445 protein-coding genes, 1 tRNA gene, 4 pseudogenes and 1 riboswitch (2 of these 451 cut by a window edge) are annotated in these 451,712 nt (G+C 69.2%); of the genes and pseudogenes, 187 read left to right on the plus strand and 263 right to left on the minus strand.

Annotation, left to right across the window (positions count from 1 at the left end; genetic code table 11):
* The 5 genes from D514_RS27050 to D514_RS27070 form a co-directional block, all read right to left on the minus strand.
* Positions 1-503: the beginning of an NAD(P)-dependent alcohol dehydrogenase gene (locus tag D514_RS27050; protein WP_017829461.1), read on the minus strand. 508 nt of this gene lie to the left of the window's left edge; only the first 503 of its 1,011 coding nucleotides appear in the window; its start codon is at positions 501-503; its stop codon lies beyond the left edge, outside the window.
* Entirely contained in the window at positions 500-730 is a 231-nt protein-coding gene (locus D514_RS27055; RefSeq protein ID WP_017829462.1) for a helix-turn-helix transcriptional regulator, read from the minus strand. The genes D514_RS27050 and D514_RS27055 overlap by 4 nt, the downstream gene beginning before the upstream one ends.
* The gene (locus D514_RS27060; protein ID WP_017829463.1) at positions 730-1,164 is read right to left on the minus strand and encodes a hypothetical protein; all 435 of its coding nucleotides are present in this window, start codon (positions 1,162-1,164) and stop codon (positions 730-732) included. Before D514_RS27060 ends, D514_RS27055 begins: the two co-directional genes overlap by 1 nt.
* Positions 1,165-1,245: 81 nt before the next feature.
* Complete coding sequence (locus D514_RS27065; protein WP_017829464.1) at positions 1,246-4,896, minus strand: proline dehydrogenase family protein; 3,651 nt, start codon at positions 4,894-4,896, stop codon at positions 1,246-1,248.
* A 76-nt stretch (positions 4,897-4,972) separates the two neighbouring features.
* The gene (locus D514_RS27070) at positions 4,973-5,533 is read right to left on the minus strand and encodes an acyl-CoA thioesterase (protein WP_031205706.1); all 561 of its coding nucleotides are present in this window, start codon (positions 5,531-5,533) and stop codon (positions 4,973-4,975) included.
* Between the two features lie 131 nt (positions 5,534-5,664).
* Between D514_RS27070 and D514_RS27075 the strand changes: the two genes are divergently transcribed.
* Complete coding sequence (locus tag D514_RS27075; protein WP_031205707.1) at positions 5,665-6,174, plus strand: GNAT family N-acetyltransferase; 510 nt, start codon at positions 5,665-5,667, stop codon at positions 6,172-6,174.
* 84 nt (positions 6,175-6,258) lie between these two features.
* Here the strand turns inward: D514_RS27075 and D514_RS27080 are convergent, their stop codons facing one another.
* The 4 genes from D514_RS27080 to D514_RS27095 are packed head-to-tail and all read right to left on the minus strand — an operon-like array spanning position 6,259 to position 10,917.
* The gene (locus tag D514_RS27080; RefSeq protein WP_017829467.1) at positions 6,259-7,410 is read right to left on the minus strand and encodes an acetyl-CoA C-acetyltransferase; all 1,152 of its coding nucleotides are present in this window, start codon (positions 7,408-7,410) and stop codon (positions 6,259-6,261) included.
* A 48-nt stretch (positions 7,411-7,458) separates the two neighbouring features.
* A complete protein-coding gene (locus D514_RS27085; protein ID WP_017829468.1) occupies positions 7,459-9,165 on the minus strand; it encodes a cytochrome b/b6 domain-containing protein in 1,707 nt (568 codons plus the stop codon).
* Between the two features lie 2 nt (positions 9,166-9,167).
* Complete coding sequence (locus D514_RS27090) at positions 9,168-10,139, minus strand: electron transfer flavoprotein subunit alpha/FixB family protein (RefSeq protein WP_017829469.1); 972 nt, start codon at positions 10,137-10,139, stop codon at positions 9,168-9,170.
* Between the two features lies 1 nt (position 10,140).
* Positions 10,141-10,917 carry an electron transfer flavoprotein subunit beta/FixA family protein gene (locus D514_RS27095; protein ID WP_017829470.1) on the minus strand — a complete coding sequence of 259 codons (777 nt, stop codon included), beginning with the start codon at positions 10,915-10,917 and terminating at the stop codon, positions 10,141-10,143.
* 140 nt (positions 10,918-11,057) lie between these two features.
* On the opposite strand from D514_RS27095, the gene D514_RS27100 reads away from it, so the two are divergent.
* From D514_RS27100 to D514_RS27110, 3 genes are read left to right on the plus strand one after another with little or no spacing between them, the layout of a single operon-like run.
* Positions 11,058-11,594, plus strand: a complete 537-nt coding sequence (locus tag D514_RS27100; protein ID WP_017829471.1) for a MarR family winged helix-turn-helix transcriptional regulator — start codon at positions 11,058-11,060, stop codon at positions 11,592-11,594.
* Between the two features lies 1 nt (position 11,595).
* A complete protein-coding gene (locus D514_RS27105) occupies positions 11,596-12,066 on the plus strand; it encodes an SRPBCC family protein (RefSeq protein WP_017829472.1) in 471 nt (156 codons plus the stop codon).
* On the plus strand, positions 12,063-12,506 hold the full coding sequence (locus D514_RS27110) for a YdeI/OmpD-associated family protein (protein WP_017829473.1): 444 nt from the start codon (positions 12,063-12,065) through the stop codon (positions 12,504-12,506). Before D514_RS27105 ends, D514_RS27110 begins: the two co-directional genes overlap by 4 nt.
* Positions 12,507-12,602: 96 nt before the next feature.
* Here D514_RS27110 and D514_RS27115 read toward each other — a convergent pair whose 3' ends face one another.
* Genes D514_RS27115 through D514_RS27130 form a run of 4 tightly spaced genes read right to left on the minus strand, consistent with a single transcriptional unit; the run spans position 12,603 to position 17,046 of the window.
* Positions 12,603-13,379 (minus strand): enoyl-CoA hydratase-related protein, encoded by a 777-nt coding sequence (locus D514_RS27115; protein WP_017829474.1) that lies wholly within the window; start codon positions 13,377-13,379, stop codon positions 12,603-12,605.
* Positions 13,380-13,407: 28 nt separating this feature from the next.
* Positions 13,408-14,313 carry a 3-hydroxyisobutyrate dehydrogenase gene (mmsB, locus tag D514_RS27120; RefSeq protein ID WP_017829475.1) on the minus strand — a complete coding sequence of 302 codons (906 nt, stop codon included), beginning with the start codon at positions 14,311-14,313 and terminating at the stop codon, positions 13,408-13,410.
* Positions 14,310-15,515 carry an acyl-CoA dehydrogenase family protein gene (locus tag D514_RS27125; RefSeq protein ID WP_017829476.1) on the minus strand — a complete coding sequence of 402 codons (1,206 nt, stop codon included), beginning with the start codon at positions 15,513-15,515 and terminating at the stop codon, positions 14,310-14,312. Before D514_RS27125 ends, mmsB begins: the two co-directional genes overlap by 4 nt.
* 28 nt (positions 15,516-15,543) lie before the next feature.
* Positions 15,544-17,046 (minus strand): CoA-acylating methylmalonate-semialdehyde dehydrogenase, encoded by a 1,503-nt coding sequence (locus D514_RS27130; protein ID WP_031205710.1) that lies wholly within the window; start codon positions 17,044-17,046, stop codon positions 15,544-15,546.
* Between the two features lie 415 nt (positions 17,047-17,461).
* Between D514_RS27130 and D514_RS27135 the strand changes: the two genes are divergently transcribed.
* Complete coding sequence (locus tag D514_RS27135; RefSeq protein ID WP_017829478.1) at positions 17,462-18,046, plus strand: antibiotic biosynthesis monooxygenase; 585 nt, start codon at positions 17,462-17,464, stop codon at positions 18,044-18,046.
* 9 nt (positions 18,047-18,055) lie between these two features.
* Here the strand turns inward: D514_RS27135 and D514_RS27140 are convergent, their stop codons facing one another.
* The 5 genes from D514_RS27140 to D514_RS27160 are packed head-to-tail and all read right to left on the minus strand — an operon-like array spanning position 18,056 to position 23,349.
* A complete protein-coding gene (locus D514_RS27140) occupies positions 18,056-19,189 on the minus strand; it encodes a bifunctional 2-methylcitrate synthase/citrate synthase (protein WP_017829479.1) in 1,134 nt (377 codons plus the stop codon).
* Between the two features lie 2 nt (positions 19,190-19,191).
* A complete protein-coding gene (gene prpB / locus D514_RS27145; protein ID WP_017829480.1) occupies positions 19,192-20,094 on the minus strand; it encodes a methylisocitrate lyase in 903 nt (300 codons plus the stop codon).
* Positions 20,094-21,620 (minus strand): MmgE/PrpD family protein, encoded by a 1,527-nt coding sequence (locus D514_RS27150; RefSeq protein ID WP_017829481.1) that lies wholly within the window; start codon positions 21,618-21,620, stop codon positions 20,094-20,096. Before D514_RS27150 ends, prpB begins: the two co-directional genes overlap by 1 nt.
* A gap of 3 nt (positions 21,621-21,623) precedes the next feature.
* Positions 21,624-22,289: a GntR family transcriptional regulator gene (locus tag D514_RS27155; protein WP_017829482.1), complete on the minus strand. Its 666-nt coding sequence runs from the start codon at positions 22,287-22,289 to the stop codon at positions 21,624-21,626.
* Positions 22,290-22,323: 34 nt separating this feature from the next.
* On the minus strand, positions 22,324-23,349 hold the full coding sequence (locus D514_RS27160) for a DMT family transporter (RefSeq protein WP_017829483.1): 1,026 nt from the start codon (positions 23,347-23,349) through the stop codon (positions 22,324-22,326).
* Positions 23,350-23,388: 39 nt separating this feature from the next.
* On the opposite strand from D514_RS27160, the gene D514_RS27165 reads away from it, so the two are divergent.
* The 7 genes from D514_RS27165 to D514_RS27195 all read left to right on the plus strand — a co-directional run bounded on the left by D514_RS27165 (position 23,389) and on the right by D514_RS27195 (position 29,487).
* The gene (locus D514_RS27165; protein ID WP_017829484.1) at positions 23,389-23,925 is read left to right on the plus strand and encodes a CGNR zinc finger domain-containing protein; all 537 of its coding nucleotides are present in this window, start codon (positions 23,389-23,391) and stop codon (positions 23,923-23,925) included.
* Between the two features lie 191 nt (positions 23,926-24,116).
* A complete protein-coding gene (locus D514_RS27170) occupies positions 24,117-24,692 on the plus strand; it encodes a glucose-6-phosphate isomerase family protein (protein WP_017829485.1) in 576 nt (191 codons plus the stop codon).
* A gap of 9 nt (positions 24,693-24,701) precedes the next feature.
* On the plus strand, positions 24,702-26,192 hold the full coding sequence (xylB, locus tag D514_RS27175; protein WP_017829486.1) for a xylulokinase: 1,491 nt from the start codon (positions 24,702-24,704) through the stop codon (positions 26,190-26,192).
* Positions 26,168-27,190: a phosphoglycerate dehydrogenase gene (locus D514_RS27180; protein WP_017829487.1), complete on the plus strand. Its 1,023-nt coding sequence runs from the start codon at positions 26,168-26,170 to the stop codon at positions 27,188-27,190. Before xylB (D514_RS27175) ends, D514_RS27180 begins: the two co-directional genes overlap by 25 nt.
* Positions 27,187-28,149 carry a shikimate dehydrogenase gene (locus D514_RS27185; RefSeq protein ID WP_017829488.1) on the plus strand — a complete coding sequence of 321 codons (963 nt, stop codon included), beginning with the start codon at positions 27,187-27,189 and terminating at the stop codon, positions 28,147-28,149. Before D514_RS27180 ends, D514_RS27185 begins: the two co-directional genes overlap by 4 nt.
* Positions 28,149-29,120 carry a phosphotriesterase gene (locus D514_RS27190; protein WP_017829489.1) on the plus strand — a complete coding sequence of 324 codons (972 nt, stop codon included), beginning with the start codon at positions 28,149-28,151 and terminating at the stop codon, positions 29,118-29,120. Before D514_RS27185 ends, D514_RS27190 begins: the two co-directional genes overlap by 1 nt.
* Positions 29,121-29,190: 70 nt before the next feature.
* Positions 29,191-29,487, plus strand: a complete 297-nt coding sequence (locus D514_RS27195; RefSeq protein ID WP_031205714.1) for a putative quinol monooxygenase — start codon at positions 29,191-29,193, stop codon at positions 29,485-29,487.
* Between the two features lie 70 nt (positions 29,488-29,557).
* Here D514_RS27195 and D514_RS27200 read toward each other — a convergent pair whose 3' ends face one another.
* The 4 genes from D514_RS27200 to D514_RS27215 all read right to left on the minus strand — a co-directional run bounded on the left by D514_RS27200 (position 29,558) and on the right by D514_RS27215 (position 34,307).
* Positions 29,558-30,556 (minus strand): ABC transporter substrate-binding protein, encoded by a 999-nt coding sequence (locus D514_RS27200; RefSeq protein ID WP_017829491.1) that lies wholly within the window; start codon positions 30,554-30,556, stop codon positions 29,558-29,560.
* A gap of 156 nt (positions 30,557-30,712) precedes the next feature.
* The gene (locus D514_RS27205; protein WP_017829492.1) at positions 30,713-31,747 is read right to left on the minus strand and encodes an ABC transporter permease; all 1,035 of its coding nucleotides are present in this window, start codon (positions 31,745-31,747) and stop codon (positions 30,713-30,715) included.
* Positions 31,747-33,249: a sugar ABC transporter ATP-binding protein gene (locus D514_RS27210; RefSeq protein WP_017829493.1), complete on the minus strand. Its 1,503-nt coding sequence runs from the start codon at positions 33,247-33,249 to the stop codon at positions 31,747-31,749. Before D514_RS27210 ends, D514_RS27205 begins: the two co-directional genes overlap by 1 nt.
* Positions 33,250-33,437: 188 nt before the next feature.
* Complete coding sequence (locus tag D514_RS27215) at positions 33,438-34,307, minus strand: sugar phosphate isomerase/epimerase (RefSeq protein ID WP_017829494.1); 870 nt, start codon at positions 34,305-34,307, stop codon at positions 33,438-33,440.
* 196 nt (positions 34,308-34,503) lie between these two features.
* Here D514_RS27215 and D514_RS27220 point away from each other — a divergent pair, with 196 nt between their 5' ends.
* Entirely contained in the window at positions 34,504-35,505 is a 1,002-nt protein-coding gene (locus D514_RS27220) for a LacI family DNA-binding transcriptional regulator (protein ID WP_017829495.1), read from the plus strand.
* A gap of 58 nt (positions 35,506-35,563) precedes the next feature.
* Here the strand turns inward: D514_RS27220 and D514_RS27225 are convergent, their stop codons facing one another.
* Both D514_RS27225 and D514_RS27230 read right to left on the minus strand, forming a co-directional pair.
* On the minus strand, positions 35,564-36,550 hold the full coding sequence (locus D514_RS27225; protein WP_017829496.1) for an aldo/keto reductase: 987 nt from the start codon (positions 36,548-36,550) through the stop codon (positions 35,564-35,566).
* A complete protein-coding gene (locus D514_RS27230; protein WP_017829497.1) occupies positions 36,537-37,832 on the minus strand; it encodes an L-fuconate dehydratase in 1,296 nt (431 codons plus the stop codon). The genes D514_RS27225 and D514_RS27230 overlap by 14 nt, the downstream gene beginning before the upstream one ends.
* A 124-nt stretch (positions 37,833-37,956) precedes the next feature.
* On the opposite strand from D514_RS27230, the gene D514_RS27235 reads away from it, so the two are divergent.
* Both D514_RS27235 and D514_RS27240 read left to right on the plus strand, forming a co-directional pair.
* Entirely contained in the window at positions 37,957-38,817 is an 861-nt protein-coding gene (locus tag D514_RS27235; protein ID WP_017829498.1) for a fumarylacetoacetate hydrolase family protein, read from the plus strand.
* A complete protein-coding gene (locus D514_RS27240) occupies positions 38,799-39,563 on the plus strand; it encodes an SDR family NAD(P)-dependent oxidoreductase (protein ID WP_031205716.1) in 765 nt (254 codons plus the stop codon). The genes D514_RS27235 and D514_RS27240 overlap by 19 nt, the downstream gene beginning before the upstream one ends.
* 90 nt (positions 39,564-39,653) lie before the next feature.
* Here the strand turns inward: D514_RS27240 and D514_RS27245 are convergent, their stop codons facing one another.
* Positions 39,654-40,628 (minus strand): amidohydrolase, encoded by a 975-nt coding sequence (locus D514_RS27245; RefSeq protein ID WP_017829500.1) that lies wholly within the window; start codon positions 40,626-40,628, stop codon positions 39,654-39,656.
* A 46-nt stretch (positions 40,629-40,674) separates the two neighbouring features.
* On the opposite strand from D514_RS27245, the gene D514_RS27250 reads away from it, so the two are divergent.
* The gene (locus tag D514_RS27250) at positions 40,675-41,352 is read left to right on the plus strand and encodes a FadR/GntR family transcriptional regulator (protein ID WP_017829501.1); all 678 of its coding nucleotides are present in this window, start codon (positions 40,675-40,677) and stop codon (positions 41,350-41,352) included.
* Positions 41,353-41,371: 19 nt separating this feature from the next.
* Here D514_RS27250 and D514_RS27255 read toward each other — a convergent pair whose 3' ends face one another.
* Entirely contained in the window at positions 41,372-42,034 is a 663-nt protein-coding gene (locus D514_RS27255) for a transaldolase family protein (RefSeq protein WP_017829502.1), read from the minus strand.
* 118 nt (positions 42,035-42,152) lie between these two features.
* On the opposite strand from D514_RS27255, the gene D514_RS27260 reads away from it, so the two are divergent.
* The 5 genes from D514_RS27260 to D514_RS27280 are packed head-to-tail and all read left to right on the plus strand — an operon-like array spanning position 42,153 to position 45,988.
* A complete protein-coding gene (locus tag D514_RS27260; RefSeq protein WP_017829503.1) occupies positions 42,153-43,115 on the plus strand; it encodes a ribokinase in 963 nt (320 codons plus the stop codon).
* Positions 43,116-43,152: 37 nt separating this feature from the next.
* Complete coding sequence (gene rbsD, locus D514_RS27265) at positions 43,153-43,557, plus strand: D-ribose pyranase (protein ID WP_017829504.1); 405 nt, start codon at positions 43,153-43,155, stop codon at positions 43,555-43,557.
* A complete protein-coding gene (locus D514_RS27270) occupies positions 43,557-44,369 on the plus strand; it encodes a GntR family transcriptional regulator (protein ID WP_017829505.1) in 813 nt (270 codons plus the stop codon). The genes rbsD and D514_RS27270 overlap by 1 nt, the downstream gene beginning before the upstream one ends.
* Before the next feature lie 21 nt (positions 44,370-44,390).
* Positions 44,391-45,449, plus strand: a complete 1,059-nt coding sequence (locus D514_RS27275; protein ID WP_017829506.1) for a PLP-dependent cysteine synthase family protein — start codon at positions 44,391-44,393, stop codon at positions 45,447-45,449.
* Between the two features lie 23 nt (positions 45,450-45,472).
* A complete protein-coding gene (locus D514_RS27280; RefSeq protein WP_017829507.1) occupies positions 45,473-45,988 on the plus strand; it encodes a glycine cleavage system protein R in 516 nt (171 codons plus the stop codon).
* A gap of 20 nt (positions 45,989-46,008) precedes the next feature.
* Here the strand turns inward: D514_RS27280 and D514_RS27285 are convergent, their stop codons facing one another.
* Complete coding sequence (locus D514_RS27285) at positions 46,009-46,692, minus strand: FadR/GntR family transcriptional regulator (RefSeq protein WP_017829508.1); 684 nt, start codon at positions 46,690-46,692, stop codon at positions 46,009-46,011.
* Positions 46,693-46,856: 164 nt separating this feature from the next.
* Between D514_RS27285 and D514_RS27290 the strand changes: the two genes are divergently transcribed.
* From D514_RS27290 to D514_RS27305, 4 genes are read left to right on the plus strand one after another with little or no spacing between them, the layout of a single operon-like run.
* Positions 46,857-48,092, plus strand: coding sequence for an aminotransferase class V-fold PLP-dependent enzyme (locus D514_RS27290; protein WP_017829509.1), 1,236 nt, complete (start codon positions 46,857-46,859; stop codon positions 48,090-48,092).
* Positions 48,093-48,151: 59 nt separating this feature from the next.
* Positions 48,152-49,462, plus strand: a complete 1,311-nt coding sequence (locus D514_RS27295) for a sugar ABC transporter substrate-binding protein (RefSeq protein WP_017829510.1) — start codon at positions 48,152-48,154, stop codon at positions 49,460-49,462.
* A gap of 3 nt (positions 49,463-49,465) precedes the next feature.
* Positions 49,466-50,428: a carbohydrate ABC transporter permease gene (locus D514_RS27300; RefSeq protein ID WP_017829511.1), complete on the plus strand. Its 963-nt coding sequence runs from the start codon at positions 49,466-49,468 to the stop codon at positions 50,426-50,428.
* Positions 50,425-51,345: a carbohydrate ABC transporter permease gene (locus tag D514_RS27305; RefSeq protein WP_017829512.1), complete on the plus strand. Its 921-nt coding sequence runs from the start codon at positions 50,425-50,427 to the stop codon at positions 51,343-51,345. Before D514_RS27300 ends, D514_RS27305 begins: the two co-directional genes overlap by 4 nt.
* A gap of 104 nt (positions 51,346-51,449) precedes the next feature.
* Here the strand turns inward: D514_RS27305 and D514_RS27310 are convergent, their stop codons facing one another.
* The 3 genes from D514_RS27310 to D514_RS27320 are packed head-to-tail and all read right to left on the minus strand — an operon-like array spanning position 51,450 to position 54,371.
* Entirely contained in the window at positions 51,450-52,463 is a 1,014-nt protein-coding gene (locus tag D514_RS27310; protein WP_017829513.1) for an aldo/keto reductase family protein, read from the minus strand.
* 53 nt (positions 52,464-52,516) lie between these two features.
* The gene (locus tag D514_RS27315; RefSeq protein ID WP_236610924.1) at positions 52,517-52,888 is read right to left on the minus strand and encodes a hypothetical protein; all 372 of its coding nucleotides are present in this window, start codon (positions 52,886-52,888) and stop codon (positions 52,517-52,519) included.
* 10 nt (positions 52,889-52,898) lie between these two features.
* The gene (locus D514_RS27320) at positions 52,899-54,371 is read right to left on the minus strand and encodes a PLP-dependent aminotransferase family protein (RefSeq protein ID WP_236610925.1); all 1,473 of its coding nucleotides are present in this window, start codon (positions 54,369-54,371) and stop codon (positions 52,899-52,901) included.
* A 52-nt stretch (positions 54,372-54,423) separates the two neighbouring features.
* Here D514_RS27320 and D514_RS27325 point away from each other — a divergent pair, with 52 nt between their 5' ends.
* Positions 54,424-54,732, plus strand: a complete 309-nt coding sequence (locus D514_RS27325) for a hypothetical protein (RefSeq protein WP_017829516.1) — start codon at positions 54,424-54,426, stop codon at positions 54,730-54,732.
* A gap of 40 nt (positions 54,733-54,772) precedes the next feature.
* Here the strand turns inward: D514_RS27325 and D514_RS27330 are convergent, their stop codons facing one another.
* Together D514_RS27330 and D514_RS27335 are read right to left on the minus strand one after the other, a co-directional pair.
* On the minus strand, positions 54,773-56,398 hold the full coding sequence (locus D514_RS27330) for a DUF4407 domain-containing protein (protein WP_017829517.1): 1,626 nt from the start codon (positions 56,396-56,398) through the stop codon (positions 54,773-54,775).
* Positions 56,399-56,483: 85 nt separating this feature from the next.
* Complete coding sequence (locus D514_RS27335) at positions 56,484-57,056, minus strand: TetR/AcrR family transcriptional regulator (protein ID WP_017829518.1); 573 nt, start codon at positions 57,054-57,056, stop codon at positions 56,484-56,486.
* A gap of 66 nt (positions 57,057-57,122) precedes the next feature.
* On the opposite strand from D514_RS27335, the gene D514_RS27340 reads away from it, so the two are divergent.
* Complete coding sequence (locus D514_RS27340) at positions 57,123-57,746, plus strand: NAD(P)H-dependent oxidoreductase (RefSeq protein WP_017829519.1); 624 nt, start codon at positions 57,123-57,125, stop codon at positions 57,744-57,746.
* Here D514_RS27340 and rlmN read toward each other — a convergent pair.
* Complete coding sequence (gene rlmN / locus D514_RS27345; RefSeq protein ID WP_017829520.1) at positions 57,695-58,996, minus strand: 23S rRNA (adenine(2503)-C(2))-methyltransferase RlmN; 1,302 nt, start codon at positions 58,994-58,996, stop codon at positions 57,695-57,697. The two genes, D514_RS27340 and rlmN, sit on opposite strands and share 52 nt — an antisense overlap.
* 71 nt (positions 58,997-59,067) lie before the next feature.
* Here rlmN and D514_RS39540 point away from each other — a divergent pair, with 71 nt between their 5' ends.
* The 3 genes from D514_RS39540 to D514_RS27360 all read left to right on the plus strand — a co-directional run bounded on the left by D514_RS39540 (position 59,068) and on the right by D514_RS27360 (position 61,182).
* Positions 59,068-59,628, plus strand: a complete 561-nt coding sequence (locus D514_RS39540; RefSeq protein ID WP_017829521.1) for a ribosomal protein L7/L12 — start codon at positions 59,068-59,070, stop codon at positions 59,626-59,628.
* A 62-nt stretch (positions 59,629-59,690) separates the two neighbouring features.
* Entirely contained in the window at positions 59,691-60,329 is a 639-nt protein-coding gene (locus D514_RS27355) for a bifunctional 4-hydroxy-2-oxoglutarate aldolase/2-dehydro-3-deoxy-phosphogluconate aldolase (RefSeq protein WP_017829522.1), read from the plus strand.
* A gap of 103 nt (positions 60,330-60,432) precedes the next feature.
* Positions 60,433-61,182: a sulfite exporter TauE/SafE family protein gene (locus tag D514_RS27360; protein ID WP_017829523.1), complete on the plus strand. Its 750-nt coding sequence runs from the start codon at positions 60,433-60,435 to the stop codon at positions 61,180-61,182.
* A gap of 15 nt (positions 61,183-61,197) precedes the next feature.
* On the opposite strand, the gene D514_RS27365 is transcribed toward D514_RS27360, so the two are convergent.
* Together D514_RS27365 and D514_RS27370 are read right to left on the minus strand one after the other, a co-directional pair.
* Positions 61,198-62,028, minus strand: a complete 831-nt coding sequence (locus D514_RS27365; protein WP_017829524.1) for an NAD(P)-dependent oxidoreductase — start codon at positions 62,026-62,028, stop codon at positions 61,198-61,200.
* A gap of 47 nt (positions 62,029-62,075) precedes the next feature.
* Entirely contained in the window at positions 62,076-62,834 is a 759-nt protein-coding gene (locus D514_RS27370; protein ID WP_017829525.1) for an SDR family NAD(P)-dependent oxidoreductase, read from the minus strand.
* Between the two features lie 171 nt (positions 62,835-63,005).
* Here D514_RS27370 and D514_RS27375 point away from each other — a divergent pair, with 171 nt between their 5' ends.
* From D514_RS27375 to D514_RS27385, 3 genes are all read left to right on the plus strand, one after another.
* Positions 63,006-63,731, plus strand: coding sequence for an aminoglycoside 3'-phosphotransferase (locus D514_RS27375; RefSeq protein ID WP_017829526.1), 726 nt, complete (start codon positions 63,006-63,008; stop codon positions 63,729-63,731).
* Between the two features lie 98 nt (positions 63,732-63,829).
* Positions 63,830-65,194: a TrkH family potassium uptake protein gene (locus D514_RS27380; protein WP_017829527.1), complete on the plus strand. Its 1,365-nt coding sequence runs from the start codon at positions 63,830-63,832 to the stop codon at positions 65,192-65,194.
* A 41-nt stretch (positions 65,195-65,235) separates the two neighbouring features.
* Entirely contained in the window at positions 65,236-65,931 is a 696-nt protein-coding gene (locus D514_RS27385; RefSeq protein WP_017829528.1) for a TrkA family potassium uptake protein, read from the plus strand.
* 1 nt (position 65,932) lies between these two features.
* Here the strand turns inward: D514_RS27385 and D514_RS27390 are convergent, their stop codons facing one another.
* From D514_RS27390 to D514_RS27400, 3 genes are all read right to left on the minus strand, one after another.
* Complete coding sequence (locus tag D514_RS27390; protein ID WP_017829529.1) at positions 65,933-66,724, minus strand: energy-coupling factor transporter transmembrane protein EcfT; 792 nt, start codon at positions 66,722-66,724, stop codon at positions 65,933-65,935.
* Positions 66,721-68,178, minus strand: coding sequence for an ABC transporter ATP-binding protein (locus D514_RS27395; protein WP_017829530.1), 1,458 nt, complete (start codon positions 68,176-68,178; stop codon positions 66,721-66,723). The genes D514_RS27390 and D514_RS27395 overlap by 4 nt, the downstream gene beginning before the upstream one ends.
* Positions 68,178-68,822 (minus strand): ECF transporter S component, encoded by a 645-nt coding sequence (locus tag D514_RS27400; RefSeq protein ID WP_017829531.1) that lies wholly within the window; start codon positions 68,820-68,822, stop codon positions 68,178-68,180. Before D514_RS27400 ends, D514_RS27395 begins: the two co-directional genes overlap by 1 nt.
* Positions 68,813-68,924: riboswitch (TPP riboswitch) on the minus strand. It overlaps the preceding gene by 10 nt.
* 81 nt (positions 68,925-69,005) lie before the next feature.
* Here D514_RS27400 and D514_RS27405 point away from each other — a divergent pair.
* A complete protein-coding gene (locus tag D514_RS27405) occupies positions 69,006-70,706 on the plus strand; it encodes a D-alanyl-D-alanine carboxypeptidase family protein (RefSeq protein WP_017829532.1) in 1,701 nt (566 codons plus the stop codon).
* Positions 70,707-70,829: 123 nt separating this feature from the next.
* Here D514_RS27405 and D514_RS27410 read toward each other — a convergent pair whose 3' ends face one another.
* Complete coding sequence (locus D514_RS27410; protein ID WP_017829533.1) at positions 70,830-73,091, minus strand: ABC transporter ATP-binding protein; 2,262 nt, start codon at positions 73,089-73,091, stop codon at positions 70,830-70,832.
* Positions 73,088-74,815 (minus strand): ABC transporter ATP-binding protein, encoded by a 1,728-nt coding sequence (locus D514_RS27415; protein ID WP_017829534.1) that lies wholly within the window; start codon positions 74,813-74,815, stop codon positions 73,088-73,090. Before D514_RS27415 ends, D514_RS27410 begins: the two co-directional genes overlap by 4 nt.
* A gap of 267 nt (positions 74,816-75,082) precedes the next feature.
* Between D514_RS27415 and D514_RS27420 the strand changes: the two genes are divergently transcribed.
* Positions 75,083-76,165, plus strand: coding sequence for a hypothetical protein (locus D514_RS27420; RefSeq protein WP_017829535.1), 1,083 nt, complete (start codon positions 75,083-75,085; stop codon positions 76,163-76,165).
* The gene (locus tag D514_RS27425; RefSeq protein ID WP_017829536.1) at positions 76,162-76,560 is read left to right on the plus strand and encodes a GntR family transcriptional regulator; all 399 of its coding nucleotides are present in this window, start codon (positions 76,162-76,164) and stop codon (positions 76,558-76,560) included. The genes D514_RS27420 and D514_RS27425 overlap by 4 nt, the downstream gene beginning before the upstream one ends.
* Positions 76,561-76,687: 127 nt before the next feature.
* On the opposite strand, the gene D514_RS27430 is transcribed toward D514_RS27425, so the two are convergent.
* Positions 76,688-77,749, minus strand: coding sequence for an enoyl-CoA hydratase/isomerase family protein (locus D514_RS27430; RefSeq protein WP_017829537.1), 1,062 nt, complete (start codon positions 77,747-77,749; stop codon positions 76,688-76,690).
* Between the two features lie 115 nt (positions 77,750-77,864).
* Between D514_RS27430 and D514_RS38935 the strand changes: the two genes are divergently transcribed.
* Complete coding sequence (locus D514_RS38935; protein WP_017829538.1) at positions 77,865-79,865, plus strand: ATP-binding cassette domain-containing protein; 2,001 nt, start codon at positions 77,865-77,867, stop codon at positions 79,863-79,865.
* Positions 79,866-79,925: 60 nt separating this feature from the next.
* On the opposite strand, the gene D514_RS27435 is transcribed toward D514_RS38935, so the two are convergent.
* From D514_RS27435 to hemE, 12 genes are all read right to left on the minus strand, one after another.
* Positions 79,926-80,375, minus strand: a complete 450-nt coding sequence (locus D514_RS27435; protein ID WP_017829539.1) for a hypothetical protein — start codon at positions 80,373-80,375, stop codon at positions 79,926-79,928.
* A gap of 203 nt (positions 80,376-80,578) precedes the next feature.
* Positions 80,579-81,901 (minus strand): glutamate-1-semialdehyde 2,1-aminomutase, encoded by a 1,323-nt coding sequence (locus D514_RS27440; RefSeq protein ID WP_017829540.1) that lies wholly within the window; start codon positions 81,899-81,901, stop codon positions 80,579-80,581.
* A 22-nt stretch (positions 81,902-81,923) separates the two neighbouring features.
* Positions 81,924-82,901: a porphobilinogen synthase gene (gene hemB, locus D514_RS27445; protein WP_017829541.1), complete on the minus strand. Its 978-nt coding sequence runs from the start codon at positions 82,899-82,901 to the stop codon at positions 81,924-81,926.
* The gene (locus D514_RS27450; RefSeq protein WP_017829542.1) at positions 82,898-83,695 is read right to left on the minus strand and encodes a uroporphyrinogen-III synthase; all 798 of its coding nucleotides are present in this window, start codon (positions 83,693-83,695) and stop codon (positions 82,898-82,900) included. Before D514_RS27450 ends, hemB begins: the two co-directional genes overlap by 4 nt.
* Positions 83,692-84,687 carry a hydroxymethylbilane synthase gene (gene hemC / locus D514_RS27455; RefSeq protein ID WP_017829543.1) on the minus strand — a complete coding sequence of 332 codons (996 nt, stop codon included), beginning with the start codon at positions 84,685-84,687 and terminating at the stop codon, positions 83,692-83,694. The genes D514_RS27450 and hemC overlap by 4 nt, the downstream gene beginning before the upstream one ends.
* A gap of 4 nt (positions 84,688-84,691) precedes the next feature.
* On the minus strand, positions 84,692-85,372 hold the full coding sequence (gene hemQ, locus D514_RS27460) for a hydrogen peroxide-dependent heme synthase (RefSeq protein ID WP_017829544.1): 681 nt from the start codon (positions 85,370-85,372) through the stop codon (positions 84,692-84,694).
* Between the two features lie 79 nt (positions 85,373-85,451).
* Positions 85,452-85,724: a hypothetical protein gene (locus D514_RS27465; RefSeq protein WP_017829545.1), complete on the minus strand. Its 273-nt coding sequence runs from the start codon at positions 85,722-85,724 to the stop codon at positions 85,452-85,454.
* Entirely contained in the window at positions 85,711-86,118 is a 408-nt protein-coding gene (locus D514_RS27470; protein WP_017829546.1) for a phage holin family protein, read from the minus strand. Before D514_RS27470 ends, D514_RS27465 begins: the two co-directional genes overlap by 14 nt.
* Before the next feature lies 1 nt (position 86,119).
* Positions 86,120-86,557 carry a hypothetical protein gene (locus tag D514_RS27475; protein ID WP_017829547.1) on the minus strand — a complete coding sequence of 146 codons (438 nt, stop codon included), beginning with the start codon at positions 86,555-86,557 and terminating at the stop codon, positions 86,120-86,122.
* Positions 86,558-86,712: 155 nt separating this feature from the next.
* Positions 86,713-88,272, minus strand: a complete 1,560-nt coding sequence (locus tag D514_RS27480; RefSeq protein WP_017829548.1) for an NAD(P)/FAD-dependent oxidoreductase — start codon at positions 88,270-88,272, stop codon at positions 86,713-86,715.
* A 26-nt stretch (positions 88,273-88,298) separates the two neighbouring features.
* Complete coding sequence (locus tag D514_RS27485) at positions 88,299-88,631, minus strand: metalloregulator ArsR/SmtB family transcription factor (protein ID WP_017829549.1); 333 nt, start codon at positions 88,629-88,631, stop codon at positions 88,299-88,301.
* 51 nt (positions 88,632-88,682) lie between these two features.
* The gene (gene hemE, locus D514_RS27490) at positions 88,683-89,705 is read right to left on the minus strand and encodes a uroporphyrinogen decarboxylase (RefSeq protein ID WP_017829550.1); all 1,023 of its coding nucleotides are present in this window, start codon (positions 89,703-89,705) and stop codon (positions 88,683-88,685) included.
* An 87-nt stretch (positions 89,706-89,792) separates the two neighbouring features.
* Between hemE and D514_RS27495 the strand changes: the two genes are divergently transcribed.
* Genes D514_RS27495 through D514_RS27505 form a run of 3 tightly spaced genes read left to right on the plus strand, consistent with a single transcriptional unit; the run spans position 89,793 to position 92,115 of the window.
* Entirely contained in the window at positions 89,793-91,088 is a 1,296-nt protein-coding gene (locus tag D514_RS27495) for a glutamyl-tRNA reductase (protein WP_031205730.1), read from the plus strand.
* A gap of 32 nt (positions 91,089-91,120) precedes the next feature.
* Positions 91,121-91,693, plus strand: coding sequence for an HhH-GPD-type base excision DNA repair protein (locus tag D514_RS27500; RefSeq protein ID WP_017829552.1), 573 nt, complete (start codon positions 91,121-91,123; stop codon positions 91,691-91,693).
* Positions 91,690-92,115: a DUF1801 domain-containing protein gene (locus D514_RS27505; protein ID WP_017829553.1), complete on the plus strand. Its 426-nt coding sequence runs from the start codon at positions 91,690-91,692 to the stop codon at positions 92,113-92,115. Before D514_RS27500 ends, D514_RS27505 begins: the two co-directional genes overlap by 4 nt.
* A 27-nt stretch (positions 92,116-92,142) precedes the next feature.
* On the opposite strand, the gene D514_RS27510 is transcribed toward D514_RS27505, so the two are convergent.
* The gene (locus D514_RS27510) at positions 92,143-92,625 is read right to left on the minus strand and encodes a hypothetical protein (RefSeq protein ID WP_017829554.1); all 483 of its coding nucleotides are present in this window, start codon (positions 92,623-92,625) and stop codon (positions 92,143-92,145) included.
* Positions 92,626-92,695: 70 nt separating this feature from the next.
* On the minus strand, positions 92,696-93,853 hold the full coding sequence (locus D514_RS27515; protein ID WP_017829555.1) for an epoxide hydrolase family protein: 1,158 nt from the start codon (positions 93,851-93,853) through the stop codon (positions 92,696-92,698).
* Positions 93,854-93,922: 69 nt separating this feature from the next.
* Between D514_RS27515 and D514_RS27520 the strand changes: the two genes are divergently transcribed.
* Positions 93,923-94,882 carry a YafY family protein gene (locus tag D514_RS27520; RefSeq protein ID WP_017829556.1) on the plus strand — a complete coding sequence of 320 codons (960 nt, stop codon included), beginning with the start codon at positions 93,923-93,925 and terminating at the stop codon, positions 94,880-94,882.
* A 49-nt stretch (positions 94,883-94,931) separates the two neighbouring features.
* On the opposite strand, the gene D514_RS27525 is transcribed toward D514_RS27520, so the two are convergent.
* On the minus strand, positions 94,932-96,317 hold the full coding sequence (locus tag D514_RS27525; protein ID WP_017829557.1) for a glycine--tRNA ligase: 1,386 nt from the start codon (positions 96,315-96,317) through the stop codon (positions 94,932-94,934).
* A gap of 117 nt (positions 96,318-96,434) precedes the next feature.
* On the opposite strand from D514_RS27525, the gene D514_RS27530 reads away from it, so the two are divergent.
* Positions 96,435-97,904: a peptide MFS transporter gene (locus tag D514_RS27530; protein ID WP_031205732.1), complete on the plus strand. Its 1,470-nt coding sequence runs from the start codon at positions 96,435-96,437 to the stop codon at positions 97,902-97,904.
* Between the two features lie 37 nt (positions 97,905-97,941).
* Here D514_RS27530 and D514_RS27535 read toward each other — a convergent pair whose 3' ends face one another.
* Together D514_RS27535 and D514_RS27540 are read right to left on the minus strand one after the other, a co-directional pair.
* The gene (locus D514_RS27535; RefSeq protein WP_017829559.1) at positions 97,942-98,631 is read right to left on the minus strand and encodes a GNAT family N-acetyltransferase; all 690 of its coding nucleotides are present in this window, start codon (positions 98,629-98,631) and stop codon (positions 97,942-97,944) included.
* Positions 98,632-98,681: 50 nt separating this feature from the next.
* Positions 98,682-99,302, minus strand: a complete 621-nt coding sequence (locus D514_RS27540) for a hypothetical protein (protein ID WP_031205733.1) — start codon at positions 99,300-99,302, stop codon at positions 98,682-98,684.
* Between the two features lie 90 nt (positions 99,303-99,392).
* Here D514_RS27540 and D514_RS27545 point away from each other — a divergent pair, with 90 nt between their 5' ends.
* Positions 99,393-100,835 (plus strand): MFS transporter, encoded by a 1,443-nt coding sequence (locus D514_RS27545; RefSeq protein ID WP_081603864.1) that lies wholly within the window; start codon positions 99,393-99,395, stop codon positions 100,833-100,835.
* Between the two features lie 15 nt (positions 100,836-100,850).
* Here D514_RS27545 and D514_RS27550 read toward each other — a convergent pair whose 3' ends face one another.
* The 5 genes from D514_RS27550 to D514_RS27570 form a co-directional block, all read right to left on the minus strand.
* Positions 100,851-101,252 (minus strand): hypothetical protein, encoded by a 402-nt coding sequence (locus D514_RS27550; RefSeq protein WP_017829561.1) that lies wholly within the window; start codon positions 101,250-101,252, stop codon positions 100,851-100,853.
* A 29-nt stretch (positions 101,253-101,281) separates the two neighbouring features.
* Positions 101,282-102,247, minus strand: a complete 966-nt coding sequence (locus tag D514_RS27555; RefSeq protein WP_017829562.1) for a serine hydrolase — start codon at positions 102,245-102,247, stop codon at positions 101,282-101,284.
* Positions 102,248-102,357: 110 nt separating this feature from the next.
* Positions 102,358-104,322 (minus strand): M13 family metallopeptidase, encoded by a 1,965-nt coding sequence (locus tag D514_RS27560; RefSeq protein ID WP_017829563.1) that lies wholly within the window; start codon positions 104,320-104,322, stop codon positions 102,358-102,360.
* A 10-nt stretch (positions 104,323-104,332) separates the two neighbouring features.
* Positions 104,333-105,481: a sensor histidine kinase KdpD gene (locus D514_RS27565; RefSeq protein WP_031205735.1), complete on the minus strand. Its 1,149-nt coding sequence runs from the start codon at positions 105,479-105,481 to the stop codon at positions 104,333-104,335.
* 2 nt (positions 105,482-105,483) lie between these two features.
* Positions 105,484-106,182: a response regulator transcription factor gene (locus tag D514_RS27570; RefSeq protein WP_017829565.1), complete on the minus strand. Its 699-nt coding sequence runs from the start codon at positions 106,180-106,182 to the stop codon at positions 105,484-105,486.
* Positions 106,183-106,349: 167 nt separating this feature from the next.
* Between D514_RS27570 and D514_RS27575 the strand changes: the two genes are divergently transcribed.
* Together D514_RS27575 and D514_RS27580 are read left to right on the plus strand one after the other, a co-directional pair.
* Positions 106,350-106,796: a DM13 domain-containing protein gene (locus D514_RS27575; RefSeq protein ID WP_017829566.1), complete on the plus strand. Its 447-nt coding sequence runs from the start codon at positions 106,350-106,352 to the stop codon at positions 106,794-106,796.
* The gene (locus tag D514_RS27580) at positions 106,793-107,290 is read left to right on the plus strand and encodes a TQO small subunit DoxD (RefSeq protein WP_017829567.1); all 498 of its coding nucleotides are present in this window, start codon (positions 106,793-106,795) and stop codon (positions 107,288-107,290) included. Before D514_RS27575 ends, D514_RS27580 begins: the two co-directional genes overlap by 4 nt.
* A 70-nt stretch (positions 107,291-107,360) precedes the next feature.
* Here the strand turns inward: D514_RS27580 and D514_RS27585 are convergent, their stop codons facing one another.
* The gene (locus D514_RS27585; protein WP_017829568.1) at positions 107,361-107,912 is read right to left on the minus strand and encodes a DUF1992 domain-containing protein; all 552 of its coding nucleotides are present in this window, start codon (positions 107,910-107,912) and stop codon (positions 107,361-107,363) included.
* A gap of 102 nt (positions 107,913-108,014) precedes the next feature.
* Between D514_RS27585 and D514_RS27590 the strand changes: the two genes are divergently transcribed.
* Positions 108,015-109,337, plus strand: coding sequence for an MATE family efflux transporter (locus D514_RS27590; RefSeq protein ID WP_017829569.1), 1,323 nt, complete (start codon positions 108,015-108,017; stop codon positions 109,335-109,337).
* 133 nt (positions 109,338-109,470) lie between these two features.
* Positions 109,471-109,782: a hypothetical protein gene (locus D514_RS27595; protein ID WP_017829570.1), complete on the plus strand. Its 312-nt coding sequence runs from the start codon at positions 109,471-109,473 to the stop codon at positions 109,780-109,782.
* A 27-nt stretch (positions 109,783-109,809) separates the two neighbouring features.
* Here D514_RS27595 and D514_RS27600 read toward each other — a convergent pair whose 3' ends face one another.
* A complete protein-coding gene (locus D514_RS27600) occupies positions 109,810-110,490 on the minus strand; it encodes a TrmH family RNA methyltransferase (RefSeq protein WP_017829571.1) in 681 nt (226 codons plus the stop codon).
* Between the two features lie 138 nt (positions 110,491-110,628).
* Between D514_RS27600 and D514_RS27605 the strand changes: the two genes are divergently transcribed.
* Both D514_RS27605 and D514_RS27610 read left to right on the plus strand, forming a co-directional pair.
* Complete coding sequence (locus D514_RS27605; protein WP_017829572.1) at positions 110,629-111,897, plus strand: Nramp family divalent metal transporter; 1,269 nt, start codon at positions 110,629-110,631, stop codon at positions 111,895-111,897.
* Between the two features lie 19 nt (positions 111,898-111,916).
* Positions 111,917-112,213 carry a hypothetical protein gene (locus D514_RS27610; protein WP_017829573.1) on the plus strand — a complete coding sequence of 99 codons (297 nt, stop codon included), beginning with the start codon at positions 111,917-111,919 and terminating at the stop codon, positions 112,211-112,213.
* Positions 112,214-112,240: 27 nt separating this feature from the next.
* Here the strand turns inward: D514_RS27610 and D514_RS27615 are convergent, their stop codons facing one another.
* The gene (locus D514_RS27615; RefSeq protein WP_017829574.1) at positions 112,241-113,686 is read right to left on the minus strand and encodes a Na+/H+ antiporter NhaC family protein; all 1,446 of its coding nucleotides are present in this window, start codon (positions 113,684-113,686) and stop codon (positions 112,241-112,243) included.
* A 67-nt stretch (positions 113,687-113,753) separates the two neighbouring features.
* Positions 113,754-115,367: an amidohydrolase gene (locus D514_RS27620; RefSeq protein ID WP_017829575.1), complete on the minus strand. Its 1,614-nt coding sequence runs from the start codon at positions 115,365-115,367 to the stop codon at positions 113,754-113,756.
* 83 nt (positions 115,368-115,450) lie between these two features.
* On the opposite strand from D514_RS27620, the gene D514_RS27625 reads away from it, so the two are divergent.
* Genes D514_RS27625 through D514_RS38940 form a run of 5 tightly spaced genes read left to right on the plus strand, consistent with a single transcriptional unit; the run spans position 115,451 to position 118,362 of the window.
* The gene (locus D514_RS27625; protein ID WP_017829576.1) at positions 115,451-116,107 is read left to right on the plus strand and encodes a TetR/AcrR family transcriptional regulator; all 657 of its coding nucleotides are present in this window, start codon (positions 115,451-115,453) and stop codon (positions 116,105-116,107) included.
* Positions 116,108-116,116: 9 nt separating this feature from the next.
* A complete protein-coding gene (locus tag D514_RS27630) occupies positions 116,117-116,749 on the plus strand; it encodes a metal-dependent transcriptional regulator (RefSeq protein ID WP_017829577.1) in 633 nt (210 codons plus the stop codon).
* Positions 116,750-116,803: 54 nt separating this feature from the next.
* Positions 116,804-117,616, plus strand: coding sequence for an HAD-IIA family hydrolase (locus tag D514_RS27635; RefSeq protein ID WP_031205737.1), 813 nt, complete (start codon positions 116,804-116,806; stop codon positions 117,614-117,616).
* A 3-nt stretch (positions 117,617-117,619) separates the two neighbouring features.
* Complete coding sequence (locus tag D514_RS27640) at positions 117,620-118,198, plus strand: YdeI family protein (protein ID WP_017829579.1); 579 nt, start codon at positions 117,620-117,622, stop codon at positions 118,196-118,198.
* Positions 118,195-118,362, plus strand: coding sequence for a hypothetical protein (locus D514_RS38940; RefSeq protein WP_017829580.1), 168 nt, complete (start codon positions 118,195-118,197; stop codon positions 118,360-118,362). The genes D514_RS27640 and D514_RS38940 overlap by 4 nt, the downstream gene beginning before the upstream one ends.
* A 25-nt stretch (positions 118,363-118,387) precedes the next feature.
* On the opposite strand, the gene D514_RS27645 is transcribed toward D514_RS38940, so the two are convergent.
* The 9 genes from D514_RS27645 to D514_RS27690 form a co-directional block, all read right to left on the minus strand.
* Entirely contained in the window at positions 118,388-120,016 is a 1,629-nt protein-coding gene (locus D514_RS27645; RefSeq protein WP_017829581.1) for an ABC transporter ATP-binding protein, read from the minus strand.
* Positions 120,013-121,131, minus strand: coding sequence for a serine hydrolase (locus D514_RS27650; protein WP_017829582.1), 1,119 nt, complete (start codon positions 121,129-121,131; stop codon positions 120,013-120,015). Before D514_RS27650 ends, D514_RS27645 begins: the two co-directional genes overlap by 4 nt.
* A complete protein-coding gene (locus D514_RS27660) occupies positions 121,128-122,279 on the minus strand; it encodes an enolase C-terminal domain-like protein (RefSeq protein WP_017829583.1) in 1,152 nt (383 codons plus the stop codon). The genes D514_RS27650 and D514_RS27660 overlap by 4 nt, the downstream gene beginning before the upstream one ends.
* A gap of 13 nt (positions 122,280-122,292) precedes the next feature.
* Positions 122,293-122,796 carry a GNAT family N-acetyltransferase gene (locus D514_RS38705; protein WP_017829584.1) on the minus strand — a complete coding sequence of 168 codons (504 nt, stop codon included), beginning with the start codon at positions 122,794-122,796 and terminating at the stop codon, positions 122,293-122,295.
* Entirely contained in the window at positions 122,793-123,983 is a 1,191-nt protein-coding gene (locus tag D514_RS38710; RefSeq protein ID WP_017829585.1) for an anhydro-N-acetylmuramic acid kinase, read from the minus strand. The genes D514_RS38705 and D514_RS38710 overlap by 4 nt, the downstream gene beginning before the upstream one ends.
* A complete protein-coding gene (gene murQ, locus D514_RS27675) occupies positions 123,983-124,888 on the minus strand; it encodes an N-acetylmuramic acid 6-phosphate etherase (protein ID WP_017829586.1) in 906 nt (301 codons plus the stop codon). Before murQ ends, D514_RS38710 begins: the two co-directional genes overlap by 1 nt.
* Positions 124,885-125,772 carry an ABC transporter permease gene (locus D514_RS27680; RefSeq protein WP_017829587.1) on the minus strand — a complete coding sequence of 296 codons (888 nt, stop codon included), beginning with the start codon at positions 125,770-125,772 and terminating at the stop codon, positions 124,885-124,887. The genes murQ and D514_RS27680 overlap by 4 nt, the downstream gene beginning before the upstream one ends.
* On the minus strand, positions 125,769-126,740 hold the full coding sequence (locus D514_RS27685; RefSeq protein ID WP_017829588.1) for an ABC transporter permease: 972 nt from the start codon (positions 126,738-126,740) through the stop codon (positions 125,769-125,771). The genes D514_RS27680 and D514_RS27685 overlap by 4 nt, the downstream gene beginning before the upstream one ends.
* Before the next feature lie 66 nt (positions 126,741-126,806).
* Entirely contained in the window at positions 126,807-128,354 is a 1,548-nt protein-coding gene (locus tag D514_RS27690; protein ID WP_017829589.1) for an ABC transporter substrate-binding protein, read from the minus strand.
* A 165-nt stretch (positions 128,355-128,519) separates the two neighbouring features.
* On the opposite strand from D514_RS27690, the gene D514_RS27695 reads away from it, so the two are divergent.
* The 3 genes from D514_RS27695 (at position 128,520) to D514_RS27705 (ending at position 130,956) form a co-directional block, all read left to right on the plus strand.
* Positions 128,520-129,422 (plus strand): MurR/RpiR family transcriptional regulator, encoded by a 903-nt coding sequence (locus D514_RS27695; protein WP_017829590.1) that lies wholly within the window; start codon positions 128,520-128,522, stop codon positions 129,420-129,422.
* Positions 129,419-130,567: a sugar MFS transporter gene (locus D514_RS27700; protein WP_017829591.1), complete on the plus strand. Its 1,149-nt coding sequence runs from the start codon at positions 129,419-129,421 to the stop codon at positions 130,565-130,567. Before D514_RS27695 ends, D514_RS27700 begins: the two co-directional genes overlap by 4 nt.
* Positions 130,568-130,686: 119 nt before the next feature.
* Positions 130,687-130,956 (plus strand): hypothetical protein, encoded by a 270-nt coding sequence (locus D514_RS27705; RefSeq protein WP_017829592.1) that lies wholly within the window; start codon positions 130,687-130,689, stop codon positions 130,954-130,956.
* 19 nt (positions 130,957-130,975) lie between these two features.
* On the opposite strand, the gene D514_RS27710 is transcribed toward D514_RS27705, so the two are convergent.
* Both D514_RS27710 and pyrE read right to left on the minus strand, forming a co-directional pair.
* A complete protein-coding gene (locus tag D514_RS27710; RefSeq protein WP_017829593.1) occupies positions 130,976-131,878 on the minus strand; it encodes an ROK family protein in 903 nt (300 codons plus the stop codon).
* Positions 131,875-132,435, minus strand: coding sequence for an orotate phosphoribosyltransferase (pyrE, locus tag D514_RS27715; protein ID WP_017829594.1), 561 nt, complete (start codon positions 132,433-132,435; stop codon positions 131,875-131,877). The genes D514_RS27710 and pyrE overlap by 4 nt, the downstream gene beginning before the upstream one ends.
* Positions 132,436-132,472: 37 nt before the next feature.
* Between pyrE and D514_RS27720 the strand changes: the two genes are divergently transcribed.
* Positions 132,473-133,318 carry an exodeoxyribonuclease III gene (locus D514_RS27720; RefSeq protein ID WP_017829595.1) on the plus strand — a complete coding sequence of 282 codons (846 nt, stop codon included), beginning with the start codon at positions 132,473-132,475 and terminating at the stop codon, positions 133,316-133,318.
* A 10-nt stretch (positions 133,319-133,328) separates the two neighbouring features.
* Positions 133,329-134,138: a Cof-type HAD-IIB family hydrolase gene (locus D514_RS27725; RefSeq protein WP_017829596.1), complete on the plus strand. Its 810-nt coding sequence runs from the start codon at positions 133,329-133,331 to the stop codon at positions 134,136-134,138.
* Between the two features lie 3 nt (positions 134,139-134,141).
* Here D514_RS27725 and D514_RS27730 read toward each other — a convergent pair whose 3' ends face one another.
* The 3 genes and pseudogenes from D514_RS27730 to D514_RS0119320 form a co-directional block, all read right to left on the minus strand.
* Positions 134,142-136,184 (minus strand): collagen binding domain-containing protein, encoded by a 2,043-nt coding sequence (locus tag D514_RS27730; RefSeq protein ID WP_020380574.1) that lies wholly within the window; start codon positions 136,182-136,184, stop codon positions 134,142-134,144.
* A 135-nt stretch (positions 136,185-136,319) separates the two neighbouring features.
* Positions 136,320-137,018, minus strand: coding sequence for a helix-turn-helix domain-containing protein (locus tag D514_RS27735; protein WP_017829598.1), 699 nt, complete (start codon positions 137,016-137,018; stop codon positions 136,320-136,322).
* Between the two features lies 1 nt (position 137,019).
* Positions 137,020-137,373 (minus strand): annotated as a pseudogene (locus tag D514_RS0119320) (VOC family protein); the annotation flags it as partial.
* A 99-nt stretch (positions 137,374-137,472) separates the two neighbouring features.
* On the opposite strand from D514_RS0119320, the gene D514_RS27740 reads away from it, so the two are divergent.
* From D514_RS27740 to D514_RS27760, 5 genes are all read left to right on the plus strand, one after another.
* A complete protein-coding gene (locus D514_RS27740; RefSeq protein ID WP_017829600.1) occupies positions 137,473-138,738 on the plus strand; it encodes a sensor histidine kinase in 1,266 nt (421 codons plus the stop codon).
* A complete protein-coding gene (locus D514_RS27745) occupies positions 138,735-139,412 on the plus strand; it encodes a response regulator transcription factor (RefSeq protein ID WP_017829601.1) in 678 nt (225 codons plus the stop codon). Before D514_RS27740 ends, D514_RS27745 begins: the two co-directional genes overlap by 4 nt.
* A 54-nt stretch (positions 139,413-139,466) precedes the next feature.
* On the plus strand, positions 139,467-140,639 hold the full coding sequence (locus D514_RS27750; protein ID WP_017829602.1) for a benzoate/H(+) symporter BenE family transporter: 1,173 nt from the start codon (positions 139,467-139,469) through the stop codon (positions 140,637-140,639).
* Between the two features lie 96 nt (positions 140,640-140,735).
* On the plus strand, positions 140,736-141,620 hold the full coding sequence (locus tag D514_RS27755; protein WP_017829603.1) for an ABC transporter ATP-binding protein: 885 nt from the start codon (positions 140,736-140,738) through the stop codon (positions 141,618-141,620).
* Complete coding sequence (locus tag D514_RS27760) at positions 141,617-142,705, plus strand: ABC transporter permease (protein WP_017829604.1); 1,089 nt, start codon at positions 141,617-141,619, stop codon at positions 142,703-142,705. Before D514_RS27755 ends, D514_RS27760 begins: the two co-directional genes overlap by 4 nt.
* A gap of 81 nt (positions 142,706-142,786) precedes the next feature.
* On the opposite strand, the gene D514_RS27765 is transcribed toward D514_RS27760, so the two are convergent.
* Complete coding sequence (locus D514_RS27765; protein ID WP_017829605.1) at positions 142,787-146,257, minus strand: bifunctional proline dehydrogenase/L-glutamate gamma-semialdehyde dehydrogenase; 3,471 nt, start codon at positions 146,255-146,257, stop codon at positions 142,787-142,789.
* 136 nt (positions 146,258-146,393) lie between these two features.
* Between D514_RS27765 and D514_RS27770 the strand changes: the two genes are divergently transcribed.
* Entirely contained in the window at positions 146,394-147,320 is a 927-nt protein-coding gene (locus D514_RS27770; protein ID WP_017829606.1) for a LysR family transcriptional regulator, read from the plus strand.
* Between the two features lie 75 nt (positions 147,321-147,395).
* On the opposite strand, the gene D514_RS27775 is transcribed toward D514_RS27770, so the two are convergent.
* Positions 147,396-149,108: an amidohydrolase gene (locus D514_RS27775; RefSeq protein WP_017829607.1), complete on the minus strand. Its 1,713-nt coding sequence runs from the start codon at positions 149,106-149,108 to the stop codon at positions 147,396-147,398.
* Entirely contained in the window at positions 149,105-150,553 is a 1,449-nt protein-coding gene (locus D514_RS27780) for an APC family permease (protein WP_017829608.1), read from the minus strand. Before D514_RS27780 ends, D514_RS27775 begins: the two co-directional genes overlap by 4 nt.
* 100 nt (positions 150,554-150,653) lie before the next feature.
* Between D514_RS27780 and D514_RS27785 the strand changes: the two genes are divergently transcribed.
* Together D514_RS27785 and D514_RS27790 are read left to right on the plus strand one after the other, a co-directional pair.
* Positions 150,654-151,256, plus strand: coding sequence for a TetR/AcrR family transcriptional regulator (locus D514_RS27785; RefSeq protein ID WP_017829609.1), 603 nt, complete (start codon positions 150,654-150,656; stop codon positions 151,254-151,256).
* A gap of 134 nt (positions 151,257-151,390) precedes the next feature.
* Positions 151,391-151,978 carry a nitroreductase family protein gene (locus D514_RS27790; RefSeq protein ID WP_017829610.1) on the plus strand — a complete coding sequence of 196 codons (588 nt, stop codon included), beginning with the start codon at positions 151,391-151,393 and terminating at the stop codon, positions 151,976-151,978.
* An 87-nt stretch (positions 151,979-152,065) separates the two neighbouring features.
* Here D514_RS27790 and D514_RS27795 read toward each other — a convergent pair whose 3' ends face one another.
* Positions 152,066-154,273, minus strand: a complete 2,208-nt coding sequence (locus D514_RS27795; protein WP_017829611.1) for an ATP-dependent Clp protease ATP-binding subunit — start codon at positions 154,271-154,273, stop codon at positions 152,066-152,068.
* Positions 154,251-155,564 carry a bifunctional phosphopantothenoylcysteine decarboxylase/phosphopantothenate--cysteine ligase CoaBC gene (gene coaBC, locus D514_RS27800; protein ID WP_081603901.1) on the minus strand — a complete coding sequence of 438 codons (1,314 nt, stop codon included), beginning with the start codon at positions 155,562-155,564 and terminating at the stop codon, positions 154,251-154,253. Before coaBC ends, D514_RS27795 begins: the two co-directional genes overlap by 23 nt.
* A 68-nt stretch (positions 155,565-155,632) precedes the next feature.
* Between coaBC and D514_RS27805 the strand changes: the two genes are divergently transcribed.
* Entirely contained in the window at positions 155,633-156,334 is a 702-nt protein-coding gene (locus D514_RS27805) for an NRDE family protein (RefSeq protein ID WP_017829613.1), read from the plus strand.
* Positions 156,335-156,371: 37 nt separating this feature from the next.
* On the opposite strand, the gene D514_RS27810 is transcribed toward D514_RS27805, so the two are convergent.
* A complete protein-coding gene (locus D514_RS27810; protein WP_017829614.1) occupies positions 156,372-157,346 on the minus strand; it encodes a GlxA family transcriptional regulator in 975 nt (324 codons plus the stop codon).
* An 86-nt stretch (positions 157,347-157,432) separates the two neighbouring features.
* Between D514_RS27810 and D514_RS38945 the strand changes: the two genes are divergently transcribed.
* On the plus strand, positions 157,433-157,594 hold the full coding sequence (locus D514_RS38945) for a hypothetical protein (protein ID WP_017829615.1): 162 nt from the start codon (positions 157,433-157,435) through the stop codon (positions 157,592-157,594).
* Between the two features lie 37 nt (positions 157,595-157,631).
* Positions 157,632-158,165 (plus strand): hypothetical protein, encoded by a 534-nt coding sequence (locus D514_RS27815; RefSeq protein ID WP_144052976.1) that lies wholly within the window; start codon positions 157,632-157,634, stop codon positions 158,163-158,165.
* A 29-nt stretch (positions 158,166-158,194) separates the two neighbouring features.
* Here the strand turns inward: D514_RS27815 and D514_RS27820 are convergent, their stop codons facing one another.
* Entirely contained in the window at positions 158,195-159,418 is a 1,224-nt protein-coding gene (locus D514_RS27820) for a glycosyltransferase (RefSeq protein WP_017829617.1), read from the minus strand.
* A 6-nt stretch (positions 159,419-159,424) separates the two neighbouring features.
* The gene (locus D514_RS27825) at positions 159,425-160,657 is read right to left on the minus strand and encodes a glycosyltransferase (protein WP_017829618.1); all 1,233 of its coding nucleotides are present in this window, start codon (positions 160,655-160,657) and stop codon (positions 159,425-159,427) included.
* A gap of 126 nt (positions 160,658-160,783) precedes the next feature.
* On the opposite strand from D514_RS27825, the gene D514_RS27830 reads away from it, so the two are divergent.
* The 4 genes from D514_RS27830 (at position 160,784) to D514_RS39385 (ending at position 162,405) form a co-directional block, all read left to right on the plus strand.
* Complete coding sequence (locus D514_RS27830) at positions 160,784-161,371, plus strand: hypothetical protein (protein WP_017829619.1); 588 nt, start codon at positions 160,784-160,786, stop codon at positions 161,369-161,371.
* 53 nt (positions 161,372-161,424) lie between these two features.
* Positions 161,425-161,733 carry an SAV_915 family protein gene (locus D514_RS27835; protein ID WP_017829620.1) on the plus strand — a complete coding sequence of 103 codons (309 nt, stop codon included), beginning with the start codon at positions 161,425-161,427 and terminating at the stop codon, positions 161,731-161,733.
* Positions 161,730-162,029, plus strand: a complete 300-nt coding sequence (locus D514_RS38070) for a hypothetical protein (RefSeq protein ID WP_017829621.1) — start codon at positions 161,730-161,732, stop codon at positions 162,027-162,029. Before D514_RS27835 ends, D514_RS38070 begins: the two co-directional genes overlap by 4 nt.
* A gap of 250 nt (positions 162,030-162,279) precedes the next feature.
* A complete protein-coding gene (locus tag D514_RS39385; RefSeq protein ID WP_269078427.1) occupies positions 162,280-162,405 on the plus strand; it encodes a hypothetical protein in 126 nt (41 codons plus the stop codon).
* A gap of 790 nt (positions 162,406-163,195) precedes the next feature.
* Here D514_RS39385 and D514_RS38460 read toward each other — a convergent pair.
* Both D514_RS38460 and D514_RS27850 read right to left on the minus strand, forming a co-directional pair.
* On the minus strand, positions 163,196-163,564 hold the full coding sequence (locus D514_RS38460) for a VOC family protein (protein WP_081603867.1): 369 nt from the start codon (positions 163,562-163,564) through the stop codon (positions 163,196-163,198).
* A gap of 36 nt (positions 163,565-163,600) precedes the next feature.
* Positions 163,601-164,011: an MmcQ/YjbR family DNA-binding protein gene (locus tag D514_RS27850; RefSeq protein WP_031205744.1), complete on the minus strand. Its 411-nt coding sequence runs from the start codon at positions 164,009-164,011 to the stop codon at positions 163,601-163,603.
* Positions 164,012-164,053: 42 nt separating this feature from the next.
* Between D514_RS27850 and D514_RS27855 the strand changes: the two genes are divergently transcribed.
* Positions 164,054-165,397 carry a DUF2252 domain-containing protein gene (locus D514_RS27855; RefSeq protein ID WP_017829625.1) on the plus strand — a complete coding sequence of 448 codons (1,344 nt, stop codon included), beginning with the start codon at positions 164,054-164,056 and terminating at the stop codon, positions 165,395-165,397.
* Between the two features lie 24 nt (positions 165,398-165,421).
* Here D514_RS27855 and D514_RS27860 read toward each other — a convergent pair whose 3' ends face one another.
* The 5 genes from D514_RS27860 to D514_RS27880 all read right to left on the minus strand — a co-directional run bounded on the left by D514_RS27860 (position 165,422) and on the right by D514_RS27880 (position 173,167).
* Positions 165,422-168,430: a glycoside hydrolase family 38 C-terminal domain-containing protein gene (locus D514_RS27860; protein WP_017829626.1), complete on the minus strand. Its 3,009-nt coding sequence runs from the start codon at positions 168,428-168,430 to the stop codon at positions 165,422-165,424.
* An 81-nt stretch (positions 168,431-168,511) separates the two neighbouring features.
* Entirely contained in the window at positions 168,512-169,978 is a 1,467-nt protein-coding gene (locus tag D514_RS27865) for a family 20 glycosylhydrolase (RefSeq protein ID WP_017829627.1), read from the minus strand.
* Positions 169,975-170,892, minus strand: coding sequence for a carbohydrate ABC transporter permease (locus D514_RS27870; protein WP_017829628.1), 918 nt, complete (start codon positions 170,890-170,892; stop codon positions 169,975-169,977). Before D514_RS27870 ends, D514_RS27865 begins: the two co-directional genes overlap by 4 nt.
* Positions 170,889-171,842, minus strand: a complete 954-nt coding sequence (locus tag D514_RS27875) for a carbohydrate ABC transporter permease (protein ID WP_017829629.1) — start codon at positions 171,840-171,842, stop codon at positions 170,889-170,891. Before D514_RS27875 ends, D514_RS27870 begins: the two co-directional genes overlap by 4 nt.
* Before the next feature lie 35 nt (positions 171,843-171,877).
* Positions 171,878-173,167 (minus strand): ABC transporter substrate-binding protein, encoded by a 1,290-nt coding sequence (locus tag D514_RS27880; protein WP_017829630.1) that lies wholly within the window; start codon positions 173,165-173,167, stop codon positions 171,878-171,880.
* 163 nt (positions 173,168-173,330) lie between these two features.
* Here D514_RS27880 and D514_RS38950 point away from each other — a divergent pair, with 163 nt between their 5' ends.
* The gene (locus D514_RS38950) at positions 173,331-174,767 is read left to right on the plus strand and encodes a hypothetical protein (protein WP_017829631.1); all 1,437 of its coding nucleotides are present in this window, start codon (positions 173,331-173,333) and stop codon (positions 174,765-174,767) included.
* 10 nt (positions 174,768-174,777) lie between these two features.
* Here D514_RS38950 and D514_RS27885 read toward each other — a convergent pair whose 3' ends face one another.
* Positions 174,778-175,800: a LacI family DNA-binding transcriptional regulator gene (locus D514_RS27885; RefSeq protein ID WP_017829632.1), complete on the minus strand. Its 1,023-nt coding sequence runs from the start codon at positions 175,798-175,800 to the stop codon at positions 174,778-174,780.
* A gap of 123 nt (positions 175,801-175,923) precedes the next feature.
* On the opposite strand from D514_RS27885, the gene D514_RS27890 reads away from it, so the two are divergent.
* Positions 175,924-176,922: a hypothetical protein gene (locus D514_RS27890; protein WP_017829633.1), complete on the plus strand. Its 999-nt coding sequence runs from the start codon at positions 175,924-175,926 to the stop codon at positions 176,920-176,922.
* Positions 176,923-176,953: 31 nt separating this feature from the next.
* On the opposite strand, the gene D514_RS27895 is transcribed toward D514_RS27890, so the two are convergent.
* Positions 176,954-178,588, minus strand: a complete 1,635-nt coding sequence (locus tag D514_RS27895; RefSeq protein WP_017829634.1) for a hypothetical protein — start codon at positions 178,586-178,588, stop codon at positions 176,954-176,956.
* Positions 178,585-180,120: an FGGY-family carbohydrate kinase gene (locus D514_RS27900; RefSeq protein WP_017829635.1), complete on the minus strand. Its 1,536-nt coding sequence runs from the start codon at positions 180,118-180,120 to the stop codon at positions 178,585-178,587. The genes D514_RS27895 and D514_RS27900 overlap by 4 nt, the downstream gene beginning before the upstream one ends.
* 195 nt (positions 180,121-180,315) lie before the next feature.
* On the opposite strand from D514_RS27900, the gene D514_RS27905 reads away from it, so the two are divergent.
* The gene (locus D514_RS27905) at positions 180,316-180,606 is read left to right on the plus strand and encodes a hypothetical protein (protein WP_017829636.1); all 291 of its coding nucleotides are present in this window, start codon (positions 180,316-180,318) and stop codon (positions 180,604-180,606) included.
* Between the two features lie 29 nt (positions 180,607-180,635).
* Here the strand turns inward: D514_RS27905 and D514_RS27910 are convergent, their stop codons facing one another.
* Positions 180,636-181,622 (minus strand): LacI family DNA-binding transcriptional regulator, encoded by a 987-nt coding sequence (locus tag D514_RS27910; protein ID WP_017829637.1) that lies wholly within the window; start codon positions 181,620-181,622, stop codon positions 180,636-180,638.
* A gap of 211 nt (positions 181,623-181,833) precedes the next feature.
* Between D514_RS27910 and D514_RS27915 the strand changes: the two genes are divergently transcribed.
* Positions 181,834-182,631, plus strand: coding sequence for a DeoR/GlpR family DNA-binding transcription regulator (locus D514_RS27915; RefSeq protein ID WP_017829638.1), 798 nt, complete (start codon positions 181,834-181,836; stop codon positions 182,629-182,631).
* Positions 182,632-182,660: 29 nt separating this feature from the next.
* Here D514_RS27915 and D514_RS27920 read toward each other — a convergent pair whose 3' ends face one another.
* The 19 genes from D514_RS27920 to D514_RS28005 all read right to left on the minus strand — a co-directional run bounded on the left by D514_RS27920 (position 182,661) and on the right by D514_RS28005 (position 201,033).
* Positions 182,661-183,620 carry a ketose-bisphosphate aldolase gene (locus D514_RS27920; protein WP_017829639.1) on the minus strand — a complete coding sequence of 320 codons (960 nt, stop codon included), beginning with the start codon at positions 183,618-183,620 and terminating at the stop codon, positions 182,661-182,663.
* 9 nt (positions 183,621-183,629) lie between these two features.
* Positions 183,630-184,286, minus strand: coding sequence for a class II aldolase/adducin family protein (locus tag D514_RS27925; RefSeq protein ID WP_017829640.1), 657 nt, complete (start codon positions 184,284-184,286; stop codon positions 183,630-183,632).
* Positions 184,283-185,797, minus strand: coding sequence for an L-fuculokinase (locus tag D514_RS27930; RefSeq protein WP_017829641.1), 1,515 nt, complete (start codon positions 185,795-185,797; stop codon positions 184,283-184,285). The genes D514_RS27925 and D514_RS27930 overlap by 4 nt, the downstream gene beginning before the upstream one ends.
* Positions 185,794-186,681, minus strand: coding sequence for a carbohydrate ABC transporter permease (locus D514_RS27935; RefSeq protein ID WP_017829642.1), 888 nt, complete (start codon positions 186,679-186,681; stop codon positions 185,794-185,796). The genes D514_RS27930 and D514_RS27935 overlap by 4 nt, the downstream gene beginning before the upstream one ends.
* Positions 186,678-187,568 carry a carbohydrate ABC transporter permease gene (locus D514_RS27940; protein ID WP_017829643.1) on the minus strand — a complete coding sequence of 297 codons (891 nt, stop codon included), beginning with the start codon at positions 187,566-187,568 and terminating at the stop codon, positions 186,678-186,680. The genes D514_RS27935 and D514_RS27940 overlap by 4 nt, the downstream gene beginning before the upstream one ends.
* A gap of 79 nt (positions 187,569-187,647) precedes the next feature.
* A complete protein-coding gene (locus tag D514_RS27945; protein ID WP_017829644.1) occupies positions 187,648-188,964 on the minus strand; it encodes an ABC transporter substrate-binding protein in 1,317 nt (438 codons plus the stop codon).
* Positions 188,965-189,258: 294 nt separating this feature from the next.
* The gene (locus tag D514_RS27950) at positions 189,259-189,699 is read right to left on the minus strand and encodes a DoxX family protein (RefSeq protein WP_017829645.1); all 441 of its coding nucleotides are present in this window, start codon (positions 189,697-189,699) and stop codon (positions 189,259-189,261) included.
* Positions 189,700-189,804: 105 nt separating this feature from the next.
* Positions 189,805-190,674, minus strand: coding sequence for a dihydrodipicolinate synthase family protein (locus D514_RS27955; protein WP_017829646.1), 870 nt, complete (start codon positions 190,672-190,674; stop codon positions 189,805-189,807).
* Positions 190,671-192,326, minus strand: a complete 1,656-nt coding sequence (locus D514_RS27960; RefSeq protein WP_017829647.1) for a tripartite tricarboxylate transporter permease — start codon at positions 192,324-192,326, stop codon at positions 190,671-190,673. Before D514_RS27960 ends, D514_RS27955 begins: the two co-directional genes overlap by 4 nt.
* Positions 192,323-192,880, minus strand: coding sequence for a tripartite tricarboxylate transporter TctB family protein (locus D514_RS27965; protein ID WP_017829648.1), 558 nt, complete (start codon positions 192,878-192,880; stop codon positions 192,323-192,325). Before D514_RS27965 ends, D514_RS27960 begins: the two co-directional genes overlap by 4 nt.
* A 64-nt stretch (positions 192,881-192,944) precedes the next feature.
* A complete protein-coding gene (locus tag D514_RS27970; protein ID WP_017829649.1) occupies positions 192,945-193,913 on the minus strand; it encodes a tripartite tricarboxylate transporter substrate binding protein in 969 nt (322 codons plus the stop codon).
* A gap of 120 nt (positions 193,914-194,033) precedes the next feature.
* Positions 194,034-194,696, minus strand: coding sequence for a GntR family transcriptional regulator (locus D514_RS27975; RefSeq protein WP_017829650.1), 663 nt, complete (start codon positions 194,694-194,696; stop codon positions 194,034-194,036).
* Between the two features lie 52 nt (positions 194,697-194,748).
* Positions 194,749-195,162, minus strand: coding sequence for a heat shock protein transcriptional repressor HspR (locus D514_RS27980; protein ID WP_144053022.1), 414 nt, complete (start codon positions 195,160-195,162; stop codon positions 194,749-194,751).
* A 40-nt stretch (positions 195,163-195,202) separates the two neighbouring features.
* Positions 195,203-196,186: a DnaJ C-terminal domain-containing protein gene (locus D514_RS27985; RefSeq protein ID WP_017829652.1), complete on the minus strand. Its 984-nt coding sequence runs from the start codon at positions 196,184-196,186 to the stop codon at positions 195,203-195,205.
* 7 nt (positions 196,187-196,193) lie between these two features.
* Positions 196,194-196,847, minus strand: coding sequence for a nucleotide exchange factor GrpE (locus tag D514_RS27990; RefSeq protein ID WP_017829653.1), 654 nt, complete (start codon positions 196,845-196,847; stop codon positions 196,194-196,196).
* 2 nt (positions 196,848-196,849) lie between these two features.
* The gene (dnaK, locus tag D514_RS27995; protein ID WP_017829654.1) at positions 196,850-198,715 is read right to left on the minus strand and encodes a molecular chaperone DnaK; all 1,866 of its coding nucleotides are present in this window, start codon (positions 198,713-198,715) and stop codon (positions 196,850-196,852) included.
* 174 nt (positions 198,716-198,889) lie between these two features.
* Complete coding sequence (locus D514_RS39190; RefSeq protein WP_236610926.1) at positions 198,890-199,363, minus strand: HNH endonuclease signature motif containing protein; 474 nt, start codon at positions 199,361-199,363, stop codon at positions 198,890-198,892.
* On the minus strand, positions 199,360-200,172 hold the full coding sequence (locus D514_RS39195; protein ID WP_051056559.1) for a DUF222 domain-containing protein: 813 nt from the start codon (positions 200,170-200,172) through the stop codon (positions 199,360-199,362). The genes D514_RS39190 and D514_RS39195 overlap by 4 nt, the downstream gene beginning before the upstream one ends.
* Before the next feature lie 111 nt (positions 200,173-200,283).
* Complete coding sequence (locus D514_RS28005; RefSeq protein WP_017829655.1) at positions 200,284-201,033, minus strand: phosphotransferase; 750 nt, start codon at positions 201,031-201,033, stop codon at positions 200,284-200,286.
* An 82-nt stretch (positions 201,034-201,115) separates the two neighbouring features.
* Here D514_RS28005 and D514_RS28010 point away from each other — a divergent pair, with 82 nt between their 5' ends.
* Positions 201,116-201,916, plus strand: a complete 801-nt coding sequence (locus D514_RS28010) for a MerR family transcriptional regulator (protein ID WP_017829656.1) — start codon at positions 201,116-201,118, stop codon at positions 201,914-201,916.
* A 20-nt stretch (positions 201,917-201,936) separates the two neighbouring features.
* Here D514_RS28010 and D514_RS28015 read toward each other — a convergent pair whose 3' ends face one another.
* Positions 201,937-202,347, minus strand: a complete 411-nt coding sequence (locus D514_RS28015; RefSeq protein ID WP_017829657.1) for a hypothetical protein — start codon at positions 202,345-202,347, stop codon at positions 201,937-201,939.
* Between the two features lie 180 nt (positions 202,348-202,527).
* Between D514_RS28015 and D514_RS28020 the strand changes: the two genes are divergently transcribed.
* On the plus strand, positions 202,528-203,508 hold the full coding sequence (locus D514_RS28020; protein ID WP_051056560.1) for an NAD(P)/FAD-dependent oxidoreductase: 981 nt from the start codon (positions 202,528-202,530) through the stop codon (positions 203,506-203,508).
* Between the two features lie 68 nt (positions 203,509-203,576).
* The gene (locus tag D514_RS28025; protein ID WP_017829659.1) at positions 203,577-204,239 is read left to right on the plus strand and encodes a hypothetical protein; all 663 of its coding nucleotides are present in this window, start codon (positions 203,577-203,579) and stop codon (positions 204,237-204,239) included.
* Between the two features lie 30 nt (positions 204,240-204,269).
* On the opposite strand, the gene D514_RS28030 is transcribed toward D514_RS28025, so the two are convergent.
* Positions 204,270-204,731, minus strand: a complete 462-nt coding sequence (locus tag D514_RS28030; RefSeq protein ID WP_017829660.1) for a DUF3817 domain-containing protein — start codon at positions 204,729-204,731, stop codon at positions 204,270-204,272.
* A gap of 153 nt (positions 204,732-204,884) precedes the next feature.
* On the opposite strand from D514_RS28030, the gene D514_RS38090 reads away from it, so the two are divergent.
* On the plus strand, positions 204,885-205,802 hold the full coding sequence (locus tag D514_RS38090) for a helix-turn-helix domain-containing protein (RefSeq protein ID WP_017829661.1): 918 nt from the start codon (positions 204,885-204,887) through the stop codon (positions 205,800-205,802).
* 13 nt (positions 205,803-205,815) lie between these two features.
* On the opposite strand, the gene D514_RS28040 is transcribed toward D514_RS38090, so the two are convergent.
* Complete coding sequence (locus tag D514_RS28040) at positions 205,816-207,012, minus strand: MFS transporter (protein WP_017829662.1); 1,197 nt, start codon at positions 207,010-207,012, stop codon at positions 205,816-205,818.
* A gap of 114 nt (positions 207,013-207,126) precedes the next feature.
* Between D514_RS28040 and D514_RS28045 the strand changes: the two genes are divergently transcribed.
* Both D514_RS28045 and D514_RS28050 read left to right on the plus strand, forming a co-directional pair.
* Positions 207,127-208,248: a hypothetical protein gene (locus D514_RS28045; protein ID WP_017829663.1), complete on the plus strand. Its 1,122-nt coding sequence runs from the start codon at positions 207,127-207,129 to the stop codon at positions 208,246-208,248.
* 188 nt (positions 208,249-208,436) lie between these two features.
* Entirely contained in the window at positions 208,437-209,309 is an 873-nt protein-coding gene (locus tag D514_RS28050; RefSeq protein ID WP_017829664.1) for a serine protein kinase RIO, read from the plus strand.
* On the opposite strand, the gene speB is transcribed toward D514_RS28050, so the two are convergent.
* The 4 genes from speB to D514_RS28070 are packed head-to-tail and all read right to left on the minus strand — an operon-like array spanning position 209,303 to position 214,921.
* Entirely contained in the window at positions 209,303-210,259 is a 957-nt protein-coding gene (gene speB, locus D514_RS28055) for an agmatinase (protein WP_017829665.1), read from the minus strand. The genes D514_RS28050 and speB overlap by 7 nt on opposite strands.
* Positions 210,260-210,307: 48 nt before the next feature.
* A complete protein-coding gene (locus tag D514_RS28060) occupies positions 210,308-211,909 on the minus strand; it encodes a thiamine pyrophosphate-binding protein (RefSeq protein ID WP_017829666.1) in 1,602 nt (533 codons plus the stop codon).
* A 10-nt stretch (positions 211,910-211,919) separates the two neighbouring features.
* Positions 211,920-213,587, minus strand: a complete 1,668-nt coding sequence (locus D514_RS28065) for an amidohydrolase (protein ID WP_017829667.1) — start codon at positions 213,585-213,587, stop codon at positions 211,920-211,922.
* Complete coding sequence (locus D514_RS28070) at positions 213,584-214,921, minus strand: MFS transporter (RefSeq protein ID WP_017829668.1); 1,338 nt, start codon at positions 214,919-214,921, stop codon at positions 213,584-213,586. The genes D514_RS28065 and D514_RS28070 overlap by 4 nt, the downstream gene beginning before the upstream one ends.
* 223 nt (positions 214,922-215,144) lie before the next feature.
* Here D514_RS28070 and D514_RS28075 point away from each other — a divergent pair, with 223 nt between their 5' ends.
* A complete protein-coding gene (locus D514_RS28075; RefSeq protein ID WP_017829669.1) occupies positions 215,145-216,041 on the plus strand; it encodes an Lrp/AsnC family transcriptional regulator in 897 nt (298 codons plus the stop codon).
* A 3-nt stretch (positions 216,042-216,044) separates the two neighbouring features.
* On the opposite strand, the gene D514_RS28080 is transcribed toward D514_RS28075, so the two are convergent.
* Genes D514_RS28080 through D514_RS28095 form a run of 4 tightly spaced genes read right to left on the minus strand, consistent with a single transcriptional unit; the run spans position 216,045 to position 220,272 of the window.
* Positions 216,045-217,028, minus strand: a complete 984-nt coding sequence (locus tag D514_RS28080) for a serine hydrolase (protein ID WP_017829670.1) — start codon at positions 217,026-217,028, stop codon at positions 216,045-216,047.
* Positions 217,029-217,041: 13 nt separating this feature from the next.
* Positions 217,042-217,959, minus strand: a complete 918-nt coding sequence (locus D514_RS28085; RefSeq protein WP_017829671.1) for a carbohydrate ABC transporter permease — start codon at positions 217,957-217,959, stop codon at positions 217,042-217,044.
* Positions 217,959-218,933, minus strand: coding sequence for a carbohydrate ABC transporter permease (locus D514_RS28090; RefSeq protein ID WP_017829672.1), 975 nt, complete (start codon positions 218,931-218,933; stop codon positions 217,959-217,961). Before D514_RS28090 ends, D514_RS28085 begins: the two co-directional genes overlap by 1 nt.
* A 55-nt stretch (positions 218,934-218,988) precedes the next feature.
* On the minus strand, positions 218,989-220,272 hold the full coding sequence (locus D514_RS28095; RefSeq protein ID WP_017829673.1) for an ABC transporter substrate-binding protein: 1,284 nt from the start codon (positions 220,270-220,272) through the stop codon (positions 218,989-218,991).
* 237 nt (positions 220,273-220,509) lie between these two features.
* Here D514_RS28095 and D514_RS28100 point away from each other — a divergent pair, with 237 nt between their 5' ends.
* The 3 genes from D514_RS28100 (at position 220,510) to D514_RS28110 (ending at position 224,042) form a co-directional block, all read left to right on the plus strand.
* Complete coding sequence (locus D514_RS28100) at positions 220,510-221,376, plus strand: MurR/RpiR family transcriptional regulator (RefSeq protein WP_051056561.1); 867 nt, start codon at positions 220,510-220,512, stop codon at positions 221,374-221,376.
* Between the two features lie 2 nt (positions 221,377-221,378).
* Positions 221,379-222,554: an exo-beta-N-acetylmuramidase NamZ domain-containing protein gene (locus tag D514_RS28105; RefSeq protein WP_017829675.1), complete on the plus strand. Its 1,176-nt coding sequence runs from the start codon at positions 221,379-221,381 to the stop codon at positions 222,552-222,554.
* Positions 222,555-222,635: 81 nt separating this feature from the next.
* Positions 222,636-224,042: an MFS transporter gene (locus D514_RS28110; RefSeq protein ID WP_031205757.1), complete on the plus strand. Its 1,407-nt coding sequence runs from the start codon at positions 222,636-222,638 to the stop codon at positions 224,040-224,042.
* Positions 224,043-224,054: 12 nt separating this feature from the next.
* Here the strand turns inward: D514_RS28110 and D514_RS39200 are convergent, their stop codons facing one another.
* Positions 224,055-224,618 carry a MarR family winged helix-turn-helix transcriptional regulator gene (locus D514_RS39200; protein ID WP_236610927.1) on the minus strand — a complete coding sequence of 188 codons (564 nt, stop codon included), beginning with the start codon at positions 224,616-224,618 and terminating at the stop codon, positions 224,055-224,057.
* A 102-nt stretch (positions 224,619-224,720) separates the two neighbouring features.
* On the opposite strand from D514_RS39200, the gene D514_RS28120 reads away from it, so the two are divergent.
* Complete coding sequence (locus D514_RS28120; protein ID WP_017829678.1) at positions 224,721-225,353, plus strand: hypothetical protein; 633 nt, start codon at positions 224,721-224,723, stop codon at positions 225,351-225,353.
* 71 nt (positions 225,354-225,424) lie between these two features.
* On the opposite strand, the gene D514_RS28125 is transcribed toward D514_RS28120, so the two are convergent.
* Positions 225,425-226,069, minus strand: a complete 645-nt coding sequence (locus D514_RS28125) for a TetR/AcrR family transcriptional regulator (protein ID WP_017829679.1) — start codon at positions 226,067-226,069, stop codon at positions 225,425-225,427.
* A 74-nt stretch (positions 226,070-226,143) separates the two neighbouring features.
* Here D514_RS28125 and D514_RS38095 point away from each other — a divergent pair, with 74 nt between their 5' ends.
* Positions 226,144-227,163 carry a S9 family peptidase gene (locus D514_RS38095; protein WP_017829680.1) on the plus strand — a complete coding sequence of 340 codons (1,020 nt, stop codon included), beginning with the start codon at positions 226,144-226,146 and terminating at the stop codon, positions 227,161-227,163.
* Between the two features lie 6 nt (positions 227,164-227,169).
* Here D514_RS38095 and soxR read toward each other — a convergent pair whose 3' ends face one another.
* The gene (soxR, locus tag D514_RS28135; RefSeq protein WP_017829681.1) at positions 227,170-227,610 is read right to left on the minus strand and encodes a redox-sensitive transcriptional activator SoxR; all 441 of its coding nucleotides are present in this window, start codon (positions 227,608-227,610) and stop codon (positions 227,170-227,172) included.
* A gap of 118 nt (positions 227,611-227,728) precedes the next feature.
* On the opposite strand from soxR, the gene D514_RS0119355 reads away from it, so the two are divergent.
* Positions 227,729-229,165 (plus strand): MFS transporter, encoded by a 1,437-nt coding sequence (locus tag D514_RS0119355; RefSeq protein ID WP_017829682.1) that lies wholly within the window; start codon positions 227,729-227,731, stop codon positions 229,163-229,165.
* 119 nt (positions 229,166-229,284) lie between these two features.
* On the plus strand, positions 229,285-230,316 hold the full coding sequence (locus tag D514_RS28140) for an FUSC family protein (RefSeq protein ID WP_031205759.1): 1,032 nt from the start codon (positions 229,285-229,287) through the stop codon (positions 230,314-230,316).
* A gap of 19 nt (positions 230,317-230,335) precedes the next feature.
* On the opposite strand, the gene D514_RS28145 is transcribed toward D514_RS28140, so the two are convergent.
* On the minus strand, positions 230,336-230,845 hold the full coding sequence (locus D514_RS28145; RefSeq protein WP_144052977.1) for a hypothetical protein: 510 nt from the start codon (positions 230,843-230,845) through the stop codon (positions 230,336-230,338).
* A gap of 1 nt (position 230,846) precedes the next feature.
* The gene (gene dcd / locus D514_RS28150; RefSeq protein WP_017829685.1) at positions 230,847-231,452 is read right to left on the minus strand and encodes a dCTP deaminase; all 606 of its coding nucleotides are present in this window, start codon (positions 231,450-231,452) and stop codon (positions 230,847-230,849) included.
* A 106-nt stretch (positions 231,453-231,558) separates the two neighbouring features.
* Between dcd and D514_RS38100 the strand changes: the two genes are divergently transcribed.
* Entirely contained in the window at positions 231,559-236,010 is a 4,452-nt protein-coding gene (locus D514_RS38100) for a glycoside hydrolase (RefSeq protein WP_081603869.1), read from the plus strand.
* Between the two features lie 125 nt (positions 236,011-236,135).
* Positions 236,136-236,209: transfer RNA gene (locus D514_RS28155), tRNA-Gly, on the plus strand.
* 84 nt (positions 236,210-236,293) lie between these two features.
* On the opposite strand, the gene D514_RS28160 is transcribed toward D514_RS28155, so the two are convergent.
* Together D514_RS28160 and D514_RS28165 are read right to left on the minus strand one after the other, a co-directional pair.
* Positions 236,294-237,061 carry a class I SAM-dependent methyltransferase gene (locus D514_RS28160; protein ID WP_017829687.1) on the minus strand — a complete coding sequence of 256 codons (768 nt, stop codon included), beginning with the start codon at positions 237,059-237,061 and terminating at the stop codon, positions 236,294-236,296.
* A gap of 93 nt (positions 237,062-237,154) precedes the next feature.
* Positions 237,155-237,607, minus strand: a complete 453-nt coding sequence (locus tag D514_RS28165; protein ID WP_017829688.1) for a DUF6855 family protein — start codon at positions 237,605-237,607, stop codon at positions 237,155-237,157.
* Positions 237,608-237,853: 246 nt separating this feature from the next.
* Here D514_RS28165 and D514_RS28170 point away from each other — a divergent pair, with 246 nt between their 5' ends.
* The 6 genes from D514_RS28170 (at position 237,854) to D514_RS28195 (ending at position 244,652) form a co-directional block, all read left to right on the plus strand.
* On the plus strand, positions 237,854-239,680 hold the full coding sequence (locus tag D514_RS28170; protein WP_017829689.1) for a long-chain fatty acid--CoA ligase: 1,827 nt from the start codon (positions 237,854-237,856) through the stop codon (positions 239,678-239,680).
* A gap of 17 nt (positions 239,681-239,697) precedes the next feature.
* Positions 239,698-240,621: a DUF1295 domain-containing protein gene (locus tag D514_RS28175; RefSeq protein WP_017829690.1), complete on the plus strand. Its 924-nt coding sequence runs from the start codon at positions 239,698-239,700 to the stop codon at positions 240,619-240,621.
* Between the two features lie 190 nt (positions 240,622-240,811).
* Complete coding sequence (locus tag D514_RS28180; protein WP_017829691.1) at positions 240,812-241,024, plus strand: heavy-metal-associated domain-containing protein; 213 nt, start codon at positions 240,812-240,814, stop codon at positions 241,022-241,024.
* Positions 241,021-241,986, plus strand: a complete 966-nt coding sequence (locus D514_RS28185; protein WP_017829692.1) for a hypothetical protein — start codon at positions 241,021-241,023, stop codon at positions 241,984-241,986. The genes D514_RS28180 and D514_RS28185 overlap by 4 nt, the downstream gene beginning before the upstream one ends.
* Positions 241,987-242,055: 69 nt before the next feature.
* Positions 242,056-244,323 carry a cation-translocating P-type ATPase gene (locus D514_RS28190; protein ID WP_031205766.1) on the plus strand — a complete coding sequence of 756 codons (2,268 nt, stop codon included), beginning with the start codon at positions 242,056-242,058 and terminating at the stop codon, positions 244,321-244,323.
* Between the two features lie 53 nt (positions 244,324-244,376).
* Positions 244,377-244,652: a YHS domain-containing protein gene (locus D514_RS28195; protein ID WP_017829694.1), complete on the plus strand. Its 276-nt coding sequence runs from the start codon at positions 244,377-244,379 to the stop codon at positions 244,650-244,652.
* 79 nt (positions 244,653-244,731) lie between these two features.
* On the opposite strand, the gene D514_RS28200 is transcribed toward D514_RS28195, so the two are convergent.
* Positions 244,732-245,193 (minus strand): hypothetical protein, encoded by a 462-nt coding sequence (locus D514_RS28200; RefSeq protein ID WP_017829695.1) that lies wholly within the window; start codon positions 245,191-245,193, stop codon positions 244,732-244,734.
* A 166-nt stretch (positions 245,194-245,359) separates the two neighbouring features.
* Between D514_RS28200 and D514_RS28205 the strand changes: the two genes are divergently transcribed.
* Complete coding sequence (locus D514_RS28205) at positions 245,360-246,556, plus strand: serine hydrolase (protein ID WP_017829696.1); 1,197 nt, start codon at positions 245,360-245,362, stop codon at positions 246,554-246,556.
* Positions 246,519-246,917, plus strand: coding sequence for a hypothetical protein (locus D514_RS28210; protein WP_017829697.1), 399 nt, complete (start codon positions 246,519-246,521; stop codon positions 246,915-246,917). Before D514_RS28205 ends, D514_RS28210 begins: the two co-directional genes overlap by 38 nt.
* Positions 246,918-246,933: 16 nt before the next feature.
* Here the strand turns inward: D514_RS28210 and D514_RS28215 are convergent, their stop codons facing one another.
* From D514_RS28215 to D514_RS28255, 9 genes are all read right to left on the minus strand, one after another.
* Positions 246,934-247,137 (minus strand): hypothetical protein, encoded by a 204-nt coding sequence (locus D514_RS28215; protein WP_017829698.1) that lies wholly within the window; start codon positions 247,135-247,137, stop codon positions 246,934-246,936.
* Positions 247,138-247,175: 38 nt separating this feature from the next.
* Complete coding sequence (locus tag D514_RS28220; protein WP_017829699.1) at positions 247,176-247,790, minus strand: hypothetical protein; 615 nt, start codon at positions 247,788-247,790, stop codon at positions 247,176-247,178.
* Positions 247,787-248,371: a DUF6286 domain-containing protein gene (locus D514_RS28225; RefSeq protein WP_017829700.1), complete on the minus strand. Its 585-nt coding sequence runs from the start codon at positions 248,369-248,371 to the stop codon at positions 247,787-247,789. Before D514_RS28225 ends, D514_RS28220 begins: the two co-directional genes overlap by 4 nt.
* Positions 248,368-248,763, minus strand: a complete 396-nt coding sequence (locus D514_RS28230; protein ID WP_017829701.1) for a hypothetical protein — start codon at positions 248,761-248,763, stop codon at positions 248,368-248,370. The genes D514_RS28225 and D514_RS28230 overlap by 4 nt, the downstream gene beginning before the upstream one ends.
* Positions 248,763-248,951: a DUF2273 domain-containing protein gene (locus D514_RS28235; RefSeq protein ID WP_017829702.1), complete on the minus strand. Its 189-nt coding sequence runs from the start codon at positions 248,949-248,951 to the stop codon at positions 248,763-248,765. Before D514_RS28235 ends, D514_RS28230 begins: the two co-directional genes overlap by 1 nt.
* The gene (locus D514_RS28240) at positions 248,948-249,463 is read right to left on the minus strand and encodes an Asp23/Gls24 family envelope stress response protein (protein ID WP_017829703.1); all 516 of its coding nucleotides are present in this window, start codon (positions 249,461-249,463) and stop codon (positions 248,948-248,950) included. The genes D514_RS28235 and D514_RS28240 overlap by 4 nt, the downstream gene beginning before the upstream one ends.
* Before the next feature lie 168 nt (positions 249,464-249,631).
* Positions 249,632-250,267, minus strand: a complete 636-nt coding sequence (locus D514_RS28245; protein ID WP_031205771.1) for a DUF1684 domain-containing protein — start codon at positions 250,265-250,267, stop codon at positions 249,632-249,634.
* Between the two features lie 36 nt (positions 250,268-250,303).
* On the minus strand, positions 250,304-251,113 hold the full coding sequence (locus D514_RS28250) for a sugar nucleotide-binding protein (RefSeq protein ID WP_144053025.1): 810 nt from the start codon (positions 251,111-251,113) through the stop codon (positions 250,304-250,306).
* 24 nt (positions 251,114-251,137) lie between these two features.
* Positions 251,138-251,599 (minus strand): MarR family winged helix-turn-helix transcriptional regulator, encoded by a 462-nt coding sequence (locus tag D514_RS28255; RefSeq protein ID WP_017829706.1) that lies wholly within the window; start codon positions 251,597-251,599, stop codon positions 251,138-251,140.
* Between the two features lie 115 nt (positions 251,600-251,714).
* Between D514_RS28255 and D514_RS28260 the strand changes: the two genes are divergently transcribed.
* Positions 251,715-252,917, plus strand: coding sequence for an MFS transporter (locus D514_RS28260; RefSeq protein ID WP_017829707.1), 1,203 nt, complete (start codon positions 251,715-251,717; stop codon positions 252,915-252,917).
* Between the two features lie 65 nt (positions 252,918-252,982).
* On the opposite strand, the gene D514_RS28265 is transcribed toward D514_RS28260, so the two are convergent.
* Positions 252,983-253,633, minus strand: a complete 651-nt coding sequence (locus tag D514_RS28265) for an MIP/aquaporin family protein (RefSeq protein WP_017829708.1) — start codon at positions 253,631-253,633, stop codon at positions 252,983-252,985.
* Positions 253,634-253,886: 253 nt separating this feature from the next.
* Between D514_RS28265 and D514_RS28270 the strand changes: the two genes are divergently transcribed.
* Both D514_RS28270 and D514_RS28275 read left to right on the plus strand, forming a co-directional pair.
* Positions 253,887-255,272, plus strand: a complete 1,386-nt coding sequence (locus tag D514_RS28270; protein ID WP_017829709.1) for an APC family permease — start codon at positions 253,887-253,889, stop codon at positions 255,270-255,272.
* On the plus strand, positions 255,259-255,474 hold the full coding sequence (locus D514_RS28275; protein ID WP_017829710.1) for a hypothetical protein: 216 nt from the start codon (positions 255,259-255,261) through the stop codon (positions 255,472-255,474). The genes D514_RS28270 and D514_RS28275 overlap by 14 nt, the downstream gene beginning before the upstream one ends.
* 181 nt (positions 255,475-255,655) lie before the next feature.
* On the opposite strand, the gene D514_RS28280 is transcribed toward D514_RS28275, so the two are convergent.
* The 9 genes from D514_RS28280 to D514_RS28320 form a co-directional block, all read right to left on the minus strand.
* Positions 255,656-257,638 (minus strand): putative Ig domain-containing protein, encoded by a 1,983-nt coding sequence (locus D514_RS28280; RefSeq protein WP_186004822.1) that lies wholly within the window; start codon positions 257,636-257,638, stop codon positions 255,656-255,658.
* A gap of 161 nt (positions 257,639-257,799) precedes the next feature.
* Positions 257,800-259,125, minus strand: coding sequence for an RNA polymerase sigma factor (locus tag D514_RS28285; RefSeq protein ID WP_020380575.1), 1,326 nt, complete (start codon positions 259,123-259,125; stop codon positions 257,800-257,802).
* Positions 259,126-259,279: 154 nt separating this feature from the next.
* On the minus strand, positions 259,280-259,867 hold the full coding sequence (locus D514_RS28290) for a cysteine hydrolase family protein (protein WP_017829712.1): 588 nt from the start codon (positions 259,865-259,867) through the stop codon (positions 259,280-259,282).
* Positions 259,868-260,015: 148 nt separating this feature from the next.
* Complete coding sequence (locus D514_RS28295; protein ID WP_017829713.1) at positions 260,016-260,783, minus strand: SDR family NAD(P)-dependent oxidoreductase; 768 nt, start codon at positions 260,781-260,783, stop codon at positions 260,016-260,018.
* Positions 260,780-261,394: a nucleoside/nucleotide kinase family protein gene (locus D514_RS28300; RefSeq protein WP_017829714.1), complete on the minus strand. Its 615-nt coding sequence runs from the start codon at positions 261,392-261,394 to the stop codon at positions 260,780-260,782. The genes D514_RS28295 and D514_RS28300 overlap by 4 nt, the downstream gene beginning before the upstream one ends.
* Positions 261,395-261,488: 94 nt before the next feature.
* Entirely contained in the window at positions 261,489-262,496 is a 1,008-nt protein-coding gene (locus D514_RS28305) for a sugar ABC transporter substrate-binding protein (RefSeq protein ID WP_017829715.1), read from the minus strand.
* Positions 262,497-262,547: 51 nt separating this feature from the next.
* On the minus strand, positions 262,548-263,579 hold the full coding sequence (locus D514_RS28310; protein ID WP_017829716.1) for an ABC transporter permease: 1,032 nt from the start codon (positions 263,577-263,579) through the stop codon (positions 262,548-262,550).
* A gap of 2 nt (positions 263,580-263,581) precedes the next feature.
* Positions 263,582-265,081, minus strand: a complete 1,500-nt coding sequence (locus D514_RS28315) for a sugar ABC transporter ATP-binding protein (protein ID WP_017829717.1) — start codon at positions 265,079-265,081, stop codon at positions 263,582-263,584.
* Positions 265,078-266,133, minus strand: a complete 1,056-nt coding sequence (locus D514_RS28320) for an NAD(P)-dependent alcohol dehydrogenase (protein ID WP_017829718.1) — start codon at positions 266,131-266,133, stop codon at positions 265,078-265,080. Before D514_RS28320 ends, D514_RS28315 begins: the two co-directional genes overlap by 4 nt.
* A 253-nt stretch (positions 266,134-266,386) precedes the next feature.
* Between D514_RS28320 and D514_RS28325 the strand changes: the two genes are divergently transcribed.
* On the plus strand, positions 266,387-267,454 hold the full coding sequence (locus tag D514_RS28325; RefSeq protein WP_017829719.1) for a LacI family DNA-binding transcriptional regulator: 1,068 nt from the start codon (positions 266,387-266,389) through the stop codon (positions 267,452-267,454).
* A 26-nt stretch (positions 267,455-267,480) separates the two neighbouring features.
* Here the strand turns inward: D514_RS28325 and D514_RS28330 are convergent, their stop codons facing one another.
* The 3 genes from D514_RS28330 to D514_RS28340 are packed head-to-tail and all read right to left on the minus strand — an operon-like array spanning position 267,481 to position 270,250.
* Positions 267,481-268,137, minus strand: a complete 657-nt coding sequence (locus tag D514_RS28330) for a transaldolase family protein (protein WP_017829720.1) — start codon at positions 268,135-268,137, stop codon at positions 267,481-267,483.
* Between the two features lie 8 nt (positions 268,138-268,145).
* Entirely contained in the window at positions 268,146-269,603 is a 1,458-nt protein-coding gene (gene xylB, locus D514_RS28335; RefSeq protein WP_017829721.1) for a xylulokinase, read from the minus strand.
* Positions 269,600-270,250: an SIS domain-containing protein gene (locus tag D514_RS28340; RefSeq protein WP_017829722.1), complete on the minus strand. Its 651-nt coding sequence runs from the start codon at positions 270,248-270,250 to the stop codon at positions 269,600-269,602. Before D514_RS28340 ends, xylB (D514_RS28335) begins: the two co-directional genes overlap by 4 nt.
* Before the next feature lie 139 nt (positions 270,251-270,389).
* On the opposite strand from D514_RS28340, the gene D514_RS28345 reads away from it, so the two are divergent.
* Together D514_RS28345 and D514_RS28350 are read left to right on the plus strand one after the other, a co-directional pair.
* Positions 270,390-271,340, plus strand: a complete 951-nt coding sequence (locus D514_RS28345) for a sugar-binding transcriptional regulator (protein ID WP_186004823.1) — start codon at positions 270,390-270,392, stop codon at positions 271,338-271,340.
* Positions 271,340-271,966: a hypothetical protein gene (locus D514_RS28350; RefSeq protein WP_017829724.1), complete on the plus strand. Its 627-nt coding sequence runs from the start codon at positions 271,340-271,342 to the stop codon at positions 271,964-271,966. Before D514_RS28345 ends, D514_RS28350 begins: the two co-directional genes overlap by 1 nt.
* A gap of 28 nt (positions 271,967-271,994) precedes the next feature.
* Here D514_RS28350 and D514_RS28355 read toward each other — a convergent pair whose 3' ends face one another.
* The 3 genes from D514_RS28355 to D514_RS28365 are packed head-to-tail and all read right to left on the minus strand — an operon-like array spanning position 271,995 to position 275,698.
* Positions 271,995-273,305, minus strand: a complete 1,311-nt coding sequence (locus D514_RS28355) for an FGGY family carbohydrate kinase (protein ID WP_017829725.1) — start codon at positions 273,303-273,305, stop codon at positions 271,995-271,997.
* 47 nt (positions 273,306-273,352) lie between these two features.
* On the minus strand, positions 273,353-274,369 hold the full coding sequence (gene corA / locus D514_RS28360) for a magnesium/cobalt transporter CorA (protein ID WP_017829726.1): 1,017 nt from the start codon (positions 274,367-274,369) through the stop codon (positions 273,353-273,355).
* Positions 274,370-274,405: 36 nt separating this feature from the next.
* Complete coding sequence (locus tag D514_RS28365) at positions 274,406-275,698, minus strand: serine hydrolase (RefSeq protein WP_017829727.1); 1,293 nt, start codon at positions 275,696-275,698, stop codon at positions 274,406-274,408.
* A 95-nt stretch (positions 275,699-275,793) separates the two neighbouring features.
* Between D514_RS28365 and D514_RS28370 the strand changes: the two genes are divergently transcribed.
* Positions 275,794-276,108: a DUF2470 domain-containing protein gene (locus D514_RS28370; RefSeq protein ID WP_031205781.1), complete on the plus strand. Its 315-nt coding sequence runs from the start codon at positions 275,794-275,796 to the stop codon at positions 276,106-276,108.
* Between the two features lie 46 nt (positions 276,109-276,154).
* Entirely contained in the window at positions 276,155-276,802 is a 648-nt protein-coding gene (locus D514_RS28375; RefSeq protein ID WP_017829729.1) for a heme oxygenase (biliverdin-producing), read from the plus strand.
* 21 nt (positions 276,803-276,823) lie between these two features.
* Here D514_RS28375 and D514_RS28380 read toward each other — a convergent pair whose 3' ends face one another.
* Positions 276,824-278,218, minus strand: coding sequence for an ATP-dependent RecD-like DNA helicase (locus D514_RS28380; RefSeq protein WP_017829730.1), 1,395 nt, complete (start codon positions 278,216-278,218; stop codon positions 276,824-276,826).
* A 113-nt stretch (positions 278,219-278,331) separates the two neighbouring features.
* Between D514_RS28380 and D514_RS28385 the strand changes: the two genes are divergently transcribed.
* A complete protein-coding gene (locus tag D514_RS28385) occupies positions 278,332-279,402 on the plus strand; it encodes a hypothetical protein (RefSeq protein WP_017829731.1) in 1,071 nt (356 codons plus the stop codon).
* An 18-nt stretch (positions 279,403-279,420) separates the two neighbouring features.
* On the opposite strand, the gene D514_RS28390 is transcribed toward D514_RS28385, so the two are convergent.
* The 11 genes from D514_RS28390 to D514_RS28440 all read right to left on the minus strand — a co-directional run bounded on the left by D514_RS28390 (position 279,421) and on the right by D514_RS28440 (position 291,277).
* Positions 279,421-281,421 carry a cytochrome c oxidase assembly protein gene (locus tag D514_RS28390; RefSeq protein ID WP_017829732.1) on the minus strand — a complete coding sequence of 667 codons (2,001 nt, stop codon included), beginning with the start codon at positions 281,419-281,421 and terminating at the stop codon, positions 279,421-279,423.
* An 88-nt stretch (positions 281,422-281,509) separates the two neighbouring features.
* Positions 281,510-281,797 (minus strand): HU family DNA-binding protein, encoded by a 288-nt coding sequence (locus tag D514_RS28395; RefSeq protein ID WP_017203554.1) that lies wholly within the window; start codon positions 281,795-281,797, stop codon positions 281,510-281,512.
* Positions 281,798-282,039: 242 nt separating this feature from the next.
* Positions 282,040-282,870, minus strand: a complete 831-nt coding sequence (locus D514_RS28400) for a hypothetical protein (protein ID WP_017829733.1) — start codon at positions 282,868-282,870, stop codon at positions 282,040-282,042.
* Between the two features lie 124 nt (positions 282,871-282,994).
* Entirely contained in the window at positions 282,995-283,300 is a 306-nt protein-coding gene (gene rpsN / locus D514_RS28405) for a 30S ribosomal protein S14 (RefSeq protein WP_017829734.1), read from the minus strand.
* Between the two features lie 3 nt (positions 283,301-283,303).
* On the minus strand, positions 283,304-283,474 hold the full coding sequence (gene rpmG / locus D514_RS28410) for a 50S ribosomal protein L33 (protein WP_017203558.1): 171 nt from the start codon (positions 283,472-283,474) through the stop codon (positions 283,304-283,306).
* A complete protein-coding gene (rpmB, locus tag D514_RS28415) occupies positions 283,474-283,710 on the minus strand; it encodes a 50S ribosomal protein L28 (RefSeq protein WP_017203559.1) in 237 nt (78 codons plus the stop codon). The genes rpmG and rpmB overlap by 1 nt, the downstream gene beginning before the upstream one ends.
* A 161-nt stretch (positions 283,711-283,871) precedes the next feature.
* On the minus strand, positions 283,872-285,995 hold the full coding sequence (locus D514_RS28420; RefSeq protein ID WP_017829735.1) for an alpha-galactosidase: 2,124 nt from the start codon (positions 285,993-285,995) through the stop codon (positions 283,872-283,874).
* A 61-nt stretch (positions 285,996-286,056) separates the two neighbouring features.
* The gene (locus D514_RS28425) at positions 286,057-287,388 is read right to left on the minus strand and encodes an ABC transporter substrate-binding protein (RefSeq protein ID WP_017829736.1); all 1,332 of its coding nucleotides are present in this window, start codon (positions 287,386-287,388) and stop codon (positions 286,057-286,059) included.
* Positions 287,389-287,463: 75 nt separating this feature from the next.
* Positions 287,464-288,348, minus strand: a complete 885-nt coding sequence (locus D514_RS28430; RefSeq protein ID WP_017829737.1) for a carbohydrate ABC transporter permease — start codon at positions 288,346-288,348, stop codon at positions 287,464-287,466.
* Complete coding sequence (locus tag D514_RS28435) at positions 288,345-289,271, minus strand: carbohydrate ABC transporter permease (RefSeq protein ID WP_017829738.1); 927 nt, start codon at positions 289,269-289,271, stop codon at positions 288,345-288,347. The genes D514_RS28430 and D514_RS28435 overlap by 4 nt, the downstream gene beginning before the upstream one ends.
* Positions 289,268-291,277: a beta-galactosidase gene (locus tag D514_RS28440; RefSeq protein ID WP_017829739.1), complete on the minus strand. Its 2,010-nt coding sequence runs from the start codon at positions 291,275-291,277 to the stop codon at positions 289,268-289,270. Before D514_RS28440 ends, D514_RS28435 begins: the two co-directional genes overlap by 4 nt.
* Before the next feature lie 140 nt (positions 291,278-291,417).
* On the opposite strand from D514_RS28440, the gene D514_RS28445 reads away from it, so the two are divergent.
* Positions 291,418-292,428 carry a LacI family DNA-binding transcriptional regulator gene (locus D514_RS28445; protein ID WP_017829740.1) on the plus strand — a complete coding sequence of 337 codons (1,011 nt, stop codon included), beginning with the start codon at positions 291,418-291,420 and terminating at the stop codon, positions 292,426-292,428.
* Here the strand turns inward: D514_RS28445 and D514_RS28450 are convergent.
* From D514_RS28450 to D514_RS28505, 12 genes are read right to left on the minus strand one after another with little or no spacing between them, the layout of a single operon-like run.
* Complete coding sequence (locus tag D514_RS28450; protein WP_017829741.1) at positions 292,368-293,147, minus strand: DNA-3-methyladenine glycosylase; 780 nt, start codon at positions 293,145-293,147, stop codon at positions 292,368-292,370. The genes D514_RS28445 and D514_RS28450 overlap by 61 nt on opposite strands.
* A 1-nt stretch (position 293,148) precedes the next feature.
* The gene (locus D514_RS28455) at positions 293,149-295,053 is read right to left on the minus strand and encodes a hypothetical protein (protein WP_236610928.1); all 1,905 of its coding nucleotides are present in this window, start codon (positions 295,051-295,053) and stop codon (positions 293,149-293,151) included.
* Positions 295,043-295,849: a TIGR03943 family protein gene (locus D514_RS28460; protein ID WP_017829743.1), complete on the minus strand. Its 807-nt coding sequence runs from the start codon at positions 295,847-295,849 to the stop codon at positions 295,043-295,045. The genes D514_RS28455 and D514_RS28460 overlap by 11 nt, the downstream gene beginning before the upstream one ends.
* Positions 295,842-296,882: a permease gene (locus D514_RS28465; RefSeq protein ID WP_017829744.1), complete on the minus strand. Its 1,041-nt coding sequence runs from the start codon at positions 296,880-296,882 to the stop codon at positions 295,842-295,844. The genes D514_RS28460 and D514_RS28465 overlap by 8 nt, the downstream gene beginning before the upstream one ends.
* Positions 296,879-297,295: a Fur family transcriptional regulator gene (locus D514_RS28470; RefSeq protein ID WP_017829745.1), complete on the minus strand. Its 417-nt coding sequence runs from the start codon at positions 297,293-297,295 to the stop codon at positions 296,879-296,881. Before D514_RS28470 ends, D514_RS28465 begins: the two co-directional genes overlap by 4 nt.
* Before the next feature lie 46 nt (positions 297,296-297,341).
* On the minus strand, positions 297,342-298,202 hold the full coding sequence (locus D514_RS28475; RefSeq protein WP_036323247.1) for a metal ABC transporter permease: 861 nt from the start codon (positions 298,200-298,202) through the stop codon (positions 297,342-297,344).
* A gap of 14 nt (positions 298,203-298,216) precedes the next feature.
* Positions 298,217-299,050, minus strand: a complete 834-nt coding sequence (locus D514_RS28480) for a metal ABC transporter ATP-binding protein (RefSeq protein ID WP_017829747.1) — start codon at positions 299,048-299,050, stop codon at positions 298,217-298,219.
* Positions 299,047-300,063 (minus strand): metal ABC transporter solute-binding protein, Zn/Mn family, encoded by a 1,017-nt coding sequence (locus D514_RS28485; protein ID WP_017829748.1) that lies wholly within the window; start codon positions 300,061-300,063, stop codon positions 299,047-299,049. Before D514_RS28485 ends, D514_RS28480 begins: the two co-directional genes overlap by 4 nt.
* Before the next feature lie 49 nt (positions 300,064-300,112).
* On the minus strand, positions 300,113-301,801 hold the full coding sequence (locus D514_RS28490; RefSeq protein ID WP_017829749.1) for a glycoside hydrolase family 13 protein: 1,689 nt from the start codon (positions 301,799-301,801) through the stop codon (positions 300,113-300,115).
* A gap of 50 nt (positions 301,802-301,851) precedes the next feature.
* Entirely contained in the window at positions 301,852-302,730 is an 879-nt protein-coding gene (locus D514_RS28495) for a carbohydrate ABC transporter permease (RefSeq protein ID WP_017829750.1), read from the minus strand.
* On the minus strand, positions 302,730-303,668 hold the full coding sequence (locus D514_RS28500) for a carbohydrate ABC transporter permease (protein ID WP_017829751.1): 939 nt from the start codon (positions 303,666-303,668) through the stop codon (positions 302,730-302,732). The genes D514_RS28495 and D514_RS28500 overlap by 1 nt, the downstream gene beginning before the upstream one ends.
* Positions 303,665-305,014, minus strand: coding sequence for an ABC transporter substrate-binding protein (locus D514_RS28505; protein WP_036322919.1), 1,350 nt, complete (start codon positions 305,012-305,014; stop codon positions 303,665-303,667). The genes D514_RS28500 and D514_RS28505 overlap by 4 nt, the downstream gene beginning before the upstream one ends.
* 100 nt (positions 305,015-305,114) lie before the next feature.
* On the opposite strand from D514_RS28505, the gene D514_RS28510 reads away from it, so the two are divergent.
* Positions 305,115-306,335 (plus strand): ROK family protein, encoded by a 1,221-nt coding sequence (locus D514_RS28510; protein WP_017829753.1) that lies wholly within the window; start codon positions 305,115-305,117, stop codon positions 306,333-306,335.
* Between the two features lie 7 nt (positions 306,336-306,342).
* Here the strand turns inward: D514_RS28510 and D514_RS0119365 are convergent, their stop codons facing one another.
* From D514_RS0119365 to D514_RS28525, 4 genes are all read right to left on the minus strand, one after another.
* Positions 306,343-307,686: a dihydrolipoamide acetyltransferase family protein gene (locus D514_RS0119365; protein WP_017829754.1), complete on the minus strand. Its 1,344-nt coding sequence runs from the start codon at positions 307,684-307,686 to the stop codon at positions 306,343-306,345.
* Between the two features lie 28 nt (positions 307,687-307,714).
* Entirely contained in the window at positions 307,715-308,680 is a 966-nt protein-coding gene (locus tag D514_RS28515) for an alpha-ketoacid dehydrogenase subunit beta (protein WP_031205786.1), read from the minus strand.
* Positions 308,681-308,691: 11 nt separating this feature from the next.
* Positions 308,692-309,819: a thiamine pyrophosphate-dependent dehydrogenase E1 component subunit alpha gene (locus D514_RS28520; protein WP_031205787.1), complete on the minus strand. Its 1,128-nt coding sequence runs from the start codon at positions 309,817-309,819 to the stop codon at positions 308,692-308,694.
* Between the two features lie 116 nt (positions 309,820-309,935).
* The gene (locus D514_RS28525; protein WP_031205788.1) at positions 309,936-311,003 is read right to left on the minus strand and encodes a histidinol-phosphate transaminase; all 1,068 of its coding nucleotides are present in this window, start codon (positions 311,001-311,003) and stop codon (positions 309,936-309,938) included.
* 87 nt (positions 311,004-311,090) lie between these two features.
* Here D514_RS28525 and D514_RS28530 point away from each other — a divergent pair, with 87 nt between their 5' ends.
* From D514_RS28530 to D514_RS28540, 3 genes are read left to right on the plus strand one after another with little or no spacing between them, the layout of a single operon-like run.
* On the plus strand, positions 311,091-311,297 hold the full coding sequence (locus D514_RS28530) for a ribbon-helix-helix protein, CopG family (RefSeq protein WP_017829758.1): 207 nt from the start codon (positions 311,091-311,093) through the stop codon (positions 311,295-311,297).
* A gap of 3 nt (positions 311,298-311,300) precedes the next feature.
* Positions 311,301-311,681: a type II toxin-antitoxin system death-on-curing family toxin gene (locus D514_RS28535; protein WP_017829759.1), complete on the plus strand. Its 381-nt coding sequence runs from the start codon at positions 311,301-311,303 to the stop codon at positions 311,679-311,681.
* A gap of 34 nt (positions 311,682-311,715) precedes the next feature.
* Positions 311,716-312,117 carry a phage holin family protein gene (locus D514_RS28540; protein ID WP_017829760.1) on the plus strand — a complete coding sequence of 134 codons (402 nt, stop codon included), beginning with the start codon at positions 311,716-311,718 and terminating at the stop codon, positions 312,115-312,117.
* 11 nt (positions 312,118-312,128) lie between these two features.
* On the opposite strand, the gene D514_RS28545 is transcribed toward D514_RS28540, so the two are convergent.
* The gene (locus D514_RS28545; RefSeq protein ID WP_017829761.1) at positions 312,129-313,445 is read right to left on the minus strand and encodes a hypothetical protein; all 1,317 of its coding nucleotides are present in this window, start codon (positions 313,443-313,445) and stop codon (positions 312,129-312,131) included.
* Positions 313,442-313,753: a hypothetical protein gene (locus D514_RS0119370; protein WP_210699268.1), complete on the minus strand. Its 312-nt coding sequence runs from the start codon at positions 313,751-313,753 to the stop codon at positions 313,442-313,444. The genes D514_RS28545 and D514_RS0119370 overlap by 4 nt, the downstream gene beginning before the upstream one ends.
* Positions 313,754-313,850: 97 nt before the next feature.
* On the opposite strand from D514_RS0119370, the gene D514_RS28550 reads away from it, so the two are divergent.
* Both D514_RS28550 and purB read left to right on the plus strand, forming a co-directional pair.
* Positions 313,851-314,363: a low molecular weight protein-tyrosine-phosphatase gene (locus D514_RS28550; protein ID WP_031205790.1), complete on the plus strand. Its 513-nt coding sequence runs from the start codon at positions 313,851-313,853 to the stop codon at positions 314,361-314,363.
* A 23-nt stretch (positions 314,364-314,386) separates the two neighbouring features.
* The gene (purB, locus tag D514_RS0119375) at positions 314,387-315,769 is read left to right on the plus strand and encodes an adenylosuccinate lyase (RefSeq protein ID WP_051056563.1); all 1,383 of its coding nucleotides are present in this window, start codon (positions 314,387-314,389) and stop codon (positions 315,767-315,769) included.
* A gap of 45 nt (positions 315,770-315,814) precedes the next feature.
* Here purB and D514_RS28555 read toward each other — a convergent pair whose 3' ends face one another.
* Genes D514_RS28555 through D514_RS28565 form a run of 3 tightly spaced genes read right to left on the minus strand, consistent with a single transcriptional unit; the run spans position 315,815 to position 318,310 of the window.
* Positions 315,815-317,248, minus strand: coding sequence for an MFS transporter (locus tag D514_RS28555; protein WP_017829766.1), 1,434 nt, complete (start codon positions 317,246-317,248; stop codon positions 315,815-315,817).
* Positions 317,249-317,306: 58 nt separating this feature from the next.
* Complete coding sequence (locus tag D514_RS28560; protein WP_017829767.1) at positions 317,307-317,663, minus strand: hypothetical protein; 357 nt, start codon at positions 317,661-317,663, stop codon at positions 317,307-317,309.
* A complete protein-coding gene (locus D514_RS28565) occupies positions 317,660-318,310 on the minus strand; it encodes a hypothetical protein (protein WP_017829768.1) in 651 nt (216 codons plus the stop codon). Before D514_RS28565 ends, D514_RS28560 begins: the two co-directional genes overlap by 4 nt.
* Positions 318,311-318,615: 305 nt before the next feature.
* On the opposite strand from D514_RS28565, the gene D514_RS28570 reads away from it, so the two are divergent.
* Positions 318,616-319,539: a hypothetical protein gene (locus D514_RS28570; RefSeq protein ID WP_017829769.1), complete on the plus strand. Its 924-nt coding sequence runs from the start codon at positions 318,616-318,618 to the stop codon at positions 319,537-319,539.
* On the opposite strand, the gene D514_RS28575 is transcribed toward D514_RS28570, so the two are convergent.
* Positions 319,527-320,366 carry a sulfurtransferase gene (locus D514_RS28575; protein ID WP_017829770.1) on the minus strand — a complete coding sequence of 280 codons (840 nt, stop codon included), beginning with the start codon at positions 320,364-320,366 and terminating at the stop codon, positions 319,527-319,529. The two genes, D514_RS28570 and D514_RS28575, sit on opposite strands and share 13 nt — an antisense overlap.
* A gap of 119 nt (positions 320,367-320,485) precedes the next feature.
* On the opposite strand from D514_RS28575, the gene D514_RS28580 reads away from it, so the two are divergent.
* Positions 320,486-321,397: a DMT family transporter gene (locus D514_RS28580; RefSeq protein WP_051056564.1), complete on the plus strand. Its 912-nt coding sequence runs from the start codon at positions 320,486-320,488 to the stop codon at positions 321,395-321,397.
* Here D514_RS28580 and D514_RS28585 read toward each other — a convergent pair.
* Positions 321,387-322,406 (minus strand): zinc-dependent alcohol dehydrogenase family protein, encoded by a 1,020-nt coding sequence (locus D514_RS28585; protein ID WP_031205795.1) that lies wholly within the window; start codon positions 322,404-322,406, stop codon positions 321,387-321,389. The genes D514_RS28580 and D514_RS28585 overlap by 11 nt on opposite strands.
* A 129-nt stretch (positions 322,407-322,535) precedes the next feature.
* Between D514_RS28585 and ribA the strand changes: the two genes are divergently transcribed.
* The 4 genes from ribA to D514_RS28605 all read left to right on the plus strand — a co-directional run bounded on the left by ribA (position 322,536) and on the right by D514_RS28605 (position 325,073).
* Positions 322,536-323,195, plus strand: coding sequence for a GTP cyclohydrolase II (gene ribA / locus D514_RS28590; protein WP_017829773.1), 660 nt, complete (start codon positions 322,536-322,538; stop codon positions 323,193-323,195).
* A gap of 17 nt (positions 323,196-323,212) precedes the next feature.
* On the plus strand, positions 323,213-323,686 hold the full coding sequence (locus tag D514_RS28595) for a MarR family winged helix-turn-helix transcriptional regulator (protein ID WP_017829774.1): 474 nt from the start codon (positions 323,213-323,215) through the stop codon (positions 323,684-323,686).
* Positions 323,687-323,756: 70 nt separating this feature from the next.
* On the plus strand, positions 323,757-324,647 hold the full coding sequence (locus tag D514_RS28600) for a helix-turn-helix transcriptional regulator (protein ID WP_017829775.1): 891 nt from the start codon (positions 323,757-323,759) through the stop codon (positions 324,645-324,647).
* A 66-nt stretch (positions 324,648-324,713) separates the two neighbouring features.
* The gene (locus D514_RS28605; protein WP_017829776.1) at positions 324,714-325,073 is read left to right on the plus strand and encodes a helix-turn-helix domain-containing protein; all 360 of its coding nucleotides are present in this window, start codon (positions 324,714-324,716) and stop codon (positions 325,071-325,073) included.
* A gap of 17 nt (positions 325,074-325,090) precedes the next feature.
* Here D514_RS28605 and D514_RS28610 read toward each other — a convergent pair whose 3' ends face one another.
* The 4 genes from D514_RS28610 to D514_RS28625 form a co-directional block, all read right to left on the minus strand.
* Positions 325,091-325,681 carry a ClpP family protease gene (locus tag D514_RS28610; RefSeq protein ID WP_017829777.1) on the minus strand — a complete coding sequence of 197 codons (591 nt, stop codon included), beginning with the start codon at positions 325,679-325,681 and terminating at the stop codon, positions 325,091-325,093.
* Entirely contained in the window at positions 325,678-326,292 is a 615-nt protein-coding gene (locus D514_RS28615; RefSeq protein WP_017829778.1) for a ClpP family protease, read from the minus strand. Before D514_RS28615 ends, D514_RS28610 begins: the two co-directional genes overlap by 4 nt.
* Positions 326,293-326,379: 87 nt before the next feature.
* On the minus strand, positions 326,380-326,889 hold the full coding sequence (locus D514_RS28620) for a hypothetical protein (RefSeq protein WP_017829779.1): 510 nt from the start codon (positions 326,887-326,889) through the stop codon (positions 326,380-326,382).
* A 249-nt stretch (positions 326,890-327,138) separates the two neighbouring features.
* Positions 327,139-328,566, minus strand: coding sequence for a hypothetical protein (locus D514_RS28625; RefSeq protein ID WP_081603874.1), 1,428 nt, complete (start codon positions 328,564-328,566; stop codon positions 327,139-327,141).
* A gap of 214 nt (positions 328,567-328,780) precedes the next feature.
* Between D514_RS28625 and D514_RS28630 the strand changes: the two genes are divergently transcribed.
* The gene (locus tag D514_RS28630; RefSeq protein WP_017829781.1) at positions 328,781-329,254 is read left to right on the plus strand and encodes an acyl-CoA thioesterase; all 474 of its coding nucleotides are present in this window, start codon (positions 328,781-328,783) and stop codon (positions 329,252-329,254) included.
* A gap of 28 nt (positions 329,255-329,282) precedes the next feature.
* Here the strand turns inward: D514_RS28630 and D514_RS28635 are convergent, their stop codons facing one another.
* Complete coding sequence (locus D514_RS28635; RefSeq protein WP_017829782.1) at positions 329,283-330,533, minus strand: PLP-dependent aspartate aminotransferase family protein; 1,251 nt, start codon at positions 330,531-330,533, stop codon at positions 329,283-329,285.
* Between the two features lie 112 nt (positions 330,534-330,645).
* Here D514_RS28635 and D514_RS28640 point away from each other — a divergent pair, with 112 nt between their 5' ends.
* Together D514_RS28640 and D514_RS28645 are read left to right on the plus strand one after the other, a co-directional pair.
* Positions 330,646-331,113, plus strand: coding sequence for an Lrp/AsnC family transcriptional regulator (locus D514_RS28640; RefSeq protein WP_017829783.1), 468 nt, complete (start codon positions 330,646-330,648; stop codon positions 331,111-331,113).
* A 125-nt stretch (positions 331,114-331,238) separates the two neighbouring features.
* Positions 331,239-332,948 carry an AMP-binding protein gene (locus D514_RS28645; RefSeq protein WP_031205799.1) on the plus strand — a complete coding sequence of 570 codons (1,710 nt, stop codon included), beginning with the start codon at positions 331,239-331,241 and terminating at the stop codon, positions 332,946-332,948.
* Between the two features lie 4 nt (positions 332,949-332,952).
* On the opposite strand, the gene D514_RS28650 is transcribed toward D514_RS28645, so the two are convergent.
* Together D514_RS28650 and D514_RS28655 are read right to left on the minus strand one after the other, a co-directional pair.
* Positions 332,953-333,375 (minus strand): hypothetical protein, encoded by a 423-nt coding sequence (locus D514_RS28650; RefSeq protein WP_144052979.1) that lies wholly within the window; start codon positions 333,373-333,375, stop codon positions 332,953-332,955.
* Positions 333,376-333,510: 135 nt separating this feature from the next.
* The gene (locus tag D514_RS28655) at positions 333,511-334,983 is read right to left on the minus strand and encodes an MATE family efflux transporter (protein WP_017829786.1); all 1,473 of its coding nucleotides are present in this window, start codon (positions 334,981-334,983) and stop codon (positions 333,511-333,513) included.
* Positions 334,984-335,180: 197 nt separating this feature from the next.
* Here D514_RS28655 and cycA point away from each other — a divergent pair, with 197 nt between their 5' ends.
* Complete coding sequence (cycA, locus tag D514_RS28660; protein ID WP_031205801.1) at positions 335,181-336,608, plus strand: D-serine/D-alanine/glycine transporter; 1,428 nt, start codon at positions 335,181-335,183, stop codon at positions 336,606-336,608.
* Here cycA and D514_RS28665 read toward each other — a convergent pair.
* The 4 genes from D514_RS28665 to D514_RS28680 form a co-directional block, all read right to left on the minus strand.
* Positions 336,605-337,060, minus strand: a complete 456-nt coding sequence (locus tag D514_RS28665) for a DUF2871 domain-containing protein (RefSeq protein ID WP_017829788.1) — start codon at positions 337,058-337,060, stop codon at positions 336,605-336,607. The two genes, cycA and D514_RS28665, sit on opposite strands and share 4 nt — an antisense overlap.
* 103 nt (positions 337,061-337,163) lie before the next feature.
* Positions 337,164-337,787, minus strand: coding sequence for a response regulator transcription factor (locus D514_RS28670; protein WP_017829789.1), 624 nt, complete (start codon positions 337,785-337,787; stop codon positions 337,164-337,166).
* Positions 337,784-339,106 carry a sensor histidine kinase gene (locus D514_RS28675; protein WP_017829790.1) on the minus strand — a complete coding sequence of 441 codons (1,323 nt, stop codon included), beginning with the start codon at positions 339,104-339,106 and terminating at the stop codon, positions 337,784-337,786. The genes D514_RS28670 and D514_RS28675 overlap by 4 nt, the downstream gene beginning before the upstream one ends.
* Positions 339,072-341,198: an MMPL family transporter gene (locus D514_RS28680; RefSeq protein WP_017829791.1), complete on the minus strand. Its 2,127-nt coding sequence runs from the start codon at positions 341,196-341,198 to the stop codon at positions 339,072-339,074. Before D514_RS28680 ends, D514_RS28675 begins: the two co-directional genes overlap by 35 nt.
* A 243-nt stretch (positions 341,199-341,441) precedes the next feature.
* Between D514_RS28680 and D514_RS28685 the strand changes: the two genes are divergently transcribed.
* The 3 genes from D514_RS28685 to D514_RS28695 all read left to right on the plus strand — a co-directional run bounded on the left by D514_RS28685 (position 341,442) and on the right by D514_RS28695 (position 344,116).
* A complete protein-coding gene (locus D514_RS28685; protein WP_017829792.1) occupies positions 341,442-342,428 on the plus strand; it encodes an aldo/keto reductase in 987 nt (328 codons plus the stop codon).
* 30 nt (positions 342,429-342,458) lie between these two features.
* On the plus strand, positions 342,459-343,112 hold the full coding sequence (locus D514_RS28690) for a YigZ family protein (RefSeq protein WP_017829793.1): 654 nt from the start codon (positions 342,459-342,461) through the stop codon (positions 343,110-343,112).
* Between the two features lie 71 nt (positions 343,113-343,183).
* Positions 343,184-344,116 (plus strand): J domain-containing protein, encoded by a 933-nt coding sequence (locus D514_RS28695; RefSeq protein ID WP_017829794.1) that lies wholly within the window; start codon positions 343,184-343,186, stop codon positions 344,114-344,116.
* Positions 344,117-344,200: 84 nt separating this feature from the next.
* Here D514_RS28695 and D514_RS28700 read toward each other — a convergent pair whose 3' ends face one another.
* Entirely contained in the window at positions 344,201-344,992 is a 792-nt protein-coding gene (locus tag D514_RS28700; RefSeq protein WP_186004824.1) for a DUF11 domain-containing protein, read from the minus strand.
* Between D514_RS28700 and D514_RS39205 the strand changes: the two genes are divergently transcribed.
* Positions 344,979-345,158 carry a hypothetical protein gene (locus D514_RS39205; protein WP_236610929.1) on the plus strand — a complete coding sequence of 60 codons (180 nt, stop codon included), beginning with the start codon at positions 344,979-344,981 and terminating at the stop codon, positions 345,156-345,158. The two genes, D514_RS28700 and D514_RS39205, sit on opposite strands and share 14 nt — an antisense overlap.
* Positions 345,159-345,401: 243 nt before the next feature.
* Here D514_RS39205 and D514_RS39545 read toward each other — a convergent pair.
* The 3 genes and pseudogenes from D514_RS39545 to D514_RS38105 all read right to left on the minus strand — a co-directional run.
* Positions 345,402-345,503: pseudogene (locus D514_RS39545) on the minus strand (hypothetical protein); the annotation flags it as partial.
* Positions 345,497-346,540, minus strand: coding sequence for a hypothetical protein (locus tag D514_RS28705; protein WP_186004825.1), 1,044 nt, complete (start codon positions 346,538-346,540; stop codon positions 345,497-345,499). The pseudogene D514_RS39545 and the gene D514_RS28705, both read right to left, overlap by 7 nt.
* A complete protein-coding gene (locus D514_RS38105) occupies positions 346,513-348,648 on the minus strand; it encodes a GEVED domain-containing protein (RefSeq protein ID WP_031205808.1) in 2,136 nt (711 codons plus the stop codon). Before D514_RS38105 ends, D514_RS28705 begins: the two co-directional genes overlap by 28 nt.
* Before the next feature lie 198 nt (positions 348,649-348,846).
* Here D514_RS38105 and D514_RS28715 point away from each other — a divergent pair, with 198 nt between their 5' ends.
* The 3 genes from D514_RS28715 to D514_RS28725 all read left to right on the plus strand — a co-directional run bounded on the left by D514_RS28715 (position 348,847) and on the right by D514_RS28725 (position 351,763).
* On the plus strand, positions 348,847-349,269 hold the full coding sequence (locus tag D514_RS28715) for a Fur family transcriptional regulator (protein WP_017829797.1): 423 nt from the start codon (positions 348,847-348,849) through the stop codon (positions 349,267-349,269).
* A gap of 77 nt (positions 349,270-349,346) precedes the next feature.
* The gene (locus D514_RS28720) at positions 349,347-350,798 is read left to right on the plus strand and encodes a catalase (RefSeq protein ID WP_017829798.1); all 1,452 of its coding nucleotides are present in this window, start codon (positions 349,347-349,349) and stop codon (positions 350,796-350,798) included.
* Between the two features lie 164 nt (positions 350,799-350,962).
* Positions 350,963-351,763, plus strand: a complete 801-nt coding sequence (locus tag D514_RS28725) for an alpha/beta fold hydrolase (RefSeq protein WP_017829799.1) — start codon at positions 350,963-350,965, stop codon at positions 351,761-351,763.
* A gap of 45 nt (positions 351,764-351,808) precedes the next feature.
* On the opposite strand, the gene msrA is transcribed toward D514_RS28725, so the two are convergent.
* Both msrA and msrB read right to left on the minus strand, forming a co-directional pair.
* Positions 351,809-352,354: a peptide-methionine (S)-S-oxide reductase MsrA gene (gene msrA, locus D514_RS28730; RefSeq protein WP_017829800.1), complete on the minus strand. Its 546-nt coding sequence runs from the start codon at positions 352,352-352,354 to the stop codon at positions 351,809-351,811.
* Positions 352,351-352,851, minus strand: a complete 501-nt coding sequence (gene msrB / locus D514_RS28735; RefSeq protein ID WP_017829801.1) for a peptide-methionine (R)-S-oxide reductase MsrB — start codon at positions 352,849-352,851, stop codon at positions 352,351-352,353. Before msrB ends, msrA begins: the two co-directional genes overlap by 4 nt.
* A 678-nt stretch (positions 352,852-353,529) precedes the next feature.
* Here msrB and D514_RS28740 point away from each other — a divergent pair.
* A complete protein-coding gene (locus D514_RS28740) occupies positions 353,530-355,188 on the plus strand; it encodes a hypothetical protein (RefSeq protein ID WP_144052980.1) in 1,659 nt (552 codons plus the stop codon).
* Positions 355,189-355,394: 206 nt separating this feature from the next.
* Here D514_RS28740 and D514_RS38720 read toward each other — a convergent pair whose 3' ends face one another.
* A complete protein-coding gene (locus tag D514_RS38720) occupies positions 355,395-356,156 on the minus strand; it encodes a hypothetical protein (RefSeq protein WP_144052981.1) in 762 nt (253 codons plus the stop codon).
* 217 nt (positions 356,157-356,373) lie between these two features.
* Positions 356,374-357,450 carry a DUF4190 domain-containing protein gene (locus tag D514_RS38110; protein ID WP_081603877.1) on the minus strand — a complete coding sequence of 359 codons (1,077 nt, stop codon included), beginning with the start codon at positions 357,448-357,450 and terminating at the stop codon, positions 356,374-356,376.
* Positions 357,451-358,226: 776 nt separating this feature from the next.
* Here D514_RS38110 and D514_RS28745 point away from each other — a divergent pair.
* From D514_RS28745 to D514_RS28760, 4 genes are all read left to right on the plus strand, one after another.
* A complete protein-coding gene (locus D514_RS28745; protein ID WP_020380576.1) occupies positions 358,227-359,660 on the plus strand; it encodes a hypothetical protein in 1,434 nt (477 codons plus the stop codon).
* A gap of 34 nt (positions 359,661-359,694) precedes the next feature.
* Complete coding sequence (locus D514_RS28750; RefSeq protein WP_186004827.1) at positions 359,695-360,798, plus strand: LuxR family transcriptional regulator; 1,104 nt, start codon at positions 359,695-359,697, stop codon at positions 360,796-360,798.
* A gap of 262 nt (positions 360,799-361,060) precedes the next feature.
* Positions 361,061-361,987 (plus strand): hypothetical protein, encoded by a 927-nt coding sequence (locus tag D514_RS28755; RefSeq protein WP_017829805.1) that lies wholly within the window; start codon positions 361,061-361,063, stop codon positions 361,985-361,987.
* Positions 361,988-362,027: 40 nt separating this feature from the next.
* The gene (locus D514_RS28760; protein ID WP_017829806.1) at positions 362,028-362,945 is read left to right on the plus strand and encodes a DUF808 domain-containing protein; all 918 of its coding nucleotides are present in this window, start codon (positions 362,028-362,030) and stop codon (positions 362,943-362,945) included.
* A 60-nt stretch (positions 362,946-363,005) separates the two neighbouring features.
* Here D514_RS28760 and D514_RS39390 read toward each other — a convergent pair whose 3' ends face one another.
* On the minus strand, positions 363,006-364,082 hold the full coding sequence (locus D514_RS39390; protein ID WP_306413951.1) for an HNH endonuclease signature motif containing protein: 1,077 nt from the start codon (positions 364,080-364,082) through the stop codon (positions 363,006-363,008).
* A gap of 354 nt (positions 364,083-364,436) precedes the next feature.
* Here D514_RS39390 and D514_RS28775 point away from each other — a divergent pair, with 354 nt between their 5' ends.
* The 3 genes from D514_RS28775 (at position 364,437) to pnuC (ending at position 367,007) form a co-directional block, all read left to right on the plus strand.
* Positions 364,437-365,642, plus strand: a complete 1,206-nt coding sequence (locus D514_RS28775; RefSeq protein WP_017829809.1) for a hypothetical protein — start codon at positions 364,437-364,439, stop codon at positions 365,640-365,642.
* A 124-nt stretch (positions 365,643-365,766) separates the two neighbouring features.
* Entirely contained in the window at positions 365,767-366,294 is a 528-nt protein-coding gene (locus D514_RS28780; protein ID WP_017829810.1) for a GNAT family N-acetyltransferase, read from the plus strand.
* Positions 366,295-366,296: 2 nt separating this feature from the next.
* Complete coding sequence (pnuC, locus tag D514_RS28785) at positions 366,297-367,007, plus strand: nicotinamide riboside transporter PnuC (RefSeq protein WP_017829811.1); 711 nt, start codon at positions 366,297-366,299, stop codon at positions 367,005-367,007.
* Between the two features lie 25 nt (positions 367,008-367,032).
* On the opposite strand, the gene D514_RS28790 is transcribed toward pnuC, so the two are convergent.
* The gene (locus D514_RS28790; RefSeq protein WP_017829812.1) at positions 367,033-367,653 is read right to left on the minus strand and encodes a hypothetical protein; all 621 of its coding nucleotides are present in this window, start codon (positions 367,651-367,653) and stop codon (positions 367,033-367,035) included.
* 320 nt (positions 367,654-367,973) lie between these two features.
* Here D514_RS28790 and D514_RS39400 point away from each other — a divergent pair.
* Together D514_RS39400 and D514_RS39405 are read left to right on the plus strand one after the other, a co-directional pair.
* Positions 367,974-368,435: pseudogene (locus tag D514_RS39400) on the plus strand (hypothetical protein); the annotation flags it as partial.
* Positions 368,436-368,521: 86 nt separating this feature from the next.
* Positions 368,522-369,478, plus strand: a complete 957-nt coding sequence (locus tag D514_RS39405; protein WP_017829813.1) for an alkaline phosphatase family protein — start codon at positions 368,522-368,524, stop codon at positions 369,476-369,478.
* Positions 369,479-369,543: 65 nt separating this feature from the next.
* Here the strand turns inward: D514_RS39405 and D514_RS28800 are convergent, their stop codons facing one another.
* From D514_RS28800 to D514_RS28835, 9 genes are all read right to left on the minus strand, one after another.
* Positions 369,544-369,921, minus strand: a complete 378-nt coding sequence (locus tag D514_RS28800; RefSeq protein ID WP_144052982.1) for a hypothetical protein — start codon at positions 369,919-369,921, stop codon at positions 369,544-369,546.
* Between the two features lie 6 nt (positions 369,922-369,927).
* Positions 369,928-370,371, minus strand: coding sequence for a hypothetical protein (locus tag D514_RS28805; RefSeq protein WP_017829815.1), 444 nt, complete (start codon positions 370,369-370,371; stop codon positions 369,928-369,930).
* 167 nt (positions 370,372-370,538) lie between these two features.
* Positions 370,539-371,348 (minus strand): MarR family transcriptional regulator, encoded by an 810-nt coding sequence (locus D514_RS0119405; RefSeq protein WP_017829816.1) that lies wholly within the window; start codon positions 371,346-371,348, stop codon positions 370,539-370,541.
* 252 nt (positions 371,349-371,600) lie between these two features.
* Positions 371,601-372,338: an amino acid ABC transporter ATP-binding protein gene (locus tag D514_RS28810; protein ID WP_017829817.1), complete on the minus strand. Its 738-nt coding sequence runs from the start codon at positions 372,336-372,338 to the stop codon at positions 371,601-371,603.
* Positions 372,335-373,201, minus strand: a complete 867-nt coding sequence (locus tag D514_RS28815; protein ID WP_017829818.1) for an amino acid ABC transporter permease — start codon at positions 373,199-373,201, stop codon at positions 372,335-372,337. Before D514_RS28815 ends, D514_RS28810 begins: the two co-directional genes overlap by 4 nt.
* A complete protein-coding gene (locus tag D514_RS28820; protein WP_017829819.1) occupies positions 373,198-374,049 on the minus strand; it encodes an ABC transporter substrate-binding protein in 852 nt (283 codons plus the stop codon). The genes D514_RS28815 and D514_RS28820 overlap by 4 nt, the downstream gene beginning before the upstream one ends.
* A gap of 78 nt (positions 374,050-374,127) precedes the next feature.
* Positions 374,128-374,556 (minus strand): cupin domain-containing protein, encoded by a 429-nt coding sequence (locus tag D514_RS28825; protein ID WP_017829820.1) that lies wholly within the window; start codon positions 374,554-374,556, stop codon positions 374,128-374,130.
* Positions 374,553-375,866, minus strand: coding sequence for an amidohydrolase family protein (locus D514_RS28830; RefSeq protein ID WP_017829821.1), 1,314 nt, complete (start codon positions 375,864-375,866; stop codon positions 374,553-374,555). The genes D514_RS28825 and D514_RS28830 overlap by 4 nt, the downstream gene beginning before the upstream one ends.
* The gene (locus D514_RS28835) at positions 375,863-377,305 is read right to left on the minus strand and encodes an adenosylhomocysteinase (protein ID WP_017829822.1); all 1,443 of its coding nucleotides are present in this window, start codon (positions 377,303-377,305) and stop codon (positions 375,863-375,865) included. Before D514_RS28835 ends, D514_RS28830 begins: the two co-directional genes overlap by 4 nt.
* A 122-nt stretch (positions 377,306-377,427) precedes the next feature.
* Here D514_RS28835 and D514_RS28840 point away from each other — a divergent pair, with 122 nt between their 5' ends.
* Positions 377,428-378,810, plus strand: a complete 1,383-nt coding sequence (locus D514_RS28840) for an LLM class flavin-dependent oxidoreductase (protein WP_017829823.1) — start codon at positions 377,428-377,430, stop codon at positions 378,808-378,810.
* Positions 378,811-378,814: 4 nt separating this feature from the next.
* Here D514_RS28840 and D514_RS28845 read toward each other — a convergent pair whose 3' ends face one another.
* On the minus strand, positions 378,815-379,657 hold the full coding sequence (locus D514_RS28845; protein ID WP_017829824.1) for a helix-turn-helix transcriptional regulator: 843 nt from the start codon (positions 379,655-379,657) through the stop codon (positions 378,815-378,817).
* 123 nt (positions 379,658-379,780) lie between these two features.
* Here D514_RS28845 and D514_RS28850 point away from each other — a divergent pair, with 123 nt between their 5' ends.
* Positions 379,781-380,722, plus strand: coding sequence for an SDR family oxidoreductase (locus tag D514_RS28850; RefSeq protein WP_017829825.1), 942 nt, complete (start codon positions 379,781-379,783; stop codon positions 380,720-380,722).
* Between the two features lie 7 nt (positions 380,723-380,729).
* Here D514_RS28850 and D514_RS38955 read toward each other — a convergent pair whose 3' ends face one another.
* Both D514_RS38955 and D514_RS28860 read right to left on the minus strand, forming a co-directional pair.
* A complete protein-coding gene (locus D514_RS38955; protein ID WP_017829826.1) occupies positions 380,730-380,906 on the minus strand; it encodes a hypothetical protein in 177 nt (58 codons plus the stop codon).
* Positions 380,907-380,915: 9 nt separating this feature from the next.
* On the minus strand, positions 380,916-381,281 hold the full coding sequence (locus tag D514_RS28860) for a hypothetical protein (RefSeq protein WP_017829827.1): 366 nt from the start codon (positions 381,279-381,281) through the stop codon (positions 380,916-380,918).
* Between the two features lie 54 nt (positions 381,282-381,335).
* On the opposite strand from D514_RS28860, the gene D514_RS28865 reads away from it, so the two are divergent.
* Positions 381,336-382,085, plus strand: a complete 750-nt coding sequence (locus D514_RS28865; RefSeq protein WP_017829828.1) for a DeoR/GlpR family DNA-binding transcription regulator — start codon at positions 381,336-381,338, stop codon at positions 382,083-382,085.
* Between the two features lie 71 nt (positions 382,086-382,156).
* Here D514_RS28865 and D514_RS28870 read toward each other — a convergent pair whose 3' ends face one another.
* Positions 382,157-383,101: a hypothetical protein gene (locus D514_RS28870; protein ID WP_017829829.1), complete on the minus strand. Its 945-nt coding sequence runs from the start codon at positions 383,099-383,101 to the stop codon at positions 382,157-382,159.
* A 273-nt stretch (positions 383,102-383,374) separates the two neighbouring features.
* Here D514_RS28870 and D514_RS28875 point away from each other — a divergent pair, with 273 nt between their 5' ends.
* From D514_RS28875 to D514_RS28895, 5 genes are all read left to right on the plus strand, one after another.
* Positions 383,375-383,908 (plus strand): putative immunity protein, encoded by a 534-nt coding sequence (locus D514_RS28875; RefSeq protein WP_031205815.1) that lies wholly within the window; start codon positions 383,375-383,377, stop codon positions 383,906-383,908.
* A gap of 53 nt (positions 383,909-383,961) precedes the next feature.
* Entirely contained in the window at positions 383,962-384,639 is a 678-nt protein-coding gene (locus D514_RS28880; protein WP_017829831.1) for a response regulator transcription factor, read from the plus strand.
* Positions 384,632-385,948 carry a cell wall metabolism sensor histidine kinase WalK gene (locus D514_RS28885; RefSeq protein ID WP_031205816.1) on the plus strand — a complete coding sequence of 439 codons (1,317 nt, stop codon included), beginning with the start codon at positions 384,632-384,634 and terminating at the stop codon, positions 385,946-385,948. Before D514_RS28880 ends, D514_RS28885 begins: the two co-directional genes overlap by 8 nt.
* A gap of 79 nt (positions 385,949-386,027) precedes the next feature.
* Complete coding sequence (locus tag D514_RS28890) at positions 386,028-386,873, plus strand: hypothetical protein (RefSeq protein ID WP_017829833.1); 846 nt, start codon at positions 386,028-386,030, stop codon at positions 386,871-386,873.
* 123 nt (positions 386,874-386,996) lie between these two features.
* Positions 386,997-387,224, plus strand: coding sequence for an RNA-binding S4 domain-containing protein (locus D514_RS28895; RefSeq protein WP_017829834.1), 228 nt, complete (start codon positions 386,997-386,999; stop codon positions 387,222-387,224).
* 37 nt (positions 387,225-387,261) lie between these two features.
* Here D514_RS28895 and D514_RS28900 read toward each other — a convergent pair whose 3' ends face one another.
* Complete coding sequence (locus tag D514_RS28900) at positions 387,262-387,885, minus strand: LysE family translocator (protein ID WP_017829835.1); 624 nt, start codon at positions 387,883-387,885, stop codon at positions 387,262-387,264.
* Positions 387,886-387,983: 98 nt separating this feature from the next.
* Here D514_RS28900 and D514_RS28905 point away from each other — a divergent pair, with 98 nt between their 5' ends.
* On the plus strand, positions 387,984-388,439 hold the full coding sequence (locus D514_RS28905; protein WP_017829836.1) for an Lrp/AsnC family transcriptional regulator: 456 nt from the start codon (positions 387,984-387,986) through the stop codon (positions 388,437-388,439).
* Positions 388,440-388,467: 28 nt separating this feature from the next.
* Here D514_RS28905 and D514_RS28910 read toward each other — a convergent pair whose 3' ends face one another.
* Positions 388,468-389,082, minus strand: a complete 615-nt coding sequence (locus D514_RS28910) for a bifunctional 2-polyprenyl-6-hydroxyphenol methylase/3-demethylubiquinol 3-O-methyltransferase UbiG (protein ID WP_017829837.1) — start codon at positions 389,080-389,082, stop codon at positions 388,468-388,470.
* A gap of 104 nt (positions 389,083-389,186) precedes the next feature.
* Here D514_RS28910 and D514_RS28915 point away from each other — a divergent pair, with 104 nt between their 5' ends.
* Positions 389,187-389,771 (plus strand): DUF2165 domain-containing protein, encoded by a 585-nt coding sequence (locus D514_RS28915; protein ID WP_017829838.1) that lies wholly within the window; start codon positions 389,187-389,189, stop codon positions 389,769-389,771.
* Positions 389,772-389,840: 69 nt separating this feature from the next.
* On the opposite strand, the gene dnaB is transcribed toward D514_RS28915, so the two are convergent.
* Positions 389,841-391,184: a replicative DNA helicase gene (gene dnaB / locus D514_RS28920; protein ID WP_046398921.1), complete on the minus strand. Its 1,344-nt coding sequence runs from the start codon at positions 391,182-391,184 to the stop codon at positions 389,841-389,843.
* 589 nt (positions 391,185-391,773) lie between these two features.
* Between dnaB and D514_RS28925 the strand changes: the two genes are divergently transcribed.
* From D514_RS28925 to D514_RS39215, 3 genes are all read left to right on the plus strand, one after another.
* Positions 391,774-392,769: a hypothetical protein gene (locus D514_RS28925; protein WP_017829840.1), complete on the plus strand. Its 996-nt coding sequence runs from the start codon at positions 391,774-391,776 to the stop codon at positions 392,767-392,769.
* A gap of 102 nt (positions 392,770-392,871) precedes the next feature.
* Positions 392,872-394,401, plus strand: a complete 1,530-nt coding sequence (locus D514_RS28930) for a hypothetical protein (RefSeq protein WP_017829841.1) — start codon at positions 392,872-392,874, stop codon at positions 394,399-394,401.
* Between the two features lie 340 nt (positions 394,402-394,741).
* On the plus strand, positions 394,742-394,819 hold the full coding sequence (locus D514_RS39215; protein ID WP_236610954.1) for a type II toxin-antitoxin system RelE/ParE family toxin: 78 nt from the start codon (positions 394,742-394,744) through the stop codon (positions 394,817-394,819).
* On the opposite strand, the gene D514_RS0119410 is transcribed toward D514_RS39215, so the two are convergent.
* The 3 genes from D514_RS0119410 to D514_RS28945 form a co-directional block, all read right to left on the minus strand.
* Positions 394,810-395,253 (minus strand): NUDIX hydrolase, encoded by a 444-nt coding sequence (locus D514_RS0119410; RefSeq protein ID WP_017829843.1) that lies wholly within the window; start codon positions 395,251-395,253, stop codon positions 394,810-394,812. The two genes, D514_RS39215 and D514_RS0119410, sit on opposite strands and share 10 nt — an antisense overlap.
* A gap of 488 nt (positions 395,254-395,741) precedes the next feature.
* Entirely contained in the window at positions 395,742-396,167 is a 426-nt protein-coding gene (locus D514_RS38960; RefSeq protein WP_186004829.1) for a hypothetical protein, read from the minus strand.
* Between the two features lie 194 nt (positions 396,168-396,361).
* The gene (locus D514_RS28945; RefSeq protein ID WP_017829845.1) at positions 396,362-396,556 is read right to left on the minus strand and encodes a hypothetical protein; all 195 of its coding nucleotides are present in this window, start codon (positions 396,554-396,556) and stop codon (positions 396,362-396,364) included.
* Between the two features lie 209 nt (positions 396,557-396,765).
* Between D514_RS28945 and D514_RS28950 the strand changes: the two genes are divergently transcribed.
* Complete coding sequence (locus tag D514_RS28950; protein WP_017829846.1) at positions 396,766-400,383, plus strand: efflux RND transporter permease subunit; 3,618 nt, start codon at positions 396,766-396,768, stop codon at positions 400,381-400,383.
* 145 nt (positions 400,384-400,528) lie between these two features.
* On the opposite strand, the gene D514_RS28955 is transcribed toward D514_RS28950, so the two are convergent.
* Positions 400,529-401,269 (minus strand): alpha/beta fold hydrolase, encoded by a 741-nt coding sequence (locus D514_RS28955; RefSeq protein ID WP_017829847.1) that lies wholly within the window; start codon positions 401,267-401,269, stop codon positions 400,529-400,531.
* A 70-nt stretch (positions 401,270-401,339) separates the two neighbouring features.
* Between D514_RS28955 and D514_RS28960 the strand changes: the two genes are divergently transcribed.
* On the plus strand, positions 401,340-402,038 hold the full coding sequence (locus tag D514_RS28960; RefSeq protein ID WP_017829848.1) for a YafY family protein: 699 nt from the start codon (positions 401,340-401,342) through the stop codon (positions 402,036-402,038).
* A gap of 72 nt (positions 402,039-402,110) precedes the next feature.
* Here the strand turns inward: D514_RS28960 and rplI are convergent, their stop codons facing one another.
* From rplI to rpsF, 4 genes are read right to left on the minus strand one after another with little or no spacing between them, the layout of a single operon-like run.
* Positions 402,111-402,563: a 50S ribosomal protein L9 gene (gene rplI, locus D514_RS28965; RefSeq protein ID WP_017829849.1), complete on the minus strand. Its 453-nt coding sequence runs from the start codon at positions 402,561-402,563 to the stop codon at positions 402,111-402,113.
* Positions 402,564-402,574: 11 nt separating this feature from the next.
* Positions 402,575-402,829, minus strand: coding sequence for a 30S ribosomal protein S18 (rpsR, locus tag D514_RS28970; protein ID WP_017829850.1), 255 nt, complete (start codon positions 402,827-402,829; stop codon positions 402,575-402,577).
* 56 nt (positions 402,830-402,885) lie between these two features.
* Positions 402,886-403,392 carry a single-stranded DNA-binding protein gene (locus D514_RS28975; protein WP_017829851.1) on the minus strand — a complete coding sequence of 169 codons (507 nt, stop codon included), beginning with the start codon at positions 403,390-403,392 and terminating at the stop codon, positions 402,886-402,888.
* Between the two features lie 5 nt (positions 403,393-403,397).
* Entirely contained in the window at positions 403,398-403,766 is a 369-nt protein-coding gene (gene rpsF / locus D514_RS28980) for a 30S ribosomal protein S6 (protein WP_017829852.1), read from the minus strand.
* A 255-nt stretch (positions 403,767-404,021) separates the two neighbouring features.
* On the opposite strand from rpsF, the gene D514_RS28985 reads away from it, so the two are divergent.
* Together D514_RS28985 and D514_RS28990 are read left to right on the plus strand one after the other, a co-directional pair.
* On the plus strand, positions 404,022-404,726 hold the full coding sequence (locus D514_RS28985) for a hypothetical protein (RefSeq protein WP_236610930.1): 705 nt from the start codon (positions 404,022-404,024) through the stop codon (positions 404,724-404,726).
* 231 nt (positions 404,727-404,957) lie between these two features.
* Positions 404,958-406,211, plus strand: a complete 1,254-nt coding sequence (locus D514_RS28990; RefSeq protein ID WP_017829854.1) for an NAD(P)/FAD-dependent oxidoreductase — start codon at positions 404,958-404,960, stop codon at positions 406,209-406,211.
* Positions 406,212-406,317: 106 nt separating this feature from the next.
* Here D514_RS28990 and D514_RS28995 read toward each other — a convergent pair whose 3' ends face one another.
* From D514_RS28995 to D514_RS29015, 5 genes are read right to left on the minus strand one after another with little or no spacing between them, the layout of a single operon-like run.
* Positions 406,318-407,157, minus strand: a complete 840-nt coding sequence (locus tag D514_RS28995) for an ABC transporter ATP-binding protein (RefSeq protein ID WP_017829855.1) — start codon at positions 407,155-407,157, stop codon at positions 406,318-406,320.
* Entirely contained in the window at positions 407,150-407,983 is an 834-nt protein-coding gene (locus D514_RS29000; RefSeq protein ID WP_017829856.1) for an ABC transporter ATP-binding protein, read from the minus strand. The genes D514_RS28995 and D514_RS29000 overlap by 8 nt, the downstream gene beginning before the upstream one ends.
* On the minus strand, positions 407,980-408,888 hold the full coding sequence (locus D514_RS29005; protein ID WP_017829857.1) for an ABC transporter permease: 909 nt from the start codon (positions 408,886-408,888) through the stop codon (positions 407,980-407,982). Before D514_RS29005 ends, D514_RS29000 begins: the two co-directional genes overlap by 4 nt.
* The gene (locus tag D514_RS29010; RefSeq protein WP_017829858.1) at positions 408,885-409,946 is read right to left on the minus strand and encodes an ABC transporter permease; all 1,062 of its coding nucleotides are present in this window, start codon (positions 409,944-409,946) and stop codon (positions 408,885-408,887) included. The genes D514_RS29005 and D514_RS29010 overlap by 4 nt, the downstream gene beginning before the upstream one ends.
* An 11-nt stretch (positions 409,947-409,957) precedes the next feature.
* Positions 409,958-411,541, minus strand: a complete 1,584-nt coding sequence (locus tag D514_RS29015) for an ABC transporter substrate-binding protein (RefSeq protein WP_017829859.1) — start codon at positions 411,539-411,541, stop codon at positions 409,958-409,960.
* A gap of 204 nt (positions 411,542-411,745) precedes the next feature.
* Between D514_RS29015 and D514_RS29020 the strand changes: the two genes are divergently transcribed.
* Positions 411,746-412,279 (plus strand): Lrp/AsnC family transcriptional regulator, encoded by a 534-nt coding sequence (locus D514_RS29020; RefSeq protein WP_017829860.1) that lies wholly within the window; start codon positions 411,746-411,748, stop codon positions 412,277-412,279.
* A 10-nt stretch (positions 412,280-412,289) separates the two neighbouring features.
* On the opposite strand, the gene D514_RS29025 is transcribed toward D514_RS29020, so the two are convergent.
* From D514_RS29025 to D514_RS29035, 3 genes are read right to left on the minus strand one after another with little or no spacing between them, the layout of a single operon-like run.
* Positions 412,290-412,646, minus strand: coding sequence for a hypothetical protein (locus D514_RS29025; protein ID WP_236610931.1), 357 nt, complete (start codon positions 412,644-412,646; stop codon positions 412,290-412,292).
* Positions 412,647-412,669: 23 nt separating this feature from the next.
* Complete coding sequence (locus tag D514_RS29030) at positions 412,670-413,269, minus strand: GNAT family N-acetyltransferase (protein WP_017829862.1); 600 nt, start codon at positions 413,267-413,269, stop codon at positions 412,670-412,672.
* Positions 413,266-413,913, minus strand: a complete 648-nt coding sequence (locus D514_RS29035) for a Pr6Pr family membrane protein (RefSeq protein WP_017829863.1) — start codon at positions 413,911-413,913, stop codon at positions 413,266-413,268. The genes D514_RS29030 and D514_RS29035 overlap by 4 nt, the downstream gene beginning before the upstream one ends.
* Positions 413,914-413,993: 80 nt before the next feature.
* Between D514_RS29035 and D514_RS29040 the strand changes: the two genes are divergently transcribed.
* Both D514_RS29040 and D514_RS29045 read left to right on the plus strand, forming a co-directional pair.
* The gene (locus D514_RS29040) at positions 413,994-414,962 is read left to right on the plus strand and encodes a hypothetical protein (RefSeq protein WP_017829864.1); all 969 of its coding nucleotides are present in this window, start codon (positions 413,994-413,996) and stop codon (positions 414,960-414,962) included.
* Positions 414,959-416,059 (plus strand): hypothetical protein, encoded by a 1,101-nt coding sequence (locus D514_RS29045; protein ID WP_017829865.1) that lies wholly within the window; start codon positions 414,959-414,961, stop codon positions 416,057-416,059. The genes D514_RS29040 and D514_RS29045 overlap by 4 nt, the downstream gene beginning before the upstream one ends.
* Before the next feature lie 244 nt (positions 416,060-416,303).
* Here the strand turns inward: D514_RS29045 and D514_RS29050 are convergent, their stop codons facing one another.
* Together D514_RS29050 and D514_RS29055 are read right to left on the minus strand one after the other, a co-directional pair.
* The gene (locus D514_RS29050; RefSeq protein WP_031205824.1) at positions 416,304-417,050 is read right to left on the minus strand and encodes a 3-hydroxybutyrate dehydrogenase; all 747 of its coding nucleotides are present in this window, start codon (positions 417,048-417,050) and stop codon (positions 416,304-416,306) included.
* Between the two features lie 19 nt (positions 417,051-417,069).
* Complete coding sequence (locus D514_RS29055; RefSeq protein ID WP_031205827.1) at positions 417,070-418,431, minus strand: MFS transporter; 1,362 nt, start codon at positions 418,429-418,431, stop codon at positions 417,070-417,072.
* Between the two features lie 106 nt (positions 418,432-418,537).
* On the opposite strand from D514_RS29055, the gene D514_RS29060 reads away from it, so the two are divergent.
* Complete coding sequence (locus D514_RS29060; protein ID WP_017829869.1) at positions 418,538-419,449, plus strand: LysR family transcriptional regulator; 912 nt, start codon at positions 418,538-418,540, stop codon at positions 419,447-419,449.
* Positions 419,450-419,488: 39 nt separating this feature from the next.
* Here D514_RS29060 and D514_RS29065 read toward each other — a convergent pair whose 3' ends face one another.
* Both D514_RS29065 and D514_RS29070 read right to left on the minus strand, forming a co-directional pair.
* Complete coding sequence (locus D514_RS29065) at positions 419,489-419,992, minus strand: GNAT family N-acetyltransferase (protein WP_017829870.1); 504 nt, start codon at positions 419,990-419,992, stop codon at positions 419,489-419,491.
* Positions 419,985-420,269, minus strand: coding sequence for a DUF1778 domain-containing protein (locus D514_RS29070; RefSeq protein WP_017829871.1), 285 nt, complete (start codon positions 420,267-420,269; stop codon positions 419,985-419,987). The genes D514_RS29065 and D514_RS29070 overlap by 8 nt, the downstream gene beginning before the upstream one ends.
* Before the next feature lie 119 nt (positions 420,270-420,388).
* Between D514_RS29070 and D514_RS29075 the strand changes: the two genes are divergently transcribed.
* The 7 genes and pseudogenes from D514_RS29075 to D514_RS29095 all read left to right on the plus strand — a co-directional run bounded on the left by D514_RS29075 (position 420,389) and on the right by D514_RS29095 (position 426,184).
* Positions 420,389-421,084, plus strand: a complete 696-nt coding sequence (locus tag D514_RS29075) for a DUF1684 domain-containing protein (RefSeq protein WP_017829872.1) — start codon at positions 420,389-420,391, stop codon at positions 421,082-421,084.
* A gap of 28 nt (positions 421,085-421,112) precedes the next feature.
* Positions 421,113-421,925 (plus strand): annotated as a pseudogene (locus tag D514_RS0119415) (ABC transporter substrate-binding protein); the annotation flags it as partial.
* Between the two features lie 274 nt (positions 421,926-422,199).
* Positions 422,200-422,766, plus strand: coding sequence for an ABC transporter substrate-binding protein (locus D514_RS0119420; RefSeq protein ID WP_236610956.1), 567 nt, complete (start codon positions 422,200-422,202; stop codon positions 422,764-422,766).
* A 52-nt stretch (positions 422,767-422,818) separates the two neighbouring features.
* Positions 422,819-423,781: an ABC transporter permease gene (locus D514_RS29080; protein ID WP_017829876.1), complete on the plus strand. Its 963-nt coding sequence runs from the start codon at positions 422,819-422,821 to the stop codon at positions 423,779-423,781.
* Positions 423,778-424,638: an ABC transporter permease gene (locus tag D514_RS29085; protein ID WP_017829877.1), complete on the plus strand. Its 861-nt coding sequence runs from the start codon at positions 423,778-423,780 to the stop codon at positions 424,636-424,638. Before D514_RS29080 ends, D514_RS29085 begins: the two co-directional genes overlap by 4 nt.
* Complete coding sequence (locus D514_RS29090) at positions 424,635-425,432, plus strand: ABC transporter ATP-binding protein (RefSeq protein ID WP_017829878.1); 798 nt, start codon at positions 424,635-424,637, stop codon at positions 425,430-425,432. Before D514_RS29085 ends, D514_RS29090 begins: the two co-directional genes overlap by 4 nt.
* Positions 425,429-426,184: an ABC transporter ATP-binding protein gene (locus D514_RS29095; RefSeq protein ID WP_017829879.1), complete on the plus strand. Its 756-nt coding sequence runs from the start codon at positions 425,429-425,431 to the stop codon at positions 426,182-426,184. The genes D514_RS29090 and D514_RS29095 overlap by 4 nt, the downstream gene beginning before the upstream one ends.
* A 12-nt stretch (positions 426,185-426,196) precedes the next feature.
* Here the strand turns inward: D514_RS29095 and D514_RS29100 are convergent, their stop codons facing one another.
* The 4 genes from D514_RS29100 to D514_RS29115 all read right to left on the minus strand — a co-directional run bounded on the left by D514_RS29100 (position 426,197) and on the right by D514_RS29115 (position 430,299).
* A complete protein-coding gene (locus D514_RS29100; protein WP_017829880.1) occupies positions 426,197-426,598 on the minus strand; it encodes a DUF779 domain-containing protein in 402 nt (133 codons plus the stop codon).
* A gap of 67 nt (positions 426,599-426,665) precedes the next feature.
* Positions 426,666-428,216: an aldehyde dehydrogenase family protein gene (locus D514_RS29105; protein WP_017829881.1), complete on the minus strand. Its 1,551-nt coding sequence runs from the start codon at positions 428,214-428,216 to the stop codon at positions 426,666-426,668.
* Positions 428,217-428,326: 110 nt separating this feature from the next.
* Positions 428,327-429,655, minus strand: a complete 1,329-nt coding sequence (locus D514_RS29110) for a GAF domain-containing protein (RefSeq protein ID WP_017829882.1) — start codon at positions 429,653-429,655, stop codon at positions 428,327-428,329.
* 77 nt (positions 429,656-429,732) lie between these two features.
* A complete protein-coding gene (locus D514_RS29115; RefSeq protein WP_017829883.1) occupies positions 429,733-430,299 on the minus strand; it encodes a TetR/AcrR family transcriptional regulator in 567 nt (188 codons plus the stop codon).
* 70 nt (positions 430,300-430,369) lie between these two features.
* Between D514_RS29115 and D514_RS29120 the strand changes: the two genes are divergently transcribed.
* Positions 430,370-430,939, plus strand: coding sequence for a dihydrofolate reductase family protein (locus D514_RS29120; protein ID WP_017829884.1), 570 nt, complete (start codon positions 430,370-430,372; stop codon positions 430,937-430,939).
* A 6-nt stretch (positions 430,940-430,945) separates the two neighbouring features.
* Here the strand turns inward: D514_RS29120 and D514_RS29125 are convergent, their stop codons facing one another.
* A complete protein-coding gene (locus D514_RS29125) occupies positions 430,946-432,373 on the minus strand; it encodes a CCA tRNA nucleotidyltransferase (RefSeq protein ID WP_031205835.1) in 1,428 nt (475 codons plus the stop codon).
* Positions 432,374-432,524: 151 nt separating this feature from the next.
* Between D514_RS29125 and D514_RS38120 the strand changes: the two genes are divergently transcribed.
* From D514_RS38120 to D514_RS29175, 10 genes are all read left to right on the plus strand, one after another.
* Complete coding sequence (locus D514_RS38120; protein WP_017829886.1) at positions 432,525-435,059, plus strand: metallophosphoesterase family protein; 2,535 nt, start codon at positions 432,525-432,527, stop codon at positions 435,057-435,059.
* A 226-nt stretch (positions 435,060-435,285) separates the two neighbouring features.
* A complete protein-coding gene (locus D514_RS29135; RefSeq protein ID WP_017829887.1) occupies positions 435,286-436,311 on the plus strand; it encodes an Lrp/AsnC family transcriptional regulator in 1,026 nt (341 codons plus the stop codon).
* 115 nt (positions 436,312-436,426) lie between these two features.
* A complete protein-coding gene (locus D514_RS29140) occupies positions 436,427-437,917 on the plus strand; it encodes an aldehyde dehydrogenase family protein (RefSeq protein ID WP_017829888.1) in 1,491 nt (496 codons plus the stop codon).
* Complete coding sequence (locus D514_RS29145; protein WP_017829889.1) at positions 437,914-438,672, plus strand: gamma-glutamyl-gamma-aminobutyrate hydrolase family protein; 759 nt, start codon at positions 437,914-437,916, stop codon at positions 438,670-438,672. Before D514_RS29140 ends, D514_RS29145 begins: the two co-directional genes overlap by 4 nt.
* Positions 438,669-439,139 carry a DUF3830 family protein gene (locus D514_RS29150; RefSeq protein ID WP_017829890.1) on the plus strand — a complete coding sequence of 157 codons (471 nt, stop codon included), beginning with the start codon at positions 438,669-438,671 and terminating at the stop codon, positions 439,137-439,139. The genes D514_RS29145 and D514_RS29150 overlap by 4 nt, the downstream gene beginning before the upstream one ends.
* A 40-nt stretch (positions 439,140-439,179) precedes the next feature.
* Positions 439,180-440,259 carry an extracellular solute-binding protein gene (locus tag D514_RS29155; RefSeq protein WP_017829891.1) on the plus strand — a complete coding sequence of 360 codons (1,080 nt, stop codon included), beginning with the start codon at positions 439,180-439,182 and terminating at the stop codon, positions 440,257-440,259.
* Positions 440,260-440,261: 2 nt separating this feature from the next.
* A complete protein-coding gene (locus D514_RS29160) occupies positions 440,262-441,083 on the plus strand; it encodes an ABC transporter permease (protein ID WP_236610932.1) in 822 nt (273 codons plus the stop codon).
* 2 nt (positions 441,084-441,085) lie between these two features.
* The gene (locus D514_RS29165; protein ID WP_031205837.1) at positions 441,086-441,886 is read left to right on the plus strand and encodes an ABC transporter permease; all 801 of its coding nucleotides are present in this window, start codon (positions 441,086-441,088) and stop codon (positions 441,884-441,886) included.
* Positions 441,886-442,929, plus strand: a complete 1,044-nt coding sequence (locus D514_RS29170) for an ABC transporter ATP-binding protein (protein WP_017829894.1) — start codon at positions 441,886-441,888, stop codon at positions 442,927-442,929. Before D514_RS29165 ends, D514_RS29170 begins: the two co-directional genes overlap by 1 nt.
* A gap of 66 nt (positions 442,930-442,995) precedes the next feature.
* Positions 442,996-444,762, plus strand: coding sequence for an alkaline phosphatase family protein (locus D514_RS29175; RefSeq protein WP_031205839.1), 1,767 nt, complete (start codon positions 442,996-442,998; stop codon positions 444,760-444,762).
* 26 nt (positions 444,763-444,788) lie between these two features.
* Here D514_RS29175 and D514_RS29180 read toward each other — a convergent pair whose 3' ends face one another.
* From D514_RS29180 to D514_RS29190, 3 genes are all read right to left on the minus strand, one after another.
* Positions 444,789-445,439, minus strand: coding sequence for a dihydrofolate reductase family protein (locus D514_RS29180; RefSeq protein ID WP_017829895.1), 651 nt, complete (start codon positions 445,437-445,439; stop codon positions 444,789-444,791).
* Positions 445,440-445,538: 99 nt separating this feature from the next.
* Complete coding sequence (locus D514_RS29185) at positions 445,539-446,594, minus strand: LLM class flavin-dependent oxidoreductase (protein ID WP_017829896.1); 1,056 nt, start codon at positions 446,592-446,594, stop codon at positions 445,539-445,541.
* A gap of 28 nt (positions 446,595-446,622) precedes the next feature.
* Complete coding sequence (locus D514_RS29190) at positions 446,623-448,125, minus strand: methyltransferase (RefSeq protein WP_036323289.1); 1,503 nt, start codon at positions 448,123-448,125, stop codon at positions 446,623-446,625.
* A gap of 106 nt (positions 448,126-448,231) precedes the next feature.
* On the opposite strand from D514_RS29190, the gene D514_RS29195 reads away from it, so the two are divergent.
* Together D514_RS29195 and murJ are read left to right on the plus strand one after the other, a co-directional pair.
* Positions 448,232-450,409, plus strand: a complete 2,178-nt coding sequence (locus D514_RS29195; protein WP_017829898.1) for a DUF6049 family protein — start codon at positions 448,232-448,234, stop codon at positions 450,407-450,409.
* A protein-coding gene (gene murJ, locus D514_RS29200) for a murein biosynthesis integral membrane protein MurJ (RefSeq protein WP_017829899.1) crosses the window boundary here: on the plus strand, positions 450,402-451,712 show its 5' portion. 306 nt of this gene lie beyond the right edge of the window; the window shows 1,311 of its 1,617 coding nt (coding positions 1-1,311); its start codon is at positions 450,402-450,404; the stop codon falls past the right edge of the window. Before D514_RS29195 ends, murJ begins: the two co-directional genes overlap by 8 nt.

A 451,712-nucleotide genomic window follows, 5' to 3' on the forward strand; every position in this document is an offset into this window, starting at 1 on the left:
GCGCCGATGATGAGGACCCGCGGTGTGGCGACGCCGGAACGACCGCCCTCAGAGATGCCCAACCCGGCGAGATCCAGCGCCTGCCAGGCGGTTCCTCCCGCGACGGGGAGGCACGCTGCGGCCTCCGGCTCGACGCCGGTGGGGATCGGCACGAGCCGCGACGCGGGTACGGTCACGTACTCTCCGAGCCCGCCACCGCCGACCAGCTCGCCGACCACCTCTTCGCCGATCTCGGCGCCGACGACGTCGGGACCGACGGCGACCACGGTGCCGGCGACCTCGATGCCGCGCACGGGGTACTTGGGACGGGTCATGCCGAACACCGGCCGCACCAGCAGAGGATCCCCGAGCAGGAGGCGCACATCGCCCGCGTTCAGGGCCGTGGCGCGCACTCGCAGCAGCACCTCCCCGCGACCGGGCACGGGCACCGGGATGCGCTCGAGCGCGACGCCGTCGGCCGAACCGTAGGCCTCTCGGCTCCACGCCTTCATCGATCGGTTCATGATGCTGCTCCTGACGTGTCGGGGTATTCGAAGATGTCGTCGAGGCCGACGCCGAAGGCGCGGGCGATCTGGAATGCGAGTTCGAGCGTCGGCGAGTACTTCTGCTGCTCGATCGCGATGAGCGTCTGGCGCGTCACCCCGACCGTGCGCGCGAGCTCGGCCTGGGTGAGTCCGGCCTGTTCGCGATGCGCGCGGATGGTGTTCGAGACGCGGGTGGGCTTGACCATCAGACGAGGCCCCGCCGGTAGGCGATCACCCGGGCGATGCAGCCGATGAAGGCCGACACTGCGAAGCCCGCGAACATCGTGTTCGCGATCCAGAAGACATCGGCGCCGACCGCGCACAGCGCGATGACGCCGAGTCCGGCGATCACCACGAAGCCCTGTTCCACGCGGCCGCCCATCCGGCTGATGTCGCGGTCGCGGATGTCGGAGCGACCGACGCCGTCGGGGTCTCTGATCCCGGCGATGAGCCCCCAGCCGATGCTGACCACGATCGTGGCGACGATGCCCCCACCGATCACCCACAGCATGAGCGGGAACCAATCGACGTCGGTGAGCGGGCCTCCCCCGGCGTTCTGGAGCACCAGCACGACGTACGCGACCATCACGATGGGGCTGACGATCAGCCCGGCCCAGGCGTTGCGTTCTTCAAAGACCATGACGACTCCGATGTAAAAGATTGTTGACACGCTCAGCGTACGTCGACGCCGGAGGTGTGTCAAGAATTCTTTACACGAAGATCAGATCACATCGCTGCTCCACGGGTCGAGGTTGCCGTAACGGTGCGCGGTGATCGAGATCGACTGCTCGTGCACGAACGGCAGCAGCTCGATGCGCGCGGCGGCCGTCACCTCGCCGTCGTACACCGCGAGATCGGGATCACCGGCCGAGGCGGTGGCGAGCTTCGCGCGAAGAGCGGCGACCCCGTCACGGCCACCGACCAGCCGCACCCGATCGCTCACCGGCAGCACGACGCCGTCGGAGGCATCGTCCTGCCGCAGCATCCGCTGCAGCCACTCGTCGTCGCTCTCCAGGAACACCGGGGCATCGAGGTCGCCGAGGGCTCGACGCACGTCGGCGGGCAGCCCCACCGGTGTCGAGATGACGAACTTCGCGCCCGAGCGCACTCCGGCGATCACAACGCGCAGCAGGTCCTGCAGAGCCGCGTCGTCGGTCGCGCGAACCTCGACAGGCACCGGCCGGTAGCGGAAGAGGTTGCGCTCCACGCCGAGACGCGAGACGTCGCGCACCTGCCCGAACTCCCGGTCCCAGGCGAGCGCATCCGACAGGGCGGAGCGCCGGAGCCACTCGAACGACTCGTAAGCGAGCGAGGACTGGGCCGATTCGATCAGGGCCGTGATGCGGGAGTCGAGCCCCCGAAGATGCAAGGTGCTGGAGGCCGGTCCGCCCGGCTGCGAGCGCCACGACCCCAAGCCGATCAGATAGTTCGGGCCACCGGCCTTGGCGCCGGGACCGACCGAGGAGCGTTTCCACCCGCCGAACGGCTGGCGCTGCACGATCGCCCCGGTGATACCGCGGTTCACGTAGAGGTTGCCGGCCTGCACCCGTCCGAGCCAGTACGACAGCTCCTCCGGGTCCTGGGTGTGCAGACCGGCGGTGAGCCCGTAGGCGACGGCGTTCTGCATCTCCACGGCGCGCGCGAACGTCGGCGCGTGCATCACCCCCAGCACCGGCCCGAAGAACTCCTCGGTGTGAAAGCGCGACCCCGGCTGCACACCGACACGGATGCCGGGTCGCCACAGCCGTCCGCTGCCGTCGTCTCCCGGGGCGAGCGCGGGCTCGATCAGCCACTGCTCATCGCCTTCGAGCTCGCTCAGCGCCCAGGCGAGCTTGCCGTGAGGCCGCTCGATCACAGGGCCCACCTCGGCCAGCGGGTCGGTGGGCTGCCCGACGTGCAGCGAGCGCACGGCGTCGGCCAGCTGGCGGGCGAACCGAGCCGAGCGTCCGACCGGACCCACGAGGATAGCCAGCGACGCCGCCGAGCACTTCTGCCCGGCATGCCCGAAGGCGCTCTTGACGAGGTCGGCGACCGCGAGGTCGAGATCCGCTGACGGGGTGATGATCATGGCGTTCTTGCCGCTGGTCTCGGCGAGCAGCGGCAGGTCGGGCCGCCAGGAACGGAACAGTGCGGCCGTGTCCCACGCTCCGGTGAGGATCACGCGGTCGACGGCGTCGTTCGTGATGAGCGCGCGCCCGAGCTCGCCCTCCTCGATGTCGACGAGTGCGAGCAGGTCGCGCGGCACCCCCGCCTGCCACAGGGTCTCGGCGATCACGGCAGCGCAGCGACGGGCCTGCGGCGCGGGCTTGAAGACGACGCCGGAACCTGCGGCGAGCGCGGCGAGCACCCCACCGGCGGGGATCGCGAGGGGGAAGTTCCAGGGCGGTGCGACGACGGTGACCGCTGCCGGGACGAACACGGCTCCGGCGATCGCGTCGAGCTCGCGCGCCTTGGCCGCGTAGTAGCGGGCGAAGTCGACCGCCTCGCTCACCTCGACGTCGGCTTCGGCGAAGATCTTGCCCGTCTCGGAGGCCGCGACCTCGATGAGATCCCCCCGCCGCGATTCGAGCGCGGCCGCAGCGCGCAGGAGCACCTCGGCGCGTTCGGCGGCGGGCCGCGCACCCCAGGACGGGGCCGCCCGACGCACACCCTCCACGATCCGTTCGAGATCCTCCGCATCCGAGACCCGAGCGACCGTGATCGTGGCGGCGCCGAGGTCGGATGCGGGGATGCGCTCGCGCACCTCACGCGCCCACTCGCGGTTCGCGGGGAGGGCGGGGTCGCTGTCGGCGGTGTTCGAGAAGCCCGGCGCTCCGCCGGCATCCTGATCCAGCTCGCGGGCGGAGTACACGGCGGTCTCGAGGAACGCCTCTCGTCCTCCGTCGTCGGAGCCGCGCGAGATGCCGAGCACCGCTTTGGTGAGGTCGGTCTCGGGCGCCGGGGCTGCGGGTGCCGTCCGCACGGACTCGTGCACGGGCGCGCTGCGGTCTTGCGTGCGACGCGGCCCGATCCGCAGCGTGGCGTCGCCCGCCCTGTCGAGCGCATCGAGGAAGCGATCCTGCTCGCGCACGAACAGCGACTCGTCCTCGCCGAGTCGGAACGCGGCGGAGAGGAAGTTCTCCGATGAGGCGTTCTCCTCGAGCCGGCGCACCAGGTAGCTGATGGCCACGTCGAACTCGGCAGGCTCCACGACCGGCACGTACAGCAGCACCGGGCCGACCTCGCGCGAGACGGCCTGCACCTGCCCCTGCGCCATGCCGAGGAGCATCTCGAACTCGACCGCCTCGCGCACACCCCGCTCCCCCGCCAGCAGCCACGCGTAGGCGATACCGAAGAGGTTGTGCCCCGCGACGCCGAGCTTGACGGCCGCGGTGTGCTCGGGCTGCAGCGCCCAGTCCAGGCAGCGCAGGTAGTTGGCGTCGGTGTCGAGCTTGGTGTCGTAGGTGGCGGGCGTCCAGCCGTGCATGCGCGCCTCGACGTGCTCCATCGCGAGGTTGGCGCCCTTGACGAGTCGCACCTTGATGCGGGCGCCGCCGTGCGCGACGCGCTCCTGCGCCCAGGCGGTGAGCTCCTGCAGGGCAGGCAGGGCGTCTGGCAGGTAGGCCTGCAGCACGATCCCGGCCTCGAGCCCGGTCAGGCGCGGGTCTTCCAGGATGCGCGTGAAGACCGCGATCGTGAGGTCGAGGTCGCGGTACTCCTCCATGTCGAGGTTGATGAAGGTGCCGTCGGACGCCGCGGTGACGTACAGCGGCAGGAGGCGAGCGACCACCTCGTCGACGACCTCGTCGAACGCCCACATCGAGAGGTGGCTGATGATCGCCGAGACCTTGACCGAGACGTAGTCCACATCCGGGCGCTGGATGAGCGCGTGGATGCCGTCGAGCCGCCGCCGCGCCTCCGTCTCGCCGAGCACGGCCTCACCGAGCAGGTTGAGGTTGAGACGGGAGCCGTTCGCCCTGATCCGCTCGATCGCCGCTCCGAGTTTCGCTGGGCGTGCGTCGACGACGAGGTGGCCGACCATGTCGCGGAGCACCCGGCGGGCGATCGGCACCACGGGCGAGGGCAGGATCTGCGCGACACCGCCGCCGAGACGCACCACCGAGCGCAGGTACCAGGGCAGGAACTCGGGCACGATCGGGGCGATCCGGTGCAGCTGCGAGGCCGCGGCGGTGAGGCTCTCCGGGCGCATGACGCCGTCCACGAAGCCGAGCGTGAACGGCAGACCGTTGGCATCCTGCAGCACCCCGGCGAGCCGGGCGGCGGCAGGATCGGGTTCGATCGCCGCGGCCTCGATCGCCCACCGACGAGCGAGCTCGACGGCACGGTCTGCGAGGGGTGCGGATGCCACGGCATCCGACGGGGAGTCAGCCATGGATTTCAGCCTAGGTCCGTGCTCTGGTTTGCACGGTATACAGGCCCGTCCAGGGCCCGCCACCCCGTCGCTTCTTTCAGCCCCAGACGCTCGGAGCCTTCACCCGCACGGGAGGGAGGGCGGATGCCGCGGCCCAGTCGTGCACCCACGCATCGATCTCCGGCACGCCTTCGGGCTTGCCCACGGCAGCGAACAGCTCTTCGTTGCTGACCGTGCCGCCGGTACGACGCAGCATGCGCGAGCGCACGATCACCCGCGCGTAGATCTCTCCGTCGACGACAGCCCTGTGCTCGAGGAACACCGCCTTGTCGTCGTGGCCGATGAAGCGGGACTGCACGTCGAAACGCTGCCACAGCTGCAGCGACTTGCGGAACGTCACGGTCTCGCTGGACACGACCGCGTACCAGCCGTGCTCCTTCATCGCATCGAACAGCCCGGTCCGTATCAGCAGATCCCAGCGTCCGAGATCGAAGAGCGACAGATAGCGCCCGTTGTTCATGTGGCGCAGGATATCGATGTCGGTCGGCAGCGTGGTCAGGCGGATGCTGCTGACCGCCGACGCATCGAGGGTCTTCCCCCGTCGCACGCGGCGGCGAGCGCCGAGGATTACCAGGAGGGTCCGCCAGATCACGTTCACGAGGATCGATCGTAGCCAGGAGCGCACGATCGGCGAACATCGTTGTGCGAACCCTCCATGCCCCTGCATCGGGTGTCGTCGACCATCCACTCGATTTCCTCTTCGTGCACGCCGCGCGTAGAGTCACGAACATGAGCGCCGAAGCCCAGCCTGAAGTCATCGTCCGTCCGGTCCGTGATGTGGATGCGGAAGCCCTCGGTCGCGTGCACGCGCAGTGCTGGCACGAGACCTACGACCACCTGATCAGCAAGGCGGCGCTGGAGAAGGTCTCGCCCCGCCGCATGGCCGAGCTGTGGACGCACTGGGCCTCGCAGGGCCCCGAGTTCACGATGAACGCCGCGCTCGTCGACGGCGAGATCGTCGGCTTCGTCGGCTCCGGTCCCGCCCGCGACAAGGACGCTCCCGCGTTCCGCGAGCTCTACTTCATCTACCTGCTCGATGCGTGGCACTCCACCGGCATCGGCCAGAAGCTGTTCGACGCGGCCGTCGAGAAGGACGAGCCGCTGTATCTGTGGGTCGCCGAGGACAACCCTCGCGCGCACCGGTTCTACGCGCGCAACGGCTTCCGCCTCGACGGTGCCTCGCACACCGAGCCGTTCCTGGGCGAGACGCTGACCGAGGTCCGCTTCGTCCGCCCCTGATCGATCGCACACGCGAGAGCGGGCCGTCTCCCCGGGGAGGCGGCCCGCTCTCGTTGTCTGCGCCGGTGCTCGCGCGGCGGCAGGTCAGAGGCGCTCGATGATCGTCACGTTCGCGACACCGCCGCCCTCGCACATCGTCTGCAGACCGTAGCGACCGCCGGTGCGCTCGAGCTCGTTCAGCATGGTCGCGAGCAGCCTCGTGCCGGTCGCCCCGATCGGGTGGCCGAGCGCGATGCCGCCGCCGTTGACGTTGACCTTCTCGTAGGGGGCGTCGAGCTCGCGCATCCAGGCGAGGACCACGGGAGCGAAAGCCTCGTTCACCTCGAACAGGTCGATGTCGCCGATGCCGAGCCCCGCACGCTCCAGAGCGTGCCTGGTCGCAGGGATCGGCGCCGTGAGCATGAGCACGGGGCTGGCGCCGCGGACCGTCATCTGATGAATGCGTGCGCGCGGCGTGAGTCCGTGTTCGCGCACGGCCCGTGCGCTCGCGATGAGCACGGCGCTGGAGGCATCGCTGATCTGCGACGACACAGCGGCCGTGATCCGTCCGCCTTCCCTGAGCGGCGCGAGCTGTGCCATCCGCTCCAGGGTCGTGTCCCGGCGCACGCCTTCGTCGCGGTCGAGATCGTTCAGCGGGGCGATCTCGTTCGAGAAGCGACCTTCGTCCTGCGCGACGGCCGCACGGCGGTGGCTCTCCAGGGCGAACTGCTCCATCTCCTCGCGAGAGATGTCCCACTTCTCGGCGATCAGCTCCGCACCGGCGAACTGCGAGATCTCCTGGTCGCCGTACATCTCGCGCCACCCCGGCGACTGCGCATACGGGGTGGTGAATCCGTAGGCCTCCCCCACGATGGCCGCAGCGAGCAGGGGCACCTGCGACATGTTCTGCAGACCGCCCGCGATCACGAGGTCGTCCACGCCGCTCATCACGGCCTGCGCCGCGAAGTGCACGGCCTGCTGGCTCGATCCGCACTGGCGATCGATCGTGACACCGGGCACGTGCTCGGGGAATCCGGCGACCAGCGCGGCGGTGCGCGCCACGTTCCCCGCCTGTCCGCCGATCGCGTCGATCGCCCCCAGCACCACGTCGTCGATCGCCCCGGGGTCGATCCCGACCCGATCGACCAGCGCGCGGAGGCTGTGCGCACCGAGATCAGCCGGATGGATGCCGGAGAGCGATCCGCCGCGCCGTCCGACCGGGGAGCGGACCGCATCGATGATGTACGCCTCGGCCATGATCTTCCTTCCGTCGTGCGGGGATGCCGCGGGATCGGCGTCGTGGTGTCAGCGTCCGGAGACCTTCCCGAACGCCTTCGCGATGGGGGCGAGCACGAGCGGGCGGGCGGCAACCCATGCGATCGCGATCACCACGAGCGAGAGCACGAACACCCAGAATCCGGTCCAGGTGACCGCATCCTGCGCCGCGAACATGTGGTTCAGGTTGCGCAGGAATCCGGTCAGCATCACGAGCGCGACGTGGGCGATGATGAACGCCACGAAGTAGAGCATGATCGGGAAGTGCAGCGCCCGCGCCCACTCGACCGGGTACGCCTTCGACAGCTTCTCGGCCTTCTTGGGCCACAGCCCCGACATGCGGAACCCGGTGATCGCCGCGAGCGGTGCGGCGATGAACACGGTCGCGAAGTAGGCGAGCTGCTGCAGGCTGTTGTAGTTGTTCCAGCCGTTCTCGTGCGGCCAGTCGAACGAGACGTACTGCAGGGCCGCCGACAGCGCGTTCGGGAACACCTCCCAGCTCGTCGGCACGATGCGCACCCAGTGCCCGGTGACGAACAGCAGGACCACGAAGATCACGCCGTTCACGAGCCACAGGATGTCGAGCGACTGGTGGAACCAGAGGTTGAGGCTGATCTTCCCCTTGGGGTTGCCCCGGGGCGTCCAGAACACGGTCGGCCGCTTCTCGGTGCGCACCTGCAGGCCCGAGCGGATGATCAGCACCATCAGGAACATGTTGAAGAAGTGCTGCCAGCCGATCCACGACGAGAACCCGGGCTCGACCGCGATCGCGGGTTCGTACTCGCCGGGGAAGGCTGCGAGGAAGTCCTGCATGAACGGGAAGCTCAGGAGCGTCCGCACGAAGGCGATCGCCGCTCCTGCGAGCACTCCGAGCGCGGCGGCGCCGAACAGCACGCCGATCGCCTGCGTCCAGGTCGGACGACGGCGGTCGGTTGCCGGCGCCGGTGCAGCAAGGATGTGACGCGGTGCGCGCCCGTTCCACACCGTGCGGGTCCAGGGCAGAGGCGTCGAGACGTCGGCGATGGCCGGAGCAGAGCCGGCGACGGCCACCGCGGTCGCTGCGGCTGCGTGTTGTTCCACGGTGGCAGCGGGCGTGCTCTCGGAGGCTACGGGCTCGAGAGGAGCAGATCCTGCGGCTGTCCGCACGAGCGGAACAGTGTCCGCAGGCGGCCAGGGGTCGCCACCGACCACTCGGGGCAGGCCGCGACGGACACCGACGGCAGCGACGGGCGGCGCCTCGGATTCGGCGACTGCGGAGGGGGCGGTCGATGCGGCGGCGGGCTGCGGCGTGGTCGCCGTCGTCGTCGACACGGGAGATGCTGCCTCTGCGGCCGGTTCCTCTGCGGCCGGTTCCTCTGCGGCCGGTTCCTCTGTCGTGGCGTGCGGAGCGGGGGCCGCGGCGGCGAGGGCGGGGGCGGTCTGTGACGGCGGCCAGGGCTCTCCGCCCGAGACCCGCGGCAGACCACGACGAATGCGCAGTCCTCCGGAGGTCGCCGGAGAAACGGCATCCGTAGGCGGGGCGGGAGCGACCGCCGGTGCCGGCTCCACCGCACCGGTCGTCACCCCGGTGTCGACCGGTGCGACCGCAGCCGGCGTCACCGCGTGCGCCACCGGCTCCGGGGCCGCACCGGCCTCCGGTTCCGCTGCGGCCGCATCGACGGCCACCGCATCGGCGGGAGGCCAGGGCTCTCCACCCGGCACACGCGGCAGACCGCGTCGCAGCATCCGCGTCGCCATGACTACTTCTTCCGCGCCTCGAGGGCGGCGATCACCTGCGGGACCACGGCGAACACGTCGCCGACGATGCCGAAGTCCGCGACGTCGAAGATCGGCGCCTCGGGGTCCTTGTTGATCGCGACGATGTTCTTCGACGTCTGCATGCCGGCGCGGTGCTGGATCGCTCCGGAGATGCCGAGCGCGACATACAGCTGCGGCGACACCGACACCCCGGTCTGACCGACCTGGTGCGATTGCGGGATGTACCCGGCGTCGACGGCCGCCCTGGAGGCGCCGACGGCCGCGCCGAGTGCGTCGGCGAGCTCCTCGACGAGCACGAACTTCTCCTTGGACGCGAGGCCCCGACCGCCGGAGACGACGCGCGTCGCCCCGCGCAGCTCGGGACGGGAAGAGGCGACCTCGACCGCCTCGACCGGACCTGCCGTCGCCGCGACGGCCCCGGACGGCGTGACATCGAGCACCTCGACCGAATGCGACGGCACGGCCTCGGCACGCGCATCCACCGCACCCTGGCGCACCGTGATCACGGGGATGCCGAAGGTGGGAGCCGAGTCGACGAGGTATGCCCCGCCGTAGACCGAGTGATGCGCGAGCACTCCCTCGTCGTCGCGTGAGACCCCGACGGCGTCGACCGACAGCGCGCTCTTCGTGCGCACCGCGAAGCGTCCGGCCACATCACGACCGGAGATCGAGTTCGAGATCAGCACGGCGTCGGGGCGCACTTGCGCGGCGGCAGCCTGCAGTGCGTCCACGATCGGCACGGTGAGCGCTGCGGGGTCGCCGTCGGCGGTCAGCACGACGGATGCTCCTGCCGCGGCAGCCTGGTCCACCGCGGCGGGGCTCCCGCCGACGATCAGAGCCACGGGCGAGCCGATCGTGGAAGCAGCGCCGAGGAGCGCAGCCGTGCTGCTCGCGACGTAGCCGGAGGGATCGACGTCGATGAGGACGAGGATCGGGTTCTCGGAGGAAGTCATCTCACACCAGCCTGTTCTGCACGAGGTAGTCGACGAGCTTGTCGGCCGCGTCACCCTCATCGGTGATCTTCACGCCGGCAGCCCGCGGGGGCTTCTCCGACACGGTCGTCATGATGGTCCGCGGGGCGGCGGACGGATCTGCCGACACGTCGAGGTCGGCGAGCGAGAGCACTTCGAGCGGCTTCTTCTTCGCCGCCATGATCCCCTTGAAGTTGGGGAATCGGGCGTCGGGGAGCGCCTCGGTGATCGAGATCACGGCGGGCAGCGGCGCCGAGACCGGCTGACTGCCGGCATCCGCGCCTCGGACTCCCGAGACGCCGTCTGCGGTGATCTCCACCGCGGAAAGGGCGGTGACCTGCGCGAACCCGAGATGCTCGGCGATCATCGCGGGGATCACACCACCGGAGCCGTCGGTCGACAGGTTGCCGGTGATCACGAGGTCGGGGGCGCCGCGGCGGATCGCCGCGGCCAGCACCTCGGCGGTGAGGCCGAGGTCGGCACCGGCGAGCTGCTCGTCGGCGATGTGCACGGCGGAGCCGGCACCGATCGCGAGCGCCCGGCGCAGCGAGGCCGTCGACCCCTCCGGAGCCATCGAGACGGCCACCACCTCGGTGCCGTCGTTCTTGTCGGCGTAGCTGAGTGCGACTTCGAGAGCGCGCTCGGTGATCTCGTCGAGGACCACATCCCCCGCCGCGCGATCGGCGAGTCCGGTCTCGAGATTCAGCTTGCGATCGCCATAGGTGTCCGGCACCTCTTTGACCAGGACGAAGATCTTCATCGATTGCTCCTCACGACTGCTGCAATTCTAGACCGCGATACTGAGTTCCAGCTCACATGCGACTGAGACTCAAGGACTGCAGCGACGGATGCGTCGCGCGCCGTCGCCGCACCCCACCCTCCCGCCACTACCGTAGAGAAATGGCCCGACCCCGTCCGCTCCCCATCGATCCGCTCGCCGAGGCGAAGCGGCAGTGGCTCGCGCACGGATGGACGGATGCCGCCGACGGCATGGCCCTGGTCACCTCCGTCATGCGCGCCCAGCAGCTGCTGCTCGCCCGCGTCGATGCGACCCTCAAGCCCTTCGCCCTGAGCTTCGCCCGCTACGAGGTGCTGCGCCTGCTGGCCTTCAGCCGTGCGGGGAGCCTTCCGCTTTCGAGCGTGGTCGCCCGACTGCAGGTGCACCCGACCACGGTCACGAGCACGGCGGAGCGACTGGTGCGCGACGGCCTGATCGCGCGTGAGCCGCACCCGCACGACGGACGCGCCGCGCTCCTGGTCCTGACCGAGTCCGGCCGGGAACTGGTCGAGCGCGCCACCCAGGCCCTCAACGCCGATGTCTTCGCCCAGCCCGGTCTGAGCCGCGACGACGCGGCCGAGCTCGTCGCGATCGTGGCCAGGCTGCGCAAGGACGCGGGCGACTTCGCCGATCCGCGTCCGCAGCCCGAAGCCCTCTGACATGGCCCGCTTCGCACTCGAGACGGTCATCGGTGCGGCCCCCGCCGAGGTGTTCGCCGCGTCGCTCGACCCTGCACTGCATGTGAAGAGCATGGCCCGATTCGGCGAGACGATGATCGAGGCACCGGCCGGCGGCGTCTTCACCGAGGGCACGACCGCGACCTGGCGGGCACGCCACTTCGGCGTCCCGTTCCGGCTGCGCTCGATCGTGTTCGATGTCGATCCCCCGAACGGATTCTCGGACCGGCAGATCTCGGGACCGTTCGCCGCATTCCTGCACGAGCACCGGTTCGAGGAACACCCGTCCGGCACGCTCATGCACGACACGGTGACCTTCCGCTCGCCGTTCGGTCCGCTCGGCCGGCTCGTCGACGCGCTGTTCATGCGGGCGTACATGCGCCGCCTCATCACGGAGCGCAACGCGATTCTCGCCGCCGAACTCGAGGGCCCCGGGCGTACTCTTTCGGCATGAGCGAACTGCGCCTTCACACCGTCCTCACCGGCCGTGGCCCCGCTGCGGCGATCCTCGTCACGGATGAGCAGGTCGCCTCCCTCGGCGCCGGCAAGGCCTTCCCCGTTGCGGTCACCATCGGCGGACGCACCGCCTGCCTGCGCCTGGCGCGGATGGGCAGCGAGAACATGATCGGCTTCAGCAAAGCCGTGCGTGCCGACCTGGGGCTCGAGATCGGCCAGGAGGTCGACGCCGTGATCCGGGTGGATTCGGTCGAGCGCACGGTCGAGGTACCCCCGGGACTCGCCGCGGCCCTCGACGCCGACCCTGCTGTGCGCGCGGCCTTCGACGCCCTGTCGTACACCGTGCGCAAGGAGCACGCGCGCAGCGTGGCCGACGCCAAGCAGGAAGCGACGCGCGAGCGCCGGATCGCGAAGATCGTCGACGCGCTCCGCGGCTGAGGTGGTGCACGACTCCGCAGGAATTCTCGTCGGGCACGGCGCTGAGAGCCGTCTCCGGCGAGGCGCACGCTGTACCGAGGAGTTGTTCACGACGCGCTAGCGGTTCTGGAAGTCGGGCGACCGCTTCTGGCGGAAGGCCGACATGCCCTCCTTCTGATCCGCGGTGTCGAACAGGGCGGCGAAGGCCTGCTTCTCGTGCGTGAGCCCCTCGGACAGGGGCGTCTCCATGGCCGCATCCAGTGCGGCCTTCGCGGCGTAGACCGACGGCAGCGACTTCGACGCGATCGTGTCGGCCAGCTTCGTCGCCTCGGCGAGGAGGTCGGATGCCGCGACGACGCGGGAGACGAGGCCGGAGCGCTCGGCCTCCTCCGCTCCCATGAATCGGCCGGAGAGCACCAGCTCCGCCGCCTTGTAGTAGCCGATCGCGCGGATCAATCGCTGGGTTCCGCCCATGCCGGGGATGACGCCGAGGTTGATCTCGGGCTGTCCGAACTTCGCGTTGTCGGCGGCCAGGATGATGTCGCACATCATCGCCAGCTCGCATCCGCCGCCCAGGGCGAAGCCGGAGACCGCGGCGATCACGGGCGTGCGCACCGCGGCGAACTCGTGCCAGACCCCGAAGTGATCGGTCTCGAGCATCTGCGCCGCGGACATGCCCTCCATCTCCTTGATGTCGGCGCCGGCGGCGAAGGCCTTCTCGGATCCGGTCACCACGATCGCGCCGACGCCCTCGTCCGCGTCGAAGGCCACGGCCGCGGCGGTGACCTCCTCCGCGAGCCGGCTGTTCAACGCGTTCAGCGCCTCCGGACGGTTCAGGGTGATCCACCCGACTCGTCCGCGCTGCTCGACCAGGATCGTCTCGTACTCGGTCATGTCACCCTCTCCGTCGAAGTACCGATCATCACACGCGGTCGTCGCGGATGTCGGTGATGATCCCGGAGAAATCGCGCCCCGCGCCGTCGCCGGCCGCGAACGCGGCATAGATCTCCTGCGCGAGACGGCCCATCCTGGCATCCGTCGACGTCTGCTCGATCGCCTGCAGCGCGAGCCCGAGATCCTTCGCCATCAACGCCCCGGCGAAACCCGGCTGGTAGTCGCGGTTGGCAGGACTCGTGGGCACAGGGCCGGGCACGGGGCAGTTGGTCGTGATCGACCAGCACTGGCCCGAGGCCTGCGAGACGACGTCGAACAGCGCCTGATGCTCGAGCCCGAGCCGCTCCCCCAGCACGAACGCCTCGGCCACCGCGATCTGCGAGACCGCGAGCACCATGTTGTTGCACACCTTCGCCGCCTGGCCGAGGCCGGGACCCCCGCAGTGCACGATGCGCTTTCCCATGACCTCGAGCAGCGGGAGGGCGGCTGCGAAGTCGTCGTCCGACCCGCCGACCATGAAGGCGAGGGTGCCGTTCTCCGCGCCGACCACGCCTCCCGACACCGGAGCGTCGACGTTGCGGTGCCCGGCGGCGAGCGCGAGAGCGTGCGCGGCCCGCGCCTCATCGACGGCGATGGTCGATGACTCGATGAAGAGCGTGCCGGGGCGGGCGGCCGCGAGCAGTTCGGTGCGATAGGCCTCGATCACGTGCTTTCCGGCGGGGAACATGGTGATGACGACATCCGCGTCGGCCACGGCATCCGCGCCGCTCGCCGCCACCGGGATGCCGGCCGTCCGCGCCGCCTCGATGGCCGCGGGAACCAGATCGAAGCCGTGAACCTCGTGTCCCGCGGCGAGGAGGTTCTTCGCCATCGGCAGTCCCATGTGCCCGAGGCCGAGGAACGCGACGACCACCGGGGAGGACGGCGCCGTCATGATCCGCTCCGCATCTGCTCTCCGCCGCTGCGCTGGAGGGAGGCGGAACCCGCCGGTCGCAGCATCTCACGTCCGATGATCAGTCGCATGATCTCGTTCGTCCCTTCCAGGATCTGGTGCACGCGCAGGTCGCGGACGACCTTCTCGATCCCGTAATCCTGCAGGTAGCCGTAGCCGCCGTGCAGCTGCAGAGCCCGGTTGGCGACGTCGAAGCCGGCGTCGGTCGCGAAGCGCTTCGCCATGGCGCAGCGCATCGTCGCGTCGGGTGCGTGCTCGTCGACCGCCTGCGCGCCGTCGCGCACCATGAGTCGTGCCGCGTGCAGGTCGGTGCGCATGTCGGCGATCGCGAACAGGATGGACTGCTTCTCGGCGAGCGGCTCACCGAACGCCATCCGCTCGTGCACGTACTTCACGGCCTGATCGAGTGCCCACTGGGCGCCCCCGAGCGAGCAGGCGGCGATGTTGAGGCGTCCGCCGTTGAGCGCGGACATCGCGATCGCGAACCCGCGACCCTCGTCGCCGAGCATGGAGGAGGCGGGAACCCGCACACCGTCGAGGATCACCTGGCGGGTGGGCTGCGCGTGCCAGCCCATCTTCTTCTCCGGGGCGCCGAAGCTCAGCGCCTCGGAATCGCCGGGGACGAGGAAGGCGCTGATACCGCGCGCGCCCGGCTCCCCCGTGCGCGCCATGACGACGTAGACGGCAGCCTCGCCCGCTCCGGAGATGAACTGCTTCACTCCGGTGAGCACGTAGTCGTCGCCGTCGCGGACGGCGCTGGTCGCGATGTTCGCGGCATCCGATCCTGCACCCGGCTCGGTGAGGCAGTAGCCGCCGAACTCCGACATGGCCGTCAGCATCGGCAGCCAGTGCGCGCGCTGGGCGTCGTCGCCGTAGGTGTCGATCATCCAGACGACCATGTTGTGGATGGAGATGTAGGCCGCGACCGCGGGGTCGCCCTTCGCGAGCTCCTCGAAGATCGCGACGGTGTCGAGACGGCTGAGGCCGCTGCCGCCGAACTCCTCATCGACGTAGATGCCGCCGAGCCCGAGCTCGCCGGCCCGGTTGAGCGACTCCCGCGGGAACAGGTGCTTCTCGTCGCGCTCGGCGGCGTAGGGGGCGAGCTCGGTCTCGGCGAACTCGCGGACGGCGCCGATGATCGCCTCGCGCTCCTCGGCGGTGGTGGTGACGGTGGTCATGGTCATCGTGGTTCCTTGTGGGAGGTGTCCGGGGCTAGTGCATGGTGGGGATGACGAAGCTGGCTCCATCGCGGATGCCCGCCGCGGGCCAGCGGCTCGTCACCGTCTTGGTCTTCGTGTAGAACCGGAAGGCGTCGGTTCCGTGCTGGTTGAGGTCGCCGAATCCGCTGCGCTTCCAGCCGCCGAACGTGTAGTACGCGATCGGGACCGGGATCGGCACGTTCACCCCGACCATCCCCACCTCGACGCGGGCGGCGAAGTCGCGGGCGGCGTCGCCGTCGCGCGTGAAGATGGCGACGCCGTTGCCGTACTCATGGTCCGAGGCCATCCGCAGCGCCTCCTCGTAGTCGGCGGCGCGGGCGATGACCAGCACGGGGCCGAAGATCTCCTCGCGGTAGATCGCCATGTCGGTGGTGACGTGGTCGAACAGGGTCGGTCCGAGATAGAAGCCCTCCTCGTGCCCTTCCACGGTGAAGCCGCGACCGTCGGCGAGGAGTGTCGCCCCCTCGTCGACGCCCTGCTGGATGTAGCCCTCGACCCGCTGGACGGCCGCCCGTGTGACCAGCGGGCCGTAGTCGACGTCGGCCGCGAGAGAGGGGCCGACGCGCAGCTGGGCGACGCGTTCGGTGAGCTTGGCGGCGAGCGCGTCGGCCGTCTCCTGTCCCACCGGGACCGCGACCGAGATGGCCATGCAGCGCTCGCCCGCCGAGCCATACCCCGAGCCGATGAGCGCGTCGACGGCCTGATCGAGGTCGGCGTCCGGCATCACGATCATGTGGTTCTTCGCACCGCCGAAGCACTGCGCGCGCTTGCCGTTCGCTGCGGCCGTCGCATAGATGTACTCGGCGATCGGGGTCGATCCGACGAAGCCCACGGCGCGGATGCGCTCGTCGGTGAGCAGTGTGTCGACCGCCTCCTTGTCGCCGTGCACGACGTTGAGGACCCCTGCGGGGAGGCCAGCTTCGAGAAAGAGCTCGGCGATGCGCACCGGCACCGAGGGGTCGCGCTCGCTGGGCTTGAGCACGACCGCGTTGCCGGCGGCGAGCGCGGGGCCGGCCTTCCACAGCGGGATCATGGCGGGGAAGTTGAACGGGGTGATCGCGGCGACGACCCCGAGCGGCTGCCGCATCGAGTAGACGTCGATGCCCGTTCCCGCGCCGGTGGAGTACTCGCCCTTGAGCAGGTGCGGAGCGCCGGCTGCGAACTCGATGACCTCGAGACCGCGCTGGATGTCGCCCTTCGCATCGTCGACCGTCTTGCCGTGCTCGCTCGCGAGCAGCTCGGCCAGTGACGTCATCTCGCGCTGCACCAGGTCGAGGAACCGCAGCAGCACGCGAGCGCGCTTCTGCGGGTTGGTCGCGGCCCACGCGACCTGCGCCTCTTCGGCGTTCGCGATCACGCGGCGCACCTCGTCGGCCGACGCGAGTGGCACGCGCGCCTGCACGGCCCCGGTGCTCGGATCGAACACGTCGGCGAAGCGACCGGAGTCGGGAGTGAGAAGCGATCCGCCCACGAAGTGCGGGATAGTACGAGTCATTGTGTGACATCCCTCCGTGCCGTCGTTGGCACATTGGGGAGTTTACTCGGAGGGCCGGATATTTACTAGGACATCCTTGTATTCCGTGCGCGCGGCGGCGTCTGCGTCGATCGCGGTTGTTCGCGCCGCGTTCACCGCCGCGTCATCTCGCCCGGGTACAACTGCAGGTGCGCGGACAGAGACTCAGACCGGATCGGGTGTCACGTCTACCGCGCACACGGTGAGCGCTCTCGCTCCCGTCGCGGCTCCACGCCGCGAGACCCCCGCCGAATCGGGTCGGCGGGGGTCCTCCTCGTGGCGGCGGGAGCGGCCGGGAGCACGCTGCATCCGAATTAGAATCGACGGTGCGCCGCCACCCTTGGCGCATCCGCTTCGACGCCCCGACCCCGGGCGCCCGTTCCCCGAGGACCCCACCATGTCCGAACCCCTCACCGTGTCCATCCGCCGCGAAGTCGACCCCGAGCGCATCGTCGAGGCGACCGCCTGGGTGCAGACGGGGGTGAACCTCGCGACGAAGTACCCGGGCTTCCTCGGCTCCGGCTGGGTGCGCGCCGGCGAGGACTCGCAGGTGTGGCACATGCTCTACCGGTTCGCGAGCGAGGACTCGCTCACCGCCTGGGAGCAGTCGGCAGAGCGGGCCTGGTGGCTGTCGATGGGCCAGGGCTTCGTGCGCAGCGAGCGCTCCAAGCGCCGCACCGGTATCGAGGGCTGGTTCGACGAGCCGACCACCGGCACGATCACGCTGCCGTCCGCCGACGGCACGACCGAGACGGTCACCGTCGCCCCCGCGCCCCCGCGGTGGAAGCAGGCGACCTCGATCTGGTTGGGCTTCTTCCCCGTGAACCTCGCGTTCACCTACGCGATGAGCCCCGTGCCGGGGTGGAACGAACTGCCGATCTGGGCGCGGGTACTGACCACCACCCTCGTGCTCACGCCGATCATGGCGTACTGGGTGCTGCCGTTCGTGACCCGGTCCCTGCGGGGCTGGCTCACCCGCTGACGGCGACGCTCAGACGGCGACGTGCCGCTCGTCCGGTCCGTCGTAGTACGACAGCGGACGGATCAGCGCGTTCGATCCGGCCTGCTCGATCACGTGCGCGGTCCACCCCGTCACCCGCGCCGCCACGAACAGCGGCGTGAAGGTCAGCGTGTCGAACCCGATCAGGTTGTAGGCCGGGCCCGAGGGGTAGTCGAGGTTCGGGTAGATGCCCTTGCGCGCCACGAACTCCGACTCGAGAGCGTCGTACAGAGCGGCGACGTCGGCACGGTCGTAGTGCGCCACGAGAGTGTCGAGGGCCGCCTTCATGGTCGGCACCCGGGAGTCGCCCTTCTTGTAGACGCGGTGTCCGAAGCCCATGATCTTGCGCTTCTCGGCGAGTGCTTTGTCGAGCCACGGCACGACGTTGTCGGCCGTGCCGATGTCGTCGAAGATGTGCAGCACGGCCTCGTTGGCCCCACCGTGCAGCGGACCCTTGAGCGCACCGATCGCGCCGACGACCGCCGAGTAGATGTCGCTCAGGGTCGAGGTGATCACGCGCGCGGTGAACGTGGAGGCGTTGAACGAGTGCTCGGCGTAGAGGATCATCGAGCGGTTGAAGGCATCCACCACGACGTCGTCCGCCTCTTCGCCGAACGTCATCCAGAGGAAGTTCGCGGAGTAGTCGAGGTCGGAGCGTGCAGCGATGATCTCCTGACCGCGACGACGACGCTGACCGTAGGCGACGATCGCGGGAAGCGCGGCGAACAGGCGGATGCTGCGCTCGAGGTTCTGCTCGGGGCTGCCGCCCGCGTCGAGCACCGAGCCGCCGGCGCCGGGGTCGGACGCGCCGATAAGGCTGACCGCGGTACGCACCTCGTCCATCGGGTGCGCATCCAGCGGGACGAGGTCGATCGCGGTCTTCACGTTGTCGGCGAGCGCCCGGTGCTTGCGCTCCTCGAGCCGGAAGGCTGCGAGCTCCTCCGGAGTGGGCAGCTCGCCGTTCCACAGCAGGTAGGCGACGGCCTCGAACGGCTGCGTGTCCGCCAGCTCCTGCACGGGGTAGCCGCGGTAGAGCAGGCTGTTCGTCTCGGGGTTGACCTTCGAGATCGCGGTCGTGTCGACGACGACGCCCGCGAGGCCCTTCTTGATGTCCGGCTCGGTCATGGTCACTCCTTCGTGATGGTGAAGTTGAAGACGCCAGAGTCGAAGTGGTTGTACGACTCGTAGTCGATCAGGTCGTAGAGATCGGCGCGGTGCTGCATCTCGTTGAGCGTGGAGGTCAGGTGCCCCTCTTCGTTCAGAGTATCCAGTGCGCGGCCTGCGGCCCCCATCGAGATGCGCAGCAGCGACACAGGCCAGATCACCAGGTTCACGCCCGCGTCACGCAGCTGGTCGACCGAGAACAGCTCGCTCTTGCCGAACTCCGTCATGTTCGCCAGGATCGGCACGTCGAGCGCCGCGGCCATGGCCTCGAACTCGGCGAGGGTGCGCATGGCCTCGGGGAACACCGCGTCGGCACCGGCGTCGACCAGCGCCTTGGCCCGGTCGATCGCGGCGTCGAGGCCCTCGACCGCGCGGATGTCGGTGCGCGCCATGATGAGGAAGTTCTCGTCGCGACGGGCGTCGGCTGCGGCACGGATGCGCTTGATCGCGGTGTTCTCATCGACCACGGCCTTGCCGTCGAGGTGGCCGCAGCGCTTCGGATTGACCTGATCCTCGATGTGCGTGCCGGCCAGGCCCGCATCTTCGAGCTCCTGGATCGTGCGGGCGACGTTCATCGGCTCGCCGAAGCCGGTGTCGGCGTCGACGATCGCGGGGAGGTCGGTCATGCGGGCGATCTGCTTCGCCCGTCCGGCCACCTCGGTGAGCGTCGTGAGGCCGATGTCGGGCAGGCCCAGGTCGGCCGAGAGCACGGCGCCGGAGATGTAGACGCCGTCGAAGCCCTTCTGCTCGATCAGGCGCGCGCTCAGCGGGTTGAACGCACCGGGGAAGCGCAGCAGCTCCCCGCTCGCGAGGCGCTCGCGGAACAGCCGGCGCTTCTCGGCGGGCGTGACGGTGGAGTACAGCATCAGAACAGTCCCGCAGGAGCAGGAGCAGCCTCGAGCAGGCCGGGCTTCGCGACGATCGAGAGCTCGCCGACCTCGGCAGCCGTCAGCTCCGGCAGGCGCTGCACGAGGGCGAGGAACCGCTCGATCTCGGCGGGCTCGAGCACGGGCTCCGCCAGCAGACGGAACTTCGCGATGTAGTTCTCACGGGCGAACGGACGAGCTCCCAGCGGGTGCGCATCCGCCACGGCGATCTCGTCGACCACGGTCGAGCCGTCGGCGAGGCGGACCTCCACACGACCGCCGAACGCCTTCTCGGCAGGGTCCTCGGAGTGGTAGCGGCGGGTCCACTCGGCGTCCTCCGCCGTGGTGATCTTGTGCCACAGCGCGACCGTGTCGGCACGGCCCGCGCGCTCGGGGGCGTAGGAGTCGACGTGGTGCCACCCGCCGTCCTGCAGGGCCACCGCGAAGATGTACGGCACCGAGTGGTCGAGCGTCTCTCGCGACGCGGTCGGGTCGTACTTCTGCGGGTCGTTCGCGCCGGAGCCGATCACGTTGTGCGTGTGGTGGCTGGTGTGGATGACGATCTGATCGATGTTCGCGGGGTCGCGCAGCGCCGGGTTCGAGGTTCCGAGCTTGCGGGCGAGGTCGATCAGCGCCTGCGCCTGGTACTCGGCCGAGTGCTCCTTCGTGTACGAGTCGAGGATCGCGCGCTTGGGCTCACCGGCGGCGGGCAGCGGCACGTCGTACGAGGCGTCCTTGCCGTCGAGCATCCAGGCGATCACGCCGTCTTCGCCTTCATAGATGGGGGCGGGGCTGGTCTGTCCGCGCATCGCCCGGTCGACGGCTTCGACGGCCATCTTGCCGGCGAAGGCCGGAGCGTGCGCCTTCCAGGTCGAGATCTCGCCCTTGCGGCTCTGGCGCGTGGCGGTCGTGGTGTGAAGGCCCTGCCCGACGGCCTGGTAGATGGTCTCGACGTCGAGGCCGAGCAGGGTGCCGATGCCGGCGGCGGCGGATGGGCCGAGGTGGGCGACGTGATCGATCTTGTGCTTGTGCAGGCAGATCGCGCGCACGAGGTCCATCTGGATCTCGTAACCGGTGGCGATGCCGCGCACGAGGGCGCGACCGTCCTTGCCGGTGTGCTGCGCGACCGCGAGGATCGGCGGGATGTTGTCGCCGGGGTGCGAGTACTCCGCGGCGAGGAACGTGTCGTGGTAGTCGAGCTCCCGCACGGCCACGCCGTTCGCCCAGGCAGCCCACTCGGGGCTGGTGCGGTGCTCGAGCGCCGCACCGAACAGGTTCGCACCGACGCCGCCGGTCGAGACGGGGTGACTGAACGCCTGGGCCCTGGCCGCGTTGATGGGCGCGCGGGTGAGGGAGGCCGCCGCCACCGAAGCGTTGTCGATGATGCGGTTGATGATCATGTCGACGACGTCCTGCTCGACCTCGACCGGGTCGGCGGCGACCTCGGCGATCTTCCAGGCGAGCTGGTCTTCCCTGGCGAGGTTCTCGTCGCTGCGGTGCACACGGACGTGGTGGGTGACGGTCATTTCTTATCCTTCACTGTTGCGGGATTCGAGGGAATCGAGGATGCCGGTGAGCGCGTTGTGCAGGTGCACGTGCGTGGCGTGGGCGGCGAGGTCGCCGTCGCGGGCGGCAAGCGCCTCGGCGATGGTGCGGTGCTCGGCGGCAGAGGCGGCGAGCCGGGCGGGCTTGTCGCGAGCCATCCTGCGCACACGCACGAGGTGGGTGCGCACGGTGCGCAGCGCCGAGGCGATGTAGTCGTTCGCCACGGCCGCGTCGAGCGCGGCGTCGAAGCGGGCGATCAGCGCGTAGTAGGCGTCACGGCCTTCGACGGCGTCGAGGTCGACGTGCGCGAACTCGTCGGCGAGTGCGGCGAACAGGGCGGCGTCTCCCCTGGTGGCGGCGAGGCGGGCTGAGCTCTCCTCGAGCGCGCGGCGGATCTCGAAGAGGGAGCGGATGTCGTCGGCATCCAGATCGGCGACCACGGTGACCCGCGGCGACTGCTGCACGACGAGCCCATCCGCGATGAGTCGACGCAGCGCTTCACGCATCGGGGTGCGGCTCACCCCCAGGCGCTCGGCCTGTTCGACCTCGCCGAGCACGAAGCCTGCCGGGAGAGTGCCGGACTGGATGTCGTCGAGCAGAGCCGCGTACGCGCGATCGCTCGCGGACGTGCGTTCCACGGCGAGGGTCATGCCCTCAGTGTATACATAAATCGGTTTCGGGGGGTCAGATCTCTTTCTGAACCGGCTTCTCGTATACATTCTCCGCACGAAGCGCCGGATCCCCCGCGGGCATCGGCTCGACGAATTCCGCCGCGACGGGCTCACCCAGCTTCACGACCACGACGCCCACGAGCACGAGCACGCCGCCGAGCGCTTGCAGCAGGTCGGGCAGCTGCCCCAGAAGCAGCCAGCCGAACAGCAGGGCCGCCACCACCTCGGCGAGCGCGACGAAGGAGGCGAGCCGCGAACCCAGCATCCGCGTGGAGGCGATGCCGAGCAGATAGGCGAGTGCGGTCGCCACGACCCCCATCGCCAGCACCGGCACGAACCAGGGCACGCTGCCGAACCGGTAGGCGATGTCGTCGGTGGTCCACGCGATCGGCAGCACGCCGATCGCACCGGCCACGGTGAGCCCGACCGCGCCGAGAAGCAGACCGCTCCCGGCGAGGGCGATGGGCGGCAGCCCCGTGTCGGCCTTGGCCGAGAGCACGAAGTAGGTCGCCGCTCCCACCATCGCCCCGAGTGCCCACAGGATACCGGGCACGTTCACGTCGGCCCCCGTGAGGATGTCGAGCATGAGCACGAGCCCGACGAAGGCGATGGCCGCACCGAGGATGCTGCGGCGGGTCGGCCGCTCACCCCTTCGCAGCCACAGCCACAGCAACACCGCGACCGGGGCGGTGTACTCGATGAGCAGAGCCAGACCCACGTCCATGACAGCGACGGCCTGGAAGTAGAAGAGCTGGGTCGCGGCGACCGCCAGCAGTCCGTAGGCGAGGATCATGCCGGCATTGCGCCGCAGCAGCACCCACCGCCCTCGGAGGGACAGGATCGTCGGGATCAGCAGCATGAGAGCGGCCACCCAGATGCGGGCGGTCACGGCGGCCCCGGGCGTCCATCCGGCATCGATGAGCCCTCGCGCCCATCCGCCCGACATGCCGAAGGCGAAGGCCGCGGCGAGCGCGAGCGGCAGCCCGAGGCGCACGCCTCGTGCGGAGGAGACCACCGTGTCACTTCTCACCTTGCTCATGATCGATGACGCTACTCGCGCGCGCTGTAAGATGTCAACATGATCTTCACCGATGACACGGAGGAGGCGCTGCGTTCCGCCGTCTGGCTCGCGAACTCCGCCGAACAGCCGGACACGCTGACCGACCTCGACGATGAACACGCCTTCCTGCGCGAGTTCCCGTACACCGGACGCCTCGACCGCGATGAGGTCGAGGTCGCCTCGCTGCGCGACCTGCGTCCGCGCCTGCGCGCCATGCTGCTGGCACCGCGTGACGAGATGGCCGCGCACGTCAACGACGCGCTCGCGGAGTCCCGGCTCACCCCGGCGCTGCGTCGGCATGACGGCTTGGACTGGCACCTGCACGCCGTCGCCGACGAGCAACCCTTCGCGGAGCGCATCCTGATCGAGACCGCGATGGCCCTGATCGACGTCATCCGCGCCGACGAGGGCTCCCGCCTCTCCGTGTGCGACGACGACACCTGCCAGTCGATCGCGCTCGACCTCTCGCGCAACCGCTCGAAGCGCTACTGCTCCACGACGTGCGCGAACCGCAACGCCGTCGCCGCGTACCGCGCGAGGCGCACCGCCGAGTGACCCGGCACTGACGCCGACGGCCCCTCCGCGCTCAGGTCGCACTTCCTGCCGGATTCTTCACGATCGGGCGGCATCAACGGCGACCGAAGCGGCAACAGGCACGCACCTCTGGACGCAACCTGTCATAACAGGTACAGTGAACTTGTCATTACAGGTTGCGCAGCGCCGCAGCACCGTTACGAGGAGCACCGATGCCCGAGTTCCACACCCCGCCGATCTCTCCGATGGCGATCGCCTTCGACGCCGAGAAGCTGACGCTCTCACCCGAGGGGCCGACCCTCACCCGGCGGATGTCCGACCTCGAGGGGCTCTTCCTCGACGCCGAGGCCTGGGCCGAAGCATCCGCCGGCGAGAACCCCGTCGTCTACACGGTCGTCAGCTCCCCCGTGCCAGAGGCCGACCGCGAGCTGCCGCAGTCGATCACCACGATCATGCCCGGCGACACCGGCGGCGAGCTCTGGATGACCAAGGGGCACCAGCACCCGAACCACCAGGGCGAGATCTACCTGGCGTTGCAGGGCCGCGGCGGCCTGCTCATGTTCGACGGCGAGCGCACCGAATGGCTCGACATGCTCCCCGGCACCATCGGCTACATCCCGCCGGGCTGGGCGCACCGCTCGGTCAACACCGGCGACGAGCCCTACGCCTTCCTCGCGGTGTATCCGGGAGGAGCAGGGCACGACTACGGCTGGGTGCTGGAGCACGGAATGGGCTCGCGTGCCTATCGCGCGGCCTCCGGCGTCGACCTGCGTCCCTACGCGGAATAGGCTCCGGCCATGATCATCGCGCACGACCTGGGCACGACCGGGAACAAGGCCTCGCTGCATCATGACGACGGCCGTCTCGTCGCCTCGGTCACCGTCCCCTACCCCGCGCACTTCGCCGCGGGCGGGGTCGCCGAGCAGAACCCTGCGGACTGGTGGAACGCGGTCGTCGCCGCCACGCGCGACCTGATCGCGCGCACCGGCACGGCCGCGACCGACATCGCCGGACTCGTGGTCAGCGGCCAGATGATGGGGGCCGTGCTGCTCGATGCCGACGGCGAACCCGCCCGTCCGGCGATCATCTGGGCCGACACCAGGGCCGGCGCCCAGCAACGCGAACTCGAGGCCGCGATCGGCGCCGAGCGTGCCTACGGCATCCTGGGGCACCGCCTCAACCCCACCTACTCGGTCGAGAAGATCATGTGGGTGCGCGACAACGAGCCCGACACCTGGGCGCGCGTGCGACGGGTGTGCGTCGCGAAGGACTTCATCGTGCTGCGCCTGACCGGACGCCTCGCGACCGACCGCTCCGATGCATCCGGCACCAACGCCTACGACCAGGCGCGCGGCACGTGGTCGGACGAGGTGCTGCAGGCCGCGCGCCTCGATCCCGCACTGTTCCCCGAGATCCTGGAATCCACGCAGATCGCCGGCATACTGACCGATGCCGCCGCCGCTGCTCTCGGACTCCACACGGGAGTGCGCGTGGTGATGGGTGGCGGCGACGGACCGCTCGCCGCCGTCGGCTCGGGTGTCGTCGCCCCGGAAGACGGTGCGTACGTGTGCCTGGGCACCTCGTCGTGGATCTCGTTCGCGGCCGACGCCCCGCTGCGCGACCCCGCGATGCGCACGTTCACGTTCGACAACGTCGTTCCCGGCTCGTTCGTGCCCACCGCCACCATGCAGGCCGGCGGCGCCTCCGTGCAGTGGATCGCCGAGGCGCTCTCCCCCGACCCCGCGCACCCCGAGACCGCGCGGCTGACGGCCGAGGCCTCCGCCGACGTCGACACCGACGACCTCTACTTCCTCCCCTACCTGCTCGGCGAACGCTCCCCGATGTGGGACCCGGATGCCCGGGGCGCGTTCGTCGGGCTGGCCCGCCACCACGGCAGGGCGCACCTCGTGCGGGCCGTGCTGGAGGGCACGGCGTTCAACCTGCTCAGCTGCATCCAGGCGTTCCGTGAATCAGGCGCCGTGATCGACCGCATCGATGCCGTCGGCGGCGGAGCCCAGAGCGACGTGTACCTCTCGGTGCTCGCCGATGTGTGGGGAGTGCCGGTGCGCCGACGCACGATCGTGGAAGAGGCGAACAGCCTCGGCGCCGCGGTCACCGCCGCGGTCGGGCTCGGACTCACCGACTTCTCTGCCGCCCGCGCCCTGAGCGAGGTCACCGCCGAGTTCACCCCGGATGCCGGGCGCCACGCCGTCTACGCCGAGCGTCACGCCCGCTTCGTCGACGCCTACACGGCCCTCGCGCCGTGGTTCGCCGGACGGCCGCGCTGATGGGCGTCATCCTCGTCACCAGCCGCTCGTTCTCGGACGGCGACCTGGATCTGGTGGAACGCGCCGCTCAGGCGGGACACCGCATCCTCCGCGGTCCGGCGCACCACGACCTCGACCAGTTGCGGTCGCTGCTGCACGGCGCCGATGCGTGGATCGCCGGCACCGGCGCGGTCACCGAGGAGCATCTCGCCGCGGCTCCGAAGCTCAAGGTCGTCGCCCGCTACGGCGTCGGCACCGAGTCGGTCGACCTGGCGGCGGCGCGAGACCGCGGCATCCCGGTGACCAACACTCCCGGCGCCAACGCCGATGCGGTGGCCGACCATGCGGTCGGGCTCATGCTCGCCGCCCTTCGCTTCGTCCCCGACGGCGACCGCCGCGTGCGCGCCGGCGACTGGGGCGTGCGTCGCGGGCGGGAGCTCGGGGCCGCCACGGTCGGGATCGTGGGCTTCGGACGGATCGGCCAGGGGGTCGCTGCGCGACTGCGCGGCTTCGGGCCGCGCGTGCTCGCCGCCGACCCGTTCCTGCCCGACGATGTGGTGCGCGCCCTCGGTGCGGAACCCGTCGCGCTCGAGGACCTGTTCCGCCGCGCCGACGTCATCACGCTGCACGCCCCCGGAGGCCAGCGGCTCGTCGACGCCGAGCGTCTGGCCGACATGCGGCCGGGAACCGTGCTGGTCAACACCGCCCGCGGCGACCTGATAGACGAAGCCTCCGTGGCACGGGCGCTGCACGACGGCATCCTCGCCGGCTACGCGGCCGACACCCTCGACGGCGACACGGCCGCACATGACAGTCCGCTGCTCGCACCTGAGCTCGCCGACCGCGTCATCGTCACCCCGCACCTGGGCGCGCAGACCACGCAGGCCGTCGACAACATGGGCTCCCTCTCGCTCGCCGACGTGATCGCCGTGCTGTCGGGTGCCGAGCCCGCCCACCCCGTGCCCAACGCCTCCATCCCCGTCCGCGACCCCGTCCCTGTTCCCGAGGAGACCCGATGACCATCGACGCCGTCCGCACAGAGGCCGCGACGCCGGCCACGGCATCCGCCGACTACATGGGGTTCGTCGGGGTGACCACCGCGTCATCGTCGATCATGAAGGTCTTCCCGCTCTGGGCCGACATCCTGGGCCTGCCGACCCGCACCCTGGTCGGCCACGACCTGCCGATGGATGCCGAGCCCGCGCAGTACCGCGCCATGGTCGAGCAGATCCGCGACGACCCGCATCACCGCGGGGCGCTCGTGACCACGCACAAGATGAACGTGTACGCCGCGGCCGCCGACCTGTTCGACGAGCTCGACCCGTTCGCGGTGTCGTGCTCCGAGATCTCCAGCATCTCCAAACGGGGCCCGGTCCTGTCGGGGCGGGCGAAGGACCCGCTCACTGTCGACCTCGCCCTGAACGACTTCCTCCCCGCCGACCACTTCGCCCGCTCGGGGGCCGCGGTCGTGATCCTCGGCGCCGGAGGCTCTGGCACCGCCCTGAGCTGGGCACTGGCCGAACGCGAAGACGCCCCGGCGAAGATCACGGTCACGGCCCGCACGCAGGACAAGCTCGATCACCTGCGCGAGGTGCACCGCCAGCACGGCACGCGCGAGGGGCTGATCGAGTACGTGGTGACCGCTTCCGCCGAAGATGCCGACGCGCTGGTGGCCGCCGCCCCCGCAGGATCGGTGATCGCCAACGCGACGGGGCTCGGCAAAGACCGGCCCGGCTCTCCTCTGACCGACGCCGTGGTGTTCCCCGAGGGCGCGTACGCGTGGGAGTTCAACTACCGCGGCACGCTCGAGTTCCTCCATCAGGCCGAGGCGCAGGCGTCCGATCGCGGGCTGCACGTGGTCGACGGCTGGCGGTATTTCATCCACGGCTGGTCGCAGGTCGTGGCCGATGTGTTCGATCTCGACCTGACGCCCGAGATCGTCGAGCGACTCGCCGAGGCCGCGGAGTCGGTGCGCTGATGTCCCCCGTCGTCCGCTCGGTGCTCGGCGACATCGCCCCGGCGCTGCTCGGGCGGGTGGACTATCACGAGCACCTGTTCCAGGTATCGCCGCTGCTCCCGGGCGACGAGCTCGACGACGAGAACGCCTCGGGCGAGGAAGCAGCCCTGCTGCAGGCGAGCGGGTTCGAGGCGATGGTGGATGCCACACCGTTCGGCCTCGCCCGCGACCCCGCAGCCCTGGCCCGGATCAGTGCGACGACCGGACTGCACATCGTCGCGACGACCGGCCGGCACCGAGAGGCGCACTACGGCGCGGACCACCCGATGCAGGTGTGGACCGCCGAGCGTCTGGCCGCCCTCTTCATCGCCGACATCACGCGCGGGATGCCCGCGGACGACGGGGAGATCTTCGAGACGCCCGAGGTGTCCCTCGCCGCAGCACCCGACGGCGGCCCCGTGCGCGCAGGTCTACTCAAGGGCGGCGCCGACTACTGGCGCATCAGTGCGTTCGAGCGCACCACCCTGATCGCCGTGGCCGAGGCGCACCGCGCGACGGGCGCTGCGGTCATGGTGCATCTGGAGTTCGGCACCGCGGCCCATGAGGTGCTCGACCTGCTCGACGCCGAGGGGGTGCCCGCTGGGCGTGTGGTGCTCGCGCACGCCGACCGCGACCCCGACCCCGGTCTGCACGTGTCGCTCGCCGAACGCGGAGCCCACCTCGGCTATGACGGCTTCGCGCGTCCACGCACCCGCTCCGACGCCGAGCTGCTCGCGCTGACCGTCGCGGTGGTGGAGCGCGGTGCCGGCGACCGGATCGTGCTCGGCGGCGACGTCGCCCGGCGCACGCGGTACATCGCCTACGGCGGCATGCCAGGACTCGCCTACCTCGGCGACCGCTACCTCCCGCGCCTGCGCGCGGCAGTGGGAGACGAGGCCGTGCACCGGATGCTCGTGACCACCCCGGCCCGCATGCTGACCCTCGCGCCCTGACCTCCTCTCCCTGCGCACGAGCATGACCATGAGCATCCGCCTCCACTCCCGACACCCCCGAGGAGACACCGTGTCCGAGCCGACCATCCTGCACGCCACCTTCACCGCCCAGCCCGGAACGGGCGACCGTGTGGCGGCCTTGTTGCGCGACTTCGCCGAGGTCGTGCGCGCCGAGGAGGGCAACATCGTCTTCGATGCGACCCGACTCGTCGACGACCCCGACCGGTTCTTCGTCTACGAGGTCTATCGCGACGAAGCGGCCTTCCAGGCGCACATCGCCGCCCCCGCCGGAGTGCCCTTCAACGCGGCGCTGCAGGAGCTGATCGTCGAACCGTCGTCGCAGCTCACCTTCCTCCGCCGCCTCTGACCTTCGACCATCACTCCCACATGAAGAAGCCCCCCACCCGAAGGTGAGGGGCTTCTTCGACGATGCGGTGTCACTCGTAGAGCACGCCCGCGATCTTCGGGTCTTCGATGTTGGTCTTGTCGTACCAGTACGAGCCGGTGTCGTAGAACTTCTCGACCGACTTGCCGTTCGCGGCGTCGTACGCGGCCTGCACGACCTGTGCGCCGATGCCGATCGGGTCCTGCGTGATCGCGCCGGCCATGGTGCCGTCCTTGATGGCGTTGATCTGCGCGGCGCCGGAGTCGAAGCCGACGATCGTGATCTTGCCCTTCTCGAGGCCCAGCTCGTTCACGGCGTTCACGACACCGATGGCGGAGCCTTCGTTGGTGCCGTAGATGCCCTTGAGGTCGGGGTGGGCCGCGATCAGGGTCTTGGCGATGTCGGCCGACTTGAGGTGGTCGCCGTCACCGTACTGGATGTCGACGATCTCGATGTCGGGGTAGTCCGCCTTGATCTTGTCGACGAAGCCGTCGCGACGCTCGACACCGGTGGAGTTGATCTGCGAGTGGCCGACGATCGCGACCTGGCCCTCGCCGCCGATCAGTTCGGCCATGTGCTCGGCGGCGAGCGCGCCGGCGACCTTGCTGTCGGTGGCCGACAGGCTGAGCCCGACATCGCCGTTGCAGGGGGCGTCGAAGTAGACCACGGGAATGTCCTTGGCCTTGGCCTGCTCGAGCGGGGCGACGCACGCCTCGGGGTCGAGGGCGGCGTAGGCGATGGCATTCGGGTTCTTGTCGATCGCTGCGGTCAGCATCTCCAGCTGCGCGGCGATCTCGGTCTCGGCGGCAGGACCCTCGAACGTGATCTTCACGCCGAGCTCCTTCGCCTTGTCCTCGGCGCCCTTCTTCACGGCCTGCCAGAACTGGTGCTGGAAGCCCTTGGAGACCATGGCGATGTACATCTCGCCATCGCTGCTGCCTCCACTGCTCGAGCCTTCCTCGATCACGTCGCCGCCACCGGCACAGCCGGCGAACACCAGTGCGGATGCGGCCATGAGGGCCACGAGTGCGGTCTTCTTCCCGAATTTCATGAAAACTCCATTGTTTGGGTACGACTCGGTTTGTTCTGTGTGGATGCCGGACGAGCCGGCGCTGTGGACATTCCAGGTGCCTGTGCGGATGTCTCCGCGGAAGCCGGCCGTGGCCGGAGGACGACGACGGGCACGGGTTTCGTCGCCGTCCAGGTCTCAGGTGCGCTGTCGGTTGCGGAGCGAGTCGAGGAAGACCGCGAGCAGCACGACCACGCCGACGACGATGTTCTGCCATTCGGGCTGGATCGACATGATGCGCAGACCGTTCACGAGCACGCTCATGATGAGGGCGCCGATCACGGTGCCGAGGATCGATCCGCGTCCGCCCAGCAGCGAGGTTCCGCCGATGATGACCGCAGCGATCGCCTGCAGCTCGTACCCGGTGCCGATCTGCGGCTGCGCCGAGTCGAGGCGGGAGGCGATGACGATGCCAGCGACGCCGGTGAACGCCCCGGCGAACATGTAGATCAGGATCGTCCAGCGGCGCGTGTTGACGCCCGAGAGGCGCGTGGCCTCTTCGTTCGAGCCGATCGCGAAGGTGTACCGGCCGAGCAGCGTCTTCGACAGCACGAGGTACGCGATGATCGCGAGCACGGCGGTGACGAGAACGGCGTTCGGGATGCCGGGGATGATCACGCCGAGGGCGATCTTCTTGAAGTCGGGGGCCGACGTCGAGAAGTAGATCGGCGCGACGCCCGAGATCACGAGGGCGAGGCCACCGGCGATCATCATCATCGCCAAGGTCGCGATGAACGGCGGGAGCCGGAGGAACGTGATGTTCACACCGTTGATCAGGCCCATCAGCACACCGGTGAGGATGCCGCCGATGACACCGACCCAGACCGGGAGCCCCATATTCGTCACGAACACACCCGTCATCACGGCGCACAGCGCCATGCCGGTGCCGATCGACAGGTCGATGCCTCCGGTGATGATGACGAAGGTGGTGCCGAGGGCGAGGATGCCGATGACGGCGGTCGACAGCAGCACCGTGGCGATGTTGCTGAAGGTGAAGAAGTTGGGGCTGGCGATCGAGAAGAAGATGATCAGCACGATGAGCGTGCCGAACGCCAGCGACTGCTGGAACTGCCGCTTCAGGAACGCGCCGACGTCTCTCTTGTCGGTGTTCTCGTTCACGGCGGTCTGGATGATCGTCGTCGTCGACGATCCGGGCTGCTGCGGAGCGCTCATCAGTCTTCCTCCCCGTGGGCTGCGAGTTGCATGATCTTCTCCTGGCTTGCTTCCTCGTTGCGGAGCGTCCCGGTGATGCGGCCGTTGGCGAAGACCGCGATGCGGTTCGCCACACGGAGGATCTCCGGGAGCTCGGATGAGATGACGATGATGGATTTGCCTGCGTCAGCGAGCTGCTGCATGAGGCGGTAGATCTCCTCTTTCGCGCCGACGTCGATCCCTCGGGTCGGCTCGTCGAAGATGAGGATGTCGCAGTCGCGCATCAGCCACCGGGCGATGACGACCTTCTGCTGGTTCCCTCCGGAGAGGAGCTTGACGACCTGGTTGACCGAGGGGGTCTTCACGCGCAGCTGCTGCACGTACTCCTTGGTGCGGTTCTTCGCCTTGCTGTCGCCCATCCAGCCGATCGCGTTGGCGTAGGAGCCGAGCGAGGCGAGCACGGTGTTGAACGTCACATCCTGCTCGAGCATGAGGCCCAGGAGCTTGCGGTCCTCCGAGAGGTATCCGACGCCGTGCTGCACGGCGTCGGCTGGTTGAGCGATCCGCACTGTGCGACCGTCGATCGCGATCGTGCCGCTGTCGCGGTGGTCGGCGCCGATCACGGCACGCGCGGTCTCGGTGCGTCCGGCGCCCATGAGCCCGGCGAAGCCGAGGATCTCGCCCTTGTGCAACTGGAACGAGACGTCTTTCAGGAGGTTCTTGGTCGACAGACCCTGCACCTCAAGGACAACGGGATCGTTCGCGTGCTCTCGGGCCTGCGGACGGGTCCCCTCGTCGATCACACGTCCGACCATCATCTCGATGATCGTCGGGATGGTGATCTCGGACCTGTCGAGTGATCCGATGTATGTGCCGTCACGGAGGACGGTCACCCGGTCGGCCAGACGGCGCAGCTCGTCCATGCGGTGCGAGATGTAGACGATCCCCGTGCCGCGCGCCTTGAGCTGCTCGATCAGCACGAAGAGCGTCTCGACCTCGGTGTCGGTGAGGGCGGAGGTCGGCTCGTCCATGATGAGCACCTTGGCGTTGAATGACAGCGCCTTGGCGATCTCGACCATCTGCTGCTCGGCCACCGTGAGCTCGCCGACGAGCTGCCGGGGGTTCAGATGGATGTCCAGGCGCTGCAGCAGTTCCGCGGTCTGCGCGTTCAGCTTGCGCTCCGACAGGAACGGCCCGGTGGTGGGCTCTCGCCCCACGTAGATGTTCTGAGCCACGGTCAGATCGGGCATCAGGTTGAGCTCCTGATGGATGATCGTGATGCCGAGCTCCTGCGCCTGGAGGGGGCTGGTGAGCTCCACCTCCTGACCCTCGAACGTGATCGTGCCCTCGTCCTTGGTGTAGATCCCGGAGAGGATCTTCATCAGCGTCGACTTTCCCGCGCCGTTCTCGCCCACGAGCACGAGCACCTCGCCGGCGTGCACCTCGAGGTGCACGTCCTTCAGCGCCTGCACGCCGGGGAATCCCTTGCTGATCCCCTCGACCCGGAGGATGGGTCCACTCATGCGCTCACCTGCTTCCTTGAAGGTTCTGCTTCGATGTCGGCGGATCATTCCGCCGCAAACATCGGATCAATTCTGCGTCCTGCGCCATGGCCAGCGCAAGTTGTATCTAAATGTATCTAAGGTCGGAGAGATTGGGAAGACCTGTAATGACATCTTGATCTTCCGCTCCCCTTCCCCCGGGATTCCGATCAGTGGAGGCGGATCGAATCGACCGCGACGAGCTTGTCGCGGATGTACGCGTTGGCGTGCGCGCCGAGCTCGTCGTTGTCGTTCCAGAGGTTCCGCCAGATGCCGAGCATGCGACTGAGGTCAGGCGCGACGACCGCCGAGGAGAACGACTCGAACACGATCGGGCCGTTGTAGCCGATGCGCCCGAGCGCCTTGAAGAAGGTGTCGAAGTCGACCGTTCCGGTGCCGAGGTAGCCGCGGTGGCTCTCCCCGATGTGCACGTAGCGCAACGCCGGTGCCGCATCGAGAACGGGCGTGAACATATCCGACTCCTCGATGTTCATGTGATACGTGTCGATGTGGATCCCGAGATTCGGGCGATCCACCTCGGCGATGTAGGCGAGGGCCTGTCGTGCGGTGTTGAGCACGTTCGTCTCGTAGCGGTTCACGACCTCGAGCGAGACCGACACCCCGCGCACGGCCGCATGATCGGCCACCCGTGCGATCGCGGCCTTGCTGCTCGCGAGACCCTCAGGTGTCACGGGCTCCATGTACTTCTTCATGGCGCTGTAGATCACCCCGCAGAAATGCTCTCCGCCGAGGTCGGCGAGCACGTCGACGGCCTTGATCAGAAGCGCTTCGCCCGCCGCCGCGACCGCCGGGTCGGCGCTGGTGACATCGGTCTCCTCGTAGAGTCCGAGCGAAGCACTGACGGCGAGGTCGTACTCCTCCAACGCGTCCTTCGCGACGGAGACGTCGAACGTGAACGGATCCATGAGCGGGAACTCGATGAGATCGAACCCCGCCTCCCTGGTCTTGTGCACAGCCAGACGGATGCCCTCGGCATCGAAGTTCCCCGTCCAGACGAGCCCGTGGCAGCCGATGTTCATGAGACCTCTCGCAGCGGGTGTGCGGCACCGTCGCCGTCCCGGAGTTGGCACGTTGCAACTCCGGCGTGCGAGTCACGCTACGTCGGTCGCCCGACCCCTGTCAAGAACTTTCTTGGCACGTTGCAAGTCCTCCGATATCCTGATGCCGCCGACGCCGTCAGGAACCCCGATCGACGCGGCCCGACCAAGGAGCCCCATGCCCGCGAGCGTCAAGGACGTCGCCGCCCTCGCCGGAGTCTCCTCCTCCACCGTCTCGAACTACCTCAACCACCCGCACGTGCTCGGAGCAGCGAGCCGCGAACGGGTGCGGTCGGCGATCGAGCAGCTCGGTTTCGTGCCCAACGAGTCGGCTCGGCAGCTGCGTGCGGGATCGAGCAAGGCGCTCGCCCTCATCCTGCTCGACGCCTGGCTGCCCTACTTCCACGACCTCTCCCGCGGGGTCGAAGACGTCGCCCGCGAGGGCGGCTGGTCGCTGTTCTTCAGCAACAGCAACCGCGACGACGCACAGGAGCGGCGCAACCTCGACATGTTCGAGGCGCACCGGGTGCAGGGCATCGTCATCTACCCGCTCGGCGACGTGGTGCCGCGCCTGGAAGCCCTGGCCGATCGGGGCATCCGCTCGGTCGTGGTGGGCCCGATCCCCGACTCCTCGAAGGTCGCATCCGTGCTGTTCGACGACCGCGACGGCGGGCGACTCGCGGGAGAGCATCTCGTGACACTCGGCCGGCGGCGCATCCTGTTCCTCGGCAATCCCGCGGTGAGCCAGTCGAACGACCGTCTGGCAGGGCTCCGGGAAGCGGTCTCAGGGACCGCGGCGACCGTGACGACGATCGAGGTGCCGCACCTGGCCACGGAGGACGGGCTCCTCGCCGGCGAGCAGATCATCGCGATGCCCGCCGCCGAGCGCCCCGACGCCGTGTTCGCGGCGAACGACATGGTGGCGGTCGGCGTGCTCACGCAGCTGCTGCGCCACGGCGTCAGGGTGCCGGAGGAGATCGCGCTCGTCGGCTTCGACGACGTCGCCCAGGCGCACCAGAGCGTCGTTCCGCTCACGAGCGTGCGGCAGCCCGGCTACGAGATCGGCCGCGCCGCGGGAGCAGCGCTCCTGCAGCAGCTCGCCGACCCCAGCGCACCGCCGCCCGCGACGACGCCGTTCCCCGCCGAGCTCATCGTGCGGGAGTCGACCGTCGGGCGCTGATGCGCTCGGTCTCGGCCCGCCGCCGTAGACGACCTTCCGCCGCAGGCGGGGGGGGAACTCAGGCCGCCGGGATGAGCCCTTCCGCGGCCAGGTTCTCCCACAGCCCTGCCGGGATCTCGAGCGCGGCGTACTCCGCGTTCTGCTGCAGCTGTGCCGGGCGGCTGCCGCCCACCACCACGGAGCGCACGACGTCGGACTGCAGGGGGAACTGGATGGCCGCAGCGGGCAGCGGCACACCGTGATCGGCGCACACGGCAGCGATGCGCACGAGCCTGTCCCACAGCTCGTCGGGGAGCTGTCCGTACTCGTAGCGCCCGTCGCGGCGTGGCTCACTCGATGCGAGCAGCCCCGAGTTGAAGACGGACGCCGCCACGATCCCGGTTGCGGTCTCACGACAGGCGGGGAGCACATCGACGGCGGCAGGCTGCTCGAGCAGCGTGTACCGGCCGGCCACCATGATCAGGTCGAGGTCGGCGGCACGCACGGCTGCGGCGAGAGCATCCGACACCATCGAGCCGATGCCGATCGCGGTGATCTCGCCGTCGGCACGCAGCTGCTCCATCGCGGGCAGGGCTTCGGCGAGCGCGAGGTCGAGGTCGTGCCGCTCGGGGTCGTGCAGGTAGAGCAGATCGATGCGTTCGATGCCGAGCCGTTCGCGAGACTCGTCGACGCTCGCGCGGATGCCCGCCTCCGAGAGGTCCCACACGCGCTGCAGGTCGTCCGGCACGTGGAAGTCGTTCGCGGTGTCGAGGCCGCCGGAGTGGTCGGGGTTCGGCCGCAGCAGGCGCCCGGCCTTGGTCGAGAGCACGTACTGGTCGCGCGGCTTGGTCTGCAGGAACGCCCCGAGCCTGCGCTCCGACAGCCCCAGACCGTAGTGCGGCGCGGTGTCGTAGAAGCGGATGCCGCTCTCCCACGCGGCATCCAGCACGGCCCACGCCTCGTCGTCGCTGAGCGGACGGAACAGGTTGCCCACGTTCGCGGCGCCGTACCCGAGGGCGGGAACCTCCAGGCGGTCGCGCACTCCCCCGCGATCAGGCACCGACATGTGCACCCGTCCAGGTGTAGGTCGCGATGCTGTCGGCCTTCATCTCCATACCCGTTCCCGGCGCGGTCGGCGCCATGTACGAGCCGCCCTGGATGTCGGTGGGCACGACGAAGTGCTCGTGCAGGTGGTCGACGAACTCGATCATGCGGCCCTCGCGGGTGCCGGTGACCGCGACGAAGTCGAACATCGACAGGTGCTGCACAGCCTCGCACAGGCCGACACCACCGGCGTGCGGGCAAACGGGCACGCCGAACTTGGCGGCGAGCAGCAGGTTCGCGATGTTCTCGTTCACCCCGGCCACGCGCACGGCGTCGATCTGCATGACCGAGATGGCGTCGGCCTGCAGCAGCTGCTTGAAGATGACGCGGTTCTGCGCGTGCTCACCCGTCGCGACGCGGATGGGCGCGACACCCCTGGCGATCTCGGCGTGGCCGAGCACGTCGTCGGGGCTCGTGGGCTCCTCGATCCAGGCGGGATGGAACTCGGCGAGCGCGTTCACCCACTCGATCGCCTCCGACACCTCCCAGCGCTGGTTGGCGTCGATCGCGATGGGGAAGTCGGGTCCGCACACCTCCCGCGCCTTGCGGAAGCGGCGGATGTCGTCATCGAGGTCGGCGCCGACCTTGAGCTTGATCTGGGTGAAGCCGTCGGCCATGGCCTCGCGGGCGAGGCGTTCGAGCTTCTCGTCGGAGTAGCCGAGCCAGCCGGGGCTCGTGGTGTAGCCGGGGTATCCGGTGGCCAGCAGCTGCTGCTCGCGCTCAGCTCGTCCTGGTTCGGCAGCGCGCAGGATCTCGAGGGCGTCTTCGGGGGTGAGGGCGTTGGTGAGGTAGCGGAAGTCGACCAGGTCGACGAGTTCCTCCGGCGTCATGCGGGCGAGCAGCTGCCAGAGCGGAAGCCCCGCGCGCTTGGCCTTGATGTCCCACAGCGCGTTGATGACCGCGCCGATGGCCATGTGCATGACCCCCTTCTCGGGGCCGAGCCAGCGCAGCTGCGAGTCGCCGATGATGTCGCGGAACGTGCCGCCCATGTCGTCGAGCAGCGGCTCGATCTCGCGCCCGACGAGGTGCCCGGCGAGCGCGTCGATCGCCGCGACCTGCACGTCGTTGCCTCGGCCGATCGTGAAGACGAACGCGTGCCCCTCGATGTCGTCGTCGGCGTCGGTTCGCACGATGACGTACGCGGCCGAGTAGTCGGGGTCGGGGTTCATCGCGTCCGACCCGTCCAGGCTCAGGGACGTGGGGAAGCGGATGTCGGTGGTGTCGAGGGCGACGATACGGCTCACGGGATTCCTCTCCATGCACGGGTGATTTCTTCCGTGCGGATCTCTTGGAGTGTAAACATCCGATGTCTATACTGTCAACGAGACCGGCCGCCTCATCGCGGCCTCCCGACCGATCAGGAGAAACATGAAGTTCGCGCGGCTCGGCACCCCCGGGAATGAGATCCCCGTCCTCGTGGAGGGCGACCGATACCTCGACCTCCGCTCCGTAACATCCGACGTGAACGGCGATTTCCTCGAGAGCGACTTCGTCGCCCGGGTCACGGCCGCGCGTGAAGGCGGAGAGCTCCCCGAGCTCGCGGACGCCGCATCGATGCGCATCGGCGCCCCGATCGCCCGCCCGAGCGCCGTGATCTGCATCGGCATGAACTACGCGGCCCACGCGGCCGAGTCCGGCTCGGAGCCGCCCACCATCCCGATCCTCTTCCTCAAGACCCCGAACACGGTCGTCGGCCCGAACGACACGGTCACGATCCCGCGAGGCAGCGAGAAGACCGACTGGGAGGTCGAGCTCGGCATCGTCATCGGCACCCGCACCGCCTATCTCGACAGTCCCGAGGAGTCGCTCGCGCACGTCGCCGGTTTCGTCGCCGCGAACGACGTCTCCGAGCGCGACTTCCAGATGACGGTCTCCGGCGGCCAGTGGTCCAAGGGGAAGATCGCGCCCGGCTTCAACCCGACCGGCCCCTGGCTCGTCACCCCCGACGAGGTCGACCACCACGCGCTCGGACTTCGCAGCTTCGTGAACGGCGAGCCGCGGCAGGACTCGAACACGAGCGACATGATCTTCACGGTCGAGCACATCGTGCACCACCTGTCGCAGTACGTGACGCTCGAACCGGGCGACCTGATCCTCACCGGTACCCCGCAGGGCGTCGCCCTCTCGGGGAAGTACCCGTACCTCGCCGCGGGCGACGTGGTCGAGATCGAGATCGACGGCCTCGGCCGTCAGCGACAGGAGTTCGTGGCATGGGAGGCCCAGAAGTGAGCGCACTGCAGGGACTGGTGGCGATCGTCACCGGCGGAGCATCCGGAATCGGCGCGGCGATCGCGCGGCGCCTGCACGCCGACGGCGCGACCATCGCGGTGCTCGACCGCGACACCGCAGCGGCCGACCCCGCCTTCGCCGCCTTCACCGCAGACGTCTCCGACCGCGCGAGCGTCAACGCGGCGGTGGCCGCCGTGGCCGAGAGGTTCGGGCGCATCGACATCGTCGTCAACAACGCCGGCATCGGCGCGCAGGGCGACATCACCGCGAACGACGACGACGAGTGGGCGCGAGTGCTCTCCGTCAACGTCACCGGTATCGCCCGTGTCACCTCGGCAGCCCTCCCGTGGCTGCGGAAGTCCCCGTCGGCGGCGGTGTGCAACACGGCATCCATCGCATCGACCACCGGACTGCCGCAGCGCGCGCTCTACAGCGCGTCGAAGGGTGCCGTCTCCGCCCTCACCCGCGCGATGGCCGCCGACCACCTGCGCGAGGGGATCCGTGTGAACGCGGTCAACCCGGGCACGGCCGACACTCCGTGGGTGGGACGCCTGCTCGACTCGGCCACCGACCCCGCCGCCGAGCGTGCGGCCCTCGAGGCACGCCAGCCCCACGGGCGACTGGTCAGCCCCGACGAGGTCGCCGCGGCTGTCGCCTACCTCGTGAGCCCCGCTGCGGGCTCGACCACCGGAACCTTCATCGAGGTCGACGGCGGCATGGCCCAGCTGCGCCTGCGCGCGGAGTAGCCCCCGCTTCCTCCTTCCGGTCGCAGTTGACGCCGCATCCGACGTGCGGGGACGGCAGCAACTGCGACCGGAACGCCGGTCAGACGGCGCTCAGCCGCGGTGGCCGCGGAGCCAGCTCCGGAGACCGGAGCGCGGAGCCTCGTCCGTCTGCAGCAGCCGCGGCCGATCGGTGCGGTAGAACTGCTCGGCGTTGCGCCACAGAAGCGCATCGAGGTCATGCCCTCGCGTCTCCGCCCAGGCGATGACGGCGTCGGCCCAGCGCGACCGCGCGGTGGGCTGGTACGTCGCGGCCCCATCCTCCGGCGCATGCGGGTCGCCGGCCTCGGCCGGACCGATCACGGAGACGGGCCAGTCGCTCCCCCACATCAGCCGCTCGACGCCGAAGGCATCCGCCGCCACGTCGAGGAACGGCTCCAGCTGCTCGGCGCTCCAGTCGCCGCCTGCCTCTCCCGGCAGCCCCGAGAGTTTGCAGAAGGCGTTCGCATGCCGCGCCAGCTCGGTGAGGTCGCGCGCCCACTCCGCGGACGGTGCGAGCGGGGACGCCGCTGTGCCGACGGCGGGCTTTCCGAGGTGATCGAGCACGAGCCGCAGCTCGGGGATGGCTCCGGCCAGGCGGGCGATGTCTGGCAGCTGGTTCTCGCGCACGCAGACGTCGAAGCTCAGGTCACGAGCGGCGACCTCCCTGGCACCGGTCACGAACGCCGCCGAGACCGCGAGTCCGTCCGGCTCCCCCTGCAGGTTGTGCCGCACGCCCACGACCAGTGGTTCGGCCTGGAGTCCCTCCAGATGCGCGACCGTGTCGGTCCCCCTGTCGAGGCGGATGCCCGCGACGATCCCGACGATGCCGAGCGCGGGGGCGAGGCCTGCGACCCAGTCCACCTCGGCGAGGAAGTCGTCTTCGATCGTTTCCGCCTGCACGAACACCGACTTCTCCGGCTCGGCCAGGCCCAGGCGGGCATGCTCGAGCTCGAGGTCGGCGAACCGATAGGCCATCGGCCCTTCGAGCCAGGTGTACGTCAGAACCTCCGGATCCCAGAGGTGCAGATGTGAATCGAGAACGCGCATGGCTCCATCCTGCCGGAGACATCCGATCAATCGCTAGGATGACGCCATGGCAGTCACCGACGAGGCGATCGAGAAGATCAAGGCGATGATCGTGGCGGGCGAGCTCTCCCCCGGTGATCGGCTTCCCCCCGAGAAGGAGCTGTCCGAACGACTGGGCCTGTCCCGCAGCTCGATGCGCGAAGCGGTCAAGGCGCTGGAGGTCATCCGGGTCCTCGACGTACGCCGCGGCGACGGCACCTACGTGACGAGCCTCGAGCCGCATCTGCTGCTGGAGGCGATCTCGTTCGTGGTCGACATGCACGACGACGACTCGATGCTCGAGATCTTCGCAGTGCGGCGCATGCTGGAGTCGCAGGCAACAGGGCTCGCGGCGACACTCGGCACGGATGAGCAGATCGCCGAGCTGCAGGATGAGGTCGACTCCATCGATGCGGCGGTCACGATCGAGTCCCTGGTCGACCACGACATCCGTTTCCACCGCGAGATCGTCGCGATGTCCGGCAACGCCTACCTCGCGAGCCTGATCGAGCATCTGAGCAGCCAGACCGTCCGCGCCCGCGTCTGGCGCGGCCTCACCGAAGGCGGCGCTGTCGAGCGCACCCTGTCGGAGCACCGGGCCATCGCCGACGCGATCGCCCAGCATGACTCCGCTCTCGCGACCTCTCTGGCCACGGCGCACATCGCGGGCGTCGAGCGCTGGCTGCGTCAGGCCGCAGCCAGCTGACGCCGGCGGGAGCAGCCGCTCACGCCCCCAGGCGCACCATCGCGGCGTCGAACTCGGCCGCCGAGCTGTCGCTCACCTCATGCGCAAGCAGCCGGTCGAGCACGTCGGGAGCCGCGGTGAAGTAGGGGACCCCCGCCAGCCGCAGTCCGGTGATGTCATCCGGCGAGCGCAAGGATGCGGCGAGCACGTTCGACGCGCTCCCCGCGCACACCTCCTGCATGCGGGCGATCGTCGCGTCGCCGTCGAGCCCGGCATCGCGCATCCGTCCGAGGTACGGGGCGATGTACTGCGCGCCGATCGACGCGCACGCCAGCGCCTGCGCGACCGAGTACACGGCGGTGACCAGCACGGTCGCCCCCTCGCGCACGAGCGCGGCTGCGGCGGCGAAACCCGCAGCCGTGGCCGGCACCTTCACGGCCACCCGGTCGCCCAGCGCGCGGATGCCCTCGGCGTTGCGGAGGAATGAGGCGGTGTCGCCGCCCCAGGTCTGGAAGAAGATCTCGCGCGCCCCCTCCGACTCCCAGCGGGCGTAGAGATCAGGGATCTCGGCGGCGGTGCGACCACCGCGTTCGAGGATGGTCGGGTTCGTGGTGACGCCGTGCACCACCCCCGCGGCGAGCAGCGGGGAGACACGGTCGACGTCGGCGCTGTCGACGTACAGGCGTGGCGCGATCGGGGTCATCGGGGTCTCCTCGCGGACAACCTGTCGTTACAGGTGCGGATTCGGCTAATGTAATGACAGCCATCGCGGTCTGTCAAAGCGACGGCCATGCCTGCCGTCGAGGAAGATCAGGAGCGAGATGACCCCCGCACACCCCGAGGACCGCACCGGCGTCGTCATCGTCGGCAGCGTCACGGCCGATGTGACCACCTTCTCCGGGCGCCTGCCGGCCAGAGGCGAGACGATCCTCGGCGACGAGTTCACCCTCATGCTGGGGGGCAAGGGCGCGAATCAGGCCGTCGCGGCCGGTCGCTCCGGTGCACGCACGAGCTTCGTCGGCTGCGTGGGAGACGACCTCTTCCACGACCTCGTCGTCGACGGGCTCACGGCAGCGGGCGTCGACCTCACGCATCTGCGCACGGTTCCCGGCCCGACCGGCATCGCGCACATCCGGGTCGACTCCTCGGCGCAGAACGACATCGTGATGGTGCCGCTCGCCAACGCCGCCCTCAGCGCCGGGCAGATCGACGAGGCGCTCGCAGCTCTCGCCCCCACGACCTCGGTGCTTCTCACCCAGCTCGAGACGCCGTCGGCGCTCACGGCGCACATCACCGCGCGCGGACGCGAGCACGGGATGACGGTCATCCTCGACCCGGCACCGGCCGCCGAGCTCGACGCGGAGATCTGGCGGAGCATCGACATCGTCACCCCCAACGAGACCGAGGCGACGCTGATCAGCGGCATCGAGGTGACGGATGCCGCCTCGGCCGAGCGCGCCGGACGCTGGTTCCTCGCCCAGGGCGTCGGCGCCGCCGTGATCACCCTCGCGGGCCAGGGGTCGTGCGTCGTCACGGCCGAGGGCGCCTCCGTGATCCCTCCGTTCCCGGTCGAGGCCGTCGACACGACTGCGGCGGGCGACGCCTATGCCGGATATCTCGGCGCGGCGCTCGCGAACGGCAGCACTTTGGCGGATGCCGTGCGCCTGGCCACCGCGGCCGGCGCGCTCACCGTCACCAAGCAGGGGGCGTCGCCGAGCCTTCCCCACCGCGCCGAGGTCGATGCGTTTCTGACGGAGCGCTCGGCCGTACCCGTCGCGGACTGAACTCGCGAACCGAACCTGCGGAGCACCGAGGAGCCACATGCGCAAGACAGCCACCACGATCAATCCCGCGCTCTCCCGCGTGATCAGCGAGACCGGCCACACCGACCTGCTCGTCGTCACCGACGCGGGCCTGCCGATCCCCCCGGGCTCCGAGCGCATCGACCTGGCGTATCGCCCAGGGGCTCCGGCCTTCCTCGACGTGCTCGACACCGTGCTCGCCGAGCTGGTCGTGGAGGGAGCGACGGTCTCGGCAGAGGTCGCCGAGAAGAGCCCGGAGGTGCTGGCCGCGCTGCGGGAGCGGTTCGCCGGGATGGGATTCGAGATCGAACTCCTCCCGCACGTCGAGTTCAAGAAGCTCAGCCGCGGCGCCCGCGCATTCGTGCGGTCGGGGGAGTTCACCCCCTACGCGAACGTGATCCTGCACGCGGGGGTGGCGTACTGATGGCCCTCGTCGACGACGCGATCGACCGGCACTCCGCCGCACCGATGTACGATCAGCTGCGCCAGCTGATCATCGACGGCATCGCGCGCGACGGGTTGCAGCCCGGCGACCCGCTGCCCGGTGAGCATCGGCTGTGCGAGCGCTACGGCATCTCGCGCACCGTCGTGCGCCAGGCGCTCGCCCAGCTCGAACACGAGGGACTCGTCGAGCGGGTGAAGGGCAAAGGCACCTTCGTCTCCCGCCCCCGCACGAGCGAGAGTCTGGTGCACACCCTGGTCGGTCTGTACGACGATGTCGAGCGCCGCGGCGGCCATGTGCACAGCGACGTGCTGCGGCACGAGCAGACGACGGCGGATGACGAGGTCGCCCTGGCGCTGGAGGTGCCCGTGGGGTCGCCCGTCGTGGTGCTGGAGCGTCTGCGCCATGTCGACGGCGAGCCGTGGTCGCTGTCGACGACCTGGATGCCGGAGGCCGTCGGCTCCGTGACGCTCGGTGCCGACCTGACCGAGGGATCCCTGTACCGACTGCTCGCCGACAACGGCATCGTCGCGACGCACGGCGTGCGCTCAGCCGAGGCGACCGTGGCCACGCACGAGCAGGCACAGCACCTGGGAGTCAGCGCCGGCTCGGCCCTGCTGCGTCTGCGCAGCATCAGCCGCAGTTCCGACGGCACGCCGATCGAGTACTTCATCGCGTATCACCGCGGTGACCGCTCGCGCTTCGAGTTCCAGCTGCAGCAGGAGCAGTCGCAGGCCTCGCTGCTGCACGTGGACGGCGAAGGCGGGGCCTCCCCGGCCGGAACGGTCGGCTGAGCGGCAGGTAGTGTCGAGGGCATGAGCGACTGGACCAGCACCGCGATCGCCCTGCTGGAAGCCGATGCCAACCGCAGTGCCGACACCCACCTGCACCTTTTCCCGCTGCCGTCCGAGTGGGGCATCGACCTCTACCTGAAGGACGAGTCCGTGCACCCCACGGGCTCCCTCAAACATCGCCTCGCGCGCTCGCTGATCCTCTACGGCCTGGTCAACGGACGCATCCGTGAAGACACCACGCTCGTGGAGTCGTCGAGCGGATCGACCGCCGTGTCCGAAGCGTACTTCGCCCGCATGCTCGGGCTGCCGTTCATCACGGTCGTTCCCCGTTCGACCGTGCAGGAGAAGATCGACCTCATCGAGTTCTACGGCGGCACGTGCCACTTCGTCGACCGGGCAGAGGACATGTCGCCCGAGGCCCAGCGCCTCGCCTCCGACTGCACCGGCCACTACCTCGACCAGTTCACGTTCGCCGAGCGCGCGACCGACTGGCGCGGCAACAACAACATCGCCGAGAGCGTGTTCAGCCAGCTCGCCCAGGAGCGGCATCCGATCCCCACCTGGATCGTCACGGGCGCCGGCACCGGTGGCACGAGCGCGACGTTCGGCCGGTACGTGAAGTACCGCCGTCACGACACAAAGGTCGCGGTCGTCGATCCCGAGGGCTCGGCCTTCTACGACGGATGGGCCGGCACCGTGGACCCGCCGGCCGGGCGTCCGAGCCGCATCGAGGGCATCGGCCGCCCCCGGGTCGAGGCGTCGTTCGTGCCCACCGTGATCGACGAGATGATCCGCGTCCCCGATGCCGGCTCGATCGCCGCGATCCGCCTGCTGCGCGAGCGCACCCTGCACTGGGCGGGCGGCTCGACCGGCACCAACCTCTACGGCGCGTTCCAGCTCATCGCCCGGATGCGTGCCGCGGGCGAGACGGGCAGCGTCGTGACCCTGATCTGCGACAGCGGCGTCCGCTACGCCGGCACGTACTACTCCGACGAGTGGGTCGCCGCCCAAGGCTGGGACCTCGCCCCGCACCGCGCACGCCTCGAAGGATTCCTGGAGTCCGGCGTCTGGGCGGAGTGAGGGCTGCGGGCTACGCTGGCCGCATGACCACACTCATCCTCACCGTCGCGGGTGCAGACCGTCCTGGCCTCGTGGCCGCCGTCGCCGATGTCGTGGATGCGCACGGCGGCAACTGGGAGAACAGCTCGCTGGCCGAGCTCGCCGGCACGTTCGCGGGCGTCATCGAGGTCTCCGTGCCGACCGAGCAGGCGGCGGAGCTCGAGAGCGCTCTGCGCGGCCTCCAGGGCCAGGGGCTCCTCACGCTCGCCGTGCTCACCGGCACCCCCGATGCCGCCGCAGACGACGATCAGCTGCTCGAGATCCAGGTGCTCGGCAACGACCGTCCCGGCATCGTGCGCGAAGTCTCCGGCGTGCTGAGCGCGCATGCCCTGAGCATCGAGGAGCTCGCCACCGAGACCAGGGATGCGGCGATGGCCGGAGGGCGCCTGTTCGAGGCATCGGTCACCGCAAAGGTCCCGGCCTCCGTCGACCTCGACGCCCTGCGTGCCGACCTCGAACGCATCGCCGCCGAGATCCAGGTCGACATCACCCTCGGCTGACCGGTCCGCCAGAACGCGCGTCAGCCCTCGAGACCCGAGTACCTCCGCACCCAGTACTCCGTGTACGCGACATGAGCGGAGGCCGCAGCACTCGCGGCGACCGGGTCCGCCGCCGCCAGGCCGCGCAGGATCGCACGGTGCCCGGCATCCGAGTGCACCTTGAGCTCGGCGGCGTCCTCGGGGTCGGAGATCCGATAAGCCCTCGAACGCGAACGCAGCACGTCGATCAGACTGGTCAGCGCCTCGTTCCCCGCAACGCCGGAGATCGCCATGTGGAACTCGTGGTCGAGCCGCGACTGCGCCTCGAAGTCGGTGGTCGCCTCGATCTCGTCGAGCACACGGTCCAGCGACGCCACCGTGTCCTCGTCGATGCGGGCCGCGGCGAGCGCGGCGGCATGCGGTTCGAGCACGCGGCGTAGCTCGGTCAGTTCGAGCACTCCGGCCATCGGCAGCAGTCCGACGGTGAGTGACAGGCTGCCGATCAGGTCGGCGGCACGCAGCTCGCTGACGTAGCTGCCGGAGCCGTGACGGGTGTCGAGCACACCGAGAGCGGCCAGCATCCGGATCGCTTCGCGCAGGGAGCCCCGGGAGACGCCGAGCCGTTCGCAGAGCTCGCCCTCGCTCGGAAGCCGGTCGCCGGGCCGCAGCGCACCGTCGGCGATCAGCGCCCGCAGCCCGTGCAGCGCCGTGTCGAGTGCGCTCATCGTCATCCTCTCTGACACTCCCCACCCCTCGTGAAGTCTGTCGGAACTCCCCTTCGCAGGGAACTCGTATGACAACTATGTTTCATCTTCACCATTTCGTGGCAGTTTTCGACGGCATGTGGCAAAGTTGTGCAACAACTCGCCCGACTCATCGATGAGGACTGATGCCCGCACCGCTGTTCCCCGCACCGCTCACGCTGAACTCCGGCATGCGAGCGCGCGACGCCTGGCCCCTCGACCGGGAAGTGATCCACCTCAACCACGGATCCTTCGGCGCGGTCCCGTCCGTCGTCGTCGATCATCAGGACGCCCTGCGCCGCCGCGCCGATCTCAGCCCCGTCGAGTGGTTCCCGCGCATCGCCGAACGCGTGCAGGAGGCTCGCGAACGCACCGCCCCGTTCGTGGGCGCGCGTGCGGAGGACAGCGCCTTCGTGCCGAACGCCTCCGCGGCGGCGACCGTGGTCTACAACGCGCTGCAGCTCGAGACCGGTGACGAGATCCTCGTGACCGACCAGGGCTACGGGGCGATCACGATGGGAGCCGAGCGCCTCGCCCGCCGGTTCGGTGCGACGGTCCGCACCGTCGCCCTGCCCCTGCTCGCCTCCGACGACGAGATCGTGCAGCTCTTCACCGATGCGCTCACGCCCCGCACCCGCCTGATCGTCGTCGACCAGATCACCTCCCCCACCGCGCGGCTGCTGCCCACGCGGCGCATCACCGACGCCGCGGCCCAGCGCGGCGTGCGCACACTCGTCGACGGCGCCCACGCCCCCGGCCTCATCCCCGACGCGGCAGCGGTCGCGGGAGGCGACTGGTGGTTCGGCAACCTGCACAAGTGGCCCTGCGCCCCGCGCGGCTCTGCCCTGCTCGTCACGACCGCCCCCGACCGCGACGAGCTCTGGCCGCTCATCGACTCGTGGGCCGCTCGCGAGCCCTACCCCACCCGCTTCGACACCCAGGGCACGATCGACGCCACGACCTACCTGGCGACCCCGACCGCGATCGACTTCATCGAGAGCGAGTTCGGCTGGGCGGCCGCGCGCACCGCGATGGCAGAGACCGCGGATGCCGGCGCTGAGCTGATCGCCGAAGCCCTGCGCCCCTACGGCGACGAGGACCCGCTCACCCCGCTCCCCTCGCCCGTGCCGTCGATGCGACTCGTGCGCCTTCCGCTCGGGCTCGGCGCGACCCGCGAAGAGGCCGACGCCCTGCGCATGGACCTGCTCGACGAGGTGGGCGTCGAGACGGCCTTCACCAGCTTCCGCGGCGTCGGCTACTTCCGACTCTCCGCCCACCTCTACAACGAGGCCGCCGACTACGAGGCCTTCGTCGAGCGCTGCGTCCCGCAGATCCTCAGCCGTGCCGGCATTCGCCGCGCCGATTCCCTCATCCTTCCCTGACCGCGTCCATCCCCCCGCCCGACCGCAACATCCACCCCCACCCCACCGAGAGGCACATCGTGAAGAACAAGATCTTGACGACCGCAGCGGGATTCGGCACCGTCGCCGTCCTCGCTCTCACCGGCTGTTCCGCAAGCTCCGGCCCGTCCGCCGACGGCGCCGTCACCCTGCAGATGGTCGAGAGCCTGACCAACCCCGCTCGCACCGAGCTCCTACGCGGACTGCTCGACGACTTCGAGAAGGCGAACCCGAAGATCACGGTCAACCTGGTCTCCCCTCCCACCGAGCAGGCCGACGCGAAGATCCAGCAGATGCTGCAGTCCGGCAAGGGCGTCGACGTCCTCGAAGTCCGCGATATCACGGTCGGACCGTTCGCGAACAACGGCTGGCTGTACGACCTGGGCCCCGACCTCGAGAAGTGGGACGGCTGGGATGCTCTGACCGACAACGCGCAGTCCGCCTCGGTCGCCGCCGACGGCAAGAGCTACTTCGTGCCCTACGGCTTCTACGGCCTGTCGCTGTTCTACCGCACCGACCTCGTGAAGGACGCCGGCTTCGACGGTCCGCCGCACAGCTGGAAGGACCTGCTCGAGCAGGCCAGTGCGATCCAGGACCCGTCGAACAACATCTACGGCTATGCCTTCCGCGGTGGCCAGAACGCCAACAGCAACGTGGTCGCGGCCATCGAGGCGTACACGATCGACGGACTCGACGTCGACGACGCGTTCCTGATGGAGGACGGCTCGACGATCTTCGCCGCGCCCGAGGCACAGGACGCCGTCGACGACTACTTCGACCTCTTCAAGAAGGCCTCCCCGCCCTCCGCCGTCTCGTGGGGCTACCCCGAGATGGTCGCCGGCTTCACGAACGGCACCACCGCCTTCCTGCTGCAGGACCCCGAGGTCATCGCGACCGTGCAGGACTCCTCGCTGACCGAAGACCAGTGGGACACCGCTCCGCTGCTCGTCGGCCCGTCGGGCAAGGCCGCGCAGCCGCTCGCCGTCGCCGGCTGGGGTGTGGCCGAGAACAGCGAGAACAAGGAGGCGGCCGTCAAGCTGGTCGAGTTCCTCTCTTCGGCAGAGCCCGCCACCGAGTTCGCGCAGGCCAACAGCCTGGTGCCGATCATCACGGCCGCAGCCGACGACGACTTCTACTCGTCGGGCCCGTGGACCAGCTACGTCACCATGACGGAAGACCCGGAGACCTACGTCAACGTGCGCCAGCCGCGCGGGGTCAGCTGGTGGACCGAGTGGATCCAGAAGTCCGACCAGGACGTGCAGAACGTGCTGCTGGGCAACATGTCGACCAGCGACCTGCTGGCGTCGTGGGATGCGTTCTGGACCGAGAAGTACGCCGCGGAAAAGGGCTGACCTGTGGCCCGCACCGCTCAGAAGGGAGGCTCCGTCGGCACTGCTTCGCAGCAGGCAGCCGTCGGGGCCTCCCCGGCATCGCGCCGACGCCCGTTCCGCGGCCGCCAGGCATGGACGCTGCTGGCCTTCCTCGCGCCGGCGATCGTCTTCGTCTGCTGGTTCACCTACTGGCCGATGCTGCAGGGCGCGCGCATGGCCTTCCACGACTGGAACCTGTGGGATCTCACGTCGACGCCGTTCGTGGGCTTCGACAACTTCCTCGCGGTGTTCCGCGATCCGGCGTTCCCGACCGTCGCGGGAAACTCCGTGCTGTGGGTCGTCGGCTCGCTCGTGCCGCAGCTCGTGATCGGGTTCCTGATCGCGCTCGCCCTGCGCAAGAGGTTCCGCTTCCGCGGGCTCTACCAGGCCCTCGTGTTCTTCCCGTGGGCGGTGTCGGGCTTCCTCATCGGCATGCTGTTCCGCTGGATGTTCAACGCCGAGTTCGGCGTGGTCAACGACCTGCTCATGAAGGCCGGGCTGATCGACGCGCCGCTGCCCTGGCTGGCCGATCCGAAGCTCGCGATGTTCGCGGTGATCGTCGCGAACGTCTGGTACGGGGTGACGTTCTTCGCGATCATGATCCTCGCGGCCCTGCAGTCGGTCCCCGACGAGATGCTGGAGGCTGCGAGCCTGGACGGCGCCGGCAAGTTCCGTCAGCTGTTCTCGATCATCATCCCGTACATCTCGATGACGCTGCTGCTGACGATCCTGCTGCGCGTGATCTGGATCTTCAACTTCCCGGACATCATCTACGCGATGACCAACGGCGGACCCGCCAACCAGACGCACATCATCACGACCTGGATGATCAACTACACCCAACAGGGCAACTACGGCTTCGCGAGCGCGATCGGCCTCATCGTGATGGCGGTCCTGTTCGTGTTCTGCGCGTTCTACCTGATGGCGATGCGGAGAGTGCAGCGATGACCATGACAGACGCCTCGCGGACGGGCTCCTCGATCACCGAGACCCGCCGCATCACCGTGCCCGACCCGGCATCCGCACCGCGCCCGAAGCCGCGCGTCACGATCGGCGGCATCGTCCGTGTCGTGGGCCTGGGACTCTGGCTCGTGATCACACTGTTCCCGCTGTACTGGATCGCGCTGACGTCGATCAAGTCGCCGGGCACGATCAACCGCTTCCCGATCGAGTACTGGCCGAGCGAGCCTTCGCTCGAGAACTACATCAGCCTGTTCCAGAAGAGCTCGTTCGGGGTGTTCCTCGGCAACTCCGCCCTGGTCGCGGTCGTCGGCGGTGCCGTGGCCACCCTCATCGCCCTGTTGAGCGCCTACGTGCTGGCCCGGTTCGAGTTCCGCGGCAAGGGGGCGATCCTGATCGCGTTCCTGCTGACCCAGATGATCCCGGCATTCATCGCGCTCGGGCCCCTCTACTCGATGATGACCGACCTCGGCCTGGTCGACACCAAGCCGGGGCTCATTCTCGTGTACATCGCGATCTGCATCCCGTTCTCGACCGTCATGCTGCGGGGCTTCTTCGAGAACGTGCCGGATGCGCTCGAAGAGGCGGCGATGATCGACGGATGCTCACGCCTGGGCGCTCTGTTCCGCGTGCTCGTCCCGGTGATGACCCCCGGCATCATCGCGGCGTTCATCTTCAACTTCGTCAACTGCTGGAACGAGCTGTTCCTGTCGGTCGTGCTGATGAACACCGACGCGAACCGCACCGTGCCCTCGGCGCTGAACGGCTTCATCTCCACCTTCAACATCGACTGGGGCTCGATGAGTGCCGCCGCGGTGTTGACGATCCTGCCGACCATGGCGATGTTCGCTCTCGCGAGCCGCTGGATCGTGCAGGGCCTGACCGCCGGCGCCGTCAAGGAGTAAGGCGGCCGCCGAGACCCACGCCCAACGTCGAGACCCACCCCCGCATACGTCAGCGGGGGTGGGTCTCGACGCTACCGATGGGTCTCGGCGTCAGATCAGGACACTCAGACCAGGCGCGTCTTCGGGGAGGTCGAGTACGTCGCCTCCGCGTCGCGGTTGACCGTGTCGCCCAGCGCCTCGTCGATCGCGGTCATGGTGTCGGCGTCGAGCTTCACACCAGAGGCCTTGACGGTCTCGGCGAGCTGCTCCGGACGCGAGGCTCCGACGAGGGCCGCTGCCACGTTCGGGTTCTGCAGCACCCACGCGATCGCGAGCTGCGGCATCGACAGGCCCGCCTGCTCGGCGATCGGCTTGAGGCGCTGGACGGCGGTGAGGATGTCGTCCTGCAGGAAGCTCTTGATGAAGTCGGCGCCGCTGTGGGGGTCGGTCGCACGGGAACCCTCCGGCACCGGCTGACCAGGGAGGTACTTGCCGCTGAGCACGCCCTGCGCCATCGGCGACCAGACGATCTGCGAGATGCCGAGCTCTTCGGATGCCGGCACGACCTTGCCCTCGATGACACGCCACAGCATCGAGTACTGGGGCTGGTTCGAGATGAGCTGGATGCCGAGCTGCTTGGCGAGAGCATGCCCCTCGCGCAGCTGCTCCGCGGTCCACTCCGAGACGCCGATGTAGAGCGCCTTGCCCTGGCGGACGACGTCGGCGAAGGCCTGGAACGTCTCCTCGAGCGGGGTCTCGTAGTCGAAGCGGTGCGCCTGGTACAGGTCGACGTAGTCGGTGCCGAGGCGCGTGAGCGAGCCGTTGATCGACTCGAAGATGTGCTTGCGGCTCAGGCCGGTGTCGTTCGGTCCCTTGGGGCCGGTCGGGAAGTAGACCTTCGTGAAGATCTCCAGCCCCTCGCGGCGCTGACCCTCCAGCGCCTTGCCGAGCACGACCTCCGCGGCCGTGTTGGCGTAGGTGTCGGCGGTGTCGAAGGTGGTGATACCAGCGTCGAGCGCGGCATGCACGGTCTTCACGGCGGCGTCGTCGCCGACCTGTGAGGCGTGGGTGACCCAGTTGCCGTAGGTGATCTCCGAGACCTTGAGACCGCTGTTGCCGAGATAGCGATAGTTGACCATGGATCAACGCTACTGGCTGCCCACTATGGCCGGGCCGGATGCGAGGGAAGAGGTCAGGCGGCCGCAGGAGCGGAGCGTGGTCGTACCGCGGCCATGACTCCGACGACGACGAGCGCGACGGCGGAGAGCGCACTCGCGGCATAGAGGGGGCGAGCCCATGGCGAGTAGTCGCCCCCGCCGATGCCGAAGGCGTCGGCGAGTCCCATGCCGGCGCCGAACGAGGCGATGAAGTAACCCCCCGCCCCGAGCGTCAGCAGCACCAGGAAACCCATCGCCGGGATCAACGGACGCGCAGCGGCCGCGAGTGGATTGAGCACCAGGATCTGCACGGCGGCGAGCGCGGCATAGATCGTGACGGCGAGCACGCCGACGATCGAGATCCACAGCGTCTGCATCCGCATGGTCCGACGCTGCATCCGAGTCATGCGGGTCAGCCTAAGAGGACACCCCGAGAGTCTCCCGATACTCGCGCCAGGCCGCCCCGAGTCGGCGGACGCCCTCGGCCAGCACGTCATCGGGTGCGGTGAACGGGATGCGGATGTGATCGTCGGGCGACGCGGAAACGGCGAACGCCGCGCTCCCCGCGACCGAGACGCCGTGCGTTGCGGCTGTCCTGGCGAGCGCCGCCGCCGACCCCGCGGGCAACCGCACCCACAGCGAGAGCCCGCCGCGGGGCGGTTCGACCGTCCAGTCGGGCAGGTGCTCGGCCAGGAGCGTCTGGAGCAGTCTCAGCCGTTCCTGGTGGATGCGGCTGTTCGCCCGGCGCAGGTCGTCGGCGCGGGCGATCAGGTCGAGAGCGAGCAGCTGACCCGGCACGCTGGTGGACTGGTCGGCGAGCTGGCGCGCGCCGCGCAGCCGTCGCACGAGCACGGGGTCGGCGCGCAACCAGCCGATCCGCAGCCCCGCCCACACCCACTTCGACACCGACTCGACCACGATGACGGGGGCATCCGCGCGCTCGGCCGCGAGCGTGGGCGGCACGACCCCATCGAAGGAGATGCCCGCGAGCACGCGGTCTTCGATGACGGGAACGCCGTACTGCGCGGCGAGCTCGGCCACCCGGTGCCTCGCGGAGGCCGGCAGGCGCGACCCGGTGGGATTCTGGTGATGCGGGTTCAGCGCGACGAGCACGGGGCGCAGTCGGGCGAGCGCCTGCTCCAGCGCGTCGACGTCGAGACCGTCGTCCCCCATCGGGACGCCGTGCACCGTGCCACCGCGCAGTCCGACCGAGTCGGTGACTCCCGGCCAGGTGATCTCCTCGGCGAGCACGATGTCGCCGGGCCCGACGAGCGCATTCACCACGAGGCTGATGGCCTGCTGCGCGCCGTGGGTGACGAGGATCTGCTCCGGTGTGGTCGGCGTCCCCTCCGCGGTGTACATGTCGGCGATGAGGGCACGCAGGGCAGGAAGGCCCGCAGGGTCGGTCTCGGGCAGCAGTGCGAGGTCGAGCCGCGGCTTGTGATCGCGGATGAGCTGCACCCCGAGGTCGGAGATCTGCGGCACGGTGCGCAGGAGATCGATCGCGTTCGGCAGCGCGGAGAACAGAGCTTCTCCTCGCCCCGGTCGCTGGGCGGGCACCGCGGTTGCGGCTGTCCCGGCGATGCGGGTGCCGCTCCCCTGCCGCCGGTCGACGAGACCGCGCTCGGCGAGGTCGGCGTACGCGGCGACGACCGTGCCGCGCGAGACGGAGCCTGCGGCTGCCAGTGCGCGCTCAGCGGGCAGCCGGTCCCCCGGGCGCAGCTCACCACTCGCGATCAGACCCTCGATGCCCCGCGAGAGCCGGGCGGCGAGAGTGCCGTCTCCCTGTGTCCAGCGGCCGAGCCGTGCCGAGAGCGCTTCCGACGACACGTCACCTGCGTGCACGAGAGATGCCGCTCGTCCCGCAGCAATGGCCGATACCTGATCCATTGGCCCGCCATTGGCCCTGTCCTTCACGCTCATGAGAACCGATTCTGGACCAATGAACACGCATTTCGTTAGCAGTCCTTCAGAGCTTGGACCAATCAACCGCGATTGGACCATCACACAGCTCCTGGAGTGGCTCAGCGATGATGTCCGCCAGCACGATGTCACGCTTCAGCATCCGCTCGCCCGCATCGAGGCACTGCTCACCGGAGCGCGCTGGGCACGCACCCCGTCCACCGTTGCGTTGATCCGCTCGATCGCCGCCGCCGTCCGCGACCAACCGGCGCGGGGAACCACCCGGATCAGCGAGCTCTCCCCGCAGCAGGCGCCACGGATGCCGGAGCGCATTCCTCAACTCGCCTGACCGGCACCTCGCGCAGCCTCGCCGCGCCGCGCTGCCCGGCTCAGCCGATCGTCGGACGAACCAGCTCCTCCTGCTCCTCGAGCGTCTGCGCCTGCGCGCGCTTCTCCGCCCGTTCCCGCTCCTGCGCCTCCGCCGCCTCGCGGCGTTCCGCACGCGTCTGCGGCTCACCGGAGCCGGCCTCGGCCTGTACCTCCTGGGACTGGTCCGTCACGATCTTGGCGCGGTCACGGAACCCCTCGGCCGTCACCCGGTCGAGTGCGACCTGCTTGCGGATCGCCGCGGCCTTCTCGTAGAGGCTCGGGTCGCCGTAGCTCGTGAGCACCTTCACCAGCACCGGCAGCAGCTCGATCATGAAGAACAGCGCGGCGATCAGGATGTGCGCCCACAGGATAGAGGGCTCCTTCTCGCTCAGCCGGTTGAGTCCGCTGATCTGGCTGAGCAGCCCGACGGCACCGGCGTTGCCCTGCGCCACGGCGTCGGCCCGCGCGTTGTACGCGGCGAGTGCCTGGTCGTAGGAGTCGCGGGCGGTCGGCAGCTGCGACTTCGCCTGCTCACGGTTCTGCGCCTCCGACGACGAGGTGTTCTCCTTCGCGGCGGTTCCCGCAGCGGCGAGCTCCTCGTTCGCGGTGCGCAGCTGCGCGGCGAGCGCGTCGTAGGTCTGCTGGGCCTCGGCGAGCTGCGCCTTGGCGGCATCCGAGCTGGCACCCTGGCCGTTGACGCCGGTGCAGCCGGGAACGGTGCCGGCACCCTCACCCGTCAGTTCGCACTGGTACAGCACACGAGCCTGGTCGATCACCGCCTGCTGAGCGGTCATCTTCGCGGTCACGTCATCGACCGTGGCCTGGGCGGCGGACTCCGTGGCCGACGATGCATCCGTTCCCGCGACGATGCCGGTCGCCGCCTGGTTCTCGAGCTCGGCCACCTTGGCGGATGCCGCGTCGAGCGCGATCTTCTCCGGGCCCGATTCGAGAGCCTCCTGGTCGGATTGCGACTGCGTGATGTTGGTGGAGGCGACCTCGCGGGCGATGTCGTTGTGGAAGATCTGCAGCACGAGCGGCTCGGCGACGACGAAGCCGATGATCGCGGCCATGATCACACGCGGGATCGCGAGGCCGATGAGGCGCCAGACGTTCCTCGTCGAGCTCATGGTCGAGGTGAGGAAGCGGTCGAGGTTGAAGATGATGAGCGCCCACACGAGCGCCAGCGGCACGGCCAGCCAGATGGCCGCCTGCACACCGGTGGTGAGGGCGAAGAGCATCGAGATCGCCGAGACGAGCGCGGTGCCGGCGAGCACGAAGAACATCTGCACGAAGCGCGGCGTCTCGCCGGGGACGCGGTCGAGGATCTCGCCCTCCGCTCCTCCGAGGATCGCGAGGGTCCGCGCGCGCGAACCGGGAGTGCGCGGTGCGCGCGTCTTGCGGGGCCGGCGCGCGCGCGGCTCACGCGCGGGCTTCACCGGGGCGGGCTCTTCTGAGACGAGGGCATCGGCGATCGGAGTCGCCTCCGACGGCACGGATGCGGACGCCTCACGGGTGGCGTCGTCCGTGCCGGTGGGCTCGAATTCGCGCAGGAAGTCGAGGTCATCCGTGACGGCGTTCGGGTCGCTGTCGAGGATGATCCGACCCTGCGAGTCGTAGCGACCCGGTCGATGGGCGGAATAGGGCATCCGAACAATCTACGAAAGGTCGCCTGTGCATCGCGTGGAAGAGTGCTTTGAGCGACTCACAGCTTGGGCGGCGGAACCGGGCGGATCAGGTCGCCGGCAGAAGCCGATCGAGGGCGGCGGCATAGGCGGAGAGCCCGTCGTCGAGCGTGAAGTGCCCGGCGGCGGCCAGCGTGCCGAGCCCGTGGATCAGACCCCACAGCGCGACGACATCGGTCGGTCGGTCCAGGCCCGCGGCGGCTGCGCTCTCGGCGAGCACGGCCTCGAGCCCGTCGATCAGAGGCGCCATCGTCGGGGTCGGCGCCCCGGGTACGCAGACGGTCGGGTCGTAGACCGCATCGAACGCGTGCGGATGCTCGACCGCGAAACGGATGTACGCGGATCCCCCATCGGTGAGCGCGGTCCGCGGGGTCCGGGCCTTCTCGGCGGCAGCGCGGACCTGCTCGAGGAGGTCGGCCATGCTGCGCTCGGCGATCGCCTTCAGCAGTCCGAGCCGGTCCGAGAAGTGGTGATAGGGGGCGTTGTGGCTGACGTTCGCGGCCCGAGCGACCTCCCGCAGACTGATCTCCGCCGCGGGCATGCGCTCCAGCAGCTGCATCGCGGCGTCTTCCAGCGCACGGGCGAGATCGCCGTGGTGGTAGCCGTCCTTCGAACTTGACATGAGCAACATCCTCTCCTATCTTGACAGTGTCCACCAGCTTGACACTGTCCAGATAGGAATCCCGCCATGTCCGCTCTCGTGATCGACGGCCATCCCGATGCCCGCTCCCTGACCGCCGCGCTCGCGCAGCGCTACGCCGCAGCCCACGGCGACGCACGCGTGCTCGCGCTCCGCGACCTCGACTTCGATCCGAACCTGCGTTTCGGCTACCGCGAGCGCATGACACTCGAGCCCGACCTCGTCGAGGCGAAGCAGGCGCTGCAGAGCGCCGACACGGTCGTCATCGCGACGCCGCTGTGGTGGGGGTCGGTCCCCGCCCTGCTGAAGGGCTTCTTCGACCGCGCCCTGCTGCCGCAGCAGGAGTACCGGTACACGAAGCTCGGTCTCGTCGAGGGCCTGCTGCCGGCACGCCACGGCCGCCTGCTCCTGCTCGCGGACACACCCTGGTACTTCGTGCCGTTCACCGGATTGCCCGCGCAGACCCACGTCGCCCGAGGGACGATGCGCTTCTGCGGGATCCGCTCGGTGCGCACGCACCGCATGCTCGGTGTGAAGGACGCGAGCGATGCCACCATCACGCGGTGGCTCGACCGCGCCGAACGGCTGGGCGCCGCGGACGGACGCCGAGCGGGTGCGCCTCAGCCGATCGCAGCGGAAGCGGCCTCGTCCTCGGTCGTGGCGACGAGCTGACCGCAGGCGCCGTCGATCTCCTTGCCGCGGGTGTCGCGGAGGGTCGTGGGGATACCGGCGTCGTTGAGCCTGCGCACGAACTCGTTCTGCACCGGGATCTCCGACGAGGTCCAGATCGAGCCGGGCGTCGGGTTCAGCGGGATCGGGTTCACGTGCACCCAGCCGCGGCCACGCTGATTGAGCTTCTCGGCCAGCAGGTCGGCGCGCCAGGCGTGGTCGTTCATGTCCTTGATGAGTGCGTACTCGATCGAGACGCGGCGACCGGTCTTGGCGTAGTACTCGTAGGCGGCATCGAGGGCCTCATCCACCTTCCACCGCGAGTTCACGGGGATGAGCTCGTCGCGCAGGTGGTCATCGGGCGCGTGCAGAGACAACGCGAACGTGACCGGGATGTTCTCGTCGGCGAGCTTCTTGATCGCGGGCACGAGGCCAACGGTCGACACCGTGATGCCGCGCGCGCTCATGCCGAGGCCGTCGGGCTGCGGGGCGACCATCGAGCGCACCGCATCCATCACGCGCTTGTAGTTGGCGAGCGGCTCCCCCATGCCCATGAAGACGATGTTCGAGACACGCTCCATGCTGTGGTCATCGGCCTTCTTGCCGCCGAGCCCGCCATCGGCGATCAGACGGTTCGCGCGGACGATCTGCTCGATGATCTCGGCCGTCGACATGTTGCGGGTGAGCCCCGCTTGTCCGGTCGCGCAGAACGGGCAGTTCATGCCGCAGCCGGCCTGGCTCGACACGCACAGCGTGATGCGGCCGGGGTAGCGCATGAGCACCGACTCGACCAGCGCGCCGTCGTGCAGGCGCCACAGGAACTTGATCGTGTCGCCGCGGTCGGTCTCCAGGCGTCGTACCTCGGTGAGCAGCGGCGGGAGCATGCCGGCGACGAGCTGCTCCCGGGTGTCGGCCGGAAGGTCGGTCATCTGCTCGGGGTCGGACGTGTAGTGACGAAAGTAGTGCGTCGACAGCTGCTTCGCGCGGAAGCCCGGAAGCCCGAGCTCCTTGACCTTCTCGGTGCGCTCGGCCGGCGTGAGGTCGGCCAGGTGCACCGGCGGCTTGCCGCGCTTGGGGCTCGCGAACTGCAGCAGCGGACGCCCCTCGGCATCCTTCTGCTGGGTCCACCCCTCGGTCGCGGGGCGCACCTGCGCCGTGCGCGTCTCGCGGACCTTGCCCTGGGCGGGCCGACCCTGCGGGGCGGACGCGGATGCTGCGGGGCGCGTCTCGCGCGTGCGGGGAGTCTCGGTCATACCCTCCAGGGTACGCGGTGGCGGATGGGAACGCCCTGGGGCGCGGGAGGCGACCTCTCTAGACTGAGCCCATGGATGCCGTGCTGTGGATCATCGCGATCGTCGTCGGCCTGATCGTGGTCGTCGCGATCCTCGCGGTCGCACTGCGCGGCATGCGCCCGAAGCTGCCGGAGCCACAGGTGTTCACCCCGTCGCCCACGACCGCGCGCACGGCTCCGGCCTCGTCCGCATCGGCGTCGGTCTCCGGTCTGACACCGACCGTGATCGCCGAGATCGACCGGCTCGTCTCGGCCGGGCAGAAGATCCACGCGATCAAGCTCTACCGCGACCACTCGGGCGTCGGCCTCAAAGAGGCGAAGGACCGCATCGAGCACTGGTCGGTCAGCACCACGGCACCGCACCTCGCAGCCGTGTCGAACGCCACGGCCACACGCTCCTCGATCACCCCGACCGCCATGACCCCGTCGTCGGTGCGCGCATCGCTGCCGCCGTCGGTCGCCACCGAGATCGACAGGATGGTCGCCGGCGGCTCCGCCATCGCCGCGATCAAGGCGCTGCGCCAGCACACGGGACTCGGACTCAAGGAGTCGAAGGACCTGATCGAGGCCTGGCCGCGCACCCACGCCTCCTGACCAACTTGTCATTACAAGCTGCACCCGGGAGAATGGACGAGCCCGCCCGATGAAGGAGCCCCATGCCCGACCGTCTCGACCGCGCCCGCACCACCGGCATCCTCGCCGTTCTCCGCGCCCCCTCCCCTGAGCTGGCGCTCGAGGCCTCTGAGGCGATCATCCGCGGCGGTGTCACGGGCATCGAGGTGACCTTCTCCACCCCTGACGCACCCGCCGTCATCCGCGAGCTCATCGCACGCCACGGCGACGCCGCCCACATCGGCGCCGGCACCGTGACCACGGCAGCGCAGGCGGAGCAGGCCGCAGAGGCGGGCGCCGAGTTCCTGGTGAGCCCCGGCACGCTGCCCCACCTCACCCGCAGCATGCTCGACACGGGTCGCGTCGTGATGACCGGAGCCATGACACCGACAGAGGTCATGGCCGCGCTCGAGCTCGGCGTCGACGTGGTGAAGATCTTCCCAGCCTCCCTCGGCGGCCCCTCGTACCTCGGCGCCCTGCGCGGACCGTTCCCCGACGCTCCACTGATGCCCACCGGCGGCGTGAGCCCCGACAACCTCGCCGCGTGGTTCGCCGCCGGCGCGGTAGCGGTAGGCGCCGGGGGCGACCTCGCGAACGGCGCGTCGATCAAGGCTGCCGACTGGGCCGACATCGAGCAGCGCGCTGCACGGTTCGCGGCGGCTCTCGCCGCCACGCGAGGCTGATCGCCCCGCACCCGCCGCCCCAGGAGGCCACTGTGATCGACGCCACCCGTGATCTGCTCGCCGCAGCGCGCGGTGACGACGCGATCGTCGCCGAGCTCGAGAGGTGATCGCGCTCGATCCGTGGGCCTGGTCGGCGCTCGCCCTGGCCGCGGTGACGATCGGCATCTCGAAGACCGCGCTGCCCGGCGGCAGCATCCTCGCGATCGCGCTCTTCGCGGCGGTCCTGCCCGCACGCACCTCCACGGCGGCGATGCTGCTGCTGCTCATGGTCGGCGACGTGTTCGCGCTCATCGCCTACCGTCGGCATGCGCATTGGCCCACGCTGCTGCGTCTGGCCCCGGCGGTCATCGCCGGCCTCCTGGTCGGATTCGCCTTTCTCGCGCTGGCCGGCGACGGCATCGTCCGTCGTGCGATCGGGGTGATCCTGCTGCTGATGATCGCGGTGACGCTGTGGCGCCGGTGGCGGCAGAGCAGGGCGGACGCCGCGGCTCCGCCGTCCGGTGGCATCGTGCTCGCCGGCACCTACGGCACGCTCGGCGGCTTCACCACCATGGTCGCGAACGCCGGCGGGCCGGTCATGTCGATGTACTTCCTGGCCACACGCACCCCGGTACAGGTGTTCCTCGGCACGTCGGCATGGTTCTTCGCCATCATCAACGCGATCAAGGTGCCGTTCCTCGCGGGCCTGGGATTGTTCGAGACACCCGTGCTGCTGATGGATGCCGCCCTCGCCCCGCTCGTCGTGGCCGGTGCGCTCCTGGGTCTGTGGGTCGCGCGGAAGATGAATCAGCGGGTGTTCGACCGCATCGTGATCGTCCTCACGATCGTCGGCGCCGTATACCTGCTGTTCTAGCGAGACCTCCGCGTCTCAGTCGAGGAAGATGTCGGGGAAGAGCGCGTCGTCGGGCGTGCCGGGGATCGCGGCGTAGCCGGAGAAATCGGTGACGCCGTCGGCTTCGAGCACGTCCTCGACGATGAGCGTCTGGCCGGTGAACGACGCCGCGGGCTTGAGCAGCACGGCGTAGGCGGCATCGGCGTAGATGTCGGGGGTGCGGCTGGCGGCCATGACCTTGTCGCCCCCGAGGAGGTTCTGCACCGCGGCGGTCGCGATCGTGGTGCGCGGCCAGAGCGTGTTGGCGGCGATCCCGTCGCGCGCGAACTCGGCGGCGAGGCCGAGCGTGACCATGGTCATGCCGAACTTGGCGAGCGTGTACCCGGTGTGCGCGCCGAGCCACTTCGGGGTGGGGTTCAAGGGCGGCGACAGCGACAGGATGTGCGGGTTCTCGGCATCCTTCAGGATCGGCACCGCCGCGCGCGAGAGCATGAACGTTCCGCGCACGTTGACATCCTGCATGAGGTCGTACTTCTTGGCGTTCAGGTCGAGCGAACGCGAGAGGTCGATCACGCTGGCGTTGTTGATCACGATGTCGATGCCGCCGAACTCACCCTGGGTCTTCATGACCGCCTCGGTGATGTCGTCGTCGTCGCGCACGTCGCCGACGATCGGCAGGGCCTGGCCACCCGCCGCACGGATCTGCTCGGCGGCGGTGTGGATCGTGCCCTCGAGCTTCGGATGCGGGGTGTCGGTCTTCGCGAGCATCGCGATGTTCGCGCCGTCTGCTGCGGCCCGCAGCGCGATCGCGAGGCCGATGCCGCGGCTGCCGCCCGACATCAGGATGGTCTTGCCTGCAAGGGACATGGGTTCTCCTGGGTTCTCGATCGCGAAGGGGAAAGGCAGCCGCGGGGTCAGCGCGGCGCCATGCGGATGGCGCCGTCGAGGCGGATGGTCTCGCCGTTGAGATAGCCGTTCTCGACGATCTGCTGCACGAGCACGGCGTATTCGTCGGGGCGGCCGAGCCGCGACGGGAAGGGGACCTGCTGGCCCAGGGAGTCCTGAGCGGCCTGCGGGAGACCCATCAGCATCGGCGTCTCCATGATGCCGGGAGCGATCGTGCAGACCCGGATGCCGTAGCGGGCGAGCTCGCGCGCCACGGGGAGGGTCATCGCGTGCACGCCGCCCTTGGATGCGGAGTAGGCGGGCTGGCCGATCTGGCCGTCGAACGCGGCGACGCTCGCGGTGTTCACGATGACGCCGCGTTCCTCGTCGTGCAGCTCGTTCGTGGCGATCACGGCAGAGGCCTGCGAGATGACGTTGAACGTGCCGACGAGGTTGATGCGGATCACGCGCTCGAAGTCGGCGAGCACGGCGGGATTGCCGTCGCGGTCGAGCACCTTCGCGGGCGGAGCGATCCCTGCACAGTTCACGACGACGCGCAGCGGAGCCGCCGCCTGCGCGGCCGCGACGGCCGCCTGCACCTCATCGGCGTTCGTCACATCCGCCGCGACGAAGAGCCCGCCGAGCTCGTCCGCGATCTCGGCACCCTTCGACGAGGCGAGGTCGATGATCGTGACGTGCGCTCCCGCGGCGACCAGCCGACGCGCCGTGGCGAGTCCGAGCCCCGAGGCCCCACCGGTGATGAGTGCACCCTGTCCGCTGATCTGCATCTGATGTTCTCCTTCGAACGTCGTCGTGCGACATGCATTGATGGAACGCAGTATCAGCCTACGTGGTTCTTGGTTTCACCACGACCGGGGGAACTGCATCGAGAGCGAGCCTACGACACCGCCTGGATCGATGGCAGGATCCCGCCCATCGTGGTCGGGCAGGATGGACGGATGAGCATCCCCTCCACCTCCGTCGACGTCCCGGTGCGGGTTCGCGAGCTCGCCCGCGGCGCCGCGCTCACCCCGGTCTGGCTCAACGGGATCGGGGGGCTGACCTTCCGCACCGACGACGGCCGGTACATCAAGTGGGGGCCGCTCGACGACGAGGCGAACATGCGCGACGAAGCCGAGCGCATGAGGTGGGCGCGTACCTGGATCTCGGTGCCCGAGGTGCTCGAGCAGGGCCAGGATGACGCGCACGAGTGGCTCGTGACGGTCGCGATCGATGCCAGCAGTGCCGTCGACCCTCGCTGGGCCGCCGAAGCGGAGACCGCGGTGCGAGCGGTCGGCGTCGGCCTTCGCGCGCTCCACGATGCGCTGCCGGTGGCCGAGTGCCCCTGGGAATGGAGCACGCACCAGCGGATCGCCGACGCCGCGCAGCGCGGCACGGTCGTGGCCGGAGACCTGCTCCAGGCACCTCCGATCGACCGGCCGGTGGTGTGCCACGGAGACGCCTGCATGCCCAACACGCTTCTCGACGCCGACGGACGCCCCACCGCGTTCGTCGATCTCGCCGCGCTCGGAGTCGCCGACCGCTGGGCCGACATCGCCGTGGCGTCGATGAGCACGATGTGGAACTTCGGCACCGGATGGGAGGACACCCTCATCGAGGCGTACGGCGTCGACCCCGACCGCGAACGGCTCGCGTACTACCGGCGGCTCTGGAACGAGACCTGACCCGGACCTCTCCGAGGCGGCCGTCGAGGCCGTCGTGCACCGTCTCGATCCGCCCGGCGGCACCCGGATGATCGTCTCGAGGAGTAACGTCACTTCTCGTGTTGACCCTCCCCGCCCCGGCGCGTCGCCTCCCGCGTCGACGGGGCTTCGCCCCCGCCCAGGCGATCGCCCTCGGCTTCGGGGCGGCGATCCTCGTCGGCACCGCGCTTCTGATGCTCCCGTTCTCGTCGCGCAGCGGCGTCTGGACGAACTTCGTCGATGCGCTCTTCACCTCGACCTCTGCGGTGTGCGTGACGGGACTCATCGTGGTCGACACCGCGACCTACTGGAGCCCGTTCGGCAAAGTCGTGATCCTGCTCCTGATCCAGCTCGGCGGGCTCGGCATCATGCTCTTCGCGGCCCTGATCGGCTTCGCGCTCGCTCGCAAGCTCAGCGTGCGTTCACGGATCTTCGCCGGCACCGAGACGAAGTCCACGGGTGTGGGCGACATGAAGCGCACCGCGATCGGCATCCTGATCACGACCGTGATCATCGAGGCGGCGGTCGCGACGGTCCTGTTCGTCCGCTTCTGGACCGGCTACGACTACGACGTGGGCCGAGCCGCCTGGCACGCCGTCTTCCACGCCGTGTCGTCCTTCAACAACGCGGGGTTCGCGCTGTACACCGACAGCCTGATCGGGTTCGTGTCCGACCCGTGGATCTGCATCCCGATCTGCATCGCGATCATCCTCGGCGGGCTCGGCTTCCCCGTGCTTCGTCAGTTCCGGAAGGAGTTCAGGAACCCGCTGCACTGGTCGATGAACACGCGGATCGTGCTCGTCGCCACCCTCGTCCTGCTCACCCTCGGCACGGGGTTCACTGTGGTCGTGGAGTGGGACAATCCCGGAACGCTGGGACCGCTCGATCCCGCCTCCCGCATGCTGGCGGGGTTCTTCCATTCGGTGCAGGCCCGCACGGCCGGTTTCAACTCCGTGGACACGTCGCTCATGCACGATGAGACCTGGCTCGTCACAGATGTGCTGATGTTCATCGGAGGTGGACCGGCAGGCACCGCCGGCGGCATCAAGGTGACGACCTTCGCCGTCCTTCTGTTCATCATGTGGACCGAGTTCCGCGGCGGGACCGCGGTGAACGTGTTCGGCAAGCGGCTTTCGCGTTCTGTGCACAGGGAGGCCATCACCGTGGTGATCGTCGCCCTCGCCGCGGTGATGAGCGCAGTGATCGCGATACTCGCGATGACGGATCTCGACCTCGATCGCGTGCTCTTCGAAGTCGTCTCGGCATTCGGTACGGTCGGCATGTCCACCGGCATCACGGCCGATCTGCCGGCGGCCGCGCAGCTCATCCTCGTTCTCCTGATGTTCCTCGGCCGGCTCGGACCGCTGACGCTGGGTTCCGCACTGGCCCTGCGCCAACGGCAGACGGCGTATGAGCTGCCCAAGGAGCGCCCGGCGATCGGCTGACCGGTCTCCCCTGCACGATCGTTCGACGACAAGGACACCACATGACCAAGTTCCTCTCCTTCACCCCTGACGCCCGACGCATCGCCGAAGCCGATTCCGTCGCGGTGATCGGCCTCGGACGCTTCGGGACCTCCCTCGCGCTCGAACTGATGTCGTCGGGCACGGAGGTCCTCGGCATCGACGCCGACGAGGACATCGTGCAGTCCCTCAACGGCGAGCTCACGCAGGTGGTCAGAGCAGACTCGACACGGCTCGACGTGCTCCATCAGCTCGCGGTCGGAGAGTTCGATCGTGTCGTCCTCGCCATCGGCAACGACATCACCGCGTCGATCCTCACCGCGTCTCTGCTGCTCCAGCTGCAGGTACCCGTGATCTGGGCCAAAGCGGTCGACGAGCAGCACGGGGCGGTCCTCGAACAGCTCGGCGTGCATCGTGTCATCTATCCGGAGAAGGACATGGGCCGACGCGTCGCCCATCTCGTGCGCGGCGCGGCCGCCGACTACCTGGAGATCGACCGCGGCTACGCGATCGTGAAGACCGTCGCACCCCGGCACCTGCAGGGCATCACCTTGCGAGAGGCCGCCGTGCGCAGCACGCACGGGATCACGGTGGCCGCGTATCGACCCGAACGAGGGGAATGGCGAAACGCCGAGGCCGACACCGTGCTGGGCGAAGGAGACACCGTGCTCGTGGTCGGTCCGACCACGAAGGTCGAGAGGTTCGCGCAGTTGCGTTGACTCAGGCCGAGGGGCCGAGGATGAAGTTCCATGCCCCGGTGACGACGGCAGCAGCGACCGCTATGCCGGAGATGGCCGCGCCGACGGCGAGCAGCAGCCATTCGGCCGCCCCGAAGCGTGACTCTCGCGCCCAGGTGCGCCGGCCCGGCGCCCCGAAGCCCCGCGCCTCCATGGCCGTCGCCAGTTTGGCGCCGCGGCGGATGGAGAGCACGAGCAGGGCGAAGGCCATCCCCAGGAAGCGACGGATGCGGCCGCGATCGGCCACACCCCTGGCCCGACGCGCCAGCTCGAGCGCACGCCAATCGTCGAGGAAGAGGCCCACCATCCGGAGGCCCGCGAGTGCGCCGAGCACGAATCGGGCGGGCAGACGGACGATCTGGCCGAGACCGTCGGCGAGGTCGGTCGGATCGACGGTGATGAAGAGCACGACCGACGGCAGCGCGATCGCCAGCACACGCAGCATCGTCGCGAGCGCCAGCGCGAGCGATCCCTCGCTGATGCGCAGCACGAACCAGTCGACGTAGACGACGCCGCTGGTCTGACCGTAGAGCGCGATCGTGAGACCGGTGAGGGGCGCTGCGAGCCACACCGGCCAGGTGCGCACCCAGAACTCGCGCCAGCCGATCCCGGCGAACAGGAACAGCACGAACTCCAGAGCGAGAGCGACGGCGGCCGAGACCGGATCGAGAGTCAGGATCAGGGGTACCGCGATGAGCGCGCTCACCCCGAGCTTGGCCACCGGGTTGACCGTGGCGAGCGCTCCGGTGCGTGCGCGCGTCTCGAGAAGGCTCATGACGCACCCCCCAGCTCGAACCGCGCGGCGTGCAGGGCGCGCACGACCTCGAGGTCGTGCGTGATCGTGACGATCGCCGCACCCTCGTCTCGGAGCGCGGCGAGCATGGCGACGAGTTCGGCCCAGGTGCGGGCATCCTGCCCGAAGGTGGGCTCGTCGAGCACGAGCACGCGCGGTCTGGTCGCGATGGCTGCGGCCACCGTGAGCCGGCGCTTCTCACCGCCGGAGAGCGTGTACGGGTTGGCGGCGGCGAGGTGCGCCAGACGCAGACGGGTGAGCAGCTCGTCGCTGCGAGCGGTGATCTCGTCGTCGTTCATGCCGAGCGCCCGTGGCCCGACGGCCAGTTCCTCGCGCACGGTCTTCGCGAGCAGCTGATGCTCCGGCTCCTGGAACACCATGCCGATGCGGGTCAGCAGATCCCGTGAACTCCAGCGGATCGGCGCGGACTCCGCTCCGTTCGCGAGGAGCGCGGATGCCTCGACCGCGCCACTCGCCGGAGGAAGGAGCCCGGCGAGGGTCAGACCAAGCGTCGACTTGCCCGCCCCGTTGGATCCGGTGATCGCGAGCGCCTCCCCCGCGTGCACGTCGAGGTCGATACCGGTGGCGACAGGACGCCCCTTGACGCGGGCGACGGCCAGGTCGCGCGCCGAGAGCAGGGTCTCCCCTGGCGGCCAGAGCGGGGGCGGCGGCGCGGCGGGAGGATGCCCCGGCACCCAGACGCCGTCCGCGGCCAGCTGCGCACCACGGACTCCGAGGACTTCCGCCGGTGCACCGTCGGCGACCACACCGCCGCTCCCGATCACGATCACGCGCGTGATGAGCGGCAACCAGACCTCGAGGCGGTGCTCGACGACGATGAGCGTCGACGGCTGAGCCTGCAGCATCCGCTCCACGGCATCGCGCACCTCGATGACCCCGGCGGGATCGAGATTCGCCGTCGGTTCATCGAGCAGCACCAGACCCGGCCCCATCGCCAGCACCCCGGCGAGCGCCAGCCGCTGCTTCTGCCCACCGGACAGGGCCTTGGTCGGGTGCCCGAGCGGCACATCGAGGCCGACGGCCTCCAGGGCCGCCTCCACCCGCGGCCAGATCTGCGCTCGCGGCACTCCGAGGTTCTCGCAGCCGAACGCCACGTCATCGCCCACTCGCGCGAGGATCACCTGGGAGTCGGGATCCTGCAGCACGAGCCCCGCACGTCCGCGGGTGGCCACGGCAGGACCGCCGTCGACGATCAGCGTGCCCTCGCTCTCGCCCTCTTCCTCACCCCCGAGCACGCCGGCGAGGCCGTGCAGCAGGGTCGACTTGCCCGCACCCGACGCACCGAGCACGAGCACCCGCTCACCGGGCTCGATGCGGAAGGAGATGTCGCGCAGCGCCCAGGCGAGGCGACTCGCGTGCCGCCACCCCCAGCCGCGGGCCTCGACGGCGGCGGGGGCCGTCTGGTCGGCCGACATCAGACGCGGACGCGCGCCTCGCGCCCGGAGCCGAACCGGTCCAGGGCCCCGGTCGCGGCGATGCCGCGCGCCAGCACCCAGGAGAGGGCACCCGCGATGACGGCACCCGAGATGACCGTGCTGATCAGGTAGATGATGGTGAAGGCGGGGCCGGAGCCGGCGTACCAGAGCACGAGATTGTTGATGCCACCGGCAAGGGCGGCACCGGCTCCTGCGAGGATCGCGACGGGCAGCGACCAGCGGCGGTAGAAGAAGAGCAGGAAGACCAGCTCGGCGCCGAGCCCCTGCACGAGTCCGGCTTCGAGGGTGAGGAACCCGCCCCACTGGTTGCCGATGAGCGCCGAGACGACCGCCGCGAGCAGCTCGACGTAGATCGCCGCCCCGGCCTTGCGGATGATGAGTCCGCCGAGCACGCCGGCGAAGAGCCACGGGCCGTCGAGGAGGCCCTGGATGCCGGGGAGCAGCGGCTCGAGCAGTGCCTTCGGCCCGAGGTACCCGACGTTCCAGGCCAGGAAGATCAAGCCGGCTGCGACTCCGAGGACGCTGGCGACGACGATGTCGACGATCCGCCAGCGCAGGTAGCTCCGGCCCGGGGTGTTCCCCTGCGTCTTCGCGGTCGCGGATGTGGACGTGGACGTACTCATCTGAACTCCTCCCTGCGCTGGCATGACCCAGATCAGGTTCGACGGTCGAAGCGCGATTCGCTCCCTCTCAGCCCGGCTCGCCGGACTCCCGTGGTTGTGCTGACGATCCTACCGCCGGCGACACCCGCACGGCGACAAGGCCGCGCACCGCGGAACTCGCCCGGGATTGGGTACCGTAAACGAGTGACCGCTTCAGATCCCGCCGACGAGGCGACGGGCGTCGTCGGCGACGACGGCCCGGCGAACGCCTCCCCCTCCGGACCTGTCGATGCTGCGGCAGCCGGTTCGGTGCTGACGGCCGAGCAGACGTCGACACCCGCGCTCGCCGCGGAGCCGGTGGTCGCGCCGGATCCCGTCGTGCCTGATCCCGTCGCGCCGGATCCCGTCGTGCCGGAGGAGCAGGTGGTGTCGCCGGAGCCGGCGACCCCCGCCCTGACCAAGCCGCCTTTCGTTCCCCGCGAGCCCGTCGCCGCAGAGACCTCTGACGACGCCCTCGCCCTGCTGGACGGCGCGTCACCCCGGTGGGCGGATGACACGACCACGGCCACAGCTCTGACCTGGGTGGACACCGCGACGGTCGCCGCCGGCACCGACGCCGCGACTCTCGACGAGACGTCGGAAGCCGAACCGACGGACGGCCTGCTGCGGGGGGCGCGTCTTCGTCCGGCCATCGCCCGCCCCGGGATCCTGGTGCCTCTGGCCACGCTCGTCGGCATCGTCGCCGTGTACGCCGGCACCACGCTGCTGTGGCCGTTGCACGAGGTGCCGCCCACGGTGCAGTCGGTCGAGTTCGCGACGACGCCCGCCGCCGCCGCCACGGTCACCTGGCCGACCGAGGGCGCCGGCGCCGTGGGGATCGCCGGCATGGGCACCGCGGCATCGATCCCCGATGCGGTGAGCATCGCGAGCATCACCAAGGTGGTGAGCAGCCTGATGGTGCTCGACCGGATGCCGCTCGCGCTCGGCGAGCAGGGCCCCGAGTTCTCGTTCACCCGTGCCGACAGCGTGAAGTACTGGGACTACCGCCGCAGCGACCAGTCCGCCCTCGATGTGCCGATCGGCGGCGTTCTGACGGAGTATCAGCTGCTGCAGGGCACGCTCATGGGCTCGGCGAACAACTACATCGACCGCCTGGCGACCGAGATCTGGGGCTCCGATCGCGAGTTCGCCCGTGCGGCAGAGGTCTGGCTGCGAGAGCGCGGGCTCACCGGCATCACGGTGGTGACGCCATCCGGCTTCGACGAACGCAACGTCGCCACCCCCGAGGCTCTGATCGCCCTCGGTGAGCGCGCCATGCAGAACCCGGTCTTCGCACAGATCGTGGGGACCAGGTCGGTCGATCTCCCGGGTGCCGGCACCGTCGTGAACACGAACGGAATGCTCGATGACCCCGGTGTCGTGGGCATCAAGACCGGCACGCTCGTGGGCTGGAACCTGCTCACCGCGAAGGATGTGGTCATCGGCGACACGACCGTGCATCTCTACGCCGCGGCCCTGAACCAAGCCGGCAACGACCAGCGACTCGCCCTCACCCGCTCCCTGTTCACCGAAGCGGAAGCCGCACTGGAGGCTCAGGCCCCGGCCGTCGCGAAGAACACGGTGGTCGGTCAGGTCACCACCCCCTGGGGCGAGAAGGTCGACGTCATCACCGAGGCCGACGCCGACGTGGTGCTCTGGAACGGGGCGACCGCCACGGCCACGGCGGACTTCGCCCTCGGCGACGAGCGCGAGCAGGACGACGCGGTGGGGACGCTGACCACAGCCGGTCCCCTCAACACCATCACGACCCCTCTGGTGCTGGCCGAAGACGTCGAGGGTCCGAGCCCGTGGTGGCGTCTGACCCACCCGCTGGAACTGCTGGGCATCACGACCGACCGCCCCTGACCGCTCTCTCCGCTCGCGCGTCTCCCGGTCGCGTCGTGCGCCTCCCGGTCGCGTGACCGGCACAGGACGACGCCCCACCCCGCGTGAGCGGAATGGGGCGTCGTTCTGGGATGCGTCCGCAGATCAGGAGCGGCGGGCCGAGCCGTCCGCTCCGTCTTCCAGCAGAGCCTGAGCGGCCGCCGTCTCCGCGGCCGGCACCTGGGCACCCACCGAGGATCCGGCCACGGCGGCAGCAGCCTCCGCAGCGGCGCCTTCGGCGTCGGTGGCCTCGCCCGTGACGACGACCGGGGTCGCCCCGGTGAGAGCGTCGTCGGCGTCGATGTCGGTCGCCGCCTGCTCGAACTGCGACTGGTACAGACGCCAGTAAGCGCCCTGCGCGGCGATCAGCTCGTCGTGCGTGCCCTTCTCCACGATGTCGCCGTGCTCCATCACCAGGATGAGGTCGGCGTCGCGGATCGTCGACAGACGGTGCGCGATCACGAACGACGTACGTCCTTCACGGAGCGCGGCCATCGCGTGCTGCAGCAGCAGCTCGGTGCGGGTGTCGACCGCCGAGGTGGCCTCATCGAGGATGAGGATCGACGGCTGCGCGACGAAGGCTCGCGCGATGGTGATGAGCTGGCGCTCACCCGCCGACACGTTCGCTGCATCCTCGTCGAGCACCGTGTCGTAGCCTTCGGGGAGGGCGTGCACGAAGCGGTCGACGTACGTCGCTCTGGCGGCGGCGAGCACCTCTTCATCGGTCGCGGTGGAGCGTCCGTAGCGGATGTTCTCGCGGATGCTGCCGGCGAACAGCCACGGGTCCTGCAGCACCATGCCGGTGCGTGAGCGCAGCTCGTCGCGGGTGACCTCGGCGATGTCCTGGCCGTCGAGCATGATCCGCCCGCCGCTGAGCTCGTAGAAGCGCATGATCAGGTTGACCAGCGTGGTCTTCCCCGCCCCGGTCGGACCCACGATGGCGACCGTCTGCCCTGGCTCGACCCGGAACGACAGGTCACGGATGAGCGGACGCTCCGGCGTGTAGGAGAACGCGACGTTCTCGAACTCGATCACACCCTTGCCCTCCACCAGATCGGGAGCGTCGGCGTCATCGGCCTCCTGCTCGTCGGCGTCCAGCAGCTCGAAGACACGCTCGGCCGATGCCGTTCCGGACTGCACGACCGCGGCCATGCCACCCAGCTCGGAGAGCGGCTGCGTGAACTGCTGCGAGTACTGGATGAACGCCTGCACGTCACCGAGACGGAGCTGACCGTTCGCGACCATCAGACCGCCGAGCACCGCGATGCCCACGTAGCTGAGATTTCCGACGAACATCATGGCCGGCATGATGATGCCGGAGAGGAACTGCGCCTTGAAGCTCGCCTGGAACAGCTCTTCGTTCTCGACCTGGAACCGGTCAAGCGCATCCTTCTCGCGTCCGAAGACCTTCACCAGCGCGTGGCCCGAGAATGCCTCCTCGACACGGGCGTTCAGTCGACCGACCTTGCGCCACTGCGTGCCGAAGGCCTTCTGCGAGCGCGGACCGATGATGCCGAAGATCACGCCCATGAGCGGCAGCGTGACCAGGGCCACGAGCGCGAGCTGCCACGAGATCGAGAACATCATGACGAGCACGCCGATCACGGTGAGCACCGAGGTGAGGGCACCGGAGAGCGACTGCTGCATCGTCTGCGTGATGTTGTCGATGTCGTTGGTGACGCGCGAGATCAGCTCGCCGCGCTGCACCTTGTCGAAGTAGGCCAGCGGCAGGCGGTTGATCTTCGCCTCGACGGACTCGCGCAGTCGCCACATGGTGCGGACCATGATCACGTTGATGACGTAGCCCTGGATCCAGGTGAGGAAGGCCGCGGCGACATAGATCCCGAGGACCGCCGCGATGACGAGCCGCAGCGCGTCGAAGTCGACGCCCTGGCCGACGGTGAAGTCGCCCAGCGCACCGACCTGGTTCGCGAAGTCGTCTTGGCCGCCGGCTCGCAGGGCCTCGACGACGACGTCCTGCGACGTGCCGGCGGGGAAGCCGGGGAACCCGTCGGTCGGCTGTCCGAGCTGGATCGAGATGAAGCCCTTGTAGACGAGGTTCGTCGCTTCGGCGAGCACCTTGGGCGCCGCGACCGTCAGGACCACGCCGATCGCGCCGAGGATCGACACGAAGACGAACCAGATGGCCGACGGCTTCAGCAGCCCGATCATGCGCGCGAAGCTGGGGCCGAAGTTGTCGGCCTTGCCGGGTGCGACGCTGTCCCAATCGCCGGAGTTCTGACGCGCCTGCTCGGCGAGCTCGGCCTCGTACTTCTCCTCGGCGCTCAGCTCGACCTCGGCCACGGCGGCCGCCGCTTTGCCGCGGCCGCGCCTGGCCCTGGTCTTGTCGTTTTCCTGCGCGCTCATGCGTCCACCCCCAGCTGCGACTCGACGATCTCTCGGTAGGTGTCGCTCGTCTCGAGCAGTTCCTCATGTGTGCCGACGCCGACCATGGTGCCACCGTCGAGCACGACGATGCGATCGGCATCCGTGATCGTGGAGATGCGCTGCGCGACCACGATCTTCGTCACGTGCGGGAGCTCGCGCCACAGTGCCTGGCGGAGCCGGGCATCGGTCGTGAGGTCGAGGGCCGAGAACGAGTCGTCGAAGACGAGGATCTGCGGCTGGTGCACGATCGCACGGGCGATCGCGAGCCGCTGACGCTGACCGCCGGAGACGTTCGTGCCGCCCTGGGCGATGCGGGACTCGAGGCCGTCGGGCATCTCTTCGACGAAGTCGCGGCCCTGAGCGATGTCGAGTGCGTGCCAGAGCTCTTCGTCCGTCGCCTCCTCGCGGCCGTAGCGCAGGTTCGACGCGACGGTGCCGGTGAAGAGGAACGGACGCTGCGGCACCAGGCCGATGCTGTCCCAGAGGGACTCGACGTCGGCTTCGCGCACGTCGGTGCCGCCGACATGCACGGCACCCCCTGAGACGTCGAACAGACGCGGGATGAGCGAGACGAGGGTCGTCTTGCCCGATCCGGTGGATCCGACGATCGCGACCGTCTCGCCCGGCTGCGCGGCGAAGCTGATGCCGGTGAGCACCGGGGAGTCGGCTCCGGGGTAGGTGAACTCGACGTCGTCGAGTGCGACGGCACCGGGGGCCGGGAACTCCGTGACGCCGTTCTCGGGGCGGACCAGAGTGGACTCGGAGTCGAGCACCTCTCCGATGCGCTCGGCCGAGACCGCGGCGCGCGGGATCATCATCGCCATGAAGCTGGCCATGATGACGCCGCCCATGATCTGGCCGATGTACTGCATGAAGGCGAACAGCGTGCCCACCTGCACCGTGCCGTTGTTGACCTCGATGCCGCCGAACCAGATGACCGAGACGACGGTGACGTTGAGGATGAGCATGAACAGCGGGAACAGCAGCACGAAGAGCGAGCCGACCTTGCGCCCGACCACCATGATGTCGGTGTTGGCGCCGCGGAAGCGCTCCTCCTCGATGCGCTCGCGCACGAAGGCGCGCACGACGCGGACACCCGTGAGCTGCTCGCGCATGATGCGGTTGACGTTGTCGAGCTTGCCCTGGTAGCTGCGGAACAGCGGCACCATGCGCCCGATCACGACGGCGGCCAGGATCAGCAGCAGCGGCACCGAGACGGCGATGAGCCAGCTCAGGCCGACGTTGGTCTGGACGGCGAAGATGATGCCGCCGATCGCGAGCAGCGGCGCCGTGACGAGCATGGTGGCGCCCATCATCGCGAGCATCTGCACCTGCTGCACGTCGTTCGTGTTGCGGGTGATGAGCGAGCCGGCACCGAACTGCGAGACCTCGCGCTCGGAGAAGCCGCTGACCTTGCCGAACACGTCGGCGCGGATGTCGCGGCCGGCGCCCATCGCGGCGCGCGCGGCGAAGTACGTCGCGGTGACGGAGGCGATGATCTGCCCCAGCGAGACCGCGAGCATGAACAGACCGGTGCTCCAGATGTACGCGGTGTCACCGCGGGCGACGCCCTTGTCGATGATGTCGGCGTTCAGGCGCGGGAGGTACAGGGTCGCCGCCACGCTGGCGAGCTGGAAGACCAGCACCGCGAGCAGCAGCCATCGGTATCGCGAGAGATAGCGGAGGAGAATTTTTCCCAGCACAGGCGGACTTTCTAGGAAGGATGAAGCGGCGGATTTCTCGGCAGACGGATGCCGACCGACAATCGGCCACAAGACAGAGTGCCACGATCCACGGACATTCGTATCCCCCTCACGGTGGACCTTCGCTCACAGCGAACCGCCTCCCGCTCCGATCAGCGGTTTCTCCGCGCGGACGAACGACGAGCGTGCCGAGCATCCTCCCCTCATTTGTATTTACTCACTGATACAACTTGTGATAGACATGTGACACAAAGAGGACGGACTCCCATGCTCACGACCATCGCATCCCCGATCGACACCGGCCAGCGGATCGAACCCGGCCCGTGGCTGTTGGACCCGTGGCAGCTGTTCGGTGCTCTCCTCTCGATGCCGTGGGTGTCGCTGATCGTCGCGGCGATCATCGCGATCGCGGTCACCGTCTCGCCGCGCTGGCGTGCACGGAGCGAGAGCCGCGCGCGCCTCACCCCGACCTCATCCGGCGGGGTCTTCGCGCGCTACGCGCCAGAGCACCGCGTCCTCGGTCTCGTCGCGATCTCGGTGATCGTGCTCTTCGTCGCCGAGAACCTGATCACCCGCTACGCCCTGAACCTCTACGACGTGGTCTCCTGGTGGCGATACGCGACACCGGTGTTCACGGCAGGGGCGGGCGTCGCCGTCCTGCTGTCCCTGATCGTCACGAGGGGCAGCAGGCCGGCCGAGCGGCCCGTCGTGTCCCCGCGTCGCACCTGGCTGAGCTTCAGTTCGCGCATCGGCTCGGCCGGCGCCGCCGTGGCTCTGCTCGCACTCACCGCCACCACCGTGCTCGCCGGGCTCGCTTCCTCGAACATCGACGGCGGTCCGTACGTGTTCCTCGAGATCGACGTGCCCAACGAGACGATCGATCCGATCCGCCCCTGGTTCTACGGGTGGGCGTACGGCGTCCCCGTCCTGATCTGCACGGCCGCCCTCGTCGCCGTGAGCGTCGCCGCGCTGCATGCGAACGCGGCTCGACCCTTCCTGCGCCCGGAGACCGTCCTCACCGAGCAGCGCGAGCGGCGCGACATCGCGACGGGGGTCACACGGCTCGCGATATCGAGCGCCCTCCTCGCCCTCGCGGGGGCATGGCGGTTCATCGCCGAGGCCGGCTCGGTCGGCGGACTCACCATCGAGGGCGACGGTCGCAGCGACTCCTACGACGCCGTCTGGCGATACGGCGAGATCGCGGCCGTCGGCGGATGGCTGGCGCCGGGGCTCGAGATCGCGGCCTTCGTGCTGCTGCTCCTCGTGACCGCTCAGCTGTGCCCGCCGGGCTACGACGTCGAGCGGACCGACGACGCCGAGACCTCCGCCGATCGGGAGACCGTGCGATGAGCCCGACCCCCCGACTCTCCCCGGCCGACGATGCGAATCCGGCACTCGACATCTACCGGCAGCTGCGCGGCCTCATCGTGTCGGGTCAGCTGGGCACCGGGGAGCGGTTGCCGACCGTCCGGCAGACGGCGAGCGACCTGGGCGTCGCCCCCGGAACCGCGGCGCGCGCGTACAAGATGCTCGAGGGCGAGGGGCTGGTCGTCTCGCGCACGGCTGCGGGTACGAGGGTCGCCGAGACGGCGGGGGTTCTTCCTGCCTCGGTGATCCGCCGCATCCGCGATCTGGTCGACGAGGCCGATGCCAGCGAGTCCGACCCGGACGACGTCGTCGATGTGCTCCGTGCGATCTGGCAGTCGCGGTCGATCCCCGCCCCTGCCCCCGCGGCCTCCGAGTAGGCCTCGACCTCACCGGAGTCCATCCGTCGGGAGTTCCGGCGTCCAGCGTGCCGAAACCGCCCGTTCCGCCCGACAACCGTGCACCCTCCCGACAGGTGGACACACCCTCGCTCAGAACAACCCGGGCTCAGAACAGGGCGGGCTGCGGAACGTACGCGCGCGCAGGAGCGCCGGCGTCCGGGGTGAGCTCGGCCAGGGTCGGCGGGTCCCACTTCGGGTTGCGATCCTTGTCGACGATCTGCGCGCGGATGCCCTCGACGAGGTCGGGGTGCTCGTTCACGAACCACATCACGCGGCGGTACTCGCCCTCCAGTGCCGCGCGAAGCCCTGGCAGGTCGCGTGCCTCGCGCACGGCATCGAGCGTGACCGTGAGGCCGGTCGGCGCCAGCCCCTCGAGGATATCCGCGGTGGCGGCGGCATCCGTCGTGCCCTGCGCCTGCAGGCGTTCGATGATCTCGCTCACGGTGGGAGCGGAGAAGGCCTCGTCGATCCACTCCCTCGACGCGGGCAGCTGCGAGGGCTCGGGCGTCTCGTCGAACAGCAGCACGATCTCGCTGGGGCCCGTCGGGTCGGCGCGGAATGCGAGAGCCTCGCTCAACGCCTCGAGGCGCTCCGACGGCACGTAGTGATCGGCGAACCCGAGGTAGACGGCATCCGCTCCATTCATCACGGCCCCGGTGAGGCCGAAGTACTCGCCGAGCCGTCCGGGAGCGCGGCCGAGCAGCCAGGTGCCGCCGACGTCCGGCGTGAATCCGATGCGCGTCTCGGGCATCGCGAGCTGGGAGCGCTCCGTGACGATACGGATCGCCGCGTGACCGGCGAGCCCGATCCCGCCGCCCATCGTGATGCCGTCGGCGAAGGCCACCACCGGCTTGGGGTACTCGGCGATCATGGCGTTCAACGCGTACTCGGCACGGAAGAACTCGGCGGTCTGCTCGGCCTGACCTGCCACGATCTGCGCGTGCAGTGCGCGCACGTCGCCGCCCGCGCACATGCCACGCCCGCCTGCCCCGTCCAGCAGCACGATCTGCACGTCGGTGTCGTCTCGCCAGGCGTTCAACGCCGCGGTGAGGGCCTGGATCATCTCGACGTCGAGGGCGTTGATCGCCTCGGGACGATTGAGCGTGAGCCGCCCGAGCGCCCCTTCGGTGCGGACGAGGACGCGGGATGCAGCGTGAGAATCGGTCACGCTCGCCAGGCTACCCCTTTCGGCAAACGGCGGTATTCCGCGCGAAATGCGGGATCCGACAGGCTTTTCCGGCAGGATAGGGAGGAACTGTTCAAAATGCGACGAGAGGTCACGGATGCCTGAAGGACAGGTGCTCGAGTTCACGCACGTGACGAAGCGCTTCAATGAGGTGACCGCCGTCTCGGACTTCTCCGCGCGCGTCGAGCCCGGTGCCGTCACCGCCTTCCTCGGCCCGAACGGAGCCGGCAAGACCACGACGCTGCGCATCCTGCTCGGTCAGGTGCGCGCCACATCCGGCACGGCGACCATCGGCGGCGCCACCTACGCCGAGCTCCGCCAGCCGCTGCGCACGATCGGCGCGGTGCTCGAGGAGACGGTCTACCGTCCTCGCCGCACCGCCGAACGCCAGCTGACCATCGCCGCCAAGGCGAACGGCATCCCCCTGTCGCGCGTCGGCGAAGTGCTCTCGCTGGTCGGCCTCGAGGGCGAGGGCGACTCCCGCATCGGCGGCTTCTCCCTCGGCATGCGTCAGCGGCTCAGCGTCGCCCACGCGCTCCTCGGCGACCCCGGCGCCCTCGTCTTCGACGAGCCGGCCAACGGACTCGACCCCGAGGGCATCCGCTGGATGCGACTGCTGATGCGACGTCTCGCCGACGAGGGACGCACCGTGCTCGTGTCGTCGCACGTCCTCAGCGAGGTCGAGCAGGTCGCCGACAACGTGCTCGTGCTCTCGAAGGGCACGCTCGTACTGGCCAGCGGCATCGAGACCCTCGCCGACCCCAAGGGCGGCTCCGTCATCGTCGACGCCGCTGATCGCGCCGCACTGACGGCTTCGCTCATGGCGGCCGGATTCGACATCGAGGTGCTGCGCTCGGGCCTGACGGTGCGCGGCGGAGATGCCGGCACGGTCGGCGCCGTCGCCGCCGAGGCGGGCATCGCCCTGAGCACCCTGGTGCAGCGCGGACCGACGCTCGAAGACGTCTTCATCGACCTGATGCGCGGGGGCCGTTTCGCACCGAACACTGCGACGGCCCCGGCGCAGCTCGCCGCGCCGGTTCCCTCGGAGGCGAGCGCGGAAGAGGCCGCTGCCGACGAGAGTGCTTCCGAAGGCGCGGAAGACGCTTCCGAACCGGCACCCGCCGATTCGGTTGTCGCCATCCCGGTCGCCGCAGCTGCCGCATGGGCGGCCGAGGCCGCCGCCGCTCCTGCGGGCGCAGCCGTGGCCGACGACCTCGCGGCATCCGTCGACACGGACCACAACCGCACGGAGCCCGACCACACGGACCACGACGACACCGAGCATGTCGACACCGAGCAGGTCGCGGATGAGCCTGATGCTCCTGCCGCCGACGTGGACGAGGATGCCGACATGGACGGGGCGACCGAAGAGGCGGGCGCTGCCGCTCAAGGCGACGCATCCGCGGACGCCGCGGTGGTCGACGGACTGGAGACCGACGGCGAGCAGACCGACAGCGAGCAGGATCACGACGTTCAGGACGAGGCGGTCTCCTTCGAGGAGGCCCCGGAGCGGTCGTTCGATGAGATCCTGTTCGGTGCCGCAGCACCGACCGCGGTGAACGACGCCTCTGCCGAGGACGCCGACGGTGTTGCCCCCGTATCGGTCGACGCCCCCGGCTCCGAGGAGTTGCACGGCGACGAGGGCCACAGCGGTGTCGAGATCTTCGCCGATCTCCACGATGCGTCCGAGGATGACGACGCTCCCGCGTCCGACGCCGACCCCGACTCCTCCCCTGTCGAGGACGAAGACCCCCGCTCTGCGGCAGTCAGCTCGATGCTCGCCGCGGCGGCCCGTGCGTACTACGAGGACGAACCCAAGGACTACCCGCTGAGCGCGGAGAACGAGACGGCGGACAGCGACGACGCCCCCGCAGAGGGCGCGCACTGGACCGTCGCATCGACCGGCGTCATCGACACCGTGCCGCTGGCGGAGTCCTCGGATCACTCCGAAGCCGACGAGCCCGCCGACGACATGTCAGAGCACCCGGGGTCCGGCACCGAGGAATCCGAATCTGCCGACGGCGATCAGCACCACACCGACGGCGATCAGAACCACACCGGCGACGAGAACCACGACGGCGGCGAGCACCACAACTGAGCTTCAGCTGACGTAGAACGCCCTCCGGACCCGCAGGTCCGGAGGGCGTTCTACTGCGGTTCAGGCGGGTCGGGGCCGGATGACGGGCCGGCGGCGGCCCTTCGAGACGGGCACCGGTGCGGTCGCCACGATCTCTTCGACGTTCGCCGGTTCGTCGGTCACGTCGAGGCGCAGCGCCTGCGTGAGCGCGAGCCCGTGACTCGTGGTGAGGATCAGCCGTCGGTACTGCTCATCGCCCTCGAGGTCGATCACGACACTCGGGCGACGCCGGCGGATCAGCACGAAATCGAGGCTGCCCGCGGCCTTCCAGCTGCCCGCAGCGAGCACACCGGGGATGTGCGTCCCGGGGTTGGGGACTCCACGCAGCCAGGTCCAGGCATCTTCTGTCAGCTGCACCTTGGTGATGGTGTCGCGCGCGATCCGGAGGTTGTCGCGGTGGAAGGTGGCGGCACGTTCGATCGGCGAGAGCACGACCTCGAGTTGCGTCTGGTCCAGCAACAACGTCACCATGTCACCCAGTCTGCCAGCGCCGTCCTGCCAGTTGTCTGGAAGTTGTTCACAGGAACGCAACGATCCCTTGTCGATCAGCACCAGTCATCATGATCCCTTCCCCGTGATTCGAACATATGTACCATACTCGATTCACTGCCGGGTACGCGAATGCCACCGATCAGCGCGCCGCGCCGACCGATGCCCTTCCGACCGGAGTCGCGTTACGGGCGCGCGGCTGCCGCGGCACCCGCAGCAGCGGGGAGGGCGGCCTCGATCTGCTGCAGCTCTTCCTCGCCGTGCGCTGCGGTGAGGAACCAGGCCTCGAACACGCTCGGCGGAAGAGCCACGCCCTGCTCACGCAGCGAGTGGAAGAACGGCGCATAGCGGTAGGACTCCTGCGCCTGAGCCTCGGCATAGTCCCTCGGCGCCGATGCCCGGAAGGACGCGTTGAACAGGTTGCCGGCGGTGGCGACCGCGTGCGTCACACCCGCTGATGTGAGAGCGGCATCGAGAGCAGCGGACACCCGTGCGGCCGCCGCGTCGACGGTCGCGTAGACCTCGGGCGTCGCGAGCCGCAGCGTCGCGAGTCCCGCAGCGACCGAGAGCGGGTTCCCGGACAGCGTCCCCGCCTGGTACACCGGTCCGAGCGGAGCCAGCAGGTCCATGATCTCGGCTCGTCCACCCAGCGCCGCCAACGGCATCCCCCCGCCGACGACCTTGCCGAAGGTGAAGATGTCGGGCAGATAGTCCTCGCCCGCTTCAGCCTGCAGACCCCAGAACCCTGCCGGGTGCACGCGGAATCCGGTGAGTACCTCGTCGATGATCATCAGGGCGCCGTGCGCGTGGGCGGTCTCGGCGATCAGCCGGTTGAATCCGGGCATCGGCGCGACGACGCCCATGTTCGCCGCCGAGGCCTCGACGATGACGGCGGCGACGCGCTGACCGTGCTCGGCGAACACCGCGGCCAGCGCATCCGGGTCGTTGTAGCCGATCACGAGAGTCTGGGCCGCGATCGGCGCCGGAACCCCGGCAGAACCGGGAAGGGCGAGTGTGGCCACACCCGAACCCGCCTCGGCGAGAAGACCGTCGGAGTGACCGTGATAGTGCCCGGCGAACTTCACGAGCAGGTCGCGACCGGTGGCGCCCCGCGCGAGGCGGATCGCCGTCATGGTCGCCTCGGTTCCGGTGGAGACCAGACGCACGCGCTCGACCGGACGGACCTCGCCGAACCGCACGCGGTCGGCGATCAGTGCGGCGAGCTCGACCTCGCCCTCGGTCGGCGCGCCGAAGGAGAGGCCGCGGGTCGCCGCCTCCTGCACTGCTGCGACGATCTCGGGGTGCGCGTGACCGAGCAGGGCAGGACCCCACGAAGCGACGAGGTCGACGTACTCGCGACCGGCCGCGTCCGTGACCCTCGCCCCCTTCGCGGAGGCGAGGAACCGCGGCGTCCCGCCGACCGAACCGTAGGCGCGCACCGGCGAGTTGACCCCGCCGGGGATCACCGCGCGGGCAGCGGAGAACAGGTCGTCATTGCGGTCGGTCATGAAGGAGAGCTCCTCGGAGAAGTCAGTCGCGCAGCCAGCCGGCCGCTTCGGTGGCCCAGTAGGTGAGCACCGCATCCGCACCGGCGCGGCGGATGGAGAGAAGGGATTCGAGGATGGCCGCACGACGGTCGATCCAGCCGTTCGCGCCGGCGGCTTCGATCATCGCGTACTCGCCGGACACCTGATATGCCCACACGGGAATACTCACGGTGTCGCGCACCTCGCGCAGCACGTCGAGGAAGGCCATGGCCGGTTTCACCATGACGATGTCGGCGCCCTCGGCCTCATCGACGACGGCCTCGCGCACGCCCTCGCGCCGATTGCCCGGATCGAGTTGGTACGTGCGACGGTCGCCCTTCAGCTGGGAGTCGACGGCCTCGCGGAAGGGCCCGTAGAAGGCGCTCGCGTACTTCGCGGCGTAGGCGAGCAGAAGCGTGTCGGTGAAGCCCTCGGCATCGAGCGCCCGGCGGATCACCGCGACCTGGCCGTCCATCATCCCGGACAGCCCCAGCAGCTGAGAGCCGGCACGGGCCTGCGCCAGCGCCATCGAGGTGTACCGCTCGAGGGTCCCGTCGTTGTCGACGGACCCGTCCGCGGCGAGCACGCCGCAGTGACCATGATCGGTGAACTCGTCCAGGCACAGATCGGTCTGCACGACGAGAGCGTCGCCGACCTCGGAGGCCAGCGCTTCGGTCGCGACGTTCAGGATGCCTCGCGGATCATCGGCGCCGGAGCCGACGGCATCGCGCACCGCGGGCACGCCGAACAGCATCACGCCGCCGACCCCGACCTCCGCGGCCTCGACCGCGGCTGCGCGCAGCGAGTCCAGCGAGTGCTGAGCGACACCGGGCATCGACCCGATCTGCACGGGTTCGGCGATGCCTTCGCGTACGAACAGGGGCAGCACGAGCTGCCGCGGCTGCAGCGAGGTCTCGCGCACGAGATCGCGCACCGCACGAGACTGACGCACGCGCCTCAGCCGGACGTCGGGAAAGCTCACGGCGCGAACTCGTCGGCCGCGTGCGGAAGGGTGAAGTGCGACACCGCATCGATCAGGGCGTCGATGGTCTGACGGTCGGCGACGACCGACACCGGCAGACCGGCACGCTGGGCGTCGTTCGCCGTGCGTGGTCCGATCGCCGCGAGCAGCGTGTCATCGGGGATCTCCGGGAACTGCTCGCGCACCTGCTCGGCGACAGAGCCGCTGGTGATGAGGATCGCGTTGATCCGGCCGTTCTCGACGTCGCGGCGGATCCGTTCCGTGACCGGCACACCGACCGTGCGATAGGCGACGACGCCATGCACGTCATGACCCGCCTCGGAGAGCAGTCTGCTGAGCACGGGCTTCGCGATCTCGCTGCGAAGGGCGAGGATGCGACGCGGCTCCTTCTCGAGGGCGATGAGCTGCTGCGCCATGCCCTCAGCCGAATTGTCCTGCTCGGGGACCAGCGTGACCTCGTAGCCGACCGCCTGCAGCGCCGCCGCGGTCGTCTCGCCCACGGCGGCGATCTTGGTCTCCCGCGGCACCGCCGCCCGGTGCGCGAAGAGCACGTCGACGGTGGTGGCACTCGTGACCGTCAGCCAGTCGAACTCGCCCGCGGCCAACTGCGCCAGCGCGGTGTCGAGCGTCGCCTGATCCGTCGTCGGGGCGAAGTTGATCAGCGGTGCGACGACCGGCACGGCGCCCAGCGCCCGCAGGCTCGCGGCGACGCTGTCGCCCCACGGCCCGCCACGGGGCACGAGGATGCGCCAGCCGTCCAACGGTCGGTCCTGCTTGATTTCGGAAGTGGTCATGAGGATTGCTCTCGGGATACGAGGCCGGCCGCCCCTTGATCGAGCAGCCGACGGGCAACAGTGAACCCGAGCTCGCGCGCTGCGTGCATCGGGTCTGCACCATCGGCAGCATCCGCTCCATTGCCACTGCCGTTCCGACGAATATACTCCCCGTTCAGGTCTTCCGTGACGTCGAGCCCGATCCGGCGCCCTCCGTCTGCGGCGTAGACGACAGTCCTGACCCGGATCGAGGAGCCTTCGACCACCGCATGCGCGGCCATCGGCGCCTGGCATCCTGCGTCCAATCCCTGCAGGATCGCGCGCTCCACCGTGATGGCCAGACGAGTATCGGTGTCGTCGAGACCGGCAAGGGCCGCGAGCAGCTCCTCCGGCGCATCCGCGCGGGTCTCGACGGCGAGCGAGCCCTGCCCTGGCGCGGTCGGCCATTCGGCGAGACCGAGCTCCTCGCGCCGCAGCGGCGTCTCCGCGCCGAGCCTGGAGAGACCTGCCGCCGCGAGGATGACCGCATCCAGTTCACCCGATGCGACCCGGGCGAGACGGGAGTCGACGTTCCCGCGGATGTCGACGACCTCGGCCTTCGGCGCGCGTCGATGCACCTGCGCGATGCGACGCGGCGACCCTGTGCCCACCGTGCTTCCGGAGCGCAGCTCATGCAGCGGGGTGCCGTCGCGGGTGAGGACCACGTCGCGCGGATCCTCGCGCTTCGGCGTCGCCGCGATCACGAGGCCCTCAGGGACGGCGGTCGGAAGATCTTTCAGGGAGTGCACGAGGAAGTCGCACTCGCCCGCGAACAGAGCCTCGCGAAGACGCGTGGCGAAGATGCCCTGACCGCCGATCTCGGAGAGCGACGCGCGATTCGTGTCGCCCTCACTGGTGATCGGGACGAGCTCGACCCGGCGCCCCGAGAACTTCTCGAGGGCTGCGGCGACGTGACCCGACTGCGCCTGCGCGAGCGCGCTGCGGCGGGTGCCCAGACGAATGGGGGTACTCATGGGCTTACTGGAGCACGTCCGCGATCTCGTCGAACCGGAGCCTGCGCCCGGTGTAGAAGGGCACCTCCTCCTTCACGTACATGCGAGCGTCGGTGTAGCGGAGATCGCGCATCATGTCGACGAGGTCGGTGAGCTCATCGGCTTCGAGCGGCAGCAGCCATTCGTAGTCGCCGAGGGCGAAGGAGGCGACGGTGTTGGCGAGAACGCCCGTGAATGCGGCGCCCTTGCGTCCATGGTCGGCGAGCATCTTGCGACGCTCCTCCTCCGGGGCGAGGTACCACTCCGGCGTGCGCACGAACGGGTACAGGCACAGCCAGTCCTTGGGGTCCATACCCCGCAGGAAGCCCGGGACGTGGGAGCGGTTGAACTCCGCGTCGCGGTGCACGCCCATGACGTTCCACACCGGGAGGAGCGAACGCAGCAGTTCGGTGCGACGAAGGCGGCGCAGCGCCTTCTGCAGCTCTTCGGCGGTGTCGCCGTGCAGCCACACCATGAGGTCGGCGTCGGCCTTGAGTCCGGAGACGTCGTAGAAGCCGCGGACGGTGACACCCGAGTCCTCGATGTAGGAGACGATCGTCTCGAGCTCGGTCGAGTCGTTCTCCGTCACGGGGAGGTCGGGGTTTCGTCGCCAGACAGCCCAGAGGGTGAAGCCGGACGGGTTCTCATCGCGCTCTTCGGACATCATGCTCCCCAGTCTGCCTCGTTTGCGCAGGAGCCGCTAATCACCCCGGAGGGCTGCTCGCGGCTTCCCGGAATGCGGCGCCTCAGCGCGAGATGAAGCGCGCGATCGCCCAGACCGCGCCCCCGACGGCGGCAGCGATTCCGACGGCCGCCGCGATCGCGCCGATCGGGTTCCGATCGGCGAACACGCGGGCCTTCGCCACCGCACGTGTCGACGCCTTCTCGACCCGGCGCGGGATGTTCCCCTTGACCTCGATCGCCGCGAGGGCGGCCTTCAGCTCGGCACGGGCCGAAGCGACGGGGTCGACGATCCCGCCGGGAACGGCGGTGCGCGGCAGCGACTCAGAACTCGTCATCGCCGGCCTCCTTCACGAGTCGGATGTCTTCGGCGACGGCCTGCGCCGGGTTCTGGCGCGCGAGCACCTTGCGGAACTTGAGGATCCCGAGCAACGCGAACAGCAGCACCGCGAGGATCAGGATGCCGAAGACCGCGATCGCCGAGAGCCACACCGGCCACCAGGACGACAGTCCGGCGATCGCGAAGACGAGGATGACGGGCACGGCCCAGAACAGGAAGAACAGCGCGACGAGGAACCACACGGAACCGATGCCGGCATCCTTCGAGGTGCGCGAGACCCACGCCTTGGCGGCATCGATCTCGGCCTTGACCAGATTCGTGACGAGTTCCGGCAGATCTCCGAGGAGAGTCAGCAGGCTGTCGTCGGCGCGATCGCGGTATCCGCGGGGCATCTCAGGCGCCGGACTTCTTGGGGGCGGGCTTCGCGGCCGGCTTCTTGGCCGCCGGCTTCTTCGCGGCGGGCTTCTTCGCAGCGGGCTTGGTCGACGTCGCGGTGGACTTCGCAGCCTCGACCGCTTCCTCGGTCGCCTCGGCGAGGTCTTCTGCCGCCTCACGGCCGGTGGCGATGGCGGAGTCGAGTCGCTGACCGGGCGTGCCCGAGCCGCTGACGGACTTCGCGACCTTCACCACACCGGTCCAGAGCGCACCGGGAACGGCCGCGGCCTTGTCGCCGACGAAACCCTTGACCTTGGTGACCTGCTCCTGCACGGGGTCGAGGTGCCACACCTTGAGCCACTGCGTCTTGATCTGCTCGTAGCGCTCACGTCCGGCACGGGTGCCGAGCACGTAGCCCACGCCGAGCCCGACGACGAGTCCGATCTTCCCCTTCATGGGGTCTCCTCACCTTGTTCCGGTAGTCCGGCCAGATTCGCCCGGTTGGGACCGATCGCAGGCATTCGCCCCCCGCGACCAGGTTCCCAGCGTAACCCCGTATGCCGAATTCGGCATCTATGGGTCAGAGGGTTGACACAGACCGCTCCCGCACTTCAGGACTCTCCGTCCCACAACAGGGCGCGGCGCAGACGGTCGGCCTCGTCCCGTGCGTCCGGGATCACCTGGGCGAGTCCGGTCCCCGCGAGCCAGGCGCCGACCGCGGCCACACCGGGCACCGCCTCGACCGCTGCACGTGCTGCGGTGCGCCGCCCCCCTGAGCCGATGATCGACGCGGGCTGCGACTGGATGAAACGGCCGCGATGCGAGGCGATGACCGCCTCCGGAGCGATGGCGACTCCCAGCAGGGCGGCGGCTTCGCGCCGTGCGAGGTCTGCCGCGGCGGCGTCGTCCAGGCCCGCGGTCGCTGCAGGTTCTCCCTGGGCGCCGAACGACACCCGCACGATCTGCCGGGCACCAGCGGCGTCGCGCACCCAGCCCCACTTGGCGGTCGAGTGGGTGAGCGCCTTGGCGGTGTGGCTGCCCGGAACGGTCAGCACACCGGTTCCCCTCGGGGCGGCGGCGAGTTCCGGCACGTCCAGGACGAGGGTGACGATCTCGATCTCGGGCGATGATGCGGACTCCGTCGTGGCGAGGGCCGGCACCGCGGAGGCCAGGAGCTTCCGTGCGGCCGACTCGGGCGTCGCGATGATGACGGCGTCAGCGTCGAGCTCCTCGACCACCGGCTCCAGAGGATCCGTTGCGGCGCTCTCGCCGCTTTCCTCCGCCGTCACCTCGACCTCGGCCGCGACCTCAGTCTCGACCGACCAGCGCGCCCCGGTCTTGCGCACGGTGCGCACCCGCACTCCCGTGCGCACCTCGGCACCGAGGCGGACCAGGTCGGCGGCGAGGGCATCGACCAGTGTGCTCATGCCTCCCGAGAGCCCCTCGACGGCCGCTCCCGGCGTCTTCGCCGCCGCCTGTGCTTCCGAGGCCTTCTCCGCGGCGTCATCACGCAGCGTCTGCACCGCGCCGGAGAGGGAGCCCACCCTGGTCAGTGCGGCGTTGAGCCCCGGGGCTGCGACGTCGATGTCGACATCGTCGGGAGACGCCGAGTAGACGCCGGTCGTCACGGGGGCGACGAGTCGATCCCGCACCTTCGCCCCCATGCGCGACGCGACGAGCTTTCCGAGGCTGAGCTGGTGCCCGATCGTGAGGGGCGGACGCACGCGGTCGAGGTAGGCGCGCCAGACGCCCGACCATCCGATGATGCGGCGGACGTCGGGCTGGAACGGATTGGCGGGGATGCCGAGGATGCCGCCCACCGGGAGCGGCGCCGCACCCACACCGGGAATTCCGGCCAGCCATGCCCCGCCCGGCTTCGGGAGCACGATGCGGTCCGCGAGGTCGAGCTCCTCCACGAGGGCGCGCACGAGTCCACCCCTGGTGGCGTAGCTCTCGGCCCCGGCGTCGATGGTGACACCGTCGAGGTCGACACGGCGGATCGAGCCGCCCAGCGTCTCCTCCGCCTCGAGCACGGTGACGCGCATCCCGACCTTCGCGCACTCCCGCGCCGCGACGAGACCCCCGATGCCACCGCCCACGACGACGACATGCGTGTGCGCCGCACGGGCGGCGAGGTCGGACGGCTCGACGGAGGAGGGCTCGGGGCTCATGCCCTCAATTCTCGCACCGGGGCGGTTCAGGCCTCGACGGGCTCGGAGGCTCCGCGTCCGCGCTTGCGGACCTCGCGCAGCACGATCTGCTCGGGGCACACCGTCGAGAGGAAGTCGCCGACCGAGAGCGCGAGCCGCTCACCCACGAGGGAGTAGAGGATGCGGTTGGCGTCGCGGCGCTCGCTGATGAGTCCCGCCTGGCGGAGCACGCTCAGATGACGGGAGATGGTCGGGCCGCTCGCGGAGAAGCGCGACGCGATCTCGCCGGCCGCGAGCTCACCGTCTTTCAGGTCCTGCAGGATCTGACGTCGTGTGGGGTGGGCCAGCGCCGCGAAGATGTCCGTCGCGCTGTCAGTCATGGTTGCAATATAGCACCTTGGCTAGATAGCTCTCGGTGCGTGGCCTGAGGGTCAGATCGTGTGCGCCAGCTCGACGATGCGGGTGAGCTGGTCGGGGTCGGTCTCCGGCGGCACGCCGTGGCCGAGGTTCAGGATGTGGGCGCGCGCCGCGCGGCCGCGCTCGACGACGTCGCGCACGTGCGCCTCCAGCACCGCCCAGGGGGCCGAGAGCAGCGCGGGGTCGATGTTGCCCTGCACCGTGACATCCGGTCCGAGGATCGCGGCAGCCTCGTCGAGCGGCTGCCGCCAGTCGACGCCGACCCCGTCGGCCACACCGTCCAGGCGCATGTCGGCGAGGAAAGGTCCGGTCCCGACGCCGAAGTGGATGGTCGGCAGACCGATGCCCGAGAGCGCCGCGTGGGAATGCGGGGCGACGAAGGCGCGGTAGTCGGCGGTGCTGAGGGATCCTGCCCAGCTGTCGAAGAGCTGCACGACGGACGCCCCGGCATCGCGCTGGGTCTCCAGGAAGCGGCGCGAGACCTGGGCGAGCCAGCCGGCGAGCCTGTTCCAGGACGCCGGATCCGAGTGCATCATCGCCCGCGCACGCAGGTGCTCCTTCGAGGGGCCGCCCTCGACGAGGTAGGCGGCGAGCGTGAAGGGCGCTCCGGCGAATCCGATCAGCGGGGTGTCGCCGAGCTCGGCCGTGACGAGCCGCACAGCCTCGGCGATCGCCGTGCCGTCCAGGTCGTCCGGGTCGATGGCGGTGATGCGGTCGACGTCGGCCGCCGTGCGCACCGGGTTCGCGAACACCGGGCCGCGACCGGGCTCGATCTCGACCTCGACACCGGCGAGGCGCAGCGGGATGACGATGTCGCTGAAGAACACGGCCGCATCGACCCCATGACGGCGCACCGGCTGCAGCGTGATCTCGGCGGCGAGATCGGGGGTGAGGCAGGCGTCGAGCATCCGGGTCCCGACGCGCAGGTCGCGGTACTCGGGAAGCGACCGGCCGGCCTGCCGCATGAACCACACCGGGGCGTGAGGGGGACGGTCGCCGGCGAGGGCGCGCAGGAGCGGGGCGTCGGAGAGGGCCATGCGTCCATCCTCCCATCCGCGCCTTATGGAGCCGCCGAGTTCGACCGGTCGGACCCTCCCCCGCAGACCCTCCGGTACAATCGATGTGTGCTGCTGTGTGTGACGGCGAGTCACAAGACCGCCTCCTTCGAATTGCTCGAACGCCTGAGCCGCACCCCCGACGACGTCGCTCCCACCATCGTGGGCATGACGCCGTGCGTGCAGGGTGCGGTCGTGCTGGCGACGTGCAACCGGTTCGAGGCGTACGTGGAAATGGACGAACCGGTCACCGCCGCCGGCGCCATCGGTGTCGAAGCCGTGATCGAAGCGGTCGAATCCGCGACCGGCATCTCGGCCGCCGACCTCGACGGCGCCTACACCGTGCACTCGGGGCGCCGCGTCGCCGAGCACCTCTTCTCCGTCGCCTCCGGCCTCGAATCCGTCGTCTCCGGCGAGGGCGAGATCGCCGGCCAGGTGCGCCGCGCCCTCAAGTCCGCCCGCAAGGACGGCACCACCTCGCCCGAGCTCGAGCGCCTCTTCCAGCGCGCCAGCCAGGCCCAGCGCAAGGTCAAGAACGTCACCGCCCTCGGTCGCGCCGGCCGCTCGCTCGTGCGTCTCGCGCTCGAGCTGGCAGACAGCCGCATCGCCGACTGGTCCACCGAACGCGTGCTGCTGGTCGGCACCGGCGCCTACGCCGCGGTCACTCTCGCCACGCTCCGCGAGCGCGGTGCCGTGAACATCTCGGTGTACTCGCCGTCCGGCCGCGCCGAGGTCTTCGCCGCGAAGCACGGCATCCGTCCGATCACCGCCGACGAGTACGCCCGTACCGCGGCACGGTCGAGCCTGCTCATCACCTGCACCACGGCGACGGAGCCCGTGCTCGGCCCCGAGCACCTGCAGCTGCCGACCGGCCCCGCCGCGGCGGGCTGCCCCGTCGGCGCACACCGTCAGCTCGTCGTCGACCTGGGCATGCCGCGAAACGTCGACCCCGCCATCGCCGGCCTCGAAGGTGTGGCCCTGCTCGATCTCGAGACCATCCGTCTGCACGCGCCGCTCGAAGAGCTGCAGGCGACGGATGCCGCGCGCAGCGTGGTCCGGGAGGCCGCCGAGACCTTCCACGTCGTGGGCGCCCGCCAGAGCGTCACGCCGTCGGTGGTGGCGCTGCGGTCGCACATCTTCGAGCTCCTCGAACGCGAGATCGACCGTGCCCGCGCGCGCGGCGACGAGGACGGCAAGGTCGAGCAGGCCCTGCGTCACCTCTCCGGCGTGCTCCTGCACACCCCGACCGTGCGCGCCCACGAGCTCGCCGCGGCCGGCCGTGCCGACGAGTTCACCGCGGCACTCGCCGCCCTGTACGGCATCGCGCCCGAGGCCGACGCCGCAGACGACGCCGCGACCGCCTGACACGCTCCGTTCACCGGTGGCACACTGGAGGCATGGCCCTTCACATCACCGGAGACACCGCCGCCGACGAGCTGCTGACCGACAATCCCCTGGCTCTGCTGGTGGGGATGCTCCTCGACCAGCAGGTTCCGATGGAGACCGCGTTCGCCGGTCCGCTCAAGATCGAGCAGCGTACCGGCGCGACGGACGCCGCGACGATCGCCCACATGGCACCGGACGAGTTCCTCGAGGCCTTCAAGCAGACCCCTGCGGTGCACCGGTTCCCCGGGTCCATGGCGACGCGCGTGCAGACGCTGTGCCAGACCCTCGTCGATGACTGGGACGGCGATGCCGCAGCCCTGTGGACCGAGGGTGACCCGTCGGGGCCCGAGGTGCTGAGGCGACTGAAGGCCCTCCCCGGCTTCGGCGAGCAGAAGGCGAAGATCTTCCTCGCCCTCCTCGGCAAGCAGTACGGCTTCACCGGCGAGGGCTGGCGCGAGGCATCCGCTCCCTACGGCGAGGACGGCTCGTACCGCAGCGTCGCCGACATCGTCTCGCCCGACTCGCTCGCGAAGGTGCGCGAGCACAAGAAGGCGATGAAGGCCGCGGCGAAGGCCCCGAAGTGAAACCCACGGGGGACGACGTCGCCGGGCTCATCGCCCGCTCCTCCCCTGCCGTGCGCCGCAGGGACGCCGAGACGCTGACCGCGCTCATGCAGGAGGTCACCGGACGCGAACCGCAGACGTGGGGCACGATCATCGGGTTCGGCTCCTGCCACTACCGCTACCCGACGGGGACCGAAGGCGACAGCGGACTGCTCGGCTTCGCTCCGCGCAAGGCCGCGACCACGATCTATCTGTTCGACGGGGTCGGCGCGCACACCGAGGCCCTGGCGAAGCTCGGACCGCACACCACGGGCGTCGGGTGCCTCTACATCAAGGACCTGGAGCAGATCGACCTCGATGTGCTGCGCGGCATCCTGGAGCGCTCACTCGCCTGGGTCGAGGCGGGCGGCACCGCCGAGGTGCAGCTCACCGTCACGGGCTGACGCGCGAGACCCTCTCCGCGTACCCGCTCAGCGCAAGACCTCGACGAGCGCCACCCACGACACCACCACGGCCGAGACGATCGCGAGCAGACAGCCCGCCGCCGCGAGGTACAGCCCGGCCGGATGCCCGATCCACACCAGCACGCCCGCGGCGAGATAGGCGAAGATCGGCAGGAAGCCGACCAGGTACTTGAGCGGACGGGCGCGATCCTCGGGGCTCGGATCGGTCGCGATGAGGCGCGTCGCGTGCACCTGGAACACGGCAGCCAGCAGCGACGCGACGACGGCGGCCGCGCCGAACCAGGGGCCGTCGATGTCGGGGATCAACCCCAGCGCCGACACCGCGAGCGCCAGGAGCAGGGCGGCGATCCCGGCGAGGAGCCGTGCTGTCAGAGTGCGGGACTTGACGATCTCGGCGATGTTCACACTCGCGGCGACGATCACGAGTCCGGCGAGCGCGGCCGTCGCCCCCGCCATCGCGACGTTGAACTCGCTCCACGGCTCGAACATGCCGACATGCTAGACCCACCCGTGCGACGGACGCACGGGTGGGTCTGGGCAGCAGCGTGGGGTTCGACAGTCAGCGCACGTCGGCGAAGAACGCCCGGATGTCGTCGGCGAGCAGGTCGGGACGCTCCAGAGCGGCGAAGTGCCCGCCCTCGTCGAAGCGGCTCCAGTGCACGATGTTCGCGTTGTCGCGCTCGGCGAAGACCCGGATCGTCTGGAAGTCGTCCGCGAACACGGCGACACCCGTGCGTGCGGCGTTGATCCGCGGCCCGGCATCCTCGGCGGCTTCGGCCGCGGCGTCGGCCCTGGCGTTCTCGAGGTAGCTGCGGTTCATGCCGGATGCCGCGTTCGCGAACCAGTTCACACTCACCTCGAGCAGGATCTTCTCCAGCGGAACCAAAGAGGTGCCGTTGCCGAACGAGTTGAACAGCTCGCTGTAGGCGAGCAGCCCGACCGGGGAGTCGCTGATCCCGACCGACACGGTCTGGGGGCGCGACGAGTTCATCGTGTTGTACCCGCCGACCGACTGGAACCACTGCATGTGCTCCAGGCCGGCGTAGTCCGCGGGCTCGAGCTTCTCGAACTCGGCCGGGTCGCCCGAGGGGAACGAGAACAGCTGCAGCACGTGCAGTCCGAGGAAGCCCGCCGGGTTCAGCAGTCCCAGCTCGCGGGCCACCATGGCGCCGTTGTCCGAGCCGTGGATGCCGTAGTTGTCGTAGCCGAGCCCGCGCATGAGACGGTCGTAGGCCTCGGCGACCTTTCCGACCGTCCAGCCCGGTGAGGCGAGCGGCTGCGAGAAGCCGTAGCCCGGCGCATCCGGGATCACGACGTCGAACGCGTCTTCGGCACGGCCGCCGTGCGCGACGGGGTCGACGAGGCGATCGATCACGTCGAGGTAGTCGACCGACGAACCGGGATAGGTGTGCGCGAGCAGCAGCGGCGTCGCGCCCTCGTGGGCCGAGCGCACGTGGAGGAAGTGGATCGTCTGGCCGTCGATCTCGGTGGTGAAGTGCGGGACGGCGTTGATCCGCTCCTGGGCGGCGGCCCAGTCGAAGTCGCGCCAGGCGGCGACGGCCTCGCGGAGGTAGGAGTTGGGGGTGCCGGCATCCCAGTCATCCGTCGGCGACGGCTGCGGAAGGCGGGTGCGGGCGAGGCGATCCTGGAGATCGGCCACCTCGGCGGCGGAGACCGAGACGGTGAAGGGGCGGAAGGCGAGCGTCGTGTTGTCCATATCTCGAAGGTACGAGGGCATTAGGTTGAATTCGTTCCTAATGAATGCCTGACCTTTCGAGGAGTTCCGATGGCCGACCCGACCGCACGGCTGCTGGCGCTGCTGGCCTTGCTGCAGACCGGCCCGGAGCGCTCGGGACGCGACCTCGCCGCCCGGCTCGGCGTCTCCTCCCGCACGGTTCGGCACGACGTCGAGCGGCTGCGCGACCTCGGCTACCCCGTCGACGCCACGCGAGGATCCGTCGGCGGCTACCGCCTCGGCGCCGGTGGCAAGCTCCCTCCGCTGCTGCTCGACGATGAGGAAGCCGTGGCCGTGACCGTCGGCCTGCGGGCCGCAGCCGGGATCGCCGGCGTCGAGGAGGCCGGCGCACGGGCGCTCGCCAAGCTCGAACAGGTGCTGCCCTCGCACCTGCGCCCCACGGTCGATGCGCTCCGATCGAGCGTCGACCGCGCCCCGGAGAACAACGACACCGACGCGCCGGACCCCGAGGTCGACGCCGCGTCGTTGCAGGCCATCGCCCGTGCGATCCGCGACGAGGAGTGGCTGCGTTTCGACTACGAGGGCACGCCCGTGCTGGTCGAGCCGTACCGACTGCTCACCTGGGTGCGCCGCTGGTATCTGGTCGCACGCAACCCGCAGACCGCGGAGTGGGGCACGTACCGTGTCGACTGGATGGAGCTGCGGATGCCGACGCATCGCCGCTTCGATCCCCAGCCGCTGCCCGGCGGCGACTACACGGCCTTCGCCATGCGGACCATCGCCGTGAGCGGGTGGATCGTGCACGCCCGGCTGCGCATCGACGCGCCCGCTGAGGCCGTGCTCGACCGGATCCACGCGGCGGTGGGGATCGTCGAGCCGGTCGACGACGAGCACTGCATCCTCGTCACGGGTGCGGACAGCCTCGACACCGTCGCCGCCTACATCGGCATGCTGATGATGGACTTCACGGTCGAGAGCCCGCCCGAGCTGCTGCCCCGCCTCCAGCTGCTCTCCGAGCGCTACGCGCGCGCGGTGGCCGGGAGCACATGAAAGACCCCGCCGGCCTTCATGAGGCCGACGGGGTCCGGATGCCGCATGCTCAGGCGCCGCGCAGGCGCTCCGCGAGGTACGCGTGCAACTCGTCGATCGATACGCGCTCCTGCGCCATGGTGTCGCGGTCGCGCACCGTGACGGCACGGTCGTCGAGCGAGTCGAAGTCGACCGTGACGCAGAACGGGGTGCCGATCTCGTCCTGGCGACGGTAGCGGCGACCGATCGCCCCCGCGTCGTCGAAGTCGACAGCCCACGAGCTGCGGAGCGTGTCGGCGACCTCGCGAGCGAGGGGCGAGAGGTTCTCGTTGCGGCTCAGCGGCAGCACGGCGGCCTTGACCGGAGCCAGGCGCGGGTCGAGCTTGAGCACGGTGCGCACGTCGGTGCCGCCCTTGGCGTTGGGCACCTGCTCCTCGCGGTACGCGTCGACGAGGAACGCCATCATCGCGCGCGTGAGACCGAACGACGGCTCGATCACGTACGGGGTGTAGCGCTCGCCGGTGGCCTGGTCGAAGTACGTCAGGCTCTGGCCGGACGCTTCGCTGTGGCTGGAGAGGTCGTAGTCGGTGCGGTTGGCGACGCCCATGAGCTCGCCCCACTCCTTGCCCGCGAAGCCGAACTTGTACTCGACGTCGATCGTGCCGGCCGAGTAGTGCGCGCGGTCGTCTTCCGGCACGTCGAACTGGCGCATGTTCTCGGGGTCGATGCCCAGGTCGATGAACCAGTTCCAGCACGCCTCGACCCAGTGCTCGAACCACTCCTGCGCCTCGGCGGGCGGCGTGAAGAACTCGATCTCCATCTGCTCGAACTCGCGGGTGCGGAAGATGAAGTTACCCGGCGTGATCTCGTTGCGGAACGCCTTGCCGACCTGGCCGATGCCGAACGGCGGCTTCTTGCGGCTGGCGGTGAGCACGTTCGAGAAGTTCACGAAGATGCCCTGTGCGGTCTCGGGGCGCAGGAAGTAGAGGCCCGACTCGTCGTCGACGACGCCGAGGTAGGTCTTCACCAGACCGGAGAAGGCCTTGGGCTCGGTGTACTGCCCCTTGGTGCCGCAGTTCGGGCAGGGGATGTCGGCGAGCCCGTTCTCGGCCTTGCGGCCCTTGCGCGCCTCGAAGTCCTCGATCAGGTTGTCGGCGCGGAAGCGCTTGTGGCACTGCAGGCACTCGACTAGCGGGTCGGTGAAGGTCGCGACGTGACCCGAGGCCTCCCAGACGCGCTTGGGCAGGATGATGCTGGAGTCGAGCCCCACCATGTCGCCGCGGCCGCGCACGAACGTCTGCCACCACTGGCGGCGGATGTTCTCCTTGAGCTCGGTACCGAGGGGGCCGTAGTCCCAGGCCGACCGGGAACCGCCGTAGATCTCACCCGCTTGGAACACGAACCCGCGGTGGCGGGCGAGGGCGATGACCTTGTCGAGGCGGGACTGTTCGGCCATGGTGGCTCCAATGGTCGGATGCGGGAGGAAAAACCCGTGAACACGGGCACCTCATTCTATCCGTGGTTCCCGCGCGCTCCCTGGCCTCGGCGGCTGCGTCAGAGTACCGTCCTTGGGATGAGCACTGCAGCGCGAACACCGCGGACCCGCGACGACGACACCCGTTTCTTCGGGCAACCGTGGGCCCTGGTGCACATCTTCGGCGTGGAGATGTGGGAGCGCTTCAGTTTCTACGGCATGCAGGGCATCCTGCTCATCTACCTGTACTACTCGGTCACACAGGGCGGCCTCGGCATCCCAGAGGCGGTCGCTGGTGGCATCGTCGGCGCCTACGGGGGCTCGGTATACCTGTCGACGATCCTCGGCGCCTGGCTCGCTGACCGGCTGTTCGGCTCCGAGCGGGTGCTGTTCGTCAGCGCGATGGTGATCGTGGCCGGTCACCTGGCTCTCGCGTTCCTGCCCGGCGCCGTCGGGGTGGGCGTCGGTCTGGTGCTCGTCGCATTGGGCTCCGGCGGACTCAAGGCGAACGCGACCTCGGTCGTCGGCAGCCTCTACGCCGCCGACGACCCGCGACGGGATGCCGGGTTCTCGCTCTTCTATCTGGGCATCAACCTCGGCGCGTTCCTCGGACCGATCCTCACCGGCATCCTGCAGTCGTCTCTCGGATTCCACTACGGCTTCGGACTCGCCGCCATCGGCATGACCCTGGGACTCATCCAGTACTCGTTCGGCCGCAAGGCCCTCCCCGCCTCGGCACGGGAGGTGCCCAACCCGCTTCCGAAGTCCCGCTACGGCCTGGTCGGGCTCATCGCCGGCGCCGCGATCGTGGCCATCGCCATCCTGGTGCTCACCGGTGTGATCCGCGCAGACAATCTGGCCACCTTGGTGATCGTCGTCACGATCGTCGCCGCGGTCGCGTACTTCTCGGTGATCCTCGGCAGCCGTCGCATCGATGCCACCGAACGATCTCGGGTGTGGGCCTTCCTGCCGCTGTTCATCACCAGCGTCGCGTTCTGGTCGCTGTACCAGCAGCAGTTCACGGTGCTGACGATCTACTCGGACCAGCGGCTGGATCGGAATCTGTTCGGATGGGAGATGCCGGTGTCCTGGGTGCAGTCGATCAACCCGGTGTTCATCATCATCCTGTCCGGCGTCTTCGCGGCGATCTGGACCCGCCTGGGAAAGCGTCAGCCCTCGACGCCCGTGAAGTTCGCTCTGGCGGCGATCATCATGGGATCGGCGTTCCTGCTCTTCCTGCCGTTCGCCGGCGGAGGGGCGAACTCCACCCCGCTGCTGGCCATCGTCGGGATCCTCTTCGTGTTCACGGTCGCCGAGCTGCTCATCTCACCGGTCGGCCTGTCGGCTGCCACCAAGCTCGCACCGACCGTGTTCCGCACGCAGATGGTCGCGCTCTTCTTCCTGTCGATCGCGCTCGGCACCGCCATCTCGGGCGAGCTCGTACGGTTCTACGATCCGACCGACGAGGTGCCGTTCTTCTCGATCCTCGGGGGCATCGCCATCGTGGTCGGCATCGGACTGCTGCTGAGCGTCAAGCCCGTGCTGAAGCTCATGCGCGGAGTGCGCTGAGCACACGGAGCGCGAGATCACGCGGTGAAGAGCGTGCTCACGCGGTGAAGAGGTAGCCCCGCGCGGTGTCGTAGCCGGCGATGCGCAACCCGCTGCCGAGCAGGCCCTCCATCTGCGCCCGCAGACGCAGACGCCACTCGTGGGCGGCCGTCGGGTCGGACTCGCGCAGCGCCTCGATGTCGGCGGGGATGGCCAGAGTCTCCACGACCGCGTCGTCGGCCGGGGGCTTGGCGATGTCGGCGAGCGCCCACTCGACATCGAGTCGGTCGCTCTCATCGCCCGCGTCGCCGCCACCGAAGATGCCGTAGCGGTTCACCGAGTAGCCGGTCGCGCGGGCGCCCAGCACGGTGAAGAAGAAGTGGGCGTTGCGTGCCACGAGCGGATCGAAGACCCATGTGATGCGACCGACGTCTCGGGAGAAGGCCCACTGCCGCTGGTGCTCCTTGAGCTCACGACCCCAGCCGCGACCGCGGTACTCGGGCAGCAGCGCGGTGATGTGGGAGTGCATCGCACGGCGGGCAGGCTCGCCGAAGAACGCGATCGACGCGCCGACCATGCGCTCCTCGTCACCCTCGCCGTCGAAGAAGCCGACGACGTAGTTGCCCGACTGCTGCAGGGCGCGCAGGGTTCCGGCATCCACCACGCGCTGCGGACCCCGGATGGAGTCGAGCAGGCCCTGGGCGTCGAGGATGAGTTCAACGGTGTCGAGGTCACGGATGGTTCGCACGCACCCAGTCTGCCCCTCCTCGGCCCGTTCGAGGAATCGGAACCCCGATGTCACCGCATCGGGAAGGCCTCTCCCCCGCCCGCGGCGAGCGCCTCGGCGACGATGCGGATGTGCTCCTCGGCCATCTCCTGCGGAATCGGCGGCAGGATGCCATCCCAGAATGACAGCACCGCACCTCGCCCTTGCATCATGCCGGCGGGGCGTCCCATCGCCCACAGGTGCAGATGCGCCGAGCCGTCGTTCCACCGCCCGAAGTGGCACCGCGCGACGCCGGGGACGCTCTTGACCGCCTGCGAGACACGCTGCATCAGGGGCCCGAGCGCCGCGAGCACCTCGACCGGCGCGTTCTCGAGCAGCCAATGCTCACGCGGGGCGATCGCGCCGATGAACGGCAACCCACCGATCTCCCACCCCGCGCGCACCTGCCAGTGCTCGTCGTGCCAGATCGTGAACTCGCTCGGGGCGCAGGGTCCGCATTCGGCCGGGTCCAGCTCGCCGCCGCGGGGCTTCTCCGGCACCAGCATCGGTTCGAGCGGTCGCATCGTGATCGTCTCGAAGGCCCACGGCAATCCCTCGGCGACGGCGGAGGCGTCGAGCGCCTCGCCGATCGGGAGCCTGCGGTGGAACGCGGAATCGGCGGGATGCTGGTCGATCGTGGCGTCGTCGCTCATCTCCCCATGCAATCACGGACCGCGTGCCGCCCGGTCGATCGAGCCCGGGTGTCCGGCCCCGCGCCACTCGATCGCCGATAGCCTGAGTCGGTGGGTGCGAGCGAGGACAGAGCCAGGAGACGTCTCTCCCGGACCCCACCCAAGTGGGCGATCGTCGCCGTGCTCGCCTTCGCCGGGCTGTGCTCCTCTTTCATGTTCACGCTCGTCGTCCCGCTGCAGGCCGAGCTCCCTCAGCTGCTGAACGCCTCCCGCGAGGACACCACCTGGGTGGTCACCATCACGCTGCTCGTCGCCGCCGTCGCCACCCCCATCTCTGGCCGCCTGGGCGACATGTACGGCAAGCGCCGGGTCGTGATCGCACTGCTCGCGATCCTGATCCTCGGCTCCGTGATCGCCGCGGTCTCCGGTTCGATCGTCGGCGTGATCATCGGTCGCGCACTCCAGGGTGCGGTGACGGGCGTGGTCCCGCTCGGCATCGCCATCATGCGCGACGTGCTGCCTCCGGAACGGCTCGGCACCGCCGTGGCCCTCATGAGCGCCACCATGGGTGTCGGTGGAGCGATCGGCATGCCGGTCGCCGCCCTCCTCGCCCAGAACGCCGACTGGCACATGCTCTTCTGGCTCGCGGCAGCCCTCGGCGTCGTCGGCCTCGTCCTCGTGCTGGCGGTGATCCCCGAAGACGTGCTGCGCTCGCCCGGCCGCCTCGACGTGATCGGTGCCATCGGCCTCGCGATCGGGCTCACCGGCATCCTGCTCTTCGTCTCCCGAGGTGCGCAGTGGGGCTGGACCTCGCCGCTGACACTCGCCTGCATCCTCGGCGGGCTCGCGGTGCTGCTGGTGTGGGGCTGGTATCAGCTGCGCACGAAGGATCCTCTGCTCGACCTCCGCGTCGCCGCGCGGCCCGCCGTGCTCTTCACGAACATCGCTGCGATCGGCATGGGATTCGCGCTCTTCGCCTCGAACGTCACGTTTCCGCAGCTGCTCGAGATGCCGACGGTCGGCGGCGCGGGTTTCGGCCTCGACATGCTCGCGGCCTCTCTCGTGATCATGCCGGCCGGCCTGGTGATGATGGTCATCTCGCCGCTGTCCGGGTGGCTCGAGCGCACCGTCGGTCCGCGCCCCCTGTTCACCGCCGGTGCCGCCGCGATCGTGCTCGCCTACGTCTTCGTGCTGCTGTGGTCTTCCGAGGTGTGGCACATCTTCGTGGCCAACATCTTCATCGGCGTGGGCATCGGGTTCACGTTCGCCGCGATGCCCATGATCATCATGCGCTCGGTCCCGGCCAACGAGACCGGCGCATCCAATGGCCTGAACGCCCTGTTCCGCTCGGTCGGAACGTCGAGCGCCTCAGCCGTGATGGGCGGCGTGCTCGCCGCGATGACCATCGACGTCGACGGCGTCGCGGTTCCCACACGCGCGGCCTTCGAGGTGTGCTTCTGGCTCGCGATCGCCGCCGGAGTGATCGCCGTGGTGCTGTCGCTGTTCATCCCGAAACAGCGCGCGTCCGAACAGCATCCGTCACTGCCGGGGTGAGGACGCCTCGCGCGTTCAGCGGGAGATCGTGCGCGGGTCGGGGTCGTCGTCGCGCGGTGTGCGCAGCCGGTTCGGGATCGGCCACGCCAGGATGAACTGCGCCGTCGCAGGCCGCGTCATGTCGCCGAAGTCGTCGATCTTGACGACGATCCGCCCTGGCACACCGTCTTCGTCGGGCGTCACCTCCAGGATGCGCACCCGCAACGGGCGCTCGTCCTCGCCCTCCAGCATCCACGGGTCGGCGAGCCAGGCGATCCCGTGCTCCTCCAGCGCCGCTTCGGCTTCGAGCCACTCCGTCTCTGCGGTGACGGGCCGCCCGAGCACGTCGACGCCGACCCAGTCGTCGCCGGCGGGGTGGATCCATCCGAGCAGTTCGCCGTCGTCGCGGCGATGCGGAGTCCAGTCAGGTCGTGGCATCCCTCGATGCTAGCGAGGTGACGACGGCGTCAGTGCGTGTATTCCATGAGCTCGACGCCGAGCACCCGGAAGGCGTCGTGCGCACGCAGGCGGTGCGTGATCGAGAGATCGTCGAAGCACACGATGAGCGAGTAGGCGACGCCGGCGCGGGGCCCGGCCAGCACACCGGCCTCGGCCCGAACCCCACGGTCGCGCCCGGTCTTGTTCACGAACAGCAGGCCGTGGGCATCGTGATCGTGGGCGAACGGATCGAGACCCGTGGATGCCGCGACCAGGCTCAGGTCCTGATTCAGGCTCAGCCACTCCGACACCTGTGCGCTGACGGCGGCATCGACGACCTGTGAGTTCACCAGGGCGGAGAACAGTCCGGCGAGCTCGCGTGCGGAGCCCACGGCCACCTGCGGGGCGTCGTCCGGGCCACGGCGGTCACGGAAGCGGTCGAGAAGGGCCGTACGGCGCAGACCCAGCGACTCGATGCGCTCGCGCACCCGGTCGTGGCCGACCTTGTGCAGCAGAGCGTTCACCGCGATGGGATCCCCCGCGGTCGCCGCCATCACGGCGAGATCTTCCAACGGCAGGGCCGGTGCGTGCAGATGCCGCCACAGGCCCGAGGTCTCCACCGGCTCGAGGCTCTCGCGTTCGACGATCTCGAACGGATCGAGAGCACCGCTCTGGAAGCCCGCAGCAACCTCGATCAGCAGCGGCACCACTCCGAGACCTGCGATCGGCATCGTGACATGGTCGTCGCCGGCGAGCACGTGCACGTGGTTGTCGAGGTCGACGACGTGCACCGAGACCTGCGCCCCGGAGTCGACCAGACCCTCCAGCGACCGCAGCGTGGCGGTGAACGACCGGCGTCCGGCAGCGGCGCGTCGGGGAAGCCGACGACTGGTGCGCTGCGAGCGGCGACCCGCACCGGAGGCCTCCTGGGCAGCGCCGAGAGACTCGGGGGCCGAGGAGTTTCGGAGACCTTCACCAGGCTCGAGAGCGCCCACGCTGATCCTTAGGGGGGTGGATGTGCGGGATACCGAGGGGAGACGCTCCCCAGCGGCAGGGCTATCGTAACCCCACCGCCGGGGGACGGTTCACAGAGTGTGACGATTGGTCACCAGATGGTCACTCGCGACGCCGCAGGCAGCCAGAGGGCGTCGTTCTCGCTCACGCCGAACGCCTCGTAGAACGCGTCGATGTTGCGCACGATCTGGTTGCAGCGGAACTCGTTCGGCGAGTGCGGGTCGATCGTCAGCAGGCGCAGCGTCTCGGCGTCACGGCTCTTCTGCTGCCACACCTGCGCCCACGAGAGCAGCAGGCGCTGCACACCCGTGTATCCATCGATCACCGGGGCCTCCGCGCCGCCGAGCGAGAGCTCATAGGCCTTGAGCGCGATGCCGAGGCCGCCGAGGTCGCCGATGTTCTCGCCGATCGTGAGCGCGCCGTTCACGTGGTGCTCGGCGTCGAGGCCCTCGGGCACCAGCGCGTCGTACTGGGCGATCAGCGCCTTGGTACGCTCCTCGAACGCCGACCGGTCGGCATCCGTCCACCAGTCCTGCAGGCGACCGTCGCCGTCGTAGCGGCTGCCCTGGTCGTCGAAGCCGTGGCCGATCTCGTGGCCGATGACCGCACCGATGCCGCCGTAGTTCGCCGCCGCGTCACGACCGGCGTCGAAGAACGGGTACTGCAGGATCGCCGCGGGGAACACGATCTCGTTCATGGACGGGTTGTAGTAGGCGTTGACCATCTGCGGCGGCATGTGCCACTCGGTGCGGTCGATGGGCGTGCCGACCTTGTCGATGTTGCGGTCGTGCTCGAACATCGAGGCGCGGCGCACGTTGCCGAACAGGTCGTCCCTGTCGATCTCGAGGCTCGAATAGTCGCGCCAGGCCTCGGGGTGCCCGATCTTCGGGGTGAAGGAGTCGAGCTTGGCGAGTGCGCGCTCGCGGGTCTCGGCCGTCATCCACTCCAGCTCGGTGATGCTCTGCCGGTATGCCTCGATGAGGTGGGCGACCAGCTCGTCCATCGCGGCCTTCGCCGTCGGCGGGTAGTGGCGCTCGACGTACACCTTGCCGATCGCCTCTCCGAGCGCCCCCTCGGTGAGCGAGACGCCGCGCTTCCACCGCTCGCGGATGGTGGGGACGCCGGTGAGCTCGGTGCCGTAGAACGAGAAGTTCTCCTGCACGAGATCGTCGGTCAGGTACGGGGCCGCGGCGTGCACGGCCTTGGCGCGCAGCCACGCCTTCCAGTCGTCCAGGCGCTCGGGGGTCAGCAGCGAGCCGAGGCCCTCGAAGAAGCTGGGCTGCGAGACGACGACCTCGTCGAAGGCCGCAGGGTTCGACGGCGAGACCGCCTCTCGCCACGGAGTCAGGTCGACCCCGGCGAGCGCCTGCAGCTCTTCCCACGTCTTGAGGTTGTACGTGGCCACCGCATCGCGGCTGCGCACGTTGTCCCAGTGATGACCGGCGAGCTCGGTCTCGAGCGCGATCGCGCGGTCGGCGTTCGCGGCGGCGTCGGTCACGCCCGCGAGGCCGAGCAGACGCTCGAGGTGCGCGCGGTACGCGGCCCGGGTGTCGGCGAAGGTGTCGAGACGGAAGTAGCTCTCGTCGGGCAGCGACAGACCGGCCTGCACCAGCACCGGGAGATAGCGCTCGGGGTCGCCGGGGTCGCCGTCGACGTACAGGCCGATGATCGACGCACGGCCGTCGCGGTCGTAGGCGCCTACCGTGCGCAGGAACGCCGGGACGTCGGCGATCGCATCGATCTCGGCGAGCGTGTCGGCAAGCGGGGCGACGCCGGCGGCATCGATGCGCGCGGTGTCCATGAAGCTCGCGAACAGGTCGCCGATCTTGCGGGCGAGGGTGCCTTCCGGGGCGTCCTGCGACTCCTCGATGATCGCGCGCACGTCTTTCTCGGCCTGCTCGGCGAGAAGATGGAACGAGCCCCAGCGCGCCTTGTCGCCCGGGATCTCGGTGCGGGCGAGCCAGGCGCCGTTCACGTGACGATAGAGGTCGTCCTGCGGGCGGATGTCGGAGCTGAACTCATCAAGGGCGAGGCCCACGGGAAGAACGTCAGTCATGCGCTCCAGCCTATGACCCGCCTCCCCCGAACGGCAGGAGCACGTTCATGCGGAACCCCTCGTCGGTCCGCTCGGCGAAGACCTCTCCGCCGTGCGCACGCGCCAGGCCGCGCGCGATCGACAGGCCGAGACCGGCCCCGGAAGCCACGCCATCCTGGTCGATCGGGGCCGTGCGGGCGGCGTCCTCGCGCCAGCCGACGTCGAACATGCGGTCGAGATCCTCCACCGCGACACCCGAGCCGTGATCGAGGATGCCGAGCACGAGGCGGTTCCGCTCGACCTCGGTGGCCGAGATGACGATGTCCGTGCCGCGCGGCGCATGCCGAATCGCGTTGGTCAGCAGGTTGACGACGATCCGTCCGAGCTGATGCGGGTCCGCCCAGAGCACGTGACCGCCCACGCCGCGCTCGACGATGCGCACGCCGTGGCGATCTGCGGCGGCCGCGACGTCGGCGACCGCATCCGAGACCACGTCGAGCAGCTCGACCTGCTGGGTCTGCAGCTGCACGGCTCCCGAGGTCAGCGTCGACAGCTCGAACAGGTCGTCCACCATGCGGCTCATCGTCTCCACCTGCACCCGCACCTGCCCGGCGAAGCGCTCCGGAGCATCGGCCGCGCCATCTTCGATCGACTCGGCGAGCGCACGGACCGCCGTCAGGGGCGTGCGCAGATCGTGCGAGATCCAGGCGAAGAACCGCCGTCGCGCCGAGTCCAGCCGCTCCAGCTCGGCATTCGCGGCATCGACCTTCGCCGACACCTCGGCGAGCCGTACCGACAGATCGTCCAGCTCGCGCGATCCTCCCTGCTCGGCGACGATCACGCCTCCGCGGCCCACCTCGTCGAGCGATGCCGACAGACGATCGAATGACGACCGCATCGCCCTGGCCACCACCCAGGCAGTCGTGATCCCGAGCACAAGGGACACCCCGATCACCACGAGGAGCACGGTCAGGTCGTGCGTCGAGATGTACATCTCCAGCGAGATCGCGACGACCGAGGCCGCCATCGTGACGACCCCCGCGCTCGCGACCAGCATCAACTGCGCGCGGACAGAGCGACGGCGCAGCACTCGCAGCACGGCGAGCGTGAGCGCCGCGACACACACGGCCACGAGCAGGCACGTCATCACGATCAGCAGCACATCGGCCCCGGCGAGCATGATCACGAGCGATCTCCCTCTGCCGAGAAACGGTATCCGACGCCCCACTCCGTGCGCAGGTGGACGGGGTCTCGCGGATCCTCCTCGATCTTCTCCCGCAGCCGGCGCACGTGCACGGTGACCGTCGAGGCCTCGCCGAAGCTCCAGCCCCAGGCTTCGCGGAGGATCTCCTCGCGACCGAGCGGGCGCCCCTGGTTGCGCACCAGGAAGTGCAGCAGGTCGTACTCACGACCGGTGAGGGCGATCTCCTCGCCGCGCACCCACACGCGCCGACGGAGCGGATCGATCGCGAACGCGCCGGCACGCACCTCGCCGACCGCGGCCTGCGTCACCTGCGAGCGCCGTACCAGCGCACCGACGCGCATGAGCAGCTCCCGCAGCGAGAACGGCTTCGCGAGATAGTCGTCGACGCCGAACTCGAAACCCTCGATGCGGTCCTCCACCTGTCCGAGAGCGGTGAGAAGCATGATGGGCACGTCCGAGAACGAGCGCAGATCGCGGCACAGCTCGTCGCCGCTGATGCCGGGCAGCATTCGATCGACGATCACCACATCGGGGACGGTGTCACGCAGCGCCGTGCGCGCCGAAACTCCGTCACCGAAGCCGGAGACCGCATAGCCGTTGGCCCGCAGGTACGCCCCCACCGCCTCCCTGACGGTGGGGTCGTCTTCGACCACGACGACCTCGATTGCCTCCTGCATGGGGTCGACACTAGTCGCGCGATCCGCGCCATCGGGCGGTTCCTTACGGTCCCGAAAGGTCTTCCCCGCGGCGCTCGTCTCGTTCGTAGCGTTCTTCGAAGTGCGATCCGCCGCGGCATCCGTCGTCGCGGCCACACCGTCGCACCCACAGTGAACAGGAGAACCTCATGCGCAAGATCGCTCTCGCCGCCACAGCGGCCCTCACCCTCGCCCTCGCCCTGTCGGCGTGCAGCTCGCCCGCCGCGACGGAAGACGCCAAGCCCTCCTCGTCGGCGTCGCAGAGCGCGGACTCGGGTGCCGCGATGACGATGACAGAGAAGACCGGGGCGTTCATGGGCCTGAACGACAAGAAGGTCTCGGGCACCGTCACCGTGACCGACGACGAGATCGCCCTGTCCGGGTTCTCGTCAGATGAAGGCCCCGATCTGCACGTCTACCTCACGAACGGCACCGATGAGGCCGCCGTCTCTGCGGGCATGCTCGTGGATGCCGTCTCGTTCGACACCGCCACCCAGACCTTCACGCTCGACGGCCTCGACACCTCGGAGTACTCCTACGTCGTGATCCACTGCGACAAGGCGAAGGCCGTGTTCGGAGCAGCCGAGCTCTCATGATCGGATCGCGACCCGCAGGCGTCCTCACCCTCTCGCTGCTCGGCGCCGGGGCCAGGGTGGCGGTCGGGGTGCTCTGGCTGATCGAGGGCATCCTGAAGTACCGGGCTGGGTTCGGAGCGGCCGACATCGAGCTGGTGGCCCAGAGCACGGGGGGGAACCCTCGGGTGCCGTGGTTCTTCGAGCCGCTCGCGTCGTTCATGGGCATGGCGCCCGGCGTGTTCGGCGTGGTGATGCCCGCTCTCGAGGTCGCTCTCGGCGTGCTGCTGGTCGCGGGATTCCTGACCAGGGTCGCGGCTTTCCTGTCGATCGGGACGCTCATGCTCTATTGGAGCGCGGATCAGCTGATCGCCCAGTACCCGGCGATGGTCGTGCTCTCCGCAGCCGTGCTCCTCCTCACCGTCTCCGGACGATTCGGGATGGACGGATGGCTGCGCGCTCGTCGGCGCGAAGCGACCGAAGCGACTGCTGCGACTTCCGGTCTGTGGGAGGCCTGAAGCGTCGGCAGAGCCCGACCGTTCAAACGGGGACGCGGTGCGGCCGGGTGGGGGCCCGGTCGCATCCGTATCAGCTGCGTCGCCGCACGCGGAAGCGTCGGCGTCGCGGCTGCTCGGCCGGGGCGGCCTTCGGCCGCGCCGCACGACGCTCCGCCCAAGCGGCCACCTCGGCGTCGACATCGCGGGGTGACGTGACGACGGGGGGACCGCCCTGGAGCTGGCGGCGCGCTTCCCGCACACGCCGGTTGAAGTCTTCGACGACGGTGCGCACATCCGACTCGCGACCGAGCAGATCGAGCTGGTCGTTCAGCTCCCGGTCCTCGGTGCGCAGCAGGATCGCCGGCGGCCCGAGACCGGTCAGGTTCTCGGTCTCGATCTTCCGGCGGATCCACCAGTCGGGGTCGTGGTGGGTGCCGAGCCCTTCGAGCGGCTTGCCCGCGCCGGGCAGGTCGTCGAACTCGCCGCGGCGGATCGCCACTTGGATGGCCGTCTCGATGAACGCGGCACGATCGACCGCCGCCGCGATCCCGGGCGGCGTGCCCGACTCCTCGTCGCCGTCCACGCTCTCGCCGTGCTGTCTGCTCGCGAGATACCGCGCCGCCGCGTCTCGGGGATCCGTCATGAGGCACCTCCGTGCATCCGAGCTCCCTCCCACCCTACGACGGCGGTCGCAGACGGAGACAGCACGGAAGGCGGGGTCGGTCCCAGGTCATAGGCTCGGAGGATGACCGCGCGTGCCTCCCTCAATCGAGACATCCTGCGGCTGGCCGTCCCGGCCCTCGGCGCCCTGATCGCGGAGCCGGCGTTCCTGATCGTGGATGCCGCGCTCGTCGGACACCTCGGAACCACTCCGCTCGCAGGGCTCGGCATCGCGGGAGCGGTGCTCCAGACGATCGTCGGGCTCATGGTCTTCCTGGCCTATTCGACGACCCCCGCTGTCGCCCGACGCTTCGGTGCGGGGCAGCCCGGCGAGGCCGTCTCCGTCGGCGTCAACGGCATGTGGCTGGCGCTCGGGCTCGGCGCCGTGCTCGCGGTGATCGGCGCCGTCTCCGCTCCGTGGCTGGTCTCCCTGTTCGGTGCGGGTGAAGCCGTCGCCGCTCAGGCGAACGAGTACCTGGTGATCTCGATGTGGGGCCTGCCGGCGATGCTCATCGTGTTCGCCGCGACCGGACTGCTGCGTGGCATGCAGGACACCATGACGCCGCTGTGGATCGCGGGACTCGGTTTCGGCGCGAACGCCCTGCTCAATTGGCTGTTCATCTACGGACTCGGCTGGGGCATCGCCGGATCCGCCGCCGGAACCGTGACCGCGCAGTGGGGAATGGTCGCCGCCTACGTGCTGGTCGTCCGCCGCCTCGCCACGCGTCACAGCGCCTCGTTGCGCGCGCAGAGCGCGGGCCTGCGCAACACCGCGACGTCGGGTGGATGGCTGTTCCTGCGCACCGTGAGCCTGCGTGTGGCCCTGCTCGCGACCGTGGGCGTGGCGACCGGCATCGGCACCGACGAGCTCGCCGGGTGGCAGATCGTGTTCACGATCTTCTCGGCGGCGGCCTTCGCCCTCGACGCGCTCGCGATCGCGGCCCAAGCGCTCATCGGCAAGGAGCTCGGAGCCGGAGACGAGCGGCAGGTGCACCGTGTGCTCGCCCGCACCGTCGCGTGGGGCGCCTGGTTCGGCGTGATCGTCGGCGGACTGATCGCCGCAGCTTCCGGGGTGCTCGGCATCGTCTTCACGGGCGACGCCGAGATCGCGGCGCTCGTGCAGCCCGCGCTGCTCGTGCTCGCGGTCGCCCAGCCGATCGCCGGTGTCGTCTTCGTGCTCGACGGGGTGCTCATGGGGGCGAACGACGCCCGATACCTCGCGATCGCTGGTGGCCTCAACCTGGTGCCGTTCCTGCCCGCGCTCTGGATCGTGGCCGCTACCGGGGTCGACGGCACGGCCGGTCTCGTCTGGCTCGCGCTCGCCTTCTTCGGCGTCTACCTTCTCGCACGACTCGGCACCCTGGGGTGGCGCGTGCGATCGGGGCGCTGGCTTGCCGCCTCGGCCTGACGGCGAGTGGTCTCATGCTGCACTGATCTGCACCTTCACCACTTCTCCACAACCGCCGGAATCCGCGGAATACTACGTCGCCGACCCCTGGCGCCTTCGACGATGATCGGGTGACACTGAAGGGATGCTGGGGATGACGGAACCACAGGTCTGGACACTGATCGGCGTCTTCGCCGCGGGGATGTTCGGCACCATCACGCTGATCTCGACGATGTTCCTGCGCACGATGCAGAACGGGTTCGACGGCGTGCGCACGGAGATGCAGAACGAGTTCGCGAGCGTGCGGACCGAGATGCGGAACGAGTTCGCGAGCGTACGCACCGAGATGCGGAGCGAGTTCGCGAATGTGCGGACAGAGATCGGAGCGGTGCACGGGCGAATCGGTCATCTGGATCGCGACGTCAACGCGATCTACCGTCACCTGTTCGGCATCGACCGCGGGTGACGCCGGGCGCTCTCGGGCTGGAGAGCGTCAGGCCGCGTATCTCCGGCACCACTCATACATGATCACGGCGGCCGCCGCGCTGGCGTTGATCGAACGGGTCGAGCCGTACTGGGTGATCTCGATGTGCGCGGAGGCAGCGGCGAGCGCCTCGTCCGAGAGCCCCGGTCCCTCCTGACCGAACAGCAGCACGCAGCGCTGCGGCAGGTCGGCCCTGTCGACCGGCACCGCACCATCGACGTTGTCGACCGCGATGATCGGGAGCGCTTCGGAGGCGGCCCAGGCGGCGAACGTCTCGACGTCTTCGTGGTGCACGACGTGCTGGTAGCGGTCGGTGACCATGGCCCCGCGCTTGTTCCAGCGACGGCGACCGATGATGTGCACGGTGTCGGCGAGGAAGGCGTTGGCGCTGCGCACGATGGACCCGATGTTCATGTCGTGCTGCCAGTTCTCGATCGCGACGTGGAACGGATGCCGCTGCGTGTCGAGGTCGGCGACGATCGCCTCCATCCGCCAGTAGCGATAGCGGTCGATCACGTTGCGGGTGTCGCCTGCAGCGAGGAGCTCGGGGTCGTACTGCTCACCGGCCGGCCACGCATCCTCGCCCCCCGGCCAGGGGCCGACGCCGTAGCCGGGCTGAGCGATCGACCCCGTGCTCACCGCGTCCGCGGGAACGTCGGGGGTCGTGCTGTCCGGCGCGGCGTCTTCCATCCCGCCAGGCTATCGCCGCCGCGCACCCCTGCCTGCCCTCGCCCCTGCGGACGCGACCCGAGAATGAAGCGACCGGATATTTAGGTGAACCGAAAAATGCGCTACGATTTCGGTGTGCCTAAAAATTCCTCACTCCCGATGACGGCTCCCGCCGCGCCCGCCGCCCGGGCTCCGCGGAGCCTGTGGCTGCTCGGTCCCGCCCTCGTCGCCGGCGTCGCCTACCTCGACCCCGGCAACGTCGCCAGCAACATGACCGCAGGCGCGCAGTACGGGTACCTGCTGGTGTGGGTGGTGCTCGCCGGCAACGTGATGGCGTGGCTGATCCAGTACCTCTCCGCCAAGCTGGGGGTCGTCACCGGGCAGAGCCTTCCCGAGGTGCTGGGCGCACGGCTGAAGCGGCCCTGGGCGCGCCGCGCCTACTGGCTGCAGGCCGAGCTCGTCGCGATGGCCACCGACCTGGCCGAGGTCATCGGCGGCGCGGTCGCCCTCAATCTGCTGTTCGATGTACCGCTGCTGCTCGGCGGCCTGATCACCGGTGCGGTCTCGATGGTCCTGCTCACGGTGCAGAGTCGGCGCGGCGCCCGACCCTTCGAATTCGTGATCATCGGGCTCATGGCGATCATCACGATCGGCTTCGTCGCCGGTGTCTTCGTCGCACCACCGGACCCGGCAGGAGTCATCGGCGGGATGGTCCCCCGCTTCCAGGACACCGGCTCGGTCCTGCTGGCCGCGTCCATCCTCGGGGCGACCATCATGCCGCACGCGATCTACGCGCACTCCTCGCTCGCCCGCGACCGCTTCGGCGCCACCACCGCCCATGCCGGCGATGAGGCCGTGCGCACCGAGACCTCGCGCATCCGCCGCCTGCTCACGGCCACCCGCTGGGACGTCTCGATCGCCATGGTGATCGCCGGTTCCGTGAACCTCTGCATCCTCCTGCTCGCCGCAGCGAACCTCGCCGGCGTCGAGGGCACCGACTCACTGGAGGGTGCCCATGCCGCCCTCGCTGCCGGACTCGGACCGGTCGTGGCGACCTTCTTCGCCGTGGGCCTGCTCGCCTCGGGCCTGGCCTCGACGTCGGTCGGCGCGTATGCCGGGGCGGAGATCATGCACGGTCTGCTGCATGTGCGCATCCCGCTGCTCGTGCGTCGACTGGTGACGCTGATCCCCGCGCTCGTGATCCTCGGCATCGGCTTCGACCCGACGCTCGCCCTGGTTCTCAGCCAGGTGGTGCTGTCGTTCGGCATCCCGTTCGCACTGATCCCGCTGGTCGTGCTCACCGCGCAGCGACGCACCCTCGGCGCCTGGGTCAACCGACGGTGGACGACGGCGGCGGGGGTCCTCGCCTCCGTGCTGCTGATCGCGCTCAACGGCGCCCTGCTCTGGCTGGTGCTGACGGGAGCCTGAGCCCGGATAGGCTCGATGCATGTCTGCCGAGAGCGCCCGCCGCAACGTCCGCATCCTCACCTGGATCGGCTTCGCGACCGGCGTGATCGGCGGCCTGCTGATCGCCTTCCCCACGGTCATCGGCCTCGCCAGCCCCTGGGTGCAGGTCGCGCTCGGCGTCGCCACGCTCGTGATGGCGTTCCGTGCGCGCAAGATCGGCATGGCCGAGGTCGAGGGGTTCGACGGCCGGCTGTCACTGGCCGCCGCCCTCCTCGGATTCCTCGTGCTGTTCTTCGCCGGTCAGGCCGCCTTCATCATCCTGACGACACTGGGCTGATCCGCGCGAGGATCGGGTCGGCGCGGACTACGCCATGACGAAGCCCGTGACCAGGTAGAGCACGAACGACAGCCCTGCGGCGATGCCCGCGTACGGCAGGATCGCGAGCATGAGGTTGATCGGCTTGATGCCGATCGATCTCGACGCGAGGATGATGCCGTCGCCGTAGAGGCAGGTGGTGCTGCCCAGCGCCGCTCCCGAGAACACCGCGGCGCCTGCGAGGATCGGGTCGGCGCCGAGCGCGAGCGCCAGCGGCAGGACGACCGGGGTGATCACCGCAGCGAGGTCCCAGAACGATCCGGTGGCGTACGCGTAGATGCCGCACACTGCGAACACGATCGCCGGCAGCAGTGCCGGGGTGAGCACCGGCTCGGTGACCTGGATCACGAACTCGGCGAGCTGCAGGGTGATGTTCATCTCCTGCACCATGAACGCGAGGACCGTGAGGATCATCACGAACAGCATGCTCTCGATACCCTCGAGCGCGGCATCCAGCACCCCGCGGATGCTGAGTCGGCGCTGCACGAGCACGATCACCAGAGTGACGGCAAGAGCCGCGGCGGTGCCGGCCACGACGTTCGCGTTGGTGACGATCGTCACACCGACCAGCACGGCCATCGCGATCAGGAAGCCCCAGGGCTGCGGCTTGCGCCCGGTGTCGGCAGAGGTCGCGAGCGCGGTGGCCACCCGCTGCGCGGTCGATCCGTCGGGGTCGTCGGCCTTGAGCTCGGCGAGGAGAGCGGCCCCCTCGGCCCGCCGCTCGTCGTCGGTGGTGCCGAGCGGGAAGACGTCGCCGTCTCGCTCCGCCCGGATCGCGTCGCGCTTGATCACGCCGAGCTTCGGCAGCCAGCCGATGCTCATCAGCAGGGCGACGGCGAGTGCCGCCCACCCGAAGAAGATGAACGGGATCGCCTGCAGGTAGGCCCCGAACCCCGTGCCGCCGACCGTGACGCCCTGCGCCTCGAACAGACCGGAGAAGAACAGCGCCCACGTCGAGACGGGGACGAGCACGGCGATGGGTGCGGCCGTCATCTTCATGATCGCGCCGAGCTGCGTGCGGGGTACCCGGTAGCGATCGGTCACGGGCTTCATCGAGGTACCCGTGGTCAGCACGTTCAGGTAGTCGTCGACGAACAGCACGACCGAGAGCAGGAACGTCAGCACGGTCGACTTGCGCCGCGAGGTGACGAATCGCTCCGCCCAGCGTGCGAAGTCGGTGACGATGCCCGACTTCTCGAACAGCATCATCAGGATGCCGAACAGCGCGACGATCAGCAGCAGCCACTGCGCCGTGGCGTTGGAGAGGGCTTTGCCGGTGTACTCGACCCAGACGTCGAAGCCACCCCAGCCGCCGAGGATCAGCGCCCCGGCCACGGTGCCGCAGAACAGGGCGAACAGGGTGCGCCGGGTGGCGACCGCGACGATCAGGATCACGACGATGGGCAGGAGCGCGAGTGCGCCGAATTCAGGCATGGGAGTCACCTCAGTGTGAAGGGATGCGGGTGCGAAGAGCGTGCGAGTGGTGCGATCGAGCCGGGGGTCAGGGCTCGACGCCGCCGACGACCGTCCCCTGTACGGGAAGGTCGGGGAGGTCGTCCGGGGCGACGTGCAGCGGGTTCTCCGCCCACACGGCGTAGTCGGCGCGGAACCCGGGGGCGATGCGGCCGAGGTCGGCATCTCCCTGGGCCAGGGCGGCGCCCACGGTGTAGCCGTGCAGCGCCTGGTAGGGGGTGAGCACCTGGTCGGGCTCGAACACCGGGGCGTCGGGGTCGCCGGGACGCCGTCGCAGCATCGACCACGCGAGGCCGATGCGGGCGTCGTTCTGCGCGATGGGCCAGTCGGATCCGAGGGCGAGGGGCGCTCCGGCCTCCCAGTAGTCGCGCACTCGCCAGGCGCGGGCGGCGCGAACGGGGCCCAACCGGTGCGACCAGTCATCCGAGCCGTCGGCCTTGCGCCACTGCATGTGCAGAGGCTGCATGGAGGCGGTGATCCCCGCAGCGGCGATGCGTGCGACGTCGCGGTCGGTCGTCGTCTCGAGGTGCTCGATGCGGTGGGGGGCTCCGCCGGCGCTGCGCACACCGGCGGCGAGATAGGCATCGACGACTTCCCCGACGGCACGATCGCCGATCGCATGGGTCGCCACCTGGAACCCGGCTTCGGCGTATCGCCGCACGGTGCGGGCGTAAGCGGCCGCATCCTTCCAGAACGGCTCCAGGCCCGCCCCTGCGGTATCCGGCTCGTGGAGCCAGGCGGTTCCGGTTTCGACCACGCCGTCGGCGTAGAGCTTGACCACGCCGCCGCGCCACCGGTCACCGCGGCGGTCGCGCATGGCGAGGTTGGCGACCGTGCGCTCCTCGTCGAATCCGGGTTCGTGGTCGATGGCCGACACGATGCGGATCGGCAGTCCTGGCCCCTGCTCCAGCGCATCGAGCAGGTCGAGCGTGGCGAAGCCGCCGTCCATGATCGTGCCGCCGGTGAGCCCGGAGTCGCGCAGGCCACGCAGCAGTTCGTGTCCGACGGCGAGGGTCTGATCGCGAGTCAGCGCAGGGGCGCTCAGCCGCACGGGCTCGTAGGCCCCGAGCTCGCGCAGCTCCCCGGTGGGGCGGCCATCGGCATCGACGACCACGCACGACGAGTCCTCGAACTCGCGCGCGCCGGTGATGCCCGCACGCGCGAGTCCCGCACGGCTGGCGAGGGCGGTGTGCCCGTCGAACACGATCAGCAGCGCCGGGAGTCCGCGCACCGCGTCTTCGATCGCCGCCGCCGTCATCGGCAGCTCGTGGAACACGTCGTAGTCGAGGTTCCAGCCGCGCACCCACGGGTCGGGGTCCTCGGCGAGCGCCCGGTCGGCTTCGGCTCGAAGCGCCGCGAGGAGCGCGGAACCGGTGGTCAGGCCGCCGAGGTCGATCCCCGCCGTCAGCTCGATGCCCTGAATGGGATGCAGGTGCGCGTCGATGAGTCCGGGGGTCACCGCTGCGCCGCCGAGATCGTGGACGACGGTGCGGGGCCCGCGCAGCTCACGCACCAGGTCGTCATCGCCGACGGCGAGGAAGCGGCCGTCGCGCACGGCGAAGGCGGTGGCGTGCGGGCGGCGCGGGTCCATCGTCACCACGTGCGCGCCGGTGACAATGGTGTCGGCGTCGAAACCGGTCATGGCTGTACCTTCGTCGGTGGTGGATCCTTCGGTATTGAAAGAGTTTCAATAAAATACCAGACGCCTGAGCAGAATCGAGCACGATGACGAAATCTCCGCGCAGAGCCGGTCGCCCGTCGACCCAGGTGCTCACCGAGGAGCGCATCCTGAAGGCCGCGTTCGCGCTCAGCGCCCAGCGCACTGCGCGCCAGTTCACGATGACCGCACTCGCCGAATCGCTGGGTGTTCGCACCTCGGCGCTCTACCACCACTTCGCGAACCGGGACGCCGTGATCCGGGCGATGCGCGGGCAGGTGAGCCGCGCGCTCGTCTCCCCCGTGCTCCACGAGATGCCGGTCGAGGACGCGCTTCTCACCTGGGCGCACAGCTACCGTGACGCCGCGATCGCCGCACCGGAGGCCATGGTCATGCTCGCGACCTCGCCGATCGACGCCGACGAGGGCTCGTTCGCCGACTACGAGCAGATCGCCCGGCTGCTCGCCGCCGACAGCTGGCCGACCGACACCATCGTGGACGCCATCGTCGCCCTGGAGTCGTTCATCATCGGCTCCGCGCTGGATGCCCTCGCCCCCGCGGACAACATGGCTCCCGGCGCGCTCGCTGCGCAGTTCCCCGCCTTCGCCGAGGCCGAGGCCGCCCGCGCGCGGCTCAGCACTGACCCCGCCCGGCGCACGTTCGAGATCGGCGTGCGCGCTCTCATCCACGGACTCACCGCGTGGGCACGCGAGAGCACCACGTAGGCTGGTCCGGTGGCATCCCCTGCAGCTGACGACTATCTGAAGACCGTCTACGCGCACACCGAGTGGCAGGACGCACCGATCACCCCCTCGGTGCTCGCCGCGAAGCTCGGCATCGCCCCGTCCTCGGTCACCGAGATGGTGAAGAAGCTCGCCGCCGCAGGACTCGTGTCGCACGTGCCCTACGGTGCGGTGCGACTGACGGAGGCCGGCACCGCCCGCGCCCTCGCCATGGTGCGCCGGCACCGGCTGGTCGAGACCTGGCTGGTGCAGGAGTTCGGCTACGGCTGGGACGAGGTGCACGACGAGGCCGAGGTGCTCGAGCACACCATCAGCGACCGACTGCTCGAGGGCATCGACGCCCGTCTGGGACGCCCCCGCTTCGACCCCCATGGCGATGCGATCCCCGACGCCGACGGCCGCATCGAGCGCGAGCCGTTCGTGCTGCTCGCGGATGCGCCGGTCGGGCACACGGGGCGCGTGCTGCGGGTCGACGACCGCGACCCCGAGCTGCTCCGAGCCCTGGAGCCCCTCGGGCTGGCGGTCGCATCGACCGTGACGGTCACGGCATCCGGGGTCGAGATCGACGGCACGCAGACGGCTCTTCCCGACGAGGCGGCACAGGTGGTCTGGCTCAGCGCCTAGCTCCCTCTGCAACACGGTCAGGCGCGCGTCACCCCTGCCCTCTAGGCTGTGCACATGGCACAACGTGATGACATCGAATGCTGGCTCACCGACATGGACGGCGTGCTCGTCCATGAGAACGACGCCATCCCCGGAGCCTCCGAACTGCTCGCCGGCTGGGAGAGCGCGGGCGTCCCGTACCTGGTGCTCACCAACAACTCGATCTTCACCGCGCGCGACCTGTCTGCACGCCTGCGCATCAGCGGACTGCACGTGCCGGAGGAGCGCATCTGGACCTCGGCGCTCGCGACCGCCGATTTCCTGAAGCAGCAGCTTCCCGGAGGCTCGGCGTTCGTGATCGGCGAGGCCGGCATCCTCACCGCGCTGCACGACGCCGGCTTCATCATGACCGAGACGAACCCCGACTTCGTGGTCGTCGGCGAGACGCGCAACTACTCGTTCGAGGCGATCACCAAGGCGATCCGCCTCATCATCGGCGGCGCGCGCTTCATCGTCACGAACCCGGACGCCACGGGCCCGAGCACCGACGGACCGCTCCCGGCCACCGGCGCGATCGCCGCCCTCATCACGAAGGCCACGGGCAAGGAGCCCTACGTCGTCGGCAAGCCGAACCCGATGATGTTCCGCTCTGCACTGAACAAGATCGGCGCGCACTCCAAGCGCACCGGCATGATCGGCGACCGCATGGACACCGATGTCGTGGCCGGCATCGAGGCGGGCCTGCACACCGTGCTGGTGCTGACCGGCATCAGCGACCAGGCCGAGATCGAGAAGTACCCGTTCCGCCCCGACGAGATCGTGCAGTCGGTGGCCGACCTGCTGCCGCGGATCACCGAGACGATCACGACGGTGAAGACCAAGAAGTAGCCCATGGGCGCACTGGACGACGGCGAGCGGATCAGGGCGGCGGATGCCGCGGCCTGGCGCGCCTGGCTCGCCGAGAACCACGAGCGCACGGGAGGCGTCTGGCTGCTGAGCGTGCGAGGCGCCTCCGATGGCGTCAGCTACGAGGATGCCGTGCGGCACGCCCTCTGCTTCGGTTGGATCGACGGGCCCGTGCGTGTGTTCGACGACGGGACGGACGACCGTGCCTCCGGGCAGTGGTTCTCCCCTCGGCGCCCCGGCAGCGGGTGGGCGGCGACGAACAAGGCGCGCATCGCCGAGCTCGAAGCCGCGGGACTGCTCGCCCCGGCCGGCATCCGCGTGCTCGATGCGGCCAGGGCGAACGGCTCCTGGACGCTGCTCGACGGACCGGAGGCCGGGATCGAGCCCGACGAGTTCACCGCCGCGCTCGATGCCGTGCCCGCCGCACGTGCGAACTGGGATGCCTTCCCGAAGTCGGTCAAGAAGTTCGGTCTCACGCAGATCGCGATGGCCAAGCGGCCGGAGACGAAGACCGCCCGCATCGCGAAGATCGTGGCGGATGCCGCGGAGGGGAAACGTCCATGAACCAGAACGACCTGCTGTTCCTCGTCGTCTTCCTGATCCTGCTCACCTCGCTGACGGTGTTCATCGTGCAGTTCGTGCGCTCGCGCCGCGGACGCGGCGGCTCGGACGACGGCCGCGCCGGCTGGTGGGAAGGCCCCTGGGACGACGACGACCGCAGGCGCTGAGCCTGCGGTCGTCGGAGGACCTCGGTCAGGAGGCCAGCGAAGCCCCGGGGATCGCGGCCAGCAGCTCGCGCGTGTACGGATGCTGCGGGGCGTCGAAGATGCGCTCGGGCGTACCGCTCTCGACCACGACACCGCGCTGCATGACGTGCACCTCGTCGGAGATCATCCGCACCACGGCGAGGTCGTGACTGATGAAGAGGTAGCTCAGGCCCAGGCGCTTCTGCAGGTCGGCGAGCAGGTCGAGGATCTGCGCCTGCACCAGCACGTCGAGCGCCGACACCGCCTCGTCGAGCACCACGAGCTCGGGCTCGAGTGCGAGGGCACGCGCGATCGCGACGCGCTGACGCTGTCCGCCCGACAGCTCGTGCGGCAGGCGCTCCGCCATCGCCGCGGGCAGCGCGACCTGCTCCAGCAGTTCGAGCACCCGCGCATGCCGCGACGCCGTGGTGCCGATGCGGTGCACGCGCAGCGGCTCGGCGATCGACTGCTCGACCGTGTAACGCGGATCGAGCGAGGCGTAGGGGTTCTGGAACACCGGCTGCACGCGACGGCGCAGGGCGAACAGCTCCTTGCGGCGGAGCGTGGTCAGGTCGAGCCCGTCGAACAGGATCGACCCCGACGTGGCGTCTTCGAGCCCGAGCACCATGTTCGCGGTCGTCGACTTGCCGGAGCCCGACTCGCCCACGATCGACACCGTGGTGCCGCGGCGGATCTCGAAGCTCACGCCGTCGACGGCCGTGAACGTCTGCGGCTCCCCGGCCTTGGGGGCGCGGAGGGCGAACTCCTTGCGGAGGTCGCGGATCTCGACGAACGGCGTGCCCGTGGCAGCCTCGCGCTGCGGCAGGGCATCGCGGCGCGAGGCGAGGCTGGGTGCCGCAGCGAGCAGCTGCTTCGTGTACTCGTGCTGCGGGGCGCCGAGCACCTGCGCCGAGGTGCCCTCCTCGACCACCCGACCGCGGAACATGACGACGATGCGATCTGCGCGCTCGGCGGCGAGGGCCAGGTCGTGCGTGATCAGGAAGACCGCGGTGCCGAGCTCATCGGTGAGCGTGTCGAGCTGGTCGAGGATGCGGCGCTGCACCGTCACGTCGAGGGCGGAGGTGGGCTCGTCGGCGATCAGCAGGCGCGGCTTGCAGGCGAGGCCCATGGCGATCAGCACGCGCTGGCGCATGCCGCCGGAGAACTCGTGCGGGTACTGGTGGGCGCGCTGCGCGGCATCCGCGATCCCCACCATCTCCAGCAGCTCGACGACTCGGGCCTTGGTGGCGTCGCCGTGCGTGTGGCCGTGCACCTCGAGCGCCTCGCCGATCTGCTCGCCCACGCGCATGAGCGGGTTGAGGTTCGACATCGGGTCCTGCGGCACGAGGCCGATCCCGGCACCGCGGAGCGAGATCATGGCGTTCTCGGGGAGGTCGGTCAGCTCGCGTCCGTCGAAGCGGATGCTGCCGGCCGTGATCACCCCGTTCTCGGGGAGCAGACGGTTGACCGCGGCCGCGGTGGTGGACTTGCCCGACCCCGACTCCCCCACGATCGCGACGGTCTCACCGGCGGCGATGTCGATGTTGACGTCGCTGATCGCGGTGACCAGCTCGGAACCGGTCCGGAAGGCGACGGCGAGGCCGCTGATGCTCAGCACGGGCTCGGTGGTGCTCATGGTGTTCTCGTTCCTTCGTTGTCGTCGGGATCGTTGTCATGGGGATCGTTGTCGTCGGGCACGAGCGCGGGGAGTGCCGTGCCCCAGAGCGCCTCGGTCGGTGCGGGCTCGGCGGCGAAGAGGCGGGTGCTCAGCAGCACCACGGCCGTGCCGGTGCCCGGAAGGAGTCCAAGCGCGCATCCTGTGTAGCCGGGGTGCCAGAGCAGACGGGTCCGCCCACCGGCGACCGCGATCGCATCGCTGCGCCAGCCCAGTGCCTGTCCGGGGTCCGGTCCATCCCGGAACAGCTCGGCGACGGCATCCGGATCCCACAGCTCCGGGTGCCGCTCGGGCGCGGCCAGCGCGGCACCGAGGGTCAGCAGATCACCGGCGGTGCTGAAGAGTCCGGCGTGACCTGCGACGCCGCCGAGGGCGTGGAAGCAGTTGCCGTCGTTCACGACGCCGGCGATCTCGTCGTCGCGCCAGGCGAACTCCCGCGCGGTCGTGAGGATCGGATAGGGCTCACCCGTGGCCACCATGCGATGCTCGGCGGCATCGCCGACGGCGGAGGAGGCGACGGGAGGGGCGAACGGGCCGTATGCGGTGCGGTCGAGGCCGAGGGGTGCGGTCACGAGCTCGCGGACGGCGGCATCCAGCGGCGCGCCGGTGACGGCCGCGATGATGCGGCCGAGGAGCATGAAGCCGAGATCGGAGTAGTGGCGGCCTTCGTCCAGGCCGTAGCGCAGCGGGATCGCATCGACCGCGGCGGCGGGGTCGCCGGCGTGCTCACGATCGAGGTAGAGCGGCTGCCATTCCCAGAGTCCTGCGCGGTGCTGCAGGAGGTGGCGCACGGTGGTTCCCTCCGCGCACGCGGTGCCGCGGACGAACCGCTCGACCGGGTCGTCGAAGCCCAGCTCGCCCCGGCTCACGAGTCGCAGGATCGCGGTGGCGGTCGCGGCGACCTTCGACACCGAGGCGATGTCGAACGCGGTCTCTGTGGTCATCGCCGCTCCGGCGAGGTCCGCCAGACCGCCGGCGGCGATGTCGCGCCCGGCAGCGGTGACGACACCCGCGACCACGCCGCGTGGGGCGGACTCCAGCGCGAGCACGGCGCCGACGGCTTCGGCGGCGGTCATGCGCGCACCTCCGCGCCGACGGGGAGGTCGAGCAGGACCTCGGGGCGCGCATCCGCGGCGAGGGCGCTGATGCCGAGACCCGAGTCCGCCGCCAGCAGCAGATCGTCTCCGGACGGTACGACGCCGCCGATCACCGGCGACCTCTGCAGCCAGAACGCCGCATCCAGGTCATGCACGACACCGGGGGCGACGACAGCGGCGAGGTGGGCGGCGGCGCTCACTCCGACATGCGACTCCATCATGCAGCCGATCACGACACCCAGGCCCGCCTCCCGTGCGGCGTCCGCGGCGGCGAGGGCCTCGGCCAGTCCCCCCGTCTTGGCGAGCTTGATGTTCACGAGATCGGCGGCTCCGCGCTCAGCAACCCTGCGCACGTCGTGGGCCGTGCGCACCGACTCGTCGGCCATGATCGGGGTGTCGACGGCCGCTGTCACGGCGGCGAGAGCATCGAGATCGTGCGCGGCGACGGGCTGCTCGACGAGTTCGATCCCGAGGCCTGCGTCTTCGGCGGCACGGATCACGCGGATCGCCGTCTCGGCGTCCCAGGCCTGGTTCGCGTCGATCCGCAGCGTGATGTCGGGTCCGACCGCGGAACGAACGGCGCGGAGTCCGCCGACGGTGTCGTGCGCGGCGGAGGCCTTGAGCTTGAGGCACCCGAACCCTGCGGTGACGTACTCCTCGGAAAGCGCTGCCACCGCATCCGGCTCCCCCACGGACAAGGTCATGTCGGTGCGGATGCGCGACGCCCCCGAGGAGTCGTGCACGGCGTATGCGCGTGACAGGTCGGCCGCGAGCGAGACCCCGTGCTGCTGTGCGGCGAGGTCCGCGACGGCGCACTCGACCGCGCTGCGGGCGGCGGCGTTTCCCCAGATCGACCGCGCGACGGCGACAGCAAGCCCGGGGTCGCCGGCGTCGCGACCGCGTACGGCCTCGGCGAGCGGACCTGCGACGGCGGCGGCGACACTCTGCGGGCTCTCCCCCGTGACGCGCCAGCTCGTGGCGGCCTCACCGTATCCGCGGCGCCCGTCGGCGTCGGTCGCCTCGACGAGCACGACGTCGAGGCGATCGGTGCGGCGCACGGCGGTGATGAACGGCCGCATCAGGGGCGACGGCACCCGGAGCACGCGCAGGCGCATCACCGCGCTCATGGCGATACCCCGCTCATGTCCACTCCCTGCGCATGCGCTGTTCGGGTTCTCCGAACTCCGGCTGCGTGCGGGTGGCTCCATCGGGGTGCCAGCCCTTCGCCTCGTAGAAGCCGATCGACGGCGCGTTGGCCGCGAACACCCACAGCGTCGCGGCCTCGGCCCCGGCCTCCTGCAGGTCGGCGGTCGCCCGTGCCAGCAGCGCGCCGCCGATTCCCCCGCCGTGGGCACGGGGCGAGACGTACAGGGAGTGCACGGCACCGTCGATCCGCCCCTCGCCGCCTGCGGTCGCGGCGTACCGGGTGAGTCCGACGATCCCGCCGTCGCGCTCCGCGACGAGCACGACGCCCACCGGATCGGCGAGCACCCGCTGCCACAGCGCCTCGGCGCGCTCGTCGGTCATGGCATCGATCGCCCCATCGGGCAGCACGCCGCGGTAGCTCTCCCGCCAGCAGGCGAGGAACACCTCGATCACCCCGGACAGGTCGTCCGGGGTGGCGGGGCGCACCTGGAGGCTCACGATGCTGCGGCCTCCGTGAGCACGAGGGAGTCGATGGCGGCGATCGGCTCCGGCATCTGCAGAGGACCGACACCCGGGGTGATGGTGCCCAGGATGCGCGGCTCGCGCGCACCTGTTCCCCCCGGGACGATCGCGGGAACACCGTGCATCGTGGACCAGCCGATCAGCGCGAGGAGGATCGCCTCCTTGCTGTCGGCGGCCGCACCCAGCTCGTCGGCCAGCACGACCTCGGTCGCAGGCAGCGCGGCGCGCAGTCCGTCGAGGATCAGCGGGTTGCGACAGCCTCCGCCCGACACGGCGAGGAAACCGATACCCGCAGCCTCCACATCACGCGCGACCGTGCGGACCGTGAGCTCGGTCAGGGTGCGAACGACATCCGCGACGGCGATCTCGCGGCCCTGCGCAGCGAGGTGCTCCTGCACGTAACCGAGGTGGAAGTGCTCCTTGCCCGTGCTCTTGGGCGGCGTGAGGGCGTAGTACGAGTCCTCCAGCAGCGCGGCCAGCAGTGCCTCGTCGACCTGTCCTGTGCGGGCGATCGCGGCGTCGTCGTCATAGCCGAGCGGGTTGAGGCCGTGCTCCACGATGACCGCATCCACCAGCGCGTTCGCGGGGCCGATGTCGTAGGCGACCAGGCCGTCCTGCCGCACCACCGTCATGTTCGAGATGCCGCCCAGGTTCAGGGCCGCCGACACCCCGGCGCGCGAGCGCAGCAGCAGCTCGTCGAGGAACGACACCAGCGGGGCACCGTGCCCGCCGACCGTGATGTCGCGGATGCGGATGTCGGAGACCACGGGCGCACCGACCTTCTCCGCGATCCAGGCGGGCTGCCCGATCTGCAGGGTGCCCAGCGCGTGCGCGCCGTCGACCCAGTGGTACACGGTCTGCCCGTGCGAGCAGACCGCGTCGACACCGCCCACCTCTGCGGCGATGTCGGCGGCGACCTCGGCGAACGCCTGTCCGATGAGGGTGTCGAGCTCGCACACCTCGGCGAGGGTGGTCTGCGCCGGCGGCAGCGCTGCGATCAGCCGCGCCCGCAGCTCGGGCGCGTAGGGCACGCTCGTGGCGGTGAGCACCGTGCCGTGCAGATCCGCCCCGTGCGCGGTGAAGCCGCCATTGGTCGTGAAGTCGACGACGGCGGCATCGATCCCGTCGTGCGAGGTGCCGGAGATCAGTCCGAGGACGCGCATCAGTTCTCCTCCAGTGCGGTGCGCAGCCGACCGTCGGCGGCGCCCAGTCGAGCGGTCGCCGCGGCGAGATCCTCACCGCGGCGGATCATGATCGACGCGAGCTTCACGTCGTAGGCGGCTGCCTCCAGCGCAGCCACCGCCGCGTCGCGGTCGACCTCGGCGATGGTCTGCACCATCCGGATCGCCCGCTCGCGCAGCTTGTGGTTGGTGGCCTTCACATCCACCATCAGGTTGCCGTAGGCCTTGCCGTTTCGCACCATCGAGATGGTCGAGAACATGTTGAGCACGAGCTTCTGCGCCGTGCCCGACTTGAGGCGGGTCGAACCGGAGAGCACCTCGGGGCCGACCTCGACCTCGATCCCGTGTTCCGCCGCCGCGCTGAGAGCGGTACCGACGTTGCACGAGAGGCCGATGCTGAGCGCTCCGAGCTCGCGCGCGCGGCGGACGGCGGCGATCACATACGGCGTGCGTCCGCTCGAGGCGATGCCGATCACGGTGTCGAGCGGGCCGATGCCCGCCGCGTCGATGGCGGCAGCGCCCGCTTCCGCGTCGTCCTCCGCACCCTCGACGGGGTTCACGATCGCGCCGGGACCGCCCGCCATGATCGCGAACACCAGCTCCGGCGGAGTGCTGAAGGTGGGAGGGCACTCCGAGGCGTCGAGCACGCCGATGCGGCCGGGGGTTCCCGCGCCGACGTAGACCAGGCGTCCGCCCTGCGCCATACGGGCGGCCGTGGCCTCGATCGCCGGAACGATCTCCCCGAGTGCGCGTTGCACGGCGGCCGGCACCGTGGCATCCGCCTCGTTCATGGTCTGCGCGAGCTCCGCCACGCTCATCAGGTCGAGTTCGGCGTAGCGGGGATCGCTGGCCTCCGTCGCCAGTGCGCCGAGGTCCTCCATGGTCATCGCTTTCCTCTGTTCCGGGGGTCGAGGCTGTCGCGCAGGCCGTCGCCGAGCAGGTTCAACCCCACGACGAGGAGCACCACGATCACACCGGGGGCGATCATGGTCCACGGGGCGATCGTCACGAGCGTGCGCGCTTCGAAGATCATCGAGCCGAGCGAAGGCGCGGGCGGAGGGGTGCCGAGGCCGAGGAAGCTCAGCGAGGCCTCGGTGAGCACGGCCCAGGACAGCGAGAGCGTCACCTGCACGATGATGATCGACGTGATGTTCGGCAGCACATGCCGGAACATGGTCGCCATGCGGCTCTGACCCGTGCTCTTGGCGGCCTTGACGTACTCGACCTCGCGCAGCGACAGCACCGGCCCTCGGGTGACGCGGATGAAGATCGGCACATAGACGATCGCGATGGCCACGGCGATGGTGAACCAGTTGCGCTCGAACACCGAGGCGAGTGACAGCGCGAGCAGCAGCGGAGGGAAGGCGAACAGCACGTTGGTGACCGCGGTGATCGCGCCGTCGGAGAAGCCGCGGTAGAAGCCGGCGATGAGCCCGCACACGGTGCCGACCACGGTGGCGAAGGCCACGGCGACGACCGAGATCAGCGCCGAGTTGGCGACGCCGGCGGCGACGCGGGAGAACACGTCGCGACCGAACTGGTCGGTGCCGAACCAGTGCACGGCCGACGGCGGCTGCAGGCGGGAGGGCGGATCCTGCGCGAGCGGGTCGAACGGCAGCAGCCCGAAAGCCGAGACGAGGCTCAGCACGGCGAGAAGTGCGACGATGATGAGTCCCGTGAGCCCGCTGCGGCTGCGCAGCAGGAGACGCACGCGCTCCATGGTGCGCCCGCCGCCGGGGGCGAGGGCCGGGGTCTGAGAGATGTCGGTCATGCGGCACGCACCCGAGGATCGATGACCCGGTACAGCAGGTCGGTGAGCAGGTTGACGATGACGAAGGCGAGCGCGATCACGAGCACGGTGCTCTGCACGAGCGCGTACTCCTTCTGCTGGATGCCCAGCAGCACCTGACGCCCGATGCCGGGGAGCGAGAAGATCTGCTCCACCACCACGGCACCGCCGAGGAGGTAGCCGAACTGCAGGCCGGTCATGGTGACGATGGGCACGAGCGCGTTGCCGAGCACGTGGCGCACCTGCAGGCGACGCGGGGGGACGCCCTTCGCCCTGGCAGTGCGGATGAAGTCGTTGGAGCGGATCTCGAGCACGGCCGTGCGGGTGGTGCGCATGATCGGCGCGGCGATGCCGAAGCCGAGCACGATCGAGGGCAGCAGCATCTGCTGGAGGTTCAGCAGCGGGTTCTCGAACAGCGTGGCGTAGGCCTGGCCGTTGGGGTTGAAGCCGAACGACGAGGCGAGGATCGCCAGCAGCGCCGTGCCGAGCAGGAACGCGGGGATCGAGAGACCGGCGAGGCCGACCACCTGTCCGACGCCGTCGCGGAACGAGTCGGGCTTCGATGCGGAGAGCATTCCGAGCGGGATGCCGATGGCCAGCGCGATCACGATCGAGAAGATCGCGAGCTCGAACGTCACGGGGAGGGCGGCGGCGGTGAGATCGAGCACGCTCGTCTGCGCCCGCGACGAGAAGCCGAGGTTGCCGGTGAAGATGTTGCCCAGCCACGAGAAGAACTGCACGAAGAGCGGCTGGTCAAGGCCGTAGTACGACTCGAGGGCGGCGCGCTGCGACGGCGTGAGGGCGGCGGCCTCGGTGCCGAGGCCGGAGCTGATCTGGTCGCCGGGGATGGCGCGCAGCATCAGGAAGACGAAGATGGCGACGCCGAGGAGCGTGCCGAGGGCTGCGAGGATGCGTCGCAGCACGCTGTTGCGGAGGATCTGTCTGAACATGCGCGTGTGTGGGTGCCTGTCGTCGGGGAGAGAGGGGGCGCGGGGTGGCCGCGCCCCCTCGATCCGCTACTTGATGGAGGTGGTCCGCAGGTACTGCAGCGAGCCGTTCACCATCGGGACGAAGCCGTCGACGTTCGACGCGGTCGCCGTGTAGGTGTAGCTCGTGAACAGCCAGATCCACGCGGCGTTGTCCTCGAGGTTCTCGGAGACCTGCGCGTAGATGTCCTTGCGCTTCTCCGGGTCGGCCGTCTGGCGGCCCTCGGCGAACAGCGCGTCGAGCTCGGGCGAGGAGTAGCCGGCGACCTTGTTCAGGTTGCCCGTGCTGGTGAAGTACCGGCCGTACATGCCGTCGGGGTCGGGACGACCGCCGTTGAGGGCGACAGCGGCGTCGAAGTCGGCCGCGATCCAGCGATCGACGAAGGCACCGGACTCGAGAACCTCGAGGTCGAGCGTGATGTTCGCGTCGGCCAGCTGCGCCTTCAGGTTCTGCGCCTCGTTGACCGAGGTCGCGTACTCGCCCTGGGAAACGATCGTCTTGATCGTGACGCCGTCCTCCTTGCCCGCCTTCTTCAGGTACTCGGCCGCCTTGTCGAGGTCGCGCTCAGGGCACGGACGAGCGTCGGGGTCGGACTTGTATGCGGGAGACGTGATGGGACCGGTGACCTCGCCTTCGCCGAGGGCTGCGGTGTCGAGCACCTCCTGGCGGTCGATCGCGCACTGGATCGCGAGGCGCACGTTGACGTCGGTGAGGTCGCCGCGCGTGGCGTTCAGCTGCAGCGCGTGATAGCTCAGCTGCGGGGTCGTGGCGACCTCGACGTTCGCGCCCTCGGCGGTCTGCGCGACCAGCGGGTCATCGAACACGGCCAGCTGCACGTTGCCGGACTGCATCGCCGAGACGATCGAGGATTCGTCGGGGATCACGCGGAACTCGACCGTGTCGAGCAGCGCGGTGTCTCCCCAGTAGTCCTCGTTCTTGGCGAGCGTGATCGACTGGCTCGCCTTGCGGTCGTCGAGGATGAAGGGACCGGTGCCGTTGGGGGTGGTGTTCAACCCCTCTTCGGTGTCGTCCGAGGACAGCATCGCCATGTTGATCACGGCGAGGTTCGCCGGAAGTGCGGCGTCGGGAGCGCTGAGGGTGAGGGTGACGGTGTTCTCGTCGGTGGCCTCGACCGCGGTGACGGAGGCGAGAGAGCTGCGCGACACAGCGGCGGTGGCCTCGGCCGCGATCGCATCGAGCGAGTACTTCACGTCTTCGGATCCGAAGGTGCTGCCGTCGGCGAACGTGACGCCTTCCCGCAGGTGGAAGGTCAGGGTGAGGCCGTCTTCCGAGACGTCCCAGGACTCGGCGAGGCCGGGGACCACGTTGAGGTCCTCGTCGAACTCGGTCAGGGTGCCGTACAGGTTCTGCAGCACGTTGACGGCCTGGAACTGGGTCGCCTTCCAGGGGAAGAGCGTGTCGGGGTCGCTGGTGACGCCGATGACGAGGTCGCCGCCCGCAGCACCCGCTGACGGCTGGGGGTCGGATGCGGGTGCGGAACAACCTGTGATCACGAGCGCCAAAGCGACACCCGTGGCAGTGAGAGCGCCGAATGACGCCCGCCGTGCTGTGCTCATTGCTGATTCCTCCTGGCTGGGACGCGTCGCCGTGGCGTCGGGTCAGGCGCTGTTGCCTGCCGCCCCGCGAACATCGTCGGTCTTGGTTGGTACTAAAAGTACACGACAGACACTACTGATGTAACAGAAGTTCCTCTACTGTTATGAACAGCGATCGGAGACCCCATGCCCCATGAAGCCGCCCGCGACGACGCCGGCGCACACCCCGTGCTCGTCCGCATGCGTGCGATCCGCCCCGAGCTGCGTCCGAGCGAGCAGCGCATCGCCGACCTGTTCCTCGCCGATCCCGCGGGGACCGCTGGCCTGTCCGTGGCCGAACTCGCCCAGCGCTGCGACACCTCGACCACCTCGGTCGTGCGATTCTGCAAGCGCCTGGGCTACGAGCACGTGCGGGAGCTACGCAACCACGTGCTGCGCGACGTCGAGCGCGAGACGTTCGACACGGCCGCGCTTCCCGCCGTCTCCGGCGACATCGACCGCAACGACACCCTGGCCGACATCGTCGCGAAGGTCTCGCTCGCCGAGACCCTCTCCCTCGCCGACACCGCCAAGGTGCTCGACACCGAGTCGCTGCGGGCCTCCGTCGACGCCATCACCTCATCGACCAGGGTCGACATCTTCGGTGTGGGCGCGAGTTCCATCGTCGGGCTCGACCTGCAGCGCAAGCTCACCCGCATCGGGCGCACCGCTCTGGACTGGTCGGACCCGCATGCCGCGTGGACGTCGGCGGCGACCCTCGGGCCCGGCAACGTCGCGATCGCGGTGTCGCACACCGGCGCCACCACCGACACGATCGAGTTCCTGCTGCTCGCCCGTCAGGCCGGAGCCACCACCATCGCGATCACGAACCACGCGGGCGCTCCCCTGGCCGATCAAGCCGACATCGTGCTGACGACCGCCGCCCGCGAGACCGGCTTCCGCTCGGGCGCACTGGGCAGCCGGATCGCTCAGCTCATGGTGGTCGACTGCATCTTCATCGGCGTCGCCCAGTCGAACTACGACCGTTCGATGGAGGCGCTGCGCGACACGTTCGCCGCCGTGCACCGCGTGCGGACGGCGGGGGCGTGACCGACGACACCCGACGCGCGCGAGCGGGGCTGTTCACCGCATTCGCAGGTCTCGGGGTCACGGCCGCCTTCGTACCCGCGATCCTCCCCTCCGCCGAGCGCGCGATGACCGCCGACCTCAGCGCCGCTGTGCCCGCACTCTTCGCCGGGCTCCTGGTCGGGGTCCTGGCATCGGGCCCGCTGCTGACGCGACAGCCGCCGCGCATCGCGCTGATACTCGGCAGCGCCCTCCAGGCCGCCGCCATCGTCGTGGTGGCACTCTCCGGCACTCCCTCGGTCTTCATCGTCGCGGCCGCGATCGCCGGGGTCGGGTTCGGACTGGTCGAGGCCTCCGGATCCGTGGCCGCGAAGTCCCTGGCCGCCGGCAGCGCGACGGGACTGCTCAGCGCCCTGCTCGGCACGGTCGCCGTCTGCGCGGCCGTCACCCCGCTGCTCGTCGCCGTGGGGTCGCCTGCACGTGCGCTGCTCGGCATCCTGGCGATCGTGCCGCTTCTCACGGTCGCGATCCTCTCCGCAGCGGCAGCCCCTTCCGCCCATGTCGAGGTCCCCGCGCAGCGCGACGTGCGCGGGGAGCTCGTCCTCCTGCCGTTCGCCGTGGCGCTGCCGCTGTACGTGGGCGTCGAGACCGTGCTGTCCGGTTGGTCGGCGGTGATCCCGGAGCGGATCCTCGCGGTCGATCCCGGCCTCGCCGCACTGGGAACCTCGGCGTTCTGGACGCTCATGGCGATCGGCCGCTTCGGCGCGGCGGGTCTGCGGCGACTGTCCGTATCGCCGATCGCGATCCTCGCCGGCGCCACGAGCGTCGCCGCCCTCCTGATGGCCGCCGCGGGGATGCTGGTGGACTCCGCTCCCGTGGGCGCGCTCGTCGCACTGGCCGCCGTGGTCGCGCTCCTCGCTCCCAGCTACGGCCTCATCCTGGGACTCGCCCTCGACCGCCTCGATCCCGCTCGCAGCGCCGCGGTGACCGGCGCGCTCGTCGCCTGCGGTGCGGTCGGCGGCACGTTCGTGCCGACCCTGATCCTGCTGATCGGCCGCGACCCGGCATCGAGCACGACGTTCTTCGCGTCGGCGGTGCTGTGCGCGCTCGTGCCTGCCCTGATGCTGGTCGCCGCGCGGTCGCCGCAGCGGACCTCGACGGCGAACTGACACCTCCTCCACACGTCGCACCGCCGCCGACCTCTTCACAGATGCTGGAATACCGGCGCGCACACCGGTGAGGGCGGCGTAACGTCGTCGACACACCCATCCGAGCAAGGAGAGCACGCGTGTCCACGGAGGTCCTCGCGATCATCATCAGCGCGATCGGCATCGTGCTCACCCTCGGCACCAGCCTCTTCGCCGCGGGGGCCTGGATGATCCGCCGCATCGATGACCGCATCGACGCCGTCGACGAGAAACTCAGCACCCGCATCGACGCCGTCGACGAGAAGCTGACCGCCCGCATCGACGCCGTCGCCGCCGACGTCACCGACCTGAAGATCTCCGTGGCGCGGCTCGAAGGACCACCCCGGCACCTGCTCACCGCGCGCCGGTGAGCAGCACGCGTGGACGGACCTACCGGAGCACGAGGGCGGCGGCGCCGATGAGCGGCCCCTCGTCGCCCAGCCCCGAGCGCACGACCCTGGTGCGGCGCGAGTACTCATGAGCGGCGCTCGCGGTGAGAGCCTGCTGCACGAGGTCGATGTAATCCGCCGACACCCGTGAGAATCCGCCGCCGATGGCCACCACGTCGAGGTCGACGAGGGTGGCGGCATCTGCGAGAGCCTCGCCCACCTCGCGGGCCGAACGCTCGATCGCCGCCCGTGCGACCGTGTCGCCTGCGGCCGAATCGCGAGCCAGATCCTCGCCGGTCGCTCCTGTCCAGCCCTGCTGCTGCGCCCAGGCGGCGCTCGCGGGCCCCGAGGCGATCTCCTCGAGGGTCAGGCCGCCGTGGCGACGCACCTGACCGAGGTGGCCGGCGTTGCCGGTGGCACCGGGGATGTAGGCGCCGTTGGCGACGAACCCGCCGCCGACACCGGTGGAGACGACGATCGAGAGCGAGGCGCCGGCGCCCTGCGTGGCACCGAGCCACGACTCGGCGAGCGCGAGTGCACCGCCGTCATGACCGAGCACGGTGTGCACGTCGCGCCCGAGGACGGTGGATGCCGCAGCACGCACGGCCTCTTCGAGGCCGAAGCCGCGGGCGAGGGGCATGTTCACCGGCATGATCGCGCCAGCGGTGCGGTCGATCGGTCCGGCGCTGCCGGCTCCCGCTCCGACGAGCTCCGCGTCCGCGGGAAGAGCCGCGAGGGCGTGCTCGACGATGGCGACGACCGAGGCGGTGAGCGACGCGGGCGTGGCTTCGCGACCGGTCGCCTGCCGGCTCCTGCTGCCCTCGACGAGCAGACCGTCCTCCGCGACGAGCGCGGCCTCCATCTTCGTGCCGCCCACATCGACGGCGAGCGCGTAGCGCGTCACTGGGGGTCGAGCCCGAGGTCGTCGAGGTCGAAGGCCGCGCGCCATTCCAGGCCCTCGGCTTCGATCGCGGCCTGCGCGCCGGTCTTGCGGTCGACGATCACGGCGACCGCGACGATCTCGGCGCCTTCCTTGCGCAGGGCTTCGACGGCCTTGAGCGCGGACTGGCCGGTGGTCGAGGTGTCTTCGAGCACCACGACGCGCTTGCCCTTGACGTCTGCGCCTTCGATCTGACGGCCACGCCCGTGGTCCTTGGGCTCCTTGCGCACGACGAAGGCGTCGAGCGGGGTGTCGGTGGCGACCGACGCATGCAGCACCGCGTTCGCGATCGGGTCCGCACCGAGGGTGAGGCCGCCGACCGCCACGACATCGAGGTCGCCGATCAGGTCGAGCATGATGCGACCGATCGCGGGAGCGGCACGGTGGTCCAGCGTGAGCTTTCGCATGTCGACGTAGTAGGTCGCCTGCTTGCCGCTGGAGAGTGTGAAGTCGCCGTGGAACACCGCCTCCGCCTTGATGAGGTCGAGGAGTGTCTGGCGGTCTGCGTCGAGTGCGGTCACGGCATCCAGTGTAGGAGGTGGGCCCTAGGCTTGAGGCATGCGCTTGGCCACCTGGAACGTCAACTCCATCCGCACCCGCGTCACCCGCACCGTCGAGTTCGCCGTCCGAGAAGACATCGACGTGCTGGCGATGCAGGAGATCAAGTGCAAGCCCGAGCAGTTCCCCTACGGTCCGTTCGAAGAGGCCGGGTACCACGTCGAGGTGCACGGGCTGAATCAGTGGAACGGGGTCGCGATCGCGAGCCGGCTGCCGGTCACCGATGTGCGCACGTCGTTCGACGGGATGCCGGGATTCGCGAAGGGACATGAGGGGCCGGACGCGCCGCTCGAGGCCCGCGCGCTCGGCGTGATGGTCGAGGGGGTGCGGGTGTGGAGCCTCTACGTGCCGAACGGCCGTGCGCTCGATGACCCGCACTACCTCTACAAGCTGCACTGGCTGGAGCAGCTGAAGAAGTCCACGGCCGCCGAACTGTCGGCGAACCCCGACCTTCCGCTCGCTCTCGTGGGCGACTTCAACATCATCCCGTTCGATGTCGACAACGGCGACCCCGACATCGTGATCGGTCGGTCGACCCACGTCTCCCCGCAGGAGCGCGACGCGTTCTTCGCGTTCCAAGACGCCGGGGTCACCGACGTCGTGCGCCCGCTCATCCCCGAGGGCTTCACCTACTGGGACTACCAGCGTCTGAAGTTCCCCCGCAACGAGGGTGTCCGCATCGACTTCGTGCTGGGCTCGCGCACTCTCGCCGAAGCGGTCAAGGGCGCGTCCATCCACCGCGACGAGCGCAAGGGCGAGCAGCCCAGCGACCACGTCCCGGTGGTCGTCGATCTCGATTTCGGTGGCGCCGATGACGACGACGACCTCCCGATGATCTTCTCCTGAGGCCGATCCCATGAGCGTGCGGCTGATCGCCACCGATCTCGACGGCACCCTTCTCGACTCGACGCCCGCCGTCACCGCACGCACCCGTGCGGCCCTCGACGCGGCACGGGAGCGCGGAATCCACGTCGTGCCGGTCACGGCGCGTCAGCCGATCGGGCTGCGTGCCATCGCGGCGGATGCGGGCTTCGACGGCTGGGCGCTGTGCAGCAACGGCGCCTACGCCGTGCGCCTCGACGACGGGCGGATGCTGTTCGCCGAAGAGCTTCCGGCCGAAACGATCCGCTCCCTGGCCGAGGCCCTCCGCGCGAGCATCCCCGACCTGCTGTTCGCGAGCGTGCGCGACGCCGGCGAGACGTTCGTGGCCCAGCACGGCTATGCCGCGATCGCCGCTCTCGCCGACCACAAGCGCGACCCCGCCACCATGGGCGGCGTTCCGCTGGAGCAGGTGCTCGCCGCTCCCAGCCTGAAGTTCGTGATCCGGCACCCCGAGCTCGCCCCGGCCGCCCTGTTCGACACGGTGCGCTCGCTCGGGCTCACCGGCTTCGAGGTCACGCTCTCGGGTGCGCCGTTCGTCGAGGTCATGGCCGAAGGCGTCACCAAGGCCACGGGTCTCGCCCGCCTCTGCGAGCACCTCGGCATCGACCGCGCCGACGTCGTGGCCTTCGGTGACGCGCTCAACGACGTCGAGATGCTCCGCTGGGCAGGGCACGGGGTCGCCATGGCCGACGCCGAGCCGCTCGTGCACGACGCGGCCGACGAGACGACCGCGTCGAACGACGAAGACGGTGTGGCGCAGGTGATCGAGCGGCTGCTCGGCTGAGGATCAGCTTTCGACGCGACGACGACGCACGAGCATCCCGCCCATCACCGACAGGATGACGCCGATCGCGACGACGGCCACCGGGGCGTCGAGACCAGTGCTGGCCAGCCCGGTGCCCGGTGCCGCCGCATTGCCTCCGGCCTGACCACCCGCGCCCGTATCCACGCCCGTGCCCGCCGCTGCGGTGACGGTGAGCGCCGTACGGGCGATCACCGTGGTCCCCGACAGCGCCACCAGGGTGTGCGCGCCCGCCGGCGCGCTCGCGGGGATGCGGAGGGTGCCCTGGAGCGCTCCGTCCGCGTCAGCCGTGAGCGTGCCGAGCGCGATCGGGTCGGAGTGCAGCTCGAACGCGATCGACGCTCCCGGCGCGAAACCGGTGCCCGAGATCGTGATGTCCTTGCCGGCGCGGATCGAGCCCGCGGCGAGCGCGAGGGTGGGCTTCGGCTGAGGCCCGGGATTCGTGACCGCGACGAGGGTGAAGTCGATCCCCGTGACGGGGGCACCCACGGTCGCCACGACGGGCGTCGCCAGCGCCGAGGTGGCGACACCGTCATAGAACTGAGGCTGCGCGATCGTGGTGCCGTCGTGGAACAGAGCAGATGCCTTGAGGATGAATGATCCTTCGGGGAGCGCCAGGGAGTATGCACCGGTCTGAGCGTCGGCGAAGGTCGTGCCGACGATCTGGTTTCCGGACCAGGCCTCGACGATGACCTCGCGCTCGACGGAGGTGTCGAGGGTGACGGTGCCGGCCACGATGGCAGCTGCGTCGAGCTGCGCATCGATTCCCACGACGCTGGCTCCCGACGGCACGGTGACGGGCGTCGCGGATGCCTTCGTGAAGGCGTCCGCCCAGTACTCCGCCCGCAGGTCGGAGTCGAAAGGCTCGAAGAGCACGCGGTACTCGCCTGGGGCGACGGCAACCTGATAGGTGCCGTCGTTCGAGGCCCCGGAGAAGTACGCGTGACGGTCGTCGTCCACGCTGGTGATGGTGATCCTGCCGAGCGCGCGGGTCCCGTCGCTGCTCTTGGTCACCGAACCGCTGATGTATCCCACCGTCTCGAGCGCCGCGTCGATGCCGGTGGTCGTCTGCGACTCGGTGACGACGACGATCTTCGCAGCGTCGAAGCTGTACGCGTTCTCCCAGTACTCCGCAGAGAGCCCGGGGCCCGGCTCGGCGAACTGCACACGATAGGAACCAGCGGGGAGTCCGTCGATGTGATATCCGCCCGTGAGATCGGTGCGGGCGAAGGCGGCGATCTCCCCGTTCATGTCGAGGGCGTTGACCGTGACGTTCGCGAGCGCCTCGCCGTCGTCGGTGCGCGTGACGACGCCGGCGATCGATCCTCCCGCCGCGAGGGAGGCATCGATCCCGGAGGTCGTCGTGTGCTCGGCGATCACGATCGGCTCGGCTTGCGAGTATTCGGAGGCGTTCCTCCAGTATCCGCGCTTCAGGTCGGTCCCCTCCGCGTGGAATCCGATGACATAGGAGCCGTCGGGAAGACTGCCGAGCGTGTATCGCCCGGCCCCGTCGGTGAGGGTCGAGGTCCAATAGCCGTCCGCGCCGTTCGCGGTCACACGGGCTCCGCTGACGGGCGTGCCGTCATCGGCACGCGTGACAGTGCCGCTGATCGACGAGGTCGGAGTGGGTGCGAGCGCGGCATCGACACCAGGGTGCGCGGAGCCGTCGACGACGGCGACGCGCTGCGCGCCCAGGGAGTCCCTGGCGTCGTCCCAGTACTCGGTGGCGTAGTCGCCCGCCGGATCGAAGAATCGCACGAGGTAGCTGCCGTCGGCCAGGCCGCTGAACGTGTAGGCGCCGCTCGCGTTGGTGACGACGGTGTGCCATCCGGCATCGCTATTGCGCTGCGCCCGCACCTCGATGCCGGCGAGGGCTGTTCCGCCGACGGTCGATGTCACCGTCCCGGAGATCGAACCGGTGACGACCGGGTCGTCTTCCGCGGCGGCCGCCGTCACGCCGCCCAGAGCGAGCGCGAGTGCCGCCGCTGCGCCGAGTACCACCCGAATGAATGCGCGTCGTCGCGCCATGTTCCCACCCTCCGAAGAAGGACGATCTCGCGAAGGATGTCGCGGTCGACCTCGAGCCCGAGCCGATCGCACGGTAACGCTCACATCGAATCTAGAGGCTCGGTGCAGAGGAAAGGAATAGTCGATACACAGGAGTTACTCGTGCTCGGGTGAGGGAACACCCGACGCAGCGATGTGGAAGGTGTCGGCGAACGAGTCCAGCAGTGCGTCGTCGCCGCGGACGACTGCGACGATGTCCGCAGCGAGCGCCTCTGACGGTGTGACCTCGCCGCCGATCAGGTGCCGGATGCCGGGACCGGCGACGATCACCGCATCCGGCTCTGCGTCGGGAAGACTTCCGCCGACCGGCGGGGCTGGCGGTGCGATCTGCGCGACCCGGAGTTCCCCCTCACGCACCGACGCGCGCAGGGCGACGTCGCCGACGTGCAGCTCGTACTCGGCGTCCACGGCACGATCGGCCATGAACGCCGTGTGCAGCGCCATCGTGAGGGAGTCCGCGGTGATGACGTCGCCCGGTTCCGGGTCGCCCATCGCCTGGAAGCCCCACCGTCCGAGGGCGAGCATGATCGGCTCGAACGAGCGGCCGTAGGGGGTGAGCTCGTACACGAGGCCGCAGTTCGACAACGGCACCCGCCGCACGACCCCACCCTCCTGGAGCTCCTTCAGCCGGGTGGAGAGGATGTTGGTCGGGATGCGCGGCAGGCCCCGCCTGAGGTCGGTGTACCGCCGCGGACCGACGAGCAGATCGCGGACGATGAGCAGCGCCCACCGTTCCCCGATCAGTTCGACGGCCGTCGTCACACCGCAGTACTGGCCGTAGCTGCGCGCCGCCATGTCAGGATCCGGCGCTCTGCTCCGCGACGTGCTCGGGTCCGTTCTCGGCGGCCTCCTCGGTCATGAACAGGAAGCCGAGCGAGTTGCCGTCGGGGTCGTCCAGGTCGCGCGAGTACATGAAGCCGTAGTCCTGGGCCGGCTTGGGCTCGGCACCACCGGCCGCGAGCCCCTTGGCCAGGATGTCGTCGACGTCTTCGCGCGAATCGCGACTGAAAGAGACGGATACCTGGGCGACCTCGTTCGGGTCTGCGATCGGCTTGTCGGTGAACGTGGCGAAATACTCGCGCGTGAGGAGCATGAAGAAGATGTCCTCCGACCAGACGACGCACGCGGCATTCTCGTCGGTGAACAGCGGTTAGCTTGCAAAAAACAACCACGCTTGTCAAGAGCAAGTGACTCCCGATCCCCCGCACGGGGGATGCGATGCCGACACGCCCCGCCCTACGGTGGAGGGATGCCCGCTGTCCCGTTCCTCCGCACGCCGACCGAGCGCGAACGGCGCGGCGACATCGTCCTCGCCGTGGTCATGTTCGTGGGAGCCGTGCTGAGCGCCGGGCTCTCCTCGATCGCCCAGGTGTACGGCGACGAACAGGCTCCGTTGTGGACCGCACTCGTGTACGCGGTCGTCGTGACCGCTCCTCTCGCGGTCCGCCGCCGCTGGCCCGGCACGGTCGCCGTCATCGTGGTCGTCGCGTACTTCATCGCGGTGACGATCCGCGTCCCCGAGATCTACGTCGGCAACATCGCGATGTTCATCGCGATCTACACGGCGGGGGCGTGGATGAACGATCGTCGCCGCGCGGTCATCGTCCGCATCGGGATCATCGTGAGCATGTTCGTGTGGCTGCTGATCACGATGTACCGCGACGCGATCCTCGAGGCCGACAAGGCGGATGTCATCGCCGGAGCCATGTCTCCCTACGTGGCCTTCATGCTCATCCAGCTGCTGCTGAACGTGCTCTACTTCGGCGGGGCCTACTACTTCGGCGAGCGGTCATGGGCTGCGGCGACGCAGCTCGCGGTGCTCGAGCAGCGCACGTCCGAGCTCGAGCGCGAACGCGAGGTCACCGCGGCTCAGGCGGTCGCGCTCGACCGGGTGCGCATCGCCAGGGAGCTGCACGATGTGGTCGCCCATCACGTGTCGGTCATGGGCGTGCAGGCGGGAGCCGCGCGCCTGGTGCTCGAGCGGGACCCGGCAGAGTCCACGCGCATCCTCACCGGCATCGAGGGGTCGGCGCGTGACGCCATCCACGAGCTGCGCCAGCTGCTGGAGACCCTGCGGACCCCCGGAGGAGAGACGACGGATGCCGCCTCGACCCTGGCCCTCGACGACATCCCCGAACTCGTCGATGCCTCGACCGAGGCGGGGCTGCCGACGGCGTACACGGTGATCGGCGACCCGACGCCCGTGCCTTCGCTCGTCGCCGTGAATCTGTATCGCATCGCTCAGGAGTCGCTGACGAACGCCCGCCGCCATGCCGGGCCCGATGCGACCGCCGACGTGCGCGTGCGCTACGACGATGACGGCGTCGAGGTCGAGATCGTCAACACCGGGCGCCCTGTCGCCCAGGTGCGCCCAGGACTCGGACAGCTCGGGATGCGCGAGCGTGCCGCGGCGTCCGGCGGCACCCTCGAGGTGACCCCCCGTCCGTTCGGCGGGCTGCGCGTGCGCGCCCGCGTGCCCCTGCCCTTCGCGAGCGAATCGAGCGTGAACCGATGACCGCCCCGATCCGCGTGCTGCTCGTCGACGATCACGCACTGCTGCGCGCCGGCTTCCGCACGATCCTCGACACGCAGACCGACATCGCGGTGGTCGGGGAGGCATCCTCCGGGGCCGAGGCGGTGGCGCAGGCCGCTGCCCTGCATCCCGACGTCATCATGATGGACGTGCAGATGCCCGACATGGACGGCATCGAGGCCACCAGACGCATCGTCGCCGACCCGGGCATCGACGCGGCCATCGCGATCGTCACCACGTTCGACCGCGACGACTACCTGTACCGGGCTCTGGACGCGGGGGCCGGCGGTTTCCTGCTCAAGAACGCCGGTGCCGAGGATCTGATCGCGGCGGTGCGGGCACTGGCCGCGGGCGACGGCATGCTCGCCCCCGAGGTGACCCGCCGCGTGTTGGCGCGCTTCGCCGCGACACCCGCTCCCGCCGCATCGGCCACGAGCGGCGCCCTCCCGAAAGTCGCACTCGCCGAGCCCCTCACCGACCGTGAGGCCGAGGTGCTCACGCTGCTCGCCGATGCCCGCAGCAACGCCGAGATCGCGCAGGCGCTGTTCATCGGCGAGGCGACCGTGAAGACGCACGTCTCGCGCATCCTGCAGAAGCTGGGCGCCCGGGATCGCGTGCAGGCGGTGGTGCTGGCTCATCGCATGGGGCTCGCGTAGCGCGGCCCACCCGGGCTCCACGCCGATCTGCCGCTCCGCGATAGCCTCGGAGCCATGTCCGACGCCGCACCCCTGTCCCGCCCGATCCTCGCGGGGGTGGTGACGGCACTGGTCGGCTTCACCAGCTCGTTCGCGGTCGTGCTGACGGGGCTCGACGCCGTCGGGGCGAACGCGGCGCAGGCGGCGAGCGGACTCCTCGCCGTCAGCCTCACGATGGGCCTGGCCTGCGTGGTGCTCGCCTGGCGGTATCGGATGCCGATCACGGTCGCCTGGTCGACGCCCGGCGCCGCCCTCCTGGTGGCGACCGGCACTGTCGAAGGCGGGTGGTCGGCAGCGGTCGGCGCCTTCCTGATCACCGCGGCCCTCATCCTGCTCACCGCGCTCTGGCCGGCGCTCGGTGCACTGATCGCCCGCATCCCGCCCTCGATCGCGCAGGCGATGCTCGCCGGCGTCCTGCTGCCGCTGTGTCTCGCACCGATCACCGGTATCGTCGCGAACCCCTGGGGCGTGGTGCCGGTCGTGCTCACCTGGCTGCTGTTCGCCCGTCTCGCACCGCGCTGGGCGGTGCCGTTCGCGTTCGTCGCGGCGGCCGTCGTGGTCGCGGTGTCGCTGATCGGAGAAGGCGCACCGTTCGACCCCGCACTACTTCTCCCCCGCCTCGAGTTCACGGCACCGACGTTCACGGTCGGCGCGCTCGTCGGCCTCGCGCTGCCGCTGTTCATCGTGACGATGGCCTCCCAGAACGTGCCGGGCATCGCGATCATGCGCAGCTTCGGGTACGAGGTGCCGTGGCGTCCGGCCATGCTGGTGACCGGGATCGGCACGGCCCTGGGGGCGACGGCAGGCGGACACGCCATCAACCTCGCCGCGATCAGCGCCGCACTCGCCGCGTCGCCGGACGCCGATCCCGACCCGAGGCGACGGTGGGTCGCCGGGGTCTCGACCGGGGCGTCGTACCTCGTGCTCGCCGTGTTCTCCGCCGCGTTCGCCGCCCTCGTGGTGCTCGCGCCCGCCGCCGTGATCCCCGCCGTCGCGGGGCTGGCTCTGTTCGCCGCGTTCGGCTCGGCGGTGCAGCAGGCGATCGACGATCCGAACGAGCGGATCCCCGCCGTGGTGACCTTCCTGGTGGCCGCATCCGGGATCGCCGTCCTCGGTGTCAGCGCCGCGTTCTGGGCCCTCGTGGCAGGACTCCTGGTGCGCACGGTGCTGCACACCCGACGCCGCTGATCCCCCCTCCCCCTGACGGGTGATCCTCTCGCGTCCGCCGCAGGGGGGATGCCCCGCGATGCCTGCGCTCCGTAGCGTGAGGGTATGACCACAGGAATGCTCGAACTCTCCGGCATCACCAAGAGCTACGGCTCTCGGCGCGTGCTCGATGACGTGTCCTTCACCGTCGCCCCCGGGCGGCTGACGGGCTTCGTCGGCGGCAACGGCGCCGGCAAGACCACCACCATGCGCATCGTCCTCGGCCTGCTGTCCTCCGACGGCGGCACGGTCGACCTGGACGGCGCCGCCCTCACCGCCGAGGACCGCCGCCGCTTCGGCTACATGCCCGAGGAGCGCGGGCTCTACCCGAAGATGAAGGTCCTCGAGCAGATCGTCTACCTCGCCCGCCTGCACGGCTTCGGCAAGCAGGAGGCCACGGAGCGGGCGAGTGCCCTGCTCACGGAGCTCGGACTCGGCGAGCGGCTGAACGACACGATCGAGTCGCTCTCGCTCGGCAACCAGCAGCGCGCGCAGATCGCCGCCTCGCTCGTGCACGACCCCGAGGTGCTCATCCTCGACGAGCCGTTCTCGGGCCTCGACCCGCTCGCGGTCGACGTGGTCGCGGGAGTCCTGCAGGCCAGTGCCGCCAAGGGCGCCTCCATCCTGTTCTCCTCCCACCAGCTCGACGTGGTCGAGCGCCTGTGCGACGACCTCGTCATCCTCGCCGGCGGCACGATCCGTGCGTCCGGTTCCCGCGATGCGCTGCGTTCCGAGCACGCCAGGGACCGTTACGAGCTCGTCTCCGCGGGCGACGCCGGATGGCTGCGCACCGAGCCCGGAGTGACGGTCGTCGACTTCGAAGGCGGCTACGCGCTGTTCGACGCGGACGGCCCCGAGACGGCGCAGCGCGTGCTGCAGTCCGCCGTGCAGCGCGGCGATGTCGCGAGCTTCGCCCCCAAGCATCCGTCCCTCGCCCAGATCTTCAAGGAGGTCATCCAGTGAGCGCCCCCACCCCCGTCCGCGCCTCCAGCGGCATCTGGCTCGTCGCCGAGCGCGAGATCGGATCGAAGCTGCGCAGCAAGGCGTTCCTGATCTCCACCGGCATCCTGCTGGTGCTCGCGCTCGCCGGCATCCTGTTCGGCGGTTTCGCGAGCAAGAACACCGACACCACGCCGATCGCCGCGACGGCCGAGACCGCGGCCGCCGTCTCGGCCATCCCGAACGTCGAGGTCACCACGGTCGCCGACCAGGCCGAGGCCGAGAAGCTCGTACGAGATGACAAGGTCGACGCCGCGGTACTGCCCGGCGACAGCCCCTCCGGCTACACGGTCATCGCCCTGCAGGATGCCCCTGGTTCGATCATCTCCGCCCTGTCGATCTCTCCCGAGGTCGTCATCCTGGAGCCCGCCACCACCAACCCGCTGCTGCGGTACTTCATCGCGATCGCGTTCGGCCTGGTGTTCATGATGGCCGCGGCGACGTTCGGCGGCACGATCGCGCAGAGCGTCGTGGAGGAGAAGCAGACCCGCGTGGTCGAGGTGCTGCTGTCGGCGATCCCGGCGCGCACACTGCTCGCGGGCAAGGTCATCGGCAACACGGTGCTGGCGATGGGGCAGATCCTCGCCCTGGCAGCCGTGGCCACGATCGGGCTGATCGTCACCGGTCAGCGCGAGGTGCTCACCACGCTGGGCGCGCCGATCATCTGGTTCGCCGTGTTCTTCCTGTTCGGCTTCATCCTGCTCGCGGCGATGTTCGCGGCCGCGGCCTCCATGGTCTCTCGCCAGGAGGACATCGGCTCCACGACCACCCCGATCACGATGCTGATCATGGCGCCGTACATCCTGGTGATCGTGTTCAACGACAACCCGCTGGTGCTGACGATCATGTCGTACGTGCCGTTCTCTGCCCCGGTCGGCATGCCGATGCGCCTCTTCGTCGGGGAGGCTCGGTGGTGGGAGCCGCTGCTGAGCCTGGTCATCCTGCTCGCGAGCTGCGTGGCCGCGATCGTCATCGGCGCGAAGATCTACGAGAACTCGCTGCTGCGCATGGGCAGCCGTGTGAAGCTCGGCGAGGCGCTGCGCGGCTGACGCCGCAGACGAAGAAGCCCCCTGCTCCGCATCGCGCGGGGCAGGGGGCTTCTTCGTCTCAGCGGATCGGCGACCCGCGGGTCAGATCACGCCGTCGGCGAGGGTGGTCGGGTTGCCGAAGCGGTGGTTGGTGATCGATACGGCCTGCTCGTGCAGGAACGGCAGCATCTCGACGCGACCGGCACCGGTCACGGCGTGCGACCAGACCGCCACGTCGGGGCTTCCGTCGAGCGCTTCGTGGAGAGCGGCGGCGTCGCCACCGACCAGACGCACGCGGTGCCAGGAGTTCGCCGCCTTCGCGTAGCGCTTTGTCCATGCCGCATCCGACTCGTGCTTCACGCTCACGCCGTGCGCACGCAGCGCCTTCTCGATGCGCGAGGGCAACGCCTGCGCCGACACCGTGAACGGGCTGCCGCTGCGCAGGGCGGCGGCGAGCACGCGGATGCCGTCGACGAGCGGGGAGTTCTCGGCGATGCGCACGTCGACCGCGACCGGACGGTAGCGGAAGAGGTTGCGCTCGACCCCGAGCCCGGACTTGTCGCTCACCGCGCCGAACTCATCGACCCAGGCGCGCTCGTCGGACGCCGCGGCGCGGTGCAGCCATTCGGCCTCTGCCGCGTCGACCTCGGCTCCGGCCGCATCCAGCAGCCCAGCGACCACGGGCACGACGGCCGCACTCGGTGCCGCAGCCGGCAGCTCGGCCGGGGCCCACTCGCCCAGCCCGAAGAGGTAGTTCGGCCCACCGGCCTTCGCACCCGCTCCGACAGCCGAGCGCTTCCAGCCGCCGAACGGCTGACGCTGCACGATCGCCCCGGTGATGCCGCGGTTCACGTACAGGTTGCCGGCCTCGACGCGGTCGAGCCAGGTGGCGACCTCCTCGGAGTCGAGCGAGTGGATGCCGGCGGTCAGGCCGTAGTCGACCGCGTTCTGCAGACGCAGGGCCTCATCCAGGTCCTTCGCGTGCATGATGCCGAGCACCGGGCCGAAGAACTCGGTCAGGTGGAAGTACGAGCCCTCGCGCACGCCGGTCTTGACGCCGGGCGTCCACTGCTTCCCGTCTTCGTCGAGCTTGCGCGGCTCGACCAGCCAGCGCTCGCCCTTCTCGAGCTTCGTGAGCGCCGTGAGCAGCTTGCCGTTCGCGGGCTCGATGATCGGACCCATCTGCGTGGCCGGGTCATCGGGCAGGCCGACGCGCATCGAGGTCACGGCATCCACCAGCTGACGCTCGAACCGCTTCGAGTCGGCGACCGATCCGACGAGGATCGCCAGCGACGCGGCGGAGCACTTCTGCCCCGCGTGGCCGAACGCGCTGCGCGCCACATCGGCGGCCGCGAGGTCGAGGTCGGCGGAGGGGGTGACGATGATCGCGTTCTTGCCGCTGGTCTCGGCCAGCAGCGGCAGGTCGGAGCGGAACGACCGGAACAGCTGCGCCGTCTCGTACGCGCCCGTGAGGATCACGCGGTCCACTGCGGGGCCGGCGACCAGGCGCTTTCCGAGGTCGCGTGAGGCCAGGTCGACGAGGGCCAGCAGGTCGCGCGGCACACCGGCGGCCCACAGCGCCTCGACCATGACGGCGCCGCAGCGCTGGGTGAGCTTGGCTGGCTTGATGATGACGGCGGAGCCGGAGGCCAGCCCCGCGAGCACGCCGCCGGCGGGGATCGCGACCGGGAAGTTCCACGGCGGGGTGACCACGGTCACCTTCGACGGCACGAACTCCGCACCCGAGACGGTCTCGAGGTCCTTCGCGCGCTCGGCGTAGTAGTGCGCGAAGTCGATGGCCTCGCTGATCTCGGGGTCGGCCTCGGCGATGGTCTTGCTGGCCTCGTTGGCCATGATCTCGATGAGCTGACCGCGGCGCGCGGCAAGCTCGTCTCCCGCGCGGTGCAGCACGGCGGCGCGGTCGGCGGCCGGCAACGCGGCCCACTTCTCGGCGGCGGCGGTCGCTGCGACGAAGATGCCGTCGAGCTCGGCGTCCGTGTCGACCTTGGCGAGCGCGATGGTGTCGAGACCGAGCGTCGAGCCGACCGAACGGCTCAGGATCTCGCGACCCCAGGCACGGTTCGCGGCGATGGCGGGATCGGTGTCTGCCTGGTTCTCGAAGCCGGTGGTGGTGGCGGAGGGAGCCTCGGCGGTGCGGTCCTGCACGCGATGGGGACCGGGGACGAATCCCGCCTCATCGGTCGCGAGCGCGGCCAGCGAGCGCTCGAAGCGCTCCCGTTCGCGGGTGAGCAGGGTCGGGTTCGAGGCCAGCTCGAACACCGCGGACATGAAGTTCTCGGGGCTGGCGTTCTCCTCGAGGCGGCGCACGAGGTACGCGATCGCGACGTCGAACTCGGCCGGGTTCACCACCGGCGTGTACAGCAGCAGGCGTCCGACATCCTTGCGGACCGCCTCGGCCTGACCCGTCGCCATGCCCAGCAGCATCTCGTACTCGACGAGGGGGTCGGCACCGGTCGGGTCGGCCACACCGCGCGCCTGCGCGAGCAGCCAGGTGTAGGCGATGTCGAACAGGTTGTGGCCCGCGACGCCGATGCGCACGGCGTCGAGCCGCTCGGGCGTCATCGCCCAGTCCAGCACGCGCTTGTAGTTCGTGTCGGAGTCCTGCTTGGTGCCGTAGGTCGCGAGCGGCCAGCCGTGCACCTTCGAGTCGACCTCTTCCATCGCGAGGTTCGCGCCCTTGACCACGCGCACCTTGATCGGGGCTCCGCCCTTCGCACGGCGGGCGGCGGCCCACTCCTGCAGGTGCTGCATGGCGCCGAGGGCGTCGGGGAGGTAGGCCTGCAGCACGATGCCGGCTTCGAGGTCCTCCAGGCCGGGCTGGTCGAGGATGCTCGTGAAGGCCGCGATCGTCAGGTCGAGGTCGCGGTACTCCTCCATGTCGAGGTTGATGAACTTCGCCTTGCCCTGGGCTTCGGCACGGGCGGCGAGCTCGTAGAGAGGAGTGAGCTTCTCGACGACATCGGCCACCGCCTCGTCGAACGACCACATCGACAGCTGGCTCACGACGCTGGACACCTTGATCGAGACGTAGTCGACGTCGTCGCGGGCGAGGAAGTCGCGGGTGCCCTGCAGACGGTGCCCCGCTTCGCGCTCGCCGAGCACGGCCTCGCCGAGGAGGTTGAGGTTCAGGCGGTTGCCGCTCTTGCGCAGCTTCGCGATCGCGGGGCCGAGCTTGGAGGGCGTGGCATCCAGCACGAGGTGCCCGACCATGGCGCGCAGCACGCGACGCGAGATCGGCACGACGACGCCGGGGATCTTCGGCGCCCAGAAGCCGCCGGTCTTGATCGCGGCGCGCAGGTAGCCGGGCAGCAGCGCCGGGGTGATGTCGCTCAGCTCGGCGAGCTTGCGGCCGGCGACGCGCAGGTCTTCCGGACGCATCACGCCGTCGACGAAGCCGACCGTGAACGCGAGTCCGTTCGGGTCCTTGAGCACTTCGGACAGGCGCTGGGCGGCCGGCTCGACGGGGTGGGTCTCGCTCTCGACGAGCCAGCGCTGCACCAGGGCGGCGACGTCTTCGGTACGGGGAGTGGTGGTGTCGGCGGCGACAGGCATCGGTGGGACCTTCCAAGAGAGCGCACACCGGGATTTCGTGTGCGGGCTGGATCATTGTCCTGCCGCTCGGTAGGCTCCGTCTATCAACCGATTTGCGTGGATTCTGTTCACCCAAAGTGAACAATAGGGAGGGTGCGTGCTCGACGTCCATCGGCTGCGGATGCTGGTCGAGTTCAGCCGCCGCGGCACGCTCTCCGCGGTCGCCGAAGCCCTCTCGTACAGCAAGGCCTCGGTGTCGCAGCAGCTCGCGGCACTGGAGCGCGATGTCGGCGTGCCGCTGCTTCGTCGGGTGGGCCGGGGCGTGCAGCTGACCCCGCAGGGGAACGTGCTCGTGGCCGAGGCGATCGGCATTCTGGACCAGCTGGAGCACGCCAGGGTCGCCGTCGCCGAATCCCTCGCCGAGGTCACGGGGACGGTGCGGATCGCGGTGTTCCAGACCGCGGCCCACGCGTTGCTGCCTCCGGCTCTGCTGGCGCTTCAGGCACAGCATCCGTCGCTCCGTGTCGACGTCACCGAGTGCGACCCGGAGACGGGGCTCGTCGGCGTCGCAGGCCGCGACTTCGACCTCATGCTCGCCGAGCAGTATCCGGGGCGCACGCGGCCGATCGTCGCCGAGCTCGACCGCGTCGTCCTCGCTCACGACACGATCGCCCTGGCCGGGAGCGCCGGCGATGCGACCGCGACCTCACCGCCGTCGGGAACGGATGCCGCGGCATCCCTGTGGGCGATGCGCAGCGAACCCTGGGTGCTGGAGCCTGCGGGCACGGCCTCTCGCGCCTGGGCTGAGCAGCTGTGCCGCACCGCCGGCTTCGAGCCCGACGTGCACTTCGAGGTCGCTGACCTCACCACGCATATCCGCTTGATCAGAGCCGGACTCGCCGTCGGACTCCTCCCGGAGCTCGTGTGGGCGGGTGACGCCCCGACGATGAGGCTCAGCGCGCTCCCCGGCTCCCCTCGACGCGAGATCTTCTCCTCCGCACGACGAGTGTCGGCCGACGCCCCGTCGATCACGGCCGTGCGACGCGCGCTGGCGGATGCGGCATCCGTGATCCTCCCCGGCTGACCCCGAGCGGGAGACCGCGTCTCGCCCCGTCACCGTGCTCTTCGCTCCGCCAGAGGCCACGCCCCTCCGCGCCCGTCAGTGCGTGTGCACGTGCTCCTCGGCGGCGCCCGATCCTGTCGAGACCGGGTCCTCGGCACGCGCGGCCGTCGGCGCAGCCAGAGCGCCCGCCGAGTGCGCGAAGCGCCCGCCGACCACGGTCAGCTCGGCGTGCTGATCGAGCAGCCCTGCGGGGTCGCGCTCGTGACGGTACAGGTCGTCCGACCACACCACGAGGTCGGCGAGCATCCCCTGCCGCAGCCGGCCACGGTCGCCTTCGGCGTGCCAGGCATGTGCGCCGTGCACGGTGTACGCCTCCAGCGATCGGTCGAGGCCGACGGTCTCGGCCGTGGTCCAGGCGTCGGCCCCGTCGAGACCGGCGCGCGTCGCCGCGGAGTACAGGCCGACGAGCGGATCCATCTCACCGACCTGCCAATCGCTCGAGAACGCCACAGTCGCCCCGCTGTCGAGAAGGCTCTTGAACCGCCAGGCCCGCGACCATCGGTCCTCGCCGACGTTCTCCATCCACGTGCCCGCGACGAGGTCGGGCGAGCAGTGTCGCGGCTGCATCGCGGCCGTGACCCCCAGCTGCCGGAATCGCGGCAGGTCGTCCGGATGCAGGCACTCGACGTGCACGATGCCGTGACGACGGTCGGTCGTGCCGTTGCGCAGGCCCGCCTGCTCGATCGCGTCGAGGGCGAGACGGATGCCGGCATCCCCCGTCGCGTGCGTGTGCGTCTGGAAGCCCATCCGGTCGAGCTCGGAGATGACCTCGACGAGCTCGCGTCCGGGATAGCTCGGGCGCCCGCGCAGGCCGCGACGGTTCGCATAGTCCTCGAGCATCAGCGCCGTGTGCGGTTCGATCACGTCGTCGGCGTAGAGCTTGAGCGGCCCCAGGCGCAGCAGACCATCCGGATCGGCGGATGCCGCGGCATCCGTCACCGCCTCCTTGAGCCGCTGCCGGAAGGCGCCATCCGCACCGACCGGGTGGAACAGCGCCGTGATCACCCGAGACGACAGCTCTCCCGCGGCGAGCGCGCGCTGGAACAGACCGATCTCGGCGAGCGGCACCTGGGGTTCGACCGCAGTGGTGATGCCGCTCGCCGTGGCCATGCGGATGCTCGACAGCAGCTTTCGGTAGCGGCGCTCCGGCGAGTACATCGGGATGTCGCGCTGCAACTCGGCGAGCCCTGCGATCGTCATGGCGCTGGTGTAGAAATCGGTGACCCAGCCGGTGGGCTCTCCGTCGGCATCCCGCTCCGGGCGCCCCCAGGCGATGTCGACGCCGCCTGCGATTCCGAGGACCCTGAGCGCCTGACGGTTCAGCCACACCGAGTGCTGGTCGTAGGTCGTGACGAACACCGGTCGGTCGGTGAGACCGTCCAGGTCGGAGGCGTTCGGCCGGCGCCCTTCGACGATCGAGTACACCGCGTTCTCGGCGCAGATCCACGTGAGGTCGGGTCGCCGGGCGGCGAACTCCGCTATCCGGCGGCGCACCTCGATGAGCGTGTGCGCACCCTCGAGAGACACCGCGTCCTCGTCGAAGCCGAGCAGCAGATGGTTGTGGCTGTCGATGACCCCCGGGGTGACGAGTCGCCCCTCGGCCTCGATCGTGCGGCGGGCGGACGGGGCGTCCGCCTCCGTTCCGACGTAGGCGATGCGGTCGCCGTCGAGACCGATCGCCTCCGCCCACGGCTGTGCAGGGTCGAATGTGCGCACGCGTGCGCCGGTGATCAGGGTGTCGATGCTCATGCAGAGCACTCCTCACTGAGGTCGTCGGAGGCATCCGCCTCCAGCAGGTGGATCGCGCCGGGGTTCGCGCGCAGGTACACGGCGTAGTAGAGGAACCCCGCGGCGATGATGCCCGTGGAGATCCCGAGGCTCAGCCACTGGGCGGGGTCGAGGATGCCGATGACGAAGATCGTCCCGATCGCGAGGAGGGCCACGACGGGCGGCACGGGCCACAGCGGCATCCGGTAGCTGCCGGTGACGGACGGCTGGCGGCGCACGATCAGGGCGGCGAGCGCGATGAATCCGTAGGAGAAGGCGAGAGTCGAACCGGTGGCGTTGAGCAGCACATCGAAGGGGATGAAGCACCCGATCAGCGCGATCACGCCCATGGTGATGGTCGCGGCGACCGGCATCCGCGTGCGGGACGAGATGCGCGAGAGACGCCGGCAGAGAGCGGGCGGCATGGCCCCGTCGCGGGCGGCGGCGAACAGCAGACGCCCGGCCTGAAGCGCGATCGCGATGATGGCGTTGACGATCGCGAGTGCGATGGTCACGAGGATGACCGTCGACACCGCGTCACCCGTCCGCGCGGAGAGGAACGACTCGACCGGCAGGTCCGCCCCGAACAGCTCTTCCAGGGTGTCGGCTCCGAGCATGATCGCCGTGAGGGGGATGATCTCGGCGAGCACGGTGATCAGCGCGCTCCACAGCAGGGCGCGCGCGATCGTGCGGCGTGCATCCTTCGTCTCCTCGGCGAAGTAGATCGCGCCGCCGTAGCCGTTGTAGGAGAAGATGCCCTGCGTCACGGCGAGCACGAGTCCCGCGATGCCGAGCGGGGCGAGACCGCCGGCGTCGTTCAGCGCCTGCGGGTTCAGCAGGTCGGTGAGCGGACGCTCGATGTGGATCACGCCGAGGAAGGTCAGGTAAGCCAGCGCCGCCATCTCGATGAAGAGGAAGGCTCCGGTGACCCACGCGTTGGTGCGGATGTTGAAGCACGCGGTCGCCGTCGCGAGGGCGATCACGATCACGGCGGTCCACAGCGGATCGAGCCCCGCGATCGCGACGCCGAGGTAGTCGGCGACGCCGAGGGCGAAGATCGCCACGATCAGCGGCAGCGAGATGAGGCCGATGAAGAACACGGCAGCTCCGGGAGCGGGACCGAGCACGCGACTGACGAGGGTGTAGTCGCCGCCGGCGAGCGGATGCCGCGAGCCGAGCTCCGCATAGCAGAGGGCGACGAGCAGGCTGATGACACCGGCGATGATGAAGCCCCAGAAGACCCCGGTGCCGTAGCCGGCGAACGCCGCGCCCCCGAGGATGAAGACGCTGGATGCCGGAGAGATGCCGGACAGCGTGATGAGGACGTTGCCTCCGACGCCGAGCGATCGGGAGAGCTGACCGCCTCCTGTCGTGGTGGCCGCGGTATCGAGCGGTGGCGCGCTCGCGGGGTGGTTCGGTGTGGACATCGTCGGGCTCTCTTCTTCGCGATCCGCGTCGTATTCATTCTTTGACTTCACCGTCAAAGAACTCTCGAAGTGTGACACGCTGCTCGGGTAGTGTCAAGGCATGGCACGACCCAAGAGGCAGGAGGAGCGACGCGCGGCCCTCATCGAAGCCACCTATGCCGCCGGCAAGGAGCACGGACTCCGCTCCCTCTCGCTCACCGACGTCGCGACGACCGCCGGACTCACCCGCGGCGCGATCCTGTACTACTACGAAGACCTCGACGCACTGCTCGTGGAGGCGCATGCGGCCGGCATCCAGCGTTTCTGCAATGAGCGCGACGCGGTGCTCGCGGCCATCGACGACCCGCGTGACCGGCTCGGCGCCGCCATCGACGCGGGCCTGCCAGACGGACCGGACGACGCGCTGATGAGCCTGCTCTACGAGTTCGACGTGCTCGCCGGCAACTCAGCCCTGCACGACGAGCTCGTGCAGGAGCTGTACCTGCGCCAGCTCGAGACCTACCGGGGCGTGATCGCCGCCGGACGGGCGGCAGAGGTCTTCTCGCCCGGCATCGACGACGAGCAGCTGGCGATGACGTTCGTGGCGCTCGAGGACGCGTACGGGCTGCACATCGTCGGCGGAAACGCCCTCATGACCGTGCCGAAGGCTGCCGCAGCGATGCGCGCGGTGGCGGAGCAGCTGGGCTGCCCGCCGCAGTCCTGACGACGGGACCCCGCACGATCCGCCCCCGAATCTCCGTCAGAGGCACCCGGCGGGAATATGCATGCACATGCATCTGTTCACCTCCGTGTACCCGGACGAAGGAGTCCGATCCACTCCTTTCGAAAGGCACCTCTGTGAGCACTCCCGTCATCGACCGCACCGCACCGACCGAGCACCCCGTCCTCGACGTTCTCGCCGGTCGCTGGAGCCCCCGCGCCTTCGACGCGCAGAACTCGATCGACGAGGCCAAGCTCGCCACCGCCCTCGAGGCCGCCCGCTGGAGCCCTTCGGCGAACAACTCGCAGCCCTGGCGCTTCATCGTCGCCCGCCGCGGCACGGCACTGCACGCGCAGGTCGTCGACGCCCTGATGGGGTTCAACCAGGCATGGGCGGGCAACGCCGCCGTGCTCGTGGTCGCGATCGCCGAGACGGCCGACGCTTCCGGCGCCCCGATCACCCACGCCCTCTACGACCTCGGTCAGGCCGTTGCGCACTTCTCGGTGCAGGCCCACCACGACGGACTGGTCGTTCACCAGATGAGCGGCTTCGACCCGGAGGCCGTCCGCGAGTTCGCCGACCTCGAAGAGCGCTTCGTGCCCTTCACCGTCTTCGCCGTCGGCGAGTTCGGCGACATCGAAGCCCTTCCTGAGGTGCTGCAGGAGCGCGAGGTCGCCCCGCGCGTGCGTCGTCCCATCACCGAGACGGTCATCCTCAGCGCCTGAGCGCAGACCGCACGAACAAGAGCGCCGCCCCGGTTTCATCCGGGGCGGTGCTCTTGTGCACGCGGTGATGCTCAGTCTTCGAGCATCTCAGTCCTCGAGCAGCTCGGCCTCGATCACATCGTCGTCGGCCGCGGGTTCGGGCGTCGTCGAGGTGAGCACGAGGCCCATCCCGTCGGCGGCCACATCCACCCGCACCGTGTCGCCGTCGTGCACGCCGCCCGAGAGCAGCGCGGTGGCCAGCTTGTTCTGCACCTCGCTCTGGATGAGGCGGCGCAGCGGTCGGGCGCCGAACATCGGGTCGTACCCGCGCTCGGCGAGCCACGACCGGGCGTCCGGGGTGACCGCGAGCGTGAGCCGGCGATCCTTCAGACGCTTGTGCAGCTGGTCGATCGACAGCTCGACGATCTGGGCGAGGTCGTCTTCGCTCAGAGCCGAGAACATCACGATATCGTCGAGACGGTTCAGGAACTCCGGCCGGAACGCCTGTCGCACGAGGGCCATGACCTGGTCGCGCTTCTCATCGGGTGCGAGCACAGGGTCGATGAGGATCGGCGATCCCAGATTCGATGTCAGGATCAGGATCACGTTCGAGAAGTCGACCGTGCGGCCCTGCCCGTCGGTCAGCCGACCGTCGTCGAGCACCTGCAGCAGCACGTCGAACACCTCGGGGTGCGCCTTCTCGACCTCGTCGAGCAGGATCACGCTGTACGGACGACGCCGCACGGCCTCGGTCAGCTGACCGCCCTGCTCGTAGCCGACGTACCCGGGAGGGGCGCCGACGAGTCGCGAGACCGAGTGCTTCTCGCCGTACTCCGACATGTCGATGCGCACCATGGCGTGCTCGTCGTCGAAGAGGAACTCGGCCAGGGCCTTGGCAAGCTCGGTCTTGCCCACACCGGTCGGTCCGAGGAACAGGAACGAACCGGTCGGGCGACCGGGGTCGCTGATGCCCGCGCGCGAGCGTCGAACCGCGTCCGACACCGCCTTGACGGCATCCTTCTGACCGATCAGGCGCTTACCGAGCTCGTTCTCCAGGTGCAGCAGCTTCTCGCTCTCGCCCTGCAGCAGACGCCCGACGGGGATGCCGGTCCACGCAGCGATCACGGCGGCGATGTCCTCATCGGTCACCTGCTCGTTGACCATGCGGGGCTCGGCGGGGGTCGCTGCCTCGGCCTGCTCGGCCTCGGCGATGTCGCGCTCCAGCCGCTTGATGGTCTCGTACTCCAGCTTCGAGGCCTTCGTGTAGTCGGCGTTGCGCATCGCGAGATCGCGCTGGGTGATCGCGTCGTCGAGCTGCTTCTTCAGCTCACCGACCCTGTTGAGCCCCTGACGCTCGCGCGCCCAGCGGGCCTCGAGCTCGGCGAGCTGCCGTTCCATGCCCACGAGCTGCTCGCGCAGAGTGCTCAGTCGCTCCTTGGAGGCGGCGTCCTTCTCCCGCTTCAGCGCGAGCTCTTCGAGCTTCATCCGGTCGACCTGGCGCTTGAGCTGGTCGATCTCGACCGGCGACGAGTCGATCTCCATCTTGAGCCGCGACATCGACTCGTCGATCAGATCGATCGCCTTGTCGGGAAGCTGGCGTGCAGGAAGATACCGGCTCGACAGTGCGGCCGCGGCCACCAGGGCGCTGTCGGAGATCGTGACACCGTGATGCGCCTCGTACCGCCCCTTGAGGCCGCGGAGGATCGCGATCGTGTCCTCGACCGTCGGCTCGCCGACGTACACCTGCTGGAAGCGGCGCTCGAGAGCGGCGTCCTTCTCGATGAACTCGCGATACTCGTTGAGCGTGGTCGCACCGATCAGGCGCAGCTCGCCGCGGGCCAGCATGGGCTTGAGCATGTTCGACGCAGCCACCGAGCCCTCGCCGCCGCCCGCCCCCATGAGCACGTGCAGCTCGTCGATGAACGTGATGACCTGACCGTCGGACTCGGTGATCTCCTTGAGCACCTGCTTCAGCCGCTCTTCGAACTGCCCGCGGTACATGGCGCCGGCCACGAGTGCGGAGATGTCGAGCGTGACCAGCTCCTTGTCCTTGAGGGACTCGGCGACGTCGCCCGCGACGATGCGCTGGGCGAGGCCTTCGACGACGGCGGTCTTTCCGACTCCGGGCTCACCGATCAGCACGGGGTTGTTCTTCGTGCGGCGGGTGAGCACCTGGCTGACGCGACGGATCTCGCTGTCGCGTCCGATCACGGGGTCGAGCTTGCCCTCGCGGGCACGGTCGGTGAGGTTGATGCCGAACTGCTCGAGGGCGGACTGCTGCTCTTGATTCTGGTTACCGGTCTGCGGGGTGGTCATGCGCTCCTCCTGGAGATGCTCCTTCTGGTCGTCTCCCACCTGCCGGATCGGAAGACGGGATCAAAGTTGAGTGTTGTTGACTCAAGTTTAGCACGCGCTGCTCTGCGATGACACCCCAGATCGCGGCGGCGACCGCCCGCTTGGACCCCGAAGCCGCACCCGCCTCGACGCCCCCTGGCCCGAGGATGTGCACCGCGTTCTCGACGGACTCGAAGCCGCGCTCCCATCCGACCTCGTTCACCACGAGGACGTCGACGCCCTTGCGCTGCTGCTTGCCGCGCGCGCGGGCGAGCATCTCGGCCTGATCCTCGGGGGTCTCCGCGGCGAAGCCGACGACGAGCTGCCCCGGTCGCCGCGCCGCGGCCAGAGACGCCACGATGTCCTCGTTCTCGATCAGGTCGATGGCCGGCACCCCGCCGCCCTCTTTCGTGAGCTTGCGCTCCGAAACCTGCACCGGTCGGTAGTCGGCGACCGCCGCCGCCATCACGACGACGTCGGCGACCTCGGACTCACGCGTCATCGCCTCAGCGAGGTCGGCGGCGGCACCGACGGGCACGATGCGGATCGACGGATGCCGCGCCTCGGCGAGCACATCGCCGGAGATATGGGCCGACACCAGGGTGACCTCGGCCCCACGGGCGGCGGCCTCGGCCGCGAGCGCGACCCCCTGCCTCCCGCTGGAGCGATTGCCGAGGAAGCGCACCGGATCGATCGGTTCCCGCGTGCCGCCGGCCGAGACCACGACGCGCACCCCGGCGAGGTCGCCAGGAGTCAGCAGCGCCTGCGCGGCGGCGAAGATCTCCTCCGGCTCCGACATCCTGCCGGGACCGCTGTCGCCGCCGGCGAGTTCGCCGTCGGCGGGTCCGACCAGATGAACCCCGCGCTCCCGCAGCGTGGCGATGTTCGCCTGCGTCGCCCGGTTCCGCCACATCTCCGCGTGCATCGCCGGGGCGAGCAGCACCGGGGCCTCGGTGGCGAGCAGCGTCGTGCCCAGGAGGTCGTCGGCGAGGCCCGCGGTGATCTTCGCGATCGAGTTCGCGGTCGCCGGGGCGACGATCACGAGTTCGGCGGCCTGGCCGAGGGCCACGTGCCGCACCTTCGCCACGTCGTCGTGCACGCTCGTGGTCACCGGGTGCCGGCTGATCGCCTCCCACGTGGGCAGACCCACGAAGCGCAGCGCATCCTCGGTGGGCACCACGGTCACGTCGTGCCCGCCCTTCGTGAGCAGGCGCACGAGGTGCACCGTCTTGTACGCGGCGATGCCGCCTGTGACTCCGACGACGATGTTCACGTCTCGATTCTGCCCCAGCATCCGCCGTCGTGGGCCGACGCCGGCATCCTCGACCTAGACTTGGCACCGTGTGCACGGTCGTGATCGATGTCGAGAATGCCGGTTCCGCACGACTTCTCGCGGTCCGGGACGAAGACCCGCTGCGGGCGTGGGACTCCCTCGGAGCCTGGTGGCCCGAGGAGCACCCCGGCGTGATCGGGATCCGCGACCGTCGGGCCGGTGGAGCCTGGCTCGCCGCGAATCCCGCCGAGCGTCGCCTCGCGGTGCTGTTGAACCGCGCGGATGTGCAGGGCCTCCCCGAGGCGCACGTCGTCTCGCGCGGCGCCCTCGCGCTGGAGTCGGTCAGCGGCCGCTCCCCCGTCGCGCCGCTGTCGATGCATGGCTTCAATCTGCTCGAAGTGCGGCCGGAGGGCGCCAGGGTGCTGTCGTGGGACGGCGTCGAGCTGCGTGAGACGCCCATCGATCCGGGCACGCACATGATCGCCCACGACGACCTCGACGATGTGACGACCCCGCGGATCGAGGCCTGGCTGCCGGAGTTCCGCGCCCTCGGGCCGACCGCTGACAGCGCGGACTGGACGGCCGAGTGGACCGCGCTGCTCGCATCCTCGACCGCCCTTGCGCCGGAGGACGACCGGGCGATCATCCGCGACAACCGTCCGCACGGCTACCCGACGCAGTCACTGCTCTACTGCGTCGCCACGGTCACCGGCGACGGTGTCGAGGTGCGCGACGTCACCCTCCCGACCCCGGCGCACTGGACCGAGTAGCCGACGCGACCGGCTACTCGTCCGGTCCGATCCCGGCTCAGGCTGCGGGCGCCGCCGACTCCTCGGCGCAGGAGAACCGCGCGCGGTAGGCCGTCGGGGTCAGGCCGAGCACCCTGGCGAAGTTCTGCCGGAGCACGGCCGCCGAGCCGAATCCGCACTCGTCGGCGATGTGCTCGAGCGGGAGGTCGGTGCGCTCCAGCATCCGCTGCGCGTGGATGATGCGCTGACGCGCGAGCCAGGCCGCGGGCGTGGCACCGTACTCGGCCTTGAAGCGGCGGGCGAAGGTGCGCGGCGACATCAACGCCCTGGCCGCGAGCCGGTCGACGCCGAGGTCGTCGCGCAGATGCGCGACCGCCCAGTCGGCGACGGCGGCCAGCGAGTCGGTCGGGACCACCGGGATAGGACGGTCGATGAACTGTGCCTGGCCGCCGTCGCGCTGGGGCGGCACGACCATCCGGCGGGCGATGCGGTTGGTGAGCTCGGCGCCCACCTCCTGCCGGAGCAGGTGCAGGCACGCGTCGATCCCTGCGGCCGTTCCCGCGCTCGTGATGATCTTGCCGTCCTGCACGAACAGCACGTCGGGGTCGATGTCGATCCCCGGGTACATCTCAGCCATGACGTGCGCGTACATCCAGTGCGTGGTGGCGCGCCGACCGTCGAGCACTCCTGCCGCGGCGAGGATGAACGAGCCGCTGCAGACGCTCATCACCCAGGCGCCACGGTCGACCGCGTGCCTGGCGACGTCGAGCAGGAGCGGGTCGATGTCGCCCCACCGCTCGCGAGGAAGGGGACAGAACACCACGAGGTCGGCTTCGTACGCGAAGGTCAGATCGTGCTCGACGTTGACCGAGAAGCCGATCTTCGAGGTCACGACCCCGGCACGGGGAGCGACGATGCGGAAGTCGAAGTTCGGCACGCCGTCATCGGCGCGGTCCAGGCCGAACGCCTCGCAGGCGACGCCGAACTCGAAGGGTGCGAATCCGTCTTGGATGACGCAGGCGACCGTCTTCATTCTCACACTCCCGTTGGCGGTTTTCTGACGTTGATAGTCAATCCTGCCACTCGTGGCGGTTCGACATCGAACGTAGCGTTTCTGCCATGGTACTCCTCATCGCACTCCTCATCCTCGCCGCGTGGGCCACCGTCGCCACCGTCATCGAGCTGCGCCGCGACGGCTACCGACGCACTCCCACCGATTGGACGCGCGTCGCCGGCCGCGACATCGACCAGCAGGCCGAATCGGGCCACGTCTATCGCTGATCACCGCGGCACAGCACCCGGGGCTACGCTCGTCGTCATGAGCGAGCCTCAGCAGCCTCCCGTTCCGCCCGCCGTGCATCTGCCCGCCGCGCCGCAGTATCCGGGGGTCCCGCACCCAGCCGCTGCACCGCATGCGACCGCCCCGCAGCACCCCGCCCCGGCCTCCGGAGCCCCGGCTCCTCCCACGGCACACCCGACCGCGTACCCGACGCCCGCGAGCCCGCTGTTCCCCGGTCACCTCGCGTACCGGGCTCAGGCCCGTGAGGGCAACCCGCTCGGCGTCACGGCCTTCGTGATCGCGGTGGCCACTCTCGCCGTCAACCTGTTCGGTGCCGTCGCCCGGCCGCTGGTCTACAGCGGCGACGGAGGGTTCGAGTTCATGCTCGCCCTCGACAACGGCATCGGCATCCTCAGCTTCTTCACCTACGTCGTGGCGCTGGTGCTGGCACTGGTGGCGGTGCGCCGTTCCTCCGCGCGAATGCTCGCTGGGATCGCCATCGGGGTGGCAGGAGCCGGTGCCATCGGGCTCGCCTTCACCGGTCTCACGATCGCCCTGTACCAGTACTACTGAGCCGGCGCCCGCTCCGGGAAGCCACCGGGTCAGCCGCCGGCGCGCACCCGCTCGTAGACCTCGACCATCGCCGCCGTGCGCGATGACTGCCGGAACGCCTCGGCGACCTCCGGAAGGGGCGTCGGAGCCGTGCCGTCGGCGATGTCGGATGCGGCCTGCCGCAGGGTCTCGGCGAGCGCGGCGGTCCGCCGGTCTTCACCGGCCGCGTCGGGAACAGCCCAGAGCCCGCCCCCCAGCTCGGCGGCGATGTCGGGGTCGCAGATCACCGACGGCGTCCCCAGCGTGGCGGCTTCGAACGGGGTCATCCCCTGGGTCTCGAAGCCGATCGACGTCTGCACCAGCGCGTCGGCGGCGGCGATCCGCGCCAGGGTCTGCGGGTAGGTGAGCCGTCCGGCGAAGTGCACGCCGTCGCGTCCGCGGACGATCTTCTCGGCGGCCGCACGCTGGGCCCCGCCACCGATGATCTCCAGATCGGCGTCGACCCCCGAGGCGACGAACGCCTCGAGGAACGGCAGCAGCCGCTTCTCGGGGCTCATCCGACCGAGCCAGACGAACCGTGGGCGCCCGGGGGCACGCTCGGCGGGTCCCTGTGCCAGCGTCTGCGCGCGCAGGTCGTCGTCGATGCCGTTCCAGATCACATCGACGTGAGGGAAGACGTCGTGCTGTTCGAGGCGTCGGGCGAAGTGCGTCGACGGCGCCGTGACGGCGGAGGCCCCGGCGGCCAGGCCGCGCAGGAACGCCCACCCGTCGCTGCCGCGCACCCGGTCGCGCCCGCTGCTCGTGGCGACGCCGCGCATCGCGATGCCGCGCCACGTGTTCAATGCGACGAGCACCGGACGATGCAGCGGAGTGACGGCCGCGATGCCGACATCGACCCGGTTGTGCATCGTGTGCACGACCGGGATGCCGTGGCGCTGCGCGTAGCGGTGCCCGATGAACGCGCCCCAGAAATCGGCCTGGACATGCACCAGATCCACGGGCGGCCGGCGGGTCATGGCCTTGTCGAGGAAACGGTCGGTCGCACGCCCCGGCCAGCTCATCGAGTACTCGCGGTCGCTCGTGATCGGCATCGAGGGCAGATCGACGTACGCCCCGCCGTGCGAGCCGGACGAGGACCGCGACCCGTGCATCTTCGGAGCGACGACCGTGACGGTGTGTCCGGCGCGCTCGAGGAACTCGCGCTGGAGTCGCATCGACACCTGAGCTCCGCCGAGGGAGTCGAGGTGCTGATCGCCGAAGAAGACGATGTGCATGGCGGGCTACTCCGGCAGCGGCTCGTCGCGGTACAGCGCCTCGAACGTGTCGAGGGTGCGGTTGATGTCGTGGATCGCGACGCCGTCGAGCGAGGCCCGCTGCATCCGCTCGTACTCCGCAGGCTCCGCGGTGAGCACGTCGGTCAGACGTGCGGCGAGCTCATCGACGTTCCCGGGCTCGAACAGGTACCCGTTCTCGCCGTCGTGCACGAGGTGCGGGAGGGCGACGGCATCCGCGGCGACGATCGGCAGAGCCGAGGCCATCGCCTCCATGGTCGCGATGGACTGCAACTCGGCGATCGAGGCGATCACGAACAGGCTCGCTCGCGAGAGCAGCGCGCGAAGCTCCTCATCGCTCGTGCGGCCATGGAAGGTGACGCGATCGGCCAGGCCGAGCTGCGCCGTCAGATGCTCCAGCTGCTTGCGCTGATCGCCGCCGCCGACGATGTCGAACGTCGTGGCGAGCGCCGGGTCGAGCTTCGTCATCGCCTTGAGGATGACCTCGACCTGCTTCTCGGCGGTGAGCCTGCCGACGAAGATGATCCTGTTCTTCTCGCGCGGGGCGATCACCGGCGTGTACTGCGTGCGGTCGATGCCGCAGCTGACCGGGATGACGCCCTCCACCTCGACGGTCTTCTCGAGGAAGTCGGCGGCGCGGCGCGTGGGCGTGGTGATGGCGCGGGTCATGTCGAACGTGCGCTTCGCATCCGCCCAGGCGAACTTGAGCACCAGGTCGTCGATGAACTTCGGCATGGTCGTGTGGTCGAGGATGTTCTCGGCCATGACGTGATTGGTCGCGATGACCGGGATGCCTCGTTCGTTCGCGATGTACGCGAGCCCGCGGCCGATCACGATGTGCGACTGGATGTGCACGACATCCGGCTGCACCTGGTCGAGAACCTTGCGTGCATAGTGCTTCGAGCGCCACGGCCACACGAACCGCAGCCAGTCGTGCGGTGCCCAGCGCAGCGACGGCAGCCGGTGCAGGGTCATCGGCTCGCCCTCGATCACCTCGGTGTGCGGCTGCGTACGCCGATACGCCTGGTTGGGGGCCACGACGTGCACGTCGTGGCCGCGCTGCACCAGGCCGGCGGCGAGACGCTCGGCGAAGCGGGCGGCGCCGTTGATGTCGGGCGAGAAGGTGTCGCAGCCGATCACGATCTTCAACGGTCGGGGCGAGGATTCGGCGGCGGAGCCGCTCGACGGATCGATCGGATCGTCGGAGGAGGTCACAGACATGCTGCCTTACGATGTGGCGGCCAAGGAAGAGCCCTGGTCGGGCGCTGGCCACTCTACCCGAGGGGCCTGATCGCACGGCCGAGGCGTACCGGCCATCGCCCAGGCGCCAGCCGATACCGTGGAGTCATGCGACTGACTGCCGAGGCCGATCCCCAGCTGTGGATTCCCGTGACGGACTCGCTCGGTTGGAAGGGGCGCCGCCACCGCAAGGCAGCGATCCGGATGCTGCTCGGCCAGGTCAACGCGGCCGTGGGTGCGACCGAGCGGCCGGGGTCGAAGTTCGGCGCGTGGGCGATGAGCCAGGCGGCGCCGATGCTCATGAAGCGCGCGGACGGCCGCGTGCTGGTGTGGACGTGGAACGCGGAGCCCGAACTGATCGTGGCGATGGCGACCGCGCAGGTGCTGACCCCGGACGTGCGCATCGCACGCGCCTCGATGCCGATGGACTACGACGACACCGAGTCGTTCCCCACCCGGCTCGGGGTGGGCGAGAAGCTGCTGGTCCCGATGCCGCCCTCGCCGGCGTCACCGCCCTTCGCGACCTACACCTGGGACACGGGAACGCACCTTGTCACCCTGACGGCGGTGTGCAGCGACAAGGAACGCTTCGGCACGCTGATCGGTGCACTCGACGACCTGGCGCGCAGCCTCCGCATCGCCGACGACCTCGCGGGTGGGGAATCGCCCGACGTGCTGCGACTCGATCCCGCCTGAGGCACACCCTCGAATAGGACCTGGGCAGATCCGCAACCCAGGGGGGTAACGAGATGTGGACTAACCACCAGAGCGAGCCGGCCGCCGGCACGATCGTTCCGCCGGTGCTCTATCTGCCGGTGAGCGAAAATCTCGAAGGCCAAGGGCAGCGGTTCACCGTGCACCCGCTGACAGACGGGCGGTCGGGTCTGCTGGCGCATACGGCGCTCGATCGACTCGCGGCATGCTGCGGAGAACAACAGCCGTGGGTCATGCTGGCGACGCCTGATCTCGGCCGAGTGAAGCGCGTGCAACCGTTCGACGTGGTGGCATTCGACGTCCCCGTCCCCATCTCTCTACGACAAGGCGGACGGCTCAGATGATGACGGACATCTATATGGATCGCGACGGGATGGAGCTCCGACTGAAGGAGGTTGTCGCCCGTGTCGACGAATTTGACACCAAGCTCGGGGAGTTCCCGTCCACACCGGACGCCGGTATCGCAACGTCGATCATTGCTTTGATCGCTTCGGCCGGGGCCGAAGCAGCCGGCGTAGCGAATGATGCGACACGCGCACTGTCGGCCGTCACGCACGATGTGCTCAACGACCTGACCCTCTCCAACGAAGAGATCGCGGACGAGATCCGCGACATCGAGGAGGAGCTGGACAAGTCATGAGCATTGACCTGAACATCCCCGGCGATCCGCCGGCCATCCGAGCCCGAGTCGACGGCGGCGTGGGACGCGTTCCTGTCGCGCGTCGCCACGTACAACGACCTCGCAACCCGCGTCGGCACGTGGTGGGGAGAACTCGAAGCGTGACACTTTTACCGATCAGCTCCGTTCCGGCAACCCCGCGACCGGCGGCGCCATCGCCGCGGCCGGCGGACCGGTCGGATGGGTGATCGGGGGTGCGGTGGTTGCCACGGTGGCTGTCGGCTCCGCGGCGACCTGGGCATGGGAGGCGTGGGTGCCGATCGATGCTCGCGAGTCGATCGACGAGTGGCTGGCGGACGGCACGCGCTTCTGGCAACCGCCCCAGCTGGCAGGCTGAACGGATGCCGATGAACACTGTCGCTCGTTCTCCACGCATCGTCGACGGATCGCGGTCAGTCCATCCGAACGGCCGCTTCCCGACCGCGGCGCTCGTGGTTGTCGGCGTGCTTCCGCTGGTGCCTCTGCTACTGGCCGTCGTGGACGCACGCCCGGGTTTCCGGCTCGTCCTGCTCTCGCTGACCGTGTACGCCGCGACGCTCGCGGTCGCGCTCTGGTTCTGGGTCCGGTCAATGCGTGAACGCCTCATCCGGATCGCTGAGACCGGCCCGCTGCGGTTCGCGCCGCCCGGCGGAGTACGTACCACTCAGTGGCTTATCCCCATGGCAGGCCTCCTTCCCGCCGCCATGACCTACCTGGTCCAGATCCTGGGCCTTCCGACGATGAGCAGTCGCCTGCTCGATTGGGGACCGTACCTCCTCGCGGCCGTCTCCCTCGTCAGTCTCGGGCGAGAGGTCATGTCACTTCGCCGGCCGCTCGGCCTCGCGGTCGACGAGCGCGGCCTCCACGGGGTGCGCAGATCCGCGCCGCTCGAGGCCTCCTGGGAGGAGATCGGCACCGTCACGCCCGTCGGGCCCTACGGGCCGAAGCTGGCGGTCTCGGTCGCGGGACGCGCACCCGTGATCGTCGATGCACATCACCTGGGCTCCGACCCGGCGGCGGTGGCTGCCGTCGTCTCCTTCTTCCGCGACTCTCCCGAGCAGCGCATACCCTGGCCGACGGCACCGTCGCGATGCGCACGGCCGAGAGCGCGTTGCGGAGCTGAGAGCGCCCGCTTGCCGACGGGTGGATCAGTCCGACTCCGCCGGCCGCTGCCACAGCTCGATCGCGAGACCTTCAGGGTCGTGGATGCGGGCGAACGTGCCGTACTCCTCGGTGTTCCACTCGTCGCGGCGCTCCACGGGGATGCCTTCGGATTCGAGCCGCGCGGCGAGCTGCTCGATGTCGGCCACGCGCAGGTTGAGCATGAACTGCTGGTCGGCGGCGAAGTAGTCGCTGTCGGCGGGGAACGGCGCGAACACGGTCATGCCCGCATCCTGTTGCCAGATCCCGGTGTGACCGGCGCTGATCCCGAGATGCTCCTGGTACCAGGCGGCCCTCGCCTCCGGGTCCCTGCTGCGGAAGAAGAGGCCACCGATGCCCGTAACGTCTGAAGTCATGTTCCCGTTCTAACCGACCCACGGGCGGGGATCCAGTCATTCCCAGCCGCGCGCCTCCAGCCACTCCTTCGCGACCTTCGCGGGTGCCCGCACGAGCCAGGCGTCCGTGATGATCTCCGCCAGCCGGTCGCGGTCGACGGTGTCGAGACGCACGAGCAGTCCCGGATATCCGTGGAAATACGGGATGGTGAACAGTGCCTCCGGTTCGGCCGCGAGCAGCGCCTCCTTCTCCTCCAGGTCGGCGACCCGCACCGCGAGCACGACGCCCGCCGGCCGCTCCCGCCCAAGCTCCGCCAGCTGCCTGAGATCGGTCGCGCTCGGCCCGCGCAGCCACGCGAACTGGCCGCTCTTGAGCCGCCAGGCCGCCGCGCCCGTGTGGCCGCTCACCGATTCCTCGACCCCCGGCAGTGCGAGGGCGATCCCGCGCACGTCGTCGATCGTCACCATCCCGACATCGTCCTCCACCCGGCGTCCTGCCACAATGTCCTCATGCTCCCCGCCTGGACACGCCCGCTGTCGCATCGCGAACTCCTCGAGCGCGGCGAGGAGGCCCGAAAGCGCGCGCCGCGACGCGCCCTCGCCGAACTCGCGAGCGGCACGCGCGATCCCCTCGGCATCCTGGCGGCACAGAACAGCTCCCGAATCCCCGAGCTGCTCCCCCTGCGGGCCGAACGCATGTCGACGACTCCCTTCGCGTTCTATCGCGGTACCGCGGCGCTGATGGCCGCCGACCTCGCGGATGCGCCGCACAGCGGCATCCTCGTCGCCTCCTGCGGCGACGCCCACGTGTCGAACTTCGGGTTCTACGCCTCGGCCGAACGACGACTGATGTTCGACCTCAACGACTTCGACGAAGCCGCATGGGCGCCGTGGGAGTGGGATGTGAAGAGGCTCGTCGCGAGCATCGTCGTCGGAGGCAGGGCGAGCGGCCGCTCCGATGAGGTCATCGACACCGCCGTCCTCACCGCCGTCTCCGGCTACGCCCGGGGCATCGCACGCGCGACCGAGCTGAGCCCGACCGCCCGCTACTTCACGCACTTCGACGTCGCCTCGTCACGGACCATGCTCGACAAGGCCTCGCAGAAGGCGATCCGCCGGGCGGTGAAGCAGGCGGAGCGACGCACCGGCGAGCGTGCGGTGCGCCGGCTCACTGTGGAGGATGCCGACGGCCGCCGTCGCTTCGTGCCCGACGAACCGACCACCACCGCGGTCGGCCCCGCACTCCTCGACGCCGTGCACGATCTGCTGTCGCAGTATCGCCGCACCACGAGCCCCGACGTCGCCCTGCTGTTCGACCACTTCACCGTGAGCGACGTCGCACGCCGCGTGGTCGGCGTCGGCAGCGTGGGCACGCGCTGCTACCTGGTGCTCTTCCAGGATGGCGAGGGGGCCACGATCCTGATGCAGCCGAAGCAGGCGTCGCAGAGCGTGCTGGTGGAGTACGGCCGCATCCCCCAGCCGACCGCGCTGCAGGAGGTGATCGACGCCGACGGCGAAGGAGCGCGCGTCGTCGCGATGCAGCGCATCCTGCAGGCCCTCTCCGACCCGTTCCTCGGGCACATGCGCAACACGAACGCCGACTTCTACGTGCGGCAGTTCCACGACATGAAGGGCAGCATCGACGTCGAAGACCTCGACGACGGGCCGTTCATCACGTACGGGCAGGCGTGCGCCGCGACCATCGCCCGCGCCCACAGCCAGTCGCTGACAGCCACCGAGGTCGCCGGCTACATCGGCAACGGGCGGGTGCTCGGGCAGGCGCTGCTCGAGTGGGCCCGCGCGTACGCCGCGGTGTCGCTCGCCGACTACGAGGCCTTCCGCGCGTCCCTCTGACGACTTCCGACCAGGACGCCCCTCTCAGCGCACGATGCGCAGTGTCCGCACCTCGAACGGACGCAGCTTCAACTCTCCACCGATCCGCGCGTCGTCGATGTCGTCTTCGATCAGGCTCACCTCGCGCACCTCGCGGTGTGCGAACCCGACCGACAGCTCGCCGACCGTGCGCCGTCCGAGCGCCTCGTACACGCGCACGATCACGTCGCCCGAGCCGTCGTCGGCGAGCTTGACCGCCGACACCACGATGCCCTCTCCCTCCACCGACACGAGGGGCTCGACCTCGCGCTCACCGCGCACGACGCTCGGAAGCGCGTTGATCCGGATGCCCTCGGCCGTCGCGATCGCGGCATCCGCTCCGATCACGAAGCCGACCTCGATCTCGTGGTGGCCGTGGTCGGTGTCGGGGTCGGGGAAGCGCGGCGCCCGCAGCAGCGAGAGTCGCACGGTCGTGGCGACCGCGTCGTCGGACACCTCGCGCGAGGTGTCGTAGCCGTAGATCGAGTCGTTCACCAGGGCCACGCCGAAATCCTGCTCGCGCACCAGCACGAAGCGGTGCATCGAGGTCTCGAACTTCGCAGCCTCCCAGCTCGTGTTCGTGTGCGTGACGCGCGACTGGTAGCCGAACTGGGTCTCGGCGTCAGTGTGCGCGGCCTGGATGTCGAGCGGGAAGGCGAGCTTGAGCAGCTTCTCGGTCTCGTGCCAGTCGATCTCGTTGCGCAGCAGCACGGTCCGCGACTCCGGCTGGAGGATGATCGTCTGCTCGATGGTCGACTCCGAGAACGGACGCACGACCACGATCCGGGCGGAGCCGCCGACCATCGAAGCCTCGATCGACGACACCGCCGTGAGGTCGTCGACGCTGCCCAGGTAGTACCGGTCGATGTCCCACGCATCCCACATGTTCGGGAAGTCCTGGTGCAGCTGGAACAGGTTCGCGGCCTTGCCCGGCGCGACGGCGTCACGTCCGGTGGCCTTGTCGACGGCCGAGACGATCAGACCTTCGCCCGACACCAGCACCGAGACGAGTTCGTTCTCCAGGCGCCAGCCGCCGTCCTCCTCGGTGAGCGAGACCGCAGCGGCGGTCGACTCGGAGACGAACGCCGCGCCGAGCGCGCGACCGCTCCCCACCGACGTCGGCTCGAACCGCAGCTCGCGATCACCCTCGCCGGCGAGCGAATGGCGGGCGGCAACCGCGATGTCGCGAGCATCCGACAGCACATCCGACAACACGGCGACAGCTTCACGATGCACCCACGCGATCGACGTGCCCGGCAGGATGTCGTGGAACTCGTGCAGCAGCACGGCCTGCCACAGCCGGTCGAACTCGGCCTGGGGATACGCGGCGCCGGTACGCACGGCATCGGTCGCGGCCCACAGCTCGGCCTCGATCAGCGCGTGCTCCGCCCACCGGTGCAGCGCCTTGGTGGCGTGCTGGCTGGTGAGCGTTCCGCGGTGCAGCTCGAGGTACAGCTCGCCGACCCACACCGCCGGGTTCGGCAGCTCGGCCTTGGCGGCGTCGAAGAAGTCGTCCGGGTGCTCCCACACGACCTGCGCGCTGCCCTCGAGGTCGCGCAGGCGCTCGGCCTTGCCCGTCATCTCGCGGGTCGTGCCACCGCCGCCGTCACCCCAGCCGACCGGGGCGATCGACCGCGAGCTGAGGCGGTTCTCCTTGAACTGGCGAGCGGCCTTCGCGACCTCCATGCCGCTGAGCTGCGAGTTGTAGGTGTCCATCGAGGGGAAGTGCGTGAACACCTGCGAACCGTCGATGCCCTCCCACAGGAAGGAGTGGTGCGGGAAGACGTTCTGCTGGTTCCAGGAGATCTTCTGCGTGAAGAACCACTCGAACCCGGCGCGGCGCATCAGCTGCGGCAGGGCCGGCGAGTACCCGAAGCTGTCCGGCAGCCAGACGCCCTTCGAGCGGATGCCGAACTCGCGCTCGAAGAACCGCTGCCCGTGCGAGAACTGCCGCACGAGCGACTCCCCCGTCGGCATCACGGTGTCGGACTCGACCCACATGCCGCCGAGCGGCAGGAAGCGGCCCGCGGCGACCGCGGCCTTGACCCGCTCCCACACCTCGGGGCGGTGCTCCTTGATCCACGCGTACTGCTGCGCGCTCGACATGCCGTACTGGAACTGCGGATGCTCGTCGATGAGCGTCGTCATCGACGACGTGGTGCGCGCGACCTTGCGGATCGTCTCCCGCACCGGCCACAGCCACGCCGAGTCGATGTGCGCGTGTCCGACGGCCGAGATGCGGTGCGCACTCGCCTCGGCGGGCGCGGCGAGCACGTCGGCGAGGCGGGCGCGGGCGGCGGGCGCGGTCGCCACGATGCGCTGTAGGTCGAGCACGTCGAGCGCGTCGTCCATGGCCTGCAGGATGCGCATGCGCCGTGGCGAGGTCGCCGGCAGCTCGGCCTGCAGCTCGAACAGCACCTCCAGGTCGAGGGAGAGGTCGAAGACCTCCTCCTCGAACACCGCCAGATCCATCCGGCGCGTGCGGTAGAGCGGCTCCTTCGAGGAGGTGAGGATGTCGCCCTCCTGCGTCGGCAGGAAGGGGTGGTAGTCCAGCAGCACCGGGTTGGATGCCGCTTCGAGGTACAGCTCGACGGGCTCGTCGCCCGCGGCGGCCTCGGCGATCGGCACCCACTGGTTGCGCGGATTGATGCTCTTCACGGGGACCGGGTCGGAATCCGCGGCACCCCGGCGATAGGCCAGCGCCTCGCACTGGAAGCCGGTCATGTTCACGTCGAAGCCGAGATCGATGAGGGCCTCGACACGACGCCCCGCCCACTCGGCGGGCACACGGCCGGTGAGCTTGAACCAGGTGGTGCCCCAGGCCGGCCCCCAAGGAGCGCCGACCGCACCGGGCTCGAAGTCGAGCGCGAGTCCCTCGGCAGGAGCGATGGGCTCCCCTGGCAGCTCGCGGATCTCGACGCCCAGCGGCACGGAAGCGGAGTGGATCGCGGGGCGGATGCGCTCCTCGAGCACGCGCTTGACGCGGCCGACGGTGAGCGAGGTGTCGTCATGCATGGGTGGGTCTCCGGGCTCGACGGTGGGTGGGGGACGGGGTTCTGAACAGGGATGACTCGGATCGGTGCAGACGGCTCGACGCTACCGGGCGCACGGCCCCGGGGCGGTCGCGACACCGATCGCCGCGTCGATCTCGCAGAACTGATCGTGCGAGAGTGCGCTGATGCCGTTCCATGCGCGCTCGGCCATCGCCCGCAGCGGCCTGCGGACGCCGTCGGCGACCTCTTCGGGGGTCTGCGCCGAAGCATCGTCGGACCAGACGGAGAACGAGGCGCCGAGGAGCCGAGCGGGGTAGGGCATCGGGATCTCCTGCCGGGTGCCGTCCGGGAGCGCGGGGAACAGACCCGGGTGCCACTCGGACTCCCAGATGCGCGCGCTCGTCGGATACGTGTAGCCCGTCTTCTCTCCGAGGACGTAGTACAACAGGGCGTCGTGGAAGTTCACGAGGGGGTTCCCCGCGTCGACGGCGGCGGCGAGCGGCCGCATCTCGACGTGCCAGTTCGTCCACCAGGTCAGCACGAGATCCGGGTCGAGGGCGACGGTCTCGCTGCGGAGCATCCCGTCATTCCAGACGCGCGGGGCGAGGCCGCGTGCACGGAGGTGCGCCGACAGGGCGTTCACGAACGCGGTCAGGAGGTCGAAGCCGGTGGCGCGGGGGCCGTGCTGCTCCCTGGCGGCGGCGGCCAGCGCGGGGTACTCCTCGATGCGCGCGAAGTCGACGAATTCGTCGCCGCCGAGGTGCCAGCGCGTGCTGCGCGGGAACAGCGCGGCGACGTCGTCGATCAGCGCCGCGGCGAAGTCGATCGCCGCGGCGCGGGTGATGTCCAGCGCATGATCGGTCGGCAGGCCGCCGGCGTCCGGCAGCCGGAGATCCGGATGCGCGGCGAGGGCGTGGCGGAGGTGGCCCGGCATGTCGAGGGAGGGCACGAGGTCGATGTGCAGGTCGGCGGCGGTGTCGGCCACGACCAGGGCCTCGGCACGGGTGACATGAGCGCTCGAGACGATCTCGGGGAAGGCCTCCGAGCCGATCCGGAAGCCCTCGTTCTCGGACACGTGCCATTGGAAGGTCGTGACGCCGACGTCGGCGAGCGCGTGCAGCAGGTCGACGATCCACGGCGCGGGGAAGTGCTTGCGGGCGGCGTCGAGGTGGAACCCGCGCTCCGCGACCACGGGCGCGGAGCAGACCCGGCCGTGCGGCACGAGGCCCTGCGCCCGCAGGTTGTGCAGCAGCTGACGTGTCGCCCGGAACGCCCCGGCCGCGGTGCCTGCGGACACCGCGATGTCCTCGCCGACCGTGATCTCGAACGACTCGTCGGCCCTGTCGTCTCGCCGCAGACACACGACAGAGCTTTCGCCGTCCGGGATGCCGAGGGCTGCGAGCTCCCGGGTCAACCGCTCCGCCTCCCGAGCGAGCATCGGGTCATCGGCCGTGACCCTGACCGTGGAGGGTCTCCATACGCCGCTCGACAGCTCCGCCGTCGTCGGCTGCGGGATCGCGAGCCAGGCACGCGGGCTGTGGGCGCGGCCGGTGTCGTGCAGCGCGGTCACCCCTTGACGCTTCCCTCTTCGACGCCCTTGAAGAACTGCCGCTGCAGCACCGCGAACAGCAGGATGATCGGCACCAGCGCGATCATCGTCCCCGCCGCGATCACGCGCGGATTCGCGGCGAAGTTCGAGCTCAGATACTGCATGCCGACGGTCAGCGTGTAGTTCGCGGGATCCGACAGCACGACCAGAGGCCAGAGGAAGTCGTCCCAGGCGCCGATGAAGGCGAACAGCGCGACGACCGAGACCATGCCGCGGACGTTCGGCCACACGATGTGGCGCAGACGCTGCATCGTGTTGGCGCCGTCGATGGTCGCCGCATCCAGGGTGTCCGGGGGGATCATGCGGCACGCGGCCATCATCAGCAGCACGTTGATCGCCGCGATGGCTCCGGGGAGGAACACGCCCCACAGGGTGTTCGCGAGGCCGAGCGACTTGACCGTGAGGTACTGGCTCGTCAGCGTGACCTCGCCGGGCAGGAGCAGCGTCGAGAAGAAGATCGCGAGCACGATCCACTTGCCGCGGAACTTCATGGTGCCCAGCGCATAGCCGCCGATCGTGACGAAGACCACGTTGGTGAGCACGGTGCCGACGCCCACGAGCAGCGAGTGCCACGCGTAGTCGAGCACCGGGATCGTGCGGAACACCTCGGCGTAGTTGTCGAGGGTCGGCGCGCTCGGGATCAGCGACGGCGGGAAGTCGTAGATGTTCTCGGCCGCGCCCTTGAACGAGGTCGACATCTGCCACAGGAACGGGAAGACCATGATGGCGAGCACGCCGATGAGCAGCGCGTACTTGCCGATCAGACCACCGAGGGACGGCTTCATGATGTCGGCCGAACCTCGCGTGCGGTAGGGCCGATCGCGCCGCTCCTTCGGGGTGCTCTCCTGAGTGACCATCGCTCGCGTCGTCGTCATCGCCTGGCCTCCTCTGCCGCTGCGAGCCTGGCGAGCTTCGCGTCCCTGGCCGCGCGCCGTCCGGCGAGGGCTTCCTTGATCGTGTCGCTGTTGTTCGCGACGCCCACGATCGCCAGGGGCACCAGGGTGAGCAGGAACAGCACGAGCGAGATGGCCGAGGCGTAGCCGACCTGACCGTTGAGACCCTTGCCCATCGATTGGATGAGCATGACCATGCTCATCGCCTGTCCGCCGGGGCCGCCGGAACCGCCCGAGAGCACGTACAGCTCGGTGAACACACGCATCGCCCCCACGCACACCAGCACCGAGACGAGCATCATCGGACCGCGCACACCCGGAACGGTGACGGACCAGAAGCGGCGCCAGCGTCCTGCTCCGTCCATCGCCGCGGCCTCATGCAGCTCGCGTCCGACGTTTCCGAGCGCTGCGAGATACACGACCATGTAGTAGCCGAGCCCCTTCCAGACCGTGAGCCCGATGGCGCAGCCGATCAGGAGCCACCGATCGGAGAGGAACTCCACAGGCCGATCGATCAGCCCGAAGAAGCTCAGCGCCGAGTTGATCGTGCCGCTTCCGGAGAACAGGAACTCCCACACGATCGCCACCACGACCGCCGATGCGATCACGGGGAAGTAGAACGTGGTGCGGAAGAAGCCGATCGCCGGGATCTTGCTGTGCACGAGGAGCGCGAGCAGCAGGGGGAGGAACGTCAGCAGCGGCACGCACACCACGACGTAGACGAGCGACGTCGTCAACGCATAGCCGAACCGGTCGTCTCCGAGCATCTTCTCGAAGTTGTCGAGTCCCACGAACTGCGCGGGACGAAGGGGGCGGGCGTCCGTGAACGCGAGGGCGATCGTGTTCAGGAACGGCCAGAGGGCGAACACGAACACCCAGATCACACCGGGGAGCACGAGCAGGTACGGCGTGTACCAGCGCTGTCGTCTCATGAGGCATCCACCCCCTTCATCTCCGCGTCATCGGCTCAGCCGACGACGTTCTGCTCCGCGTACTCGACGGCCTTGTCCAGGGCCTCCTGCGCCGTGATGTCACCCTTGACCGCGAGAGCGATCTGCTGCTTGGCGTAGGTCTCCATGGCCTCGGTGAACTGCGGGGCGCCGAGCATCCGCGCGTCGTTCATCTGCGAGGCGGCGAGGTCGTTGGCCGTGGCCTGCATCTCGTTCTGGGCGGTCTCGGCGAACACCGACGGGTCCTCGTTCGCGGCCTTGGTGCCGGGGAAGAACCCGGTGGCGAGCTTCACGAACTCGATCTGGTTATCGGTGTTCGTGAGGAACTCGGCGAAGGCCAGAGCAGTGGCGGCGTTGTCGGAGTTCGCCGAGACGCTGATGCCCTGCACGAACAGCGGCGGGTTGCCGAAGCCGTTGGTCACGTCGACGTCGGGGAGCAGGGTCGGGGCGTTGACCGCGATGTCCTTGTCGATGTAGTTCGGGCCTGCGGTCGCCCAGGCCACCGTGCCCTTGTTGAAGTTGTTGATGTTGGCATTCGCGGTGCCGGCGTTCTGCAGCGCCTCCGGCGAGATCGCGCCGGCCTTGTAGAGCTCCGCATAGCGCTCGACGATCGCAACCGCCTCGGGCGTGTTGAAGACGAACTTCCCGTCCTTGTACACATCCTGCGTGCCCCCGCCGTCGGACACCATGATCTGGAGCGATTTAGGGCTCGGCACGTCGGAGATGGTCTGGATGCCGGCGGCGGCGAGCTGCTCGGCCGCATCCATCGTCTCCTCGAACGTCTGCGGAGTCGCGGTGACGCCTCCCTGCGCGAGCAGCGCCGTGTTCCAGTAGTTGAGCTCGGTGCCGAGATACCACGGGAAGCCGAACGACCCGTCGATGCCGTCGTACGTGTAGGCCTCGACACCGCCGTCGACGTAGTCGCCGATGACCTTCGAGGCGCTGCCCAGGTCGAGCAGCTGGTCCGCCGAGGCCAGCGAGTAGGCGTACTCGGGCGGGAGGTTGATGACGTCGGGCAGCTCGCCGGACTCGGCCTGCTGCAGGATCTTGTCCTCGTACCCGTCGGCGGGCTGGTCGATCCACTTCACCGTGGTGCCGGGGTTCTCCTTCTCGAAGGCATCGATGACGCCCTCGAAGTACGGGGTGAACTTGTCGTTCTTGAGCGACCAGGTCTGGAAGGAGATCTCTCCCCCCACCTCCCCGTCCGCGGCCGATCCGCCGGAGGTCGAGGCCCCGCCCGTGCAGGCCGTGAGCGCGAATGCTGTGGCCACCGCGATGCCTGCGGCGACACTGGTGCGGATCTTCATGGACATTCTCCTTCGAAGTGATCCAGGCTGCGGCGTCTCGTTCGAGTCGCTGTGACAACCCCTACTAAAACGATATAGTGACCATAGCATGCCATAACGGCGCGCTCGGGGTCCAGCCCCGCCGCACGCCGCTCCCCCACCGTCGGTCCCGGAAAGGACAGCGATGACCATCTCCGCCGCCCCGCTGCGCTTCGGCGCCAACTACACCCCGCGCTCCCAGTGGATGCACGCGTGGATGTCGCTGGATCTCGACGAGGTGCGCCGCGACTTCGCCGCCCTCGCCGACCTGGGCCTCGACCACCTGCGCATCTTCCCCCTCTGGACCGTTCTGCAGCCGAACCGCACGCTGATCCGCGACGAGGCCGTCGACGACGTGCGGGCCGTGGTCGATGTCGCTGCCGAGTTCGGGCTGGATGCGAGCGTCGACGTGATCCAGGGACACCTGTCGAGCTTCGACTTCATCCCGTCATGGCTGTTCACGTGGCATGACAAGAACATGTTCACGCACCCGGATGCACTCAGCGGCCAAGCCGAACTCGTCACCCGCCTCGGCGAGAGACTCGGAGGCGCCTCCAACTTCCTGGGCTTCACGCTCGGCAACGAGACCAACCAGTTCTCGGCGCAGACGCATCCCTCCCCGTGGCCGGTCACCGAGGCGGAGGCCGCGAACTGGATCACGACTCTCCTGGACGCCGCGCACGCCGCGGCCCCCGCGCAGCAGCACGTGCACAGCGAATACGACGCCGCCTGGTACATGGACGGACACGGCTTCACCCCCGCACTGGCCTCGCGCCTTGGCGATATCACGACCGTGCACTCGTGGATCTTCAACGGCACCGCGCAGAGGTACGGCGGGCGGTCGGTGGCGTCCGACCGCCACGCCGAGTACATGATCGAGCTCGCCCGCGGATTCGCCACCGACCCCGCGAAACCCATCTGGCTGCAGGAGGTCGGCGCCCCGTCGAACTGCCTGACGCCCGCACAGACACCCGACTTCCTCGAGGCGACCCTGCGCTCGGTNGACCGCCACGCCGAGTACATGATCGAGCTCGCCCGCGGATTCGCCACCGACCCCGCGAAACCCATCTGGCTGCAGGAGGTCGGCGCCCCGTCGAACTGCCTGACGCCCGCACAGACACCCGACTTCCTCGAGGCGACCCTGCGCTCGGTCGCCCGCACCGAGAACCTCTGGGGCGTGACCTGGTGGTGCTCGCACGACGTGAGCCGCAGTCTCGCCGACTTCCCCGACCTCGAGTACACGCTCGGGCTCGTGGATCAGAACGGCGAGGCCAAGCCGATCGGCCGCCGTTTCGCCGAGCTCATCCCCGAGCTGCGCGAGCGCAGGCCCGCCCCCGCCCGGAGCGTCGGCATCGTCGTCGAGGTCGATGAGAACGACACGCCTGTCAGCCGCGGCGCGATGAGCCCCGGCGGCACGATCTTCCAGGCCTGGGTCGACGCCTGCGAAGCGGGCGCGGACCCCGCCATCGTCACGTCGAGCGACGCGGCCCGACCCGAGGTGCTCGCCGCGCGCGGGATCACCGAACTGATCAGACCGGTCGTCGAGCGCACCGAGTACGCCTCACGGAACACCGTCGTCTGAGCTCTCCCCCTCAGCGCGGCGCGGCCGTGCTCTCGCGAACCGTGAGCTGCGGGACCGCGGCCACCCGATCGGGGAGCATCTCGGCGGCGTCGATCTGTTCGAGCAGGAACTCCGCCGCATCCGCCCCGAGCCCGAACGTGTCGCGGGTGATGCAGGTGATCGAGGGGTGCACGAGTCCGGCGACGACGGAATCGTCGAACGAGGCGATGGAGAGATCGGACGGCACGGCCAGCCCCATCTCCTGAGCCACGCGCAGTCCGGCGATCGCCATCACGTCGTTGTCGAACACGACGGCGGTGGGCCGGTCGGCACGGCTCAGCAGACGACGCATGGTGGCGGAGGCTGCGGCCGGCGAGAAGTCGGTGGCGATGGTCTCTCCCGTGACGCCGCGGCCGCTCAACCCGCGGAGCACGTCGGTGCGCAGACGCGTGTGCTGGAACTCGGCGGGCCCGGCGACATAGGCGATCGAACGGTGCCCCAAGGCCACGAGGTAGTCGAAGAGCGAGTGGGCGACCTGACTGTCATCCAGCCAGATCGTCGCAGGGTGCCCGTCCTCCGAGGCGTCACTGCCGATCACGACCGCCGGCAGCGGCAGGTCGCGCAGGACGGGGAGGCGGGGATCGTCGTCTCGCGGGTCGATCACGATCACTCCGTCGACCTGATTCGCACTGCGCCAGCGCCTGTAGGTCGCCACCTCCTCTTCGATCGAGGAGACCAGCACCATCTGCATCGCGATGCGTCTGGCGGCGAGAGCGGACTGCGCTCCGGCGATCAGGTCGGTGAAGAAGGCTTCGGTGCCGAGGGTGTCGGCCGGGCGGTTGACCGCGAATCCGACGACGCCGGCGCGGGCTCCCACGAGTGCCCTGGCTGCGGAGCTGGGGAGCCATTGGTGCTCCTCGGCGATGTCGAGGATGCGCTGCCGGGTCTGCTCGCTGACGCCCGGGCGGCCGTTGAGCGCGAAGGACACGGCTCCCGGTGACACTCCTGCCAGCCGGGCGATGTCCGTGATGGTCACGCGCTTCGCTTTGGACATGCCCCAACTGTAGCGATACAGGTCTCAGGCGGTTTTTGGACTGTGCACAACAGCCCAACACTGATACCGTGCTACTAAATCGCTTAACCAGTGCGATCCGACGATGAAGTCTGGAGTGTGAAGATGAAGAAGTCATGGTCCGCCGCAGCAGCCGCAGGGCTCGCCGCGTCATTGCTGGTGGCCGTCGCGCCCGCGTCCGCTACCGCACCCGGAGACGCCGCCTCGACAGACGGCGCATCCGCCGCCTCGTGCGCAACCGACCCGCAGTACTTCGCCTACTACCGCACGTGGCGTGACGCGAACGCCTCCTGGCCGGGCAGCGAGAACGACCCGGAGAACCCGGCGAACAACACTCAGCGGATGGACGATCTCCCCGCCGGCGTGGACGTCGCCTTCGTGTTCAACGCCTATGTGAGCGACGATTCCGGGTTCTGGGACGTGCTGAAGAACGAGTACGTGCCGAACCTGCATGCGCAGGGCACCCGGGTCGTCCGCACGGTCGACATCGGTGTGATCCTCGACGCGCCCGCGGCCGACACTCCGGCCGCCTATGCCGCGGCAGCCGACGAGATCCTCGCCGAATACGTCACCGACGACGGCCTCGACGGACTCGACGTCGACATGGAGCGCTCTCTCACGGCCGCCCAGGTCGCTCGCGTGACCGGCGTCTTCCGGGCCCTGTCAGAGCACCTCGGACCGCAGTCCGGCACCGACCGGCTCTTCATCTACGACACGAACCAGGAGGGCACACACCCGCTCACGGCCGGGATCGCCCCCTACGTCTCCTACGTCCTCGTGCAGTCCTACGGCCGCTCGGTCTCTGGGCTGCAATCGACGTGGGAGAGCTACGCACCCTACTTCGACGCGTGCCAGTACCTGATCGGGTTCTCGTTCTACGAGGAGCGCGGACAGGACTGGGGCGACACGACCGAGCCCTTTGACGCCTCCCGCGCCGCGCAGTACGCCGACTGGCAGCCCACGGGCGCGACCAAGGCCGGCATCTTCTCCTACGCCGTGGACCGCGACGGCAAGGTGCCGGGCGACGACACCATCACCGAGTCCGACTTCTCGTGGAGCACTCGGCTCATCGAGCGGCAGGATGCCGCAGCGGCTTCTCACTGAGACGGCTCGACGCGGAACACTCACCAGCCGATCAGACCGTCACATCTCCCACCAGGTTGACCTTGATGCCCATCCCGGCGAACATCGCGGCCTTCGCGATCAGGGCCTTGTCCGCCGTCTCCGCATCCGGGGCGTAGACCAGCTGCGCATGGTTGGCCTTGTGGCGGGCCATGAACTGGTCGCGCGAGATGCCGTGCAGCACCACGTGGGCGATCGGCCATTCCGGGTTGGTGGCGTCCTTGCGGCGCTGCGTCTCCTCCTCCGGCAGCTCCACGACCGAGGCCCGGAAGATGTCGGCCTGCAAGACGCCCTCGGCGATGAAGACGCGCGACAGCACGATCTCGCCGGGCTTGGAGACGCCGTTGATCGTGGCACCGCCCGCGGGGAAGAACACGTGGCCCTGACGCCAGCCCTCGGCGTTCTGCCACCCGCCCAGGTGCGAGGCGGGCACCGAGCCGGAGATCTCATAGACCCACACGAACCGGCCGTCGTAGTCCTCACCCCAGCGCACGTCGTGCAGGGTGTTGTCGGGCACGAGTCCCATCGCGCGCCACACGCGATCGGTCACGAGCGCGTCGACCGCGACACCCTCGTCGGCTTCGTTGAAGTGCGGGAAGGCGCGGCCCTCGTGCAGCACGCGCGAGCCGTCGCGCGAGGTCACCGGCGGGCGTTCGGTGGAGTTCAGGATGCCCTCGGCGAGGTCGGATGCCGGCACCAGGTCCTTCAGCCCCTGCTGGTACTGGATGCCGACGGCATCGAGCCCGAAGTCGTCGGCGATGCGGAGCGCGGCGATGTACATCTTCAGCTGCCACTGCACCTGCTCGCGCGTGAGCTCGGTGGCGGCGTCTTCGCCGTAGATGAAGGTCATGCCCGCGTCGATGAGCCAGTCGTAGGCGGCATCCGCCTCCTCCTCGGCGACGTTCAGCATCTCGGCATACAGCGCAGACTGCGACAGGCGCTCCTTGTAGATGCCGGTCTTGTTGAGCAGTTCGTCGTCGAAGATCGCGTTGTACATGCCCATGCAGCCCTCGTCGAAGACACCGATGATGGCCTTCTCGGCGAGCAGCTCTGCCGCGAGCGCCTCACCCAGCTGCTTCTCGGGGCTGTCCGGCAGCGCGGGCAGCGCCCGCACGTGCGAGGCGTCGTGCGTGATGGCGCCGGTCTCGGTCCACTCCCTGATGCCGTCGGTGAACCACTCGTCGGTGAAGTCGACCGACCAGGTCGTCGCGTACGGCTTGTCCATCTTGGTGAGCCCCGCGTTCAGGCCGAGCAGCCCGACGAGGCCGGGCCAGTCCCCCGCGAAGTTCGCGACCGTGAGGATGGGCCCCTCATGCGACCGGAGACCGGCGAGCACGTGGTGGGAGTACTGCCAGTTGGCGATCGCGACGATCAGAGGAGCATCGACGGGGATGCCCTTGAACACCTCGAGGCCCATGCGCTGACTCGAGATGAAGCCGTGCCCGGTCTGCGGGTCCACCCCGAACGGACGGATGACCTCCCAGCCGAGCGCGTTCAGCACTCCGGTGACACCGCTCTCGAGCTCGACCTGCGTCGGCCAGCCGGCGACGTTCGCCGACTCGCGCAGGTCGCCGGACGTGATGATGTACGCGGTCTTCGGCGCGGTGGCCGGGCGGGAAGCCGCGGTCGGCAGGGTGTACGTGGTCATGATGCCTCCGGAGCGATGGGGGTGGTGGTCGGGGCGGTGGTCGGGGTGGCACCGCGCTGCGCGGCGGCGAGTTCGTGCACGACGGACCTCGATCCCTCATAGAGGCGCACGTAGCGTTCGAACAGGGAGTCGTAGAGCGGCCGCAGCGCCTCATCCGGGCTGATGCGCTCCGAGATCGGGTTCCAGGCGGTGATCGTCGGCTCCTCGCCTGGTGCAGCGGTCGCGGTCGCCGCGAGGAAGGCCGCGCCGTAGCTCGCGCCGATCGTCGTCGCAGGCACCTCCTGCACGAGGCCGGTGACGTCGGAGACGATCTGCATCCACAAACGCCCCTGCGTTCCACCGCCGACCGCGACGATGCGGCGGATGTCGGCACCCGCCGCCCGCATGGTCTCGACGTTGTGCCGAACCCCCAGGGCTGTCGCCTCCAGCGCCGCACGGTAGAGGTCGCCGCGCGTGTGCGCGAGGGTGAGGCCCGCGATCACGCCACGGGCGTCCGGATCCTGGATCGGCGTGCGCTCGCCCGCGAAGTAGGGCAGGACGAGGAGGCCGTTCGCGCCGGCGCCCGACGCGGCAGCCTCGGCGAGCAGTTCGGGATAGTCGGCACCGGTCAGGCCCTTGAGCCATGCGGTGAGAGCACCGGACGTCGAGAGGCCGCCGGCGAGGTTGCGGGTGCCGGCGAAGGCTCCGGCCGTGGTCCACATCGACGGCGTCCGCAGGGTCTCTTCGCCGGTGGCCACGAGGAACATGGTCGTGCCGTACATCAGCATCAGGTCGCCGACCTCGTGCGCGCCGACGCTGACGGCTTCGGTCCACGCGTCGATCGTGCCGGTGACCACGGGGGTACCGGCGGGGATGCCGGTGAGCGCCGACGCCTCGGTCGTGATCTCGCCGGCGATCTCGCCCGCCCATCGCAGCGGAGGTTGCTCGATCTCCCCGGCATACTGCGTCCACCACGGGTCGTGCCAGCACTCGCCCTCGATGTCGTAGAGAGGAGAGACCTGACTGGCGGACTGGTGATCGAGCACGTACGCACCGGTGAGCCGGCGCGCGAGCCAGGACGCGGGCATGTACAGCCGTCGCGCTCGCTCCCACGCCTCGGGCTCCTCCTCCGCGATCCAGGCGATCTTCGGCCCGCCCGCCTGCGAGGTCAGGGTCGATCCGCCGATGCGCGTGATCTCGTCGACGCCGAGCTCGGCGGTCATGCGCTCGATCTGCGCGGTCGAGCGGGTGTCGACGCCGTAGAGGATGGCCGGGCGCACGGGTTCGTCTCGTTCGTCGGCGAGCAGGATGCAGGGCCCCATGCCGCTGACGCCCACACCGACGACCTCGGCATCGGGGACTCCGGCGAGCAGTTCGCGCGCGATCGCGACGAACTCGTCCCACCAGATCGCGGCGTCCATCTCGACCCAGCCCGTGCGAGGGCGTTCGACGTCGTGCGCCCTGGTCGCCGTCGCCAGGATGCCGCCGTCGGCACCGACCAGCACGCCCTTGCTGCTGGACGTGCCGATGTCCACCCCCAGGGTGCAGCGCATGGAGTCCTCCTCGTGCCGGGACGACGGAGTCCTCGGTCTGATCGCCACTGTACGCGAAATCGATTTCATGCCGCAAGGCGCGAGTAGTCCTGCACCACTCGCGCCAGAGCGTGATCTACCCACCGAAGGCGGCTTTCTGGCTGACCAGCACCGGAATACCGTGACATTCTGGGCACCCCGAATCAGACTGGAGGCATGCGCTTGGACGACCCGCAGGTATGGACGCTGATCGGCGTGTTCACGACGATGATGCTCGGCGGCATGACCCTCATGACGATGCAGTTCAGCCGCGTGATCCGCGCCGAGATCGGTGGTCTGCGCGGCGAGCTGCGAGGTGAGATCGGCGGGTTGCGCGGCGATCTGAGCGGGCGACTGGAGAGCCTCGAGGGGCGGCTCACCGGCCGCATAGACGCCCTGGAGCACAAGGTCGACAGTCTCGACAAAGAGGTGGCGAACCTCGCAACGCGGTTCTGGCGCTCACAGTAGTCCGCCCGACGCCCCGCCCGACCGCCCGCTCAGCTCCGCGTCGCGCTCGCGGGCTGGAGCTCGTTGCGCAGCACGACCGTCCGCGCCGGCTGCGTGTCACCCTTGATCCGATCCAGCAGCATCCGCGCCGCAGTCACGCCCATGTGCCGCGCCGGCAGTCGCACCACGGTCACGGCCGTCGGCGAGAGTGTCGTGAACGGCAGGGAGCCGATCACCGCGACACCGACATCCGGCGGAGTGCGCCCGTGCTCCGTGAGCACCTGGATCGCGCCGACCCCGATCAGGTTGTTGCCGGCCACCACCGCATCCGGCGGCTCGGGCAGCGCGAGCAGCTCCTCCATCGCCGACCGGCCACCGTCGACGCGGAAGGTCGTGAAGCGCTCGAGCCCGTCGAGGTCGAGGTCGGGGTGGGCCGTGGTGAGCGCGGAGCGCCACCCCGCGGCGCGCTCGGCGGCGGTGTCGATGTGCGCGGGGCCGCCGATGTAGGCGATGCGGCGGTGGCCCGCATCGATCAGGCTCCGCGTGGCCGAGGTACCCGCCGCGCGATTGGCCATCGTGACGCCGTCGATGTCGTAGGCCGTGCTGCGGTCGACGGCCACGACGGGCCGGCCGGTGGCGAGGATGCCGTCGAGGTCGGAGTGCTCGTCGGCTGTCGCGATGATCACGCCGGACATGTTCTCGGCGATCGCGATCCGGAGATACGTCGCCTCCTTCTCCACCTGCGCGTCGGAGTTGCAGAGCACGACGGAGTAGCCGGCCTCGGAGGCGACGTCCTCGACCCCGCGCGCCATCTCGGTGAAGTACGGGTTCTCGATGTCGGGGATCACGAGGGCGATGACCTCGGAACTCTGTCGACGCAGCGAGCGGGCGGCGCGGTTGGGGGTGAAGTCGAGCGTCGCTGCGGCCGCACGGACGGCCGCCACCTTCTCGTCGGAGACGCTCGTGCCGTTGAAGACGCGCGAGACCGTCGCGGGCGAGACCCCCGCGAGCTCGGCGACGTCGTAGATCGTTGCCATGCGCTCCCCTGGTCCGGGCGACTCCTGTTTTGGCCGGCTCCTGCTCCCGCCGACTCCTGCTCCGGACGAGCGCGGCGGATGCTGCAACAGTATCGCGCGGAGGCCACGGATCCCCGAATGGTGAAATCGATGCCAGCGCCGAGAGGGTGGCCGCGGGAGCCGCCGCCGACCGCGCCAGCGCCAGCGCCAGCGCCACGAGTACGCTGAGGGGATGCCAGAGTGGTCGCAGACGGTCCCCGCAACGGTGCGGCGCGAGCAGATCGTGTCGATCATCGAACGCCAGGGCTTCGCCCGTGTGCAGGAGCTGAGCCGCACGCTCAGCGTCTCCGAGGTCACGGTGCGTAGCGACCTCGACCTCCTCGCCGAGGAGAACGTGATCCAGCGGGTGCACGGCGGGGCGATCTCGGGCATCAAGTCCACCGCCCACTCCCCCGACTACGAACGTGCACTCACGCGCGCTGTCACCGAGAAGCGACGGATCGGCAATGCGGCCGCCGCGCTGGTCGAGAGCGAGATGGCGATCCTGCTCGACGCGGGCACGACGACGCTCGCGATCGCTCGCTCCCTCCGTGCCCGCGAGGACCTGCGAGGTGTCGTGGTGTTCACGAACTCCCTGACGATCGCACTCGAGCTCGGAGTCGCGGAGCCGCATCAGATCACGGTCGTGGTGACCGGAGGCACCGTGAACTACAAGCAGCGCTCCCTCATCGACCCGATGGGCGACATGTTCATCGGCTCCGTGCACAGCGACATCTGCTTCATCGGCTGCAACGGGGTGTCGGAGCGCGGATTCACGAACTCCAGCCTCCCCGAGGTGACCATGAAGCGGCGGTACCTCGACTCGGCGGCACGGGCCATCGTGGTCGCCGACAGCTCGAAGATCGGCAAGAGTCAGGTGATCCAGGTGGCGCCGCTCGCGCGCGTCGACATGCTGATCACCGGCATCGAAGCACCCCCCGCAGAGCTGGAAGCCCTTCGCGAGGCCGGTCTGACGATCGAACTCGCCTGACACGCAGCCGCGACCCGCGGCACAGAGCCTCAGGCGCGACCCGACGACCCGAACTCGCGCATGCGCTGCGTGACCATCGCGCGGAACCCGCCCATCGCGGGCCGCAGCTGCTCGCTGGGCTCGACAACCGCGGGGTTGTCCTGCAGGAACGTGCGCAGTGCGGCGCTCCAGGCGAGGTGCGAGTCGGTCCCCTGATTGATCTTGCGGATGCCCGCGGCGATGCCCTCAGACTTCTGGGCGGGCGTGATCCCGTACGAGGGGCGCACCTCTCCTCCGTGCGCGTTGATCGCGGCCACCGCTTCAGCCGGCACCGATGACGAGCCGTGCAGCACGAGGAACGTGTCCGGCAGCCGTCCCTTGATCTCCGCGATGAGGCCGAGCCGCAGCCGCTGGCCTCCGGCCTCGTCGGTGAACTTCACCGAGCCGTGGCTCGTGCCCACCGCCACCGCGAGCGCATCCACTCCGGTCTGCTCCACGAACTCGACGGCCTGATCGGGGTCGGCGAACACGATCTCCTCGAGCACCCCGGCGATCCCGGCCTCCGCCCCGCCGATGGTGCCGAGCTCACCCTCGACGCTCGCGCCGGAGGGCGCGGCCGCCTCGACCACCCGACGAGTGAGCGCCACGTTGTCGGCGAAGGATGCGGGCTCATCCGTGCCACTTGTCCTGCTCGCGTCGATCATCACGCTGGTGAAGCCGTGGTCGATCGCCCGCACGCAGTCGTCGTACGTGCGCCCGTGGTCCAGATGCAGCACCGCGGGGACGCCTCCGTACTCGGCGACCAGGCCGCGCAGACGGTGCCACCAGCGCGATTCGTCGTCGTAGGCGGACATCCCGGCGATCGCCTGCACGATCACAGGCGAGCGCTCCGCCGCGGCGGCATCGAGCACCGCGATCGCCTGATCGATGCTCGACACGTTGAAGGCGCCGACGGCATAACCGCCGGCCTCGGCGGCCGCGAGCGCGGTGCGCAGCGTCTGCAGTGTCATCCCCGATCCTCAGAGCGACTCGGTGATGCCGAGAGTGTCGTAGTCGAGCACGATCGGGGTGTCGGTGAGCGCGCCGGCGTAGGCCTGCACCTTGGCCGCGGATTCCACCGCCACACTCGTCTTGAAGGCGTCACGCAGGTTGGGCCCGACCGTGAGCAGGCCGTGGTTCGCCCACACGACCGCGTTCAGGTCTCCCATCGCATCGCACATGTGCTCGCCGAACTCGGTGTTGTTGCTGAGCTCGAACGGCATGATGGGCACGTCGCCCTTGGTGTAGATCACCATGTTCACCAGCGTTCCCAGGATCGGGGAGCCCACCACACCCCAGACGTTGGAGAACACCGGCTCGGAGTGAACGATCGCGTTCACATCGGGCCGACGCCGGTACACGGCCATGTGCACGGTGACCTCGCTCGACGGCCCGAGACGTCCGTCGATCACTTCGCTGTCTCCGTTGACGAGCACGATGTCGTCGGCACTCATCTTGTCGTACTCGAGGTCGGTCGGCGTGATGAGGAAGCGATCCTCGACACCGGGAACGCGGATGCTGATGTTTCCCTGCGTGTTGAAGTTGAGCCCGTACTGCATCGAGCGCAGGCAGTAGTCGAGGATCTCCTTGCGCGCGGCATCGATGTCGAAGTCGAGCTGGAGCGTCGTCTCGGTCATTTCGTTTTCTCCTTCTGATGTGGCTGGTTCTGGGGCGACGGGTTCTGAGACGGGGTCAGGTGCGGGGCGATGCCTCGCGTCACGTCGTAGAGCGACACGTAGGCCGTGCGCTGCGCGGCGTACCATCCGGCCGACGACGCACCGGGCTCGGCCGCGGCCGCGGGGTCAGGGGCGACGAGGAGATCCCGGGCATCGCCGCCGAGACCACGGAGCGCGAGCATCGCCGCTCCGCGGGCGGAAGCATCACGCGCGACGGGCGTCATCCGCACTCCGGCGGCCGCGGCACGGGCGGCGAGCGCCGCGGAGTTCTCAGCCCCTGCTCCGGTGACCTGCAGGTCGTCGACGCGCACGCCATGGGCTTCCAACGCCGCGATGATCTTGTGGAACTCGAAGCCTGCGGCCTCCACGACCGCTCGCGCCAGTTCCGGCACGGTCGTGTCGAGCGTGAGGCCATGGATCGTTCCGCGCGCGGAGGGGTCGTTGTCGAGGGTGCCGGAGCCGGCGAGGTACGGCAGCACGATGAGGGAGGGCGGATCCTCGGCGAGCGCTCCGAACACGTCACCGATGTCGCGGCCGAGCAGGGTGGCCAGCCATTCCAGCGCCCATCCTCCTGCGGCGGTTCCGGCGAGGGTGATCCATGTCTCGTCATCGAGTCGGTAGCTGGCGAACCCGGTCGCCTCGAGTCCGCGCGGACGTTCGCGGGTTGCGACGGTGAGGCAGTCGCTCGAGCCGAGCGCGATCACGGAGCGCACTCCCGCCTCTCCGCCAGCGCCGACGAACGCTGCCGCCTGGTCATGTGTGCCGGCGACGAGGAGTGTGCCCGGTGCGATGCCGAGCACGGCCGCTGCGTGATCATGGACGCCACTGATCACGGTTCCCGAGGCGACGGGGACCGGGAGGCGGTCTTCCCGCACCCAGGGGGCGGAGGCGGCGACGGCTTCGAGGATCTCCGTGCTCCATTCGCCCCGATCGACGTCGAGGATGCCGGTGCGCGCGGCCTGACCCAGGTCGATCGCGGCGACTCCGCTCCACCGCTCGGCGACCAGATCCCCCATGCAGCGGTAGCCCGCGGCGGCAGCCCAGGCGTCATCGCCGGCCATGATCTTGAAGACCGAGAACATCCCGTGCAACGGCTGTCCGGTGATCGCGGTGAAGCGGCCGTCCCCGAGCCGCACGCCCAGCGCGGCGGCGTGTTCGATGCCTCGCGTGTCCATGCTCACCGCCACCGGGGCGAGCGGTGTGCCGGACCCGTCGACGGGCACGACGGCCTCGCCGAGCACGCTGAAGCCGATGGCCTGCACCGCGTCGCCGACCTGCAGAGCCTCTGCGGCCGCTGCGCGCACCACGCTCTCAGCGGCGGCGATGATCTCCTCGGCGTCGAGTTCGACCCGCCCGCGACCGTCGCGCCGCAGCGTCAGCGGTGCCGATGCGCCGCCGAGCATCCGTCCGTCCGCGGCGAAGGCGACGGCCCGCACGCCGCTGGTTCCGAGGTCGAGGCCGATGACGCTCATTTGATCGCTCCCGACAGGCCGTTCACCAGGTACTTCTGGATGAAGATGAACAGCAGCACGACGGGGATGGAGATCAGCACCAGGATCGCGAACAGCGCCCCCGGCTGCGACAGGTACATCCCGCGATAGGCGAGCGGCACGAGGGTGAGCGGTTTGAGCTCGTTGTCTCCGAGTGTGACGAGCGGCAGCAGGAAGTCGTTCCAGCTCATCATGGTCTGCCACACCGCCACGACGGCGAGAGCGGGCTTGCCCAACGGCAGGTAGATGCGCCAGAAGATCTGCCAGCTGTTGGCTCCGTCGAGTCGCGCCGCCTCGTAGGTCTCGAGCGGGATCGCCAGGTACGAGGTGCGGATGATGATCACCGCGAACGGCAACCCGAGCGCGCTGTACACGAGGACGAGCCCGAGGAGGTTGTTGTACAGCTGCATCGACTGCAGGATGCGGAAGGTCGCGACCACGATGCTCGACATCGGCAGGATCAGCGCGAGGATCAGCACCCCGAAGATCAGGGCCTTCAGCGGCACGCGCAGTCGGGCGAGGGCGAAAGCGGTCATCGATCCGAGCAGACAGACCAGCAGCACCGACGGCACCGTGATGAGGAGACTGTTGAGCAGGTGCAGCAGGATCGGATTCTGGTCCCAGATCGTGAGGTAGTTCTTGACGCTGAACTCCGCGGGGAACAGCCCGAAGAACTGCGTGCCGGGGTTGTTCGGCGGCATCATCGAGAGCCCGACGACCATGATGATCGGCACGAGCCAGAGCACGGCGAGCGGCACGAGCACGAAGTGCAGCCAGCCGACGCGACGTCCGGGAGCACCGTGTCGGTGACGGCCGGCCGTGTCCTTCGGAACGATCAGGGTGCGGGTCTCGCTCGTCGCGGTCATTTCTCGTCTCCTGTGATGAATCCAGCTCCGAACACCCGCACCATCGAGAGCGAGCTCACGACGGCGACGATGAGCAGGACCACGCTGATGGCCGAGGCGTACCCGACGTTCTGCAGCTGGAACGCCTCCAGGAACGCGAAGGTCGGCAGCATCTCCGATGCATGGTTGGGACCGCCCTGGGTGAGCACGTAGACGAGCTCGAAGGTCTTGAGCGAGCCGATGATGCCGAGGAGCACGAGGGACAGCGTCGTCGTCTTCAGCAGCGGGAACGTGATGCGCACCATGGTCTGGAAACCGCTGGCACCGTCGATGCGCGCCGCCTCCACGAGGCTGGGGTCGATCAACTGGAGCCCTGCGAGGTAGAAGAGCATCGAGAACCCGGTCCACATCCACACGTTCACGAAGATCACCGCGAAGATCGCCGTCTGGGGGTCGGCCAGGTAGTTTCCGCCGAGGAACGTGAGCCCCGTGGCCTTGCCGATGGCCGTGAGCACGCCGTTGAAGGGGTCGAGGATCCGCTGCCAGACGATCCCGACCACGACCGGGGAGAGGATCGCGGGGATGAAGAAGATCGCCCGGTAGACCGTGCTGCCGCGGAGCCCCTGGTTCAGGGCGACGGCGAGGAGGAAGCCGATCACACCCTGCGGGACGATCGTCAGCACGATCCAGAAGGCCGAGTTGCGCAGGGTGATGAGGAACGTCGGATCCTGGAAGAGCTCCAGGTAGTTGCCGATCCCGACTGCCGTGCCGACATTGACGCCGTCCCAGTTGAGCGTGCTCGCCTGCACGTTGTACACGATCGGGTAGACGACGAATACGGCGAACAGGATGAGGGTCGGTGCCAGGAAGGCCAGGCCGACCAGCCGCTCTCTCGTCAGGATCTTCATGCGCGCTCCTCTCGGGGCAGGGTCCGGGGAAGAGGCCCCGGACCCTGCACGAACTCCGCTGCTGCTACAGGTTCCCCAGCTACAGGGTGGCCTGGACGGCCTGGACGGATTCCGCTGCTTCCTGCGGAGTCGCGTCACCGGTCGCGATGGCGGCGAGCGCATCGGCCACAGCCTGGTCGAGCTTGGGCGACTCGAAGTAGCGCGAGTACTTCACCTGCGGGAGCCACTCGTCGACGAACAGGTTCCAGATCTGCTCCTGCTTCTCGCTCGTGAACTTCTCCGGGGCGAGGCCGGTGACCGCCGGCACATCGTTCATCGTGTTGACGAGCTTCTGCGCGGCGGAGCCGGCGATGAAGTCGGTGAGCACCTTGCAGGCGAGCTCGGGGTTGGCCGTGTTCTTCGAGATGCCGAGGCTCACGTCGATTCCGCCGACGAACTGTGACTCCGCTGCCCCGCCGGGGATGGTCGGGAACAGGAACGGCTCGTACCCGGACATGCCCTCCGAGAGGGGCGGGATGTCGGACTTCGTCGGGTCGGACTGCTGGATCCACCAGGCGCCGAGCGGGATCATAGCGGCGTTGCCCGCCTCGAACTGGTTCACGGCCGACGGGTAGGCGTCGAGACCGATCGCGCCGTCCTGGGCGATGCCGTCGGAGAACAGCTTGCCCCAGTACTCGAACGCCTTCACGATCGCGGGGTCGGTCCATTGCACGGTGCCGGCCTCGGCCTCGTAGACGGTTCCGGGCGAGACGTTGTTGGCGATCTGCAGGAACACGACGTTGCGCAGCCAGGAGTCCTTCGCCGGCAGCAGGAACGGGGCGGCGTCCCCGCCGCTGAGGTCCTTCGTGGTCTGCACGAGCTCGTCCCACGTCTTCGGCACGCTCAGACCCGCATCGTCGAAGATCTCGGAGTTGGCCCAGAGGTTGACCGTCTGGGTGAGGATCGGGAGCGAGTAGAAGTTGTCATCGCCCTCGGGGTTTCCCATCCGTGCCTGCTCGATGCCGATCGGGTAGAACTTGCTCTGCCAGTCGTCGCCCCATGTCTCGGCGGCGCAGTCCTGCAGCGGCATCAGGTTCTCGCGGTACTGCTGGGTGAGAGCTCCGGGCTGCAGGCCGAGCACGTCGGGCATCGTGTTCGAGCTGGCGCGGCTCTGCAGGTCGACGAGGTACTCCGGGTAGTTGAAGATCGTCGCATCGATCTTCGATCCCTCGTTCTCCGCCTGGAAGGCCTCGATCATCTGACGGGTCGTCTGCTCGATCGGGCTCCACGAGCGGAACGTGATGGTGTCGCTGGAGGCGTTCCCCGACGCGTCCGGCGCTGCGCCACCGGCGCAGGCGGTGACTCCGAGTGCGGTAATGACCGTTGCCACTCCCGCGAGGCTCCTCTTGAGCTTCATCTGCAATCCCCTTACTTCGCTGTAAAAGTCCTCGGCAAGATGCCGGATGCGCTCAGTTTAGGTTTATTTGCGTATTAATCGCCAGAAATTCAGGGCACCTCGGGGAAAGTCTTTCTTTTTCTGTGTTTTCACATGTCTTCGTCGTCGGAAACGAAAGCGGATGCATGCGCAGACGCCGCAACGGCGCGGAGCAGGGGTTTCCCTTCCGCAACACCGGCCCTTCGCAACAGCCCGCCCAGACGACGGATGCCGCGACCCCTCGGGCCGCGGCATCCGTCGTGTAGCCGAGTTTCTTCAGCTCAGCCAGGCCGGCGCGCGTCCTCGCAGGAACGCTCCGTCGAGGGAGAACCGCCCCGCACCAGTGAGCGCCAGGGCGAGAGCTGCCGCGCCGAGGACCGCGACGAACTCGTAGCCGCCGTCACCGACCCAGAGACCGGCGGGGAGGTGCACGGCGACGAGGGCGACGATCATGTCGATCGCCAGCAGGATGCCGACCGGACGGGTGAGGAGCCCGAGGATCAGCAGGATGCCGCCGATGAGCTCGACGAAGGCGACGACCGGGCCGGCGATCTCCGGCAGGGGGACCCCCATGCCCGCGAAGCTGCCGATCGTCCCGGGAAGCGTGAACTCGAAGATCTTCTGTGCGCCGTGTGCGGCGAAGATCGCGCCGACGACCACGCGGAGGACCAGGAGTCCCAGCGAGGGTGCGGCGGAAGGGGCTTTGGTGTTCGTCATGAGGAGTTCTTCCTTCGTGGCAGGACACCCGCGCGCCAGGCGCGGAGCAGGGTCGTTCCCTGCTTCCACGCTAGGAAGGCGACATTTCCATCTCCTGTGACCGGGTCACCGGTGCGCGGCGACCACCTCGGCGACGGCGGTGCGCTCGGCGGCGGTCGGCTCGGCGATGGCCATGCGGCAGTGCGTGTCGACGACGTCGAGCACGCGGTACGCCTCCTTCATGCGCGCCATGTCGCCTCCGATGAGTGCGACGACGTCGTCGACGGCGGCCTGGGCGGCGACGATGGCCGCCGCGTCTCCCGCTCGACCCGCATCTGCGAGTGCGCGGAAGGGCTTCGGCGTGACCGACGACACCCCGGAGACGACGCCCTGCGCGCCCACCTCGACGGCGGCGATCAAGTCGCGGTCGGCACCGGTGTAGAGGTCGAAGTCGGCGGGCACGACGGCCCGGTACGCGGCGATGTCGTCGAGCGAGAGCTCGCTGATCTTGGCACCGACGACGTTGGGCAGCTCGGCGAGCCGCACCAGAAGCTCCGGCGAGACCGGATTGCCGCTGCGAGCCGGGTAGATGTACACGTACAGGCGACCGTCGCCGACGGCATCCGACACTGCGCGGTAGTAGTCGAAGATCGCGTCGTCGGTGGCGCGCAGGTAGTACGGCGTCAGTGCGGCGAACTCCACGGCCCCCAGTTCGCGGGCGATGCGGGTCAGCCGCACAGCCTCGAAGGTGCTGGGGCGGCCGACGTGCACGACGACGCGCATCCGTCCCTGCAGCTCGGCGAGCGCCGCGTCGACGATGGCCGCGAACTCCTCGGCATCCACCGCGGGGAACTCCCCCGTGGTGCCGAGCACGAATGCTCCCTCGTTCCCCGAGTCGGCGACGAATCGGAAGATCGCACGCGAACCCTCGATGTCGAGGGCGCCGTCGCGGTGGAACGCGGTGGGCACGGCGGTCAGGATGTCATAGCGGGTCACTTCTCGGTCTCCTCGGAGTTCTTGCGGGGCTTGCGGGAACGACGCCGCGGAGCGTCGATGTTGCGGACGGTGGAGGTGAGCAGGTCCGGCTGCGCGGCGAGCTCGTCGTGCGCCTTCTCGATCTGCTGGATGCTGTCGTCGTGCAGGATCGAGTCCGCGAGCGAGGCGCGCTCGGCACGGGGACGACGGGCGGCACGGATCGCCGGCATCACGATCGAGAGCACGGCCAGGGCGAGGAGCACGAGCGCGATGGGGCTGACGACCTCGAAGAACGGACGCGTGGGCAGGATCGCCAGCGTCCGGGCGAGGTTCTCCTCCGCGAGGGGTCCGAGCAGGAGCCCGAGCACCACGGGGCCCGCCGGCACCTGCATGCGCTTGAGCATCACTCCGATCACACCGAAGACGAGCATCGTGACGACCGTGGAGAGGCTGTTCGAGGTGGCGTACGTGCCGATGATGCAGAAGATCAGGATGCCGCTCCACAGATACGGCTGCGGCACGTCGAGCAGCTTGACCATGCCCTTCATGCGGATCAGGCTCAGCACGAGCGACAGGATCGTCGCGATCAGCATGATTCCCACGATCGACACGACCAGGTCGGGGCGGTTCGTGAACAGCGTCGGCCCGGGCGTGATGCCCCAGATGATCATCGAACCGATCATCACGGCCATCACGGAGTCGCCGGGGATGCCCAGCGCCATGGTCGTGGTGAGCGAGCCGCCGAGCGTGGCGCTCGAGGCGGTGTCGGAGGCAGCGACGCCCTCGATCGATCCCTTGCCGAACATCTCGGGGTGCTTCGACGCCTTGCGCGCCCGCTCCCACCCGATGAGTCCCGCGATGTCGCCGCCGGCCGCGGGGATGAGCCCGACGCCGAGTCCGACCGCACCGCCGACCGCCGTGGCCCGACCGCTCTGCTTCAGCTCGGCACGGTTCGGCCACCAGCGGCCGAGGCTCGAGATGGGCCGCACGTTCGACCTGCGGTGCGTGAGCAGCTGGTCGAACAGCTCGGCGATGCCGAAGAGTCCGATGATCACGGCGATGAAGTTCACGCCCTCGACGAGTTCGAGCACTCCGAAGGTGAAGCGCTGATCGGCCGTCGCCGCATACGTGCCGACGCTGCCGAGCATGAGGCCGAAGAGCCCGGCGAGGATGCCCTTGAGCATCGACTTCGACGAGATGCCGATCATGATCGAGATGCCGAAGACCACCAGGGCGAACAGTTCGGGGGATTTGAAGTAGTCACGGGCGAAGCTGGCGATCGGCACGGCCGCGACCGCGAAGAGCACGAGTGAGGCGAGGATGCCGACGGCCGAGACGATCGCGGAGATCGTCAGGGCGAGACCGGCCCGCCCCTGTTTGGCCATGGGATAGCCGTCGAGCGTCGTCGCGATGGACGCGGGAGTGCCGGGGGTGTTGATGAGGATCGAGGGCACCCGATCGCCGAAGTTCGCGGCGACGTAGATCGTCAGCAGCACCGCGAGACCCTGCACGGGCTCGAGGGTCATCGTGAAGCCGGCGGCGAGCGCGACCGCCATGGTCGCGGTGATGCCGGGAAAGGCGCCGACCATGAAGCCGAGCACGAGGCCGACGAGCATGTAGAGCAGGATCGAGATGTCGAGGAGCGAGTTCAGCCCCTCCATGAGCGCGTTCACAGGGGGATCCTCAGGAGCATCCCGAACACGACGTAGACGAACGCCGTGACGGAGGCGGAGTAGATGATCAGGCTCAGCCAGCGGCGGTGGCCGTAGAGGAGCATGAGGGAGGCCATCAACAGAGCTGCGGCGATCGGGAAGACCTCGATGCGGTAGCCGAAGAGGATGACCGAGCCCAGCGACCACAGCACGATGAAGGCGCCGGTGATCGCGAGCGTGGCGATGACGCGGAGGTAGCCGCCGGGCTGGATGCGTTCGAGGTCTTCGCGGGTGGGCGCCGGGCGGGTGATCGCGACGGCGAGCAGCGCGATGGCGACGACGACTCCGGTGACCCCGATCACGAGCGGCCAGAAGCGGGCGTCGATCTGCCCGGGGGCGGCCTCACGGCGCAGCGGGATCTGCGTCGAGAGGAAGAGGTAGCCGGCGGTGAACGCCAGGGCGACGACGGCGAACACGATCTCGAGGGTTCGCGACGCGGGCGCGCCCTCGTACTCGTCACCGGCGGATTCGTCGCGGCCCGCCGGTTCTGCAGCGGTGTCGGGGGTGGACATCATGCTCCTTCTCCTTCGTCGAAGGGGAACGGCTGCGGGGCCGGTCTGCACCGGCCCCGCAGTGTTCTCAGCCCAGGAGATCCTTGAAGAGGTCGAACTGCTCGTCGACGAATGTCGTCCATTCGGCGGAGTCGCGGTACACGACGAGGTTTCCGGCATCGGCCTGGAACTTCTGGTATCCGTCGGACTCAACGGCTTCCTTGACCGCGGCCTCGAGCGTCGACTTCACCTCGTCGGGCAGACCCTTGGGGGCGTAGATGCCGCCCCAGCCACCGAAGACCACGTCTTCGCCGATGGCCTCTTCGACCGTCTCGACGTCTTCCGCGTCGGGGTGACGCTCGTCGTTCATGACGGCGAGGATGCGCACGGCCTCGCCCTGTGCCAGGGCCTCGCCGAGGCCGGAGACGGCCGCGACGGTCTCACCGGATGCGGCTGCAGCGACGGCTGTCGCTCCGCCGTCGTAGGGGACCGGAGTGAAGTCGGCGTCGGTCGCGGCACCGAGTCCGAGGGTCGCCGCCTCCCAGATGGAGCCGGCACCGGAGTTGGCGACCGTGACGGCGCCGGACTTCGCCTGGGCGACGAGGTCTTCGAGCGTCTCGATGCCGCTGTTCGCGCCGACCGTGACGACCCCGGGGGCGAGCATGATCTGGCCGAGCAGGTCGAAGTCGTCCGGCAGCACGTTCGCGCTCTGCGTGGTGTTCAGCATCGCGATCTCGACGGGTGCGAATCCGATGACGTAGCCGTCGGCATCCTGCGCGCCCACGTACTCCATCGCGAGGGCGCCGGCAGCACCGGGCATGTTCTCCGGGATGACGCTGACGCCGAGGATCTTCTCGAGCTCCGTGGCGAGCGCGCGCGACGAGAGGTCGGATCCTCCGCCGGGGTTGGCCTGGATGATGAGTCGGATGTCGTTCTCGGGGAACGCCGATCCGGCTTCCTCGCCCTCTTCGACCTTGGTGCAGGCCGAGACGATGAGAGCGGTGGCTGCGAGGGCGGCGATCGCGGCAGCCGCCCGGGTGATGCGCTTGCGGGGCATCTTTGCTCCTCTACGTGGGTCGACCTTGTTGTCGACTCCCCGACCGTAGCAGTGTTGACTGTTAACAGTCAACACTGACGAACGTTCGCGCCTCCCCCGGCGGGCAGATGCCCGCCGGGCTCAGGCGCGGGTGGCGATCTCGCTCAGCATGCGCTCGCGGGCGCCGTCGAGGTGCTCCGACAGCACCTTGGCCGCCTGCGTCGGCGTACCGCTGCGCATCACGTCCATGAGCTTGACGTGATCGTCCGACGACTCGTGCAGGTCTTCGTCGTGGTTGATCGTGACCTCGAGGAGCGCCGTGAACGTCGGGAGGTACTGATTCCACGCCCCCTCGAGGCGTGGATGGTCGGCGAGCGCGTAGATCTGCGAATGGAACTCGAGGTCGGCCGCCACGAAAGCAGCGTGGTCACCGGCATCCGCGGCCTCGCCCATGCGCCCGACGGCCGCAGCCATCGCCGCCCAGCGCGCCTCGTCGTCGACACGCATGGCGCGCGAGAGGGCGAGCTGTTCGAGAGCACCGCGCAGGCTGTACAGCTGATCGACATCGTCGTGAGTGAGCCCCACGATGTAGACCCCGCGAGGACGCTGCACCTCGACGAGCTTCTCGAAGCTCAGCTGGGTGAGGGCATCGCGAACCGGTCCTCGGCTGACCGAGAACTCCTCGGCGAGCGCCTCTTCGGTGATGCGCGCGCCGGGGGCGAGCTCGCCGCGCACGATGCGCTGGCGGAGCACCCGCGCCACCTGGGCGCCGAGGGATTCTCCGCGCGTGACGGTCTGCGTCATGGTGACCTCCTGTTAACAGTTGACAGGATACACACCGTGACGGAGCTCTGACCTAGGCGCTCCCGCGCGGGTCCCAGAGCACGACCTCGGTCGAGCGGCGCAGGCGTCGTCCGGTCGGCATGGGTACGACACCGGCGGACCCCGCGGCGAACACGCGCACTCCGGGGCGGCTCTCGCGCTCGGTGCGCAGGGCGTTCTCGAGCACGGCGATGCGGTTGCGCAGCGCCCTGTTCTCGTCTTCGAGGTCGAGCAGACGGGCGATCGCGGGGAGGCTCACGCCCTCGGAAGAGAGCTGGGCGACCTCGCGCAGCTGCTCGATGTTCCGGGGGGAGTACCGACGCGAACCGCCGGAAGTGCGTCCGGGGACGACGAGCCCGATGCGGTCGTACTGCCGCAGCGTCTGGGGGTGGAGCCCGGAGAGCTCGGCGGCGGCCGCGATCGCGAACACCGGGGTGTCAGCATTCATCATGAACGCCTCCGCCCCCGGCGCCCGCTTCGACGATCGGTCATCGCCGCGCCTTCGCCATCAGCTCGGCCCGCGGGTTCTCGTCGGGCTCGAGTTCCTGGAACTTCTCCAGAGCCGCACGCGCGGCGTCGTCGAGGTGCGTCGGCACCGCGACCTGGAGCTCGGCGAGGAGGTCGCCCGTGCCCTTCGACGTCGCAACCCCTCGGCCCTTGACCCGCAGCACCCGCCCGGAGGGGGTACCGGGTGCGACGCGGAGCTTGACCACGTCGCCGCCGAGGGTCGGGACCTCGATGGTCGCACCGAGAGTCGCCTCGGTGAACGTCACAGGCACCACGACGCGCAGGTTGAGTCCGTCACGCGTGAAGACCGGGTGCGGGCGCACCGCGATCTGCACGACGATGTCGCCGCTCTCCCCGCCATCGGGCGAAGGACGACCGCGCCCGCGGAGGCGGATCTTCTGTCCGTCGGCGACCCCCGCGGGGATCTTCACCTTGAACGGCTTGCCGTCTTCGCCCTGCAGGGAGATGGTCTCGCCCTGCACGGCGGTGACGAAGTCGAGCGTGGTGCGGGCCGTGACGTCGGCTCCGCGCTGCGGGCCGCCGAAGCCGCGGTATCCGCCGCTCGGCTGCCCGAAGCGTCCGTTACCGAAGCTCGCGCCCTGCCCCTGGTTGAACATCGCGAAGATGTCCTCGAAGTCCGCCGTCTGTCCGCGGCCCTGCTGTCCGAACCGGCTGAACACGTCTTCGAAGCCGCCGGCACCCGCACCGCTCGCCGTGAAGCGAGCGCCGGATCCCATGGCGCGGATCTCGTCGTATTCCTTGCGCTGTTCGGTGTCGGAGAGAACCGAGTAGGCCTCGCTGATCTCCTTGAACTTCGCTTCGGCTTTGGCATCACCCTGATTGGAGTCCGGGTGGTACTTCCGCGCGAGCTTGCGATACGTCTTCTTCAGATCCGCATCACTGACGTCCTTGGAGACCCCGAGGGTCTTGTAGAAGTCCTTGTCGAACCAATCCTGGCTGGCCATCGATCACCTACTCCGCAGGGACAGCGACGACGACCTTCGCGGGGCGCAGCTCGACGTCTCCGAGGCGGTAGCCCACCTCGACGACCTCGAGGATCGTGGTCTTCTCGGCGCCGGGGGTCGGCTGCTGGAAGATGGCCTCGTGGCGCTGCGGGTCGAATTCCTCGCCCTTCGCGCCGTACGCGACCACTCCGAGACGCTCCACGACCGCGCGCACCTTGTCGGCGATCACGGCGAAGGGCGTGCCCTCCACCAGATCACCGTGCTGAGCCGCGCGGTCGAGGTCATCGAGCACGGGGACCAGGCCCTTGGCGGCCTCGCCCTTCGCTCGTTCGATCTCGACCTGCCGCTGCTCTTCGGTGCGGCGACGGTAGTTCGCGTACTCGGCCTGAAGGCGCTTGAGGTCGTTCAGCAGCGTGGACTCGAGGTCGGCGAGCACGGCGTCTTCCGCCGCGGCCTCGCCGGTCTGCGTGGCACCGAGGATGTCGTCGACCGTGAGGTCGTCGGCGCCGTCATCAGGAGTCTCGTCCGCCCCCTCGGCGGCCTTCGCCTCGGTGGAGTCCGGGTTCTGCGGCACGGGGCCGGATGCCTGAGCATCCGACCCCTCGCTGCGACCTTCGGCGGACTCAGGAAACTGGTTCTCGTCGAAGTTCTTGTCCGTCATGATTACTTCTTCTCGTCCTCGTCGTCGACGACCTCGGCGTCGATGACGTCTTCCTCGGAGGAGGGAGCGTCACCGGCCGGGGCCTCGCCGTCAGCCGAAGCGCCGGCAGCGGCATCCGCCTGCGAGGAGGCGTAGATGGCCTCGCCGAGCTTGGACTGCGACTGGTTGAGCTTGTCGAACGCGGTCTTCACGGCCTCGTCGTCTTCGCCGGCCAGCGCCGTCTTGAGCGCGTCGACGTCGGCCTTGACCTCGGTCTTCACGTCTTCGGGCAGCTTGTCGTCGTTCTCGGTGATCAGCTTGTCGATCGAGTACGCGAGCGTCTCGGCCTGGTTGCGGACCTCTGCGGCCTCGCGGCGCGCCTTGTCCTCAGCAGCGTGCTCCTCGGCCTCGCGCACCATGCGCTCGATGTCTTCCTTCGACAGCGACGAGCCGCCGGAGATGACGATCGACTTCTCGGTGCCGGTGCCCTTGTCCTTGGCGGACACGTGCACGATGCCGTTGGCGTCGATGTCGAAGGTGACCTCGATCTGCGGGATGCCGCGGGGAGCCGGAGCGATACCGGTCAGCTCGAACGTGCCGAGCGGCTTGTTGTCGCGCGTGAAGTCACGCTCGCCCTGGAAGACCTGGATCGCGACGGACGGCTGGTTGTCGTCTGCCGTGGTGAAGGTCTCGCTGCGCTTGGTCGGGATGGCCGTGTTGCGCTCGATGAGCTTGGTCATCATGCCGCCCTTGGTCTCGATACCGAGGCTCAGCGGGGTGACGTCGATAAGGAGAACGTCCTTGCGCTCACCCTTGAGGACACCGGCCTGGAGGGCGGCGCCGACGGCGACGACCTCATCCGGGTTGACGCCCTTGTTCGCGTCCTTGCCGGTCTCGCGCTTGACGAGGTCGGCGACCGCAGGCATACGCGTGGATCCACCGACGAGCACGATGTGGTCGATCTCGGACACCTTGATGCCGGCTTCGCGGATGACGTCCTCGAACGGCTTCTTGGTGCGGTCGAGAAGGTCCTTCGTGAGGTCCTCGAACTTCGCGCGGGTGATGGTCTCGGAAAGCGACACCGGGCCCGACTCGGTCAGAGACAGGTAGGGCAGGTTGATGCTCGTCGAGGTCGAGGAGGAGAGCTCCTTCTTCGCCTGCTCCGCAGCCTCCTTGAGACGCTGCAGGGCGATCTTGTCACCCGAGACGTCGACGCCCGTGGTCTCCTTGAACTGCTTGATCAGGTAGTCGACGAGACGCTGGTCCCAGTCGTCTCCACCGAGACGGTTGTCACCGGCGGTCGAGCGCACCTGGATCGTGGAGAAGTCGTCGTCCTTGCCCACCTCGAGCAGCGAGACGTCGAACGTTCCGCCACCCAGGTCGAAGACCAGGATGAGCTCGTCTTCCTTGCCCTTGTCGAGGCCGTAGGCGAGCGCGGCCGCGGTCGGCTCGTTGATGATGCGCAGCACGTTGAGGCCCGAGATCTCGCCGGCCTCCTTGGTGGCCTGACGCTCGGCGTCGTTGAAGTACGCGGGGACGGTGATGACCGCGTCGGTCACCGTGTCGCCCAGGTACGCCTCGGCGTCGCGCTTGAGCTTCATGAGGATGCGCGCGGAGATCTCCTGCGGCGTCCACTTCTTGCCGTCGACGTCGAAGCTCCAGTCGGTGCCCATGTGGCGCTTGACGGAAGCGATCGTCCGATCGACGTTGGTGACGGCCTGGCGCTTCGCGGTCTCACCGACGAGCACCTCCCCGTCCTTGGTGAAGGCCACGACCGAGGGGGTCGTGCGGAAGCCCTCGGCGTTGGCGATGACCTTGGGCTCGCCACCCTCGAGGACGCTGACGACGGAGTTGGTGGTTCCGAGGTCGATACCGACAGCACGTGCCATGTGTTCTCTCCTTTGTTGGAAGTTCGTTGTGGTTCGGAAAATCTGCGGCGATCAGGAAAACCTGAGTCGCGATGACTCAAGTGTACCCAGGGGTCGAGGAGGAGTCAAATGAACTTGATATGAATTGGCTCAACTTTGAGAGTCGGCGCCGTTCCGGGTGCACGGCGACGCGCCTCAGAACGGGGCGACCTCGGGATCCTCGGTGAAGGTGACGGTGTTCTGGGGAGGCGGCCGGTCGATGTAGATCCTGCCGGTCGGGCTGGTCCAGGCGTAGAGGCCACCACCCCGGGGCTCGACCGCCCAGGGCGAATGGTGCTTGAGCACATGATGGCGTCGACACAGATGGCCGAGGTTCGACTCGACGGTGGAACCACCGAGCACGGCGTCGCGATGATGATCGATGTCGCAGTCGGTCGACGGGTACCCGCAGGTGGGGAATCTGCAGCGCTGATCCCTGGCACGAAGATGTCTCCTCAGATCCGAACCCGGCCGATAGCGGTCGACCGCGAGGACCGCTCCGGTGATGGGGTGGGTGAGGATACGGTCCCACCCGGATGCCGCACCGGCGAACCGGCGGGCGGTCATGGGGTCGATCGGGGTGCGGCCGTTCAGCTCGGCCGGTGTCGCGTCGCCCGCGATCAGGGTCATGACGGGAACCGTGATCGACACCGTTCCGCGGATCGCCGCGAGGGAGCCCTCCGAGCCGTCGTGCCCGACGGGGTACCGGTGAGGAGCAGGTCGAGGGCGAGATCGGCGCGGAGCTGCGCGATCGTGCGCCGATCGGGCTCCTCGGACTCGGGCTCCTGGGACGCGGGCTCCTGCATCGCCTCGGCCATCTGCGTCAGGCGATCCAAGGCACCGTGGACGAGCGCCGAGGGACCGAGCACCCCGAGCTGTGTCATCCCGTCGCCGACGTCTTTCACCCACACGGCTCTCTTCTCCCGCGCGACGAGATGCCGCTCCTCGATCGACCGCGCCTGGAACCGCTCGGCCACCCGCCGCGCCATGCGGCCGACACGGGCGGGAGACTCGGTCTCGGCGAAGACGATCATCTGCGTCGCATAGGCATCGCGGCTCGCCGCATCGTCGAGGTGCTCGCCCGCTTCGCACACGACGCGGGCGTGCGCCGCGCTGATACGACCGGCGCCCTGCGCTTCCCAGACCATCGGGAAGCGCTCTACGACCCACGCCGCATCCGCCATCCGCCGCTGCACCGTCCGATCGCTCACCCGCAGGGCTGCGGCGAACTCCGCAGCGACGGTGCGCGCCGACATCTCCCCCTGATCGGGATGCTCCGCCTGCTCAGCGACTTCGAGTGCGAGACGCGACCCCACAGCAAGGATGCCGTCGCGCGCGGCCTGCAGACTGCTGATCGTGCGCTCGACCTCGACGAGCATCTCGGTGAGCGCAGCGAGCGCATCCGTCTGCTCGAGAGTCGCATCCGCCAGTGCCGTCATGCCTTCAGCGAACCAGGGGCCACCGACATTCAAAGGCCCAGATCAGGGCAGAAAAACGATATACCGGCATGTTCTCGCGCCGCGCGCGGCCCACCGCCCGAGCGGCCGAGCTCAGACCCCGCCGAGCGACCGCGCCCACCGCGCCCGATGCTCTCGCACGAATGCCAGCGCCTTCGCCCAATGTTCGCCGTGACCGTTCGCGTACATCGACGCCCACGGCTCGTCGCCGGTCGCGTGCGCCCCTTCGAGCAGTGCGAGCATCGCCGCCGTCCGCTCCTCCATCGCCTGAGGCAGATCACGGCGCATGACGTCGTCCGCGCGGTATCCGTCGACGATGGCGGCGAGATCCCGAGCCGCACTCTCCGGATCGCGTTCACCGCCGGACAGCGCGAACGCCTGGGCCGCGTAGGCGAGGTCCCACAGGCGAGTGCTCGGGGCTGCGGCGTCCCAGTCGATGAAGACCCAGCGGTCGCCGGTGATGAGGTTCCAGGGGGCGAGGTCGTTGTGACAGACGAGCTCGGCGGCGGGCGCGGGGATCGCTGTCCGCCACACGGCATCGGCCTCCGGCGTATAGAGGGCGCCGGCGTCATGGATCTCGCGGATCATCGAACCGACTCGTCGCAGCTCGTCGGCGTCCAGTGGCATTCTCTCGATCGCCGGTGTGCCCGGCACGAATTCGACGACCTGCCGACCCTGCTCATCCCGCCCTCGCGGCTCCGGCACATCGACGCCCGCTGCCCGCAATGCCCGCACGAAGCGGGTGACGCTCGGGGTCGCCTCCGACCACGACTTTCGCACCGTCTCGCCGAGCCGCATCACGGTGCCGCTCGCGTTCCCGCCCGCCAGTACCTCTTCGCTCATCCGTCGACGCTAGCGCGCCGAGGCCTCCACCTCCCGACGCGATACTTGACTCTGACACAGTGGCAGACGGGAGAACTGAGACATGTTGTCCATCGGAGCGTTCGCGCAGATCGGCCAGGTGACCCACCGGATGCTCCGGCATTGGGACACGGCCGGCCTGCTCGAGCCCGCCCACGTGGACGAGTTCACCGGATACCGCTCCTACGATCCCTCGCAGCTGGAACGGCTGCACCGGATCGTCGCCCTGCGCCAGCTGGGTTTCGGTCTCGATGATGTCTCGGCGATCCTCGAACGCGGCGTCGATGCCGAACGCATCGCCGCCCTGCTGAGGATCCGTCGCGCAGAGGTCGAGCAGGAGCATCGGATCGCCGCGGAGAGACTCGTCGACGTGGAGAGGCGTCTCCACCTCATCGAGAGAGAGAAGCACATGTCCCAGATCGAGATCATCGACAAGCCCCTCCCCGCCGTGCGCCTCGCTGCCATCCGCACGGTCGTGGCCGACCAGCCGGCCGTCGCCGGAGTGGTCGGGCTCGCCTTCGACGCCGTGGCCGAGATCATCGGCGACACGCACTCCCTGACCACCCCGATCGCCCAGTACGAGACGCTCGACGACGGACTGCAGGTCATCGCGGGCTACGTGTACAGCGGCCCCGCGCGTGACGGCGTCGAGATCGTCGAGCTCCCCGGCGCGACGGAGGCCGTGTGCGGCATCCATCTCGGATCGATGGAGCACATCGCCGAGAGCTGGCACGCGATCCACACCGAGATCTTCGCGCGCGGTCTGGTGCACGACGGCCCGTGCCGCGAGCTGTATGTGCGCGCGGTCTCCGAGGACCAGTCCGATTGGGTCACCGAGCTGCAGCAGCCCGTCCGTCGCAGCTGAGCGCACCGAGCCCTTCGCGCTCAGGCGGCGCTCTCGACGGTCGGCACTGGCGAGAGGAGTCGTCGCGCGGCGCCGCGCGCGAGCATCAGGACGACGATCAGCAGGGTCACCAGGAAGAACCCGCCGAGTTGGACGGCATCTCCGAACACGACGTCCACCAGCTCCAGCACGAGGAACTTGCTGCCGGGGAGGATCAGCAGCAGCACGACGACGCCGACCGCTCGCCGGGCCGCCGTGCCGTCGGATCGGATGTGGGCGATCGCCCTCCCCTTCACCCAGACGACGGCCTCGAGGACGATCTTCAGGAGGATCGCCGTCAGAAGCGACAGCAGGAACGTCTCGGAGATGACCGCGGGGAACAGCTGACTGAACGTGCCGAGCACGATCAGGTACATCAGGACGTCGACGAGGTCGATGGCACGGAGCCGCATAGGGGGATCCTAGCGAGCACGGGCCCCTGGCCTCGGGCGCCCGAGACACCGTCGAACCGACCGAGACAGCGTCGAACAGTGGCAAAATGAGAGTAAGGCGAGCCTTAGCGGCCGCCCGGCGGTGTCGCCCCGGCAGACGCCGCGCGATGGATCCGCCCCTTTCTCGGAAGGACCGTGCGGATGACATCACCGATGGCGGACATGAACGAGCGTGCCGACTACGACGTGCTCATCGTGGGCGGCGGACCGGCCGGTCTCTCCGCCGCCCTCAACCTCGGCCGTGCGCTCGCACGCGTGCTGGTGATCGACGCCGATCGTCCGCGCAACGCGGCGACGCTGCGATCGCACGGGTTCCTGACCCGCGACGGCATCCCGCCGCACGAGCTGCGGCGCCTCGCCAGAGAAGAGCTCGCGGCCTATCCGAACGTGGAGGTGCGATCGCGGACGCGCGTCACCGCCCTTCGACAGACCGATGGAGAGGGTGCGGGCCCACAGGGGGATCGACGCGTGTTCGCGGCGGACATCGGCCGGAGGGATGCCGAGACCACCGTCACGGCCAGAGCGGTGCTGCTGGCCACCGGGCTGCGTGAGACACTCCCCGATGTCCCGAACCTGCGCGGCTTCTACGGCATGAGTCTGTTCAGCTGCGCCACCTGCGATGCGTGGGAGCTGCAGGGCCGCCGCCTCGCCCTGATCGGTGAGACGCCCGACATCGCCGACCGCGCGCGACTCATCGGACGCTGGACCGAGAGCCTCACCGTGTTCACGCACGGCGCGGACGTCGTGACCGCGGACGAGGAGGCGGAGCTCGCCGCCTCCGGCATCGACGTGCGTCGCGAGCCGATCGTCGAGCTCGTGGGTGAGCGGGGAGGCCTCGACGCCATCCGTCTGGCCGACGGCACATCAGTCGCGGTCGACGGCGGTTTCGTGCGCCCCGAGTGGGAGAACGCGCTGACGTTCCTCGACGGGATCGCGCCCACGCTGGATCACGCCGGGCATCTGCGCACGGACCGCTCGGGTCGCACCGATGTGCCGGGGCTCTACGCCGCCGGCGACGCCGCGACACCCGGTCCGCAGCAGCTCATCGTCGCGGCGGGTGCCGGCGCTCGGGTCGCGACGGTCATCGTGCACGACTCGATCGGGGTCGTCAGCGCCCACTGATCAGTCGACCTGGGTGGAACCGTGGACCGGACCGGAGACGACGACGGTCCGGGACTAGGCTGACCGGCATGACGCGCACCTCCTCCTCGATCCCCCTGCGCCTGGCCAGCACCGCGATCGCCGCTGTGGCCGTGCTGTCACTGAGCGGATGCCTGTACGCGCAGATCCCGGCGGGGTCACCCACCGGCGCCCCCTCGTCGAGCCCGGAGACCGATGCGCCGAGCGACGAGCGGTCCGGCTCGACCCTGACCTTCGCCGAAGGCCTCGACCTCGCGAGCGACACCTACATCGAATGGGGCGACGGGCTCGTGGTCGACGAGGGCTGGAAGATCGTCTCGCCCGACGACGGCAACGGCGGCTGGACGTACGGCACGGTCGACGGCACCTGCACGGCGCGGTTCTGGCAGGGATACACGACAGACGTTCCCGTGGTCGCCGGAGACGACAGCGCCTCGTCCGACGCGATCCTCGGTGTGCTGCTGCAGACCCCAACCAGCGAGGTCACCCCTCTCGCCACGACCGGCGAGTTCAGCTACATGGCGGGCGGCAGCGGAGGCGTCGAGACGCGCCAGGTGGTCGGCGTGGACGGCAGCCGCACCTGGCTCATGGCCGCGCGTGCGTTCACGCAGACCGGGGTGGGCCTGTCGGTGGTCGTGGACTGCACCGCCGCGGATGCGGAGGCGACGCTGGCTGCGATCAACGAGGAGAACGCGGTCGTCGTCACGCCCTGAACCCGGCGAGGGAGCAGACCCCGCCGGGCGTCACTTGCCGCCGGGAGGACCCACCAGCAGCAGGATGACGTACAGCGCGACGATGCCGACGACCAGAAGCAGCGCGAGAACCCACGGCCGCTGCAGGAACCACCGCATCAGCCGGTCGTACCAGCGGCGATCGCGCGGGTCGTCGGTCGCCTCGAGACGCCAGGCCCCGGTGAGCCGCCCGGTGCGGTGCAGCCAGATCTCGGTCGGGATCGTCGCGTAGGGGATGACGGCGCTGGCGACGGCGAGAACACCCACACCGACGTGCCAGCGCTGGTTCAGCGCGACCAGGATCGCCGTCGCCGCGTAGCTCAGGAAGATGAACCCGTGGATGCCTCCACCCACGGTCACCACGACCCCGGGGGCACCGACGGCGCGGGCGATGATCGCGGCGATCAGGATCGTCCAGGTGATCGCCTCCGCGATCGCGAGAACTCGGAACAGTCGGTCGGGGGTGCGGAACACGGTACTCCTCGGGTGGTGTCCCTCCACCGTATCCGGCGGTCACCCCCTTCGAATCAATCGAATGGTTGAGTCCGTCGGCACGACGCGACCCGTTTCGCGCCTCGACGGGGGCGGCGGCGGAATAGCACGCCGCTCGACGACGTTGCCGAAGGCATGGTGACAGTGGATGCAGACGCGCTCTCGAACGTGCTCGGTGCGGTCGACCTGCGCGTCGGCATCGGCCGCCGCACCTCGGTAGCTGCGGGAGCACTGCTGCCGATCCCCGCCGACACCATCACCCTGGTCTACATCGCCGAGGGCGCTGTAGAGGGGCATCCTCCGCTCGGAGACGGCTGCCGCCTCGACGTCGACCCCGACTCGCAGCGACTCAGGGTCGACACGAAGGCGCGTCATGACCGGCTCGTGGCTGGCGACGCGTTCCTGACCCTCGGCCGGTCGCCGTTCGTGCTCGAAGCGCAGGATGACACGAGCCTGATGATCGCCGACATCGAGCTCGCCGATGCGGCCTCGCCGTTGCCCGCCCTGCTGCCGCCGTTCCTCACCGTCACCGGATTCGACGCCGTGGAGCCGGCCGCCGCCGCCCTGGCGCTGAACATGGGCGTGCTCGGCGACACGGCGATGCCCGCCCGCCAGGGCGACCCCATCATCTGCCGCATGATGGCGACGACCGTGCTGCTGTCGGTCATCCGCGCCTGGGCTGCCAACGGCTGCGCCCCGACGGGCTGGCCCTCGCTCTCGAACGACCCGTTCCTCGACCGCGTCGTCGACGCCATCCGCGAGGAACCGGGCCGGGACTGGACGGTCGAGCGCCTCGCCGGCATCGGCGCCATGTCGCGCTCGACCTTCGCCGAACGGTTCCGCAGCACCGTCGGCCGCTCCCCCGCCGACTACGTCACCGAGGTGCGCGTCGACGCGGCCAAGCGGATGCTCGAGGCCGGGCGAAGCGTCTCGGACGTCTCCCGCGAGCTGGGCTACGCCTCCGACGAGGGGTTCAGCCGGGCTTTCCGCCGCCGCACCGGACAGACTCCCTCGTCGTGGCGTCTGGCGAACCGCACGCCGATCTCGGCCTGAGGATCGCGGCCTTTCAGGCCCTGCTGCTGACGCGGTTGGACGCGCCGAACAGCACCGCGCCGGCGAGCAGCGCGATCGCGCCGATCACGTAGACCAGCTCGACGTTCAGGGTGTCCACGAGCAGTCCGCCAATGCCGGCCGCGAGGGTGATCGCCCCCTGGAACCCCACGACGACGAGACTGCCGCCGGCCTCGAGCCGATCCGGCATCCGGTGCCCGACCCACGTGTTCGCCACGATCAGCCAGGACGAGAAGAAGAAGCCCCACACCAGCACGACGATGCCGACACCCACGATCGATCCGGAGAACAGGATCATCGACATCACGGACACGGCGATCACGAGCGGCGCGAACACTGCGAAGAAGGCGAACGTGCGGTCGATCACGAGACCGATCGTGATGTTGCCGAGGAGGCCGCCGACGCCGAACAGCGCGAGCAGCACGACGATGGTCGAGGCCTCGACCTCGGGGATCCGGTCCAGCGCGAGCCGCACGTACGTGTAGGCGAGGAAGTGCCCGAGCACGACGAGCACGTGGCCGACCATGCCGAGACCGATGCCGGGGCGGCGCAGCGTGTCGACGAGCAGACGCAGGCTCGACGCCCGCTCTGCCGGCACCGACGGCAGAGCGAACCGCAGCACCACCGCGAGCACCACCATCAGCACGCCCGCGATGGCGAAGACCGTCCGCCAGTCGACGAGTTCGCTCAGCATGACGCCCAGCGGCACGCCGGCCACGGTCGCCAGTGACACGCCCGCGGAGGTGAACATCACACCGCGTCCGAGATTCTCCGGTCCCGCCAGGCGCGCCGCGACCGTGATCGACATCGCCCAGAAGGCACTGATGGCGGCGCCCAGCAGGAACCGCGCCAGCAGCACGATGATCAGGTTCGGCGCGATCGCCACGATCAGGTTCGACACGGCGGCGGCGAGCGCCATCCACACCAGCAGCGACCGCCGATCCAGCCGCGGGAACATGAGTCCGACGGTCGGCGCGACGATGAGTCCGACCAGCGCGGTCACGGTCACGGTCTGTCCGGCCTGACCAGGAGTGACCCCCAGTCCGTCGGCCATCTCGGTGAGCACGCCGTTGGGGAGGAACTCGGCCGTGACCAGCAGGAAGCCCATCAGCATCAGCACGATGAGTCCGCCGTAGCGGATGCGGGACGCCGCGGAGGGCGGCATGGTGGGAACGGGCGCTGTCGTGGTCATGGTTCCACGTTCGCAGCCCCCGGAGGCCGTCGCCCGACCGGTCGTCCGCGGCATCCGACCATTCGTCCGACGCGCTCCCGGTCGGTTCTCAGCCCGAGCTTGCAGAGTGTCAGCATGCGGGATCGGAGACGGAGACGGGCACGCCTGCTGCGCGCTGCCGCCGCCGTCGCGGCGGTCGTGCTCACCTCCGGATGCACCGGGCAGCGCGCCGCCGGCCCGGACGACTGGGCTCTCGAACCGATCTCGTTCCAGAGCTCCTTCGTCGGTTCCGGACCGGAGGCCGCCCCCGCCGGGCCCCCGACCGACCTGTCGTACGGGATGCACGTGCTGTCGGCCGACGGCGCAGGCGGTTTCTGGGCCACTTCTTCCGGATCGTGGCTGCACGTCGGCGCCGATGGCGAGACCCTCACGCGGTTCGACACCGATCCCGGCGACCCGGCCTCGCGGATCGCGGCGATGGCTCCGCTCTCGGCCACCGAGCTCGTCGTGCTGCAGGGCGACCGCGCCCACGTGATGCCGATGATCTCGGTGCTCGACACCACCACCATGACGATGCGGGACCTGCCGGGCGATGTCGTGGGAGACGAGGGCGACTTCGACTACGGGGACTTCGAGTTCGGCGATGTGGCCGTGCACGACGGCGACGCCATCGTGGTGCGCTACCAGCCGCGCCCTCCCGACGCCTACCTGGACTACGAGGTGCTGCGCGTGGACCTCGACAGCGGGACGCGGACCCTGCTGCACAGCGGCCCGATCGCCCTCGGCGAGGCGCCGAGCGCTCGACCCGGCGTCCCGCCGATCGGCATCGACGTCGACAGCGCGGGACGGGTGTATCTGGCGACCCCCTCCGCACGGATCGTGCTCGCGGCCGACGGCACGGAGCTGAGTCGGGATCGGCAGGTCGCCGAGCACCCCCTCGTCGCCGTCGCCCCCGACGGCACGGCCCTGTGGTGGGGCGGAGAGCCGGAGCAGAGCGACGTGCACGGCGTGATCGTCGGCGGCTCCCCTGACGCGCGGACGGCGATCGAACGCCGCCTGGACTGCGCCGGGACCTCGAACGGTGACATCCTCCGCCGCGACGACGCCCTCCGCCTCGGCGACGCCGCCGGACAGCATCCGCTGCCGTTCCTGTGCGGCGCGAACGCGGCCGCGTGGTCTGGTGGGTCGTGGGTGGTCGCGACCGGCGGCGAGGGCGACGGCGTGCTCGTCCGCCTCACCCCACCCCTCGGAGGCTGACCCCCGCCTCTGGACAGAGGTGCATCGACGCCCTAGGCTCGACGACGCACCGGGACCGGCCCGGGAAGCCCGAGCGGAAGGAGCCGAGGACATGAACACCGTCTTTGTCGCGCTCTCCGCCGACCACCTTCCCCTCGAGGCCACCCGCTCCTGATCCTGGTGTGGCCTCCTGCTCCCGGAGCCACATCTTGTCTGATCCCTTCACTTCCTCGGAAGCCGCGTCCTTCGACGCACCCTCGTTCGATTCCCTCGAAACCGAGCTCGCCTTCGCCGACGTCGACCCCGGCGAGGGCCAGCGCTGGTCCACGTGGCCGGCGATCACCCCGTCCGAGCGCGGCCCCGAGCCGTGGCCGGCATGGGTGGTGACCTCGGCCGGCGCACTCGACACCGAGCGCGGAATCCTCAAGACCGGCAAGGAGGCCGACGTGTTCCTGCTCGAACGCGCCGTGCCGGGAGACCCGCGCCGGCACACCCTCCTCGCGGCGAAGCGCTATCGCAGCGCGGAGCATCGCAGCTTCCACCGCTCATCCGTCTACACAGAGGGGCGCAGCACCCGGAACACCCGTGACGCGCGCGCCCTTGCCAAGAAGTCCGACCACGGCCGGGAGGTGGCCGCCGCGCAGTGGTCGTTCGCCGAGTTCACGGCGCTGTGTCGGATGTGGAAGCTCGGGGCCCCGGTGCCGTATCCCGTGCAGGTCAACGGCACCGAGGTGCTGATGGAGTTCCTCGGCGACGCCGACGGCACGGCCGCCCCCCGCCTCGCCCAGACCCGCGGCTGGCGCACCGAGCTGCAGGGGTTCTACGCGCAGGTCGTCGACCTGATGCGCATCTTCGCGGCGGCGGGGTTCGCCCACGGCGACCTCTCGGCCTACAACCTGCTCGTGCACGAGGGGCGGGTGCGCGTGATCGACCTGCCGCAGATCGTCGACATCATCGCGAATCCGCAGGGGCTCGATCTGCTGCATCGCGACTGCGTGAACATCTGCGACTGGTTCACCCGGCGCCGTGTCGAATGCGACGCCGAGGAGCTGTTCGCCGAGCTCGTCGCCGCCCTTTACTGAGAGTCAGACCCCACGCGGGCTGCCAGCAGGCACACGAGCTCGTAGACCACGTGGCTCGCGGCGATGCCGGTCATCTGCGCGTGGTCGTAGGCGGGCGAGACCTCGACCACATCCGCGCCGACGATGTTCTGCGAGGACAGGGCGCGCAGGATCCGCAGCAGTTCGCGGCTGGTCAACCCGCCCGCCTCGGGGGTGCCGGTGCCGGGCGCGTGGGCGGGGTCGAGCACGTCGATGTCGATCGACACGTACAGCGGCTTGTCGCCGATGCGCTGCAGGATGCGGGCGATGCCGGCCTCCACGCCGTGCTCCTCGATGTACTCGCTCGACACGATGGAGAAGCCCAGGCGCTCGTCGTCTTCGAGGTCCTGCTTCGAGTACAGGGGTCCGCGGGTGCCGACGTGGCAGCTCGCGGTGAGGTCGATCAGACCCTCCTCGCTCGCGCGACGGAAGGGTGTGCCGTGCGTGATGGGAGCTCCGAAATAGGTGTCCCACGTGTCGAGGTGGGCATCGAAATGCAGCACAGCGACCGGACCGTGCTTCGCGGCGACAGCCCGCAGCAGCGGCAGCGCGACGGTGTGGTCGCCACCGATCGTGACGATGCGCTGCACCTGCTCGCCGAGGGCCAGTGCCGCGCGCTCGACCTCGCTCACGGCCTCGGTGAGGTCGAACGGGTTGACCGGGATGTCACCGGCATCCACCACCTGCGCGATCGCGAACGGCGACACGTCCTGCGCGGGGTTGTACGGGCGCAGCAGTCGCGACGACTCGCGCACATGCGACGGACCGAACCGCGTGCCCGGCCGGTAGCTCACGCCGGAGTCGAAGGGGATGCCGACGACGGCGATGTCGGCGCGCGGCACGTCTTCGATCCGCGGCAGGCGCGCGAAGGTGGCGATGCCGGAGTAGCGGGGGTTCACGGACGCGTCGATGGGGCCCACGTTCTCGGTCATTGCTCGTTCCTGTTCGTCGGGGTGCGGGAGGGTGCCCGCGGCGGGAGGTCAGAGGGCGTTCTGCGGGAGGTGCACCAGCTGCACTCCCCCGTCGGCGATCGCGGCGCGGATGCTGGAGGCGATGTCATCGCGGTTCTCCACACGCCGCCCGGTCGCGCCGAAGGCCGTGGCGAGGGCCGCCCAGTCGGGCTGCACCAGGTCGACGCCGATCGGGGTCATCCCCCTGTCGAGCTCGTTCTGCCGGATCTCGGCGTAGCCGCCGTTGTCGACGCACACGATCGTGAGGTCGAGACGCTGCTCGATCGCCGTGACCAGCTCGTTCACGCAGAACATCAGCGCGCCGTCGCCGATCACGGTCACGACCGGATGCTCGGTCTGCGCGACCCGTGCGCCGATCGCCGCGGGCAGGCCGTAGCCGAGGGTCGCGTAGGTGGGGGTGTAGAGCAGGGAGTGCGGATGCGCCGACGCCAGCACGCTGCCCAGCGCCATGTAGACGATCTGGGACGAGTCGCCGGCGACGATCGCGTCGTCGGGCAGGGCGCCGGCGATGATCTCGGCCAGCGCGACCGTCTCGGGGGCGGTCTCCCGCATCTCGGCGGCGATCGCGGCGCGTTCTGCGGTCAGCTCACGCGGCGGGCGGGTCTCGGCGGGGAGGGCCGCGAGGAGCGCCTCCAGCACGGCGGCCGCGTCGCCGGCGATCCCGACCGTCGCTGCGAGGTTCTTGTCGCGCTGTGCCGGCGAGATGTCGATGCGGATCACGGATCCTCGCGCCTCGAGTCGCGGTGCCCAGAGCTCGGCCTCACCGAGCTTCGAGCCGACCACGAGCAGCACGTCCGCGTCCTCCGCGACCGCGCGCGCCGCGGCCAGGCGCAGGTTCGAGCCGAGCGCGAGCGGATGCCGCTCATCCACCACGCCCTTGCCGTTGAGGGTCGTCAGCACCGGCGCGCCGAGGCGCTCGGCGACGACCGTGACCTCGTGCGCGGCATCCACCGCTCCGCCGCCAGCGACGATCACCGGGGTCTTCGCGCCGACCAACAGGCGTGCGGCCACGGCCAGCGCCTGCGGATCGCCGGAGGCCCGCGCGGGGACCGGACGCGGCCGCCGCGCCTCGGCGGGAACCCCGGCCGGCGCCTCCAGCACGTCGAGGGGGATCTCGATGTGCACGGGACGAGGGCGACCGGTGCGGAACAGGGCGAACGCATCGTGCACGGCATCGACCGCCTCGGCGGCGCTGGTCACGCGGCGCGACCACTCGGCGATCGCGCCGACCATGGCCGTGGCATCCTTCGTCTCGTGCAGCGTGCCCACGTCGGCGAATTCCGCGCCGAGCGGCACACCGGGCGAGAGGACGATGAGCGGTCGCGACTCGCAGAACGCCGTGCCGATCGCGCTCATCGCATTCTGCAGACCGGGGCCCGACGTCGTGATGACGACGCCGGGCAGACCCGTCTGCTGCGCCCAGCCGTCGGCACCGTAACCGGATCCCTGCTCGTGGCGGTTCGTCACCGCGCGGATGCCGAGGTCGGCGAGGGGCCGGTAGAGCTCGAGGTTGTGGGTGCCGGGAATGCCGAAGATCGCGGTCACGCCGTAGGCGCGGATCGTCTCCAGCACCGCGCGGCCGGCGGTGTCGGTGTACTGCTCGGAGTTCATCGGATCATCCTCACACCCGGTGACGGCGAACGCCGTCGACCCAGGTCTCGCGCACCGTGATCGCCGAGATCTCCTCGGCGGGAACAGCCAGCGGGTCGCCGGAGAGCACCGCGAAGTCGGCGTACTTGCCGACCTCGAGCGAGCCGAGGTCGTCTTCGCGGCCGATCGACACGGCGCCCTCGATCGTGTGGGCGCGCAGGGCTGCGAGCGCGGAGACGCGCAGGTCGTCGGGGCCGAGCTTGTGCCCGCGGCGGGTGACGCGGGTGACGGCGGTCTGGATGGCCTCGAGCGGGATGGGCTCGGCGACCGGCGCGTCGGAGGAGATCGTGAAGGGCACGCCCGCACGCTCGAACTCGCCCAGCGGGTTGAAGCGCTCGCCCGGAGTGCCGATGGCCTCCTCGACGCCCTCGCCCCAGTTGAAGTAGTGCTGGGTCTGATTGACGGGGCGGATGCCCGAGGCGGCCATCCGCTCGATCTGCTCGGGCGTCGGCAGCCCGCAGTGCTCGATGCGGTGCCGGGCGTCGGCATCCGGATGCTCGGCGAGCGCGGCCTCGATCGCCGACACGACCATCTCGATCGCGGTGGGCGACTGCGCGTGCGTGGCGGTCTGGAGACCGGCGGCATGCGCCTTGCGGATGAGGCCGGCGTACTCCGCGGGCTCGTGGTAGAGCTGGCCGGTGCGGCAGGGGTCGCCTACGTAGCCGTCGGGGAAGTAAGCGGTCCAGCCGCCGAGCGTGCCGTCGGCGTAGAACTTGATGCCCGCGAAGCTCAGGTGGGCGTTGCCGAACTGGCCGACGAGTCCCATCTCGAGGGCCTCGTCGAGCAGGTGCGAGAGCAGGTACATCGACACGCGCAGTTCCAGGCGTCCGGCCTCGGCCAGGCGCAGGTACATGTCGAACTCCCGACGAGTCACCTGGGCGTCGCCGATCGAGGTGACCCCGCCTGCGAGGAAGCGCTGCGTCGCCGCATCCAGCTGGCGCAGGTGCTCCTCCGGCTCATCGGCCAGGTGGAAGTTCGGACCGTGGTGACCGATCTTCACGCCGTGCACACCCGTGAGGATGTTGCACGCGGCATCCGACAGTTCTCCGGTCAGCTCGCCCTCCGCGTCGCGGAAGAACTCGCCGCCGTCGGGGTTCGGGGTGTCCCGGTCGACGCCGTTGACGGTGAGGGTGTGCGAGTTCACGACGCCGCCGTGACCCGACGCGTTCATGAGGTACACCTCGCGATCGGCCGCGACCTCGTCGAGCTCGAAGCGGGTGGGGTGCCGCTTCTCGGCGAGGTTGCGCTGCTCGTAGCCATAGCCGCGCACGGGGCGCCCCTCGGGGAGGTCGGCGGCCGCCGCCTTCAGCAGGGCCACGATCTCGGGGATGCTGCCGGCCTTCTCCGGACCGCAGTCGACCCAGCTCATCATCTGCCCGAACATGAGCGGATGCGCATGGGCGTCGACGAAGCCGGGGACGACGACGCCGTCGCCGAGGTCGATGCGCTCCGGAGAGAGCCCACCCCGTTCGGCCGCCGCCTCGCACTCGGCGGGGGTGCCGATCGCGAGGATCCGCCCGCGATCGGTCAGCATCGCCGTGGCGGTGGTGGCCGCGGCATCGGCCGCGTGGATCGCGTGCGCGGTCAGAAGGACGGGTGCCGTCTGGGCCGAGCGGTCGAAGGGGGTGAGCTTTCTCATGGCAGCCTGTTCGCGGTCGTGTCGGTGCGGGCGGTGAAGGAGGCGGTGACGGGGGCCTCGTCGGAGTGCTGCGGTGCGAGGCGCGTGCAGATGCCGGCGATGACGGCCATGCCGATGAACATCGCGATGACCGACCAGATGCTTCCGGTCCAGGCGATGAGCTGCGTCGCGAACCAGGGCGAGAAGCCGGCCCAGACCGCCGCGCCGACGCCGTACGACAGCGCGATCGAGGTGTAGCGGGCCTGCGGGCGGAACATCTGCGAGAGCAGAGCAGCGATCGGCGCGTACGTCGCACTCATCGCGATGCGCACCAGCGAGGCGAACAGGAAGATGAGGGGTTCCACCCGCCCCGGCAGGATCAGCAGGAACGGCACGAAGGTCAGCACCGAGGTGACCAGACCGATGTACATGACGTTCTTGCGGCCCCACTTGTCGCCCAGCCAGGCGACGGGGAGGGTCACCACGAACTCCACGAAGGAGGCGATGGTCATGGCGTCCAGGATCACCTGCTCGCTGATGGCGACCGTGTCACCGGTGGCGTACGCCGTGGCGAAGGTGGTGGCCAGGTAGTAGCCGCCGGTCGAGATGGGCAGGATGCCGATGCCGAGGAGGATCGGACGCCAGTTGGTGCGCAGCGCGAAGGCCAGCGGCATCGACTGCTTGCGGCCCTCGACCTTCGCCTCGAAGACGGGCGTCTCCTCGACGCGGTAACGCACCCAGAAGCCGACGCCGACCAGCACGATCGACAGCAGGAACGGGATGCGCCAGCCGCCGTTGATGATGAAGTCGTCGCCCATGCGGGTCATGATCGCGAAGATGCCCGAGGCGAGCAGCGCGCCGGCCGGGTTGCCGAGCTGCGTGAAGCCGCCGTAGAAGGTCTTGGACTTCTCGGGGGCGTGCTCGACGCTCATGAGCACCGCACCGCCCCACTCGCCGCCGACGGCGAGCCCCTGCACCGCACGGAGCAGGATCAGCAGGATCGGGGCGAGGATGCCGATGTTCTCGTAGGTCGGCAGGCAGCCGACGAGAACCGTGGCCGCGCCCATCATCACCAGCGTGATGACCAGCGACGTACGCCGACCGAGCTTGTCGCCGATGTGGCCGAAAATGATGCCACCCAGCGGGCGGACGAGGAAGGCGACCGCGAAGGTCGCGAAGGCCGCTGCGGTCTCGGCGAGCCGGTCGCCGCTCGGGAAGAACAGCGGACCGAAGACGAGCGCCGCGGCGGTCGCGTAGACGTAGAAGTCGTACCACTCGATGGTGGTACCGACGAAGGCGGCGATGCCGGCGCGTCGCGCCCGGCTGTGGGTGCCGCTGGTGGGGGTAGTGGTCATGGGGGTGCCCGCTCCTTTGCGGAAGATGTCGGATAGCGAAGGATGCTACGGACGTGCGGCCCGGCCGGCAAGCGCAGAACTCCAGTGATAACGCGGATTCACTGAATATATGATCGCCCATTCGTGCAATGCACGCCTACCCGGTCGCCAGCAAGGCTCTTACACTGGCTTTACGCACCACGAAGCGTGCGATCGCGGGAAACTGACCGAATCGAGCGGCACCATGGATTTCGACGCAGAACTCATCCGCGCGCTGCAGGAAGACGGTCGCGCCAGCATCCTCTCGCTGGCACAGCGACTCGGGCAGTCTCGGGCCGCCGTCGCCGCGCGGCTGCGCACGATGCTCGCCGACCGCACGGTGCGGGTCGTCGCCGCCGTCGACCCGGTCTTCCTGGGTCAGCACGTGCTCGCCCACGTCTCCATCCGCACCGACGGCTCGGTCGAGCTCGTGGCAGAGCACCTGCGCGACATGAGCGAGACCGTGCTGGTGTCGGCCGTCGGCGGGGCGCACGACGTGGTCACCGAGGTGCGCGTGGGCTCGATGTCGGAGCTGCACGACCTGCTGGCCCTGATCCGTGCGATCGACGGCGTGCTCGACATCAGCACGATCATCTACTCGACCGTGATCAAGGGCTTCTTCGTCTCGGAGTACCACGGCGGTGTCACCCTCGACACGATCGATGAGGCGCTGATCGAACAGCTGCAGGCCGACGGACGCAAGAGCTTCCGCGCACTGGGCGAGGAGGTGCGCCTGTCGCCCTCGGCCGTCGCGACCAGGGTGCAGCGGCTGATCGACGCCGGGGTGATCAAGATCAGCGCGGTCGAGGCGCGCGGGCTCGCCCACCGGCAGCTGTCGATGGGGGTGGGCATGACGCTCGGCGACGACGACGAGGCTGTGATCGACGAGCTGCGAAGGGGGCGCGGTGTGGACTTCGCCGCCCGCACGCTCGGCCGCTTCGACGCCGTGGCCACGCTGGTCGAGCCCTCGGCGGGGGCGCTGTACGCCAGCCTCGAGCGGCTGCGCGCGCTGCCGGGGGTGACGCGCATCGAGGCCTGGCTGCACCTCGCCGTGCTGAAGGAGGACTACGCGCGCACGCTGCGCCCGCTGCGCACGGACTGAGGTTCAGGACGCGAGCGGTGCGAGGAAGGCGCGACGGACGGCGGCGATATCGGCGTCTTCACGCGATGGATGCACGCGGTTGACGAGCAGCACACCGAAGCCGCCGGAACCGGAGTGGACGGCGAAGCACGTGCCCGTGAATCCGGTATGCCCCACCGCGTCGATGCCGGACATCCACGACTCGTCCCGTACCCGCAACCCGATCGCCTGGCCGTAACCGGCATCGGCACGCACGGTCGGCACGCGGAGTGCGCGCGAGGAGTCAGCGGAGAGCACGCGCTCCCGCGGCCCCTGCCCGTCCTCACGGATCATCCGGGCCAATGCCGCGACGTCGTGCACCGATCCGAACAGCCCGGCGTGACCGGCCGGGCGTTGGAGCGCGTGCGCCAGCTCGTCATGCACGTCTGCGCGCACCGGACCGCGGTGCGGCTGCTCTTCCGTCGCCACGGCCTCGCGCAGATCGGGCGACGATGTCAGCGACCCCGCGCCGATGACCGTCGCCACTTCCGCCCACAGCTCGGCGAGGGGTCTCCCCGCGACGCGCTCCAGGTACTCCCCTGCGGCGATGAACCCGACGTCGGAGTAGAGGTGACCACCACCGGGTTCATATACGAGCGGTCGCTGCAGGACCCGCGCGCGCAACTCATCGCCGCGGATCCCGTCCCGCCACTCGCGTCCCTCGGCCGGCAGCCCTGAGCTGTGCGTGAGGAGGTGGCGGAGGGTGATGCGTCCAGCGCCCTCACCAGAACCGGCATCCAGGACCGGCGCGACGGGCGCGTCGAGGTCGACCCTGCCCTGGTCGACGAGCCGCAGTGCGGCGACCGCGGTGAAGACCTTCGTGAGCGACGCGAGATCAAACAGGTGCCGCTCGTTCAGAGGCGTCCGGTCGTCGTGGGCCGGGGTGCCGAGGATCAGCAGCTCATCGGCTCCCCGCCCCGGCGTCGTTCGCAGGGAGGCCCACGCCGACCCCGGCGCCCCGTTCACCACGGCCGCTCTCCCGTCACTTGCTCATGCCGGAGGTGAGTCCGTTGATGATCTGCTTGGTCGCGAGCAGGAACAGCACGATGAGCGGGATCGTCGCGATCGTGAGCCCGGCGAACAGCTGCGGCCAGTCGGTGGAATACTCGCCGAAGAAGCGGGTGAGCCCGACGGGAAGGGTGTACGAGTCCCGGTCGCGCAGCAGGATCAGCGGGTAGAAGAAGTCGTTCCACACCGGTACGAAGCGGAAGACGATCACGGTAGCGAGCGCCGGACGCACGAGCGGCAGCAGGATCTGCACGAAGGTGCGGAACGGACCGGCGCCGTCGATGCGCGCCGCCTCTTCGAGCTCGATCGGCAACGCGCGGAAGAAGACCGTCAGCACGAACGTCGTGAACGGAATGCCGAGGGCTCCGTAGACGAGGATCAGACTGAACACGTTGCTGGTCATCTTGAGCGAGTCGAGCAGGTAGAACAGCGGCAGGATCGCCAGGTGCACCGGCAGCATGAGCCCGGACAGGAAGACCGCCTCGATGCCACGGAAGAACTTCGCCCGAGCCCTCGCGAACGCGTACGCGGCGAGCACCGAGACGACGGTCGTGACGATGACCGAGCCGACGGTGACGGTGATCGAGTTGAGGAAGTAGGTGTCGAACGACGCGGTGATCCACGCGCTCTGGAAGCTCGTGAACGTCGGCGGGACCGGGAGTCCGAGCGGCTCGGTCGCGATCTGCTGCTGTGTGCGCAACGAGTTGTTGACCATCAGCAGCAGCGGGCCGATGGCGACGAGCGCGTAGCCCCAGAGGAACACATTCGCGAACAACCGCCCGATGAACGGGGCATCGGCGGTACGGCTGGAGCGGCGGCGTGGGGCGGAGGAACGACCGGAGACGATCGCTTCGGTGGTGGGCTCCGGACGGGTGTCGAGGGCAGTGCTCATCAGAACAGCTTTCGTTCAGCGCGACGCATCGTCGAGGTGATCACGACCGAGATCACCATGATGAAGATGAACAGGACGGTCGCGAGCGCGGAGGAGACGCCGATCGAGTTCGGGTTCCCCGATTCGAAGGCGGTCCGGTAGAAGAGGAGCATCATGACGTCGGTCGACCCGGCGGGCGCCCCGTTCGAGCCGGCGAGCGCGAACGGAATGGCCATCGCCTCCATGCTGCCGATGAAGGTGAGCACCGTGATGATGCCGATCGTCGGCGTGAGCATGGGCAACGTGATGTAGCGGAAGCGCTTCGCCGCGGTCGCCCCGTCGAGCGAGGCGGCCTCTTCGATCTCCTCCGGGATCCCGCCGAGAGCGGCGCCGTACAGCAGGATCGGGAAGCCGATCCACTGCCAGGCGCTCACGAGCACGATCACCCAGATCGCGAGCTGCGGGTCGCCGAGCCAGGGAAGGGCGAGGCTCTCGAGGCCCACGCCGCGGAGGATCGCATTCACCGGGCCGAACAGCGGCGAGAGCATGAGCGACCACAGGTAGCCGATGACCATGGGGCTCACCAGGTAGGGCAGCGCGAAGATCGTCTGGAAGAAGCGCTTGGTGCGCTTACGGCGGTGCAGCAGGGTGGCGATACCGAGGCCGAGCGAGTTCTGGAAGACCAGCGCACCCGCGAACAGCAGCAGGTTGTGCCCGAACGCGTTCCACAGCTCGGAGGCGTAGGGCTCCTTCGTGAGGAGGGTGATGTAGTTGGCGACCCCTGCGAAACCGCCCTGCTTCGTACCCTGCCAGTCAAAGAACGAATAGCTGAGCGCAGCGAGCATCGGATAGAGGATGAGCACGGCGAACAGCACGGCGGCCGGCAGGACGAACAGGGCGGCCGTCGGGGTGGACAGGGCGATGCCTGCGCGTGTGCGTCGCTTCGTGCTCTCGCGCTTCGCGGTGTCGCGCCGGACGGGGATGGTCAGTGCCATGGTGTGTCTTTCGCTCCGCGAGGGGGCGCCGGATCGACGCCCCCTCGTGTTCGGATCAGGAACCAGGGGTGAACCAGGTGGAGACCCCGGACTGCAGGTCGGCACCGAGCTGCTCCGGCGTCTTGTCGCCGAGGAACATCGCCTGGATGTCCGGGCCCAGGACCGCGGTCCCGGTCGGGTCGCCGTAGCGGAAGTCGACCAGCAGCAGGTACGGCGCCGGGTTGGCGGTGTACTGCTCGTTCATCTCCTGCATGAGCGGGTCGGAGTACTTCACTCCGGGGAGGGCGGAGAACTGGTCCACCTCATCGGCGACGAGCTGACCGAATTCCGAGGTCGTCATCCAGTTCAGCAGCTCTGCCGCCGCCTCCTGGTTCTCGCTGGAGGCGTTGATGCCGAAGCTGCCGTCGGCGTAGCCCGGGGTGACCGCATGGTCCAGAACGCTGCCGGGGGCCGGGGGCACCTCGTACACGCCCCATTCCGTATCGGGCGCGGAGTTCTGGAACGTCGGCAGATCGAACGATCCACCGGGCCATTGCGCTGCCTGCCCCGAGGTGAACTGCAGCACGGCGTCGGCAACGGCGATCGCGTTGACGTTCTTGTCGAGGTACTTCTGCATGTCCTTGACGATCTGCAGCGACGAGACGTACGTCGGGTCGGTGAAGTCGATGTCGCCGGCGAGCACCTTCTCCTCGAACTCGGATCCGCCGTAGTTCGCGGAGCCCACGATGTCGTGGAACATCGGCAGCACCCAGTCTTCACGGGCACCGAGTGCCATCGGGGTCACGCCTTCTTTCAGCAAGGTCTCCTGCAGGTCGATGAACTCGTCCCAGTCGGTGGGCTCCTCGAGGCCCATCTCGTCGAACATGGTCTTGTTGTAGAACATCTGCATCGTCTGGTACGCGAACGGGACGCCGTAGGTCTTCCCGTCTTCCTTGCCCTGAGCTGCCCGCAGCACGGTCGGATCGAACTGATCGAGTCCGTCGACGATGTCGTCGATCGGCACGATCTGCTCCGACTGGATCGCCGACTGGATGCCGCCGTACGCGCGGAGCATGGCAATGTCGGGTCCATCGCTCCCCTCGAGACCGGTCGCCAGGATCTGGTTGTACTCGGTCGGCTGGAAGCCTTCGAACTGGATCGTGACCCCGGGGTGGGACTCTTCGTACTTGTCGAAGACGGCCTCCCACTTGGGCGAGGAGGAAGCCTGCCACGACCAGATCGTGAGCGTGACATCGCTCTCGGCTTCACCGCTGGACGCGGCGGGGGCACAGCCCGCGACAGCGAGCCCAGCGACGAGAATGCCTGCTGTGGATGCGAGGCGGACGGGGCGGTTTCGCATGATGTTCCTCTCGGACGGTGGCAGCTGCCTGGCACGTCGTGGGCTGCCGTTACTTCGGGGGGAACGCCCTTCGAAGTGCCCTCGGTGCTGAGGACACGTCGCGTGACGTCGATGTCATGCGGCACTCCCGGGGTTGAGGGAGATGCCGACATGCCCACTTTGGGCAATCTCTTACAGAAATGCAAGCAAATCTGAAAATTTCTTCCGAAGTGGGTTTCGGCCTGACATCATGGGCACGTGCCGAACAGTGTCGTGACAGCCATCCATCAGCGTCTCTCCGAGTTGACCCCGACCGAGCGCCGTATCGCCGAGTACGTCCTCGCCGAGCCCCAGGCCGTCGTGGAGAGCTCCATCACCCGGTTGGCCGAGGAGTGCGAGGTCTCCGTCGCCAGCGTCGCCCGCTTCACACGCAGCGTCGGCTTCGGCGGCTACCCGGACATGCGATTGGCGCTCGCGACCGAGCTCAGCCGCAGCGCATCCGACCAGGAGAGGTTCCAGGTGTCTGCGGGCGACGTCAGTCGCTACGACGACGTCGCGACGACGGTGCGCAAGATCGCCTTCGCCGAGGCCGCCGCGATCGAACGCACCGCCCGCCAGATCGATCTCGACGAACTCGAACGCTGCGTGGCCGAGGTCCGCGACGCGCGACGCATCGACATCTACGGTGCCGCCTCCAGCGGACTCGCCGCCCAGGATCTGGAGCAGAAGCTGCACCGCGCAGGACTCGTCGCCCAGGCCCGCACCGACCACCATCTCGCACTGACGGGCGCTGCGCTGCTGGATGGGCGGGATGTGGCGATCGCCATCTCCCATTCCGGACGCACGCTCGAGATCGTGCAGGCGGCGCAGGTCGCGGGGAGAGCCGGGGCGACCACGATCGCCATCACGAACAACCCGAAGTCGCCCCTGGCCAGAGCGTGCGACCTGGTGCTCGTCACCGCGGTGTCGGAATCCACGTTCCGCTCCGGCGCGATGGCGAGCCGCATCGCGCAACTCGCGATCCTCGACTTCCTCTACACCCGTATCGCGCAGGCCGACTACGACACCATCTCGGCGAACCTGCAACGCACCCTCGACGCCGTCACCACTCACAGAATCGACTGACCATGCACCTCGGTATCGACCGGCTCCTCCGGCACGACCTGCCCCCGCGCCTGTTGACCACGCTGCGCACCGCGCGGATCGGGATGCTCACCAACGACCTGGCACTGACGTCGCAGCTCACGCGTGGGCGGGCCGCGCTCGCGGCGGAGGGGTGGTCGCTGAGCCTGCTCTTCGGCCCGGAACACGGGATGGACGGGCGGGCGAAGGAGGGCGCGCTCATCGACGACGTGCGAGACCGCGTCACGGGCGTTCCGGTGCGCAGCCTGTACGGCCCCACCGTGCGCCCCTCCGCGGAAGACCTCGCCGACCTCGACGTCGTTTTGGTGGACCTCCCCGATGTCGGCGCACGCTTCTACACCTACATCTGGACCATGAGCCACATGCTCGAAGCCTGCGCGCATGCGGGGGTCGCCGTCATCGTGCTCGACCGCCCCAATCCCCTCGGCGGTCTCCTCGAACAGGCAGAGGGCCCGATGCTCGACGAGGCGGCGCAATCGCTGGTCGGACGCTGGTCGATGCCGATCCGTCACGGACTCACCATCGGCGAACTCGCTCGGCACTGGGTGCGCACCCGCGGCATCGATGTCGACCTCGACGTCGTCGAACTCGACGGCTGGCGACGCGGGGACACCGCGATCGGTCGCGAAGAGCTCCGCTGGATGCCGCCGTCGCCGAACCTGCCGAGCGCGGCGACAGCCCTGCTCTACCCCGGGACGTGCCTCGCCGAGGGCGTGAACGTCTCCGAAGGGCGCAGCACCGCGGTGCCGTTCCGTGTGATCGGGGCGCCCTTCATCGACGCCGAGGACTATGCGCAGGCGGTGGTCGACCTCGATCTCCCCGGGGTGACCGCCTCCCCTTACGGATTCACCCCCCTCGTGCGCGACCATGCCGGCGCGCAGTGCGAGGGTGTGATCCTGCACGTGACCGATGCCGCGGCCCTGCGGCCGGTGCACACCGGGGTGCGCCTCCTGTCACTCCTGGCCGAGATGTACCCGGAGTCGCTCGCCGAGCGGTCGCTGATCCCGATGCCGGGAGAGTCGAACTGGTCGCCGCTGGAGAAGCTCTTCGGCGTGCGCGGCGCATTCCGCCAGATCGCCGACGGGAGCTGGAACGACCCGGCGACACTCGCGGTACCGGACTGGTCGGCGGCCGTCGAGGCGGACCTGCTCTACGCCTGAGCATCACTGCGGTTCCGGTCTCTGCCCCCTGGCGCGGCGCGCCGTCACCGGGCGTTCACCGTGGCCCGCCAGACTTCCCCCATGAGCGAACCCGAACCTCACCAGGGCGTTCCCGAGCCCGTGGCGACCGCGAACAGCGGCGCCGTGGCCGTCGTCGGCCTGGATCTGCGCGGCGAGACGCCCGCGCCGAAGAAGCAGGTGTACTCCTGGGCGCTGTGGGACTGGGCGACGCAGCCCTTCAACACCGTCATCCTGACGTTCGTGTTCACGGCGCTGTATCTCGTCGGCGAGGGCTTCCTGCCACCAGAGGTCGCGTCGCTCGATGTGGACGACCCGGTCCGACTCGCCGCCGAGGCGGATCTCGCATCCGGTCTCGGCCTGGGGTCGACGATCGCGGCCTTCGGCATCCTCCTGCTGGCCCCCGTGCTGGGTCAGCGCGCGGACGCCGCCGGGCGCCAGAAGCTGTGGCTCGGAATCGGCACCGGCGCACTGGTCATGTGCATGCTGAGCCTGTGGTTCGTCGAACCCACACCGAGCCTGTTCTGGCTGGGAGTCGCCCTGATCTCGGCCGCGACGGTGTTCCAGGAGATCGCGGCGGTGAACTCCAACGCGATGCTCATCGGCATCGCGAACCCGAAGAACGTCGGTCGCATCTCGGGCCTCGGCTGGGGCTTCGGCTACCTCGGCGGCATCATCGCCCTCGTGATCGTGGTCGTGCTCGACACCTTCGACTGGTTCGGCATGTCGACCGACAACGGCCTGGCCTACCGGCTGATCGCGGTCGGATGCGCGGTTTGGGCGATCATCTTCAGCATCCCGATCTTCCTCAACGTGCCGGAGCCCTCACTCGGACGCCCCGAGCGCAGAGTCGGATTCTTCGCCTCGTACCCGCTGCTGGTGAAGGACGTCGCCGGTCTGTACCGCGACCCGGAGACCCGGCCCACCTTCTGGTATCTGCTGGCGAGCGCCGTGTTCCGCGACGGCCTCGGTGGCGTGTTCGCCTTCGGTGCGATCATCGGCACAGCGGTGTTCAAGTTCGAGACGCAGGAGATCATCATCTTCGGCATCGCCGCGAACCTGATCGCGGGGGTCTCGACGATCGCCGCCGGACGACTCGACGACTACCTGGGTCCGAAGCGGATCATCCTCGCCTCGATCGGGTCGATGATCGTCGCCGGCCTCGCGGTCTTCTTCCTGAGGGACGCGGGCCCCTTCGTGTTCTGGATCGGCGGACTCATCCTGTGCGCGTTCGTCGGCCCCGCGCAGGCGGCGGCACGGTCATTCCTGGCCAGGGTCACCCCGGCAGGACGCGAGGGCGAGATCTTCGGCCTGTACGCCACGACCGGTCGGGCCGCGAGCTGGATGGCCTCCGGCGCCTGGACCCTGTTGATCGTGCTGACGGCCCAGACCGCGTTCGGCATCCTGGGCATCGTGGTCGTCCTGATCGCCGGCTTCCTGCTCCTGCTCCCGGTGAAGGCGCCGCGCTGATCCGAACCCGGGTCAGCGCTGCCAGTTGTCGGCGAGCTTGTTCAGCAGCCGGGCGAGCTCGGCGCGCTCCTCTTCCGTGAAGGAGGTGAGCGCCGTCGCCAGCATCTCGCGACGTTCGCCGCGCATGCCCCTGGCGAGGCGACGCCCCTCGTCGGTCAGCGCGATACGTGTGCGCCGCGCGTCGTCGGGGTCGGCCTCGCGGCGCACGTAACCGCGTTCGACGCCCTGCTGCACGAGCCGTGACGCGCGGGGCTGATCGACCCCGATCGCGGCACCGAGGTCGCTCACGCTCAGCGGCGCTGATGCCGCGGCGAGCGCCTCCAGCATCCGCATGCGGGCAGGACCACCAAGACGCCCGGAGGGGTCCGCCATCCACGGCGGCATGCCCGGGTGTCCACGGTGGTGGTCGAAATGGTCGTGCGCATCGTCGCCGTGCGGCCCGTCGCGCCAGCCGTGGGGTCTGCCTCGCCCGCCGTGCCCCCGATCGACCGGACGGCGTCCGCGCAAGCGGGACAAGGCCCGGGCGATGGCTTCGGCGGGATCCGATTCCGCGGGCTCGTTCTCTTCGGTCGTCACCCTCTGATTTTACATGCGACTTGACATGCATCTTTATTGCATGTCATTCTACATTTACATGCACTGTGACATATACATGCACACTGACAACGAAGGATCCCTATGAACACCTCTGAATCGCAGAACCCGGAGAACACCTCCCACCCCTTCGGCTATTGGCTGAAGGCCGCCGACCGCCTCATGGCGGCCGAGTTCGCCACCGCGTTCGACAGCGAGCACGCGAACCGCCGCGACTGGCGGATCCTCAACGCCGTCGACGGCACCGTCGCGCCGGATCGTCCGCTGAACACGCACAAGCTGCACGACCTGACCGAGCGCGGATGGGTCGCCACCGACGGCGACGGATGGGCACTCACCGACGAAGGTCGCGCGGCGAAGGATCGTCTGGGTGCCATCGTCGACAAGATCCGTGCGAAGGTCGCCGACGCCGTGCCCGCCGAGGACATGGCCACCACGCTGGCATCGCTGGAGAAGATCGCGCGCGCGTTCGGCTGGGACGAGGAGACTCCTCTCCCCCGCGGACGTCGCCACGGCTTCGGCGGCCCCCGGCATGGTCGCGGAGCCCCTCGCGGATTCGGCCACCGACTCCGCCATGACTTCGGTCCGGGCATGGAGGCCGAAAGCGGCTGCCGCCACGCGCACGGCCACGGCCACACGCACGACCACGGCCACAAGACGCAGCACGCATTCGAACGCGGCTTCGACGCGGGCTTCACCCGCGGTCGCGCCCTCTGACGCCGCGCACACCATCGACGAAACGCCTCATCCGGCAGCGGGTGGGGCGTTTCGCATGCCCGGGATCGGCGTCAGAGGTCGAGGAGTGCCGCAGCGGACTCCTCCGCACCGGCAGCACGGAGGCGACCGCGCATCGCCGCGGCGGCGAGCGCGTACGGGCGATCATCGTCCATCAGCAGCGAGTGCGCGTTGGCGTGTTCATTCAAGGCGACCAGCTCGAACGCGAGCACTTCCGCATCGGCGTCGATCTCCTCCGCGGCCACCGCGTGACGGAGCTGGGCCTCGATGTACCCGTACCAGTCGACCAGCGCCGCGCGCACCGCGTCGCTCACAGGTCCCGACTTCGAGTCCACGTCGGCCGCGGTGGCGGCGAAGAAGCACCCACCGGTGAAGACCCGATCCTTCGAATAGGCGAGGGAGTTGCGCAGCAGCGCGGCGAGACGGTGGACACCTCGCGGACACTCCCGAGCGGGCTCGACGACCCGGGCGGTGAAGATCTCCCGCGCGGCCTCGACCGTGGCGAGCTGCAGCCCCTCCTTGCTCCGGAAGAGCGTGGCGATACTGCTCTTGCTCGACCCGGAGGCTTGGGCGAGCCGCCCGATGGTCAGCCCGTCCAGTCCTTCGACGGAGGCGAGATCGGTCGCACTGTGCAGCACGATGCGCCGGGAGGCGTCGCCACGAGCCCGCCGCCCGTCCTGCACCACAGGAATCGACATATCTCTAGTATACGAACGATCGTTCGCCTAGTATGCGCATGATCGTTCGTATTCTTCCTGGCGAAGGAGCATCCATGCCATCCGTCCTCGAACTGCTCACCCGCAGCATCCACTCCGCCGCCCGCGTCTCTCCCGCGCTCGCGGGCGACCTCGCCTACCACCTCTTCTTCACCACCTCCCCCCGGATGCCGGTGCGCGAAACCGATGCAGCGACACTCGACGACGCACGCCTCGGGAGTCTGCGTGTGCGTGGCATCGACGTGTCCACATACGAGTGGGGCCGCGGTCCTCGCACAGTGCTGCTCCTGCACGGATGGCGAGGACGGGCCTCGCAGTTCGCACCGCTCGTGCGTGAACTCGTCGCGGAGGGCTTCCGCGTGCTCGCCTTCGACGCGCCGGCGCACGGCACCTCCGGCGGTAGTCGCACCGATGTGCGCGACTGGGTCGACGCCGCCGAGCAGCTGCACGCCGCCCGCGGTCCTTTCGCCGCGATCGTCGGCCACTCGTTCGGAGCCTTCGCGGCGTTGACCATCGCCCGGTCGACGGTGCCCGCCGACGCCGTCGTCGCGATCGCTGGAGCGGCCGGGCCCGATGCCTTCGTCGCGGAGTTCGCGAAGGAGCTCCGTCTCGATCCCGCGACCATCGCACGACTCTCGGAGCGATTCCGCCGACGGCTCGACCTGGATCAAGCCACGATATCGGCGCGCTATGACGCCGCGCGGCATCCACTTCCGGCGCGGACAGCGCTGATGGTCATCCACGATCGCGATGACCGACGGATGCCGGACTCCGACTCCCTGCGGCTGCATGCGGCTCACGGCGAGCGCTCCCGTCTGCTGCGTACCGAAGGACTCGGACACACCCGCGTGTTGTCGGCGGATGCGACGCTCGACGCGGTCGTCGCGCTCGTGACGGGCGGGCTCGAGGCCGTCGATGCACTCGGGTCGACGGCACCGGGCGCGACTCAGGCTCGTCGACGGGCTCCGCGCCGCACCACCGGCAGGACCGCGGCGGCCACGACCACGGCCGGAGCACCAGAACCGTCAGGGCGTTCGGCGACAGCGGGACAGCAGCGCCCGCCGGTGGACGCGTGACAGCGTTCAGATCCGGCGCGGACCGGGACCGTCGTCGGCGAGCGCGTCTTCGGGGTTCAGCAACCGGCATGCCTTGAGCGACAGGCAGCCGCAGCCGATGCAGCCGGTGATCTCGCGACGCAGATGCTCGAGCTGGGTGCGACGGAGGTCGAGTTGCTCACGCCACAGTCGTGCGACCCGCTGCCAGTCCCGTTGAGAGGGCGATTCGTCCGCGGGCAGGCTCTGGAAGACCTCATGCACATCGGTGAGCGGGATGCCGAGACGTTTCGCGACCACGATCAACGAGATCCGCCGCAGCATGTGTCGCCGATACCGGCGCTGATTCCCGGCCGTCCGCGTGGATGAGATCAACCCCAGCTGCTCGTAGAAGTGCAGGGACGTCGCCGGGACGCCGGTGCGCCGGACGACCTCACCGATGGCGAGTAGATCGTCGGGTTCCAATGACATCTCTCCGCCTCCTCTTGACCTCGAGTTTACTCGAGGTATTAGCGTGACGATCGGCCGCCGAGAAACGGCGCCCTGCGGGCGAGACCATCGCCCGCTCCGACGCCATGAAGGACAGCCGATGACTCAGACACCGCACCGCACGCACCCCGCCGGAAGCTGGCGCGAACTGCTCGGTAGCCGCTACGCACCGATCGCCTCCGTGCTCGCGGGAGGTGTGCTGCTGGAGGCGAGCAATGTCTACCTCACCACCAGCCTGCTCCCCACGATCGTCGGGGACATCGGCGGCGCGGAGTTCTACGCCTGGACGATGACGACCTTCCTCCTGGCATCTGTGGTCAGCTCGATGATGGTGAGCCGGGTCCTCACGCAACGGGGTGCGGTCCAGGCCTACCTGTGGGCACTCGGCCTGTTCGGACTCGGCTCGCTCCTCTGCGCCGCGAGTCCGTGGATGTGGGCACTGCTCGGCGGTCGGGCCGTGCAGGGTCTCGGCGGCGGGCTCCTCGCCGGGCTCGGCTACGCGCTCATTCAGCGCACCCTCCCCGAGCGACTCTGGGCACGGGCCGCCGCCCTCGTATCGGCGATGTGGGGCGTCGGCAACATCGTCGGTCCGGTGGTGGGCGGAATCTTCGCTCAGTTGGACGCCTGGCGCGTGACGTTCATCGGATTGGCCGTGGTCTCCGCACTGATCGGCGTCGTCGTCGTGCGCGCCCTGCCACAGACCACGCGGATGCGATCGAGCGAGTCCGTCCCGTGGGCATCCCTCGTCCTCCTCGCCGGCGGCGTCGCCGCCGTGGGGGTCGCGAGCATCGTCCCCGCCGGCTTCGGCACGGGAGTCGCCATCGTCATCGGTGTCGTCCTCGGTGCGTGGTTCCTGCGTCACGAGCGGCGTGGGAGCAATGGCATCCTGCCGCGCGTCACGTTCGCCGCGGGCTCCTCACTCGGATGGGTGTACATCACGGTCGCCGTCCTGGCCTTCGCGATCGGCACCGAAGCGTTCATCCCGCTGTTCGGGCAGGAGATCGGTGGACTGATGCCCTTCGTCGCCGGCCTGCTCGGTGCGGCGCTCTCGCTCGGATGGTCGATCACCCAGGTGTTCACGGCCAACGCCACCGGTGTCCGTTCGCGTCGCCTCCTCATCACCATCGGTCCCGTCGTCATCGCCGCCGGCCTCGCCGGCTACGGACTGCTCCAGCACCAGGGCCCGTCCGCGCTCGTCATCGCGCTCTGGTTCGCGACCCTCTTCCTCGCGGGAGCCGGCATCGGCCTGGGATTCCCGCACCTGACCGTCGCCGCGCTCGGCAGCACCTCCGGCGAGGAGGAAGGCGCCAAGGCGGCCGCAGCCGTGAACACGGTCTTCATCATCGCGAGCGCGTTCAGTGCGGCGATGGCCGGAGTGCTCGTCAACCTCGCGATGCCCGACGTCGTCGACGCCGCCCGACTCCTGATGCTGGTCTTCGCCGGCGTCACACTCCTGGGCGCGTTCGTCGCCAGAGGCGCGAGCTGGGGCATCGGCGCAGCCACTGAGACCGAGACCTACGAAACGGAGACGCCGTGACCCCCTTCGGGCCCCAGCTCTCGACGCCTTCCTCGCCGATAGTCTGCACGTCGCGGAGGCCGGAGGGATCCTCGCAGATCTGCGCTGCCGTGGGCTCATCGCCGACGTAGGCTGGATCGGTGGCGGATTCGCGGGGCAGAGTGTGGACGGGCGTTCTGCGCGTCGAACCGCACCGCGGTGACCACCGGGTCGCGCTCCGCGCCGCGATCAGCGTCGCGGTCCCCCTCCTCGTGCTCTGGATGCTGGGGCGCCTCGACCTCAGCATCTACGCGAGCTTCGGCGCCTTCGCCGCGCTCTACGGGCGCCATGACGTGTTCCGCGATCGCTTGCGGATGCAGGCCACCGCCGGCGGGGTGATCCTCGCCTCGATGCTCGTCGGCACCGCCCTGTCGGTCCTCGCCGCTCCCGCCCCGGTCAGCATCCTCGTCGTCGCGGCCATCGCATCCGCCGTCACCCTGCTCGCCTACACGATGCGGTGGCACCCTCCGGGACCGCTGTTCCCGGTGTTCGCGGTCGGGGCATGCGCCACGATCCCGGCGACGACCGCCTCGTTCGGCGACGTGCTGCTGGTCGGCGGTCCGAGCGTGCTGTTCGGACTGGCCATCACCGCCCTCATCGGCGTCCTCACGCGCAGCACGGCCGATGCGGCGTCGCGGTCCCGGCAGCCCGTGGGGCCCATCGCCGGCGAGATGGCCGCATCGGTCGGAGTGGCGATCGTGGGAGCAGGCTTCGCCGGCCTGCTGATCATGGACTCCCACTGGTACTGGGCAGCCGTCGGCGCGGTCGCCGCCGTGAGCGGACCGCAGCTGAACGCCCGGGTGATCCGCGGCATCCAGCGCCTCGTCGGCACCCTGCTCGGCGTGCTTGTCGCGGCGGCGATCCTCGCGATCGATCTGCCTCCGCTCGCCGTCATCGCCCTCGTGGTCGCGCTGCAGGCCGCCGCCGAGCTGTTCGTCGGCCGCAACTACGGCATCGCGATGGTGTTCATCACCCCGCTCGCGCTGCTCATGGTGCACCTCGCCGCACCCACCCCCGTCGATATGCTCCTTCAGGACCGCGCGATCGAGACCGTGATCGGCGTGGCCATCGGCACTCTCGTCGCCGTGGCATCGGCGGCGCTTCGGCGTCGGCAGGGACGCACACGCGCCTGAGCGCGCCTTGCGCCGAGGGTCAGGAGCGCAGCGCGAAGGCGATCGCCGTCGCGGCGGCCTCGTCGGCACCCGCGAAGGGGAAGGTCGTCGTGTTCAGCAGGTACACCCCGACGATGATCGCGGCGACGAGGAGCACGAACAGGAACGCGAAGATCACGACGGTGAGCACGCGATAGCCGCCGGATGTCGGCGCCTCGGGCGCGACCGACGGCTGGGACCAGTCGTCGGCCACCGCGGCGGGCGGCTCTCCTTCGAGGATGGCGGGGGTCGGGCGTGCACGGTCGGAACCACGACGCGTCGCGGGCGGCGGCGGGACGACCGCATCGACGGGCGACACGTCCGAGGGGACGTCCGACGCAGGCTCCGCCAGCAATCCCTCCGGGATCGGGATCTCGGGTGGCGGCGGCGGGATGACGACGTCGGCGGGCGGGATCAGCGGCTCATCCGGCACGGCCTCCCGCGCGTCGGGAAGATCCGCGTCCTCGGGGACGACGGGCTCTTCCGGCGGTGTGCCGCTGACGTCGCTCATCTCAGCCTCCGACTGCTCCGATGTCGGTGCTGCCGACATCCGTTCGATGGAAGTTCTGGAACGACCGCGAGGCCGTCGGTCCGCGCTGCCCCTGGTACCGGTTGCCGTAGGGACCGGAGCCGTACGGGTTCTCGGCGGGAGACGTGAGCCGGAAGAAGCACAGCTGCCCGATCTTCATCCCCGGCCACAGCTTGATGGGCAGGGTCGCGACGTTCGCGAGCTCGAGCGTCACATGCCCCGTGAAGCCCGGGTCGATGAACCCCGCGGTGGAGTGCGTGATGAGCCCGAGGCGCCCCAGGGACGACTTGCCCTCGAGGCGTGCCGCGATGTCGTCGGACAGCGTGACCTGCTCGAACGTGGCACCGAGTGCGAACTCCCCGGGGTGCAGGATGAAGGGCTCGTCGGGGTCGACCTCGATCAGCCGCGTGAGCTCGGGCTGGTCGACCGACGGATCGATGAACGGATACTTGTGGTTGTCGAACAACCGGAAGTACCGGTCCAGGCGCACGTCGATGCTCGACGGCTGGATCATCCCGTCTTCGCGAGGGTCGAGGCCGATGCGGCCGGATGCGAGTTCTGCCTTGATGTCGCGGTCGCTGAGAAGCACGGCACCAGCCTAGTTGTCGCGAGTGGGAACTTGTCCGGTCGATCGAGATCCGCTAGATTGTGTTGACGTCGACATGTTAACGTCAACACAATCTGAATGGACAACGATGTCTGCAAGAACAGCGACCACATCCCGGCGCGCACTCGCCATGGCCGCGGTGCTCGCCGCGACCGCGAGCGGTCTCGCCGCCTTCCCGCAGGCGGCCACGGCTGCCGAATCCGATGTCACCCTGACCCCCAATCCCGCCTATGCCGGCGCCCCCTTCAAGGGGTGGGGTTCGAGTCTGGTGTGGATGGCGAACGCGACCGGCTCGTACCCGGCAGAGCTGCGCGATGAGCTCATCGACAAGGTCTTCGGCGACGAGGGCCTGAACCTCAACATCGCGCGCTACAACATCGGCGGCGGCAACGCGACCGATGTGCCCGACTACCTGCGCCCCGGCGGCGCGGTCCCGGGGTGGTGGAACCCGGATGCTCCGCTCACCGACGACGACGGCGCGATCACCTCGAGCTTCGCCGACCGCGACCGCTTCCGCGCCGCCTGGACGGGTGAGAACGCGAGCGACTACGACTTCTCGGCCGATGCCGCACAGCTCGCCTGGGTCTCGGCCATCAAGGACCAGGTCGACACCTGGGAGGCCTTCAGCAACTCCCCGCCCTACTTCATGACCGAGAGCGGCTTCGTCAGCGGCGGCACCGATCCCTGGGCCGACCAGATCCGCCGCGACTCCCTCGACACGTTCGCGACGTACCTCAAGTCCGTCGTCGAGCACGTCGAAGACACCCAGGGCATCTCGTTCGACACGATCGACCCGCTGAACGAGCCGAACACCAACTACTGGGGCACCACGATCGGCGGCGACGGCTGGCCCACGAGCGCGAGCAGGCAGGAGGGTGCCCACGCAGGCCCCGCGCTGCAGGCCGACGTGATCAAGGCGCTCGCCGCTGAGCTGGCCGCCTCCGGCACCACGACCGACGCCGTGATCTCCGGCCCCGACGAGACGAATCCGCAGCGATTCGTGGAGGACTGGAACGGATGGGACACCGCGGCGCGTGACGCCGTCGCCCAGCTGAACGTGCACACCTACTCCACGGGCGGCCGCCACCTGGCTCGTGACATCGCGAAGAGCGCGGCAAAGCCGCTGTGGATGAGTGAGGTCGAGGGCAACTGGGGCGGCGACAGCTGGAACCCGGATGCCATCGAGAACGGGCTCGGCATCGCCCAGCTCGTCAGCTCCGACCTGCGCGAGCTCGAACCGGAGGCCTGGGTGCTGTGGCAGCCGGTCGAAGACCTCTACAACATGGAGAAGGTCGAGAAGAAGAACTGGGGCTCGGTGTTCATCGACTTCGACTGCAACGCCGAGGGCGACTCCGCCCGTCGCCTGGCCGACGGCGACGCGGACGCGGGATGCCACATCCGCACGAACGCGAAGTACAACACCCTGCGCAACTTCACGCACTACATCGAACCCGGCGACCAGCTGGTGCGGGTCGCCGACAACGACACCACGGCGGCCATCGACGCCGACGGCTCCGGCGCCACGCTCGTGCACACGAACGAGAGCGACCAGGCCCGCACGATCACGATCGACCTGTCGCTGTTCGGCGACATCGATCAGGGCGCCACGGTGACACCCGTCGTGACGACGGAGTCTCCGGCATCCGACCCGACGGCGAACGCTCTGCGCGCCGGCACAGCGGTCTCGGTGGGCGCAGACGGGACCGCCGTTCTCACGGTTCCCGCGAAGTCGGTGACCACTTTCGTCGTCTCCGGCGTCGAAGGCGTCGCCGCCGAGGCACCGGCGCTTCGCGACGGTGAGACCTACACGATCACCGGCGTCCAGAGCGGGCATGCACTGACCGCCTCCGATGACGGCGCCCTCCTCGGCAGCGCCAGGGATCCCGAACTGATCCCCGCGCAGACCTGGACGGCCTCGCTCCTCGACGACCAGCCGGGCACCTCGCGCGACCGCTTCGCCCTGCGTGCGACCGACGGACGTGCGCTGGTCGCCGACGGCGACTCCACGGCCCTGCGCGTGCTCGACGACGCCTCCGCGGCGACAGACCCGTCTGCGCTGTGGATGATGACCTCGACCGACGGCGCGGAGTTCAGCCTGCTGAACGCCGGACGCGGTGCTGTGCTGGATGTCGGAGGCTCCTCGACCTCCGTCGGTGCGAGCGTCGGGGTGTGGCAGTCGAACTGGGGCGCCAACCAGCTGTGGCGGCTCGAGTCGGCACGCGACGACATCGCCCCGTACGCGAGCTTCCGCCCAGGACAGGAATGGCTCGACTCCGACGGCGAGGTGATCCAGGCGCACGGCGGTCAGGTCGTGCCGTCGAAGGATGCCGACGGTCGCACCATCTACTACCTCTACGGCGAAGACCGCACGAACGGGTACCACTCGGCTCCCGGCGTGCACGTCTACAGCTCGTACGACCTGTACAACTGGGATGACCGCGGGGTGGCGCTGCGGGCGCTGTCGTCGAAGGACCAGTTCGAGGACGATCCCTACTTCGAGGCGCTGTACGGCGACTACTCCGCCGCCCAGCAGGACGCCGTCTACCGCGATCTCGGCACCGTGCCCGTCGACGGCGTGACCCCGCCGATCATCGAACGCCCGAAGGTGATCTTCAACGAGAAGACCGGCAAGTGGGTGATGTGGGCGCACATGGACGGTCCGTCGGCGACGTCGTCCGCTCAGTACGCCAAGGCCAACGCCGGGGTCGCGGTGGCGGACTCGCCGTTCGGTCCCTTCACGTACATCGACAGCTACCGGCTGCACTACGCACCCGCCGATGCCGAACCGACCAACCATGCCCCGAACAACCGTGGCATGGCGCGCGACATGAACCTGTTCGTCGACGACGACGGCACCGGCTACATCATCTATTCGAGCGAGGAGAACGCGACCATGTTCATCTCCAAGCTCAACGACGACTACACCGACCTGGCGACTCCCGCCGATGAGGCCGTGCTCGGTGTGGACTACAACCGCATCTTCGTGAACCAGTCGAGGGAATCCCCGGCGATCTTCAAGCACGACGAGCGGTACTTCCTGATCACCTCGGGCACCACGGGATGGAGCCCGAACCCCTCACGGTGGGCGAGCTCCAGCGACATCATGGGCGCGTGGACCGAGATGGGAGACCCGTTCCCCTGGTGGGCGCAGAGCAACTCCTGGAACTCGCAGCCCAGCTCGGTGATCCCGGTGGATCGCGAGCACGGCAAGTACATCTACATGGGCGACCGGTGGAACGGCGGCGGCGACCTCAAGAACGCGCAGATGGTGTGGCTGCCGATCAACATGGGCGAAGGCGGCGACTCGCTGGCGGTCGAGGTGCACGACGAGTGGACGCTCGACCAGCTCGACCAGTGGTCGGCGTGGGATGTCTCGGCCGTGCCCGAGACGGTTCCGGTCGGGGGCGCACTCGACACACCGGTGGTCAACGTCACCCAGAACGGCGTGATGACCGAGCAGCCCGTGACCTGGAGCATCGCCGGCTCGTTCGACGCACCGGGGATCGTCACCGCGACGGGCACCCTCCCCGAGTTCGGCGGACGCACGTTCACCCGCACGATCGCGGTCGTTCCCGAGGGACTGCGTTACGCGGTCAACGCCGGTGGACAGCAGACCGCGGACTGGCTGGCCCTGCGGGACGCCGCCGAGGACGAGGGTGACCTGCGCAACAGCCGTGCCGATCAGGCGTATGCCGAGGATGCCGCGAGCGGCGCGTCGTGGGGATACGTCAGCGAGGGCAGCAAGAGCGCGGGCACGGTCGACGGAACGATGTTCTCGACCCTGCGATACGCGGTCGACGGTCGCGACATCGCCTACCGGTTCGGCGACCTCGAGCCCGGTCGGTACAGCGTGCATGTCGGCTACGCGGACCCCTGGGACCAGTGGGACGACCGCGGCGCGAAGGTGAGCGTGAACGGCACCGTCGTCGAGCAGGACCATGATTACGGCGCGGCCGACGAGGTGCGCAGCTACGGCGACATCGCCGTGGGCGACGAGGGCCAGATCGAACTCGTGCTGCAGCCGACTCGCGACGCCGACGTGCAGGTGAGCTGGATCATGGTGACGCTCGACGAGGCGACGACGCCGGAGCCCGCGCAGGTCACGCTCTCCGCGGATGCCGTCACGGCCGGTGACCGGATCACCGTCGACGTCGCCGGGCTGGAGCCCGATGAGGTGGTGTCGTTCGCGCTGCACTCCGACCCGATCGACATGGGAACCGTCACGGCCGATGGATCCGGAGCCGGGACGCTGTCCTGGCGCGTGCCGACCGATGTGGCCGCAGGACAGCACCACGTCGTGATGACCCGCGCAGACGGCACGGAGGTGCGGGCTCCCCTGACGGTGCGCGCCGCACAGCCGGGGACCGGCGGAGTCGGCGGGGGGAACACCACCGGAATCGGCTCCGGCGCAGCCGGTGTCGGCGGCCTGGCCTCCACCGGGCTCGACGCCGCCGGGCTCACCTCGGCGCTGGCCCTCGCAGCCCTGCTGCTCGCGGCCGGCGGCCTGGCGTTCGCCCGACGACGGGGCGTGCGCCGCTGACCGACGCGATCATGGGGTGCCATCGCAGACCACCGTCTGCGGTGGCACCCCGACGCGTCCCGTGCTTTGGCCATCGGGCGGCGTGCAGGTAGGCTGGCCTTCGCTCGCTCCTCGGATGCGAGTACGGGGCTGTAGTTCAATGGTAGAACTTCTGCTTCCCAAGCAGACAGCGCGGGTTCGATTCCCGTCAGCCCCTCCACTTGTCGTCTCGCCCCGAGCGAACTCACGTGCACCTAGATCCCGGAGCGTACCGTGGCGCTCCGAATGCGGTGGACCAGAGTTGTCAGAGACTCTTCGTTGCGATGACGGTCGTCGTCACGGTGTCGGCGGTCACCTGTCTGCCGGGGGTGTAGTCCGCGATGAGTTCGACGTGCGCGAACCCCGCCGCTTCGAGAGCGAGCACCACCTCGTTCGTTCCCCAGAATCGAAGCGCGAACCGGTCGAGTTCTGTGTGCTGCAACTCGCCGTTCCGCCAGAGCTCATAACGCAGCTGAGACACGGTCGTCTGGGCGGCGTAGTCGGTCCGCTCCAGCGCGCTGGTCATGGTCAATGTGTCAGCGCCATCGGTCCAGCATCGGGCTGGCGCTTCCGCCTGAGCGAGCGTGCTCAACGGATCGAGATCGAAGACGAACTGGCCACCGTCACAGAGGGCTGAACGCACGCGTGCGAACACATGCTGGACCCGAACCGGGTCGGTGAGCAACTGGATCGAGCCAGCGGGAATGATCACCGCGGAGAGCTCGAGATCCTGCGGGATCGATTCGAAGGTGCCGACGGACAACGTCGTCTCCAGCCCACGGCGAGCACACTCCGCGCGGCACACGTCGAGCATCTCGTTCGAGGGATCCGAGCCCGAGATGTTGATGCCGCGTTCGAGCAGCGGGATCAAGACCCTTCCGCTTCCCACTGCGGGCTCGAAGACTGGACCTGCGATCGCGCTCAAGACGTCACCGTAGAACTCGACATCGCCGAACGAATGCCCGATGGGCTTGTCCAGGTGATAGACCCGCGCAGCAAGCGCTCCATAGCGGTTCTGTGACTCGTCAGCCATCAGATCAGCCTACAACTCGACCCGCACGAACCTCCGCGCCCAAAGCGCCTCATCGCGTGCTGAGTGCCAGGGGAGGCTCCACCGGCGGCGGCCCTATGCGCGCGCGATCGCCCTGACGCGATTGTTGCGAGCATTGTGCTCGAGCTCGACGAGTCCGAGGGCTTCGAGAAGGGGCGGCAGGTACATGCCGAAACGGCCTCGGTACCCCTTCCGCCGGCCGTACCAGCCACCCACGGGGTTGTCCTCAGAGCGGCCCCATGCCTCGACCGAGTCTGGCGCCGGCTCCTTCTTCTCGTCGGCGGCGCCCAGCGTCACCCAGTCGCCACGTCGGAGCAGCTCTGCGTGGAGGTCATCGATCGCGCGCGCGAGGTACGTAAGTCTGGTCGACCCCACCTGGCAGACCAAGAGGGCCGGATCGGTGTCGTCATCCCGAAAGATCGTGTACTCGGACGACAAGGGCGCGGTCTTCAGGACCCAGGGGTCCGTCGGAGTCCCTGCGCCGGACCAGTGCTGCTCGTTCGTGCTCTCCTCGGCGCTGTCGACCATGCGCTCACGATACTCCCGAAGGCCCGGCGGGGTCTCCCTGTCTCTCGTGCGGTCCGCAGGCGGCAGGAGCCGTATCATCTGGAAGTGACATCCATGAAGCCCCCGGACCCCGGGGGCTTTGTCGTCGGGTCGACCACTTCGCGCCCGGCAGGACATCCCATCCGAATCGTCATCGGTTCCGAACAAGAGCGGATGGGCGATGCTCGCGCGCCCTCCGAGCCGCCCGCACGACCGAGAGGAGCCCCGATGCTCGAGTCATCGACCCCGCCGCTTGCCGCCCTCGACGGCTACCGCAACGTCACCGACCTGCTCGTGGCGCGGGCCGCCGCCGCCCCGGGCCACGTGGCATTCGAGGTCGAAGACCCGTCGACCGGCTCGTGGCGACCGATCACGACGCGTGGTTTCGAAGACGAGGTGCGCGCGCTGGCGAAGGGCTTCATGGCCCAGGGCATCCAGGCCGGCGACCCGATCGCGATCATGGCGCCCACGCGCTACGAGTGGGCCGTCGCCGACCTCGCGGCCTGGTTCGCCGGTGCCGTCGTCGTGCCGATCTACGAGACCTCCTCGCCGTCGCAGGTGAACGCCATCGTCGCGGATGCCGGTGTGCGTCTGGCGATCGGCGGCACCGCGGAGCACACGGCGCTCCTGCAGGAGGCGCTCGCGAAGACGAACGCCGTCACGCTCGGCGCGTGGACGATGGATGCCGAGACGACCGGCACCCTTGCCGATCTGGTCGCAGGCGGTGTCGGCGTCACCGACGAGGAACTCGAGGCCCGCAGAACGACCGCCACCCAGGACGATCCTGCGACGATCGTCTACACCTCGGGCACCACGGGCGAGCCCAAGGGCGTCGTGCTCACCCACCGGAACTTCCTCGGTCAGGTGCTCAACATCGCCGCCGCGTACAGCGAGATCGTGAACGAAGACGGCAACACCGTCATCTTCCTGCCCCTCGCCCATGTGCTGGCGCGCGGGCTTCAGCTGATCTGCCTGGCCAGCGGCATGCGCATCGCGCACCTCTCCGACCCGTCGACGGTCGTCGCCACCCTCGACACCCTGCGCCCGACCTTCCTGGTCGTCGTGCCGCGGGTGCTGCAGAAGATCCAGGCGGCTGCCGCGGGCAAAGCCGCCGACAAGGGCCTCGCGGGAGTCTGGGCGAAGGCCGAGGCCACGGCCATCGCGTGGGGCCGCCGCGCCGAGCGGATCGACGCCGGCAGGCGCATCGCCAGGAACCGCGGCCTCCGCGTGCGCCACCGTGTCTTCGACGCCCTCTTCTACCGGCGTCTTCGCACCGTGATGGGTGGGAGGGTCGGGTACATCCTGTCGGGCGGAGCGGCCCTCGACACCGAGCTCTCGCTCTTCTTCCGCGGCATCGGGGTCCCCGTCATCGAGGGCTACGGCCTCACTGAGACGACGGCGCCGCTCACCGGCAACCTGCCAGGTCGCATCGCCTCGGGCAGCGTCGGCTCGCCCCTGCCAGGGCTCACCGTTCGCATCAGCGATGAGGGCGAAGTGCTGGCCCGCGGCCTCGGCGTCTTCAGCGGCTATCGCAACCCGGCCCATGACGAGGGCGCCTTCGTCGACGGCTTCTTCCGCACCGGCGATCTCGGGCGACTCGACGAGCAGGGCAGGCTGATCCTCGAAGGCCGGCTCAAGGACGTGATCGTGACGTCGAACGGCAAGACGATCGTGCCGACCCGCTGGGAGAGCGCGGTCGAAGCGAATCCGCTCGTCTCGCACGCGGTGATGGTCGGCGAGGGCAAGCCGTACCTCTCCGCGCTGCTCGTCCTCGACCCGGAGCAGGCCAGGGCGTGGGCCGCCGCGGAAGGCACCAGCATCCCCCTAGCCGCACCGTCCGACATCCGTGCGGTGAACGACCCGGCGCTGCGCGCCCACCTGCAGCGCGCCGTCGACGCCGCCAACGCCCTCGTGGCGCGCAGCGAGCAGGTCCGCCGGTTCAGCGTGGTCTTCGCCGACCTCGACGACCGCGGGCTCGTCACACCGACCATGAAACTCAAGCGGAACGTCGTGCTGGATCGCGCAGCCGTCACCGTCGAAGACCTGTACCTCTGAGAAACAGAAAGCACGCCATGTCCTCCCCCGCACCCACAGCCCCCAAGTCCTCCCGCTCCTCACTCATCGCGATCATCGCCGCGCTCGTGATCGGCGCGCTCGTCGCGCTCGCCGGCAGCCAGAACAGTGCGACACTCGGCGGCATCCCGCTGTTCGCCCTGGCCGTCGCCGCGGCTTTCGCGATCCAGGTCATCGCCTTCATCCCCGCGATGATCCTGCAGACCGAGCGGTTCTTCGATCTCACCGGCAGCCTCACCTTCCTCGTGATCTCCGCGGCACTCGTCCTCCTGTCGCCCCTGCCCGACGCGCGCAGCTGGATCCTCGCGGCGATGGTGATGCTGTGGGCCGCCCGCCTCGGATCCTTCCTGGCCCTGCGCGTGCACAAGGCCGGATCAGACGGCCGTTTCGACGAGATCAAGGGCTCCCCGCTGCGCTTTCTCCAGGTGTGGGTGATCCAGGGCGCGTGGGTGTCGCTGACCGCGGCCGCGGCCTGGATCGCGATCAGCACGGATGCCGGTGCCCGGGCCCCCATCGGGTGGCTGACCGTCGTGGGCATCATCGTGTGGGTCATCGGGATGGCGATCGAGATCATCGCCGACGCGCAGAAGTCGGCGTTCCGCGCAGACCCGCAGAACCGGGACGAGTTCATCCGCACCGGCCTGTGGTCGCGGTCGCGCCACCCCAACTACTTCGGCGAGATCGTCATCTGGGTGGGCGTGTTCGTCACCGCCGCCCCGGTGCTGGCCGGATGGCAGTGGGTCGCACTCCTCTCGCCGCTGTTCGTGATCCTGCTGCTCACCCGGGTCAGCGGCATCCCGCTGCTGGAGGCGCGCGCCGAGAAGAAGTGGGGCGATCGCGCCGACTACATCGCCTACCGCGAGAACACGCCCTCCCTGATCCCGCGGCTCACGCGGCCGGCCGTGCGCGAGAAGGCCGTATAGACCCTCAGCGCACCTCGGCGCCGTAGCCCGGCACGAACGCCTTCTCTTCGACGGCGCAGGTCACGACCGTGACCTGCGCCGTCGATGTCTTTCTGCGCGTCCTCCGAGGAAGTTGAAGGAATACCCCACCGGGGTATACGGTTATGACGAGTACCCCATACGGGTACGGACCACGAGAAGAGGAAACGCGATGACCACGAACGAGTTCCAGGTGACCGGCATGACCTGCGGACACTGCGAGATGTCGATCCGCGAAGAGGTCTCCGAAGTCCCGGGCGTCGAAGACATCCAGGTGAGCGCACAGACGGGCACGCTCGTCGTCACCGGCTCCGGTTCCCTCGACGATGCGCAGATTCTGGCTGCCGTCGCGGAGGCGGGGTACTCGGCGGTGCGGACGGCATGAACGCCGGGGCGCGCCTCACGATCTACGGGATCGGCGTCGTGGTGGCGTTCGGCGGGGCCTTCGGCCTCGCCAGCGCCATCGTTCCCCCGAGCGTTGTCAGCGAGTGGAAGGAAGGTACGCAGATGAACAGTCACGACGGCCGCCACGATGCCGCCACGACGGCCGCGGAGGAGTCCGCGAATGCCGCAGCGGACAGCCTGAAAGGCCTCTCGCTCGGCCTGGAAGGATACGTCCTGTCGCCGGTCGAGGCGCCGGGAGCCGTCGCGACCTCCGGCGAGCTGCAGTTCCAGATCCTCGACGCCGCAGGCACCCCGGTCACGGACTACACGACCGCGCATGACAAGGACCTGCACCTGATCGTGGTGCGCTCGGACGGGAGCCTGTTCCGTCACGTCCACCCGACGCTGGATGAGAGCACGGGCACGTGGTCATTGCCGTGGGAATGGGCGGAAGCCGGGACCTATCGCGTCTTCGCGGACTTCACCCCCGCCGGCGCGGATGCCCCTTCGCTCACTCTCACACGCACGGTCCAGGTGGCGGGCGAGTTCACCCCGGTGACGCCGCAGCCGACGCAGACCGCGCAGGTCGGCGACTTCACGGTCTCGCTCGACGGCGACCTCACGGCAGGATCGGCCAAAGACCTCACCCTCACCGTGACGCGAGACGGCAAGCCCGTGACCGCTCTGGAGCCCTACCTGGGGGCTTTCGGCCACCTCGTCGCATTGCGCGACGGCGACCTCGCCTACCTGCACGTGCACGCCAAGGGGGAAGAGCCTGAGGTCGGCGAGACCTCAGGGCCCGAGATCGAGTTCGCCGCCGAGGCGCTGACCGCCGGCCGGTACTTCCTGTACCTCGACTTCCAGGTCGACGGACAGGTGCACACCGCCGAGTTCGTGGTCGACGCCACTCCGGGAGTTGACCCGGCCGCGTCCGACGGCGACTCCCACGACGACGGGCACTGAGCGACGAGCATCGCCCCGTGGCAGCTCCGCACTGCTTCCCGCACACACAGCCGACAGAAGGAAAAGCACATGAGTACATCAGCACCTCCGAGCATGGGGTCAGGCGTCGAGTTGGAGATCGGCGGGATGACCTGCGCGTCGTGCGCGATGCGGATCGAGAAGAAGCTGAACAAGCTCGAGGGTGTCGTGGCGACCGTGAACTACGCGACCGAGAAGGCGAAGATCACGGTCCCTGACGGCTACGACCCGGCGGTGCTGATCGCAGAGGTGGAGAAGACGGGGTACTCCGCGGCTCTGCCCGCCCCGAAGGGGAAGAGGAACGACGGGACGGCCGCCGGTGATGCCGATGACGCGGATCCTGAGTTGCGGTCGCTGCGCAACCGACTGATCGGCGCGATCGTGCTGACCGTGCCCGTGATCGCGATGGCGATGATCCCCGCGCTGCAGTTCACGTACTGGCAGTGGGCATCGCTCGCGCTGGCTGCTCCCGTGATCCTCTGGGCGGCATGGCCCTTCCACAAGGCCGCATGGACCAACCTGAAGCACGGCGCCGCCACGATGGACACGCTCATCTCGATGGGCACCTCGGCCGCGTTCCTGTGGTCGTTGTACGCACTGTTCTTCGGCACAGCGGGCACGCCGGGCATGACGCACCCGTTCGAGTTCGCGCTGGCCCCGTCCGACGGGGCGGCGAACATCTACCTCGAGGTGGGCGCAGGGGTGACCATGTTCATCCTCGCCGGGCGGTACTTCGAGAAGCGGTCGAAGAAGCAGGCCGGCGCGGCCCTGCGCGCTCTCCTCGAACTCGGCGCGAAAGAGGTCGCCGTCCTGCGTGGCGGTGTGGAGACGAAGATCCCCGTCGAGGATCTCCAGGTGGGCGACGAGTTCATCGTGCGCCCCGGGGAGAAGATCGCCACCGACGGCGTGGTCGTCTCCGGCACCTCGGCCGTTGACGCATCCATGCTCACCGGAGAGGCCGTCCCGGTCGAGGTGGCCGAGGGCGACGCCGTCACCGGTGCCACGACGAACGTCGGCGGCCGACTCGTGATCCGCGCGACACGAATCGGCTCGGACACGCAACTGGCACAGATGGCGCAGCTGGTCGAGGACGCCCAGACCGGGAAGGCCGAGGTGCAGCGCCTCGCCGACCGGATCTCCGGAGTGTTCGTGCCGATCGTGATCGTGATCGCTTTCGTGGCGCTCGGCGGCTGGCTCGGGGCAGGATTCCCCGTGACCGCGGCGTTCACGGCGGCGGTCGCCGTGCTCGTGATCGCCTGCCCGTGCGCGCTCGGTCTGGCGACCCCCACGGCGCTTCTGGTCGGCACTGGTCGCGGCGCACAGATGGGCGTGCTCATCAAGGGCCCGGAGGTTCTGGAGTCCACCCGCAAGGTCGACACCGTCGTGCTGGACAAAACCGGCACCGTCACCACCGGCAAGATGACACTCGTCGGCGTGTTCACAGAGGACCGCACAGATCGTGCGGAGCTGCTGCGGCTGGCCGGCGCCCTGGAGGATGCCTCGGAGCACCCCATCGCACAGGCGATCGCCAAGGGGGCGACCCAGGAGGTCGGCGCACTGCCGACGCCCGAGGACTTCGCGAACATCGAGGGTAAAGGAGTGCAGGGGATCGTCGACGGCCACGCCGTGCTCGTCGGCCGCGATTCGCTCCTCGCCGAGTGGTCGCAACAGCTGAGCCGTGAACTCGCGTCGACGAAGGCCCGCGCCGAGAGCGAGGGCAAGACCGTCGTCGCCGTGGGGTGGGACGGTCAGGCCCGAGGCATCCTCGTCGTGGCCGACACCGTGAAGCCGAGCAGCGCCGAAGCGATCGCTCAGTTCACGGCGATCGGGTTGACCCCGATCCTGCTCACCGGAGACAACGAGGCCGTGGCCCGGCAGATCGCGGCCGAGGTGGGTATCGAGGAGGTCATCGCCGAAGTCCTCCCGAAGGACAAGGTCGATGTCGTCTCTCGATTGCAGCGCGAAGGCAAGGTGGTCGCGATGATCGGCGACGGCGTCAACGACGCCCCCGCACTCGCACAGGCCGATCTCGGACTCGCGATGGGTACCGGCGCGGATGTCGCGATCGAAGCATCCGACATCACCCTGGTGCGCGGCGATCTGCGCAGCGCGGTCGATGCGATCCGGCTGTCGCGAAAGACACTCGGAACGATCAAGACCAACCTGTTCTGGGCCTTCGCCTACAACGTCGCGGCGATCCCCGTCGCCGCACTCGGAATGCTCAACCCCATGCTCGCCGGCGCGGCGATGGCGCTTTCCAGCGTCTTCGTCGTCGGCAACAGCCTGCGCCTGCGCGGGTTCAAGAGCATCGCCAAGTGATGACACGCACCATCTCCCTCCACCAGAAGCACTCGAGAAAGGAACCATCCCGCATGACGAACAACACCGAGGCCGCACCGAGCTGTTGCAGCACCAGCGCCATCAACCCCGCCGCCGCAGGCAACGGCCGCGAGAACCTTTTGACCAGCACAGCAGGCGACGACCTCACCACCTGCCCGGTCATGGTCGGCAACCCGGTCAGCAAGAAGGCCGCGGAGGCCGCCGGCCTCTACCGTGACCACGAGGGCGAGCGGTACTTCTTCTGCTGCGCCGGGTGCGGTCCGGCCTTCGACGCGGACCCCGCGAAGTACGCCGCCCAGATGGCGTGAGCCCGACGCGGGGTTCGCGGCGCCTCTGCGTGCGCCGTGAACCCCGCGGGCATCGTGGAGAGAAACGCCGCCAGCCGTGTCACTCTGACGGAGCCGAGCGGATCGCACGTCTCGTCAGGAGCGCGACCGGAATGTGGCCGATGGCGAGGACGACGGCGGCGACCGCGATCCACGGGTTGCTCACCCACGCCGCGGCGCCGAGGAACACGAGCGCCGGCATGACCGCCATCGGCACGGGAACACGCCAGAGCGAGGCATAGAGCAGAACCTGCGCACGACCGGCGACGAGATACCGGCCCCACAGCGCGTAGTAGGCGGCAAGAGCGACGGCGACGGGCAGCGCCCACCCCCAGACGATCGCACCGGGGAGCGTGATCGCCGGCACCACCAGGCACAGGGCCTGTCCCGCCCGTTCGCTCCCTTCGAGCAGGCGTGGCACGCGCACGACCACGTTCGGTCCTCGCGGGGGGAACCACAGCAGCAGGAGGTTGGGGGCGAGCACCACGATGCTGACGAGCAGTCCGAGCAGCGAGAATCCCACGTTCGAAGGCTACCGACGCTCACCGCACGCCGGAAAGCAGCCGCCTTCGTGACCCCGCACACATCCGATGGCGACACTCGGTTCCCGCGGACATGACTTCGCGCGCCGGGCACGAGAGGCTGGAGACGAACCGGCGTTCCTGCCACCCCAGAACAAGGGAGTCTCCATGTCCAGCGAAACCCTCGTGGTGCCGCTCGTCGATCAGCTCGATGCCTTCTTCGGCCAGTACACGGCGGCGGGCCAGTCGCCGGGGCTCGTGTACGGACTCGTCGGGGCCGACGGCCTCGAGCACACCCGGGGGTTCGGGACCGCAGACGACCAGGGCAACGCCCCCGACGCCGACACGGTGTTCCCGATCGCGTCGATGACCAAGAGCTTCGTGGCGCTCGGCGCGCTGCTCGCCCGCGACCGCGGACTCCTCGACCTGGACGCCCCCATCACCGACTTCTATCCGCAGTGGCACGGCACCGTGGGCGATGAGCCGGCTGACGTCCCGACCCTGCGGCAGCTGCTCAGCATGGGCGGCGGTCTCACCGAGGACAACTCGTGGGTCGACCCGTTCCTGGGCCTGTCCGAAGCGGAGCTCGTCGAGCGGATCCGACCGGGCTTCAACTACAGCAACCATCCCGGCAGCGCCTTCGAGTACTCGAACATCGGCTTCACCATGGCGGGCCTCGCGGTGGGTAAGGCCGTCGGTCGGCGCGTGGAGGACTGGGTCACCGACGAGATCCTGCGGCCGCTGGGGATGAACAGGACGTGGTTCGACAACCGCGCCCCGGAGGGCGGCACTCTCCGGGCGGTCGGCTACTCGCTGAACACCGAGGGCGAATGGGCGGGGTTCCCTCCGGCCGTGTCCGACGCCATGGCCGCGGCCGGAGGCATGCAGTCCACGATCACCGACCTGAGCGTCTGGGTGCGCTTCCTCGCCGCAGCCACCCGACCAGCCATGGCCGGCGCCGACGATCACGGCGCGGTCGTCAGCCGGGCCTCACGGCGCGAGCTGCAGCGCATCCATCAGGTCGACATCCCCTCCCTCCAGGCGCGACCCGATGGCACCTGGAAGTTCGTCACGGGCGGCTACGCGCTCGGCCTCTTCGTGCGTGAAGACCTGCACCGCGGCCGGATCGTCACCCACAGCGGCGGTCTTCCCGGGTTCATCCTGAACATGGTGTGGCACGCCGATTCCGGTATCGGTGTGGTCGTGCTCACCAACAGCCACCGGGGCAACCCCCGTGGCTCTGTCGGAGGATGCGCTGTTCCGCGCCCTCGCCGTGCACGACACCCCCGCCCGGACCGTACGGCCGTGGCCGGAGACGCGGCGGCTGATGGCGGCAGCAGACGCGCTGGTGCGCTCCTGGGATGACGATGCGGCCGCCGAGATCTTCGCCGACAACATCGACTTCGATCGTCCGCTTCCTCAGCGCCGCGCCGCGATCGACGAACTCGTCGCCCAGGTGGGTCCGCTGCGCCAGGATGCCGGAGCACCGGAGATCGTCTCCTCGGCGACTCCGGCCGACATCACGTGGTCGATCCCCGCCGAGCGGGGCGAGCTGATCTGCATGATCCACCTCACCCCGGTGCGGCCAGCGCAGATCCAGGAGTTCGAGGTGATCGCGGTCGACCGCGGCGTGCCGCGCGCGGCCCGGCCCACCGACATCTCCGCCCGACGTCGCACCTACGCCCGCCCGACCGTGAGCCCGCTGCCGAACACGCACGTCGTCTGAGGGGCCCGCGCGTCGGTCAGCCGCGAAGTGCCTTGCGCGCCTTCTTGGCCGCCTTCTCGGCGGCCTTGTGGCGCTGCTTCCTGGCCTTGGGGTCGTTCCACATCCGCACCAGCTGATGCCTCACCGACTCGCCCTTGTTGATCTGCACGGTCGCCGACCGACTGCCGAGGACGTACGCGACGAAGGCGACGCCGACGACGAGGAGGATCTTGTTGCGCATGATGTCTGCTTTCTGCGGAGGTGCGGCGACCCGCGCGCTCAGGAGAGTCGACGCTGGTCGTGCGCGAGGCGGGCCCGAAGGCTCGTGTGGACCGAGACGAACGTCTCTGTGTCGCGGCCGGTCAGGACCGCGAGGTTGGCGAGCAGTCGGTCGACATGGTCGACGAGCTCGCGCGGATCGGTGTTCTGCCGCGGGGTGACCGACACGTGCAGCACCGGCCGGCGGCGCACGTCGTTGGCCGTGACCTGCGCCGAGAGGACCTCGTCCCGAGTGGTGAGGGAGTTCTTCACCGCATCCGAGACGAACGACTCGTTGACGGTCACGCGGCCCAGAGGGTTCTGCGCTCCCGTCGAGCGGAGCACGGTCTTCGAGCGGCGACCCGCGATGCTGGTGAGCGCGAGGATCAGCAGGACGATGACGACCACGATCGCCGCGACAGCGCCGATGCCGATCCATGACAGGCCGCCACCGGCGATCGCGGTCGCGGCGATCGCCTGGTCGAGCCAGGACTGCGCGTCCTTGCCGCCTGCGGCCCAGATGTCCGACGCGGTCGGCCAGCTCATGATGGCGATGCCGAGGGCGCCGAGCCCGAGGAACAGCACCCCGATGATCAGGAGCAGGGTGCGATTCAACGCACGATTGGTGTTGTTCACAGTTCGTCCTCCTTCTCGGCGGGTCGCTCGATGCGCACCCGGGTGCGGACCCGGTGGGCCAGCCGGTAGGTCTGCAGCTCCGCCTCGGCGGCCGAGGCCACGTCGGCCTTGTCGAGCGGGATGCCGATGCCGGGGCGCACGGTCACGTCGACGGTGCGATGACCGACGCCTACGGTGATGCTGTCGCGGGCGAGGCCGGTCTCCTCTGCGAGGTGCTGGGCCAGCGCGCTGGCGATCACACCGTTGTCCACGACCACGGCCCGTCCACCCCCGTCCAGGACGTGCTTCGAGAGCCGCCCCGGGGTGATGGCCAGCACGATGAAGATCACGCCGATGAGGGCGAGGACGACGCTGCCGGCGATCACGAGCCCGGCGGGCTGCGCGGTGGGAAGCCCGATGAGCCACCCTCCGGCTGCGGCGGGACCGATCAGGAGCGCGGGCTGCGCGGCGAGGCTCAACACGATCTCGAGCCCGATGTATGCGAGGGCCAGGATCAGCAGGACCACCGCGACGAACATCGCGACGGTCCGCGGCGAGTGCGTCTCGCGCCGGATGACGCGGCGCAGAACCGGGGTGCTCATTGCACTCGTCTCCTTTCCGGGATGGTGGCACCGGTGACGGTGAGGTTGATGCGGATGACGTTGCGTCCGAGGATCGTGCTCAGGTGCTGCTGCAACTGCTCCTGCAGATCCCGCGCCCGCTCGAGAACGGGGACGGTCTGAGCGATCGCGGCCGTGTCATCCAGGCGGGGGACGGGAAGAGGCGCGGCGATGCGCACCGTGATCCCCCGGGGGTGCTCCGCGACATCGACCTTCACGTCGCTGCGAGGCACCCCGATCAACGTCGCGGACGCCTTCTCGGTGACCGTGCGATAGACGCGCTCCTTCACCTCGACGCGACCGCGGAGGGCGGCCCCGCCGGCGGCGACTCCCGAGAGAGCGTCGCCGCCGGCGATGTGCTGGTCGGCACGCATCAGGAGGTGCGCCGCCCGGTGAAGACGTCTGCGAGACCGCGGACGTCGAGCTTGCCGGAGGCGATTCGGCCCACGAGCGCCCCGATGCCCGCGAACACGGCCATGAGGAGGAACCCCCAGAACCCGAACAGCAGGGCGGCGAGGGCCAGCAGAGCGCCGATCAGGGCGCCGACCGTTGTGGCACTCATGAGACGCGCGACTCCTCGTCGTCGCTGTCGTCGCCGGGCACGTGCACGTCGTTGACCTCGACGTTGACCTCGACGACCTCGAGGCCGACCAGGCGGCTGATCGCACCGGCGACAGCAGCACGGACGTTGTTCGCGACGTCTTGGATGGGTGCCGGGTACTCGACGACGATGGTCAGGTCGGCTGCGGCCTGCGTGTCGCCGACCTCGACCTTGACGCCCTGAGCGAGGTCGGTGGCGTTGATGACGTCGCGGATGGCGCCGAAGGCGCGGGCTCCGCCGCCACCGAGCGCGTAGACGCCGGGGACCTCACGCGCGGCGATGCCGGCGACCTTGGCCACCACGCCGTCGGCGATGGTCGTCTTACCCGCGGCGTTCTCGTCGGCGGGGATGCGCGAAGCGGAGAATCCGCTCGACCGGTCGACGCGCGACGCGGAGGCGCCGGCAGCCTTCGGAGCAGCCTGAGCGAGCTCCTTCTCGGCCGGAGCGGGGGTGTTCTGGTCCTGGTTTGCCATGAGGTGTCCCATCTCGATCTGAAGACCGGTCGCGGGTCCCGTGTGAGACTCCCGCCGGGAGCGAAACGCTCGCTCGGAGATAGGACGTGCGTGCACGTCGATTCGTCACAAACTCGTTCCGGATCCGCGCAGGAGCCCGGAAGACCAGGCGCTCAGGCGCTCAGGCGCTCAGGCGCTCCCGACGCCGTACATCTCCCCGACCGGGACGGCGGTCGGGAGCACGTTCCCCGGTTGCGCGAGTGGGCAGGCCCACGCCGGGTCGTAGGCGCACGAGGGGTTGTAGGCGAAGTTGAAGTCGAGCACGATCGTGCCGCGCCGGGCGTCGGATCCGAGGTCGGCGCCCTTGACCGTGTCGATCAGGTAGCGTCCGCCGCCGTAGGTTCCGCCGGGGCGGCCGGCCAGCGCATCACGCACCGGGATGAAGAGACCGCCGCCGTAGGAGGCCAGCCGCCAGACGTCGAGCGATCCGGCATCCGGGATCTCCACACGGCCGATCCGCTCGAACGGGACGATGCCGTCGGTGCCGGTCGCGAACTCGAAGCCGCCGGGGTCTGCGGGGAGGATCGGCAGTTCGAAGCGCCACTGCGGGTCGTACGAGGCGATCGGGAGCCCCTCGAACAGCGCCCTGTCCTCGGGCAGCAACGGGGTGGCCGGGTGGTGGAGCATCAGGTCGTCCCGTTCGATCCGCCAGAGTTCGTGCGCCTCCTCCGGGGAGTCCGCGATCCGCACGGCGTCGTACAGGGCGAAGACCCGGCGCCGCCAGTCGACGACCTCCATGGCGGTGCGCGCAGCTGTGCTCGTCATGGCCCCAGGCTACGCGGCGCTGCCGACGACGGCGCCTCAGCTCGCGGTGGGGTCCGCGATCATCTCGGCGTATCCCTCGCGATAGGTCGGATACTCGAGGGCGCCGAGCAGCGACCGCAGCAACGACCCGTCGTACACGAAGCCCCCCGGGTCCGCAGAGCCGATGTCGGGGGGCACGTCGACACCGAGCTCGCGCGCGATGAACCCGACGACCTCTCCCAGCGGTGCCGGGCTCTCGTCGACGGCGTGCACGAGCCGCGGAGGGGCGGGCGTCCGCAGCAGCAGTTCGAGGGTGCGCACTAGGTCGGTCTCGTGGATGCGGTTCGTGCGCCGCGCGTGTTCGACCGCCGCGCCCTCGCGCACCTTCCGCAGGAGGAAGTCGCGGCCGGGTCCGTAGATGCCGGCCGGCCTCACCACGACCGCATCGAAGATCTCGACCGCCGCCCGCTCGCCGTCGCGCAGTCCTCGTGAGCGCGCGCTCGTCGGTTCCGGATCGTCCTTCTCGGTGATCGGCTGCACGGCCCCTGGGCCGTCGAACACCCCGGTCGACGACACGAACACGGTGCGAGCAGGGATCGCGGGCAGGGCCTCGGCGAGATGCGTCAACGCCGTGCGGTAGGCCGACACGCCCTCACCGGGCGGAAGCGTGACGACCATCGCGTCGACCGCGGGAAGTCGCGAGTCGAGCGTCTCCGCGAGGTCGGCGCGGATCCCGGTCACCCCGGCGGGCGGCTCGGCGTCGCTCCTGCGCAGCGCGAACACCTCGCCGTGCTCGAGGATCAGCGGTGCGAGGCGTGCGGCGATCTTGCCGGAGCCGACGAGGAGCGTGCGGGAGGGCGTGGTCATCATGGAGCCGTCGATCGGTCGGGATCAGCCTGCGGCGAGCGCGGGCAGCGCGACACCGTGCAGTGCCTCGACGACGGGTGCCAGTTCCGGCTGCGCCGCCGCGTCTTCGAGCACCCGCTCGAGGGCGGCGTCATGGATCGGTCGCGCACGTTCGTAGAGCTCGCGACCTGCGGGAGTGAGCTCGGTGTAGATGCCGCGACGGTCATCGGCACACAGGATGCGCGTGAGGAGACCGCGGTCCTCGAGGCGGTTGACCAGGCGGGTCGTCGCGCTGGGGCTCAGGGCTGCCGCACGCGCGAGTTGCTGCATGCGCATGTGCCATCCGTCCTGCCTGTCGAGCGCGTCGAGCACGGTGTACTCCACGACCGAGAGCGATGCCGCCTCTCCCAGGCTGCGCTCGAGCGCGGTCTCGATCAGGCCGTGCAGTGCGGCCAGCGTCCGCCAGCCCTGCGCACGCACCTCGACCGCGTCGTCACCGATACCCATGGACATCCTCCGAGATAGTTGCTTGCGCCAGATACTTGCGTGTGCAATCATTAACGTTCGATGCGCAATATGCGGCGTCTGCAAGTATCCTCCCCAATCTATCAGGAGAATCGTCATGCCTCCAGGACTGATCGCCCTCGCCATCGGGGCGTTCGGCATCGGGCTCACCGAGTTCGTCATCATGGGCCTGCTGCCCGAAGTCGCCCACGACTTCGGCGTCACCGAGTCGGCAGCCGGCTGGCTCATCTCCGGCTACGCGCTGGCTGTGGTGGTCGGCGCACTCGTGCTCACGGCCGCCGCCACCCGGCTGCCCAAGAAGCCCGTGCTGCTCGGGCTCATCGTGCTGTTCATCGTCGGCAACGCCCTCACCGCTCTTGCCGACGACTACGGCGTCGCGATGCTCGGCCGCATCATCGCCGCCCTCTGCCACGGCGCGTTCTTCGGCATCGGGTCGGTCGTCGCCGCCGGCCTCGTCGCCCCCGAGAAGAAGGCCGGCGCGATCGCGATCATGTTCACCGGCCTCACCGCCGCGAACGTCTTCGGCGTGCCGTTCGGCACCTTCCTCGGTCAAGAGCTGGGCTGGCGCTCGACCTTCTGGGCGATCTCCGGCATCGGCGTGCTGGCCTTCATCGGCATCGCCCTCCTCGTCCCGCGCCTTCCTCGCCCCACCGCCCAGGTCAGCCTCCGCGGTGAGCTGGCCGCCTTCCGCTCCGGACAGGTGTGGTTCTCGCTCGTCGTCACGATCCTCGCGTTCGGCGGGATGTTCGGCGCCTTCACCTACATCGCCTACACGCTCACCGAGGTGAGCGGCTTCGCCACCTCCGCCGTGCCGTGGCTGCTCGTGCTGTTCGGCGCCGGGCTCGTGCTCGGCAACTGGCTGGGCGGACGCCTCGCCGATCGCGCGATCGACCGCACCCTGGTCATCTTCATCGCCGCTCTCGTGATCGTCCTCGTGCTCTTCGCCGCATCGGCGCAGTCAGGCGTGGCCACGATCGTCGCCCTGTTCCTCATGGGCGGCTTCGGCTTCGGCACGGTCCCGGGCCTGCAGAGCCGCGTCATGCAGTATGCGGGCGGCGCACCCACCCTCGCCTCCGGTGCGAACATCGGGGCGTTCAACATCGGCAACGCGCTCGGCGCCTGGGCGGGCGGAGTCGGCATCTCCGCCGGTCTCGGCTACACCTCGCCGATCTGGATGGGGGCGATCCTCACCGGCGTCGCACTCGTCGTGATGGTCGTCGCCGCGGCCCGCGCCCGAGCCCACGCCGCAGATACCCGGGACGGGAAGCCGACCCCCACCGCACCGGTGCCGGTCGGCTGACGCCCCCGCACGCAGAAGCGCCGCATCCTCCGAGGAGGATGCGGCGCTTCGGGCGTGCGGGGAGACTACTCCGCTGCGGCGATCTTCTTGGCGTCGTCCGTGTTGAGCACGCGGAACAGGATCGCCGCGATCACGGCTCCGACGACGGGGGCGACGAGGTAGAGCCACAGCGAGCTCCAGGCGAAGTGGCCGCTGACCGAGAGACCGAGCGCGACGGCCGGGTTGAAGCCGCCACCCGAGATCGATCCGACGGTCGCCGCACCCACGAACACGGTCGCACCGATAGCGAGACCGTAGAAAGAGTTGCCCGCGGTGTCCTTCGACGTGGCGGTGTTGAGCACGACCCACACGAGGATCAACGTGAAGAGGGCCTCGACGAGGAACGCAGGGCCGACCTCGACGATCATGGCCTTCTCGCCGACGGGCCACACGGACATGCTGACGAGCGCGGCCAGTGCGCCACCGACGAACTGGGCGATGAGGTAGGAGATGAAGTCGGCGACGCTGAGGCCGCCGCGCAGGAACACGCCGACCGAGACGGCCGGGTTGAGGTGTGCACCCGAGATGTGACCCGTCGAGAACACGAGCACCATCAGGGTGAAACCGATCGCGAGCGGAGTCAGCGGGCTGCCGCTGTTCACTGCCGCGATGATCGCGAGGACGAAGAGGAAGGTGGCGAGCGCCTCTGCGAGCGCCTTGCGTGCCGTACCGGTCATGAGAGTGCCCTTTGTGTCGGAGATTCGAGAGAGAGGAAGCCCGTCCTGCCCGCACACTCCGGTCGACCGAGCCTCTTGCGGCACTGACGCTATCGCCGCATCCCGCGGAATTCCGGGAGCCGCGCGGGCTTTCTGTGAATTCGCTGAGCCTGAAGACGGGCGCCGATCGGCGGGCGGACGGGCGGCGAGGAGGCCACGGCGTCGGGATGTCAACCCCGTGGCCGGTCTCACCCCTCCCCCGTAGCTTTCGAGGATGACGACCGAGACCGCTCCCGCCGCCGAGACCTCGCCCCGGCTGCGGAGGGCGATCACCGGGCCTCTCCTGTTCGCCTTCATCCTGGGAGACGTGCTGGGCGCCGGCATCTACGCGCTGATGGGCGTGCTCTCCGAGAAGGTCGGCGGGATGCTGTGGGCGCCCCTGCTCCTGGCGCTGCTTCTCGCGATGCTCACCGCAGGCTCGTACGCCGAGCTCGTCACCAAGTACCCTCGTGCCGGTGGTGCAGCGGTCTTCGCCGAGCGCGCCTTCCACAGCCCCCTGGTGTCGTTCCTGGTCGGATTCAGCATGCTCGCGGCGGGCGTCACGAGCGCGGCCGGACTCGCGATCGCGTTCGCGGGCGACTACCTGGGCACGTTCCTCGACCTGCCGACGATCCCGGTCGCCATCGCGTTCCTCGCCCTCGTCGGCCTCCTGAACGCCCGCGGCATCCGGGAGTCCATGGGAGCCAATCTCGTGATGACGGCGATCGAGCTCAGCGGCCTCGTCATCGTCGTCGCCGTGGTCGCGATCTTCGTCGGCGGTGGTGGCGGTGACCTCTCCCGTGTCACCGAGGTGCCGGAGGGCACGAATGCTGCGATCGCGGTGCTGTCGGGCGCCGTCATCGCCTACTACTCGTTCGTCGGGTTCGAGACCTCCGCGAACATGATCGAAGAGGTGAAGGATCCGCGCCGCACGTACCCCCGCGCCCTCTTCGGCGCACTGTTCACCGCCGGAGCGGTCTACGTGCTGGTCGGGTTGGCGAGCGCGATCGCGCTCCCGCCCGCAGCGCTGCAGGAGTCGAGCGGACCCCTGCTCGCCGTCGTGGAGGCCACCGGCGTCAGCATCCCCTCCTGGCTGTTCAGCCTCATCGCGCTCGTCGCCGTCGCCAACGGCGCACTGCTGACGATGATCATGGTCAGCCGCCTGACCTACGGCATGGCCGAGCAGAACCTCCTGCCCGCCACCCTCGGCCGCGTGCTCCCGAAGAGGAGGACCCCCTGGGTCGCGATCCTCACCACCACCCTCGTGGCGATGGGCCTGACCCTCGTCGGGGATCTGGCAACGCTCGCCGAGACCGTCGTGCTGCTGCTTCTGGTCGTCTTCCTCAGCGTCAACGTGTCCGTGCTGGTGCTGCGTCGGGACCGCGTCGAGAACGATCACTTCCGCGTGTGGACCTTCGTCCCCGTGCTCGGCATCGGGTCCTGCATCCTGCTGCTGACCCAGCAGCGTCCGGCCGTCTGGCTCTTCGGTGGGATCCTGCTCGCCGTCGGCGGTGTGCTCTACCTGCTGGCGCTCTGGGGCAGGAAGCACGCCGAGAAGAGGAACGAGACCTCCGGCGGCGAACCCGTCGGCAACCCGAAGGAGAACCATGAGCACGCCTGAGCACGCATCCGACGAAGAGATGACGAGCGCACAGAAGCGACACGACCAGCTGACGGCGGCGCCGGAGGCCACCGAGGCCGACGCCGCGCCCCGCATCGAGGTCAGCGAGCACGACGGCAACACCCGCATCGACATCGCCCCGGAGGCGCCTGTGCGTCCGGGACCCGGCCCGGGAATGCCCGAGGCCGATCCCGAGGGCTGACGCATCCGGTCGGGCTCAGGACGAGCCGGAAGGAGGTAGGGGCGGCACGTGGGGGTGTGCCGCCCCTGTTGGGGAGGTGCTGTGCACCAGGTGACGGGGAGGTGTCACCGAGCCCGGGGAGGACTCATCTAGAACAACGGATGTCCGGGCGGAATCTGTCGGCGCGTGCAGCGCCGACACGTCATACCCGTCGACGGCTCCTGGTGAACAGCAGATAGCCGCTGCCGACGACGATCAGGAGCGCTCCGGCCCCGGCCGCGTACGCCGCGAACGCCGCGGTGCCGCCGGTGACGGCGAGCGAGGCGCTGCCGCCGGACGTGCTTCCTCCGCGAGGCGGGTCGGTCGGGTCGGTCGGATCGATCGGATCGATCGTCGGGATCACCGTGCGCTCGCGGATCACGACCACGTACTCCTGGGTGTCGGTCCCGTACTGGTTCGTCGCCGTCACCGTGAAGGTGTAGGTGCCCGCGGTCGTCGGGGTGCCGGTGAGCGCCCCCGTGGCCGGATCCAGGACGAGCCCCGGGGGCAGCGAGCCCGTGGTTACCGCGAGCGTGATCGGCCCCGGTCCCGTCGCCTCGACCGTCGCGGTGTAGGCGGTCCCGACGGTCCCGTCCGGGAGGGAGGGGGTGACGATGACCGGCGGCTCGAGGTACGTGAACCCGCCGGGGTAGGTCGTCGCGGACTGATACGGCGTGGCTGTGGTCCCCGCCATCAGGCCCGTGCGCACGACGACGTCGACGGGGCCGTGAACGTGCGGCGGGGTCACGACGCTGATCGGGCACCCCGACGCATCGAGGTCGGTGCCGGGGATGCCGTCGAAGGTGACCTCGGTCACCCCGAAGCTGAGCGCGAGCCCCGGCCGCATCCGCCCCTCGCTCGCGTAACTGCCGAGCTGCGCGGGACCGGAGATGCTGCCCCAGGTCGGACGCATCCCGCCCCAGCTGTAGAGACGACCGTCCGAACCGAGCGCGAACGACGCCTGCAGCCCGATCTCGACATCCGTGGCGATGACACCGGCGGGGATGTCGCTGGTGTCGACCTTGACGGGCGCCGCCGCGTCGACGACGGAGTTGATGCCGAGTTGACCGTCGGGGTTGTATCCCCAGCTGTACATGGTCCCGTCGTCGGCGAGCACGAGAACGTGGAACTCGCTCGCGACGATCTTCTTGATGCCGAGGCCGGCGGGCATGTCGCCCGCAGCGACGAGCACGGGTTCTCCGGCCGCGGTCACACCCGTGTCACCGATGCCCAGGCGGCCGTTGCCGTTGTACCCCCAGGAATAGATCTTCCCGTCGGTTCCGAGCCCGTAGCCCACATAGGAGCCGGCAGCGACCTGCGTGAACGTGACGCCGGCGGGAACCGCCCCCTGTGCGATCCGCACCGGTGCGAGCCGGTCGGGTCCGCCGACGTTGCCATCGCCGTTGCCTCCCATGAAGCTGCCACCCCAGGAGTAGATCCAGCCGTCGCTGCCGAGCGCGTAGGTGTTGCCGTTGCCGTTGGCGAGCTGGGTGATGGTGACACCTGCGGGGATCTGCCCCTGCGCCAGCGCGACGGGCTCGGGACGCCAGGCATTGGTGCCGTCTCCGTTGGACGGCTCGCCCCAGCTGTACACCCAGCCGTTGTCGGCGAGCACGGCGGCACGCCCCGAGCCGGCGGCGATCGAGACCGGCTTCACTCCCGCCGGGATCTGCCCCTGGTTCACCTTCACGGGCGTCGCCGATTCCTGCGGGTTGAAACCGCCGATGCCGAGCTGGCCGGACGAGTTCATGCCCCAGGCGTAGATCGCACCGTCGGCGGCGACCACGTAGCCGGCGTACTGGTCGTAGTCGGCGTCGACGATGTCGGCATCCGCGGGGATCGCCCCCTGCGAGATCTGCCCTGGCCCTGATCCCCCGCCGTTCCCGTTGGATCCGTACTGCCACGCGCCCCAGGTGAGGACCTTCTCATCCTTCGTGACGATCATGGCGTTCATCCCGCCTGCGGCGAACATCTCGATCGGCGAGATGTCCGCGCATTCGATGAGAACCGTGGTTCCTCCGGCGACCGGGCCGGAGTCGGGTGTGGGCGCAGCCCACCCCGCCGTCGGAACCGCGAGAGCCGCGGCGACGCCGATGACCACGGCACCTGCCAGGCGATGACGGATATGCGTGTTCCCAGTAGACATTGCTGACCCCCAGCATTTCGGGCGTTGTCCCCGCGACACGCCCGGAAGGAGAGACTCCGTTCGGGCGCCTTTCATTACGCGGACAGTGCGAATTCGCAGGCACGCCAACCGGCGTGACCCCTCGGAGGTACAAACGAGCGAGCCGAAGGAATCTGTCGGTGTCAGCCGACCGTCGCCGTGACGGTCTGCGTCTCGGAACGCACCTGCCCCTCGGCGACACCGCTGACCTCGCGGTCCCCGCGATGCCCGGCCAGCAGGAGTCGGTACGTGCCGGTCTCATCGGGGCGGGAGTCGACGAGGGAGAAGGTGACGCGGGAGGTCGCATCCCCCCGGCAGATGACACCCGTCGCGGAAGGCGAGCAGTCCCACGCCTCTGGAGTGCTCAGGATGCTCAGTCCGGGCGGAAGAAGGACCTCGACCACGACGTCCTCGGTGTCGGCCAGCCGCAGATCCACGTCGATCTCGGCACGTTCGATCGGAAGCGCTCGTGAGGTGACGGCGAGCTGGAGGCCGCCGACCGGCCCTCCCGAGAGGAGGTTCTGCACCGCAGGAAGAGCCAGCGCGATCAGGAGCACCCCCACCACGACCGAGGCGATCGCCATGACCTGCGGCACCAGGGAGATCCCTCGTGCGCCGGAGAGCCGCCGGACCACCGACGGTGGCGCGGTCGGCGTCCCCCGCGGACGATCATCGGCCTCGGCGGAGCCGGTCGGGCTGAGCACGCTTCCGGCGACGAGGAGCGCGACCGTACCGAGCGCGGAGGTGAGGGCGCCGAACCTTCCCCAGGCGGCCCTGCACCGATCGCACGTGCGGATGTGCGCCATGCCGCGCGATCGAGGGACATCCTCCATCTGCACCGCGACCGACTCCGGGAGGTCGCCGGCGGCGCGACGGCAGTCCGCTGGCGCGTCTTCTTCGAGGACCACCCGCAGCGTCGCCCGGCGCAGGCTGAGTTTGGCGCGCCGCAGCAGGGACGAGATCGCCGGTGCCCGCCGCGCCAGTTCTCCCTCGAGGTCTCCCGGCTTGCGCCCATCGACGACGACGGCTTTCAGCACCAGTTGCTGATCCGGCGGGAGGGACTGCAGAGCGGCGGCGACATACGCGTACTCGCGGTGAAGATCAGTGCGCCTGGTCGAGTCGAAGTGCGGCTGGAGCTCCTCATCGGCATCGAGGATGCCGCCGACGCGGGAGCGCGGCGAACGGTACTCGTCGATCAGACGGTTCCTCATCGCCCGCGAGAGATAGGCGTTGGGGTTCGAGGTCGGTCCCCTGCCCTCTGCCCACAGCGCGAGGAGAGCGGCGATGGCGTCCGCGGCGAGATCGTCAGGATCGAGCACGCCGTTGGAGATCCGTCGCGCTATCGACAACAGGTACGGGAGATTCTCGGCGAGGTACGCCCCGGCCGCACCACGGTCCCCCGCATTCGCCTCTCGGGCCCGTCGATCATCGACGACACGCCGATCGACCTGGTCCGTTGCTTCGCCCATTGCCCACTCCCCTGAGTGCGCCCCCTCCGCTACTGATGAGATTACGCGATGGCACGCCGCGCATCTCCCAGCGGGATCGCCCCTTCCGGACAACGAGAATCGCGACGGAATCTGTCGGTGGGCGACGACGTGGTGGGGAATCCGGACGGCTCTTCTAGGGGAGACCGGGTGTCCGGACCGCTCCGATCCATTCGCTCGTGCTCGCGATGGTCGCGAATCCCCGGGCCGCCAGGATGCTCTCCGTACGGCGCATGATGTCCTCCCCCGACACGGCGGCCAGCCCGCCGTGCGCAGGGATCGCCGAGGTCGTGGTCGCATCGGTGACGAACTCCACCTCGTAGCCGAGGTCGGCGGCGACGCGGGCCGTCGTCTCGCAGCACTGCTCGGTGCGGATGCCGCAGATCACGACGCGACGCACACCCGCGCTCTGCAACCTGTCATGGAGGTCCGTCGAGCCGAACGAGTTGACCGTGGTCTTGGTGAGGGCTGCTTCGGATTCGCGCGGGTCGAGGTCCTCGATCACACGCACGAAGCCCGATGCGGGGTCGAACACACCCCCGCTCCCCGGCTCGGAGTGCGTGATCCACACGACCGGGTCGCCGACCTCCCGCGCATGAGCGACGAGGAGCGCGATGTTGTCGATCACGGCGGGATTCGCCGTAGCCGCCCAGTCGTCGGCACGACGGCGGAAGGACTCCTGCGCATCGATGACGAGCAGGGCGGTGTCGGAAGAAGACGTCATGCGCTCATCGTGCCCGCCCTCGCCGACGCGGACAAGACCGCACACTGCCGACGACCGCAGGGATCCGGACACACGTCTCGGATAGGCGTCTCGGCGGGCAGAGCGGTCGCCGCCGAGGATTCGTCCCCGGCGGCGACCACCGTGCCGCTCAGAACAGCGTGTAGCCGCCGTCGACGACCAGCACGGTACCCGACATGAAGCTCGCGGCGTCCGAGGCGAGGAACACGATCGAGGGGCTCACCTCGTCCGGCGTCGCATAGCGCTGCTGCGCGGAGTCCTCGATCCAGAAGCGACGGTACTGGGGCTCGTCGACCGGCGACATGTCGGTCTTGATGTACCCGGGGGCCACGGCGTTCACGCGGACGCCGGCCGGCGCCCACTCCGCGGCGAGCGACTTGGTGAGGTGGTGCACGGCGGCCTTGGACGCGTTGTACGCCGGCTGGAACTGCGGCCGGTTGACGATCTGCGCCGAGATGGAGCCGACGTTGACGATCGAGCCTGAGCCGCGTGCGACCATGTGCCCGCCGACCGCCTGCGACATGCGCCACAGCGCCGTGAGGTTGGTGTCGATGACGTGCGACCACTCGTCGTCCGTCACCTCGAGCGCGGGACGGTGGATGCACGCACCGGCGTTGTTGATGAGGATGTCGAGGTGCCCCGCCGCACCGATGGCCTCGGCGGCGATGCGGTCGACCGAGGCGCGATCGGTGAGGTCGCCGAGCACGATCCACGCCCGGCGCCCACGCGCCTCGATCTCGGCGGCGACCTCCTTGGCCGCCTCCTCGTCGCGGCCGTGCACGACGATGTCGGCTCCGGCCTCGGCGAGGGCCCGCGCGAACTCGCGACCCAGCCCTCGGGTGGCACCGGTCACGAGTGCCGTGCGGTCGGTGAGGGCGAATGCTTCCATGACGCTCATGCGTCGTCTCCTTCGGTCAGGGTGATGATCGCGTCGGCCCGGTGGCGGGTGGCGCGGATGAGGACGGCGTTGGGGCCGTCGACGTGGGAGGCCCACCGCACGGCGTCGTCGTGCGTGCGGCCGAACGACTCGTGGCGGGCGACGAGTCGGCGCAGCCGGAGATCCTCCGGCACGTCGATGTACCAGACCTCGTCGAGCAGCGGGCGGATCCGCTCCCACCCATCGGCGTCATGGAGCAGGTAGTTGCCCTCGACGACGATCAGGCGGTCGGCGGCGGAGAGGGGCAGGGCACCAGCGACGGCGGCGTCGATCTCGCGGTCGAAGCGAGGCGCGACCACGTCGCGTCCCGCCCGCAGGCGACCGAGCTGGGCGGCGAAGCCGTCGACGTCGAACGTCGCCGGCGCTCCCTTCCGGTCGCGCAGGCCGAGCCGATCCAGATGCTCGTTGGCGTAGTGGAACCCGTCCATGGGGAACGCGGGTTCGCCGAGCGCCTCGGCGAGGGTGGACTTGCCGGCGCCGGGCGGCCCGACGATCCCCAGCAGGAAGGGACGTCCATCCTGGGCGAGCCGGCGCGCGCGATCACGGGCGTCGGCGAGAGCAAGAACGAGCATCGCGGGATCTGCCTTCCAGGAGGTGTGCGGGCAGACGTCGGGGGAACGGGCGGGCGCCCGCTCCCCCGACGTCGGTGTCACCGCTCGGGCGACGTCACTTGTCGAGGAGTCCGGCTTCCTTGTACAGGTCGATGTACTCCTGGACGTTGTCCTTCGTGATCAGCGGGTTGCCGATGTCGACGTTCACCTCGTCCTCCGCGCCCGTGAGCAGGTCGTGCACGGCCTTCAGGTTGAGCTGGGCCAGTTCGCGGGCGTTCTGGAGCGAGGTCGCGGTCATCGTGCCGGCCTCGATCAGGAGCACGGCCTCGGGGGTGCCGTCGACGCCGTAGGCGAGGATGCCGTCGAAGCCGCCCTTGCCCTTCACAGCCTCGAGCGCACCCGACGCCATGTTGTCGTTCATCGAGATGATCGCGTCGACGTCGGGGTTGGCCAGCGACCAGTCCTCCATGAGCGTCATGGCCTCATCCTTGTTCCAGTTCGCGATGTCCTCCGCGACGATCTTCACGTCGGGACGCTTCTCGAAGAACTCCGCCTCCCACGCTTCGCGGCGTGCGGTGCTGTGGAAGTTGCCGGCCGGGCCGTTGAGCACGACCACGTTCGCGTTCTCCGGAATCTCCTCCAGGGCGAGCTGCGCGACGACGGCGCCCTGCTTGTACGGGTCGGCGTCGACCGAGTTGCCGCCGGTGAGTCCCTCCACGCGCGGGTTGGTGGTGATGGTCACGATGCCCGCGTCGATCGCCTGCTGGATGTAGGGCAGCTGGGCGTCGGCGTTGTTCGCCTGGATGATGATCGCGTCGAACTTGTTGGCGATCGCGTTCTCGATCATCTTGTTCTCGATCTCGTCGTCGGCCTGGCCGTCGAACACCTCGAGGGTGAGGTCGTCGTAGTTGCCGGCCTCCGCTTTCATCTCGTTGGCAAGCCAGGCGGCGAACGAGTCTGCCTGGGCTCGGGCGATGTACGCGACGCGATACTCGTCCTTGTCCTCGGTGGCACCGCCGCCGCCTCCGGTCGGGTTTCCGGTGGTGACGGCGCAGCCGGCGAGACTGATCGCTGCAGCGGCTGCGGCGCCGAGGGCGATGATCCTGCGGGTAAGACTCTTCATTGTCTTCTCCTGTTTTCGTTGGGTGGGTGAAGCGTTGCGGAAAGGGGAGGGTCAGGCTTTCACCCGACCGCCTCCCGGATCGGTCGACGAGGCCCGGACGGGGAAGGGATCGCCCTTCGCGTCGGACTTGAGGATCGTGGTCTTCGCCTTGCCGCGCTTGCTGAAGACGTCGTAGGCGACGGCGATCACGATGATCGCGCCCATCACGATCTGCTGGATGTACGAGCCGATCCCGATGAGGTTCATGATGTTGCCGAGGATGCCGACGATGAGCGCACCCGCGAGTGTTCCCATCACGGTGCCGACGCCTCCGGAGAAGCTCGTGCCACCGATGATCGGCGCGGTGATCGCCTGCAGCTCGTAGCCGACGCCGGCGTTGGGCAGACCGGCGTTGACGCGCGACATGAAGATCACGCCGGCGATGCCGACCAGGGCGCCGTTGACGAGGAACGCCTGGTACTTCACACGCGCGACTGAGATCCCTGCGGCCCGCGCCGCCTCCTCGTTGCCGCCGACCGCGTACACCGAGCGGCCGTATCTGGTCTGGTTCATCAGGTACCAGATCACGATCGTCACGCCGATGAGCACCAGCACCGGAATCGGCAGCCAGCCGAGGTTGCCCTGTCCGATCAGCACGAAGTCGCCGAGCTGGAGCACGTTCTGACCCTGCGTGAGCTCGAGCACCGCGCCGCGGGCCATGAGCATCATGCCGAGGGTGACGATGAACGCCGGGGTCTTCAGCGTCGCGACGAGGAAGGCGTTGACGAGGTTGCAGATCATGCCGATCGCGATGCCGGCGAGGATGGCGAGCAGCAGGTTGCCGCTCGACTTGTAGACCATGACCGACACCACACCCGCGAACGCCATCACGGCGCCGGCGGAGAGGTCGATCATCCCGCCGATGATGAGCGTCATCGCCCCGAACGCGAGGATGGTGATGACCGACACCTGCCGGAGCACGTTGAACAGGTTGTCCGAGCTCAGGAAGTTCGGGCTCAGCAGGCTCGCCGCGACGATGACGATCAACAGGATGATGTAGATCGAGAAGCGGCTCACCTCGAGTCTCTTCAGGTTGGAGAGCATTTTCATGCCACCTCGATTTCATTCATGGCGTACGTGAGGATGGTTTCCTGCGAGAACTGATCGGGTGTCAGTTCCGCGGTGAGGCGTCCGGCCGACATCACGTAGATGCGGTCGCACATCCCGATGAGCTCGGGCAGTTCGGACGAGATCATGAGGATGCCGCGGCCCTGCTTGGCAAGTTCGGTCATGATCTTGTAGATCTCGAACTTCGCTCCGACGTCGATGCCGCGGGTGGGCTCGTCGAGGAGGAGGATCTTCGGGTCGGAGATCAGCCAGCGGGCGAGAAGGACCTTCTGCTGGTTGCCGCCGCTGAGGTTCGCGATGCGCGTCTGCAGGCTGGGCGCCTTGACGTTCATCTTGTCGAAGTACTCGGTGACGAGCTTCTCCTCCTCCCGGCGCCGGGCGAAGCCGCCGTGGATCACCTTGTGCATGCTCGCCAGCGTGGCGTTCTTCATGATGCTGAGCTGCGGCACGATGCCGACCAGGCGCCGGTCCTCGGAGAGCATCGCGACACCGGCTTTGATCGCCTGCGTCGGGTTCTTGATCTTCACGGTGGCCGTGTCGATCTCGATCTCGCCCGCATCGAGCTTGTCGAGTCCGAACACCGCGCGGATCACCTCGCTGCGACCCGCGCCGATGAGTCCGGCGAGCCCGACGATCTCGCCCGCGCGGATGTTCAGGTCGATGTCCTCGAACATGTGCGCGGACGACAGCCCGGTGGCACGGAAGACCGTGTCGCCGATCTCGACCTGCTCCTTGGGGTAGGCCTGGTGGTCGAGGTCACGACCGACCATCTGCGCGATGATCTGGCTGGAGCTGATCTCGGCGGTGGGCTGCGAGCTGACGACGGTGCCGTCGCGGAGCACGCTGACGTCGTCCGCGAGCTCGAACACCTCGTCCATCTTGTGCGAGATGTAGATGATCGACTTGCCCTGTGCGCGCAGATCGCGGATCTTCGCGAACAGCGACTCGACCTCCTTGTGGGCGATCGCCGAGGTGGGCTCGTCCATGATGAGCACGTCGGCGCTGTGGTAGACCGCGCGGAGGATCTCGAGCGTCTGGATCTCCGAGACGGTGAGCGTGCCGAGGCGGCGGTTGATCGAGAAGTCCAGCCCCTCCTCTGCGAGGATGCGACGTGCCTCGCTGCGGATGAACTTCCAGTCGATCTTCCCGAGCTTCATGGGCAGGCGACCGAGGAAGAAGCTCTCCGCGATGGTCATGCCCGGCACGTAGTTGAGCTCCTGCGAGATCATGGCGATGCCGCGGGCGCGGGCGTCGATCGGGTTCTTGATCCGCACCTCCTCGCCGCGCACCCGGATGGTGCCGGTGTCGGGCTGGTAGATCCCGTTGATGATCTTCATCAGGGTCGACTTGCCGGCGCCGTTCTCGCCGCAGAGGGCGTGCACGGTGCCGGGGCGCACATCGAACGAGACGTCGTCGAGGGCCTTCACGCCGGGGAACGACTTCGAGATCCCCTGGACGGACAGCAGCGCGTCGGTCATGACGCCGCCCTGATCTCTGGCTCGTCGACACGACGCACGCGCGGCAGGACGATCCGCTTGAGGGAGTCGACCGATCCTTCGCCGGAAAGCGCCTCCTCGACCTGCTCGATGCCGTACACGTGCGTGACGAGCGAGTCGAGCACGACCTGGCCGGATTCCAGCAGCGCCCGGGCGATCGGCCAGGTGCCGGTGTAGCGGAAGATGCCGGTGACGTTCAGCTCGCGCATCGCCACGTCGGGCACCGAGAGCGGGAACTCGTCGGCGCTGCCGACCAGGACCACGGTGCCGCCGGCACGGGTGGAGCGGATGCCGTTGACGATCGCGGGCGTGGCACCGGAGGCATCGATGAAGACGTTCGCGGCGAGGTCGACGGTCGACTGCGCCGCCGGGTCGACGACGCGGGCACCGTACGATGCGGCGAGCTCCCGGCGGGCCGGGTTGATGTCGGCGACCACCACGTCGACGGCGCCGAACGCCTTGGCCACCTGAGCGGCGATGATGCCGATCGGTCCGCCGCCGGCGATCAGCACGGTGTCACCCACCTTGATGCCGCCCTTCTGCGCGGCTGCGATGCCGACGGATAGCGGCTCCATGAGCGCTGCCGCGTGATCGCTGATCGAGTCGGGCACGTCGTACGCGAAGTCGTCCTGGATGATGACGTAGTCGCAGAACGCACCGTCGATCGGCGGCGTCGCGTAGAACTCCATCTGCGGGCACAGGTTGTAGTCGCCGGCTCGGCAGAAGTCGCAGCGACGGCAGGGCCTCTGGGGCTCGATGGCCACGCGTCGTCCGATGCGCGCCGGGTCGACATCGGCACCGACGGCGACGATGCGCCCGCTCACCTCGTGACCGAGGATCAGCGGGGTGTCGACCACGTACGGACCGATGCGACCGTGCTCGTAGTAATGCACGTCGGAGCCGCAGACGCCGACGCTCGCGACCTCCACCAGCACCTCGTCAGCGGCGGGCACCGGGACGGGGCGCTCTTCCAGCACCAGATCCTTCACCCCTCGCAGCACGCTGGCGGTCATCGTCGACGGGATCTCAGTCATGAGAATCCTCTCTCTCCTGTGAGAACGGGGTGGTGCGGGGCTTCGGGCTGCTGCGCCCGAAGCGGTTGGGGTATCCGGCGACGGGCCTGCCCGGGCGACGCGTGTCGATCCGGGGGCCTGCGATCGCTTGAATATTAGAACGTAAATCAGTAGTCGTCAACAACTCCTCATCCATCCTTGATTTATCAATAAAAATGCGCGCGAACAAAGGGTCCACTCGGTCTTGAAACGTCAAATCCACTAGGCTGAGAAGATGACCAAGACGCCCGGAGCGCCGCCGCCGACGCTCACGAGCATCGCCCGGTCGCTCGGCCTGTCGCCGGCCACGATCTCGAACGTCTACAACCACCCCGAGCGGGTCAGCGACGACGTCAGAGAACGCGTGCTCGCCACCGCCGAAGCCGTCGGCTACGCGGGACCGGATGCCGCGGCCCGCCGCTTCCGCCGCGGGAAGTCCGAGACGATCGGCGTGGTCTTCACCGACGAGATGCCCTTCGCCCTGGCCGACCCCGCCTCCGTGGCCCTGCTGGCGGGGCTCTCGACCACGCTCCAGGAGGCGCGGCTCAACCTGCTGCTGCTGCCCACGGGCCCGCCCGTCGGGGCATCGCGGGTGTCGAACGTGATGGGCGCCGTCGTCGACGGCTTCGTCTTCTACTCGGTCCCGGAGGGCGATCCGCACCTCGATGCCGCGCTGCGGCGCCGCCTGCCCACCGTGGTGGTGGACGAGCCGCGCGACGGTCTCACCGCCGACTGGGTCGGGCTGGACGATCGTGCCGCCGCCGCCGAGCTCGGGCAGCATCTGGCCCATCTCGGCCACCGGAAGGTGGGCGTCATCACCTCGCGCCTCGGGCGCGCGCGCTACAACGGCCCCGCCGACGAGGACCGCTGGACGCAGGCCGTGTACTCGGTGCAGCGCAACCGGATCGCCGGCCTCCGCGACGGTCTGGGCGGCGTTGCGCTGGTCGTCGAGGAGCGCTTCGAGAACGCGGTCGAGTCCGGCGCCGCCGCCCTCCAGTCCCTGCGCCAGCGCCATCCCGACCTCACGGCGATCTGCTGCTTCGGAGACGTCCTCGCGATCGGCGCCCTCGACGCCGCGCGCCGTCAGGGTCTGAGCGTGCCGGGCGACCTCACCATCACCGGGTTCGACGACATCCCCGAAGCGGGACGCGTCGGCCTCACCACGGTCAGCCAGCCACTCGTCGAGAAGGGCCGCATCGCCGGTGAGATGCTGCTGAGCCATGCACTGGCCGAGACCCCGCGGCGACGCTTCCTGCCGACCTCGCTCGAGGTGAGGGCGACGAGCGGTCCCCCGCGTCCCTGAGAGCGCGCGGCAGGAGCGCGGCGGGGTCATGACGGCACCTCCGCTGCACGCGCCGCCGCCGCCACGAGCTCCTCGAAGTCCGCGGTCGCGGCCTGCGTGAGCTCGTCCTCGAAGAGGTCGCCGGCGATCGACGGCGCGAGCGTCACATCGTGAGCGCCGACCCCGGCGACGGCCGCGACCTGGTCGGCGGAGCGCAGGCTCGCGGCCAGGATGCGCACGCTCGGCACGCTTCGGGCGATCGCCGCGACGAGCGCGAGGCCGTCGCGGCCGTTCTCGCTCGCCCTGCCCACGTAAGGTGCGACCTCCTGCGCGCCGGCAGCGGCGGCGAGGAGCGCCTGGGACGGGTGGTACACCGCCGTGATCAGCACCTCGCGTCCGGCGTCCGTCAACTCGCGCGCGACGGTGAGCGCCGGGGCTGTCGCCACGAGCTTGATCACCACGTCGCCGCCGAGATCCGCGATCTGACGGGCGGTGTCGCGCAACTCCTCGATCGTCGTCCCGGTCGCCTGTGCGTAGAAGCGGGTCACGCCACGTTCCCGCAGCCAGGTGGCGAGCGCGGGCAGGTCGTCGGCGGTCAGTCCGGCGCGATCGAGGATCGCAGGGTTGGTGGTGACGCCGGCGAACAACCCGGTCGCCAGAAGCGGCGCGAGCAGGTCACGGTCGGCGCTGTCGATGTAGAGCACGGGTCCTCCTAGAATCGTTCGCCGTCGGACTGCAGGTCGGCCAGGCGGATGTAGCGGTCCCAGATGTCACCGCGGTCGGCGACCGGCTCGGTGACCGAGGTGGCCTCGGGGCTCCAGGCGGCCGTGACGGCGGCGACGGTCTCGCCGCGCACCACCGCTGCGGCCTGGATCGCAGCGCCGCGCGCCGTGCCTTCCGGCGCATCGACGGTGTGCACGGCGCGACCTGTCAGGTCGGCGATGATCTGGCGGTAGGCGTGCGACCGCGCTCCCCCGCCGATGGCGATGGTGCGTCCCGTCACGGGGATGCCGAGAGACTCCATCCCACGCTCTCCTCGCACGAGGCCGAGGGCGACCCCCTCGAACGCGGCCAATGCGAGCTGCTCGCGGCTGGTCGCGGTGCTCAGACCCGCCAGCATGCCGCGCGCCGAGGGCAGTCGCGGCGAGCGCTCACCGTCGAGGTAGGCCGCGAGCAGGGGGCGTTCCGGGTCCAGCGGCGCGGCGAGGGCGAGGGCGGCGAGCGCGGCGTGATCGACCGCGAGCAGCCGCGCGATGGTGTCGGTGACCTTGGTGGCGTTGAGCGTGCAGACGAGCGGGAGATAGCCGCCCGTGACGTTCGCGACGCCGTCGACCGAACCCGTGACGTCGACGACGGGGTCGGGGGTGGTCGCGAACACGACGCCGGAGGTGCCGAGGCTGTATGCCACGTCGCCTTCGCCGAGACCGATGCCCTGCGCGGCGAGATGCTGGTCGCCACCGCCCGCGCCGACCAGCGCGCCGGGATCGATGCCGAGCTCTGCGGCCGCGGCGGGTGCGATCCGTCCGGCCGCCTCATCAGGTGCGAGCACCTCGGGAAGCAGCGGGGCCCAGTCGCGCTCCCCCACGACCTCGTCGAGGATATCGGTGCGCCAGCGCCCGGTGTCGGCGGAGTAGTACCCGGTTCCCGAGGCATCCGAGCGATCGGTGACACGGCGTCCGGTCAACCGGTACGTCAGCCAGTCGTGGGGGACCGAGATGTGGCGGACACGCGCGAACGCCTCCGCGTCGGTCTCGGCCAGGAGCGCGAGCTTCGAGATGGTGATGGCGGCCGAGGGGACGATCCCGATCTGCCGGGCCCACCAGGAGGCGGGATGCCTGTCGAGCAGCGCGGCAGCCTGCGGCCCGGAGGTGGTGTCGTTCCAGAGACGCGCGGGGCGCAGCACGCGACCGGCCTCGTCGGAGACCACCAGACCGTGACACTGCGCGCCGACGCTCACGCCGATGATGCGCACCTCGACGTCGCGGCGCGCGTCTCCCATCGCCGCCACCAGCGCCTGCCACCAGGACTCGGGGTCCTGCTCGCTGATCGGCGGGTGTGTGACCGGATGCGGGGCGCGACCGGTCGAGACGAGCGCTCCGGATGCGGCGTCGCGGAGCTCCACCGTGCACGACTGGGTGGAGCTGTCGACTCCGGCGACCACGTCGATCATGATGCGACCTCCCGGTACGCGGGGATGATGATCCGGTCGGCGTCTGCCGGAAGGTCCTCGAGGCGACCGACCGCGCCGGCGGGATGCGTGGTCATGAACTCGGCCCAGGTGTACCCCCGCCCGCGCATGAGCACCTCGGCGAGCGCATCACCCCACGCCGACTGCGCGATCGTGATGCCGGTCGCGACGATGCCGCCGATGTCGGCCGCGGGCTGCACGGCGACGGCGACGCTGTGGTCGGCCAGGAGGGCGAGCGGCGTCGAGTGGCTGCGCGAGAGGGAGATCACCCGCGCCCCACGACCGCGGGCGATGCGGGCGAGCTGCACCACCTCGTCGGAGGCTCCGCCGTTCGAGATGAGCAGCACGATGTCGGCAGCCGTGATCGCACCGGAGGCTCCGTGCAGGCCGTCCATGGGCGAGAAGGGCAGCGACGGGGTGCCGGTCACCGAGAGGATGTGCGCCATCCGCCGTGCGACGGTGCCGGATGTGCCGGAGCCGCCGATGAAGAGCTTGCCCGTGCCGGAGAGGATCAGCGACGCCGCCGTGACGAGGGAGTCGTCGACCGTGTCGATCAGCGATGCCACGGCGTCGGCCTCTGCACGCAGGCGTCCGCGCGCCACCGCGAGGATGTCGTCATTGACCGTCAACTCTTGCTCCTTCAATCGCACGATGGAATCAGTCGCGCTCATCTGTGATGCTTGGATGTACGTTTGAGCATAGGAAGCTCCTCGTGCCGAAGAAAGGCAGCCGTCACATATGTCACAGTTTCGTGATTTCGACGCTCAAATGAGCGAGGTATCGACGAGTATGGACCACGACCGCGCCCTCATGGCAGCCGTCGCGCGCGCCCACTACCTCGAAGACCGGTCCCGCGTCGACATCTCCGACGCCCTGGGGATCTCGCGCTTCAAGGTGGCCCGGCTGCTCACCCGCGCCCGCGAAGAGGGCGTCGTGACGATCGAGATCCACGACTGGGGTCTGCCCGACGTCGAGCTGAGCCAGCGACTGCAGGAGAAGCTCGGCCTCGAGCGCTGCCTCGTCGTGCGCTCGCACGGCGACGACGACACCGTGCGTCGACAGATCGGCGGGGCGGCGGCGCGGGCGCTCAGCGAGAGCCTGCACGAGGACGAGGTGCTCGGCGTCACCTGGGGCCGCACCCTGACCGCGACGGTGAGTCAGTTCGACCACCTCCCCCGGCTGTCGATCGTGCAGCTCACCGGCGTCGTGGCCGGCGACCTGGCGTCGTCACCCATCGAGGTCGTGCGCCAGACGTCGCGCCGCTCCGGTGGGGATGTCTACCCGATCTTCTCCCCGCTGATCGTCGACGACCTCGAGACCGCGAAGAGCCTGCGCCGCCATCCCGACATCCGCTCGGCCATGGATCTGTTCCCCGCAGTCACCACCGCCCTGCTCTCGGTCGGCGCCTGGAACCCGCCGGTGTCGCAGGTGCGGGACGTGCTGCCCATCGACGACCTCGCCAACGCTCTGCGCAAGGGATGCGTCGCCGACATCGCGGGCATCCTCATCCAGAGCGACGGCACCCCGGTCGACCCCGATTTCCAGGACCGCTGCGTCAACATCTCGTACGAGCAGCTGCAGAAGGTGCCGCGCGTGGTCGCCGTCGCCGGTGGAGCCGCGAAGGCCGATGCGATCCGCACGGTGTCCCGCGTGGGGCTCATCACCGAGCTGTTCACCGACCACACTCTCGCCGAGGCCGTGCTCGCGGAGGATCGCTGATGCGGATCGCCGGCTCGCTGTGGTCCGTTCCCGCCGAGGATCGCCTGACCACCGCGCTGCGACTGCGGGACGCCGGTCTGCGTCGGCTGCACTGGGACACGACCGACGGCAGCTTCGCCGCGGCGGGAGGGTTCTCGCCCGATGCCGCCGCCGAGCTGGCCTCGGCGACCGGGCTCTCGGCGGAAGCCCACGTGATGGCTCATCGTGCCGGGCGGGAGGTGGACGCCTGGACCACGTTCTGCGACCTCGTCTTCGTGCACATCGAGAGCGACGACTGGCAGGAGGCGCTCGCGCGCATCGAGCGGCGCGGCGCCACCCCCGGCCTCGCGGTCTCACCGCAGACCCGCGCCGCCGACGTGCCCGCCGATGTCGCGGTGCTGTGCATGTCGATCGTCCCCGGTCAGGCCGGAAGCGCGTTCGACACCGCCGTCCTGCACAAGCTCACCGCCCTGCGCAGAGCCTCGCCCGGCCGTCGGCTCGGAGTCGACGGCGGCGTGCGCCGCCCGCACGCCGACGCCCTCGCCTCCGCCGGCGCCGACTGGGCCGTCGTCGGCACCGATCTGGTGTTCGACCAGGAGGACGCCTGGGCCGAGGTCCTCGCCGCCGGGGTCGACGCCTCGGTCTGATCTCCCCGCTTCCCGACCTGCAGGCGCCCTAGGCGGCCGGAGGCAGCTCGAGACCGAGCGTGCGCGCCGCCTGGCGGGCCATGCCCCAGGCGACGAACTCGCCGGCGGGTGGCGCGGTCATCGGGATGCCGAGGATCTCGGGGGCCATCGCGCGCACCGCCGCGGACCGGGCGCCACCGCCGATGAGGATGCCCCGCTCCGTGGGCACCCCGAGGTCGCGGATCGCGTTCAGGCCGAACAGCAGACCGCCGAGCACGCCCTCATAGGCCGAGCGGGCGACGTTCTCTCTCGTGGTCGAGGCCAGCGTCATGCCGAAGAGGGTTCCGGTCGCATCCGGGAGGTTCGGGGTGCGCTCGCCCTCCAGGTACGGCTCGAGCACCAGACCGCCGGCACCGGGAGACGCGGCGAGGGCGAGTCGGCTGAGTTCTTCGTGATCCACTCCGAGGAGGGCGGCGAGCGTGTCGAGCACCCGCGCGGCGCTGAGGGTCGCGACGAGCGGCAGATGTCCGTCGGCCGCATCGGCGAATCCGGCGACCGTTCCCGAGGGGTCGATCGTGCGATGAGCGCTCGTCGCGAAGACCGTCCCGCTCGTGCCGATCGACACCACCACGTCTCCGACACGCGCTCCCAGCCCCAGCGCGGCGCCGGCGTTGTCCCCGGATCCCGGTCCGACCGAACGGCCGTCGGCATCGCGGACCGCTGCGTCGTGGGCGAGGACCCGCGGCAGCACCGCGTCGTGCCCCAGCGCCTCGGCGAAGAGCTCCCGGTCATAGCCGGCATCCGTCCAGTACCCCGTTCCCGAGGCCTCGGAACGGTCGGTCACGAGCTCGTCCAGGTCGGCGCCGAGACGGGAGTCGGGGCCGAAACCCCGCAGACGCCAGGTGAGCCAGTCATGCGGGAGTGCGACGGCGCCGACCGCACGGGCGTGCTCGGGCTCGTGTGCGCGCAGCCAGTGCACCTTGGTGAGGGTGAACGAGGGCACGGGCACGAGGCCGGTGCGCTCCGCGAGGGCCGTCGCGCCATACCGGGCGATCAGTGCCGTTGCCGCATCCGACGAGCGCAGGTCGTTCCACAGCAGGGCGGGCCGCACGACGCGTCCCCCGCTGTCCAGCGCCACCATCCCGTGCTGCTGCCCGCTGATCGCCCAGGCGCGCACGTCGTCGAGGCCGCCCGCCGCCGCGATCGCCTGCTGCAGCGCCTGCCACCAGGCCTCCGGGTCGACCTCGGTTCCCGGCGGGTGAGCCGCCCGCCCTTCGCGGACGACCGTGCCGGAGACCGCGTCTGCGATGACGACCTTGCAGGACTGGGTCGAGGAGTCGATTCCCGCCACGAGTTCCATGCTGCGATCATCCCATGCGGGGCGACGGGCACTCATCCGGCTCGGTGTCAGAGCCAGCCCTTGCGTTTGAACGCCGCGTACAGGCCGAAGCCCAGCGCGATCATCATGCCGACCGCCATGGGGTAGCCGAACAGCCAGTGCAGCTCGGGCATGTGGTCGAAGTTCATGCCGTAGATGGTGCCGACCAGCGTGGGCGCGAACAGGATCGCCGCCCATCCCGAGATCTTCTTGACCTCGTCGTTCTGACGGATGCTGAGCTCCGTCATCCGCCGCATCTCCTCGTTCTGGCGGCGCGCGACGATGGTCGATTCCACGGTGAGCGCGTTGTCGAGCACGGTGCGGAACGTCGTGGCGCGGTCGCTCACGCGCAGGGTGTGATCCAGCACGTCGCGCAGATACCGCTGCAGCTCTTCGGTCACCTGGTACTTGTCCGACCCCCGAAGCAGTGCCTCCAGCATCCCCGACAGGGGCTGCGTGGCCCGCTGGAAGTCGATGACCTCCCGACCCAGATCGTAGATGCGCTGCGTGGCGTCGGTGTTCTCCTCGAACAGCTGGCTCTCGATCTCGTCGATGTCGTTCTCGAGCCCCGCGAGGACGGGCGTGTACTCGTCGACGACCTCGTCGAGGATGGCGTACAGCACGGCTTCGGGGCCGTGGGCGAGGAGCGCGGGATCGGCTTCGAGGCGACGCCGGACGCGGCCGAGGTCGGGGGACTCCGCGTGCCGGATCGTCACCACGAAGTCGGGACCGACCAGCACATGCACCTCGCCGAACTCGACCTCCTCGAGGTCATCGAGATAGCGGGCCGGTCGCAGCACCATGAACAGCACGTCTCCGTAGCGCTCGAGCTTCGCGCGCTGGTGCCCGGAGAGGGCGTCCTCCACGACGAGCACGTGGATCCCGAACTCCTCGGCGACCTCGCGGATCTCCTCCTCGCTCGGTCGATAGAGGCCGATCCACCCCATGCCGTCGCGTTCGCGCATGCGCTCGAACGTCTCGCTGAGGGTCACCGGGTTCTCGGTGCGGACGCCATCCACGTAGATCGCATTGTCGATGATCGCCATCGTCGCCCCTTCGAGTACCTGTGGGTCAGCCCGGATTCACTCCGCGGCAGGAGGAGCGACACAGGCGATCGCCGCGTCGGTGATCGTCTGGTGGTACTGCTCGGCGGTGAACGGCAGACCGAACTCGGGAGCCGTCTGGCCTTCGGCGGCCGGCGCCTTCGAGGCGATCGCTGCGAGCTCCCACGAGAGGTGCTGGGCGAACTGGGCCCCGGCCGTGGAGTCGTTGAGCACGACCGCCACGGTGAATCCGGTCGCCGGATCGGAGTACGCCGCGGTGGCGTATCCCGGAGTCCAGCCGTGCTGGCCGATCATCGATCCCACCAGGTAGCCACCGCCAGCGGCCTGGAACCAGGAGGCGGCGCCGTCTGCCGCCGAGAGCGGATCGGCGAAGCGCTCCGGCTTCTCCTTCGTGCGCAGCACCTGCTTCGCCTCCGCCTGGGCGTAGCGACCGAGGTCGGTGATGGTGGAGACGACTCCGGAGTCGGTGAACCCCGAGCTGGACGACAGCTTCGTGATGTCGACGGGGGCCGCGCAGTCGTATCCGCCCTCGACGGCGTTGAGGTAGTGACCGTTGAGCACCGCACCGGTTCCCGGCGCTGCCGGGGTCGGCCCGGGAAGCGAGGTGTCCGGCAGCGCGAGAGGTTCGGTGACGTACTCGGCGATCAACTCGGAGGCCGTCATGCCCGACGCGCGCTCGAGGGCCAGGCCGAGCAGGAGGTAGCCGGCGTCCGAGTCGCGGAAGGTCGTGTGGGGCGCGACGCGCTCGCGCGCCAGCCCGAAGCCTGCGAGCTCCAGCGGCGACCACACCCGCTCAGGAGTGTTCAGCCAGGCCGACTTCACGGTTCCCTCGGAGGATCCCGCGCCACTGGTGCCGTTGCACAGATCGAGGAGGGTGATGCCCTCGTCGCGCATGTCGGCGACGCCCGAGACGTAGTCGGCGACGTTGGCGTCGAGCTCCACCACGTCACGGTCGGCGAGGGCATAGAGGACGTCGCAGGTCATCAGACGGGTGACGTCCGCGATGCGGAAGGACATGTCGGTCGACAGCTCCGCACCGCCTTCGCGATCCTGCGTGCCGATGCCCGCCACCCAGCTCCCGCTCCAGGGCGCCCACACACCGACGATCGCGCCGGTCGCACCGGAGGAGACGAGCGCGTTGTCGACCGCGGCCTGCATCGCGGCGACCGTGTCGTCAGGGAGCGGACCGTCGACCTGGGCGGGCGGCGTATAGGAGAAGGACTCCTCGGACGAGCATCCGGTGAGAGCGAGAGCGAGCACGGCTGCCGTCGCCGTTGCGGCGCGCCACCGGCGCGACGAGAGAAGCTGCATGAAAGGGACCCCCGAAGACGTGTCTCCCGAGTCTAGAGCGCCGAGGCTGAAAGTCGGCCCCGGAGCGATCTCGGAGCCGCCGTAAGGTGGTCACCGTGCCCCACATCTTCGACACCGACGTGATCACCGCCGTCCTGCGCCATATGAACGGCGACCACGCCGATGACAACATCCTCATCGCCCGCGCCTTCGCGGAGCCTTCGGATGCCGAGGTGACCGGTTCGGTGATGACCGGGTTCGACGGAGACGCCGGCGTGTGGGAGATCACCCGCGACGGTGAGGTCGCCGAACTGCGAGTGCCGTGGCCCGGCGGCCCGATCGCCGACCGCCCCGCCGTGCGCCGCGAGGTCGTGGCTCTCTACGACGCCGCCTGCGCCCGCCTCGGCGTCGAGCCGCGGCCGCACGCCTGAACTCTGCGACTTCCCTCCGGGGTTAGGTAACCCTTACACTGGCCTCATGCCCGAGATCCTCTCCTTCTCCGCCGCCCTGCGCGAGCGTTCGTCCGGATCGCACTCCCGCAGCGAGACCGCCGGCTTCATGTCCGACCTCCTGAAGGGCGAGGGGTCGCGCGAGGACTACATCTCCCTCGTCGCGCAGCACTACTTCATCTACGAGGCGCTCGAGGGCGCGGTCGAGCGCATGCGTCAGGATCCGGTGGCCTCGGTCTTCATCACCGACAAGCTCACCCGGCTCCCCGCGCTGGAGGCCGACCTCGAGTTCCTGCTCGGAGCCGACTGGCGCGAGCAGATCGTCGCCCTGCCCACCACTCAGCGCTACGTTGACCGCATCCGCCAGGTGGGCGCCACCTGGGCCGGCGGCTTCGTCGCACACCACTACACCCGCTACCTGGGCGATCTGTCCGGTGGCATCTTCATCGGCCGCGTGATGGCCCGTCGCTTCGGCTTCGAGACCAACGGCATCGGCTTCTACCTGTTCGACGACATCGCCGACCCGTCCGCCTTCAAGGACGTGTACCGCGAGCAGCTCGACGCCGCCCCGTGGGATGAGGCCGAGCGCGAGCGCGTGATCGACGAGGTGCTCCTCGCCTACCGCTTCAACACCGAGCTGTTCGAAGACCTCGACCGCGCTCGCGCCGCCGCCTGAGCGGATCCCGCGCCCGGGAGTTCAGCTCTTCGGCAGCTCGGGGGCGGATGCCGCGAGCCAGGCATCGCGCATGAACCGACGCACGTCTTCGTCCACCCGGATATCGCGTGGTCGCAGCGCACGCGACAGATAGAGCCCCTCGAGCGAGGTCAGCCGACTGAGGGCGACATAGGTCTGCCCCGGCGCGAACGCCCCGGAGCCGAGGTCGATGATGGCCCGCTCATAGGTCTTGCCCTGCGACTTGTGGATCGTGACAGCCCAGGCCAGACGCAGCGGGAACTGCGTGAACTCGGCGACGACGTCACGGGTGAGCTTCTTGGTGTTCTGGTCGTACGCGTAGCGGAACCGTTCCCACACGGCGGGCTCGACGTCGACCTCCTCACCGTCGATGTCGACGCGCACGGCGCTGCCGAGGATGCGCACCACCGTTCCGATCGTGCCGTTGACCCAGCGCGGCGGCTCGCCGGACATCGCGGTGTCGTTGCGCAGGAACATGACCTGCGCCCCCACCTTGAGCTTCAGCTCCGACTCGGCCGGGAGCGCGGCCTCGCCCCTGCCGAAGTCTCCGCTCACCTCGGCGCGCGCGGTCTGCTCCTTGCCCGGCAGCGCGGCCAGGTGTCGGCTGTTGATGCTGTTCACGATGTCGTTGCGTGTCGCGAGCGTGATCATCGGGACCTCGCCGGGCTCCGGATCCGGTGGTGTCCGCGCCCCCTGGGCGTTCAGCACGCCCGCGATCTCGGCGGTCACCCGCCCGTAGCGCACGGCGTTCAGCATGGCCTTGAAGCCGTCGTCGGACTGCCGGTGGATCTGCACGAGCTCGCGCACGTGCAGCTCGGCGCGCGTGTCGACGGCGAACAGCCCCTCCTGGTCCGACTCGCCGGTGCCGCCGCCGGTGCCGGCCCACACCTTCGCGTCGAAGAACCAGAACGAGCGGTAGTGGTCCTGCACGTACCGGGCCTCGTCGCCGCGGGGCGGCACGGGCGCCAGCTGGTACGGGTCGCCGAACATGACGACCTGCACGCCGCCGAACGGCTCGCCCCTGCGCCCCCGCGCCTGGCGGAGAGAACGATCGATCGCATCCATCAGATCCGCGTTGACCATCGAGATCTCATCGATCACGAGCGTCTCGATGGCGTTCAGGATGCGACGGGTCGCGTCGTTCTGATCGATGTCGGCGTCCCCGATCAGACCGATCGGCAGGCGGAACAGCGAGTGGATCGTCTGTCCCTCGACGTTGAGCGCCGCGACGCCCGTGGGCGCGCAGATCGCGATCTGCTTCTTCGTGTTCCATGCGAAGTGCTGCAGGAGCGTCGACTTCCCTGTCCCGGCTCGCCCGGTGATGAAGACGTGCTCGCCCGTGTCCTCGATGAGTCGGAACAGCTCTTGCTGCTCCTCGGACAGGGCGGGAAGGGACACGGTTCTCACAGGGGCAGCGGACGGACAGGGCGCTCGTCCATGCTACGTCCCGGCATCCGCTCACGGCCGCCGACGCTCGGCGTCCCCCCAGGACGCCCTCCTAGACTGACGCCATGGACCGGGCACGTGCGAGCGCGCCCCGGCGTGCGCGCCTGGGGGTCGATCTGGCGATGCTCGCCGTCGTCGGCCTGCTGCTCATCGCGGCTCTGGGAGCTGGCGGCGTCACGCTGTACCAGCAGTTCTACGGCCCCTCAGCGTTCGTCGTCCGCTACCTCGACCTGCTCTCCTCCGGTCGTGCCGCCGATGCGCTGCGCGTACCGGGCGTCGCGATCGACCGCGAGACGCTCGACGCCGCCGGCATCGATCCCGGAGCGTCCGAGGCGATGCTCCGCCGCGCCGCACTCGCCCCGCTGACCGACGTGACGATCACCTCGGAGAAGCCGGCAGAGGGCGGCACGGCCGTCACCGTCAGCTACCAGGCGAGCGGACACGCCGGCACCAGCACCTTCCTGGTCGAGCAGGACGGTTGGGCGGGCGTCACCCCCAACTGGCGCTTCACCACCAGCCCCCTGGCCGTCGTGGACCTGACGGTGCGCGGCGCCGACCAGTTCGCGGTGAACGGGTTCGAGGTCGACCGGCGCCAGGTGTCGATCGACGGCATCGATGCGGTCGCGCTCGACCCGCTGCCGCTGCTCGTGTTCACGCCGGGCCTGTACGCGGTGACGGTGGACACCGCGATCTCGACCGCCACGGGCCACGGGGTCCTCGCCGACACGCCTCTGGCCGTCACGCCGCTCGACGTGCAGACAGAGCCGACCGACGAGTTCGTCGACGTGGTTCAGGATAGGGTCGAGGCCTTCCTCACCGAGTGCACGACGCAGGAGGTGCTCCAGCCGACGGCCTGCCCGTTCGGCCTGCGCGTCACGAACCGACTCGCCTCCGCGCCGAAGTGGTCGATCGCGACGCAGCCCCAGGTCACGGTCACCCCCGACGGCGGGCAGTGGCAGATCCCGACGACGGACGCGGTCGCCCACGTCGAGGTCGACATCCGCTCGCTGTTCGACGGAAAGACCCAGCCGCTGTCGGAGGACGTGCCCTTCCAGCTCACCGGGACGATCGCGATCCTGCCCGACGGATCCGCGTCGATCAGGATCGGCTCCCCCGGCGACCCCGCCGTCGACTGACCGGGTCGAGCGTCGGCCTCAGCGGCTTTCGCGCTGGTCGCGCTCCGCGAGGGCGGCGAGCTTGGCGTTGTACTCCTCGAGCTCGGCGTCGCCCGTGCGTTCGGCGTGCCGGTCTGCGCGGCGCTGCAGCTTGGTGTCGCTGCGGCTCCACTGGATCGCGACCGTGATCGCGAGGATCAGCGTCGGGATCTCGCCGATCGACCAGGCGATGCCGCCACCGACGTACTGGTCCTGCAGCGGGTCCACACCCCAGTCGCGGCCCATCGACCCGAACCAGTCGGCGACCATCAGCCCTTCCTGCATCATGATCGCGATGCCGAAGAAGGCGTGCATCGCCATGACGGCGATCAGGGTGATCAGGCGACCGGGGTACGGCAGACGGTACGGCACAGGGTCGGCGCCGATCAGGCTCATCACGAACAGGTAGCCCGAGATCAGGAAGTGGATGACCATCCACTCGTGACCGAGGTGCTCGTACATCGACCAGCGCACCAGGTCGGTGAAGTAGAAGGCCCACAGCGACAGGATGAAGATCGCCGCTGCGACGAACGGATGGGTCACCACGCGGGAGAACGGCGAGTGCACGGCCCACATGATCCACTCGCGACCACCGCGGGTGCCGTCGTCGCGCTTGTGGATCGCGCGCAGAGCGAGCGTGATGGGGGCGCCGGAGACCAGCAGCAGCGGGATGGCCATCGACAGCATCATGTGGCCCATCATGTGGATGCTGAACAGGTACTCCTGGTACGCGTTGAGCGGGCCGCTCGTCACCCAGACGAGCATCAGCATGCCGAGCACCCAGAACACGGTGCGGTGGATCGGCCAGCGATCGCCGCGCAGGCGCAGGCGCCGCACGCCGGCGAGGTACAGGAAGAGGCCGAAGCCTGCGGCGACGAGCCAGAGCACGTCGAAGTCCCAGGCCGTGAACCAGCGCTCGAGCGTCAGCTCCGGAGGCAGCGTCGCGCCGGTGAGGATCTGCGCGGGCGTCTGGGCGAAGGCGGCGACCTCGCCGGTGGGCGGAGGCGTGCGCGCGAGCGCGGCGGCCGCTCCCGAGGCGAGGCCCATCAGCGCGACCTCGCACAGCACGAGGAGCCAGAACCAGCCGGCCGCCCGCTGTCCTGTGAGCCGCGGGATCAGACGTGCGCGATACCAGGCGCCCAGCAGTCCCATGCCTCCCAGCAGCACGACCTTGGCGAGCACGATCCAGCCGTACGGCGTCGCCCACAGGGCGTCCCAGCCTCCGACGGCCACGATCGACCGGGTGACCCCGGAGAAGGCGACCACGGCGAAAGCGGCGATCGCGAGCGACGAGTAGCGTGCGACGAGCCGCGGGGTGTCGATGTCGGCGCGCCCGCGCAGCAGCACCAGCAGCAGCAGCCCACCGAGCCAGACGGCGGCGCCGATGGTGTGCAGCAGGATCGAGTTGACGGCCATGTTGTGCCCGGCGAGGTCGCCGGCATGGCCCTGCGTCGCGAGCGGAAGGAAGGAGACCGCGGCGAGCAGCGCCGTGATGAGGGTCGGCGTCCACGAACGCCACGCGAACGCGAGCACCGTGATGATCGCGCCGAAGATGGTGGTGATGAGCCAGGACTGACCCAGCGGCAGCTCCAGCAGGAAGCGCCCGAGCTGCGTGCCGAACTCGCGCTCGATGCTGAGCTTGGGGTTGAACGCGGCCATGAAGGCGAGGAACCCCGCGAGGCCGGCCGAGACCGTGAACACGGCCGCACCGACCGAGGCGATGTTCAGGGCGGCGTCGAACGATCGCTCCCCCGCGCGCAGGCCGAACAGCGCGAGCACGAGCGCGCCGAGCATGACCGCGCCCGAGACGTTCATGACGAGCTTGGCGACCGGCGTGCCCCAGAGCACGAAGGGGCCGGGGTCCTGCAGCAGCGGCGGCTTGGCGCCTCCGCCGACGAGGAGCGCCAGTACCAGGGCCGCCAGGGCGGCGATGAGGAGGATGATGACGCCGGCGACTCGATACGCCGAGATCCGACTCGTCGACTCGCTGCGGGAACTCACCCCTCCAGCCTAGGCGCGCCCGACGGTGGGAAAGCACGCAGGCCGCCCCCGTCAGAACGGGAGCGGCCTGCGAAGAGGTGCGGTCGAATTACTTGACGGCAGCCTTGAGCTTGGAACCAGCGGTCACCTTGACGCGCTTGCCGGCCGGGATCTTGATCTCGGCGCCGGTCTGCGGGTTGCGGCCCGTGCGAGCAGCGGTGTCGACCTGCTCGAAGGAGATCCAGCCCGGGATGGAGACCTTGCTGCCCTTGGCAACGGCGTCGGAGACCGTGGCGAACAGCGAGTCGAGGACACCGGAGACGGTGGCCTGGCTCTGGCCCGTGGCGCTTGCGATGCTCGCGACGAGCTCGGTCTTGGTGATGGACTTGTCAGCCATGTCATCCTCCAGCGACGAGTTCCCGTCGCATCGTTGTGGGTGTCGGAGCGGATGCTCCTGGTCTAGCGACCGCCTTGAATGTACCAACCACCACCCTCATTTCCGCGTCATTTCGCGGGTTTTGGGCAATTACTGGGCGTGTCGCGTCACTTTTGTCACTCCAGTCACAGATTCGAGGGGCGGATCCGCGCCCCGGAAGCCGGATCGGGGGGGCTCGCGGATGCCCGTGGCGGTGCCGGAGGTCAGGGCAGGTTGCTGAGCAGACGCACCTCGAGCACCGGATGCGCGGCGGTGACCTGCGCCCTGATGCCTTCGCCGACCGAGGCTGAGACCCAGCCGATGATGCCCGTGGTGAACGCCCCCTCCGTGAGGATCGTGCCCTCCCACTCGACGTCGCAGTTCGTCAGCTGCCAGGTGCGGGCCGAGTTCACACCGATGTTCGCATCCTCGGGCAGCACGTCGCCGACCGCCCGGTCATCCGGGATCAGGTAGACGTCGAAGGTCCCGAGAGGGATGCCGACGAACTGCTGCGGCTCGGCCTCGGCGCTGCGTATCGGCGTGCGCCACGCGATGGCACGGGTCTCGGCGTCGACGAGGATCAGCCACATCGGCACAGGGCCAGGCACGTAGTCGGTGTCGCACTGTGCGAGAGCCGTCTCGAGCGGGATCGTGTCGGTGCCGCGCTCCTGCTCGGGGTCGTACAGGCCCACCGTCTCCGGAACACGGTCGTGCGTTCCCGCCCACTCCTGGGCACGCGCACCGAACACGTCGAGGCGCGTCTCGACGCCCGGCTGGGGCTGCGGTTCCGGCTGCGGCTGCGGCTGGACTGCGGGGCACGACTCGGCCGCCGTCGCCGAAGAGGGCGCGACGATCAGGCCCCCGCCGGCCACCGCGACGGCGAGCAGCAGCGCTCCTCCGGCGAGACGACCGCGGCGCCCGCGACCGCCGGCGCGGACTGTCAGCACGAGACCGCCGGCGATGAGCAGCACGGCCAGGGCGAGAAGACCCGCGAGCAGCAGCGGGTCGGCGCCGGACTCGGCGAGAAGGCCGGAGGCGGGGATGCAGTCGTTCATGAGTCCTCTCCACCCCCCGGTTCACAGTGAGGGTATCGGTATCGCGGCGCGCTGCGCATCCCCCGGATGCGCGAAAAGGGCGAGGATCCGAAGATCCTCGCCCTTTTCGACTGTCTGCTGAGACTTACCAGCTCGACTTGGTCACGCCGGGCAGCTCGCCACGGTGTGCCATGTCACGGAAGCGGACACGCGAGATGCCGAACTTCGTGAGGACACCGCGGGGGCGGCCGTCGATGACGTCGCGCGAACGCACGCGAGCCGGCGACGCGTTGCGCGGCAGCTTCTGCAGGCCGACGCGTGCGGCCTCGCGGGCCTCGTCGGTGGCGTTCGGGTCGACCAGGGTCTTCTTCAGCTCGGCGCGACGCTCTGCGTAACGCTCGACGATGACCTTGCGCTGCTCGTTGCGAGCGATCTTGCTCTTCTTAGCCATTGATCAACGCTCCTCTCGGAATTCGACGTGCTGACGGATGACCGGGTCGTACTTCTTGAGCACGAGGCGGTCGGGGGTGTTGCGGCGGTTCTTCTTCGTCACGTACGTGTAACCCGTACCTGCCGTCGAACGCAGCTTGATGATCGGACGTACGTCCTGAGCCTTCTTGGCCATTAGAGCTTCACACCCTTCGCCTGGAGGTCCTTGACGACGTTCTCGATGCCACGGACGTCGATCACCTTGATGCCCTTGGCGGACACGTTGAGCGTGATCTTACGACCGAGCGACGGAACGAAATAGGTCTTCTTCTGCACGTTCGGGTCGAAGCGGCGCTTCGTCCGGCGGTGCGAGTGCGAGACGTTGTGACCGAAGCCGGGAACAGCTCCGGTCACCTGGCACACTGCTGCCATGATGGTGACTCCTTCTATACCGTGAGGCCGGACGGCCTCACCCAAGATCCCTTGTCTGCACGCGACCCCGCCCCGCCGATCGCTCGGCCGCAGAAGGGGAAGCACGCGAACTGCGCACAGGAGTGTGCGCAGACAAAGAGTCAGTTTAGCACGGTGACGATTCAGACTCGAACGGCCTCGATGAGCAGCGCCGCCCCCGGAGCCAGCAGCGGCAGCGGCACACCGATGGTCTCGAAGAAGGCACCGGATGCCTCCACCCCGGCGTCGGTCCACGCGGGGTCGGCGACCTGATGCCGCGCGACCCTCCCGAGGTCCTCCCGCATCCGCAGGCGATAGCGCTGCGCCGCCGACAGTCCGGGGATCCGCGTGCGCGGGGTGAAGCCGTCGACGGATGTGCCGAGCCGCACCCAGGCGAACACCGCCCGCGAGCCGTCGGGCGCGACGACGCCGTGCAGCAGGGTCTCGTCGTCGACGTCGTCACTGCGGACAGTGACGCCCGAGTGCAGCAGCGGGCGCAGCTCGCGATAGAGCGCCGTCCAGCGAGCCAGCGTCGCGCGCTCGGCATCCGTGCAGCGGGTGATGTCCCACTCGATGCCGGCGTGACCGAACAGCGCCGTCGCCATGCGGAAGGGCAGCGACGCCGCCCGATGGGTCGTCTCGGCGATCGGCGGCCCGACGTGCGAGCCCACGAGTTCGGGAGGGATGAGGGTGCCGGTCCACCGCTGGATGCGCTGACGCTCCACGGGGTCGTTCGAATCCGAGGCCCACACGCGCTGGGTGCGCCGCAGGACCCCGAGGTCGACACGGGCACCGCCGCTCGCACAGGACTCGATCTCCAGGGCGGGATGCCTCACACGCAGCGCATCGAGCAGGGCGTAGAACGCGGCGGTCTGGGCGTGCACGGACGCGCGCCCGGTGTGCGGGGAGACGGCGGCGTGCAGGTCGCGGTTGTGGTCCCACTTGATGAAGTCCACGCCGATCTCGGCGACCAGGGCATCGAGGCGCTCGAGGAGGAAGGCCGAGGCATCCGGGTTCGCGAGGTCGAGCACCTTCTGGTGCCGCCAGGTGGGCGAATCGGGCGATGCCTGCAGCACCCACTCCGGATGCTGCGTGGCGAGGTCGGACACCGGGTTCACCATCTCGGGTTCGAACCAGAGGCCGAACTGCATCCCGAGCGAATGCACGTGATCGGCGAGAGGTCGGAGGCCGTCGGGCCACTTGGCGTCGTCGATGAACCAATCGCCGAGTCCCGAGCGATCGTCGGGTCGTCCGCGGAACCACCCGTCGTCGAGCACGAACCGCTCGACGCCGACGGATGCCGCGGCCTCGGCGAGCTCGATGATCTTCGCGGAGTCGTGGTCGAAGTAGACCGCCTCCCACGTGTTGAGCACCAGTGGCCGCGGCGTCGTGGGGTGCGCGGAGAACGAGCGCACCGTCCTGTGCAGACGCGACGACACGGAGTCGAGCCCGCTCCCGCCGTAGGTGAGGAACATCCGCGGCGACACGTAGGTCTCCCCCGCACCCAGTCGGATCTCGCCCGGCAGCAGCAGCTCTCCCCCGCCGAGCACCGCACCGTGCACTCCGGCGCCCTCGGGCAGCCGCTCGACGCCGACCTCGACGTCGCCGCTCCACGCGACGTGTGCCGTCCACAGCTCGCCACGGCGGAAGCCGAATCCGTCGGTGCCGACCGCGGTCAGGTACGGGGCGTCGTGTCCGCCCCGGCCCCGGCGCACCTGGCGCAGATGCGCACCGTGACGCAGGGCGCCCCGCTGCGGGTGGCGCTCTCCCGTCCATCGTCCGGTGTGGTCGAGCACCTCCGTCGCGTGCGCGGGGATCGGCAGCAGGATGCGGGCGGCCAGCAGGTCCAGCGGCTGGCCGCCATCGGCGGCTGTGCTCGTGACCGACAACTGCGCGGTGAGCACGCCATCGGCGTCCAGCTCGAGGTCGAGCACGGCGGTGGCCTGGGCCTCGGCATCCGCGAACTCCGCCCGCAGCGATGTCGCCGAAGCCTCCCACCCGGTCGGCCGCAGCAGCGGGGCGCTGTGCCGCCCGCCCCGATGCCAGGCGAGCGCCGGTGCCCCCGACCACCCGTCGGCTTCGACGGCGAGCAGCGGGAAGGTGCGAGGAGCGTCGAACGAGCTGAACGTCACAGATCCGGTCGACGACGCGGCGAGCGCGTCGAGGTCGACGGGGTCGAGCGCCGCACCCCAGTGCAGCAGCCGCGCTCCGGTCGTGTCGATGACGACGCTGACGCCGCCGGAGGTCAGGTGGACGAGTTCGCTCATTGCCGCTCCAGACGAAAAGGGAGGCCCGCCCGTGAGCATACGGGCGGGCCTCCGAAAAGCCTTACTCCTTGACGGGGATCGACGCCGCCTTGAGCGCGTCGACGGTCGCCGTCTGGCCCTTCTCGATCGCGTCGAGCAGGGTTCCGCTGCCCGAGACCGCGGCCTTGAAGCCGTCCGAGACGTCTGCGTAGGTCTGGGTCATGGTCGGACCCCACGCGAAGTCGGGAGAGACCTGGGTGGCAGCATCGGCGAAGACGTCGTAGATCTTCTGCCCGCCGTAGAACTCCACGCCCTCGCTGAACACCGGCAGCGCGAGTCCCGCCGTCGTGGCGGGATAGAGGTTGGCCGCCTCGGCGAGCGCGGTCAGCGCCTCATCCGACGTGTTGAGCCACAGCGCGAACTTGGTCGCCTCGTAGAGGTGCTCGCTGCCCTTGAGCACGGCGGTCGAGGAACCACCCCAGTTTCCGGCCGCGGATCCGCCGGCCTTCCACTGCGGGAGCGGAGCGACGGCCCAGGAGCCTGCGGTGTCGGGGGCGCCGCTGGAGATCGAGTTGGCACCCCACACCGCGGAGTTCCAGGTCCAGACCTCGCCCGAGTTGTAGGCGTTGTTCCACTCGTCGGTCCAGGCGGGCACCGTCGCGACGAGGTCGTCGTCGAGCATGCTCTGCCAGAAGTCGGCCACGGTGGTCGTGGCGTCGTCGGCGAGCGTGACCGTCCATCCCTCGTCGTCGCTCGAGAACCACTGGGCGCCGTCCTGCCATGCGAATCCGGCGAACTGGTTGATGTCCGACTGCGAGAAGTTGGTGATGTAGCCGCCCAGGTCGCGGATCTTCACGGCCGCCTCACGGTACTCGTCCCAGGTGGTGGGGATCGCGATGCCGTTCTGCTCGAACAGGTCGGCACGGTAGAACAGCGCCATGGGTCCGGTGTCCTGCGGAACGCCGTACACACCGTCGGTGCCGAGGGTCACCTGTCCCCAGGCCCAGTCGACGAACTGGTCCTCGGCGGCGACGACGTCTTCGCAGGCGCTGAGGTCTTCGAGGCCGTCCTGCACGAGGAAGTTCGGCAGGGCGTCGTACTCGATCTGCCCGAGGTCGGGCGCATCGCCCGCCTTGATCTGGTTGAAGAAGTTCTGGTAGGTGCCGCCGTTGCCGTTGGGGCCGGTCTGCACATCGACCTGGATCTCGGGGTTGGCGTCGTTCCAGATCTTCACGACGTCTTCGATGCCGGGGATCCAGGAGGTGAACTCGAGGGTGACGTCACCGTCGGCCGGGGTGCAGGAAGCGGCGGCGTCGCCGCCTCCGGTGCTGTCTCCGCCGCCGGCGGAGCAGCCTGCGAGCGCGAACGCCGAGATGGCGATGACGGCCGCTGCCTTCTTCTTCGAATGCTGCATTTCGATCCTTTCGTGGATGCGATGGGGGTGGTGCAGGGGTGGTGCGTCACACGGGAGGTCCGTGTGACGACCTGCTCACTTCAGGGCGCCGGCGCCCAGTCCGTTGCGCCAGAAGCGCTGGAGCAGGAGGAATGTCACGATCAGCGGGATGACCGACAGCAGGGCGCCGATCAGGACGAGACCGCGGAGTTCGGGGAGCTGGTTCAGCTGGTTGTTCCAGTTGTAGAGACCGAACACGACGGGGAAGAGGTCTTCACTGCGCAGCATGATCATCGGCAGGAAGAAGTTGTTCCAGATGGCCACGAACTGGAAGAGGAACATCGTCACCAGTGCCGGGGTCATCAGACGGATGCTGACGGTGAAGAAGGTGCGGATCTCCCCCGCCCCGTCGAGGCGGCTCGCCTCGAGCAGTTCGTCCGGCACCGAGGAGGCGGCGAAGATGCGCGCGAGGTACACGCCGAACGGGCTCACGATCGAGGGGAGGAAGACCGACCAGAACGTGTTGGTCAGCTGCGCTTGGCTGAAGATCAGGAACAGCGGCAGCGCGAGAGCCGTCGCGGGAACGAGCACTCCTCCCAGCACGATGTCGAACAGCACGTCGCGGCCGGGGAAGCGGTACTTGGCGAGGGCGTACCCGGCCATGGCGGCCAGGAGCGTGGCGATGGCCCCGCCGAGAGCGGCGTAGAGCATCGAGTTGCCCAGCCAGCGCAGGTACACGCCGTCCCGGTAGGTGAACAGCTCCGCGATGTTGTCGAAGAGGTGGAAGTCGGCGAACCACAGCGGCGCGGTGGTGAGGATGTCGCCGGTCTCCTTGCTGGAGGCGACGAGCAGCCACCACAGCGGCAGCAGGAAGTAGACCGTGAACACGGCCATGATCAGCATGGCGCCCGTGCGGGAGATGCCCGATTCCCGAGCGGTGCTGCGGCGCCGGCCGGGCGCGACGATCGACGCGGTGGTCATGCGTTCTGCTCCTTGCGCTGCATGTACTTCATGAACCCGAACGACAGTACGAACGTCGTCACGGCGAGCACGACCGAGAAGGCGGCGGCCAGGTTGGTGTTCGGGATGGATGCGGTGGCGTACACGGTCATGTTCGGGGTGAAGGTGCTGGTCACGGCCGAGCTGAACGACCGGAACACCTGTGGCTCGGCGAGCAGCTGCAACGTGCCGATGATCGAGAAGATCGCGGTCATCACGATCGCGGGCCGAACCAGCGGGATCTTGATCGACCAGGCGATCCGCCATTGGCCTGCGCCGTCGAGGCGGGCCGCTTCGTACAGCTCCTGCGGGATCGACAGCAGTGCCGAGTAGATGATCAGCATGTTGTATCCGACGTAGACCCAGGTCACGACGTTCGCGATCGACCACAGCACCAGATCGGCGCCGAGGAAGTCGATGTTCTTGGTGATGGCGGTGAAGGGCGAGAGGTTGGGCGAGAAGAGCGAGCCCCACATGATCGCGGCGATCACGCCCGGCACCGCGTAGGGCACGAAGAACGCCAGACGGAAGAAGCGCTTCCCGCGCACGAGAGGCGAGTCCAGCAGCAGGGCGAACAGCAGGGCCAGGCCCAGCATGACGGGCACCTGCACGACGCCGAACAGCAGCATGCGCCCCATCGAGCTCCAGAAGGCCTCGTTCTGGAAGACGAGCACGTACTGGGCGAGGCCGCCGAACACCTGCTCGGCCTTGCCGAAGGTGCCGTCGCGCTCGACGACGAGCAGGGACTGCCAGAACGCGTAGGCGATCGGCACGACATAGAAGAGCGCGAAAAGAACGCCGAACGGCACGATCAGGAAGGCGATTGCCCCCTTGTGCGGGACGCGCCGACGGGCTCGCACCGCGGTGGGCGCAGAGACCGCCGAGGCGGTGAGCGTGGTGGTCATACATCCTCCTTGATGATGCGAACCGCTCCGGCCGGCACGATGCCGGTGGCAGGGGCGTCCGTGACGAACTCATGACCGGACGCCGTGACCTCGGCGTCGGTCGACCCGTGGTTGACGACGAACAGGAAGCTGCCGGTGTCGCCGACACGTCGGACGATCTCGACGTCCGGCCCCGCGCCCTGCTCCCGTGCGACCCCGGCTGCGGCGGCGATCCGCGTCATCAGCCCGGCGTAGTCCGCCCGCGAGAGCTGGGTGGAGAGGAACCAGGCCGCGCCGTCGCCGGCCGTCCGCCGCGTGATCGCCGGGCCCCCGGCAGCGGGGCCGTCGACGAACGATGCGATGACCTCGGCATCGGTCGCCGCGAACCGCTCGCTCCAGACGGTGCCCGTCGTGCCGTCGGTGAGGGTGACGACCTCGCCAGGACGCAGCGGAGCGAACTCCTCGGAGCGGATGCCCAGCAGATCGCGGAACGCCCCCGGATACCCGCCGGTGCGCACGCGATCCTCTTCGTCGACGATGCCGCTGAAGAAGGTGATGAGCGCGACGGCACCGCCTTCGACCGCGCGTGCGATGGCCGCGGCATCCGCATCGCTGATGAGGTGCAGGGCCGGCACGATCAGCAGACGGTAGCCCTCGAGGTCGGCGCCGGGGCGCACGACGTCGGTGGTCAGACCCGCGTCCGACAGGGCCGCGTGCGCGGCATGCACCTGCCCGAGGTAGGTCAGCGCCTCGCTCGGACGCCCTTCGTTCTCGGCCGCCCACCAGCTCTCCCACGAGAAGAACAGCGCGGTATCCGCCGCGACCCTGGTGCCGGCGACCTCGCCGAGACGATCGATCAGCGCACCCAGTTCGACCACCTCGCGCCACTGGTCGGAGTCCTCTCCGGCGTGGGGGACGAGAGCGGTGTGGAACTTCTCCGCGCCCTGCGTCGACGCCCGCCATTGGAAGAAGCAGATCCCGTCGGCGCCGCGGGCGAGGTGGGAGGCGATGTTGCGCCGCATCTCCCCCGGCGCCTTGGCGAGGTTGTACGGCTGCCAGTTCACCGCGCCCGTCGAGGTCTCCATCAGCAGCCAGGGCTCGCCCTGCGCGAGGCCGCGCGTGAGGTCGGCAGCGAACGAGAGCTCCCCGCGGGCATCGTCGAGACGGCGATCGAGATAGTGGTCGTTGGCGATCAGATCCATGTCGCCCGCCCAGGTCCAGTAGTCGAGGTTGCGGATGTGCGCGGTGACCATGAAGTTCGTCGTGACCGCAATGCTGCTCCGCTCCCGCAGGATCGCGGCCTCCGCGCGGTACAGCGCGAGCTGCTCGTCGGAGCTGAACCGCTGGAAGTCGAGCATCTGCCCGGGGTTGCGCAGCGACAGGGCCTGAGCGGGCGGACGCACATCCGCGAAGTCGCTGTACCGCTGGCTCCAGAACGTCGTCCCCCATGCGCGGTTCAGCGCGTCGATGTCGTCATAGCGCTCACGCAGCCAGACGCGGAACGCCTCGGCGCTGACGTCGCAGTAGCAGAGGGCGTTGTGACAGCCGAGTTCGTTCGACACGTGCCACAGCGACACCGCGGGGTGATCGCCGTAGCGCTCGACCACGTGCGTCACGACGTCGGCGGCATAGGCGCGAAAGAGCGGAGAGCTCGGGCAGTACCCCTGACGACCGCCCTGCTGGAACACGGTGCCGTCCGCACCCACCGGGAGCATCTCGGGATGGCGGGCGGTGACCCACGGGGCGGGCGAGGCGGTGCCCGTGCCGAGGTTGATGCGGATCCCGCTCGCGTGCAGAAGACCGATGATCTCGTCCAGCGCGCTGAAGTCCCAGACATCAGGGGCCGGGTTGATCGACGACCAGCCGAAGATGTTGATCGCGACGAGGCCGATACCCGCCTGCTTCATGAGGCGCACATCCTCGGGCCACACGCTGCGATCCCACTGCTCGGGGTTGTAGTCGCATCCGAAGACGAGGCCGCGCCCTGCGGAGAGGGCGGCGATGCGGTCGGGCACTGCGGCGGCCATACGGAGACGCTCCTTTGCGAAGATGTGTGCACGTGCACAGAATCGGCCATGAAAGCGCCGATCGGGATTTCTGTGAACGTGCACACATGGTTGCATGTCGCCGTGGAGGTCGTCAAGTCCGGGTCGCTAGGCTGTCGATCATGACCACTTCCGCCCGCCGCCGCAGCACCGTGCACGACGTGGCACGGGTGGCCGGGGTGTCGAGGGGAACCGTGAGCCGCGTGATCAACGGCGGCTATGTGTCCGACACCGCTCGGGCGGCGATCGAAGAGGCGATCCGCGAGGTCGGATACGTGCCGAACACCGCGGCGCAGAACCTGGTGCGCCAGCGCACCCAGGCCATCGCGTTCATCGTGCACGAACCGCACGCGCTGTTCCTGGAAGACCCGAACATCGGCGCCATCATGCTCGGCACCAACGAGACGCTGTCCGAGGCGGACTACCAGATGGTGTGCCTCGTGGTGGACTCGGTGCGCGACACGGAACGCGTCGCCCGCTACCTCAACGGCGGCTTCGTGGACGGTGCCGTGATCGTCTCGGCCCGCGCGCAGGATCCGATCACGAACGCGGTCATGAGACTCGACCTTCCCTTGGCCTATGTGGGCCATCCCCCTGATGTGGATGCGGCCTGGGTCGGCGTCGACAACCGCGGGGCCGCGAACGCCGTGACATCACGCCTGATGGCGACAGGACGCAGGCGCGTCGGCATGATCGCCGCGGCACTCGACCGCGACTCGGGCACCGATCGCCTCGCGGGGTTCACCGACGCACTGGGCCCGGACTTCGACCCGGACCTGGTCGAGGAGGCGCCGCTGTACTCGTACGCCGAGGGAGCTGCGGCGATGACGCGGCTGCTCGCGCGCGCCCCCGACATCGACGGGGTGTTCGGCGCCTCCGACGCGGTCGCCGCCGGAGCGATGCTGGCACTGCGCCAAGCCGGCCGCCGCGTTCCCGAGGATGTGGGCGTCGTGGGATTCGACAACAGCTCCTGGGCGACCAGGACCACCCCGCCGCTGTCGACCGTCGACCAGCCGGCGGAAGGACTGGGTGCAGCCGCAGCGGCCGCCGTGCTCGCCCAGCTGCGCGACGATCAGCGCCCGCGCGCCGGCATCATCCTGCCCACCCCGGTCGTGTGGAGAGACTCCGCCTGAGCGCCTCTCCCCCACCGGAACGGCGACACGGTCGGATCCTCATCGATCCAGAAGCGCCAAGGGAAGGCCGCGGTTCCGGCCACGCCGGCGACTCCGACGCGCGGGCCGCTCACCACGTCGTCCCGCTGCGGGCCCAGCCATAGCTCGGCTCGCATTCCGTGCCGCTCGTCGCCCGTGATGGCATCGATCCCGTCGTGCAGCGGATGACGCAGCCCCACGGCCTGCCCGAGGCGTCCCGGCCCCCGTGCGAGGTCGCGCGACGTCGTGCGCCGAAGCGGAAGGGCGGCACCGCGACGGGTGGCCGCGGCCTCAGCGCCGGCCACGATCTCGCCCGCCCGGAGCAGCACGCCGTCACCCTGACCCTCGGGCCCGCACACGACGTTCACGCACGAGTGGATGCCGTGGCTGAGGTACACGTACAGATGCCCTGGCTCGCCCCACATGGTGGAGTTGCGCGCCGTGCGGCCCATGCGGGCGTGGGAGCCAGGGTCCGGGATTCCGTCCGTGCCCTGCCCGTGATAGGCCTCGACCTCGGTGATACGCAGCCGCACCTCGAGCGCGACGGCATCGGTCGAAGGCGCGACGAACGTGCGCAGCTCTCCCCCCAGCAGGCGCGGCGCGACGTCGACCGCGGAGTCGCTCAGGTCGGCGCGGATGGCACGGCGCAGCGCCTCCTGCGGCCGGTCGGCGCCGCGGGCGACATCGGGATCGCCGGACATCTCAGAATCGCGGGGCCGTCTGGCACCACGAGGCGTCGAAGCCGGTGAGGGCGACGATCTCCTTGCCGGAGGCCAGGTCGATCAGGTGCGTCTCGACGTTCTCCGGCAGCGGCAGCAGCATCCCGTCGTAGGCGTTGTTCGCCAGGTCGGGTGCGACCACCACGGCGGCGTACTGGCCGCTCGGCGACGCGCACGCCTGCAGGATCGAGTCTGTCGAACCGACCTCCACCAGCGGGGTCGCCGCCCCGTCGTCGTCCACCCGCACGACCACCTGTCCGATCGGGAGGCCCTCGTCGTCGCGGGCGACGACGTGGCGCAGCGTGCCGCCGGGGAACGGCGTGATCGAGCTCGCGATCCCGTAGTCGGGATCGGATGCCGCGAGCGGCTGCTCAGAGCCATCCGCCAGGTTGAGCTCGACCACCGCACCGTCGAGCCTCTCGACGATCGCGGTGTAGGTCCCGCGGGAGATCCCCTGGATGGTGGCGGCGAGGCCGAGCGCCTGCACGCCGGCGTCGGTCGAACGGTCGACGAGCGAGAGCGCACCGTCGAAGTCGATGAACAGCACCGCCGCACTGTCGGGCACGAACTGCCAGACGAACACGCTCGCCTCGGCTCCGGCGACCTCGATGATCTGCGGGTCGCCGTCGCCGGTCAGCGACTGGGTCACGAGCACACTCGCACGGCCTTCGGTGTCGCTGAGCTCCTTGTCGGAGTAGCTGTAACCGACGAGGCCCCCTCGCTCGGAGACCTGGATCGCACCCACATAGCCGTCGCCGGGGAGCTTGAGCTCGCGCGGGTTCTTGCCGTCGCGGTCCATCACGAGCAGCCGGGACCCCTCGTCCTCCTCCACGGCCACGACGAGCTTCGTGGAGGTCGCGCGGAAGTCGTTGATCTTGTCGTGCTCGAAGACCGGGACGGCCTTCTCGCCGCTGAGGTCGGTGAGGAAGATCTTGTCTTTGCCCTCGACGTCACGGCGCAGCAGGAAGATGTTCGACGGCGGCGTCGTGAAGCTCGTGGTCAGCGTCGTCTTCGGCCCGCCGCCGGCGCCCACGGCATCGGCCACACGGATCGTGTACTCGGTCGAGTCGTCGAGCGGGACGGTGAATCGCACGCCGACGCCGCGGCCGGAGGCGTCGACCGTGAACGGCACGGCCGGCTCGACCGTGACCTGCGCGGGGTCGATGTCGGCGAGGGCCTGGTTGGCGGTCAGGATGACACGGCTCCCGGACGACTCGATCGCCTGCGCGGCGTTCACCTGTACGTCGCTGATGCGCGGACCCTGCAGAAGACTGGCGATGCCCAACCCGGTTCCGGCGACGACGAGCACACCGAGAACCGCGACGAGCGTGAGGGCGAACCGGCGACGGCTCACGGGCGTGTGCGGAGCCTCCCAGCCCACAGGGGCACGAGGCACGGGCGGCGCAGGGAATTCCTCGGCTGCCTCGGCCTCGGCCGCAGAGATCGGGTCGGCAGCGGTCGGGGCGGCACCGACCGGGGCGGCACCGACGAACACGGGCTCCGTCGCGAGCGGGACGGGCGGAAGCGCGGTCGCCTCCGCATCCTCGCGCGCCGCGGCCTCGAAGGCGGCCATCTTGCGGGCGGCGGCCTCCTGCTCGGCGACCTCGCGGTCACCCGCCTCACGCACGGCGGCCTCACGGGCGGCGGCCTCACGCACGGCGGCCTCACGCACGGCGGCCTCACGGGCGGCGGCATCCTCTGCACCGGCGGCGGACTGTGCAGCGCGCTGCGTGCCCTGGTCGACGGGAGGGGCGACGTGATCGGCGGACGCGACCGCGCGGTCGATCCGCTCGGCCTCCGCCGCCTCGGCGGCTTCCCTCGCTGCACGCATCTCCGCACGGGTGCGCGGGACGGCGGGCACCTCTGGGCGCTCGTCGTCAGTACTCATACGGGTCTCCCGGCTCGTCGATCGCGACGACATCGGTCGGTTCGATGTGCAGCTTGCCGTCGGCATCCGCTCGCACGGTTCCGGTGATCTCGACCCATTGGCCGGTCGCGTACTCGTCGGCCTTCACATCCGCCGGCAGGACGGCGGTCTGGGCGTCGATGACGCAGTGGGTGATGACCAGACGGGTCAGATTCACACCGTCACCCGATTCGCCGGGCGTCACGAATCCTCTGAGCGTGACCGCTGCACCGTCGTAGGCGGCCGTGTTGGTCGCCGCCGAGAAGACGCTGGCCCAGTCGCCGACGCCGAAGGTCGAGGTGTCGGCCACGCCGAGCGCGACCGTGTCAGCGCCCACGAACAACGCGCTCTGCTCCCCCGCGCGCGACATGGCGAGCTCGACCGACAGCGAGGCCGGCGGCAGGATGAGACCGGCGACGACGACGCCCGAGGCGATGACGCCCCCGGTGACGGCCGCGACGGCACCGAGCGTGCGGCGGGAGGAAGCAGGGACCTCGCGCCCCTCCGTGCCCTCCACCGCTGCGGCGGCATGCCCATGCCCGTGTTCGTGGCCGTGGTCGCCCTCCTCGCCGAGCGGGAGGGTGCACGACCAGATCGCTCCGGCCAGGGTGACGACGGCGGCGGCGCAGGCGAACCACACCGACTCGGGGCTGATGTAGAGGTTGAGGCGTCCGGTGAGACCGAGGCCGAGCGTGACCACCGAGATCACGGCGGCGAGTCCCACCCCCAGCCAGCGGGTGCCGAGTGCGCGTGCGCGCGTTGCCGTCTGCTCAGACAAGGACGTTCACCCCGATCCCGATCGCGAAGGCCGCAGCCACGACGATGCCGACGATGCCGACCAGCGTGCGAGCGGTGAACGTCGTGCGCATGAGCGCGAGCATCTTGATGTCGACGAGCGGACCGACCAGCAGGAAGGCGACGATGGCGCCGGAGGAGAACGTGGAGGCGAACGACAGCGCGAAGAACGCATCGACGTTCGAGCAGATGGCCACGGTCATCGCGAGTGCCATCATCGCGACGATCGACAGCACCGGGTTCGATCCGATCGCGAGCAGCCACTCTCGCGGGATCAGCACCTGCACGGCTCCGGCGAGCGCGGAGCCGATCACGAGGGCGGGCATCACGGCACGCAGCTCGATGAGGAACTGCGTGAGGCTGCGGCGAACGGGCGTTCCCGGTTCGTGGGTGACGCGATCGCAGGTGTCGACGAAGCGCTGCGTGAGCATGCCGTCGGGATCGGGGTGCCGGCTGTAGATCCACCCGATCAGGTTGGCGATGAGGTAGCCGCCGACGAGGCGGGCGACGAGGATGCCGCCGTCCCAGCCGAAGGCCGCGTGCGTGGTGAGGATCACGATCGGGTTCACGATCGGCGCCGCGATGAGGAACGTCATCGCCTCGGCCGGGGCGAGCCCTCGCATCATGAGTCCGCGGGCGAAGGGCACGTTGCCGCACTCGCACACCGGGATCAGCATGCCCAGCAGCGACAGCACGGCGCGACGGGCCCAGGCACGCTTCGGGAGCCACCGGTGGATCACATCGGCCGGAAGCCACACCTGCACCACGATCGACAGCAGCACGCCGAGGACGACGAACGGCAGGGCCTCGATGAGCACGCTCAGCGCGAGGGTGAGCCCGTCCTGCGCCCTGGTGGGCAGCGAGGCGGGGAACAGCGTCGGCAGGAAGGCGTCGATCAGGAACAGTGCGGCGATGATCGCGGCGCCGAGGCCGACACCGATCCAGGCCGATCGCGGCGAGGGTGCCGGGCGATGGGAGTGGCCGTGACGGGTCGCCGTTGCTGCAGAGGAGCTCACGCGGACGCGGCCCTCTCGGCGTCGCGCTTGTTCGCGCAGGGAGTGCACAGACCGAAGATGTCGACCACGTGGGCGGCCTCGGTGAAGCCGTGCAGCGCCGCCGTGCGGTGCGCCCACTGCTCGACGTCCTTCGCCTCGATCTCGACGGTCAGACCGCAGGATCGGCAGATGAGGTGGTGGTGGTGGCCCTGCGTGGTGCAGGCGCGGTACAGCGCCTCGCCCTCGGGGCTCTGCAGCGAGTCGGCGTCGCCCGAGGCGGCGAGACCGGCCAGCGCACGGTACACGGTGGCCAGACCGATGCCGGTGTTGTCCTCGCGCAGCGAGGCGTGCAGGCCCTGCGCGCTCACGAATCCGCGGGCGTCGGCGAGTGCTTCGCGCACGCGTTCGCGCTGCCAGGTGTTCCGCTGAGCCATAGGAAGAGTCTAGGCCGCGGGGGTTGGGGAGGGCTGGGAGCGGATCTCAGACCCGCACACGGCGCACCCGGGCGCGCGAGCGCTGCACGATCCAGCAGACGACGTAGATCGTGAACGACAGCGTGGTGATGTAGGGGCTCACCGGCAGCGTTCCGGCGAGGGCGAGCAGGATCCCGCCGACCGCCGAGACGAACCCGAACAGCGCGGCCAGCAGCGGCACAGCGATCGGACCGGCGGTGACGCGCATCGCGGCGGCCGCGGGGGTGACCAGCAGCGCCATCACCAGGAGCGCGCCGATGATGTGCACGCTGACGGCGACGATCAGGCCGAGCAGCACCATGAACAGCAGACTGACGGCACGGGTCGGCACCCCGCGGGCGGCGGCCGATTCCGGGTCGAGCGAGTCGAATCGCAGCGGATTCCACATCACCAGCAGCCCGATCAGCACGACCATGCTGATGCCGATCAGCCAGCCCAGGTCGGGGCTGGAGACCGAGACGATCTGGCCGGTGAGCAGGCTGAAGCGGTTGGCGCTGCGGCCGTCGTAGAGCGAGAGGAACAGGATGCCGAGGCCGAGGCCGAACGGCATGAGCACGCCGACGATCGAGTTGCGATCCCTGGCCTTGGCTCCGAGGACGCCGATCAGGATGGCGGCGACGAGGGCTCCGCCGAGGGAGCCGGCAACGACGCTGCCGCCGAAGAGGAGGGCTGCGGCGGCTCCGGCGAAGGACAGCTCGCTCACTCCGTGCACCGCGAACGCGAGGTCGCGCTGCATCACGAAGACGCCGATGAGTCCGCCGACGATGCCCAGCACCGCGCCCGCGATGATCGAGTTCGCGAGCAGGGCGACGAGCTCGCCGTAGTCCTGGAAGGAGAAGACGTCGCTCCAGTCCACCAGAGGCACCATGCCCAGTGCGACGCTCATGCCGCTCCTCCGTGCTCGTGGTCGCCGTGGTCGTGGTGGGGCTCGGCGTCGGGAACCCCGACGACGACCAGCCGGTCCCCCGCGCGCAGCACGAACACCGGGGTGCCGTAGAGGTCGGTGAGCACGCGGGTCTGCAGCACCTCGTCGGGGGTTCCGAGCAGGAACCGCCCCCCGGCGATGTACAGGATGCGGTCGACCCGCCCGAGGATCGGATTGATGTCGTGGGTGACGAACAGCACCGCCGCCTCGCGTTCGCGGCGCTGACGATCGATGATGTCGGTCACGGCGACCTGATTCGCGAGGTCGAGGTTCGACAGCGGCTCGTCGCACAGCAGCAGGGCGGGTTCGTCGGCGAGGGCCTGTCCGACCCGGAGGCGCTGCTGCTCTCCTCCCGAGAGGAGGCCCACCCTGCGGTCGGCGAAGTGCGAGGCTCCGACCGCTTCGAGCAGACGGTCCACCTTGGCCCGGTCGCCGCGGTGCGGGATAGGGAGGCCGAAGCGGCTGCCCTGCACACCGAGGGCGACCAGGTCGCGCGCCCGCATGCTGGTGTCGGGAGCGAGCGAGCGCTGCTGTGGGATGTACCCGATGCGGGAGTTTCCGCGGTGCACGGGTTCCCCCGCGACGCGGATCGTCCCCGAGGACAGCGGCTGCAACCCGAGGATGCTGCGAAGCAGCGTGGTCTTGCCCGACCCCGACGGGCCGAGCACCGCGATGAACTCGCCCGGCTCGACCGTGAGGTCCAGGCCCGACCAGAGTTCGCGGTCGCCGCGGTGCAGCGACGCGTCGGAGATCTCGAGGACCGGATTCTCGCGCTGTGCGGCGCCGCTCACGACTGGACGGCGGCGGCGAGGCTCTGGATCGCGTCACTCATCCACTCAGAGTACGACGATCCGTCCTCGAGCAGCTCCGTGAAGGCGACGACGGGGATGCCGGCGTCCTTCGCGGCGGTCTCGACACGCTGCGTCTCGGATCCGCCGGTCTGCGCGTTGGTCAGCAGCGCGGTGACCTGGCCGCTGCCGATCACGTCGAGCGCCTCGAGCAGCACGGCGGGTGCGACGTCGGTGCCCTCCTCGACCGACTCGGCGAACCCCTCGGGGGTGACGTCGGTGAATCCGGCGGCCGCGGCGAGGTAGCCGGGCAGCGGCTCGGTGATGAAGACGTTGACGCCCGGCGCATCCGTCTTGAGGGTCGCAAGCTCCGTCTCGAAGCCCTCGAGGTCGGCGGTGAGGTCGGCCGCGTTGGCGGCGAACTCCTTCGCGCCGTCGGGGTCGAGCGCGGTCAGCTCGTCGGCGATGGCCTCGACGACGTGGATCATGGTGTGCGGATCGAACCAGACGTGCTCGTTGAAGCCCTCGATGTGGTCGTGGCCCTCGTGCCCCGCCTCGTCTTCGGCGTGGTCATGCTCGGCCTCGTCGGCGTGCGCTTCGTCGTCGGCGTGCGCCTCGTCGGCGTGCGCTTCGTCGGCGTGGCCCTCGTTGCCGGGGAAGTCGTGCGAGTACTCGACGGCCGTGACGACGTGCGGGTCCTTCGCATCCTGCAGCAGCGTGTCGATGAAGGCGTCGTAGCCGCCGCCGTTCTCGATCACGAGGTCGGCCTTCTGCACGGTCAGCCGGTCGCGGGCGCTCGCCTCGTAGGAGTGCGGATCCTGCGAGGCGGAGGTGATGATCGACTGCACGTCGACGCGGTCGCCGCCGATCGTCGCGGCGATGTCGCCGTAGACGTTGGTGCTCGCGACCACCGTGATGGTGCCGTCGTCGCCCTCGCCCGCAGTCGGGGTGGAGCATCCGGCCAGCGTGAGAGCGGCGACGGATGCGAGGGCGAGGGCGACGACGGGCTTCTTCATGCCCTCACTCTAAACGCTAATGAGAACCATTATCAAATCGGTTGGATGGCTATCGTGAAAGACCCGCCGGCGCGATCCAGACCGTGGCCTCGCCGGCCAGAGCAGCACCCTCCAGCGCGGCGCTCGCGAGCACCACGTCGGCGGCGTCCGCACCCAGATCGAACGACTCGGCACCGAAGTTCGACACCACCTGCCACCCGTTCGGCCGGGCGAAGCGCAGCACGTCGGCGCGTCCGGTGTCGATCCACTCCAGCGTCTCGTCGGTCTGCAGCAGGTGCCGCAGGCGCAGAGCCTCCCGGTACAGCGACAGCGTCGACGACGGGTCGGCCGCCTCGACGTCGACCGCGTACTGCGCGAACCATGCCGGCTGCGGGAGGTGCGCACCTCCCGCACCGAAGCCCAGGGACGAGCCCTGCGCGGTCCACGGCAGCGGCACGCGGCATCCGTCGCGCCCCAGACCGTCGAACTCGGCACCGCGGAAGAAGCCGGGGTCCTGACGCTGCTCCGGGGTGATCTGCGCCACCTCGTGCAGCCCGAGCTCCTCCCCCTGGTAGAGGTAGGTGCTGCCGGGAAGACCGAGTAGCAGCAGGGTCGCCGCGTGCGCCCTGCGGAGCCCGCCGTCACGATCGAGGCCCTCTGCCGGACCGCCGGCCTTGACCCACTCGGTGCCCTGCTTGACCGGGCGGCCGTTCAGCGCCGGGAGTCCGTAGCGGGTGGCGTGCCGGGTGACGTCGTGGTTCGACAGCACCCAGGTGGTCGACGATCCGGTCGCCTGCGCCTGCTGCAGGTTGTCGGCGATGATGCTCCGGAACTGCGCCGCATCGAAGTCGGCCACCAGCAGGTCGAAGTTGAACGCCTGTCCGAGACCCTCCGCCGAGGCGTACTTCGCGCGGCGCTCCGGTGTCTCCACCCAGGCTTCGGCGACGGCCGTGCGCGGAGGGTCGTACTCGTCGAACACCGCACGCCACTCGGCGTAGATCTCGTGCACGTCGTCGCGGTCGATCATCGGATGCGTGCCCGAGGTGCGGTCCATCGCGTCGAGCTCGGCGCGCGAGGGCAGCGGCTCGCTGAGGTCCTTCGTGAGCATGTGCGCGACGTCGATGCGGAATCCGTCCACTCCCCGGTCCGACCAGAAGCGCAGGGTCTTCAGGAAGTCGGCGCGCACCTCGGGGTGATCCCAGTTGAGGTCGGGCTGCTCCACGGCGAAGTTGTGCAGGTACCACTGCCCGTCTTCGACCCGCTCCCACGCGCTGCCGCCGAACACCGAGTCCCAGTCGGTCGGCGGCTCGGAGCCGTCGGGGCCGGTGCCCTCACGGAAGATGTAGCGATCGCGCGCGGCCGAGCCGCGACCGGCGGCGAGCGCCTCCTGGAACCATTCGTGCTGGTCGGAGGAGTGGTTCGGGACGATGTCGACGATCACCCGGATGTCGCGGGAGTGCAGCGCCTCGACCATGTCGTCGAAGTCGGCGAGGGTACCCAATCGCGGGTCGACGTCGCGGTAGTCGGCGACGTCGTAGCCGCCGTCGGCGAGCGCTGACGGATAGAACGGGCTCAGCCAGACCGCATCGATGCCGAGGTCGCGAAGGTAATCGGCCCGCGAGACGACGCCCGGGATGTCGCCGATCCCATCGCCGTTCGCGTCGGCGAAGCTGCGCGGGTAGATCTGGTAGACGGCCGCCTGACGCCACCAGGCGGCGTCTGGGGCGGTGCGGGTCTCGACGAGAAGCGCGTCGGTCATGAGGGGGGAACTCCTTCTTTGTTTCCGGGGGTCGGGGGCTTCGATGAGCGTCAGCCCTTGACGGCGCCCTGCGTGACGCCTTCCATGACCCACCGCTGGGTGAACAGGTAGGCGACGATCGCGGGCGCCATCGCCATCAGGTACGAGGCGAACGCGACGTTGTAGTTGTTGCTGAACTGGTTCTGGAACAGGTTCTGCCGCACGGGCAGCGTCTGCAGTGCGGGGTCGGCGATGATGAGCGACGGCATCATGAAGTCGTTCCAGGCGTACAGGAACGCGAAGATGCCGACGGTGGCGCTCATGGGGGCGAGCAGGGGGAAGATCAGCTTCCAGAAGGTCTGCCAGGTGGTCGCGCCGTCGATACGGGCGCTCTCCTCCAGCTCGATCGGGATCGACCGCAGGAACGCCGTGAACAGCAGCACGCTGAAGCTCAGCTGGAACATGGTCGCGAGGATGATCACCCCGAACGGGTTGTCGAGCCCGACGCGTCCGGTGAGCTGGATCTGCGGCAGTGCGACGACGGGGAACGGGATGAACATCGCCGCGAGCAGGTAGAAGAACGAGTAGCGGAACAGCCGGCGGTCCCAGTTGCGCACGATCGCGTACGAGGCGAAGGCCGCCAGCACGATCGTCGCGACCACGGTGCCGGCGGTGACCAGCAGCGAGATACCGGCGCCGACGGGGAACTTCGTCAGGGTCCATGCCTCGACGAAGCCGTCGAAGCTGAACGGAGCCGGGAGCGAGAAGGCGTTGCCGTCGACCGCCTGGCCCGTGGTCTTGAGGGCCATCGAGATGGTCACGTACAGCGGCAGGAGGACGGTGACGGCGCACAGGATCAGGATGATCGTGCCCGACCAGTTCACCCGCTCCATGCGCACGCGGCGCTTCTTGCCCGAGGTGGGGATGGTGGTGAGTGTCTGCGTCGACATCAGAGTGCGTTCCTTCCGCGCGTCAGCGACAGCTGGAGGAGGGAGATGAGCACGGCGACGATGAAGAAGATGGTCGCGTTGGCCATCTGGTAGGCGTAGTCGCCGCCGTTGAAGCCCGCGATGATCGTCATGGCGACGCTGCGGGTCGAGGTGCCGGGGCCGCCGTTCGTGAGGCCGACGATGATGTCGTAGGCGTTCAGGAAGCCCTTGAATCCGAGGATCACGTTGATCACGACGTACCCCGCCACCAGCGGGAGCGTGATGCGGGTGAGCTGCTGCGTCTTGCTGGCACCGTCGATGCTGGCCGCTTCGTACACCTCGCCGGGTACCGACAGGAGGCCGGCGATGTAGATCAGCAGCGTGCCGGGAACGGCCTGCCAGGCGGTGACGACGACGATCGCGATCCAGGCGAGGTCGGGGTTGGCGAGCAGGCTCGTCTCGAGCCACGGGATGCCGGCTGCCGCACCCGCCGCCGGGATCGAGTTGGAGAACAGGAAGTTGAAGACGTAGGCGATGATGATGCCCGAGATCACCATCGGGATCACGAAGATCGTGCGCAGGCCCGTCTTGAACCGGATGCGCGAGGTGAGCCCGACCGCCAGCAGGAACGCGACCACGTTCACGACGATGACCGTGGCGATGGAGAACCCGAAGGTGAACAGGTAGCTCTGCAGGATCGACGGATCGCTGAACAGCGCGATGTAGTTCGTCAGCCCGTTGAAGCTCCACTCGCCGATGCCGATGGAGTCGGTGAAGCTGAAGAAGATGCCGATGACACCCGGCACCGTGATCGCGAGCGTGAAGAGCACGAGCGTCGGCAGCAGGAACAGGTAGTAGATCGGCTCGACGCGACGCGTGTGCCGGCGGAGCTTTCGGTCGCCGCCGGTGACGATGAGGGTCGTGCTGTCGGCGGGTGCGGCGGGGGTGGTGGTGCTCATGGCGCGGACTCCTCTGTCTCGCCGGAAGCGGATGGCTCGCCCGACGCGGACGCGGTGTCCTTCGTCGAGGGGATCGGCGCGCGGAAGGCGATGCGGGCCCAGTCCGCGTCCATGGTGCGCAGGATGGAGCTCGGAGAGGCGCCGAGCACCATCGCCTGCGCGTAGTTCATCATCGGAAGCGTCTTGGGCACCAGCACCGAGGGGCCCTGATAGATCTGCCCGTTGTCGTAGTACTCGACCATCCCCTCGACCCGGGGGTCGTCGGGGGCGGAAGCGCCCTTCGTCGGGGTGAAGCCGAGCTGCGAGGCGTTGTACTTCTCGATGTTCTGCGGCTGGTAGAGGAACTCGAGGAAGTCGCGGGCGGCCTCCTGATGGTGCGAGCCCTCCGGGATCATCGCGGCGAGGTCCATGTTGACGCGCACGCCGAGGTCGGCGGGGTCGTTCGTCATCGGCAGCGGGAAGGTGCCCAGCTGCAGGTCGGGCGCGGTCTTCGCGATCTCGCTGAAGGCCCACGGGCCCTGCAGGTACATCGCCGCCTCGCCCTTGCCGAAGGCGAGGTTGCCGTCGCCGTAGCCGCGACTCGGGGCATCCGCGTTCGTGTAGTCGTTCGCGAGCTGCAGCATCCTGTCCATCGGCTCGGCGAAGTCCTTCGAGAACGAGACGTCGGAGTCGGGTCCCACATCCGCGCCCTCGGCGGCGAGCGCGTCGAAGAAGTCGACCACGTCGACCGAGCCGCCGGCGGAGTAGTCGTACCACCCCTGCCCCACGGTCCAGTCATCCTTGAACGTGCCGTAGAACGGATCGATGCCGGCGGCCTTCAGCTGGTCGCACACGGCGAGCAGCTCATCCCAGGTCTGCGGGACCTCGAGGCCCTGCGCCTGGAAGATCTCCTTGTTGTAGATGACGGATGCGGCCATCACTGAGTACGGCAGCGCGCTCGTGCGACCCTCGCAGGATCCGTACTGGTCCATGAGCGGCTGCAGGTCGTCGCGGATGCTGGCGGCGGCGTCCGTCTCGGAGAGGTCGGTGAGCGCGCAGCGCTGCACGAAGCGCGCGATCTCGTAGTTGTAGTTGGCGAGCATGATGTCGGGCGGATTGCCCCGCACGAAGCTCGCCGAGACGACATCGACGCCCGAGGTGTCGATCTCGACCTTCACATCGCTCTGCGAGGAGTTGTACTCGGCGACGAGGGCGGTCATGAACTCGATCGCCTCGCGCTTGCTGAACGTGAAGCGGATGGTCTCCGCTCCCGTGCCGGCGGCACAGCCTGCCAGCGCCGTGCCGACCAGGGTGACCCCCAGGGCCGCGGCCACCGCTCGCACCGCGTGTGTTCGTCTCTCAGACACCGTCGTCCTTCCGTCGTGTAGATCCGCGTACTAAATCTAGTGAGCGAATTTACTCTGCCGAAGGGTACTCTCTCATTGGAAGACAGGGAGGTCAAGTGCCATGACAGAAGTCTCCGCAGACCTGGGAACAGGGCGCGCGAGCGTCGGCGCCATCCTCGACTTCGCCTGGACGGCCGGTGAGTTCACCGCGACCGAGGCGATGGCGGGCACCTCCCTCACCCGCTCGACCGCGATCGATGCGATCGACACGCTCGTCGGCGCCGACGTGCTGCGCGAGCTCCCGAACGCCCGCGCGGCCGGCACCTACCGCGCAGGTCGCCCCTCGCGCCGCTTCGTGCTGGCCCCCGACCTCGGCGTCGTGATCGGGGTGGATGCGGGAGACACCCACCTCGCCGTCACCGTCGCCGATCCCCTCGACCGGACCCTCGTGCATCATCGCGTCGAGTTCGAGCCGTCGCAGTCGGCCGCCGAGAGGCGCGCGACGATCCTCGAGCGCCTGGGCGATGCACTCGCCGAGGCCGAGGTGACGCGCGACCAGGTGCTCGCGGTGTGCGTCGGCGTCGCCGCCCCCGTGAACCGCGACGGCATCTCCCCTCCCCACCCCGACGGCTTCTGGGAGCGCACCAACCCGGGTCTCGCCGAGGCCCTGCACGACTGGGCCCCGGTCGTGCAGATCAAGAACGACGCGCAGCTCGCCGCCATCGCCGAGGGTGCCGAGGGGGCGGCGATCGGATGCCGCGACTATGTCGCGCTGCTCGCGAGCGAGCGGTTCGGCGGCGGCGTGGTCGTCGACGGCCACGTGCTGCACGGTGCGCACGGCGGCGTCGGCGAGGGCGTCGTGTTCGACCACATCGTGGGTGTGGGGTCGGCGTTCGGCCTCCGCTACGCGGTGCAGGACCAGGTGCGCGCGGCGGTGGATGAGGGCGAGATCGCCGCAGACAGCGCGGTCGGCCGGCTCGTCGAGGCCGATCGCATCGACCCCCGGCTCGTGCTGACGCTCGCCGCGTCAGGAGACGCGGATGCCGCGCTGGTCACCTCCCGCGTCGGGGCCACCGTCGCCCGCATCGTCGGCGTGCTCGGCAGCATGTACGACCCGGCGCGGGTCATCGTGTGCGGAGCGGTCGCCGAGAGCATCGAGCCCGTGCTGACCGCGGCCCGTCGCATCCTCCCGGAAGAGCTGCACCTGCCGGCGCCCGAGATCCTGGCCTCGACGCTGGGGGCCGAGGTCGTGTCACGCGGGGCCGTCGCGACCGCTCGCCGCGCAGCCAGGGAGCATGCCGTGCCGCTGTTGGCCGAGGAGCGCCTGCGCCAGAGCGCTTGAGGCGGGGTCAGTCCACGAGCAGCGCCGGCTCCTCGAGAACCGATGCCACGTCGGCGATGAAGCGGCTCATGCCGTCACCGTCGATCACGCGGTGGTCGAACGACCCTGCGACCGTGGTCACCCAACGAGGACGCACCTCGCCGTCGACGACCCACGGCTTCTGACTGATGGTGCCCATCGCCACGATGCCCGCCTCGCCGGGGTTGATGATCGGGGTGCCGGCATCCATCCCGAACACACCGATGTTCGTGATCGTGATCGTGCCGCCCTGCTGATCGGCCGGCGGGGTCTTGCCCTCGCGCGCCGTGAGCGTCAGACGGTTCAGCGCCCGCGCCAGATCCTTCATGCCGAGGTCCTGGGCGTCCTTGATGTTCGGCACGAGCAGGCCGCGCGGGGTGGCGGCGGCGATGCCGAGGTTCACGTAGTGGCGCACGGCGATCTCGGCGCCGGCTTCGGTCTCGATCCAGGCCGCGTTCACCATCGGCGTGCGACGGGCGGCCCAGATCACGGCGCGGGCCATGATCAGCAGCGGCGAGACGCGGATGTCGGCGTAGTCGGGCGAGGCCTTCAGGCGCTTGACGAGCTCCATCGTGCGGCTGGCGTCGATCTCCTTCCACACCGTCACGTGCGGGGCCGAGTACGCGCTCTGCACCATCGCCGAAGACGTGGCCTTGCGCACACCCTTGACCGGGATCGACTCGGTGCGGTCGTCGCCGGCAGCCGAAGGCCGGGTCGGAGTGAGTCCTCGCGCGAGCCCAGCCGGAGCAGGCTGCGGTGCGGGCACGGTCTCCTCGCGCACGGTCCCCCACTCGGGAGTCTCGATGTTGCGGAAGACACTCGCCTGCGAGGCGTGCTTCATCACGTCGTCCCGGGTGACCTCGCCGTCGGCGCCGGTCGCGGCGACCGCGGTGAGGTCGACGCCGAGGTCGCGCGCGAGCTTGCGGATCGGGGGCTTCGCGATCACGCCGACCGAGGAGCGCACCGGACGCTCGGCCGCGCGCTTGCGACGCGAGGTGGCCCCGCCTCCCGTGCCGTAGCCGACCAGCACGGAGCCGCCCCCCTCTTCCGCCGCCGGGGTGGCAGGAGCAGCAGCCGGAGCACCGGCGGCGGGTTCCGTGACGAACGTGATGATGGGCGTTCCGACCTCGACCGTCGTGCCCTCCGCGACGAGCAGCTCGCCCACCACACCGGCATGCGGCGACGGCAACTCCACGAGCGACTTGGCCGTCTCGATCTCGCAGAGCACGTCGTTGATCGCGACCGTGTCGCCGGGGGCGACCTTCCAGGCCACGATCTCGGCCTCGGTCAGGCCTTCCCCGACGTCGGGGAGGGTGAAGTTCTGCGTGCTCATGACGAGTCCTTTCGGCCGAGCGGAGATGTCAGTATGCCAGGGAGCGATCGACGGCCTCGAGGATGCGGTCGGCATCCGGGAGGTAGGCGCCTTCGAGCTTCGCGGGCGGGAACGGGGTGTCGTAGCCGGAGACGCGCAGCACCGGCGCTTCGAGCGCATAGAACGCGCGCTCCATCACGGTCGCCGCGATCTCGCCGCCGATGCTGCCGAAGCCCTGGGCCTCCTGCGCGTAGACCATACGTCCGGTCTTGCGCACCGAGTCGAGGATGGGCTCATAGTCGACCGGCGAGAGCGAGCGCACGTCGACGACCTCGCAGCTCGTGCCCTCGGCCTCGGCGAGCGCGGCAGCCTGCAGGAGCGTGGTGACCATCGCACCGTGTCCGACGAGCGTCACGTCGCTGCCCGTGCGGACGACCCGCGAGGAGTGCAGCGGAACGGCGGAGGCATCGAGCTCGACCTCGCCCTTCTGCCAGTAGCGGCTCTTCGGCTCCATGAAGATCACCGGGTCGTTCGAGGCGATCGCCTCCTGGATCATCCAGTACGCGTCGTTGGGCGTCGACGGCGAGACCACGCGCAGGCCTGGGGTGTGCGCGAAGTACGCCTCCGGGCTCTCCTGGTGATGTTCGACCGCGCCGATGTGCCCGCCGTAGGGGATGCGGATCACGATGGGCATGCTGATCGCGCCCTCGTGCCGGTTGGTGAGCTTCGCGAGCTGCGTGGTGATCTGGTCGAACGCGGGGAACACGAAACCGTCGAACTGGATCTCGATGACGGGGCGGTACCCGACCATCGCCATGCCGATCGCGGTGCCGACGATCCCCGACTCGGCCAACGGGGTGTCGAGCACCCGACGGTCTCCGAAGTCGCGCTGCAGGTGCTCCGTCACGCGGAAGACGCCGCCGAGCTTGCCGATGTCCTCGCCCATGAGCAGGACCTTCGGGTCGTTCTCCATGGCCCTGCGCATACCCGCGTTCAGCGCCTTGCTGAGCGGCATCGTCTCCAGAGTCACTGGGCTCCTCCTTCGAACGACGCTTCATACTGCGCGCGCCAGGCCTTCTGCTGGTCGATCAGCGGATGCGGCTCGCTGTACACATGGTCGAAGATCTTGTCGGCGCTGGGTGGCCCGAGCTCCACGGTGCGGGCGCGCAGATCCTCCGCGGCATCCGCCGCCTCCGCCTCCACGTCGGCGAACAGCTGCGCCGACGCTCCCCGCCCTTCGAGGAAGGCGCGCATCCGGACGATCGGATCGCGACCGGCCCAGTACTGCTCCTCCTCGCTGCCGCGGTACTTCGTCGGGTCGTCGCTCGTGGTGTGGGCGCCGAGTCGGTAGGTGACGGCCTCGATCGCCTGCGGGCCCTTGCCGGCGCGGGCCTCGTCGAGCGCGACACGGGAGACGGCGTAGCTGGCGAGCACGTCGTTGCCGTCGACACGGACGCTCGGGATGCCGTAGCCCGCGCTGCGCTGCACGAGCGGCACGCGCGACTGGGTGGACACGGGCACGGAGATCGCCCAGTGGTTGTTCTGGAGGAAGAAGACGGTCGGCGCCTGGTAGCTCGCGGCGAAGACCATCGCCTCGTGCACGTCGCCCTGACTGGATGCACCGTCGCCGTAGTAGACGATGACCGCTTCATCGCGGTCGGCATCGCCGGTTCCGGTGCGGCCGTCGAAGACGAGACCCATCCCGTAGCCGGCGGCGTGCAGCACCTGCGATCCGAGCACGAGCGTGTACAACCGGGTGTTGCCGTTCTTAGGGTCGGTCGGGTCCCACCCGCCGTGCGAGACGCCGCGCATCAGCTTGATGATGTCGACGGGATCGACGCCGCGGATGCGGGTCACGGCGTGCTCGCGGTACGAGGGGAAGATCGTGTCCTGCGCGCGGGCGGCGCGACCGGAGCCGACCTGTGCCGCCTCCTGCCCCCGGCTCGGCGGCCACAGCGCGAGCTGCCCCTGCCGCTGCAGGTTCGTCGCCTGGGTGTCGATCGCACGGATGACGACCATGTCCCGGTAGAACTGCTCGAGTTCCGCGTCGCCGATCGCTTCGATCAGGGGAAGGTATCGCTCAGCGGCGGCGGACGGCGCGTATCGTCCGGTCTCGTCCAGAACGCTCACAAGGGGTGTCTCGGAGGTGGTCACGCTCTCACGCTACCCGCGCCCGCATGCCAGGTCACGCATACCTAGGACGCCCTTGTAACTGGCGGGAACCCGGAGAAAACCGCGGAAAACCGCGCGAACCAGGAGGAGGGACCGCCTCAGCGGACGGAGGCTGCCACCTCGAGCACGCGGGCGATGGAGTCTTCCTCGCCCACCGAGATGCGGATGCCGTCTCCCGAGAACGGACGGACGATGAGGTCGTTCTCCACGAAGGCCGCAGCCACCTCGTCCGTGCGCTCGCCCGCAGGCAGCCAGACGAAGTTGGACTGGGAGTCCGGCACGTCCCAGCCCTGCGCGCGGAGGCCCTCCAAGAGGCGGGCGCGTCGCTCGACGATCACGGCGACGCGCTCCAGAAGCTCGGGCTCGGCGTCGAGGCTGGCGATCGCGGCATTCTCCGCGGCGGAGGTGACCGAGAGCGGGATGCCGGTGGTGCGCGCGGCATCGAGCACCTTCGCGTGCCCGATCGCATAGCCGACGCGGAGGCCGGCGAGACCGTAGGCCTTCGAGAAGGTGCGCAGCACGACCACGTTCGGGTGCTGTTCGAACACGCGCTCGGCGAGGCCGTCGACCGCGTCGGGCGCCGTGACGAACTCGGTGTACGCCTCGTCGAGGATGATCAGGACGTCGTTCGGGACGCGCTCGACGAAGGCGGCGAACTCGACCGAGGTGATGATCGGTCCGGTCGGGTTGTTGGGCGTGCACAGGATGATCGCGCGGGTGCGCTCGGTCACCGCGTCCGCCATCGCATCGAGGTCGTGGCGGGAATCGGCGGTGAGCGGCACCTGCACCCCGGTCGCACCGGCTACCAGCGGCAGGCTGGGGTACGCCTCGAAGGAGCGCCAGGCGTAGACGACCTCATCACCCACCGACGCGGTCGCGAGGATCAGCTGGTGCAGGATCGACACGCTGCCGGATGCGACGTGCACCTGGTCGGGCTCGACCCCGTAGCGGGCACCGAGACGCGCGCGCAGGCGCCCGGCCGTGGCATCGGGGTAGCGGTTGATCGGCGTCGTCCTCTGCAGCGCCTCGAGCACCGAGGGCAGGGGATCGAACGGGTTCTCGTTGCTCGAGAGCTTGAATGCGTCGGGGCCTGCCTGCTTGCCCTGGCGATACGGCGCGAGCGCGGCGATGGCGGGACGGATGCGGGGCAGGATGGGCTCGGTCACGAGGTCGAGTCTACGAGGGCGGCGGCGGGCGGCGGCGGGCTCGGACACGGCCCATCGAGGCGTGAAGTGCGGTGGTACCATTTTGGTATGGCCATGACGGTGCGACTTCCGGAAGAACTCGATGCACAGCTCGAGGCGATAGCACGCGCCCGGCACACCTCGAAGCACGCGGTGATCATCGAGGCGGCGACGCGGTTCGCGAACAGCGAGTCGAAGACAGACCGCGTGCTCTCGATCGCCGACGAGGTGACCGAACGCTACGCCGAGACTCTCAAGCGACTCGAAGACGCCTGAGCGATGGCGACGGAGTACATCGAGCCGGCGCAGGCCCTCGCCCTGATAGCGAAGCTCGGACTGCACGTCCGTGACGAAGGGTTGCTCTTCTCCGCGCTCGCTCGCCCTTCAGCGGGGATGTTCGGCGTCGATGCGTATCCGACCTTCGCGGAGAAGGCCGCGGCGCTGATCAGTTCGGTCGCACAGAACCATGCGCTGTTCGACGGGAACAAGCGGATCTCTCTGTACCTCACGTTCATCTTCATCCGACTCAACGGATACGAGGTGACGTTCACGAACGACGAGGCATTCGACTTCGTTCTCGACGTCGCACAGAGCCGACTGGACCTGCACCAGATCGCACAGGTCATCTCCGCACACATTGCAGAAGACACCGCAGGCTGACACTCGCGGGCGTCCGTGGGACACTGGTCGGACCATGCGCTTCATCATCCGCGTCGTCGTCAACGCCTTCGCCCTCTGGGTCGTCACCCTGATCCCTGCCCTGCAGGTCGTGATCACCGCCTTCCCGCCGGGCGAGACGCTGCAGCTCGTACTGACCTTGCTCGCGGTGGCTGCGATCTTCGCGCTCGTGAACACGATCATCGGCACGATCGTGAAGATCGTCGCGTTCCCGCTCTACATCATCACGTTCGGCCTGATCGGCTTCCTGATCAACGGCTTCCTGCTGTGGTTGACCGCGTGGATCACGAGCGGCTTCGGCTGGGGCCTGACGGTCGGCGACTTCTGGTGGGGCGTGCTCGCCGCGCTCATCATCTCGGTGATCAACGGCATCTTCGGCTTCATCCTGCGACCGCAGAGCAAGGACCGCCGCGACTGAGTCGGTCGGGTTCACCCCGCCCGCTCGGCATGGAACTCGATGCGTTCGACCTCCACGGCTTCACCGAGCTCTTCCCAGTACTCGTCGACGGCCTCGGCGCGCGGGTCATCTGACGCGTCGACCATCTCCGCCGTCGCGACGTAGGTCTCCAGGCCGTGGGTCTGCAGCCTCAGATCCTGGATTCCGCCGTGCGGATCGCCGACGCGCGACGCGGTGAAACTGTCGGGAGATCCCGTTCCCTCCGCCGACCCGCCCGCGGCGAGCGCGGACACGACGTCGTCGGTATGACGCAGCTGGAGCAGGGTCTGGTCGCCGGTCAGACTCGGCTCGGTGGGACTGCCCGCCGTCATCATGACCGACACCTCGAACGCGCTCTCCATCGCCAGGCGGGCGGCGATCATCCCGCCCTGCGAGTGCGCGACCACGTCGACCCGATCGCCCGGCTCCACGCCCGCCGCCGTCAGGGCATCGAGGGTGGCCTGATACGACGCCGACGGGCCGCCCTGATAGAGCTCGACGTTCGACTTCATGTCCCACGGCTCCGACTCCCCCGCCTGCCACGGCATCGAATTCCGAGTCCCGGCGATGTAGGCCACGTACCGGGTCGCGCCCCCGACCATGGTGTACTTCTCGACCGCGACCTGCGCGGTCGATCCTGGTACCCGCCGGAAGGCCGCAGCGAGGCCTGTCGGCGCGTTCGGAGTCGTCGTCTTCACCGGCGTCACCCGCACGGGATCCGCCGCCCCCGACAGCACCATGCCCGGTCGGACCTTGCCGAGCCCCGAAGCGACGCCCACCAGGGCGCCGGCCACGAACACCGACGGGAGCGGGCCGTCCGGGTCGTACTGGTCGCCGAGACCGTCGAAGCGCTGCCGCTTCCAGCCCGCCACCAGCCAGTCCGCCATGGTCCCCAGCCGTGCGTCTGCCTCGACCAGCTCGTCGGCGCGCGCCTGCGCTTCGTTCGCCGCCGCGGCGTCGGTGAGAGCGAGGGCCTCCGCCTGCGCTCGCAGCTCGACCACCTCGAACGCATCGGCCATCAGCAGCGTTCCGGCACCGGCGTTCTCGATCTCGGCACCCAGCTTGCCCACCTGGTCGCCGCTGCGTCGGAGAGCGCCGAGGTCGACCTGCGGATCCGCCTGCGCAGGGGAGGAGAGGAGCGCCTGCGCGCGACGGACCGCCTCGCGTGCCTCGGCGAACCTCGATGCCACCGTTCGCAGGCGCGCGCCGACCTCGCGCAGCTGCTCGGTGTCGACGGCGATCGCCCCGCCGTGATCGATCTCCAGCTCCCCGGCGCTCGTCGACGCCTCCGCACTCGTGATCCGCCTCATCCGGCGCCCCCTTCGCCCAGCTCCCACCGCCTCACCTCGAGGTTGCCGATCTCGACGGCGGTGTCATCGCGCACCCGCGCGAGCAGCTCGTTCAGCGCACGGAGACCTGCGGATCTCCAGTCGGACGCATCGATGAGCGAGACCAGCGTCACTCCCGCCTCCTCGAGCATCGAGAGGGCCTCGCCGATCTCCCGACACGCCAGGACCTGACCCCAGGACGTTGAGGAGCCGCCGGACAGGTCGTGCGTGAACGAGTACATGGCCTCAGCATCCGCGATCACGGGCCACCCGCCCCACCCGATCCGCACGACCGGTGGAGAGAGCGACGCCCGCTCGGGATGTGCAGAAGGTCGCGGGAGACGGTTCGCGCTGTGCAGGACGCCCGAGGGCGGGCAGAATGTATCTGTGACATCCCCGGATCCCTTCCGCGTGATCTTCGTCTGCACGGGGAACATCTGCCGCTCTCCCATGGCCGAGGTCGTCTTCCGCGACCTCGCCGAACGCCAGGGACTCGGCCCGCGCATCGTCTCGCGCAGTGCGGGAACCGGCGACTGGCATCTCGGCGAGCGCGCCGACCACCGCACGATCGATTCGCTGGCCCGACGCGGCTACGACGGCTCGCAGCACCGCGCCCGCCAGTTCACCGCTGCGGCGTTCGCCGACAACGATCTCGTCGTCGCGCTCGACCGCACCCACGAGCGCATCCTGAGGGAGTGGGCGCACGACGAGGACGAGGAGGGCAAGGTCACCCTGCTGCTGGCCTTCGACCCGAACGCCTCGAGCCACGATGTGCCCGATCCGTACTACGCGGGAGCGGAAATGTTCGATTCCGTGCTCGGTATGATTGAGGCGGCGACTCGGGGCCTGTTCCGTCAGCTCGAACCCGCTCTGCGTCTCCCCCGCACGCCCCGCCTCTGAGGGGCCCGATCAGGAGGACTCCCCTGACTTTCCAGCCTTCGCTCCCGCCCCAGCCCCTGAGCCCGCTCGACGGTCGCTACCGCGGCGCCGTCACCGGTCTCGCCGACTTCCTGTCCGAGGCGGGCCTGAACCGGGCGCGCGTCGAGGTCGAGGTCGAGTGGCTGATCGCACTCACCGACCGCTCGCTGTTCGAGACGACTCCGCTCTCCGACGCCGACAAGGAGCGCCTGCGCGCCCTCTACCGCGACTTCGGGCAGGCCGAGATCGACTGGCTGGCCGAGAAGGAAGCCGTCACCCAGCACGATGTGAAGGCGATCGAGTACCTCGTGCGCGACCGGCTCTCGACGCTCGGACTCGACGGCATCGCCGAGCTCACGCACTTCGCCGCCACGAGCGAGGACATCAACTCCGCGTCGTACGCCCTCACCGTGAAGCGCGCCGTCGAAGAGGTCTGGCTCCCGGCGCTCGACACCGTGATCGCGAAGCTGCGCGAGCTCGCCGTCGAGCACGCCGACGCCGCGATGCTCTCCCGCACGCACGGTCAGCCCGCGACGCCGTCGACCATGGGCAAGGAGCTCGCGGTGTTCGCGTGGCGCCTCGAGCGCGTACGCGGCCAGATCGCGGCATCCGACTACCTGGCCAAGTTCTCCGGCGCCACCGGCACCTGGTCTGCGCACCTCGCGGCCGACCCCGACGCCGACTGGCCGACCATCGCCCGCGAGTACATCGAGGGCATGGGCCTGGGCTTCAACATCCTCACCACCCAGATCGAGTCGCATGACTGGCAGGTCGAGCTCTACGACCGCGTGCGTCACGCCGGCGGCATCCTGCACAACCTCGCGACCGACATCTGGACCTACATCTCGCTCGGCTACTTCGCGCAGATCCCGGTCGCCGGTGCCACCGGTTCGTCGACGATGCCGCACAAGATCAACCCGATCCGCTTCGAGAACGCCGAGGCCAACCTGGAGATCTCGGGTGCGCTGCTCGCCTCTCTCGGCCAGACGCTGGTCACCAGCCGCCTGCAGCGCGACCTCACCGACTCCACCACGCAGCGCAACATCGGCGTGGCGTTCGGTCACTCGCTGCTCGCCCTCGACAACCTGCGCCGCGGCCTGAACGCGATCTCGCTCTCGCGTGACGTGCTGCTGGCCGACCTCGACGTGAACTGGGAAGTTCTGGCCGAGGCCATCCAGACCGTCATCCGCGCCGAGGTCGTCGCCGGACGCTCCACGATCACCGACCCCTATGCGCTGCTCAAGGAGCTGACGCGCGGACATCGGGTGGGCGCCGCAGACCTCGCCGAGTTCGTGCAGGGTCTCGAGATCGGCGACGCCGCCAAGCAGCGCCTGCTCGCGCTGACCCCGGCGACGTACACGGGTATCGCGGAGCGCCTCGCCCGCTGAGCGCGGTTCGCACTCGACGAGATCGGCGACCGCACGGCCCCGCGACTAGGGAGCCGGCTCTCCGGAGTGCTCGTAGACCCTGTCCTTCGGCATGAATGCGGCGGCGATCAGGGTGAGCACGGCGGTCACGGCGACCGCGACGAACACCCAGACGGACGCGTGGATGATCGTGCCGGGGTCGTCAGGACCCGCTCCCTGCGCGATGACCGCGTTGGAGATGGCGCCGAACACCGCGACGCCCACGGCGCTTCCGGCCGACCGTGCGAACGCGTTCATGCCCGTCACCGCCCCGCGCTCGCCCCAGCCGACCGAGGCCTGCGCGGCGATCAGGGTCGGCGCCGCGCTCCACCCGAGTCCGAAACCGAGCACGAACGCGATGCCGGCGATCACGAACGGGTTCGGCCACGCGGCGACGGCAGCCAGCGCGATCGCGGCGACCGTCGTGATGCTCATGCCGATCAGCGTGGTGCGGCGGAAGCCGATCCGCAGATACAGGCGTCCTGCGTTGGCCGCGGCGAGAGGCCAGCCCAGGGTCAGCGCCGCGACGGCGAGGCCGGAGAGCAGCGGGGCGATGCCGGTGGATCCCTCGAGGTAGGCAGGAGCGAAGCTGGTGACACCCAGCATCAGTGCGCCGATTCCGAGCGACACGAGAGTGGTGGTGAGGATGAGCCGGCGAGCCGCGAGACGCAGGTCGACGATCGGCTCGGCGACGCGGCGCTCGACGACGCCGAAGGCCACCAGGGCGATCACCCCGATCCCGAAGCAGAGCGCACTCTGCACGGACAGCCATGCCCACGCGTTGCCGCCCTCCAGCATGCCGAGGATGACCGCGGTCAACCCGATCGTGAGCAGCACCGCTCCCCCGTAGTCGATGCTGTGGCGCTGGGTCTGCTTCTGCTCCTTGTAGTTGCGCAGCAGCATCCACCCGGCGATCAGGCAGAGCGGGATGTTGATCCAGAAGATCCACCGCCAGGCGTCGAGCTGGGCGAAGATTCCGCCGAGTGCCGGACCGACGACCGAAGAGATGGCCCACACGCTCGCGACGTACCCCTGCACCTTGGCGCGCTCGGCGACGGTGTAGATGTCGCCGACGATCGTCATCGCCATGGGGGCGACGGCACCGGCGCCGATGCCCTGGATGATGCGGAACACGATCAGCGCCGGCATGCTCCAGGCGAATCCGCACAGGAGGGAACCGAGCAGGAACAGGACGATGCCGAGGAGGATGATGGGCTTTCGACCCACGGTGTCGGCGAATCGGGAGTAGATCGGCACGCTCACGGCCTGCGCGAGCAGATACACCGAGAACAGCCACGGGAACTGCTGGTAGCTGCCGAGATCGCGGACGATGCTGGGCACCGCGGTCGCGAGGATCGTGGCATCGATCGCGATGAGGCCGGTGGCGAGCATGAGCGCGCCGAGGATGGGGCCTCGCTCCGACCGGAGTCCGATGGAGGCGCGGTCGACGGAGGCAGTCACTACAGGGACAAGCCGATCGGTCGCACCGATATTCCGACCGGTGCGCGACGTGCGCGGATCAGGAGGAGGCGCGGCGGCCGGTCGCCTCGGAGTCGGGGTCGTCTCCCTCAGGCTCCTCGTCGTACAGCACCGGACGATCGATCGTCTTGGTGACGTCGGCCGGGTCGACGGCGAGGATCAGCATCGCGAGGATCAGCAGCGTCACGATGAAGGCCCCACCGCCGACGACGAGGCCCAGGGCCAACGGGGTCAGCCCGTCGTAGGTGCCGTTCGCGATCGACGCATTCACCCGCGAGGTGAAGGCACCGGTGGAGACCAGCGTGACGACCATGGCGAAGACGCCGCAGCCGGCCGCGATGAGGAGCAGGTGCAGGGGCCGCAGAATGTCCCGGCGGGTGGGCTTCTCGTCGCTCATCGCTCTCCTCCGTGCTCCGCGGGAGCGGCGCTGTCGTTCGAACCGGATGCCGCGGTCGCGGCGTCGATCTGCTTCGGCGTGAGGCCGGCGATGCCGAGGAAGACGGCGACGATCGCCGCATAGCCGCCGAACATGCCGACACCGAGGATGATGCCGGAGAGCACGAATGTGCCGGCCTTGTCGATCGTGTACTCCTGCAGGAACCCGGCCGGGATCAGCAGCAGGGCGACGCCGAGCAGAACACCCAGCGCCCCCACGGAGATCGCGTCGCGGGACAGCATGCCACCGGTGCGACGAGCCCGGATCCCGGTGAGCAGCTCGATGCCGCCGCTGACGATCGCCCAGGACGACACGACGACGAAGAACAGATCATCGGAACGCCAGGCCGGGATGCCGCTCACCATGCCGGCGACGATGCCGACCGCTGCGAGCAGCACGTACGACCAGCGCGACCCTGCGGGAACGACCAGCCAGGCCGCGAGCATCTGCACGAGGGCGGTGATGAGGACGAAGCCGCTGAAGACGGACAGACCGACGGGTGCCGAGTGATCGGACGAGAACGTGATCATCAGCGCAGCGACTGCGGCGAACAGGGCGCGCAGCAATTGGACGTGGCGCATGGTGAATGCGCGTGCAGGGGCAGACATGACGGTCCAGAGTCCTCCGGGGTATTGCTCCCAGTCTACGCGGGGCTGCGCAGACGCAACGCCGGGGGCCGCGCGGAGGGAGGATTCGTGAAGCCCGGCTGATCTCCCCAGATCGATTGCCGGGCTTCACGACATACGCAGCAAGGGGGGCATCACTGCGTCAGGCCGGTGATCGCAGGACTGGGCACCCTGCCTGCGAAGACGGCCAAGTGACCCCACATGCCCACCCGGTCCCCTGAGGTACGCGCGTGCGGTCGTATGCTCACTCTAAGGCGCTGATCTTCACATACCGGAGGGGATCTGTGATGAATATCGAAGATGACGCGCGCAGAGCCGAATCCGATGACTTCGCGAACGCCCTGCGCGACGCGATAAACGCCAAGCCGGTGACGCTGTCGTGGCTGCAGCGGCAGCTCAAGGCCCGCGGGAATCGCGTCTCCATGGCGACGCTGAGCTATTGGCGATCGGGCGCGCGACGGCCGGAGGGCGTGCAGTCGCTGGCCGCGCTCTCCGACATCGAGGAGCTTCTCGGGCTCGACGTCGGTGCCCTGAGCAGACTGCTCCGCTCGACGAACCGCACAGGGCCGCTCGGGCCGAACCAGTTCCCGATCGAGGAGGAAGAGCTCGAGCTGGCCGTGATCGAGGCCTTCCGCGCGCTCGGCGCCTCGTATCCCGACACCTCGCGCGAGCTCACGACCCATTCGGTGACCGATGTGGGCGCCGACGGCAACATCGCCTCCAGCATCACGCGCAGCATCGTGCAGTCCACTGTGGGCACCATCACGGCGATCCCCTTCCTGGAGATCAACCCCGGGGTGCGCACCCCGGCACCGGAGCTGGCGGCCGTGTCCGGCGGCAGGATCGCCGCTCGATACTCCCACCCGGACGGTGAGGTGCACGGGGTGCTGTTCGAGCTCGACGTGCCCCTGACAGCGCCGGAGACCGCGATGGTCGAATGGTCGGTCGAGTATCCGCCCGACTATCCCCAGACACGCGACACCGGTCACGCCGTGGCTCAGAAGGCCAGGGAGCTGCTGGTGTGGACGCGCTTTCACCCCGATGCCATCCCGGACTGGTGCGAGGAGCACGTCGAGACGCCGGAGGGCGTGACGGTGACGCCGCTGCCGCCGCCGCGCGGAACATCGGTGCATCTGGTGCGCAGGGCGTTCGGCCCCGGCGCCCTCAGCCTGCACTGGGGATACGGTCCCCGCGAGGATCAGCCGGGCTGATCGCCCGTCGCGACCGGACGGCCAGGGGTGTTGGACCACTGACTCCACGATCCGGGGAAGACCTTCGCGTCGATGCCGACCTCGTGCAGGACCAGCGCCGTGTGGGCGGCCGTCACGCCGGAACCGCAGTACGCCGCGACCGTCGTCCCCGGGGTCACGCCGACCTCGGCGAAGCTGGCCAGGATCGTCTCTCGATCGAGGATGCGCCCCTGCGCGTCGAAGTGCACGGGCTCGGGAAGGTTGCGCGCACCGGGGATGTGCCCGCCGACGGGGTCGTAGGGCTCGGAGTCGCCGCGATACCGATCGGCAGCACGGGCATCGATCAGCACGCCCGACGCCGGGAAGGCGGCAGCCTCGTCGATCGAGATCGCATCGCCGCCGATCGGGCGGAGGACGACGTCGCCCGGTTCCGGGCGCACATCGTCGGTCGCGACGTCGAACCCCGCGGCCTTCCAGCCCTGGATGCCACCGTCGAGCACGCGCACGTCGACGCCGCCCTGACGCAGCAGCCACCACGCGCGGGCAGCCGAGATGCTCTTGAAGTCGTCGTAGGCGACGACCGTGTCGCCGGCTCGCACACCCCACCGACGGGCCGCCTCTTGGAGCGCGGCCGTCGACGGCAGCGGGTGCCGTCCCTCCGAGGGCTCGCCGTGGGTGGAGAGCTCGGTGTCGAGCCCGACGAACACGGCACCGGGGATGTGTCCGGTGAGGTAATCGCCATGCCCCGCTTCGGGACGGTCGAGCCGCCAGCGCACATCGATCACGCGCACCGGCTCTCCCCGGGTCAGAAGGTCGTTCAGCTCGACGGCACTCATGAAGTCGCTCATGATGCGAGGCTACCGAGTCGGCCACGGCATCCGGTGCGCGGGCGTCTTCTCCCGTCACGCTCCGTGCGCCGGCCGCGGCCCGTTAGGCTCTATCCGGCAACGTCGAGAAAGGGCCAACGATGCCCTCTCGTCTGCGTTTCATGCGGCTGCGTCCGCAGGAGGCCGCGCTCATCGCGATCACCGCGGTCTGGGGCAGCACGTTCCTGCTGGTGCACTGGGCGATGGAGCACGCGGGTCCCTGGTTCTTCGTCGGCATCCGATTCCTCATCGCAGGGCTCATCAGCGTCGTGATCTTCCGCCGCGTGCTGCGCGGCATCCGCTGGCGCGACGTCGGTGCCGGCGTCGCGATCGGCGTGATGATCTACCTCGGCTACGGCTTGCAGACGCTGGGGCTGCAGAGCATCGACAGCAGCACCTCCGCCTTCATCACCGCGATGTACGTGCCGCTGGTGCCGCTCGCGCAGTGGGCGGTGTTCCGCAAGCGTCCTCCCGCCATGGCGTTCGTCGGCGCGGGGCTGGCCTTCGTCGGGCTGCTCTTCATCGCGGGACCCGACGCCTTCGCGCTGACACTCGGCGCCGGTGAGATCGCGACCATGATCAGCACCGTGCCGATCGCCGCGGAGATCATCCTGATCAGCCTCTTCGCGGGGAAGATCGACCTCGGACGCATCACCGTCGTGCAGCTGCTGACCGCGGGAGTGCTGGGGCTGCTCACGATGCCGGTGGTGGGCGAGGGCGTGCCGGAGTTCTCCTGGATCTGGGTCGGCTGCGCGGTCGGGCTGGGGGCGGCGAGCTGCCTGATCCAGCTCACCATGAACTGGGCGCAGAAGTCGGTGTCGCCCACCCGCGCGACCATCATCTACGCCGGAGAGCCGGTGTGGGCAGGGGTCATCGGACGCATCGCCGGTGAACGCCTGCCCGCGACCGCACTCATCGGCGGGGCGCTCGTCGTGCTCGGGATCCTCGCGAGCGAGCTGAAGCTCGTCCGGCGACGCCCGAAGCAGGAAGCACCCCCGGAGATCAGAGGGTGAGCAGCACCTTGGTCGCCCGGCGCTCATCCATCGCCCGGTAGCCCTCCGCGGCCTCCTCCAAGGGAAGGGTCAGGTCGAAGACCTTGCCCGGATCGATCTTCCGGTCCCAGATGAGCTGGATCAGCTCGGGGAGGAAGCGGCGCACCGGCGCAGGACCGCCGTGCAGGTGCACGCCGGAGAAGAACAGCTCGTCGCCCGGCAGCGCCACGTCGTGGGAGACACCGACGTAGCCGACGTGGCCGCCGGGGCGGGTGGAGCGGATCGCCTGCATCATGGACTCCTGCGTGCCGACCGCCTCGATCACCGAGTGCGCGCCGAGGCCGTTCGTGAGCTCCTTGATGCGCGCGACACCCGCGTCTCCACGCTCGGAGACGATGTCGGTCGCGCCGAACTCGCGCGCCAGCGCCTGCCGATCGTCGTGCCGGCTCATCGCGATGATGCGTTCGGCGCCGAGCTCCCGCGCGGCGAGGATGCCGAGGAGCCCCACGGCACCGTCACCGACGACGGCGACGGTCTTGCCCGGTCCGACCTCGGCGGCGACGGCCGCGAACCAGCCCGTGCCGAGGACGTCGGATGCGGCGAGCAGCGAGGGGATCAGGTCGGCATCGGGCTGTCCGGGTGTGACGACCAGCGTGCCGTCGGCGTGCGGGATGAGCGCGTACTCGGCCTGCGTGCCGTATCTGCCCATCGGCACGACGTGCACGCAGCGGGACTGGTAGCCCGCCTGGCAGATCTCGCACGTGTTGTCGGACGCCATGAACGAGCCGACCACGAAGTCGCCGACTTTCAGCGTCTGCACCGCGGCGCCGATCTCCTCCACGACGCCGACGTACTCGTGCCCCATCGGGTCATGATCGACCTCGTTCGCACCGCGGTACGGCCACAGGTCGGAACCGCAGATGCAGGTCGCCGCGATCCGGATCACGGCGTCGGTGGGTCGGGTGATGGTGGGCTTCTCCCGCTCCTCGACTCTGACGTCGCCGGGGGCGTGCATGACTACTCCGCGCATTCGTGATGCTCCTTCTCTCGCGTGACATCCAGTCAACGCCGATTCCGCCCCGGATGGGAGGTACTGAGGGAACCCCTTCGAGATTCACAGATCCGGGAATACTCGGCAGGAGCACGTGTTGCACCCGACATGATTGAAACTTCAACCGTCGCTCCGGTCGCCACGGAGCGCACGCGCGTCCGCGTGCCGCTGCGCTTCGGCGACGGCTTCTCCACGACCGCCGACGTGGTCACGTTCGACGGACTGATCGACGCCCGCGAGCACCTTCTGCTGGGGCTCGGCGACTGGAACGCCGCGATCGAACGCGCGACCGACGGCGGGGATGCCCCGCTCGTGCGACCGCACAGCGAGTGCCTCACCGGCGACGTCTTCGGGTCGGAGCGGTGCGACTGCGGCCCCCAGCTGCGCGAGGCCGTGGAGCGCATCGCCGCCGAGGGCGGCTTCCTGCTCTACCTGCGCCAGGAGGGTAGGGGCATCGGCCTCTACGCCAAGCTCGACGCCTACGCCCTGCAGGACGCGGGGCTCGACACGTACGAGGCGAACGTCGCCCTCGGCCGCGGCGAGGACGAGCGCGACTACACCGTGGCCGCCCAGATGCTGAAGGCCGTCGGGGTCGACGGCATCCGTCTGCTGAGCAACAACCCCGACAAGGCTGTGCAGCTCGAGGAGCTCGGCATCCGCGTGACCGAGCGGGTGCCGACCGAGGTGCACCTGTCGGAGTCCAACTCCCGCTACCTGCAGGCCAAGCGGGACCACACGGCGCACACGCTCGACCTGTCGGCGGCGTGACAGTCCAGGAGGACACCATGACGGCGGAGCAGCCGCATCCGCGTCGACTCGACGACACCGAGATGGACACGTGGCTTCCCGTGATCCGCTTCGTCCAGCTGCTGCCGCAGGTGCTCGATCGCACACTGAAGGACGAGGTCGGGCTCAACCACGCGCGCTACGCCATCCTCGTCACCCTGGCGGGCCGGGGCGAGGGCGCCGTCACCATGACCGAGCTCGCCCGCATCGCCGGGCTCAGCCGTTCGCGTCTGAGCCACGCGCTGGACTCGCTCGAGGAGCGAGGCTGGGTCGAGCGCGCCTCGTGCGGCGCCGACAAGCGCACCCTCTCGGCCGCCCTGACGCCGGCGGGGCGGGAGATGCTGCGCACGGCCGCTCCCGTACACGTCGAACAGGTGCGCGAACTCGTGCTCGATCCGCTCACCGCCGAGGAGCGCGAACAGCTGGGAGCGATCCTCGGGAAGCTCCTGCCGGGTGTGACGGCGGCGCTGTGAACGGGTGCGGGCCGGTCACCGGTACCGCCAGTACCTCCCTTCGCGGCCGCTGAGCGCGTAGCGTCAGATCATGGACACCCGCAGCGAGGTGCGCGAGTTCCTCTCCACGAGGCGCGCACGCATCACCCCCGACCAGGCGGGCCTGCCCGCATTCGGTGGCAACCGCCGGGTCCCTGGCCTGCGTCGCGAGGAGGTCTCGTTGCTCGCCGGCGTCAGCGTGGACTACTACACACGGCTCGAACGCGGCGACCTGTCCGGCGCCTCCGACAGCGTGCTCGACGCTCTCGCCCGGGCGCTGCAGCTGGATGAGGCCGAGACCGCGCACCTGTTCGACCTCGCCCGCGCCGCGAACGCCTCCCCGGTCGCGCGGACGCCTCGCAAGAAGTCGACGGTGCTGCGGCCCAGCATCCTCCGCCTGCTCGACGCGATGACCGAGGCGCCGGCGATCGTGCGCGACAACCACTTCGACTACCTCGCCGCGAACGCCCTGGGCCGAGCCCTGTACGCCCCCGTGTTCGCACAGCCGCAGCCGAACAGCGCCCGCTTCGCCTTCCTCGATCCGGCGGCACAGGACTTCTACCCCGAATGGGAGCGCAACACGCAGGAGCTCGTGGCCGCGATGCGGGGCGAAGCCGGACGCAACCCCTTCGACCGCAGGCTCACCGATCTCGTCGGCGAGCTCTCGACGCGGAGCGAGCGGTTCCGCACCCTGTGGGCTGCCCACAACGTGCGCTTCCACCGCACGGGAGTGAAACGCATCGCGCATCCGGTCGTGGGGGAGATCGAGCTGACATACGAGGCGTTCGAGCTGCCCGCCGATCCCGGCCTGCACCTGTCGACCTACACGGCGGAACCGGGAACACCCTCGGCCGACAAGCTGAGGATGCTCGCCAGCTGGGCGGCGACGGATGCGGGGACATTCCCCTCCGCAGCATCCGCACCCGACCGCGCGGAGGCCTGAGCGCGCGTGGTTCTGCTCTGAGCAGAACCACTCGAACGCGCCTGATGCCGCGGATTATCGTGAGGCATGGCCGACATCCTCTCGTTCCCGCGCGCCCCTCGCCCCGACCGTCCGCAGCCGCGCGGTCCCGAACCGCTGTGGCGGCACATGCTGGGCGACCAGCTGCGGCGTCGACGCCACGACCGCGAGGAGACCCTCACGGAGACCGCGGGGAAGGCCGGCGTCTCTCCGCAGTACCTCTCCGAGGTCGAACGCGGGTTGAAGGAGCCGTCGAGCGAGATGATCGCCGCGATAGCCGGCGCTCTCGACACGAGCCTGATCGAGCTGACGAGCGCCGTGGCCGATGAGCTGCGCTCGGCTGCGGTCCCGGCATCCGCTGCGGTGTCGGTCTCGGCGGCCCGCTTCACGTTCGCCCTCGCCGCCTGATCCCCGGAGCCGTCATCTCAGCTCCGCGCGCCCAGCACCGTGTCGATCAATCCGTACTCGAGCGCGGCCGCGGCGGTGAACACCCGATCGCGGTCGGTGTCGGCGCGCAGTTCCGCGACCGTGCGACCGCTGTGCCTGGCGAGAATCTCCTCCATGTCCGAGCGCACCCGCACCACCTCGTCGGCCGCGAGGATCAGGTCGGGGATCGCGCCTCGAGACTGCCCGGCCGGCTGATGCAGCACGATGCGGGCATGCGCGAGGGCAGCCCGCTCCCCTGACGCGCCGGCGGCGACGAGGAGCGCGGCGGGGCCGATCGCCTGTCCCACGCACGTCGTCGCGATGCGCGGACGGATGTGCCGCATCGTGTCGTAGATCGCCAGCGCCGCACCGGGATCCCCGCCCTCGCTGTTGATGTAGAACTGGACACCGGACTCGGAGCTGTCCGCGTCGAGGTGCAGCAGCTGCGCGATGAGGGCGTTCGCGACCCCCGCATCGATGCCGGTGCCGAGATAGATGACGCGCTCCGCGAGCAGGTGCGAGTACACGTCCATGACACGCTCCCCTCGCGGATGCTGCGCGATGACGTTCGGGATCGTGTAGCCGCTCATGCGTCCGCCCCCAACCCCACTCGTGTGCGTCGCCGCGGCATGACCTCGGCGACCGAGTCGACGATGCCGTCGATGAAGCCGTACTCCTGCGCCTGCGTCGCGGTGTACCAGCGGTCGTGCAGCGAGTCCTCGAAGATGCGGGCGACCGGCTGCCCCGTGTCGGCGGCGATGAGCCCGAGCACGGTGTCGCGCATGTGCCGGAGGTCGTCGGCCTGCGTCTCGATCTCGCCGGCCGAGCCGCCGATGCCCGCCGACCCCTGATGCATGAGGATGCGTGCGTGCGTGAGCGCCCGCCGCTTGCCCGGCGTGCCCGCGGAGAGCAGGAACTGCCCGGCGCTGCAGGCGAGCCCGAGGGCCAGGGTCGCGACGTCGTTGGGGATGAGCCGCATGATGTCGCGGATCGCGAGCATCGACGGCACGGAACCGCCGGGCGAGTGGATCCAGAGCGCGATCTCGGCCAGGGGGTCTTCCGCCGAGAGCGCGAGCAGCTGCGTCATCAGCAGCGTGCCGTTGTCGTCGTCGAGAGCACCGTCGAGCACGAGCACCCGCTCGTGGAACAGCGCCCGCCGGGCTTCAGGACCGAACTGCCGGATGGGGTTGTCTTCGCTCATGCCCCCAGCATCCGCCGCCGCGCTCCGCGCAGGACCGGATTCTGCCGTGGGCGGCTCTGCCCTGAGCGGATGCGTGCAGACGCGGGCTCACCGCAGGCCGTCTTCGCAGTTGCTGCCCCTGCGCTGTTCCCACCACAACCCGTACTCCTCCCCGTCTTCGGTCTGGATTCGCCACGGGGGAAACTTGACATACCTGTCCATCGCGAGGCTCCACGATGCGTCCGCCCGCGTGGACCCGGGGTCGTCTGCGGGCAGCTCCTCCTCCGTCGTCCAGTGTTCGGCAGGGTGGCTCTTCGCCCATTCGTAGATGTCCTGGCCGGTCCGGGACCAGTCGCGCGCATTCATCCGCTCGGCGATATCGGCGGGCATCGGCAGGTGGTCCGGCGTGCGGTAGTCGTACGTGCAGGAGTACGTCTGTCCGTCATCGGCGACGTAGCTCAGAGGAATCGTCACGTTCGTGGTGAAGCCAGGCCTCCACGAGACCAGAGCGACCATCGCGACGATGACGACGAGGGCGGTCCCCGCGACGACGATGAGCCAGCGAACGAGGCGACGTCGCGGAGTCGGTCCGGTGAGTGATGGAGTGCTTCGAGCCACGAACGGATACCTCCCCGGGTCGCGGAGGGCGAGAGACGTCTCTCCCGGGACACGATCGCATCGTATCCGCGCCGTGGGAATCCCCCCGCACTCCATGGTGCAGGTTCAGGATGCGAGGCGCCAATCGCACGGCGACCGCCTCGTGCAGATCGGTGGCGTCCGCCTCTGAGGTGTTCCCCGCGCCCCTGAGCGGATGCCGGTGGGGAGGCATCCGCCCAGGGGACTCGGGTGGGGTGGGGATGGGTGGGGTCAGGCAGCCAGGGCGAGAGCGCGCCGGTGGGTGATGCGGTGACCGACCCAGAAGCCGATCGCGATCAACCCGGCCAGGGCGACGCCGAGGATCCAGGGCAGCATCGAGGGCGCGGCCCCCGCGGTGGCGGTGGCGAGGGTGCCGGAGCCTTCCGCGATCAGGCCGTTGCCCTCGGCGAGATCGGCGGCTCCGACTTCGAGCTTGTCCCCGCCCACTGCGAGATCACCCGAGCCGTCCGCGACCGCGGAGGCTCCCGCCGAGAGTTCGCCGATGCCGATGTTGAGGTCGCCGGCACCGGACTGCAGCGCGCCGACGCCGGTGGCGAGCGTGCTCGCGCCGTCGTTCAGGCGGGTCGCGCCCGCACTGAGGTCGGCCGTGCCCGAGTAGAGGGAGGAGGCTCCGGTGGAGAGTGTCTGCAGACCGGAGGCGAGCTTCGCGGCGCCGGCCGAGAGCTGCGACGTGCCCGACTGCAGAGTCTGCGCGCCGGCGACGAGGGCGGGCGCCCCCTGGGGCGCGACGAGCGCCGCAGTGCCGGGCCACTTCTGGGACGCATCGCCGCTGATGAGCGCGTTGACGCCGGCTGTGACCCTCGCGGAGCCACCGGCTGCGGCGACGAGCCCCTGCGCGAGAGCGGGAGCCGACGCCGCTGGGGCCGCCAGAGCGTCGACCTCCCCGTCGACCTGCATGGCGAGCGTGACGAGGTCACGGAGCTTCGCGTCGTCGGGGTAGGTCGCGACCAGAGCGGCGAGGCCGTCGGCGAGCTGCTGGGAGTGACCGGGAGCCATGGACGCGAGACCCTTGAGCGCCGCCTCCGTGGACGGCTGCGCCAGGCCCTGCACTGCGGGCGTCACACCCGCGCGAAGCGTGTCGCTGAAACCTGTCGCGCCGACGAGCACGCCGTTCGCGTATGCGTGCGCACCGTTGACGCCTGCTGCGAGCGTCGACACCCCGCTGGAGAGCGCCTGGGCCCCGGCATCCGCCGTCGCCAGCTTCGACGCGAGCTCCTGAGCCCCGGCGAGCGCCGTCTGCGCTCCCCCGCTGACCTTGCCCGCGCCGGCCACCGCCGAAGAGGCTCCGGCGGCCAGGCTGCTGGCACCCTCGGCGAGCGTCGTGGCGCCGGTCGCGGCCGTCGTGGCGCCGTCGCTCAGCTTCTGCGATCCCGCGTGCGCGCTGGCGGCCCCCGCGGAGAGGTCGGTGCTGCCTTCGGCGAGCTGGGATGCGCCGGCCGAGAGGTCGGCGGCGCCGGCGGCGAGATCGGCGGAACCGTCTTTCGCCGACGTGGTGCCGTCGGCGAGCTCGGACGCTCCGGCGGCGATCTTGCTCGTCGTCACGAAGAACAGGATCACCATGGCGGCCAGCAGCAGGCTGAGGACGATCACGGCGATGCGCATGCCGATGCCGTGCGAATGGGGTGTGGTACTCGTCATCGAGGACTCCCGAGGTCAGTGGCGTCGTTGCCACCGGCGACTGTATGGGCAGGCTCGACCCCGACCTTCGGATTTGCCGTTCGATACCAAGTCTCAGCACTTCCGGGACTCAGTTTCTTGTGGCAGGTGCACAAACGATGGGCGCAGACCGCTGTGCCTTCCACGAAAACGGAACGTAACATCGTGGACTCACGGCCCGCCTAGTCTCGGGCCCATGGCGAAGCAGAAGGCACCGGCGTGGCAGTGGTCGGAGGACGGACTCAACTTCCGCACCCGCAAGTGGGTGCGCCCGGAGGATCTCAACGCGAACGGCTCGCTGTTCGGCGGCAGCCTGCTGAAGTGGATCGACGAGGAGGCGGCGATCTACGCGATCGTGCAACTGGGCAACTACCGTGCCGTGACCAAGCACATCTCGGAGATCAACTTCGAGGCCTCGGCCGTGCAGGGCGATCTGATCGAGATCGGCCTGCAGGCGACCCACTTCGGCAGGACCTCCCTGACGATGCGCGCGGTGGCCAGGAACATGATCACGCGCAAGCGCATCCTCACGATCGAGAAGATCGTGTTCGTGAGCCTCGACGACGACGGGACACCGACTCCGCACGGCTACACCGAGATCACCTACGACCGTGATCGGATGCCGACCGAGCACATCGCCACCGGGACGATCCGGCTCCCCTCACCCTGACACCGCTCGAGAGCGCCGAGCCACCTCCTCAGGCGCGAACAGCCCCCCGGTGCGTCTCGCTCGAGGAGGTGACCCGGTCGGAGAGGGGCGCTTCGACCGGGAAGGCCGGCGCAGCGGCGAATGCCTGAGCCAGATCGGCGATGAGATCGTCGGCGTCTTCCAGGCCGATCGACAGCCGCAGCACGTCGGCGGCGGGCCGCGCCTCCGGCGGCACCGGGCGATGCGTGAGCGCGGCGGGGTGCTGGATCAGCGAGTCGACGCCGCCCAGCGAGACGGCGTGCGTGAACAGCGTCGTCGCGGTCGTGACGGCGGAGGCTGCGGCGAAACCGCCCCGCATCCGCATCGCGATCATCGCACCGGTGCCCCGCATCTGCCGTTTCAGGATGCCGCGCGGGTCGCCGTCCAGACCCGGGTAGTAGACCTCGGCGACCTCTGGCCGATCGATGAGCCACTGCACGATCCGTCGCGCACTCTCCTGCTGGTGACGCACGCGCACCGGCAGCGTCGTGAGGCCGCGGTGCAGCAGATACGCCCCCAGGGGATGCAGCAGCCCGCCGGTCACCGCCCGCACGCGGCGCAGCGCCTGCGCCGTCTCCTCCCCGCACGCGACCACGCCGGCGATCACATCACCGTGGCCGCCGAGGTACTTGGTGGCGCTGTGCAACGACATCGCAGCACCCAGATCGATCGGATTCTGCAGCACCGGGGTCGCGAAGGTGTTGTCGACGACGACCGGCACCGCCCCGGCCTGACGCACCACGTCGGCGATGTCGGCGATCTCGAGCGTGGGGTTCGCCGGGGTCTCGACGACCACGAGGCCGGTATCGGGACGGACGGCTGCCGCGACCTCGTCGGGATGACAGTAGGTGGTCTCGACGCCGAGCAGCCCGGATCCGAGCAGGTGGTCGGTGCCCCCGTAGAGCGGACGCACAGCGACCACGTGGCGCGCCCCCGTCGCACCGGTGTGCGCGAGGATCACGGCCGTCATCGCGGCCATGCCCGAGGCGAAGGCGACTGACGCGTCGGCATGCTCGAGTTCGGCCAGCGCCTCCTCGAAGCGGGCGACCGTGGGATTCCACAGCCGCGCGTAGACCATGCTGCCGTCGGCCGGGGGACGCCCGCCCGTCGCCATCGCCTCGTACGAGTCCCCGCCGCGCTCGATGTCGGGGAGCGGATTCGTCGTCGACAGGTCGATCGGCAGCGCGTGGACCCCGAGACCCTCGAGATCGGAGCGTCCGCTGTGGACGGCGACGGTGTCGGGATGCAGCGGTGCAGTCATGCCTCCACGTTGCCGGAATCACGGCGAATGCGCAGAAGATCGACAGAAGCCGCCAGAAAATCGATGTTGAACGCTACTCTGTGCAATACCCAGCAGGCAAGGAGGCCTCCCGTTGGCGAAAGCACAACTCGACGAGATCGACCTCGAACTGCTCGCGGTCCTCACTCGTGATGCCGAGACGACGAACAAGGCGCTCGCGCATCGGCTCGGCCTCGCCGAGTCGACCTGCGCGCATCGGGTGCGGGCGCTGCGCGAACGCGGCGTCATCCGCGACACCCGCATCCGCATCGACGGGGCCGCCCTCGGATTCCCGCTGCAGGCGATCATCAAGGTGCGCCTCGCGAACCACACCGGGGCGAAGGTGACCGCGCTCTTCGATGCCCTCGCCGACATCCCGCGCGTGCTGCAGGTCTTCCACGTGGCCGGCGTCGACGACTTCCTCGTGCACGTGGCGGTGCAGGATGCGACGGCACTGCGCGACATCGTGCTCGAGCACATCACGGTCCATCCGGTCGTGCGCGGCACCGAGACCCAGCTCGTGTTCGAGCTGCGCGACGGACCGGGAGTGCTCTCCGCCTGACCCTTCCGGTCGCAGTTCCTGCCGTCCGATTCCGTCTCAGGCGGCAGGAACTGCGACCGGAACGAGCAAGGCGTCGATGCGTGCGCGAGGATGGAATGCACGTCAGCCAGGAGCAAGGGAGCACCATGAGCCGCAGCGCCACCGCCGCCACGCACACCGTCCGCGAGATGCGGGACTTCCTCTTCGCGAACGCCACGGACTACGAGGCGGCGCGGGCCGGGTTCGCCTGGCCGCAGGTGCCGGAGTTCAACTTCGCGCTGGAGTGGTTCGACGTGGTCGCGGGCGAGAATCCCGACCGGCCGGCGGTGCAGATCGTCGAGGCCGACCTGAGCCTGCGCTCCTGGACCTACGGCGAGCTTTCGGCACGATCCGACCAGGTGGCCGCCTGGCTCGCCGCTCTCGGCATCGGCCGCGGCGACCACGTGATCGTGATGCTGAACAACACGATCGAGCTGTGGGAGGTGATGCTGGCGATCACGAAGATCGGCGCCGTCTCCATCCCGAGCTCGACCCTCCTCTCCGCGGCGGATCTCGCGTACCGCGTAGACCACGGCCGCGCGCGGGCGGTCATCACGCTCGGAGCCCTCGCCGACCGCCTCGACGGCATCGGGCCCGACATCCTGCGCATCGGTGTGGGCGACGGCATCCCGTCCGACTGGGCGCGGTTCGAGGATTCGACCGCTGCCACGGCGGTCTTCGAGCCCGACGGCCCGACCCCCTCCTCCGACACCGCCCTGCTCTACTTCACCTCGGGCACCACGAACCGGCCGAAGCTCGTGCAGCACACGCACGCCTCGTATCCGATCGGGCATCTGTCGACCATGTGGTGGCTCGGTGTGCGCCCCGACGATGTGCACCTCAACATCTCTTCCCCCGGCTGGGCGAAGCACGCCTGGTCGAGCTTCTACTCGCCGTTCCTCGCCGAGGCGACCGTCTTCGTCTACAACTACGCCCGCTTCGATGCGAACACGCTCATGCAGGTCATGGACACCCACCACGTGTCGACGTTCTGCGCGCCGCCGACGGTGTGGCGGATGCTGATCCAGGCCGACCTCGCCCGCCTCTCCCACCCGCCGCGTGAGCTGGTGGGGGCGGGTGAGCCGCTGAACCCCGAGGTCATCGACCGGGTGCGCGACGCCTGGGGCGGAACGATCCGCGACGGCTTCGGTCAGACCGAGATGACCGCCTGCATCGGCAACTCCCCGGGTCAAGCCGTGAAGGTCGGATCCATGGGCCGCCCCCTGCCCGGCTACCCGGTGGTGCTGCTGGACCCCGTCACCGGAGAGGTCGTCGACGGCGAGGGCGAGATCGCGCTCGACCTGTCCCGGCCTCCGCTCGGGCTCATGGCCGGGTACTACGACGACCCCGAGAAGACCGCCGAGTCCCGGACGGGTGGTTACCACCACACCGGCGACATCGCGGTGCGCGACGACGACGGCTACCTCACCTACGTCGGACGCTCCGATGACGTGTTCAAGGCCTCCGACTACAAGATCTCGCCGTTCGAGCTCGAGTCCGTGCTGCTGGAGCACGACCTCGTGATCGAGGCGGCGGTGATCCCGAGCCCCGATCCGACGCGTCTGGCCGTGCCGAAGGCCTACGTCTGCCTGACCTCCGATGTCGCAGCCGACGACTCGGACGCGGCGCGCGCGATCTTCGCCTACGCGCACGAGCGGCTGTCGTCGCACCTGTGGGTGCGGATCATCGAGTTCGTTCCGGAGCTGCCGAAGACGATCTCGGGCAAGATCCGCCGTGTCGAGCTGCGCGCTCGCGAAGCTGCGCGGGTGGAATCAGGAGACGAGAGCGGACAGCACCGCGACCGCGACTACCGCTGAACGCTCAGCGCACGATCGCGACCGATGCCGTCGCCGGCCCGGTCTTCGACAGTGCGGGCTTCGAGGTCGGAGCCGTGGGTGCCTTCGAGGCGGGAACGGCCTTCGGCAGCACGTCTTCGGCCGCACGGTCGACCCGTCCGTCACCGGCCGCGTTCACGATCGCACGCACGATGGCGCCGACGATCAGCATCGCCACGAGCGATCCGCACGCCAGGATCAGCGGCGTCCAGTCCTGCCCGAACGAGGCTGCGACGCTCATCAGCGCGCCCACGATCCACAGACCCACCGCACCACCGGCGAGCCCACCGGCCCCTCGGATGATCGCGACCGCCGCGACGATCGCGAAGATGGCGGCGAGCGCCGCACCCGCGTAACCGATCGGCACCATCACCGCGGCCAGATCACTGGCCACTCTCATTGTCGTCATGACGACCCCCCGTCAGTGGTTACTCCACTCATTCGACATTAGAAGTGTCTCCCGGAAAGGGCATCCGTCTCAAGTGCGACGCGCATCATCCTGGAGGCGGATATCCGTGCGGATCGGACAGACCGAGACGGGCCTTCAGCGACGTCTCGGCCAGCGCAGGCGGCGCGCCCGTTGCACACGCACCGGCTGGGTGACGACCGCATCCACGACCATCGACCCGTCGGTCGGCCCGACGATCGCGATCGCCGAGGTCTCGGTCGCCTCCGCGGGGTCGATGGGCAGCCGTCCGAGCGCCCGATGAGCACGGACGTACGCGGGCACGAGCAGCACGATCGCACCGAGCCACGCGAGCGGGTTGCTCAGGGCGACGCCGTCGAAACCGATCCACGCGCCCAGCACGATGGCCGCCCCCACGCGCATCACGAGCTCGATCACGCCGGTCACGGTGGGCACGAGGGTATGGCCGAGCCCCTGCAGGGCGCCGCGCAGCACGAACAGCATGCCCAGCGCCCAGTAGCCGCAGCCGTTGATGATGAGCATCCGGTGCGCGTCGTCGACGACGGTGTCGGACCCTTCTCCGATGAACAGGCGCACCATCGGCGCACCGAAGGCGATCAGCAGCCCACCGAGCACGAGACCGGCGACGACGGCCATCCAGGTCGCCTCGACCACACCGCGGCGGATGCGGTCGGGACGACGTCCGCCGTGATTCTGCGCCGCGTACATCGAGACCGCGAGCCCGAGGGAGGAGAGCAGGGCGACCGCGAGGCTGTCGACGCGGGATCCCGTCGTGTAGGCCGCGACCGCATCGGCTCCGAGGGTGTTCAACGCCACCTGCACGGTGAGCGTGCCGATCGCGATGATCGACGCCTGGAAGCCCATCGGCAGGCCGAGGCGCAGGTGCTCGGCGATGTCGGACCGGGTGATGCGCCAGTCCGCACGGCGCAGATGCAACATGGGCAGGCGGCGGCGCACGAACTCGAGGCACAGCGCCACCGAGACGGCCTGCGCCACGACGGTGGCGATGGCGGCTCCGCCCACGCCCCACTCGAGGGGGCCGACCATGAGCACGACGAGCCCGACGTTCAGCACGCACGAGACGGTGAGGAACACCAGCGGCGTCTTCGAGTCGCCGATCGCGCGGATGATCGCGGAGAGGTAGTTGAAGAACATCGTCGCGCTCGCACCGAGGAAGCTGATCTGCGTGAAGATCGTGGCCTCGGCCATCAGCTCAGGCGGGGTCTGCAGCAGGGCGAGGATCGGGGCGGCGAGGAGGGGCGCTCCCACGGTCAGGATCACGCTCGTCAGGGCGCTCAGGAGAACCCCGGTCGCGACCGAACGACGCACGGCCGCGTCGTCTCTCGCGCCGAAGGCCTGCGCGATCGGGATCGCGAAACCGCTCGTCAGCCCCCAGGCGAACCCGAGCAGCAGGAACAGCAGGCTGCCGGTCGCACCGACGGCCGCGAGCGAAGTGACGCCGAGGTGTCGGCCGACGACGATGGCATCGGCGAACTGGTACAGCTGCTGCACCACGTTGCCGAGGAGGAGGGGGATGGAGAAGGCAAGGATGACGCGCCACGGGCGGCCCGTGGTGAGGGAGGTGGCCATGAAGGAGCGGCTCGCAGAACTGAAGGAGTGATCGGGGGTGGAACAAGCCTATCGAATCGATTCGGCGGAGTGGAGTACCGGATCAGGATTCCGAGCATCCCGGACTCGGAGGGTACCGTCGGAACGACACCGTCGACGACGACCGGAGGAAGAAAGTGACCACGCAGCACACGGGGGGAACCGGACGCGCGCGCGACATCGCCGCGGACGGAGAGGAACAGCACCTGCGGCGCGCGCTGAGCAACCGCCATATCCAGCTCCTCGCGATAGGCGGAGCCATCGGCACCGGACTCTTCATGGGCAGCGGCAAGACCATCTCGGTCGCGGGCCCGTCGGTGATCTTCGTCTACATGATCATCGGGTTCATGCTGTTCTTCGTCATGAGGGCCATGGGCGAGCTGCTGCTGTCGAACCTGAAGTACAAGTCGTTCAGCGACTTCGCGAGCGATCTGCTCGGCCCGTGGGCGGGGTTCTTCACCGGATGGACCTACTGGTTCTGCTGGGTGGTCACCGGCGTCGCCGACGTGATCGCGATTGCCGGGTACACGGATGCCCTCATCCCCGGCATCCCGCTGTGGATCCCCGGCGTGCTCGTCATCGTCATCCTGCTCGCCCTGAACCTCCCCACCGTCGCCGCCTTCGGCGAGATGGAGTTCTGGTTCGCGCTGATCAAGATCGTCGCGATCGTGGCGCTCATCATCACCGGCCTCGTGATGATCTTCACCGGCTTCCAGCACGACGCGGGTACGGCGAGCTTCTCGAACCTCTGGGACAAGGGCGGCATGTTCCCCCACGGGTTCATGGGCTTCGTCGCCGGATTCCAGATCGCGGTGTTCGCCTTCGTCGGCATAGAGCTCGTGGGCACCGCCGCGGCGGAGACCAAGGACCCGAAGCGCAACCTGCCCAAGGCGATCAACGCGATCCCGATCCGTGTCCTGCTGTTCTACGTGGGCGCGCTCATCGTGCTGATGGCGGTCACTCCGTGGACCGAGTACGTCGCCGGCGAGAGCCCGTTCATCGCGATGTTCGCGCTCGCCGGGCTCGGCATCGCCGCGACCGTGGTCAACCTCGTCGTGCTCACCTCGGCCATGTCGAGCGCGAACTCCGGCATCTACTCGACCTCGCGCATGGTGTTCGGCCTGGCGCAGGACGGCGATGCCCCTCGGGTGTTCGCCCGCCTCTCCCGCCGCCGGGTGCCGCAGAACGCACTGTTCCTGTCGTGCATCCTGCTGCTCTCCGGCGTCGTGCTGCTCTACGCGGGAAAGGACATCGGCACCGCCTTCGACATGGTGACGACGGTCTCGGCGCTGTGCTTCATGTTCGTGTGGACGATCTTCCTGTGCAGCTACCTCGTGTACCGGCGCACCCGCAAGGACAAGGTCGCCGCCTCGACGTTCCGGCTGCCGGGCGGCGTGTTCATGGTCTACGTGGTGCTGGCATTCTTCGTGTTCATCCTGTGGGCACTCACGACGCAGCCCGACACGTTGACGGCACTTCTGGTGACACCGCTCTGGTTCGTGCTGCTGTTCGTGGCGTGGATCTTCGTGCGCCGCTCACCGAACCACCTGGCCCGGCATGCGGCGCACATCGCCCACCTGCGCGACGACTCGGTCGAGGCGGACTAGCCGGCAGAGACGGAGGCAGCGGGGATGGCCGGCGTCGCGGGTACCGCTGCGAACAGGCGCTTGCGCAGTGCCAGGAACAGCAGGACCATCCCGGCGCTGAGCAGGATGTGCCCCATGCCGGCGATGCCCGCGATCATGCTCGACGACTCCTGTCCGAGCACCGTCAGGCAGCCGTGCCACACCATCATCGCCGACGTCAGCACGAGGCCGGCGTTGTACAGCCAGAAGAACCAGCTGAAGAGGCGGCTCTCGGAGAGCGCGAACGCCTTCTCCAGGAGCAGGACGATCAACAGCACGACGAAGCCCAGCGTGAGCAGGTGCGTGTGCACGAGGCCGAGCTGCGTCGCCTCCCCCTCGGGGAAGTCGTTCATCTTGGTGAACTCTCGGTAGAAGAGTCCGGAGGCGACGCCCACGAGCATGTAGGCGAACGCGGCGGAGAAGAGCCTGCGCATCGGGAATCCTTTCGGTCTGATTCCAGCCTCGTCGCCGCCTGGATTCCCGGGATCCATCGAACGGTTGAGATGCCGGAAGCGGGCCCGCCGCGCAGGGTCGGGCTCAGAGCAGGCCGCTGTCGCGCGCGATGGCGATGGCGCGCGCACGGCTGTCGGCGCCGAGCTTCTCGAACACGTGCACGAGGTGGGTCTTCACGGTGGCCTCGGTCACGAACAGGGTCTTCGCGATCTCGCGGTTGGATGCCCCCGTGTCGAGCAGTCGGAGCACCTCCAGCTCGCGGTCGGTCAGGCGCACCCGCGGTGCGCGCATGACCTGCACGACGCGTGCGCTCAGCTCGGGAGTGAGCACGAGTCCGCCCGAAGCCGCCTGCCGGATCGCGCGCACGATGTCATCGGGGGCGACGTCTTTGAGCAGGTAGCCGGCCGCTCCCGCCTCGATAGCGCCCAGGATCTCGGCGTCGCGGTCGAACGTCGTCAGGATCAGCACGGCGGGGGCGGGCTGCTGCGCACGCAGCGCGGCAGTCGTCTGCACCCCGTCCATGCCGTCGCCCAGCCGCAGGTCGCACAGTACGACGTCGGGACGCAGATGCCGCGCGAGGGTCACGGCCTCCTCACCGGACGCCGCCTCACCGACCACCTCGACGTCATCGCGATGGTCGAACAGCGAGCGCACCCCGGCGCGCACGATGGGGTGGTCGTCCACGAGCAGCACGCGCACCGCGGTCATCCTTCACCCCCAGGTCGCCGCGCCTGAGCGGTGCCGCCGAGGGGGATGTGCGCCGAGAGCGCGGTGCCGTCACCGGGGGCGCTCTCCACGTCGAGCCCCCCGCCGAGCTCCCGCAGGCGCGCACGCATCGAGCGCAGCCCGTAGCCGCCGCCCCGACTGCCCACCCCGCCCTGCGTATCCCAGTGCCGGGCGTCGAATCCGCGCCCGTCATCGACGATGTCGAGCCGCACCGTGTCGCCGGCATCGGCGAGGGTGACCACGACCCGGGTGGCCGACGCGTGGGAGCGGACGTTCGCGAGGGCCGACTGCGCGGTCCGCAGCAGAGCGACCTCGGCGTCGATGCCGAGCGAGGGCAGGTCGTCGTCGGCGTGCAGCGTCACCTCGATGCCGGTCTCGTCGGCCAGGCGTTCGAGCATCCGGGCCAGGGCGTCGCCGAGGGCGGTGGATTCCAACTCGGCCGGCATCAGCGCGTTCACGATGCGCCGCGCATCCGCCATCCCCTCCGTCGCAAGGGCGCCGATCTGCTCGAGGGCTCGCGTGCGCTGGGCCGGATCGTCCGCCTCCAGGGCCGAACGCGCCAGCATCCCGATCGACGACACGCTCTGGGCGACCGTGTCGTGGATGTCGCGCGACACCCGGGTGCGCTCGGCGCTCGCCCCGGACTCGCGCTGAGTGCGGGCGAGCTCGTCCTGCAGCGCGGCCATCTCCTCCTGAGTCGCGACGAGCGAGGCGATCAGCCGACGCCGCTCCCGCCCGTCACGGACGAGCTCGAGGTACCCGCGGGATATCCCCAGCGCGAAGATGCCGCCGACGAGAGGACCGATCACGTTCGCATAGGTCGTGGCACCGGTGTGCAGCAGCGGGGCGCTCACCACGACCACGAGGATCGCCGCGCTGAGCAGCAACGCCCACCGCAGGCGCATCACGAACCCGGCGAGCAGCCACAGCGGGAAGGCGAGCCACACGAACTCCGGCGAGACCACGACCGCGCCGAGCCAGATGAGTGTCAGCCCGAGCAGCCACCAGGTCGCCAGCCGACGGTCGGAGATGCGCTCGCTGAGCAGCAGCCCGCCGCCGTACCAGCCGAGGAACACCAGCGAGAGGGCCAGCACCCACGGAAGCGGCACTCCGTCGGCTGCGGCGCGCCCGGCGCCGACCACGAGCAGCACGACCGTGATGACGGCCTGGCCTATCCGGATCGATCCGACCAGGCTCGCCCAGGTGCGCGAGGTGCCCGAGCCGGCCGCGCGCTCGTCGCGGCCGGCTCGCTGAGCCCGGGTGGCTTCAGCTCGCGGCGGGAGAGGTGTCGACTGCGGCATCCTCGTATTCTCCCCCGTGCGGTCGCTGCGCACCTCGATCGGTGGGGGATTCGTCCGCCCCGCGCTTTCCCGGCCACCACATCCGATCCCCGACGATCGCGAAGATCGCAGGGACCACGAGGGTGCGCACGACGAAGGTGTCGACGAGCACGCCGATGCCGACGATGAGCCCGATCTGTCCGAGCGTGACCAGCGGCAGCAGCCCGAGGGCGGCGAACACCGCTGCGAGCACGACACCGGCGCTGGTGATCACGCCACCCGTCGCCGTGAGCGCTCGGACCATCCCCTGCCGCGTGCCGACCGTCCGCGCCTCCACGCGCGCCCGGTGCACAAGGAAGATCGTGTAGTCGATTCCGAGCGCCACCAGGAACAGGAACGACAGCAGCGGCACCTGCAGGTCGAGCGCATCCCATCCGAACAGCACCCGGCTCAGCCAGGTGCCTGCGCCGATCGCGGCGACGGCGCTGAGGATGTTCACCAGGAGCAGCAGCACGGGTGCCACCAGGGAGCGCAGCAGCACGATCAGGACCAGCAGACTGACGGCGAGCACGAGCGGGACCAGCAGTTGCAGGTCGCGCTGATTGCCCTCGCGCGCGTCGAGATCCGCCGCCACCGGACCACCGACCACGGCATCGGCCTCCGGAACCGAGGCCGCGGCCTCTCGCACGGCACTCACCAGAGCGAGGCTCTCCGCCGTACCAGGCGCCGGTTCACCGACGACCATCAGTCGCGTGAGAGCACCGTCGGTGCTCTCCCCGGTCGTCGACACCCGGAGCACGCCAGGCACATCTTCGACCGCGCCGGCCAGCGCATCGGCCGCCGCCGTGTCACCGATCACGATCATCGGCTGGGCCTCACCGGCGGGGAAGTGCGCGCCCAGCACCGTGAGACCCGCTGCCGATTCCGACGCGACACGGAACTTCTCCACCTGGGTGAGCCCGACGGATGCTCCGGCGAGACCACCCGCGAAGACCCCGAGCAGCGCGAGCCCGCCGACCAGCGGAACCCACGGACGCCGGGAGACGCGCTGCGCGACAGCACCCCACACGCGACCGGTCTTCGCGTCGTCGCCGACCCGCGGCGCGAACGGCCAGAAGATGCGGCGGCCGCACACCGCGAGAGCGGGCGGCAGCACCAGCAGCACGGCGGCGAGGGCGATCAGAAGGCCGATGGCCGAGGCGATGCCGAGTCCACGCGTGCCGGGGATCACCGCGAGGGCGAGAGTCGACAGGGCGAGCACCACGGTGAGGTTCGAGGCGACGATCGCGGGTGCGGTGGCGCGCCACGCGCCGACGAGCGCACGGCGGTGATCGGACTCATGCGCGAGTTCTTCGCGATAGCGCGAGATCAGCAGGAGCGCATAGTTCGTCCCGGCGCCGAACACGAGCACGCTCACGATGCCCGCGTCGAACTGCAGCCCGAGTCCGGCACCGATCGCCGCGGTGGCCTTGTTCGCCAGCTGGTCGGCGAGAGCGACGACGACGAGGGGGATCATCCACAGCACGGGCGAGCGGTAGGTGACGATGAGCAGCAGCGCGACGATCCCGAGTGTCACCATCAGCAGCGTGAAGTCGGCGCCGTCGAACGCGGAGGCGACGTCGACACCGAACGCAGGTCCACCCGTGACCTGCACGCTCACCCCCTCGATCGGATGCTCCGTCACGGTGTCGCGCAGACCGTGCACGGCCTCTGCGGCGGCATCGTCGTCGGCGAGCGTGAGCGTCGCCTGCAGCACCGCGGCCTTCTCGTCTTCGCTGACGATCGGCCCGTGCGGCTCGTGCCCTGTCTCCGCTTCGACCTCTGCCGAGAGGGAACGCAGGGCGGCGATGTCGTCGGCGGCGAGTCGCTCACCGTCGTCTCGGGACGCGACCAGCAACACCGTGGACTCATCCCCGTCGGGGAACTGCTCCGCGAGGGCGGCCGTCCGGGCCGACTCGGAATCCGGCGGAGCCACATCGGTGCCCGAGGGGAGCGACGCCCGGCCGAGCGCCCCGAGGAGCGCGGTGAACGCCACGACGGCGACCAGCAGGGAGATCCACCCGCCGCGTCGCGAGGTGAGCCACAGGGGAAGAGAGCGGAGGGTGCGGAGCATGGATCCAGTCCAGCCGTCACCGCCCTTCCGAGGATCGGGCGGGGGGCTGAGACTCGTCTCCACCGTTCGATGGATGCGGCTTGCCGCCAGCGGGGTTCCGCCAGCGGGGTCCCGCCAGCGGCCTTCCCGCCAGCGGGGTTCCGGCCAGCGGGGTCCCGACAGGACCTCCCTCGGCACCGTGCGCGCGCGTAGCGTCGGGGGCAGGCCGTCGATCCGTCTGCGGCCACGACGAAAGGACATCCCATGCACACGCGCACTCTCGGACAGGGCCTCCAGGTCTCTGCGGTCGGACTCGGCTGCATGGGCATGTCGCAGAGCTACGGGCCCAACCCCGGAAGCCGCGATGACATGATCGGGGTGCTGCGGTCGGCGATCGAGCACGGCGTCGACTTCTTCGACACGGCCGAGGTGTACGGCCCGTATGTGAACGAGGAGCTCGTCGGCGAGGCGCTCGGGCCGATCCGCGATCGCGTCGTGATCGCGACGAAGTTCGGCTGGAACATCCAGGACGGCAGGAGCGTGGGACTCGACAGTCGGCCCGAGCAGATCCGCCGAGTGGCCGAGGCGTCGCTGCGGAGTCTGCGCACCGATGTGATCGACCTCTTCTACCAGCACCGCGTCGACCCCGACGTGCCGATCGAAGACGTCGCCGGGACCGTCGGCGAGCTCATCGCCGAAGGGAAGGTGCGCCACTTCGGGCTCTCCGAGGCCTCGGCGGACACGATCCGCCGTGCACATGCCGTGCACCCGGTCACCGCGCTGCAGAGCGAGTACTCGCTGTGGACCCGCGATCCCGAAGCCGAGATCCTGCCGGTGCTCGCGGAGTTGGGCATCGGATTCGTGCCCTTCAGTCCGCTCGGCAAGGGCTTCCTGACCGGCACGGTCGACACGGCAGCCGACTTCGCAGCCGGCGACATCCGCGCCACGATCCCGAGGTTCACGGCCGAGAACCGGGCAGCGAACCATGCGCTCGTGGCGCACGTGACCGAGCTGGCCACGGCGAAGGGGGCCACACCCGGGCAGATCGCTCTGGCATGGCTGCTCGCACAGCAGCCGTGGATCGTGCCGATCCCCGGCACCCGACGCACCGTGCGCATCGCCGAGAACGCCGGAAGCACGGCGGTCGCCCTGTCGGCCGACGAGGTCGCCGACCTCTCGACCCTCGCCACGCGCGTCGGGGTGAGCGGCGACCGCTACAACCCGCAGCAGATGGCGTTCGTCGACCGTTGAGTCCTCCGCGGCCTCGGTATCGTGAGGCGGGTGACATCCGCCCGCAGCTATCCCGCGACCATCGCGTCCGCTGTCGAGCACGAGACCGTCATCCGCAAGTCGCGCTTCCTCACCCGCATCGAGCCCGTCTCCTCGGTCGAGCAGGCCGACGCCGTGATCGCCGCCATCCGGAAGAGGGCCTGGGACGCCACCCACAACTGCACCGCGATGGTGACGGGTCTGCTCGGCGATCAGGCGCGCTCCTCGGATGACGGCGAACCCTCCGGCACCGCGGGGATCCCGATGCTCGAGGTGCTTCGTCGGCGCGAGCTGACCGATGTGGTCGCCGTGGTGACCCGCTACTTCGGTGGTGTGAAGCTCGGGGCGGGGGGCCTCGTGCGCGCTTACTCGTCCGCCGTGTCCGAGGCACTCGATCTGGTGTCCCTCGTGCGGCGGGCAGCCCTCCGGCAGGTGACGCTCGAGGTGCCGCACGCAGACGCCGGCCGCTACGACAATCTGCTGCGCGACTGGGCGGTCCATCATGGTGCGACGCTGGGCGCGCCGAGCTATGCCGCGATGGCCACGCTCGAGCTGTGGGCCCCCGAGGCAGAAGTCCCCCGGTTCGTCGACGATCTGGCCGCGGCATCCGCAGGTGCGATCGTGCCCGTCCTCGGTGTCGAGCGCATCGTCGACGTGCCCGCCTGACTCCGACGGGCATCGGCGAAACCACAACGAACGACGGATATCCTGGATGCCGCGGTCGCGGAGGGAGAGCGATGTTCGACAGTCCGCTCTCGGCCTCGGCCTACGAGATCCTCGGGGTCGACCCCTCCGTCGATGACGCCGAGCTGCGCCGCGCTTACCGTCTGCGGCTGCGCCAGACGCACCCGGACACCGGTGGCGACGCGGCGATCTTCATCCAGGTGCAACGCGCGTGGGAGCTGGTCGGCACCGTCGAGAGTCGTGCCGCCTACGACCGCCGCTCCGGTGTGGCATCAGCGGCGACACCCGACGCCGACACGGGGTGGAGCGGATGGCGCCCTCCGGCAGCGCGTACCGACACCCGTCCGCGCGCCCGCTCCTACGGCCACCCCGGCGGATGGCGTCGTGAGCGCTACCTCGTCCTCATCCGCGAATGGGTGGGCCGTGGCGTCGAGGTGCCCGACCCCTACGACCCCGCCCTGGTGCGCTCGGCTCCCCGCGATCTGCGCCGACTGCTCGCCGATGCCCTGGCGGAAGAGGCCACGGCGCGCACGGTCTCCGACCTCGGCATGGGCTTCACGGTGTGGCACGACGTGGCCGCGGGGACGGATGCCGACGACAAGCTCGACCATGTGGTGCTGGGCCCCTCCGGCCTGTACGGGGTGATGTCGGAGGACTTCGGAGGAGTGGTCGGCTTCCGGCGCGGCGAGATCACCGGGCCGAGCCTGGGAACCCGCGCGCCGGTCACGGCTGCCCTCGGTCGGATGCGCACGATCGCCAAGGCCGCCCGCGTGCGGTTCAGCGGTGCGATCATCGTGCTGCCCGACGACGACCTCGCGCAGGCCGTCACACCGCTCGGCACGAGCCGCGGCGTTCCGGTCGTCGTCGTGCGCCGCAGCGCGCTGGCGATGGTGCTGCGTCAGGGCGTTGCGCAGGCGCGGGCGATCGGCGGGAACGAGCTGTTCGACGTGCGCACCCGACTGCAGCAGACCGTCCGCTTCGTCTGACGCCGGTCGGCTGTGCGGACCCACGAGCTGGTCGTGGGACCAGCTCGTGGGCCTGCACAGCGCCTCACGATCGGGCGCTCAGGGTCAGGTCAGTCGACGACGCCGGATGAGCGCCGACCCGACGACCAGCATCAACCCTCCGAGGAGCAGACCGGCCGAGAGCGTTCCGCCGGTCACCGCGAGGGTGGGCGGCGGCGACGGGAAGACCCGCGTGGTCGTCTCCGAGGTCGGCGGGTCGATCGGGTCCCCACCGGGCGTGGTTCCCGTTGCCGTGGCCACATTGCGCACCTGTCCGTTTCGCACGTCGGCAGCGGTGACGGTGTGCGCGGGCACGGTGCAGATCATCTGCGCACCGGAGGCGAGGCTGGTCTGCGGACACGTGACCGCACCCGCGGTGGGGTCGGACACCACGATGTCGGCGACCGTCTGAGCGCCGGTGTTCGTCACGATGATCGTCCACTCGATGCGATCACCCGGATCGATCACACCGTTCCCGTTGACATCGACCGGATTCGCGCGCTTGTCGAGTCCGAGGGAGTTGGTGCCGTCGAAGGGCACCTCGACCGTCGACGGCGGCGACACCGGCGGCTCGCCGGAAGGCGGCGTACCCGTCGCGGTGGCGGTGTTCGTCAGCAGCCCGGAATCGACGTCGGCCTGCGTCGTCTGATACTCCGCCGTGCAGGTGACGAACTGGCCGGGCAGGATGCTCGCGGCTCCTGCCGGGCATGTGACCACCGGAGCGGTTCCCGTCCCCGTGAACGCCGTCTCATCGACGCTCACGTCGGTGAGGGTGACGTTGCCGGTGTTGGTGACCACGAACGAGTACGTGAGCGTCTGCCCCACGGTCGTCATCGTCTCCGGCGTGGCGGACTTCACGATGCTCACGCCGGGGGCAGGGACGACCGGGATCTCGGTGGTCGATGGGGGTGAGACGGGGGGCTCGCCCGTCGGCGGAGTACCGGTCGCGGTGGCCGTGTTCGACACGCTCCCGGAATCGACATCCGCCTGCGTCAGCACATACGACGCCGTGCACACCACCTGAAGACCCGGCNACCGGGATCTCGGTGGTCGATGGGGGTGAGACGGGGGGCTCGCCCGTCGGCGGAGTACCGGTCGCGGTGGCCGTGTTCGACACGCTCCCGGAATCGACATCCGCCTGCGTCAGCACATACGACGCCGTGCACACCACCTGAAGACCCGGCGCGAGCGAGGCCGCACCCGCCGGACACGTGATCGCCGACAACGACCCCGAACCGGTGAACACACCCTCATCCACCGTCACATCCGTGAGAGTGACATTGCCGGTGTTGGTCACCACGAACGAATACGTGATCTCCTGACCCACCACATACGCATCAGCCGTATTCGGGCTCGCCGACTTCACCATCGTGATCCCCGGAGCCGGCACCACCGGNACACACCCTCATCCACCGTCACATCCGTGAGAGTGACATTGCCGGTGTTGGTCACCACGAACGAATACGTGATCTCCTGACCCACCACATACGCATCAGCCGTATTCGGGCTCGCCGACTTCACCATCGTGATCCCCGGAGCCGGCACCACCGGAATCTCCAGAGTCGACGGCGGAGACACCGGCGGCTCACCCGACGGCGGCGTACCCGTCGCCGTCGCCGTGTTCGACACCCCACCCGCATCCACATCCGCCTGCGTCACCACATACGACGCCGTACACGTCACCGCTGCCTCCGGAGCCAACGACGCCGCACCCGCCGGGCACGTCACCACCGGAGCAGTCCCCGTCCCCGTGAACGCCGTCTCATCCACACTCACATCCGTCAACGTCACATTGCCGGTGTTCGTCACCAGGAACGAATACCCGACCGTCTGACCCGCCGAGCCGATCTCCGTCGCATCCGCCGACTTCACCACCGTGATCCCCGGAGCCGGCACCACCGGAATCTCCAGAGTCGACGGCGGAGACACCGGCGNATCCGTCAACGTCACATTGCCGGTGTTCGTCACCAGGAACGAATACCCGACCGTCTGACCCGCCGAGCCGATCTCCGTCGCATCCGCCGACTTCACCACCGTGATCCCCGGAGCCGGCACCACCGGAATCTCCAGAGTCGACGGCGGAGACACCGGCGGCTCGCCCGACGGCGGAGTACCCGTCGCCGTCGCCGTGTTGTCGAGCGAATCGGTACGGTAGTCGTCTGCCGTCGTCGTATACGTCGCCGTGCACGTCACGCTGGCCCCCGGCGCGAGCGATGCCGCACCCGCCGGACACGTCACCACCGGAGCGGTGCCCGTCCCCGTGAACGCCGTCTCATCCACACTCACATCCGTGAGAGTGACATTGCCCGTGTTCGTCACCAGGAACGAATACCCGATCGTCTGACCGGCCGAGGTGATCTCCGTCGCATCCGCCGACTTCACCACCGTGATCCCCGGAGCCGGCACCACCGGAATCTCCAGAGTCGACGGCGGAGACACCGGCGNTCCGTCGCATCCGCCGACTTCACCACCGTGATCCCCGGAGCCGGCACCACCGGAATCTCCAGAGTCGACGGCGGAGACACCGGCGGCTCACCCGACGGCGGAGTACCCGTCGCCGTCGCCGTGTTATCGAGCGAATCGGTACGGTAATCGGCTGCCGTCGTCGTATACGTCGCCGTGCACGTCACCGCTGCCTCGGGAGCCAACGATGCGGCACCCGCCGGGCACGTCACCACCGGAGCGGTCCCCGTCCCCGTGAACGCCGTCTCATCCACACTCACGTCCGTCAGCGTCACATTGCCGGTGTTCGTCACCAGGAACGAGTACTCGATCGTCTGACCCGCCGAGGTGATCTCCGTCGTGTCAGCGCTCTTGACCACGGTCAACGCCGGGGCCGCCGGGGCGGGCACCGTCACGGTGGAGGGGGGAGACACCGGAGGAACGAGGATTCCCGGAGGTGTTCCCGTCGCCGTCGCCGTGTTGGAGAGGGAGCCTCTGTCGATGTCGGCCTGCGTGAGCGTGTAGCTCGCCGTGCAGGTCGTCGAGGCGCCGGCGGCGAGGGTCGTCGTCGGACACACTGCCGGCGAGATCGTCCCCGAGCCGTCGAACGCGGTCTCGGTGACCGCGACGCCGGTGAGAGTCACGTCGCCCGTGTTGGTCACCACGAACGAGTAGTCGATGACCTGCCCGACGGTGAAGGCCTCCGGGCCGGAGGGTGTCGCGGACTTGACCAGCGAGATCCCCGGATTCACGGCGGCGATGGTGAGGGCGTAGTCCTCCACCTCGCCGGTGATGGCGGCACCCGTCGGGGTCGCCGTCGTCAGATCCGTGCCGTTCGAGATCCGGAATCGCGCGAACGTCGGGCCGGCGACCGTCTGGGAGATGATCCCCGGCCATGTGAGCGTGACGGACGAACCATCCGCAGTTCCTGCAGGCACGGGTGCGGAGACGCCCTCGTTGGCGTCGAAGACACCGTTCCGGTTGAAGTCGACCCAGCCGACGAGGGTCGCGTTCGATCCCGGCGCCTTGTTCGCCACCAGCACCGACACGGAGTAGCTGCTCGTGATGCCGGCCGTGATGGGCCCGAACGTCGAGACGCCGTTCTCGTCGTTGATGAACTGGTTCGGGGCCGCGCCGCCGACCTGGTTGTCACCGGTCGCGTTCGCGCTGTACTGCATCGCCGCCTCGGTGTCGGCGGACCATCCGAGATACGTCGCGGCGTTCAGCTCGTGGGAGGCGGAGCCGTAGCTGGCGGGAGCATCGCCGAAGTCGTCCGGGATGGTGGCGCACGAGGGGTTGAATCCGTCGATGCCCTCGCCGCCGCTCTGCGCGCGGTAGCCGCGCACCACGATGTCGCTCGTGCCGGTCGTGGTCCCGGGTCCGCAGCGAGGGGTCGGAGTCTGGAGCCCCCCGGTGGTGTTGAAGTTCTCGCCGATGGTCAGCACCGTCGGGGTGGCTGCCAGGTTCACCCGGAGCTGCCCGGCTGCGGTGAGGATCATCGGTCGGCAGGTGATCTGGACGGAGGACGGCCAGCGCGCCACCCCGTCGCCGACGAAGGTCGTGCCGGTGATGCGATGCACGAACGTGTTGGCGGGGCACGTGCCGGTCTGCAGGTTGCCCCGGCTCTGGTCGTAGACCGGGCCGTTGATCCACGTCGGGTTCACGGTGCCGGTGACGACGCCGGCGTTGCTCACCGTGATCGTCGAGCACTGCACGGCGAAGCGCGTCAGGATGGCATTCGCGCTGGTCGGGTTGATGTTCTGGCGGTTCTCGGTCCGCACTCCCGTGAGCACGGAGTTCGATGGGCACTCGGTCGGCGCGGTCAGATCCTTGTCGGATCCCACCACCGCGGCCTCGAACGACGGGCCGAGGTAGAGCTGGGCGGCGTCACCGGGAGCGGCCGTCGCTGTCGTCGCAGGAACGACGAGGCCCGCGAGCACGAGCGTCAGCAGGGCGACGACGGCGAAGGGCTTGCGACGTGCCCGGGAGAGCCGAAGACGAGCGAGGAGCGATTCGCGCCGCCGCTCGCGCACTCGCTGGATGGCACCGGATGTGCTGGTCTGAGAATGCATCAGGGCCCCCTCGCGTCGCAGAAGCGACCTCCCCGTCGCTCAAGCTGAGATTTTGCCCAGAGTACAGGAGGCGCCACCGGAGCCGACATGTTTTTTTCCACTTCACCTGGGTCAGTTCCGAACGTGCCGGAAGGACCCGAGGCAGCATCCCGGCATTCGTTCTTTTGAGTTATTCAAATCACGGGGTACACTCGAGGCATGGAGACGGAACTCGACTCAGCGCTTCGCGGTGCCGGGCTTCGTGCGACCGCGGGCCGCGTCGCCGTTCTCGAGGCTCTCGACTCCATGGCCCATTCAGACGCGGAACGGCTCTACCGCGCTGTGTCCGAAGTGCTGCCGACCACGTCGATCCAGTCGGTGCACAACATCCTCGCGGACCTGACGACGGCGGGCCTCATCCGCCGGATCGAACCGGCAGGCTCCGCGGCGCTCTACGAGCGGCGCATCGACGACAACCACCATCACGTCGTCTGCACCTCCTGCGGTGCCATCGGCGACGTGGACTGCGTCGTCGGTGAAGCGCCGTGTCTCACCCCGTCCTCGACGGGGGGATTCACCGTCCAGACAGCCGAAGTCACCTTCTGGGGCCTGTGTCCCAGTTGCCAGAACGCCGCACAGTAGCAGTCCGCCGATCGCCCATCCTCGGATGGGGTGTTCGTCGCGCCTGCACGGATGCGGATAAGGAGAAGGAGAACACCATGACGAAACCTGCCACCACGACCCAGACCGGGACCCCCGTCGCCAGCGACGCGCACTCCCTCACGGTCGGCGCCGACGGCCCCACCGTCCTGCACGATCGCTACCTGGTCGAGAAGCTCGCCTCCTTCAACCGGGAGCGTGTGCCGGAGCGCAACCCGCACGCGAAGGGCGGCGGCGCGTTCGGCGAGTTCGTCGTCACGGAAGACGTGTCGGCGTACACCAGGGCCGCGGTGTTCCAGCCCGGCGCCGTGAGCGAGACGCTCATCCGCTTCTCGTCGGTCGCCGGAGAGCAAGGGTCGCCCGACACCTGGCGCGACGTGCGCGGATTCTCGCTGCGTTTCTACTCGACCGAGGGCAACCTCGACATCGTCGGCAACAACACCCCCACGTTCTTCCTGCGCGACGCCATGAAGTTCCCCGACTTCATCCACTCGCAGAAGCGCCTCGGCGACTCGGGTCTGCGCGACGCCGACATGCAGTGGGACTTCTGGACGCTCTCGCCCGAGACCGCCCACCAGGTCACCTACCTCATGGGCGACCGCGGCCTTCCCCGCAGCTGGCGCCACATGAACGGCTACGGCTCGCACACCTACCAGTGGGTGAACGCGGCCGGCGAGCGGTTCTGGGTGCAGTACCACTTCCTCTCCACCCTGGGCTTCGAGACGATGGAGGCCGACGAGGCAGAGAAGCTCGCCGGTTCAGACGCCGACTACTACCGTCGCGACCTGTTCGACGCGATCGCGCGCGGCGAGAACCCCTCGTGGGACGTGTTCGTGCAGATCATGCCGTACGACGAGGCCAAGGACTACCGCTTCAACCCCTTCGACCTCACGAAGACCTGGTCGAAGAAGGACTACCCGCGCATCAAGGTCGGCACGTTCACGCTGAACCGCAACCCGCAGAACTTCTTCGCCGAGATCGAGCAGGCCGCGTTCTCGCCGGGGAACCAGGTGCCCGGCACCGGGATCTCGCCCGACAAGATGCTCATGGCCCGCGTGTTCTCCTACTCCGACGCGCAGCGCTACCGCATCGGCGCCAACTACAACCAGCTGCCGGTGAACCAGCCGCACGCCGCCGAGGTGCGCAACTACATGCACGAGGGGCAGATGCAGTACCGGTTCAACCCGGCCGAGCACCGCACCTACACGCCGAACTCCTACGGCGCTGCGGGCGGCCCCGAGGCCGATCCCGCGGCCGGCGTCGAGGCGAGCTGGGAGTCGGACGGCGAGCTCATGCGCGCCGCCGCCACCCTGCACTCCGAAGACGACGACTTCGGCCAGGCCGGCACGCTCTACCGCGAGGTCTTCGATGCCGAGCAGCGGGCGCGCTTCCTGGAGACCCTCACCGGCCAGGGACGCTCGATCACGATCGACGCGATCCGCGAGCGCTTCTTCCAGTACTGGACGAACGTCGACGCCGACCTCGGCGCCGCGCTGCGTGCGCGCTTCTGATCCGCACGATCATCTGATCGACGGGGTCATCTGATCCGCACGGTCATCTGATCCGCACGGCCTTCCGGGGACACCTCGTCCCCGGAAGGCCGTTTCGTCGTGTCGCCTTTTCCCGGGGGAACCGTCCTGCGCCGACGGCCCGGGAACGGGTCCAAGATGGAGGAGTGGCCGTCCCTCTCTCCGACCTGACCAGCATGCCCGAGCCCCAGCAGGTGTACGCCGCCGACGGCACCCGGCTGGCGACCTACACCTGGGGCGAGCCCGACGCCCCCGTCGTGGTGATCGTGCACGGCTTCGCCTCGAACGCACGCGACAACTGGGTGCTGACCGGGTGGGTACGTGAGCTCACCCGCGCGGGCTATCGCGTGCTGGCGCTCGACCAGCGCGGGCACGGCCTCAGCGAGAAGCCGCACGACCCCGACGGCTACCGCATCCGCACCCTCGTCACCGATGTCGAGACGGTGATGGACACCTATCTCGTCGACGACGCGTTCTATGTCGGGTATTCGCTCGGTGCGCGCGTGGGCTGGGAGGTGGTGCGCGAGCTGCCGCATCGCATCGGACGCGCAGTGCTGGGCGGAGTTCCGGACGGCATTCCGCTGGCTCGCCTGGATCTCGACCAGGTGCGCGGATACATCGCCGACGGCACGCCGGTGGCGGATCGGACGACCCAGAACTACATCGCGCTGACCGAGCGGGTTCCGGGCAACGACCTGCAGGCGCTGGTCGCGCTCGCGGAGGGCATGCGGGCGTCGGGCATGATCGACCCCGACCCCTCTGATGCGCCGACCCGCCCCATCCTGTTCGCCACCGGGTCGAAGGACGCCATCATCGAGGGCTCGCGGGCGCTGGCCTCAGCGACCCCCGACGGGCGGTTCTTCGAGATCCCGAACCGGAATCACTTCAACGCCCCGGGCTCGCGTGACTTCAAGGACGCGGCCGTGGCGTTCCTGGCAGAGGCGTAGCCCGGTCGAAACGACCGGGCTACGCGCAGCCGGAGACCGCTGTCGTCAGACGGCGGCGGCTTCGTCGCGCTTCGGCAGCACCCACCCCGCACGGGGGAAGTGGCACGTGTAGCCGTTCGGGTACTTGATCAGGTAGTCCTGGTGCTCCTCCTCGGCCTGCCAGAACGGGCCGGCAGGCTCGATCGTGGTGACGGCCTTCGCGGGCCAGAGGCCGGAGGCGTCGACATCCGCGATCGTGTCGCGCGCGACCGTCTCCTGCTCAGGGGAGAGCGGGAAGATCGCGGAGCGATAGCTCGACCCGACGTCGTTGCCCTGACGGTTCAGGGTCGACGGGTCATGGATCTGGAAGAAGAACGCCAGGATGTCGCGGTAGGTCGTCTGAGCCGGGTCGAACACGATCTCGACCGCCTCGGCGTGACCGGGGTGATTGCGGTACGTGGCGTGGTCGTTCGAGCCGCCGGTGTAGCCGACCCGGGTGCTGAGCACACCGGACTGGCGGCGGATCAGGTCTTCCATGCCCCAGAAGCAGCCGCCGGCGAGCACGGCGGTCTCGGTCCCAGGGGTGCGGGTGATGTTTCCCGTGTCGGTCATGACTGCTCCTCAGAGGTGTCGGTGGGGGTGTCGGTGGTGGGGGTGTCCGTCGTCGCGGCGAAGAGGGGACTGTAGCGACCGTACCCCTCCTCCTCCAGACTGGCAGCCGGGATGAAGCGGAGGGCCGCCGAGTTCATGCAGTAGCGCAGTCCGCCCTCGGCGCGGGGGCCGTCGTCGAAGACATGCCCGAGGTGGCTGTCGGCTCCTGCCGAACGTGCTTCCGTGCGCTTCATCCACAGCGAGCGGTCGGTGCGCGTGGTCACCGCGTCCGCCTCGATGGGCTTGGTGAAGCTCGGCCACCCGGTGCCGCTGTCGAACTTGTCGGTCGACGAGAACAGGGGCTCTCCCGAGACGACATCGACGTAGATGCCCTCGTCGTGGTTGTTCCAGTACGCATTGCGGAACGGCGGTTCGGTCGCGTCCTCCTGGGTCACCTCGTACTGCAGGTGGCTGAGGCCGCTGACGGCCTCGGGGGTCTTGCGATAGTCGTTCGACATGATCTGACTCCTTGTCCGGCGTCGCTGGCTGCGGCGTCATAGAAGGAGAACCGACGAGCGGCCCGTTTTGGTCCCGTGGCCCTGGGAGCGGGCTGTGAGTTTCGGGCCGCTCGCGACGTCGGTCTGGGGGTGACGGTGTGGCACGCCATGCTGCCGTCGCCACCCGCACCGATCGGGAGACCCGCTAGCGGCAGTGCCTGAGCACACCGTTGCGAAGCACCACGGGGCGGCCGTGTGGATCGCGGTGTCCGGTGCTGCCGAACCATCTGTTGGCGTCACGGTGAAGGCGAACTCCGCCACCTCTGCGGCGCGATCGGCAACCGTCTGGTCGGTCAGCTGGTCGGTGTGCTCTGGGATGTACAGGCCCGATCTTCAGGGCCCTGGGAGTACCGATGCGACCACCAGAACTAGCGGATTTGCCCTCTCGCCCCACGCAGATCCGCCCGTGCCGTACGTATCCTGCTGGTCGACACGCAGCCGCTCCGGCTCGGGTGCGGCTTACTGGTCGACGCCGAATTTCGTCGACCTGATGGATCGGAGGCGACTCCCGGGGTCTCTGAAAACGGACGACGAAGACAATACCGGGGATAAGGCTCGACCTTATACGCCGACCTCTGACGTCGGCGCATTGCCGTGAACGATTGGAATGATGTGTCTTTTCGAAATATGAGCAGGAGGGTGGCTACTCTGTTGATCGCCGCCCTGGTGGCGTCGGCCGCAGGGATCGCCGCGCTCGCTTCCCCCGCAACCGCCTCGATCAACGCGACCAACGCGACGTTGAACGCGGCCCAATCGTTCTTCACGTGGGTCGCGGAAGGCGAGACCTTCGCCGCATCGTTCGCGAAATCACGGAACATCTCATCAGCCCGCGGCAGTGCGATCATCACCGTGGTTCGGCCCGACAGCACGGAATGGTCCTGCACCGACATCGGCACATCATCGCCCGTGGGAACGAGCTGCGCGTTCGAAGAGGCCGCGACCACTGCTGGCGTGTACGAAGTGCGCTTGATCGGTTCCGACCCCGCCACTCCGGAGTACTTCGCTACGACGCTGACGTGGAGCATCGAGGCGCGAGAAGCGGATGCGACAGTCATCCCCGGACGGACGTGGTCCGAAGACTTCCGCATGCGCAACGAGAACACGGCCTTCGTGCCGGACCTCTCGATGTGGGTGCAGACCGAGCAGGGCTACACCTACGCACTCACTCTGCGTGAGCTCCACGGAATCAATTCGCGCTACAACTTCGATGCTTTCGGAGTCGTCGACACGAGCACCTGCATCTCCGTGCAGCACAGCGCCGCCTTCACGCCCAACGACTTCCCCGACATCCGAAACATCGTCGACTCCAGCTGCCCCTTCTCTCCCTACAAGATCTTCTTCGAGCCTCCTGCATCCGACCTGCCCCTCGCGGTCACCCTTCCCAGCGGCGAGGAGACCTGGATGATCCAGCCGGTCCTCGATCCGACGATCACCGGCCTCTCGTTCACGGGCACGACGCCTACGGCACGCTCAGGAATCATCGACTTCTCGGTCAGCAACTTCGAAGGAACGGCGCTGCTGCAGATCGATGCCGACGGCGACGGCGTCTTCGGAGGCCCTGCTGACCGAGAGGAGCCGATCTCGGTGACCGCCACCGGTCTTCTCTCCTTCCCCTTCGATGGCCTCGACGGTCTCGGGCAGCCGATCAGCGAATCGGTGAACATGTCGGTCCGTGTCCTCATCGACAGCGTCGCCGAAGTCCACTTCACGCTCGACGACATCGAACTCCTCGAAGGCGGTATCGAGGTCACCCGGCTGAACGGCCCCGCGGGAAACGAGTCGCGCTTGTTCTGGAACGACACGCCGCTGCTGGATGTCGCCTTCGACTCCCAGGCGCTGATCAAGTGCTCGACCACGCCAGTTCTCGAATCGCTCGCTGGCACGGACAGCACGGGTGGAGTGCACGGCTGGGGCTTCGGGGACTGCGCCAACGTCGGCGAGCTGAACACCGAACCGAGCAACACCCTCAACGGTGGCGGGTGGGGCAACAATCGTCAGATCGACAACTGGGTCCTGGTGGACGCCAACGCTGAGGCCACGATCAGCGTGCCCGCCGTCGTGGTGCCCCCTGTGGACCCCGAAACCCCCGTCGACCCGGGAACCCCTGTTGACCCCGAAAACCCTACGACACCGATCTCTCCGCCGGACGCAGGTGACAAGAACACCGGAAACACCGGCGCACTCGCACAGACGGGCTTGAGCTCGCTTCCCCTGCTCCTTGGCTCTGCGGCCGCCGCTGCGCTCCTCTGCCTGGTCGGGGTACTCGTCCTCCGGCGCGCGCGGCGCGATATCGGCTAGCCCCTCCCCTGCGAACACCGCAAGAGCGGAGGATCCCGCTGCCACGACTCGCCCCTCTCCCCGGCGAGCGTCGGCGGCCGAGGCCGGGTGTGCGGATGAGGCAACTCATCCGCACACCCGGCCTCGCGGACTCTGGCGGCGTCACGAGACCGCGACGCTCCGCGAGATGTTGCAACGCCGAGCGCAGTTGGTGAAGCCTGTCGAGGTCACCCCGACGCTGCAGAGCGGAGATGCGCCCAGCGACGACCGGCTCGGATCGCATGAATCGTCGACGTGCTGACGCCACATCGTTCAGAAAGATCTGCTGCGCTCGCTGCGCGATCTCGGACTATCGCACGCGCATCGTCTTCCGTGAGCTTCGCCCTGCCGTGGCTCTCACCCCAGCGAAATCTGCGCGCCTCGACGCGCTCGACGATGTGCAATGCCGGGGTGACCAGACGCAGGTGGGCGATGGCGACGCAATCAACGTGCGGGCACTCTGGAACAGTGACCACCCAGGCGTCCTGCTCAACGGCACCGTGCGCGTGCTCCCAGAGGATCCGCCGCACGGACTGATTGTGGGATCCCCCAAATGTCGCAGAGGGGCGTCCACGACGGAACGACTTGATCCACCGCAAACAGTCACCGTCTGGTGCCGTACGAGCGGCGAGCCATCGCTCCAATGGCTGCTTTCGCGGCGGCGGCACCTCGATGACCCGAAGGTGCCGGTAGATCCGCACGTCATTCGTGCCCAGTCGCACCGCCAGGGCCGCGACCGACGACCCGCGATCGAAGTTCTCAAGCCACCAGGACGGGTCTTGCGGCAGGTCCACGGCATGATGCCCGCGTGGAGCGTGCCCGGCCTCGCTGACGATCTGTCGAATACGCGTTCGCGACATCCCTGTCGACACAGAGATGCACCGAAGGCTCTGGCCCGAAAGGAACCGCTTGACGACCTCGGTTGCGGCGACTTCAGCAGATTCGCTCATGCACCCTCCGTCCGCATAGCCTCGACGAGTCAGCCTCGGACGCTCTCGAGGCCCAGGGTTCCGTGCTCCGGGTCTTGGGTGTTCGGGCATCGCACAGGCGACCGTCACCCACGCAGCGGGCATGGAAAAACTGCGCGTTCGGCGTACCCCTCATGTCGGGGATGGGAAGAGGGAAGAGGGAAGACCCTATAATGCCCTCTCCCCGACACGTCTTGGATTACCGGGCGGCCCCCTGCGCTGAGCTCATCGACCCCGAGGCTCCTGAGTCGATGACACACAGGAACGTACGATCCCCGTCATTCCAGCCCTCCGCGCGCGGTGCGAACATGGACGCCTCGAACTCCGAATAGTCGTAAGAGATGCCGACGTACTGCTCGAACGCAGGACCGCACTGCTCTGACTGGTGAGCGAGTATCGCGTCCTCACTCGGGAACGGCCCCTCCGGCAGCTCGAATGTGTGGAAGACCTCGCTCTGATGAAGAAGCGAGCAGTCCACCACGGACACGAGGTCTGCCACGGACGGCATGAAGCACGTCCCCGGCGACAGGTTGTTCATGAACGCGAGCGTCGACGTGGGGGCCGGCCCTTCCGCCCCGTCAGTCTCGGCCTCCGGGTCCAGCTCTTCGCAGACGGATCCGGCCGTGCGCCCTCCGCAGGTCCAGGCGAACTCCTCGTATGCGGAGTCGTCCTCGGACTCGAGGAACAGATCCTTGCAGGCATCGAAGCTGCCCTCCTCGCATCGATCCCACAGCACATCCAGGTGGGGATCGTCACCGTATGTCATCGGCGCGGTGCTACCCGATGCCGCGGCTCCGATCCCCACCGCGAAGATGATCGCTCCTGCAGTGATCACGAGGGTCTGGAGCGCGCCGACGACGATACCTGTGATGGCGAGACCACGGCCGCGTGCCGGCGAGCGCTTGATCTGGACCAGACCAACGATTCCGAGGATGACGGCCACCATTCCTGCGACCGGCGACAGGCACACGGACACGAGGGAAGAGATGTTCAGGGGAGGCCTCGACGCCGGATCCGACACATCAGCCGCGGATTCCGCCCCAGGGCCTGAGAATGGAGGAAGTGCGCCCCCGGAAGCGGGTCGGTTCGATGCCGCATGGTCGCCGAGGCCGGCGTGGGCATCTGCCCTGTCGACCGCCGGCATCGAATACGCCTGCGCGTGTCCAGCCTCGGGCGTGCTCGAGGTGATGTCCGATCCTGTGGGTACGTTCTCATTCTCTTGCGTCAAAGCGGTCTCCTTCTGCTGCCCGCAGCTGCCGATAGCATCAGACGCCATCGCGGGTGTCGTGTTCGTGTATTCGTCACTCAGACTCGATGAATGGAAGGGCGACGCCGACCGGTTCCCCGCAGTTGAGGTACCGTCGACGCACCGATACGTGACATGGGCACGACACGGTAGGTACTGGCCGCTGTCGCCCTCCGTGCCCCGTTGCCCGGCACTGCGCCGACCCGTCCTTCGTCTCACGAACGAGGATCGATACGGAGCCCATCGAGCCCCTTCCGCCCGTTCCGACGAGATCACCGGATACCAGGTTCCCGGTCTCCGCGCGTCGCCGCATTCCAGCTGCGGGACGGCGCACCGACACCTGGGCGTGCTCACGGAAGCCGTACCGCAACCACCACTGAACGTCGACACCGTCGTACGCAAGATCGCCGGTGCTCTTACCGGGTCCAGCGTCCACGAGCCCCGGCGGACATCTCCGCACCTAACGTCGAGGTCGTCCCTCGTTGGCAAAGCGAGAGTCTCAGGACGACCGGACACTGCCGAGGCGCGCTTCCGCGGGGCTCACTGACGGTTTCGCGCCTCGGCAGCAGACGTGCGTCGTCGCCGAGCGATCCCAGCTGCCCCGGCAGCGAAGATCCCGAGACTCGACTGCTGTGCCGACGTGTGGCTTCGGACGTCTTTGGGGAGGACATCATTTTCGGCAAGGGCGATCGCTGCGGCGACAAACCGCTAGTTCTGGGGTATTCGTGGCTGGGGGCTACCGCTATCTCCGACCCCACTCGTACTCTCTCGATGATCGCTGTGACATCGTGAGAAAGCGGGCTTCCATGGTCGTCGGACGCAAGCGCAACCTCGCCCGGGCAGTCGACCTCATCCAGGCAGGCATCAGTATCGATGTCGTTGGGGGCAGAGGAAGCGGTCGCACCGCATTCCTCGGCGCGCTGCGGAAGCGTCTCGAAGACAGCGATTGGCGCATCGTGACCGTGAGAGGAATCGCCTCCCTCCGACACCATCCCCTCGCCGCGCTCCACCTCTCCGGCATCGGAAAGGGCTCGCGCACATCGGCTGGTCTCGAGGAGACCGCCGACGCGCTCCAGAGCAAACTCCGTCACCCCCGTTCCGCCTTGTTCCTCGATGATTGGGACGACCTCGACGAGTCTTCCTGGGGCATCGCGGAGTCGATTCGACGAGCGACGGGCATCCCGGTCGTGATCTCTCGACTTCAGGGGCTCCGCGCACGGCACACGCCCAGCGGCCTCGTCGCCTCGACGCAGGAGTCGTCCTATGTGATCGACATGACACCCCTCGATTTCGAAAACCTGGAGCTCGCGATCAGCGCGCACCTAAATGGCCCTGTCGAGGCGAGCACCATGAGCCGGATCTATGCGAAGTCGGGCGGCAACATCGGACTGGCCATCAGCCTGGTGGATGCGACAGTGCGGGAGAACCTGCTGGTACGTCGAGGCTCGGAATGGGTCGCCGCGAGAGACCTCTGGAGTTCCGGCATGCGCGCGGTCCTCGAGGGATATCTCGAGAACCTCGACAAGAGCACGAGGGACGCACTCGAGATCATCGCGATCGTGGGCGTCGCAGGCTTGGAGACGGTCAGGAAGCTCGTCGAATGGGACACCCTCGAACTCCTCGAGGAGCGTTCTCTCATCGCCTTCGTCAACCGCGGTCCGTCGCAGCTGATCACCGTCACTCCCCCCTTGCTGGTCGAGTACTTCCGCCACGAGCCCTTGAGCACGCGGCAGATCCGACTTACCGAACTGATCATCGATCGCCTCGGCTCCTCGTCGTCGTCAACGGCGACCATACTGACCGAACGTTCCAACTCGCTGCACACAGCGACCGAACCCGACGCCCTTTTCGTCCGCCTTCTGCACGAGCGTGCGCGAGCCCGCCGCATCGTGATGGCGGCCGAATGGGAAGCCAACGCCACACCGGCGACCGCCGTCAGGTACGTCGCCGCTCTCATGGACACCTACACTCCGGCCGCCGACACCGACATCCGTCGAGTGATCGGCTCGACCGACCTGTTGTCGGGGGGGGATCGACGACCGCGCGCAATTGCTATCCCTTCGCGCTCGTTGGAGCGCGTACGTCGATCACGACCTCGAGGCGGCGCTGCAGATACTCGAAGAAGGCAGAGACGGCCTGGGCCCATACAGCAGGACTCTCGATGCGGTAGAAGTCGAGATACGGCACTCGATCGAAGCGCTTCCCGACGACTTCGCGGAGATGCTCGAAGTCACGGATGAGCTCCCTGACGCCGTGAAGGCGGAGCTTCTCGAGGTGCAGCTGCTCGTTCTCGTGTCTCTCGCGCGGTTCTCCGACGCGCACCGGGTCGCAACCGCGCTGAGCGAGATAAAGGACGTCGATGTCACTCATCGCCAGAAGGCGTTGAAGGCGCTCGCCATGATTGGGGAAGGACGCTATCAACAGGCGCGGGAAATGCTCGTCCAAGCGCTCGACGAAGCGCACGGGTACCTCGACATCGACGGCGTCCGGACGTTCGGTGCGGCTCTCGCCATCTGTCATCTCCACTCAGGTGACAACGTCGCCCTGGACGAACTCCTCAAGACGATCTTCGCTGCGGGAGATCCGACGCCGTTTCCCGCGGGAACACAGCGGGCCTTCTTGGCGATCGGCACGCTCAACGCCGTACGGCACGGACGTATCGCCAGCGCAGAGAGATTCGCCGCCGAGGTGGAGCATCTCCCCGGTCAAGATGGGCCGATGCCCGTGCAGTCAGCCGCGTGGGCGACAGCTCAGCTCCGCTCATTCGAAGGACAGAGCGCCGAAGCCGCCCGAGTGCTGTGGGAGTCGGCGACAAAGCTATGGGATCGAGGTGCCCGGTTCGCTGCTCTTGTCGCCTTCCTCGCGGCAGCGGAGATCGAGTCCACCCCGGAAAGACTCGATCACATCACCACGTGCCTGTCCTCGACGCCGGATGCAAGAGTTCTTCAGGCCCACCGGGACTACCTCTGCGCATGGGCGGCGCAAGACGGTAACGCCACCCTGGACGCCGCGGAGGAGCTCGATCGCCTCGGTCGCATCGGGGTTGCCCTCAGCGCATGCGAGCAGGCTCTGACCCTCGCGTCTGAGCGGGAAGACATCGAATTGGAGGCCCGTGCGAAGGATATTCAGACGACCATCCGACACGCCCGCGGCGCGGCCGGCTACGACGTCGCACGCTTTCGCGCACAGTCTGCATCTCTCACCGAAAGAGAGAAGGAGGTCGCGCGCCTGGCCGCGACGGGGCTTTCCAACCAGGAGATCGCAGCTCACCTGGTGCTCAGCGTGAGAACCGTCGAGAGTCACATGCACCGGGTGATGCGCAAGCTCGATCTGTCGAGTCGCCATCTCTTGGAGGAGAACAATGCCGCCCTCCTGTAGTACTGATTCGCCGCGTGGAAGTACCGAGGACAGGCCCAAGAGTCACTCATCTTGCCTCCGACGGGACCGAACAGCACGGGCGGTGAACGGGAATCGCCGCTGCGCGCGGTTCGATGGACATGTGCAGGACGTGATCGCCTTGCACATCAGCGGCTCCCGCCCCGGGGAGCCTTATCCGGCTACCCAGGCCGGCAGAGTGGGCGGCGGACGTCATCCCCAGCACGTCCTCTGCCCACTCCCACGTTGAAGGAATCCGCCTCCGATGATCCCGCTGCCCATGCGAGCGCTCGCGGAGAGAGCGCGCTGGAGACGTCTTCGCACGGGTACGCAGAAGAGAGGGGACATCGAGGCCGTCTCCGCTCCTGTGCTGAGGATGCTCGACCCGCGGGTGGCACGCCTCGAGGCACTGTCGAGGACCTTCGACAATGCGCCTGAAGCCGTCGCCCGTCGCTGCGCTGCGCAAAGAGTCATCGTCGGGCAGGGCGAGTGGGCCGCCGATGGCTCTCCCGGTGGCCGGAGGCGCACGCTCGGGCCGGCCGTCATCGAATCCCTCGCGGCCGCCTATGGGGTGCCGCTCTGGTTCCTCAGAGACATCGACAAGACAACCGAGACGGGCATCGCACTGGACCACGAGATCCGCCTGCTCCGCCTCGAACACCGCTTCCCCTCGCGATACGGCCCCCACTCTTGCACTCCTGACAGTCCTTTGGACCCCTCGGACGAACTCCGGCTCCTCACTGCGGCACGACGTGCCCTCGACATATCGCTGCTCCGTCGGGTCGTCACGGGAGTCGGCGCGATGGCGCTCTTCGCGCTGTTGAGCATGATCGCGATCCTCTCCCCCGTGCGCGCTGCCCTGCCCATCGGGGGCCTCACCGTCTTCCTGTTCTTCGTGCTCTGCGCCCACGGCGAAAAGTGGATGGCCGGGATGAGGACGACGCTGACGTCACGTCGGCTCGCTCGCCCCGAGCTCTCCCGCGCCGTGCAGGCGAGACTGCAGCAGTACATCGGCGAGAACCTTCCGCACCTTCTCGGGCCCGTGCGCACTCGGTGTGTCGTCCAGCGCGTGCTCTGCCACGGCGCGCCCATCGGATACGAGACCCTGACGCTGCTCACCTCCCGGCCGAGAGCCATGCTCCGCTGCGCTCTCGGCGCCCCCCTGCCGAGCGGAGCCCCTCCGGCTCGATAGAGTTGCCTCCGCACTGCACACCTGCCGAGGGGAACCGCCCATGTCCGTTGGACTGCTCGCCGTCGTCGATGACATCCTGAGCGCTGCGATGAAGGCGTCGGCGAAGGCGGCCGGCGTCGTGATCGATGACGCCGCGGTCACCCCGCAGTACGTGCAGGGCCTCACACCGGCCAGGGAGCTGCCCGTCGTAGGCAAGATCGCTCTGGGGTCGCTTGCGAACAAGTTCCTGATCATCATCCCGGCCGCCCTGCTGCTCACCGCGTTCGCGCCCTGGGTGCTGCCGTATCTGCTGATCCTGGGTGGTGCGTACCTCTGCTTCGAGGGCGCGGAGAAGGTGCTGGAGTGGTTCGGCGTGCAGCACGGCCACGCCGACGAAGGCGCGCGCGATGAGAAGAAGCTCGTGCTGGGTGCGGTGCGCACCGACCTGATCCTCTCGACCGAGATCATGCTGATCTCGCTGGCGAGTCTGGACAAGGGCCTCGACATCTGGGCGACCCTGGCCATCCTCGCCGTGATCGCGCTTCTGATGACGGGCGTCGTCTACGGCGCCGTCGCGCTGCTGGTGAAGATCGATGACATCGGCCTTAAGATGGCGAAGAACCCGGTGCAGCGCGTGCGTCACACCGGCACGAGGATCGTGCGGTCCATGCCCGCGGTTTTCCGGTTCATCAGCATCCTCGGCACGGTCGCGATGCTGTGGGTCGGTGGCCACCTGGTGCTCGTCAACCTCGGCGAGGTGGGCTGGCACTTCCCGGTCGACATGCTGCACGCCGTGGAGCACGCGCTCCACGGCCTCGGTCCGGTCGTGGTCTGGATCGTGGACACGATCATCTCCGCGATCGCCGGTCTTCTTCTGGGACTGGTCATCGTCGGGATCGTGCTGGGCATCGCGCGGCTGTTCGGCAAGACGCCCAACTTCCACGAGGGCGAGGAATCCCCCGCCGACGTGCACGTCTGAATCCAGCGACGCGACGGCGCCGACCGACCGACCGGAGCACACCCTCACGCCCTCACACCCTCACGCCGCGATGTCGTAGCGCGCCCTGCCGCCGAGTCTCGGTCTGCGCTCGGGGTCGACGTTCGGCGGCGGGATGAGCCACACTTGCGCGGCGAACCCGCACCCCTCGATCCTGATCTCCCACTCGTTATCGTGGATGCGGTGGTGACAGCTGTCGCACAGCAGCACGCCGTTGTCGAGATCGGTCGATCCGCCATCACGTTGCCACCAGCGCAGATGATGCGCCCTGGTCAGTTGCGGGGGCAGCCCGCACATGACACAGCCGCCGTCACGCTCCACGAGCGCGAGCCTCTGCGCACGGGTGAACAACCGCTTCTCGCGCCCCCAGTCGAGGATCTCGCCTTCACCGCCGAGCACGACGGGGATGATGCCGCCGCCCGCCGCCATCCGACGACATGCCGCGATGCTGACCGGCTCGTCGAGGCCGTCGACCGTCGCGAACCCGGCGCCGGCCGTCAGGTCGCCGAGCCCCACACGGACGACGACGGTCGCCCCGGACACCGGCAGCCCGCCGTTGTCGCAGCCGCTCGCATGCGCGCAGATCTCGGCGAGCGCGTCGGCCTGGATCATCGCGACCGTGCGACGGTCGGCATCGGGCGCCTCGGGGTCGAGCGCGTGCGCCCGCGCCTGGAACGTCGCCGTCACGTAGGCCTGGATCGCCGCCTTCACGGGAGCCCCGGAGGCGATGTCGGTCTGCAGGGTGAGGTGCAGCGACCCGTCGCGTTCGAACATCGCCAGCGAGCGCCGCGACCGGGCCTCTTCTTCGCGCGGCGCCACACCGTCGGGGTCGAGCCAGGCTTCGGCATGCGCGACGAGCTTGCGCACATCATCGAGTGACAGCCCCTCAGCACGCTCGACGAGCAGACGCTCGGCCTCGACGAGGCGGTCGACGCCGACCTTGAGTCGCGCCCGATCGAGCAGGTCACGATCAGCGCCGCGGATGCCGCACCGAGCACGCCGGCACCGATCGCCCGCTGCACCTCGGGATACCGCGGCGGAAGCGGCTCGCCGATCAGGTTCGCCCGAGGCGCCGTCGCCTCCCCCACCTTCACGAGCCGCACCGCGTCGCCCGTCGATCCGCCGGTCGTTGCGGCGATCATGGTCGCCGGGCTGCGGAAGCCCTGCTGCTTCGCGAGACCCTCAGCTCCCAGTTCGGGACGCGATTCCCGAGCGATGCTCGCCGCGATCTCGGCGTGGACGCCGTCGAGTCGACGCTGCACCAGCCCCAACGCCTGGTGGGCCTCGAGCAGCTCCGCTCGGGTCAGATCGCTCGCGTTCGTCGCATCGCCCCACGCGTCTTCGAGGCACTTCACTGCCTCGAGGACGGGGTTTAGATGCGGGTTCGCCATGCCCCCAGTTTAGAACATATATTCGAATAGTCGGAAGGGTTGTGGATAACTCGGGCATCGCGGATGCCGTAATCTCATCGCCATGCCCACGTCCCCGCCCTCGCCGAAGCCACACAGCGCGAAGCGCGACGCCGACCGCTGGTTCCGTGAACAGGGGCTTCCGACGTTCGTGCCGCTGCGGCGCTGGTTCACCGACCTTCCGCGACGCGTCGCGCCGCTGATCGCCTGGGTCGCGGTGGCGGCCTACCTCTTCCAGGACGGGATCGAGGTCGTGTTCGACTTCGCCCTCGACGACTCGTCTGAGGAGGCCGCCTTCGTCGTGGTCATCGCCCTCGTGCTCTTCACGCTCTCGGCAGGGCTCGCCTGGGCCGCCTACTTCCTGGTGCGCGCGGTGCTGCGTCGCCTCCCGATGGGCATCGGCACGGCGGTCGCGCTCCTCCTGATCGCCGCGTGCCTCGCCTTCACGATCAGCTACGGCTACAGCGTCCAGCCGGATGCGACCGTCGGTCCGGTCCTGAGGACGATCCTCGTCCTCGCCCTCTGCATCCTGGTCACCGGCATGGGCGGTGGCGCGATGGTCTCCTGGGCCTCGCGCCTCGCGGTGCGCAACGCCTCAGCGATCGGGCACATGGCCTCGATCGCTCTCCCTGTCATCCTGATGCTCGTCGTGTTCTCCTTCTTCTCGGCCGAGGTGTGGCAGATGGCCTCCGCCCTGTCCTGGGGATCGATCGCCCTGCTCGGCCTCGTCGTCGCCGTGCTCGCCGGCATCGTCGTGCTGCGGGTCAGCGCGTCCGAGATCGACGACGATGCGCAGGCGCCCACAGCGCAACAGCGAACCGCACTGCTGCTCGGCACCCCCGCCGAAGGGCGCCCCCTCGTGCCCGGCGCTCCGGGTCGACTGCGCGCACCGCAGCGCATCAACATCCTGCTCGCCATGACGGTCGCGCAGCTGGTGCAGGCGCTGTTCTTCGCGGGTCTCCTCGCGGCGCTGCTGATCGTGATCGGCGGCATCGCCGTCCCCACGGGAGTCGTCGGCATCTGGCTCGGCCCCGGCAACGCCGCGCAGCCGCTCGCCGTCCAGCCGCTGGAGTTCTTCGGAGCGAAGCTGCCACTCACCGTGAACCTGCTCAAGGCGGCCACCCTGCTCTCGGTGATCGCGGCCCTGCCTTTCGTGTTCTCCGCCGTGAGCGAGGCCCGCTATCGAGAGCGCTTCTTCGACCCGATCATGGTCGACATGAGGCGCGCGATCCTCGTGCGCGAGGCCGTGAGCGCGAGGCCCGTGGGCTGAGCTGCGTAACTGTTCGGTTGCTTCCCCCCGGACGCCGGTTCCTCCTGCTAGCGTCGGCGATGCGCACCCGAGCGCCGATGAAGAACGCGCACCCGAAGCGCTGAAGAAGAGAGACCGCCCGCCGATGACAGCCGTGCGAATCAGGGATGCCGAGACCGCCGATCTCGAGACGATCACCGCGATCCACAACCATGCCGTGCTGCACACCACCGCGATCTGGAACGAGGAGGCGGTCGACCTCGCCGACCGCGTCGCCTGGCTCGCCGAGCGCACCGCCCGTGGCTACCCGGTCATCGTCGCGGTCGACGACACCGGCGTGCTGGGCTACGCGTCATACGCGCAGTGGCGTCCCCACAGCGGCTACCGACTCACGGTCGAGCACTCGGTCTACGTTCTCGGCGGTCAGCACGGTCGCGGCATCGGCACAGCCCTGATGGCCGCGCTCGTCGAGCGCGCCACCGACGCGGGGATGCACGTGATGATCGCGGGGATCGACAGCGGGAACGCCGCATCCATCGCCCTGCACGAGCGCCTGGGCTTCGTCGAGGTCGGACGCATGCCGCAGGTGGGCACCAAGTTCGGGCGCTGGCTCGATCTGAGCATGCTGCAGCTGGTGCTCGACGACCGCGTCGAACCCGACGCCGGATCCTGACGATGAACCTGCTGGAGTGGTTCGTCGACGCCTTCAACTCGCAGTGGATGCTGCCCGGCGGGCAGACGCTCCTGGTGCGCGAGGTCGTGGGCAACGCGTTCGGTCTCGCGAGTGCGCTCGGCGGCATGCGTCGCAAGGTGTGGGCGTGGCCGGTCGGCATCATCGGCAACCTGCTGCTGCTCACAGTGTTCCTGGGCTCCGCGCTCAGCCCCGATCCGTCACTGCCGCATCTGCTGGGTCAGGCCGGGCGGCAGATCATGTTCATCGCCGTGGCGATCTACGGCTGGATCCGCTGGCGGAATCTCGACGGCGGACGCGTGGTGCCGCGCTGGGCACCGACGAGCGCGCGCATCGGCATGGTGCTGGTGATGGTCGTCGGCACCGTAGCCCTCACGCCGCTGTTCCGTCTGCTGGGATCGTGGGAGCCGGTCTGGGCCGACGCCTGGACGTTCGTCGGATCGCTGCTCGCCACCTACGGCATGGCCAAGGGCTGGACCGAGTTCTGGCTGGTCTGGATCGCCGTCGACGTGGTCGGGGTGCCCCTGCTGTTCAGCTCGGGCTACTACGCGACGGGATTCATGTACGTCTTCTACGGCGTCTTCACCGCGATCGGCTTCGTGATCTGGTGGCGGGCTCAGCGCACCGCCGCGCGTCCGATCGAGATCCTGCCGCCCGACCCGAGTCCTCGACGGCCGGAGGACGAGCTCGCCTGAGCGTTTCCTCGAGCACCTCGTGGAGTCACGGACGAGGGGTGTTCGGCTCCCTGCTGCTGTCGCGCGGGCGCTGCCACCGGTCGGCGAGTGCCGCGAGCCACGCGCCGCCGATGCCCAGGACGATCACGGCGGCGATCTTCGCCAGCGTGAACGATCCGGAGGTGACCGAGCTGTCGATGAGCGCCCTGCTGATGATCGGGGGGATGAAGACGACCAGCATCACGGCGTAGGTGGCAAAGCTCCGTGCGCGCACGATGAGCCACCCTCCGAGGCCGACCAGCAGACTGACCAACCCTTGATCGAGCAGGAAGACCCACAGACCGGCAGGGTCGACGACGTTCCCGACTCCGCGTTCGATCCCGATCGTCGCCCAGAGGAAGAGGACCACGCAGGTGAGCGTGACGGCCGCCAGCCGGCGTGCCGAGGAGGTCGGGAAGATCCAGAACGCGGTGACGAAGAGGCCGAGCGTGAGCAGGAACTCGAAGAGGTCGACAGCAGGGATGTCGGTGCCGAGGACGCCGGCATAGTTCGTCGCTTGCACGAAGGCGCTGTAGTCGGTGGAGACGCTGAGATAGCCGGCGAACAGCACCCCCACGAGGGCGGCCCCGTAGCGCGCGTTCGCGTCGAACTCCAGAACTGCGGGCATGGCTCGACCATAGCGAAACCCTTGCGGTCACGCCCGGAGATGGAGTGGAATCGATCAACGAGATGTAAGGAGTCGGCCCCATGACGCCCTCGCCCGACGACGTGAGCGCCGCCGCAGAGTCGGTGAGACCTTCGCGGCGTGACTTCTTCCGTCGAGCGGGGATCGGTATCGCAGGTGCAGCGATAGGGGCATCCGCCGGCGCAGCCGTGACCGCGGCGGCGACCGCGAACCCGCCGGAGTTCTCGCCCCTGCCGCTGCGGTCCGCTCCCGGTTTCGATCATGTCGTCGTCGTCATGTTCGAGAACCGCAGCTTCGACAACATGCTCGGACACCTGTACAGCAGCGAGGAGAAGACCCGCGCGCAGTTCGACGGGATCCCGCAGGGCTCGTACTCGAACGAGGGCCTGGACGGCGAGGACGTCGCCGCCCACCTCTACGAGGGCTCCACCGATGCGATCATGCAGTCGCCCCAGCCGGACCCCGGTGAGCATTACCCGCACGTGAACACGCAGCTCTTCAACGTCGTCGACCCCGAAACGAATGCAGACATCCGCGCGAACGGGCTGATTCCGCCGTTCAACACACCCCCCGTCGGCACTCTCGCCACCAACAGCGGGTTCGTACGGGACTACTGCATCAACTTCGAGAACGAGAAGGGCCGCCGTCCTCGCCCGGACGAGTATGGCGTCGTCATGGGCGGGTTCAGCCCGGCGATGATGCCCGTCCTCTCGACACTTGCTCGAGAATTCGCTGTCTACGATGCGTGGCACGCGGCGGTGCCCTCGCAGACCTTCTGCAACCGGCTGTTCTTCCATGCATCGACCTCGCACGGCTACGTCACGAATCACGGCGGCGATGGATACGAGAAGTGGCTCGACGGCCCCCTGCCCCGACGATCTTCAATCGGCTGCAGGACGCAGGAATACCCTGGCGCATCTATTACGACAGATCGCAGCTCGTGTCACTCACGGGCCTCTTGCACGCACCCGTTCTGCAGCCCTACTGGAAGACCAACTTCCGCGACATGGAGCAGTTCTACGAGGATGTGCGCACCGGTGACCTGCCGGCCTACAGCTTCATCGAACCCCGCATGGTCTTCAATCACAACGACATGCATCCGCCGTGGGGAGAGACGGTCCGCGAGAGCGAGGTCGACGAGGACGGTGAGAAGGTACCGGTGTACAACAGCGCCCTTTCCGATGTCAGGGCTGGCGATCGGCTCCTGCAGGAGATCTACGACGCCATCCGCACGAGCGCTTCCGAGAACGGTTCCAACGCGCTGAACACCGCGCTGGTGGTCACCTTCGATGAGCACGGGGGCACCTTCGATCACGTGCCGCCGCCCGCTGCGACGCCACCGGACCGCACAGGCCCTGGTGAGATGGGGTTCGCCTTCGATCGGCTCGGGCTGCGCGTGCCGGCGATCGTGGTCAGCGCATACACCGCGGCGGGAACGGTGATCCATGACGAGATGCATCACGGTTCGATCATCAACACCCTCTGCCGCCAACACGGTCTACCCCCACTGACGATGCGCGACCAGACCGCGAACCCCATCTTCAATGCGATCAACCTGACCGAGCCGCGTCAGCCCTACACGTGGCCCACACCGAAGGCCCTGTATGCCGGGCGAAACCCTGAAGAAGATGATGCGACGGCAGCGGCGACGACGCACAAGCACCGCCCGCTGACCGCTCCCGCCATCGGGCTCTCGGGTCTGTTGCTGGCGCGCTACAGCCCCGGAGCGAAAGCTCCGTCGACCTATGCAGAGGCGTACCGCGACATCAGCAGGTTCGGGAAGGGCCTCTTCGGCGTCGGCGACTGAGGCCGGTCAGCGCCGCATGAGAAGGACGACTGCCCACGCGATTCTCTGCGATCACGGGCCGGACGTCAGCTGAAGAAACTGTTCGCCCGAGCCGTGTACAGCATGACGATCCCGACCAGAGCGAGCACGACGGTGATGAGGGAGCCCACCAGGACGTTCGCGTCCTGATGGACGATCGCCTGGAGCACCGCGCCGACGATGCTGAGCACGAGGGACACGGTGACGATCACCCGAGCGATGTTGCGCCCCCCGAACAAGCCGAAGCTCACGAGAAGTGTGACGAACCCGATCACCAGCGCGAACCACGTCGAGGGGATCGAGACGGAGGAGACGGCGAGCACGCCCGTGAGGATGAGGATGCTGAGAACGATCTGGAGCACCGCGGAGATCCATGCGAGGACCGCGACGAAGGTCACTCCGGCGGGGCGGGAAGTCGTAGCCATGATGTCCTACTCTCCTAGTTCGTTGAGGAAGTCTTTGAGGCCGAGACCACCGATGTTCTGAGCCTCGAACTCGAGGACGTTCCCGGTGGTGTCGTCGGTGAGTTCGATCACCCGCACCGTGCCACTGTGGCGCGTGTGGACGGTCAGGTCGGCGCGGTCGATATGTGCGACGAGGGCGAGGTCCTTCCATCCGCCGACGAGGCCCGTGCGGCGTCGACCCAGCACGTAGAGCTTGGTCGGCGAGACGGCGAGGACGATCGACGGGTAGCTGCCCATCGACGCACTGTGAGCGCGCTGCGCGAGCATGCCGCCCGCCACGCCCCACGCCGTCTGGTTGTCGCCGCCGAAGCCGACCCCCAGCGCAGCCCCGATCACCCCTGACTTCGTGGACCCCCGCGGCATCACCACTGCGACATCGATCACCTCGTCGTCGGTGAGAACAGCTTGCACGCCTTCACGAGCGTGTTCCTCTCTGGACATATCCACCTCTCTCCGGTCGTGTTTCAGGACACTACTGATAAACACCGCAGGTGTCGATAGCCGGAGGAAAATGATGCGCATCGATCTCGTCGGTCGACGAGATCCCGATCTGAGGGCCTGCCGCCGCGATCTTCGTGTCAGGGGCGGAAGGACGCCACCTCGGCGAACAGCGAAGAGAGCCGTTCGCTGTGCATTTCGATCCCCGCAGCGACAGCGGCGACGGCATCCCGTCCCGCCTGCGTCGACTCGAGGACGACGGCGCGTCTGTCCCCGGGGACGGATCCCCGGGAGCGCCGGATGAATCCCTTCGCGAGGAGTTGGTCCGCGATGTAGGACCTTCCCGCGGGTGTCACCTCGAGCGCGGGCCCGAGAGCGGAGAGCCGGACACCACCCGGCGTGGAAGCGATGAGGACGAGCCCGGCCCGTTGCCGCGCCGCGAGCCTGCCCTGCATCGCCGCGGCCGGCATGTGGTGGACGAGCGCGGCGCCCGCTTCGCACACGCGTCTGAGCAGGTCCAGAGCATCTCCGGGCTCGGGTTTCTCGATCTCCGCCGACGCCGCCCCGAGTCCGAGACTGATACTCCGGGCGATCGACCCGCTGTCACGGAAGAGGTCAGAGATCCGCGATCGGAGCTCGTCGGCTCGCGCGTGTCCGTACGCCGTCAGGAACACTTCGATCACGCGTGCATCCCGAACCGAGCGTCGCGTGCCGATCACACCGTCCTCGTGCAGACGAAGCACCAGTCGCGACACCGTCCGCCGGCCGAGTCCGCTGACTTCTGCCAGCCTCCGTGTGGTGACGACGCTCTCGGCGGACAGCGCGATGAGCGCGAGGATCTCCTCGATCTCCGCCCAGCGGGTTCCGAACACTCCGTCGATCGTTCGAGTGATCTCGTCGTTGAATTTCCCCAGAAGCTGCATCGCCTGGGCGCGCGCCGCGTCATCCACCCTCGACCGCCCCTCCCCATTGATCCCAAGGCTCGTCTGCCGCTCCGCACCGATCACGTCTGGCCTCGCCGTCGGGTCGGACCGGAACCAGCGCGACCGGCGAGCCTTCTCCCGTCCCCTCGCACACGCCGCGGGCGCGGGTGGTGCGACTGCAGAGTATTCTGCCATCGTCACCGATCCGATCTCCGCCTGATGCCCTTCGGGCCACCGCCGGGTGCGGGTCAGGCGATCAGATGGGGCGAGGACGGCACGTCAGTGCTGCACGCGTGCCAGGAACTCCGCGGTGGCCGCGTGCTGCGGGGCGTCGAACACCTGAGAGGGCGGGCCCTGCTCGACGACGACGCCGTGCTCGAGGAACACGATGCGGTCGGCGACCTCGCGGGCGAACGACATCTCGTGAGTCGCCATCACGATCGTGGCGCCCTGCTGCTTCAGCTGGCGCACCAGGTCGAGCACCTCGCCGACCAGCTGTGGGTCGAGCGCGCTCGTGATCTCGTCGAGCAGCAGCACCTCGGGCTGCGTGAGGACGGCGCGCACGATCGCCACGCGCTGCTGCTGTCCGCCCGAGAGCCGATCGGGGTACTCGTCGGCCTTGGCGCCGAGCCCGAGAGTGTCGAGCAGCTCGCGCGCCTGGGCCCGCGCCTCCGTCTTGCGCATACCGTGCACGCGCACCGCCGCGAGGGTGACGTTGTCGAGCACGGTGAGGTGAGGGAACAGGTTGAAGTGCTGGAACACGACACCGATCCGCGCCCGCACGGCATCGGCGTCGACCCGCGGGTCGGTGATGTCTTCGCCGGACAGGAAGATCTGTCCGTCGTCGATCCCCTCGATGAGGTTCATGGTCTTGAGCAGCGTCGACTTGCCCGAGCCCGAGGCGCCGATCAGCACGACGACCTCGTGCGTGCCGACCGCGAGGTCGATGCCGCGCAGCACGTCATGGTCGCCGAAGCGCTTGCGCACGCCCCTGGCCTCGATCACGGGGACGCTCATACGACTCCTCCGGCCTGCTCGCGCTTGTTCAGACGCGCCGTGACGACATCGGTCAGGCGGATCATCGGCCAGCTGAGCACGATGAACATGAGACCGGCGACGACGTAGGGCGTGAAGTTGTAGGTCTCGGCGACCATCAGCTGAGCCGCGCGCACCGCATCGACCGCCCCGAGCACCGAGATCAGGCCGACATCCTTCTGCATCGACACGAAGTCGTTCATGAGGGCGGGGACGACCTTGCGCACGCCCTGCGGGATCACGACGATCCGCAGGGTCTGGCCGTGAGTGAGGCCGAGCGAGCGCGCCGCGATGCGCTGCGAAGGGTGCACCGCCTCCATGCCCGCACGGAGCACCTCGGCGACATAGGCCGAGTAGGTCAGCACCAGCGCGATCGTGCCCCAGAACATCGGGGGCATGCGCGGGAAGATCCCCAGCGCGGGAATGCCGAAGCCGACGAGGTACAGCACGATCAGCAGCGGGATGCCGCGGAAGAAATCGGTGTAGGCCGCGGCGAGCGCGCGCAGCGGGAAGAACACCGGGCCGCGCAGCGAGCGCATGGTGGCCAGGAGCGTGCCGAGGATCGCGACGCACACCACGGCGATGACGAGCACGAGCAGGTTGACGAGCAGGCCCTGGAAGATCGGTCCGATGCTCTGGAGTGCGACCTGCGGGTCGAAGAACGTCTGGCTGACGATCGCCCAGCCCGGGGTGTTGACGACGACCACGATCAGCACCGCCAACAGCGCGATGCTGCTGCCGAACGCGATCAGGACGGATCGGGTGGTCGCCCGACGCCGCAGAGCGCGGCGTGACAGCTCGAGCTCGCTCGGCTGCCACTCCGCGTCGACGGAGGTCGAGGTCATTTCAGGACGGGGACGTCGACCGCGTCGCTGAGCCACTTCTGCTGCAGCTCGTCGAGCGTGCCGGCGTCGCGCAGGGCGTCGACCGCCTTGGTGACATCGGCCGTGAGGGCTGAGCCCTTGGGCAGCACGATGCCGAAGTCGTCTCCGCCGTTCGCGTCGGCGAACTGTCCGGTGACCACGCCGTCGTCGAGCTGAGCGCCGACGACGTAGAAGGCGCCGGGAAGGTCGGTGATCATGGCGTCGATCTGACCGCCCTTGAGTGCGAGCACGACGTCGTCGACCGAGTTGAAGACGTTGAGGTTGTCCTCGCCGAGCTGGGCCTTGGCGACCGTGTAGCTGGTGGTGCCGCTGGCGACGCCGACCTTGGTGGCCTTGAGCTCGTCGATGGTGGTCGCCGATGCCGCGGGCGAGTCGCCGACCGCGACGACGGCCTGCGTGGTCGTGTAGTACGGCGACGAGAAGTCGACGGCCTTCTTGCGGTCGTCGGTGATGGAGAACTGCTGCAGGTTGATGTCCCAGTCCTTGGGGCCGGGGGCGATGGCGCCGTCGAAGGTGGTGCGCACCCAGACGATGTCGTCGGCCGTGTAGCCGAGCTGCTCGGCGACGGCGTTGGCGACCGCACCCTCGAAGCCCTCGCCGTTGGAGGGGTCGTCGTCGACGAACCACGGCTCGTAGTTGGGCTCACCCGTGGCGATGGTGAGCTTGCCCTCGGTCACGGTCGGGAGTCCTGAGCCGTCTGCGCTGCCGGAGTCGGTCGACGGCGTGCTGCACGCGGAGAGGGTGAGGGCGATGGCGGCGGCCGCAGCGGCGACGACGGTCGCGCGGAGTAGGGAGGGGGCGAAGGGCACGATGACTCCAGGGCGAGGAAGGGTATGGAGAAGACGGCGAGGCAGGACGGGTCTGCTTCTGCAGAGACGGGTCTGCCTCTACAGAGTAGGCGATACGGCCAGTCGCCAATCGGCGAAATCGAAACCTGGGGACACGAAGCATGAGACCAGGACCTCCTCGGCATCCAGCGGACGGGCGGCCTGCCAGACCCCGGCAGGCACCAGCACCTGCGCGGCGTCGTCGGGACCGAGCACCACGGGGGTCGCCTCGCCCGGTTCCGCGCCGTCGCCGCCGAGGCTCAGTTCGAGCCGCCCCGGTCCGTGCCATAGCCACAGCTCGTCGCTGGTCACGACGTGCCACTCGCTCTTCTCCGATGGACGCAGGAGGTAATGGATGCAGGTGGCCGCCGGTCGTGGACCGTTCGGCGTCTCGACGGGCAGAGGGCTCGTCCAGGTTCGACGGAACCAGCCGCCCTCGGGGTGCGGGGCGAGGTCGAGCCGCTCGGCGGTCGTGGGGCGCTGTGTCATGAGACACCTCCGGTCTCGAGGGTGACCGCGGCGCGGTCGAAAGAGTCGATCGCGAAACGGACCTCGCCGGAGACGATCGTGGCGGCGGTACGGCCCGCCCCGTGCTCGACGAGTTCGGGAACGGCGTCGGGGCCGGCCGGGACGTCGAAGAACGTCAGGTCGGCGAGCGCCCCCACGGCGAGGTACCCGGTGCGGTCGGGGCCCACGTCGATCCCCATGGCGTGCGCCCCGCCGAGGGTCGCGGCACCCAGCAGGCGGGCGTGCAGGTCGCGGTCGGTGTAGCCCTGCGAGCGGGCGATGCGCGCGAGCTCGGCCACGTCGGCCAGCACGTCGAGCGAGGGGCTCGACGACAGCGAGTCGGTGCCCACGGCGATCGGGCTGCCCTCGCGCAGATACGCCGCGATCGGCGGCTCCTCGAGTCCGATGACGGCGTTCGACCGCGGGCACAGGGCCACGGTCGTGCGGCGCTCGCGCAGGATGGCACGGTCTCTGGCGCTCATGTAGACGCCATGGGCGATGTGGCAGTCGGGCCCGAGCACGCCGAGCTGGTCGACGAACTCGGTGGCGCTGGTGCCGAATCCGGCCTTGCGCAGCTCCTGGAAGCTGGCGAGACCCGCGGTATGCCAGGCCTGCGGATGCTCGTGTGCGAACTCGCTCTCGAACGCGGCCTCTCCGAGGTGGATGTGGATGCGCCCGCCGCGCTCGCGCACGATGTCGGGGATCTCCAGGAGCGGCTCGATGTCGAGCGAGTACGGGGCGTGCGGCGAGAGGCCCGTCCCCGGCGGGGTCGGCAGCGCGTCGAGGGCCTGCTCGACCTGGGTGCGTCCGGTGCGCGCCCAGTCGGCGTTGGTCCAGCTCATCACTTCCCAATAGGTGATGCCGTGCAGCCGAGCGTCGTGCAGAGCGGTCGCCGCCGCACGATCGGTCACCACGTCGGCCACGGCCGTCGTGCCGGAGCGCAGCGCCTGGGCCGCGCCGTCCGCCGCATCCGCCGCCCAGTCGCGACCGCCTTCGTACACCGGGTCGAATGCCCGCACCCAGTCGTCGAAGCCGTCGTACTGCCCGCGGCCGACCGAGGCCATGCCGGTGTACTGCAGGTGCGTGTGGGCGTTCACGAGCCCGGGGGTCAGCACGCCCGGCCAGTGCACCTCGTCCGCGTCGATGCCGCGCTCGGACAGCGATCGGAGCACCCACTCGCGTTCGCCGACATGCATGATCCGTCCCTCGCGCACGGCCACAGCGCCGTCGACGATGGGAGGCGCGGTGATCGGCACCACGAGACCTGCCGAGTAGACGGTGACGGCAGTCATGCGGACTCTCCTCGGAATCGCGGCGAGCGCCACTCGCGCTGCGCGTCGACCTGCGCGCGGCTGCGCTGGTCGATGTGCTCTCCGCGCAGGGCGAGAGCGGCGGCGCCGATCGTGACGTCGGCCTCGGCAGGGAGCGGATGCACGCCGGCGGGCAGTTCGTGGGCGAGAAGGTGCTCGACGGCGAAGAGCTGCACCGAGAACGACAGGTCCATGATCTCGATCGGGTTGCCCTCACCCGCGGACAGGTTCACACATCCGCCGCGGGCGATCACGAGCGCCCCGGTGCCGGCGCGCTCGACGAAAGCGGAGGCCTCGCCGTTCACTCCCTCATATGCTCGCAGCGTCGACGCATCGAGGTCGATCTCGTGCGGGACGCCACCCGCGACCGCGACGATCGCCGCCGCGCGCAGCACCTCGGCGTCGACCGTGTGCGGCGCCCCTGTGGCCGAGACGACGAGCGCCCCGGGGGCGAGATCGTGCAGGCGTCCGATGCGGTAGCCGTCGTGCGCGGCCCTAAGGGCGCGCACCGGATCGGTCTCGCTGACGCCGACCTGCACGCCGAGGGCACGCAGATGGGCGGCGACGCCCTCGCCGACGGGCCCGTAGCCGGCCACGACCGCCGGCTGGTCACGAAGGTCGATGCCGGCGTCGTCCAGCGCGTCGGCGATCGCGAACACGCACGACTGCCCGGTGCCGTACCGGTTGTCGAAGGAGGTCTTGGTCAGGGCGTCGTTCACCGCGATCACGGGGATCTCGAGCACGCCCTCCCGCTCCATGAGCCGCAGCGGTGTGAGGCCGCTCGTGGTCTCCTCGGCCGCACCCCGCAGCTGCGGAGCGAGACCCTCCTCGTGCGCGAGGCGGATCAGGTGCGAGCCGTCGTCGAGCAGCAGGTCGAAGCCGCGGTGCAGGAACGACACGGCGGCGGCACGTTCGGCGGCACCCGAGAGCGAGGGATCGCCGTCGACCGGGATCCCGCGGGAACGCAGCACCTCGGCGACCTCGACGTCGATCTCATCGGGGTGGGCGTAGACGGCGACCGTGGCTCCCGCGTCCCGCAGCAGCAGGGCGAGCTGCGCGGTCTTCGGCTCGAGCACCATCGCGATGCCGATGCGTGATCCGCGCACCGTGCCGTTCTCGCGCAGACGCCGCGCACGGTCGGTCGCGACGGGCATGTGGCGTCCGGCCGCATCGACGCGATCCTCGGCCCTCTCGCGGGGCAGCAGCGCCTCACCGTCGAGCAGGATCTCAGGCGACCCTCCCGGCGCGAACACGACCCCCGTATCACCGAGATGCGCACCGAGCGCCGGAAGCAGGGCGCGGAGGGCCTCGGCCACGCCATCCGTCCCGATGACCGAGAAGTCCCGGCCCGACACGAGCAGGTTGGTCTCACGGGCGAAGCGGCGCACGAGCCTCTGGGCGGTCACGGTCTCGTCGGTCACCAGTCAAGGGTAGAGCCCGCGGGGGTGGCCGAATGCCAGGGAGAGGCAGACCCGCACCCGGAATGTGTCCGTGGATTTCGGCGACCCTGGATTCGCCGGCGCCCTTCGCCTTTCATGGGGGCATGACCCGTCAGATCCGCTTCAACGCCTTCGACATGAACTGCGTCGCCCACCAGTCGTCCGGCCTGTGGCGGCACCCCGACGACCGCTCGCGCCAGTACAACACCATCTCGTACTGGACGGAGCTTGCGAAGCTGCTGGAGAGCGCGACCTTCGACGGCATCTTCATCGCCGACGTGCTCGGCACCTACGACGTGTACGGCGGCACGAACGAGGCCGCCATCCGCAACGGCGCGCAGGTGCCGGTGAACGACCCGATCCTGCTGGTGAGCGCGATGGCCGCGGTCACCGAGAACCTGGGCTTCGGCATCACGGCCGGCACCGCGTTCGAGCACCCCTACCCGTTCGCGCGCCGGTTGAGCACCCTCGACCACCTCACGCAGGGCCGGGTCGGCTGGAACGTCGTGACCGGATACCTGCCCAGCGCCGCGCGCAACATGGGCCAGGAGGACCAGCTCGCCCACGATGACCGCTACGACCACGCGGACGAGTACGTCGAGGTGCTCTACAAGCTCTGGGAGGGGTCGTGGGAAGACGATGCCGTGGTCGAGGACCGCGAGCGCGGCATCTTCACCGACCCGGCCAAGGTGCACCCGATCGGGCATGAGGGGAAGCACTTCAGCGTGCCCGGCATCCATATCTCCGAGCCCTCGCCGCAGCGCACGCCGGTGATCTACCAGGCCGGTGCGAGTCCGCGCGGCGTGAAGTTCGCGGCCGAGAACGCCGAGGCCATCTTCGTCGCCGCCCCCTCGAAGGAGGTGCTCGCCGGAACGGTCAAGCGCATTCGCGACGCCCTCGAGGCGGCAGGACGCGACCGCTACGACGCGCGCATCTACACGCTGCTCACCGTGATCACCGCCGCCACCGCAGAAGAGGCGACGGCCAAGCACGCGGAGTACCTCTCCTATGCGAGCCCCGAGGGCGCCCTGACGTTCATGTCGGGGTGGATGGGCGTGGATCTGTCGCAGTACGCCGAGGACGAACCGGTCGGGAACGTCGAGTCGAACGCGATCCAGTCGGTTCTGCAGCACCTGAAGGAAGAAGCCGACCTCGGCCGCGAATGGACCGTCGGCGACTTCGGACGCCACAACGCGATCGGCGGCCTCGGCCCCACGATCGTCGGGTCAGGCGTCGAGATCGCCGACGAGCTGCAGTCCTGGGTCGAGACGACCGACATCGACGGCTTCAACCTCGCCTACGCGGTCACCCCCGGCACCTGGCAGGACATCATCGAGCACGTGATCCCGGTGCTGCGCGAGCGCGGCGCCTATCCCGAGGAGTACGCGCCGGGCACTCTTCGCAACAAGCTCCACGGCCGCGGCGACCGGGTGCAGGACACGCACCGCGCCGCGAAATACCGCGTCGGGGTGTTCGCCCGGGCGTGAACCGCTAGACGAGGGAGCGCGGCGCCAAGGCGGAGAGGAGTCGGAGCTTCTCGGAGCTCGCGGAGCCCGGGACCGCGGTGTACACGAGCAGGAAGTGCGACTGCTCGGGGTCCACGAGGCTCTGGCAGGACAGCTCCAGCGCGCCGAGCTCGGGATGCACGAAGTGCTTCGTCTCGCGGGGCCGGAGCCCGACCTCGTGACGCTCCCAGATCTCGCGGAACTCGGCGCTGTGCTCCTGCAGCGAGTCGGCCATACGCGCAGCGCGCGATGTCGGACCCCGCCGAGCGATGACCTCGCGCAGACCCGACACCCACAGTCGCGACAGGAACTCGTGCTCCGCGGGGTCGTAAAGGTCCCGCGTGGACGGGTCGCGGAACCAGCGATAGCCGAGGCTCCGCTCCATGCCGGTGAGGTGTGCCGTGTCGCCGGTGAGCGCCCTGCCGAGAGGGGTCTGCCGCAGTGTCTCTCCGAGTTCGGTCACGATCTCGGCCGGAGTGTCCTGCAGCCGATCGAGGATCCGCAGCATGCCAGGACTGATGTGGTCGCTCACTCCTCCTCGGGTGGGCGGAGGGTGCCCGGCCAGGCGGAACAGATGGTCGCGCTCATCGATCGACAGGTGAAGTCCTTGCGCGATGGCAGCGAGCATCTGCTCCGACGGCAGCGGGCCATCACCCCGTTCGAGACGGGCGTAGTAGTCGGCCGACATGTGGCTGAGGGCGGCGACCTCCTCACGCCGAAGGCCTTCGGTCCGACGCCTCGCTCCGCGCGTCAGCCCCACGTCCTCCGGTTGCAGGCTGTCTCGCCGTAGTCGCAGGAACCCTGCGAGTGCCGCCCTGTCGATGGCCATATCCGCGTCCTCCTGCCGACGTCCCGATCCTCGCATTCGCCCGATGCGCTTATCCACTGCATGGGGAGTCCTGGTTGCGCGCCGGCGCAGCCTCCACGCTGGCAGAAGACACGAAGGAGCATCATGACCGCGCGCATTCCCCCCATCCAGTTCCCCTCTCTCGTCGGCCGCCGCGCTGTCGTGACCGGAGGGAGCGACGGGATAGGCCTGCACATCGCCACGCGTCTCGCCCGCGCCGGAGCCGAGATCGTGCTTCCCGTGCGCAATCCGCGGAAGGGGGATGCCGCCGCCGCGACCATCAGGGATGCTGCGCCGGATGCGCAGGTGCGGACATCGCCGCTCGACCTCTCATCGCTCGACTCCGTGGCGGAGTTCGGCGAGGCGATGCGGAGGGACGGCAGCCCCGTGCATCTGCTGATCAACAACGCCGGGGTGATGACCCCGCCTGACCGTCAGACGACCATCGACGGGCTCGAGGTGCAGTACGGGACGAACCACCTCTGGCACTTCGCCCTGGTCGCGCACCTGCTCCCCCTGCTCAGCGCCGGGCAGGCGCGCGTGACCTCCCAGGTGAGCGTGGCCGCGGCCCGTGGAACGATCAACTGGCAGGACCCGAACGGGGAGCAGTCCTACGACGGGATGCGGGCCTACCGGCAGTCGAAGATCGCGTTCGGACTCTTCGGGCTCGAACTCGATCGGCGCAGCCGAGCGCTCGGATGGGGCATCACGTCGAATCTCTCCCACCCCGGAGTCGCCCCCACGAACCTGCTCGCCGCTCGTCCGGAACTCGGTCGCGCCGACGACACCGTCGAGGCGAGGGTGATCCGGTGGGCTTCCCAGCGCGGGCTGATCGTCGGCACGGCGGAGAGCGCCGCTCTGCCCGCCCTGTTCGCGGCGGTGTCGCCATCCGCCGTCCCCGGGCGGCTGTACGGACCGCGCGGTCCGGGTCACATGGGCGGCGCTCCAGCCGAGCAGGCACTGTACCGTCCGCTGCGGAGCACGGCGGATGCCGCGCGCAGCTGGGACCTCTCGGAGCAGCTGAGCGGCGTGACCTACCCGCGGTGACGAGTGGTCAGTCGTCGCTGCGGCTGAAGATCCCGCGGAGCACCAGGAAGACCACGACCGCGACGACGGCGACGATCATCAGCTTGAAGATGAAGGCCAGCACCGAGAACAGCGCGCTCACGATCCACCACGCGATCACGACGGCGAGGATGACGCCGATGATGGTCCAGATGTTCTTGGTCATGCCCCCAGCCTATGCAGTCGCGGCCGGGGGAATCTCGTCGAGCGACCGGTAGACGGGAAGTCCGAGCTCCTGCGCGATCTCGACGTCTTTGTCCGCACCCGAGGACTCCCCCGGCAGACGCAGCACCGCATCGCAGTGCTGCAGCAGGCGGCGGGCCGTCTCGTACATCACGTCGCCCTCTCCGGCATCCACCGGTTCGAGCGTGCGCAGCACCGGGAGCGCCACCCATTCTCCGATCATCGGCACGTGGCCGAGGCGGAAGATCGGGCCCGCAGCCTCCTCCAGGCGGGCGAGGTTCCGCGCGATGAGGGCGGGGTCGCCGTCGGTGCCCGAGCGATAGGGGCCGGCGATCAGGATCAGCAGTGGCGTCGTCATGGGGATGACTGTAGTCTGAATCATGCATAATCGTGCAACTTCGTGAGGAAACGCATGCTCGCTGCCCAGCGCAAAGACCACCTGCTCGACCTTCTCGCCCGTGATGGACGGGTGGTGGCCAAGACCGTCGCCGACGAGGTCGGGGTCTCGGAGGACGCGATCCGACGCGACCTCCGAGAGCTCGCCGAAGAGGGAAAGCTCCAGCGCGTGTACGGCGGCGCCCTGCCGATCCCTGCCCGGGAGGCCCCGGTGAGCGAACGCACCGAGCTGGCGACCGCGAGCAAGGAGCGCGTCGCACGCGCGGCCGTGGCCACCATCCGGCCCGACTCGACGATCATCCTCGATGCCGGCACGACCACTCTCGCCATGGCCCGGATACTGCCCTCCGGCACGGGGCTCACGGTGATCACGGCAAGCCCCGCCGTCGCACTCGCGGCGGCGGAGCACTCGGACGCACGGGTGATCGTGGTCGGTGGGGAGCTCTCTCGACACTCACTGGTGACGGGCGGCGGAATGGCGATGGAGGCCATCCAGCACGTCGCGGCCGACACGTTCTTCCTCGGCGCCACCGGCATCGACCCCGCACGCGGCCTGACCACCGGCGAGCTCGAGGATGCCGTCACCAAGCGGGCACTGGCCTCGCGCTGCACCGAGACCGTCGTGCTCGCGAGCGAGGAGAAGATCGGCGCTGTCGCGCGCTATCCCATCCTCGCGCTCGACGCCGTCACCGCGATCATCACCGACCCGGCCGACGACAACCCGCTCACCGCGGAGGTCCGGTCGAGGATCGACGGACAGGAGTGATGGGCGTGGGAGGCGAGCGCACGAGCATGATCCTCTGAGCTTCACGCCCCTCCGGTTCCGGCCGACGCCGATCAGAGCTGAGCGCGACCGAGTCCGGGAAACTCGAGCGAGGTCTGCTCCTGGTCGCGCCAGGCACGGTGCACGAGGACGTCGGGATTCGACACACGATAGGCGTCGCGCAGCGCGGCGACGCACCTATCGGCGAACTCCCGATAGTCGGCCGCGTACGCGGGCAGCGCGAGTTCCGAGGTCCAGTTCGGCTGCCCGACCCCCGGCTCTTCCCAGCCGGCGGCCTTCAGCACCGTCTCGTCGGCATCCGTGACCACATCGAGTCCCGGCGCCTCGGCGTACAGCTTGTCGGGATCTCCGGCGAACTGGACATAGCGCAGCGGGTCACCGTCGACCGACACAATGAGGAACACCTGGTCGGTCACACCGCGGAGCGCCGTGACGAGACGGAGCCCGAAGGCTCCCCACGCCGACGGCTGCGCGTCGGATGCCCGCGGGACGGGACGCTGCGCGACGGCGTCTCGGCTCGTCGCCGCCCACGGCATCGGCTCAGGCGTGCGGATCATCTCGAAGTCGAGTTCGGGATCATCCATGGGCACGGACTTCAGCCATGGCTGCAGCTCCGGCCGCTCGAACCCGAGCATCTCGAATCCCTGCTCAGCTGCTCGCTGATCGAGGGTGCCGAGCCGCGCCATCCCTCGACGGTCCGGCCCGTCTCCGCCAGGCTCTACGGTGACCGTGATGCCGCGATACGTACCGCTGTATTCGACGCGGAAGCACTCCAGCTGTTCATCCGGAGCGATATTGCGGACCCACCCGTTCCCGATCCGCCGGAAGCCCTCGACCGGGGTCGAGCTCCAGAGTGCCCAATGGCCTCCGGGCGTGGCGAGCGGGTAGTCCGTGTTCCCGACGCGAACGTAGCGTCCTGACTTCTGCACGTTCAGCACCCCGGCTTCCGGGTCAGCGCGGCGAGCCCGCGCGTCGGCGTCGGCCGCAGAGAGCTGCATGTCATACGAGCCACCCTAGGCGAGCCGTCCGACGCCGCGGATGACGAGCGCCCGGGGGAGGTTGCGCAGCTGCTGCGCCGAGTAGCCCACCCGTCACCCGAGCCCGACCGTGGTCATCACATGCTCTGGAGGGTTTGCCATGATGTTCCCCATCCTTTCGGCATCCGAGTCCACATACGCACGTGACGTTCATCATTGAGGGATGGAGATGCAGGAGATCATCGAGACGGTCCGTGGCTTCCCGCAGGGTGCCGAACGGCGGGCGGGGCGAGTATGACAACTGCGCAGGGTATGACCGAGACCGAGCGACGGATCGTCGCGGTGTGGGCGGCCGACTGCGCGGCACGGGTGCTGCCCCTGTTCGACGCGGAGGCGCCCGACGACGACCGCGCGCGCGACGCCATCGCGCGAGCTCGAGCCTTCGCTCGGGGTGAGCTCACGACCGCGGGAGAGATCCGTCGACGCTTCGTCGCGGGCCGGGCCGCCCGCAGCGCCGCTTCGCCCGCGGGGGTCGCCGCAGCCCGCTCGGCCGCCCAGGCCGCAGGGGTCGCGCACATGGGTGCTCATGCGCTCGGAGCCGCCGCCTACGCCGCGAAGGCCGTGGAGCTCGCGCATCCGGAGGACCCGGATGCCCGCGCCGCCGAGGTGCGGTGGCAGCTCACCGCGCTGTCACCCGAAGTCGCATCCGCGCTCCGGAGACTGCCTCCCCTCGGCTCCGACACCGCGGGCCCCCTCGGCCCCGGCCTGCTCGCCTCCGGCACGCTCGGCGAAGTGATCCGCGAGATCCAGGCCGCCCTCGACGCCTGAGGCTCACGACCCGCTTCAGCCCCGATTCAGCGTCGAACGGCCACACTGGAGGCATGCGGATCCTGGTGGTGGACGACGAGGTGCGTCTGGCCGAGGGCGTGCGCCGCGGCCTGGAGGCCGAGGGCTTCGCCGTCGACGTGGCACACAACGGCGTCGACGGACTCTGGCGCGCGCGTGAGACACGGTACGACGCGATCGTGCTCGACCTGATGATGCCGGGCATGAGCGGCTGGAAGGTGTGCGAGGCGCTCAGGGCGGAAGAGAACTGGACCCCCGTGCTGATGCTCACGGCGAAGGACGGCGAGTGGGACCAGGTCGAAGCGCTCGAGACCGGGGCCGACGACTACGTCACCAAGCCCTTCTCGTTCGCGATCCTCGTCGCGCGCCTGCGTGCTCTCGTGCGGCGCGGAGCCGTCGCGCGTCCGGCGATCCTGGAAGCGGGCGATCTGCGGCTCGACCCCGCAGCGCACCGGGTCTGGCGGGGCGAGACTCCCGTGAGCCTGACCGCTCGGGAGTTCTCGGTGCTCGAATACCTCATGCGTCATCGCGGCCAGGTGCTGTCGAAGCGCACCCTCATCGACGGCGTCTGGGACGACGACTTCGACGGCGATCCCAACATCGTCGAGGTCTACGTCGGGCACCTGCGCCGCAAGCTCGACAAGCCGTTCGGACGCGAGGCGATCGAGACCATCCGCGGTGCGGGCTACCGGCTGGCGGCCGACGGTGGCTAGTCGCAGCTGGCGCTCTGTGCGCGGCAGGACCACGCTCGGTGCCACCGTCGTCGTCGCCGTCGCACTCCTCATCGGCGCCTTCTCGTTCTACGGCGTGCTCAGCGCCAGCATCCACGGCAGCACCGAGCGCGCGGCGGAGCAGCGCCTCGAAGAGCTCACCGAACGCGCGGGGGGCCCGGGAGGTAAGGGCATCGACGCGCTCGAAGACGAGATCCTGCAGATCATCGGTGCGGACGGTTCGGTGCGCGCCGCCAGCGAAGACGCCAGGGAGAAGCTCGGGTCGACACCCCTCCCCGTCGACGACGATCCGCAGACGACCACTGTCGACGGAGAGACCGTCCTCGTCGTCTCGGAGGACATCGAGCGCGACCAGACGCTCGTGCTCGCCGTCTCGATGGAGGACGATGCCGAGACCCTCGCGACGGTGGCGACGCTGCTGGCCATCGCCCTCCCCCTGCTTCTGTTGCTCGTCGCCGTCACCACATGGTCGGTGGTCGGCCGTGCCCTCCGCCCGGTCGAGCTCATCCGCGAAGAGGTCGACGGCATCACCGCAGAGCGACTGCACCAACGGGTACCGGTGCCGGAGACCGCCGATGAGGTCGCCGCGCTCGCAACGACCATGAACGGCATGCTCGATCGGCTCGACGCGGCGGCCACCGCGCAGCGGCGCTTCGTCTCGGACGCTTCCCACGAGTTGCGCTCGCCCCTCGCGACAATCCGTCAGCACGCCGAACTGGCCCAGGCCCATCCCGATGTGACGAGCATCGGCGAACTCGCCGAGGTGGTGTCCGAGGAGGGACTCCGCCTGCAGGGCATCGTCGAATCGCTGCTGCTGCTCGCCCGCCTGGATGAGGGGGCGAGCACCCATGACGAGGCGGTCGACCTCGACGACATCGCCCTCGGCGAGGTGCGCCGACTCCGGGCCACGGGAATCGACGTCGACGGCTCCGGGATCCATGCCGCCCGGGTGCACGGCGACCCGCGACTGCTCGGCCAGCTGGTGCGCAACCTCGCCGACAACGCCGTGCGCCACAGCCGCGGACGCGTCGCGATCGGGGTGACGCCATCGGACGGATACGTGTTCGTCACGATCGAGGACGACGGCACCGGAGTGCCGGCCGAGGAGCGGGAGCGGATCTTCGAGCGTTTCGTCCGCCTCGACGAGGCCCGCAGCCGCGACGCCGGAGGCAGCGGATTGGGCCTCGCGATCGCCCGCGGCATCGCCGCCAGCGGCCACGGAACCCTCACAGTGGACGACTCCCGCTGGGGCGGTGCACGCTTCGTGCTCACCCTGCCCCTCGGCGCCTGACGAGACGGATCCGAGGTTCCTGAAGAGGTCTTCAGGACGCTTCAGGGAGGCTTCAGCGCCCGCGGGAGACCATCGAGACATGGACGACAAGACACCCACTCCCGACCAGACGCCCGCTCCCGACCAGACGCCGCAGAGCACTCCGGACGCCGAGACCGTGCCGGTGACCCCGCCTCCGACGCCCGGCGCGGAGGTCCCGATCGCGGGGTCCGGACAGCACCCGGTCTTCCCTGCCGCAGAACCCGTGCCCACTCCCGCTGCACCCGCGTCGAAGCCCGGGCGCAGGCGCGCGCTCCTCATCGGTGGAGGCATCGCTGCGGCCGTCGTCCTGGCGGGCGGCGGCGTCGCGGTCGGCGCGGCGATCGGCGACGAGTTCGGCGACGACGATCGCTCCTCGATGTCCGACGACGGCCCCCGCCACGACGCGGATGACCACGGTCCGCGCGGCGACGACCGCGGAGACGATGACCGCGGCAACGCCCCCTCGAACGGCCGCGGCCCGGTGACCGGAATCGGCACGGCTTCCGCCGACGAGCTCATCGAGATCGCCGACGCCGCACGGGGAGCGGCCGACGGCGAGGTCACCTCGATCGACGCGAAGCGCGACGGCACCTGGGAGGTGCAGCTGACGACAGCCGCCGGAGCGGAGACCGAGGTCCGGGTCGACGAGGCCCTGGTCGCATCCGTCACCTCCACCGACGCGGCCGACGGCGACGACACCGGCCCCACGCTCACCCTCGACGACGAGACGATCCGTGCCCTGGTCTCCGCCGCACTCGCCGAGGCGGAGGGGATGATCACCGACCTCGACGTCGACGGCGACGACGTGAGCCCCTACGACGCCTCGGTGCTCACCTCGGACAACCGCTCGATCGACATCGACTTCAGCGCCGACTTCGCCGTCGTCGGACCCGACATCGACTGAGCAGATCAGGGCCGCGTCCTGTCGGGCGGACCAGAGACGCCCGGCTCGACGATGCTGCCGCTCCCACCCGGGCGCGGCGGCATCGTCGCATCCGTCGGCCTCGAAGCCGATTAGCATTCAAGGATGACGAACTCCGATCCGATCGACGACATCTCCATCGGCGGTGAGGTGATCCGCCTCGGGCAGTTCCTCAAGTTCGCCGGACTCCTCGACTCGGGCGGCGACGCCAAAGAGGTCATCATCGACGGGTACGTGACGGTGAACGGCGAGATCGACCGCCGCCGAGGACGCCAGTTGCGCGACGGCGACCTGGTGTCGTTCGAGGGACGAACGGTCCGCGTCCGCCCGTGACCGTCTGACTCCTCGTCAGCCGCCGCTCACGCAGGCATCACATCCACTCGAGCACCTGTTCGATCAGGATGCCCACGCCGATGACGGTCATGGCGATGCCGGCGATCCGCGTGACCACCGAACTCGCGCGGGGCCGGGTGCGCAGCAGTCGACGGGCGAGCAGACCGACCGTCGTATAGACGATCGCGATGTTGAGCAGGTGCAGTCCGCCCAGCGCGAGCATCTGCGTCGTCGACGGCCATCCATTCGGACTCGTGAACTGCGGCAGCAGGGCGAGGAGCAGCAGGAGCCCCTTCGGGTTGATGCCGCTGACCCCGGAGCCGCGCAGGAACTGCCCCCACCCTCCGGTCGCGATCGACTCGCCGCTCTCCGCGATCGGAGCCGGACGGCTGGCCAGGGTCGTGGCTCCGAGGAAGATCAGGTAGAGCGCACCGAGCAGCGTCAGGGTCGTGAGGGTGACGGGATACGCGGTGACCAGCGCGCCGAGACCGAGAGCGACGGCCACGATCACGACGGTGTATCCGGCGATCATCCCGAGGATCGACGGCGCGATGGAGCGGGCACGCAGGCCGGCGGAGATCGCATACGCCCAGTCGGCGCCGGGGGTCAGCGCGAGCATGACGGCGACCACCCAGAACTGCATCACCAGAGCGATATCCATCGGTTCTCCTCAATCCGAGGAAGAGACTACGAAGAATCACGCGAAAGGTGCTCCGATTCTTCGAGCCATATGGGCCTTCACCTGCAAGAATTGTCGGCATGGACGCACTCGACCGGGAGATCCTCTCTCTGCTGCAGGATGACGGTCGGATGAGCGCGACCCACCTCGCCTCGCAGGTCGGCCTGAGCCTGTCCGCCTGTCATCGCCGACTCAAAGAGCTGGAGCAGTCCGGCGCGATCGAGCGGTACCGTGCGGTGGTCGCCCCGGCAGCGGTCGGCCTCACCTTCGAGGCCATCGTCTTCGTGACGATCGGGCGCACCGACAAGGACACGATCGTGGCGTTCGAAGAGGCCGTCGTGGCGATCCCCGCGGTCGTCGAAGCGCAACGTCTGTTCGGCGATCCCGACTACATGCTGCGCATCCTCACCCGCGACATGGGCGCCTACCAAGAGCTCTACGACAACACCCTCGGCGCCCTGCCCGGCGTGCAGCGCCTCACCTCGACCATGGTGATGAAGCGGCTCGGGGCCGATCGAGCCGTGCCGATCCCCTGATGCGGCAAGGGCAGCACCGGCGATCTGATCAGACCGCGACAGCGCTGATCGATGCGTGCGGACGGCGTCCGTCCTGCACCCGGGCGTCGCTGTCGATCACGCGGAAGCCGGTGCGCTCCAGCAGTACGGACAGCCCCTCGACAGACCAGTAGTGCGCCGTCGTGACGGCATGCGGGAAGGGCTCTCCGTCGCGCCCGGCGAAGAACCCGACCAACAGGCCTCCCCCGTCGCGGAGAACGCGTCGAGCGTGGACGAGGAGGACCGCGAGCTCATCCGGCCCTGCGTGGATCAGTGAGTACCAGGCGAGCACGCCGCCGAGGGAGCCCGACGCGACGCCGACGTCCGTCAGCGATGCCACCCGATACGGAACGTGCGGGAACCGCGCGGAGGCACCGGCGACGAACTCCGGCACCAGGTCGATGCCCTCGGCGTCGATCCCTCGTCCGGTGAGGAAGGCGGTCCAATGCCCCGGGCCGCACCCGGCGTCGAGGATGCGCCCGTCGACCGCGTCCGCCCAGCGCCCGATGCGCTCGCGGTCGATGTCGTCCATCTGCCCGATGTCGCCGAACAGCTGCGTGTACTCGACGGCACGTGCGGCATATCCGTCGCGGACACGCCGGTCGCTCCCTGAGTCGTCCACCACGGCTCTCCCCTCAGCGCTCGTTCGCGATCGCTGTCGTCAACGGTATCCGGCCACGCAGCAGCACCCCCTCGACGCCCGGACGCGACGACCGATACTGTCTGGTCATGACTACGACCGACGCGCCGGTGCGCTCACCTCGTTGGCACCTTCTCGGTTCGCTGCCCTTCGCGGCGGCCGCGCTCGTCCTCGTGAACGGGCTCTACATCTTCCTGGTGGCGCTCGGGAACATCACCGACTACGGCACCAACTTCGATTTCGTGCAGCACGTCTTGGCGATGGACACCACGAACTTCGGCCAGGAGGCCGGCACGGGACTCGATCCCGACGTGATGTGGCGGGCGATCGACAACCCCGTGCTGTGGAACATCGCCTACATCGGCGTGATCATCTGGGAGTCGCTGAGCGCGATCGTCCTGATCATCGCGGTCGTGTTCTTCGTGCGCGGATTCCTCGGCCACGGCTTCCACGCCGCCCGCGTGTGGTCGTCGATCGGACTGGTGATGATCATCCTCCTCTTCGTGGGCGGGTTCATCTCGATCGGCGGCGAGTGGTTCCAGATGTGGCGCTCCACGTCGTGGAACGGACTCGATCCCGCGTTCCGCAACTCGGTGATCGCCGGCATCGGCCTGGTGCTGCTGCACCTCCCCTCGCCCCGCTGGGACGACACGGCGCCGCGTCGCCCTCAGTAGCCTTCAGAGGTGGAACAGGATGCCCAGGAGGCTCGCGGTGAACACGACTGCTCCGACGCTGGACCACACTCAGTTGAAGTCGCCGCCGGGGGCCATGTCCATGAAGCGCGAGTAGTGCCCCTGGAACGCGACCGTGATCGTCGCGGTAGGTCCGTTGCGGTGCTTGGCGACGATGAGGTCGGCCTCGCCAGGGCGCACGTCCTTGTCGTAGACCGAGTCGCGGTGCAGCAGGATGACCATGTCGGCGTCCTGCTCGATCGAGCCGGACTCTCGCAGGTCGCTGATCGCGGGCTTCTTGTCGGTGCGCTGCTCGGGACCACGGTTCAGTTGCGAGAGGGCGATGACCGGAACCTGCAGCTCCTTGGCGATGAGCTTGAGGCTTCGCGAGAACTCCGAGACCTCCTGCTGACGCGACTCGACGCGCTTGCCCGATGTCATGAGCTGCAGGTAGTCGATGATGACCATGCGCAGGCCCTCGCGCTGCTTGAGTCGACGGCACTTGGCACGGATCTCGACGAGCGTCATGTTCGGGCTGTCGTCGATGTAGAGCGGGGCGTCGTTGATGCGGCCTCGGGTCGCGGCGACGGTGGTCCAGTCGCGCGGGTCGAGGTTTCCCTTTCGCATGTTCTGCAGAGGGATCGCGCCCTCAGCGCTGAGCAGACGCATCGCGATCTCGCTCTTGCCCATCTCGAGCGAGAAGAAGACGGAGGGGAGGTTGTGGCCGATGGATGCCGCGCGGGCGAAGTCGAGCGCGAGCGTGGACTTACCCATGGCGGGTCGAGCGGCGACGACGATCATCTGACCGCCGTGCAGGCCGTTCGTGAGCTCGTCGAGCTCCTTGAAGCCGGTCGGAACTCCGGTCATGGAACCGTCGCGACCGCTGGCGGCCTCGATCTCCTCGAGAGCGGCATCGACGGCGATCTGCAGGGGGACGTAGTCTTCGGCGGTCTCGGATCCGGTGATCGAGTAGATCTCGGCCTGTGCGTTGTTGACGATGTCGGTCGCGTCGCCCTCACCGGCATAGCCGAGCTGCACGATGCGGGTGCCGGCGTCGACGAGCCGGCGCAGGATCGCGCGCTCCGAGACGATGCCGGCGTAGTAGCCGGCGTTCGCGGCCGTGGGCACGATCGAGGTCAGGGTGTGCAGGTAGTCGGCACCGCCGGCGCGGCCGAGTTCGCCCGTCTTGATGAGCTCATCGGTGACGGCGACGACGTCGGTGGGCTCGCCGTGCGAGTACAGCGAGAGGATGGCCTCGAAGATCAGCTCGTGCTTGGGGATGTAGAAGTCGGCGCCCTTGAGCGTCTCGATCACATCGGCGACCGCATCCTTCGACAGGAGCATTCCGCCCAGCGCGCTCTGCTCGGCGAGGAGGTCATGGGGAGGCGTGCGCTCGGGCGCGCGCTTCGCGCCCATGCGCTCCTCTGAGATGTCAGCGATCGACACAGTCTTCCCTTCGATGCGACGTTTCCGATGCGATGTTCCGAGGAGACGCCTCGACGGCGGGGCCTGTATGGATCTCGGCCCTCACGCCACCCTGAACAGCAAAACAGGTGCCTCCGACATTCGGTCGCTCGCCCACGCTACGAGCGACTCTTTCCACATGCAACACGGCCTGTGGATAACCATGTGGAAAGCGTGCGGACAAAGTCGGAGTGTCTGTGCACAACAGGTGTGGATAACCCCGTGGAGGACCGGGATAGCAGACTTTTTTATCGCCTCTGATCTGGGCTTTACCCTTTCCCCAGCCTGTGGATGAAAATCAGTTTAAATCGGGCGTTGAAGGTTGCCCTCTCCGGGGAGAGGATGTGTAGAACCTGGGGAAAGTCAAGCCGAGATTTCTCCGGGCGCGTCACACCCCGACATCCCCGGAAACGCGCGGAGAACCCCCTAGACAGATCGTGCGGCCGCGAGTATCGTCGCCTCCAATCGACGCAGCTCCGTCGAGATTCGTGGCTTTCTGAGGGGGAGGCACACGAGATCACCTTCTGAGGGGGAGGTTGACGTGGACGTTCGGGCCACCCGACGCGGCACACCTGCCGTCGTCTTCTGGGGTGGCATCGGCGTGCTCGCCTGGGCGACGCTCACCGTCCTCCTCTCGGGCGGAACCGCGCACGCGGACGACCAGGAAGACGGGCCGCTCGACGGGCTCACCTCGCTGGTCAGCAACACGGTGTCGGCCGTCACGGCCCCCGTGGCACCCATCGTCACAGAGGTCGTCGCTCCCGTGGTCACACAGGTGGTCGCCCCCGTGCAGCAGGCCGCCCCGGCCGTCGTCACCACCGTGACCGCGCCGGTCGTGAACGCTCCGGTCGTCGGGCCGGCGGTCGCGCCCGTGGTCCACGCCGTGACGGAGACCACGACGGCGGTCGTCGCGCCGGTCACCGACGTGCTGACCGGCGCACCGGTCTCCCAGATCACCGATCCGATTCTCGACACGGTCTCCGGCATCCCGGTGGTCGGCGGGCTCGCGTCCGACCTCGGCCTGATCTCCGCGGTGGGCGACGTCGTCGGTGTGGTCGATGACACCACCGCCCTTCTCGGGAACGTCACGAGCGAGACCATTCCTCCCGTGCTCGAAGCCCTCGACCCGACCTCGCCCGAACCCGGCGAAGGGCCGGCGAGCATCACGGAGCCTGCGGTGACGACGACCCCGACCGTGATCAGCGCGGAGGACATCGCGACGATGCCCCCGGCCACGTCGACGGCTCTGCCCCCCGCCGGATCGTCGCATCCGAGCGCGCTCCCCGCCGCGAACGGCGCCACCGGCGCCGGCGACGACACCACTCGTGTGCCCACCGACCCGCCGCCGTCGAGCCCGCCGGGAAGCACTGTTCCCGCGTCGTCCTCCGCCGGTCCCGGCGGCGGAAGCGGCGCCTCTCCCGCGCGCCTCAGCGACGCGAACTCTTCTCCGCTCCGTGCTGGTGAGCGGACATCCGGGGCCTCCGACGACGAGCTTCCTTCGTCGCCGGTCGCCGACACCGACGTCTCTCCTGACTGACGGTTCGTCACGTCGTTCCCCCGGGAACGACAGAAGCAGTGCTGCGCGCGCACTCTGATCGCGCGCACCCTTCAGACGAACGATCCAGTCAGGAGAAAGACCATGCGTACATTCATCAAGCGGGCCCTCTGGGGCGCGCTCATCGCCGGAGGCGTCACGCTTCTCGGCGCAACGGCCGCGAACGCGGCCGAGACGACCGGGGACGACGGGCTTCTCTCCGGCACACAGGTGGAGACGGCGATCACCGCACCGATCTCGGTCGTGAACAACGCGATCTCGGTGCTGGGCGACGCCGTGTCCACGGCCCCCGCCGCAGCCCCGGCTCCGGCTCCGGCACCCGCCGCAGCACCGGCTCCCGCACCCGCACCTGCCCCGGCGCCTGTCGCCGTAGAGACCAGCGGCGCTTCGGGTACGGCATCCGGCACCCAGGCGGCTGTCACCGTCAACCTCCCGGTCACGGTGGCGAACAACGCGGTGAGCGTACTCGACACGTCGACGACCACCGCCTCGGCCGCGACTCCCCAGAGCCCGACTCCCCAGAGCCCGGCTCCCCAGGCCGGGGCCCCGGCCCAGGCGCCTCTGGTGACCACGAACGGCCTGGACGGAGTGCTCTCGGGCACCCAGGCGCTGCTCGCGGTCAACGCACCGATCACCGTCACGGGCAACGCCGTGTCGCTGCTCGGTGACAGCGAGAGCACCGCGCCGACCGGGCAGGGCGCCGCAGCACCGGCATCCTCCGCTCCGGTGGACGTCACGACGTCCGGCGACGACGGCATCGGCAGTGGCACGCAGGTCACGGCGCCCATCACGGCACCGATCACGGTGTCGGGCAACGCGATCTCGCTTCTGGACGACGCGCGGTCGACGGGTACCGGCACTGCCGGTCCGAGCGTCTCCACCGCTCCGGCCACCTCGGCGGCGACCTCGGGTGACGACGCGATCCTCGGCGGCACGCAGGTCACGGCGCCCATCACGGCACCTGTGACGGTGTCGGGCAACGCGATCTCGCTGATCGACGACGCCACCGTCACCCGCACCGGAGGCACCACCCCCGCAGCGGTCACCACGGCCACCGGAGGCGACTCCACGACCGGCACCGACAGCGTCCTCGGCGGCACCCAGATCACCGCGCCCGTCACCGCCCCCATCGGCGTGACCGGCAACGCGATCTCGCTGCTCGACGACGCCACCGTCACCCGCACCGGTGCCGGTGCCTCCCCCACTCCGACCGCACCCGCGACCGGAGGCAGCACCACCACGGGAGCTGACAGCATCCTCGGCGGCACCCAGCTGGCGCTGCCGATCAGCCTGCCGATCACGCTGGGCGGCAACGCCATCTCCGTGGTCGGCGAGGCGACGGTGACCGACCCCGGCACGAACCCGGGGACCGACCCCGGCACGGACCCCGGCACCGACCCCGGCACGAACCCGGGCACGAACCCGGGTACCGACCCCGGCACGACCCCTGTCCGCACGACCGCAGCCGCCTTCGCCTCTGGCGCGGCGACGACCGGTCAGGCTTCAGGACTCGCGATGACCGGCGGCACGTCGTCGGTCGGACTGGTCGCACTCGCCGCCGTCCTGCTCCTCCTCGGAGGTGCGGGGCTCCTGCGACGTCGCCTGACGGCGTAGCGATGACGCCGGTGGTGCGGCCGTCCTCGGGGGAGGAGACCCGCACCGCCGGTGCGCCGCTGCGTCCACCCCACACGTCGACGGAGTCGTAGCCCCCCGCTCACACCGTCGTTCGACGCCGGCGCAGAAGGGCGGATGCCCCGTGGAAACCCCACCCACGGGGCATCCGTCGCGCCCGCGCGGAAGCACCCGGTGCACGCGGTGAGGCAGGATCAGTGCGCTCCTCGGGGGTCAGCACCCGGTCGTCGGCGACCGCATCGGGGCCTGCTCCCCCGGCGAGCCAGCCATCGACGAAGCCCTCGGTGTCGGCGACGTAGGCGTCCGCGTGGGCGACTATCGGGTGATCTACGACATCGAGGACGATCGTCTGGTCGTGCTCGTTCTCGCCGCAGGGCATCGCCGCGGGATCTACCGCTGAGCGAGTAGCCCCATGACAGCGGCGGGATAGAGGGGCAGTGCCTCGGCGGCGTCGTCGAAGCTGCGCCAGACGACGGGAACGACCGCACCGTCGCTCTCCGTGAGCGTCGCGCCCTCCGCTGCGGGTTCCGGATCGAGGCGTCCGGTGTACACGAAGACGATCTCGTGTCCGACCTCCCCGTCCAGGTGGAAGATGTTCTCCACCACCCCGAGGTAGCTCAGGTCCTGGATCGTCGCCGACAGCTCCTCACGCACCTCGCGCCGGATCGCATCGATGTGGGTCTCGCCGACCTCGACGCTGCCGCCGATGAGGCGGTGATATCCGCCCGGATTCTCCGCGGTCGCGGCATTGACGCTGACCGCGTGCGCGCTCCCGTGCGCATTCGGGGCGACGAGCATCGCCTTGACCCGGATGTGGCTTCGATCGATCGGCACCCCGCAAGGCTACTCGTCCGCCTCGGCCGGCGAGCATCCGTCCAGTGGCTCTAGGTGTTGGAGGCCCGATCTGAAGATTCCTCAGTCTTGCTCTTGCGCACTTCATAGACAAAGCGAAAAGTCCACGCCGCAGATGCGAGAAACGCGACGACCACAGTGACGTACGAGTACCACTCCGGTCCCACACCCTTGACGAGCGAGAAGATGCCAACGCTCAGGAAAGCGGCCGCCCCCAGCAGATTTCATTTTCCATAGCGCTCCATGACGAGCGATGCTACTTCACGGCTTCCCGATGTGGGCCACGCATCACCAAACCGTGACTCTGTCCGGCGGCGAGTGCCAGAGGGTGAACCTCGCGCGGGTCCTGGCCCCGAGGCCGACTTGCTTCTGTGCGATGAACCGACGAACCACCTCGACTTCCGGGCGCAACTGGACGCCCTCGTGCTTCTCGGCACTCGCGCGCTGATCGGAACCGTACGGCCGCAGCCTCAGCCGGCCTCGGCGGAGGCGAACTGCGGGACGACGACGAATGAGCCCAGTCGGTGCGCGAGCGCTTCCGCCTCGGCCTCCTGATCCGCCTGCTGACCCGCCTGCTGCGGAGAATCGGCGAACGCGGCGGATCCGGTACCCCCGCCCACTCCCGCCAGAACACAGGCCTGTGCGGGCTTGCGAAGCTGGTCGAAAGTCATGGGCAGGCTCTCGCAACGCGCATGTCCGCACAGCAGATGCGCGAGCTCGTGGATCACCACGTGCAGGCGGAACCACTGAGGATCGGCCCGGCGTACCGGGATCCTCGCCCGGTCACCGTCGATGAGAACGAAGCGCGGGACCGCGTTCCATTCCTCCTCGTTCAGCACCTCGACCTCGATGTCCAGCCTCAGCAGGGCGGACGCTCGTTCCAGGATGCACTGCACACTCGTGCCGCACTCAACCTCCAACTCTTCGAAGAGTCGATCCACTCGACTTCGACCACTCACGATTCCCTCACCCCTCGCAAAGCCCGGCCCCCTTTCGGCCGGACAACCCTCACAGTGAAGAGACGAAGGTGAGGGCCCAGTCATTACGCCGAAACCCTGAGAACTTTCGGCCAGTGTTTTCGCACCTCGGACTACGACTTTTGGGTCAGATCGTGCACAGCGAGGCCGTTCGAGGCCGAATCGACCGCGAACGGGGCAGTGGTGGCCGAGTCGAGCGTTGCCGAGTCGAGCGCTGCGGCGGCGAGGGTGGCCGCAGCGGTTCCGCACCCGGCCGCCTCGCATGCGCCCAGGATGCCCGAGTCCTCCCGCGGGGGGACGAGGATCACCCTGCGGGAGGATGCCCCGGCGCGCGCGACCCGGCAGGCTCGAATCGTCGATCGTGTCGCCGGAGCTCAGTCGCCTCTCGTCGCGCTGAGCCGGACCCACAGGATTCGGCACGGGGCGACGTGAGTCGAGTGATCACAGGCGGCTTCCGCGTCGCGCGCGTGCTCCTTCGCCCGCTGCTGCGACCCAGCCGAAAGCACCTCACCGCTCCATGTCGTTCCTCACACGCAGCAGTCTCAAGAACCGCCTGATCCTGTCGCTCGCGACACTGGCGATCGTCGCTCTCGGCCTGATCTCGATGGGCTCGCTCAAGCAGGAGCTGATGCCGTCGTTGCAGGCGCCCATGGCGTTCATCTCGGCGCAGTCGCAGGGTCTCGCGCCCGAAGAGATGGCGAGCACCGTGACCGAGCCCGTCGAGCAGGCCGTCCGCGCCGTGCCCGGTGTGACGAGCGTCACGTCCACCACATCCAGTGGGGGCGCGCAGATCCTCGTCGAGTGGTCGTTCGGGGAGAACGACGAGGAGACCCTGCGCACGATCCGCAGTGCGACCGAGTCGTTGAAGCCGAGCTTCCCCTCTGGCACAGAGGTCCAGGTGGCGTCGGGCGGTGCCGGCGACCTTCCCGCGATGGTCCTCAGCGCGGGCACCAGCGGCGACCAGGAGACGTTCGGCGACGCTCTGCAGCAGACCGTCGTCCCGGCACTCAAGGGCGTACCGGGTGTGCGCGCCGTCGAGCTCGCGGGCCAGGAGACGCAGCGCATCACGATCGATCTCCGCCCCGCGGATGTCACGCGGCTGAAGGTCGAGCCTTCGACGCTCGGCCCGATCCTCGAGGCGCACGGCGCCGCGCTTCCGGCAGGGCAGGCGGATTCCGCCGAGGGGCCTCTGTCGATCACCGTGGGGTCGCGACTCGCCACTCTCGAAGACATCCAGGCCCTTCCTGTACCCACGCCCGAGGGAGCCGTCACGGTCGCCGAATTCGCCGACGTCTCGATCGAGACGGTGCCGGCGCAGACCATCTCACGGGTCAACGGCAACCCGTCGCTCACGCTCCAGATCATCCCGTCGCAGGGAGCCAACGTCGTCGACATCTCGCACGGTGTGAACGCCGAGCTCGACAGGCTGGCCCCGATCCTCAAGGCCGAGTTCGTGACGATCTTCGACCAGGCGCCCTACATCGAGCAGTCGATCCACGACCTCTCCGTCGAGGGCGGACTGGGCCTGCTCTTCGCCGTGCTCGTGATCCTCGCGTTCCTGCGCTCGTGGCGCTCGACGGTCATCGCGGCCGTGTCTATCCCGCTGTCGCTGCTGATCACGCTCGTGGGCCTGTGGTGGAGCGGCAACACCCTCAACATCCTGACCCTCGGCGCGCTCACGATCGCCATCGGACGTGTCGTCGACGACTCCATCGTGGTGATCGAGAACATCTCGAGACGACGCGGCGACGGGCCGCTCACCATCGACGGCATCGTCGCCTCGGTACGTCAGGTCGCCGGTGCCATCACCGCCTCGACTCTCACCACCGTCGCGGTCTTCCTGCCCATCGCCTTCGTCTCCGGAATCGCCGGGCAGCTGTTCCGTCCGTTCGCGGTGACGGTCTCGATCGCGCTTCTCGCCTCGCTCGTCGTCTCGCTCACGATCGTGCCGGTGCTCGCCTCCTGGTTCCTCAACCGGGCTCCGAAGCACCGTGCCGCAGCTGCCGAAGCATCTCAGCCAGTGGCCGAGGGATCGGCGGACGACGCACCGCTCGCCCCCGAGGACGAGGTACCGTCCGAGCTCGACGAGATCCACACGGCTCCCGACCGCCTGCAGCGCACGTTCATGCCGGCCCTGAACGCGACCCGTCGACACCCGGTCATCACCCTGGTCGCCTCGGCGCTGCTGCTCGTCGCGACGCTGGGTATGACGCCGTTCATCCAGACCGACTTCCTCGGCTCATCGGGCCAGGCGAGCCTGCAGGTCGTGCAGACGCCCCCGAAGGAGGCCACGGCCGACCTGGTCGCCGCCGCGGAGCCGGTCGAGAAGACGCTCGGGAAGATCGCGGAGATCGATGACATCACCACCTCGATCCCGGTCCCCACACCCGGCACCCCGACGTCGATCACCTACGACCTGCGGGTGAAGGACGGAGCCGACGTCGCCGCGGTCGAGTCGAAGGTGCAGAAGGCGCTGGACGGTCTTGCCGACAGCGGCACGATCGAGCTCGCTTCGCAGGACGCCTCCCTCGCGGGTGCGGGTGACGGCATCGCCCTGGCCATCCAGGGCAACGATCCGGCCGCGCTGCGGACCGCGAGCGATCTGCTGGAGAAGCAGCTCGCCGACGCCGACGGGGTGCGCTCCGTGAAGAGCGAGCTCGCCGGCGAGCAGCCGGTGCTGCGCGTGAAGGTCGACGAGCCGCTGGCCGCGCGCCTCGGCTTCGACCGGGCCACGATCGCGAAGGCCGTGCAGGAGGCGCTCTCGGGCACGACCGTCGGCACCCTCATGTACGAGGGTCGCGAGCGCGACATCGTCGTGCGCACGCCGGGCTCGGCACGAACCGCCGACAAGCTCGGCGAGATCATGCTGCCCGTCACGGCCCAGCAGACGGCCGAGGCGCAGAAGGCCGCCGCCGAGGCACTCGAGGCCAAGGCCAAGGCCAAGGCCGACGAGGCCAAGACAAAGGCCGAGAAAGAACTCGACTCGCAGATCAACACGGCCACGAAGCAGCGGGCCGAGCTCGCGGGTCAGATCGGCGCCCTCAACAAGCAGCTCGCGGAGCTGTCGGCGGCGCCGATCGTCCCCGCAGACCCGCTGAGTCCTGAGGACGAGGCGGTGCTCCAGGCGCAGGCGGAGCGCGCCGAGCAGCTCTCGGCGCTGCAGAGCGCGATCGAAGGCGCGCAGTCCGGCATCAAGGCGGCGGACGAGCAGATCAAGGCCCTGCGTCAGAGCCGCACCGACGCCGCCGCCCAGCAGGCGGAGGCCGAAGCCGCCGAGGCGGAGCAGAAGGCGGCCACCGAGGTCACGGGCACCGCGATCCCTCTCGCCGCGATCGCCACGGTCGAGGAAGAGCTCACCGCGCCGACCATCACCCGCGCGGAAGGCGAGCGGCAGGTCACGCTGACGGTCACGCCGGAGAAGGGCGGTCTGTCGGCGGCCAGCCGGGCGATCGACGAAGCGATCGCCGAGACCGACTTGCCGGCGGGCGTCACGTTCGAGCAGGGCGGCGCGTCCGCCCAGCAGGACGAGGCGTTCAGTCAGCTCGGTCTGGCGATGCTGGGGGCCATCGTTCTCGTGCTGCTGGTGATGGTGGCGACGTTCCGCAACTTCCGCGGCCCGCTCGTGCTGCTCATCTCGATCCCGTTCGCGGCGACCGGCGCGATCCTCGGGCTCCTGCTCACCGGTACGCCGATGGGGCTTCCAGCCCTGATCGGACTGCTGATGCTCATCGGCATCGTCGTGACGAACGCCATCGTGCTGATGGACCTCGTGAACCGCCTCCGGGTGGCCGGGGCGAGCCTGGACGAGGCCGTGGAGCACGGAACGCGTCTGCGTCTGCGTCCGATCCTGATGACGGCTGCCGCGACCGTGTTCGCGCTGGTCCCGATGTCGCTCGGCCTGACCGGTGGTGGCGTGTTCATCTCGAAGCCCTTGGCGATCGTGGTGATCGGCGGACTGGTCTCATCGACGCTGCTCACCCTGGTGCTGGTACCGGTCCTGTACACGCTCGTGGAGCGCAGCCGGGATCGCCGGATCGCCAAGCGTGCCGAGCGACGGGCCCGCCGTGAGGAACGCCGTGCCGCCTCTGCCGAGGAGTCGACGGACGTCTTCGAGGTGGCGGCCGACAGGGACTAGCCCCTCGCTCGCTCCCCGAGGTGCGGTGATCGCCGCACGGATGTCGGGAGGTTCCCACGGATCCCGCACGGATCTGCCGGAACCTCCCGACATCCGTGCATTCTCTCGACATCCGTGCGGGCGTGGGGCCGAACCGGCGCCGGGTTCAGTCGCTGGAGGAGGCGACCGCCCGGATCAGCTCCGCGAGGTCGCCGGGACGGCTCCACATCGGCCAGTGCCCCGTCGGCAGATCGACGACGTCGAGGTGGTCGAGCTCGGCGAGCTCGGCGAACATGGGGTGTCCGGCCTGCGCCAGCTCCCGCACCTGCGCGCCCGAGATCGAGCAGCAAACGAGCGTGGTCGGGATCCTGCGACGGGCATCGTCCACGAGGTCGACGGACTGTCGCAGCACGGGGCCGGGCTGCGGCACGGCCCGCTCGCGAAAGCGCTCGAGCACCTCCGTGCTCAGTCCCTCCAGACTCGCCTGCTGCCCCAGCACCTCGAAGGACGGCAGGGGAAGCTCCTCCACTTCCTCCGAGAGGTCGGGCGCGAACACGCTCCCCGTCGCCACCGGGCCGGAGTCGACCCACACGACCCGGGCGAACAGCTCCGGGTGCCGATCGAGCACGAGGCTGACGGGCGCGTTCGCGCCGCTGTGCGCGACGATGATCGCGGGCTGCTGCTCTGAGACACCCAGACGCGCGAGCTCTCCCACGATCCCGGCGGCTTGATCGTCGAGCGTCTTCGTCGCACGCTCGGGATCGTTCGCGTCGAGACCCGGCAGCGTCATCGCGACCGCACGGCTGCCCACGGCGTTCAGGTGTTCGAGGACCTCATCCCACGCCCACGCACCCAGCCAGTGGCCGGCGATGAAGAGGATGGTCGGGCTGCTCGTCGTCTGTGTCATAGCCCCAGCTTCCTCCGCACTGCGGGCAGGTGTGTGTCACTATTTATGTCATGAATTTCCAGGCGGAATCGTGAAGCGCGCAGAGCGCCTGCACGCGCTCTCCGAGATGCTGCGACGCAGCGGATCGCGGGGCTGCTCGGCCGAGCGTCTGGCGCGGGAGTTCGACGTCTCCGTGCGCACCGTCAAGCGCGACCTGGCGGCGTTGGAGCGCAGCGGCGCGCCGCTGTGGTCGCGCCCGGGTCCCGGAGGCGGCTACGGCCTGGCCGCGGGAGCATCCCTGCCGCCGGTGAGCCTGTCTCCCGCGCAGGCCGTGGCCCTCATGGCTGCCGTGTCCGCGGCACCCGACGCCCCCTACGCCGACCTGGCCGCGGCGGGTGTGCGGAAGATCCTGGATGTCCTCGATCCTCACACGCGCGCCCGGGCCGACGCGCTCGCCCACCGCGTGTGGATCGATGCACCCCCCTCATCCTCCCGCGCCATCCGGTCGGCGCTGGAGGAGGCGATGTCGGACCAGCGCGTGGTCCGCCTCCGGTACACGGCCGGAGACGGGAGCACGACAACGCGTGATGTCGAGCCCGTGCTGTTCGCCTCCACGAACGGCCAGTGGTACCTGGTCGGGTGGTGCCGTCTGCGTGACGCCATGCGGTGGTTCGCCGTGTCGCGCGTCGAGAGGGCCAGCGTCACGAACGCGGCCTGCAGCGGTCACACCGTCGATGAGGTCGGAGAGCCGCCGGCGAACGCGCGGCCGGTGCACGGTCGAGACGGGTGAGGCGCACGAGCGACCGGGCCGGGGAATGCAGAACGCCCCTGTCCCGGAGGACAGGGGCGTTCTCGACGTGCCTTACTTGGCGGCGACGACCTGCAGCGTGATCACTGCGGTGACGTCGTCGTGCAGACGCACGGTCGCCTCGTGCTCACCGGTCACCTTGATGGGCGACGTGATGTGCACCTTGCGCTTGTCGATCGAGCCCAGGCCGGCGGCTGCGACAGCATCCGCGACGTGGTCCGTCTTGACGGAGCCGAAGAGACGACCCTCCTTGCCGGCCTTGACCGTGAGGCGCACCTTGGTGCCCTCGAGAGCGTTCTTCAGCGCGACAGCGTCGTCACGATCGTGGATCGCGCGTGCCTGACGCGCGGCCTGGATCGATGCGACCTGCTTTTCGCCACCGCGGGTCCACGCCGTAGCGAAGCCCTGCGGGATGAGGAAGTTGCGGGCGTACCCGTTCTTGACCTCGACAACGTCACCGGCACTACCCAGCCCGGCGACCTCGTTCGTGAGAATCAGCTTTGCCATCTCGATACCCCTTACCGGCCGGCGCCAGCGTAGGGCAGGAGCGCCATTTCGCGCGCGTTCTTGATCGCCGTGGCGATCAGACGCTGCTCCTGCACCGAGACACCGGTGATACGACGGGCGCGGATCTTGCCACGCTCCGAGACGAACTTGCGAAGGGTGGCGACATCCTTGTAATCGATGACACCGACCCGGATGGACTTCGCGGGAGCGGTGGGCTTGCCACCCTTCCGCGGCTTGCGGCGGTCGCCGCTCGACTTTCCAGCCATTGTTTTTCCTTAGTGATGAGCGGATGCCGGCCGTGAAGGCCGGATCCAGAAGTTGTTCAGAACGGGGTGTCGTCGCCGAAGCTGCCGGGAGTGCTCCAGGCATCCGCGCTGGTCGACGAACCGGGCGTGGACCACGGCTCCTCCGACACCTGCTGCTGCGCGGGACGGGACTGTCCACCGCCACCGGCACCGCCGGTCGAGGCCGCACGGGTGACCTGCGCGGTCGCGTACCGGAGCGAGGGGCCGATCTCGTCGACCTCCAGCTCGATCGCGGTGCGCTGGTTGCCCTCGCGGTCCTGGTAGGAGCGCTGACGCAGACGGCCCTGCGCGATGACGCGCATGCCCTTCGTCAGCGAACCCGCCACGTGCTCGGCGAACTCGCGCCAGACGGATGCGCGGAGGAACAGCGCGTCGCCGTCCTTCCACTCATTCGCGGCACGGTCGAAGTTCCGAGGCGTCGATGCGATGGTGAAGTTCGCCACCGGCAGCCCGTTCTGCGTGTAGCGCAGCTCGGGGTCGGCCGTGAGGTTTCCCACCACGGTGATGACGGTTTCGCCGGCCATGGGACTTAGGCCTTCGCAGCCTTGGCGGCCTTGCGAGCAGCCTTCTCTTCGGAGCGCTTGGCCTCCGAAGCGACCATCGCCTGAGCCTCTTCCGAGCGGAGGACCTTGGTACGCATGATCTGCTCGTTCAGCTTCAGCTGACGGTCGAGCTCCTGCGTGGCCTCGCTGGTAGCGGTGAAGTTGACGACGGCGTAGATGCCCTCGGTCTTCTTCTGGATCTCGTAAGCCAGACGGCGCTTGCCCCAGATGTCGACCTTGTCAATCGAGCCACCATCGTTGGTGATGACCTTCAGGAACTTGTCGAGCGTCGGGGCGACCGTGCGCTCGTCGATCTCGGGGGTCAGAATGACCATGAGTTCGTACTGGTGCGTCACTTACCCACCTCCTTCGGACTAGAACGGCTCTCGGGACTTTCCCGGGAGCAGGAGGGTGTGTGCACGTGCCGGCCTCTGGAATCCCGAATGGACGCCGCGAGACAGACAACCTTGACAGTCTAGCGGAAGAGCAGTGATGCCGCGAACGGATCCTCGGGCACAGCGGCAAGCGGTGACGGGACGACGGCGGTTGTTGGCATGCTGGAGAGAGTGCCGGATGACGGTCATCGGGCACTCGACCAGAGGGGGGACGCGATGCGCGTCAACAAATGGGGGGTCGGCGTCGTACTCGCCACCGCCGTACTGCTCACCGGGTGCACCGGAGGCGGGTCGGACTCGACCACCGAGAAGAAGCCCAGTGCCGGCGCCTCGCAGGAGGCAGAAGCACCCGAGATGGACTGCCCCGAATTGAAGGACGGCGCGAGCCTCGACGGTTCCGTGCTCGGCGACTGCGTCGCGGACGCGATGTCGGAGACCGCAGGCTATGCCGCCACGTCCAGCGTCATGGGCATCGATTCGACGGCCCGCGTCAATCCGTCCGACAAGGCCATCGAGACGATCTCGCCCGCGGGCTCCCTGATCGTCATCGGCGATGACGTCTGGGTGAAGTCGGCGACGAGCGACTGGCAGGCCGCGGACCCGTCGTCGAGCGACCCGGTCATCGCCGCGCTCAGCGCGAGCGCCGCCGATGCTTCCCTGCTCGACCCGACCAAGGCCGCCGACGCCGTCACGGGCGCGTTCACCGTGACCGGCACCGGAGAGCGCCTCGGGCAGGCGGTCTACCTCTTGTCCGGCACCATGGAGCAGCAGGGAACCGCGGTCGAGGTCGTCTTCGAGGTCACGGCGGACTACGTCGTCCTCGCCTCGTCCAGCAGCGCGTCGCTTGAGGGCCAGACGGTGGAGGTCACGATGGAGATCACCGAGTGGGACGTGAGGCAGGAGATCGTCGCACCCGTCTGAGCGGGAGCGTGACACGACGGGCCGGGGCAGCTGCCTCGGCCCGTCGTGCGTGACGGTCGTACGCTGGTGCCATGCAGCCCGTCCGCACCGCGAACAGCGTCGACGCTTCGGGATCCTCATGAGACCGGAGGGGAAGCCCGAGGCTGCGCGATGCACGTCTGCTCGACGAAGAGGAACGGGCCGCGATCAGCGGACGCGCGGCGGAGATCCGCAGAGGAGAGGTCGAAGCGTATGCCTGACGTGATCGTGATCGGGGCAGGGCTGGCAGGACTCCGCTGCGGCGGGATGCTCGCGTCACAGGGACTCGAAGTCGTCATGCTCGAGGCTTCGGATGCCGTCGGGGGCCGCCAGCGCACCGACATCGTCGACGGGTTCCGGCTGGATCGCGGCTTCCAGGTGCTGAATCCGGCTTACCCGGCACTGCGCCGCAGCATCGATCTGGATGCCCTCGCCCTGCGCAGCTTCCCGGTCGGCGTGCGGGTGCGCACCGCTCACGGCACGGCTGAGCTACGGCATCCGCTGCGGCATCCGCTCTCGATCATGCGCACGCTGCGCAGCGGATTGGTGAACGGAGCAGATGCGGTCGCACTCGCGCGCTGGGCGGCGCCGGCTCTGGTGCGTCCGCTCTCACGTCTCGCGCAGGACGATGTCACGGTACGTGAGGGGTGGGATGCCGCGGGTCTGCGCGGCCCTCTCCGCACCGCCGTGCTCGAGCCGTTCCTCGCCGGGGTGCTGGCAGAGGACCGCGGCGTGACGTCGAACGCCTTCGCGCGGCTGCTCGTGCGGTACTTCGTGCTCGGGCGTCCCGGCCTGCCCGCTCAGGGGATCGCTGCGGTGCCGGAGCAGCTTGCCGCACAGGCACGGAGAGCCGGAGCCGAACTCCGCCTGGGCTCGCCCGTCGCACAGGTGCGCTCGCGCGGTGAGGGCGTGCAGGTGGAGGTGGCCGACGGCGACTCCCTCCACGCGGCCCGGGTCGTCGTCGCGGTCGGTCCGGAGGCCGTCGACGAACTCACCGGACTCTCCACGCCGGCGACGAACGGTCTGCAGACCTGGTGGTTCGCCGCCGCCGAAGCGCCGACCTCCTCCGCACTGCTCACCGTCGACGGCCGGCGCCGAGGTCCGATCGTGAACACCGTGGTGATGACGAACACGGTCCCGTCGTATGCCCCGGCCGGACGCCATCTCATCGCCGCGACATGTCTGCTTCCGCACGGTGGCGATCCCTCCACCGAGAGCGAGGTGCGCCGCCACCTGAGCGGGATCTGGGGCACCGACGTGAGCGCGTGGGAGCTGCTGCGTCGGGACGACATCGCCGACGCACTACCGGCCCAACCGGCGCCCCTGGAGCCGGCCCGCTCGCCGCGCTTCGCCGCGCGGATGTACATCGCCGGCGATCACCGTGACACCGCGTCGATCCAGGGAGCCCTGGCGTCGGGAGAACGCGCGGCCCGAGCGGTGCTGGTCGACGCGGGGATTCGAGAGTGATCGGCTCTCTCCGGATCCGGTGAACGCGGCTGCTCGCAGCGACGCGGTGTCGAGGCTCGTGCGCTGACGAATCGTCCCGGCCGGGACGGAGCGGTTGAGACCGACCTCAGTTCAGGACCGGCGGCACTTCCGACCAGACGATCCGTTCCTCCGTCGTCGGCGCGACCGGGATGCGCCCTGATCCGTCCGGCTCGGGGATCGCGGCCAGGAGCGCCTGCGTGTAGGGATGCCCGGGTGCCGCCCAGAGCTGATCCGTCGGACCCGACTCGAGCACGCGCCCGCCGAACATCACGAACGTGCGGTCGGCGATGCGCCGCACCACGGCCAGGTCGTGGGAGATGAACAGCATTCCCGCCCCCGACTCCGCCACGAGGTCGCGCATGAGTCCGGCGACACTCGTCTGGGTCGATGCGTCGAGCGCCGAGATCGGTTCATCGGCGACGAGGAGCGACGGCCGCGCGGCCAGGGCCCTGGCGATCGCGATGCGCTGCTTCTGCCCGCCCGAGAACTGGTGCGGGAAGCGCGTGCTCACGTTGGTCGACAATCCGACGCGTTCGAGCCATTCGTCCACGGTCGATCCCTCGGCGCCGCGCGCACGGGCGGTGGCGATGCCGTCCGCGATCTGGTCGCCGATGCGGCGTCGCGGGTTGAGCGACGTCGCCGGGTCCTGGAACACCATCTGGATGCCGGTGAGGGCGATCGAGCGACGGCGGATGCCGAGCGGCGACACCGGGGCGTCGCGGAAGAGCACGGACCCCGCGGCGATCTTCTCGATGCCGACCGCGGCACGGGCAAGGCTCGACTTGCCACTGCCGGACTCGCCGACCAGCGCGACGGTCTCTCCCGCGGCGACGCTGATCGACACACCGTTCACGGCGATCACCGGCGGGTTGCCCGGGTAGCGCACGACCACGTCTCGTGCGTCGAGGACTGCGACCTCACTCATCTGCGGCCTGCCCTTCCGGTGCCTCGTCGATGCGCGAACCCGGGAGGGCCGCGAGCAGCATGCGCGTGTATTCGTGCCGAGGATCGCGGAACAGCGTCTCGCGGTCGGCGAGCTCCACGATGCGGCCGTCCTTCATGACCGCCACACGGTCGGCGATCGCACTCATCACGCCGAGGTCATGGGTCACCAGGAGCACGGCGAGGTTGCGTTCGATCGCGAGGTCGCGCAGCAGCTTCAGGATGCCCGCCTGCACCGTGACGTCGAGAGCGGTGGTGGGCTCATCCGCCAGCAGCACCTCCGGGTCGCAGGCCAGAGCGCACGCGATCGCGATGCGCTGACGCTGCCCGCCCGAGAACTGATGAGGGTAGCGCCCCAGGGCCGCGGCAGGGTTCGGCACCTGCACGGTCTCGAGCAGCTCGACAGCCCGCGCTCGGGCGGCAGCGCCCTTGAGACCGAGGTGCACCCGCATGTGGTCGGTGAGCTGGCGGCCGACGGGCAGCTGCGGGTGCAGCGAGGCCGAGGGATCCTGGAACACCATCGCGATCCGCTTGCCGCGCACCCTGTTGAGCGCGCGGCGGTTGAGTCCGAGGAGTTCTTCGCCGCCGAGGAGGATCGATCCCCCGGTGCGGGCCTGACGCGGCAGCAGTCCCAGAACAGCGAGCGAGGTGAGCGTCTTGCCCGAGCCCGATTCCCCGGCCAGTCCGTGGATGCGGCCCGCCTCGAGTTCGAGCGAGACACCCTTCACGAGCGGGCGTCCGATGTCGATCGTCAGGTCGCGGATGCTGAGCGTCGATGTCTGCTGCACGGCAGCGCTGTGGGCACTCATGCGGCCACCCCCGCCGACGCCTTGTGCTCCGCAGCCTTCTCGTGCGTGATCTCGGCCGTCGGGTCGAGCACGTCGCGCATCGCATCTCCGAGGAAGTTGAACGCCAGCACCACGGTCAGGATCGCGAGACCCGGGAAGACCCCGAGCCACCAGGCGTCGAAGTTCTGCATCGCCCCCGAGATCATCGACCCCCACTCGGCCGTCGGCGGTTGCGCACCGAGACCGAGGAAGGAGAGTCCGGAGAGCAGGAGGATCGCCGCACCGATGTCGAGCGTCGCCAGCACCAGGACGGGGCCGGCGATGTTCGGGAGGATGTCGACGAACAGCGTGCGTGCCGGCGAGTGCCCGAGCAGTCGTCCCGCGATCACGTAGTTCTGACCGCGGAGCCCCAGCACGATGCTGCGTGTGACACGGGAATACTGCGGCCACGACACCACGATCGCCGCGATCACCGCGTTGAACAGCGACGGGCCGAGCGAGGCCGCGACCACCATCGCGAGGATCACGGTCGGGAAGGCCATGAACAGGTCGGTGATGCGCATGAGCGTCTCGTCGACCCATCCGCCGAAGTACCCGGCGAGCGCTCCGATGAGCGTGCCGATGATCATGGCCGCGATCACGAGCATGAGCGCGAGCGGCAGGCTCACGGTGGCGCCGGTCATCAGGCGGGAGAAGATGTCGCGTCCGTTGCCGTCGGTCCCGAGGAGCGTGTCGATCCCCGGGGGCTGCAGACGCGGCAGCACCTGCGCGTTCGGCGGGTACGGGACCCACCACTGGGCGGTGAAGGCCACGATGACCCAGGCTCCGGCGATGACGGTGCCGATGATCCCCAGCGGTGTGCGCCAGGCGCGGGGCCAGCGGAAGCGGAAGCGCCCGGCCGGGGAGGCGGCGGCGATGCGGCTCATGCGATCCTCACTCTCGGGTCGAGCACGCCGTACAGCAGGTCGACGATGAAGTTGATGAGGAGGTAGATGACGCCGACCACGAGACCGACGCCCATGATGCCCGGCAGGTCGAGGTTCGCGGCGGAGTTGTAGGCGTAGGTGCCCAGGCCCGGCCAGGCGAACACCGACTCGACGAGCACCGTGCCCGAGAGCAGAGCGCCGAACGCGACACCCACCACCGTGAGGATCGGCAGCGACGCTCCCCGCAGCACGTAGTCGAGGATCACCCGCATGGCCGGGAGCCCCTTGGCGCGGGCGGCGCGTACGTAGTCGCTCCCGAGGACCTCGAGCACCGAGGTGCGGATGAAACGGGTGAGCAGGCCGATGGTCACGAGCGAGAGCACCATGACGGGAAGCGCGAGGTGCGCGAGGGCGTCGAAGAAGCCGACGGCGTCGCCGTTCAGGAGGTAGTCGACCGTGTAGAGCCCCGTCACGCGCGGCGGCGGCGTGATCGACGGGGAGATGCGGCCGGATCCCGGTGCGATGCGCAGCTCGAGGAAGAAGACGTAGAAGCTGACGAGTGCCAGCCAGAAGGTCGGCACGCTGAGCCCGACCAGCGTCACGACGCGGATGACCTGGTCGGTGACGAGTCCGCGACGGTAGGCGGCGAGCGTACCGAGCACGATGCTGACAGCGAGGCTGACGATGATCGCCCCGATCGCGATCTCGATGGTCGCCGGCACCGCGGTGGCGAGGTCGCTGGTGACCGGGCGTCCGGTCACCAGCGACGTGCCGAGGTCCCCGCGCAGCAGGTTCCCCATATAGATGAAGTACTGCACGAACAGTGGCTGGTCGAGACCGTGCTCCTTGATGAACGCATCACGCGTCGCGGGGTTCTGCGACGCACCCTCACCGAGCGCGGCCGAGACCGGGTCTCCCGGCACCAGGTTGGTGAGCGCGAACGTGACGATCGTCACGCCCACCAACAGGAGCAGGGAGGTGCCGGCCCGCCGCAGCAGGTATCCGATCAGAGGCGATCGACGCCGCTGCGCCTGCCTCTGCACCGCCACTGTCGTCATGAGATGTCCGTTCAGCCGGCCGGCGTGATCTCGGCGATGTCCATCTCCCAGACGGAGTTGTACACCGCACCCTTCACGCTGTCCGCGGAGGAGATGTTGCGACCGGGAACGATCAGCGGCACGAACGGGCCCTCGGCCTGCATCGCCTCGGCGAATTCGGTGAAGGCTGCCGTGCGCTGGTCGGGGTCGGTCGCGGCGGCGGCACCGGCGGCGATACCGGCGATCTCCGGGTTGGCCTCGGCTGCCCAGCCGGCGCGGAGGCCGACCTTCAGCCCCGGGGCGAAGGGCAGGAAGTTCGCGGAGTCGGCGTAGTCCGGGCCCCAGAACCACAGGCCGAAGCCCTCGGTGCCGTTGACGTAGGCGTCGAGCTCGGTCGCGAACGGCGCGGGGGCGAGGTCGACCGTGATGCCGGCGTCTTCGAGCTGTGCCTGCACGCGCTCGGCGAGCGGGGTGAACTCCACGCCGCCGACCGGGTAGTCGTTCGGGAACTGCAGCTTGAGGGTCTGACCCGTGTAGCCGGCCTCGGCGAGCGCGGCCTTCGCCTTGTCGAGATCCTGCTTCACGCCGCCGTCGAGGGCGCCCTCGAATCCGGGCGGGATGACGCCGGTCGCCTGCACGGAGCCGGCGCCGGCCAGCTCCAGCAGTGCGTCGTAGTCGAGGGCGTAGCGGATCGCCTCGGCGATCTTCACATTCGCCAGGTCACCGGCGACGGCCTCGGACTGGTTGAGCAGCAGGAAGATGGTCTGGCCGGAGGGGACGGAGTCGACCGTGATGCCGTCGCCGAGACCGGCGACCTGGTCGCCGTTCAGGTCCATCGCGACCATCGAGTCGCCGCCCTTGAGGTTGGCGAGCTGGGTGGCGCTCTCCGAGACGTTGCGCACGACGACGCGCTTGTAGTCGGAGGCCTCGTCGCCGTTGTACTCGTCGTTCTTGGTCAGCACGACCTGCGAGCTGAGGTCGAGCGTGTCGAGCACGAAGGGGCCGGAGCCCGCGGAGGCGCCGTCGAGGAACTTCTGCGCCGAGTCGGTGCCGTCGATCGCGCCGCCGTTCTCGATGACGACGTCGGAGTTGACGATGCCGAGTGCCGGGTTCGCGAGGATCGCGGGCAGCTGCAGCAGCGGGGTCTCGGACGTGAACTCGATCGTCTTGTCGTCGACCTCGGTGATGGTGAGACCGCCGAGAAGGAAGTTGGGCTTGGCGTCTTCCATGCCCTGGATGCGCTGCAGCGAGAACACGACGTCCTTCGCCTCGATCGGCGAGCCGTCGGAGAAGACGCGGTCGCCGTCGAGCGTGAAGGTGAACTCGGTCGCCTCGTCGTTCTGCTCCCACGACGCGAGGCCGGGGACGGGGGTGGAGACGTCGGAGCCCTCGAAGTCGACGAGGGTCTCGTACAGGGCCTTCGCGATCATGTTGCCGGTCGGGTCGTAGGTGTGCCCCGGGTCGGTGGTCTCGATCGAGAACGCGGTGTCGATGACGAGGGAGTCGGATCCGGACTGTCCGCCGCCGGTCGCCGAGTTCCCTCCAGAGCAACCTGCGAGCGCGAGGAGCGCTGTGGCTCCGAGCGCGATGACCGGCGTGATACGGCGTGACGACATGAGGGCCTCCAGAGGCGAGGAGTACATTCGGGTGAGTCGCCACCGATGTGGACGACCGTGGATCAGATTCGCATCATATGCGACGATGTGTCCAGCAAGAGTGGGTCACCTCGACACGCTCTGTCCAGAACCTCGGATGTGAGGAACAATATGTCCAGCAAGAATGCGGAAGATTCGAAGCATTCTGGACGAAGTGCCGCCCCATTGGACGAGACGGCGTACAGAATCCTCGAAGTCCTGCGTGATAACGGTCGTGTCTCGATCGCCGCTCTCGCCGACAAGGTGGGGATCTCACGCGCGAACGCCTACACGCGCGTCGAGTCGCTCGTGCACGACGGCGTCATCACGGGCTTCAGCGCCCGCGTCGATCAGGCGAAGGCGGGGCTCTCCATCGGCGCCCTCGTCTTCGTCACCGTGATGCCGCAGGCCTGGGCGTCGTTCCGGGAGCGGGTGCTGGAGATGCCCGATGTGGAGTGGTGCGCGATCACGACGGGCGAGCACGACGCGATGCTGCTGATCCGCGCCGTCGATGTCAGCGGGGTGCACGAGTTCTCCACCGGAGTGATCGCTCAGCTGCCCGAGGTGCGCACGGTGGTCAGCGTGGTGGTGCTCGACGAGGTGATCCGCCGCCCCTACCTGCTGCCGGGGGACCTGCCGCAGCGCGACACCGAGATCCCTCTCGGCATGACGCGCTGGACGCCCGCCTCGCCCGGCCGCGATGCGCTGCCGCCGCGCTGAGACGCAAGCCTCAGGCGGTGATCTCCTCGCACACGCTCAGCTGCGGGAGTCCGTGCATCTCGTAGTGCTCGACCAGGCGGATGCCGCCGTCGTCGGTCAGCTCCAGCTCGCTCTCGCCGTCGCCGGTCACGACCGTGCCGTCGGCCTTGAGCACGTGCACGAAAGACACCCAGATCGTGTCACCCGTGCGGGTGCCGACGAACTTGCCGAAGGTGACCGTGTCGCCCTCGTACCCGCCCCAGATCGCGCCGTCGCGCTCGAAGTACTCGAAGATGCTCGGGGATTCCGGGTCGACCGCAGAGGTCGTGGACGACACCATGCGGAATCGGCGGCCGTCGAGGGAGGGAAGGGTTGCAGTCGCAGTCACATCCTCGATTATGGGGGATCCCGTCACGAGCCGTCCGCGCCGTCGCGCCCCCGCCATTCGTCTTCGAGGAGGGCGTACACGAGCAACGTCGTCCATTCGCCCTTGAACCATTCGCTCTCAACCAGACGGGCCTCACGGCGGAAGCCGAGCCTTTCCACGACCCCGGCGGATGCCGTGTTGCGCTCGTCGATGCGCGCCACGATGCGGTGCAGGCCCACGCCGTCGAAGCCCAGCGCGAGGAGCGCGTCGACGGCCTCGGTCGCATAGCCCCGGCCGCCGGCGCGCGGGTCGAAGATGTACCCGACCTCGCCGGATCGGTCGCTCTCGCTGCGCCAGAACAGCACCACATCGCCGAGGAGTGCGCCGGATGAACGCTCCTCGACGGCGAGGGAGACCGCGTCGCCCTCCTTCGCGAAGCGCGTGTTCGACCACGTGGTGGCTATGCGCTGTTCGACCTCCGCCAGCTCCAGCGGCGCGTAGGGCACGTACCGCACGGCATCAGGGTCGGACTTGTAGACGTGCATCGGTGCGGCATCGGCGGGCGCGATCGGGCGCAGGAGCAGACGCTCCGTGATGATCGGGTACTCGGGCCAGTGTCCGTTCACCGTCGTCCGTTCGCTCATTCGGATGCCCTCATCCACACGCCGCGGAATCGGCTGGCCGTCCAGACCAGGACGCCGGCGAGCAGCACGGCGACAAGCAGCCCGAGCACGTGGAGCATCAGCGAACCGAGCCCGCGTTCGGGGAGCAGGAAGCCGTAGGGCACCCAGCCGTCGGTGACTCCGCGCCACAGCACCACGACCAGCCAGATCAGGGGGTAGGGCACGAGCATCCAGAGTCGGGACCACGGCAGCCGGGGGCGATCGCCGACGAGCAGCCAGTCGAGCGCCACGAGCAAGGGGAACACGACGTGCAGCAGCACGCTCACCCAGGGCGGCGCCGAGCCCGTGCCGGGGACGAGCACGTTGTAGATCACGCCGACCACGAGCAGGTAGGCGGTCACGATGCCGCGCGGCAACACGAACCACGAGGGAACCGATCGGCCGGTCGTCACGAGTGCACCGCTGCCGATCAGGACGAGCGCCGCGATGAGACCGGTCTGGTTCGTGAAGTACCCGAAGTAGTCGAACGGGCTCGCGTCCCCCACGGCGATGCGCAGAGCGTAGGCGTAGAGGAGGACCGCGATGACCGAGCCGCCGACCACGATGCGGGCGATTCCCCACGCGCGGCGGGTCTGCGGCGCGACGGTCTCGGTCTCGGTCTCCACGACGTCAGCCTAGGGCGGCTCTGCGCGCACCCGGTGTCCGCCCGCCACGCGAACAGCGCAGTGCCGGGTAGCGTGGTCGCATGGAGTGGACGCCCGATCCCTCGGCGGGGGCATGGCTGCGTGAGCGGCTCGACGCCGGTAGCGAGACCATGCATGTGGTGGTGCCCCGCGGCTTTCCCGCGTATGCGCGCATCTTCCATCCGGCCATCGTCCGCTCATCGCCGGACCGGGCGATCCCGACGGCGGACGAGTGGGTGCGGATGCCCGAGTCCGCGCAGCACGCGCTCATGGCCGGATTCGTCGACGAGCCGGCGTCGTGGGCGCAGACGGCGGCGGCCTTCGGCACGGTCCTCCATCCGCTCGCGCAGTGGAACCGGCTCGTGCGCACCCCTCCCGGCGGCGACTGGCGCACCCGGATCGCCCCCGACGGTCGCGAGTTCACCGCGCCGATGGAGGGTGAGCTGGAACCTGGCCACCTGGCGAACATCGTCACCCACCTCGTCGAGCACACACAGACGCCGGATGCCGGTTTCGCCGCGCTCTGGGAGGGGCGTGGCGATCTGCTGGGCTTCGTCGGCATCACCCCATCGCGCTCGTTCCCGACGTTCTCGGACGATCCGAACCATCAGGCGATGCTCGACCGCAGCGCGCGCGATCCGTTCAACAACGTGTTCCGCAAGCCCACCTGGCAGGAGGGCATCCTCTCGAAGGAGATCTCGGAGGGGCCGAGGTTCGAGCTGCCAGGACGGGGACACGTGCTGTTCTCCGCTGCCCCGCGTGCGTTCGCCGATCCGGAGTGGGTGCTGCACGTCCCTTGGCGCGATCTCCCCGCCGAGGAGCGCGGATTCCCGCCGGCGGCACAGAGCCCGAGCCTCCTCTGGCCGGAGGATCGCGCCTGGGTGCTGGTGAGCGAGGTCGACTTCGACTCCACGATCGTGGCCGGCTCGCCCGCACTGATCGAGGCGCTGTGCGCGGACGAGCACCTGGAGGCCCTCCCGCTTCCGGAGGGCGCCGATCTCACGTGGGACGCCGATGCGGTGAACAGGTGACGTCCCCGCAGATGACCTTCGACGCCCGACCCCTCACCGATCCGGTCGACGCGAGCGCGGTGCGCGCCTTCGCCGCAGAGCTCCGTTCCCGGCCGACGGGTGGCGTCGGGGCATCCACGATCATCGGCATCGTGGCGGTCGCGATCGTCGCCGTGGTGATGCTGCCTGTCCTCATCAGCGTGGTCCTGAGCCTGGCGTCCTTCGGCGGCTCCCCCGCGTCCGCAGCGATCCCCCTCGTGCTGATCGCGCTGCTGCTGGCCGCCGCGGGCGTGATGATCCGGCTGGGCGTGCGCAATGCCCAGACGACGCGGTACCGCCTGCATCGGTTCGCACAGACGAACGGCATGACCTACGAGCCCAAGGTCGTCGACCCGCCACTGCCCGGCATGATCTTCCACCTCGGGCGCGGGCGGCAGTCCACCGATCTGATCCGCGGCACCAGGCCGCGCTTCGTGGAATTCGGCAACTATCAGTACACGGTGCAGTCGGGAAAGAACTCCACGACCTACCGCTGGGGCTACGTGGCCGTGAAGCTCGATGCACCGCTGCCGAACATCGTCCTCGATGCCAAGGGCAACAACGGGTTCGGCTCGAACCTGCCGGCATCGTTCCAGCGAAGCCAGCGGCTGTCGCTCGAGGGCGACTTCGACCAGCACTTCACGCTCTACTGCCCCGAGGGCTACGAACGCGACGCGCTCTATCTCTTCACGCCCGACATCATGGCGCGCTTCATCGACAACGCGGCCGAGCTCGACGTGGAGATCGTCGACGACTGGCTCTTCCTCTACACGCAGCGGAAGGTGTCGACCCTCGATCCCGACACCTGGGCCTGGCTGTTCGGCACCGTCGGCGCTCTGCTGACGAAGTTCGACCAGTGGGCGCGATGGCGCGATGAGCGGCTCGTCGCCGAGAACGGGGCGTTCGCCTCGGCTCCGACGCCGAGTCCGTCTCTGCCGTTCGCTCCGCCAGCTGGACTGCTCACCCCGCCACCCGGAGTCGCCCCTCAGGGGCGGCGACTCAAGCGCGGGGGCACATGGATACCCATCGCCATCGCGCTCATGATCGCCGGGTTCTGGATCGTGAGCAGATTCAACTGAGCCGATGCGACCGAGCGGAGTGGCGGAGGGCCGAGTGTGGGGGTGGGTGCCGGCTGGGGACCGAGCTCCCACCCCATCCCCCCTCGGGATCGAAAAGAGATCCACTCTCCCTCCGCATGACGGCTGAGCCGCCCCGCCCACGGTCAGCTGGGGACTGACACTGCTGGGCGTATGGCGAAATGGTATACCGGGCGAGGTTGCAACCCGTTGCATCCATTCGCACGAATGCGCTTCTGCCGACCTGTCAGCGCGCCGACCACCCGCCGTCGATCGTGTAGCTCGCCCCGGTCACCATCCCCGCAGTGTCGCCCGCGAGCCACAGCGCCAGGGAGGCGACCTCGCTCGGCTCGACGAGCCGCTTGATGGCCGACTCGGTCAGCATCACGTTCGCGAGGACCTCCTCCTCGGGGATGCCGTGCACCCGGGCCTGATCGGCCATCTGCTTCTCGACGAGCGGCGTGCGCACGTACCCGGGATCGATGCAGTTGCTCGTCACCCCGCGCGGTCCACCCTCCAGCGCCGTCACCTTCGACAGCCCCTCCAGACCGTGCTTCGCCGCGACATACGCCGACTTGTAGGCCGAGGCGCGCAGGCCGTGCACGCTCGAGACGTTGATCACCCGCCCGAAGCCCCTCTCGTACATTCCCGGGAGTGCGGCGCGGATGAGCAGGAACGGCGCTTCGAGCATGAGGCGAAGGATGAACGAGAACCGCTCCGGTGCGAAGTCCTCGATCGGACTCACGTGCTGCACTCCGGCGTTGTTGACGAGGATGTCGACGTCGATGCGGGCATCGGCGAGCGCACCGAGGTCGGACAGGTCTACGCACCACGCCTGCCCGCCGATCTCCGTGGCAAGAGCCTCCGCGGCCTCACGATCGACATCGGCGACCGTGACCCGGGCGCCCGCCGAAGCGAACTCCCGGGCACACGCGGCACCGATCCCGCTCGCACCGCCCGTGACGAGCGCCGTGCGTCCTCGCAGATCGGTCATGTCGTGCTCCTTCTGTGTGTCAGGCCGCGGCCGTGCGGGCGGCATCGGCGTCGTCGATCGCCTGCAGCGAGATGCCCTTCGTCTCGCGCAGCGAGACCACGGCGACCGCCGTCACGACGCAGGCGATGACGATGTAGATCGCGATCGGCAGCCAGGAGCCGAAATCGCGCAGCCACTGGATCGCGAGGATCGGCGCGAGCGACCCGGCGAGGATGGCCGTGACCTGGGAGCCGAGCGAGACCCCCGAGTAGCGCATCCGGGTGGGGAACAGCTCTGCCATCACCGCAGGCTGCGGGGCGTACATGAACGCGTGGAAGCAGAGACCGATGGTGACGGCCAGCACGATCAGCACCGGGTTGAGGGTGTCGAACATCGGGAACGCGAAGAACGCCCACGTCGCACTGAGGATGGCTCCGGTGAGGTACACGGGCTTGCGCCCCCACCGATCCGCGAGTCGCCCCAGCTGCGGGATGATCGCGAAGTGCACGACGTGCGCGATGAGCAGAGCGAGCAGCAGCTGGCTGGTGTCGTACTCGTGCACGGTCTTCAGGTACACGATCGTGAAGCTGACCACGATGTAGTAGACGATGTTCTCGGCGAAGCGGATGCCCATGGCCTGCAGGATGCCCTTCGGGTAGCGGCGCAGCACCTCGACGACGCCATACGACGTGGCCTTCTCGGCCTCGACCTGCGCCTTGGCCTCGAGGAAGATCGGCGCCTCCTCGACGTGGCGGCGGATGTAGAACCCGACCAGCACGATCACGGCCGACAGCCAGAACGCGATGCGCCATCCCCATTCCAGGAAGGCGGCCGAGCTCATCACCCACGAGCTCACGAGCAGCACGAGGGTGGCGAGGAGGTTGCCCACCGGAACGGCGGCCTGAGGCCAGCTCGACCAGAAGGAGCGCGAACGGTCGGGGCTCTGCTCGGCGACCAGTAGCACGGCGCCGCCCCACTCCCCACCCACGGCGAAGCCCTGGAGGAAGCGGAGCGCCACCAGCAGCGCGGGTGCCCAGTAGCCGATGCTCTGGAAGCCGGGGAGGCACCCCATCAGGAAGGTCGCCGCGCCGACGATGATGATCGTGGCCTGGAGGGTGGGCTTGCGGCCGAACCTGTCGCCGATCTGGCCGAAGACGATGCCACCGAGGGGGCGGGCGATGAAGCCGATCGCGTAGGTGACGAAGGCCGCGATGATGCCGTCGAGGGGCGAACCGGTCGCCGGGAAGAAGTAGGTGCCGAACACCAGGCTGGCCGCGGTGGCGTAGAGGAAGAACTCGTACCACTCCACGACCGTGCCGGCCATGGAGGCCGCGACGACCCGCTTGAGCTTCGAGGTCGGGACGGAGGGGGCGGTGGGGGCCGCGCTCACTGAGGATGTCATGTCTGTCTCCTTCGGGTGTCGCCGGTGACACCCGCGTCCCAGTGTCAGGCACCTGCCGCTTTGCAACAACGCCCAGTGCTGCACATCGCATGTGCATAATTGCAGAATGGATGCCGCCAAGCGCCCGCGCGCCGACGACCTGCTCGTGCTCCTCGCGGTCGCTCGCACCGGGCGCTACACGAGCGCCGCCACCCATCTGGGCCTCGACCACACGACGGTCGCCCGGCGCATCGCCGCCCTCGAAGACGTGCTCGGCGGTCGCGTGGTCGCACAGTCGGCGACGGGCTGGGAGCTGACCGACCTCGGCCGATCCGCCGCGGAGACGGGGGGCCGTATCGAAGCGGCGCTGTCTCAACTCGACGGCGGCGCCGAGACACCCGATCCGGTCTCGGGAGTCGTACGCATGTCGGCGACCGACGGCTTCAGCGCCTACATCGCAGCCCCCGCCGTCGCCGCTCTGCGCATCGCGCATCCGAGGCTCACGGTCGAGATCGTCGCGGCGACCCGGCGCGCCGCCGAGCACCGCGCCGGCCTCGATCTCGAGGTGGTGGTGGGGGCTCCGCAGACGCGTCGCGCCCATGCGGTGAAGCTCGGCACGTACACGCTGGGCATGTACGCGTCGCGCGACTACCTCGCTCGGGTCGGAACGCCGAGCACTGCCGCCGAGTTGGAGCAGCACCAGCTGGTCTACTTCGTCGACTCGATGCTGCAGGTCGACGCCCTCGATCTCCCGCGCCGTCTCGTCCCGCGCATGCAGGACGGGCTCACCTCCACCAATGTCTTCGTGCACGTGGAGGCGACCAGAGCAGGCGCCGGCATCGGGCTCCTCCCCTGCTTCGCGGCCGACCGCCATCCCGATCTCGTGCGCCTGCTGCCCACGATCTTCGCCGAGAAGCTGCCGTACTACCTGGTCGCACGGCCCGAGTCGTTGCGCCTGCCGGCCGTCTCCGCTCTCGCCGCAGCCCTGCGCGCGCAGACCCGCGCGTCGAAGGCGATGCTCGACGGCGCGAGCGGCTGAGCACCGCCATGCGTTACTCCGAGGAGCGGGGCAGCCGGATCACCGCGCGAGGGTCGCGCGTGCATCCCTCACGAGGAGGAAGAGGGTACGACGCGCCTCGGGGAAGGCGGTGAAGCCGAATCGCTCGTAGAACGGGACGATCTCGTCGTTGATCGCGTGCACCAGGATGGCACGGACGCCGATGGCGTCTGCGGCTTCGAGCGCTCGCATCGTCGCGTGCTGCAGGAGGGAGAACCCGAGACCCCGACCGGCGTACTCCCGGTCCACAGCCAGACGCCCGAGCAGCACGATGGGAACAGACACGGGCATGCCGCCCGCCAGCTGCGGCGGCCCGTCGCCGCGGTCGATGGCACTGGAAGCCAGGCAGTAGTACCCCGCGACCCTCCCCTCCCGCGTGACCGAGACCATCGTGCGCGAAGCGCCGCTCTTCTCATTCGAGCGGGCTCGTCCCCGCAACCAGGTATCGAGGCTCTCCTCCCCGCAGCGGAAGTCCGAGAGCTTGTCGCCGGACGCGAGAGGTCGCGGGGTCAGGAACTCAGTCAACGAAGACCGAATCGCGTCTCATCAGCTCTCGCAGACCCTCGACGGTGCGGGGCGGACGCTCCATGACCTCGATGAAGGCGTCGAACCGGACGGCATCGACGCGCAACCGACGCTCGCGCTCGATGACCTCCTGCGCCCTCTCCACCAGCACAGACGCCGAGAAGTCCGTCACAGTGCGACCCTCGATCGCGGCTGCCTCCTCGATCACCTCCTTCTGGTCCGCGGTGACGCGGAACTCCAGGCGGGCGCTCTTCAGCGGAGAAGTCGAAGTGCTCATCCTCGGAGTGTACGGCAGATACCCGTACGCCGGAAGGGCCGAGGCGATGCACCGCCATGCGTTACTCCGAGTGACGTGCGCGACCCGACCGCGTTCTCCATGCAAGAGAATTGAAAGTGATGTCTGAACGCGAAGATCACACCCATTGGCAGGCCGAGCGCCGCGCCGCCGTCACATCGGCGACCGGCAACCTCGCCCTGATCGAGACCCGCTGGACCGGCGAGCGCCCTGACCTGGATGCCGTGCAGCGCGACGCGCCGCCCACGGTGACCGTGACCCCGATCGAGCGCACGAACATCGAGACCGGTCAGGCCGAGCACGGCCTGCGTGCATGGGACGCCGAGGCGCCGGCCATCCGCGCCTTCGACCGCATCGACACCTACGACTACGACCCTGCGTGGGTTCTGGAAGGACACTTCACCCCGGTCTCCGGCGACCGTCGCGTGTCCTTCGAGCACATCCGCGACAACGGCGGCACGCGCGATCTGGTCGTCCCCGGCGACATCCGCCTCGAGCTCGACGGCCAGGAGTACACCCTCGCCGCCTTCGACGACGGCGGCACGCTGCTGCTCGTGTTCGGCGATGAGACCAACGGATCGGAGACCTACGGATCCGGTCGCTTCCTGTTCGTGCAGCTGCGCGACGACGAGGGCTCGGTGGTCCTCGACTTCAACCGCGCGTTCGTGCCGCCGTGCGGTTTCAGTGCCCAGTACAACTGCCCGCTGCCGCCGGCCTCCAACCGCTTCCCCCTGCCTATCCGAGCAGGCGAGAAGAACGTCGTGTTCCACGACGGCTTCGACATCTACGCGGCGTGACGCCGCACACCCTCACCCTGGAGCACTCATGAGAAGAACCCGCATCCTCGGCGCGCTCGGTGCCGTCGCCACGCTCGCCCTCGTGGCCGGCTGCGCGTCCGGTACGAGCGACGACGCCACCGCGAGCGAAGACGCCACGATCTTCATCGGCTCGCTGTACGAGCCGACCAACCTGAGCAACACCCAGGGCGGCGGGCAGGGCGTGACCGAGGCTCTGACCGGCAACGTCTACGAGGGCCTGTACCGGCTCACGGATGACGGCGAGGTCGAACCTCTCCTCGCCGAAGACGCCCAGGTGTCCGACGACGGCCTGACGTACACCATCACGCTGCGCGACGACGTCACCTTCCACTCGGGCGACCCGCTCACCTCCGCCGACGTGAAGTCGAGCGTCGAAGCGGTCACCGCCGAGGACTCGGTCTCGGCCCGCAAGTCGAGCTTCAAGACGATCGCCGACATCGCCACCCCCGACGACAAGACGGTCGTGTTCACGCTGTCGCAGCGGTCGATCTCGTTCCTGTACAACCTCAGCTACGTGTGGATCGTGAACGACGAGGCCGGCGATATCACCAGCACGGAGGACGGCACCGGCCCCTACACGCTCGACGAGTGGAAGAAGGGCTCGACGCTCACCCTTCAGCGCTGGGACGACTACTGGGGCGAGCCCGCCAAGAACGGCGAGGTCGTCTACACGTACTTCACCGACGCGACGGCGGAGAACAACGCCCTCCTCACGGGTGAGATCGACGTCATCACCAGCGTGCAGAACCCGGACTCGCTGACGCAGTTCGACTCCGACGACTACGTCGTGAGCGAGGGCACCTCGACCACGAAGGAGCTGCTCGCCTTCAACGACCGCGTCGCCCCCTTCGACAACACGCTCGTGCGCAAGGCGGTCTACTCCGCGATCGACACGAAGAAGCTCCTCGAGTCGATCTGGGGCGACTACGGCACGCTGATCGGGTCGATGGTGCCGCCGACGGACCCCTGGTACGAGGACCTCACCTCCGTGAACCCCTACGACGTCGAGCTCTCGAAGGACCTGCTCGCGCAGNTACTCCGCGATCGACACGAAGAAGCTCCTCGAGTCGATCTGGGGCGACTACGGCACGCTGATCGGGTCGATGGTGCCGCCGACGGACCCCTGGTACGAGGACCTCACCTCCGTGAACCCCTACGACGTCGAGCTCTCGAAGGACCTGCTCGCGCAGGCCGGCTACGCCGACGGCTTCACGTTCACGCTCGACACCCCGAGCTACGACCCGCACCCCGCCGTGGCGGAGTTCCTGCAGTCGCAGCTCGCCGAGGTCGGCATCACGGTCGAGATCAACACGATCAGCGCCGACGAGTGGTACACGAAGGTGTTCAAGGAGCAGGACTTCGAGGCCACTCTGCAGGAGCACGTGAACGACCGCGACGTGGTCTGGTACGGCAATCCCGACTTCTACTGGGGCTACAACGACGCCGACGTGCAGCAGTGGGTCGCCCAGGCCGAGCAGGCCGCCACGACCGACGAGCAGACGGCGCTGCTGAAGCAGGTCAACGAGAAGATCGCCGCGGATGCCGCGAGCGTATGGTTGTACCTGTACCCGCAGATCGTGGTCGCCTCCAGCGACCTCAGCGGATACCCGATCAACGGCCTGAACTCGCAGTTCTTCGCCTACGACATCGTCAAGTCCTGACGTGCGTGGGGGATGCCGCGCGTCGGCATCCCCCACGTCATCCTGAGAAGCCATGCTCGCCTACCTCCTGCGCCGCCTCGCGTTCCTCGCGGTATCGCTCGTCGTCGCGATGGTCGCGATCTTCGTGCTGCTGCGCCTTCTCCCCGGCGACCCGGCCAACGCGCTGCTCTCCGTGAACGCCACCCCGGAGCAGATCGCCGCCGCGCGCGCCCAGGTCGGCTCCGACCAGCCCCTGCTGCAGCAGTTCACGACGTGGGCGACGCAGCTGCTCCGTCTCGATCTCGGCGAGTCGTTCCTGAGCTCCCGTCCCGTCGGACCCGACATCGCCGATCGCCTCGCTGTGACGCTCCCGCTCACCCTCATCGCCTTCACCATCGCGCTGCTCGTCTCGCTCGTGATCGGCATCACCGCCGCCGTGAAGGCCGACCGCTGGTACGGCATCGCGCTCTCGGGCTTCGCGCAGCTCGGTGTCGCCGTGCCCGTGTTCTGGGTCGGTGTGGTGCTGGTCTGGGTGTTCGCGCTCGGGTGGGGCGTGCTGCCCTCGGGCGGCTTCCCTCGGAAGGACTGGGAGGATCCGGCGGATGCACTGCGCTCGCTCGCGCTGCCGGTGATCACGATCGTGATCGTCATGAGCGCCTCCCTGAGTCGCTACGTCCGCTCGGCGACGCTCGACGTGCTGGGCAGCGACTATCTGCGCACCGCCCGCGCCGGTGGTTCCGGCATGGGTGAGGCTCTGCTGCGCCATGGCGTGCGCAACGGCGCCGTCCCTGTCGTCGCGGTCCTCGGCATCGAACTGTCGACCACCCTCCTGGGCGCCGTGGTCGTCGAGAGCGTCTTCACGCTTCCCGGTCTCGGCAGCCTCCTGCTGTCCGCCATCGAGCAGCATGACTTCCAGGTCATCCAGGGCGTCCTCGTCGTCAGCACGCTCTTCGTGCTGCTGGTCGGATTCGCCGCCGACATCGCGCAGCGGCTGATCGATCCGCGCCTGCGCACGAGCGTCTCGGGGAACCGATGAGCCGCGTCGCCGAACAGCTGATCACCGGATCCGCGCCCGTGCGCCGACGCCCGAAGGCGACCCTGCTGATCGGAATCGTGCTCACGGGGCTCATCGTGCTGATGGCCCTGGTCTCCCTGTTCTGGCTGCCCTACCCGCTCGCCGACACCAGCGGCGGCCGTCTCGAGGGGCCGAGCGCCCTGCACCTGCTCGGCACCGATCGGCTCGGGCGCGACCTGCTCTCACAGCTGATGTGGGGCGCGCGGATCGCGCTCGTGGTCGGCACCTGCGCGGTCGCGATCGCCGCCGTCCTCGGCACGATCGTCGGACTCCTGGCGGCGTTCGCCCGCCCCTGGGTCGACGACACGCTCTCGGCGGGACTCGACGTGGTGATCGCGTTCCCCGTGCTGCTGTTGGCGATGCTGGTCGTCGCCGTGCAGGGCGCGTCGCTGTGGTCGGCGGTGCTCGCGATCGGCCTGGCGATGTCGGCCGTCGTCGCCCGTCTCACCCGCATCCTCGCGCGGCGCGTGCTGCAGGAGCAGTACATCACCGCCGCGCGCACCAGCGGCACCGGCGTGCTCGGCGTGGTGTTCCAGCACGTGCTGCCGAACATCGCGCCCACCCTCGCCGTGAGCCTGGCGCTGCAGTTCGGGGCCGCCGTGCTGGCCGAGGCGAGTCTGTCGTACCTCGGGTTGGGAGCACCGCCGCCCAACGCGTCGTGGGGACGCATGCTGCAGGAGGCGCAGGGCACGGTCCTCACAGCCCCTGTGGGCGCCATCGCTCCCGGCGTCGCGATCATCGCGCTCGTGTTCGGTGTGAACTTCCTCGCCGACGGTCTGCGCGACCTCGCCGACCCGACCCGCAGGAGGAGCCGATGAGCATCCTCGACGTCTCCGGCCTCACGGTCCGCTCCGGAGCGGGCGTGCTCGTGCGCGATGTCTCGTTCTCCCTCGCTCCCGGTGAGCGACTGGGGCTGATCGGCGAGTCCGGTTCGGGCAAGTCTCTGAGCTCGCTCGCGATCACGGGCCTGCTGCCGGATGCGCTCAGCGCCTCGGGCTCGGTGCTGCTCGACGGTCACCAGGTGATCGGTGCGCGGGACGCCGACCTGCGACCGCTGCGCGGACCCGTCGCGCAGATCGTGTTCCAGGAACCGCTCACCGCGCTCGATCCGCTGATGCGGGTGGCGCGTCAGGTCGCTGAGCCGCTGCGACGCCATCTCGGGCTGCGCGGGGCGGAGCTGAAGAGCGCCGTCGCCGCGGCCCTCGACGAGGTCTCCCTGTCCGACACCCGCATCGCGCATGCCTACCCGCATGAGCTCTCGGGTGGTCAGCGTCAGCGCGTGGCGATCGCCATCGCCCTCGCGGCCCGCCCGCAGCTGCTCATCGCCGACGAACCGACGACCGCGCTCGACGTGACCGTGCAGGACGACGTGCTCGCACTGCTCGAACGCCTGGTCGGCGAACGCGGCATGGCGCTGCTGTTCATCAGCCACGACCTGGCCGTGGTCTCGCGCATGGTGGATCGCATCGTGGTGCTGCGCGACGGGCTCGTCGTCGAGGCGGGGTCGGTGGCGCAGGTTCTGCAGGAGCCGGCCGAGCCGTACACGCGGATGCTGGTCGACAGCGCCCGTGCGCTCGATGCGTTCCTCGACGCCGGGGAGGTCGGACGATGACGCTGCTCGAACTGCGCGGGGTCGGTTTCGCCTATGGATCGCGCCGCGTTCTCGACGACGTGTCGCTGCGCATCGATGAGAACGACTCGTTGGGCCTCGTCGGTGAATCGGGGGCGGGCAAGTCCACGATCCTGCGGCTGATGCTCGGGCTCGCCACCCCGCGCGATGGACAGGTGCTGTTCGAGGGCGCCCCGCTCGCTCTGCGCGATCGCGCGCAGATGCGTCGGTTCCGCGCGAGCGTGCAGCCGGTGTTCCAGGACCCGTACTCGTCTCTCGACCCTCGCCAACGCATCGACCGGATCATCGGCGAACCACTCCGTTCGCTGGGTCTGGCATCCGGCGCCGATGCGCAGCGCCGCATCGCGGAAGCCCTCGACTCCGTCGGGCTCCCCTCCGACACCGCGCGCCGCTACCCGCACGAGTTCTCCGGAGGACAGCGTCAGCGCATCGCGATCGCGCGCGCCGTGGTCTCGCGCCCCCGGGTGCTGCTGGCCGACGAGCCGGTCAGCGCACTCGACGTGACGACGCGCGTGCAGGTGCTCGAGCTGCTCGACCGGTTGCGCCGCGAGAACGGCCTGTCGCTCGTGATGGTGTCGCACGACCTGACCGCGATCGCCTCGGCCTGCGACCGCACGCTCGTGCTGAAGGACGGCCGCGTCGTGGAGCAGGGCGCGACATCGGCCGTGCTGCACGCCCCGCAGGACCCCTACACGCGGGCACTCGTCGACGCTGTTCCGCGGCTGCCGCGCTGAGTACGGCTCGAGTCACACCGCCGGCGAAGCCAACCCGAAGTACGTAAGCTCCGCGTCGTTCAGCATCCGCGAGCGGATCAGGAACCGCATCCCCGTCGGCCCCTCGACGCTGAATCCCGCGCCTCGACCCGGCACGATGTCGATCGTCAGGTGCGTGTACTTCCAGTACTCGAACTGCGACTGCGACATGAAGACCTCGACGGACTGATCAAGCCCGACATCGAGCGCCCCGAGCAGCACGTCCCCCGGCCCCGTGATGAACATCCCGATCGGATAGCACATGGGCGATGAGCCGTCGCAGCAGCCGCCGGACTGGTGGAACATGAGCGGCCCGTGCTGTGCGGTCAGCTCGCGTATGAGTGAGGCCGCAGCCCCCGTCACGTCCACGCGCTGGTAGGTGCCGATGCTGACCATGACTGCCGCCTTCCGCGGAGGGAGCCGGGCGGACGCTGAGGGAGCAGCGCCCGCCCGGGGATCGAACTCAGAAGAAGCCCATCGGGCCCTCTGCATACGAGACGAGGAGGTTCTTCGTCTGCTGGTAGTGGTCGAGCATCATCTTGTGATTCTCGCGACCGACGCCCGACTGCTTGTACCCGCCGAACGCGGCATGCGCCGGGTACTGGTGGTACGTGTTGGTCCACACACGCCCGGCCTCGATCGCCCGGCCCGCGCGATAGGCCGTGTCACCGCTGCGGCTCCAGACGCCGGCGCCCAGGCCGTAGAGGGTGTCGTTCGCGATCGAGATCGCGTCGTCGAAGTCATCGAAGGAGGTGACCGAGAGCACCGGCCCGAAGATCTCCTCCTGGAAGATGCGCATGTCGTTCGTGCCCTCGAACACGGTCGGGGCGACGTAGAAGCCTCCGCTCAGATCTCCGCCGAGGTCGACCCGCTCACCACCGGTCAGCAGGCGCGCGCCGCCTTGCTTGCCGATGTCGATGTAGCTGAGGATCTTCTCCAGCTGGTCGTTCGACGCCTGCGCGCCGATCATCGTCGCGGGGTCGAGCGGGTTGCCCTGCACGACCTTGCCGACGCGCTCGAGTCCGTCCGAGAGGAACCCGTCGTAGATCGAGCGCTGGATGAGCGCCCGCGAGGGACAGGTGCACACCTCGCCCTGATTCAGCGCGAACATCGTGAACCCTTCGAGGGCCTTGTCGTAGAACGGGTCGCTGGTCGAGCGGGCGACGTCTTCGAAGAACACGTTCGGGCTCTTGCCTCCGAGCTCCAGCGTGACCGGGATCAGGTTCTGCGACGCGTACTGCATGATCAGACGACCGGTCGTGGTCTCACCCGTGAAGGCGACCTTGCGGATGCGCTTGTGCTGCGCGAGGGGAGCGCCCGCTTCGATGCCGAATCCGTTGACGATGTTCACGACGCCGGCGGGCAGCAGGTCGCCGATGATCTCGAACAGGAACAGCAGGGACGCCGGAGTCTGCTCGGCCGGCTTGATCACGACGCAGTTGCCTGCGGCGAGCGCGGGCGCCAGCTTCCACACCGCCATCAGGATCGGGAAGTTCCAGGGGATGATCTGCCCGACCACACCGAGCGGTTCGTGGAAGTGGTACGCGACCGTGTTCTCGTCGAGCTGGCTGATGCCCCCCTCCTGCGCCCTCAGCACGCCGGCGAAGTAGCGGAAGTGGTCGACGGCGAGGGGGATGTCGGCGGCCAGCGTCTCGCGCACCGGCTTGCCGTTCTCCCACGTCTCGGCGACGGCGATCTCCTCGAGGTGCTGCTCGATCCGGTCCGCGATCCTGTTGAGGATCACCGAGCGCTCGGCCGGGCTCGTCTTGCCCCAGCCCGCGAAAGCCTGCCACGCGACCTCGACGGCCCGATCGATGTCTTCGCTGGTGCCGCGGCCGACCTCGGTGAACGCCTTGCCGTTGACGGGGCTGACGTTCTCGAAGTACTGGCCCTTGACGGGTTCGACGAACTCGCCGCCGATGTAGTGGCCGTAGCGCGGCCGGTAGTTCGCGAGGGCGCCCGGCTGGCCCGGGGCCGCGTAGGCGAGGGACACGTCTTCTTCGACGATGCTCATGGGAGTCTCCTTCGACGGGGCCGCGCATCGGTGCAGCGGCTGTCCTTCGAAGGTAGGTCGCACGAGGTTGCGCCCGAGTGCGCAACGTTGCGCCGAGTTGCAAGACTCGGTCAGGCCTCGAGGCGCTCGATCCGGGCGACCAGTCCCGCGCGCTTGGGCGACCGGGCGGGGAGCATCTCCAGCGCCAGTCGGAGGGTTTCGGCGTCGCCCTGCCCCTCGGGGATCTCGGCGTAGGAGAGCAGCACGTCGAGACTCGCCTCAGACAGCATCGCCTCACGCAGCGCTGCCCTCACCGACTCGCGGAAGTCCTCGACCCCGGGCGATGTCGACTCGGGCAGCACCGGACCCCGATAGGCCGTGAGCGCCACCCGGTGCGCGCCGCGATCGAGCAGGGACAGCACGTCGTGTGCGTCGGTGTCGAGGGCGACGGGAAGGCGATAGGGGCGCGATTCCGGCACGAGGTCGGGGGCGGTGCGCTCGAGCACCTTGCGCAGGCGCACCATCTCCGGGCGGAGCGTGTCGGGCGAGACACCGGGGCCGTAGACGAGCTCGCACAGGCGCTCGGCCGAGAGGCCCTGGCGATGCACGGCGAGCATGAGCAGGATCGCGGCGTGGCGCGCACTGAGCTCGATCATCGACTCGCCGTGCGCGGACTCGGTCTCCAGCCGCGCCCTGTCACGGCCCAGCACATGCAGCGTCGCCCTGGCGGTCGCCGGAGTGCGTCCCTTGGCCGCGGTGGATCGGGGTCGGGATCCCTCGCTCCGCTGCCGGAGCCGGGCGACCATCAGCTCCGACTCGACGGCGCGGGCCGTCGCATCGACCAGCAGTCGTGCCTGCAGCGAGACGACCTCGGGGCCGCCCGTGATGTCGATCACGCCGAGCACCCGCTGCGTCTCCGGATCGCGCACGGGGGCCGCGGTGCACGACCACGGATGCACGAGTCGGTTGTAGTGCTCCGCGCCACGGATCTGCACCGACTGCCCGAGCGCGAGGGCGGTTCCCGGTGCGCTCGTGCCGACGGCATCCTCCGACCAGTTGGCCCCGGCCACGAAACCCATGCCGTCGGTGAGCGAGCGCAGCTGGCTGTCGCCCTCGATCCACAGCAGGCGACCGGCCTGGTCGCCGACCGCGATGATCACTCCGGTGTCCTCCGCCTCACCCGGCAGCAGCAGCGCGCGGATCATGTCCATCACCGAGGCGAGCGGATGTGCGAGACGGTAGGCGTCGAGCTCGTCGCTGACCAGGTCGAGCGGCGGAGCACCCTCAGGGCCGACCCGCCCGCGCCAGGACCTCTCCCACGACTCGCGCACGAGGGGCCGCACCTCTTGCAGACGCCGATCGTCGAGGTTTCCGGCGAGCAGCTCCTCGTGCGCACGCTCGATGAGAAGTCGCGATGTCGGGGGAAGGGACTCGCGGGATACCTGCCACGGCGCAGACACAGCGGTCTCCGATCGTCGAGAGCGTGCGTTGCCTCAGTGTACGAGGAGCACTGCCCCGGAGGGAACACCTCCCCGTGTCAGTGCAGGAGCCCGGCGACCAGGTCGTCGATCACCTCATCGGTGGAGGTGTCCGGATCGATCGGCGTCGTGAGCCTGTCGAGCAGCAACCCGTCGATCGCGTAGTGGAACAGCGCGATCTCGCGGCGTCCGCCCGGGAGCCCGGCCGCGGTGTTGAACGCCACATCGCCGTCGAAGCCGGCGCGCTGCCAGGCAGCGAGCACGGCGGCGACCTCGGGGCGACGACCGCCTTCGAGTCGCAGCTCGAACAGCGCGAGCGTCACGTCGCGGTCCTCGGTCAGTCGCCGCACGATGTCGCGGATGTAGTCGGCGAACAGGGCAGGCCCGGGCTCCGCCGTCGCACGACGCTCCAGGTCTTCGGACGTGGGGGCGAGACGCTCTCCGATCCGCTCGACCAGACCCTCGATCAGGGCGTCCCTGCTGCGGAAGTAGTTCGAGGTGGTGCCCGTCGGAACCTGCGCCGCGGTATCGACCGCGCGGTGCGTGAGACCTCGCGATCCCTCTCGTGCAAGCACCGTGAGTCCCGCATCCGCGATGAGCCGTCGCCGGGAGTCGTTCTTCACCATGCACGGAACACTAGCGCAATCACTACGCCTGTTGTATTTTACCTGCGACAGATGTAGTGATTGGAGAATCATGCGAGAGCTCGTGTACTACGCCGCCGTCACCCTCGACGGCTACATCGCCGGCCCGAACGGAGAGTTCGACGCATTCCTCATCGAGGGCGACCACATGGAGGGCATCAACGCCCGGTTCGCCGACACCCTCCCCACCGTCGCAGCCACAGCGCTCGGCATCCCCCAGAAGCGCGAGCTCTTCGACACCGTGCTGATGGGGTGGAACACGTATCAGGTGGGCGGTGTGCCCAGCCCCTACGCGCACCTGCGCCAGATCGTCTTCAGCCGCTCGCGCACCGCAGAGGGAGAGAACCTCGAGGTCACGTCCGAAGACCCGATCGCCGTGGTGCGCCGGCTGAAAACCGAGGAAGGCGCCGCCATCTGGCTCTGCGGCGGCGGGGCTCTGGCCGCCACGCTCGCCGACGAGATCGACCGCCTCGTCCTCAAGCGGCAGCCCCTGCTGTTCGGCTCGGGCATCCCCCTGTTCGGCGAGCGCCCCTATCGCCCCGAACAGTTCGACGCGGTCGAGACCGTCGCCTACGACAGCGGCGTGGTGTTCACCGAGCTCGAACGCCGACGAGAGGGGTGACCCGGGTCAGCCGCGTGCGGCCCACCACTCCCGGAGCCGCTGCTCGGCGACCTCGGTTCCGAGCACGCCCTCGTCCAGACGCAGATCCAGCAGGAACCTGTAGGCCTCGCCGACCTCGCGCCCCGGGCTGATGCCGAGCACCTGCTGGATGCGGTTGCCGTCGATCTCCGGACGGATGGAGTCGAGCTCCTCCTGCTCGCGCAGTGCGGCGATGCGCGCCTCGATGTCGTCATATGCGCTGGCCAGGCGACCGGCCTTGCGCTTGTTCCGGGTGGTCACGTCGGCGCGGGTGAGGATGTGCAGACGCTCCAGCAGGTCGCCGGCATCGCGCACGTAGCGGCGCACGGCCGCATCCGTCCACGCCCCCTCGGCGTAACCGAAGAAGCGCAGGTGCAGCTCGATGAGCGTCGCGACGGCGTCGGTGGTGTCGGTGTCGAAGCGCAGCGCCTGCAGTCGCTTGCGGGCCATGCGCGAGCCGACCACGTCGTGGTGGTGGAAGGTGACCACTCCCCCGGCCTCGAGCTTGCGGGTGCGCGGCTTGCCGATGTCATGCAGCAGAGCAGCGATGCGCAGCGGCACGTCGGGGGCGGCGCCGGGGTGCCGGGAGTGCTCGAGCTGGATCGCCTGGGCGAGCACCGTCAGCGAGTGCTCGTAGACGTCCTTGTGGTGGTGATGCTCATCGACTTCGAGGCGCAGGTCGGTGACCTCGGGGAGGAACTCGTCGATCAGTCCGGTGTCGACCAGCACGCGGATGCCGCGCACCGGGTCATCGGTCTGCATGAGACGCACGAGTTCGGACTGGATGCGCTCGGGGCTCACGATCTTCAGCGTCTCGCGCAACTCGGTGATCGCCTCGGCCGTGGCGTCCTCGACACGGAAGCCGAGCTGCGCGCTGAAGCGAGCCGCCCGCAGCATCCGGAGCGGATCGTCGCCGAACGAGACCCGAGGATCGGCGGGCGTGCGCAACACTCCCGTGATGAGGTCTTCGACGCCGCCGGTCGGGTCGACGAGCTTCACGGCCGGCACCTGCAGCGCCATGGAGTTGACGGTGAAGTCGCGGCGCACGAGGTCGCCGTCGATCGTGTCGCCGAACTCCACCGTCGGCTTGCGGGTCACGCCGTCATAGCTGTCGGCTCGATAGGTCGTGATCTCGACCTGCTCACGTTGCACGCGTGCGCCGATCGTGCCGAACGCACGGCCGATGTCCCACTGCGCGGTCGAGATCGGCGTGACGATGGACAGGATCTCGTCGGGCGAGGCGTTCGTCGTGAAATCGAGGTCGTGGGTCGTGCGTCCCAGCAGCGCGTCGCGCACCGGCCCGCCGACGACGGCCAGATCGAAACCGGCCTCCTCGAACGCCGTCGCGAGGGTGCGGACGACCGGATTCTCGGCGAGCGCACCGAGACGGGCGAGGCCGTCAGCCATGTTGAGCATGGGTTCCAGCGTACCGGGGCGGGTGCGCCCGATCCCGCGACGCCCGTTCACCTCCCGGTCGCCCGAAGGCCAGCCCCCGGTCATCCGTCTTCGATGGGGTGGAGGGGCATCGTGCGATCGAGCACGAAAACCCCCACCCTGAAGGACTGACATGACCTCCCCCACCCCTGCGGTGCGGTGGCGGCGTCGCGGACTGACCTCCGTCGCGCTGCTCGCCGTGCTCGGCGGCGCCGTCGTCGCCCCCGCGGCCCTCGCCGCTCCCGACCCCGAGGTGCCGACGGGATCGCTGATCACCGCCGACACGGCCTGGCACTACCTCGATGACGGCTCCGACCCGTCTCCCGCTCCCGCAGCTCTGCGCGATTGGACCCTGCCCGCCTATGACGACAGGGCATGGAAGTCGGCAGCGGGCTCGTTCGGCGCCAAGGGCGGAAAGCTCGCGCCTGTCGGCTCGCAGACGCCGAAGACGCTTCTGAACCACTACCTCGACGGTGCGGCCGCTCCCACCGTTCCCACCTACTTCTTCCGCACGACGTTCGAGCTGGAAGCCGGCGTCGCCGAGCAGGTCGCGGCTCTGCAGAGCACCATCACGTACGACGACGCGATCATCGTCTGGATCAACGGCACCGAGGTCGCCCGGTACGTCGACGGACGCATCACCGACACGGTGAACGTCGAGTATGCCGGCGACGGCAACGGCAGCCCGCTCACCAGCACGTTCAGCGCAGAAGGCGACCTGCTGCACGACGGCACGAACACCATCGCCGTGTCGCTGTTCCAGGACCGCGAGACCAGCTCGGACATCTTCTTCGACATGTCGTCGCTGACGCTGGTGAAGGCATCCGCTCCCGGCACCCCGGTCGTCGCCCCGCCGACCCGCGTCATCCTCACCCCGACCGAGCAGCCCGCCGTCTCGCAGTCGTTCTCCTGGCTCGCCGGCGACGCCTCGCACACGGTCGGACAGGTCGAGATCGCGCCGTCCGCCGGCGGCGATCCCCGCACGGTCGACGCCTACGACGCGGGTGTGGTGAACGGCAATCCGAACAAGCACTTCTCGGCCACCGTGACCGGGCTCACCGCCGCGACCGAGTACCGCTACCGTGTCGGCCTCCCCGGCAGCTGGAGCGACTGGTACACCTTCCGTACCGCCGATCCTGCGGCCACGGACTTCCAGTTCATCTACTACGGCGACGCGCAGATCGGCCTCGACACCACGTGGCCGAGTGTCGTGAAGCAGGCCGAGGCCAAGGCGCCTCGCTCCATCGGCTCGGTGCACGCAGGCGACCTGATCAACACGTCGAGCAACGAGAACGAGTGGGTCAACTGGTTCAAGGGCATGAAGGACTCGGCCGTCCGCACCAACGTGATGGCCGCCCCCGGCAACCACGAGTACTCGGGCGACAAGCTGCTCACGGCATGGAAGGCCGCGTTCGAGTACCCGCACAACAACCCGTCGACGAGCTCGGTGGGCGAGCTGGCCGAGCTCGCGAGGGGCGACTCCGCGGTCGCACAGCAGTACCGCGCGTTCTTCGACCACTGGAGCTCGTTCGCCGCGGAGACCGCGTACTACACCGACTACCAGGGCGTGCGTTTCATCACGCTGAACGCGACCCGCGACACCACCTTCCTCACCCCCGCCGGCCTCCCCTCCTGCACCGGGGCGGAGTGCCCCTCCTCGCAGATCGGCGTGCTCTGGACCCGCTTCCAGGGCGCCTGGCTCGACCTGCTGCTGCAGAACAGCCCATCGAAGTGGAATGTCGTCACGTTCCACCAGCCGGTGTTCTCGGCATCCGAGGGTCGTGACGAGCCGGTGCTGCGCGCCGAGTGGCTGCCGGTCTTCCAGCGCAACGACATCGACCTGGTGCTCATGGGCCACGACCACACGTACGCCCGCGGCTACGTGAACACCGATGCGACCGAGACCCCGGGGCTCACCACCGGTCCGGTCTACGTCGTGTCGAACTCCGGGGCGAAGCACTACGACCTCGAAACGCCGGAGAAGAACGTCTGGACCAACAACGGCGCCACCCAGGTGCTGCGCGGCCAAGGCGTGACGACCTATCAGGTGATCGACGTGTCGAAGAACCAGCTGGTCTACCGCTCGTACCTCGCCGAGAAGCAGCCGGGCGCCACGACCGACCTTCCCCTCGGCGCCGTCTACGACACGTTCACCGTGACCAAGTCGGATGCCGGTGAGAAGTGGGTCACCGAAGACGGCGTCACACCTCCGGAGCCCGAGGTCCCGGCGAAGGTCGAGCTCGGCGCGGCATCCGTGAAGGCCGGTGGCACCGTCACGGTAGCTGGTAGCGGCTTCGCGGAGGGCGCTCAGCTGCGGTTCGAGCTGCGGTCCGACCCGGTGCAGCTGGGCACGGTGACCGCCGGTGCGGACGGCTCGTTCCAGCGCACGTTGACGATCCCCGCGAACACCCCGGCCGGCGCGCACACGCTCGCTGTGATCCGCGCCGACGGTACCGAGGTCACCGCCTCGCTCACCGTCACCGCGGCAGCCGGTGGGGGCAATACAACCCCGGGTACGAGCACCGGAGGGTCGACCGATGGCGACCTCGCCACGACCGGCGCCGACAGCGCCCCGTACGTGATCGCCGCGGTGGTCCTGCTCGCGGCGGGCCTCGGCCTGTTCGCGATGCGCCGCCGCCGCCAGCACGCGGAGGCGGACGCCGAGTAGCAGGAGGCATCCGTCCATGAGGGCGCCGTCGAGGCTTCGGTCTCGGCGGCGCCCTTCGCCGTGCTCCGGTCGACGCCGGCGCACCGTGGCGGATGCCGTCGATGACACGCCGTCGTTTCGGCACCACGGGCGGCGTGTCGGCCGCCCTCTGCGAAGTCGCGCACCGGGAGTCGGCCCCGTACTGGGATAACCTTCCACCGAGTCCGTCCCCGGTGAAGGAGAGCAAGTGCCCGCGAACGATGTGATGGCCGACGAGACCGATCGGATCGTCGCCGCGGCCCTGCAGGTGAACGGCCGTGCGTCCTGGGGGGAGATCGCCCGCGTGGTCGATCTGCCGGAGCGCACCGTCGCCCGTCGCGGCCAGCGGCTGCTCGACCGAGGCCTGGTGCGTGTCTCCACGTACGTCGATCCTTCGCGCGTTCTCCATGCCAGAGCCGTGCTCTTCCGCATCACCACCGAGCCGCACGCCCTGTGGCACGTGGCGCGCACCCTGGCACGGCGAGCCGATGCCTCGTCGGTATCGGTGCTCGAAGGCAGCAGCGACATCGCCGGGATGCTGCTCCCCCACGACGACGCCTCGATCCGAGAGCTGCTCTTCACCGATTTCCCCGAGCTCGAGGGCATCGACTCGATCAACGTCACGACGGTGCTGAAGTTCTTCCGCTCGGGGCATGACTGGCGCGCGGGAGTGCTCACCGACGAACAGGCGCGCCTGCTCGACGAGTCGTCCGGCTCCGAGGTCGACCCGGCCGATTCGCTGAGCGAAGACGAAGAGGCACTCATCCGGCTGCTGCTGAAGGACGGGCGCATGCCGGTCGCCCAGCTGGCACGTTCGCTCGGCCTGAACGTCACGACCACCCGGCGGCGGATGGAGTCCCTGAATCGCCGTGGCCTGATGCATCCGCGCACCGAGGTCGTACCGAGCCTGTTCGGCCTGGGACTGGAGGCGCTCGTCTGGCTCCGCGTGCCGATGGCCCGCCTCGAGAAGGTGGGTACCGCTCTGGCCGCGGCGCCCGAGGTGAAGTTCATCGCCGCGACCACCGGCACCTCGCAGCTGCTGGCCAACGTGCTCGTGAAGGACGCCGACGAGTTCTACGAATTCCTCACCGGGCCGGCCGTGGCAGGCCACGAGGGACTGGAGGTCGTGGAGTCGCTGGTGGTCATCACACCGGTGCTGCGCGGATCTCTGATCGTGGACGAGGCCCCCGAGGCACTGGCGAATGACATGCCCACCGGAGCCATCCGTTTGTAGTCTGATTCTGTTACTGGCATGTAACGAAATGGCGAGATCGTTCTTGACAGCTTGACCTAGTGGCGAAATAGAGCAAGTATCCTCTCCAGGGCCATCACCCCTGGAGAGGACGAACGTGTTCACGGCTACTGGAGACGACTGGGCGGATCGCGCGGCGACCCTGCCCCTGCACACGCGCATGTTCATCGGCGGCGCGTGGGAGGAGGGCTCGGCCGAGCCCCTGACTCCGGTGGCTCCGCGAGACGGACGTGCGCTCCCGAAGATCAGCGCCGCCTCGGTGGGCGATGTCGATCGCGCCGTCCGCTCCGCCCGCGCAGCCTTCGACTCCGGCGTGTGGTCACGGATCGCCCCGCGTGAGCGCGGCCAGTTGCTGATCGCCTTCGCCCAGAGGATCCACGACAACGCCGAAGAACTCGCGCTCACCATCTCGCTCGAGATGGGCAAGCCCGTCCGCGAGGCGCTCCAGACAGAGCTCCGCGCCGTCGTGAACTGCTTCCGCTGGTACGGCGAGGCCGCAGACAAGGTCCTCGACGAGATCCCGGTCACCGCACCGGGCAGCCTGGCCCTCGTCACGCGGGAGCCGGCAGGCGTGGTCGCGGCCGTCGTTCCGTGGAACTTCCCGCTGACCATGACCGCCTGGAAGCTCGCCCCCGCCCTCGCCGTCGGCAACAGCGTCGTGCTCAAGCCCGCCGAGCACACCACCTTCTCCGCGCTCCGTCTGGCCGAGCTCGCACACGAGGCCGGAATCCCCGCCGGCGTCCTCAACGTCACGCCGGGCACCGGACAGGTCACCGGCCGTGCCTTGGGCGAGCACCACGACGTCGACGTCGTCACCTTCACGGGGTCACCCGAAGTGGGCCGCAAGTTCCTGGGCTACTCGGCCGCCTCCAACGGCAAGCGCGTCTGGCCGGAGCTCGGCGGCAAGACCGCGAGTCTGGTGCTGCCGGATGCCGACCTGGAGCGCGCCGTGCGGGCAACCGCCGACGGCTGCTTCTACAACCAGGGCCAGATGTGCACGGCATCCTCCCGCCTTCTCGTCCCGCGCGCCCAGCGCGACCGTGCGCTGGAGATCGCCGCCGACGTCGCACGCACCAGCCTCCCTGCCGACCCGTTCGAGGTCTCCACCTCGATGGGCGCGATCGTCAGCGAGAGACAGCTCGCGGGCATCACCGGCTTCGTCGAGCGCGCCCAGGCCGAGGGCGGCGAACTCGCGGCCGGCAGCGCCGAGCGGTTCCACGCCGTCGACGGCGGCAGCTACTTCGCGCCCGTCGTGCTCGGCGTCACGCCTCAGCACGAGGTCGCGCAGCGCGAGGTCTTCGGCCCCGTGCTCTCGGTCATCGCCTACGACGATGTCGAGGACGCGCTCGCGATCGCCAACGGCACGGAGTTCGGCCTCGCTGCCGCCCTGTGGAGCACCGACCTCAACGCCGTGCACACCCTCTCACGCCGCCTGCGCGCCGGTGTCGTGTGGGTCAACTGCTTCGAGGAGGGCGATATGACGATCCCCTTCGGCGGGGTCAAGGGCTCGGGCTTCGGCCGGGACAAGAGCCTGCACGCGCTCGAGAAGTTCACCGATCTGAAGACCACCTGGATCGAGCTCTCATGACCCGACCGCTCATCGGCATCACCACCTGGCGCCGTTTCATCGACACCGACCTGGGCAGCGGCCGCCCGGCGCACAGCCTGGGCACGGAGTACGCCGCCCCCATCGAGGCGTCCGGCGGCGCGGTCGTGCTGCTGCCCCCGACGGCAGGGGTCGACGACGTGCTCGACCGTCTCGACGGGCTGGTCCTCTCCGGCGGAGAAGACGTGCACCCGTCGCGCTACGGCGCCCAGGCGCAGGAGGGGAAGAGCTACGACCCGTCCCGCGACGGGTTCGAGATCGCGCTGGCCCTCGGTGCGCGCCGCCGGGGGATCCCCGTGCTCGCGATCTGCCGCGGGCTCCAGGTGAGCAACATCGCCTTCGGCGGATCCCTCATCGTCGACATCCCGTCCACCGAGCACCACGAACCCGTCCGCGGGGCCGACCAGCAGCTCTCGGCCCGGCATCCGATCGTCCTCAGCGAGGGTAGCCGTCTCGCCGCGCTCTATGGCACCAGGCACCGGATCGTGAACACCATCCATCACCAGTCGATCGACGCCCCCGCCCCCGGCCTCCACCCGGTCGCGTGGGCACCGGACGGCATCGTCGAAGCCGTCGAGGCCGACGACGACTGGCCCTTCTGGGCGGTGCAGTGGCACCCCGAGAAGATGATCGCCCCCGATGAGGCCGCAGAGGAGATGCCGCTGTTCGCGGCGTTCGTCTCGGCCGCCCGTGAACGAGCAGCGGAACACCCCGCTGCGGAGAAAGGAACACGATGACCAAGCAGGTCTTCCTCGAGTACGAGAACGGCGTCCGCGCCGTCGCCACCCTGTTCGAGGACCTCGCCCCTCGCACCTGCGAGGCCATGTGGGGTGCGCTGGAGAAGCCGGTCACCATGCAGGCGATGCACGCGATGTACGCCGGTCCCGAGGTCATGGTCGGCCTCCCCGAAGAGGCGCAGAACTTCGACCCCGAGAAGGTGCCGTTCGAGAACCAGCAGGTCGTGCCGGCGCCGGGTGATCTGCAGTGGTACTGGCAGCGCCCGATGCAGATGGGCGGCCTGCCGTTCGAGTGGTACGAGATCGGGGTCTTCTACGATCGTGGTGCCCGTACTCTCGGCCCGCTCGGATGGACACCCGTCAACATCTGGGGCGGCATCACCGAAGGACTCGCGGAGTTCGCCAAGGAGAGCGCGGCGATCCGCATCGACGGAGCGAAGCAGCTCACCATCGGACGCCTGGTCTAGGCGTCTACTCAGTGCTGGACCCATCCCGAAGGAGCAGTGCATGAATACCCGAAGAATCCTCACCACCGGTGCGCTCGTCGCCACCGGCGCCCTCGTCCTCGCCGGCTGTGCTGCCGGTGACGACAGCGCTTCGTCCGGCGACAAGGAGTTCGCCGGCGAGACCATCGTCGTCACCTCGTTCGGCGGCGACTGGGAGAAGGCCTTCATCGAGGCCGTCGTCGATCCCTTCGAGGAGGAGACCGGCGCCAAGGTGGAGCTGATCACGCTCTACAGCGCCGACGCCCTCGCGCAGGTCACCGCCCAGAAGGTGAGCCCGCAGATCGATGTCGTGCACTTCTCCGGAGGGCAGGAGTTCACCGCCGCCGCGGACGGTCTCATCGCGCCGATCGCGGCCGACGAGCTGTCCGAGTCCGGCGACCTGATCGACCTGGCGACCGCCGGGCTCGAGCGCGGTGAAGGTCCGGTCATCCAGCTCGCCCCGATCGGGCTGGTCTACAACACCGAGGCGGACGCTCCGGCGCCCACCTCGTGGCTCGACCTGTTCGACGAGGCCTACGCGGGCCACGTCGCGCTCACGGACTTCTCGAACACGTACGGCGTGCTCTCGATGCTCCGTGTCGCCGACGCGCTCGGTGGGGGCATCGACGACCCGTCGCAGGCGATCACCGATCTCGGTGCCCTCGCCTCCTCGGGTGACGCGATCGTCGTCCCCACCTCGCCCGATCTGCAGACCGCCTTCGCCCAGCGCGACACCTGGCTCGCACCGTACGCGATGGACTACGCCGGTACGCTGCAGGACGCGGGCCTTCCGGTAGAGTTCATCGTCCCGGAAGAAGGCGTCACCGCCTCTCTCATCACGGCGAACGTGGTCGAGGGCCGGGACAACCCCGACCTCGCGAAGCTCTTCATCGATTTCGAACTGCGCCCCGAAGCGCAGGCCGTCTTCGCGGAGAGCATGCGGTACTCGCCGGTCAACACCAAGACCGAGCTCTCCGACGAAGCTGCGGACGCCGTGCTGACCGGTGACGAGCTCGAGACGGTCGTCGTCTACGCTCCGGGCGATGTCGCGGCCTCGCGACCGGCCTGGACCGATGAGTGGAATGCGCTGATCACCAAATGAGTGTGCGAACCCGTAGGGAGCCCTGGCTCCTGCTCCTGCCGGCGATCGTGCTGCTCGCGCTCGCCTTCATCACCCCGGTGGCTGGCATGCTCCTCATGAGCGTGCAATCGTCGGCAGGCGGGTTCACCCTCGACAACTTCACCCGGTTGTTCACGAGTGAATATCACCTCCAGGCGGCGCTGCGCTCGCTCCGCCTGGGGGTGATCCAGACGGTGATCACCTTGATCATCGCCATCCCGCTGTCCTACGTCATGGCCCGCGCCGGCTCGAAGGTGCGCTCCTTCCTGCTGATCGTCGTGATCCTCCCCCTCATGACCAGCGTCGTGGTCCGCACCTTCGGCTGGGTGGTGCTGATGGGCCCGTCGGGTCTGCTGATGAAGATCCCCGGAGCCGAGCTCCTCGTCGGCGGCACACAGGGCTTCCTCGGCACCGAGACCGGGGTCGTGATCGCGATGGTGCAGGTGCTCCTGCCTTTCGCGGTGCTGAGCATCCTCGGCGTCGTGTCGGGCATCCGGCCGCAGCTCGAAGAGGCCGCACGCACGCTCGGCGCCGGATTCTGGCGCACGCTGTGGCACGTCGTCCTCCCCCTCGCGATCCCCGGCATCGTCGCCGGAGCCTCGCTCGTCTTCGTCCTGTCGGTCAGCTCGTTCATCACGCCGCGCTTCATCGGCGGGGCGCAGATCCCGGTGTTCGCCCAGACCATCTACATCGACGCGACCACCAACCTCGACTGGTCGTTCGCGGCCGCACAGGCCGTGCTGCTGTTCGCCGGGGTCATGCTCGTGCTCGCAACCACGTCCCGACTCGGGAAGCAGAAGGTGTGACCATGGTCCGTTCCGTTCCGATCCTCGGCAGGGTCCTCGCCATCGTCCTCGGCGTCGTGGTGACGCTCTACATGCTCGTGCCGCTCATGGTCGTCGCCGGTGCTTCGGTGGGCGAGAACCGATTCCTGACCTTCCCCGGTCAGGGCTTCACTCTCGACTGGTACGTCGAGGCGCTCACCTCCGACACCTACCTCGAGCCGTTCCGCCTGAGCCTGCTGGTGGGCATCACGGTCGCGATCGTCGCCGCATCCATCGGCACCGCGGCCGCACTCGCGCTCACCCGGTTCAAGGTTCCGGGTGGTGCCGCCATCCAGGGGCTGCTGATGTCGCCGCTGACGATCCCCACGATCATCCTCGCCATCGGTGCGCTGTCGATCTCGTCCCTCACGATCGGGGCGCCGAACGTCGGCGTCCTGATCGCGATCCACGTGGTGATCGCGATCCCGTACGTCATGCGCACCGTCACGGGCGTGATGACCAGGGCCGACCACTTCACCGAGGAGGCCGCGCGCACCCTCGGCGCCAGCGCCTGGAACCGCTACCGCCTGGTGGTGCTCCCGATCGCCCGCCCCGGCATCGCGGCCGGAGCGTTCTTCGCCTTCAACATCTCGTTCGACGATGCGGTCATCGCCCTCTTCCTGCGCACCCCGCAGCTCGAGACGCTCCCCATCGCCATCTACGGCCAGCTGGAGTTCAGCACGTCGCCCACCGTGGCGGCGGTCTCGACTCTCATGGTCCTGCTCACCGTCGTCCTCATGATCGTCCTCGAACGCATCATCGGCCTGGGAAGGTTGTTCGTCTGATGACAACACTCACCATCACTGCTCTCACCAAGGACTTCAAGGGGACCTCGGTACTCAAGGGCATCGACCTCTCGATGCAGTCCGGGGAGTTCGTCTCGCTGCTCGGTCCCTCGGGCTGCGGCAAGACCACGCTCCTGCGCTGCATCGCCGGCCTCGAGTCGCCCAGCGGGGGCACCATCGAGATCGCGGGACAGGATGTCACCGACCTTCCGCCCGAGAAGCGCCACCTCGGCATGATGTTCCAGAGCTACGCACTCTTCCCGCACATGAGCGTGGCCGAGAACGTGCGCTTCGGTCTGCGCATGTCGGGCGAGAAATCCAAGTCGGAGCAGAAGGAGCTCGCCGTCCGCGCGCTCGAGCGGGTGCAGATGGGCCACCTGGCCGATCGGATGCCGGCACAGCTGTCGGGCGGGCAGCAGCAGCGCGTCGCACTGGCCCGTGCGATCGCGTTCGAACCCCGTGTGCTCCTGCTCGACGAACCGCTGTCGAACCTCGACGCCCGTCTGCGGGAGGACATGCAGGTCGAGCTGAAGGAGCTGCACCGCACGCTCGGCCTGACCACCGTGTTCGTCACACACGACCAGGAGGAGGCGATGAGCCTCTCCGACCGCATCGTCCTGATGAACGGCGGTGTGATCGAGCAGGAGGGCGCACCGGCCGAGCTCTACGGCGCGCCGCGCACCCCGTTCGCCGCCGACTTCATCGGCGCGGCCAACCTGCTGCCGGCCACCCGTTCCGGTGCGGTCGCCACGCTCGACGGTACGGCGATCTCGGTGCCGATGACCGGCGCAGGACCCGATGGCGCAGGGGAAGTGGTGCTCCGTCAGGAAGACCTCCACCTCTCCCCCACCGTCGGCCCCGACGCCCCCGTGAGCGTCGAGGTCGTCACGCATGTCTACCGCGGAGCGGACATCGTCTACATCGTCGAGCTCGCGGGCACGCGGATGCGCGTCGTGCGTCCGCGGCATGAGGAGCCGATCCCCGAGGGCACGGCCGGCCTCGGCTGGCGTGAGGGTGCCGTGCTCTGGATCGCCGCCGCCTGAGGGCCGGATCCGCTCCTCGTCGGAGGTCGTCCTCCGACGAGGAGCAGTCGGTCATAGGATCGCGGCATGGCCGAAGAAGTATCCTCCTCCCCCGACGCTCCCCGCGATTCCTCCCGCCGAGGCTTCTTCAAGATGGGCGGGGCCGCCCTTGCCGGTGCTGTGATCGGTGGAGCCGGGGGTGCGGCCATCGGAGCATCGATCGCCGGCAACACGCGTGACGGATTCGCGGCCGAACCCGATCAGTTCGCCGCCCTCACCCCGCGCAGCGAACCGGGCTTCGACCACCTCGTCGTCGTGATGGGCGAGAACCGCTCGTTCGACAACCTCCTCGGATATCTGTACTCGAAGGAGAGCCTGCCGCAGGGCGAGAAGTTCGAGGGACTCGCCTTCGGCTCCTACAGCAACACCGCATCCGACGGCACGGTCGTCGACGCCCATGTGTACGAGGGCGACACCGACCGCATCATGAGCCTCCCCGATCCGGATCCGGGCGAGGAGTATCCGCACGTCAACACACAGATCTTCGGCACGGTCGACCCTCCGACGAACGCCGACCTCTTCGTCGACGAGATGACCGCGCCCTTCAATGCCCCGACGCACGGCGAGAAGGCCACGATGTCGGGGTTCCTCGAGGACTACATCACCAACTTCCGGCGTCTGCGCAAAGGCGTCGCCCCGAAGCCCGAAGAGGCCGCGCACATCTTGGGCTCCTTCTCCCCCGAGATGCTGCCGGTGCTGTCGACGCTCGCTGCGGAGTTCGCGGTGTTCGACCACTGGTACGCCGGCGTCCCCTCCCAGACTTTCTGCAACCGCTCGTTCTTCCACGCCTCCACCTCTCACGGGTTCGTGACCAATCAGGCGGGCGGCGGCTACCGGAAGTGGCTGGATGCGCCGGCAGCGCCCACGGTGTTCAACCGGCTCGAAGACAAGAAGGTGAGCTGGAAGATCTACATCGACAAGCTCCAGCTCGTCTCGTTCACCGGGATGCTGCATGCGGCGGTGCTGGAGAAGTACTGGCGCACCGAGCACTTCGGCACGATGGAGGACTTCTACGCCGAGGCGAAGGCCGGGAAGCTCCCCGCGTACGCCTTCATCGAGCCGCGGATGGTCTATGACCACAACGACTTCCATCCCCCGTTCGGATCGCCCCGAGAGAGCGAGGTCGACGGCGAGGCCGTGTTCGACAGCGCCATCTCAGATGTACGGGCCGGCGACCGCCTCATCCACGACATCTACGAGGCGGTGCGCACGAGCTCCTCCCCGAAGGGTTCCAACGCCGTCAACACCTTGCTGCTGATCACGTTCGACGAGCACGGCGGCTGCTACGACCACGTGCCGCCGCCCGCGGTGACGAAGCCCACCCCCGACACGGGGCCGGGCGAGATGGGCTTCACGTTCGATCGGCTCGGATGCCGGGTGCCGGCGATCGCCGTGTCGGCCTACACGAAGCGCGGCAGCATCATCCACGACGAGATGCACCACGGCTCGGTCACCGCGACCCTGTCGCGCCTGCACGGTCTCGAGCCGCTCAACGACCGCGATCAGTCCGCGAACACGCTGCTGAACGTCGTGAACCTCGACAAGCCGCGGCATCCGTCCGACTGGCCGGTGACCACCCCGGCGTACACGCCGCCGAATCCCGAGGACTCCGCACCGCAGCCCGGCGAGAAAGACCAGCTGAAGCCGCTCACGCCGCCCGCGCGCGGCCTGCTGGGTCTGCTCCTGGCGCGATACGGCAAGCCCGGCGAACCGGAGCCGGAGACCTTCGCCGACGCCTACAAGCTCCTGCACGAGCACGGCGAGGAGCTGTTCGGCCCGCCGAGCGGGAACTGACCCGCGCCATCGATCACTCCCCCGGATCAGCTCTCGCGGGAGAACGTGATGTGCGTGACGCCGGACTCCGCGACCTCCGAGGTGACGCGATAGCCGGACTCGAACCCGCGCAGGTCGTCCCACAGACGGATCCCGCTCCCGATGAGGATGGGGGTGATGCCGACGTGCAGCTCGTCGACGAGACCGGCACGCAGATACTCGCGCACCGTGGTCGGCCCGCCTCCGACGCGCACGTCGCGTCCATCCGCAGCAGCCACCGCCGTGCGCAGCGCCTCGTCCGGCGCGGCCGAGAGGAAGCGGAAGCTCGTGCCGTTGGCGAACTCGATCGACGGTCGCGGTGTGTGGGTCAGCACGAACACCGGAGCGTGGAACGGCGGCTCCTCTCCCCACCACCCACGCCAGTCGGGGTCGTCGGGGTTCGCGTGGAGCCCGAACATCCCGGCGCCCATGATCTCGGCGCCGATGTTCTCGAAGTAGTGCGCGGCGTACTTCTCATCGACACCCGTGGTGCCGACGCCACTGGTGTCGAGGAAGACGCGTTCGTGGAAGGTGCGGGTGGCCGTGTATGCGGCCGTGAGCCTTCCCCAGTCCTCACCGAAGGGGTTCTCCGGGGTCTGATCGGTCGTCGTGGCGAAGCCATCGAGCGAGATGTTGAGATCGACGCGAACACGGGTCATCGCTGCCTCCGGAGCTGGGCTGGGTGACGGTGCGTCCATCGACGCGCCGTCACCCAGCGTCAGCGTTCCACGACGCCGTGTCAAGGAGGTGGGTCGTGATCAGACCGGATCGCCCTGGACCGGCCCTCCGGTGTTCGGCTTCCAGCCCAGCGCCGGGGCCACGTGCTTCGCGAACGACTCCAGCACGTGCAGGTTGTACTCCGGTCCGAGCTGGTTCGGGATCGTCAGCATCAGGGTGTCCGCGGCCATCACCGCCTCGTCCTGTCGAAGCTGCTCGATCAGCACGTCGGGCTCGGCCGCATAAGTCTTGCCGAACGTGGAGCGGAACCCGTCGATGATGCCGATCTGATCGGCGTTCTCCTCGCTCCGAAGGCCGAAGTAGGCGCGGTCCATGTCGGAGACCAGCGGGAACACACTGCGGCTGACCGACACCCGCGGGGTGCCGGTGTGCCCGGCCTCCTTGTATGCGGACCGGAAGAGGTCGATCTGCTCACGCTGCAGTTCGTGGAACGGCTGCCCCGTGGCCTCGGTGACGAGGGTCGAGCTCATCATGTTGAGGCCCTTGCGACCCGTCTCGATCGCGGTCGGGCGCGAACCCGATCCCCACCAGATGTGATCGCGGAGTGTCGGCGACTGCGGCTCGATCGCGAGATAGCGCCCAGCCCCCACCATGCGCGGGTCGCCGGGGGCGATTCCCTCCCCGTCGATCGCACGCAGGAACAGGTCGAACTTCTCCCGCGCGATGACGCTTCCGCGCTCGGTGTCCTCCTCATCGACGTAGCCGAACGTCTCGTATCCGCGCAGAGCCGTCTCGGGGGAACCACGGCTCACGCCGAGCGCGATGCGACCGTCGGAGATCAGGTCGAGAGCGGCCGCCTCCTCCGCGAACTGGAACGGGTTCTCGTAGCGCATGTCGATCACGCCCGTGCCGACCTCGATGCGCTTCGTGCGCGCCGCCATGGCCGCCAGCAGCGGCATCGGCGAGGCGGCCTGACGCGCCCAGTGGTGCACGCGCACGTAGGCGCCGTTCACACCGATCTCGTCGGCGCCCTCGGCGATCTCGATGGTCTGCTTCAGCATGTCGCCCGCCGTGCGGGTCGCTGAGCCGGGCACATCCGCGTAGTGCCCGAAGGAGAGGAATCCGAAAGCCTTCATGATCCATTCCAACGCATAGATCTGGGGACTATTCCCCCGGCACCAGAATGCCGTCGAGCACCAGGGAGCGGATGCGGGGCTCGAGCTCGGCCCACAGATCCGGCAACGGCACCTCGAAGAGGTCGGCCAGCGCCGAAGCGATCTGCACGACGGTGAGTTCGCCGTCGCAGGCGCCGACGAACCCGGCGAGCGCGGGATCGACGTTCACCGTGCGGGCGAAACCGCCGCCCTGTCGCAGCTCGATGACGCTCGGGTCGTCGTTGCCCGGCAGCAGGTGGCGCGCCTCGGTCACGTCCGCAGCCGTCACCAGGGTCGAAGGAATGCCCTCGGCGAGCACGTCGTGGGCGGCAAGGCCCGTGCCCAGAGCGGTCCCGACGTTCGAGACCTGCTGTGCGATCCTCTCCGTGCGTCGAAGTGGATGCTCCGGCGCCCCGCGGCGCATCAGCACGTAACCGAAGCCGATCGAGGTCACGCCCCGGGCGGAGAAGTCGTCGAGCCAGGCGGTCAGCAGTGGCGTGAAGGCCGGGTCACGCGGCGTCGTCCCCCCGTCACGGATCCACAGCTCGGCATAGCCGAGCGGGGTCAGCTCCTCGCGTTCGATCACCCAGAGGTCGAGCTCGCTCGGCACCCAGGCCTCGAGACGGGCGAGGCCGGTGATGCCGGACCTGGACTCCCAGTTGCCGAGCAGCTGCGCGATGCCGTTCTGCGTGAGGTACGCAGGCGCGCTCCGCACGAACTGCTCGACCAACGCATCGCCCACCAGCCCGCCGTCGCGGTACTCGTACGCCGGGACCCCCTCCACCCGCGGCGTGATGACGAACGGCGGGTTGGAGACGATCAGGTCGAAGGCCTCACCCGCGACAGGCTCGAACATGCTGCCGTACCGGAACTCGATGTTGACCACCCCGTTGAGGCGGGCGTTGAGTTCCGCGAAGGCCAGGGCGCGCTCCGAGATGTCGGTCGCGATCACCGTGCCGGCGCGACGGGCGACGAGGAGCGCCTGGATACCGCAGCCGGTGCCCAGATCGAGAGCCCGATCGACCTGGATGGGAACGATCGTCTCGGCGAGCGTGCGCGATGCTCCCCCGACCCCGAGCACATGGTCGGCAGGAAGAGGGCCATCGAGCGCCACCTCGTCGAGGTCGCTGGCGATCCACCACTCCCCGACACCATCCGCATCGACGAACGACTGCGGGCGCAGCAGCGCGGTCGGGGTCACCGTTTCGGCGTCGGACGTGCCCAGTCCGAGAGCCACGAGCCCGTCCACCCCGAGGTGCGGCAACGCGGCGGCGACGGCCGCCCGCGGCTGCGGCTTCCCGAGCACGAGCAACCGCCCGAGCGTCGCCAGCACGCCGGAGTCGCCGGCGATGGCGCGCAGGATCGGCTCGTGCATGCCGCGCGCGAGAGCGTCGTCCGCTTCCTCGCCCCACAGACGACGAAGCGGCTCGGAACGGAGGTCGGCGGCGTCGAGATCGGCAGCGAGCGCGGCGCAGCGAAGGGGGTCTGGGAGCGGTGCGGGGGTGTCGGACACGGCCGTCACTCTACGCGTCTTCAGGGTTCTCTTTCCCTGCGCCTCCTAGAATCGGGAGGTCAGTACTCACGATCAGCCCGTCTCCGGGCGTTCGAGGAAGACCTCCATGACCGCGATCACCCCCGAGCACGGCCTCCGTGCGCGCCTTCGAAGGCTCGCAAGCAGGACCGCTGTTCTCGCGATCGTGCTGGGCGCCTGCGCGGTCGTCGTGCCGAGCGCGGCCAGTGCAGCCGGGGCATCGGGTGCGAACGACGATGCACGGGTGGGCTTCCACATCTCCGCGGGCCTGCGCGGCCTCGTCGCCCCCGGTTCGGCGACCACGGCGATGCTCACGGTGCAGAACGACACCGAGTCGAAGCTCTCCGCCGGTCAGGTGCAGGTGGAGCTCAGCAGGACGCCGCTGACCGATGAGGCCGCTGTCACGAACTGGCTCGACGATGGCACGGCCCCGGGCGAGTTCGACACCATCGGCTCCGACACGACGGCCGCCCTCGATGCCGGAGAATCGGCCATGACCACGGTCTTCGTGCCCGCCGAGACCCTCGGGGCCCTCGCTCCGGGCGTCTACCCGCTGCGGGCGGAGCTCACCGGCGCAAAGATGCAGAACACCGACGACGACGAATCGGCGACCACCGCCACCAGTGTGCTGGTCGTCGCCGATTCTCAGACCGCTCAGGTCGGGGTGCTCGTCCCCATCACGGCGACGCCCGAGGGCGGTGCCCTGCTCAGTTCGGACGAGCTCGCTGCCCTCACCGGACCCGAGGGCGCTCTCACCGCTCAGCTCGACGGTGTGGCGGGCACCACCGCGGTCCTTGCGATCGATCCCGCCATCGTCGCGGCCATCCGCGCTCTCGGTTCCGCGGCACCCGAGAGCGCCCAGGACTGGCTGCGTCGCCTCGATGCCCTGCCCAACGCACGGTTCGCGTTGCAGTTCGGCGATGCTGATGCCGCGGCCCAGGCGCAGGCAGGCCTGCCCGAACTCCTGCAGCCGACGACGCTGGCCCCGTTCCTCAATGCGGCGAACTTCTCGCAGACCCCTGCCACGCCTGCGCCGACCGGCACCCCGCCCACGACACCCGAGCCGACACCCGGCCCGACCGGGACTCCGCAGCTGCCCGACGACGAGGAGCTCACCGCGATCGACGGCGCGCTCGCGCAGATCCTGTGGCCAGCCGACGAGCTCAGCGAGGATGATCTGGCCTCCTTCACGCGGTATCTCGGTGAGGGCACGACCACGATCGTCTCCTCCACCGCCGTCGGCGGACAGAGCGCGGCGCACGCCACTGCCGGCGGAAACGACCTGCTCGTCACGGATACCGCTCTATCCGAGTCCCTGTCGAAGGTTGCCGCCGAGTCCGATCAGGTGGATCGCCAGCGTCTGCTCGCCGAGGCATCCGCGCTGCTCATGCTGGCAGCGGATCGCGTGGCCGGCGCTCCGCTGCTGATCGGTCTCGACCGTGATGAGAACCGTGACGCCGATGCGCTGCGCGATGCGATCTCCTCCGCCGACTCGATCGGTTTCGAGCTGTCGGCGCTGCGTGCGACTCCGGCGATCCCCGCCTCCGTCACAGCCCAAGCCGACCCGGCACGGGCAACGGCGGTGACGGATCTCCTCGCCGACGAAGCAGCACTCACCGCCTTCTCATCGATGCTCAGTGATCCGCAGGTCCTGCTGAGCCCCGAGCGCATCCGCATCCTGCGCACCCTGGCCGTCGGGACACCGGCGAACGCCTTCGCCAAGAACGTCGAGAAGCACCAGAAACGCACGACGCAGACGTTGAGCGCCGTGAGCACGCCGCCCTCCAGCACCATCCAGCTGTTGACCGCCAACGCCGACCTGCCCATCGCCGTGCGCAACGACCTTCCGTGGCCCGTGACGGTGCAGCTCTTCGTCTCGCCGACCGACCCGCGTCTCGAGGTCACACCGATGACGGAGACGGTGGTCGAGGCCAACTCCACCAAGCGGGTCAAGGTTCCCGTGTCGGCACGCGTCGGCAGTGGCGAGGTCGACCTGCGGCTCAGCCTGTACAGCCCCACCGGCGTACAGATCCAAGGCCAGGAGGAGATCCGGGTCGCCGTCCGTGCCGAGTGGGAGACCATCGGCCTGATCGTCTTCGGAGGGCTCGCCGTCGTCCTGATCGCGCTCGGCGTGATCCGCACCGTGCGCCGCAAGCGCCACGAAGCAGCCGAAGAGGCCGCCGTCGAGGCGCAGATCGAATCACTCGAAGAGGTAGCCGTGGAATCACGACCCGATGCCACCGCGACCGAAGACAAGAATGAGTAGCCTCGGCCGCGCCAGCGCCATCATCGGCGCGGGTACCCTCGTCTCCCGCCTGACCGGTCTGCTGCGCAGCATCGTGCTCGTCGGAGTCATCGGCTCACTCGGGTCGCAGGCGGCTGATGCGTTCACCTACGCGAACCAGCTGCCCAACAGCGTCTTCTCCCTGATCTCCGTCGGAATCCTCACGGCGGTCATCGTCCCCCAGATCGTCAAGGCGACGGCGGATGCCGACGGCGGCAATGCCTTCATCTCGAAGCTGTTCACCCTCGGCACCGTCGTCCTTGTCGTGGTGACGGGAGTCGCGACGGCGGCGGCACCGTGGCTGGTACATCTGGTCGCCGGTAGAGCGACCGAGGCCACCCTCGCCCTCGCCACGGCACTCGCCTACTGGTGCCTGCCTCAGATCCTCCTCTACGGTCTCTACGCGATGCTGGGCGAAGCCCTCAACGCGCGGAAGATCTTCGGTCCCTTCACCTGGGCGCCCGTCGTCAACAACATCGTCTCGATCGTCGGCTTCCTCGCGCTCGGCGCACTGTTCGGTCCCGTCTCCACGAAGGCCACCGACTGGACGCCCGAGATGATCACGCTGCTCGGTGGCACGGCCACGCTGGGCATCGCGCTGCAGGCCGTCGTCCTGCTCATCTTCTGGCGTCGCACGGGCCTTGCTCTCAAGCCCGACTTCCGTTGGCGCGGTGTCGGTCTCGGCAATGTCGGCCGCCTGGCCGGCTGGACCTTCCTCATGGCTTTCGCGAGCCTGTCTGCCGGAGTTCTCCAGGGCTACATCGTCAGCGAGGTCGCCGGTCTCGGCGCCTCCGCCACCGTGACCGCGAACGCGTGGCTGATCTTCATGCTCCCGTATTCCGTCATCGTGCTCTCTATCGGAACCCCCTACTTCACCCAGATCAGCGCGCACGCGGCTGCCGGTCGCGATGACGACGTCCGCGCCGACATCGCGCAGAGCATCCGCACGCTGCTGTTCTTCATCGTCGCGGCCACCGCGGCCGTCGCCGCCGCGGCCATCCCGGCGTCGCGAGTGTTCACCGAGTCCGCCGAAGACGCCCAAGCGGCCGCGATGGTGCTGCTCGCCTACCTCGTCGGGCTCATTCCTCTCACGATCCTCTTCATCGTGCAGCGCACCTTCTACGCCTACGACGACACGCGGACCCCGTTCTGGTTCACGATCTTCCAGTGCGTCCTCATCGTCGTCACAGCCCTGGCCGCGCTCGGTCTGCGCGAAGCGGGGATCATCCCCCTCACCTCTCTCGCCGCGGCGATCGCCCTCGGCCAGTCGATCGCGAGCATCCTG

The organism is Microbacterium sp. UCD-TDU (genome assembly GCF_000340625.1).
GTDB classification, from domain to species: domain Bacteria; phylum Actinomycetota; class Actinomycetes; order Actinomycetales; family Microbacteriaceae; genus Microbacterium; species Microbacterium maritypicum.

Bases quoted from the DNA above. Each gene is read 5' to 3' on its own strand.
- D514_RS27055 (WP_017829462.1), bottom strand. From the start codon at position 730: ATGGTCAAGCCCACCCGCGTCTCGAACACCATCCGCGCGCATCGCGAA.
- D514_RS27060 (WP_017829463.1), bottom strand. From the start codon at position 1,164: ATGGTCTTTGAAGAACGCAACGCCTGGGCCGGGCTGATCGTCAGCCCC.
- D514_RS27065 (WP_017829464.1), bottom strand. From the start codon at position 4,896: ATGGCTGACTCCCCGTCGGATGCCGTGGCATCCGCACCCCTCGCAGAC.
- D514_RS27075 (WP_031205707.1), top strand. From the start codon at position 5,665: ATGAGCGCCGAAGCCCAGCCTGAAGTCATCGTCCGTCCGGTCCGTGAT.
- D514_RS27080 (WP_017829467.1), bottom strand. From the start codon at position 7,410: ATGGCCGAGGCGTACATCATCGATGCGGTCCGCTCCCCGGTCGGACGG.
- D514_RS27085 (WP_017829468.1), bottom strand. From the start codon at position 9,165: ATGGCGACGCGGATGCTGCGACGCGGTCTGCCGCGTGTGCCGGGTGGA.
- D514_RS27090 (WP_017829469.1), bottom strand. From the start codon at position 10,139: ATGACTTCCTCCGAGAACCCGATCCTCGTCCTCATCGACGTCGATCCC.
- D514_RS27095 (WP_017829470.1), bottom strand. From the start codon at position 10,917: ATGAAGATCTTCGTCCTGGTCAAAGAGGTGCCGGACACCTATGGCGAT.
- D514_RS27100 (WP_017829471.1), top strand. From the start codon at position 11,058: ATGGCCCGACCCCGTCCGCTCCCCATCGATCCGCTCGCCGAGGCGAAG.
- D514_RS27105 (WP_017829472.1), top strand. From the start codon at position 11,596: ATGGCCCGCTTCGCACTCGAGACGGTCATCGGTGCGGCCCCCGCCGAG.
- D514_RS27110 (WP_017829473.1), top strand. From the start codon at position 12,063: ATGAGCGAACTGCGCCTTCACACCGTCCTCACCGGCCGTGGCCCCGCT.
- D514_RS27115 (WP_017829474.1), bottom strand. From the start codon at position 13,379: ATGACCGAGTACGAGACGATCCTGGTCGAGCAGCGCGGACGAGTCGGG.
- mmsB (WP_017829475.1), bottom strand. From the start codon at position 14,313: ATGACGGCGCCGTCCTCCCCGGTGGTCGTCGCGTTCCTCGGCCTCGGG.
- D514_RS27125 (WP_017829476.1), bottom strand. From the start codon at position 15,515: ATGACCATGACCACCGTCACCACCACCGCCGAGGAGCGCGAGGCGATC.
- D514_RS27130 (WP_031205710.1), bottom strand. From the start codon at position 17,046: ATGACTCGTACTATCCCGCACTTCGTGGGCGGATCGCTTCTCACTCCC.
- D514_RS27135 (WP_017829478.1), top strand. From the start codon at position 17,462: ATGTCCGAACCCCTCACCGTGTCCATCCGCCGCGAAGTCGACCCCGAG.
- D514_RS27140 (WP_017829479.1), bottom strand. From the start codon at position 19,189: ATGACCGAGCCGGACATCAAGAAGGGCCTCGCGGGCGTCGTCGTCGAC.
- prpB (WP_017829480.1), bottom strand. From the start codon at position 20,094: ATGCTGTACTCCACCGTCACGCCCGCCGAGAAGCGCCGGCTGTTCCGC.
- D514_RS27150 (WP_017829481.1), bottom strand. From the start codon at position 21,620: ATGACCGTCACCCACCACGTCCGTGTGCACCGCAGCGACGAGAACCTC.
- D514_RS27155 (WP_017829482.1), bottom strand. From the start codon at position 22,289: ATGACCCTCGCCGTGGAACGCACGTCCGCGAGCGATCGCGCGTACGCG.
- D514_RS27160 (WP_017829483.1), bottom strand. From the start codon at position 23,349: ATGAGCAAGGTGAGAAGTGACACGGTGGTCTCCTCCGCACGAGGCGTG.
- D514_RS27165 (WP_017829484.1), top strand. From the start codon at position 23,389: ATGATCTTCACCGATGACACGGAGGAGGCGCTGCGTTCCGCCGTCTGG.
- D514_RS27170 (WP_017829485.1), top strand. From the start codon at position 24,117: ATGCCCGAGTTCCACACCCCGCCGATCTCTCCGATGGCGATCGCCTTC.
- xylB (WP_017829486.1), top strand. From the start codon at position 24,702: ATGATCATCGCGCACGACCTGGGCACGACCGGGAACAAGGCCTCGCTG.
- D514_RS27185 (WP_017829488.1), top strand. From the start codon at position 27,187: ATGACCATCGACGCCGTCCGCACAGAGGCCGCGACGCCGGCCACGGCA.
- D514_RS27190 (WP_017829489.1), top strand. From the start codon at position 28,149: ATGTCCCCCGTCGTCCGCTCGGTGCTCGGCGACATCGCCCCGGCGCTG.
- D514_RS27200 (WP_017829491.1), bottom strand. From the start codon at position 30,556: ATGAAATTCGGGAAGAAGACCGCACTCGTGGCCCTCATGGCCGCATCC.
- D514_RS27205 (WP_017829492.1), bottom strand. From the start codon at position 31,747: ATGAGCGCTCCGCAGCAGCCCGGATCGTCGACGACGACGATCATCCAG.
- D514_RS27210 (WP_017829493.1), bottom strand. From the start codon at position 33,249: ATGAGTGGACCCATCCTCCGGGTCGAGGGGATCAGCAAGGGATTCCCC.
- D514_RS27215 (WP_017829494.1), bottom strand. From the start codon at position 34,307: ATGAACATCGGCTGCCACGGGCTCGTCTGGACGGGGAACTTCGATGCC.
- D514_RS27220 (WP_017829495.1), top strand. From the start codon at position 34,504: ATGCCCGCGAGCGTCAAGGACGTCGCCGCCCTCGCCGGAGTCTCCTCC.
- D514_RS27225 (WP_017829496.1), bottom strand. From the start codon at position 36,550: ATGTCGGTGCCTGATCGCGGGGGAGTGCGCGACCGCCTGGAGGTTCCC.
- D514_RS27235 (WP_017829498.1), top strand. From the start codon at position 37,957: ATGAAGTTCGCGCGGCTCGGCACCCCCGGGAATGAGATCCCCGTCCTC.
- D514_RS27240 (WP_031205716.1), top strand. From the start codon at position 38,799: ATGGGAGGCCCAGAAGTGAGCGCACTGCAGGGACTGGTGGCGATCGTC.
- D514_RS27245 (WP_017829500.1), bottom strand. From the start codon at position 40,628: ATGCGCGTTCTCGATTCACATCTGCACCTCTGGGATCCGGAGGTTCTG.
- D514_RS27250 (WP_017829501.1), top strand. From the start codon at position 40,675: ATGGCAGTCACCGACGAGGCGATCGAGAAGATCAAGGCGATGATCGTG.
- D514_RS27255 (WP_017829502.1), bottom strand. From the start codon at position 42,034: ATGACCCCGATCGCGCCACGCCTGTACGTCGACAGCGCCGACGTCGAC.
- D514_RS27260 (WP_017829503.1), top strand. From the start codon at position 42,153: ATGACCCCCGCACACCCCGAGGACCGCACCGGCGTCGTCATCGTCGGC.
- rbsD (WP_017829504.1), top strand. From the start codon at position 43,153: ATGCGCAAGACAGCCACCACGATCAATCCCGCGCTCTCCCGCGTGATC.
- D514_RS27270 (WP_017829505.1), top strand. From the start codon at position 43,557: ATGGCCCTCGTCGACGACGCGATCGACCGGCACTCCGCCGCACCGATG.
- D514_RS27275 (WP_017829506.1), top strand. From the start codon at position 44,391: ATGAGCGACTGGACCAGCACCGCGATCGCCCTGCTGGAAGCCGATGCC.
- D514_RS27280 (WP_017829507.1), top strand. From the start codon at position 45,473: ATGACCACACTCATCCTCACCGTCGCGGGTGCAGACCGTCCTGGCCTC.
- D514_RS27285 (WP_017829508.1), bottom strand. From the start codon at position 46,692: ATGAGCGCACTCGACACGGCGCTGCACGGGCTGCGGGCGCTGATCGCC.
- D514_RS27290 (WP_017829509.1), top strand. From the start codon at position 46,857: ATGCCCGCACCGCTGTTCCCCGCACCGCTCACGCTGAACTCCGGCATG.
- D514_RS27305 (WP_017829512.1), top strand. From the start codon at position 50,425: ATGACCATGACAGACGCCTCGCGGACGGGCTCCTCGATCACCGAGACC.
- D514_RS27310 (WP_017829513.1), bottom strand. From the start codon at position 52,463: ATGGTCAACTATCGCTATCTCGGCAACAGCGGTCTCAAGGTCTCGGAG.
- D514_RS27315 (WP_236610924.1), bottom strand. From the start codon at position 52,888: ATGACTCGGATGCAGCGTCGGACCATGCGGATGCAGACGCTGTGGATC.
- D514_RS27320 (WP_236610925.1), bottom strand. From the start codon at position 54,371: ATGGATCAGGTATCGGCCATTGCTGCGGGACGAGCGGCATCTCTCGTG.
- D514_RS27325 (WP_017829516.1), top strand. From the start codon at position 54,424: ATGAACACGCATTTCGTTAGCAGTCCTTCAGAGCTTGGACCAATCAAC.
- D514_RS27330 (WP_017829517.1), bottom strand. From the start codon at position 56,398: ATGCCCTATTCCGCCCATCGACCGGGTCGCTACGACTCGCAGGGTCGG.
- D514_RS27335 (WP_017829518.1), bottom strand. From the start codon at position 57,056: ATGTCAAGTTCGAAGGACGGCTACCACCACGGCGATCTCGCCCGTGCG.
- D514_RS27340 (WP_017829519.1), top strand. From the start codon at position 57,123: ATGTCCGCTCTCGTGATCGACGGCCATCCCGATGCCCGCTCCCTGACC.
- rlmN (WP_017829520.1), bottom strand. From the start codon at position 58,996: ATGACCGAGACTCCCCGCACGCGCGAGACGCGCCCCGCAGCATCCGCG.
- D514_RS39540 (WP_017829521.1), top strand. From the start codon at position 59,068: ATGGATGCCGTGCTGTGGATCATCGCGATCGTCGTCGGCCTGATCGTG.
- D514_RS27355 (WP_017829522.1), top strand. From the start codon at position 59,691: ATGCCCGACCGTCTCGACCGCGCCCGCACCACCGGCATCCTCGCCGTT.
- D514_RS27365 (WP_017829524.1), bottom strand. From the start codon at position 62,028: ATGTCCCTTGCAGGCAAGACCATCCTGATGTCGGGCGGCAGCCGCGGC.
- D514_RS27370 (WP_017829525.1), bottom strand. From the start codon at position 62,834: ATGCAGATCAGCGGACAGGGTGCACTCATCACCGGTGGGGCCTCGGGG.
- D514_RS27375 (WP_017829526.1), top strand. From the start codon at position 63,006: ATGAGCATCCCCTCCACCTCCGTCGACGTCCCGGTGCGGGTTCGCGAG.
- D514_RS27385 (WP_017829528.1), top strand. From the start codon at position 65,236: ATGACCAAGTTCCTCTCCTTCACCCCTGACGCCCGACGCATCGCCGAA.
- D514_RS27390 (WP_017829529.1), bottom strand. From the start codon at position 66,724: ATGAGCCTTCTCGAGACGCGCGCACGCACCGGAGCGCTCGCCACGGTC.
- D514_RS27395 (WP_017829530.1), bottom strand. From the start codon at position 68,178: ATGTCGGCCGACCAGACGGCCCCCGCCGCCGTCGAGGCCCGCGGCTGG.
- D514_RS27400 (WP_017829531.1), bottom strand. From the start codon at position 68,822: ATGAGTACGTCCACGTCCACATCCGCGACCGCGAAGACGCAGGGGAAC.
- D514_RS27410 (WP_017829533.1), bottom strand. From the start codon at position 73,091: ATGAGCGCGCAGGAAAACGACAAGACCAGGGCCAGGCGCGGCCGCGGC.
- D514_RS27420 (WP_017829535.1), top strand. From the start codon at position 75,083: ATGCTCACGACCATCGCATCCCCGATCGACACCGGCCAGCGGATCGAA.
- D514_RS27425 (WP_017829536.1), top strand. From the start codon at position 76,162: ATGAGCCCGACCCCCCGACTCTCCCCGGCCGACGATGCGAATCCGGCA.
- D514_RS38935 (WP_017829538.1), top strand. From the start codon at position 77,865: ATGCCTGAAGGACAGGTGCTCGAGTTCACGCACGTGACGAAGCGCTTC.
- D514_RS27435 (WP_017829539.1), bottom strand. From the start codon at position 80,375: ATGGTGACGTTGTTGCTGGACCAGACGCAACTCGAGGTCGTGCTCTCG.
- D514_RS27440 (WP_017829540.1), bottom strand. From the start codon at position 81,901: ATGACCGACCGCAATGACGACCTGTTCTCCGCTGCCCGCGCGGTGATC.
- D514_RS27450 (WP_017829542.1), bottom strand. From the start codon at position 83,695: ATGACCACTTCCGAAATCAAGCAGGACCGACCGTTGGACGGCTGGCGC.
- hemC (WP_017829543.1), bottom strand. From the start codon at position 84,687: ATGAGTACCCCCATTCGTCTGGGCACCCGCCGCAGCGCGCTCGCGCAG.
- hemQ (WP_017829544.1), bottom strand. From the start codon at position 85,372: ATGATGTCCGAAGAGCGCGATGAGAACCCGTCCGGCTTCACCCTCTGG.
- D514_RS27465 (WP_017829545.1), bottom strand. From the start codon at position 85,724: ATGACGAGTTCTGAGTCGCTGCCGCGCACCGCCGTTCCCGGCGGGATC.
- D514_RS27470 (WP_017829546.1), bottom strand. From the start codon at position 86,118: ATGCCCCGCGGATACCGCGATCGCGCCGACGACAGCCTGCTGACTCTC.
- D514_RS27475 (WP_017829547.1), bottom strand. From the start codon at position 86,557: ATGAAGGGGAAGATCGGACTCGTCGTCGGGCTCGGCGTGGGCTACGTG.
- D514_RS27480 (WP_017829548.1), bottom strand. From the start codon at position 88,272: ATGAGCCCCGAGCCCTCCTCCGTCGAGCCGTCCGACCTCGCCGCCCGT.
- D514_RS27485 (WP_017829549.1), bottom strand. From the start codon at position 88,631: ATGACTGACAGCGCGACGGACATCTTCGCGGCGCTGGCCCACCCCACA.
- hemE (WP_017829550.1), bottom strand. From the start codon at position 89,705: ATGGCCCTCTCCGACGCCCCGCTCCTGCGCGCCCTCGCCGGCGACCGT.
- D514_RS27500 (WP_017829552.1), top strand. From the start codon at position 91,121: ATGGCCCTTCACATCACCGGAGACACCGCCGCCGACGAGCTGCTGACC.
- D514_RS27510 (WP_017829554.1), bottom strand. From the start codon at position 92,625: ATGTTCGAGCCGTGGAGCGAGTTCAACGTCGCGATGGCGGGGGCGACG.
- D514_RS27515 (WP_017829555.1), bottom strand. From the start codon at position 93,853: ATGGACAACACGACGCTCGCCTTCCGCCCCTTCACCGTCTCGGTCTCC.
- D514_RS27520 (WP_017829556.1), top strand. From the start codon at position 93,923: ATGGCCGACCCGACCGCACGGCTGCTGGCGCTGCTGGCCTTGCTGCAG.
- D514_RS27525 (WP_017829557.1), bottom strand. From the start codon at position 96,317: ATGGCCGAACAGTCCCGCCTCGACAAGGTCATCGCCCTCGCCCGCCAC.
- D514_RS27530 (WP_031205732.1), top strand. From the start codon at position 96,435: ATGAGCACTGCAGCGCGAACACCGCGGACCCGCGACGACGACACCCGT.
- D514_RS27540 (WP_031205733.1), bottom strand. From the start codon at position 99,302: ATGAGCGACGACGCCACGATCGACCAGCATCCCGCCGATTCCGCGTTC.
- D514_RS27550 (WP_017829561.1), bottom strand. From the start codon at position 101,252: ATGCCACGACCTGACTGGACTCCGCATCGCCGCGACGACGGCGAACTG.
- D514_RS27560 (WP_017829563.1), bottom strand. From the start codon at position 104,322: ATGACTGACGTTCTTCCCGTGGGCCTCGCCCTTGATGAGTTCAGCTCC.
- D514_RS27565 (WP_031205735.1), bottom strand. From the start codon at position 105,481: ATGCTCGCCGGGGCCGATGTGCTGCTGATCGTGATGACGTGCCTGCTC.
- D514_RS27570 (WP_017829565.1), bottom strand. From the start codon at position 106,182: ATGCAGGAGGCAATCGAGGTCGTCGTGGTCGAAGACGACCCCACCGTC.
- D514_RS27575 (WP_017829566.1), top strand. From the start codon at position 106,350: ATGCGCAAGATCGCTCTCGCCGCCACAGCGGCCCTCACCCTCGCCCTC.
- D514_RS27580 (WP_017829567.1), top strand. From the start codon at position 106,793: ATGATCGGATCGCGACCCGCAGGCGTCCTCACCCTCTCGCTGCTCGGC.
- D514_RS27585 (WP_017829568.1), bottom strand. From the start codon at position 107,912: ATGACGGATCCCCGAGACGCGGCGGCGCGGTATCTCGCGAGCAGACAG.
- D514_RS27590 (WP_017829569.1), top strand. From the start codon at position 108,015: ATGACCGCGCGTGCCTCCCTCAATCGAGACATCCTGCGGCTGGCCGTC.
- D514_RS27595 (WP_017829570.1), top strand. From the start codon at position 109,471: ATGACGGAACCACAGGTCTGGACACTGATCGGCGTCTTCGCCGCGGGG.
- D514_RS27600 (WP_017829571.1), bottom strand. From the start codon at position 110,490: ATGGAAGACGCCGCGCCGGACAGCACGACCCCCGACGTTCCCGCGGAC.
- D514_RS27605 (WP_017829572.1), top strand. From the start codon at position 110,629: ATGACGGCTCCCGCCGCGCCCGCCGCCCGGGCTCCGCGGAGCCTGTGG.
- D514_RS27610 (WP_017829573.1), top strand. From the start codon at position 111,917: ATGTCTGCCGAGAGCGCCCGCCGCAACGTCCGCATCCTCACCTGGATC.
- D514_RS27615 (WP_017829574.1), bottom strand. From the start codon at position 113,686: ATGCCTGAATTCGGCGCACTCGCGCTCCTGCCCATCGTCGTGATCCTG.
- D514_RS27620 (WP_017829575.1), bottom strand. From the start codon at position 115,367: ATGACCGGTTTCGACGCCGACACCATTGTCACCGGCGCGCACGTGGTG.
- D514_RS27625 (WP_017829576.1), top strand. From the start codon at position 115,451: ATGACGAAATCTCCGCGCAGAGCCGGTCGCCCGTCGACCCAGGTGCTC.
- D514_RS27635 (WP_031205737.1), top strand. From the start codon at position 116,804: ATGGCACAACGTGATGACATCGAATGCTGGCTCACCGACATGGACGGC.
- D514_RS27640 (WP_017829579.1), top strand. From the start codon at position 117,620: ATGGGCGCACTGGACGACGGCGAGCGGATCAGGGCGGCGGATGCCGCG.
- D514_RS38940 (WP_017829580.1), top strand. From the start codon at position 118,195: ATGAACCAGAACGACCTGCTGTTCCTCGTCGTCTTCCTGATCCTGCTC.
- D514_RS27645 (WP_017829581.1), bottom strand. From the start codon at position 120,016: ATGAGCACCACCGAGCCCGTGCTGAGCATCAGCGGCCTCGCCGTCGCC.
- D514_RS27650 (WP_017829582.1), bottom strand. From the start codon at position 121,131: ATGACCGCCGCCGAAGCCGTCGGCGCCGTGCTCGCGCTGGAGTCCGCC.
- D514_RS27660 (WP_017829583.1), bottom strand. From the start codon at position 122,279: ATGAGCGCGGTGATGCGCCTGCGCGTGCTCCGGGTGCCGTCGCCCCTG.
- D514_RS38710 (WP_017829585.1), bottom strand. From the start codon at position 123,983: ATGCGCGTCCTCGGACTGATCTCCGGCACCTCGCACGACGGGATCGAT.
- murQ (WP_017829586.1), bottom strand. From the start codon at position 124,888: ATGACCATGGAGGACCTCGGCGCACTGGCGACGGAGGCCAGCGATCCC.
- D514_RS27680 (WP_017829587.1), bottom strand. From the start codon at position 125,772: ATGACCGACATCTCTCAGACCCCGGCCCTCGCCCCCGGCGGCGGGCGC.
- D514_RS27685 (WP_017829588.1), bottom strand. From the start codon at position 126,740: ATGTTCAGACAGATCCTCCGCAACAGCGTGCTGCGACGCATCCTCGCA.
- D514_RS27690 (WP_017829589.1), bottom strand. From the start codon at position 128,354: ATGAGCACAGCACGGCGGGCGTCATTCGGCGCTCTCACTGCCACGGGT.
- D514_RS27695 (WP_017829590.1), top strand. From the start codon at position 128,520: ATGCCCCATGAAGCCGCCCGCGACGACGCCGGCGCACACCCCGTGCTC.
- D514_RS27720 (WP_017829595.1), top strand. From the start codon at position 132,473: ATGCGCTTGGCCACCTGGAACGTCAACTCCATCCGCACCCGCGTCACC.
- D514_RS27725 (WP_017829596.1), top strand. From the start codon at position 133,329: ATGAGCGTGCGGCTGATCGCCACCGATCTCGACGGCACCCTTCTCGAC.
- D514_RS27730 (WP_020380574.1), bottom strand. From the start codon at position 136,184: ATGGCGCGACGACGCGCATTCATTCGGGTGGTACTCGGCGCAGCGGCG.
- D514_RS27735 (WP_017829598.1), bottom strand. From the start codon at position 137,018: ATGGCGGCGCGCAGCTACGGCCAGTACTGCGGTGTGACGACGGCCGTC.
- D514_RS27740 (WP_017829600.1), top strand. From the start codon at position 137,473: ATGCCCGCTGTCCCGTTCCTCCGCACGCCGACCGAGCGCGAACGGCGC.
- D514_RS27745 (WP_017829601.1), top strand. From the start codon at position 138,735: ATGACCGCCCCGATCCGCGTGCTGCTCGTCGACGATCACGCACTGCTG.
- D514_RS27750 (WP_017829602.1), top strand. From the start codon at position 139,467: ATGTCCGACGCCGCACCCCTGTCCCGCCCGATCCTCGCGGGGGTGGTG.
- D514_RS27755 (WP_017829603.1), top strand. From the start codon at position 140,736: ATGCTCGAACTCTCCGGCATCACCAAGAGCTACGGCTCTCGGCGCGTG.
- D514_RS27765 (WP_017829605.1), bottom strand. From the start codon at position 146,257: ATGCCTGTCGCCGCCGACACCACCACTCCCCGTACCGAAGACGTCGCC.
- D514_RS27775 (WP_017829607.1), bottom strand. From the start codon at position 149,108: ATGAGCATCGACACCCTGATCACCGGCGCACGCGTGCGCACATTCGAC.
- D514_RS27780 (WP_017829608.1), bottom strand. From the start codon at position 150,553: ATGTCCACACCGAACCACCCCGCGAGCGCGCCACCGCTCGATACCGCG.
- D514_RS27785 (WP_017829609.1), top strand. From the start codon at position 150,654: ATGGCACGACCCAAGAGGCAGGAGGAGCGACGCGCGGCCCTCATCGAA.
- D514_RS27795 (WP_017829611.1), bottom strand. From the start codon at position 154,273: ATGACCACCCCGCAGACCGGTAACCAGAATCAAGAGCAGCAGTCCGCC.
- D514_RS27810 (WP_017829614.1), bottom strand. From the start codon at position 157,346: ATGAAGACGGTCGCCTGCGTCATCCAAGACGGATTCGCACCCTTCGAG.
- D514_RS38945 (WP_017829615.1), top strand. From the start codon at position 157,433: ATGGTACTCCTCATCGCACTCCTCATCCTCGCCGCGTGGGCCACCGTC.
- D514_RS27815 (WP_144052976.1), top strand. From the start codon at position 157,632: ATGAGCGAGCCTCAGCAGCCTCCCGTTCCGCCCGCCGTGCATCTGCCC.
- D514_RS27820 (WP_017829617.1), bottom strand. From the start codon at position 159,418: ATGCACATCGTCTTCTTCGGCGATCAGCACCTCGACTCCCTCGGCGGA.
- D514_RS27825 (WP_017829618.1), bottom strand. From the start codon at position 160,657: ATGTCTGTGACCTCCTCCGACGATCCGATCGATCCGTCGAGCGGCTCC.
- D514_RS27830 (WP_017829619.1), top strand. From the start codon at position 160,784: ATGCGACTGACTGCCGAGGCCGATCCCCAGCTGTGGATTCCCGTGACG.
- D514_RS27835 (WP_017829620.1), top strand. From the start codon at position 161,425: ATGTGGACTAACCACCAGAGCGAGCCGGCCGCCGGCACGATCGTTCCG.
- D514_RS38070 (WP_017829621.1), top strand. From the start codon at position 161,730: ATGATGACGGACATCTATATGGATCGCGACGGGATGGAGCTCCGACTG.
- D514_RS38460 (WP_081603867.1), bottom strand. From the start codon at position 163,564: ATGACTTCAGACGTTACGGGCATCGGTGGCCTCTTCTTCCGCAGCAGG.
- D514_RS27850 (WP_031205744.1), bottom strand. From the start codon at position 164,011: ATGGTGACGATCGACGACGTGCGCGGGATCGCCCTCGCACTGCCGGGG.
- D514_RS27855 (WP_017829625.1), top strand. From the start codon at position 164,054: ATGCTCCCCGCCTGGACACGCCCGCTGTCGCATCGCGAACTCCTCGAG.
- D514_RS27860 (WP_017829626.1), bottom strand. From the start codon at position 168,430: ATGCATGACGACACCTCGCTCACCGTCGGCCGCGTCAAGCGCGTGCTC.
- D514_RS27870 (WP_017829628.1), bottom strand. From the start codon at position 170,892: ATGACGACGACGCGAGCGATGGTCACTCAGGAGAGCACCCCGAAGGAG.
- D514_RS27875 (WP_017829629.1), bottom strand. From the start codon at position 171,842: ATGAGACGACAGCGCTGGTACACGCCGTACCTGCTCGTGCTCCCCGGT.
- D514_RS27880 (WP_017829630.1), bottom strand. From the start codon at position 173,167: ATGAAGATCCGCACCAGTGTCGCCGCAGGCATCGCGGTGGCCACAGCA.
- D514_RS27885 (WP_017829632.1), bottom strand. From the start codon at position 175,800: ATGTCCAAAGCGAAGCGCGTGACCATCACGGACATCGCCCGGCTGGCA.
- D514_RS27890 (WP_017829633.1), top strand. From the start codon at position 175,924: ATGAAGAAGTCATGGTCCGCCGCAGCAGCCGCAGGGCTCGCCGCGTCA.
- D514_RS27895 (WP_017829634.1), bottom strand. From the start codon at position 178,588: ATGACCACGTACACCCTGCCGACCGCGGCTTCCCGCCCGGCCACCGCG.
- D514_RS27900 (WP_017829635.1), bottom strand. From the start codon at position 180,120: ATGCGCTGCACCCTGGGGGTGGACATCGGCACGTCCAGCAGCAAGGGC.
- D514_RS27905 (WP_017829636.1), top strand. From the start codon at position 180,316: ATGCGCTTGGACGACCCGCAGGTATGGACGCTGATCGGCGTGTTCACG.
- D514_RS27910 (WP_017829637.1), bottom strand. From the start codon at position 181,622: ATGGCAACGATCTACGACGTCGCCGAGCTCGCGGGGGTCTCGCCCGCG.
- D514_RS27915 (WP_017829638.1), top strand. From the start codon at position 181,834: ATGCCAGAGTGGTCGCAGACGGTCCCCGCAACGGTGCGGCGCGAGCAG.
- D514_RS27920 (WP_017829639.1), bottom strand. From the start codon at position 183,620: ATGACACTGCAGACGCTGCGCACCGCGCTCGCGGCCGCCGAGGCCGGC.
- D514_RS27925 (WP_017829640.1), bottom strand. From the start codon at position 184,286: ATGACCGAGACGACGCTCCAGCTCGACTTCGACATCGATGCCGCGCGC.
- D514_RS27930 (WP_017829641.1), bottom strand. From the start codon at position 185,797: ATGAGCGTCATCGGCCTCGACCTCGGAACCAGCGGCGTGCGGGCCGTC.
- D514_RS27935 (WP_017829642.1), bottom strand. From the start codon at position 186,681: ATGACCGCGACGAGCGAGACCCGCACCCTGATCGTTCCGAAGGACACG.
- D514_RS27940 (WP_017829643.1), bottom strand. From the start codon at position 187,568: ATGAAGATCCTGACGAGAGAGCGGCTGGTCGGCCTGGCCTTCCTGGCA.
- D514_RS27945 (WP_017829644.1), bottom strand. From the start codon at position 188,964: ATGAAGCTCAAGAGGAGCCTCGCGGGAGTGGCAACGGTCATTACCGCA.
- D514_RS27950 (WP_017829645.1), bottom strand. From the start codon at position 189,699: ATGACGAACACCAAAGCCCCTTCCGCCGCACCCTCGCTGGGACTCCTG.
- D514_RS27965 (WP_017829648.1), bottom strand. From the start codon at position 192,880: ATGATGTCCACCCCCGACACCGCTGCAGAACCGGCGGGCCGCGACGAA.
- D514_RS27970 (WP_017829649.1), bottom strand. From the start codon at position 193,913: ATGCCCCGCAAGCGCATCACCCGGGCGGCTGCCGCGATCGCCGCCCTC.
- D514_RS27975 (WP_017829650.1), bottom strand. From the start codon at position 194,696: ATGACGCAGACCGTCACGCGCGGAGAATCCCTCGGCGCCCAGGTGGCG.
- D514_RS27980 (WP_144053022.1), bottom strand. From the start codon at position 195,162: ATGAATGCTGACACCCCGGTGTTCGCGATCGCGGCCGCCGCCGAGCTC.
- D514_RS27985 (WP_017829652.1), bottom strand. From the start codon at position 196,186: ATGGCCAGCCAGGATTGGTTCGACAAGGACTTCTACAAGACCCTCGGG.
- D514_RS27990 (WP_017829653.1), bottom strand. From the start codon at position 196,847: ATGACGGACAAGAACTTCGACGAGAACCAGTTTCCTGAGTCCGCCGAA.
- dnaK (WP_017829654.1), bottom strand. From the start codon at position 198,715: ATGGCACGTGCTGTCGGTATCGACCTCGGAACCACCAACTCCGTCGTC.
- D514_RS39190 (WP_236610926.1), bottom strand. From the start codon at position 199,363: ATGACCCTGATCGCGGGCGACGCGACACCGGCCGAGCTGAACGGCCGC.
- D514_RS39195 (WP_051056559.1), bottom strand. From the start codon at position 200,172: ATGACGGCACTGGCGGATGCGACTCTCGAGCAGACGGATGCGCTCGCT.
- D514_RS28005 (WP_017829655.1), bottom strand. From the start codon at position 201,033: ATGAGCGAAGAGGTACTGGCGGGCGGGAACGCGAGCGGCACCGTGATG.
- D514_RS28010 (WP_017829656.1), top strand. From the start codon at position 201,116: ATGTTGTCCATCGGAGCGTTCGCGCAGATCGGCCAGGTGACCCACCGG.
- D514_RS28015 (WP_017829657.1), bottom strand. From the start codon at position 202,347: ATGCGGCTCCGTGCCATCGACCTCGTCGACGTCCTGATGTACCTGATC.
- D514_RS28020 (WP_051056560.1), top strand. From the start codon at position 202,528: ATGACATCACCGATGGCGGACATGAACGAGCGTGCCGACTACGACGTG.
- D514_RS28025 (WP_017829659.1), top strand. From the start codon at position 203,577: ATGACGCGCACCTCCTCCTCGATCCCCCTGCGCCTGGCCAGCACCGCG.
- D514_RS38090 (WP_017829661.1), top strand. From the start codon at position 204,885: ATGGTGACAGTGGATGCAGACGCGCTCTCGAACGTGCTCGGTGCGGTC.
- D514_RS28040 (WP_017829662.1), bottom strand. From the start codon at position 207,012: ATGACCACGACAGCGCCCGTTCCCACCATGCCGCCCTCCGCGGCGTCC.
- D514_RS28045 (WP_017829663.1), top strand. From the start codon at position 207,127: ATGCGGGATCGGAGACGGAGACGGGCACGCCTGCTGCGCGCTGCCGCC.
- speB (WP_017829665.1), bottom strand. From the start codon at position 210,259: ATGACCGAGAACGTGGGCCCCATCGACGCGTCCGTGAACCCCCGCTAC.
- D514_RS28060 (WP_017829666.1), bottom strand. From the start codon at position 211,909: ATGAACTCCGAGCAGTACACCGACACCGCCGGCCGCGCGGTGCTGGAG.
- D514_RS28065 (WP_017829667.1), bottom strand. From the start codon at position 213,587: ATGAGAAAGCTCACCCCCTTCGACCGCTCGGCCCAGACGGCACCCGTC.
- D514_RS28070 (WP_017829668.1), bottom strand. From the start codon at position 214,921: ATGACCACTACCCCCACCAGCGGCACCCACAGCCGGGCGCGACGCGCC.
- D514_RS28075 (WP_017829669.1), top strand. From the start codon at position 215,145: ATGGATTTCGACGCAGAACTCATCCGCGCGCTGCAGGAAGACGGTCGC.
- D514_RS28085 (WP_017829671.1), bottom strand. From the start codon at position 217,959: ATGAGCACTGCCCTCGACACCCGTCCGGAGCCCACCACCGAAGCGATC.
- D514_RS28090 (WP_017829672.1), bottom strand. From the start codon at position 218,933: ATGGCACTGACCATCCCCGTCCGGCGCGACACCGCGAAGCGCGAGAGC.
- D514_RS28095 (WP_017829673.1), bottom strand. From the start codon at position 220,272: ATGCGAAACCGCCCCGTCCGCCTCGCATCCACAGCAGGCATTCTCGTC.
- D514_RS28105 (WP_017829675.1), top strand. From the start codon at position 221,379: ATGCACCTCGGTATCGACCGGCTCCTCCGGCACGACCTGCCCCCGCGC.
- D514_RS28110 (WP_031205757.1), top strand. From the start codon at position 222,636: ATGAGCGAACCCGAACCTCACCAGGGCGTTCCCGAGCCCGTGGCGACC.
- D514_RS28120 (WP_017829678.1), top strand. From the start codon at position 224,721: ATGAACACCTCTGAATCGCAGAACCCGGAGAACACCTCCCACCCCTTC.
- D514_RS28125 (WP_017829679.1), bottom strand. From the start codon at position 226,069: ATGTCGATTCCTGTGGTGCAGGACGGGCGGCGGGCTCGTGGCGACGCC.
- D514_RS38095 (WP_017829680.1), top strand. From the start codon at position 226,144: ATGCCATCCGTCCTCGAACTGCTCACCCGCAGCATCCACTCCGCCGCC.
- soxR (WP_017829681.1), bottom strand. From the start codon at position 227,610: ATGTCATTGGAACCCGACGATCTACTCGCCATCGGTGAGGTCGTCCGG.
- D514_RS0119355 (WP_017829682.1), top strand. From the start codon at position 227,729: ATGACTCAGACACCGCACCGCACGCACCCCGCCGGAAGCTGGCGCGAA.
- D514_RS28145 (WP_144052977.1), bottom strand. From the start codon at position 230,845: ATGAGCGACGTCAGCGGCACACCGCCGGAAGAGCCCGTCGTCCCCGAG.
- D514_RS38100 (WP_081603869.1), top strand. From the start codon at position 231,559: ATGTCTGCAAGAACAGCGACCACATCCCGGCGCGCACTCGCCATGGCC.
- D514_RS28160 (WP_017829687.1), bottom strand. From the start codon at position 237,061: ATGGCTGACGAGTCACAGAACCGCTATGGAGCGCTTGCTGCGCGGGTC.
- D514_RS28165 (WP_017829688.1), bottom strand. From the start codon at position 237,607: ATGGTCGACAGCGCCGAGGAGAGCACGAACGAGCAGCACTGGTCCGGC.
- D514_RS28170 (WP_017829689.1), top strand. From the start codon at position 237,854: ATGCTCGAGTCATCGACCCCGCCGCTTGCCGCCCTCGACGGCTACCGC.
- D514_RS28175 (WP_017829690.1), top strand. From the start codon at position 239,698: ATGTCCTCCCCCGCACCCACAGCCCCCAAGTCCTCCCGCTCCTCACTC.
- D514_RS28180 (WP_017829691.1), top strand. From the start codon at position 240,812: ATGACCACGAACGAGTTCCAGGTGACCGGCATGACCTGCGGACACTGC.
- D514_RS28185 (WP_017829692.1), top strand. From the start codon at position 241,021: ATGAACGCCGGGGCGCGCCTCACGATCTACGGGATCGGCGTCGTGGTG.
- D514_RS28190 (WP_031205766.1), top strand. From the start codon at position 242,056: ATGAGTACATCAGCACCTCCGAGCATGGGGTCAGGCGTCGAGTTGGAG.
- D514_RS28195 (WP_017829694.1), top strand. From the start codon at position 244,377: ATGACGAACAACACCGAGGCCGCACCGAGCTGTTGCAGCACCAGCGCC.
- D514_RS28205 (WP_017829696.1), top strand. From the start codon at position 245,360: ATGTCCAGCGAAACCCTCGTGGTGCCGCTCGTCGATCAGCTCGATGCC.
- D514_RS28210 (WP_017829697.1), top strand. From the start codon at position 246,519: ATGGCGGCAGCAGACGCGCTGGTGCGCTCCTGGGATGACGATGCGGCC.
- D514_RS28215 (WP_017829698.1), bottom strand. From the start codon at position 247,137: ATGCGCAACAAGATCCTCCTCGTCGTCGGCGTCGCCTTCGTCGCGTAC.
- D514_RS28225 (WP_017829700.1), bottom strand. From the start codon at position 248,371: ATGAGCACCCCGGTTCTGCGCCGCGTCATCCGGCGCGAGACGCACTCG.
- D514_RS28230 (WP_017829701.1), bottom strand. From the start codon at position 248,763: ATGCGTGCCGACCAGCACATCGCCGGCGGCGACGCTCTCTCGGGAGTC.
- D514_RS28235 (WP_017829702.1), bottom strand. From the start codon at position 248,951: ATGAGTGCCACAACGGTCGGCGCCCTGATCGGCGCTCTGCTGGCCCTC.
- D514_RS28240 (WP_017829703.1), bottom strand. From the start codon at position 249,463: ATGGCAAACCAGGACCAGAACACCCCCGCTCCGGCCGAGAAGGAGCTC.
- D514_RS28245 (WP_031205771.1), bottom strand. From the start codon at position 250,267: ATGACGAGCACAGCTGCGCGCACCGCCATGGAGGTCGTCGACTGGCGG.
- D514_RS28250 (WP_144053025.1), bottom strand. From the start codon at position 251,113: ATGACCACGCCCTCCCGCACGCTCCTCGTCGGCTCCGGCAAGATCGCC.
- D514_RS28255 (WP_017829706.1), bottom strand. From the start codon at position 251,599: ATGGGTATCGGTGACGACGCGGTCGAGGTGCGTGCGCAGGGCTGGCGG.
- D514_RS28260 (WP_017829707.1), top strand. From the start codon at position 251,715: ATGCCTCCAGGACTGATCGCCCTCGCCATCGGGGCGTTCGGCATCGGG.
- D514_RS28265 (WP_017829708.1), bottom strand. From the start codon at position 253,633: ATGACCGGTACGGCACGCAAGGCGCTCGCAGAGGCGCTCGCCACCTTC.
- D514_RS28270 (WP_017829709.1), top strand. From the start codon at position 253,887: ATGACGACCGAGACCGCTCCCGCCGCCGAGACCTCGCCCCGGCTGCGG.
- D514_RS28275 (WP_017829710.1), top strand. From the start codon at position 255,259: ATGAGCACGCCTGAGCACGCATCCGACGAAGAGATGACGAGCGCACAG.
- D514_RS28280 (WP_186004822.1), bottom strand. From the start codon at position 257,638: ATGTCTACTGGGAACACGCATATCCGTCATCGCCTGGCAGGTGCCGTG.
- D514_RS28285 (WP_020380575.1), bottom strand. From the start codon at position 259,125: ATGGGCGAAGCAACGGACCAGGTCGATCGGCGTGTCGTCGATGATCGA.
- D514_RS28290 (WP_017829712.1), bottom strand. From the start codon at position 259,867: ATGACGTCTTCTTCCGACACCGCCCTGCTCGTCATCGATGCGCAGGAG.
- D514_RS28295 (WP_017829713.1), bottom strand. From the start codon at position 260,783: ATGAGCGTCATGGAAGCATTCGCCCTCACCGACCGCACGGCACTCGTG.
- D514_RS28300 (WP_017829714.1), bottom strand. From the start codon at position 261,394: ATGCTCGTTCTTGCTCTCGCCGACGCCCGTGATCGCGCGCGCCGGCTC.
- D514_RS28305 (WP_017829715.1), bottom strand. From the start codon at position 262,496: ATGAAGAGTCTTACCCGCAGGATCATCGCCCTCGGCGCCGCAGCCGCT.
- D514_RS28310 (WP_017829716.1), bottom strand. From the start codon at position 263,579: ATGCTCTCCAACCTGAAGAGACTCGAGGTGAGCCGCTTCTCGATCTAC.
- D514_RS28315 (WP_017829717.1), bottom strand. From the start codon at position 265,081: ATGACCGACGCGCTGCTGTCCGTCCAGGGGATCTCGAAGTCGTTCCCC.
- D514_RS28320 (WP_017829718.1), bottom strand. From the start codon at position 266,133: ATGACTGAGATCCCGTCGACGATGACCGCCAGCGTGCTGCGAGGGGTG.
- D514_RS28325 (WP_017829719.1), top strand. From the start codon at position 266,387: ATGACCAAGACGCCCGGAGCGCCGCCGCCGACGCTCACGAGCATCGCC.
- xylB (WP_017829721.1), bottom strand. From the start codon at position 269,603: ATGATCGACGTGGTCGCCGGAGTCGACAGCTCCACCCAGTCGTGCACG.
- D514_RS28345 (WP_186004823.1), top strand. From the start codon at position 270,390: ATGAGCGAGGTATCGACGAGTATGGACCACGACCGCGCCCTCATGGCA.
- D514_RS28350 (WP_017829724.1), top strand. From the start codon at position 271,340: ATGCGGATCGCCGGCTCGCTGTGGTCCGTTCCCGCCGAGGATCGCCTG.
- D514_RS28355 (WP_017829725.1), bottom strand. From the start codon at position 273,305: ATGGAACTCGTGGCGGGAATCGACTCCTCGACCCAGTCCTGCAAGGTC.
- corA (WP_017829726.1), bottom strand. From the start codon at position 274,369: ATGGCGATCATCGACAATGCGATCTACGTGGATGGCGTCCGCACCGAG.
- D514_RS28365 (WP_017829727.1), bottom strand. From the start codon at position 275,698: ATGCAGCTTCTCTCGTCGCGCCGGTGGCGCGCCGCAACGGCGACGGCA.
- D514_RS28375 (WP_017829729.1), top strand. From the start codon at position 276,155: ATGCCCGAGATCCTCTCCTTCTCCGCCGCCCTGCGCGAGCGTTCGTCC.
- D514_RS28385 (WP_017829731.1), top strand. From the start codon at position 278,332: ATGGACCGGGCACGTGCGAGCGCGCCCCGGCGTGCGCGCCTGGGGGTC.
- D514_RS28395 (WP_017203554.1), bottom strand. From the start codon at position 281,797: ATGGCTGACAAGTCCATCACCAAGACCGAGCTCGTCGCGAGCATCGCA.
- D514_RS28400 (WP_017829733.1), bottom strand. From the start codon at position 282,870: ATGAACGACTGCATCCCCGCCTCCGGCCTTCTCGCCGAGTCCGGCGCC.
- rpsN (WP_017829734.1), bottom strand. From the start codon at position 283,300: ATGGCTAAGAAGAGCAAGATCGCTCGCAACGAGCAGCGCAAGGTCATC.
- rpmG (WP_017203558.1), bottom strand. From the start codon at position 283,474: ATGGCCAAGAAGGCTCAGGACGTACGTCCGATCATCAAGCTGCGTTCG.
- rpmB (WP_017203559.1), bottom strand. From the start codon at position 283,710: ATGGCAGCAGTGTGCCAGGTGACCGGAGCTGTTCCCGGCTTCGGTCAC.
- D514_RS28420 (WP_017829735.1), bottom strand. From the start codon at position 285,995: ATGAGCGAACTCGTCCACCTGACCTCCGGCGGCGTCAGCGTCGTCATC.
- D514_RS28425 (WP_017829736.1), bottom strand. From the start codon at position 287,388: ATGCAGCATTCGAAGAAGAAGGCAGCGGCCGTCATCGCCATCTCGGCG.
- D514_RS28430 (WP_017829737.1), bottom strand. From the start codon at position 288,348: ATGACCACCGCGTCGATCGTCGCGCCCGGCCGGCGCCGCAGCACCGCT.
- D514_RS28435 (WP_017829738.1), bottom strand. From the start codon at position 289,271: ATGACCACCACGCTCACCGCCTCGGCGGTCTCTGCGCCCACCGCGGTG.
- D514_RS28440 (WP_017829739.1), bottom strand. From the start codon at position 291,277: ATGGCCGCCGCAGTGCCCGACCGCATCGCCGCCCTCTCCGCAGGGCGC.
- D514_RS28445 (WP_017829740.1), top strand. From the start codon at position 291,418: ATGACCACTTCCGCCCGCCGCCGCAGCACCGTGCACGACGTGGCACGG.
- D514_RS28450 (WP_017829741.1), bottom strand. From the start codon at position 293,147: ATGTCCGGCGATCCCGATGTCGCCCGCGGCGCCGACCGGCCGCAGGAG.
- D514_RS28455 (WP_236610928.1), bottom strand. From the start codon at position 295,053: ATGAGTACTGACGACGAGCGCCCAGAGGTGCCCGCCGTCCCGCGCACC.
- D514_RS28470 (WP_017829745.1), bottom strand. From the start codon at position 297,295: ATGGCTCAGCGGAACACCTGGCAGCGCGAACGCGTGCGCGAAGCACTC.
- D514_RS28475 (WP_036323247.1), bottom strand. From the start codon at position 298,202: ATGGTGCCTCTGGTGGACTGGAGCGACGTCTTCTCCTTCCAGGACTAC.
- D514_RS28485 (WP_017829748.1), bottom strand. From the start codon at position 300,063: ATGAAGAAGCCCGTCGTCGCCCTCGCCCTCGCATCCGTCGCCGCTCTC.
- D514_RS28490 (WP_017829749.1), bottom strand. From the start codon at position 301,801: ATGACCGACGCGCTTCTCGTCGAGACCCGCACCGCCCCAGACGCCGCC.
- D514_RS28495 (WP_017829750.1), bottom strand. From the start codon at position 302,730: ATGTCGACGCAGACACTCACCACCATCCCCACCTCGGGCAAGAAGCGC.
- D514_RS28500 (WP_017829751.1), bottom strand. From the start codon at position 303,668: ATGAGCACCACCACCCCCGCCGCACCCGCCGACAGCACGACCCTCATC.
- D514_RS28510 (WP_017829753.1), top strand. From the start codon at position 305,115: ATGACAGAAGTCTCCGCAGACCTGGGAACAGGGCGCGCGAGCGTCGGC.
- D514_RS0119365 (WP_017829754.1), bottom strand. From the start codon at position 307,686: ATGAGCACGCAGAACTTCACCCTCCCCGACGTCGGGGAAGGCCTGACC.
- D514_RS28515 (WP_031205786.1), bottom strand. From the start codon at position 308,680: ATGCCGCTCAGCAAGGCGCTGAACGCGGGTATGCGCAGGGCCATGGAG.
- D514_RS28530 (WP_017829758.1), top strand. From the start codon at position 311,091: ATGGCCATGACGGTGCGACTTCCGGAAGAACTCGATGCACAGCTCGAG.
- D514_RS28535 (WP_017829759.1), top strand. From the start codon at position 311,301: ATGGCGACGGAGTACATCGAGCCGGCGCAGGCCCTCGCCCTGATAGCG.
- D514_RS28540 (WP_017829760.1), top strand. From the start codon at position 311,716: ATGCGCTTCATCATCCGCGTCGTCGTCAACGCCTTCGCCCTCTGGGTC.
- D514_RS28545 (WP_017829761.1), bottom strand. From the start codon at position 313,445: ATGAGGCGGATCACGAGTGCGGAGGCGTCGACGAGCGCCGGGGAGCTG.
- D514_RS28560 (WP_017829767.1), bottom strand. From the start codon at position 317,663: ATGAGCGACGAGAAGCCCACCCGCCGGGACATTCTGCGGCCCCTGCAC.
- D514_RS28565 (WP_017829768.1), bottom strand. From the start codon at position 318,310: ATGTCTGCCCCTGCACGCGCATTCACCATGCGCCACGTCCAATTGCTG.
- D514_RS28570 (WP_017829769.1), top strand. From the start codon at position 318,616: ATGAATATCGAAGATGACGCGCGCAGAGCCGAATCCGATGACTTCGCG.
- D514_RS28575 (WP_017829770.1), bottom strand. From the start codon at position 320,366: ATGAGCGACTTCATGAGTGCCGTCGAGCTGAACGACCTTCTGACCCGG.
- D514_RS28580 (WP_051056564.1), top strand. From the start codon at position 320,486: ATGCCCTCTCGTCTGCGTTTCATGCGGCTGCGTCCGCAGGAGGCCGCG.
- D514_RS28585 (WP_031205795.1), bottom strand. From the start codon at position 322,406: ATGCGCGGAGTAGTCATGCACGCCCCCGGCGACGTCAGAGTCGAGGAG.
- ribA (WP_017829773.1), top strand. From the start codon at position 322,536: ATGATTGAAACTTCAACCGTCGCTCCGGTCGCCACGGAGCGCACGCGC.
- D514_RS28595 (WP_017829774.1), top strand. From the start codon at position 323,213: ATGACGGCGGAGCAGCCGCATCCGCGTCGACTCGACGACACCGAGATG.
- D514_RS28600 (WP_017829775.1), top strand. From the start codon at position 323,757: ATGGACACCCGCAGCGAGGTGCGCGAGTTCCTCTCCACGAGGCGCGCA.
- D514_RS28605 (WP_017829776.1), top strand. From the start codon at position 324,714: ATGGCCGACATCCTCTCGTTCCCGCGCGCCCCTCGCCCCGACCGTCCG.
- D514_RS28610 (WP_017829777.1), bottom strand. From the start codon at position 325,681: ATGAGCGGCTACACGATCCCGAACGTCATCGCGCAGCATCCGCGAGGG.
- D514_RS28615 (WP_017829778.1), bottom strand. From the start codon at position 326,292: ATGAGCGAAGACAACCCCATCCGGCAGTTCGGTCCTGAAGCCCGGCGG.
- D514_RS28625 (WP_081603874.1), bottom strand. From the start codon at position 328,566: ATGACGAGTACCACACCCCATTCGCACGGCATCGGCATGCGCATCGCC.
- D514_RS28630 (WP_017829781.1), top strand. From the start codon at position 328,781: ATGGCGAAGCAGAAGGCACCGGCGTGGCAGTGGTCGGAGGACGGACTC.
- D514_RS28635 (WP_017829782.1), bottom strand. From the start codon at position 330,533: ATGACTGCACCGCTGCATCCCGACACCGTCGCCGTCCACAGCGGACGC.
- D514_RS28645 (WP_031205799.1), top strand. From the start codon at position 331,239: ATGAGCCGCAGCGCCACCGCCGCCACGCACACCGTCCGCGAGATGCGG.
- D514_RS28650 (WP_144052979.1), bottom strand. From the start codon at position 333,375: ATGACGACAATGAGAGTGGCCAGTGATCTGGCCGCGGTGATGGTGCCG.
- D514_RS28655 (WP_017829786.1), bottom strand. From the start codon at position 334,983: ATGGCCACCTCCCTCACCACGGGCCGCCCGTGGCGCGTCATCCTTGCC.
- D514_RS28665 (WP_017829788.1), bottom strand. From the start codon at position 337,060: ATGCGCAGGCTCTTCTCCGCCGCGTTCGCCTACATGCTCGTGGGCGTC.
- D514_RS28670 (WP_017829789.1), bottom strand. From the start codon at position 337,787: ATGACCGCGGTGCGCGTGCTGCTCGTGGACGACCACCCCATCGTGCGC.
- D514_RS28675 (WP_017829790.1), bottom strand. From the start codon at position 339,106: ATGCCGCAGTCGACACCTCTCCCGCCGCGAGCTGAAGCCACCCGGGCT.
- D514_RS28680 (WP_017829791.1), bottom strand. From the start codon at position 341,198: ATGCTCCGCACCCTCCGCTCTCTTCCCCTGTGGCTCACCTCGCGACGC.
- D514_RS28685 (WP_017829792.1), top strand. From the start codon at position 341,442: ATGCACACGCGCACTCTCGGACAGGGCCTCCAGGTCTCTGCGGTCGGA.
- D514_RS28695 (WP_017829794.1), top strand. From the start codon at position 343,184: ATGTTCGACAGTCCGCTCTCGGCCTCGGCCTACGAGATCCTCGGGGTC.
- D514_RS28715 (WP_017829797.1), top strand. From the start codon at position 348,847: ATGGAGACGGAACTCGACTCAGCGCTTCGCGGTGCCGGGCTTCGTGCG.
- D514_RS28720 (WP_017829798.1), top strand. From the start codon at position 349,347: ATGACGAAACCTGCCACCACGACCCAGACCGGGACCCCCGTCGCCAGC.
- msrA (WP_017829800.1), bottom strand. From the start codon at position 352,354: ATGACCGACACGGGAAACATCACCCGCACCCCTGGGACCGAGACCGCC.
- msrB (WP_017829801.1), bottom strand. From the start codon at position 352,851: ATGTCGAACGACTATCGCAAGACCCCCGAGGCCGTCAGCGGCCTCAGC.
- D514_RS38720 (WP_144052981.1), bottom strand. From the start codon at position 356,156: ATGAGCGAATCTGCTGAAGTCGCCGCAACCGAGGTCGTCAAGCGGTTC.
- D514_RS38110 (WP_081603877.1), bottom strand. From the start codon at position 357,450: ATGGCGTCTGATGCTATCGGCAGCTGCGGGCAGCAGAAGGAGACCGCT.
- D514_RS28745 (WP_020380576.1), top strand. From the start codon at position 358,227: ATGGTCGTCGGACGCAAGCGCAACCTCGCCCGGGCAGTCGACCTCATC.
- D514_RS28755 (WP_017829805.1), top strand. From the start codon at position 361,061: ATGATCCCGCTGCCCATGCGAGCGCTCGCGGAGAGAGCGCGCTGGAGA.
- D514_RS28760 (WP_017829806.1), top strand. From the start codon at position 362,028: ATGTCCGTTGGACTGCTCGCCGTCGTCGATGACATCCTGAGCGCTGCG.
- D514_RS28775 (WP_017829809.1), top strand. From the start codon at position 364,437: ATGCCCACGTCCCCGCCCTCGCCGAAGCCACACAGCGCGAAGCGCGAC.
- D514_RS28780 (WP_017829810.1), top strand. From the start codon at position 365,767: ATGACAGCCGTGCGAATCAGGGATGCCGAGACCGCCGATCTCGAGACG.
- pnuC (WP_017829811.1), top strand. From the start codon at position 366,297: ATGAACCTGCTGGAGTGGTTCGTCGACGCCTTCAACTCGCAGTGGATG.
- D514_RS28790 (WP_017829812.1), bottom strand. From the start codon at position 367,653: ATGCCCGCAGTTCTGGAGTTCGACGCGAACGCGCGCTACGGGGCCGCC.
- D514_RS28800 (WP_144052982.1), bottom strand. From the start codon at position 369,921: ATGGCTACGACTTCCCGCCCCGCCGGAGTGACCTTCGTCGCGGTCCTC.
- D514_RS28810 (WP_017829817.1), bottom strand. From the start codon at position 372,338: ATGAGCGTCCCCGTGATCGAGGCCAGGGGCGTGCGCAAGCGCTTCGGC.
- D514_RS28815 (WP_017829818.1), bottom strand. From the start codon at position 373,201: ATGACCTCGACCTCCGTCGACGCGGAGTGGCAGCCGAGCGAGCTCGAG.
- D514_RS28825 (WP_017829820.1), bottom strand. From the start codon at position 374,556: ATGACACAGCGCCCCACGACCGCCGAGCGGCTCGACCTCGCCCCGCAC.
- D514_RS28830 (WP_017829821.1), bottom strand. From the start codon at position 375,866: ATGACTGCCGTCACCGTCTACTCGGCAGGTCTCGTGGTGCCGATCACC.
- D514_RS28840 (WP_017829823.1), top strand. From the start codon at position 377,428: ATGACCCGTCAGATCCGCTTCAACGCCTTCGACATGAACTGCGTCGCC.
- D514_RS28845 (WP_017829824.1), bottom strand. From the start codon at position 379,657: ATGGCCATCGACAGGGCGGCACTCGCAGGGTTCCTGCGACTACGGCGA.
- D514_RS28850 (WP_017829825.1), top strand. From the start codon at position 379,781: ATGACCGCGCGCATTCCCCCCATCCAGTTCCCCTCTCTCGTCGGCCGC.
- D514_RS38955 (WP_017829826.1), bottom strand. From the start codon at position 380,906: ATGACCAAGAACATCTGGACCATCATCGGCGTCATCCTCGCCGTCGTG.
- D514_RS28860 (WP_017829827.1), bottom strand. From the start codon at position 381,281: ATGACGACGCCACTGCTGATCCTGATCGCCGGCCCCTATCGCTCGGGC.
- D514_RS28865 (WP_017829828.1), top strand. From the start codon at position 381,336: ATGCTCGCTGCCCAGCGCAAAGACCACCTGCTCGACCTTCTCGCCCGT.
- D514_RS28870 (WP_017829829.1), bottom strand. From the start codon at position 383,101: ATGCAGCTCTCTGCGGCCGACGCCGACGCGCGGGCTCGCCGCGCTGAC.
- D514_RS28875 (WP_031205815.1), top strand. From the start codon at position 383,375: ATGACAACTGCGCAGGGTATGACCGAGACCGAGCGACGGATCGTCGCG.
- D514_RS28880 (WP_017829831.1), top strand. From the start codon at position 383,962: ATGCGGATCCTGGTGGTGGACGACGAGGTGCGTCTGGCCGAGGGCGTG.
- D514_RS28890 (WP_017829833.1), top strand. From the start codon at position 386,028: ATGGACGACAAGACACCCACTCCCGACCAGACGCCCGCTCCCGACCAG.
- D514_RS28895 (WP_017829834.1), top strand. From the start codon at position 386,997: ATGACGAACTCCGATCCGATCGACGACATCTCCATCGGCGGTGAGGTG.
- D514_RS28900 (WP_017829835.1), bottom strand. From the start codon at position 387,885: ATGGATATCGCTCTGGTGATGCAGTTCTGGGTGGTCGCCGTCATGCTC.
- D514_RS28905 (WP_017829836.1), top strand. From the start codon at position 387,984: ATGGACGCACTCGACCGGGAGATCCTCTCTCTGCTGCAGGATGACGGT.
- D514_RS28915 (WP_017829838.1), top strand. From the start codon at position 389,187: ATGACTACGACCGACGCGCCGGTGCGCTCACCTCGTTGGCACCTTCTC.
- dnaB (WP_046398921.1), bottom strand. From the start codon at position 391,184: ATGGGCGCGAAGCGCGCGCCCGAGCGCACGCCTCCCCATGACCTCCTC.
- D514_RS28930 (WP_017829841.1), top strand. From the start codon at position 392,872: ATGCGTACATTCATCAAGCGGGCCCTCTGGGGCGCGCTCATCGCCGGA.
- D514_RS28950 (WP_017829846.1), top strand. From the start codon at position 396,766: ATGTCGTTCCTCACACGCAGCAGTCTCAAGAACCGCCTGATCCTGTCG.
- D514_RS28955 (WP_017829847.1), bottom strand. From the start codon at position 401,269: ATGACACAGACGACGAGCAGCCCGACCATCCTCTTCATCGCCGGCCAC.
- rplI (WP_017829849.1), bottom strand. From the start codon at position 402,563: ATGGCAAAGCTGATTCTCACGAACGAGGTCGCCGGGCTGGGTAGTGCC.
- rpsR (WP_017829850.1), bottom strand. From the start codon at position 402,829: ATGGCTGGAAAGTCGAGCGGCGACCGCCGCAAGCCGCGGAAGGGTGGC.
- D514_RS28975 (WP_017829851.1), bottom strand. From the start codon at position 403,392: ATGGCCGGCGAAACCGTCATCACCGTGGTGGGAAACCTCACGGCCGAC.
- D514_RS28985 (WP_236610930.1), top strand. From the start codon at position 404,022: ATGCGCGTCAACAAATGGGGGGTCGGCGTCGTACTCGCCACCGCCGTA.
- D514_RS28990 (WP_017829854.1), top strand. From the start codon at position 404,958: ATGCCTGACGTGATCGTGATCGGGGCAGGGCTGGCAGGACTCCGCTGC.
- D514_RS28995 (WP_017829855.1), bottom strand. From the start codon at position 407,157: ATGAGTGAGGTCGCAGTCCTCGACGCACGAGACGTGGTCGTGCGCTAC.
- D514_RS29000 (WP_017829856.1), bottom strand. From the start codon at position 407,983: ATGAGTGCCCACAGCGCTGCCGTGCAGCAGACATCGACGCTCAGCATC.
- D514_RS29005 (WP_017829857.1), bottom strand. From the start codon at position 408,888: ATGAGCCGCATCGCCGCCGCCTCCCCGGCCGGGCGCTTCCGCTTCCGC.
- D514_RS29010 (WP_017829858.1), bottom strand. From the start codon at position 409,946: ATGACGACAGTGGCGGTGCAGAGGCAGGCGCAGCGGCGTCGATCGCCT.
- D514_RS29015 (WP_017829859.1), bottom strand. From the start codon at position 411,541: ATGTCGTCACGCCGTATCACGCCGGTCATCGCGCTCGGAGCCACAGCG.
- D514_RS29030 (WP_017829862.1), bottom strand. From the start codon at position 413,269: ATGAGCGAACGGACGACGGTGAACGGACACTGGCCCGAGTACCCGATC.
- D514_RS29040 (WP_017829864.1), top strand. From the start codon at position 413,994: ATGGAGTGGACGCCCGATCCCTCGGCGGGGGCATGGCTGCGTGAGCGG.
- D514_RS29050 (WP_031205824.1), bottom strand. From the start codon at position 417,050: ATGACCGATCTGCGAGGACGCACGGCGCTCGTCACGGGCGGTGCGAGC.
- D514_RS29055 (WP_031205827.1), bottom strand. From the start codon at position 418,431: ATGACATCCTCAGTGAGCGCGGCCCCCACCGCCCCCTCCGTCCCGACC.
- D514_RS29060 (WP_017829869.1), top strand. From the start codon at position 418,538: ATGGATGCCGCCAAGCGCCCGCGCGCCGACGACCTGCTCGTGCTCCTC.
- D514_RS29070 (WP_017829871.1), bottom strand. From the start codon at position 420,269: ATGAGCACTTCGACTTCTCCGCTGAAGAGCGCCCGCCTGGAGTTCCGC.
- D514_RS29075 (WP_017829872.1), top strand. From the start codon at position 420,389: ATGTCTGAACGCGAAGATCACACCCATTGGCAGGCCGAGCGCCGCGCC.
- D514_RS29080 (WP_017829876.1), top strand. From the start codon at position 422,819: ATGCTCGCCTACCTCCTGCGCCGCCTCGCGTTCCTCGCGGTATCGCTC.
- D514_RS29085 (WP_017829877.1), top strand. From the start codon at position 423,778: ATGAGCCGCGTCGCCGAACAGCTGATCACCGGATCCGCGCCCGTGCGC.
- D514_RS29090 (WP_017829878.1), top strand. From the start codon at position 424,635: ATGAGCATCCTCGACGTCTCCGGCCTCACGGTCCGCTCCGGAGCGGGC.
- D514_RS29095 (WP_017829879.1), top strand. From the start codon at position 425,429: ATGACGCTGCTCGAACTGCGCGGGGTCGGTTTCGCCTATGGATCGCGC.
- D514_RS29100 (WP_017829880.1), bottom strand. From the start codon at position 426,598: ATGGTCAGCATCGGCACCTACCAGCGCGTGGACGTGACGGGGGCTGCG.
- D514_RS29105 (WP_017829881.1), bottom strand. From the start codon at position 428,216: ATGAGCATCGTCGAAGAAGACGTGTCCCTCGCCTACGCGGCCCCGGGC.
- D514_RS29115 (WP_017829883.1), bottom strand. From the start codon at position 430,299: ATGGTGAAGAACGACTCCCGGCGACGGCTCATCGCGGATGCGGGACTC.
- D514_RS29120 (WP_017829884.1), top strand. From the start codon at position 430,370: ATGCGAGAGCTCGTGTACTACGCCGCCGTCACCCTCGACGGCTACATC.
- D514_RS29125 (WP_031205835.1), bottom strand. From the start codon at position 432,373: ATGCTCAACATGGCTGACGGCCTCGCCCGTCTCGGTGCGCTCGCCGAG.
- D514_RS38120 (WP_017829886.1), top strand. From the start codon at position 432,525: ATGACCTCCCCCACCCCTGCGGTGCGGTGGCGGCGTCGCGGACTGACC.
- D514_RS29145 (WP_017829889.1), top strand. From the start codon at position 437,914: ATGACCCGACCGCTCATCGGCATCACCACCTGGCGCCGTTTCATCGAC.
- D514_RS29150 (WP_017829890.1), top strand. From the start codon at position 438,669: ATGACCAAGCAGGTCTTCCTCGAGTACGAGAACGGCGTCCGCGCCGTC.
- D514_RS29155 (WP_017829891.1), top strand. From the start codon at position 439,180: ATGAATACCCGAAGAATCCTCACCACCGGTGCGCTCGTCGCCACCGGC.
- D514_RS29165 (WP_031205837.1), top strand. From the start codon at position 441,086: ATGGTCCGTTCCGTTCCGATCCTCGGCAGGGTCCTCGCCATCGTCCTC.
- D514_RS29170 (WP_017829894.1), top strand. From the start codon at position 441,886: ATGACAACACTCACCATCACTGCTCTCACCAAGGACTTCAAGGGGACC.
- D514_RS29175 (WP_031205839.1), top strand. From the start codon at position 442,996: ATGGCCGAAGAAGTATCCTCCTCCCCCGACGCTCCCCGCGATTCCTCC.
- D514_RS29180 (WP_017829895.1), bottom strand. From the start codon at position 445,439: ATGACCCGTGTTCGCGTCGATCTCAACATCTCGCTCGATGGCTTCGCC.
- D514_RS29185 (WP_017829896.1), bottom strand. From the start codon at position 446,594: ATGAAGGCTTTCGGATTCCTCTCCTTCGGGCACTACGCGGATGTGCCC.
- D514_RS29195 (WP_017829898.1), top strand. From the start codon at position 448,232: ATGACCGCGATCACCCCCGAGCACGGCCTCCGTGCGCGCCTTCGAAGG.